The organism is Rhodococcus sp. 06-156-4 (genome assembly GCF_002259345.1).
Lineage (GTDB): Bacteria > Actinomycetota > Actinomycetes > Mycobacteriales > Mycobacteriaceae > Rhodococcoides > Rhodococcoides fascians_E.
Genome location: NZ_NPGB01000028.1, coordinates 1 through 337119 on the forward strand (window position 1 = coordinate 1; position 337119 = coordinate 337119).

The 337119-nt window shown below is 65.0% G+C and carries 322 protein-coding genes, 4 tRNA genes, 1 other RNA gene and 3 riboswitches; of the genes, 193 read left to right on the top strand and 134 right to left on the bottom strand.

From position 1 onward, the window contains the following. The 6 genes from CH290_RS19865 to CH290_RS19895 all read right to left on the bottom strand — a co-directional run. A partial coding sequence (locus CH290_RS19865) for an HNH endonuclease signature motif containing protein (RefSeq protein ID WP_249277816.1) occupies positions 1-1578 on the bottom strand: 1578 nt, incomplete at its 3' end. A gap of 584 nt (positions 1579-2162) precedes the next feature. Beyond that, positions 2163-3044, bottom strand: a complete 882-nt coding sequence (locus tag CH290_RS19875; RefSeq protein WP_033190019.1) for an alpha/beta fold hydrolase — start codon at positions 3042-3044, stop codon at positions 2163-2165. 88 nt (positions 3045-3132) lie between these two features. Next, positions 3133-4521 (bottom strand): dihydropyrimidinase, encoded by a 1389-nt coding sequence (hydA, locus tag CH290_RS19880; protein ID WP_033190020.1) that lies wholly within the window; start codon positions 4519-4521, stop codon positions 3133-3135. Continuing rightward, entirely contained in the window at positions 4518-4904 is a 387-nt protein-coding gene (locus CH290_RS19885) for an allophanate hydrolase-related protein (RefSeq protein WP_019667566.1), read from the bottom strand. Before CH290_RS19885 ends, hydA begins: the two co-directional genes overlap by 4 nt. 27 nt (positions 4905-4931) lie before the next feature. After that, entirely contained in the window at positions 4932-6080 is a 1149-nt protein-coding gene (locus tag CH290_RS19890; RefSeq protein ID WP_230594286.1) for an NAD(P)/FAD-dependent oxidoreductase, read from the bottom strand. Further along, on the bottom strand, positions 6070-7035 hold the full coding sequence (locus tag CH290_RS19895) for a dihydrodipicolinate synthase family protein (RefSeq protein WP_037107872.1): 966 nt from the start codon (positions 7033-7035) through the stop codon (positions 6070-6072). The genes CH290_RS19890 and CH290_RS19895 overlap by 11 nt, the downstream gene beginning before the upstream one ends. Positions 7036-7229: 194 nt before the next feature. On the opposite strand from CH290_RS19895, the gene CH290_RS19900 reads away from it, so the two are divergent. The 4 genes from CH290_RS19900 (at position 7230) to CH290_RS19915 (ending at position 10861) form a co-directional block, all read left to right on the top strand. Then, entirely contained in the window at positions 7230-8246 is a 1017-nt protein-coding gene (locus CH290_RS19900; RefSeq protein ID WP_019667569.1) for a LacI family DNA-binding transcriptional regulator, read from the top strand. A 196-nt stretch (positions 8247-8442) separates the two neighbouring features. After that, on the top strand, positions 8443-9321 hold the full coding sequence (locus tag CH290_RS19905) for an ABC transporter substrate-binding protein (protein WP_019667570.1): 879 nt from the start codon (positions 8443-8445) through the stop codon (positions 9319-9321). 5 nt (positions 9322-9326) lie between these two features. Next, positions 9327-10067 carry an amino acid ABC transporter permease gene (locus CH290_RS19910; protein WP_019667571.1) on the top strand — a complete coding sequence of 247 codons (741 nt, stop codon included), beginning with the start codon at positions 9327-9329 and terminating at the stop codon, positions 10065-10067. Beyond that, entirely contained in the window at positions 10064-10861 is a 798-nt protein-coding gene (locus CH290_RS19915) for an amino acid ABC transporter ATP-binding protein (RefSeq protein WP_019667572.1), read from the top strand. The genes CH290_RS19910 and CH290_RS19915 overlap by 4 nt, the downstream gene beginning before the upstream one ends. 156 nt (positions 10862-11017) lie before the next feature. Here the strand turns inward: CH290_RS19915 and CH290_RS19920 are convergent, their stop codons facing one another. Then, positions 11018-13372, bottom strand: a complete 2355-nt coding sequence (locus tag CH290_RS19920) for a thiamine pyrophosphate-binding protein (protein ID WP_033190022.1) — start codon at positions 13370-13372, stop codon at positions 11018-11020. Between the two features lie 260 nt (positions 13373-13632). On the opposite strand from CH290_RS19920, the gene CH290_RS19925 reads away from it, so the two are divergent. From CH290_RS19925 to CH290_RS19945, 5 genes are all read left to right on the top strand, one after another. Beyond that, a complete protein-coding gene (locus tag CH290_RS19925) occupies positions 13633-13905 on the top strand; it encodes a hypothetical protein (RefSeq protein WP_230621040.1) in 273 nt (90 codons plus the stop codon). Between the two features lie 128 nt (positions 13906-14033). Then, on the top strand, positions 14034-14927 hold the full coding sequence (locus CH290_RS19930) for an NYN domain-containing protein (RefSeq protein ID WP_033190024.1): 894 nt from the start codon (positions 14034-14036) through the stop codon (positions 14925-14927). Positions 14928-14953: 26 nt separating this feature from the next. Next, positions 14954-15295 (top strand): DUF2200 domain-containing protein, encoded by a 342-nt coding sequence (locus CH290_RS19935; protein ID WP_033190211.1) that lies wholly within the window; start codon positions 14954-14956, stop codon positions 15293-15295. Between the two features lie 49 nt (positions 15296-15344). After that, positions 15345-15923, top strand: a complete 579-nt coding sequence (locus CH290_RS19940; protein WP_020111106.1) for an FKBP-type peptidyl-prolyl cis-trans isomerase — start codon at positions 15345-15347, stop codon at positions 15921-15923. A 111-nt stretch (positions 15924-16034) separates the two neighbouring features. Next, a complete protein-coding gene (locus tag CH290_RS19945; protein WP_033190025.1) occupies positions 16035-16604 on the top strand; it encodes a hypothetical protein in 570 nt (189 codons plus the stop codon). A gap of 6 nt (positions 16605-16610) precedes the next feature. Here the strand turns inward: CH290_RS19945 and CH290_RS19950 are convergent, their stop codons facing one another. From CH290_RS19950 to CH290_RS19970, 5 genes are all read right to left on the bottom strand, one after another. Next, positions 16611-16940, bottom strand: a complete 330-nt coding sequence (locus CH290_RS19950) for a rhodanese-like domain-containing protein (RefSeq protein ID WP_019667580.1) — start codon at positions 16938-16940, stop codon at positions 16611-16613. Continuing rightward, entirely contained in the window at positions 16937-17362 is a 426-nt protein-coding gene (locus CH290_RS19955; RefSeq protein WP_019667581.1) for a hypothetical protein, read from the bottom strand. Before CH290_RS19955 ends, CH290_RS19950 begins: the two co-directional genes overlap by 4 nt. Before the next feature lie 34 nt (positions 17363-17396). Beyond that, positions 17397-17816, bottom strand: a complete 420-nt coding sequence (locus tag CH290_RS19960) for a MarR family winged helix-turn-helix transcriptional regulator (protein WP_033190026.1) — start codon at positions 17814-17816, stop codon at positions 17397-17399. Between the two features lie 197 nt (positions 17817-18013). Next, entirely contained in the window at positions 18014-20419 is a 2406-nt protein-coding gene (locus CH290_RS19965) for an ABC transporter permease (RefSeq protein ID WP_230621041.1), read from the bottom strand. Beyond that, entirely contained in the window at positions 20419-21177 is a 759-nt protein-coding gene (locus tag CH290_RS19970; protein WP_033190028.1) for an ABC transporter ATP-binding protein, read from the bottom strand. Before CH290_RS19970 ends, CH290_RS19965 begins: the two co-directional genes overlap by 1 nt. 108 nt (positions 21178-21285) lie before the next feature. Between CH290_RS19970 and CH290_RS19975 the strand changes: the two genes are divergently transcribed. After that, on the top strand, positions 21286-22509 hold the full coding sequence (locus CH290_RS19975; RefSeq protein ID WP_033190212.1) for a sensor histidine kinase: 1224 nt from the start codon (positions 21286-21288) through the stop codon (positions 22507-22509). Next, positions 22494-23141: a response regulator transcription factor gene (locus tag CH290_RS19980; RefSeq protein ID WP_033190029.1), complete on the top strand. Its 648-nt coding sequence runs from the start codon at positions 22494-22496 to the stop codon at positions 23139-23141. The genes CH290_RS19975 and CH290_RS19980 overlap by 16 nt, the downstream gene beginning before the upstream one ends. Before the next feature lie 118 nt (positions 23142-23259). On the opposite strand, the gene CH290_RS19985 is transcribed toward CH290_RS19980, so the two are convergent. Continuing rightward, entirely contained in the window at positions 23260-24684 is a 1425-nt protein-coding gene (locus CH290_RS19985) for an aminotransferase-like domain-containing protein (protein WP_033190030.1), read from the bottom strand. Between CH290_RS19985 and CH290_RS19990 the strand changes: the two genes are divergently transcribed. Further along, positions 24683-25624, top strand: coding sequence for a DMT family transporter (locus tag CH290_RS19990; protein ID WP_027498687.1), 942 nt, complete (start codon positions 24683-24685; stop codon positions 25622-25624). The two genes, CH290_RS19985 and CH290_RS19990, sit on opposite strands and share 2 nt — an antisense overlap. 2 nt (positions 25625-25626) lie before the next feature. On the opposite strand, the gene CH290_RS19995 is transcribed toward CH290_RS19990, so the two are convergent. Further along, positions 25627-26133: a GNAT family N-acetyltransferase gene (locus tag CH290_RS19995; protein ID WP_020111098.1), complete on the bottom strand. Its 507-nt coding sequence runs from the start codon at positions 26131-26133 to the stop codon at positions 25627-25629. A 24-nt stretch (positions 26134-26157) separates the two neighbouring features. Further along, positions 26158-26238, bottom strand: a riboswitch (ZMP/ZTP riboswitch). A 42-nt stretch (positions 26239-26280) separates the two neighbouring features. Here CH290_RS19995 and CH290_RS20000 point away from each other — a divergent pair. Both CH290_RS20000 and CH290_RS20005 read left to right on the top strand, forming a co-directional pair. Then, positions 26281-26784, top strand: a complete 504-nt coding sequence (locus CH290_RS20000) for a GNAT family N-acetyltransferase (RefSeq protein ID WP_230594344.1) — start codon at positions 26281-26283, stop codon at positions 26782-26784. Positions 26785-26832: 48 nt separating this feature from the next. After that, positions 26833-28191: an FAD-binding oxidoreductase gene (locus CH290_RS20005; protein ID WP_033190031.1), complete on the top strand. Its 1359-nt coding sequence runs from the start codon at positions 26833-26835 to the stop codon at positions 28189-28191. Between the two features lie 13 nt (positions 28192-28204). On the opposite strand, the gene CH290_RS20010 is transcribed toward CH290_RS20005, so the two are convergent. Both CH290_RS20010 and CH290_RS20015 read right to left on the bottom strand, forming a co-directional pair. Then, positions 28205-28600: a hypothetical protein gene (locus tag CH290_RS20010; protein ID WP_141216197.1), complete on the bottom strand. Its 396-nt coding sequence runs from the start codon at positions 28598-28600 to the stop codon at positions 28205-28207. 69 nt (positions 28601-28669) lie between these two features. Continuing rightward, complete coding sequence (locus CH290_RS20015) at positions 28670-29422, bottom strand: phosphotransferase family protein (RefSeq protein WP_020111094.1); 753 nt, start codon at positions 29420-29422, stop codon at positions 28670-28672. Between the two features lie 64 nt (positions 29423-29486). Between CH290_RS20015 and CH290_RS20020 the strand changes: the two genes are divergently transcribed. Continuing rightward, complete coding sequence (locus CH290_RS20020) at positions 29487-30146, top strand: hypothetical protein (protein WP_033190032.1); 660 nt, start codon at positions 29487-29489, stop codon at positions 30144-30146. Between the two features lie 140 nt (positions 30147-30286). On the opposite strand, the gene CH290_RS20025 is transcribed toward CH290_RS20020, so the two are convergent. The 3 genes from CH290_RS20025 to CH290_RS20035 all read right to left on the bottom strand — a co-directional run bounded on the left by CH290_RS20025 (position 30287) and on the right by CH290_RS20035 (position 33357). Next, the gene (locus CH290_RS20025) at positions 30287-31471 is read right to left on the bottom strand and encodes an epoxide hydrolase family protein (protein ID WP_026348216.1); all 1185 of its coding nucleotides are present in this window, start codon (positions 31469-31471) and stop codon (positions 30287-30289) included. A 118-nt stretch (positions 31472-31589) separates the two neighbouring features. Then, entirely contained in the window at positions 31590-31955 is a 366-nt protein-coding gene (locus tag CH290_RS20030) for a hypothetical protein (protein ID WP_141216198.1), read from the bottom strand. A gap of 88 nt (positions 31956-32043) precedes the next feature. Continuing rightward, the gene (locus CH290_RS20035) at positions 32044-33357 is read right to left on the bottom strand and encodes an aspartate aminotransferase family protein (RefSeq protein WP_033190033.1); all 1314 of its coding nucleotides are present in this window, start codon (positions 33355-33357) and stop codon (positions 32044-32046) included. A gap of 206 nt (positions 33358-33563) precedes the next feature. On the opposite strand from CH290_RS20035, the gene CH290_RS20040 reads away from it, so the two are divergent. Further along, complete coding sequence (locus CH290_RS20040; protein WP_033190213.1) at positions 33564-33848, top strand: hypothetical protein; 285 nt, start codon at positions 33564-33566, stop codon at positions 33846-33848. A 127-nt stretch (positions 33849-33975) separates the two neighbouring features. Here CH290_RS20040 and CH290_RS20045 read toward each other — a convergent pair whose 3' ends face one another. Beyond that, positions 33976-34869, bottom strand: a complete 894-nt coding sequence (locus CH290_RS20045; RefSeq protein WP_033190034.1) for a LysR family transcriptional regulator — start codon at positions 34867-34869, stop codon at positions 33976-33978. Between the two features lie 73 nt (positions 34870-34942). Between CH290_RS20045 and dapA the strand changes: the two genes are divergently transcribed. Further along, positions 34943-35824, top strand: coding sequence for a 4-hydroxy-tetrahydrodipicolinate synthase (gene dapA, locus CH290_RS20050; RefSeq protein ID WP_033190035.1), 882 nt, complete (start codon positions 34943-34945; stop codon positions 35822-35824). A gap of 8 nt (positions 35825-35832) precedes the next feature. Here the strand turns inward: dapA and CH290_RS30010 are convergent, their stop codons facing one another. After that, complete coding sequence (locus CH290_RS30010) at positions 35833-36027, bottom strand: hypothetical protein (protein WP_141215417.1); 195 nt, start codon at positions 36025-36027, stop codon at positions 35833-35835. A 135-nt stretch (positions 36028-36162) separates the two neighbouring features. Here CH290_RS30010 and CH290_RS20055 point away from each other — a divergent pair, with 135 nt between their 5' ends. The 4 genes from CH290_RS20055 to CH290_RS20070 all read left to right on the top strand — a co-directional run bounded on the left by CH290_RS20055 (position 36163) and on the right by CH290_RS20070 (position 40031). Beyond that, the gene (locus CH290_RS20055) at positions 36163-37467 is read left to right on the top strand and encodes a lipase family protein (RefSeq protein WP_033190036.1); all 1305 of its coding nucleotides are present in this window, start codon (positions 36163-36165) and stop codon (positions 37465-37467) included. Positions 37468-37520: 53 nt separating this feature from the next. Further along, on the top strand, positions 37521-38117 hold the full coding sequence (locus CH290_RS20060; protein WP_141217840.1) for a YoaK family protein: 597 nt from the start codon (positions 37521-37523) through the stop codon (positions 38115-38117). A gap of 68 nt (positions 38118-38185) precedes the next feature. Next, a complete protein-coding gene (locus CH290_RS20065; RefSeq protein WP_033190037.1) occupies positions 38186-39610 on the top strand; it encodes an MFS transporter in 1425 nt (474 codons plus the stop codon). Between the two features lie 16 nt (positions 39611-39626). Next, a complete protein-coding gene (locus tag CH290_RS20070; protein WP_019662779.1) occupies positions 39627-40031 on the top strand; it encodes a MarR family winged helix-turn-helix transcriptional regulator in 405 nt (134 codons plus the stop codon). Between the two features lie 15 nt (positions 40032-40046). On the opposite strand, the gene CH290_RS20075 is transcribed toward CH290_RS20070, so the two are convergent. The 4 genes from CH290_RS20075 to CH290_RS20090 form a co-directional block, all read right to left on the bottom strand. Continuing rightward, positions 40047-42032: a hypothetical protein gene (locus CH290_RS20075; protein ID WP_019662780.1), complete on the bottom strand. Its 1986-nt coding sequence runs from the start codon at positions 42030-42032 to the stop codon at positions 40047-40049. 41 nt (positions 42033-42073) lie between these two features. Next, positions 42074-43315, bottom strand: a complete 1242-nt coding sequence (locus CH290_RS20080; RefSeq protein WP_033190038.1) for an ATP-grasp domain-containing protein — start codon at positions 43313-43315, stop codon at positions 42074-42076. A 120-nt stretch (positions 43316-43435) separates the two neighbouring features. Next, entirely contained in the window at positions 43436-43777 is a 342-nt protein-coding gene (locus CH290_RS20085) for a DUF1801 domain-containing protein (protein ID WP_019662782.1), read from the bottom strand. A 9-nt stretch (positions 43778-43786) separates the two neighbouring features. After that, positions 43787-44284, bottom strand: a complete 498-nt coding sequence (locus CH290_RS20090) for a hypothetical protein (RefSeq protein WP_019662783.1) — start codon at positions 44282-44284, stop codon at positions 43787-43789. Positions 44285-44363: 79 nt separating this feature from the next. Between CH290_RS20090 and CH290_RS20095 the strand changes: the two genes are divergently transcribed. The 5 genes from CH290_RS20095 to CH290_RS20115 all read left to right on the top strand — a co-directional run bounded on the left by CH290_RS20095 (position 44364) and on the right by CH290_RS20115 (position 49950). Beyond that, entirely contained in the window at positions 44364-45773 is a 1410-nt protein-coding gene (locus tag CH290_RS20095) for a GGDEF domain-containing protein (protein WP_019662784.1), read from the top strand. 86 nt (positions 45774-45859) lie between these two features. After that, complete coding sequence (locus CH290_RS20100; RefSeq protein WP_019662785.1) at positions 45860-47074, top strand: acyl-CoA dehydrogenase family protein; 1215 nt, start codon at positions 45860-45862, stop codon at positions 47072-47074. Continuing rightward, positions 47071-48093: a phosphotransferase family protein gene (locus CH290_RS20105; RefSeq protein WP_033190039.1), complete on the top strand. Its 1023-nt coding sequence runs from the start codon at positions 47071-47073 to the stop codon at positions 48091-48093. Before CH290_RS20100 ends, CH290_RS20105 begins: the two co-directional genes overlap by 4 nt. Further along, positions 48090-48821, top strand: coding sequence for an SDR family NAD(P)-dependent oxidoreductase (locus CH290_RS20110; RefSeq protein WP_033190040.1), 732 nt, complete (start codon positions 48090-48092; stop codon positions 48819-48821). Before CH290_RS20105 ends, CH290_RS20110 begins: the two co-directional genes overlap by 4 nt. Positions 48822-48975: 154 nt before the next feature. Beyond that, the gene (locus CH290_RS20115) at positions 48976-49950 is read left to right on the top strand and encodes an alpha/beta hydrolase (RefSeq protein ID WP_019662788.1); all 975 of its coding nucleotides are present in this window, start codon (positions 48976-48978) and stop codon (positions 49948-49950) included. Here CH290_RS20115 and pdxR read toward each other — a convergent pair. Continuing rightward, a complete protein-coding gene (pdxR, locus tag CH290_RS20120) occupies positions 49922-51361 on the bottom strand; it encodes a MocR-like pyridoxine biosynthesis transcription factor PdxR (RefSeq protein ID WP_212555957.1) in 1440 nt (479 codons plus the stop codon). The genes CH290_RS20115 and pdxR overlap by 29 nt on opposite strands. A 23-nt stretch (positions 51362-51384) precedes the next feature. Between pdxR and CH290_RS20125 the strand changes: the two genes are divergently transcribed. The 6 genes from CH290_RS20125 to lpdA all read left to right on the top strand — a co-directional run bounded on the left by CH290_RS20125 (position 51385) and on the right by lpdA (position 58153). Beyond that, a complete protein-coding gene (locus CH290_RS20125) occupies positions 51385-51846 on the top strand; it encodes a carboxymuconolactone decarboxylase family protein (RefSeq protein WP_019662790.1) in 462 nt (153 codons plus the stop codon). A gap of 165 nt (positions 51847-52011) precedes the next feature. Next, positions 52012-53367, top strand: a complete 1356-nt coding sequence (locus CH290_RS20130; RefSeq protein ID WP_033190042.1) for an MFS transporter — start codon at positions 52012-52014, stop codon at positions 53365-53367. Between the two features lie 115 nt (positions 53368-53482). Continuing rightward, positions 53483-54586 (top strand): pyruvate dehydrogenase (acetyl-transferring) E1 component subunit alpha, encoded by a 1104-nt coding sequence (gene pdhA / locus CH290_RS20135; RefSeq protein ID WP_020111075.1) that lies wholly within the window; start codon positions 53483-53485, stop codon positions 54584-54586. Continuing rightward, positions 54583-55584, top strand: coding sequence for an alpha-ketoacid dehydrogenase subunit beta (locus CH290_RS20140; RefSeq protein WP_033190043.1), 1002 nt, complete (start codon positions 54583-54585; stop codon positions 55582-55584). The genes pdhA and CH290_RS20140 overlap by 4 nt, the downstream gene beginning before the upstream one ends. After that, on the top strand, positions 55581-56816 hold the full coding sequence (locus CH290_RS20145; RefSeq protein ID WP_033190044.1) for a dihydrolipoamide acetyltransferase family protein: 1236 nt from the start codon (positions 55581-55583) through the stop codon (positions 56814-56816). Before CH290_RS20140 ends, CH290_RS20145 begins: the two co-directional genes overlap by 4 nt. After that, positions 56813-58153, top strand: a complete 1341-nt coding sequence (lpdA, locus tag CH290_RS20150) for a dihydrolipoyl dehydrogenase (RefSeq protein WP_020111074.1) — start codon at positions 56813-56815, stop codon at positions 58151-58153. The genes CH290_RS20145 and lpdA overlap by 4 nt, the downstream gene beginning before the upstream one ends. Before the next feature lie 45 nt (positions 58154-58198). On the opposite strand, the gene CH290_RS20155 is transcribed toward lpdA, so the two are convergent. Then, entirely contained in the window at positions 58199-59572 is a 1374-nt protein-coding gene (locus CH290_RS20155; RefSeq protein WP_033190214.1) for an FAD-binding oxidoreductase, read from the bottom strand. Positions 59573-59643: 71 nt separating this feature from the next. On the opposite strand from CH290_RS20155, the gene CH290_RS20160 reads away from it, so the two are divergent. Further along, entirely contained in the window at positions 59644-61392 is a 1749-nt protein-coding gene (locus tag CH290_RS20160; protein ID WP_033190045.1) for a helix-turn-helix domain-containing protein, read from the top strand. Here CH290_RS20160 and CH290_RS20165 read toward each other — a convergent pair. Then, complete coding sequence (locus CH290_RS20165) at positions 61378-62190, bottom strand: alpha/beta fold hydrolase (protein WP_033190046.1); 813 nt, start codon at positions 62188-62190, stop codon at positions 61378-61380. The genes CH290_RS20160 and CH290_RS20165 overlap by 15 nt on opposite strands. Before the next feature lie 309 nt (positions 62191-62499). On the opposite strand from CH290_RS20165, the gene CH290_RS20170 reads away from it, so the two are divergent. Beyond that, positions 62500-63432: an aldo/keto reductase gene (locus CH290_RS20170; RefSeq protein WP_230621042.1), complete on the top strand. Its 933-nt coding sequence runs from the start codon at positions 62500-62502 to the stop codon at positions 63430-63432. A 2-nt stretch (positions 63433-63434) separates the two neighbouring features. Here CH290_RS20170 and CH290_RS20175 read toward each other — a convergent pair whose 3' ends face one another. Then, positions 63435-64043 carry a GNAT family N-acetyltransferase gene (locus CH290_RS20175; RefSeq protein WP_033190048.1) on the bottom strand — a complete coding sequence of 203 codons (609 nt, stop codon included), beginning with the start codon at positions 64041-64043 and terminating at the stop codon, positions 63435-63437. A gap of 52 nt (positions 64044-64095) precedes the next feature. On the opposite strand from CH290_RS20175, the gene CH290_RS20180 reads away from it, so the two are divergent. Both CH290_RS20180 and CH290_RS20185 read left to right on the top strand, forming a co-directional pair. Then, the gene (locus CH290_RS20180; protein ID WP_019662823.1) at positions 64096-65217 is read left to right on the top strand and encodes a GAF domain-containing protein; all 1122 of its coding nucleotides are present in this window, start codon (positions 64096-64098) and stop codon (positions 65215-65217) included. Between the two features lie 64 nt (positions 65218-65281). Then, complete coding sequence (locus CH290_RS20185) at positions 65282-65809, top strand: gamma carbonic anhydrase family protein (RefSeq protein WP_020111068.1); 528 nt, start codon at positions 65282-65284, stop codon at positions 65807-65809. Here CH290_RS20185 and CH290_RS20190 read toward each other — a convergent pair. Beyond that, complete coding sequence (locus CH290_RS20190) at positions 65802-66551, bottom strand: IclR family transcriptional regulator (RefSeq protein ID WP_020111067.1); 750 nt, start codon at positions 66549-66551, stop codon at positions 65802-65804. The two genes, CH290_RS20185 and CH290_RS20190, sit on opposite strands and share 8 nt — an antisense overlap. Positions 66552-66702: 151 nt before the next feature. On the opposite strand from CH290_RS20190, the gene CH290_RS20195 reads away from it, so the two are divergent. From CH290_RS20195 to CH290_RS20210, 4 genes are read left to right on the top strand one after another with little or no spacing between them, the layout of a single operon-like run. Beyond that, the gene (locus tag CH290_RS20195; protein WP_170947544.1) at positions 66703-67464 is read left to right on the top strand and encodes a CoA transferase subunit A; all 762 of its coding nucleotides are present in this window, start codon (positions 66703-66705) and stop codon (positions 67462-67464) included. Further along, positions 67461-68090, top strand: coding sequence for a 3-oxoacid CoA-transferase subunit B (locus CH290_RS20200; RefSeq protein WP_033190050.1), 630 nt, complete (start codon positions 67461-67463; stop codon positions 68088-68090). Before CH290_RS20195 ends, CH290_RS20200 begins: the two co-directional genes overlap by 4 nt. 48 nt (positions 68091-68138) lie before the next feature. Further along, the gene (locus CH290_RS20205; RefSeq protein ID WP_020111065.1) at positions 68139-69014 is read left to right on the top strand and encodes a dioxygenase family protein; all 876 of its coding nucleotides are present in this window, start codon (positions 68139-68141) and stop codon (positions 69012-69014) included. A 20-nt stretch (positions 69015-69034) separates the two neighbouring features. Beyond that, positions 69035-70696 carry a dihydroxyacetone kinase family protein gene (locus tag CH290_RS20210; protein ID WP_033190051.1) on the top strand — a complete coding sequence of 554 codons (1662 nt, stop codon included), beginning with the start codon at positions 69035-69037 and terminating at the stop codon, positions 70694-70696. 82 nt (positions 70697-70778) lie between these two features. Here CH290_RS20210 and CH290_RS20215 read toward each other — a convergent pair whose 3' ends face one another. The 5 genes from CH290_RS20215 to CH290_RS20235 form a co-directional block, all read right to left on the bottom strand. After that, on the bottom strand, positions 70779-71264 hold the full coding sequence (locus tag CH290_RS20215) for a GAF domain-containing protein (protein WP_033190052.1): 486 nt from the start codon (positions 71262-71264) through the stop codon (positions 70779-70781). 9 nt (positions 71265-71273) lie between these two features. Then, on the bottom strand, positions 71274-71936 hold the full coding sequence (locus tag CH290_RS20220; protein WP_033190053.1) for a DUF998 domain-containing protein: 663 nt from the start codon (positions 71934-71936) through the stop codon (positions 71274-71276). A gap of 76 nt (positions 71937-72012) precedes the next feature. Continuing rightward, positions 72013-72459, bottom strand: coding sequence for a very short patch repair endonuclease (locus tag CH290_RS20225; protein WP_020111061.1), 447 nt, complete (start codon positions 72457-72459; stop codon positions 72013-72015). Positions 72460-72480: 21 nt separating this feature from the next. Then, positions 72481-73308, bottom strand: coding sequence for a hypothetical protein (locus CH290_RS20230; RefSeq protein ID WP_033190054.1), 828 nt, complete (start codon positions 73306-73308; stop codon positions 72481-72483). Continuing rightward, on the bottom strand, positions 73305-74468 hold the full coding sequence (locus CH290_RS20235) for a DNA cytosine methyltransferase (RefSeq protein WP_051127737.1): 1164 nt from the start codon (positions 74466-74468) through the stop codon (positions 73305-73307). Before CH290_RS20235 ends, CH290_RS20230 begins: the two co-directional genes overlap by 4 nt. A gap of 226 nt (positions 74469-74694) precedes the next feature. Here CH290_RS20235 and CH290_RS20240 point away from each other — a divergent pair, with 226 nt between their 5' ends. Together CH290_RS20240 and CH290_RS20245 are read left to right on the top strand one after the other, a co-directional pair. Next, a complete protein-coding gene (locus CH290_RS20240; RefSeq protein WP_033190215.1) occupies positions 74695-76485 on the top strand; it encodes an ABC transporter ATP-binding protein in 1791 nt (596 codons plus the stop codon). After that, positions 76478-78322 carry an ABC transporter ATP-binding protein gene (locus CH290_RS20245; RefSeq protein WP_033190055.1) on the top strand — a complete coding sequence of 615 codons (1845 nt, stop codon included), beginning with the start codon at positions 76478-76480 and terminating at the stop codon, positions 78320-78322. The genes CH290_RS20240 and CH290_RS20245 overlap by 8 nt, the downstream gene beginning before the upstream one ends. A 6-nt stretch (positions 78323-78328) precedes the next feature. Here CH290_RS20245 and CH290_RS20250 read toward each other — a convergent pair whose 3' ends face one another. Then, complete coding sequence (locus tag CH290_RS20250; RefSeq protein ID WP_027498681.1) at positions 78329-78652, bottom strand: hypothetical protein; 324 nt, start codon at positions 78650-78652, stop codon at positions 78329-78331. Between the two features lie 177 nt (positions 78653-78829). Between CH290_RS20250 and CH290_RS20255 the strand changes: the two genes are divergently transcribed. Beyond that, positions 78830-79345, top strand: a complete 516-nt coding sequence (locus CH290_RS20255) for a putative glycolipid-binding domain-containing protein (protein ID WP_037143148.1) — start codon at positions 78830-78832, stop codon at positions 79343-79345. Here CH290_RS20255 and CH290_RS20260 read toward each other — a convergent pair. Then, positions 79318-80286 carry a prephenate dehydrogenase gene (locus tag CH290_RS20260; protein ID WP_033190056.1) on the bottom strand — a complete coding sequence of 323 codons (969 nt, stop codon included), beginning with the start codon at positions 80284-80286 and terminating at the stop codon, positions 79318-79320. The genes CH290_RS20255 and CH290_RS20260 overlap by 28 nt on opposite strands. 54 nt (positions 80287-80340) lie before the next feature. On the opposite strand from CH290_RS20260, the gene CH290_RS20265 reads away from it, so the two are divergent. From CH290_RS20265 to CH290_RS20285, 5 genes are all read left to right on the top strand, one after another. Continuing rightward, entirely contained in the window at positions 80341-80904 is a 564-nt protein-coding gene (locus CH290_RS20265; RefSeq protein WP_019662840.1) for a tRNA adenosine deaminase-associated protein, read from the top strand. Continuing rightward, positions 80901-81353, top strand: a complete 453-nt coding sequence (locus CH290_RS20270; RefSeq protein ID WP_033190057.1) for a nucleoside deaminase — start codon at positions 80901-80903, stop codon at positions 81351-81353. Before CH290_RS20265 ends, CH290_RS20270 begins: the two co-directional genes overlap by 4 nt. Before the next feature lie 92 nt (positions 81354-81445). Next, positions 81446-81643 carry a CsbD family protein gene (locus CH290_RS20275; protein ID WP_033190058.1) on the top strand — a complete coding sequence of 66 codons (198 nt, stop codon included), beginning with the start codon at positions 81446-81448 and terminating at the stop codon, positions 81641-81643. A gap of 58 nt (positions 81644-81701) precedes the next feature. After that, positions 81702-81792: transfer RNA gene (locus CH290_RS20280), tRNA-Ser, on the top strand. A gap of 100 nt (positions 81793-81892) precedes the next feature. Then, positions 81893-82609, top strand: a complete 717-nt coding sequence (locus CH290_RS20285) for a siderophore-interacting protein (RefSeq protein ID WP_033190059.1) — start codon at positions 81893-81895, stop codon at positions 82607-82609. Positions 82610-82635: 26 nt separating this feature from the next. Here the strand turns inward: CH290_RS20285 and CH290_RS20290 are convergent, their stop codons facing one another. Continuing rightward, entirely contained in the window at positions 82636-84375 is a 1740-nt protein-coding gene (locus tag CH290_RS20290; protein WP_033190060.1) for an ABC transporter ATP-binding protein, read from the bottom strand. Beyond that, positions 84372-86207, bottom strand: a complete 1836-nt coding sequence (locus CH290_RS20295) for an ABC transporter ATP-binding protein (protein ID WP_230621043.1) — start codon at positions 86205-86207, stop codon at positions 84372-84374. The genes CH290_RS20290 and CH290_RS20295 overlap by 4 nt, the downstream gene beginning before the upstream one ends. A 218-nt stretch (positions 86208-86425) precedes the next feature. Between CH290_RS20295 and CH290_RS20300 the strand changes: the two genes are divergently transcribed. Together CH290_RS20300 and CH290_RS20305 are read left to right on the top strand one after the other, a co-directional pair. Continuing rightward, a complete protein-coding gene (locus tag CH290_RS20300) occupies positions 86426-87001 on the top strand; it encodes a TetR/AcrR family transcriptional regulator (protein WP_019662846.1) in 576 nt (191 codons plus the stop codon). An 18-nt stretch (positions 87002-87019) separates the two neighbouring features. Further along, entirely contained in the window at positions 87020-87508 is a 489-nt protein-coding gene (locus CH290_RS20305; RefSeq protein ID WP_033190062.1) for an FBP domain-containing protein, read from the top strand. A 42-nt stretch (positions 87509-87550) separates the two neighbouring features. On the opposite strand, the gene CH290_RS20310 is transcribed toward CH290_RS20305, so the two are convergent. The 3 genes from CH290_RS20310 to CH290_RS20320 are packed head-to-tail and all read right to left on the bottom strand — an operon-like array spanning position 87551 to position 89960. Beyond that, positions 87551-88027 carry a hypothetical protein gene (locus tag CH290_RS20310; protein ID WP_094620704.1) on the bottom strand — a complete coding sequence of 159 codons (477 nt, stop codon included), beginning with the start codon at positions 88025-88027 and terminating at the stop codon, positions 87551-87553. A 20-nt stretch (positions 88028-88047) separates the two neighbouring features. Then, complete coding sequence (locus CH290_RS20315) at positions 88048-88953, bottom strand: alpha/beta hydrolase family protein (protein WP_020111050.1); 906 nt, start codon at positions 88951-88953, stop codon at positions 88048-88050. Next, positions 88950-89960 carry a PHP domain-containing protein gene (locus CH290_RS20320; protein ID WP_033190063.1) on the bottom strand — a complete coding sequence of 337 codons (1011 nt, stop codon included), beginning with the start codon at positions 89958-89960 and terminating at the stop codon, positions 88950-88952. Before CH290_RS20320 ends, CH290_RS20315 begins: the two co-directional genes overlap by 4 nt. A gap of 119 nt (positions 89961-90079) precedes the next feature. On the opposite strand from CH290_RS20320, the gene CH290_RS20325 reads away from it, so the two are divergent. Then, positions 90080-90766, top strand: a complete 687-nt coding sequence (locus CH290_RS20325) for a YceI family protein (protein ID WP_019662851.1) — start codon at positions 90080-90082, stop codon at positions 90764-90766. Here CH290_RS20325 and CH290_RS20330 read toward each other — a convergent pair. After that, positions 90747-91658, bottom strand: coding sequence for a sterol desaturase family protein (locus CH290_RS20330; protein WP_019662852.1), 912 nt, complete (start codon positions 91656-91658; stop codon positions 90747-90749). The two genes, CH290_RS20325 and CH290_RS20330, sit on opposite strands and share 20 nt — an antisense overlap. A gap of 209 nt (positions 91659-91867) precedes the next feature. On the opposite strand from CH290_RS20330, the gene CH290_RS20335 reads away from it, so the two are divergent. The 6 genes from CH290_RS20335 to tgt all read left to right on the top strand — a co-directional run bounded on the left by CH290_RS20335 (position 91868) and on the right by tgt (position 100415). Beyond that, the gene (locus tag CH290_RS20335; protein WP_026347383.1) at positions 91868-92323 is read left to right on the top strand and encodes an RrF2 family transcriptional regulator; all 456 of its coding nucleotides are present in this window, start codon (positions 91868-91870) and stop codon (positions 92321-92323) included. A gap of 104 nt (positions 92324-92427) precedes the next feature. After that, positions 92428-93084, top strand: a complete 657-nt coding sequence (locus CH290_RS20340; RefSeq protein WP_019662854.1) for a TetR/AcrR family transcriptional regulator — start codon at positions 92428-92430, stop codon at positions 93082-93084. 3 nt (positions 93085-93087) lie between these two features. Then, positions 93088-95382 carry an MMPL family transporter gene (locus tag CH290_RS20345; protein ID WP_094739415.1) on the top strand — a complete coding sequence of 765 codons (2295 nt, stop codon included), beginning with the start codon at positions 93088-93090 and terminating at the stop codon, positions 95380-95382. An 83-nt stretch (positions 95383-95465) separates the two neighbouring features. Beyond that, the gene (locus CH290_RS20350) at positions 95466-97196 is read left to right on the top strand and encodes an ABC transporter ATP-binding protein (protein ID WP_019662856.1); all 1731 of its coding nucleotides are present in this window, start codon (positions 95466-95468) and stop codon (positions 97194-97196) included. Continuing rightward, entirely contained in the window at positions 97193-99148 is a 1956-nt protein-coding gene (locus CH290_RS20355; protein WP_020111046.1) for an ABC transporter ATP-binding protein, read from the top strand. Before CH290_RS20350 ends, CH290_RS20355 begins: the two co-directional genes overlap by 4 nt. Before the next feature lie 28 nt (positions 99149-99176). Beyond that, positions 99177-100415, top strand: coding sequence for a tRNA guanosine(34) transglycosylase Tgt (gene tgt, locus CH290_RS20360; RefSeq protein WP_019662858.1), 1239 nt, complete (start codon positions 99177-99179; stop codon positions 100413-100415). Here tgt and CH290_RS20365 read toward each other — a convergent pair. The 7 genes from CH290_RS20365 to CH290_RS20395 form a co-directional block, all read right to left on the bottom strand. Then, entirely contained in the window at positions 100372-101112 is a 741-nt protein-coding gene (locus tag CH290_RS20365) for a MerR family transcriptional regulator (protein WP_020111044.1), read from the bottom strand. The genes tgt and CH290_RS20365 overlap by 44 nt on opposite strands. Before the next feature lie 32 nt (positions 101113-101144). Beyond that, a complete protein-coding gene (locus tag CH290_RS20370; protein WP_033190065.1) occupies positions 101145-102701 on the bottom strand; it encodes a flavin-containing monooxygenase in 1557 nt (518 codons plus the stop codon). Continuing rightward, the gene (locus CH290_RS20375) at positions 102698-103618 is read right to left on the bottom strand and encodes a reductase (protein ID WP_019662861.1); all 921 of its coding nucleotides are present in this window, start codon (positions 103616-103618) and stop codon (positions 102698-102700) included. The genes CH290_RS20370 and CH290_RS20375 overlap by 4 nt, the downstream gene beginning before the upstream one ends. A 1-nt stretch (position 103619) precedes the next feature. Then, complete coding sequence (locus CH290_RS20380) at positions 103620-104435, bottom strand: SDR family NAD(P)-dependent oxidoreductase (RefSeq protein ID WP_033190066.1); 816 nt, start codon at positions 104433-104435, stop codon at positions 103620-103622. Between the two features lie 131 nt (positions 104436-104566). Further along, positions 104567-105316, bottom strand: coding sequence for a queuosine precursor transporter (locus tag CH290_RS20385; RefSeq protein WP_094620703.1), 750 nt, complete (start codon positions 105314-105316; stop codon positions 104567-104569). 61 nt (positions 105317-105377) lie between these two features. Continuing rightward, positions 105378-106259 carry a tRNA glutamyl-Q(34) synthetase GluQRS gene (gene gluQRS / locus CH290_RS20390; RefSeq protein WP_033190067.1) on the bottom strand — a complete coding sequence of 294 codons (882 nt, stop codon included), beginning with the start codon at positions 106257-106259 and terminating at the stop codon, positions 105378-105380. A gap of 70 nt (positions 106260-106329) precedes the next feature. After that, positions 106330-107304, bottom strand: coding sequence for a LysR family transcriptional regulator (locus tag CH290_RS20395; protein WP_019662865.1), 975 nt, complete (start codon positions 107302-107304; stop codon positions 106330-106332). Positions 107305-107381: 77 nt separating this feature from the next. Here CH290_RS20395 and CH290_RS20400 point away from each other — a divergent pair, with 77 nt between their 5' ends. Together CH290_RS20400 and CH290_RS20405 are read left to right on the top strand one after the other, a co-directional pair. Beyond that, positions 107382-108794, top strand: a complete 1413-nt coding sequence (locus tag CH290_RS20400; protein ID WP_019662866.1) for an MFS transporter — start codon at positions 107382-107384, stop codon at positions 108792-108794. Then, positions 108791-109537: a 3-hydroxybutyrate dehydrogenase gene (locus CH290_RS20405; RefSeq protein ID WP_033190068.1), complete on the top strand. Its 747-nt coding sequence runs from the start codon at positions 108791-108793 to the stop codon at positions 109535-109537. The genes CH290_RS20400 and CH290_RS20405 overlap by 4 nt, the downstream gene beginning before the upstream one ends. A gap of 86 nt (positions 109538-109623) precedes the next feature. On the opposite strand, the gene CH290_RS20410 is transcribed toward CH290_RS20405, so the two are convergent. Continuing rightward, positions 109624-109708, bottom strand: a tRNA-Ser gene (locus tag CH290_RS20410). A gap of 138 nt (positions 109709-109846) precedes the next feature. On the opposite strand from CH290_RS20410, the gene ffs reads away from it, so the two are divergent. Together ffs and CH290_RS20420 are read left to right on the top strand one after the other, a co-directional pair. Beyond that, positions 109847-109943, top strand: an RNA gene (ffs, locus tag CH290_RS20415) — signal recognition particle sRNA small type. 34 nt (positions 109944-109977) lie between these two features. Next, entirely contained in the window at positions 109978-111267 is a 1290-nt protein-coding gene (locus tag CH290_RS20420) for an aspartate aminotransferase type Ic (RefSeq protein WP_033190069.1), read from the top strand. A gap of 75 nt (positions 111268-111342) precedes the next feature. Here CH290_RS20420 and CH290_RS20425 read toward each other — a convergent pair whose 3' ends face one another. Next, a complete protein-coding gene (locus CH290_RS20425) occupies positions 111343-112863 on the bottom strand; it encodes a DHA2 family efflux MFS transporter permease subunit (protein ID WP_019662869.1) in 1521 nt (506 codons plus the stop codon). A 132-nt stretch (positions 112864-112995) separates the two neighbouring features. Between CH290_RS20425 and CH290_RS20430 the strand changes: the two genes are divergently transcribed. From CH290_RS20430 to CH290_RS20455, 6 genes are all read left to right on the top strand, one after another. Then, positions 112996-113643 carry a TetR/AcrR family transcriptional regulator gene (locus CH290_RS20430; protein WP_019662871.1) on the top strand — a complete coding sequence of 216 codons (648 nt, stop codon included), beginning with the start codon at positions 112996-112998 and terminating at the stop codon, positions 113641-113643. A gap of 108 nt (positions 113644-113751) precedes the next feature. Continuing rightward, complete coding sequence (locus CH290_RS20435; protein ID WP_371828086.1) at positions 113752-115059, top strand: lipase family protein; 1308 nt, start codon at positions 113752-113754, stop codon at positions 115057-115059. A gap of 122 nt (positions 115060-115181) precedes the next feature. After that, complete coding sequence (gene phoU / locus CH290_RS20440; protein ID WP_019662873.1) at positions 115182-115835, top strand: phosphate signaling complex protein PhoU; 654 nt, start codon at positions 115182-115184, stop codon at positions 115833-115835. A gap of 53 nt (positions 115836-115888) precedes the next feature. Beyond that, on the top strand, positions 115889-116692 hold the full coding sequence (locus CH290_RS20445) for a transglutaminase-like domain-containing protein (protein WP_026347385.1): 804 nt from the start codon (positions 115889-115891) through the stop codon (positions 116690-116692). Positions 116693-116725: 33 nt separating this feature from the next. Then, entirely contained in the window at positions 116726-117301 is a 576-nt protein-coding gene (locus tag CH290_RS20450) for an HhH-GPD-type base excision DNA repair protein (protein ID WP_026347386.1), read from the top strand. An 85-nt stretch (positions 117302-117386) separates the two neighbouring features. Next, positions 117387-119765: a DNA polymerase III subunit gamma and tau gene (locus CH290_RS20455; RefSeq protein ID WP_033190217.1), complete on the top strand. Its 2379-nt coding sequence runs from the start codon at positions 117387-117389 to the stop codon at positions 119763-119765. 102 nt (positions 119766-119867) lie between these two features. On the opposite strand, the gene CH290_RS20460 is transcribed toward CH290_RS20455, so the two are convergent. Further along, on the bottom strand, positions 119868-120107 hold the full coding sequence (locus tag CH290_RS20460) for a hypothetical protein (protein ID WP_019662877.1): 240 nt from the start codon (positions 120105-120107) through the stop codon (positions 119868-119870). Between the two features lie 285 nt (positions 120108-120392). Here CH290_RS20460 and CH290_RS20465 point away from each other — a divergent pair, with 285 nt between their 5' ends. Both CH290_RS20465 and CH290_RS20470 read left to right on the top strand, forming a co-directional pair. Further along, entirely contained in the window at positions 120393-121604 is a 1212-nt protein-coding gene (locus CH290_RS20465) for an acetyl-CoA C-acetyltransferase (protein ID WP_020111033.1), read from the top strand. Positions 121605-121614: 10 nt separating this feature from the next. Then, a complete protein-coding gene (locus CH290_RS20470) occupies positions 121615-123765 on the top strand; it encodes a 3-hydroxyacyl-CoA dehydrogenase NAD-binding domain-containing protein (protein WP_019662879.1) in 2151 nt (716 codons plus the stop codon). Positions 123766-123801: 36 nt separating this feature from the next. On the opposite strand, the gene CH290_RS20475 is transcribed toward CH290_RS20470, so the two are convergent. The 15 genes from CH290_RS20475 to CH290_RS20545 form a co-directional block, all read right to left on the bottom strand. After that, complete coding sequence (locus tag CH290_RS20475; protein ID WP_170947543.1) at positions 123802-124482, bottom strand: GntR family transcriptional regulator; 681 nt, start codon at positions 124480-124482, stop codon at positions 123802-123804. Positions 124483-124565: 83 nt separating this feature from the next. Next, complete coding sequence (locus tag CH290_RS20480) at positions 124566-125723, bottom strand: cation:proton antiporter (protein ID WP_019662881.1); 1158 nt, start codon at positions 125721-125723, stop codon at positions 124566-124568. 4 nt (positions 125724-125727) lie between these two features. Next, positions 125728-126207, bottom strand: coding sequence for a cation:proton antiporter regulatory subunit (locus CH290_RS20485; RefSeq protein WP_019662882.1), 480 nt, complete (start codon positions 126205-126207; stop codon positions 125728-125730). A gap of 68 nt (positions 126208-126275) precedes the next feature. Then, positions 126276-126590, bottom strand: coding sequence for an integration host factor, actinobacterial type (mihF, locus tag CH290_RS20490; RefSeq protein WP_026347388.1), 315 nt, complete (start codon positions 126588-126590; stop codon positions 126276-126278). A gap of 235 nt (positions 126591-126825) precedes the next feature. Next, complete coding sequence (locus tag CH290_RS20495; RefSeq protein WP_033190071.1) at positions 126826-127296, bottom strand: Rv1363c family protein; 471 nt, start codon at positions 127294-127296, stop codon at positions 126826-126828. Beyond that, on the bottom strand, positions 127293-128498 hold the full coding sequence (locus CH290_RS20500) for an MlaD family protein (protein ID WP_033190072.1): 1206 nt from the start codon (positions 128496-128498) through the stop codon (positions 127293-127295). Before CH290_RS20500 ends, CH290_RS20495 begins: the two co-directional genes overlap by 4 nt. Further along, a complete protein-coding gene (locus CH290_RS20505; protein ID WP_230621044.1) occupies positions 128495-129532 on the bottom strand; it encodes an MCE family protein in 1038 nt (345 codons plus the stop codon). The genes CH290_RS20500 and CH290_RS20505 overlap by 4 nt, the downstream gene beginning before the upstream one ends. Then, entirely contained in the window at positions 129529-130623 is a 1095-nt protein-coding gene (locus CH290_RS20510; protein WP_033190074.1) for an MCE family protein, read from the bottom strand. The genes CH290_RS20505 and CH290_RS20510 overlap by 4 nt, the downstream gene beginning before the upstream one ends. After that, positions 130620-131597 carry an MCE family protein gene (locus tag CH290_RS20515; RefSeq protein ID WP_033190075.1) on the bottom strand — a complete coding sequence of 326 codons (978 nt, stop codon included), beginning with the start codon at positions 131595-131597 and terminating at the stop codon, positions 130620-130622. Before CH290_RS20515 ends, CH290_RS20510 begins: the two co-directional genes overlap by 4 nt. Next, complete coding sequence (locus CH290_RS20520; protein WP_033190076.1) at positions 131594-132604, bottom strand: MCE family protein; 1011 nt, start codon at positions 132602-132604, stop codon at positions 131594-131596. Before CH290_RS20520 ends, CH290_RS20515 begins: the two co-directional genes overlap by 4 nt. Further along, complete coding sequence (locus CH290_RS20525) at positions 132601-133731, bottom strand: MCE family protein (RefSeq protein ID WP_033190077.1); 1131 nt, start codon at positions 133729-133731, stop codon at positions 132601-132603. The genes CH290_RS20520 and CH290_RS20525 overlap by 4 nt, the downstream gene beginning before the upstream one ends. After that, complete coding sequence (locus CH290_RS20530) at positions 133728-134576, bottom strand: MlaE family ABC transporter permease (RefSeq protein ID WP_080732928.1); 849 nt, start codon at positions 134574-134576, stop codon at positions 133728-133730. The genes CH290_RS20525 and CH290_RS20530 overlap by 4 nt, the downstream gene beginning before the upstream one ends. Continuing rightward, positions 134576-135385 (bottom strand): ABC transporter permease, encoded by an 810-nt coding sequence (locus CH290_RS20535; RefSeq protein ID WP_033190078.1) that lies wholly within the window; start codon positions 135383-135385, stop codon positions 134576-134578. Before CH290_RS20535 ends, CH290_RS20530 begins: the two co-directional genes overlap by 1 nt. Positions 135386-135388: 3 nt before the next feature. Further along, on the bottom strand, positions 135389-136936 hold the full coding sequence (gene fadD5 / locus CH290_RS20540) for a fatty-acid--CoA ligase FadD5 (protein WP_052083221.1): 1548 nt from the start codon (positions 136934-136936) through the stop codon (positions 135389-135391). Positions 136937-137040: 104 nt separating this feature from the next. Continuing rightward, positions 137041-137829 carry an enoyl-CoA hydratase-related protein gene (locus CH290_RS20545; protein WP_170947542.1) on the bottom strand — a complete coding sequence of 263 codons (789 nt, stop codon included), beginning with the start codon at positions 137827-137829 and terminating at the stop codon, positions 137041-137043. Positions 137830-138004: 175 nt separating this feature from the next. Here CH290_RS20545 and CH290_RS20550 point away from each other — a divergent pair, with 175 nt between their 5' ends. Beyond that, positions 138005-139231 carry a TetR/AcrR family transcriptional regulator gene (locus tag CH290_RS20550; protein WP_020111019.1) on the top strand — a complete coding sequence of 409 codons (1227 nt, stop codon included), beginning with the start codon at positions 138005-138007 and terminating at the stop codon, positions 139229-139231. Between the two features lie 3 nt (positions 139232-139234). On the opposite strand, the gene CH290_RS20555 is transcribed toward CH290_RS20550, so the two are convergent. After that, the gene (locus tag CH290_RS20555) at positions 139235-140170 is read right to left on the bottom strand and encodes a DUF808 domain-containing protein (protein WP_033190080.1); all 936 of its coding nucleotides are present in this window, start codon (positions 140168-140170) and stop codon (positions 139235-139237) included. A 117-nt stretch (positions 140171-140287) separates the two neighbouring features. Here CH290_RS20555 and CH290_RS20560 point away from each other — a divergent pair, with 117 nt between their 5' ends. Beyond that, positions 140288-141352: an alpha/beta fold hydrolase gene (locus CH290_RS20560; RefSeq protein WP_052083222.1), complete on the top strand. Its 1065-nt coding sequence runs from the start codon at positions 140288-140290 to the stop codon at positions 141350-141352. Here CH290_RS20560 and CH290_RS20565 read toward each other — a convergent pair. Continuing rightward, positions 141302-142246: an oxygenase MpaB family protein gene (locus tag CH290_RS20565; protein WP_019662898.1), complete on the bottom strand. Its 945-nt coding sequence runs from the start codon at positions 142244-142246 to the stop codon at positions 141302-141304. The genes CH290_RS20560 and CH290_RS20565 overlap by 51 nt on opposite strands. A 4-nt stretch (positions 142247-142250) precedes the next feature. Further along, positions 142251-143747, bottom strand: a complete 1497-nt coding sequence (locus tag CH290_RS20570; RefSeq protein ID WP_019662899.1) for an aldehyde dehydrogenase family protein — start codon at positions 143745-143747, stop codon at positions 142251-142253. Between the two features lie 133 nt (positions 143748-143880). Here CH290_RS20570 and CH290_RS20575 point away from each other — a divergent pair, with 133 nt between their 5' ends. Beyond that, positions 143881-145056 carry an acyl-CoA dehydrogenase family protein gene (locus tag CH290_RS20575; protein ID WP_033190220.1) on the top strand — a complete coding sequence of 392 codons (1176 nt, stop codon included), beginning with the start codon at positions 143881-143883 and terminating at the stop codon, positions 145054-145056. Beyond that, positions 145053-145709 (top strand): GntR family transcriptional regulator, encoded by a 657-nt coding sequence (locus CH290_RS20580; protein ID WP_019662901.1) that lies wholly within the window; start codon positions 145053-145055, stop codon positions 145707-145709. Before CH290_RS20575 ends, CH290_RS20580 begins: the two co-directional genes overlap by 4 nt. Before the next feature lie 7 nt (positions 145710-145716). On the opposite strand, the gene CH290_RS20585 is transcribed toward CH290_RS20580, so the two are convergent. Further along, positions 145717-146463 carry a TetR/AcrR family transcriptional regulator gene (locus tag CH290_RS20585; protein ID WP_019662902.1) on the bottom strand — a complete coding sequence of 249 codons (747 nt, stop codon included), beginning with the start codon at positions 146461-146463 and terminating at the stop codon, positions 145717-145719. Between the two features lie 85 nt (positions 146464-146548). Here CH290_RS20585 and CH290_RS20590 point away from each other — a divergent pair, with 85 nt between their 5' ends. Further along, positions 146549-147367, top strand: coding sequence for an oxygenase MpaB family protein (locus CH290_RS20590; RefSeq protein WP_033190081.1), 819 nt, complete (start codon positions 146549-146551; stop codon positions 147365-147367). A gap of 82 nt (positions 147368-147449) precedes the next feature. Here CH290_RS20590 and CH290_RS20595 read toward each other — a convergent pair whose 3' ends face one another. The 3 genes from CH290_RS20595 to CH290_RS20605 are packed head-to-tail and all read right to left on the bottom strand — an operon-like array spanning position 147450 to position 150712. Next, the gene (locus tag CH290_RS20595; RefSeq protein WP_033190082.1) at positions 147450-149804 is read right to left on the bottom strand and encodes an FdhF/YdeP family oxidoreductase; all 2355 of its coding nucleotides are present in this window, start codon (positions 149802-149804) and stop codon (positions 147450-147452) included. A gap of 40 nt (positions 149805-149844) precedes the next feature. Continuing rightward, positions 149845-150102 (bottom strand): acyl-CoA-binding protein, encoded by a 258-nt coding sequence (locus CH290_RS20600; protein WP_033190221.1) that lies wholly within the window; start codon positions 150100-150102, stop codon positions 149845-149847. 43 nt (positions 150103-150145) lie between these two features. Continuing rightward, on the bottom strand, positions 150146-150712 hold the full coding sequence (locus CH290_RS20605; protein ID WP_033190083.1) for a TetR/AcrR family transcriptional regulator: 567 nt from the start codon (positions 150710-150712) through the stop codon (positions 150146-150148). 23 nt (positions 150713-150735) lie between these two features. On the opposite strand from CH290_RS20605, the gene CH290_RS20610 reads away from it, so the two are divergent. Continuing rightward, a complete protein-coding gene (locus tag CH290_RS20610) occupies positions 150736-151653 on the top strand; it encodes an oxygenase MpaB family protein (protein ID WP_080748776.1) in 918 nt (305 codons plus the stop codon). Here the strand turns inward: CH290_RS20610 and CH290_RS20615 are convergent. Beyond that, positions 151650-152966 (bottom strand): class I SAM-dependent methyltransferase, encoded by a 1317-nt coding sequence (locus CH290_RS20615; protein ID WP_019662908.1) that lies wholly within the window; start codon positions 152964-152966, stop codon positions 151650-151652. The two genes, CH290_RS20610 and CH290_RS20615, sit on opposite strands and share 4 nt — an antisense overlap. Beyond that, entirely contained in the window at positions 152963-154387 is a 1425-nt protein-coding gene (locus CH290_RS20620; RefSeq protein WP_230621072.1) for an FAD-binding oxidoreductase, read from the bottom strand. Before CH290_RS20620 ends, CH290_RS20615 begins: the two co-directional genes overlap by 4 nt. A gap of 264 nt (positions 154388-154651) precedes the next feature. Here CH290_RS20620 and CH290_RS20625 point away from each other — a divergent pair, with 264 nt between their 5' ends. After that, entirely contained in the window at positions 154652-155086 is a 435-nt protein-coding gene (locus tag CH290_RS20625; protein WP_019662910.1) for an SRPBCC family protein, read from the top strand. Here the strand turns inward: CH290_RS20625 and CH290_RS20630 are convergent. Then, complete coding sequence (locus CH290_RS20630) at positions 155083-155721, bottom strand: TetR/AcrR family transcriptional regulator (RefSeq protein WP_230621045.1); 639 nt, start codon at positions 155719-155721, stop codon at positions 155083-155085. The genes CH290_RS20625 and CH290_RS20630 overlap by 4 nt on opposite strands. A 107-nt stretch (positions 155722-155828) precedes the next feature. Here CH290_RS20630 and CH290_RS20635 point away from each other — a divergent pair, with 107 nt between their 5' ends. Genes CH290_RS20635 through recR form a run of 3 tightly spaced genes read left to right on the top strand, consistent with a single transcriptional unit; the run spans position 155829 to position 157502 of the window. Further along, the gene (locus CH290_RS20635) at positions 155829-156518 is read left to right on the top strand and encodes a siderophore-interacting protein (RefSeq protein ID WP_019662912.1); all 690 of its coding nucleotides are present in this window, start codon (positions 155829-155831) and stop codon (positions 156516-156518) included. Between the two features lie 26 nt (positions 156519-156544). Then, positions 156545-156883, top strand: coding sequence for a YbaB/EbfC family nucleoid-associated protein (locus CH290_RS20640; protein WP_026347394.1), 339 nt, complete (start codon positions 156545-156547; stop codon positions 156881-156883). A gap of 1 nt (position 156884) precedes the next feature. Continuing rightward, entirely contained in the window at positions 156885-157502 is a 618-nt protein-coding gene (recR, locus tag CH290_RS20645; protein ID WP_026347395.1) for a recombination mediator RecR, read from the top strand. A gap of 42 nt (positions 157503-157544) precedes the next feature. On the opposite strand, the gene CH290_RS20650 is transcribed toward recR, so the two are convergent. From CH290_RS20650 to CH290_RS20660, 3 genes are all read right to left on the bottom strand, one after another. Further along, positions 157545-158255: a type 1 glutamine amidotransferase gene (locus tag CH290_RS20650; protein ID WP_026347396.1), complete on the bottom strand. Its 711-nt coding sequence runs from the start codon at positions 158253-158255 to the stop codon at positions 157545-157547. After that, on the bottom strand, positions 158248-159513 hold the full coding sequence (locus CH290_RS20655) for a Mur ligase family protein (RefSeq protein ID WP_033190084.1): 1266 nt from the start codon (positions 159511-159513) through the stop codon (positions 158248-158250). Before CH290_RS20655 ends, CH290_RS20650 begins: the two co-directional genes overlap by 8 nt. A 91-nt stretch (positions 159514-159604) precedes the next feature. After that, on the bottom strand, positions 159605-160513 hold the full coding sequence (locus CH290_RS20660) for an EamA family transporter (protein ID WP_019662917.1): 909 nt from the start codon (positions 160511-160513) through the stop codon (positions 159605-159607). Between the two features lie 72 nt (positions 160514-160585). Here CH290_RS20660 and CH290_RS20665 point away from each other — a divergent pair, with 72 nt between their 5' ends. Continuing rightward, positions 160586-161485: a LysR family transcriptional regulator gene (locus tag CH290_RS20665; protein WP_019662918.1), complete on the top strand. Its 900-nt coding sequence runs from the start codon at positions 160586-160588 to the stop codon at positions 161483-161485. 51 nt (positions 161486-161536) lie between these two features. Here the strand turns inward: CH290_RS20665 and CH290_RS20670 are convergent, their stop codons facing one another. From CH290_RS20670 to CH290_RS20695, 6 genes are all read right to left on the bottom strand, one after another. Next, positions 161537-161929 (bottom strand): SHOCT domain-containing protein, encoded by a 393-nt coding sequence (locus CH290_RS20670; protein ID WP_019662919.1) that lies wholly within the window; start codon positions 161927-161929, stop codon positions 161537-161539. Positions 161930-162133: 204 nt separating this feature from the next. After that, positions 162134-163159, bottom strand: coding sequence for an ABC transporter ATP-binding protein (locus tag CH290_RS20675; protein WP_033190085.1), 1026 nt, complete (start codon positions 163157-163159; stop codon positions 162134-162136). Next, a complete protein-coding gene (locus tag CH290_RS20680) occupies positions 163156-164256 on the bottom strand; it encodes an ABC transporter ATP-binding protein (protein ID WP_052083223.1) in 1101 nt (366 codons plus the stop codon). Before CH290_RS20680 ends, CH290_RS20675 begins: the two co-directional genes overlap by 4 nt. Further along, the gene (locus CH290_RS20685; protein ID WP_033190086.1) at positions 164253-165185 is read right to left on the bottom strand and encodes an ABC transporter permease; all 933 of its coding nucleotides are present in this window, start codon (positions 165183-165185) and stop codon (positions 164253-164255) included. The genes CH290_RS20680 and CH290_RS20685 overlap by 4 nt, the downstream gene beginning before the upstream one ends. Beyond that, a complete protein-coding gene (locus tag CH290_RS20690) occupies positions 165182-166114 on the bottom strand; it encodes an ABC transporter permease (RefSeq protein ID WP_020111006.1) in 933 nt (310 codons plus the stop codon). Before CH290_RS20690 ends, CH290_RS20685 begins: the two co-directional genes overlap by 4 nt. A 46-nt stretch (positions 166115-166160) precedes the next feature. Then, positions 166161-167714 carry an ABC transporter substrate-binding protein gene (locus CH290_RS20695; RefSeq protein WP_052083224.1) on the bottom strand — a complete coding sequence of 518 codons (1554 nt, stop codon included), beginning with the start codon at positions 167712-167714 and terminating at the stop codon, positions 166161-166163. Between the two features lie 308 nt (positions 167715-168022). Here CH290_RS20695 and CH290_RS20700 point away from each other — a divergent pair, with 308 nt between their 5' ends. The 10 genes from CH290_RS20700 to CH290_RS20745 all read left to right on the top strand — a co-directional run bounded on the left by CH290_RS20700 (position 168023) and on the right by CH290_RS20745 (position 178844). After that, positions 168023-169195 (top strand): acyl-CoA dehydrogenase family protein, encoded by a 1173-nt coding sequence (locus CH290_RS20700; RefSeq protein WP_020111004.1) that lies wholly within the window; start codon positions 168023-168025, stop codon positions 169193-169195. Positions 169196-169247: 52 nt separating this feature from the next. After that, positions 169248-171413: an acetate--CoA ligase family protein gene (locus CH290_RS20705; protein ID WP_033190087.1), complete on the top strand. Its 2166-nt coding sequence runs from the start codon at positions 169248-169250 to the stop codon at positions 171411-171413. Next, the gene (locus CH290_RS20710; RefSeq protein ID WP_033190088.1) at positions 171410-172339 is read left to right on the top strand and encodes an SDR family oxidoreductase; all 930 of its coding nucleotides are present in this window, start codon (positions 171410-171412) and stop codon (positions 172337-172339) included. The genes CH290_RS20705 and CH290_RS20710 overlap by 4 nt, the downstream gene beginning before the upstream one ends. Next, complete coding sequence (locus CH290_RS20715; protein ID WP_020111001.1) at positions 172339-173184, top strand: MaoC family dehydratase; 846 nt, start codon at positions 172339-172341, stop codon at positions 173182-173184. Before CH290_RS20710 ends, CH290_RS20715 begins: the two co-directional genes overlap by 1 nt. Next, positions 173181-173987, top strand: a complete 807-nt coding sequence (locus tag CH290_RS20720; RefSeq protein WP_020111000.1) for an acyl-CoA thioesterase domain-containing protein — start codon at positions 173181-173183, stop codon at positions 173985-173987. The genes CH290_RS20715 and CH290_RS20720 overlap by 4 nt, the downstream gene beginning before the upstream one ends. A 37-nt stretch (positions 173988-174024) precedes the next feature. Next, positions 174025-174489 carry a Zn-ribbon domain-containing OB-fold protein gene (locus tag CH290_RS20725; protein ID WP_208601175.1) on the top strand — a complete coding sequence of 155 codons (465 nt, stop codon included), beginning with the start codon at positions 174025-174027 and terminating at the stop codon, positions 174487-174489. Next, a complete protein-coding gene (locus CH290_RS20730; protein ID WP_033190089.1) occupies positions 174486-175622 on the top strand; it encodes a thiolase C-terminal domain-containing protein in 1137 nt (378 codons plus the stop codon). The genes CH290_RS20725 and CH290_RS20730 overlap by 4 nt, the downstream gene beginning before the upstream one ends. A gap of 91 nt (positions 175623-175713) precedes the next feature. Then, positions 175714-176322, top strand: a complete 609-nt coding sequence (locus CH290_RS20735; protein ID WP_020110997.1) for a TetR/AcrR family transcriptional regulator — start codon at positions 175714-175716, stop codon at positions 176320-176322. A 168-nt stretch (positions 176323-176490) separates the two neighbouring features. Further along, positions 176491-177345, top strand: a complete 855-nt coding sequence (locus CH290_RS20740; RefSeq protein ID WP_020110996.1) for an MBL fold metallo-hydrolase — start codon at positions 176491-176493, stop codon at positions 177343-177345. Further along, entirely contained in the window at positions 177342-178844 is a 1503-nt protein-coding gene (locus CH290_RS20745) for a DHA2 family efflux MFS transporter permease subunit (RefSeq protein WP_033190090.1), read from the top strand. Before CH290_RS20740 ends, CH290_RS20745 begins: the two co-directional genes overlap by 4 nt. 19 nt (positions 178845-178863) lie before the next feature. Here CH290_RS20745 and leuA read toward each other — a convergent pair whose 3' ends face one another. The 3 genes from leuA to CH290_RS20760 all read right to left on the bottom strand — a co-directional run bounded on the left by leuA (position 178864) and on the right by CH290_RS20760 (position 183847). Continuing rightward, complete coding sequence (gene leuA, locus CH290_RS20750; protein WP_019662920.1) at positions 178864-180675, bottom strand: 2-isopropylmalate synthase; 1812 nt, start codon at positions 180673-180675, stop codon at positions 178864-178866. 179 nt (positions 180676-180854) lie between these two features. Next, positions 180855-181088 (bottom strand): DUF8691 family protein, encoded by a 234-nt coding sequence (locus CH290_RS20755; protein WP_019662921.1) that lies wholly within the window; start codon positions 181086-181088, stop codon positions 180855-180857. 107 nt (positions 181089-181195) lie between these two features. Beyond that, positions 181196-183847: a winged helix-turn-helix domain-containing protein gene (locus tag CH290_RS20760; protein WP_230621046.1), complete on the bottom strand. Its 2652-nt coding sequence runs from the start codon at positions 183845-183847 to the stop codon at positions 181196-181198. A gap of 447 nt (positions 183848-184294) precedes the next feature. Between CH290_RS20760 and CH290_RS20765 the strand changes: the two genes are divergently transcribed. From CH290_RS20765 to CH290_RS20825, 13 genes are all read left to right on the top strand, one after another. Beyond that, complete coding sequence (locus CH290_RS20765; protein ID WP_019662923.1) at positions 184295-185560, top strand: aspartate kinase; 1266 nt, start codon at positions 184295-184297, stop codon at positions 185558-185560. Beyond that, the gene (locus CH290_RS20770) at positions 185557-186579 is read left to right on the top strand and encodes an aspartate-semialdehyde dehydrogenase (protein ID WP_019662924.1); all 1023 of its coding nucleotides are present in this window, start codon (positions 185557-185559) and stop codon (positions 186577-186579) included. The genes CH290_RS20765 and CH290_RS20770 overlap by 4 nt, the downstream gene beginning before the upstream one ends. A 114-nt stretch (positions 186580-186693) precedes the next feature. Then, positions 186694-188463: a multicopper oxidase family protein gene (locus tag CH290_RS20775; protein ID WP_230621073.1), complete on the top strand. Its 1770-nt coding sequence runs from the start codon at positions 186694-186696 to the stop codon at positions 188461-188463. Positions 188464-188553: 90 nt separating this feature from the next. Beyond that, the gene (locus tag CH290_RS20780; RefSeq protein WP_019662926.1) at positions 188554-189135 is read left to right on the top strand and encodes a TetR/AcrR family transcriptional regulator; all 582 of its coding nucleotides are present in this window, start codon (positions 188554-188556) and stop codon (positions 189133-189135) included. Next, complete coding sequence (locus CH290_RS20785; protein ID WP_033190093.1) at positions 189129-190604, top strand: flavin-containing monooxygenase; 1476 nt, start codon at positions 189129-189131, stop codon at positions 190602-190604. The genes CH290_RS20780 and CH290_RS20785 overlap by 7 nt, the downstream gene beginning before the upstream one ends. After that, a complete protein-coding gene (locus tag CH290_RS20790) occupies positions 190601-192289 on the top strand; it encodes a GMC oxidoreductase (protein WP_019662928.1) in 1689 nt (562 codons plus the stop codon). The genes CH290_RS20785 and CH290_RS20790 overlap by 4 nt, the downstream gene beginning before the upstream one ends. 6 nt (positions 192290-192295) lie before the next feature. Next, positions 192296-192952: an acetoacetate decarboxylase family protein gene (locus tag CH290_RS20795; protein ID WP_020110989.1), complete on the top strand. Its 657-nt coding sequence runs from the start codon at positions 192296-192298 to the stop codon at positions 192950-192952. A 190-nt stretch (positions 192953-193142) separates the two neighbouring features. Continuing rightward, a complete protein-coding gene (locus tag CH290_RS20800) occupies positions 193143-194660 on the top strand; it encodes a catalase (protein WP_019662930.1) in 1518 nt (505 codons plus the stop codon). Positions 194661-194736: 76 nt separating this feature from the next. Beyond that, the gene (locus tag CH290_RS20805) at positions 194737-195210 is read left to right on the top strand and encodes a Dps family protein (protein ID WP_019662931.1); all 474 of its coding nucleotides are present in this window, start codon (positions 194737-194739) and stop codon (positions 195208-195210) included. Between the two features lie 87 nt (positions 195211-195297). Further along, the gene (locus CH290_RS20810) at positions 195298-195975 is read left to right on the top strand and encodes an HAD family hydrolase (protein WP_019662932.1); all 678 of its coding nucleotides are present in this window, start codon (positions 195298-195300) and stop codon (positions 195973-195975) included. Beyond that, positions 195972-197750: a glycoside hydrolase family 15 protein gene (locus tag CH290_RS20815; protein WP_019662933.1), complete on the top strand. Its 1779-nt coding sequence runs from the start codon at positions 195972-195974 to the stop codon at positions 197748-197750. The genes CH290_RS20810 and CH290_RS20815 overlap by 4 nt, the downstream gene beginning before the upstream one ends. A gap of 23 nt (positions 197751-197773) precedes the next feature. Further along, positions 197774-198574, top strand: coding sequence for an SDR family NAD(P)-dependent oxidoreductase (locus tag CH290_RS20820; RefSeq protein WP_019662934.1), 801 nt, complete (start codon positions 197774-197776; stop codon positions 198572-198574). Positions 198575-198584: 10 nt separating this feature from the next. Further along, a complete protein-coding gene (locus CH290_RS20825; protein ID WP_019662935.1) occupies positions 198585-199556 on the top strand; it encodes an LLM class F420-dependent oxidoreductase in 972 nt (323 codons plus the stop codon). Positions 199557-199687: 131 nt separating this feature from the next. Here the strand turns inward: CH290_RS20825 and CH290_RS20830 are convergent. Both CH290_RS20830 and CH290_RS20835 read right to left on the bottom strand, forming a co-directional pair. After that, positions 199688-199761, bottom strand: a tRNA-Pro gene (locus tag CH290_RS20830). Between the two features lie 18 nt (positions 199762-199779). After that, on the bottom strand, positions 199780-200718 hold the full coding sequence (locus CH290_RS20835; protein ID WP_170947552.1) for a metallophosphoesterase: 939 nt from the start codon (positions 200716-200718) through the stop codon (positions 199780-199782). A gap of 185 nt (positions 200719-200903) precedes the next feature. On the opposite strand from CH290_RS20835, the gene CH290_RS20840 reads away from it, so the two are divergent. Further along, complete coding sequence (locus CH290_RS20840; RefSeq protein WP_019662937.1) at positions 200904-201368, top strand: GatB/YqeY domain-containing protein; 465 nt, start codon at positions 200904-200906, stop codon at positions 201366-201368. 69 nt (positions 201369-201437) lie between these two features. Here CH290_RS20840 and CH290_RS20845 read toward each other — a convergent pair whose 3' ends face one another. After that, positions 201438-203798, bottom strand: coding sequence for a penicillin-binding protein (locus tag CH290_RS20845; protein ID WP_020110986.1), 2361 nt, complete (start codon positions 203796-203798; stop codon positions 201438-201440). Between the two features lie 370 nt (positions 203799-204168). On the opposite strand from CH290_RS20845, the gene CH290_RS20850 reads away from it, so the two are divergent. Next, positions 204169-204492, top strand: a complete 324-nt coding sequence (locus tag CH290_RS20850) for a WhiB family transcriptional regulator (protein ID WP_026347399.1) — start codon at positions 204169-204171, stop codon at positions 204490-204492. 6 nt (positions 204493-204498) lie between these two features. Here the strand turns inward: CH290_RS20850 and bagB are convergent, their stop codons facing one another. The 3 genes from bagB to CH290_RS20865 all read right to left on the bottom strand — a co-directional run bounded on the left by bagB (position 204499) and on the right by CH290_RS20865 (position 208054). Next, positions 204499-205623 carry an ArsA family ATPase gene (gene bagB / locus CH290_RS20855; RefSeq protein WP_033190094.1) on the bottom strand — a complete coding sequence of 375 codons (1125 nt, stop codon included), beginning with the start codon at positions 205621-205623 and terminating at the stop codon, positions 204499-204501. Continuing rightward, the gene (bagA, locus tag CH290_RS20860) at positions 205620-206627 is read right to left on the bottom strand and encodes an ATPase BagA (protein ID WP_019662941.1); all 1008 of its coding nucleotides are present in this window, start codon (positions 206625-206627) and stop codon (positions 205620-205622) included. The genes bagB and bagA overlap by 4 nt, the downstream gene beginning before the upstream one ends. Before the next feature lie 65 nt (positions 206628-206692). Beyond that, on the bottom strand, positions 206693-208054 hold the full coding sequence (locus CH290_RS20865) for a wax ester/triacylglycerol synthase domain-containing protein (RefSeq protein WP_033190095.1): 1362 nt from the start codon (positions 208052-208054) through the stop codon (positions 206693-206695). 93 nt (positions 208055-208147) lie between these two features. On the opposite strand from CH290_RS20865, the gene sp36 reads away from it, so the two are divergent. Both sp36 and CH290_RS20875 read left to right on the top strand, forming a co-directional pair. Further along, positions 208148-208315: a Sp36 family protein gene (gene sp36 / locus CH290_RS20870; protein WP_094620701.1), complete on the top strand. Its 168-nt coding sequence runs from the start codon at positions 208148-208150 to the stop codon at positions 208313-208315. Positions 208316-208317: 2 nt separating this feature from the next. Beyond that, complete coding sequence (locus CH290_RS20875) at positions 208318-208770, top strand: RidA family protein (protein ID WP_026347400.1); 453 nt, start codon at positions 208318-208320, stop codon at positions 208768-208770. Between the two features lie 4 nt (positions 208771-208774). Here CH290_RS20875 and CH290_RS20880 read toward each other — a convergent pair whose 3' ends face one another. After that, a complete protein-coding gene (locus tag CH290_RS20880) occupies positions 208775-209620 on the bottom strand; it encodes a Gfo/Idh/MocA family protein (RefSeq protein WP_033190096.1) in 846 nt (281 codons plus the stop codon). Between the two features lie 17 nt (positions 209621-209637). Between CH290_RS20880 and CH290_RS20885 the strand changes: the two genes are divergently transcribed. After that, positions 209638-210417 carry an MBL fold metallo-hydrolase gene (locus CH290_RS20885; RefSeq protein ID WP_019662946.1) on the top strand — a complete coding sequence of 260 codons (780 nt, stop codon included), beginning with the start codon at positions 209638-209640 and terminating at the stop codon, positions 210415-210417. Here CH290_RS20885 and CH290_RS20890 read toward each other — a convergent pair. Next, the gene (locus CH290_RS20890; protein ID WP_019662947.1) at positions 210414-211088 is read right to left on the bottom strand and encodes a Crp/Fnr family transcriptional regulator; all 675 of its coding nucleotides are present in this window, start codon (positions 211086-211088) and stop codon (positions 210414-210416) included. The two genes, CH290_RS20885 and CH290_RS20890, sit on opposite strands and share 4 nt — an antisense overlap. A gap of 246 nt (positions 211089-211334) precedes the next feature. Further along, positions 211335-211586 carry a hypothetical protein gene (locus CH290_RS20895; RefSeq protein ID WP_019662949.1) on the bottom strand — a complete coding sequence of 84 codons (252 nt, stop codon included), beginning with the start codon at positions 211584-211586 and terminating at the stop codon, positions 211335-211337. 80 nt (positions 211587-211666) lie between these two features. Here CH290_RS20895 and nth point away from each other — a divergent pair, with 80 nt between their 5' ends. Genes nth through marP form a run of 4 tightly spaced genes read left to right on the top strand, consistent with a single transcriptional unit; the run spans position 211667 to position 215083 of the window. Then, positions 211667-212533, top strand: coding sequence for an endonuclease III (nth, locus tag CH290_RS20900; RefSeq protein ID WP_033190097.1), 867 nt, complete (start codon positions 211667-211669; stop codon positions 212531-212533). Continuing rightward, a complete protein-coding gene (locus CH290_RS20905; RefSeq protein WP_033190098.1) occupies positions 212530-213189 on the top strand; it encodes a TlpA family protein disulfide reductase in 660 nt (219 codons plus the stop codon). The genes nth and CH290_RS20905 overlap by 4 nt, the downstream gene beginning before the upstream one ends. Then, positions 213186-213896, top strand: coding sequence for an NUDIX hydrolase (locus CH290_RS20910; RefSeq protein WP_019662952.1), 711 nt, complete (start codon positions 213186-213188; stop codon positions 213894-213896). Before CH290_RS20905 ends, CH290_RS20910 begins: the two co-directional genes overlap by 4 nt. Further along, complete coding sequence (marP, locus tag CH290_RS20915) at positions 213893-215083, top strand: acid resistance serine protease MarP (RefSeq protein WP_019662953.1); 1191 nt, start codon at positions 213893-213895, stop codon at positions 215081-215083. The genes CH290_RS20910 and marP overlap by 4 nt, the downstream gene beginning before the upstream one ends. Before the next feature lie 34 nt (positions 215084-215117). On the opposite strand, the gene CH290_RS20920 is transcribed toward marP, so the two are convergent. Continuing rightward, on the bottom strand, positions 215118-216059 hold the full coding sequence (locus CH290_RS20920; protein WP_020110980.1) for an alpha/beta fold hydrolase: 942 nt from the start codon (positions 216057-216059) through the stop codon (positions 215118-215120). A gap of 18 nt (positions 216060-216077) precedes the next feature. After that, on the bottom strand, positions 216078-216599 hold the full coding sequence (locus CH290_RS20925; RefSeq protein WP_019662955.1) for a phage holin family protein: 522 nt from the start codon (positions 216597-216599) through the stop codon (positions 216078-216080). 187 nt (positions 216600-216786) lie between these two features. On the opposite strand from CH290_RS20925, the gene CH290_RS20930 reads away from it, so the two are divergent. Beyond that, positions 216787-218160: an MFS transporter gene (locus CH290_RS20930; protein ID WP_170947540.1), complete on the top strand. Its 1374-nt coding sequence runs from the start codon at positions 216787-216789 to the stop codon at positions 218158-218160. Between the two features lie 116 nt (positions 218161-218276). On the opposite strand, the gene acs is transcribed toward CH290_RS20930, so the two are convergent. Further along, positions 218277-220250: an acetate--CoA ligase gene (acs, locus tag CH290_RS20935; protein WP_033190099.1), complete on the bottom strand. Its 1974-nt coding sequence runs from the start codon at positions 220248-220250 to the stop codon at positions 218277-218279. A gap of 440 nt (positions 220251-220690) precedes the next feature. Here acs and CH290_RS20940 point away from each other — a divergent pair, with 440 nt between their 5' ends. The 5 genes from CH290_RS20940 to CH290_RS20960 all read left to right on the top strand — a co-directional run bounded on the left by CH290_RS20940 (position 220691) and on the right by CH290_RS20960 (position 226941). Further along, positions 220691-222319, top strand: a complete 1629-nt coding sequence (locus tag CH290_RS20940) for a peptide ABC transporter substrate-binding protein (RefSeq protein WP_019662958.1) — start codon at positions 220691-220693, stop codon at positions 222317-222319. 142 nt (positions 222320-222461) lie between these two features. After that, a complete protein-coding gene (locus CH290_RS20945; protein WP_019662959.1) occupies positions 222462-223388 on the top strand; it encodes an ABC transporter permease in 927 nt (308 codons plus the stop codon). After that, complete coding sequence (locus CH290_RS20950; protein ID WP_019662960.1) at positions 223381-224340, top strand: ABC transporter permease; 960 nt, start codon at positions 223381-223383, stop codon at positions 224338-224340. Before CH290_RS20945 ends, CH290_RS20950 begins: the two co-directional genes overlap by 8 nt. Beyond that, positions 224337-226082 carry a dipeptide ABC transporter ATP-binding protein gene (locus CH290_RS20955; RefSeq protein WP_033190100.1) on the top strand — a complete coding sequence of 582 codons (1746 nt, stop codon included), beginning with the start codon at positions 224337-224339 and terminating at the stop codon, positions 226080-226082. The genes CH290_RS20950 and CH290_RS20955 overlap by 4 nt, the downstream gene beginning before the upstream one ends. A 106-nt stretch (positions 226083-226188) precedes the next feature. Beyond that, positions 226189-226941: a hypothetical protein gene (locus tag CH290_RS20960; RefSeq protein ID WP_026347403.1), complete on the top strand. Its 753-nt coding sequence runs from the start codon at positions 226189-226191 to the stop codon at positions 226939-226941. 364 nt (positions 226942-227305) lie between these two features. Here the strand turns inward: CH290_RS20960 and CH290_RS20965 are convergent, their stop codons facing one another. Further along, positions 227306-228139 (bottom strand): HAD-IB family hydrolase, encoded by an 834-nt coding sequence (locus tag CH290_RS20965; protein WP_033190101.1) that lies wholly within the window; start codon positions 228137-228139, stop codon positions 227306-227308. A 412-nt stretch (positions 228140-228551) separates the two neighbouring features. On the opposite strand from CH290_RS20965, the gene ssd reads away from it, so the two are divergent. The 7 genes from ssd to CH290_RS21000 are packed head-to-tail and all read left to right on the top strand — an operon-like array spanning position 228552 to position 233118. Then, positions 228552-229667 (top strand): septum site-determining protein Ssd, encoded by a 1116-nt coding sequence (gene ssd, locus CH290_RS20970; RefSeq protein ID WP_080748777.1) that lies wholly within the window; start codon positions 228552-228554, stop codon positions 229665-229667. Further along, positions 229664-230842, top strand: coding sequence for a TadA family conjugal transfer-associated ATPase (locus CH290_RS20975; protein ID WP_170947539.1), 1179 nt, complete (start codon positions 229664-229666; stop codon positions 230840-230842). Before ssd ends, CH290_RS20975 begins: the two co-directional genes overlap by 4 nt. After that, positions 230839-231627: a type II secretion system F family protein gene (locus tag CH290_RS20980; protein WP_033190104.1), complete on the top strand. Its 789-nt coding sequence runs from the start codon at positions 230839-230841 to the stop codon at positions 231625-231627. The genes CH290_RS20975 and CH290_RS20980 overlap by 4 nt, the downstream gene beginning before the upstream one ends. Next, positions 231618-232196: a type II secretion system F family protein gene (locus CH290_RS20985; RefSeq protein ID WP_019662967.1), complete on the top strand. Its 579-nt coding sequence runs from the start codon at positions 231618-231620 to the stop codon at positions 232194-232196. The genes CH290_RS20980 and CH290_RS20985 overlap by 10 nt, the downstream gene beginning before the upstream one ends. Before the next feature lie 60 nt (positions 232197-232256). After that, positions 232257-232457, top strand: a complete 201-nt coding sequence (locus CH290_RS20990) for a DUF4244 domain-containing protein (protein WP_019662968.1) — start codon at positions 232257-232259, stop codon at positions 232455-232457. Between the two features lie 20 nt (positions 232458-232477). Beyond that, positions 232478-232765 carry a TadE family type IV pilus minor pilin gene (locus CH290_RS20995; RefSeq protein WP_033190105.1) on the top strand — a complete coding sequence of 96 codons (288 nt, stop codon included), beginning with the start codon at positions 232478-232480 and terminating at the stop codon, positions 232763-232765. Then, a complete protein-coding gene (locus CH290_RS21000) occupies positions 232762-233118 on the top strand; it encodes an Rv3654c family TadE-like protein (RefSeq protein ID WP_019662970.1) in 357 nt (118 codons plus the stop codon). Before CH290_RS20995 ends, CH290_RS21000 begins: the two co-directional genes overlap by 4 nt. A gap of 28 nt (positions 233119-233146) precedes the next feature. Here CH290_RS21000 and CH290_RS21005 read toward each other — a convergent pair whose 3' ends face one another. Both CH290_RS21005 and CH290_RS21010 read right to left on the bottom strand, forming a co-directional pair. Continuing rightward, positions 233147-233707, bottom strand: coding sequence for an FAS1-like dehydratase domain-containing protein (locus CH290_RS21005; protein WP_033190227.1), 561 nt, complete (start codon positions 233705-233707; stop codon positions 233147-233149). 114 nt (positions 233708-233821) lie between these two features. Beyond that, positions 233822-236137, bottom strand: a complete 2316-nt coding sequence (locus CH290_RS21010; RefSeq protein WP_019662972.1) for a DEAD/DEAH box helicase — start codon at positions 236135-236137, stop codon at positions 233822-233824. A 497-nt stretch (positions 236138-236634) separates the two neighbouring features. Between CH290_RS21010 and CH290_RS21015 the strand changes: the two genes are divergently transcribed. The 6 genes from CH290_RS21015 (at position 236635) to CH290_RS21040 (ending at position 243262) form a co-directional block, all read left to right on the top strand. Next, positions 236635-236838 carry a cold-shock protein gene (locus tag CH290_RS21015; protein ID WP_005248460.1) on the top strand — a complete coding sequence of 68 codons (204 nt, stop codon included), beginning with the start codon at positions 236635-236637 and terminating at the stop codon, positions 236836-236838. A 233-nt stretch (positions 236839-237071) separates the two neighbouring features. Further along, positions 237072-237659: a hypothetical protein gene (locus CH290_RS21020; RefSeq protein ID WP_033190106.1), complete on the top strand. Its 588-nt coding sequence runs from the start codon at positions 237072-237074 to the stop codon at positions 237657-237659. A 144-nt stretch (positions 237660-237803) separates the two neighbouring features. Next, on the top strand, positions 237804-240812 hold the full coding sequence (topA, locus tag CH290_RS21025) for a type I DNA topoisomerase (protein ID WP_033190107.1): 3009 nt from the start codon (positions 237804-237806) through the stop codon (positions 240810-240812). Between the two features lie 149 nt (positions 240813-240961). Further along, positions 240962-241480, top strand: a complete 519-nt coding sequence (locus CH290_RS21030) for a hypothetical protein (RefSeq protein WP_230621047.1) — start codon at positions 240962-240964, stop codon at positions 241478-241480. Continuing rightward, the gene (locus CH290_RS21035) at positions 241481-242023 is read left to right on the top strand and encodes a DUF3558 domain-containing protein (protein WP_033190108.1); all 543 of its coding nucleotides are present in this window, start codon (positions 241481-241483) and stop codon (positions 242021-242023) included. A 51-nt stretch (positions 242024-242074) separates the two neighbouring features. Next, on the top strand, positions 242075-243262 hold the full coding sequence (locus CH290_RS21040) for a DNA polymerase III subunit delta' (RefSeq protein WP_033190109.1): 1188 nt from the start codon (positions 242075-242077) through the stop codon (positions 243260-243262). A 9-nt stretch (positions 243263-243271) separates the two neighbouring features. Here the strand turns inward: CH290_RS21040 and CH290_RS21045 are convergent, their stop codons facing one another. Beyond that, complete coding sequence (locus CH290_RS21045; protein ID WP_033190110.1) at positions 243272-243790, bottom strand: CGNR zinc finger domain-containing protein; 519 nt, start codon at positions 243788-243790, stop codon at positions 243272-243274. An 86-nt stretch (positions 243791-243876) separates the two neighbouring features. On the opposite strand from CH290_RS21045, the gene CH290_RS21050 reads away from it, so the two are divergent. Next, entirely contained in the window at positions 243877-244578 is a 702-nt protein-coding gene (locus tag CH290_RS21050) for an SDR family oxidoreductase (protein WP_033190111.1), read from the top strand. 60 nt (positions 244579-244638) lie between these two features. Next, positions 244639-244711 (top strand) — tRNA-Thr (locus CH290_RS21055). A gap of 63 nt (positions 244712-244774) precedes the next feature. Here CH290_RS21055 and CH290_RS21060 read toward each other — a convergent pair. Further along, positions 244775-245248 carry a flavodoxin family protein gene (locus CH290_RS21060; RefSeq protein ID WP_033190112.1) on the bottom strand — a complete coding sequence of 158 codons (474 nt, stop codon included), beginning with the start codon at positions 245246-245248 and terminating at the stop codon, positions 244775-244777. Positions 245249-245526: 278 nt separating this feature from the next. Between CH290_RS21060 and CH290_RS21065 the strand changes: the two genes are divergently transcribed. From CH290_RS21065 to CH290_RS21080, 4 genes are all read left to right on the top strand, one after another. Then, positions 245527-246504, top strand: coding sequence for a LacI family DNA-binding transcriptional regulator (locus tag CH290_RS21065; protein ID WP_033190113.1), 978 nt, complete (start codon positions 245527-245529; stop codon positions 246502-246504). A 71-nt stretch (positions 246505-246575) separates the two neighbouring features. After that, complete coding sequence (locus CH290_RS21070; protein WP_019662982.1) at positions 246576-247418, top strand: class I SAM-dependent methyltransferase; 843 nt, start codon at positions 246576-246578, stop codon at positions 247416-247418. A 123-nt stretch (positions 247419-247541) separates the two neighbouring features. Beyond that, positions 247542-249473 carry a S16 family serine protease gene (locus CH290_RS21075; protein ID WP_230621048.1) on the top strand — a complete coding sequence of 644 codons (1932 nt, stop codon included), beginning with the start codon at positions 247542-247544 and terminating at the stop codon, positions 249471-249473. Between the two features lie 57 nt (positions 249474-249530). Continuing rightward, the gene (locus tag CH290_RS21080) at positions 249531-250232 is read left to right on the top strand and encodes a type 1 glutamine amidotransferase domain-containing protein (RefSeq protein ID WP_033190114.1); all 702 of its coding nucleotides are present in this window, start codon (positions 249531-249533) and stop codon (positions 250230-250232) included. Positions 250233-250241: 9 nt separating this feature from the next. Here CH290_RS21080 and CH290_RS21085 read toward each other — a convergent pair whose 3' ends face one another. Genes CH290_RS21085 through CH290_RS21095 form a run of 3 tightly spaced genes read right to left on the bottom strand, consistent with a single transcriptional unit; the run spans position 250242 to position 253796 of the window. Then, complete coding sequence (locus tag CH290_RS21085; RefSeq protein ID WP_033190115.1) at positions 250242-251666, bottom strand: GGDEF domain-containing protein; 1425 nt, start codon at positions 251664-251666, stop codon at positions 250242-250244. A gap of 50 nt (positions 251667-251716) precedes the next feature. After that, positions 251717-253387: a phospholipase D family protein gene (locus CH290_RS21090; RefSeq protein ID WP_033190116.1), complete on the bottom strand. Its 1671-nt coding sequence runs from the start codon at positions 253385-253387 to the stop codon at positions 251717-251719. 37 nt (positions 253388-253424) lie between these two features. Beyond that, positions 253425-253796, bottom strand: coding sequence for a YybH family protein (locus CH290_RS21095; protein WP_230621049.1), 372 nt, complete (start codon positions 253794-253796; stop codon positions 253425-253427). A 70-nt stretch (positions 253797-253866) separates the two neighbouring features. Between CH290_RS21095 and CH290_RS21100 the strand changes: the two genes are divergently transcribed. Further along, positions 253867-254772: a LysR family transcriptional regulator gene (locus CH290_RS21100; protein ID WP_033190117.1), complete on the top strand. Its 906-nt coding sequence runs from the start codon at positions 253867-253869 to the stop codon at positions 254770-254772. Here CH290_RS21100 and CH290_RS21105 read toward each other — a convergent pair. Beyond that, positions 254769-255884, bottom strand: coding sequence for an NADH:flavin oxidoreductase (locus tag CH290_RS21105; protein WP_033190118.1), 1116 nt, complete (start codon positions 255882-255884; stop codon positions 254769-254771). The two genes, CH290_RS21100 and CH290_RS21105, sit on opposite strands and share 4 nt — an antisense overlap. Positions 255885-255964: 80 nt before the next feature. Between CH290_RS21105 and CH290_RS21110 the strand changes: the two genes are divergently transcribed. The 3 genes from CH290_RS21110 to CH290_RS21120 are packed head-to-tail and all read left to right on the top strand — an operon-like array spanning position 255965 to position 259015. Continuing rightward, entirely contained in the window at positions 255965-256777 is an 813-nt protein-coding gene (locus CH290_RS21110; protein ID WP_033190119.1) for an SDR family oxidoreductase, read from the top strand. A gap of 9 nt (positions 256778-256786) precedes the next feature. Continuing rightward, entirely contained in the window at positions 256787-257992 is a 1206-nt protein-coding gene (locus tag CH290_RS21115) for an acyl-CoA dehydrogenase family protein (RefSeq protein ID WP_033190120.1), read from the top strand. 33 nt (positions 257993-258025) lie between these two features. Then, on the top strand, positions 258026-259015 hold the full coding sequence (locus tag CH290_RS21120; protein ID WP_230621050.1) for an ABC transporter substrate-binding protein: 990 nt from the start codon (positions 258026-258028) through the stop codon (positions 259013-259015). Between the two features lie 76 nt (positions 259016-259091). Here CH290_RS21120 and CH290_RS21125 read toward each other — a convergent pair whose 3' ends face one another. The 3 genes from CH290_RS21125 to CH290_RS21135 form a co-directional block, all read right to left on the bottom strand. Further along, positions 259092-260201, bottom strand: a complete 1110-nt coding sequence (locus tag CH290_RS21125; protein WP_019662993.1) for an NDMA-dependent alcohol dehydrogenase — start codon at positions 260199-260201, stop codon at positions 259092-259094. Positions 260202-260211: 10 nt separating this feature from the next. Further along, on the bottom strand, positions 260212-261669 hold the full coding sequence (locus tag CH290_RS21130; RefSeq protein ID WP_033190121.1) for an aldehyde dehydrogenase: 1458 nt from the start codon (positions 261667-261669) through the stop codon (positions 260212-260214). A 65-nt stretch (positions 261670-261734) separates the two neighbouring features. Continuing rightward, positions 261735-263303 carry a sigma-54-dependent Fis family transcriptional regulator gene (locus CH290_RS21135; protein WP_230621051.1) on the bottom strand — a complete coding sequence of 523 codons (1569 nt, stop codon included), beginning with the start codon at positions 263301-263303 and terminating at the stop codon, positions 261735-261737. 75 nt (positions 263304-263378) lie between these two features. Here CH290_RS21135 and CH290_RS21140 point away from each other — a divergent pair, with 75 nt between their 5' ends. Beyond that, entirely contained in the window at positions 263379-264383 is a 1005-nt protein-coding gene (locus CH290_RS21140) for an aldo/keto reductase family protein (RefSeq protein ID WP_033190122.1), read from the top strand. Between the two features lie 5 nt (positions 264384-264388). Here the strand turns inward: CH290_RS21140 and CH290_RS21145 are convergent, their stop codons facing one another. Together CH290_RS21145 and CH290_RS30955 are read right to left on the bottom strand one after the other, a co-directional pair. Beyond that, positions 264389-264814 carry a nucleoside deaminase gene (locus CH290_RS21145; RefSeq protein WP_033190123.1) on the bottom strand — a complete coding sequence of 142 codons (426 nt, stop codon included), beginning with the start codon at positions 264812-264814 and terminating at the stop codon, positions 264389-264391. Next, positions 264811-264933: a hypothetical protein gene (locus CH290_RS30955; RefSeq protein WP_254924957.1), complete on the bottom strand. Its 123-nt coding sequence runs from the start codon at positions 264931-264933 to the stop codon at positions 264811-264813. Before CH290_RS30955 ends, CH290_RS21145 begins: the two co-directional genes overlap by 4 nt. A gap of 234 nt (positions 264934-265167) precedes the next feature. Between CH290_RS30955 and CH290_RS21150 the strand changes: the two genes are divergently transcribed. Together CH290_RS21150 and CH290_RS21155 are read left to right on the top strand one after the other, a co-directional pair. Continuing rightward, positions 265168-265578, top strand: coding sequence for a GDSL-type esterase/lipase family protein (locus CH290_RS21150; protein ID WP_033190124.1), 411 nt, complete (start codon positions 265168-265170; stop codon positions 265576-265578). A 31-nt stretch (positions 265579-265609) separates the two neighbouring features. Further along, positions 265610-266245 (top strand): TetR/AcrR family transcriptional regulator, encoded by a 636-nt coding sequence (locus tag CH290_RS21155; protein WP_033190125.1) that lies wholly within the window; start codon positions 265610-265612, stop codon positions 266243-266245. A 46-nt stretch (positions 266246-266291) separates the two neighbouring features. Here the strand turns inward: CH290_RS21155 and CH290_RS21160 are convergent, their stop codons facing one another. Then, entirely contained in the window at positions 266292-268109 is a 1818-nt protein-coding gene (locus CH290_RS21160) for an NAD(P)-binding domain-containing protein (protein WP_033190230.1), read from the bottom strand. Positions 268110-268159: 50 nt separating this feature from the next. Continuing rightward, the gene (locus CH290_RS21165) at positions 268160-269053 is read right to left on the bottom strand and encodes an alpha/beta fold hydrolase (protein ID WP_033190231.1); all 894 of its coding nucleotides are present in this window, start codon (positions 269051-269053) and stop codon (positions 268160-268162) included. 39 nt (positions 269054-269092) lie between these two features. Here CH290_RS21165 and CH290_RS21170 point away from each other — a divergent pair, with 39 nt between their 5' ends. The 3 genes from CH290_RS21170 (at position 269093) to CH290_RS21180 (ending at position 272103) form a co-directional block, all read left to right on the top strand. After that, positions 269093-269881 carry a helix-turn-helix domain-containing protein gene (locus CH290_RS21170; protein ID WP_230621052.1) on the top strand — a complete coding sequence of 263 codons (789 nt, stop codon included), beginning with the start codon at positions 269093-269095 and terminating at the stop codon, positions 269879-269881. A 94-nt stretch (positions 269882-269975) separates the two neighbouring features. Further along, positions 269976-270806 (top strand): LLM class flavin-dependent oxidoreductase, encoded by an 831-nt coding sequence (locus CH290_RS21175; protein ID WP_230621053.1) that lies wholly within the window; start codon positions 269976-269978, stop codon positions 270804-270806. A 19-nt stretch (positions 270807-270825) separates the two neighbouring features. Then, complete coding sequence (locus CH290_RS21180) at positions 270826-272103, top strand: LLM class flavin-dependent oxidoreductase (RefSeq protein ID WP_033190127.1); 1278 nt, start codon at positions 270826-270828, stop codon at positions 272101-272103. Here CH290_RS21180 and CH290_RS21185 read toward each other — a convergent pair. From CH290_RS21185 to CH290_RS21205, 5 genes are read right to left on the bottom strand one after another with little or no spacing between them, the layout of a single operon-like run. Further along, on the bottom strand, positions 272100-273311 hold the full coding sequence (locus tag CH290_RS21185) for an acyl-CoA dehydrogenase family protein (protein WP_019663006.1): 1212 nt from the start codon (positions 273309-273311) through the stop codon (positions 272100-272102). The two genes, CH290_RS21180 and CH290_RS21185, sit on opposite strands and share 4 nt — an antisense overlap. A 40-nt stretch (positions 273312-273351) precedes the next feature. Then, positions 273352-274980, bottom strand: a complete 1629-nt coding sequence (locus tag CH290_RS21190) for an ABC transporter substrate-binding protein (RefSeq protein WP_230595760.1) — start codon at positions 274978-274980, stop codon at positions 273352-273354. Positions 274981-275003: 23 nt separating this feature from the next. Then, positions 275004-276629, bottom strand: a complete 1626-nt coding sequence (locus CH290_RS21195) for a dipeptide ABC transporter ATP-binding protein (RefSeq protein ID WP_019663008.1) — start codon at positions 276627-276629, stop codon at positions 275004-275006. Then, positions 276629-277477, bottom strand: coding sequence for an ABC transporter permease (locus CH290_RS21200; protein ID WP_019663009.1), 849 nt, complete (start codon positions 277475-277477; stop codon positions 276629-276631). Before CH290_RS21200 ends, CH290_RS21195 begins: the two co-directional genes overlap by 1 nt. Beyond that, entirely contained in the window at positions 277474-278436 is a 963-nt protein-coding gene (locus CH290_RS21205) for an ABC transporter permease (protein WP_026347411.1), read from the bottom strand. Before CH290_RS21205 ends, CH290_RS21200 begins: the two co-directional genes overlap by 4 nt. A 197-nt stretch (positions 278437-278633) precedes the next feature. Between CH290_RS21205 and CH290_RS21210 the strand changes: the two genes are divergently transcribed. The 12 genes from CH290_RS21210 (at position 278634) to CH290_RS21265 (ending at position 291374) form a co-directional block, all read left to right on the top strand. Continuing rightward, positions 278634-279704, top strand: a complete 1071-nt coding sequence (locus CH290_RS21210; RefSeq protein WP_019663011.1) for a 2,3-butanediol dehydrogenase — start codon at positions 278634-278636, stop codon at positions 279702-279704. Further along, the gene (locus CH290_RS21215) at positions 279701-280468 is read left to right on the top strand and encodes an acetoin reductase (RefSeq protein WP_033190128.1); all 768 of its coding nucleotides are present in this window, start codon (positions 279701-279703) and stop codon (positions 280466-280468) included. Before CH290_RS21210 ends, CH290_RS21215 begins: the two co-directional genes overlap by 4 nt. 45 nt (positions 280469-280513) lie before the next feature. After that, the gene (locus CH290_RS21220; RefSeq protein ID WP_019663013.1) at positions 280514-281800 is read left to right on the top strand and encodes a GAF domain-containing protein; all 1287 of its coding nucleotides are present in this window, start codon (positions 280514-280516) and stop codon (positions 281798-281800) included. Positions 281801-281831: 31 nt separating this feature from the next. Then, a complete protein-coding gene (locus CH290_RS21225; protein ID WP_033190129.1) occupies positions 281832-283934 on the top strand; it encodes an FUSC family protein in 2103 nt (700 codons plus the stop codon). Positions 283935-283950: 16 nt separating this feature from the next. Then, positions 283951-284080, top strand: a riboswitch (cobalamin riboswitch). 101 nt (positions 284081-284181) lie between these two features. Next, the gene (locus tag CH290_RS21230) at positions 284182-285165 is read left to right on the top strand and encodes an ABC transporter substrate-binding protein (RefSeq protein ID WP_019663015.1); all 984 of its coding nucleotides are present in this window, start codon (positions 284182-284184) and stop codon (positions 285163-285165) included. After that, positions 285165-286259 (top strand): FecCD family ABC transporter permease, encoded by a 1095-nt coding sequence (locus tag CH290_RS21235; RefSeq protein ID WP_033190130.1) that lies wholly within the window; start codon positions 285165-285167, stop codon positions 286257-286259. Before CH290_RS21230 ends, CH290_RS21235 begins: the two co-directional genes overlap by 1 nt. Then, entirely contained in the window at positions 286256-287023 is a 768-nt protein-coding gene (locus tag CH290_RS21240) for an ABC transporter ATP-binding protein (protein WP_019663017.1), read from the top strand. The genes CH290_RS21235 and CH290_RS21240 overlap by 4 nt, the downstream gene beginning before the upstream one ends. After that, complete coding sequence (locus CH290_RS21245; RefSeq protein ID WP_020110939.1) at positions 287020-287712, top strand: (2Fe-2S)-binding protein; 693 nt, start codon at positions 287020-287022, stop codon at positions 287710-287712. Before CH290_RS21240 ends, CH290_RS21245 begins: the two co-directional genes overlap by 4 nt. 59 nt (positions 287713-287771) lie before the next feature. Further along, positions 287772-288260: a hypothetical protein gene (locus CH290_RS21250; protein ID WP_020110938.1), complete on the top strand. Its 489-nt coding sequence runs from the start codon at positions 287772-287774 to the stop codon at positions 288258-288260. A gap of 90 nt (positions 288261-288350) precedes the next feature. Continuing rightward, on the top strand, positions 288351-289751 hold the full coding sequence (locus CH290_RS21255) for a PepSY-associated TM helix domain-containing protein (protein WP_230621054.1): 1401 nt from the start codon (positions 288351-288353) through the stop codon (positions 289749-289751). Further along, entirely contained in the window at positions 289748-290215 is a 468-nt protein-coding gene (locus tag CH290_RS21260; RefSeq protein WP_033190132.1) for a copper chaperone PCu(A)C, read from the top strand. Before CH290_RS21255 ends, CH290_RS21260 begins: the two co-directional genes overlap by 4 nt. Further along, positions 290208-291374 carry a Dyp-type peroxidase gene (locus tag CH290_RS21265; RefSeq protein ID WP_033190133.1) on the top strand — a complete coding sequence of 389 codons (1167 nt, stop codon included), beginning with the start codon at positions 290208-290210 and terminating at the stop codon, positions 291372-291374. The genes CH290_RS21260 and CH290_RS21265 overlap by 8 nt, the downstream gene beginning before the upstream one ends. A gap of 4 nt (positions 291375-291378) precedes the next feature. On the opposite strand, the gene CH290_RS21270 is transcribed toward CH290_RS21265, so the two are convergent. After that, a complete protein-coding gene (locus CH290_RS21270) occupies positions 291379-291828 on the bottom strand; it encodes a hypothetical protein (RefSeq protein WP_020110936.1) in 450 nt (149 codons plus the stop codon). A gap of 79 nt (positions 291829-291907) precedes the next feature. On the opposite strand from CH290_RS21270, the gene CH290_RS21275 reads away from it, so the two are divergent. From CH290_RS21275 to CH290_RS21305, 7 genes are all read left to right on the top strand, one after another. Further along, positions 291908-292246: a plastocyanin/azurin family copper-binding protein gene (locus tag CH290_RS21275; protein WP_033190134.1), complete on the top strand. Its 339-nt coding sequence runs from the start codon at positions 291908-291910 to the stop codon at positions 292244-292246. Positions 292247-292292: 46 nt separating this feature from the next. Beyond that, positions 292293-292910 carry a hypothetical protein gene (locus CH290_RS21280; protein ID WP_019663025.1) on the top strand — a complete coding sequence of 206 codons (618 nt, stop codon included), beginning with the start codon at positions 292293-292295 and terminating at the stop codon, positions 292908-292910. A gap of 9 nt (positions 292911-292919) precedes the next feature. Beyond that, the gene (locus CH290_RS21285; RefSeq protein WP_019663026.1) at positions 292920-293315 is read left to right on the top strand and encodes a DUF2752 domain-containing protein; all 396 of its coding nucleotides are present in this window, start codon (positions 292920-292922) and stop codon (positions 293313-293315) included. Positions 293316-293425: 110 nt separating this feature from the next. Further along, positions 293426-293623, top strand: a complete 198-nt coding sequence (locus CH290_RS21290) for a hypothetical protein (protein WP_019663028.1) — start codon at positions 293426-293428, stop codon at positions 293621-293623. A gap of 36 nt (positions 293624-293659) precedes the next feature. Beyond that, complete coding sequence (locus tag CH290_RS21295; RefSeq protein ID WP_033190135.1) at positions 293660-294310, top strand: GntR family transcriptional regulator; 651 nt, start codon at positions 293660-293662, stop codon at positions 294308-294310. Continuing rightward, positions 294307-295575: an MFS transporter gene (locus CH290_RS21300; protein ID WP_019663030.1), complete on the top strand. Its 1269-nt coding sequence runs from the start codon at positions 294307-294309 to the stop codon at positions 295573-295575. The genes CH290_RS21295 and CH290_RS21300 overlap by 4 nt, the downstream gene beginning before the upstream one ends. A 2-nt stretch (positions 295576-295577) precedes the next feature. Beyond that, entirely contained in the window at positions 295578-296183 is a 606-nt protein-coding gene (locus CH290_RS21305) for a hypothetical protein (RefSeq protein WP_019663031.1), read from the top strand. A 17-nt stretch (positions 296184-296200) separates the two neighbouring features. Here the strand turns inward: CH290_RS21305 and CH290_RS21310 are convergent, their stop codons facing one another. Together CH290_RS21310 and CH290_RS21315 are read right to left on the bottom strand one after the other, a co-directional pair. Next, the gene (locus CH290_RS21310; RefSeq protein WP_033190136.1) at positions 296201-297547 is read right to left on the bottom strand and encodes a M1 family metallopeptidase; all 1347 of its coding nucleotides are present in this window, start codon (positions 297545-297547) and stop codon (positions 296201-296203) included. Continuing rightward, complete coding sequence (locus CH290_RS21315) at positions 297544-301509, bottom strand: Pls/PosA family non-ribosomal peptide synthetase (protein WP_052083227.1); 3966 nt, start codon at positions 301507-301509, stop codon at positions 297544-297546. The genes CH290_RS21310 and CH290_RS21315 overlap by 4 nt, the downstream gene beginning before the upstream one ends. A gap of 227 nt (positions 301510-301736) precedes the next feature. Further along, a riboswitch (SAM riboswitch) is annotated at positions 301737-301852 on the top strand. A gap of 51 nt (positions 301853-301903) precedes the next feature. Between CH290_RS21315 and CH290_RS21320 the strand changes: the two genes are divergently transcribed. Both CH290_RS21320 and CH290_RS21325 read left to right on the top strand, forming a co-directional pair. Next, entirely contained in the window at positions 301904-303247 is a 1344-nt protein-coding gene (locus CH290_RS21320) for an aminotransferase class V-fold PLP-dependent enzyme (RefSeq protein WP_033190137.1), read from the top strand. Positions 303248-303385: 138 nt separating this feature from the next. Then, complete coding sequence (locus CH290_RS21325; protein ID WP_230594324.1) at positions 303386-303895, top strand: hypothetical protein; 510 nt, start codon at positions 303386-303388, stop codon at positions 303893-303895. A 31-nt stretch (positions 303896-303926) separates the two neighbouring features. On the opposite strand, the gene CH290_RS21330 is transcribed toward CH290_RS21325, so the two are convergent. The 3 genes from CH290_RS21330 to CH290_RS21340 are packed head-to-tail and all read right to left on the bottom strand — an operon-like array spanning position 303927 to position 306396. Further along, entirely contained in the window at positions 303927-304400 is a 474-nt protein-coding gene (locus CH290_RS21330; RefSeq protein WP_019663036.1) for a YbaK/EbsC family protein, read from the bottom strand. A gap of 35 nt (positions 304401-304435) precedes the next feature. Continuing rightward, on the bottom strand, positions 304436-305398 hold the full coding sequence (alc, locus tag CH290_RS21335) for an allantoicase (protein WP_033190138.1): 963 nt from the start codon (positions 305396-305398) through the stop codon (positions 304436-304438). 5 nt (positions 305399-305403) lie between these two features. Continuing rightward, complete coding sequence (locus tag CH290_RS21340) at positions 305404-306396, bottom strand: hypothetical protein (RefSeq protein WP_019663038.1); 993 nt, start codon at positions 306394-306396, stop codon at positions 305404-305406. Between the two features lie 112 nt (positions 306397-306508). On the opposite strand from CH290_RS21340, the gene CH290_RS21345 reads away from it, so the two are divergent. After that, complete coding sequence (locus tag CH290_RS21345; protein WP_033190139.1) at positions 306509-307090, top strand: TetR/AcrR family transcriptional regulator; 582 nt, start codon at positions 306509-306511, stop codon at positions 307088-307090. A gap of 70 nt (positions 307091-307160) precedes the next feature. Beyond that, complete coding sequence (locus CH290_RS21350; protein ID WP_019663040.1) at positions 307161-307382, top strand: DUF6480 family protein; 222 nt, start codon at positions 307161-307163, stop codon at positions 307380-307382. Between the two features lie 13 nt (positions 307383-307395). On the opposite strand, the gene fes is transcribed toward CH290_RS21350, so the two are convergent. Further along, on the bottom strand, positions 307396-308625 hold the full coding sequence (gene fes / locus CH290_RS21355) for an enterochelin esterase (protein ID WP_033190140.1): 1230 nt from the start codon (positions 308623-308625) through the stop codon (positions 307396-307398). A 38-nt stretch (positions 308626-308663) separates the two neighbouring features. Between fes and fepB the strand changes: the two genes are divergently transcribed. Next, positions 308664-309674 carry a Fe2+-enterobactin ABC transporter substrate-binding protein gene (fepB, locus tag CH290_RS21360; RefSeq protein ID WP_020110926.1) on the top strand — a complete coding sequence of 337 codons (1011 nt, stop codon included), beginning with the start codon at positions 308664-308666 and terminating at the stop codon, positions 309672-309674. A gap of 30 nt (positions 309675-309704) precedes the next feature. On the opposite strand, the gene CH290_RS21365 is transcribed toward fepB, so the two are convergent. Further along, positions 309705-310211 (bottom strand): 2-oxo-4-hydroxy-4-carboxy-5-ureidoimidazoline decarboxylase, encoded by a 507-nt coding sequence (locus CH290_RS21365; protein ID WP_019663043.1) that lies wholly within the window; start codon positions 310209-310211, stop codon positions 309705-309707. Between the two features lie 269 nt (positions 310212-310480). Here CH290_RS21365 and CH290_RS21370 point away from each other — a divergent pair, with 269 nt between their 5' ends. The 3 genes from CH290_RS21370 to CH290_RS21380 are packed head-to-tail and all read left to right on the top strand — an operon-like array spanning position 310481 to position 312919. Next, positions 310481-311308 (top strand): crotonase/enoyl-CoA hydratase family protein, encoded by an 828-nt coding sequence (locus CH290_RS21370; protein ID WP_019663044.1) that lies wholly within the window; start codon positions 310481-310483, stop codon positions 311306-311308. A 1-nt stretch (position 311309) separates the two neighbouring features. Then, positions 311310-311783: a MarR family winged helix-turn-helix transcriptional regulator gene (locus tag CH290_RS21375; RefSeq protein WP_230594322.1), complete on the top strand. Its 474-nt coding sequence runs from the start codon at positions 311310-311312 to the stop codon at positions 311781-311783. A gap of 59 nt (positions 311784-311842) precedes the next feature. Beyond that, on the top strand, positions 311843-312919 hold the full coding sequence (locus CH290_RS21380) for a GGDEF domain-containing protein (RefSeq protein ID WP_020110924.1): 1077 nt from the start codon (positions 311843-311845) through the stop codon (positions 312917-312919). Positions 312920-313009: 90 nt separating this feature from the next. Here the strand turns inward: CH290_RS21380 and CH290_RS21385 are convergent, their stop codons facing one another. Next, positions 313010-313459: a PAS domain-containing protein gene (locus tag CH290_RS21385; RefSeq protein WP_019663047.1), complete on the bottom strand. Its 450-nt coding sequence runs from the start codon at positions 313457-313459 to the stop codon at positions 313010-313012. Positions 313460-313539: 80 nt separating this feature from the next. Continuing rightward, positions 313540-314031 (bottom strand): inorganic diphosphatase, encoded by a 492-nt coding sequence (locus tag CH290_RS21390; RefSeq protein WP_026347416.1) that lies wholly within the window; start codon positions 314029-314031, stop codon positions 313540-313542. A gap of 178 nt (positions 314032-314209) precedes the next feature. Between CH290_RS21390 and dacB the strand changes: the two genes are divergently transcribed. From dacB to hpt, 4 genes are read left to right on the top strand one after another with little or no spacing between them, the layout of a single operon-like run. Then, a complete protein-coding gene (gene dacB, locus CH290_RS21395; protein ID WP_033190141.1) occupies positions 314210-315619 on the top strand; it encodes a D-alanyl-D-alanine carboxypeptidase/D-alanyl-D-alanine endopeptidase in 1410 nt (469 codons plus the stop codon). Between the two features lie 53 nt (positions 315620-315672). Continuing rightward, positions 315673-316695 carry a zinc-dependent metalloprotease gene (locus CH290_RS21400; RefSeq protein WP_230594357.1) on the top strand — a complete coding sequence of 341 codons (1023 nt, stop codon included), beginning with the start codon at positions 315673-315675 and terminating at the stop codon, positions 316693-316695. Further along, positions 316671-317684: a tRNA lysidine(34) synthetase TilS gene (gene tilS, locus CH290_RS21405; protein WP_033190143.1), complete on the top strand. Its 1014-nt coding sequence runs from the start codon at positions 316671-316673 to the stop codon at positions 317682-317684. Before CH290_RS21400 ends, tilS begins: the two co-directional genes overlap by 25 nt. A 34-nt stretch (positions 317685-317718) precedes the next feature. Beyond that, positions 317719-318270 carry a hypoxanthine phosphoribosyltransferase gene (gene hpt / locus CH290_RS21410; protein WP_019663052.1) on the top strand — a complete coding sequence of 184 codons (552 nt, stop codon included), beginning with the start codon at positions 317719-317721 and terminating at the stop codon, positions 318268-318270. On the opposite strand, the gene CH290_RS21415 is transcribed toward hpt, so the two are convergent. Beyond that, a complete protein-coding gene (locus tag CH290_RS21415; RefSeq protein WP_080748778.1) occupies positions 318261-320678 on the bottom strand; it encodes a serine/threonine-protein kinase in 2418 nt (805 codons plus the stop codon). The genes hpt and CH290_RS21415 overlap by 10 nt on opposite strands. Before the next feature lie 272 nt (positions 320679-320950). On the opposite strand from CH290_RS21415, the gene ftsH reads away from it, so the two are divergent. The 15 genes from ftsH to CH290_RS21490 all read left to right on the top strand — a co-directional run bounded on the left by ftsH (position 320951) and on the right by CH290_RS21490 (position 336981). Next, positions 320951-323833 (top strand): ATP-dependent zinc metalloprotease FtsH, encoded by a 2883-nt coding sequence (ftsH, locus tag CH290_RS21420; RefSeq protein WP_033190144.1) that lies wholly within the window; start codon positions 320951-320953, stop codon positions 323831-323833. A gap of 103 nt (positions 323834-323936) precedes the next feature. Then, positions 323937-324563: a GTP cyclohydrolase I FolE gene (gene folE / locus CH290_RS21425; RefSeq protein ID WP_019663055.1), complete on the top strand. Its 627-nt coding sequence runs from the start codon at positions 323937-323939 to the stop codon at positions 324561-324563. Continuing rightward, positions 324560-325402 (top strand): dihydropteroate synthase, encoded by an 843-nt coding sequence (folP, locus tag CH290_RS21430; RefSeq protein ID WP_026347420.1) that lies wholly within the window; start codon positions 324560-324562, stop codon positions 325400-325402. The genes folE and folP overlap by 4 nt, the downstream gene beginning before the upstream one ends. A 14-nt stretch (positions 325403-325416) precedes the next feature. Further along, positions 325417-325779 carry a dihydroneopterin aldolase gene (folB, locus tag CH290_RS21435; protein ID WP_026347421.1) on the top strand — a complete coding sequence of 121 codons (363 nt, stop codon included), beginning with the start codon at positions 325417-325419 and terminating at the stop codon, positions 325777-325779. Next, entirely contained in the window at positions 325776-326312 is a 537-nt protein-coding gene (gene folK / locus CH290_RS21440; RefSeq protein WP_019663058.1) for a 2-amino-4-hydroxy-6-hydroxymethyldihydropteridine diphosphokinase, read from the top strand. Before folB ends, folK begins: the two co-directional genes overlap by 4 nt. A gap of 19 nt (positions 326313-326331) precedes the next feature. Then, a complete protein-coding gene (locus CH290_RS21445) occupies positions 326332-326796 on the top strand; it encodes a DUF3180 domain-containing protein (protein ID WP_179275297.1) in 465 nt (154 codons plus the stop codon). A gap of 104 nt (positions 326797-326900) precedes the next feature. Beyond that, positions 326901-328145: a DUF6779 domain-containing protein gene (locus tag CH290_RS21450; protein ID WP_052083229.1), complete on the top strand. Its 1245-nt coding sequence runs from the start codon at positions 326901-326903 to the stop codon at positions 328143-328145. Positions 328146-328268: 123 nt separating this feature from the next. Next, the gene (locus CH290_RS21455; RefSeq protein ID WP_033190145.1) at positions 328269-329183 is read left to right on the top strand and encodes a Rossmann-like and DUF2520 domain-containing protein; all 915 of its coding nucleotides are present in this window, start codon (positions 328269-328271) and stop codon (positions 329181-329183) included. Then, a complete protein-coding gene (gene panC, locus CH290_RS21460; protein ID WP_033190146.1) occupies positions 329180-330142 on the top strand; it encodes a pantoate--beta-alanine ligase in 963 nt (320 codons plus the stop codon). The genes CH290_RS21455 and panC overlap by 4 nt, the downstream gene beginning before the upstream one ends. A gap of 4 nt (positions 330143-330146) precedes the next feature. Further along, the gene (gene panD / locus CH290_RS21465) at positions 330147-330578 is read left to right on the top strand and encodes an aspartate 1-decarboxylase (RefSeq protein WP_019663063.1); all 432 of its coding nucleotides are present in this window, start codon (positions 330147-330149) and stop codon (positions 330576-330578) included. Positions 330579-330580: 2 nt separating this feature from the next. Then, complete coding sequence (locus tag CH290_RS21470; protein WP_033190147.1) at positions 330581-331381, top strand: type III pantothenate kinase; 801 nt, start codon at positions 330581-330583, stop codon at positions 331379-331381. A gap of 114 nt (positions 331382-331495) precedes the next feature. Then, positions 331496-332131, top strand: coding sequence for a cupin domain-containing protein (locus CH290_RS21475; RefSeq protein WP_170947538.1), 636 nt, complete (start codon positions 331496-331498; stop codon positions 332129-332131). Next, positions 332128-332556 (top strand): rhodanese-like domain-containing protein, encoded by a 429-nt coding sequence (locus tag CH290_RS21480; RefSeq protein WP_019663066.1) that lies wholly within the window; start codon positions 332128-332130, stop codon positions 332554-332556. The genes CH290_RS21475 and CH290_RS21480 overlap by 4 nt, the downstream gene beginning before the upstream one ends. A gap of 39 nt (positions 332557-332595) precedes the next feature. Continuing rightward, positions 332596-334146 carry a lysine--tRNA ligase gene (gene lysS, locus CH290_RS21485; protein WP_019663067.1) on the top strand — a complete coding sequence of 517 codons (1551 nt, stop codon included), beginning with the start codon at positions 332596-332598 and terminating at the stop codon, positions 334144-334146. A 294-nt stretch (positions 334147-334440) separates the two neighbouring features. Then, positions 334441-336981, top strand: a complete 2541-nt coding sequence (locus CH290_RS21490; protein ID WP_019663068.1) for an ATP-dependent Clp protease ATP-binding subunit — start codon at positions 334441-334443, stop codon at positions 336979-336981. Positions 336982-337119 lie beyond the last annotated feature (138 nt).

Consider the following 337119-nt stretch of genomic DNA (forward strand, 5'->3'; position numbering starts at 1 on the left):
GAGGTTGGTCTCGATGGTCCATCCGCCGCGGTGGGGGGTGTGGTGGTCGTAGGGGACGATGTGGTCGAGTTCGCAGTCGGTGGAGGGGACGTCGCATCCGGGGTGGGTGCAGGTGCGGTAGGTCATGCGTACGCGGGCGGCGAGGTCGGTGGTGGGTCGGTAGGTCAGGGCGCCGGGTGGTGGTTCGGTGTCGCCTCCGTGGCCGTCGGGGTGGGGTCCTGCAGCGAGCGTGGGGTCGGCGGTGATCGCTGCTAAGAGCGTCGCGGTGATCTGCGCGCGAAGGGTGTCACTGAGTAGACCAGTGTTATTGGGCAGACCGGTGGCGCTGGGCAGACCTCTGCCGCTGGTGGCTGTGCTGGTGGGTGTGGGTACGGTTCCTGCTCGGCGGATCCGGCCGCGGTGGATCAGGCGTGGTACCCGAATCCGTAGGGAGGAGAGCACTGTCTTCTGTTTTTGTCGCCGATCGGCTGGCTCGTCGTCGTCGGCGGTATCGGTGTCACCCAGGCCCGTGTCATCGGGAGTCACTGTGTCATCGGGAGTCACTGTGTCGTCGGGAGATGCTGTGCCACCGGGAGGGTCGGCCTTGTCCGGTTCACCTTGTGTCTGGGTGTGTGGTGTTCGGGCGGTGAGGACGTCGTGGAGTTCGGTGAGCAGGCCTTGCCAGTGGGCGTCGGTGGCGATGAGGCGGGCCAGTTCCGGGTCGAGTGGGGTTCCGTCGGCCAGTACGGCGGGGTTCTGGCGTAATCCGAGCAGTGTTTCGGCGTCGAGGAGGATCTGCACCAGCGGACCCCGCCGAGGATCGGGCCGGTCCGCGGCACCGTCCAGCGGGCAATGCTCACCGCGCCCGCAGTGGCATTCGAGGGCGTGTTCGCCGTGGATCAACGCCATCAACCCATCGACCCGTAGCGCCGTGCTCGACCGCGGGTCCTCTCGGCAGACCGTTGCGGCGATCTCGGTCACCACTGCGTCGACTTCGGCGCCTTCGAGGTCGGTGACGATCGCTTCGAGTATCGATGCCCCGCCGGAGTCGCGGCGCACCCGCATCCCCCGGCTACCGCGCACCGTGCGCTCTTGCGCGGCTGCGGCTTCGTCTCGGTCGTGGGTGAGCCACAGTCGCCACAGCCACAGTCGCAGTGATCGCGGCGTCAACCGTTCCGCCGCAGCGACAGCCTCGTGTTCGAGGGCTGCGATGGTGGCATCGGATGCTTTGCCCAACACGGCGGTCAACACCTGGATCCGCGGCCAGTCGATTCCGCCGAAGACGAACCGCAGCGCCGTGAGCGGCATCCGCGACAGCTCCTGCCCGACGGTCAGCAACGGTCTCGTGGCGCTCTGCGACAGACCCAGCGTCACCGCCACCTCGGTGACCACCTGCGCCAGAACGGTCAACGGATCACCACCGGCGTTGTCGTCGGTGGTGTTGTCGGCGTCGGTGAGGCGGATGTCGGCGATTTCGCACACCGCTTCCACCGTTCTGGCGCGGGCTATGTTCTCCCGTACCCGACACACCGCGGCGTAGCCTGCCAACCCGGCCACGCATGCCGTACTCGATCCCGCCGAAACCCCCGTATCGAACATACTTTCGAATATACCGAGAGGGTCCGACAGGTTCGCTCAATTAGCTGGTCAGGCATCACTGAAGCACCCGGTCGAGGAGGTGTTCGATGAGTTGCTCAGCGGAATGCCTTGTGCTGTAACCCTGCAGCATGCCTTGTGCGAGTCCGCCGACGGCCATGAGTACGAGTTCGGCGGCGACTGAACGAGATTCGGCGTCACCGCGCGCACCTGCGAGCTGGTCGGTGACGAGAGTCGCGAGTGCTCGCGGTGCGGCGAAGGTGTCCTCTGACGCTCCAGTCTTCGCCAGACCGCGGATCGGTCTGCTGCTGAAGTTTCTCTCGGCCGGAATTGCGCCGACGGAGAAGCGGATGCGGAAGCTCGTCGAATGGCCTTAACCTCGTACCGTGCTCCGCGACGAGGAATACGCTCTTGCGCTGGCCGCGGTGAAGTTTCACGGACGCGGAGGTCGGCGCGATCACTGCACCGAGCCTTGTGCTCTTCGGTGCGGGGACGGTCGTCGCCGATCCGAACCTTCTGCGGCCCGGGCTCGTCGACACATCGGGCCTTCACCGACAGCCATGATCCGGTTCGAGCCTGACCGAGCGTCACCAGTTCCGTAGGTACTCGAGTGCGCGTGCTTGGGCGGCGTCGGATTCGGGGTGGGTGTAGAACGCGAAGTGGGTGCCGCGGTCGAGGGTCAGCAATTCGGACTCGGCGATACCCACGTGTGCGTGCTCGCTGTTCTCCGGCAGTACGTCCGAATCCGCGCTGCCCTGCACCAGCAAGGTTGGCGCTTCGATCGCTCCCCATCCCGGGTCGGCGGATTTGGCGAATTGCACCAGATCGTTGTCCCAGCCCGCTTTGCGCCTGCCCACCTGTGAGGCGGTGAGGGCCATGTCGAGGACGAACTGCTTCTTCACCGGATCGGAGTCGATGTATTTCACGTGTTCGTCGAATTCGTCACCACTGAGGGAGCTTTCGTCCGACACGGCGCCCTGGATCACCTGAAGCGGTTGATGCGCAACGAGTGTGCGCATCAACCAATCACCGATCCTGGTGGTCTGAAAGATGCGCGACGCGATGTCCGGAGTCGGGTTGACCCAGTGTTCGCTCAGGCACGCAATGGCCACGAGCGCACCGGTTCGGTCCGGGTGTGTGGCCGCGAACTGGTAGGCCGACGGCCCGCCTCCCGACCATGCCAGCACGCCCACCTTGGCGATCCCCAACTCGTCGAGCAGCGCGGCGTACAGATCAGCCTGCTCTCGCGGCGTCGCGCGATCGCCCAGTTCGGTTCCGAGGTAGCCGGGCCTCGACACCAAGATCGCCTGGAACTCGTCGACGGGGAGGAAGCCCGCCATCGCGTCGGCCGCGTCGATCCCGCCCGGCGAACCGTGCAGCACCAACACCGGTTTTCCGGAGCCTCTGACTGCGTACTCGATGGGCCCACGCGCAGTGGAGATCACCTTCACATCGACCAGTTGTTCCATGGCTCCTCATCAGCGCTCGGCGACTGAGGATCGATTCTGCTCGCCTGCTGACCTCCTCGCTTCGCCCGAATCGTGTGAGAACAGGGCTCTACATACTGAACGCGCCGCTGAAGTCGAGGGGCGCGGCTTCGACGTGCCGTCCGCGGGGCGTTGCGTCGACCAGTACACCGCCGTCGACGACGATGTCACCGCGGACGAGGACCGTGACGGGCTTCCCTCGCAGCGGTGTCCCTTCGTAGGGTGTGTAGTCGGTTGCCATGTGCAGGGTGTCCGTCCCGGCGGTCCATTCGAGGTCCGGGTCCCAGATGGCGATGTCTGCGTCGGCCCCCGGCATCAACGATCCTTTGCGGGGATACAGGCCGTTGGTGCGGGCGGGATTGGTGGAGGTGAGCTCCACGAATCGGCTCGGGGTGAGTCCACGGCCGTTCACGAACGTCGAGAAGATCACCGGCAATCTCGTTTCGACGCCGGGTAGCCCGTTCGGCATATGCCTGACGTCGTGGCTGTGCACCTGCTTCTGGGCGGTGTCGTAGCAGCAGTGGTCGGATCCGATGGTGGTGATGTGGCCGGTGAACAGGTGCTGTCCCAATTCCTCGACGACATCGGCTGCGCGCAACGGAGGGCAGCACACGAAACGTTCCGGGTGCTCGCCCTCGTACGCGGAGTCGTCGAGGATCAGGTGGTGTGCGACGGCTTCGGTGAAGGCGACGAGCCCACGCTTGCGGGCGTCGGCGACGAGTTCCACAGCTGCCGAAGTGGATTGGTGGACGAAGTAGACGGGTGCCTGCTGTGACTCTGCAATCGCGAGAACGGCGGCAACCGACGCGGTTTCCGCCAGTTCGGGTCGTGTCTGCGACATGTGGGCCGCGTCCACACCGTCGGATGCCGCGGCAAAGTTCTGGGCGTCGGTGACGATCGCGTCGGATTCGCAGTGGATGATCACCATTCCGCCGAGGTCGCGTGTGGTCTGCATCGTGTTGAGGATGGTGTGTTCGTTCGCCATCGTCTCACCGGCGTAGGTGGTGAACATCTTCACCGTGCGGATGCCGGCGTCGGCCATGGTCGCGAGCTGATCGGCCGTCGTGTCGTTCCAGTCCACGACGCATGCGTGCAGCGCGGAATCGCACACACCTTCCTCGGCTTTGGCGCGTTGCTTCTCCGCTGCATCCAGCGGTTCCTGGCCGGGACGGGGAATGGCGAAGTCGACGATCGTCGTCGTTCCACCGAACACCGCAGCTGTCGTGCATTCGAGATAGGAATCGAGGGAGGTGAACTCACCGGAGGTGAAACCGACGTGGCAGTGCGGATCGACACCGCCCGGCATGACGAGTTTTCCGGTCGCATCGATCGTTTCGGCTGCTTCGTCGACCTCGCTGCCGGGGCTGAGTACGGCGACGATCTTGCCGTCGTCGATGAGTAGGTCCGCCGGGCCCGCCCAATGGGGCTCGACGAGAGTTCCGCCGCGGACGACCTTCATCGCTGTGCCTCCAGGTATGCCAACCAGCCTCCGCGGTCGCTGATGTCGACGACTCCCGCTGCCGTGAGGGAGTTCTCGCGCATCCGCATCGACAACGATCCCGTGCCGTCGGCCAATTCGATGACACCGAGTTCCAGTTCGGCGGGCTCACGCGGCAACAGTTCCTCGCGGAGTACGTCGTACTCGACCTCGTACAGTTCGCCTGGGACGACGAAGCCCGCGGTCGTCACCGGATGGAGTCCAGGAAACTCGTCGCGCACAGAGTAGAAGCGATACTTCGGTGCGGTGTCGACCGCGCCGAGAAACTTCGCGCGATTCAAGGCGTCGTTGAGCGTGCCACCGGACATTGCCTGCCCGTTGACGAACATGGTGACCAGAGCCATCGTCTTCCTTCTTTCGGGGTGGAGCGTTCAGTGAGCGGTGAGTTGGGTGAGTCGTGCGGGCGAGAAGGTGGAGACGTCCAGCTGCGGGGTCGATCCGTGCACCAGAGCGGTCAAGACCTCCGCCCACAGTGGCGCGAACGTGAACGAATACGTCCCGCCTGCCACGAACAGTCCGGGTGCACCGTCGAGTTCGCCGATGACGGGCATCTCGTCAGGAGTGGTGACGACAGGTCCGGTCCAGGTGTCCGTGGGCGTGTCGCGATGCAGGGACGGCAGCAGCCGCGCGACCTGTGCGAGGTTGCCGACGGTGCTCTCGGCCAGCGTCGGCGCTGCATCATGGTCGTGGAACGGCCCCGCCGGCCAACCGCCTCCGAGGACGAGACGACCACGTCGGTCCTGCTTGATCGACATTCCCTCTCCCACATGCTGAACCAGCACCTCGAGTGCGCCGGGCGCGGCGTCCAGGGAGTGCATCTGAAGGGATGTCGGAACCAGATCGAGCGAGACCCCGGCCATGGCGGCGATCCGAGCCATCCACGGTCCGGCCACATCGACGACGACGGGCGCGGTCCACGTGCCTGCCGGGCTGGCGACGTGCCACACACCGTCGACGCGGTCGAGTCCGGTGACCGGGGTCTCGGGGTGCAGGACTGCGCCTTCGGCGACTGCTTGGCGCAGCAATGCCGGTCCGGCGAGGTCCGGTTCGGCGAACCCGTCCCACGCGCACCAGGTGGCTGCCGTGACGCTCGGCCCGAGCAACGGGAGGGCGCGGCGTGCTTCGTCGCCGGTCAGCACCTCGGTCGGGATCCCTGCTGCGTCTTCCCAGGTGTGCTTCGTCTGCAGCGTGAGGGCCTGTTCGTCGGTCTCCGCGACCATGAAACCGCCGCAGCGGTTCAAGCCGAGGCCAGGAACACTCTCGTCGAGAACATCCCACAGTGCGCTGGTCGACTTCTGCAGTGGCAGCAGCTGTTCGACGTCGACGGCCGTTCCCTGACCGGGGCGTCGGGTGTGAATGGTCTGAATGTGCAGATTGCCGGCGGTCGTACCGGATCCAGCGGTGTTGGGCAGCGTTCGATCCAGCACGGCGACGCGGGAGCCGGCCCGCGTGAGTGCAAGGGCTGTCGCGGCGCCGACGATTCCGGCACCGATGACGACCACGTCGACCTCAGAGTGCATGACTTGCCCCTACCGGCCGCGCGTACGCATCTTGAATGCCGGACTGCACGACGATGTTCTGCAGCACGTCGAGGGTCTCGGGATCGGTGACCGGCAACAGTGGGTCGCGAACGTATCCGCCGGGTTGTCCGAGCAGATTCATCACGGCCTTCAGCTGAGGAATCGGAGATGCGTGAATTCCGCTGTAGTCGCCGTTGATCAGGCTTCCGGAGAACGCGCGGTACTTGTCCACCCAGCCGCGTGCGGAGTCGGCGTCACGTTCCGCGACCGCTCGATAGAAGGGAACGGCGAACGGGGCGCCGACGCCACCGCCGTCGATGTTGCCGTCGCCACCGAGCTCGAGCAGCGTGGCCAATCCTCGGCGGTGCAGGAAGCTCCCGAACACGCGCACTCGATCGGATACTGCTTCGACGGTGTCGAGCATCCTCAGCCAGTCGCCGGTGCTGTCCTTGATCGCCACGACGTTGTCCAAGTCGGCAAGGCGTGAGAACAAGCCTGGTACCGCAGCCATGTCGACGGCCACACCGCGTGGCCAGTTGTACGCCATGAACGGTAGTTCGGTTGCTGTGGAGACTTTTTCGTAGAACCGGAAGGTCTCCTCGCCGGAGGTGTGCACGTACGGCGGGGGAGTGGACAGCACACCGTCGGCGCCTGCCGATGCGGCATGCGCCGCGAGTTCACTCGACTCGCGTGCGGTGTAGGCGCTGACGCCGATGACCACGGGAAAGCGTCCGGCGACGGCGTCGATCGCGATCTCGGCGACCTGTCGGCGTTCGTCGTCGGTCTGGCTGAACCATTCACCGGTGCTTCCGTTGACGAGGACTCCGTCCACAGCGACATCGGCGTAGAGGTTCATCAGGTCGCGGAGACCGTCGGCGTCGACGGCGCCGGACTCGGTGAACGGGGTGGGGGATGCGGGCCAGTAGCCGGACCACGCGACATCATCGCGATTCATGATGGAGACCTTTCGAACGAGATCGGTCGGACGAGCGACCGTCTCGGAGAAGTTTTGGGATCGATTGCATAGACTGCCGTCGGGTGGCCGCGATCGTCAAGCCGGAAACGTACTTGTAACGAGCGCACTGTCCAATATCCCTACCGGCCACCGAGAATGTCCGAGTGAACAGCGAGAGGAAGGTGAGGCGACCGATGGCGGTCACCTTGATCGACGTGGCCGACGCCGCCGGAGTGTCACGGAGTACGGCGTCCCGCGCGCTGAGCGGATCGTCGTTGATCTCGGCCGAGACTCGCGCTGCAGTGCAGGAGGCGGCGCGCTCGCTGGGATATCGACCGAATCGTGCCGCTAGTGCCCTCCGGTCCAATCGTTCGCATCTGATCGGCCTGGTCATGAACAACCTGATCAACGCCTCGTTCCACACTGTTGCCGAAGTGGTGCAGAAGCGTGCGTCGGCGAGCGGCTTCCAGGTTCTGCTGTGCATCACCGACGCTGATCCGGCTCGGGAGAACGACGTGCTCGCGATGCTCGGCGACCACGGAGTCGACGGCACCATCGTCATCGGCAGTGGCCGAAGCGCTGCGGCGTCGAACGCGCTGCTCGCCGAGGGCCGAGCCGTGGTCAACCTCATCAGGTCCGTGCAGGGCAGCAAGGCGTCGACGGTCCTCGCCGACGATCTCGACGGTGCCCGTGATGCCATCGCTCACCTCGTGTCGTTGGGACATCGCCGGATCGGTTACATCGGCGGCACCGAGGACGCGACATCGGGCCGGGAGCGCTACGAGGGATATCGGTCTGCGTTGTTCGACGCGGGCATCGACGTCGACCAGGCCATCGTGAGGAAAGGGCCGTTCACGACCGAGTTCGGCGCCGAGGCCGTGAACTCGCTGTTGGACGGGCCCGAGCCCATGACCGCGCTCTACGCGGCCAACCATGAGGCGGTGTTCGGGATTCTGCCGACCCTGGCGTCGCGAGGGGTTTCCGTGCCCGACGACTTGTCCCTCATCTGCCACGAGGACATGCCCTGGTTGGCGTTGTGGCAGCCGGCGATCACCGTGGTCGACAACGGTGCGGCTCAACTGGCGAATGTGGCGATGGATCTGCTGTTTCAGCAGATCAACGGGGCCGCGGTGCCGGACAGGCGGACCTACCGAGTCGGGGCCCAGCTGGTCGAGCGTGCCTCGTGTGGCGCGGTGACGGGCACAACATGAGCGGCGCGGTACGTGGGGCCGCCACCCTCGAATGGTTAAAACTTCATGTATCGCGTGTCATCCGTGTTAACCACGTTGACGCTGACGAAATGCTCTGAGACGCTTTATGCAATCGATCCCATCGGGATCGGCTCGCACCTCGCGAACATTCGAATGGTCACTGCTGCAGTGCAGTTGACGAACGAAAGGCACACCCATGCGCAGGATCATCACGCGGACTCCGCTCCTCGGAATCGCCGCCGCGGCCGTCGTGGCAGCAGGGCTCACCGGCTGCAGCTCCGCTGCGGACGAGCAGGCAGCGCCGACGGACTGTACGCCGACGCTCGGGGCCTCCGATCTGGCCGAGGAGGGTGCGTTGACGATGGCAACGAACGCCACGTTGCCTCCCATGCAGTACGTCGACGCCAATGGCGACGTCGTCGGAATGCGGGTCGAACTGGGCAAGGAAATCGCCAAGCGTCTGTGCCTGACGCCGAAGTTCGTCAACATCGAGTTCGAGGCGCAGATCCCCGGAGTGCAGAGCGGACGCTGGGACATGATCGACACAGGCATGTTCTACACCCCGGCGCGTGCGGAGACGATCGACCTGGTGCCGTACGAGGTTCAGGCGGTGTCGATTTCGGTGCCGTCGGGTAATCCCGAGTCGATTTCCAGCGTCGACGATCTGGCCGGCAAGACCATCGGCGTCGAGGCGCCGGGTTACGAGTTCGACACGCTCACTGCGTTGTCCGAGCAGTTCGCGTCCGAAGGCAAGCCGCCGCTGACGGTCCAGACCTTCAAGACCAATGCCGATGCTTACCAGGCTCTTTCGGCTGGACAGCTCGACGGAACCTCCATCGTGGAATCGGTCACGTCCTTCTACCAGGAGGACGGACGCTTCGAGACGGCCGTCGGTGGAATCAACGAGGCCCCTCTCGCAATGGGATTCGCCAAGGGCAGCGCGTCGTCCGCCGAGGTCGCACGTGTGCTGACGGAGATGCGTGAAGACGGCTACCTCCCCGAGTTGTTCGAGCAATACGACGTCACCGGGTACGAGGGCGACATCGCCGTCAGTACCGGGCCGCTGGACAGCTGATCCACATGTGGTCCTGGGACGCCTTCTTTTCCATTCTCACCAGCACGCAACTCCTCGAGGGTGCGTGGGTCACGATCTGGCTCACCGTCGTCAGCATGATCCTCGGTTTGATTCTCGCGGTCGTCGTCGCCGCGGCGAGGTCGTCGAAGCTGATGCCGCTGCGCGCGATCGCCGGGTTCTACGTCTGGCTCATGCGCGGAACACCGCTGCTGGTGCAGCTGGTGATCATCTACACCGGCCTACCTCAGGTCGGAATCAAACTCGGTGTCATCGAAGCGGCGTTGCTCGGCTTGGTGCTCAACGAGGCCGCGTACCTGTCGGAAATCGTTCGGTCCGGTTTGCTCTCGGTTCCGACCGGTCAGACCGAAGCAGCGCGTGCGCTGGGAATGTCTCCGACAAAGGTCTTCCGCGTCGTGGTTCTGCCTCAGGCTCTGCGGGTGATGATTCCGCCGCTCGGCAACAGTTTCAACGGTCTGCTCAAGACCACGACGCTCGTGTCGGTCATCTCGGTGCAAGAGTTGCTCCGCCGCACCCAGTTCCTGGTGCAGATCAATTTCCGGGTGTTGGAAGGACTGTGTGCCGCCGCGCTGTACTTCCTCGTCCTCACGACGCTGTGGGGCTTGATTCAGCGCATGATCGAGGTCCGTGTGGGTCGGGGCTACGACCGTGACTACCGACGCAAAGGTGGCACGAAGACCGACAAGTTGGACGACAGTGTGATGGAAGCCGAGGCCGTGAACCGATGATCGACGCAGCGAAAGTGATCGACGCCAGGAAAGTCACCACGACGATGGTCGAGGTGCGCAACATGACCAAGGCCTACAACGATCTGGTCGTCCTCGACGACATCGACTTCACCGTCGACAAGGGCGAAGTAGTGCTGCTTCTCGGCCCGTCGGGCAGTGGCAAGAGCACGTTGTTGCGGACGTTGAACTGCCTCGAGACCATCCAGTCCGGCACGGTGCGTGTCTGTGGGGAGATGATGGGCTTCTCCGACAATGCGAATCGAACTCCGTTGTCCGAAGCACAGATTGCGAAGCAACGTCACCACACGGGCATGGTGTTCCAAAGCTTCAACCTGTTTCCGATGATGACGGCACTGGACAACGTGGCGTCCGGCCCTCGGCACGTGCTCGGCACACAGAAGGACCGTGCACGTCGCCAAGCCCGAGAACTGCTCGATCTGGTGGGCTTGGCGGACAAGGGCGAGAACTACCCCTCGCAGCTCTCCGGTGGGCAACAGCAGCGCGTCGCCATCGCCCGAGCACTTGCTATGAAACCCGAAGTGATGCTGTTCGACGAACCGACCTCGGCTCTGGACCCGGAGATGGTCAACGAGGTGCTCGACGTGATGCTTCGCCTGCGCGACGAAGGCATGACGATGGTCGTCGTCAGCCACGAGATGGGTTTCGCCAAAGCCGCAGCGGATCGTGTGGTCTTCATGAGCGACGGCAAGATCGTCGAGGAGGCGCCCCCGAACGAGTTCTTCGACAACCCGAAGAACGCTCGTACCCAACAATTTCTCAGCCGGATTCTCTGACCGCTGAGGAGCCGATGTTTCGAAGGCCCCGGTACGTGGAAGACAAGACCGAGTTCGGACGTGATCGCCCGGGCACCGCGGTCGAGCCAGGGCCCGGAGGTTCAAACACTCGTGCCTCCGGGCCCGCCGCTGCGGGTATCGAATCCCCCCGACGAATCAGCGACCGATGACGTCCAGGGCTGCTCCGATGATGGAGTCCGTGTCGATGTGGTGGTATCTGTACACCTCGTCCAGTGAGCCCACCTGACCGAAATCACTGACGCCCAACGACGTCGACGCGACTTTGTTGACGGTGGCCAGAAACGCCAGGGTGTGTGGGTGGCCGTCGAGCACGGTCACCAGGGGCGTTGCCCGATCCGCGGGCAGTAGCTGATCCAGAATCCAGGAGTTACCTGCTCTGTGCCCCTGGCGTGCCTGGATTGCGCGGTAGAGCTCGCCGGGGCTGGTGACGCACAGGACGTCGGCGACGACGCCGATGCCGTCGAGTCGTTCGGCAGCCTGGAGTGCCTCGGTCATCAGCGCCCCCATCGCGGCGATCGTGACCGTGGCTCCGTCGCGCCTGACGAGGGGGTATCCGCCGGCGACGACCTGGCGTCGGCGCCGTTCCCGGGCAGCGGGGTCGGCGGGCACGTCGGCCAGTGTCTGATCGACGGGACGGGTGGACAACCGCAGGTACGCGGAGCTGCCGTCAGGCCTGCCGAGGCGGCCGATGCTGGCGAGCAGCGTCCACTCGACATCGATGGCGAACGCAGGCTCGTACGTGATGCACCCCGGTTGTTCCAGGCCGATCGACGGAGTCTTGATCGACTGGTGCGCGCCGCCCTCCGCAGCGAGAGTGACACCGGACGGAGTGCCGACGAGAATCGACTGGCCACCTGCGTAGATGCCGTAGGACCAGGGTTCGAGCGCGCGTTCGACGAACGGGTCGTACATGACCCCGATCGGGAACAAGGGCTGTCCCCACCGACTCCACGTGGCGCCGAGTTCGCCCATGAGTCCGACGAGGTTGGTCTCGGCAATGCCCAGTTCCATGTGCTGGCCGGTGGGCTTTTCCCGCCAATGCATGATCGTTTCGGCGTCGTCCTCGAACCAGTCGCGACGCTCGGCCGAGGACCAGACCCCGACCTTGTTCACCCAGCCACCGAGGTTGGTGGTGGAACTGACATCGGGGCTGACGGTGACGACCCTGCTCGCGGCGTCCGGGGCATCCCGCGTCAGATCGATGAGCACGCGCCCCAGTGCAGCCTGAGTGGTGGCTGTGCCCTTCGGTGTCCGGCCGATGTCGACCGGCACGGCGGGAGGCTCGGATACAGGGACGGGATCGCGACGAAGGCGAGCAGCTGCCGCGTCGCACACCAGGTCCGACGGGCTGCCCGGGGCGAACGTCGCCCACGGATCGGCCGGATCGACGCCGAGGGATCTACCCAGAGCCTCGTACTCGTCGACGGTCAGAAGCGACGAATGATTCTGCGGGTGACCCTGGGTCGGCAGGCCGAATCCCTTGACGGTGTAGGCGATGACGACGGTCGGCCTGGTGTCGTCGATGCGGGAGTACGCGTCGCGCAACGCCGCCATGTCGTGGCCGCCGAGATTGCGGATGGACTCGGTGAGCAGTGCGTCGTCGAGATCGGAGATCAGGTCCGCGATCGCCGACGCGTCCTGGCCTGTCCCGGGAAGCCGGGATCGGAGTTCGTCCGCGGTGCAGCGGAGGAGCCGCTGGTACTCGGGGTTGGGCATATCGAGAATTCGGCTGCGCAGTGCTTCCCCGTCTGGACGGGCGAAGAGATCCTCGAGGAGGCGGCCGAACTTGACGGTGATCACTTGCCAGCCGGCGGCGTCGAACATCTTCTCGAGGCGCCGTGCAGCGATGTTGGGGACCACCCGATCGAGCGATTGACGGTTCAGGTCGACGATCCACACGATCTCGCCGAGCTCGGCGATACCGGGATCGATGATCGCCTCCCACACGGCTCCCTCGTCGAGTTCGGCGTCTCCGACCAGTGAGTACTGGCGTCCGGAAAACCCCGACGGTCGTGATGTCTCGTCGGGATCGCCGAAGCTGGTTTCGACGTATCGGCGCGACATCGCACCCCAGATGGGTGCGGTGGCACCGATTCCCACCGAGCCCGTGGAGTAGTCGACGGGGTCGGGATCCTTGGCACGCGACGGATAGGACTGCAATCCGCCGAACGAGCGCAGAGTGGTGAGGTACTTCGCGTCGAGCTCACCCAGCAGATAGTTGATCGCATGGAGAACCGGAGAAGCGTGCGGCTTGACCGACACGCGATCCCCGGCTTCCAGCTGTTCGAACCACAGCGAGGTCATGATCGAGACCATCGATGCGCACGAGGCCTGGTGACCACCCACTTTGAGTCCCGACGGGTTGGGCCGAACTCGATTGGCGTGATGGATGATCGACGTCGACAGCCACAGCACCCTCTCGGCGATCTCGTGCAGATCGTCACGAGCGCCCCGGGGCGAATGATGTTCGGCGGGAGTGATGCTGGTCATGACTGCTCAGTCGATCAGACATCGATGTACTGCACAATGCACGAACGGGAGACTGAGCACGATGCACGGTTTCAAGTGCACCAGGCGGCGTCGAATTGGTCGAAGTGGTCAGTAGCAGCCGGCCATGACATCTGTCATCACGCTTTCATGGAGAAGTCACTGCACAAGATGATGAGGCGCACTGTTTTTCGTTTCCGATGAACGACAGAGTCGTAGATGGAAAGAGCACCTGGCTCACAGCATCCACGAAGGAGACGAAGATGAGGAATTCGACCAAGTTCGCGCTGACCACCCTGGCCGCTGCCGCGCTCTTCGGGACCGCGGGTGCCGTCGGGACCACGGCAGCGTCGGCGGACACGATCGAGAACCTGACGCCGCGAGCGAACGACGGCGCGCAGTGCGTGGTGTTGGACGACCACGGTCGTGAGCAGGAGTTTCTGTACAGCCCGCTCGACTGCTCCAGCGCTCAGTCGGATATCGATCGCGAGGAGCGCCGCGAAGAACGACGCGAGGAGCGCGCGTCCGCGGAATGAGGCATGAGCCGTTCACCGTGAGATAGTGGCCCATGCGGCCGACCTGTTCTGTGTACGTGGATACCGGCTACCTCTTGGCTTCTGCCGCAACTCGAAGGACAGGCACGTCTCTGCGCAGCGGAATCTTCGTGGATTACGCAACGTTGATCGCCGCTCTGGTCGACGCCGCAGAGACCCGATCGGGCTTACCGATACTCCGCGTGTACTGGTACGACTCCGCGCGGAACGGAGTTCCGGACGCCCAACAGGAGCGCATCGGTGAACTGTCCAAGGTCAAGCTCCGGCTCGGCCGGTTCGGGGTCAACGGTGAACAGAAGGGCGTCGACCTGCGCATCGGACTGGACCTCGTCGCTCACGCGAGGAGCAACGCGTCGGACGTGTTCTTCCTCGTGTCCGGAGACGACGATCTGACCGAGGCCGTCGAGGAGGCACAGGCACACGGTGTGCAAGTGCTGCTCCTGACCGTCCCGACGAACGACGGCAAACCCCACGGCGTCAGTCGCCATTTGATCCGAGCGTCCGACGGACTCGACTTCTTCGACGGCGCCGCCGTGGATGCGGCCGTCATGAAGATCGATCGGCAGCCGCCTCCCGTCGTCGTCACCGATCCGGTGAGCGTCCCCAAGCCTGCGCACCGGCCGGGACCCAAGCCCGGCCCCCGCGTGCCCACTCCGCTCGACGTCGCGTCCACCGCGCAGGCACCCGCTCCCGTTCGGCCCGCGAACGTTCTCGTCTACAGCGGAACCACCGGATCGGGCAGTACCGTCCAACCCGAGTACGTGATGGCGGGTGAGGAAACCGAACTGATCGACGAAGTGGTCTCCCGCGTCCTGGCATCGTTGGAAGCGAGCAGCACACCCGAGGACAAGCTGAGCCTGCAACGCACCAGGCCGAACATCCCACCGGATATCGACCGGGCACTCCTACTCGACGCCTCCGACGCCATGGGGCATCACGACCTCGACGAGGGAATTCGATACCGCCTGCGCGCGCGATTCTGGGAGAAGTACGACGAACAGTGACGGCCGACGGGCCCTACACTCGTCGCATGCATCGCATCTTCACCACCAGCGTCGCTTCGGTGTATCCGCATTACGTCACCAAGCTGGAACGCAAGGGACGCACGGAAGAAGAGTTGCGTGAAGTCGTGGAATGGCTGACCGGATTCGACAGTGCTGCGTTGGAACGCCATCTCTCCGCCGAAACGACGTTCGAGGATTTCTTCGCCGACGCACGGCTCAATCCGGGCGCGTCGTCGATCACCGGTCTGGTGTGCGGGGTGCGCGTCGAGAACGTCGAGGATCCGCTGATGCAGAAGATTCGCTACCTGGACAAGCTGGTTGACGAACTGGCCAAGGGAAAGAAGATGGAGAAGGTGCTGCGGACCTGACCGGACGGGTGTATGTACCGTTGCTGCGGTGAAATCAACTCGTGTTTCGGTGTCCGGTGTTCTCGTGTCCAGCGCGGCACTCGTCCTGACGTTGGCTGCATGTAGCTCCGACTCCGATGCTCCGGCGGCGTCGACGTCCTCCGCCGCATCGTCGGTAGCGGAGGCAGCGACATGCCCCACCGCGGAACCGGACGACGCGGGCGACCCCGAGTGGACTCTGGCGGGAGATACCGGCAGCGTGTCGGTCATCGGTTCCACGGATTCCTCGGCTCCCGTGGTGGACGTCGAGGCGCCGTTCAGCGTCGCGCAGACGCAGGTGCAGACGTTGCAGGCCGGCGACGGACCTGTCGTGGCGGACGACGCCGAGGTCTCGGTCTGCTACATGGGCGTCAACGGACGCGACGGATCGGTGTTCGACAGCAGTTACCAGCGCGGAGCCCCGGTGGAGTTCCCGCTGACCGGCGTCGTCCCCGGATTCCAGAAGGCGATCGCAGGCCAGACGACGGGGTCGACCGTGGCTGTGGCCATGAACTCCGCCGACGGCTACCCGGACGGTCAGCCCCGCGCCGGAATCGAAGCTGGCGACAGTCTTGTGTTCGCGATCAAAATTCTGGGCGTCACCGGATAACTTCCCGGTGCGTGGCACGAATAGTTGCGTGCTGTGACCGATGTTCAGCGCCACGTACCCCGGCAGAATCGATGATGTCAGATCGAGGACTTCGGCGAAGGGCGGCCCGGGATGCGCTTGCCTGGTCTTGCACTCGGCTTCGTGCCGTGGGCGCTGTTCCTCGTGATGCCGCATCGCGAAGGCGACCACGCGCTGCTCTTCTCGAGCATCCTCACTGCGCTCGTTGCACTGGTGCTCACCCACTGGACCCGCGGGCGGGCAGGAATCAAGTGGCTCGGCGCCACTGCGGTGCTCATCTTCGCGGGTTTCGCAGCAGCCTCCCTGGTGTCGTTCCCGTCGTCGACGTGGCTGTCGGAGTACGCGTCGGCAATCGCGCTGTTCGTGCTCGCCGCCGTGATGGCGACGTCGACCCTCGGCGTCACCTTCACCGAGCAGTACGCGCGTGAAAGCCTGCCGAAGGAGTACTGGGGCGCGCCGCGGCTTCGCTCGCTCAACGTGCGGATCTCGGCCACGTGGGCAGTGTGCACCTTCGCGGCAGCCCTGAGCATGACCGTTGCGGCAGCGGTCGCCGACCCGTTCTCGAAATACTTCGCACTCGCGTGGATCGTCCCAGTGTGCTTGACACTCTTCGCTTCTCGTTACACAGCTACGTCGCTGGGGGCCCTCACCTCGCGCGCATGAGTAATGTCAGGTCGTCAATTGCCCGCCCGCAGAACGCCAGTGGATCAAGCCACCGCTCATGTTGACAGCGTCGAAACCGTTCTCCACCAGAAGATTCGCGGCCCCCGCTGATCGCAGCCCGCCCGTGCAGAAGGTGATGATCTTCCGGTCCTCCGGGAAATCGATGCACTTGTCCAGCAGGACTTCCAGCGGTGCGTGCACGGCACCCGGGATGTGCGTCCGGTTCCACTCGAACTCTCGTCGGACATCGACGACGAGCGCGCCCTCCTCCACCAAGCGAACGGCCTCCTCCGCCGAGACGGCGGGTGGTCTACGCAGATAGTGACGGATGCTCATGAGTAACTCGATCCAGGGCGAACGATCATCAGTACGACGACGATCACCCACAACAAGTTGAAAATGCCGGTGGCCATGCCGATTTGCTTCAGCCTTGCCCCGTCGTCGGGAGTCGCCAGGGCCTCGCTCTGCATGGGTGCGATGAGCAAGGCCAACAGGCCGCCGGCCACGATCGTCAGCACGAGAGCGACGCTGATCCACACTTCACCGATGCGCCCTTGAACAGCAGCGAGTACCAGTCCGACGACCGGTACGACGATGGCCAGTAGGCCGTAGACGCGGGTGATGCGATGGAGTGCCTTTGCGACGTCGATGCTGTGTCCGGGCGACGCGTACTTCGGGAACAGGCTTGCGACGACGGCGACCGGGCCGACGAAGAGGATTCCCGCCACCACGTGGATGGAGAGCAACAACGATTCCATGACCTTCAGCCTAGCTGAAGGTCATCGGTGTCGATCACTCCGTGGCCGACATCACCCGCAGCATGTGCTCCCGTAAGGCCTCCGTCAGTTCGGGGTGATTCTCGGCGAACTGCACATCCAGGGCGGTTACAGCCTGAGCTGCATCGTCCAGCAGTCTCAGACCTGCGTTCGTCACCCGCAGCTTCGACGCGGCCCCGGCCTGCGCCGTGCCGTCGTCGACCAGGCCGGAACTGACAAATCCGGCGACCGCACTGTGCGCGCTCTGCACAGTGATGCGAGAGCGACGCGCAAGTTCACTGAACGAAATCCCAGGCGTACCGCGAATATGGCCCAGCAGCCCGTACTTCCGCGTCGTCAGCCCAAAGGGCTTCAGCGCCTCCGCGAACGCCGCATCCCACACCCTCGCCACCGTGAGCAACGTAATCATGGGACTGAACGGAACAGGCGCGGACATACCGGCAGATTACCGACGGCCGGGTTGGTCCGTGTGGTGCGGCTCGAGAATTCGTGCTCAGTTGGTCAGATGCCCTGTATCGCTGAGGCGAGCGTAGTTCTGGTGCAGAACATCATCGACAGCCGAGTAGACGCGTCGGGAAAAGGCGAGAACTGCTATGTCATGCACGAGCAACCGTTCTCGTCGGCGGTAATCCACTATCGGAACTTACCCTCTGGCCGAGGCCTCAGGGTGCGCCGCGTGACGAGTGCGGTAGCGCCCGATGCCAGGACCAGGCAGCCGGTCACGACCCAGGCGATGGTCCGCCAGGGGAGATGCAGTCCGACCTCGGTGCCGGTCAGTTGGCTCAACCCGGCGGCCATGCCCAACAAGGGTGGGATGGTCACGATCGAACCGAGTGCAGAACCGATGAGGACGATGATCACCGTCTCGAAGACTGCCGTCGACAGTAATTGTCGTGATGTGCCGCCGGAGGATTGCAGAGCCGAGATGTCCGGCCCACGACGGTACGCCGACACAGCCATGCCGTTCGCGACGGTAAGGCCGCAGTAACCAACGGACATCGCAATGAGTGTCGCTGCAAGCCAATCGGTCAGCCGAGCGTCGACTTCGTAATCCTGCAGCGCGAAACTGTAGGCATCCTTCACCGTGGCGCCCGGAGGCAGTTCAGAAGGTGTCATTTCCTGCGGCAGGAAGACGACATCGGTCAGGGCTGATGGATCATGCTCGCGCACCAGGTCCCGCGGCAATACGAAGGCCCCACGCGCGGGATCGAGTGGGAGTACCTGCGAGATGGTCACGTTTTCGGACATTCCGTCCGCAAAGCGCACCGTGATCGTCCGTCCGACCTGAACGTCGAGCAAAGTCGCAGTCGCTTCGTCCACAGCAGCATGCCCTGCTGTGGCATAACGTTCGTCGAGACTTCCGATGGCGTCGATGACCGTTGTACTGCCCTGTGTTCCAGGTACGAACAACCGGGTCGGTAGGCCTGCGCGAGTCCCGAGCGGGCCCGCCCCTGATTCCGCCACCACCTGGTCGCTGAGGCCTGGGGTGCCGTCGGATGTCACGAGCACCATTCCCTGCAGTTGCGCGGTCTGCTCGGCGGGATAAGCCACCGCCATCGTCTCTACCATCCCGCTCAACAGCACCGCGAATCCGACGGCTGCAATGACTGGAGCAGCCGTGCCGGCGGCACGTCGCGTACTCGTGGTGAGTTCTGCTCTCAGGAGCATCGGTCCCGCCGAGCGGGATGAACGCGCGAAGGGCCATGTCACCAGCTGTGCGATCGGACCGATGACGATGGGCGCGAGCAGCGCGGCCGAGACGGTGAACAACATGGCTGCTCCGATTGCGTTGGTTGTCCTGCTGTCCGGTGCCGCGCCCGCGGTCAACGCAGTCGCGCCCACACCGCCGAGGAGTGCGGCGATTCCCGATACCCAGCGCACCTTCGTCATGGGATGTCGCTCGACGGCGGCGGCGAGCAGTGCTTCTATCGGAGCCACCCTGGTTGCGGACTCGGCAGCCGTCCAGGCGCCGATCACCGCCACGGCTACTCCGATGGCCACTGCCACTATCACTGGCCAAGCGGAGATGCGCAGATGAAAGTCAGGAGGCTGAACGTCGAGACTCGACAGCACGATTCGCAGTACCGGAGCAAGTGCGAGACCGACTGTAGCGCCGATGATTCCACCGATACAACCGATGGCAGCAGCTTCACCGAGAACCATGCGCCGAACCTGCCCCGGTGAGGCGCCGACGGTTCGAAGCAAACCGAGTTCCCGACGGCGTTCGGCCGTAGCGAGCGCAAATGTCGAGGCTACGACGAAGACGGTCGTGAACAGCCCGATGGACGACATCGCGATGATCAATTGATTACCGAGGTTCCTCCGGTGGCTGACGAATTCGGGCTCGAGTGCTGCTCGATCCTCGCCGGTGACGATCCGGCCGCGGTCGCCCAAGTACTGTTGCGCCGTAGCGGAGACGGCGTCGATCTGCGTGTCCGTCGAAATCACGAGTCCTATCGCCCGGACACCCGGATCGAGTTGCGCAGCACGCTCGTCGGCGAAATACAGACCAGCACCGCTGAGCGTCCCCGATACGGTGAAGGCCTCCAATCCCGCCGCGAGATTGACCGACACAGAATCACCGGGTTCGAAGCCCAGCGCATCCGGTACGACGACCTGATTGCCATTGGTCGGCGGTGTTCCGGATGTCAATCGATACGGGCTCAGATCGACACTCGCCCAGCCGTGTCCGGCTTCTTCGGCTCCCTCGTCCTCGATCGGAATGTCGTCGACCACGGGTTGCGCGTAGAACGAACGGTCGGCGACGACGCGCACGTCCGGCAGGGTGCCGAGATCGTCGGCGATCTGTTGGGCTTCGGTCGCACTCCACGGAACGAAATCCGATGTGTTGCCGAACTCGTTGTCGGCTCGAAGGGGTAATGCGAGCGCAGTCGCCTCGGTCAAACGTGGTTGAACCACGGGGCGTGACGAGTCGTAGACGACGAGTGTCGCACTGATCAGCGCAACACCGAAAGTGGTAGCCAGTAGCGCGGCCATATAACTCGGCCAGTGACTGCGTAGGTTGGCCGACGCAAGCATCAGGACTCCAATCCGGTCAACCGAGTAGCGATCGTGGCAACACTGTCGGACCGACCGCGCTGGATGCTCAGTGAGTCCACTATTCGACCGTCCGCCAGGAAGATCGTTGTGTCTGCATAGGAGGCGGCGAGTGGGTCATGGGTGACCATCACGGTGGTCTGCTGTTGCCGGTCCACCAGTTCACGCATCAGCGTCAGAACGTGTTTCGAAGTCCGGGTGTCCACTGCACCTGTCGGTTCGTCCGCGAAGAGAACATCCGGGCGGGTGATGAGGGCACGCGCGAGGGCGACGCGCTGCTGCTGGCCACCGGACAGTTGAGCTGGACGATGAGAGGTACGGTCCGCGAGTCCCACCTCGGCCAGGGCTGCCGCCACGTCCGTAGGGCGTACGCGCCGACCGGCGAATCGTGCAGGCAGTTCGACGTTCTGAGCTGCAGTCAACGAGCCCACCAGGTTGAATGACTGAAAAACGAATCCGACGTGTCGTCGACGTAGTTCGGTCCGCGCTTTCTCGTCCATCTCGGTGATGTCGGAACCTGCAATCCTCACGGTGCCACCACTCGGTGTGTCGAGGCCGGCCGCACAGTGCAGCAAGGTCGATTTGCCTGAGCCCGACGGGCCCATGATCGCGGTGAAACTTCCTCGGGCGAAGTCCATCGACACCCCGGAAAGGGCTGTCACCGCGCGGTTGCCTCGACCATGCACCTTGCGGACGTCCTCGAGTTCGATCGCGGCTTCTGCGTCGTGGTGCTTGTACATTCCTTCAGTGAATCGGCTGCTCCTGACTCGCACAGTCACGCGCGCTCTATGCGACAGGGGTATGCCAGCACTACCGCGTCGATCACGTCGAGAATCTACGATCGATACATGCGCGTCACGACGGCCTGGCAGGCACTAGCGCACCATCCTTTACGTTTTCTGCTGACGCCATGGCCATGGCGTAGCCTCCTGTATCTGCTTTCCGGCGGCATCCTCAACCTGATCGTGTTCGTGGTGCTCGCAGCCGCAACCGTCCTGGGCGTGATCTTCTTCGTTGTAGTCGTCGGCATCGTCCTGCTGCTGCTCGTGGCGCTGTCGGGCATCGTCGTCGCCCGGGTGGAGCGAATGCGGATACGGCTGGTCGATCTCGACGGAATCGCCGATCCACACCGTCGGCCCCTTTCCCCCGGTGTGCGCGCCTGGGTGCGTACCCGATTCTCGGAGCCGGTGACCTGGCGTGAGTTCGGTTTTGCGGCGTTCTCCGTGACCGCGCTCTGTTGGCTGGACATCACCGTGCTTGCCTTCGCTTTCGTCCTGCCGGTCCTCAGTTTCCGTGCCCCCATGGACGACCCGTCGGCCTGGCCTTGGTGTTTCATCGGTGTGGTCACACTCGCGGCAGGGCCCTATCTGGTGACGGCCTGGGCAGGTGCGCACGCAGCACTCACACGCATCTTCCTGGCGCCCCGTGACGACGAGATCGGGGTCGACCTCACCGACGTCTCCAAGTCGCGCGAGCGTTTGCTCGACGCCTTCGAGTCCGAGCGTGCCCGAATCGAACGCGACCTGCACGACGGCGCACAGCAGCGCCTGGTGACCCTCGGGATGAACCTCGGGCTGGCAAGACTGGATGCGAACGATCCAGAACTCGACGCACGGTTGTCCGACGCGCAAGGCCAGCTCACTGTCGCGCTCGCGGAGCTCAGGGATCTGGTCCGTGGACTGAATCCGCAGGTGCTTGCCGACAACGGCCTCGCGGCGGCTGTCGCCGATGTCGCCAGTCGGTCCTCCATCGACACCGAGATCGACATCCGTCTGCCCGAGCGTGTTCCCCGCCGCGTCGAGACGACTGCGTACTTCGTTGTCACAGAAGCGCTCACCAACGTCTCGAGGCACAGTCGTGCGACCCGAGCCAGAGTTCACGGTCGCATCCACGCAGACATACTCGTGCTGGAAATTTCCGACGACGGAGTGGGCGGTGCGGATCCACGAGTCGGAACCGGTCTGACCGGGCTTGCCGACCGTCTCGATGTTGTTGCCGGACAACTGAAACTGTCCAGCCCTGCCGGCGGGCCGACCACGCTGAGAGTGGAGATCCCATGCCGTATCGCGTGATCCTGGCCGAGGATTCCACGCTCATGCGGGAAGGCCTCGCCGGGCTCCTACAACGCTTCGGACACACCGTCGTCGCCGCTGTCGGCAGCGCCGACGAGATCGCTCGTGCGGTCGACGAGCACGAGCCGGACCTTCTCATCACCGACGTCCGGATGCCCCCCGGTCAAGCGGACGACGGTGTGAGGGCGGCCGTCGCCCTGCGCGAGCGCATTCCTGGCTTTCCGGTACTGGTTCTCAGTCAGTACGTCGAGCAGTCCTACGCGTCACAGCTATTGGGCGCAGAAAACGCCGGCGCAGTGGGTTACCTGCTCAAGGACCGCATCGGTGCAGTCACGGAGTTCAACGACGCGGTGGAACGAATCGCATCGGGCGGGACCATCGTCGATCCCGAAGTGGTCCGTCAACTACTTCACCGACGGACGCGCCCGCTCGACCGCCTCAGCAAACGGGAAAAAGAGGTCCTCGCCCTCATGGCCGAGGGCAGATCGAACTCCGAAATCGAAAGGTCCTTGGAACTCAGCGTCCCCGCTGTGAACAAGCACATCAGAAACGTCTTTCTGAAACTCGACCTTCCCAGCGACATCGACGGGCACCGGCGCGTACTCGCCGTCCTCACCTACCTTCGAGGCTGACGAATTCCCGAAGTGCCGCGGCGAATTTCTCCGGTTGGTCTTCTCGATGGAGAAGTCCAATTCCGTTGCTGTCACGGGCTTCGTCCAGTGCAGCTCGATCGAAGAGTACTGAGCCCGTTCACAATCGGGAGGTCGAAGACCGAGAGCGCTCGACAGCCGAGCCAATTTCGCGTGCGGCAATCGGGTAGTCACCGGGGTTCCGACCTGCGAAGTTGAGGCGAAGATACTTTCCTGTTGGTTCGGCCGGGAAGTAGTCGTCTCCTGCGCCGACGATGACGCCGGCCGACCTGCACTCGGAGACCACGACGTCGAGATCCGTCTCGTCGGGGAGCCTCAGCCACAGGTTCAGTCCACCTGCCGGTATGCCTTCGAGTTTCCCCGTTGGAACGTGCTCTTCGATGCTCGTCACGAGAAGATCGCGGCGGGCGGCCAATTGACTGTGGAGACGAGTGAGATGCGTCCGCCATGCCGGCTGAGTGACGACGTCCAAGGCGACGGTCTGAAGAATCGAACTCACGTACATGGACTCCGCGCTCGTGTCCGCGATGATCCGTTCCCGAGCGGGTCCGCGGGCGATGATTGCTGCAACCCGCACCGCGGGTGACACGCTCTTGGTCAATGCTCGCGAATACACGACACGTCCTGTGTCGTCTCGGGCTGCCAGGGGGCTCGGGTGCGCCGAAATTCCGAAGTCATGAGCAGAGTCGTCTTCGATGATGAACGCCCCATGTTGTTCGGCGATCTTCAGAACCTTCTCCGCGAGTTCCGGTTTCCACAACGCGCCGGTCGGGCTCGCGAAGTTGGGTTGGGCATAGAACGCACGAGCACCGGTGCTCTCGAACGCTCGTCGAAGTTCCTCAGGGTCGGGCCCGGTGAATCCGGAAGGAACAGGAACGACATCGACGCCGGCCTGGGCTGCTGCCAGGATTGCGCCCCAGTACGTCGGCGACTCCATCAGTAAAGGCCGGCCCGCTCCGACCAGTGCTCTGAACGCAGTGCTCAGGCCTGTCTGACTGCCGGGTATCACCGTCACGTCGCTCGACGACGGTGGATTGATTCCGGGGGAAGTGATCGACGCGAGTTCTCGAGCGAACCATGATTGCAGCTCGGGTAGACCTGCGGTCGGTGGTCGATCGACAATGGCGTCACTTCGTGCAGCCCGGGCGAAAGCACTACGTACGAGCTTCTCCGGCAGCAACGTTCGGTCCGGGTAACCCGAGTGAAGTGAGACCACGTCGTTCGACGGCGACTGAAGCGCTGCCGGTAGTTTGAGCCGTGTCACAGGGGCGCCGAGTGCGGCGGTTTGCCAACGATAATCGTTGGCTCGGACCGATGTGTTCTCACGCACGAACGTGCCCACGCCGGGCCTGCTCTCGACCACCCCCTGCGATACCAGGACGCGAAGCGCTTTCTGTACGGTCACCGGACTTGCACTGTGTTCGACGACGAGAGAGCGCGTGGACGGCAGCTGCGCGCCAGGTGGGGCGGAGGCGATCCATCGACGTAGGGATGCAACGATCCGCGAACTGCTATCGTCAGACATGAGTCCCCATAGTAGCGCTACTTGTAACCGCGCATCGGCGATATCGTACGTACCCGGCCCGGGAATTCTGTGGGGGTTAGTCGGTGTCGTGGCGTTCTCCCTGACAGTTCCTCTCACTCGTGTGGCCGTCCTGGGCGGCATGCCGGCGTTGTTCGCGGGGGTAGGGCGCGCCGTAGTCGCTGCCGCGCTCGCCGTCCTGGTGCTGGGAGCTACTCGGCAGCGGCTACCGAACGGGATGCAGTGGGCTCGTCTGGCTGTCATCGCCTCTGGCGTGGTGGTCGGATTTCCACTGCTGACCTCGTATGCCCTGACGACCGCCTCTGCCAGCCACAGCGCAATAGTCATCGCACTTCTGCCCGCCACCACCGCAGTGGTCGCAGTCGCGCGAGGCAAGGAGAAGGTCCGTACAGCATTCTGGCTCATGGCTGTTCTCGGGGCGACGGCGGCGTTGGGGTTCTCTGTCGTGAGGAGCGGAGGATGGTCTGTGCCGCAATGGTCCGACCTACTGCTGCTGGCCGCTGTCGTCAGTGCGGCCATCGGGTACGCCGAAGGCGGGCTACTGTCAAGGGAATTGGGATCGTGGCAGACGGTGTCGTGGGCTTTGATAGTGGCTTTGCCGGTAACGGTCCCGTTGACATTCTTATCGCTCGACGGATTGTCCGAGATCGAGCCGAAGGCCTGGGCTGCGTTCGGCTACTTGGCTTCGATCAGCATGTATCTGGGTTTCTTCGCATGGTACAGAGGCCTCGCCATCGGTCCGATCACCAACGTCAGCCAGGTTCAACTTGTTCAGCCCGTTCTGAGTCTTGGTTGGGCTGCAGTCATTCTTCACGAGTACTTGACTTGGTCGTCGGCGCTGGGTGGTGCAGTCGTCGTTGTATGCGCAGCGATGACCGTGCGAACGCGATCATCTCCCGAAAGACTGCGAGCGCGAAAGTAGGCCTATGGCCACGTCTTCAGACGTTTCTCGAAGAGTGTCACGCTGAACCATTTTCCGTCCTCGAATTCGCGACGACCGACTTCGGTGAAACCTTGACCGAGGTAGTACCGGCGGAGCGTGGGATTGGTTTCGGCGCAATCCAATCGAACACGCGAGATGCCTGCGTCGGCTGCCGAGCGGGCCGCGTGGTCGAGCATGGCTGCACCCAGGCCGGTGCCCGCATGACAGCGATCGATGACGAGTCCGTGTACGTACAACGCGTCGCCGTCGTCGGGCCAGATCTCGGGGTCCGACCGTATCGTGCGCATTGCGGCCACGATTGGCGACGACCCGGGATACCGAGCGACGACGAACTCACCGCGCGAGACCTGCAGTCGAACGGTGGACAGCGGAACTTCACCCGGAGACCACTGGTCGATCGAGCGGGATGCCAGCCAGTCCTCGGCAGCATGTCGAAGAGCCAAAATAGCTGGTGCATCGTTTGTTCGGGCGGCCCGCACGTCGAGCATGGGTCCTCTCTTTCACCGGTATCGGTGAAACACCCAGGCGGACGATGTTTCGTGTTCACAGGCTCCCTGATGGTGACCCATCCTTCGCCAGTCGCCTGCAGAAAAATGTAGCAGTGCCGAGGGTGGCGCTCGGTTAGTCTGGTCGCTGTGTCTTTCCGCATAATGCCTGTCGACGGACGATCCTGGCAGTCGTTCCGCGATCAGCGGTTGGAGATGCTGGCGGATTCACCGAAGGCCTTCGTCGAGACGCTCGACTCCGCGACGGCCCAGACCGACAACCAGTGGCAACAGCGCGCCGAGAGCACGAACTCGGCGTTGTCCTGCGGCTTCGCTGCAGTGGACGACACGGACGCGTGGCTCGGAATCATGCGCGCACGCATCGAGGACGGCAAAGTCTTCCTGCTCGGCGTCTACGTATCGCCGACGGCGCGTGGAGGGGGCGTCGCCGACGCACTGTTGCGCGAAATCGAGCAGTGGGTGTACCGGCAAGGGCACCGTACCTTGACCCTGGAAGTCCACGAGGCGAACGGGCGGGCGCAAGCCTTCTACCGACGCATGGGGTTCGCAACCACAGGTGAGACCGTTCCCTATCCCTTGGCGCCGGACGAGCTCGAGATCGTCATGACGAAGCGGGTCGTGTGCGCAGGTTGAACTCCCGCGTTCGGGCCGTGTAGCGGTCGACGCACTACCCTTCGAAGTATGGAGTTCGATGACGTGCTCGACGCCGCCGCCCCGGGACGGGTTTCGCGAGACGCCGACGTCATGGCCTCGTATTCGGTCGATTGGACTCGGCGTTGGAGTGGACGACCGCGTGCGGTGGTGCGCCCCGAGTCTGCAGAGCAAGTTGCGGACGTGTTGAGAGCCTGCACCCAGCACGGGGTTGCGGTGACGGTGCAAGGCGGCAACACCGGGCTCGTCGGAGGTGCTGTTCCGTCCGATGGAAGTGTGGTTCTGTCGACGCGTGCGTTGCGCTCACACGGACCGGTCTCGGCGGACGGTTCCGTCACGGTCGGGGCCGGTGTCACTCTCGTCGAGCTCGAAACGCTTGCCGCCGAGGCGGGCTACACCGCTGGTTTGTCACTGGCGTCGGGAGAGTCGGCCACCGTCGGCGGCGCCGCATCGGCCAACGCAGGTGGGGCACGCGTGTTGCGCTACGGCTCGGCTCGCCATCGTATTTCAGGACTCCGAGCCGTCTTGCCGAGTGGCGATATCGTCGACCGTCGGACATCGCTGGTGAAGGACAACACGGGCTACGATCTGACGAATCTGCTGATCGGATCCGAAGGAACGCTCGCCGTCATCACCGACGTCACTTGGAAGTTGGTCCGTCCGCTGACCGACCACTTGGTGATAGCGATGTCGTTCCCCGACGTCCGAGCCGCTGTCGATGCCCTCCCGACGATCCTGCAGCTGCCCCAGATCGACGCCGTCGAATGGGCCGAAGGTGCCGCAGTGAGCCGCGTTGCGGAACACTCCGGTACACCGACGCCATTACCCGCCGAGGGTTTCTGGGTGTTCGCAGAGATGGGTTCTTCTCTCGTCGGCGCGGAGCCGGTGCTGGAGGCGTTGATGTCCGGCGGGCTGGACAGCAGCAGAATTGCGATCGCGGAATCCGCTGCGGAACGTCGGGCACTGTGGTCGTTCCGCGAGCGAATCACCGAATCGATCTCTACTGCTGGGGTTCCCGTCAAGCTCGACGTCGGTGTACCAGCCGAGCGGTTCGAAGAGTTCGTCGGCTCGATCACGGACGCAGTCCACTCAGTCGACATAGATGCTGTGCCCGTTCTGTTCGGTCACTTCGCCGAGAGCAACATCCATGTCAACATCCTGCCCGGTGCCGGTACATTCGCAGACGACGTTGCCGGAGCGTTGGAAGATGCTGTCCTGGAACTGGTTTTGAGTCACGACGGCACCATCAGCGCCGAACACGGCATCGGCCGAGCCAAACGTAGATGGCTGATCCGCCAACGTGGTGAAACGCAGTTGGCAGCCATGGCGCTGCTCAAGAACGCATGGGACCCACACCGCATCCTCAATCCTGGTGTGCTGCTGGATTGACCGCGGAGTACGGTCAGGACCAGGTCGATTCCCTCCGGTTCGGGGCAACCGTGTACGCACACACGTAACTCGCGGTCAGCAGCACTACAAGAACTATGGCCGACGTCGGAAAACCTGCCCGGTCGAGCGACATGTCGCCTGTACTCGCCATCGCCCACGTCATCACGCCGAGGGCGAGAAGAGCGACCGCTGCTGTCGAACATACCGCGAACCGGTGCTTCCACAACCGTACCGAGCGTGCCGGCAACATCCGATCGGTCGCAAGCGCCACGTGCCCTCCCGCAACCGCCCCCGCGCCGATGAACAGGCCCGCCAGTCCTCCGACGACGGCCGGGACGACGAAGCCGCCGACTCCGATCACCGGAACCGTCGCCGCAGCTCCCGCCACAGCGCCAAGTGCCGCGAACACAACGAGCACTCTTCCCACCCACGTCACGGACCAACTAGAACACGAAGGTTGCCTATCCGAAAATCTTCCTCACCGGCCCGCCAGGCGAATCAGGACATCGACTTCGCACCCTGGGGCGGCTGGATCGAATCCGTGCTCGTGCAGCCAACGAATTCCTCTGAGACTTCGCACCGACCACCATGCCCGGATGACCTCCCTGTCCACGGCGGACCCGTATCCCTCGAGGACGTCCGGGAGGTGTTCCGGGTGTCCCATCGTCAGTGTGGCCAGGTCGTACAGAGCGTCGCCTTGGGCGGCCTCAGACCAGTCGATCACTCCGGTCACGCGGTCGTCCAACACGAACACGTGGGAGGGTTGTAGGTCCCCGTGCACGAAGGCAGGGGCCCATGGGCGTAGTGCTTTCGCGGCCATTCGACGGTTGATCTCGACGATCTCACTCGACACGAGACCGCTGGTCCTCAACCAGGCGCATTCCCGGTCGAGCTCGTTCGAAATTGCGGCCGGGCTAGGTCCGGTCCGTGATGGGAGTGGTGCGCGGTGCAGAGTGCGGATTGCCGCACCGGCGGCGGCCCAGGAACGCGGCGTTGCCGTTGCCGGTGTGCCGAGATTGCCGAGTGGAGTCCCCGGGACAGCGCCGAGCGCGAGCACAGGGGCGCGTTGCCACAGGACGTGCGGCGTCGGGACGGGCGCCCGACCCATGGCATCGACCTCGATGTGGATGTTCGACGGATCGGTGTCGATTTTCAAGAAGACGTCGCCGACACGTACTGTTGCGCGATCTCTGTGCGCGACGACGACTTCGAGTCCGTTCACGTCGGCCATTATGTCCGCGAAGGCAGACCGAGTCAGTTCATTTTCCTCTGAGCGTCGCAGATAAGGTCCGTTCATGCGAAGCAAAAAAGGACGCAGCGGCGTATGGGTCGATATCGCAGTGGTGGCAGCCATCGTGGGAACGGGAGTAGTGGTTGCGGGGATCACCGACACTTCTTCGTCCACCGATCTGGCGATTCCCGGTTGCGAGGAGGTGATTCAGGAAGAGGATCTGATGCGAATCAACTACGCATTCACCACGGGCGCTGAAGTTGCTCGTGCAGACGAGCCGTGGATTGCCGACAGCAAATTGAATGGAATGACCGAGGCGCTCGTCGGTGCGTTGCCGGCAGGTACGGTTGTCGAACCGAATTCCGTCACTTCGCGATTGGAATTCTCCGGTGACCGAGAGACCTACAGTGTCGCAGGTTCGACCGCCGATGCAGGTGCATCCGGGACGATTACGTCGGACGGTCGAACTGGTCTGCTGGATGTAATCGTTGGATGCGCCGACCAGCCACCGGGCCCGTGCTTCGTTGGGACGGTCGACGAGCGAGTCACGTCCCAGGACGGCGCCGTCTTCGATGTCCAGGATCGCGGGGATACCCGACGGGTCGTCGCCATTACACCGGATGAAACGCGAATCGAAGTGACGTCCTTCGGGGTGTTGACGATCGACCAGCTGACCGACATCGCCTCGGCGCCCGGACTGAGAATCAACGCGCCCGGTCGATAGGCGGTTTGCTGGGCGGGGTGTAACACTTGTGCATTCTGCAAGCGGGATTCCGCCTGCACACGACGCAAGTGTTACACCAGAACCGCGAGGAACACGGTGGGCGAGGATTTCGCCTGTCGAATCTCTCGCTTTCTGAGGCGTCAGCTGTTTCCCTGTTCGGTAGCCAGAATCACGGCCGCCAGGCCTTCTCTCAGGTCTGCGACGAAATAGTCGGGGCGTTCCAATGACGGGAAGTGCCCACCCGACTCGGGTTCTTGCCAATGGACGATGTTTCGAAAGCGTTGCTCCGCCCATGGTCGTGGGTTCTTCTCGATGTCGCGGGGGTACGTTGTAATTGCGGCGGGGACATCTACGCGTAGTTCGGGATCGAGTGAGTCGTGGCTCTCGTAGTAGATCCGAGCCGATGAGGCGCCGGTCCGTGTGAGCCAGTAGAGAGTGACGTTGTCGAGGAGTTTGTCCAGCGGAATCGATTCCAGCGGAGAGTCTCGATTATCGGTCCATTCAGCGAATTTGTCGAGAATCCACGCGAGCAGCCCCACAGGTGAATCGACCAGGGAATAGCCGATGGTTTGCGGGCGGGTTGCCTGCTGCTTGGCGTAAGCAATGCTTCCGACTTTGAAAGCCTTTGTCTGTGATACCCATTCGAGCTCTGCAGGGTTGAGGCCGTTGGTCGTCACGCCCGGCGGAGGCTGGGCCAGAGTTGTGTGTATCCCCAACAGGCGTTCCGGGAAGCGTCCGCCGAGTATGGTCGTGATTATCCCTCCCCAATCGCCGCCGTGCGCAACAAAGTTGCTGTAGCCGAGTCTGTCCATCAGCTCGACCCAGGCAGTCGCGATCCGGTCGGTTCCCCACCCTGTGGAGCTCGGTTTGTCGCTGAACCCGAATCCCGGCAGCGATGGGACTACGACGTGAAAGGCCGGAGAATCAGGTGATACGGGCTCTGCGAGCTTGTCCACAACGTCGACGAACTCGGCAATGCTGCCCGGCCAGCCGTGTGTGACTATCAGCGGGGTGGCGTCGTGCCTGCTCGAGCGTCGGTGGAGAAAGTGGATCTCGAGACCCTCGATTGTTGTGTAGAACTGGCCGATTTCTGCGACTCTCGATTCGAAGGACCGCCAGTCGTAACTTGTGTGCCAGTAACGAACAACTTCGACGAGGTCATCGAGCGGCACACCCTGACTCCATCGGAGTGAACGCGGCACCGAATCGCGAACGGTCTCGGGTTCGGGGAACCGCGTTGCGGCCAATCTGCGTACGAGTTCGTCCAGATCTGCGTCGGACACCCGTGACCGAAACGTATGGACTTCGTCGATTCGACCGACCATGGCAACTCCTTCGTCGACGGCAGTCTGTCAATCATGGGTGACTTTTCAGCGTCGTAACAGTGGCCTTCGAGCCATTACTCGCAACATTCAGGCCATAAAGGCATCGACCTGTTTGGGTCTACAGCGCCTGAAACGCCAGAGCCTGACTGAGAGCGAAGGCGGCTACTTCGACGGCGACGGCTGCAACGAGAAGCGACATCGCAAGGCTGGGAACGGCGAAGGCCAAGACACCGATGCCCAACGCGGCAAAGACATTTGCCGACATGACGGCAAGCAGCATCGGACGTAACGCGACGTGTGCTGTGCCTGTCCAGAGAAGTGTCGCCCATACCGCTACGAGCGCGGCGACGAGGAGAACAGGGAATGGGCCGACCGACAGATGATCGGCAATGAAACGCGAGCATGCTGCAATGCTCAGTGCAGCCCCCGCACAGTAGGCAGCATCCAATCGAAGCGACAAAGAACCAATTCGACGACCGTTCATGCGGACCCCTCGGTGAATTCTACGGAAAGTACCCGGCTCGGTCCTGCGCCTGAGCTCAGTGACCCGATCGAGGATCTGAGACCGGTCGTCAGGAAGAAGAGCTACCGGCCAGGACGGCTGAGATGGAGGCGTCGAGGATGTCGATGCCGTCGTGTAGTTCGGTTTCGGTTGTCGTCAGTGGGGGAGCGATGCGGAAGATGCCGCCCATTCCTGGTAGCTGGACGATGTTGAGGTGCAGTCCACGCTCCAGGCAGGCGGTGGTCACTTTCTTGCCCAGGTCGTCGGCGGGGGTCTTCGACTCCTTGTCGGTGACGAATTCGAGTCCGCGTAGCAGGCCACGGCCCCGGACGTCGCCGACGACTTCGTAGGTGTCGCGCAGTGCGTCGAGGCGGTCGGAGAGCTGTTCGCCGAGTTTTGCGGCTTGCTCGACGAGTCCGTCGCGTTCGATGACGTCGAGCACGGTGTTTGCGACGGTGGCAGCCAACGGATCCGATGCGTGGGTGGTCAGGAACAGGAAACCTTTGTCGTTGCAGACGTTCTCGATCTCGTCGCCGGTGATCACCGCGGCGACGGGAAGCCCTGCGCCGAGGGTCTTGGACAGAGTCAGGATGTCCGGGGTGACCCCGTCGCGTTCGAAGGCATACATCCGGCCGGTGCGGCCGAGGCCGGTTTGCGCTTCGTCGAGAACGAGCAGCATTCCGCGTTCGACACAGAGTTCTTTGAGCCGTGCCAGGTAGCCGACGGGCGGATCGATGATGCCGCCGGACGACAGGATGGGTTCGACCAGACAGGCCGCAAGTGCGCCGGTGGACTGTCTGTCGATGAGCGAGAAGCCGTAGTCGAGCTCGGTCTCCCAGTCGTAGGAGCCGTCGGCACGCCGAAACCGAGGCCGGTAGGAATCAGGCGTCGGCAAGGTCAGATTGCCGGGGATCACCGGGCCGTATCCTCGTCGTCCGGCGGAGAAGGTCGCGGCCGCCGCGCCGGACGTCATACCGTGCCAGGACCGATCGAACGAGACGACCTCGTATCCGCCGGTGTACAACTTGGCCATTTTCAGAGCCGCTTCGTTGGCCTCCGCGCCGGTGGTGAGCAGTAGCGTCCTGCTGAGTTCCGGCGGGAGGGTGTCGGCGAGCTTGGTGGCGAGGTCGACCACGGGCCTGCTCAACATCCCGCTGAACAGGTGGTCCAGCGATCCGACGGACTGCGACACCGCTCGAACGATGTCCGGGTGGGAATGGCCGAGGACTGCGCTCATCTGGCCCGAGGTGAAGTCCAGTATTGCCTGGCCGTCGCTGTCGTACACGTACGTGCCTTCGGACCGTTCGATGATGCGGGGCGTGAACGTCACGCCGTAACGAATCAGGTGGCGATCGGCGTCGCTCCAGAAGCTGTCGGTGCTCATGGGCGTCTCCTCGATTCGGCGGCCCTCCGGTCACGCACAGACTAAGCCACGCGGTGCCGATCCGTCGGCCCATGACGAATGTCATCTCGATTCCGTGACGATGTCAGCCGAGCTCGTGATCCTGCGCACTGTTGCCAGGCAATTGCCGACGACAAGATCGTAAGTGACCGAAAGCCATGCTGCAGAACACGATAAAAGGAGTCATCATGAAGAAGCTCGCCATCCGCACCGCCACTGTCGCTGCCTTGATCGGAGGGTTCGGTGCCGCCGGCGCAGCAGTCGCCACGGCCGATACGGTGACCGAGCTTGTCCCGGCCATGAACGGCGGCGCTTACTGCCTGGTCGTCCAGGACGACGGGGCAGAGCAGTTGCTGTACAGCAGCTTCCGCTGCGACGAAGTACAGGCCGACATCGACGAGAAGGCCCGCCAGGACGAGCGTCGCGAAGAGCGCAAGGAAGAACGACGCGAAGAGCTCCTTCGCAACGGCTGATCGCACGGCAAGTCCATGAACGAAGTAGCTCTGCCGGAACAGATTTCGATCGAAGGGCTCATCAGCCCGCCCGACCGGCCCGGCGCGTCGATTTCACCACCACGGACTCGGGCACACGCCGCGTCGTTTATGTGGCAACGAGTGTGTCGACGAGTGCTCGGATGGCCGGGCTGGAGTCAGCGCTGCGACGCCAGACGGCGTGCAGTTCACGGGTTGGTGGGCGACGCAGTTCGAGGGATACAAGGTGTTCGCCCAAAGGGGGACGTGCGAGTCGAGGGATGAGTGCGACGGCGTTCGTCGACGCCACCAAGGCGAGTTGGCTGGAGAAGTCGTCGACCAGGTGCCGGACGTCGGGACTGTCCGGTAGGTCGGCGACGACGCGTCGAAACCATTGGTGGCACACGGTTCCCGGTGGACTCGTCACCCAGGTGAGACCGGTCAGTGCGCTGGCGGGCAACGCGTGAGCTTCGCGGGCGAGTGGGTGATCTCGATGGACGACGATGTCGCCGATGTCGGTGTGCAACGAACGTCGGTTCAGAGACGGCGGTATGGGGGCGATGAGTCCGTCTGCGTCGTGCACGAGGGCGACGTCGGCGATACCCGAATCGATGCTGTGAATCGCGCGGTCTGGATCTTGTTCGGTGATCTGCAGGCTCAGCTGTGGGCATGCCGCGCCGAGGGCGTGCATCGCCGAAGCAAGCACACCGCGGATGGCGGTGGAGAAGGCTGCGACCCGCAGAGTGCCGCGCGGTGCACCGTCGGCCACGGAACGTGCGGCTTCGGCGCATCGTTCCAGTGCATCGAAGACGTCGGGAGAGGAGTCGACGAGTGCCTGGCCTGCCGGTGTCAGCACGACACCGCGCCCTGACTGCGCGAGAACCCGAAGACCTAGCTGGCGTTCGAGTCGCTTGATCTGCTGTGAGACGGCAGAGGCCGTGAAGCCGAGTTCGTCGGCGGCCTTCGCCAAGGTGCCCAGGGTGGCCACCGACCTCAGAGCGTGTAGCGATGCGACGTCGACCATGAAGCGATGCTACGCATTATCGGCGAAAAACCATCGCTGGACCGAAGGCTTACTGCGTCGCACACTTCTGTGCATGATCACCGAACAGCTCTTCGGCACCAACTGCGTCGCCATGGTGACGCCAATGACCAGCGATAGACAGCTCGACGAGCGCTCCCTCGGCAGGCTCGTCGACCATCTCGTCGCCACGGGGTGCGACGGCATCGTCGTCGCAGGCACGGCGGGGGAGGCGCCCACGCTGACGGACGCCGAGACGGAGAAGCTCGTCGCCGCGGTGGTGTCGCGAGTCGACGGACGAGCGAAGGTGACGGCCGGCGTCGGAACCCACGACACCGTGGCCAGCGTCGCGCGGGCTCGTCGCGCGGAAGCGGCGGGCGCCGACGGGCTGCTCGTCGTCTGTCCCTACTACTCGCGGCCTACGCAGGCGGGCATCGTCGCGCACTGCACTGCCGTCGCCGACGCGACGAATCTCCCGGTGATGTTGTACGACGTGCCGGCGCGGTCCGGCACGGCGTTCTCGCCCGAATCGTTGTTTCTGCTGGCCGAGCATCCGCGAATCCGAGCGGTCAAGGATGCCAAAGGTGACCTGTACGAGGCCTCGACGGTGATGTCTCGGACATCTCTCGCCTACTACTGCGGAATCGACGAGCTCAACCTGGCGTACTTGGCAATCGGCGCAACAGGACTCGTCAGTGTGGTGGGCAATCTCGTCGGCGATCGGAACGCGGCCCTCGCGGATGCGGTGCGGCGAGGTGACCTCGTCTCCGCTCGTCGAATCCAGAACGAACTGCTCCCGCTCACCGACGCCGTCATGCGTACGTCTCAGGGCGCGATCATGGCCAAGGCAGCGCTGGCGGAGATCGGCGTCATAGACTCTGCGGCAGTGCGACTTCCGCTGCTCGAATCGCCTCCGGAGGATCTTAGACGCCTGTCCGCCGCGACGAGAGAGTGCTGAACGGCGTTCTACAGCTTTCTGAGCCTCGTCAACTGGACAGCGCTGCCGATTGCCACGATGGGCCAACACACGATGGCGATCCACTCGCTGGTGGAACGTTCGCCGTGAGTGATGTCGTAGATCGCCAATACGGTCAGTGCGATACCGATCACGAGGGTGATCCAGTTGAGCCGCATGCGCGTTGCCGTCGACGTGGTTGTCATGGGAAGAAATGTACGACCGGACGGCGGGTTTTGCTCCCGAATTGTCCAGATGAGCGTGCCGGTGCGGTACGCCGACGGCGTGCGGCGTCCGGTCCGGGGTTAGTGTGACCCGGAGACTCGGACAAAGGGTGTGGGATGAGCGTCGTCGACGAAAAAGCCGGTAGATCTCCGTGGGAACCGCAGGAGATGCCGCGGCCGAACCGGGCAGCACGGCCGGATGCGGACCCGTTCTACGTCGCGCCCGACGGCTTCGAGGAGGCTGCGCCGGGTGATGTCCTGCGGTTCCGTGAGGTCGAGGTGGCGCTGTACGGGAAGATTCCGCAGCAGGTCGACGCGTGGCAACTGCTGTATCGGACGTCCGATCTCCACGGATCGCCGCAGGTCAGCGTCACCACCGTCTTGATGCAGCGCGGAGCGGTTGCCGAAACTCCGCGCCTCCTGTCGTATCAGTGCGCGATCGACGCGGTGTCGGCCACGTGCTTTCCGTCGTACGCGCTGCAGCGGGGCGCAAAAGCGTGGGGCGCGGTTCCGCAATTCGAGTTCGTCCTGGTGCTGCATGCGCTGCGCCGCGGCTGGGTCATCTCGATCCCGGACCACGAGGGTCCGGACGGGCACTGGGGCTCGCCCCGTGAGCCCGGCTTCTTCATCCTCGACGGGGTCAGAGCCTCGTTGCGGTTCGCACCGGCCGGACTGACCGACGACACCAAGGTCGGTCTGTGGGGCTACTCGGGCGGAGGGCTCGCGACGTCCTGGGCTGCGGAGATGGCCCCCGAGTACGCACCGGAGATCGCACTGGTCGGGGCGGCCCTCGGCTCACCCGTCGGCGATCCTGCGTCGGCTTTCACCAGGCTGAACGCGACGTTGCACGCCGGTCTGCCCACCTTGGTGGTCGAAGGGTTGCGTAGGACGTACCCGGATCTGGACAGGGTGGTCAGAGCCCACGTCAATGCCGACGGGCTGGCGTTGCTCGAGTCGGTGGACGACCTGACCACCGTCGCTGCCGTGCGCAAGCTCGCGAAGCACGATCTGGACAGGTACATCGACATTCCGCTCGCGGATCTGCTGGCCACACCGGAAATCCTCGAGGTGTTCGAGGCTATTCAGCCCGGTAGAACCGCTCCCACCGTCCCGATGCTCGTGGTGCAGGCCGTCCACGACCAGATCATTGCCGTCGACGATGTGGACGGACAGGTCGACCGCTACCTCGACAACGGGGTCCACGTCACGTACCTGCGGGACCGACTCAGCGAACATCTGTCCCTGCACCCCCTGTCCGCGCCGCTCACCCTCGACTGGCTACAGGACCGGTTCGACGGACGCCCGGTGCCGCCGTCGGGCGTCACCACGGTCTGGTCGACGGCGTCGTCCTTCGGTGCGGTCCGTGACCTTCTCGCGCTGGCGTGGTCGACGACGATGGCGGTCCTGGGCCGCCGGCTGTGAGTGAAAATGTGTCCTGGGGGACACATTTTCACTCACCTGGGGTCTTGCTTCTGATGCTCTCGTTCGGCGCAGGTGCGACGGATGCGTTCGCCTTCCTCGCACTCGGCGGCGTTTTCACCGCGAACATGACGGGCAATCTGGTGCTCGTCGGACTGGTCGGCCGGGACGATTACCTTGCCAGCCTGGTCGGGGCCGCGATCGCCATCGCCGTGTTCTTCGTGGTTCTGCTGGCCGGGTTCCGCTACGCGCACCGCTCCGTGCGCGTCCCGACGTTGCCGTTGCTGGGGACGGCTGCGGCCGTCCAGGTGCTCACCCTCGTGGCGTGGTGGCTCGATGTAGGCGCCGTCGTCGCTCTGGTGGCGATGTCCGCGGCGGCGATGGCGTTGCAGACGGTGGTCGCGCGCTCGTCACTCCCCGAGGGAGGATTGTCCTCGACGTTCGTCACCGGAACGATGGTCAACATAGCCGACGACCTGGCCCGGGGCAGGACCGAGCATCTTGCGCTCAGGCTGGGCGCAATTGCCGCCTTGGTCGCGGGATCGTTCGCCGGTGCCCTGTCGATTCACGCCGAACCCCGACTCGGTCCCCTCGTGGCCGCGGTCGTCGCCTGTATCGGGTTGGCCCTGGCCGCTTTCGTCGTTCGCCGCTGACTTGCGTTGCGGCCTGCCGAGGTCGATACTCGAACTAATAGTTGTGTATCTACAAGTATTGGATTTCGATGAGCGAACTGACCAAGCGGCACCGCTACCTGGTGCTCGCAATCTGCTGCATGAGCTTGTTTCTCGTCAGCATCGACAACACGATCGTCAACGTCGCGCTGCCGGCGATCGGGTCCGACCTGCGGGCATCGGTGTCGGGTCTCCAGTGGATCATCGACGCATACACCTTGGTGCTGGCGTCGCTGCTGATGCTCGGCGGCTCGAGTGCGGACCGGTTCGGCCGCAAGAAGTTCTTCATGATCGGTACGGCACTGTTCATCGCGGGATCGTTGCTGTGCAGTGTCGCGCCGTCGCTGGGCTGGCTCGTCGCGTTCCGCATGGTGCAGGCCGTCGGAGGGTCGATGATGAACCCGGTGGCCATGTCGATCATCACCAACACCTTCACCGATCCGAAAGAACGCGCAGGAGCGATCGGAGTGTGGGGTGGCGTGGTCGGAATCTCGATGGCGGGAGGCCCGCTCATCGGCGGCGCACTGGTCACGTCGGCGGGTTGGGAGTCGATCTTCTGGGTGAACGTGCCGATCGGCCTGATCGCGCTGTTCATGACGTGGAAATTCGTTCCCGAATCCAAAGCAGCGCATGCACGACGCTTCGACCCGGCCGGGCAGGTGTTGATGATCGTGCTGCTTGCCAGCGTTGTGTTCACCATCATCGAGATGCCGACGAAGGGATGGTCTTCGCCGACGATCCTTGCCACTGCCACCATCGCTGTGGCGTCACTCCTCGGTTTCCTGTACGTGGAGACTCATCGGACCGAACCCCTTGTGGAACTGAGCTTCTTCCGCAGCGTTCCGTTCTCCGGGGCGACCGTCATCGCCGTGTGTGCGTTCGGATCACTCGGCGGATTTCTGTTCCTCAACACGCTGTATCTGCAGGACGTGCGCGGATATTCGCCGCTGCACGCCGGCCTCTACACACTCCCGATGGCGTTGATGACGCTGATCCTCGCGCCGATATCGGGTCGGCTCACCGGTTCTCGCGGACCTCGAACCTCACTGGTGGTGGCAGGAGTCGGCTTCATCGTTTCGTCCCTGATGCTGACTCAGCTGACGGCGACGACGTCCTTCGCGTGGCTTGCTCTTCCCTACCTCGTGTTCGGTATCGGATTCGGGATGGTCAACGCACCCATCACCAACACCGCTGTGTCCGGAATGCCCCGTAGCCAAGCAGGAGTCGCGTCGGCGGTGGCATCGACGTCGCGGCAGGTGGGCCAATCGCTCGGTGTCGCAGTGGTGGGGTCGATCGTCACCGCCGGTCTCGTCGGCACCTTCGCCGACGGGTTCGTCGACGCCGCCCGTTCGGCGTGGGTCGTCATGACTGGTGCCGGAATCATCGTCCTCGCACTTGCTTTCGTCACGACCGGTTCGTGGGCTCGCGGCACAGCAGAGCGGGTTGCGGATCGGTCGTCGGAGCTCGTGGCATGAGCGCGGAGCTCGTGGCATGAGCGCGGAGGACGTGTGGGGTGACATCCGTACGCTTGTCTTCGACCGAGCCGATCCGCACCGCGCCGTGGTCTCGGCGACAGGAGAGAGCTTCTATCGGTGCAAGGTACTTCGGCGACTGGTGCCCGGCCCCTTGTCGGCCGGAGCGCTCGCGGAACGACTGAACACCGACCCGCCGTATCTCTCGGTGACGCTCAAAGAGTTGGAATCTCGTGGATACGTGGTACGCACCGAAGACACTGCCGACCGGAGGCGCAGGGTCGTCGAACTCACCGACTCCGGACGTGAGGTGGCCGACCGGGCGAATGCTGCACTGAACGCACCGCCCGCGGAGTTCGCGAATCTATCGTCCGACGAATTGGGTCAACTCGAGACGCTGATGGGTAGGCTGCTCCGAAGCTGACAGGCAAATCCGGTGCTAACTCTCGGTACCCGGCATCCGGTCTGCACCCCAGCTGCGTTCGATGTAGCCGATGGTGTCCTGCACTGCCGATGCGGGGACCTTGTCCGGCTCGCCGTTCTCCAGCGGATCGGTGTGGAAGATGTACAGCCGAGACGCGAACTGCTCGAACGGAAGTGAGCCTTCGCCCGCTTTCTCGCCGTTACCGGCCGTGCCGACGACGACGCCGTCGCCCCAGTCCTGACCGCTGTCGTTGTTAGGGTTGAAGAAGTAGACCCGCATGACAGCGTCGGGGTCGGGGGCGACGCGCAGGATCGTGATGGCGTGCCACCCGATGTACCGTGCGGCGCTGTCGGTGACGGCGACACCCGCAGGCTGGGGGTGCACCAGCGGTTGGCCCCCGTTGTATTCGAGATGGTACGACGCGTAGAACTGCCGAACGAAGTCGTCCAGGTCGATCAGGTTGCCCGTTGCGACATCGACGTCGATGTTGAATCCGCGTGCGGACCACCAGCCGTGGAACTCCGGGTTGACCCACTTGTGCGGATCCCCGGGGCGGTCGGCGCACCTACGAATCATCTCTGCGTAGATGCGATCCAGATGCGGAACCAGGAGCTGCGACACAGGATCCAGGTCGAGGGGAGCAGTGGTGGCCACGCCACCGGAGCTGTCCTTCGACGACAGTGGCTGCCCCTCGAAGTGCATGACGATCTCGTCGTCGCGCGCGGCCCACACCACCATCTGCAGGAGGTAGTCCGGGTCGTTGTACGCCCACATCGACAGCGCGCGAGCGGACTGGCACGTTGGATTGTCGCCCTGCCCGACGCCCAGCGGTTGCCCGAGCATCGACAGAAGCCCACCGAGCAAACGGGATTCGGGCTCCGGCGTCGGGCCGAACACGTCGACGAGCCGCTGACGTACGCCTGGTTCCAGTCGAAGCGCCAGCTGCCGCCACAGCGACGGCACGATCGGCGGTTGGTGCAGGATGCCGCGGTCGAGCATCAGGGCGATGCCGTACAGGCATTGCGCGGCATCGGGATGCACGGCTTCGACGATCAAGCAGTGGACCAGCTCCGGGTACCGCTGAAGGCAGGTTCGTCCGGTTTCGGAGACGCCGAGTGCTTCACCGAGCAGATAGGTGTTGTGCTCGATCAGGAATCGAACCAGCGTCGCGTGGTACGGCGAGACCAGACCGGTGTCGTGCATGGCCCGGGCGAACCCGCGAGCCTCGAACTCGAGACCCTCGGCGTCCATGGCGTCGAGGCGTGAGCGATACACGTCGACGCCCGGATCCTCGCGGCACGCCTCCGTCGGACCGAACAATGCCGAGATCAATCGATCGAGACCTTGCCCCGATGCCCCGAGATCCACCTCGGGGTCTTCGCGGTACACCGCGATGCGGGTCACCATGGCTTTGATGTGGTCGACCTGAATGGGCCTCTGCCGCAGTACCCGCCAGATCTCGTCGCCCAATTTGTCGAGGACGCTGTCGTATCCGATCTGGTCGGCGACGTAGCCGAACAGATCTCGGATGAGGTGCGCGACCCGGCCGAGCTTCACGCGCTCGGCCTCCGACGGTGCGGAGAACAGCACCTCGAGGTTCATCGCCAACACTTGCGACAGAAAGTGTTTCGCGTCCTCGGCACTGACCGCAGGGTGCGTGTATTCGCCTGCAGCGATTGCTACCAGCCGAAGCTCGCTCGTTGCCTCGAGGACGACGGTATCGATCACACCACTGCGCAGGGACGGCCCGACGAAACCGGGCACCAGGATGTCCGGATGCGCCCAGTCGGTACCGGTGAACAGCCCCGCTTCGTCCAACGCTGCGGCACGTTCACGGACTGCTGCGCATCCACCGCGTTGCAACAGAACTCGATGCAGCGCGTCGAGGACACGTTTGACCTTGGTGGTCTTGGAGAATTCAGGGGCCCCCGCCAATGCTTCGGTGGCGTGGTCGAGTTGTGCGACGCGACTGACCAGCGCCTGGTCGACGGGTGGGTCCAATGTCTGTGACGGACCGGTCGAGAAGTCCCCGAAGTCTTGCCTCACACGTAGAAGTCCAGTTCTTCCTGATGCTTCAGCAGGTCACGCATGCGGTACGGGTCGTCGCCGAAGAAGTACAGCAGACCCCAGTGCGTGCCGAAAGCTGTTCGCTTGGTGACGGTTTCCTCGACGGGTGCCGAGAGGTCGTTGGTTTCGTAGTAGTCGTGCTCGGCGGTTTCGGCAGGAATCTCGAGGTGGCTGACGACGCGCCGGCGTGGGTACACGCCGAAACAGCCGGCGATGCCGGTGGCGTCCTCGACCTCGGTCGGGAAGAACGCGTCGATCTCTTCCTCGGTGGTCTTCGGGTCGAACGCCAGCGCGAGCCCTTGGTAGGCGTTGAAGCCGTAGGCACGCTCGAGGAGCTCGAACACCTTGAAGCCCGGTGGCCGGTACGCGACTTCACCGAAGTACATCTCGCCGTCGCTGGTGACGAAGTATTCCGGATGAACGAATCCGAACTCGATGTCGAAGGTCTTGATGAGCTTCTCGATCTGCGCGGTGATCTGCGGCCGGTACTTCTCGAGCTCCGGAGTTGCGGGCACGAACACCGAGTATCCGAGCGTCACGTACTCGGAGATGTTGAGGAACTTGATCTTTCCGTTGTGGATCCACGCTTCGACGGCGAATTCCCAACCGTCCAGATGCGATTCCATCAGTACCGGGAACTCGTCGTCGGGGATGGAGTCGACCTCGTCGGGAGTGCGGATGACGCGGTGCCCGAGACATCCGGCCTTGTCGAAGGCCTTGAGGTGGATGGGATCGTTGGGGTCACCGTCGAGTTTGAGCAGTGTCTGATTGACCCGGCGGAGGAATCGGACGACGTCCTCTCGGTCGTGCGCCTCCTCGAAGATGCCGACGCGGATGCCGCCGAGCTGCGCGCGACGTTTCATCAGCGCCTTGTCTCGCAGCAACATCGCTTGACCGAACAACCGTGGATTACCGAGCAGAACGGAGTTGATGGCACCCGCCCACTCGACAGTTTCCTCGTACAGCGGGATCGCGACGTCGACACCGCGACCCTGCAGTGCCTCGGCGATCTCGAGCGAACGGTCGTTGATGCGCTCGAAGTTCCAGGAGATGTACGGAATGTCGTGTTCGGTGCAGTACTGCTCGGCCCATTCGGGTGCCACGACCACGTACCGACGGTCGAATGCATCCAGGGCCTCCACCGCGGCGAGACTCCAGCCCAGTAGTGCGACGTAGCCCTTCTCCGGATTCTTCTCCAGTCGTGTGGGCTGCGGCATACATGGTCCTTTCCGTCGGAAACGTGTCGTCAGGTCGTCCCGTCCACCGTACAGAGGGCAGTGCGCAGGGCAAATCGCGCACGCGTGTCCCCGTCGCGACGTGCGGTGGTCACCGCCGGGCTAGCGCTGGTTGACGTCGACGGCGCCGCGGACGAGATCCGAGAAGCCTTTCTCGTCGACGACGTCTCCGGAGTGGATGTCGATCGCACGGCGCGTTCCGGCGTCGAGGCTGGCGTTGAAGATGCCCGACGGATCGGCTACGGACGCGCCCTTCGCGAAGGTCACCTTGACTTTGTCCTTGTAGGTCTCGACCGTGCAGAGCAGCCCGTCGAGGCTGAACGTGGGCACGCCGTCGGGGTTGGACGGCTTGCGCCACTTCACTTCCTCGGTGACGCCTGGGGCCGCGGCGAGAATCAGTCCTCGGAGGGTGTCCACGGTGTCGATCCGCCAGTCTGCGCTCATGGCGAAAGACTACTGGCGTCGGCGCCACAATCGCAGGACGACGTACGTGTTCGCGACGAGAACCGCGATGTACGGCACCACGAACAACGGCGTGCCCGACGGTGTCAACGCCGAGACCCAGTCGGCCGGGTCGCCGTCGACGACGGGGCGGAACAGGTCGGTGATCTCGGCGGTGACGAGAACGGTCATGCCGAGGATTGCAGTGATGTTGCCGAACGTCGACACCGCCCGGCCGGCCCGAAAATCGCCGATCATCACCAGTGCCGCCACGCAGGCGACGATCATGATGGGAGCGAACACCGTCAGGCCGAACACCGCATACAGATTCCAGTCGCCCAGTGCGCCGGGAAGAAGATCCTGATGGTCGATCAGTGCTACGACCGGCATCGTCAGAACCAGAACGAGTAGCGGCGCAACTCCGACGGTCAATACCCATTCGATATCGCGAGGGCTGCGGGTGCGGTGCCCGACGGCCGTCGTTTGGGGGTATTTGTCCGCTTCGTGCACGGACCTACAGTGCCATACGCGCAGGTGAGATCGAAACGGTTCTCCGCAGGCCAGGCCCGGGATCTGCAAGAATCGACCGATGATCGACGACGTAGGGCTACGACGGGATTCGCTCGTGCGGATCCTGGAGGTCGTGCGCGGCCTGGGCGTCGGCGAGGGATTGGAAGTCACCCTCGCGCGCGTCGCTGCAGCCGTCGTCGATGTGCTGGGTTTCGGTGCCGTCGTCGTCAACGTCAAGGTTCCGGGCGGCGGCCTCGTCGTCTCGACGGCGACAGGCCCTCCCGAGGTCCGCGACATGGTCGGCGAGACGATGACGCACGAGGTGTGGCTGGGTCTGCTGGACGCATGCGAGCGGTGGGGAGAACTACGGTTCCACGAGAACCTGGCGGAGGTCGATGCTCTCGGAGGCGTGTCCTATCGTGACCCGCACCGAACTCACTACCTCTCCGCATCGCCGGATGGTGAGCGGAGGATCTGGCAGCCCGAGTACGCGCTTCTGGCACCGATGTGGGCCGGGGAGAACGCGCTGCTCGGTGTTCTGAGCGTCGATCTCCCGATCTCCGGGCTGATCCCGGACGCCGAGCAGTGCGCGATGTTGGAATTGTTCGCAGGCCAGGCCGGCGCAGCCATCGCGGAAGCGGCGAGGATCGGTGATGCCGAGGACCAGCAACTGCAGTACCGCGCAGTGTTTCTCGATTCGCCGATTCCGACGGCGATGCTCGGGCTCGACTCCACCGTCGTCGAGGTCAACAGGGCGTTCGAGGAGCTCACGGGGCGGATCGAGTGCGAGCTCCGCGGTCTCGATCTGACCGCGGTGTTCGGCGCCGAGACCAGGCACGCAGGCGTCGAGGACCGTCGCGTGTTGCGTGTGGACGACGAGGAACGATGGGCGCACGTCCGGGTCCAGCGCATCGAAAGTGCTTACGGCACAAGGTTCGTGTGCACTGCCGAGGATCGCAGCGCATCACACCTCGCTCTCGACCACCTGCGCCTGCGCGCGGAGCGCGACGACCTCACCGGACTCGGGGTCAAGAGCCTCGCGATGACGGAACTTCGTGATCGGCTCGAGCATCAGGCCGAGGACGACCTCGTCGCATTCCTGTTCTGCGATCTCGACGGCTTCAAAGCCGTCAACGACGGGCACGGCCACCTCGTCGGCGACCGCGTTCTGACGGAAATTGCTGCGTGCCTGCGTGAATGCGTCGAGGACGGTGACCTCGTGTGCAGACTCGGCGGCGACGAATTCGGGATCGTCGCCACCAGGACAACGGTGGACGGCATCGAGGATCTCGCGCGCCGCTGCGTCGGGAAGCAGAGTTCCGTCCACGGCAGGATGTCCGTCGGAGTGTGCATCGTGCCGGCGGGGAGCGGCAGGACGGCCGAGGCGGTGGTCGAGGCCGCCGATTCGATGCTCTATCGGACCAAGGGCGACGGTGGTGGCAACTGGCGGAGCACCGTGCTCGGGCCGGCTGTCGGGAAGCTCAGCTGATTTCTTGACTCCTCTCGGCGGGCTGTGCGAACCTGAAACGGTGACCGAGCGATCGCTCGGTCGGCCCAACTTCGAGGAGCGCGCCGGTGTCGATCGATCTGACGTATTCGCCCCAGGTCCAGACCGTGATCGACAAGACTCGGACGTTCGTTCGTGAGACGGTGTTGCCGATCGAGGACAAGTTCCTCGGAAACATCGCCGATGCGGGCGGAGACGAACTGCGGATTTCTTTGCAGCAGGCAGCCAAGGACGCAGGCGTGTTCGCGCCGCACGCGCCCGTCGAATACGGCGGGCTCGGACTGAACATGAGCGATCGCGCTCCCGTGTTCGAAGAGGGCGGCTACTCGCTGTTCGGTCCCGCTGCACTGAACATCGGCGCCCCCGACGAAGGCAACGTGCACATGCTCGCCCACATCGCATCCCAGGGCCAGAAGGAACAGTTCCTCGCGCCCCTGGCGTCCGGCGACGTGCGCTCCGCGTTCGCGATGACCGAGCCGGCCCCCGGTGCAGGCTCCGACCCGTCGGCCTTGACCACGGCCGCAGTCAAAGTCGACGGCGGATGGAAGGTCGACGGGCAGAAGTACTTCATCACGGGCGCGGACGGCGCCGGGTTCTTCATCATCATGGCCAGGACCGCGGGCAAGCCGGGTGACCGCGGCGGTGCGACGATGTTCCTCGCGCCGGCCGACACCCCCGGCATCAAGGTCGGCAGGCACATCGGAACCCTGGACAAAGCAATGATCGGTGGACACTGCGAGGTGTTCTTCGACAGCGTCTTCGTCCCCGACGAGAACGTGCTCGGTGCCGTCGACGAAGGCTTCTCCTACGCGCAGGTCCGCCTGGGACCGGCGCGCATGACCCACGTGATGCGATGGCTCGGTGCCGCCCGCCGCGGCCACGACATCGCCGTCGATCACGTAGCGCGTCGAGAGGGATTCGGATCCACGCTCGGCGATCTCGGTATGGTGCAGAAAATGGTCGCGGACAACGAGATCGACATCGCCGCGACGCGCGCGCTGCTGGTACAGGCCTGCTTCGCCCTCGACCAGGGATCACACGCTGGGAACGAGACGTCGATCGCCAAAACCTACGCGGCCGAGGCAATTTTCCGCATCGTCGACCGCAGCATTCAGATGTGCGGCGGACTCGGAGTGTCCGACGACCTGCCGTTGGCCAGGTTGTCCAGGGAAGTCCGCCCGTTCCGCGTCTACGACGGACCCTCCGAGGTACACCGCTGGGCCATCGCCAAACGAGTCGTCGGCGCAGCCAAGAAGGCCGCGCGTCAGGCCGCCGACAAATGACCGAACTCCCAGGAATGAACACTCCCGCTCTCGCCGTGTTTCTCGGCGAGAACGGAGTGGCACTCGACGGCGAGCTGCGCGTCGAACTGATCAGTGGCGGCCGATCGAACCTCACCTACAAGGCGTTCGACGACACGAACGCCTGGGTCGTTCGCCGTCCCCCGACGAGCGGTCTCACCCCGTCGGCACACGACATGGCCCGCGAGTGGGCAGTGACGAGCGCGCTGCAATCCACCGCCGTACCCGTCGCCAGGACCGTGGCCTTCGACCGCGACGGAGACGTATTGGGCGCTCCGGCAACTGTTGTCGAGTTCGACCCGGGTACGGTCATCAGAACCCGCGAGGACCTGGACGCCCTGTCCGACGACGACGTCGCGGCCAACACGTCCGAACTGATCCGCGTACTCGCCCGCCTGCACCACGTGGACTACGACGCAGCGGGCCTCGGCTCGTTCGGCAAGCCCGCGGGATTCATCGGGCGCCAGGTCAAGACATGGGCTCGCCAGTGGGAAGCCGTCAAGACGCGTGACCTCCCCGATGTCGAGAAGCTACGGGACAAACTGGAAGCGGCGGTACCGTCGTCGTCCGGTGCGTCCATCGTGCACGGCGACTACCGGGTCGACAACGTCATCCTCCGGCGCGGGAATCCAGGTTCCGTTGCCGCAGTAGTGGACTGGGAGATGTCCACCCTCGGCGACCCGCTCACCGACGTCGCCCTGATGTGCGTGTACCGGCAACCAGTGTTCGACGCGGTCCTCGGCACGGCTGCGGCGTGGACCAGTGACCGCTACCCGTCCGCGGACGAACTCGCCGAGATGTACAGCCGAGAAACCGGTTCCGGATTGTCCGACTGGAACTTCTACCTGGCCCTCGCCAACTTCAAACTCGGCGTCATCGGCGAAGGCATCACGCACCGAGCGTTGTCCGGCTCCGACTCCGGGCCGGGGGCAGCGTCGGCAGCAGAAGCAACACAGGAATTCATGGCGTCGGGACTCCGCGCGATCGAGGGGAAGAAGTGAAATCTGCACTGGTCACCGGTGGATCGCGCGGCATCGGTCTGGGAATCGCCACTCGCATGGCGCACCTGGGCTACTCGTTGACGATCACGGCGCGCGATGCCGCCGCTCTCGAGGAGGTCGCCGAAGACCTCGGGAAGGCAGGTGCTTCCCAGGTGGTGACGGTGGCCGCCGACCTCGCCGACCGGGACGCCGCCGACCGAATCACCGGCGCGCACGCGAACGCGTACGGATCCATGAACGCACTGGTCCTCAACGCAGGCGTCGGAACGGCAGGCCGCATCGAGGACTACCCGATGCGCCGCTTCGACAAAACACTCGACGTCAACCTCCGGGCGCCGTTCCACGTGCTGCAGAACTCGATCCCGCTCATGCGCACTGCCGTCGACGCCGACCCGGACAACGGAGCCAAGGTCATCGCCCTCGCATCCATGGCGGGCGTCTACTCCGAAGCAGGACTCGCCGTCTACGGCGCCACCAAGGCGGCCATGCTGTCGCTCGTCGAAACCCTGAACGCCGAGGAAAGCGCCAACGGCATCAGCGGAACGTCCATCGCGCCCGGTTACGTCGACACCGACATGAGTGACTGGACCAAGGACAAGATCCCCGGCGACTCCATGATTCGGGTCGACGACATCGTCGAACTCGCGGCCGGCATCCTGTCCCTCTCCTCCCGTGCAGTCGTACCTCGCCTGGTGGTCACCCGCGCCGGGGCCGGGCTGGGAGCGTAGCCGATAACAATCGAATGGATTGGTACACCCGCTTTCGATTGAAGACTCGCCGGTTTGCCACCCGGTCTGTGGACGAAGTTGCCCCACAATCGTTTTGGTGTGCAAAACTGCCGGTGGACACGGTCGTCGGAGCCGTCTCGAGCGCGGGGGTTTCATGGTTCACGCATGGCGTTTCGTTGTGTTCTGCGCGGTCCTCGTCGTGGGCTGGGCCGGTATCCCCACCCTCGCTGCCGCGGAACCGTCGGCCCCGAGGATCGACAGTCGAGTGGACGTCAGCACCACCCTCACCCAGCTCGCGGTGTACTCGCCGAGCATGGATCGAATCATCGACGTCCAGGTGTTGACCCCGGAGACCGAGAGCGGCCCCCGTCCGTCGCTGTACATGCTCAGCGGCATCGGTGAGGAGGACCCGACCAACAGCATGTGGCTGCGCAAGGGGGGAGCTGCCGAGTTCTTCCGCGACAAGAACGTCAACGTCGTGCTTCCGCTCGCCGGGCCGGGAAGCTTCTACGCCGACTGGCAGCGCGACGACCCGAAGCTCGGGCGGTACAAGTGGGAAACCTTTCTGACGCAGGAGCTTCCGCCGCTGATCGACGAGGAGTTCGACGGCAACGGCCGCAACGGTATCGCCGGCTTGTCGATGGGTGCGCAGTCGGCGATGATGCTGGCGTCGCGTAACCCGAGTCTCTACTCGGCCGTCGGTGCGTACAGTGGCTGCTTCGCCTCGGCGGAACTGTTGGGCCAGGGCAGTATGCGCGGGATCGTCACGGCCTTCGGTGGCAACGCGGACAACATGTTCGGGGGACCGCTCGACCCGGCCTGGGCGGCTCACGACGTATTGGTCAACGCCGAAGCGCTGCGTGGCACATCGATCTACGTCTCCGTCGGAACCGGGTTGCCGGGGCCGCACGAGAAATTCGAGACCGCCAAGGACTGGGACGTCGTTGTGGTGGGTGGCCTCATCGAGGTGGGATCGAACTTCTGCACGCATCGACTGGACGACCGGTTGCGTGAGCTCGCCATCCCCGCCACTTTCGATTTCGAGGACGTCGGCACCCACTCGTGGGCGTACTGGGTCGATCAACTGCCCAAGAGCTGGCCTACCCTCGCCGCCGGCCTCGGGTTGTGAGTTCGAGAACCGAGACCAACGTCTCCACTGCGCGAGGGAAGGCACGGTCGCTCGGTGCGGAGAATCCCACCAGGATTCCGTCGGGCATGACGTCGGACTCGACCTCGGCGGCGCTTGGATGCCTGAACCAGCCGAGACCCTCGACGGCGAGGCCGGCCTCACTCGCACCGGCCAGCACGTCGGACTCCGAGCCGGGAGGAAGCGTCAGGACGGCCTGTAGGCCGGCGGCGATTCCCATCGTTCCGATTTCGGGTACCCGCTCCCGCAGGGCATCGACGAGCGCGTCTCTTCGTCTGCGATATTTCAGTCTCATCGCCCGAACGTGACGGTCGTAGGCGCCGGTGGTGATCAAGTCCGCGAGGGTCAACTGATCCAGAGCACTCACCGTTGCCTCCCTGACGCCCTTCGCGTCCAGAATCGGGTCGAGCAGGTGCTCCGGCACCGCCATCCACCCAACACGTACGCCGGGTGAGAGAGACTTCGAGATCGAGCCTGCGTAAAGCACCCGATCCGGATCCAGGCCCTGCATTGCTCCCACCGGCGTTCGGTCGTAGCGGAATTCGCCATCGTAGTCGTCCTCGACGACAAGTCCGTCGGTGGCGCGGGCCCAGTCCACCGCCGCGGTTCTTCGCTGCGGGTGGAGGGAGACGCCCGTCGGGAACTGGTGGCTTGGCGTGAGCACCAGCGCAGCTGCCTCGATCGGCTCATGGGTTCGGCCACCGTGCTCGTCGACGCCGATCGGCACGGTCGGGCCCGAGGTGTCGAACAGGCGCCGGTGGAACGGCAGGCCGTACGACTCGACCGCGAACGGTCCGGAGACGACCGACGTGAGGATCTGCGCTGTCTGAGAGAAGCCGGAACACACGAGAATTCGTCGCGGATCACTGCGAACTCCGCGGGTACGGGAGAGGTACCCGGCCAGTGCGCGTCTCAGTTCGAGTCGGCCGTGCGGATCGCCCGGGCCGAACGCGTCGACGGGCGCGCCGCTGACCGCTCGGCGTGCCGCGGCCATCCACGCCGCGCGCGGAAACGCTGACTGATCAGGACGGCCCGGCCGAAGGTCGTGCTCGGGACGCAACTCCGGCCGCACCGTCGACGACGCCGCGCGCACCGATGCCGCTCCGCGATGCGCGACGCGGGTACCCGAGCCTCGGCGGGCGTCGAGCCACCCTTCGGACACGAGCTCACCGTAGGTCTCGGCGACCGTGTTGCGGGCGACGCCGAGATCGGCTGCCAACGCGCGGTACGACGGTAACCGGGTGCCCGGCTCCAGCCGCCCGGTCGCGATGGCGCCGCGCAGGGCGCGTCCGAGCGCGGACCGCCGCGAGCCGGTCGGGGCGAGATCCAGGTGAAGGTCGATCCCCGAATCGACCACGATTTCTGCCACGGAATTGAACCTTATTGCGGTCATCGAGGCGTCGTAGCGTTCCGGTCATGACAACACGCATCAACTTCGCATCCGCATCCCCGGCCGTGCGCACGGCGCTCGTCGCTCTCGACGTCGCCGGCCGCAACGGCATCGACCCAGCCTTGGCCGAACTGATCAAGATCCGAGCGTCACAGCTCAACGGCTGCGCGTTCTGCCTGCACATGCACACCACCGACGCCAGGAAGGCAGGCGAGAGCGAGGAGCGCTTGGCTCTCGTCGCGGTGTGGCGAGACGCGAGCAACTTCTTCGACGAGAAGGAACAGGCGGTACTCGCGCTGACCGAACAGGTCACGCTCATCTCGCAGGGAGGAGTGTCCGACGAGGTGTACGAGCGTGTCGCGCAGCACTTCGACGAGCACCAGATCGGTCAGCTGCTGGCTCAGATCTTCACGATCAACGCCTGGAACCGCATCGGCGTGTCCACCCACCTGGTGCCGGGTGTGAACAATCCGGGCCGCTCCGCCTGAGGGCGAGTGGAAATCGACGTAGTCGCTCAGGGGGGAGCACGGAGATCGGAAAGGACAAACTGCACGTGTCGACGCCGCGGGAATGGTCGATTTCTCCATAGGCCAAGCGCCCACCAACCCATAACGTGTCCCAGGTCACTCTCACCACCGAGAAAGCCGAGACACATGCCTGCAGACGCACCGAAACCCGAGATCGAAACGCGGGTGGTCAAGAAGGTCGCCCGACGGATCATTCCGTTCCTGGGCCTGGCCTACTTCGTCAACTACCTCGACCGAACGAACATCGGGCTCGCGAAACTCACCATGAGCGACGAGCTCGGCCTGACCGAGACGATGTTCGGGTTGGCGTCCGGACTGTTCTTCATCGGCTACCTGCTCTTCGAGGTGCCGAGCAACCTGGCGCTGCACAGGTTCGGTGCCAGGCGCTGGATTGCCCGCATCATGCTGACGTGGGGAGTGATCGCCGCGGGCATGGCCTTCGTGCCCACCGCGGGCTGGCTCTACGGTTTGCGCATTCTGCTGGGTATCGCGGAAGCCGGCTTCTTCCCCGGCGTGCTGCTCTACATGACGATGTGGTTCCCGCGTGCGTACCGCGTGCGGTTGATGGGCCTCTTCCTGCTGGCGCTCCCGATCTCCTCGGCTCTGGGGGCGCCACTGTCCAGCGCGATCATCCAGTACTGGGACGGGCTGTTCGGGCTCTCGGGATGGCGCGTGATGTTCCTCGTCGAAGGCCTTCCCGCGGTTCTGCTCGCCGTCGTCACCTGGTTCTACCTGACCGACCGGCCTGCTCAGGCGAAGTGGCTCGACGACGACGAAAAAGCATGGCTGACGGCCGAACTGGAGTCCGAGGACTCCGCGAAGGGTGGACACGTCAGTGGCTCGGCGACTCGAGCACTGCGCGATGCAAGGGTGTGGATGCTCGGCCTCGTCTATTTCGGTATCACCTACGGGCTGTACTCGCTCAGTTTCTTCCTGCCCAGCATCGTCGCCGGGTTCAAACAGACGTTCGACACCGACTTCTCGCTCGTCACAACGGGTCTGATCGTCGCCGTTCCGTTCGCCGTCGGTGCGGTGGCCATGGTGCTGTGGAGCAGGCACAGTGACCGGACCGGTGAACGTACCTGGCACGTCGCGATTCCAACCCTCGTCGGCGCTGTCTCCATCCCGTTCGCGCTGTACATGGACTCACCGTTCACGACGATGCTCGCGGTGACGGTCAATGCCGTCGGTGTCTTCTGCGCGCTCCCCGTGTTCTGGTACCTCCCGAGCACGTTCCTGACGGGCGCGGGTGCCGCCGCTGGAATCGCGATCATCAACTCGGTCGGCAACATGTCCGGCTTCGGCGCTCCCTACGTGACGGGGTGGCTGCTCGACACCACCGGAAACGCGCGCGCAGGGCTGTGGGTAGTGGGCGCGGTGATGCTCTTGGCCGTCGCGTTGGTTCTGATACTTCGCGGTCGTGTGGGCGCCCGACCCAGCCCCGTCGCCGCACCGCGCGAGGAATCAATGCGCACAAGATAAGCACGTTTTCGTGACCAGGAAACGTGCAACGTGCTCAATCCAAATCCGAACTATTGATCCTTCTGATGATTCTTGATTGTGTTCCAGGTAACAGTGCAACTGTACGGAGGCCGAGATGGACACCGCAATTTCACGAGCGAGCGATGACGACCTCATCCAGCTCGTCACACCCGAAGGCACGCGAACCGAGCCTTCCGAATTCACCGGCCTCGTCGAGGACATCACGACGGACAAGCTCCGCGACCTCTACGAGGACCTGATCGTCGTACGACGGATCGACGCAGAGGCCACCGCGCTCCAGCGGCAGGGAGAACTCGGGCTCTGGGCACCTCTGCTGGGACAGGAAGCCGCCCAGGTCGGATCCGCCCGCGCACTGCACCCCGACGATTTCGTCTTCGGCAGCTACCGCGAGCACGGGGTCGCGTACTGCCGCGGCGTCGACCCGACGGAAATGTTGCGGTTCTGGCGCGGTTCCACCCAATCCGGCTGGAACCCGTACGAGTACAACATGACAACGCCGGCCATCATCGTCGGATCTCAGGCCCTGCACGCCACCGGATACGGGCTGGGAATGAAATTCGACGGAGCCGACGGCGCCGTCATCACCTACTTCGGTGACGGCGCCACGAGCCAAGGCGACATCTCGGAAGCATTCGGATTCGCGGCAAGTTTCAACGCCCCTGTCGTGTTCTTCTGCCAGAACAACCAGTGGGCAATCTCCGAGCCGGTGACTCTGCAGACGCACATCACGATCGCCGAACGTGGCCGTGGATTCGGTGTTCCCGCGCTACGCGTCGACGGCAACGACGTGCTGGCCGTCCTTGCGGCCACCCGGATGGCACTGACTCGCGCACGCGAAGGCAGCGGACCGATGCTGATCGAAGCCGTCACCTACCGGATGGGACCGCACACCACTTCCGACGATCCCACCCGCTACCGGTCGGCGGCAGTCGACGACGAATGGAAGAAGAAGGACCCCATCGACCGCATCGAGCGACTGCTCGACGCCGAAGGAGCGATGGACGACGCGCTCCGCGCACGCGTCAAGGATCGGGCCGACTGGACCGCAGCCGAACTCCGCCGCGGATGCCTCGGCACCGTGGAGCCGACGGCGATGTCGGTGTTCGACAACGTGTACGCAGACCCCCATCCGTTGATCGCCGAGGAACGAGACGCCTACGCCACCTATCTCGCCGGATTCGAAGGAGCTCAGTCATGACCGCGACACTTGCCGCCCCGCAGCTTCCGCTCGGTAAAGCGCTGAACGCAGGCCTGCGTCGGGCGATGGAAGACGACCCCAAAGTAGTGCTGCTCGGCGAAGACATCGGCAAACTCGGCGGGGTCTTCCGCATCACCGACGGCCTGCAGAAGGACTTCGGACCCAACCGCGTCATCGACACTCCACTGGCCGAGTCCGGAATCATGGGCACCGCAGTCGGACTCGCCTTCCGCGGATACCGGCCGGTCGTCGAAATCCAGTTCGACGGCTTCATCTACCCGGCGTTCGATCAGATCGTCTCGCAGGTGGCCAAGCTGCACTACCGCACCGGTGGCAACGTCACGATGCCCCTGACCATCAGAGTGCCGTACGGCGGCGGAATCGGTGCCGTCGAACATCACTCCGAATCCCCGGAAGGCTACTTCGCGCAAACAGCCGGCCTACGCGTCGTCAGCTGCAGCAATGCCGCCGACGCCAACGTCATGCTGCGCCAGGCCATTGCGTCGGACGACCCGGTTCTGTTCTTCGAGCCCAAGCGACGCTACTGGCAGAAGGGCGAGGTCGACGTCACTGCGCCGATCGACGATGCGTACCCGCTGCACCGAGCTCGGGTTGTCCGTGAGGGCACGGACGCGACGATCATCGCGTACGGCCCACTGGTCGTCACCGCCCTCCAAGCAGCGGATGTCGCTGCGGGCGAGGGTCGGTCGCTCGAGGTGATCGATCTGCGTTCGCTCTCGCCACTGGACATGGACACCATCGCGAAATCGGTCCGCAAGACCGGCAGACTCGTCATCACCCACGAGGCAGCGACGTTCATGGGTATCGGCGCAGAAATCGCCGCACGAGTACAGGATCAGTGCTTCTACAGTCTGGAAGCGCCCATCCAACGCGTCGGTGGATTCTCCACCCCGTACCCGGCGGCGAAGCTCGAGGAGTTCTTCCTCCCCGACGCCGACCGGATCCTCGACGCAGTGGACAGGACGTTCCCGGCATGACGAACAGCTTTCGCCTACCCGACCTCGGAGAAGGACTCACCGAGGCCGAACTGATCAGCTGGTCGGTCGAGGTCGGTGACACCGTCGAACTCAACCAGGTGATAGCCGAGGTGGAAACCGCCAAGGCGTCCGTCGAGCTCCCATCGCCGTTCGCCGGGACCGTCACGGCGCTGCACGCCGAGGAAGGCTCGACCGTCCAGGTGGGCAACGTCATCATCGACATAACCGACGGCTCGGCCGAGATCGCAGTCGAAGAGCCCGCCGAGAAGGAAGAACGCGTCCCCGTCCTCGTCGGGTACGGCGTAGCCGGTGAGGGCGCGAGCCGACGAGGCAATCGTCGCCCGTCGCCCCCGGCGTCGCCGCCCCCCACGAACGGCAGACCGCTGGCGTCCCCACCGGTCCGATTCGTCGCCAAGCAGCACGGCGTCGACCTCGCGGACGTACCGGCCACCGGTACACACGGCGAGGTGACCCGGGACGACCTGGCGGCGTACACCGAACGCGGCACCGTCCCGGTCGCAGGTACGGGCAAGAACGAAACCCGCACTCCCATCAAGGGAGTTCGCAAACACACCGCGGCAGCCATGGTGTCGAGCGCCTTCACCGCGCCACACGTCACCGAGTTCATCACCGTCGACGTGACCCCGTCGGTGGAACTGCTGGAGAAACTGCGCGCCACCAAGCACTTCCGCGACATCAAGCTCACCCCGCTCGCTCTCGTCGCCAAGGCACTCCTGGTGGCTCTGCGCTCCAATCCGAGCCTGAACTCGGAATGGGACGAGCAGAACCAAGAAATCGTCACCAAGAACTACGTCAACCTCGGAATCGCTGCGGCGACGCCCAGAGGCCTGATGGTGCCGAACATCAAGGACGCACACACCCTCGGTCTGAAAGACCTCGCGCACGCGCTGACCCAACTGACCGTGACGGCCAAGGAAGGCAAGACCGGCCAGGCCGACCTCGCCGACGGCACCATCACGATCACCAATGTCGGTGTCTTCGGTGTGGATTCGGGGACCCCGATCCTCAACCCAGGGGAGGCAGCGATCCTCTGCTTCGGCGCGATCCGTCGTCAGCCGTGGGAGTTCGAGGGAGAGATCGCTCTGCGCTCGGTCACGACGCTGAGCCTGTCGTTCGATCACCGTCTGGTCGACGGTGAGCAAGGATCGAGATTCCTGGCCGACATCGCGTCGATCCTCGCCGACCCGATGAACCTGGTGGCGTTGGCATGAGCGACGTCGTCGTCCTCGGAGGCGGATCGGGCGGGTACGCAGCTGCATTTCGTGCTGCGCAACTGGGACTTTCGGTCACCCTGGTGGAGAAGGACAAGGTCGGAGGAACCTGCCTGCACCGCGGGTGCATCCCGACCAAAGCCCTCCTGCACGCGGCGGAGGTGGCGGACACCGCCCGGGAGAGCTCGTCGGTGGGGGTTCGTGCGAACTTCGAGGGTATCGACATCGGCGGCGTCCACGCGTACAAGGACGGCGTGGTCTCCAAGCTGTACAAGGGCTTGCAGGGCCTCGTCAAGGCTCACAAAATCGAATTCGTCAGCGGTACAGGTAAATACGTCGGAAACAAGACCGTCGACGTGGACGGCCGCAGGATCACCGGATCATCGGTTGTCCTCGCGACCGGGTCGTACGCGAAGGTGCTCCCCGGAATCGAACTCGGGCCGCGAGTGCTGACCAGCGACCAGGCGTTGACCCTCGACTACGTCCCGAAGCGGGCCATCGTGCTGGGCGGGGGAGTCATCGGCGTCGAATTCGCCAGTGTGTGGGCATCGTTCGGCGTCGAGGTGACCATCGTCGAAGCACTGCCCCGACTGGTTGCAGCCGAGGACGAGTGGGCGTCCAAACAGCTCACCCGCGCCTTCAAAAAACGCGGCATCGTCGCACGGACATCGTCGCCGTTCACCGGCGTCAAGGAAACCCCCGACGGTGTGACGGTGACCCTCGACTCCGGGGAGACGCTCGATGCCGATGTTCTGTTGGTCGCGGTCGGGCGCGGGCCCACTACGTCCGACCTCGGCGGCGTCTCGATGGATTCGGGATTCGTCGGCGTCGACGGCAACCTGATGACCTCGGACGACGGCGTCTACGCCGTCGGTGACATCGTGCGCGGACCACAGCTGGCGCACAGAGGATTTCAGCATGGCATCTTCGTCGCCGAGCACATCGCGGGTCTGAAGCCCACCGCAGTCCCCGACGAGAACATCCCCCGGGTCACGTACTCGAACCCCGAAATCGCGTCCGTCGGACTGACGGAAGCGCAGGCGATCGAGCGTCACGGTTCTGCGGATTCCGTCGTCTACGACCTCGCCGGCAACGGCAAGAGTCAGATCCTCGGCGCGTCGGGCGGGGTCAAGCTGGTGCGGGCCGGGGGCTCCATCGTCGGCATTCACATGGTCGGCGCACGCGTGGGCGAATTGATCGGTGAGGCGCAGTTGGTCGTCAACTGGGGCGCATACCCCGAGGAAGTCGCGCACCTGATCCACGCTCACCCAACGCAGTCCGAGGCCTTCGGGGAAGCTCACCTCGCACTGGCGGGGAAGCCGCTGCACGCGCACTGACCCCCCTATGTGAGTGGAAATGTAGGCCAGGGCCTGCATTTCCACTCACATGGAGAAAACCTTGCCCGGATTCAAGATGCCGTGTGGGTCGAGGGCGTTCTTCACCGAGCGGTGCATGTCGAGGACGATCGGGTCGAGTTCCTGAACCAGTCCGTCCATCTTGAGCAACCCGACGCCGTGTTCACCGGTGACGGTGCCGCCGAGTTCCAATGCTGCGTCGATGATCTCGGCGAAAGCAATTTGCGCGCGTTCGCGCGCAGGAAGATCGTCGTGCGGGGTGATCAGCAGAGGGTGCAGGTTGCCGTCGCCCGCGTGGGCGATGTTGGCGATCGTGGTCTCGTACCGCCGGCCGATCTGCTCGATCCGTGAGAGCATTTCCGGCACATGTCTCTTCGGGACACACACGTCCTCGGTGAGGACCGGTCCGAGGCGCTCCATCGCGGGGTAGGCCAGTCGCCGTGCTGCGAACAGGGCGTCGGCCTCCTCCTGGTCGGTCGAGACGGCCGACCACGTGGCACCTGCTTCCTCGAAGCAGGACAGCATCTTCTCTGCTTCTTGGTCCCCGACGATTCCTGGGTCGTCGATCCGGCCGAGCAGGACGACGTTCGCTTCGACCGAGAGGCCCATGTTCTTCCAGGCGTCGACGGCGATGAGGCATTGTTTGTCGATCAGTTCCAGCGCGGACGGCGTGAGTCCCGCTGCGGCAACGGCAGCTACGGCTCTTCCGGCGTCGACGATCGAGTCGAAGTATCCGGCGATCGTCCGCTGGCGATCTTGCAGGGGCCGCAGTTTGACGGTGACCTCGGTGATGATGCCGAGGGTTCCTTCCGACCCGACCATCAGTCCGGCAAGATCGTATCCGGCAACACCTTTGGCGGTCTTGCGTCCGAGCCGGACCAGCTCGCCGGTTCCGGTGACCACCTGCATGCCCATGACGTAATCGCGGGTGACGCCGTATTTGACGCAGCACAGGCCTCCGGCGTTGGTGGCGACGTTGCCGCCGATGGTGGACCAGGGTGCGCTGGCCGGGTCCGGCGGATACCACAGTCCCTGTTCTGCACAGGCGGCCCGCAGGTGGTCGTTGACGACGCCCGGTTCGACGACGGCGTACCGCTCCAGCGGATCTATCTCCTTGATGGCGTCCATACCGTCGAGGGCGAGAACGACGCACCCTTCGGTCGCGTTGGCTCCGCCGGACAGTCCGGTGCCGGCGCCGCGCGTGACGACGGGGGCGCCGTGCGTCAGACAGGCTCGTACGACGGCCTGGACTTCTTCTGCGGTACGCGGCCGGACGACCGCCACCGGCACGGCGTACGGAGCCCACTCGGCCTCGTCGTGTTGGTAGGACGCGATCACGTCCGGATCGACGACGATGCGGTCCGTGGGAAGGGAGTCCAACAGCTGTTCGACGAGCGTCATGTCTCCGAGTTTATCTGTGAGCTGGGTCTCCACCAATGTAGGTTCTGTCCATGGCGTCGGATAGATCATGGATGGATTTGCTGCTCGACGACGCTTCGATCGACGAGCTCGAGGCGCATCGCCTCGCCTTCCCCGGTCCCGACGCGCACGCTGCCCTGCGGCTTCGTGCGTTGCTGGACCAGCGTCGCCAACGCAGCACCGAGCTGGCGGCTCTGAACGACATCGCAGTGCGGTTGACGACGGCACGTGACGACCGTGTCCTGCTTCAGGAGGTCGTCGACCAGGCGCGCCGGTTGTTGGGAGTCGACCTCGCCTACATGGGCTCGGTGTACGACGACGAATTCGTCATCGAGGTCACCAGCGGTGCTCTGACTCCGAATCTGATCGGGATCCGGTTGGCTCAGGACGAGGGGTTGGTGGGCGTCATCGTGCGCGGAGCGTCTCCGTCGTGGACGCCCGACTATCAGAGCGAGCCGGCGTTCCGGCACATCACCGGTGCGGACAGCGCGGCGCGGTCGGAGAACATGCGGGGGCTGCTCGGGGTACCGCTGAAGGTAGGGGATCGGGTCATCGGTGCGTTGTTCGCGTGCAAGCGTCAGGAGCGTGACTTCGCGGACAGTGAGATCGCATTGCTGTCCGCTCTTGCCGCGCACGCTGCGATTGCCATCGAGAACGTCCGCGCCATCGAACGGCTCGAAGTGGTGAACGCCGAGCTGTCGGCACGGACCGCCGAACTGGAACAGACACTGCAGTGGGACAGGACGCTGACTCAGGTGGTGCTGCGCGGGGGTGGGGTGGGTCGTCTCGTTCGGGAGGTGGCGACACTGTCCGGTCGACCGGCGTTCTTTCTCACCGACGCCTCGTCTGTTCCGGAGTCTCTGGAGGAACGGGTCGTTCCAGTCGAGATCCTGTTCGGGCAATGCCGCGACGGCGCCGACATCGTCGCCGACGACTTTGTCATTGCCCACCGTGTTGCCGCTGCGGGCGAGTTTCTCGGTGTCCTTATCTCGGTGGGTCCGGACGATCAGCAGACGCGGCTGCTCCTGGACCGCGCGGTGCCCGCCATCGCGTTGTCGCTCGCCGAGGAGCGCGCGGCGGCCGAAGCTGCCAGGCGGGCGCAGGACGCGTTTCTGGTCGATCTGCTCTCTCATCCGGCGTCGACCACCGACGACGAGCGACGGCAACTTCGCCTTGCCGGCCTGTCCCCGGGCGCTTCGTACTGCATCGCCGTCGCGCAGGGAATGGTGTCCCGTACCGAGATCGGCAGATCGGAATTCCCGGTGGGTACGGTTGTGGCAGAACATGGTTGGAGGGTGCTGGTCGCGGTGCCCGCGCAGGAATCGGCTGTGGTTCGGCCGATGTTCACGACGGGTGCAACGGTGGGGATCTCGGAGCCTGCCCGCGGGGCGGTCGCGCTGGCGGCTGCCTACCGCGAGGCCCAGCAGACCGTCGACGTGTTGATCACGCTCGGACGAGATGGCGAGGTGTCGTCGGCACGCGGACTCGGTATCTACCGAATCCTGCTGAGCCACATGGCTCGTGAGCATCTCGACGAACTGACCGAGGAGCAATTGGGTCCGCTGATGGCCGAGCAGAGCAAGCGGGGCGTTCCGTTGCTCGAATCGCTGTCGGTGTACCTCGCCCACGGGCGTCACCATTCGGCCACCGCCGCAAGCCTTGGAGTGCACGTCAACACGCTCTACCAACGACTCGACGCCATCGACCGGCTCATCGGTTCCCAATGGCGTGACCCGGACAAGGCGCTGGACCTGCAGGTGCTGATGCGACTCCGACGAAGCGCGGATCTATTGGGGAAGTGAACCGAGAAAGTCCAGCAGTGCAGCGTTGAATTCCTTGGGGCGGTCCATGTTGGACGCGTGACCGCAGTTCTCGAGCACCACGGAGCGTCCGAGTGGGTTTCCGGCAATGGAGTCCGCTGCGTGCGTACACGGCCAGAACTGGCTCTCCCTACCGGCGACCATCAGTACCGGGACGTCGACGGTGGCAACGACCTCGCGCCAGTCCGCTACTGCGTGATCGTGCAGAAGGGCTTTCATCGGTGGCGTATCGGGTGAGACCATCTTCGGCATCGCGCGGAGCTTCGTGACGAGCTTCAGGATCGGCAACGCGGACTTCCACTTCGGCAGACCCCATCCCGTGTCCGGAACCCCGTCGGCGAAGAACGTGTCCTTGTTGGAGTCGGTCAATCCGTAGAACCCGTTGGACCATTCGGCATCGTTGATCATCTTCGGGGTCTGATCCACCGACACGACGGCCTTCACACGGCCGGTGCCGAACTGCGAGACGTACGACCAGATGGTGCTCGCGCCCATGGAGCCACCACACAGCACAGCATCGTCGACGCCAAGCGACGCGAGGACATTCTCGACGTCCTGACCGTGCCTGGCCATCGTGGCACCGTGCTCGGGAGACTCCGAGTCACCATGCCCTCGGCGGTCCAGAGCAAGAACTCGATATCCGGCTTTCACCAGTGCGTCCTGCTGCATCACCCACGTCGTCGCGGGAGCGCAAAAACCTGCGATCAGAACGATCACGGGCCCGACGCCCTCGTCGATGTAGCTCAGGGTCACATTGTCGTTGGTGACGACGGTGGGCATGGGCACTCCTTCGGGTCGCTCACGATGCAACCACGGATCCCGCGATTACGACATGGAGAATTCCTCTACCGAGCGCATTACACCGGCGCGGTCAGGTCATCGATCGGGCACCGGCTCGATAGCATCCCTGCGGCGCTTCTGGTCCGGTGGTCTTCGCACAGTTTTTCCGGAGTTCGCACACGCTTTCAGGTCCGAGGACGCGTGTCAGGTCGGGAAAAAGAGTGGCAAGTTGCCGGGTGTCGCCTCGAGGGGAATTTGAGGGACTGTGACGTTGCGAATGCGGTGATCGGCGCTGAATACTTGCTCACCATGCGCTACAACAAGCTGGGTCGGACCGACCTCGAGGTGTCCGAGGTGTCCTTCGGGACCGCGCCGCTCGGAGACATGTTCGGATCTGCCGACGAGGATCAGGCCATCGCGTCGGTGCACCATGCCCTGGATGCCGGGATCAATTTCTTCGACTCGTCGCCGTACTACGGCGGGGGCCTGGCGGAGGAACGGCTCGGCGCAGCCTTGGCGGGCAGGCGCGAGGACGTCCTGATCGGCACGAAGGCCGGCCGATACGGCAACGAGGACTTCGACTTCTCGCCACGGAAACTACGGGAAAGCATCCACACCAGCCTGAAGCTGCTCCGCACGGACTACGTGGATGTGCTGCAACTCCACGACATCGAATTCGTGCCGTTGTCCCCGGTGTTCGAGGACTCCTACGCGGAACTGGTGAAGCTGAAGGACGAGGGATTGTGCCGATACATCGGCATGACCGGGTACCCGATGCACACGTTGACGCGCGCTGTCACCGAGACCGACCTCGACGTCATTCTGTCCTACGCGCACTACACGCTGCTCAACACCGAACTCGCGACCGAATTGAAGCCCGTGTGCGACGAGCGAGGCGTCGGCGTGATCAACGCTGCGGCAGTGGGATTGGGCCTGCTGACACCCGGAGGCGTCAAGCCGCACATTCCCGCGACCGACGACGTCAAGGCGGCGGCCGCACGGGCTCGCCAGTGGGCGGCGGACAACGGACAGGACATCTCGTTCCTCGCCAATCAGTTCTCGCTGCAACGATCCGGCTGCCCGACAACCGTGATCGGCACGACCAAAGTCCATCACCTCGATTCCGCTATCCGCGCCGCGACGGAACCCATCGACACCGACGTCCTCGATGCAGTGCTGGCTCTGACCGCAGATGTGCACGACGTGTCCTGGCAGAGCGGACTTCCCGAGAACAACGGCTGACCTCAGCTCCCGGCCGGGCGCCGCCACATCGACGTCATCACGGCGCCCGACGCCAACGGGAACGTCTCGGTCACCTCGAACCCGAACTTCTCGTAGAAGGTGACGTTGTCGGCCGACGTGCACACGAGATAGGCGTCGTCGCCGTCCGAATCGCAGCGCGCGAGCCGGTCGAGCAGGAGCGTCGAGACGAAGCCTCGGCCCCGAGCCGACTGGGTACTACCCAGATTCGCCAGATACCACGCCGGTTCGGAAGGATGATGGGCATCGAGCGTCGACCTGACTCCCACCGCCGCGCCGACTCGGGTCCGCAACGCGGGAAGCAGCGCCGGCAACGCGCGCGCGGTGCGCAGCAGCGACGAGTGCTGCCGACCGGGCGGATCCCACACCTCGACGGCAACGGCTGCCCCGTCCTCCTCGACGAACCGCACCCCGCCTCCGGCGATGTGAAAGTGCCGCAGCGACGCGGTGAAGTAGCCGGTCAAAGCCGCGTGCCGTCGCGCGCGGCCGGGCCAGATGGACGCCATCAACGGATCGTCGCGGAAGGCGTCGGCCAGAACCGAGGCGCAGGTGGCGGCCTCGGCGATGGTCGCGGTGACGATTCGGCCAGTCAAGAGTCCCCCGGGGAAATCATTCGGAACAGTCGGTTCGCACTAGGGTGGCTGTGTGAAATCGAAACCGGATGCCGCGGCGCCGCAGCGCAACGTCGACGCGGGGGCACAGCCATGGATGCTGGTGGAGACGCTACATCAGGACAGAGCGACTCTGGTCTCCCTCGGCGGACGACTACGCGAGATGTCGTCCTTGCCGCGCGCCGTCAGGTCGACGGTCGGTGGTCGATCGTCGGCACAGGTCTGGGCGGAAGTCGCCCGGTCGATCGACGTCGTCCGTGAACACGCCACCTCCCGAGACGTCACGATCCCCACCGGCAGCGGACGCACCCGCGTCGTACTGCATCCCGTCGTCGGCCCGTCGGGTGCCGTGCACGGCATTGCGTTGTGGGTCGGCGACGCAGAGTCCGCCGTCCCGCAGCGGCCCGAGGACGCGCTCGCCGTGACGTTCGAGTCCGAGCGCCGCGCGTTCGTCGTCGACGCGGACTGCCTCCGCGCACTTGCCACGGACCTGCCCTCCGACATCCGAACCAGCTTCACCTCGCCCGAAGTGTTCCGGAAGATCGACGTCGACGACGCGGTGGGCGCCATCGGCGCGCTTCTCCAACCCGCTCCCGACGACGGCGCGACCTGGACCGGCCTGGCGTCGACGACGCACCTGCCCGGCGTTTCCCGCCTCGACCTCGTGTTCACCGCCGACGACGACGGGTCGACATGGCGGGGCCTGGTCCACGCCGTCGAGTCCGAGACGGTGGCACAGCCGCGGCTCGAGACCGCGGCGTTCGCCGCTCTGGGGCAGGTGTCTCCGCAGATGGCGCTGGTCCTGATGGACGTCACCCACAACCGACTGATTCGGTGGCTGACCGATCCGGTGCCACAGATCCAGTGGAAAGGCATCGTCGACGACAGAGACACTCCGCACCCGGACGACGTCACACGCATCTTCGCCGCCGCGTCGGGGATGTACGCGGGCACGGAAACCAGTACCTCCGTCGACGGCATCCGCCTCCGTCGCATCGGCGGAGGATGGACCGTCGTCGACGCTCGCGCGGCGCTGCTGCCGCGTGAGAAGTCGAGCCCGCGATTGATGCTGGTGCAGATGACCGTCGTCGGACACACCGACGACCCGGATCCTGTTCCCGTCGACGACACCGGGCACCCCAGCCTGCTCGACTGAACCCGGCAGAGTGGCCATGGTGCAGAGTGGTCGACACAACGGTGTACTAGAAAAGGATGTGACGATGGCAGGACAGCTGTGGGCACTCGAAGGGGGAAGCCCGGACATCGACCAGGACGCGTGGATCGCGCCGACGGCTACCGTGGTGGGCCGCGTGAAGGTCGGCCCGACGTCGGGAATCTGGTACGGCGCGGTGCTGCGTGCCGAGTTCGAGGACATCACCATCGGCGCGGGCAGCAATCTGCAGGACGGCGTCGCCGCCCACGTCGACCCAGGCTTTCCGCTGACGGTCGGTGAGAACGTCAGCGTCGGCCACAATGCTGTGCTCCACGGCTGCACCATCGGCGACGGCAGCCTCGTGGGAATGGGCGCGATCGTCATGAACGGCGCCGTCATCGGCGAGGGCAGCCTGGTGGCAGCCGGTGCATTGGTGCTCGAAGGGACCCAGGTGCCGCCGCGTTCACTGGTCGCGGGTGTGCCCGCGAAAGTTCGGCGCGAACTCACCGACGACGAGGTGAACCACAACGGACTCAACGCCGCCGTCTACCGCGAACTACTGAAGCAGCACCGCGCAGCCCGTCCACTCACCTGAGGAGGCCGGTCAGTGCGTGGGCATGTTCCAGCAGGAGGGTGCCCAGTTCGTGGTGCCGATCCGGGCGAAAGCGAGTCTCGACGCCGGTGAGACTGAGGGCCCATGCGGGCTTTCCTGATCGGTCGAACACCGCGGCACCGATGCCCCAGCTGCCTTCGACGAGCAGCGCGGGGTTGACGGCATAACCCGTCGTTCGTGTTGCGACGATGCGCCGCCGGAGCTCGGCAGTCGCGTGTTGCGGGCCCCACGCCGGCTCCAGGTCGACACTCGTCAGGTACTGATCGATGTCGCGATCCGGTAGATGCGACAGGATCACCAGGCCCGCCGACGCCACTCCGAGCGGCAGCCGAATCCCCTCGTACAACACGTGTGACCGCAGGGGAAAGCTGCCGTCCTCGCGGAGAAGGCAGACGGTCTCGTCTCCACGCCGAGCAGACAGGAATGCACTCTCACCGCTGGCCGCAGCCAGAGCATGTACGACGCCGCGCGCTGGGCCGGTGATGTCGTATCTGCTGGCGGCCGCAGCGCCGAGGAGATACATCTCGGGTCCGAGGGTCCACGAACCGGTGGCGGAGTCGCGGTCGAGAAACCCCTCGTGGGCGAGCGAAGTGAGCAACCTGTGCGCAGTCGGTCGGGCAAGGTCGGTGGCGCGTGCAAGTTCCGTGGTCGACGCCCCGGCCGGTTCGGCCGCACCGACGGCTTTCAGAAGCGCGGTCGAGCGCGCGACGACGTTGGGCTGCATACGGGCAACCCTACCCACTGCGTTCATTCAACGAACGCAATGCTCGACGCTTTTCGGTGAACGAGCAGTTTCGGTCAATCCTTCCGGATCATCGCCACGTCAGGGTCTACTGAAGGTGCGTTTACTGAATGAACACGTGAGGAGTATTCGGATGGCAAGGAAGGTGTACCGGTCGGCCGCCGCTGCCGTGGCCGACATCGGCACAGGCGCGCGGATCGCGGTCGGAGGATTCGGACTGTGCGGAATCCCGGACGCACTGATCGACGCGATCAGCGAGACGGACGCCTCCGAACTCGAGGTCTTCTCCAACAACTGCGGCGTCGACGACCACGGATTGGGCACCTTGCTGTCCCTCGGCAGAATCCGCCGAGTCACCGCGTCCTACGTCGGCGAGAACAAAGAATTCGCGCGGCAATACCTCGCAGGCGAACTCGAAGTCGAACTGACCCCCCAGGGCACCCTCGCCGAGCGACTGCGCGCCGGAGGCACCGGCATCCCCGCATTCTTCACACCCGCAGGCGTCGGAACCCCCATCGCCGACGGCGGAATGCCGTGGCGCTACGAGGCCGACGGCGGCATCGCGGTGGCGTCGCCGCCGAAGGAAACCCGGGTGTTCGGGAACAAGCGCTACGTCCTCGAAGAAGCCATCGATGCGGACTACGCGCTCGTGCACGCCGAGATCGGTGACACCGAGGGCAATCTCGTGTTCGACAAGACGGCGATGAACTTCAACCCTCTGGCCGCGATGGCGGGAAGAATCACCATCGCCCAAGTGGAGACGCTCGTCGAACCCGGTGAGATCGACCCGGGCGCAGTGCATCTGCCCGGCGTGTTCGTCCAGCGCATCGTCCACACAGGACCGCAGAACAAACGCATCGAAAAGCGCACCGTCACTGCAGGAGGACAGGCATGAGCTGGACACGAGACCAGATGGCTCAACGCGCAGCAGCGGAGATGGTCGACGGTGAATACGTGAACCTCGGAATCGGCTTGCCCACACTGATACCCGCCTATCTGACCGACGACGTCACAGTGGTCCTGCACTCGGAGAACGGCATCCTCGGCACAGGCCCGTACCCGACGGAGGAGAACGTCGACGCCAACCTCATCAACGCAGGCAAGGAAACCGTGACGGTCAATCCCGGTGCCGCCTACTTCGATTCGTCGTTGTCCTTCGGCATGATCCGCGGCGGTCACATCGACACGGCCGTTCTCGGCGGCATGCAGGTCTCGCGCACCGGCGATCTCGCCAACTGGATGGTCCCCGGCAAAATGGTCAAGGGCATGGGCGGCGCCATGGACCTCGTGCACGGTGCACGCCGAGTCATCGTCGTCATGGAGCACACCGACCGCGAGGGCAACCCCAAGATCCTCGACGCCTGCACCCTGCCGCTGACCGGCCAAGGCGTCGTGAACCGCATCATCACCGACCTCGCAGTCCTCGACGTCGTCGGTGACGGGACACTTTCGCTCGTCGAGTTGGCGCCCGACGTCACGCGTACTCAGGTGGAGGACGCAACGGGAGTAGCGCTCGTCTGAATTCGTGCTAAGGTTGAACCTTCAACTTAAGTAGTCGAAGGACAGCCCATGACGTCTGTGATGAATCCGCCGGTCGCCGGCGGTGCGTTCGATGCGTTTCTCGCCGACACAGCCCCCGCGAGTCTCGGCCAGAAGCTGTGGACAGCCGCCGACGGACCGCTTCCCGCGCTGTACATCAGCCACGGTGCACCGCCGGTATTCGACGACCCCCTGTGGATCGACCAGCTCTTCACCTGGTCACAGGCCATGCCCAAGCCCAGAGCCATCCTCATCGTCAGTGCGCACTGGGAAGAAGCGCCGCTGAGTCTGTCCGCCATCGACGCACCGCTGGTCTACGACTTCGGCGGCTTCGCGGAGCGATACTTCTCGATGACCTACGCGACGCCCGACGCCACCGCGCTGGCCGACCGAGTGGCCGCGATGATTCCGGCATCGGCGAACCTGCACAGGCATTCGTCGCGTGGACTCGACCACGGTGCGTGGGTTCCGCTGAAGGTCATGTACCCGTACGGCGACGTGCCGGTCCTCCAGCTGAGCCTGCCGACGGATTCTCCCGACGCCCTGCTGGACATCGGGCGACGGCTGAAAGCGCTTCGCGCAGAAGGTGTACTCGTCGTCGGTTCCGGATTCATGACCCACGGGTTGCCGTTCCTCTCACGCGAGAACTTCTTCACCAACACCGTTCCGACCTGGTCACGCGACTTCGATCAATGGTCCGCCGAGGCGCTGGCCCGGGGCGACGTCGACGCGCTGGCGAACTTCCGCACCCGAGCTCCAGGAATGCCGTACGCGCACCCCACCGTCGAGCACTTCACACCGCTGTTCGTCACGCTCGGGGCCGCATCGGATCCGGAAGCCCCTGTGCACACCGAGATCACGGGCTTCCAATTCGGTTTGGCGAAACGCTCCTTCGCGGTCTCCTGACGGATCGTTAGGGTGGAGGAATGTTCGTCAACTCCGCCCGAACGTTCGTCGCCGACGCCATTCGAGGGCTCGTCGCCTCCACCGCAGACATCTCCTGGCATCCCGATCCAGGCTTCCTGACCCGGGAAGAACCACTCGCAGCGGGACAGGTAGCTCTCCTGTCCGGCGGCGGTAGCGGCCACGAACCGATGCACGCCGGATTCATCGGAGCCGGAATGCTCGCCGGGGTCTGCCCGGGGCTGGTGTTCACCTCACCCAACGCACTCCAAGTGCACGAGGCATCGAAGTCCGTGAGCGTCGGAGGCGGCGTGGTGCACATCGTCAAGAACTACACCGGTGACGTCATGAACTTCTCGATCGCGCGAGAGCTGTTGCGCGAGGACAACATCGAATCCGACTACGTACTGATCGACGACGATGTCGCGACCGAGCGGGCCGATGGTGACGGGCCGGGCAGACGCGGAACCGCAGCGACGGTGATCGTGGAGAAGATCTGCGGCGCCGCGGCCGAACGCGGAGACACACTCGCCGACGTCGTGGCACTCGGACGCCGAGTCGCGGCGAATTCACGAAGTATGGCGGTGGCACTTCGGGCATGCACGGCACCGGGCTCGAACGAACCCTCCTTCGACCTGCCCGACGGCGAAATCGAACTCGGCATCGGAATCCACGGCGAACGGGGCACCTCACGCGTACCCGACATGCCCGCCCAGGACATCGTTGCTGCACTGACGCAACCGGTAATCGATTCGCTGGGCTTGGAACGCGGCGAATCCGTCATCGCCTTCGTCAACGGACTCGGGGCAACCCACCCGATGGAGCTGCACCTGCTGTACGGCGAACTGGCGGAATACCTGTCCGACAGAGGAATCGAGGTGGCGCGTCCACTCGTCGGCAGCCTGGTCACCGCCCTGAACATGGCCGGCGCATCGATCACGCTCGTCCGCGTCGACGACTCCGTTCTCGAACTTTTCGACGCCCCGACCGACGCTCCGGCATGGCCCGCTCTGGTGCGTGACACAGAGCTGGGGGAGCGTACGGGATTCGGACCGAGCTTCGCCCCGAGCGAAAACGACTCGCCGCGAAGCGAGTGGGTGTCGGACTGGATGGCGTCGTGGGTGCAGCGAGTGCTCACCGAAGAACCCGCACTGACCGATCTCGACCGCCGCGCGGGTGACGGAGACTTCGGGACCAACATGGTGTCCGCGCTCGGACAGGTGGATCTGGCGCAGATCCGTGAAACCTATTCCGCGCAGACGATCTTCGAAGCCGTGTCCGCTGCGTACCTCGGCCATGCGGGCGGCACCTCCGGAGCACTGTTCGGTATCTGGTTCCGACAGTTCTACCTCGCACTGCACGCCGAAGACCTCGCCGCGATCACCACCGCCGCACGCAACGGACTGGAGAGAATCACCGAACTCGGGGGCGCCCGCGTCGGCGACAAGACCATGGTCGACGCCATCGCCCCGGCAGTCGACGCCCTCGACAACGCGACGGACTTGCGCACAGGCCTGACCGACGCAGCTCGCGCCGCGACCGAAGGAGCGCAGTCGACCGAGAACTTCACCGCCAACAGGGGGCGAGCGTCCTACGTCGGTGACGCCGCCCGAGGCGTCGTCGATCCGGGTGCGCTGGTCATTGCGTGGTTCTTCGAAGCGGCCGCGGACGCTGTTCGGGGCTAGAGGTTGGGTGTGGCGTAACAGTTGCGCATTCCCCAGGAAGGATCCCGCCTGTCAGAGGCGCGATTGTCACACCACACCCGGGTCAGGCGAGGGATTCGACGAAGACCGCGGCGATCTGTTCGAGACCGGCCTGGTCGTCGGCATCGAAGCGGGCGAGCAGGGGACTGTCCAGGTCGAATACTCCGACGAGTGTGTCCCCGTCGTACAGCGGCACCACCAGTTCGGATCGGGTCGCACCGTCACACGCGATGTGACCGGGGAACGCGTGCACGTCTTCCACGCGCTGGGTCTGTCGCGACGACGCCGCGGTACCGCACACTCCCTTGCCGAGCGCGATCCGCACACATGCAGGCAGACCCTGGAACGGTCCGACGACCAGTTCTGTGCCGTCGAACAGATAGAACCCGACCCAGTTGACATCCGGGACGGAGTTGAAAACAAGGGCAGACAGGTTGGCGGCGTTGGCAATCCGATCCGACTCGCCGTCGACCAGTGCCCGCGCCTGCTGCGTCAGCTGTGCGTACTGCTCGGACTTCGTACCTTCGAGTGCAGTTGCGGTGAACGACATGGCCCGATTCTAGGTATCGGCGCTTCGGAGCCTCGCGCGCACCGCGAAACCGAGCGTCAGGAGGTAGAGCGACATGCCGGTCACCTGCAGCCGCTGAGCGATACCGAGGCCGTACGAGCCCGGAAGATTGTCGGCGATCATCAACCACGCTGTCGCCAGCGACGTCACGATCAACACGACGAGTCCCACCGTGCGCAGCAGCGCAAGACTGCGGTACCGGAACGCCGCAACGGTGAACGCAACCATGGCAGTGAACACCGCGAACACAGCAACTGTGCTGGTCAACGCGTGAATGTGATGCAACTGAGGAAACAGCCCACTCGGTTCCACCGGGCAGGACGGATCGTTCTCCGCAACACACTCGATCGGCAACTGTGAATCGGCAATCGTCGCTGCCCCGAAAACAACCAGCGCACTCCACCCGACATTCGTCAACCGCCGACGAGGCAACGTCAACCCCGCCGCACCCGCAACGATCAGCAGAACCCCGGTGACCAAATCCGCCGTACTGAAAAAATGCCGATACGGCTGATCAGCCGCATCGAGTTCACTGAGGAACGAATGCGCAGGGTCCAATCCCGTATCGAGAAAGAACTCCGCCACCCACGCCGAATACAACAACCCCGCCAGCACCAGCAACACCGTCAGCGCAGTGATCCTCCGTCGTTCCACTCGATCGACAGTAGTTCCACGCTCACCCGCTGTGGTGGGTGCACCTTTTCCCGGACCGAACGTGGCGTTCGGTCAGTCAGACTGATCGAACGCCACGTTCGCTCCCGAAGGGGGGCGAGGATTCGAGGGCGTGCAGGACGAGTGCTGCGGCGTCGGTGACGGGTTCGTGCTCCCAGACTCGGACGACGGTCCACCCTTCGGCTTCGAGGCGCGCGTCGGTGTCGCGATCACGCGCGACGTTCGCGGCGAGTTTGTCCGCCCACCACTGGGCGTTGTTGCGCGGTTTCGTCGCATGAACGGGGCAGCTGTGCCAGAAGCAGCCATCGACGTACACGGCAACCTTTCGGCGAGGAAAAACAACGTCGGCCCGACGCCTCATACCCTTCAGCGGGGCACGGTCGACGAAATAGCGCAGGCCGAGCCGGTGCAGTTCTCGTCGAAGCGCAACCTCGGGCTTGGTGTCGCGTCGCCGTTGCTTGCTCAGCCGCGCACTCGTAGCGGCATCGGTAACCGGTCTCCCCACACCCCCACGTTACGGTCTCACCTAGCCGTCTTCGCTGTCCTCGGGCTCGGACCAGGTGGGCGCGAATTTGTTGCGGCGCTCGACTTCGCCGTGGACGACGGAGACGAAGTCGTCGAAGGACAAGGTCTGAGTGTCCGACGGCCTGCCGTTGCGGGGAGGGGATTCGTCGACGTCGAAGAACCGGACTTCACCGTCCGGGTCGTAGAGGCCGATGAAGACTTTCTCGAACAGGTCGTACCGAGTGTCCTCGGCGCCGAGGTCGACCCACATCTTGCCGGGTCCGCCGACGACAGCGCGCTTGCCGCGACCCGACCGCTTGGACAGCGTCGTGACGTGGTGCGCGAAGGAGGACTTGCCGATGTCGCTGGCCTTGGAGGCGTCACCGTCGTCGCACGTGGCGAAGGGCTCGAACATCACGGCGATCAGCACGCTGTACGGCTGGCGCTGGTGCAGGACCATGGCCTCACCGCGCAGCTCGTGGTCGTTGCGGACGATGTTCTTGGTCCAGCGGCCGAACTTGCCGGTCCGCGGGCTGAAGTCCCGGAAGCTGTACGTCTTGATGGAGACGCACAGAATCAGTCCCAGCGTGGGGTCGAGCGCTTTCACGTCCAGCCGCTTGCGGCCTTTCGCGACGTCGACCTGTGCTTCCTGGCCGACGCCCATCGCGTCGGGAGTGATGTTGGGATAGTGCGGGCGCAGGGCGTCGGCGACGGTTTGCGCCAGGTGGTTCGAGAGCCGCTGCGCGTAGTTCTTCTTGTCGCTGCGATCGGCGTCCGGCGCAGGCTTGTCTCCGGCGAGAGCAAGCGGCCGGGCGAGTGCCGGTGGATCGGGGAACAGGTGGTCGCTCATGCGGCCGGGACTGCACGAGACGTCGGGCTGGGATGCCCGCCCATACGGTCGAGGTGGGACTCGACGTCGTCGAGAAATCCCGGTTGGAACCGAAGATTGCCCATCCGAGCGCGCTTGAGGAATCCGGCCGTCGCCCGAGCCGAGAGCAGCTGGGAATCGTCGAGAAAGTCGCTGAGGTTCTCGTAGGGCTCGTGCACCGGCCACGTCGAGCGGTGCACGCGGTACGCCGAGCCCTTCGCGCCCCACGCGGCGGCGGGCCAGGCTTGACCGGGGAGGATCTGAACGTCGTCGGAGTCGTCGTGGACCTGCGGGCGCTCGATCTGCGCGGCGACCCACGACGCCATCCGAACGCTCACCGCGTTGCCGACGAGCTTCCATCGGTGCCCGGCCCTGACCCCCGGCAGACCGAGCGCCGGTGCAGTCCAGTCCGGGTCGAACCCCTGCAGTCGCTCCGCGCCGACGATCCCCGGCGTGACGATCTCGCCCGACGGCAACCGAACAGCCGGGGGACTGGCGATACCGAGGGACGAGCCGCCCTTCAGCGTCGGAACGGCGTTGACTGCCCAGCCGAGCCCACGGGTGCCCTCGGTCCAGTAGAAACCGCACGGCTGCTCCGACGGGTCACCGTCGGGAAGCGGGCCTTCGTCCTGCGCGAACAGGATTTCGCGGGGGTCCTCGGTGCGGGATGCGAGCATGAGGACTCGCTGACGGCGTTGCGGAAGACCGAACGACCTGGCGTCGACGACGCGGTAGGCCCACATGTACCCGAGATCCGACAGGGCGTCGGTGATGTGACGCATCGCGGCGCCGCGGCCGAGTTGCAGCATGAAGGGAACGTTCTCGATCAACAACCATCGAGGCCCGTTCCGGCGCTTGACTAGACGGAAAACCTCGTCGACGAGCCCGGAGCGTTCCCCGGTGATGCCCGCCGTGCGCCCCGCCTGCGACAGGTCCTGGCACGGAAATCCGGCTGCGACGAGCTCGGTGCCCGACGGCAGCGCTCGGAGCTTGGTGACATCACGGTGAAGCGGCACATCGGGAAAGTGAGCAGCGAGAACCGCGCCGGCGCCGGGGTCGATTTCGCACAGCAATTCCGTCGACCAGCCCTGCTCCGAGAGCCCCAACTCGAGCCCGCCGATCCCGGCGAACAGCCCGACCATCGATCGCGAACCCACGTGCACCCTTCTCTCCCGTAACCGAAACTCGTGGAGAACGTTACTCGAGAAGTACGACAGGTTTTCGCAGGCGCACGGTAGCAGGGCCGAGGCGTGCTTGACCTGAACAATGGTTCAGGTTCGACGATGGAATTCAGCAGTCGAAAAATCGGTTGGTCGAAGTGCTGTCGCGATGAAACCATTCACGCACGGCCGAGTAGGGAGAGCAAACGTGTCGACGGGTGTACTGGAAACGCAGGAGACGACGGCTGCAGTGCCGAACCTTCGGCAGGACGCACCCAGTTCGCTGGCGAGGTTCGTACCGTTTCTGGCCCCGTACAGGTGGTACTTCATCGGGTCGATCGCTGCGTCCATCGTCGCCACGCTGACGGGTCTGGTGATTCCGCTGGTGCTGCAGGGCGTCATCGACGGCCCCATCACCGACGGCAATTTCGCCGGTGTGTGGTGGCCGGCGGCGTTGGTGCTGTTGCTGGGCACGATCGATGCCGTGGGTATCTGGATCCGGCGCTACTTGGTGTCCGGGCCGTCGAGTCAGTTCGAGATATCGTCCAGAGCAACGGTTTTCGAGAAGTTGCAGCGGTTGTCGGTATCCGCTCACGAGGGCTGGGAATCGGGTCAGCTGCTTTCCCGCGCCATCGCCGACCTGTCCTCGCTGCGACGGTTCGTCGCGTTCGTCGGGCCGTTCATCATCATCAACAGCGTCACGTTGGTGGTCGGCCTCGGAGTGCTGTTTCTCCAGTCCTGGCAGCTCGGGCTGATCATGTTGGTCACGTCCGTTCCGCTGGTCGTGATCTGCACCAGGTTCGAGACGCTGTACCGGGTCGTCGCCCGCGATGCGCAGGATCAGGCAGGCGACGTGACCACCACCGTCGAGGAGTCCATCCAGGGCATCCGGGTGCTGAAGGCGTTCGGCCGCAGCGCCCACCTCGGGCGTCGCTTCCTGCGAGAGGCCGCGACGTTGCGTGGGACGGAGATGAAAAAGGTTCGCTACCTTGCCATTCTGTGGTCCTTGATCGTCGGGATTCCACCGCTCGGGATCGGTGCGATGCTGGCGTTCGGCGCGTATTCGATCGTCCAGGGGACGATGACGGCGGGCATGCTCGTCGCGGCCATGGCAATCGTCGCGTTCCTGCTCTGGCCGATCGAAGCATTCGGGTTCCTGCTGGCCGAGCTGAACAACGCGCGCACTGCCGCGGACAGGTACTGGGAAATCATGGACACGGCGGAGACCATCACCGAACCCGACGACCCGGTCACCCTCCCGCAGGGCACGCGCGGTGTCCTCGAATTCCGCGGCGTCGGATTCGCGTTCCCCGACTCCGACGCAGCGCTGCTCACCGACGTCGACTTCCGGATCGATCCGGGTGAGACGGTTGCCCTCGTCGGCGTCACCGGTAGCGGCAAGACCGCGCTGACCAATCTGGTTCCCCGGTTGTTCGATGTCACCTCGGGTTCCATCACCGTCGACGGCATCGACATCAGAACCATGTCGCTCGCGGATCTTCGGTCGGTGGTGTCGGTCGCGTTCGAGGACCCGGTGCTGTTCTCGGCAAGTGTCCGCGAGAACGTCGCGTTGGGTCGACCCGATGCGACCGACGCCGACGTCGACGAGGCTCTCGGCGTCGCGCACGCACGCGAGTTCGTCGACGCACTGCCGTGGGGACTCGACACCCGGATCGGTGAGCAGGGAATGAGCCTGTCCGGCGGACAGCGTCAGCGACTCGCGCTGGCCAGAGCCGTTCTCGGCAAGCCTCGAATCCTCGTGCTCGACGACCCGCTGTCCGCGCTGGATGTGGGCACCGAGGCCCTCGTGCAACGCGATCTACGACGCGTACTGACGCACTCGACGACTCTGCTCGTCGCGCACAGGCCGTCGACTGCCGCACTCGCAGACCGAGTGCTCTACCTGGAGAACGGAACAATCGTGGAGCAGGGTACGCACGAGCGCCTGTTGGCGACGTCGACGCGGTACCGCCACGTGATGGGGTCCCTCGATGACTGACGAGAACGAGAACGATCAGAGCCCGCACGACGACACGGTCGATTGGCGCGGAGTGGCGAACGAGGAATCCGACATCGACCGCACCGGCAACTCGATTCTCGCCGGCCGATCGAGGCGGTTGTTGGCGTCGCTGGTGAGGCCGTACCGGAAGCAGGCGTTGCTGGCGTTCGCGATCATCGTCGTCGACAACATCGCGTTCGTCGCCGGTCCGTTGTTCATCGCGTACGCGTTGGACCACGGAGTGTCGGCTGCGAGCGAGGGCAGGTGGGCGCCGCTGGCGTGGACCGTCTTCGGCTACATCGCATTCGGCATCCTCGGAACGATCACCACGTACACGTTCCTGATGGTGTCCGGACGGCTGAGCCAGGCAATTCTGTTCGACCTCCGCGGCCGTGTGTTCGATCATGCCCAGCGGTTGAGCTTGTCCTTCCACGAGCGTTACACGTCGGGCAAGCTCATCTCACGGCTGACGAGCGACGTCGAGTCGCTGCAGACGCTGCTCGAAAGTGCCCTGAACGACGCCTTGTCCGCGGTGCTGTCCATCGTCAGTATCGCGATCATCCTGGTGTATCTCGATGTGCCGCTTGCGTTGGTGGTGCTCGCGGGGTTCGTGCCGCTGGTGTTGATCACTCGGTGGTCGCAGCGTAGGCAGCGCACCGGTTACCGGCGGACGCGAGTGGCGATCGCGAAGGTCGTCGTCCACTTCGTCGAGTCGATGGGTGGTATTCGCGCCGTTCAGGTCTTCCGGCGTGAGAGAAGAAACAACACGATCCTGAACACCGAGGACACCGAATATCGCGACGCGACGACGGCTGCTCTGCGGGGCATGGCCACCTACACCGGCGCCGTCCGATGGATCGGAAACGTCACTCTCGCGATCATCCTCGTGTTCGGCAGCTACCGAGTGATCAACGGACACTTGGACATCGGAGTGCTCGCCGCGTACGTACTGTATCTGCGTCGGTTCTACGGCCCGCTAGACGAACTCGCCATGGTCTTCAACGCCTACCAGTCGGCAGCGGCCGCGCTGGAGAAGATCTCGGGTGTGCTGGAAGAAGAACCGTCGGTGCACGCGCCGACGGATCCGGTCGAATTGCACAGTGCGCGAGGGGACATCGAATTCGACGCGGTCCGCTTCGCCTACACCGGCGACCGCGTCGTGCTACCGGAATTCTCGCTGCACATCCCGGCCGGGCAGGTCGTCGCGATGGTCGGTGCCACCGGCGCCGGAAAGTCCACGCTCGCCAAGCTGCTCGCGCGGTTCTACGACCCGACGCAGGGAACTGTCCGTCTCGACGGCGTCGACCTCCGAGAACTGGGCGACGAGAACATGCGGCGACACATCGTGATGGTCACGCAGGAGTCGTTCCTGTTCTCCGGATCGGTCGCGGACAACATCCGCCTCGGCAAACCGTCGGCGACGGACGACGAGGTGGCGGCCTCAGCCGACGCCGTCGGGCTCACGGAATTCATCTCCACGTTGCCGGACGGCATCGACACCGACGTCCGCAAACGCGGTGGACGGCTTTCCTCCGGTCAACGTCAACTCGTCGCGTTCGCGCGGGTGTTCCTGGCGGCGCCCGCGGTGATCGTGCTCGACGAGGCCACCTCCAGCCTCGACATCCCCAGCGAGCGGCTGGTCCAGCGCGCGCTGGAGACGATTCTGCAGGGCCGCACGGCGCTGATCATCGCGCACCGGCTTTCCACCGTCGCCATCGCCGACAGGGTGCTGGTGATGGAGAACGGGCGGATCGTCGAGGACGGTACGCCGTCGGAACTCATCGAGGAGAAGGGGCGATTCGCCGACCTGCACGAGCTCGCGGTGGCGTCGACCTGAGTGTCGTCACCAGGGTGCGATGGGCGGCTTGACCCACATGATCTTCTCGTCGGCGTGCTTCGGGGAGGCCGACGGGTGACTTGAATTCGACGCCGCCCACTCGTTCTTGCGGTCGAGGAGTTCCGCGGTCATCGTCCACGTCTCCAGCGTGCTCGGGGGAGTGATGTCCGCGGCCCTCGCGAGCTTGCGTCGGGCGGCGTCGGTCATGGCCAGCAGTTCGCTGCCGTCGATACCGCGCTCCCAGATGTAGCGCGCCAACGCCGTTGCCTTGTCCTGTCGCGATTTCGCGGCCTGTTCGGAGTGCGCGAAGTCGAAGCCACCTCCAGTCATGTCGATCACAATAATGCGCCTCGAGAACGAAAAATCACCACAGCTTGTTCCGATGGCCCCCCTGTCGCTTAACGTAGTCGGGTGACCACTCCAACTTCGGGTGCAGAAGCCGCCCCTTCCGTGACCACTTCGACCTGGCCGGCGATTCTGACCTGGCGAGCACACGACGTACCCCGCATGGAGTCGGTCCGCGTCCAGCTGAACGGAAACCGAATCAAGGCGTCGGGCCGCATCATCGGCGGTGCCTGCGACGAACATCCGGCGTTCAGTGCGTCGTACGACCTGGTGACCGACGAGAACGGCATCACCCGCAGGCTTTCCCTGCGCACCGCGGTCGCCGGCGGCGAGAAGCAGGCATCGGTCAGCCGCGACAACGAGGGCTACTGGATGATCGAGGGGTCCCACGCGTCGCAGCGTTCCACCTACAACGGTGCGCTCGACGTCGACGTGGTCCTGAGCCCGTTCTTCAACACCCTGCCGATCCGCAGGCTCGGTCTGCACACCGACTCGTCGGACATCGTCGTACCGGTCGTGTACGTCAACCTTCTGGACCTGAGCATCCAGGAAGCAGGCCTGACCTACAGCAGCGGCGCCGACGGCATTCACGTGCTGTCGCCGGTGTCCAGTTCGTCGGTGACCGTGGACGCCGACGGCTTCGTTCTCGACTACCCGGGGCTTGCCGAACGGATCTGACGCACGACGCCGCCCCGTCGGCCGGCTGCCCGGAATTCTTCGATCCAGTTCTCGTCGCCCGGCTCGATGCCGGTGATGTCGAAACGTTCGTGCTGCTCGTACTGTCCGCGCGCGGCATGGCCGGCGGTGACCAGCGTGCGGGTCGACCCTTCGTCGACGAGTTCCCTACGGGCTGCAGTCAGCAGGTCCAGAGCCGCATCGAGCGCGTCGGTGAGGGCGACGGCGTTGCCTTCGCACATGGCCCGAACCAGATCGGGCGCCGACGACGCCACTCGCGTCCCGTCTCGGAACGAGCCGGCGGCCAACCCCAGCGCGAGAGGGTTGGCTGCCCCGACCTGGGCCAATGCCTCGGCCAGCAGGTGAGGCAGGTGCGAGATGCGTGCGACGGCGCGATCGTGTTCCACGCTCTCGACCGGGATCACGACGGATCCGCAGTCCACGGCGAGCGACGCGACCTGACGCCACACATCGGGATCGGCCCCGTCGTCGACGCCGACGACCCACACCGCGTCCTGGAAGAGGTCGGGATCGGCCGCCGCCCAGCCGGATCGATTCGTTCCTGCCATCGGGTGCCCGCCCACGTAACGCGGCGACAGCCCGCGACGCGCGACCGCCGCGGCGACCTCTGCTTTGACGCTGACGACGTCGGTGATCGGGTTGTTCGGGGCGTGCTCGGCAATGGCGGCGAGAATGCCGTCGACGGCGGGCATCGGCACCCCGACGACGATCAATGCGCCGGTCTCTGCCGCCCGGGTGAGTGCTGCCGTCAGGTCGGTGCCGGTGTCGAACCCGGCGTCGGCCGAGCCGGCGATGGCGTCGGCGGAACGGTTGTATCCCCATGCGGTTCGTCCCGCACGAACAGCAGCCTGCAGGACCGATCCGCCGATCAGCCCGAGCCCGAGTACACAGACATCAGTGTTGGTCACGGCACCCAGTTTCACAGGTGGACACGGTGGACTTCATTTCGAGGCGGTAAGGCGACTACCGTTGCGCGCATGGCTGCACAGCGCGGGAGTAACAACTCCGCCAAGGCGAAGAAGTTCGACGGTCCGAGCAAGGAGACATTCGACGACCTCGAAGGGTTCGGCGTTGCCGTCGTCCGCGAGGACGGCAAGTGGCGCGTGACCCCGTTGACCACGGCTGCGTTGTCCTCCCTGTCGACAGCTGAGACCGAACTGCGGGAAATGCGCAGCTCCGGGGCGGTCTTCGGACTCCTCGACGTCGACGACGAATGCTTCGTGGTGCTGCGGCCCGCACCGTCGGGCACCCGTCTTCTTCTGTCAGACGCCAGTCTTGCAGGCGAGTACGACATCGCCGCCGACGTTCTCGACGAACTCAACATCGAGATTCCCGACTTCGACCCGGACGAACTCGACGACATCGAACCGTGGCCCGAGGGCGACATGGGCCTGCTGTCGGATCTGGGGCTGCCGGAGGCCGTCATGGGCATCATCGTCGCCGAGACCGACCTGTACCCGGACGAGCAGCTCGGCTCCATCGCAGGCCGCCTCGGATTCGCCGACGAGTTGTCCGCTGTGCTGGACAAGCTGCCTCGGTGACCGACGAGGACCTCGTTCGCGCAGCGCTCACCGCTGCGCAGGGAGCGTCCGACCTCGACGTACCCGTCGGTGCCGTCGTGTACGACGCCGACGGGCGAGAACTGGCCCGCGCGGCCAACGCCCGTGAAGCGACCGGCGATCCAACGGCGCACGCCGAGGTTCTCGCACTCCGCGCCGCAGCGGCACTCCACGGCGACGGTTGGCGACTGGAAGGCTGCACGCTGGCCGTCACCCTCGAGCCGTGCACGATGTGTGCGGGAGCTCTGGTGCTCGCACGGGTCTCGCGCGTCGTGTTCGGAGCATGGGAACCGAAGACGGGCGCCGTCGGCTCGTTGTGGGACGTCGTGCGGGATCAGCGGCTGGCCCACCGCCCCGAAGTCCGCGGCGGCATTCTGGAGAACGAATGCGGCGACGTCCTACGCCGGTTCTTCGACGCCAGACGCTTATGAAACTCTCATGTTTGTGGCCTCTACCTGTGGGTAAACCGTCGTCGGGGAACGCGGAACACGCGTTCTGAACGACGCATCCTCAGGAGGCAAAAATGGGACTCGACGACAAGATCGGTAACAAGGCCGAGGATCTGGGCGGCAAGGCCAAGGAAGCCACCGGTGCAGCCACCGGCAACGAAGAGCTCCGCCAGGAAGGCAAGGGCGATCAGCTCTCGTCCGCTGTCAAGGACGGCGCCGAGAAGGTCAAGGACGCAGCCTCCAACATCAAGGACAAGCTCACCGGACACTGATTCGGCCGCTTGACCAGGCGATTTAGCCACAGGCCGCTACTGCGGTATTGTTCTCCGCGGTGGCGTGTCCGAGCGGCCTAAGGAGCACGCCTCGAAAGCGTGTGACGGGTAACCCCCGTCCGAGGGTTCAAATCCCTCCGCCACCGCCAAGACTCCCCACCTGGATCACGCAGGTGGGGAGTTTTTTTGTCACTGTCTCGCGTCGATCTACACAACAAACCACTCGGTTGATTAGGGTACCCTGCCCTCATGAGCAGAGGCGTTGAAGGCATCATCATGAAGGCGTACAAGACGGACGACTACAAGTTGACCGTCACGTCGAGGGAACACGTCACCGACAAGTACGTTCGCGTCGGCTTCGACGGCGGCGGATTGCTGAAGAACCACCCGGTCCACCCGACACAATGGGTCCGCCTGTGGATCGACGACGGCACCGGCAAGGAACGCCAGCGTGGGTACACGCTGACGGAGCAGGACCCCGCAACGGACACATTCGTCATCGAATTCGCCGTCCATTACGGCCCCGCGTCGAAGTGGGCCGAAACCGCCGAAGCAGGTGACGTCCTCGAAGCCACCCTGATGCGCGGAAACAACGGTTCCAGCTTCGAGATCCCCGAGCCTGCGCCGTCCGAGTTCTTGCTGTTCGGCGACACCGCATCGCTCCCGGCGATCAACACCATCCTCGACACCCTCGGCGACACTCCGGCGAAGGTATGGCTCGAATGGCAGTACGAATCCGACCCGTCCCTCCCCGTCCATGCAGGACCCAACACCGAAGTGACCTGGCTCCAGCGCGTCGACGACGGTCGTCTCCTGCGCGAGCAAGCCGAAGCTCTCACCCCAGCGGCCGACGCATTCGCCTGGGTCGCATGCGACGGCCGAACCACGCGCTCGATCGTCAAGACCTTCAAGACCGTCCACGGCTTCGCGAAGGATCGCATCAAGTCACAGGCGTACTGGAAGTAGTGCCGGCCCTCCGTTCCGGGGTCACGTCAAGCGATGGAGGGATTGCGCTCCAACCTCCAGCCGCTGGACCGCGAGCGCTCGTGCCAGAAGCCGGCGTATCGGCCGTCGAGGGCGAGGAGTTCGTCGTGTGTTCCACGTTCGACGATGCGCCCGTCGTGCAGGAACAGAATTTGATCCGCGTGCGCGATGGTGGCGAGTCGGTGTGCGACGACGATGACGGTCTTGTCCCGAGTCAGCTCATGGATGCCCCGGACGACGACGGCTTCGTTGTGCGGGTCGAGGGCACTGGTTGCTTCGTCGAGAAGGACGATCGGTGCGTCCTTGAGCAACGCCCGGGCGATCGACACACGTTGACGCTCGCCGCCGGACAGGGTGGTTCCGCCTTCGCCGACTTCGCTGTCGTATCCGTCGGGGAGTCGTTCGACGATGTCGTCCACGCACGCGATCGCGCCGGCTCGACGGATGTCGTCGTCGGAAGCGTCGGGTCTCCCGATCCTGATGTTCTCGGCAATGGACCGCTCGAACAGGTAGACGTTCTGGAACACCAGTGACAACTGCCCGAACAACGTTTCCGACGGTTGCGCACGCACGTCGTGGCCGCCGACCGTGATGCTGCCTTCGTCGACGTCGGCGTATCGAGCAGCAAGCCGAAGCAGTGTGGTCTTGCCCGATCCGCTGGGGCCGACGATTGCCGTCGTCGTACCGGCCTCGACGGAGAACGACACGTCGGAGACGACGGGGGTCTCACCGTAGCCGAAGGTGACACCGGTGAATTCCACGGCGGGCGCGTCGGGCTGGACCGACGAATTCGTCTCGGGCAGAGCAGGTTCGACGAGCAACTCCGTCGCGCGGGCGATCGACGTCGATGCCGACCGCAACGCGGTTCCGATCTGTGCCGCCTGATTGAGTGGTTCGATGAAACGCGCACTCACCGCGATCAGCGCGATGGCTGCGGCGGTGGAGATCGCACCGCCCGTCACTTGGCCGACGACTACATAGGTGAGAGCCAGGAATGCGGCCTGCACGAGAAGGCCGAACATGATCACGCCGGTGACGGCCGATACGACGTTACGAGTTGCCGCGGACTTCTGCGCTTCCAAGGCCGCGCCCAGCGCGCGGTTGCCGTCTCCGACAGCGCCGAACGCACGCAGAACGGGTTGAGCCTGCGCGAATTCGACGACGCGTGTGTCCGCCTCGGTGGCAGCTGCATGTGTTCGCTCGTCCGCTCGGACGTACGCTGCGTTCCCGAGACGGTTGACAGCGAACAGAATCGGTGCGGCGACGAGCATGGACAGAGCAATTCTCCAGTCGACGAACAGCATTCCCACGGCAACTCCGACGGGAACGAGGATGCTGGTGATCAGCTTGGCCGTGAGGTACGCGACGGCGTGCTGGATGTCGAGGACGTTGTCGATGACGATGCGGGACACCGATGCAGCGTTGTGGGTCTCGAACCACGCGAGTGGGAGCGCATTGAGCCGATCACCCAAGCGAGTCTGCAGTCCCGACTGCATTCCGATGGCGATTCTCAGACCCAGCGTTGCTTGCAGGACCGTGAGCCCGCCCATCAGAGCGACGGCAACGGCCATGACTGCCGCCCAGCGCCATGCGCGGCCGGTGTCGCCGTCGAACAATGCCTCGAGCAGCGGCACGAGCAAGCAATACGCCGCTGCCTGCGATAGTGCCTGCGCGACCGTGACGGCGATCAGTCGGGGGTTGAGGTGTGCGTACTCGTCGGGTACGAGACGGAAGACTGCAGCGATCATCGGTTCTCCTCCACGTGTACGGCGGCGCCCAACGCAGCTTCGTTGACATCCCAGAGCCTCTGGTAGAGCCCACCGCCGTGGACCAGATCGTCGTGCGTGCCGCGCTCGACGATCGCTCCCTTCTCCAACACCAGGATCTGGTCGACGCCGGTAACGGTGTGCAGGCGGTGTGCTATTACCAACACGGTTCTTCCGGAGACCAGCACCGCAAGAGCGTCCTGCACCGAGGCCTCGGACTCCGGATCGGCGAACGCGGTCGCCTCGTCCAGAACCAGGATCGGTGTGTCGGCGAGCAAGGTGCGGGCAATCGAGAGCCGCTGGGCTTCACCGCCGGACAGGGAGGCGTCGACGCCTATTTCCGAGTCGTAACCGCGCGGGAGTGCAGCGATGCGCTCATGTATCCGAGCCGCGCGAGTTGCGACCTCCAGCGCCGCTTGGTCGGCGTCGGGACGTGCGAGGAGCAGATTGTCACGAATACTTCCGGCGATGAGGCGGACGTCCTGGAACACGAACCCCACTGTGCGGTAGAGCTGCTCCGGTCCGATGGCGCGGATGTCCCTGCCGCCGATCGTGATTCGTCCGGACTCCACGTCGTAGAACCGAGGCAACAGGGCCGCGAGGGTCGACTTCCCCGATCCCGACGGGCCCACCAGAGCGGTGATGGTTCCCGGCGAGAGCTCGAAAGATACGTCGTGGAGAACGGCACGGTCCTGTCGGTAGCCGAAGCTCACGGACTCGAACTCGACCGTCCCGTCGACGATGCCGGGCGCATCGGTGGTAGCGACGGCCAGTTCGGACTCCTCCTGCAGAGCGTGCAGTCGCTGCGCGGCAACGGCGCCGTCCCTCAGGGCCTGACCACTGTAGCCGAGTCCCATTGCAGCGCTGCCTATCCCGAGGCCGACGAGGAGGAACGGCAGGACGTCGATGGCGTCGAACCACCCCTGGGACACCCCGATCAACCCGCCTACGACCGTCAACAGCATCACGAAGACCGGAGAGATGACGACGTCCGCAGTCGCCTGCAATGGGATCATCGGTGTCTTGAACTTGCCGAGGGCGTCGGCCTGACCGTCGACGGAGTCCTGGAACGACCTGTGTGCTTTCCCTGCCTGGCCGAATGCGCGGACCACCTGGATGCCGTCGACGTATTCGATTGTTGCGGAACGCAGCCGACGATTCCACCGATTGAACACCGCGAGACGGTCGCGACTGGACTGATCCATCATGCGGCTCAACAGAATTGCGTAGACCAGCAGCGGGAGGATCAGCAACAATGCCAGTCTCCACTCGACAGTGAAGAGGTACACCAGCGTGACCAGAGGTATCACCACGGCCCCGACGAACTCCAGCCGCGCATGCGCGACGAGGTAGTGGAGTGCGTCGACGTCGTCCTGTAGATAGCCCTTGATCTCCGCGGAATTGTGAGATGCGAACCAGCCGAGTGGAACCCTGGTGAGTTTCAGCGCCAACGCTCTACGCAACGAGAGTTGAAACCCCGCATCCGTGAGGTGGGACAGAGTCATCGCTACCGCTTGTAGAAGTATCTGCGCACCCAGTGCCCCGAACGCGACGAACAGCAGCACCCAGATGCGCCCGGTATCGGTGGATTCGTCCAGCAGCTCACGGCACATCTCGACGATCACGATGAACGGGGCGACGGCGCACACCGCGGCAACTGCTGCGATGACACTGGCCACCGTCAGGGTGCGACCGACCGGCGCGAGGATTGCGCGTCGGGCATGCGCTTGGTCTTTCTTGTTCTGCTGAGCAACCGTCCGCGGAAGGCTGTTGCCTGCATCGTCCGCGGTCAGCGGTTCGGATTGCACCGTCATGCGCACTCGCAATCTTCTGTTCTTCACGGGCACCAGCCCACCGGTCGGATTAGATCCTTACACATTCTCGGTAGGCAAGGCTAACCTCGAAAACCGGTAGGTCTGTTACGAGCGGTCGCTGTGTGCAGGGGTAAATGGTTTGCAGCAAACCTTGCCCGCGTCTACTATTTCCTAGTGTTATTAGGCAAAATCCGGTTCCGGCTAGGGAGGAGGTAACGATGGCACGCGCAGGCCTCAATGCTGCTCGCCTCACCGCGGCGGCCGCGGACATGGCGGACGAGATCGGGTTCGAGAACGTCACTGTTCTTGCCCTGGCCAAATCGTTCGGCGTGAAAGACGCCAGCCTCTACTCGCACATCAAGAACTTGCGAGATCTCCGGCAACGGGTGGCTGTCGCCTCGCTGTCCGAACTGGCCGATTGGGTATCCGACGCCGTGGCGGGGCGGGCGGGCAGAGATGCGCTCGTCGCGTTCGCCAACGCGTACCGCGATTTCGCCCGTCAACATCCAGGGCGATACAACTCGACTCGATACGAGCTCGACGCGGACGTAGCGCTCGCGAGTGACGCACGCAAACACTCGCACATGTCGCGCGCGATCCTACGCGCGTACAACTTGCCCGAACCCGACGAAACCGATGCAGTCCGATTGCTGGGCAGCACATTTCATGGCTTCATCGAGATCGAGAGCTCGGGGGGATTCGGCTACGGCATCCCCCCGCGAGAATCCGAACAGACGTGGCAGCGAGTACTCGACGTACTCCACCACGCACTCGAAAACTGGCCGAAGGCCTGACGTTCCGGGAGAACACACATGCAGTCCATCACCGAGAAAGAAATCAGACAGTCGTTCGTGAACTGTTCCAAGGGCGACGCCAAACGAATGAACCTGCCATCCACTCTGACCGACACCGACTGGGAACAGCTGGATTTCCTCGGTTGGTCCGACCCGTCGTACGCAGGTCGAAGCTACATCGTCCTACCCAAGGACGACGAGCTGGTCGGCGTCGCGCTCAAACACGAATCCGGCGGATCCGACCGCGCGCAGATGTGCACCATCTGCACGACGACGCACTCACGCGGCGACGTATCGCTCATGACCGCCAAGAAGACCGGCGAATCAGGGCGGCGCGGAAACACCGTCGGCACCTACATGTGCACGGACCTACTGTGCTCTCTGTACGCACGAGGCAAGAAGACCCCGGCGCTGGGCAACCGGTACCGCGAGAACCTCAGCACCGAGGAGCGCGTCGTACGGGTTCAGGAGAACATCGAAGCATTCATCGCCAGGCTGTACACCTGACAGCTGTACACCTGACAGCTGCTTCACTCCTGCCGCCTCGGTTCAGCAGCTGCCGAGGCCGGCTGCGTCCAAACCGCGGAGCATCTGCTGCTGGTCCTCGGGAGGGACCGTCGACCAGCTCGGATTGGCCTGCAGCTGTGCGGAAATCCCGTCGACGGTCACGTTCCGCGGAGCGCCGGTGACGGCGAGGGCATCGATCGCGGCAAGGAACTGCTGGCAGGTCTCGACGTACAGTTGCTCGCCGGTGGGCCGGTTCGATCCGTCGCCCTGGTCGATGGGCAATTGCACGGGTGCCGGTGGGGGAGCGTCCGCCGGTGTGGTCTCGGGTACGAAGGATTCGGCCGGAGCGGCAGGCGGCGGCTCCGCAGTCGTGGAAGGGGCGGCCGTCACCGTCACCGTCACCGTCACCGTCGTCGTCGACGTGGAGGGTGTGCTGGGCGCGGCCGAGGACTGCTCGTCCGAGCCGCATCCAGCGAGGGCGAGCATCAACACTGCGCCGGTGACGATGGTCCGCTTCATGGCCAACTGTGTACCAGACGTCACTCGACATCGGCCGCGTGGGCAGCGATGGCGTCGACCGTCGTGCGCCACGCAACCGAACCGCTGTTCGTGAAATCCCCGTGCCCGGCTCCCGGCAGAACGACGACGTCGACGGTATCGCCCGCGGCACGTGCGGCGTCGGCATAGGCCGTGCTCTGGTTCACGGACACGGTCTTGTCGGCGTCGCCGTGGATTGCCGTCACCCGTGTGCCGATGGGCAGATGCTCGATCGGTGAGGCGACGCGATACCGGTCCGGAACCTGATCGGGCATACCACCGAGGAACGCGGGCACGAGTTTGTCGCCCCCGATGTTCGCGGCACGTGCCATGTCGAAGACGCCGGCCATGATCGTCGCGCTGCGGGGCATGATCTTCGGCTGCGCGCCAGGAGCCGACGCATCCAGGGTGTGACGCCCCGCCAACCACGCGGCCAGCTGGCCGCCGGCCGAGTGGCCGGCCACATGAACGCGGCCCAGGTCCAACCGGCCCCCCGCAGCCTCCTGGACCGTGTTGGCCAGTGCCTCCGTCGCGTTGTCGACGTCAGCGAGCGTGTCGCGGTAATCGCCGGTGCCACGGCGGTATTCGATGTTCCACACGGCAATTCCGCGATCGGCCACGGCTTCCGAGATCGGTCCGAAGTACGACATGTCGTACCGCTGCTGCCACCCGCCACCGTGCACCATCACGACAACAGGCAGGGAGTCCGCGCCGTTGTCCGGCAGGTACAGGTCACCCACGTTGTCCTCGTCGGCGCCGTAGAGCAGTCTGATCGGCGGATCCGCCAGGGCCGGGATCAGTGCGGGAGACGGCGTCGGAATCGGGGGCGGCGTATGCACGGTGGATCCACTGCATCCAGCCGTCAACGCTGCCGTCACGAGGAAGGCCGCTAGTCGTGTGAATTTCAACGGCTGCCACCGGTCCAGGCGAGAAGTTCGTCGGCCGACCAGGTGTTGACGACGCGTTCAGCCGGCACGCCCCGAGCTTCGGCGCGTAGGGCCCCGTAGCCCTGCCAGTCGAGCTGCCCGGGCGCATGTGCGTCGGTGTCGATCGAGAACAGGCAGCCCCGCTCGAGGGCGACGTCGATGAGGCGCTCCGGCGGGTCCTGACGCTCGGGCCTGGCGTTGATCTCCACCGCGGTACCGAACTGCTTGCATCCCTCGAACACCACGTCGGCGTCGAACTTCGATTCCGGCCTCGTTCCCCGGCCACCCTCGACGAGCCTGCCGGTGCAATGTCCCAACACGTCGACGTGGGGGTTGGCGATTGCGTTGACCATGCGGCGGGTCATCGACTCGGAGTCGGCCCGCAGGTTCGAATGCACGCTGGCGACAACGATATCCAGTTCGGCGAGCAAGCCCTCGTCCTGATCCAGGCTGCCGTCGTCGAGGATGTCCACCTCGATACCGGTGAGAATGCGGAACGGCGCGAGTTCCTCGTTGAGTTCGGCAACGACGTCGAGTTGCTTCCTCAGCCGATCGGCCGACAATCCGTTGGCCACCTTCAACCGGGGTGAATGATCGGTCAACGCGCAGTACTCGTGACCGAGCCGGGCTGCAGTGCGCATCATCTCCTCGATCCCGCTGCCGCCGTCGGACCAGTTGGAATGGGTATGCAGATCCCCTCTGAGGGCAGACCGGAGATCGTTGTCGCCGATCGGCTCGGCCTCGGCACGCTTCTCGGCAAGAAAGTCCGGTACGTCGCCCGAGAGGGCCTGACGGATGATGAGCGACGTCTTGGCTCCGATGCCCGGCAACGCGGACCACGAATCGGCCTTCCGACGCTCGGATCGCGCAGTCTCGCTCAACGATTCGACCACGTCGGCTGCACGCCGATATGCCTTGACGCGGTGAGTGTCCGCGCGCGAGCGCTCGAGCCAGTAGGCGATCTCGCGCAGAGCTTCGATCGGGTCCATGTCCCTATTGTCCAGCAGCGGGGTGGCAGCCCGACACGGCGGTATCGGACAAACTTCTCAGCAAGTTGCCAGGTGCACGAACCCCCACAGGGTTGAAGGTGCAACTAGCATTGCGAGGCATGACAAAGAAATGGTGGATAGCCGGCGCACTCGTCGTCGTGATCGCGCTCGGTGCGTACTTCGGCCCCAAGATCTATGCGTCGTTCCAAGAGGACGACGCGCCCGCCGCGACGGTCTCGACCGAGGGAGCGCAAGCCGCCTCCACCGACGACCTGGACGGAACATGGACCATCGTCCCAGGCGACGCGTCGAACACCACGGCCGCGGGATACACCGTCGACGAAGTGCTCAACGGCTCGGACGTCACAGTGGTCGGCACGACCCCCGAGGTCAGCGGCGACGTCACGATCACGGACAACACCCTCACCGAAGGTGAGGTGACAGTGCAGACGGGGTCGATCACCACGGACAGCGACCGTCGCGACAACCAGTTCCGCGGCAACATCTTCGACACCGCCACCTATCCGACGGCGACCTTCACCTTCGACTCGCCCGTGGACCTGGCATCACTTCCCAAGGACGGAACTACGGCCACCGTCACCGCGAACGGAACGTTGACCCTGAAGGACCAGTCCCGTCCTGTCTCCGTCGAGATGGAGGTCCTGCAGTCCGGTGACACGCTCATCGCGTCGGGAAGCATTCCGACAACGTGGACGGACTTCGGCATCGAGCCTCCATCGCTCGGATTCGTGACCGTCGAGGGCTCGGGATCGGTCGACTTCCTGATCAACCTGAACTCGAACTAGTCTCTTTCGCCTCGGCCCTGCTCGGCGTCCACCCCGGCGGGCCGAGGACGAAACCGAACCGTTCACGCCACGACCGCGATGCCGCTACATCCCGTGCGATGGAGCGGTATTCGTGTGTCTGGAGTGTCCAGATGTTGAATGTGTCGACCTTCTTCGTCAGGCCGTAATGCGGCCGCGCCACCTCGTCGGCGTAGCTGCCGAACAGCCTGTCCCACACGATGAAGATGCCGCCGTAGTTCTTGTCGAGATACTGCGGATCGTTCCCATGATGGACCCGATGATGCGACGGCGTGTTGAACACGAACTCGATCACGCGAGGCAGCTTGTCGATCCGTTCCGTGTGAACCCAGAACTGATACACCAGGTTGATCGAGAAACCCACGAACACCATCCACGGCGGAATCCCCAACAGTGGCAACGGAAGCCACATGACGATCTCGCCACTGTTGTTCCACTTCTGGCGAAGAGCGGTGCTGAAGTTGAAGTACTCACTGGAATGATGCGCCTGATGCGTCGCCCAGATGATCCGCGTGCGGTGCGCAGTGCGGTGATACGCGTAGAAGAGGACATCGACGCCCACGATGAGAATCACCCACGTGTACCAGGCGTCGGCCGGCAAATGCCACGGAGCGACGTACACGTACAAGGCCGTGTAACCGAACAGAGCCAGCGTCTTCCACACCGTCGTCGTCGCAATCGAGACAACACCCATCCCGAGGCTGGCCCGCGCATCGGCCCCCTTGTAGCTGCCCCGGTCACCGTCCTCGAGCTTGATCGCGGCACACCACTCGATCACCAGAAGCAGAGCAAACGCCGGAATCGCCAACGCCACCGGATCGCGTAGCGGCTCGGGGAGTGCATTCCAGGCCGACTGAACCCACTCGCCCACCATTCGACTCCTTTGCGTGACACTTGTAGCTGAAGTGTAACGCTTCGACGTGTCGTGGAACACACCCTGCCGACCCTCTTCGAGACCGAACGTGGCATTTGGTCACTTGGAGTGACCGAACGGTTCATTCGGTCCCGAGGGGGTTCGGGATTCGCCTATTTCCTATTCGAATGGTAGGAATTAGGAACCATTCGTCGGCCGAGGAGATTGCTGTGCACATTACCGCCAAGGCGGATTATGCCGTGCGGACTTTGCTGGAGCTGGCGGCCGCGGATGGGGTTCCGGGGAAGGCTGAGGCGCTGGCGGGTGCGCAGAAGATTCCGCACAAGTTCTTGGAGTCGGTGCTGTCGGATCTGCGGCGTGCTGACCTGGTGCGCAGTCGGCGAGGGCCCGACGGAGGGTATTGGCTTGCTCGGCCGGCGTCGGAGATTTCGGTTGCGGATGTGATCAGGGCGGTGGAGGGGCCGTTGGCGTCGGTGCGCGGGCAGCGTCCGGAGGATGTCGACTACCCGGGCCCCGCGAAGCCGTTGCAGCTGGTGTGGCTGGCGGTGCGGGCGAACATGCGCGCGGTGTTGGAGGAAGTGTCGCTGGCGGAGATCGTTGCCGATGATGTTCCCGCGTTCGTGTTCGAGCTGACTGCCGACCCGGCGGCCTGGGCGCGACGCTGACTCACGTCGGGGTGTGAGCTGACACACCCGTGTGCGTTGGGTGTGACTCAATCGTCAAACTTGCACCCTTCTGCAATAGTGCAGAACTCTGCAACTTCCGTACCTTGGAGTTCGTGACCGCTCCCCGCACTGGCCTTCGTGATCTGAAGAAGGCCGCCACGCGCGACGCTCTAGGCCTCGCAGCAGTTCAGTTGGCGAAAGCGCGGGGACTCGACGCCGTCACCGCCGACGCCATCGCCGCCGAGGCGGGTGTGTCGACGCGGACCTTCCACAACTACTTCGCCAACAAGGAAGAAGCGGTTCTCCACCACATCGAGGCTTCGGCGCTCGAATGGTTCGAGATGCTGCGTGATCGCCCTGCCGACGAGCCCATCTGGGACGCGATGAGACACGTGGCAGTGTCGATCGTGTCCGATCCGGACAAGGACCTCGCGGAGACCTTCGCCGTTGCGCAACTGATCGAAGCGACGCCGAGTGTCATGGCCCGCAAGCTCGAAGTTCACCACTCGCTCATCCGAGTTCTCGGCGAAGCAATTGCCGCGCGTACCGGCACGGACATCGACCGTGACCTGTACCCGAACCTTCTCCAAGCTGCCGTCGGCAATGCCGTCACAGCTGCCTTGACGATTTGGACCGCCGACCCTGAAGGAGATTCTTCGCCGAAACAGCTCGTCGAAGACGCATTCGACCAACTGCAGGCCGGGCTTCCGGACCCTCGCGAAACGAAAACCAGCGCACCGAACACAGACTTCAGGAGCTGACCTGTGGCTACATTTCTCTATCGAGTCGGTAAGTTCGCCTTCCGACGAAAAGGCATTGTCCTCGCCCTATGGCTGGCGATTCTCGTACTGGCAGGCGTCGGCGCCGCCACTCTGTCCGGCCCGACGGCCAACTCGTTCAACATCCCCGGCACTCCGGCGCAGGAAGCTCTCGACCTGCAGAGCGAGCGATTCGGCAACGCCGAGGATCCGCTGACGGCGGTATCGGCGCAGTACGTCTTCAAGGCGCCGGACGGCCAGACTCTCGACACTCCGGCGTACACCGCCGCGATCGACGCGACCATCGCGGACATCGACCAGATCGCCGCCGTCGACGCCGCCGCCAAGCCCGGTGGGGCGCAACCGCTCGCCAACCCGGTCGCGGGCAACACCGCCATCGTCGAGCAGTACAGTTCGCTGGCCGAGCAGGACGGAACCCCTGCCGACACCGCCGCAGCCAACGCGGCTGCACTGTCGCCGCTGAGCCCGAACGGCAACATCGGCACGCTCGAAGTTCCGCTGTCCGTCGAGCTCGCCGACGTCACGGAGGACCTGCGCACCTCGCTCGACGAGGCTGCTCAGCCTGCACGTGACGCCGGATTGACCGTCGAGCTGGGCGGCAGCGTCGCCCAGGATGCATCGCCGCCGGGCGGCACGTCCGAGCTCGTCGGCCTCGCTGTCGCCGCCGTCGTCCTGCTGATCATGTTCGGTTCCGCCTTCGCGGCCGGCCTCCCGCTCGTCACCGCCATCGTCGGCATCGGCATCAGCAGCTTGACGATCACCACGGCGTCGGGATTTGCGGACCTGTCCACCTTCACCCCGATCCTCGCGGTGATGATCGGCCTGGCCGTCGCGATCGACTACTCCCTCTTCATTCTCGCCAGGTACAGGCACGAGCTCACGCTCACCGACGACCGAGAGGAAGCCGTCGGACGGTCGGTGGGTACCGCCGGATCTGCGGTCGTGTTCGCCGGCGCAACGGTGCTCATCGCGCTCGTCGCACTGCGTGTCGTCGGCATCCCGTTCCTGTCGCAGATGGGTTACGCAGCCGGCTTCGCAGTGTTCGTCGCAGTCCTGATCGCGCTGACGTTCCTCCCCGCGTTGCTCGGTGTGTTCAAGGGCAAGGCGTTCGGCGGCAAGATCAAGTTCGTCAACACCACCGATCCCGAGGACCCGAACGCACCGCCCACCAACGGTCTCCGCTGGGCACGTGCGCTGGTCAAGCGTCCCGCGATCGGCCTGATCGGCGGCGTCGTACTGCTCGCCGTCATCGCAGGCCCGACGACCGGCCTGTCGCTGGCACTGCCCAGCATCGCCACGTCGGACCCGTCGACCTCGGTCCGAAAGGCGTACGACCTGGTCGACGAGGGCTTCGGGCCCGGCCGCAACGGACCGCTTCTCGTCATCGCCGACGCCTCCGCAACGCCGGAAGCGGATCGCACGGCCGGATTCGGCAAGGTCATCGAGTCGATCTACGAGGAAGACGACGTCGAGAACGCGCAGATCGTCGCGGTGAACCAGGCTGGCGACACGGCACAGATCCTCGTCACGCCCGACAGTTCGCCCAACAGCGATGCGACGAAGGACCTCGTTGCGAACCTTCGTGCAGCAGAGCCGGGCTTCGCCGAGACCGACGGCGTGTCCTACGGCGTGACCGGTCAGACCGCGCTCGAACTCGACGTGTCCGAGCGTCTGCAGGATGCACTCGTGCCGTACCTCGCCGTGGTCGTCGGACTGGCGTTCGTACTGCTGATGGTGGTGTTCCGGTCGATCCTGGTGCCGCTGACCGCGACACTCGGATTCCTGCTCAGCGTCCTCGCGACGTTCGGTGCGACGGTGTTCATCTTCCAGGAAGGCGGGCTGGGGCTGATCAGCAACCCGCAGCCGATCGTCAGCTTCATGCCGATCTTCCTCATCGGTGTCGTGTTCGGCCTCGCGATGGACTATCAGGTGTTCCTGGTGTCGCGAATGCGCGAAGAGTTCGTCCACGGCACTCCGGCGAAGGACGCCGTCGTCAACGGGTTCAAGTACGGAGCCCGTGTGGTGACGTCGGCAGCGGTCATCATGATCTCGGTCTTCGCGGCCTTCATCGCCGAGCCCGACTCGTTCATCAAGTCGATCGGTTTCGCCCTCGCGGCCGCAGTGTTCTTCGACGCGTTCGTCGTCCGCATGGTCATCATCCCGTCGGTGATGGCACTGCTCGGCGACAAGGCGTGGTGGTTGCCGAAGTGGCTGGACAAGATCCTGCCCGACGTCGACATCGAAGGTGCCAAGCTGCAGAAGGCGCCCCCGAAGTCCTGACCAGACTCGATGGCCGAAGATTGATGTTCACCGGTAGAAATGTGGAGACTGTTACCCATGTGTACGAGTAATCTTCGGCCATCATGCTGATCCCGCTTCTCAAGAAATTTCTCGCTCCCTACAAGGGCGCGATCGCGGGGTTGGTCACCCTGCAGCTCGTGGCCACGGCCGCGTCGCTGTACCTGCCCAGCCTCAACGCCGACATCATCGACAACGGCGTCACGCGCGGCGACACGGGCTACATCCTCACGACCGGTGGGTGGATGTTGCTCGTGTCGCTGGTGCAGATCGTGTGTTCGGTCGCGGCGGTACTCATCGGGGCCAAGGCCGCGATGGGCGCAGGCCGGGATCTGCGCGGTGCCATTCTGCACCGCGTCGGCACGTTCTCCGCTCGTGAGGTCGGCCAGTTCGGTGCACCCTCACTGATCACTCGTAACACCAACGACGTTCAACAGGTCCAGCTTCTGATCGTCATGGGCTTCACCATCGTCGTGATGGCGCCGATCATGTGCATCGGCGGCGTCGTGATGGCGTTGCGCGAAGACATCGGACTGTCCTGGATTCTGCTCATCGCCGTACCTGGCCTGGCCATCGCCATGGGCTTGATCGTCGCGAGAATGGTCCCAGGTTTCCGCGCCATGCAGGTGCGGATCGACGCGGTCAACCGGGTACTCCGTGAGCAGATCACCGGCATCCGTGTCGTGCGGGCCTTCGTCCGCGAACGCAAGGAGATCGACCGGTTCGGCGTCGCGAACGATTCGCTCACCGCCGCAGCACTGCACGTCGGCCGTCTGATGGCGTTGATGTTCCCGACGGTCATGCTGATCTCCAACGTCACCAGCGTCGCCGTCATCTGGTTCGGCGGGCACGCGATCAACAACGGCACCATGGAAATCGGCGCACTGACCGCGCTGCTCAGCTACATCATGCTCATCCTGATGTCGGTCATGATGGCGTCGTTCATCGCCATGATGGTGCCCCGCGCCTCGGTGTGCGCCGACCGCATCAGCCAAGTCCTGTCGACCGAGTCCTCCGTCGTCCTGCCCGCCCAGCCGAAACCGTTCGCAACAGCGCCCGGAATCGTCGAGATGCGAAACGCCGAGTTCGCCTACCCCGGAGCCGAGTTCCCGGTTCTGTGCGGCGTGAACTTCACAGCGGAACCCGGCAAGGTGACTGCCGTCATCGGTGGAACCGGATCCGGAAAATCCACTCTGATCAACCTCGTCCCACGGCTCATCGACGTCACCGCCGGCCAGGTTCTCGTCGGCGGCACCGATATTCGTGACCTGGACATCGATGCGCTCCGGCAGGAGATCGGCCTGATCCCGCAGAAGCCCTTCCTGTTCTCCGGCACCATCGGATCCAATCTCCGCTACGGCAAAGCCGACGCCACCGACGACGAACTCTGGGAAGCACTGGAGATCGCGCAGGGCGCAGACTTCGTTCGCAAGATGCCGGAAGGCCTCGAAACCGAAGTGTCACAAGGCGGCACGACGGTCTCCGGCGGCCAGCGTCAACGCCTGGCCATCGCACGAGCGCTGGTCCGCAAGCCGAGCATCTACCTGTTCGACGACTCGTTCTCCGCCCTCGACCTGACCACCGACTCCAAACTCCGAGCCGCGCTGAAGCCGGTCATGAAGGACGCCTGCATGATCGTTGTCGCCCAACGAGTCTCCACCATCATCGACGCCGACCAGATCCTCGTACTCGACGACGGGCAACCCGTCGGGCTCGGAACACACGACGAGCTCATCGCCACGTGCCCGACGTACGCGGAGATCGTCGACTCCCAGCACGCGGTGGCTGCATCATGACGCGACCGGTCCCTCCCACCAGCCAGCCCACACCCGCACCGCCGAATGCACCGGTTGCGCCGGCGAAACCCGGCAAGACGATAGTGCCGGGAACGAGAGCGAAGAACTTCAAGCCGTCGCTCAAACGCATGATCGGCCTTCTCGCTCCCGAGAAGATGCTGCTCTCGATCATGCTCGTCTTCGCGGCCTCCAGCGTCGTACTGTCGGTGGCGTCACCGACGATCCTCGGACACGCGACCAACCTGATCTTCAACGGCGTGATCGGCGGTCAACTCGAGCCCGGACAGTCCAAAGCGCAAGCGGTGGACGGCCTTCGCGCGCAAGGGCAGGACACGTTCGCCGACCTGGTGAACGGAATGGACGTCACGCCCGGCATCGGAATCGACTTCTCCGCCGTCGGCAACGTCCTACTGTTCGTCCTCGCGCTGTACGTGGTCTCGGCACTGCTGGCGTGGGCTCAGGGGTACATCCTGAACATTGCCTTGCAGCGCACCATCCGCAACCTTCGCGGCAGCGTCGAACGGAAGATTCATCGGCTTCCACTGAAGTACTTCGACTCTCACACCCGAGGAGAACTGCTCAGCCGAGTCACCAACGACGTCGACAACGTCTCGACCAGCCTGCAGCAGACCCTGAGCCAGCTGATCACCGGCATCCTGACCGTCGTCGGCATCCTCGGCATGATGATCTGGATCTCGCCTCTGCTGGCTCTCGTTGCCTTGCTGACGGTTCCGGCGTCGTTCCTCGTCACCGCGGTGATCGCCAAACGCTCGCAACCGCACTTCGTCAACCAGTGGAAATACACCGGCAAACTGAACGGTCAGATCGAGGAGACCTACACCGGACACGAACTGGTGAAGGCGTTCGGCCGTCAAGCCGAGGTCGAGCGCGAGTTCGGCGAACGAAACAACAAGCTCTTCGAGTCCAGCTTCCGAGCACAATTCATCTCCGGCATGATCATGCCCGCCATCATGTTCCTCGGGAACGTCAACTACGTCATCATCGCCGTCGTCGGCGGACTGCGCGTGGCGTCGGGCACCCTGAGCCTCGGTGAAGTCCAGGCCTTCATCCAGTACTCGCGACAGTTCACTCAGCCACTGACGCAGGTCGGTTCCATGGTGAACCTGGTGCAGTCGGGAGTGGCGTCCGCGGAACGCATCTTCGACCTCCTCGACGCCGACGACGAGGACCCCGATCCTTCTCGCCCTGCCCTCCCGGCCACCGATCACGGCCGCGTCGAATTCGAGAACGTGTCCTTCAGCTACCGCGAAGATCAACCGCTCATCGAGGATCTCTCGCTCGTCGCGGAGCCGGGGCACCTCGTCGCCATCGTGGGCCCGACAGGCGCAGGCAAGACCACACTGGTGAACCTCATCATGCGCTTCTACGACATCGACGCAGGCCGGATCACCGTCGACGGCGTCGACACCCGCTCCATGACGCGAGACGAACTCCGCGAGCGCACCGGAATGGTGCTGCAGGACACCTGGCTGTTCGGTGGAACCATCCGGGACAACATCGCCTACGGAGATCCCGACGCCACCGAGGAAGAAATTCTCGAAGCCGCGCGCGTCAGCTACGTCGACAAGTTCGTGCATTCGCTGCCGGCCGGCTACGACACGATCATCGACGAGGAAGGCAACAACGTCAGCGCAGGCGAGAAGCAGCTCATCACCATCGCGCGCGCGTTCCTGGCGAAACCGCTGATCCTGATCCTCGACGAGGCCACCAGCTCCGTCGACACTCGCACCGAACTGCTCGTGCAGAAGGCAACAGCCGCTCTACGCAGTGACAGGACCAGCTTCGTCATCGCCCACAGGCTCTCGACCATCCGCGACGCGGACCTCATCGTCGTGATGGAGGACGGCCGAATCGTCGAGCAGGGCGACCACGACTCGCTCGTCGGCGCGGGCGGTGCATACGGGCGGTTGTACGCCTCTCAATTCAGCTAGCCAGGGAAGGACGTTTAGGGTTGGGCCTGTGAGCACTCCGAACGATCCCTTCTTCAGCATCGACACCCGGCTGGAGGACCGCCTGGGACGTACGGGGACCATCCACACGCCCCACGGAGACATTGCAACGCCCGCGTTCATCGCCGTCGGCACGAAGGCGACGGTGAAAGCGGTGCTGCCGGAGGCCATGAAGGACCTCGGTGCGCAGGCGGTGCTCGCCAACGCTTACCACCTCTACCTTCAGCCCGGCCCCGACATCGTCGACGAAGCCGGTGGCCTCGGCACGTTCATGAACTGGGACGGTCCGACGTTCACCGACAGCGGCGGCTTCCAGGTGATGTCGCTCGGTGTCGGATTCAAGAAGGTCATCTCGATGGACGCGAGCCGCGTCGAATCCGACGACGTCATCGCCGAGGGCAAGGAACGCCTCGCCCATGTCGACGACGACGGAGTCACGTTCAAATCGCACCTCGACGGATCGCGGCACCGGTTCACTCCCGAAGTGTCGATGCAGATCCAACACCAACTAGGCGCGGACATCATGTTCGCGTTCGACGAGTTGACGACCCTGATGAACACCCGCGGCTACCAGGAGATGTCGGTAGACCGCACACAGGCATGGGCGAAACGCTGTGTCCTCGAACACGAGCGGCTGACGGCGGAGCGCGTCGGGAAGCCGTATCAGGCACTGTTCGGGGTGGTGCAGGGCGCGCAGTACGAGGATCTGCGCCGCAAGGCCGCACACGACCTCGAGACCATCACCGGCGAGACCGGCCGAGGCTTCGACGGCTACGGCATCGGCGGCGCGCTGGAGAAGCAGAACCTCGGCACCATCACCCGGTGGGTGAACGAAGAACTGCCCGAACACAAACCGCGCCACATGCTCGGCATCAGCGAACCGGACGACTTCTTCACTGCCATCGAGAACGGCGCGGACACGTTCGACTGCGTCAACCCGTCACGCGTGGCCCGCAACGCAGCGATCTACGTACCAACCGGCCGATTCAACATCAACACCGCCAAGCATCGTCGAGACTTCACGCCGATCGACGAGAACTGCGACTGCTACACCTGCGCGCACTACACCCGGGCCTACATCCATCACCTGTTCAAGGCGAAGGAGATGTTGGCGTCGACGCTGTGCACCATACACAACGAACGATTCACCGTGAAACTCGTCGACGACATCCGTGAATCCATCCAGCAGAACAGATTCCACGAATTCAAGGACGAGTTTCTCGGTCGTTTCTACGCATCGCGGTCGTGAGATAGTCACCGAGCTCGCGCTGAAGATTCTCGTCCAGAGCCCGGGCGAGCGTCGAGTTCACCGAATACACGGCCAGCTCGCGCATGCGGGTGAGCATGTCCGCCGTCGCGCCCACCTCGGTCTCGCCCGGTAGCCACCCTTCACCGTGCTGGTCGACGATGTGCTGCTTCGCCGTGGCGATCATGTCCTTGGCAACACCGTCGACCGCTGCATGAATACGTTCGTGGACGTCGATGAGCTGCCCGACGGTGAAGCCGTGGCCCGACAACGACGAGAACCCCTCGAGTAACTCCGGGTCGGTGAACACACATTTCTCACCCTCGACCCGAGCCAGGCCCAGCGCCTCGAGCCGCGCCAATTGGTCACCCTCACCGAGGAATTCGTCGACCAGCGCCAGTGGAATCTCCACCGAGTCCTGGCGGGACCACTGCTCGGTGACGGCATTCTGCAACCCGAGGACCTCCGCGAGATCCTTACCGTTCTCCCACCCACTGATGAAGTCGCTGATGTGCGACGTCGTGAAACCACGCTGCAGCAGAATGTCGATCAACTTCAGACGCGCCAGGTGCGTGTCGTCGTAGATTCCGACGCGACCACGCTTCTCGGGAGGAGGCAACAAGCCACGTTCACGGTAGGCGCGCACGTTCCGGGTGGTGGTACCGGCCGCATGGGCCAGATCGTCGATCCGATACTCCACCCGTGATCCTCCCGACAGCCTGCCTGTGTCGGTTACACGGTAGCCGCACGGGCGGCGGTCACCCTCGCCCGGTACTCGGTGACGGTGTAGTCGTCGTAGTTCACCGACTTCAGCTGCCCGACGTACTGGCTCGCGAAGCCGGGGAACATGGTCGCGTTGAAACCGTCCTCGGTGAGATACCAGCTCGAGCAGCCGGAATTCCACGTCGTCCGCTGCAGCCGACGCTGCAGATCCGTGTTGTACTCGCGCTGCCTGTCCGCCCTGACCTCGAGAACCGAGTTCCGTGCGATCGCGTGGGAGATGGCGTCGACGAGATAGTCGATCTGTGCCTCCATGTAGACCAGCGCGGAACTGTGCCCCGGACCCGAGTTGGGGCCGAACGTGAAGTACATGTTCGGGTAGCCCGCGACGCTGATGGACTTGTAGGCCTTCGCGCCCGAGCTCCACTCGTCGGCCAGCACACGGCCGTCGCGTCCGGTGATGGGAACCGGCGTGCCCGTCTTGGACACGTCGAATCCGGTTGCGAAGACGATCACGTCCGCCTGATGTTCGATACCTTCGACGGTGCGAATTCCCTTGGGTGCCAGACGCGCGATCGGCCAGGTCACCAGAGTGCAGTTGTCCCGCTGCAGTGCCGGATAGAACTCACTCGTCATGAGCAGTCGTTTGCATCCGGCCCGGAAATCGGGAGTGAGCTGCCGTCGAAGCCAGGGATCTCGAACCTGTCGCCGCAGGTGCAGCTTGCCGACGGCTTCGACGACGCGGGTGAGCGGCGAATTCCAGACGACGCCGAGGGCGACGGACTCGTGACCCCAGAACCAGGCCTTGCGTGCGATCGACTGCGCAGCCGGGAACTTTCGGTACAGATCCTTGGTGGTCCGACGAGTGGTCAGATTGGTGCGGGGGAGTGCCCAGCCCGGCGTGCGCTGGAAGACCTTGACCGACTGCGCCACCTTGACCAGCTCCGGCACGATCTGAACACCCGACGCCCCGGTCCCGATGACGGCCACCTTCTTGCCGGTGAAGTCGAACTCGTGATCCCAACGAGCGCTGTGGGTCTTGTGGCCCTCATATGTGTCGAGGCCGCGGATGCCCGGGAAGCTGACGTTCGCCAACGGGCCCGACGCCATGACGACAGACCGTGCACGTACCGAGGGGTGATCGTCGAACGTGACCTCCCACAGTGACGATGCCTCGTCCCAATGGACACCGGTGACGTTGTGCCCGAAGCGCAGCATCGGACGCAGGGCGAAATCGTCGACCATCCGCTCGATGTACTTCAGGATCTCGGCGCTACCGGAATACGTGTGCGACCAATCCGGATTCGGGGCGAAACTGTACGAGTACAGCCTCGACGGGATGTCACACGCCGCGCCGGGGTAGGTGTTGTCACGCCACGTGCCGCCCGGAGCCGATCCCCGCTCGAAGATCGCAAGGTTCTCGATTCGCTTCTGCTTGAGTCGAATTGCGGTACCGATCCCGGCGAAGCCGCCGCCGATGATCGCTACATCGAGCGGGAGTGGAGCCTGCTGGAATGACCCATGGGACGGGAGTGGAGCCTGCTGGGATGAGAGCTGCGTTTCGCTCATGCGACTGGCTCGTAGGTGAGTTCCTTCGACCAGGTGGGCTGGGGGCGCAGCAGCTTCTTCGGGTACTTGGCCGTTGCTCGGACCAGGGCGTCGGCGAACTTGTGGTACGGGTGCGCGCGGTTGATGACGACGCCGGAGTGCCAGCTGATGAAGCGGTACATGGGCAGACGCTTCGGGAATTCGCTTCTCTCGCCGACCTTCTTGAACCTCCGCATCGCGGTGTAGAGGCGTTCCTCGTCGACACCCATGGCCACGATGTTGTCGCGCATCTTGTTCAGCAGTGGGATGTAGCGGAGGGTGCCGATGATCAGCGACGGATTCATCCAGGCTCCGACGGTCTCCACCAGGATCTTGCGCATCGTCGCGTGCCCCAGGAGTTCGATGACCTGGAAATCGACTGCAAGATGGCGTGATTCGTCGGAGTTGATCTTCTTGAAGACCTCCTGGCAGACCGGGTCGTCGATCTCGTCGACGATGAACTTGACCAGTGCGCCGTCGAGTGCGACCTCGAGCATCGGGATGACGGTCCCGAGCACGGCGAGTGACGTCTGATCCGAGTACTTGTCCAGCCAGTCGATGACGAGTTTGACGTTGACATTGGGCTGAGGGATCTCGTCGCCGTCGAGCATGCCCCACCGCCGCATCAGTGCGAGTTCGGCGTTGGCGTGTTTCTGTTCCTCTGCGTGGAAGTAGGTGTAGATCTCCTTCAGGGTGTCCGTCGGAGCCTTCTTCGCCATGGCCGCGAAGCCGCGGGCGCCGACGTTCTCGATCCACATCAGGTCCGACATGAACGGCTTCAGCTTGGTCCAGAGTTCAGGACCGATGGTCTCCGCTCCCGGTGCGTCCCAGTCGATGTCGGCCAACGCCCACTGCTTGTCCTTGATCTTGACGAGCATCTCGTCGAAGTCGAATGCCATGTCAGACTCCTGCTTCCTGTGTGGTTTCCTGTGGTGCGAACCGAGCGAGCAACCCGAGCGTTCGGGTGTAGAGCGCAGGGGCGATGCGCTTGAGGCGCCAGATGACCTTGGCGTCGATCTGCGGCACGACGTAGAGGCGTCCGCGGTCGTACTTGTTCAAGGTGTCGACCGTGACCTTCTCCGGCGTGAACCCCGTCGTGCGCATCAGTGTTTCGGCGATCTTGTTGCCGGCAGCGGTGATACGTCCGTCCTTGGCGACATTCGTCTTCACGAACGTCGGACACAGCACGGTGACTCGCACGCCTTCGGCAGCCATGGTCTCCGACAGCGAGATCACGCCGGCCTTCCCCACGTTGTACGGCGCCATCAACGGCGCAGCACCGAATCCGGCTGCGGACGCGACATTGATGAACCCGCCCTCGCCGACCGCCTTCATTGCAGGCGCGAAGATCTCGCATCCGTGGATCACTCCCCAGAGATTGATCCCCAGCGCCCAGTTCCAGTCCTCGAACCCGATATCGCCGACGGGTGTGCCACCGATCCCGACGCCCGCATTGTTGATCACGAGAGTCGGAGGACGGCCGAGGGTCAGTTCTGCGAACAAGGCAAGGTCCTCGACCTGCTCACGTCGAGAGACATCGCACTTCACCGCATGCGCTTTGTCGCCGATGAGAGCAGCGGTGTCCTCGGCGCGCGTCAGGGAAATATCGGCGCAAATCACCTCACCACCTCGCTTCGCGAGTTCGAGCGCAAACGCACGGCCGATGCCACTGCCCGCTCCGGTCACCACGGCACGAGCGTTGTACGACGGATTCATTCGTTCAGACTCATACTGATTGTGCCATTTGTCAATGGCTCAATAGGCGCGGAAGGTGTATGGACGAGTTCGGGCGTGACCGAATGTGTCGTTCGGTCACGCCCGAGGGGTGAGAGGTACCAGGCCGGAAGCTATGCCGCGACGGATTCCTGGTAGCTGGGTTCGCGCTTCTTGATGTAGGCGATGACGCGGTAGGTGATGGGAAGTACGAGGATTTCGACGAGGGTCTTCCAGATGAAGCCGACGATGACGTAGTTGACGAAGTCTTCCCATGTCGAGATGCCGATGACGCCGGCGGCGATGGAGCAGAAGATCAGGGTGTCGAAGAATTCGCCGACGACGGTCGAGCCGATCAGTCGCGCCCAGAGGTGCTTTTCCTTGGTGCGCTGTTTGATCTTGACGAGGACGAGGGCGTTGAGCATCTGCCCGACGAAGTATCCGGCGAGACCGGCGATGACCAGCCGCGGCACCACGCCGACGACGGTTTCGAGTGACTGCTGATTCTCGTAGAAGCTGGCTGCGGGGAGCTCGATGGCGATCCAGAAGCAGACGGCAGCAAGGATGATCGACCCGAACCCGAGGTAGATCGCGCGTCGCGTCGCCTTGAAGCCGTACACCTCGCTGAGGACGTCGCCCAGGATGTAGGCGAGTGGGAAGAGGAAGAATGCGCCGTCGGTGTTGATCGGCAGCACCTGGAACGGGCCGAGGAATACTTCGCTGTCACCGAAGAACGCGACGCCTTTGCTCGCCGTCACATTCGAGATGATCAGGGTTGCGGCGAACAAGGCCACGATGGTCGGGTAGTAGCCGCGGCTGACGTGCGCGAACTGCGCAACGGCGCCTGGCGTGTCTTCGGATTTCTGAGCTGTCACGTGCCTCATCCAAACACGGGAAATCCCCAGGTCCGAATCGGAAGTGCACAGGATCGACCGACCGAGTCCGTTATGTCTCGAATACCCAGGGGGTCGTCGGAAGCTTCTGCGGGTCGAATCGCCGAAGAATGTCGCCCGGGGACACTTGCTCGTCGGCTTCGGCCAGTTCCAGTGATCGAGCCAGAAGGTGCAGAACGTCTCGCGGCCCGAGACCCAGCGCAGCCTGGTCCTCCAGCGTCACCGCGCCGTCGCGCTTCGCCAATCGTTTTCCCTGAGCATTGAGTGCGAGCGGCACGTGGGCGTAGGTGGGAGCGGGGATGTCGAGCAGCGACGCGAGGTACGCCTGACGCGGGGACGACGTCAGGAGATCGTCCCCGCGGACCACTTGATCCACGCCTTGTTCGCCGTCGTCCACCACCACCGCGAGGTTGTAGGCCGCGACACCGTCGACGCGGCGAAGTACGAGGTCGTCGACCTGGCCGTGAAATGCGCCGAGCACGTCGTCGTGAACGGAGAACTCGGTCACGTCGGCCTTCAGGCGCACTGCGGGAGGCCTGGTTTTCGTTGCCCGTTCTGCGGCCGTCAGATTTCTGCAGGTTCCGGGGTAGGCGCCGTCGGGCGCGTGGGGTGCCGACGCTGCCTCCTGTATTTCCCGACGCGTGCAGAAACACTCGTAGGTCATTCCCGCCGCGGTGAGGTGGGCGATGGCGTCGTCGTACAGCGCGGTGCGCTCGGACTGTCGAACAACGGGGCCGTCCCAGTCGAGGCCGATGGCGCGGAGGTCGGCGAGTTGACGGGCCTCGGCGCCCTCGCGCACGCGATCGAGATCCTCCACGCGCATCAAGAACTGTCGTCCTGTGGATCGCGCGAACAGCCATGCGAGCAGCGCGGTACGGAGGTTGCCGAGATGCAGGTCGCCCGACGGGCTCGGGGCGAATCGGCCGGCAGGCATGGCTCGATGCTAGGACAGTCTCGATGCTAGGACACCGCGGGCGTGGAGCGGCAGTTGCGCGAAGTTCGAGCTACGCGCGACCCAACAGCGCGTCGCGCTGGTCCAGGACGGAGGCTTTGATGGCCTCGACGACTCGGGCGACTTCCGGGCGTCGCAAAGTCTCGGCGCGCGAGACCAGCCAATAATCCAACCGGACGGATACTTCCTGCGGCAGCAACCGCACGAGATCGTCGTGCCGATCGGCCATGAAACAGGGGAGCAGTCCGATCCCTGCCGCCGCACGGGTCGCCTCGACGTGCACGAACACGTTGGTCGACGTCACCGACTCCCGCATCAGCGGTGCGAAGCCGGGAGCGATGTCGAGGTCGTCGACCTGCAGCATCGAGTCGATGAAGTAGACCAGCGGATGAGCAGCGAGATCGTCGACGGTGGCCGGTCTGCCGTGGGCTTCGAGATAACTCGTCGACGCATACAGCCCGAGGTGGTAGTCGCTGAGCTTCATCGCCTCCGCGCGGTGCACCTGAGGTTCGCCGACGACTATCTCCACATCCATTCCGGAGCGTTGCTGCGAGGCGCGCCTGGTTGTCGCGACGATCTCCACGGCGATACCGGGGTGGCGAAGCCGAACTCGGGCGACTGCGGGAGCGATGACGTATGCGCTGAACCCGTCGGTCGCGGACACTCTGACCACGCCTTCTGCGTCGTCGTCCGGTCCCATCAGGGAACGGACCGCGGCTTCGATGTTCTCGGCGGCGGCGAGTGCATCCTTGCCGCGGGCGGTGAGTTCCCAACCGTTGCCGGACCTGGCGAGAACTCTGCCGCCCAGGCGTGCTTCGAGCGCGGCGATACGCCTGGAGATGGTGGTGTGGTTGACCCCGAGGTCGTCCGCCGCGGTGTTGTACCGGCCGGTTCTGCCCACTGCCAACAGGATCAGCAAGTCGTCTGCGCTGGGCGGCCGACCATGATCGGGGTGAGCATGCGACACATGTGCATTCTTGCAGATCCCACATGCGTTGTTGGGTATTGCGGGCGGTCCGATCTGCATCGATACTCAGCGATACCGATATGTGTGGTGGTAGTCACAATCTAGCCCGCGCATGTCCCAGAACACGAGGAGTAGCAATGAGCGTCGAAGAACGCACCGAATCACCGGGGAACGACCCCGACGCCACTCCGAGCGGCCTCAAGAAGGTCGTCGGTGCATCGATGGCGGGCACCATCGTCGAATGGTACGAATTCTTCCTCTACGGCACCGCGGCCACGCTGGTCTTCTCCAAGATCTTCTTCGCAGCAGGCACGAGTGAGCTCGACGCCATTCTCGCTGCATTCGTCACGTACGCCGTCGGCTTCGTCGCACGTCCGCTCGGCGGCATCGTATTCGGTCACTTCGGTGACAAGTACGGCCGAAAGAAGCTGCTGCAGTTCAGCCTCGTCCTGGTCGGCGGCGCAACGTTCCTGATGGGATGTCTGCCGACGTTCAACCAGATCGGCTACTGGGCGCCTGCTCTTCTCGTCGCGCTCCGGTTCATCCAGGGCTTCGCCGTCGGCGGCGAATGGGGTGGCGCGGTTCTGCTCGTCGCAGAGCACAGCCCGAACAAGAGCCGTGGATTCTGGGCCAGCTGGCCGCAGGCAGGCGTACCCGCCGGAAACCTGCTCGCCACCGTGGTGCTGCTCATTCTGACCACCGTCCTGCCGGAGGACGACTTCCTCAGTTGGGGCTGGCGCGTTGCGTTCTGGCTCTCCGCAGTGATCGTCTTCGTCGGTTACTACATCCGCACCAAGGTCACCGACGCCCCGATCTTCGTCGAAGCACAGAAGCAGGCCGAGGTCATCAAGGCAGCGTCGTACGGTGTCTTCGAGGTCCTCAAGCGCTACCCGCGTGGCGTCTTCACGGCCATGGGCCTGCGCTTCGGTGAGAACGTCATGTACTACCTCGTCGTCACGTTCACGATCACGTACCTCAAGGTCGAGGTCGGTACCGACACCCAGACGATTCTGTGGTGGATGCTCGTCGCCCATGCCGTGCACTTCTGCGTGATTCCGTTGGTGGGCAGGCTCGCCGACCGCGTCGGCCGCCGTCCCGTCTACTTCTTCGGCGCAGTCACCGCAGGAACCTGGGGCTTCTTCGCCTTCCCGATGTTCAACAGCGGTCACAACGTGGTCATCATGCTCGCGATCATCATCGGCCTTGTGTTCCACGCCTTCATGTATGCAACGCAGCCGGCGATCATGGCAGAGATGTTCCCGACGCGTATGCGTTACTCCGGCGTGTCCCTCGGCTATCAGGTGACGTCGATCGTCGCGGGCTCGCTGGCGCCGATCATCGCAGTTGCGTTGCTCGACCGCTTCGGCTCGGGCGTTCCGATCGCCTGGTACCTCGCGGCGTCCTGCGCGGTCACGTTGATCGCCGTCATCGCCGCCCGCGAGACCAAGGGCCTGGCACTGGAGACCATCGACATCGCCGACGCGAAGAATCTGGCCACCGAAGCCGAGCTCGCCAAGGCAGGGCTGCTCGAACCGGACGTGAAGCGATGACCGACCTGACCGGACGCACCGCACTCGTCACCGGTGGTGCGTCCGGAATCGGGGCAGCGTGTGCACGCGAACTGGCCTCGCGCGGAGCGACCGTCACCATCGCCGACGTCGACGAAGTAGCGGCGAAGGAACTTGCGTCCGAGCTCCACGGCGAGACCTGGGCAGTGGACCTGCTGGACGTGGCCTCGCTCGAAGAGCTGCACCTCGACACCGACATCCTGGTCAACAACGCGGGAATTCAAACCGTCGCCTCGATCGTCGACTTCGACCCAGCCGCGTTCCGGCGGATCCAGACCCTGATGGTGGAAGCCCCGTTCCTGCTGATCCGAGCTGCGCTGCCCGGCATGTACTCGCGAGGGTTCGGACGAATCGTCAACGTCTCCTCGGTGCACGGCCTCCGCGCATCGGAATACAAGGTCGCGTACGTGACCGCCAAGCACGCCTTGGAAGGACTGTCCAAGGTCACGGCACTCGAAGGCGGCCCACACGGCGTCACGAGCAACTGCGTCAACCCCGGTTACGTGCGAACGCCGTTGGTGGAGAAGCAGATCGCCGACCAAGCGGCCGCGCACGGGATCGACGCAGACCAGGTGCTGGAAAAGGTCATGCTGACCGAGAGCGCAGTCAAACGACTCGTCGAACCGGCAGAGGTGGGATCCCTCGTCGGATGGCTGGCGTCCTCGGATGCCGGCATGGTCACCGGCGCGTCGTACACCATGGACGGTGGTTGGTCGGCGCGATAGGGCTGTCGCCCGTCACGTCCGGACGTGATGCTCGCGGACCCGAGAACGAAGAAAGCCCCCTGCACGTGCAGGGGGCTTTCTCACCGCGGAGGATAGGGGATTTGAACCCCTGAGGGCGTTAACCCAACCCGCGTTCCAGGCGAGCGCCATAGGCCACTAGGCGAATCCTCCGTGGGGAAGCATACCGGGTTACCCCCGTCCGATCCCAAACCGGCTGCTCGTGGGCCGATTCGGAGGCCTGTAGCGGGGCCTCGCGGCAGTCGTGGAACCCTGCCGGTCACCCGTCGTCGACGGTGCGGCTACACTCTTCACTGGATCCCGCGCGGCGCGCATCCTGTGAACTCCCCCAGGGCCGGAAGGCAGCAAGGGTCAACGGGCTCTGCCGGGTGCGCGGGGTCCCCTTTATGTCAAGGGACCAGCATCACGAGAGGCCGCTCCGCATGTCAGCGCAAACCCAGTTCGGGTTGATGAACCATGAGGAGCTCGTCGCCGAGCACGAGCGACAGGCAGCGAGCTACGAGCAGCTGAAGGCCCAGAATCTCTCCCTCGATCTCACCAGAGGCAAGCCGTCGCCCGAGCAGCTCGATCTGTCCTCGGATCTGCTGACACTGCCCGGTGGCGATTTCCGCGACGGCAGCGGCACCGACTGCCGCAACTACGGCGGCCTCGCCGGCCTGCCGGAACTGCGCGCGATCTTCGGGGAGCTGCTCGGGATTCCCGTCTCGAACCTCCTTGCGGGCAACAACGCAAGCCTCGAGATCATGCACGACCTCGTCGTCTGGTCCCTGCTGCACGGCCTGCCGGACTCACCGCGGCCGTGGTCGGCGGAACCCAACATCCGTTTCCTCTGCCCAGCTCCCGGATACGACCGCCACTTCGCGATCTCCGAGAGCTTCGGCATCGACATGATCCCGGTCCCGATGAACCCGGACGGCCCCGACGTCGAGGAAATCACGCGGCTCGTGGCGTCGGATCCGCAGATCAAGGCCCTGTGGGCGGTCCCGAACTACTCCAACCCGACGGGTGCAGTGTTCTCCGAAGAGGTCGTGCGCGCACTGGCGTCCGTCCCGGCTGCGGCACCCGACTTCCGGATCTTCTGGGACAACGCCTACGCCGTTCACCCTCTGACCGCGGAGTTCGCACCCGCGTACGACATTCTGGGCTGGGCAGCCGAGGCCGGGTATCCCAACCGCCCGTTCGTGTTCGCGTCGACCTCCAAGATCACGTTCGCCGGTGCAGGCGTCAGCTTCTTCGGAAGTTCCGACGCGAACCTCGAGTGGTACCTGAAGCGTCTCGGCACCAAGAGCATCGGGCCGGACAAGCTCAATCAGCTTCGCCACCTTCGCTTCTTCGGTGATGCCGACGGTGTGAAGGCCCACATGGCCAAGCATCGCGAGATCCTGGCACCGAAGTTCGCTCTCGTCGGACAGATTCTGGAAGATCGCCTCGGAGCGTCCAAGATCGCCTCCTGGACGGAGCCGAAGGGCGGGTACTTCATCTCGCTCGACGTGCTGGACGGTACGGCAGCCCGGTCCATCGCTCTGGCGAAGGACGCGGGCATCGCACTGACCGGCGCAGGCTCGGCTTTTCCGTACAAGAAGGACCCCGAGGACCGCAACATCCGCCTTGCGCCGAGCTTCCCGTCGCTCTCCGAGCTGGAGAAGTCGATGAACGGCGTTGCGACCTGCGTACTTCTGGCCGCGGCAGAAAAACTCCTCCGCACCACGTGAGTACTTGTGTAGCGCCCATGGTCGCTCCGCAGGCTTCGCTCCTGCCGCAGGGCCTACACAAGTACTCACAGCGGATCAGTGGCCTACTACGACTGCGCCTTCCGGGGCTGCGGGGAGCAGACCGGGCTTGACGACGATGGCCGAGATGACGGCTCCGAGCAGGAAGATGCCCGTCGCCCACCAGAACGTCGTCGTGTAGCTGGCGATTTCAGCGTTGGCTTGGAGTGCGGCTGCATTCGACGCCGACGCCAGGTTGTCGGTCACGTAGTTGGTGGCCGCGGTGGCCGCGATGGTGCTCAGAAGTGCGGTACCGATGGACCCGCCGACCTGCTGCATGGTGTTGACCGTTGCCGAGGCAACACCGGAATCGTCGGGGTTCACTCCCGAGATCGCGCCCTGCATGGCCGGAGCCATCGTCGCGCCCAAGCCGAGGCCCATGATGATCAGGCCGGGCAGGATATGCGTCGCATACGCGGAGTCGACGGCGATCTGGGTGAGCAGTCCCATGCCCAGTGCGGCGACGAGAAGGCCCGACGTCATGAGAACGCGAGGTCCGAAGCGCGGCAGCACGATTGCCGTCGACAGCGTCGCGGTGACGATGAGGGCGGCGATCATCGGCATGAACGCGAAACCGGTGCTGATCGGTGTGAACCCGAGGGTGTTCTGCAGGTAGTACGTCAGGAACAGGAACACCGCGAACATGCCCGCACCCGTCACGAAGACGGCGAGGAACGATCCGGCGCGGGTGCGGTCGAGGATGATGCGCAGCGGAAGCAACGGGTGTGACACACGCTGCTGGATGGCGAAGAACACGCCGAGCAGCACCACGCCGGCGGCGAGGAATGCGATGGTGACCGTGTTGCTCCAGCCGTCGGACTCGGCGTGAGCGAAGCCGTAGACGATGGCGAACAGCGCTGCCGACACGGTCAGCGTTCCGGGAATGTCCAGGCGTGGACGGACGTCGGCCTTGTGCTTGGCGAGCAGGAGGAATCCGGCGACGAACGCGAGTGCGGCGAACACCAGGTTGATGTACAGGCTCCAGCGCCAGTTGGCCCATTCGGTGAGCATTCCGCCGAGCAGTAGGCCGAGTGCACCGCCGCCGCCTGCGATGGCGCCGAAGATACCGAACGCCTTTGCTCGTTCCTTCGGGTCGGTGAACGTGGTGGCCAGGAGCGAGAGCGCCGCGGGTGCGAGCAGGGCGCCGAACACGCCCTGGCCGGCGCGTGCCGCGACCAGCATGCCGAAGTTGACGGCTGCGCCACCCACCGCGGACATCACGGCGAATCCGATGAGCCCGATCAGGAAGGTGTTACGGCGTCCGAACAGGTCGCTCAGTCGCCCGCCGAGCAGCAGGAGGCTGCCGAATGCCAGGGCGTAGGACGTGACGACCCAGGAGCGGTTGGCGTTGTCGAAGCCGAGGTCGAGCTGGGCGGCGGGCAGAGCGATGTTCACGACGGTGGCGTCGAGCACCACCATGAGCTGGGCGAGGCCGAGGGTGGCGAGGATCAGCCAGCGGTTTCGGTGTGCCCTGGCGTCGGTGGTCTCCTCCGTCGCCAAGGTCGACGACGAGGTGTCGTCCGGTGACAATGCGGTCATGGTCATCCTTCGATTCGGCTATACGGAGGTGTACCCTCCGGTTACGAAGACGAAGGTAGCAGCTAAGTGGAGGAATGTCCTCCGCTTTTCGGGTGAAACGGACATCGAATGAGTGTGAGAGCCGACACAGGCGTGAAGAAACCGTTGCGAGCGGACGCGGAACGCAACCGCCGACGAATCGTCGACGCGGCTCGCGAACTGTTCGCCTCGCGCGGAATCGACATCACGCTCGACGACGTTGCTGCTCATGCGAAAGTCGGTGTGGGGACGGTGTATCGGCGGTTCTCCTGCAAGGAGGAGCTGATCGACGGCGTGTTCGAGCAGCGTATGCAGGAAATGCTGGCCACCGCGGAAAGCGCTCTGGCTGCTGAAGATCCGTGGGACGGACTCGTTCTGTTTCTCGCGGATCTGTTCGCAGGAATGTCGGCGGACAAAGGTCTGGGCGAGGTCGTGCTCGGCACGGACGAAGGATGCAACGGAATCGCCCAGATGAGGGAGCGGATCGACCCGTACGTCGACCGTATCGTGATGCGTGCGCGCGACTCCGGCCAACTGCGCGCCGACGTGGAGGTCAACGACCTGTTTCCGCTGATCGGAATGATCGGTGCGGCTTCGGAATTCATGAAGACGGTAGAGCCGGACAACTGGAAGCGGTACTTCACGATCGTGCTCGACGGCCTGCGTTCGACGCCGGGCGCCGCGACGGAGCTACCCGGTAGGCCGTTGACGGCGGAGGAGATCTCGATCGCGAAAGCGGACATGCATCGCCGACGACGCTGACGCACTCTCGGTGATGCGCTACCCCACTCTTCCCAAGTGTGTCCCCTGTCACGTATGGTCCCAGTCGGATATCACTACCGGTGGGTAAGTACGGGGGTTGGACGATCGATGCGAGTATCACGATTGCTGGGCACTGCGGTGGGCGTTGCACTGCTGGCGGCGGTGACGGGAGTCCCGCTCGCGTCGGCGCAGCCTGGAGCGGGATCGTCCACCGGGTCGACGGGTGAGTCCGACTTCTACCTCCCGCCCACCCCCTTGCCCGACGGCGGTGCCGGAGACGTGATTCGCACCGAGCCGTCGCCTCTGGCGCTGTCGGTTCCCGGTATCGGCGGACCGCTCCCGGGGACGGCGACGCGAATCATGTACCGCAGCACCGACTCCAACGACGCACCCAACGCGGTCACCGGGACCTATATCGATCCGGCGGCGGAATGGACGGGACCCGGCCCGCGGCCGCTCGTCGTGCTGGCACCGGGGACGCAAGGCCAAGGAGATCAGTGTGCACCGTCGCGCATGCTGAATCGGCTGATCACGTACACGCCACCACTCGGATTCATGGTCGAGTACGAGGTCCTGGCCGCGTACTCCTTGCTCTCGCAGGGATACGGCGTCGTGATCACCGACTACGACGGTCTCGGAACACCCGGCGCGCACACCTACGTCAACCGCGCGGCCGAGGCGCACGCTGTTCTCGACGCCGCCCGCGCTGCCCAGCAGCTACCCGGCACCAAGATCGCTGCGGGCGGACCCGTCGCGACGTACGGATACTCCCAGGGCGGTGGCGCAGTAGCGGCCGCAGCCGAGGTGGCGGGCGATTACGCTCCCGAACTCGACCTCGTCGGCAGCTACGCAGGCGCTCCGCCTGCCGACCTGAAGCAGACCCTCGAACAGGTCGACGGCACCATCCTCACCGGCGTCATCGGGTACACCCTCAACGGTCTGCTGAAATCGGATCCCGACCTTCAACCTCTGATCGACGAGAACATCAACGACGCAGGCCAGGCCATGCTGCGGCAGGTGGCGAATCAATGTGTGGGCGAGACGATCCTGACCGTCGGACTGCATCGGACCACCGAGTACACCCGCACCGGCGAGCCGATGTCGGTCGTCCTGGATCGGCTTCCCAAGGCCCAGGAGATCCTCGCGAAGAACAAGATCGGCCTGCGCACGCCGACCGCCCCGGTGCTCGTCCAGTCCGGGACGTCCGACGACATCGTCCCGCACGGTCAAGCCGTCGAACTCGCGGGTGCCTGGTGCAGCAGGGGAGCGACGGTTCAGTTCAGCGCCGCGAATGTTCCGTCCATCGTCCCCGGTTCGGGTGCGGGACATATCATTCCGGACCTCCTCGGACTCGGCGAGGCGCAGAACTGGATCAAGGACCGTTTCTACGGCGTGCCCGCCCCGACCAACTGCTGACGTAGGCGATCCCACCAGCACAGCGCCTGGTGTAGAAAGATCAAGGTCCGGGTACAGGACTGAAGGACTTTCGACAGGCAGAGGACGGCGGATGGGGATCTCGATGGACAGGTGGGCTCGCTGTGCGTGAGAACTACAACGAGCAACTCGTCGAGATCCGAGCCGACCTCGCGGACATGTGCACCCTGGCCGAGAAGGCGATGGCGTCGGCGACGCAGGCGTTGCTGACGGCCGATCTGGCGCTGGCCGAGGAAACCATCAGCAGCCGGGAACGCATCGACGAACTCGCCGCGGCGTGGGAGCACAAAGCATTTTCGGTACTCGCGTTGCAGTCACCCGTCGCGCTGGACCTGCGAATCATGGTGAGCGGGATCCACATCGTCGCCGATCTGCAGCGAATGGGTGGCCTCGCCATCCACATCGCCGAGCTCGCGCGCAGACGTCACCCCGCTCACGTCCTCCCCGTCGAGGTGGAGAGCGTCTTCGCCGAGATGGGCCGCGTCGCGGTCGAGCAGGCCGACGCCACCCGCGAGGTTCTGCTGACCAGGGACGCGGACCTGGCCGCCGAGCTGCAGGTCAAGGACGAGAAAATGGACGAGCTGCACCGCAGCCTGTTCACCCTGACCTCGTCTCCCGACTGGCCGCACGGTGTCCCCGCCGCCGTCGACATGACGCTCCTCGGACGCTTCTACGAGCGCTTCTCCGATCACACGGTCGAAGTCGCCAAGCGTGTCATCTTTCTCGTCACGGGCGAATTCCGCCCCGACGAGTCCTGAGGGTGCTCGAGTCCGATCTGCAGGATCGAATGAACGGTGGCAGGATCATCACAATGAAACGCGAAGTCTCGGCCTACCTCGACGTGGACGTCACCGAGGCGAGCACCCTGGAATTCCAGATCGCCATCGCTCCACACCCGGGCGCCGAAGTGTGGGAAGCGCTGTCGTTCACTCTCGATGGCCAGCCGGTCGATTTCCAGGAGATCAGCGGCGCGCACGGCACCCGAATCCACAAGTTGCATGCGGGCGTCGGAAAGCTCGAGGTGTCGTACTCGGCCACCGTGTACGGCAACACCGACCCGGCGCCTGTGTCGGATTACGATCTCTCGCTGTATCTACGTCCCAGCAGATATGCCGAGGCCGACAAGTTCTTCGGTTTCGCGGCAACGGAATTCGGTTCCTACGCGGCGTCGGAGAAATTGCTCGCCGAGGTGTCGTCCTGGGTCGGCTCACGGCTCAACTACGTTCCGGGAAGCAGTGACCCGATCGACGGTGCAGTGGACACCCTCCTCGCAGGTGCAGGTGTGTGCCGGGATTACACCCATCTCGTCGTGGCGTTGCTGCGTGCGGTGAACGTACCGGCACGGCTCGTCGCGGTGTACGCACCCGGATGCGACCCCATGGACTTCCACGCCGTCGCCGAGGCATTCGTCGACGGCCAGTGGCGTGTGGTCGACGCGACGTGCCTGGCTCCGCGGTCGACGCTGGTGCGGATCGCCACCGGTCGTGACGCCGCGGACACGGCATTCCTCGACAACCACGGCGGTTCCATCACGCTCAACAACGCAGTCGTCGGGGCCGTCGTCGACGGACCACTGCCCTTCGACGACATCACTCAACTGGTATCCATCACCTAGGAGCCTCGATCCACAGGTGGCATGATCGACGACATGTCTCCCACCTTGCATCTGACTGGCGACGCGGAAGCCGACGCGTTGTTGGCCGAGGACCCGTTCGCGCTGCTCATCGGGATGCTGCTGGATCAGCAGGTGCCCATGGAATCGGCATTCGCGGGCCCGAAGAAACTCGTCGACCGTCTCGGTGACCTGAAGGTCGACACCATCGCGCAGGCCGACCCCGACGAGTTCGCCGCGGTGTGCGCGACGACCCCTGCAGTGCACCGCTTTCCGGGCTCGATGGCCAAGCGGATTCAGGGTCTCGCGGAGTTCGTCGCCGAGAACTACGACGGCAAACCCGACGAGATCTGGCGTCGCGGCGACCCGAACGGCGCCGAGGTTCTGAAGCGGCTGAAAGCACTACCGGGATACGGCGACCAGAAGGCCCGCATCTTCCTCGCGCTCCTCGGGAAGCAGATGGGCGTCACTCCCGAAGGCTGGCGGGACGCCGCAGGGGCCTACGGCGACGACGGTTCCAGGCGTTCCATCGCCGATGTCGTCGACGAGAAATCCCTGCTCGAGGTCCGCGAGTTCAAGAAGGCAGCGAAGGCAGCCGCGAAGAACAAGTGAGACGCGCTCCGGCCATGGCGGCGGGCATGCTCGACCGCCCGACGGGGTTGTGCCGGTGTCGGTGCGCGCCGGTACCCTTCCATGCGTGGCTCTCTACCGGAAGTACCGTCCTGCGACGTTCGCTGAGGTCGTCGGGCAGGAGCACGTAACCGAACCGTTGAGCACCGCGCTCAACTCCAATCGGATCAACCACGCATACCTGTTCTCCGGGCCCCGAGGCTGCGGTAAGACGTCGTCGGCGCGCATCCTCGCGCGGTCGCTGAACTGCGTCGAAGGCCCGACGTCCACGCCGTGCGGCGTCTGCAACTCCTGCGTCGCTCTCGCGCCGGGTGGGCCGGGCAACCTCGACGTCGTCGAGATGGACGCGGCAAGCCACGGTGGCGTCGACGACGCACGAGATCTCCGAGACAAGGCGGTCTACGCGCCCGCCGAATCGCGCTACGTCATCTTCATCATCGACGAGGCCCACATGGTCACGACAGCAGGCTTCAACGCACTGCTCAAGGTCGTCGAAGAGCCGCCGGAGCACCTTGTCTTCATCTTCGCGACGACGGAGCCGGAGAAGGTGCTCCCGACCATCCGTTCGCGTACGCACCACTACCCGTTCCGGCTGCTCCCGCCGTCGACCATGCGTGGGCTGCTCGAGAAGATCACCGCGCAGGAATCTGTCCCCGTCGAGGATCCCGTCTATCCGTTGGTGATTCGAGCCGGCGGCGGATCGCCGCGTGACTCGCTGAGCGTGCTGGACCAGCTGCTCGCAGGCGCAGGACCCGAAGGCGTCACGTATCCGCGGGCACTGTCCCTGCTCGGCGTCACCGACGTCGCGTTGATCGACGAAGCCGTGGATGCACTCGCGGCCGGGGACGGTGGATCACTGTTCGGGACGGTCGACAAAGTGGTCGACGCCGGACACGATCCGCGCCGCTTCGCGACGGACCTGCTGGAAAGGCTCCGCGACCTCATCCTCATGCGCGCCGTCCCCGACGCAGGTGAGCGCGGGCTGGTCGATGTTCCCGGTGACGTTCTCGAACGTCTGCGCGACGAAGCGGGCCGCATCGGCTCGGCGACCCTGGCGCGCTATGCAGAGATCATCCACGCCGGTCTGGGGGAGATGCGCGGCGCCACCGCACCGCGCCTGCTGCTCGAAGTCATGTGTGCGCGGATGCTGCTTCCCTCGGCATCCGACGCCGAATCTGCTGTGCTGCAGCGTCTCGAGCGTCTCGAGCGGCGCCTGGACGTCACGTTGCCCGCCGGCGAGCAAGCAGCCGTCGACCAGGCTCCGCAGCGTCGTGCTGAGCCGTCGACCCCCAGCGCGCCGCCGGTCGACGACACACCGCCCAAGTTCGTCCGGCCGTCCCAACGGGCGGCTGCGGCCCCCGAGCCTGCAGCGCCCGCGCCTGACGTACCTCCCGTGGTTCCGACCGCTCCCGCAGTCCCTCCGGCACCTGCCGCCAGCATTCCGACGACGCCCGAGCCCGAACCCACTCCTGAGCCCGAGCCGACGCCGCAGCCCGAGCCCACTCCTGAGCCCGAGCCGACGCCGCAACCCGAGCCGACGCCGCAACCCGAGCCGACGCCGCAGCCCGAGCCCGAACCCACTCCTGAGCCCGAGCCCACTCCGGTGCCGCAGCAGGACCCCGAGCCGACCCCGGAACCCGAGCCTGTTCCGGAGCCTGTGTCGACCCCGGAACCCGAGCCGACCCCGGAACCTGAAGCGGCGCCCGTAGAGCCCGAGCGTCCGGTCGCCGAACCGACCCGCGCGTTCGACTTCCCTGCGCCGGTCGAGCCCGAGCCTGCCCCGGAACAGATACCAGCCCCTGAACCAGTACCGAATCCGGAGCCCGAGCCGGTTGCGGCGGCGTCCACTCAGCCGGACGCCGCGGCGATTCGTGCGGTCTGGTCCGAGGTCCGAGCCAAGGTGCGCGAGCGCAGCCGCACGGTCGAGGTCATGCTGTCCGGTGCCTCGGTTCGAGCGGTGAGCGACGGCTCGATCACGCTCGGCCACGATTCCGCGCCGCTCGCGAAGCGGCTGCAGGAAGGACGGAATGCCGACGTCATCAGGGATGCGCTGCGTGATGTGTTCGGTGTCGACTGGCAGGTGACGTGCGTCGTCGGAGCAGCAGCTCCTGCTGAGGAAGCTCCGGTCGCCAAGGCCGCGCCCGAGCCTCCGAAAGCGCCTCCGACCAAGTTCTCGCGTCCGAGCCAGGCGAACAAGCCGGCTTCGACGGCGCGGGAGTCGGGAGCGACCGACCACGGATACGACGACATACCGCCCCCCGAGGCGCCCGACTATCCCGACGACCCCGAGCCGGCCGGTCCACCGCCCCCGGAAACACCGGAGGACGAGGAAGAGCTGCTCAAAGCGGCCGCCGAACCTGCCGACCCGTCGGTGCGGCGCGACCCGGAAACGGTGGCCATGGAACTGCTGCAGGCAGAACTCGGAGCAACTCCGCTCAAGGAGTAGGAGTCAGCACCCTTCTTGCCGAGCTGACACGCCCAGTCCGCGGATAGAAGGCGTGCTGGGTCGGTAGAAAGGGTGCTGAGTCGACCACATGACCGACCTTGGTCAGGTTGCTTCGATGTCCTCGGGGTCGACGAAGACGAGTCGGCCGTCGTCGAGGGCGACGGCGTAGCGGTGAGCCCGGGCCCAGGTGCGGTCGACCGATGCCGTCTGCTCACCGAAGTCTTCCTTGACGACGCCTGATTCCTTGGGCCACTGGTCGCGTGGCAGGGAAGAATCGGAGCTGTAGCGCACTTTGACGTGCGCTCCGACCGCGAGCGGCTTCTGGGTGTCCATGGTCATCATCTCCGTAACTGGCCGAGCTCGAACCTCCCCCGCAGGCTCCACTCTGTGGAACCGGTTCGTTCCGCTGGCTCCACTCCCATATCCCCCCGAGTGGTGATGCTATCTCTACCCCTGTCTCGTCGAGCTGAAACGCACGCGCCGGTCACGGACCGCGCTCGTTTCGGTCCTTCACCGGGTTGTGTACCGCGTTCTAGTGTGAGAGGAGCCGAGGTGTGATCCTCGAGTCCTGCGGCGCCCTCGGGTGCCGCCGCCGAGTCAGAAGTACGTGGAAGGAACGACCGCGCTGTGACTACAGAAGCGTTCATTTACGAAGCCATCAGGACCCCACGCGGCAAGGGGAAGAACGGCTCACTGCATTCCGTCAAGCCCATTTCGCTGGTCACCGGCCTGATCGACGAGTTGCGTCGACGGTTCCCCGACCTCGACGAGAACCGCATCTCCGACTTGATCCTCGGTGTGGTCTCCCCGGTGGGCGATCAGGGTGCCGATATTGCGCGCACCGCGGTTCTGGCCGCGAAGATGCCGGACACCGTGGGCGGATTCCAGCTCAACCGGTTCTGCGCGTCCGGCCTCGAAGCCGTCAACCTGGCTGCGCAGAAGGTGCGTTCCGGCTGGGACGAGGTCGTCATCGCCGGTGGTGTCGAGTCCATGTCCCGCGTCCCGATGGGCAGTGACGGCGGCGCGTGGGCGATGGATCCGGCCACCAACTACGACACGTACTTCGCGCCGCAGGGCATCGGCGCCGATCTCATCGCGACGATCGAGGGGTTCAGCCGCGAAGACGTCGACGCCTACGCAGTGCAGTCGCAGGAGCGTGCCGCCGCTGCATGGTCGGGTGGCTACTTCGCCAAGTCCGTCGTACCGGTCACCGACCAGAACGGCCTGCTGATCCTCGACCACGACGAGCACATGCGTCCGGGCAGCACGGTCGAATCGCTCGGCAAACTGAACCCGGCCTTCACCGGTGTCGCTGCGATGGGTGGATTCGACGACGTCGCGCTGCAGAAGTACCACTGGATCGAGAAGATCGATCACGTCCACACCGGTGGTAACAGCTCCGGCATCGTCGACGGTGCAGCCCTCGTCCTTGTCGGTAGCGAGCAGGCAGGCAAGGACCTGAACCTGGTTCCGCGTGCGCGCATCGTCGCGACGGCCACCTCCGGTGCAGACACGACGATCATGCTGACCGGCCCGACGCCCGCGTCGAAGAAGGTTCTCGCAACCGCAGGATTGACCGTCGACGACATCGATCTCTTCGAATTGAACGAGGCGTTCGCGTCCGTCGTCCTTCGCTTCCAGAAGGATCTGCAGATCCCGAACGAGAAGCTCAACGTCAACGGTGGAGCCATCGCGATGGGCCACCCGCTCGGCGCCACCGGAGCCATGATCACCGGAACCGTGCTCGACGAGCTCGAGCGTCGCGGCGGCCGGTACGCACTCATCACCCTGTGCATCGGCGGCGGCATGGGCGTTGCCACCATCATCGAGCGAGTCTGAGGAACACACCATGAGCGAAAACATGATCACCTGGGACCAGGATTCCGACGGCATCGTCGTGCTCACGATGGACGACCCCAACCAGGGCGCCAACACGATGAACCAGTTGTACAAGGACTCGATGGGCGCGACCGTCGATCGGCTGGAGAAGGAACTCGACTCCATCACCGGCGTCGTGATCACCTCGGCGAAGAAAACGTTCTTCGCCGGTGGTGACCTCAACAGCCTCATCACCGCGAAGCCCGAGGACGCTCAGCGCGTGTTCGACGAGGTGCAGGAAGTCAAAGCGCAGCTGCGACGCCTGGAGAAGCTCGGCAAGCCCGTCGTCTCCGCGATCAACGGTGCTGCACTCGGCGGTGGACTCGAGATCACTCTTGCGACCCACCACCGGATCGCCGCGAATGTCTCGGGCGTTCAGCTCGGTCTGCCCGAAGTATCCCTCGGTCTTCTGCCCGGTGGCGGTGGCGTCACACGCATCACGCGCCTGCTCGGCATCCAGAACGGATTCATGACGGTCCTCGCCCAGGGCACCCGGTTCCGTCCGGAGAAGGCTCTGGAGATCGGCCTCGTGCACGAGCTCGTCGACAGCATCGACGCCCTCGTGCCCGCGGCGAAGGCGTGGATCAAGGCCAACCCCGAGGGTGGCGTCGCACCGTGGGACGTCAAGGGCTACAAGATCCCCGGCGGCACCCCGTCGAACCCGAAGCTCGCTGCCGTCCTGCCTGCGTTCCCGTCGAACCTGCGTAAGCAGATCAAGGGTGCGCCGATGCCGGCGCCGCGCGCGATCCTGTCGGCCGCAGTCGAGGGCGCTCAAGTCGATTTCGACAATGCGTCGACCATCGAGTCCCGCTACTTCACCGAGTTGGTCACCGGCTCGGTATCGAAAAACATGATCCAGGCGTTCTTCTTCGATCTGCAGGCGATCAATGCAGGCAAGTCCCGCCCGGACGGCATCGAGAAGACGACGTTCACCAAGGTCGCAGTGCTCGGTGCAGGCATGATGGGCGCCGGTATCGCCTACGTGTGTGCCAAAGCGGGCATCGAGGTGGTCCTCAAGGACGTCGCCATCGAATCCGCGCAGAAGGGCAAGGCGTACTCCGAGGCCATCGAGGCCAAGGCACTCTCGCGTGGCAAGACCACTCAGGAGAAGTCCGACGCGCTGCTCGCGCGGATCCATCCGACCGCCGATGCCAAGGACGTCGAAGGCGCCGATCTCGTCATCGAGGCGGTCTTCGAATCCGAGGAGCTCAAGCAGAAGGTGTTCCAGGAGATCGAGGACCTCGTCGACCCGTCGGCGTTGCTCGGTTCCAACACCTCGACGCTGCCGATCACGAGCCTCGCTCAGGGCGTGAAGCGTCAGGAGGACTTCATCGGAATCCACTTCTTCTCGCCCGTCGACAAGATGCCGCTGGTGGAGATCATCCGCGGCGAGAAGACGTCGGACGCTGCGCTGGCGAAGGCCTTCGACCTGGTACAGGTCATCAAGAAGACTCCGATCGTCGTCAACGACAGCCGCGGATTCTTCACCTCGCGCGTCATCGGCACTTTCATCAACGAGGCCATCGCGATGCTCGGTGAAGGTGTGGAGCCGTCGACCATCGAGCAGGCAGGTCTGCAGGCCGGCTACCCGGCGGCGCCGCTGCAGCTGTCGGACGAGCTGACGCTCAACCTGATGCAGAAGATCCGCAAGGAGACCTACGACGCCATCAAGGCCGCGGGTGGAACTCCTCCCGAGGATCCGGCCGGCGCAGTCATCGACAAGATGGTCGACGAGTTCGAGCGTCCGTCGAAGGCCAAGGGCGCAGGCTTCTACGAGTACGCCGACGGCAAGCGCGCCGGCCTGTGGCCTGGCCTGCGTGACGCGTTCAAGTCAGGTACCGCGGACATCCCGTTCGAGGATCTGAAGGAGCGCATGCTGTTCATCGAGGCCATCGAGACACAGAAGTGCTTCGACGAGGGTGTCCTGAACACCACCGCCGACGCCAACATCGGCTCGATCTTCGGCATCGGCTACCCGGCCTGGACCGGTGGTGTGCACCAGTACATCGTCGGCTACGAGGCCCAGGACGGTTCCCTCGGTCAGGCTGCGTTCGTCAAGCGTGCCGACGAGCTGGCTGCCAAGTACGGCGAGCGGTTCACCGCGCCGGACTCGCTCCGTTAGGTGAGTGGAAATGTGTCCCCTGGGACACATTTCCACTCACAGGGCGCGGTACGCGATCAGGCGTTCCGCGCCATCGGTGAACTGTCGGCGCATCAGCGTGCAGGCCGCATCCACGTCGCCCGCACGGAGAGCGTCGATCAACTGTTCGTGATTACGCACCGCCGCTCGCCCCCATTCCGGATCCGACGCGTACAGCCGGGTGGGGGTGTAGCGGGTGGCGTTGTTGAGAAACCACGCCAGCTTGGTTGCACCGGTGAGGCGATTGAGAACCCGGTGGAACTCGAACTCGGCGATCTCGACTTCCTCGGCCTGATTCTTTTCCACCGCCGCGGCCAGGGACTTGTTGAACTTCTCCAGCTCGGCAACGACGTCGTCGGTGATCTTCGGTGCCGCCCGGCGGACCAGTTCGACTGCGATCTGTCCCTGTAGCCAGAAGATGTCGACGATGTCCTCGGGCGTGAGCGGGGAGACGACGTAGCCGCGGTGCGGCACCAGTTCCACCATTCCTTCGCCCCGCAACGTGAGCAGTGCTTCGCGGACCGGGGTGACGCTGACACCGAGTTCGGCAGCCGTCTCGTCGAGTCGGATGAAGTCGCCCGGACGGACCGCGCCGGACATGACGATGTGCCGCACGTGGTTGGCGACGTCTTCGGACAATTGTGGGCGCCGACGCAATGCGGGGGCACCGTCCGCTGGTGATCGACGCTGCTGGGCCATTCGGTCAGCTTAGGCGTCGCAGGAGTGGAGCCTGCGGAATGACTGAGTCGAAGCAGGAGGGGAGCCTGCGGAATGATGGGTTGTCAGTCTGCACGGACTGCGGGTGGAGCTGCAATGACTCGTGCGGCTACTGGACCCAGGACGGCCATGAGCAGTACGTAGGCGGTGGCCAGGGCGGCGAGTTCGCCTTCGACGGCTCCGGCTGCGACGGCCAGGCCTGCGATCACGATCGAGAATTCTCCTCGGGCGACGAGGGCGGCGCCGGCGCGGAGTTGTCCGGGTCTGCCGATGCCCTGACGTCCGGCGGCCCATGCGCCGGTCATCACTTTCGTGATGGTGGTGACGGCGGCCAGCAGTAGTGCCCAGCCGAGTACCGGTGGCACTGTCGCGGGGTCGGTCTGTAGTCCGAAGACGACGAAGAACATTGCTGCGAACAGGTCGCGGAGGGGTTCGAGTACGCGGGTGGCGTTGTCGGCCGTCGAGCCGGAGATCGCGATTCCCAGGAGGAACGCGCCGACGGCGGCGGAGACTTGCAGCTCGGAGGCGATTCCGGCGACGAGGAGCGCGGAGCCGAGCACTTTGAGCAGCACGACTTCGCGGTCTGGGCTGTCGACGATCGCGGACACGAATCGTCCGTACCTCAGGGCGACGACGAGCACGACGGTGATGACGAGCAGGGAGATGCCGAGCGCTTCGAGGCCGCCGAGGAAGCTGACGCCGCTGAGCACCGCTGTCAGGATCGGCAGGTAGATCGCCATCGCCAGGTCTTCGAACACGAGGATCGACAGGACGACGGGCGTCTCGCGGTTGCCGAGTCGCCCCAGGTCGGTGAGGACTTTTGCGACGATTCCCGACGACGAGATGTAGGTGACTCCGCCGAGGACGAGCGCGCCGACGCCGCCCCAGCCGAGTACGAGTGCGAGCACCGCGCCCGGGGTGAAGTTGAGGACGATGTCGACGATTCCGGCCAGCGATGACCGGCGTAGTCCGGTGACGAGTTCGGCGGCGGTGTATTCGAGCCCCAGGAGCAGCAGGAGAAGGATGACGCCGATTTCGCTGGCGATTTCGCTGAATTCGTCGATTCCGCCGAGGGTGACGAATCCGCCGTTGCCGAATGCGAGGCCGCCGAGCAGGTAGAACGGGATGGGCGACACGCCGATCTTGCCGGCGAGGCGAGCGAGAAGTCCTAGTGCGAAGAAGACCGCGCCGAGTTCGATCAGCGCGAGCGCGCTCTCGGCCATGTCGCTATCTGCCGAGCAGCTTGGCTGCGGCGTCGAGGCCGTCGGCGGTTCCTACGGCGACGAGCAGGTCGCCCGCGACGAGCGTGAAGTCGGGATTGGGTGACGGTTGCACCTGGCCTGCGCGCATGACGGCGACGATGGACACACCGGTCTTGGTGCGCATGGTGGTGTCGCCGAGGGTTCGGCCGTCGAATCGCGAGCCCAGTTTGATGGGCAGTTGGCGTGTGTTGATGCCGGGAAGGTCGCGATGCTCTTCCCCGAGCTGAGCAATGAGTTGCGGCGTGCCGAGCAGGTTGCCCAGCGCCGCCGCCTCCTCATTGCTCAGGGTGATGGACGCTTGTGTTGCGTCGGGGTCGTCTTTACGCGAAACGATCAGCTCGTTCGCCCCGTCTTTGCGGGTGATGACACCGATGCGGCGCCCGGATGCGAGGGCGAAATCCTTCCGCACCCCGATCCCGGGCAGCAGGGTCACTTCGACGTTCATGGGGAAATGCTAGCCCCGCACGAGCGAGATATGTCCTCGATAACCCTGCAGGCCGATCCAGCGTCGTATCAGGACGCGACAGCCGCCAGAAGTGCCTCGCGCTGGTTTGCGCCGAGTCCACCGATACGGCGGGTGTCTGCGATGGACAGCTGCTCGAGCAGCTGTGCGGCGCGCACCGAACCGACACCCGGAAGTGCCTTGATCAGGGCGGACACCTTGGTCTTCTTCACGATCTCGTCGTTCTCGGCCTTTGCGAGAACGTCAGCGACGCTGAGCTCGCCGGACTTGACGGCGGCCAGCAGCTTCGACCGGGCGGTGCGTGCCTCGGCAGCCTTGGCCAGAGCCGCGGTGCGCTGTTCCGGAGTCAATACTGGTAAAGCCATGGCCTGTTCTCCTCGATTGTGGTGACCCGTCGCTTTGTTGACATGGTCTTCGACCCTCTTGCATCGTGCCTGGTGGCTCCGACAATCTATCGAACCAACACGCGTGTGATTCGACGAGAGCCACCGTTCCTTCCCCGCCAGGCTACGTCCTTTGCGTTTCGGGGTGTGCCCCGACCAGCAGTTGGGCCCGATCCGGCGGCCTGCGATCATGCGGCGAGCACCCCCGCGACGGGTGTCAGCGAGGCTCGGCCGACGCCAGCAACCACCGGTCTCCGCTCCGCTCGAGCTCGATGATCATGCGCGACGAATCGGTGCGGCCGTCGGGTGCCGCGAGGTTCCGTACTTGCTGATCGAGGAACACCGCGACGGTGGCTCGATCGTCGGTCAGTTCGACGATTCCGGCGGCGACGACGTGCCCGGTCGCGGTGCCCTGTCCGGTCGTCAGGAGGTCCTGCAGTTTCGTGGAGACGTCGCGGTAGGTGCCGGCGAATTCTTCGGTCGATGCGGCGGTCACTCGGTCGAGGTTCGCACCCGGATCGCCGAAGTCGTACGTTGCGAGTTCTTCGGTGTACTGCGTCGCCGACGCCAGTGCCGTGGACCGGAGGTCGTTCTGCTCGCGGTCGTTCAGGTGGAGGTATCCGAGGACGGCCACACCCACTGTGAGAGCGGCGATCACGACTGCGACGACGCGTGTGCGGAGTGTCATTTCCGTACTCCTTCCAGGAGTTGCTTCCAGTAGTTCAGTGCCTCCACACCGGTCGGGACGAGGAGGGGATTTTCGGCGATCGGGGGCCCGGTGACGCTGCCGGGGACGGTCGACCCGGACAGTCCGAGGTCGTTCGGTCTCGGTGCGTTCTGGGCGCCGCGCTGCTCGAGGTCGTCGCCGGGTGGGCAGTAGAGGTTCAGGTTCGCCTCGCGCGGTGTGGTGTCGCCGACGACGCGGCGTGGTGTGTCGTACCAGCAGACCGGGCCTTGGGTACCGACGAGGGTGAAGTCGCCTCGGTCGCCGTGCACGATGGATGTCAGTTTTCCGAGCGTTTCGGGCATCGCGATCAGCAGTGCGTCCAGTGCAGGGGTGCGGTCTGCGAGGACTCCGGTGACGGTGACGAGGTTGGTCATCAATGCGCCTACTGTTCCGCGCGTGTCGTCGAGCAGTCGCTGTGTTCGTGCCAGGGCGTCGGGTGATCGATCGAGTAGGTAGATCAACGACGGTTCCTGCGCGAGCAGTTGTTGGGTGACGTCGTCGGCGGCGCGCGCAGCTCCTGGCAGCGCGTCCGAGCGGGACGCGAGGGTATCCAGTATCGGTACCGAACGGTCGACGATGTTCGCCAGCGCGGGGGCGTGCTCGTCGAGCATCCGGCTGAGGGTGTCGGCGTCGTCGAAGAGTTGCTGCAGTTGGGTGCCGGTGCCGCCCACGGCGGCGCTGAACGTCTCGCCGATCGTGGTGATCGAGGCTGGATCGATGGATTCGGCGAGGGCCGCCATCCGGGCCAGCAACTCGTCGAGTCGAACGGGTGCCAGTTCGGGCGGAACGTCCAGGCTGTCGCCGTCGGTGAGGTACGGGCCTCGTTCGGTGGTCGGCGAGATGTCGAGGGTCTGGATTCCGAGGGCACTGTTGCTGGTCACGGATGCGGTGGATCCGACGGGAACGCGGGTATCGGGATCGAGGGCGATTCTCACCTCGGCGCCGCCTGCGGTGACCGAGACGTCGGCGACGGATCCGACCGCGACACCTCGGTAGGTCACACCGGTACCGACACCGATGTTCGACGCGTCGGCCATGGTTGCGTGTACGTCGATCGAGCCGCGCAGCGATTGCGATCCGAGCGCGTAGGTGCTGCCGACGACGAGTGCGACGACGGCGGTGATGGCAAACAACACCAGCTGTATGCGGACCGGCCTGTTCATCGCGGTGCCTCGGGGGCGAGCAGTTGATCCAGTGCCCCGGGGATGTCCGCGAGGCGACCCCCGGTGGTCAGTTCTCCGACGGTCTCGGGGAGGTCGAGTGCGCCGTCGAAGACGAGGTAGTCGCCGTGGACCGCACCGTTGAATCCGGCGATGAACTGGTTCATGTTGGTCAGTGCCGGAGTCACGGACGCGTTGAAGCTCTGGATCGAGTGCACGATGTGGGCCAGATCGTCGATGCCGTCGGAGATCTGGGACTGGTTGTCCGCGAACAGCTTCTGTGCGGAGGCTGCGAGTGACGCAGTGGAGTCGACGAGCGAGGCGATGTGGTCGCGTTGGGAGACGAGGAGCTCCATCGTGGGAGCGGCTACGGTCAGCCCGGCGTCGATCGCAGCGCGGTTGTCCGCCAGCATCGCAGAGACGGAGCGTGCCGCGGCCAGGACGCGGTCGAACTCGGCTTGGTGCTCGGCGGCGTTCGCCAGAATCCGGTCGGCACCGACCAGGAGCGTACGGATGTCGGGACCCCGGCCGTCGAACGCGGCGTTCAGCTCGGTGCCGATGGTGCGAAGTTGGTCGAGTCCGCTGCCGTTCAACACCAGACCCAGCGTGGCGAGCGACGTCTCGAGCTCGGGCCCGATCTCGGTGTTCTCGAGCGTGTCGCCGTCGGCCAGCGTGTCGTTGTTCGTCGAGGCATCGCCCGGGATCGTCAGCCGTACGTAGGGTTCACCCAGGGCGGAGGCGAGTTCCAGTGACGCCGTGACATCGGCCGGGAGCGGAACGGACTGGGACAGGCTCAGTCCCACCGCTGCGACGACGCCATCGGTGGACAGGTCGTCGACACGCCCGACCAGCTGCTGGCCGACGCGGACCTCGGTGCCGAGCCGAATCCGGTCGGCACGGGGAAATTGTGCGGTGACGTGGTAGTCGTCACCGTCCGCCGACCGGCCGACGGGGAGTTGTCCCAGACCGATACCGCAGCCGGACAACAGCATGCCGGACAACAACATACAGGCGGATACCAGCGCTGGACGTCTCATCGTGGTCCCCCCAACAGTTGCGGCAGGCCCAGCGGATCGGGCGTCTCGAACGGCACGGTGATCGGGTTGGTGATGCCTGCACCGGTGCAGATGGGCAACGCGTATTCGCGACACAGCGGTACCGCGGCGGCGAACTGGTCGAGATCGGTCGAGATGTTCAACCGGATCCGGGCGCGCTGGTCTTCGCCGATGGTGTTGCCGATGTTCTGCATCATCAGCGGCAGTACGTCCATGAATTCGGCGAACTGTGCTTCTCGCGCCGCGAACTGCCCGGTGAGTGCGCCCGCATTCTGCACCACGGCCCGCACGTCGTCCCCTCGGTCTGCCAGCAGTCGGTCCAGATGGTCGAACATCGATCTCAGCTGGGCGATGGGTTCCCCGATCTCGAGGTCCTGACGCTGTATCTCGTTCCCCAGATTCGCAAGCGAGTCGGTGACCGACTGCACCGCGCCCTGACGGGCCGTGACGGCGGTGATCAAGCGGTCGAGGTTATCGATCAGCGCACCGAGTTGTTCACTGTTGCCTCCGACGACTGCGGTTGCGCGCGAGATGTCTCCTATGGCGTCGTTGATCTGCGGCCCGAGACCGGCCGTCCTGTCGGCGAGGGCGGACAGAGCGCCCCCGACATCGGCGCCCTCTCCGCCGGTACCACTGTCGGGTCCGAGCGCTGTGGCGATGGTGTCGAGGCTGTCCTGCAGTTGGTCCCAGTTGATCGGGGAGTGACTGCGTTCGACTCCGATGACCTCGTCGCCGAGGACGGGTCCGCCGCGGTATGCCGGTCCGAGTTCGACGAAGCGGTCGCTGACGACCGACGGGTTCATGACGAATGCCTGTGCGTCCGCGGGGATGTCGACGTCGCCCGCCACCGTCATGGTCACGCGGACCGAGGTGCCCTGTGGAGCGACGGCGTCGACGGTCCCCACCGGGACTCCGAGGACCTGGACCGGGCTACCCGGGTAGATTCCGTTGATGTACGCGAAATCCGCGGTGACGGTGGTGTTGTCGCCGCTTCCGTGGAACACGAACCACGCGCTTGCGGTCACTGCGACGGTGGCGAGGGCGAGCGCGGCTCTCGCGGCGCGGGTGTTCATCGGGTGCAGCCCTGTTGAACTCCGAGGGAGCAGAGGAGGTTGTCCGGAATCGGTCCCGCGGGGGCGGAGACATCGACCCAGTTGCCGTTACCCGTGGCGTCGGTGACGGCGCGCAAGGCGGGAGGAAGTGTCGTCAGGAGCGTGTCGATGTTCTGTCCGTTCCGTTCGAGGGTGTCGGTCACCGACGTCATGTCGACCAGGAGACGGTCGAGTTCGTCGGCATTGTCGTCCAGGAACGCCGACGCGGTGCCGATCAGCGTTCGGAGGTCGGTTACCAAGCGGCCGAGTGCGGTTCGGCGATCCGACAACGTGGACAGCACGAGCTGTGCGTTCCCGAGGAGTGTCGTCATCGACTGGCTTTCTGCGGCGACGGTCGACGTCAGCGACTGCGCGACGTCGAGCAGGCTCGCTATCTTGTCGTCGTTGCGGGCCAGGACCTCCGACGCCGCACTGATACCGGTGAGAGCATCGGACATCACGGACGAGTCCTCCGGCACGGTCTCGCGCAGGGTGGTGACCATGGACTCGAGCGCGGATACGTCGAGTTCTTGGGCGACCGTGCGTACTTCGGTTCCGATGTCGTCGAGAGAGTAGGGAACCGACGTCCGTTCCGTCGGGATCGTTCGATCGTCGCCGACGGGTCCGCTTCCGTCGGGAACGATCTCGAGGTATCGCTTCCCCAGGATCGTGCGGAGTTTGACGGCAGCATGGGTGCGGTCGCCGAGCGGCTGGTCGCGGTCGAGTCGGAAGTGGACGTCGACGTGATCTCCGGCCAGTTCGACGCTGTCGACGCGTCCGGCCGGCACGCCGGCGAGGAACACGGGGTCGGCTTCGGTGAGTCCGCCCGCGTGCGCGAATTGTGCTGTGTACGGCGCAGTTCGAATCAGATACCAGCCCTGTGGAATCAGGAGGGCGGACGCGAGCAGGACTGTCACGGCGAGAATTCCGACGATGCCGAGTCTGGTGGTGTTCATCGGCAGATCTCCGTGTGCGCGTCGCCGAAGATGTTCGTCTCGGCGTCGCCCGCCTTCAGGGTGAAGTTGCAGGTGTAGAGGTTCAGCCAGCCGCCGTAGTCGCCGATGCTGTTGATGGAGCTCGCCAGCTCGGGCAGCAACGTCATCGTGCGATCGAACTGCTCGGTGTTGGGTATCCACGATCGGGTCGTCGCACGGAGATCGGCGACGGTGCCGTCGAGTGGCGCCGACGCGTCGGTCGCCAGTTCGGCCAGTGCCGCCACAGCGGTCGATCCGTCGTCGAGAAGAGTGATGAGGGAGTCGTTACGGTCGGCGACGACCCGGCTCATATCGGTCAATCCGGTGATCAGGCGGGTGATGTCGGCGTCGTGGCTGTTCATGGTCTGCAGTACCGCGTCGAGGCCGGCGATCAGGTCGCTGAAGATCTGGTCGTTGTTCGCGAGTCCCCGAGTCACGTCGGCGACGTGACGCAGCAGTGAGTCGACGGTGCCGGCTTCGCCTTGGAATGCGTCGGTGATGGACCGCGCCAGCGCGTTGACCTGACTGGGCTCGATGGCGTCGAACAGTGGTTTGAAGCCGTTGACCAGGGCCGTCAGGTCGACGGGTGGCGACGTGCGGTCCAGGGGAATCGTGGAATCGAGGGTGCCGGCGGGGTCTGCGGGTGGCACGAGCGCAAGATAGCGTGCACCGAGCATGTCGCCGTATCTGATTGCTGCCGTGACGTTTCCGGGAATCGGCACGGAGGTCTGCACGTCGAAATCCACCACGGCGATGGTTCTGGCGCCGTCGGCTTCGTAGCGCACGTCGTCGACCTTGCCGATCCGTACACCTGCGAGCGTGACGTCGTTGCCGGTGCGGAGCCCTTCGACACCGGTGAATTCTGCAGTGTGACTCCTCGTCTCACCGCTCACCGGCACACTGAGGGTGTCGACGACAACTACGGCGGACAGTAACCCTGCCACCGCGAACGCAGCGAGTGCGAACATCGGACGTGCCAGCGACGTCATCTGATGGTCACCTCCGTTCCGCGGAGAAGGGGAGCGAGCAGCATGGTGCTGGCCGGGTTCAACGGTTCCGATGTCCCGCTCGCGCTGTCCTGAACCTCGGCAAGTGCACAGTTCGGCCCGTTCAGCCCGGGGTAGCGGGGGCAGTCCGCCGCGGTGTAGGGCAGCGGCGACGAGAAGTCCGGGACGGCGGTGATGTCGAAGCGACCGGTCGCGAAGATCCGCGCTCCCGCTGCCCCGAACGGCGCGAACTGATCGAGTGTCGACGCCAGGCCGGATGAGTTCTCGGACACCGTGCCCAGTACGGGCGAGCCGCGACGAACGACGGTGATGGCGCCGGGCAGGTTCTCGTCGGCGACGGTCACTGCGGCGCCGCCGAGTCGCGCGGCCGTCGTCAGCAACGCTTCGACCCCGGTCGAGTGGTCCAGCATCGTCTGCGACAGGCTGGTCGCTGCCTCGATGGTCGCCAGGACGTCCGGTGTTGCCGCAGCGGCTGCATCGGCCACCTGCAGGGTCTGCGGGGTGCTGTCGAGGACGGCGTGGATGGACGGTTCGAGCGTCGTCGACAGTGATGCGAGCCGCTCGATCGTGGCGCCGAGTTGTTCACCTCGGCCGCGTAGGGCGGTGCTGATCGCCGTCAACGCGGCCTGTGTCTCCGCCGGTTTCAAGCTGTCCAGCAGGTCGGTGACCTGTCGATAGACCTCGCTCAGTTGCACGGCGTCCTGCCCGGTGTCCATCGCGAGTTCGTCGCCCGCACGCAGAGGTTCGGAGCCTGCCCCGTCATGGTCGACGAGGCGTAGGTAGACGTCGCCGAACAACGTCCGCGGTACGACGCGCACGAGCGCCGCCGCCGGGACCTCGGTGTCGAGGCGCATGGTGACGCGTGATCGATCGACGCCGCTGTCGATGTCCACGACTTTTCCGACCTGCACCCCGTGGTACTGGACGCCGATTTCACCGATCAGTAGGCCCGCGGACGACGGGATCTCCGCGTACACCTCGGGGGCACGTTCGAACGCGCCGTTCCCGTACGCCACAGCGGCGACGGCTGCGACCACGAGGGCTGCGGCCGTGGCCAGTCCGCGCAGGGCGAGCGCTGTCCGGCTCGGGCCTAGTACACGTGGTGTCACGACACACCGAGCCCGGGGACGGAGGGGACGACGCCCCAGAGAACGAAGGTGAGGAACACGTCGGTGATACCGATCGCGAGGATCGACGTACGAAGCGCGCGCCCGGCCGCCCGTCCGACGCCCTCGGGGCCACCGGATGCGTGAAAACCGTAGGAGCAGTGCACGAGTGCGACGATGATCGCGAACACGACGGCCTTGACGACCGAGTAGACGAGGTCGCCGGGGGACAGTGCGAGGTGGAAGTAGTAGTCGTAGGTCCCGGCCGAACTGCCCCCGAAGGTGACGACGACGAGACGCGTCGCGACGAACGTCGCGATGAGTCCGACCATGTAGATCGGCACGATGCAGATCACTGCTGCGATCACCCGAGTCGTCGCAAGAAACGGTATGGGGCGCACCGACATGGAGTCCAGCGCGTCCACCTCGTCGGAGATCCGCATCGCGCCGAGTTGGGCGGTGAACCCGGTCCCTACCTTGGCGGCGAGGGCGATGCTGGCGATGACGGGTGCGAGTTCGCGGGTGTTGGCGATGGCGGAGAGCAGGCCGGACAGCGATGTGAGGCCGATCAGGTCCAACCCTCGATAGGTTTCGACGCCGACCATCATCGCGGCGACGGCGGACATCGCGAACACGATGCCGATGGTTCCGCCGCCGGCAAGCAGTGACGCGTAGCCGAAGCTGACCTCGCCGACGTGCTGTGCCACGTGCTTGGGGTAGCGGCGAAGGGTGTACGGCACGGATGCGACGGTTTCGGCGTAGAACGTCACGTGACGGCCGAGTTCGGCGAAGACGTTCGTGACACCCCGGCCGCGTCGCCTCAGCCGAACGAAACTGTCGTAGTTCATCAGTAGGTCCCCACCGCGGGAACGATCACTGCATACAGTTGCGACAGAACGGTGTTCACGACGAACACCATGACGAAGGCGAGGACGACGGCTTCGTTGACGGCGTCGGCGACCCCGCTCGGTCCGCCCTTGGCGTTCAGGCCCTTGTACGACGCGATGAGAGTCGACGTGATCGCGAAGCACACGGACTTGACCATCGCCATCGCGAAATCGGACACCCGGCCGTATTCGCTGAACGTGGCGAGGAATGCACCTGCGGATTGGTCGGCGACGAAGACCTGGTAGAAGAAGCAGGCTCCCACCCCGACGACGGTGACCATTCCGCACACTGCGAGTGCGACGAACATCGAGGCGATCAACCGGGGCACGACGAGCCTGGCGATCACGTCGAGCCCCATCACCTCCATGGCGGCGATCTCCTCGCGGATGGTGCGCGAGCCGAGGTCGGCGCAGATCGCGGACCCGGCGACCCCCGCCAACATCAATGCGCAGACGAGTGCGGCGGCCTGGCCGACGACGACGAAGGCGACGACTGCGCCCGAATACGCTCCCGCGCCCAGTCTTCCGGCCAGCGACCCGACGGACACCGCGATCAACACTCCGATGGGAAGCATCAGCAACAGCGCGGGGATCGTGCACACCCGGGCGACGAACAAGGCCTGGGTGACCGTCTCCGTGAGGGAGAGCCTCCGTTGTGCGATCGTGGTGACCGTGCGGGTCGCCGCGGTGACCGAGAACGCGATCAGACCGCCGACCTGATTCGCGAGGTCGCGCGTCGGCGACGCTTTCGCCGCGGGGTCGACAGTCACCGGTTACGCGGGTGTCGGTGAATAGGACGTGCGCAGTGCAACTTTGACGACCTTGCCACTGGCGTTGCGGGGGAGTGAATCGACGACGACGAGTTCCTTGGGGTGCTTGTACCTCGCCAGGTGATCCCCGAGCCACGAGGTCAACTCGGCCAACGTGAGGTCGTCGGAGTCGCTCAGGGCGACCACGGCAACCGGGACTTCGCCCCACTTTCCGTCCGGGCGTCCGATGACAGCCGCCTCGAGAATGCGCGGATGCCCGTAGAGGACGTTTTCCACCTCGGCGCAGTAGATGTTCTCACCGCCGGAGATGATCATGTCCTTCTTGCGGTCCACGACGAACACGAATCCTTCGTCGTCCTGCCTGACCAGGTCACCGGAGTGGAACCAGCCGCCGTGGAAAGCGTCGGCGGTGGCGTCGGGGTTCTGCCAGTACTCCTGCATGAGAGTGGGTCCGCGGTAGACGATTTCGCCGATCTGTCCGGTCGGTACGTCGTTCATCTCGTCGTCGACGATCCGCGCCGACACGGTGGGTACGACGCGTCCGACCGAGCCCAGTTTGCGTAGCGCGTCCTTGCCGTCGAGCACGCAGGTGATGGGCGACATCTCGGTCTGGCCGAACACTGCCACGTTCAGGGCGTTCGGGAACGTCTCGGCCATGGCTTTCAAGATCGTGTCCGACGCCGGTGCCGCGCCCCACGAGATGACGCGAAGGCTCAGATCTCTCGGCTTGCGTGTCTGCTCGGCGCACATGGCCTGCCACTGCACGGGCACGAGGAACAGGGTGGTGACGCCTTCTTCGGCGAGGACGTCGAGAAGGGTCGAGGGGTCGAATGCACCGACGGGGTAGATCACTGTCGGTATGCCCAGTTGCAGACTCGGTGCGAGGCTGCCGAGAGCGGCGATGTGGAACATCGGCGATGCGCAGAAACCGACCTCGTCGACACCGTGCATCTGCAGTGCTCGAATACAGGTCAGCGACTGGGCCTGCATGTTGGAGTGTGTCAGCACAGCGCCTTTGGGTCTACCGGTGGTTCCCGAGGTGTACATGATCAGCGCGGGTGCATCGTCGCGCACGTCGACAGGTGGTGCAGGCTGCGCGTCGGCGAGCAGTTCTTCGTAGGCGTCGCCGACGACGATGATGTCGCCCAGTGAATCGACCTGTGCTGCAACTGCATCGGCCAAGGGGGACAGTGTCTCGTCGGTGATCAACAGGTGGGAACCGCTGTTCTGCGCGAGGTAGGCGACCTCGGGCGGAGTCATGCGGAAGTTCACGGGGACGGCCAGTGCGCCGAGTGCGTTGATCGCGAGCACGGCTTCCAGGTACTCGGGCCGATTGAGCATCAGGATCAGCACACGGTCTCCTGAGCCGACCCCTCGTCGGCTCAGGACGCCGGCGAACCTGCCGACCCGGCTGTCGAGCTGGGCCCAGGTGATGGTGGCGCCCTGGAAGCGCAGGGCAGTGGCGTCGGGCTGCATCAGCGCATGCCGACGAACCTGGTTGTTCCAATTGTTTCGAATCGAACGATGGGGTTCGTTCAAGGGAGCGGACATCGCTCTTCCTCTTTCGTCGAAGGCGGGATGTGCAGTGAGCGTACCGAAGGTCGGGCTTACCCGAGGGCAAATCGAGACGTTTGTTTCTGCATGTCATGTGCTGTCTAAGTTTGCCGTGATTCGCCTCTGTCGCCGAGTAGTGCGCCTACTCGATTGCGAAATTCCGGCGCAGTCAGCAGTTCGATCTGCCCTTCCCTCTCGCGCGCCAACGCATCGCCCAGAAGTGCAAGCGTCGATGCCGTCAGTGCGTGCTTGGTCAGCTGCAGGGCGCGGGCCGGTCCGTGTGCCAGTCGGCGCGCGACCGATGCGACCGTGTCGGCGAGCTCGTCCGCCGGAAGCGCCTGGGTGATCAGACCCGACGCGGCGGCGTCGCGCGCGGTCATCGGCTCACCGAGCAGTGCCATCGCGGTGGCTCGGGCGCGTCCTATCGCTGCCGGGACGAGCAAGCTCGCCCCACCGTCGGGCATCAGCCCGACGCCCGTGAAGGCCAGAAGAAACGTGGCGTCCTCGGCGGCGTAGACGAGGTCGGCGGCCAGTGCCAGAGACACCCCGATACCCGCGGCGATGCCGCTGACCTGTGCAATCACCGGAACGGGTGCGTCTATGACGGCCCTGATCAAGGAGGATGCGACGTCCATCGTGTGGTCTGCCTGCAGGCGTGCTTCGGCGTCGCTTCTCGGCTGGGCGCGGGAAAGTTCGACGATGTCTGCTCCGGTGCTGAACGCAGGTCCGCGCCCGGTGATCACGACGACCCGAACGCTCGGCCCGAGTGCGGTGAGTGCGTCGATCAGTGCGGTCGTGGTGGCGCCGTCGAGCGCGTTCATTCTTTCGGGTCGATCGATTTCCAGCGTGAGTACGCCGTCGTCTTCGGTTCTGTGCAAACCGTGGGTCATCGAGAGCTCCAGCCGGGTGTCAGGACGTGGGGCGGATGCAGGAGGGGTGCATGCGAATTGCCGCTAACTTAACTCCTCAAATCGAATGTCTGTCAAGGGTCGTGGAAAATTCCTGAACCGACGGGCCGGCGACGGTCACGCGCTATCATGGTTTCTGCTGCTCTCGAGCAGCTTCATGTGCGGTGGCGCGGTGACGGATGGAGGTGTGGTGACGGAAGCGGAAGTGACGGTGAAACGTCGTCGTCCTCGAAATCGGAAGGCGCAGATTCTCACGGCTGCGGCCGAAGCGTTCAGTGAACGTGGCTACCATCCGGTCGGCATCGACGACATCGCTGCGACGGTCGGCATCTCCGGCCCGGCGCTCTATCGTCATTTTCCGACGAAGTACGCACTGTTCGTGCACACCGTCATGCGGCTGGCGGATCAACTGCTGGCCGCGACGGATCCCGCGGTGGTCACCGAGGACGATCCGGAAGCGCGTGTCGAGGCCATGATCACCGCGATCATCCGTACCACCATCGACAACCGCCGGACCGGTGGTCTGTATCGCTGGGAGGGTCGGTACCTGATCGGCGAGGACAAGACGTCGCTGCGGGACAAGCTGTACACCCTGCACGGGCGCGTGGCCGAGCCGCTCCGTCGGGTGCGTCCGGCGTTGACGGAAGCCGACGCCGCGCTGCTGGCCACCGGTGCGATCAGTGTGGTGGCGAGCATGACTGCGCACCGAACCGCACTGTCCGCCAAGCAGATCGAGGTCACCGTCCTCCAGGCCGCGTGGTCGGTACTGAGGACGGATCTACCGAAGCTCTCGACGGACGAGTCGGGTGCGGAGCGCCGAGGCGGCGACGGAGGAGATTCCAAACGCGAAGTGCTGCTGCGGGAATCGATGCAACTGTTCTATCAGCGCGGTTATCACGACGTCAGTATCGAAGACATCGGCGCAGCAGCCGGCATCAATGCGTCGAGCGTCTACCGTCATTTCTCGAGCAAGGCCGACCTGTTGGCCGCGGCATTCCACCGCGCGAACGAAAGACTGATCGCGACACTGGACGAGGCGCTTGCGGTATCGACGGAACCGGAGGCCGCTATCGCGACACTGTGCCGGCTCTACACCGAGCTGACGTTCCGTCAGAGCGAGCTCGTGGCCGTCTACTTCGCGGAGATCGGCAATCTCCCGGCCGACCAACGGTCCGGACTTCGGAACGTACAGCGGCAGAACATCGAACAGTGGGCCCGGCTGCTGCGTGATGCGCGGCCCGAGCTGTCGGTGGTGACGTCACGATTCCTGGTGCACGCCGCACTCGGAATCGTCTTCGACGTCGGCCGCGCCGTGCGGTTCGATCGGTCCGACACCACGGTCACGCGGGTGACCGCGGTCATGACCTCGGTTCTTCTGAACTGAAGCTCAGTTCTTGCGCCGCGCCAGCGCGGACTTCACGCCCAACTGTGCGAGTACGACGATAACGCCGACGATCAGGCCGAGCAACGCCGACGCGAGGGTGTTGACGATCCACGCGAGGATCGGTCCGATCCCGGCGATGTCGTGCACCGCTTCCTCGCCGTGGTGGACGAGTTCGTAGAGGGGATGGAAGCCGAGCTCGTCGATGCCGACGAGGAGGATGTGGCCACCGACCCACAGCATCGCCGCGGTGCCGACGATGCCGAGAAACGACATGACCTTCGGCATCGCCTTGACGAGCCCACGGCCGAACTTCTCGACGAATCCCGTCGACTTGTCCGCAAGGCGCAACCCGATGTCGTCCATCTTCACGATCAAACCGACGACGCCGTAGACGATCACCGTGATGACGACGGCCACGACGGCGAGGATGATCAGCCTGCTCCAGAAGCCTTCGGCAGCAATCGTGTCGAGCGCGATGACCATGATCTCGGCGGAGAGAATGAGGTCGGTGCGGACGGCGCCGGAAACGACGGAGTCCTCGTCCTTCGGCTCGTCGGCGGCCTCGTCGTGGTGGTCACCGTGGCCGAAGACGGCGCCCCAGATCTTGTGCGCAGCTTCGTAGGCGAGGTAGCAACCACCCAGCATCAGAATCGGTGTCAGCAGCCACGGCAGGAATTGGCTCAGCAGCAACGCGATCGGAAGAATGATCAGCAGTTTGTTGCGCAGCGAACCGATCGCGATGCGTTTGATGATCGGAAGCTCACGCTCGGCAGCGAGGCCGCGGACGTACTGAGGCGTCACCGCGGCGTCGTCGATCACGACACCCGCAGCCTTGGCCGTCGCACGTCCGGTTGCCGCTCCCACATCGTCGATGGAGGCCGCGGCCAGGCGCGCGAGTGCGGCCACATCGTCCAACAGGGCAACAAGTCCACCCGCCATCACTGGCCTCCACTTCGAATCGTCCGAACTGCGGCATCACCGCAGGCAGCCCACTCGAGAACGATACCGCCTGCACAGGTAATGCTTTGGTCAAGCAAAGTTGTTAGCATGCGTCACATGTCGTCGACTCGAAAGCTCGTAGCCGGTCTGTCCGCCTCCGTGTTGATGCTGGCGGGGGCGGCCACCGCTCACGCCGCTCCCATCAACACCCCGTGGTCCCCGGACGCGTCCGTCGACAGCGAGCTCGAATTCGTGTCCGACGGTGTCACCTACTACGGCAGCCTGCGGCCCGCGATCGGTGAGGTACGCGGCGCTGCGCTCCTCCTGCCGGGCAGTGGACCGATCGATCGCAACGGCAATTCGCCCGAAGGCAACATCACCCCGAACACCATCGCCTACCTCGCCGACGCCCTCGCAGCCAAGGGCATCACGACGCTGCGTTTCGACAAGATCGGAACGGGCCGCACCGGCACCGAGGGAATCGACACGTCCGTTCCGCTCGGATTCACGCAGCAGATCGACACAGCCGAAGCTGCGGCCGCAGCGCTCTCCGACGCCACCGGCATCAGCGGCGAGAAGTTCTCCGTGCTCGGACACAGTGAAGGCGGGCTGACTGCACTGGCCCTTGCAGACCGCGGCGTCGAGATCGGCAACCTCGGACTGCTGGCACCGTTGGCCATCCGCTACCTCGACCTGCTCCACGCTCAGCTCGACCGCGTCCTGGACAACGTCGTCGCCTCGGGTGAAATGACACCGGAAGAAGCCGACGCCGAGCGAGGCCGAGTCGACGAGACCATCGACGCCATCCGCAACGGACGCCCGGTTCCATACCCCGACGACGAAATCCTGGCGTCCGTAGGACTCAGCGACTCGGGCGCGAAGTTCTTCTCCGAAGCAGACGCGCTGGACCCCGCCGTTCTCGCAGCCGCACTTCCCGCCGACACCGACGTGCTGCTGACCTGCTCGGAGAAAGACCTCAACGTCTCCTGCGGACAGACCGACCGCGTCGCCGACGCACTCGCCGGACGCGACCTGCAGTACTCGCGCTTCGTCAACTCGTCGCACATGCTGAGCGAACTCGGCCCGCTGCCGGCGACCGGCCTGGACATCTACGCCCCGCTGCCCCAGTCGTCAGAGTTTCGCGGCGCTCTCGACGCGTGGGCGGACAGCGCTCTGTCCTGACGCACCTGGGTACGGACAACCGAGCGCACCGAGATCGCTCGGCCGGTAGTTGTTCGGATACCCCGGGTACGTCTTGTTGTGCGGGTCGGTGGTACTGCGCGAGGACTTGCGGGTCGGGAGAAATCTCTCGGCCCGCGCCTTCGTTCGTAGGCCCGCCACAGCAAGGCGTCGAACAGTGGGGGAGCCTGCGGGGAAGCCGAACGCGTGGGCCATCTTCTCGTCGAGAAGAGCGAACACACCCTGCGCGACGGCGGGGCGCAGAGGCGTCGGGAACCAGGAGCAGAACAGGTCGAGCGTGTACGTGCCGACTTTGTGGTTGTCCTCGGTGTACCGGAACGTGCGGTCCTCGTAGTCCAGTTTGAACCGGGCGAGCTCGGTGTAGGACTCTGGAATGTCCTTGATGCCCATGCGAATTCCGACTTGGCGGTAGAAGTGGAACGTCGCCAGGCGCTCCGAGGGATGCAGTCTGCGCCACCCGAAGGTGTCGATCCACTCGATCGGTTCGTAGATGAAGGTCGTCAGCACGTAGAGCATGTCGTCGTTCGAGATGGCGTACTGCGAATGCATCCGGTTGACCATGCGTAGCGCTTCGCGGCCGCGCTCGGAATCGTAACCGTGCTCGACCATCTCGCCCATCAGCAGCGCAGTGTCGTCGTACCGCCGTTGCGGCCGGTCACGGAACTCGCCGGTCTTCTCCAGCAACTCGGAGATGGTGGGAACGCAATAGGTTCGGAACAGAGCGAATTCGAGGGCGCGTTGGTAGTCCCACGGGAACTCGTATCCGGCAGTGATGCGGTGAATGGTGTGGCAGTCCGCAACGGGGTCGAGTTCCTCGATCCGCTTCAGCCAGCCGTAGCGGCCGCGTTTCGGAGTGAGTTCCTTCGTCGTCGTCATGGCGTCAGCCTCTGCCGTGGCGAAGCTTGAGCACCAGTGCGGAGATCTTGAGATCGCGCGCTTTTCTTCGCATCGTCAGTAGATTGAGCGGCGCGGCGAACTTTTGCACGGCAAGGGATTTGACGGTACTGAACTCGCGGAGACCGTCGGCGCCGTGGATGCGGCCGAAGCCGGAGTCCCCGGTTCCGCCGAACGGCAGCGCTGGAATGCCGGCGAAGCCCAGGACGGAGTTGACGGTCACGACGCCACAGTCGAGCTTCTCCGCCGCACGTCGTCCGGCTGCGTTGTCCTTGGTGAACACCGATGCACCGAGGCCGTAGGACGATGCGTTGGCGCGTTCGATGCCCTCGTCGAGATCGCGAACCTTGTTCACGACGACGGTGGGGCCGAACGTCTCCTCGGTGATCGCTGTGGAGTTCTCGGGTACGTCGGTGAGAATCACCGGGTCGATGTACGGGCCGTGTAGCGAATCCAGGCCTCCCAGAACGGCTCTGCCACCCTTGGCGAGAGCGTCCTCGATCTGGGATCGGACGATGCCGCTCTGCTTGCCCAATGTCATCGGGCCGTACGAGGACGTGCCCGCGCCGCCGGGTTTCAGGGCCTTCGCCGACGCGGCGAACTTCCGCAAGAACTCGTCGTAGACCGGTGCGGCGACGTAGATGCGCTCGACGCCCGCGCACGTCTGGCCGGCGTTGCCCATGGCGCCGAAGGTCGCGAACTCCACTGCCGCATCGAGATTCGCGTCGGCGTCGACGAGCATGGCGTCCTTTCCTCCGCACTCGGCGACCAACGGAGTGAGGGACTGGGCGCATGTCGCCATGACCTTCTTGGCGGTCGCGGTGGACCCGGTGAACGCGATCTTGTCCACACCGGCGGTGCACAGCGCAGTTCCGGTCGAGCCGTCGCCGGTGATCGTCTGGAACACCGGATGAGCAGCAGCGATGGACTCCCACTTCTGTGCCAGCCAGACCCCGACGCCCGGAGTCAGTTCGCTGGGCTTGAACACCACGGTGTTGCCGGCAGCGAGCGAGTACGCGATGGATCCCATCGGGGTGTAGAGCGGGTAGTTCCACGGCCCGATGACGCCGACGACGCCGAACGGCCGGTACCCGACGTAGGCCTGCTGGTTGGGGCTGATCAAGCCGGAGGACACCTTGCGTTGTTTCAGAATCTTCTCGGCGTTTCTGGCGGCCCAGTCGATGTGTTCGACGCCCAGCATGACCTCGAGCAGCGCGTCCTCGTCGGGCTTGCCGCTCTCGGAGGCGATGACGTCGGCGAGAGATTTCGCGTCACGCGCGATGGCGCTCTTGAATTCGAGCAGCCACCGTTTGCGGCCGGTGAACCCCTGGACGTCCCACCACCTGGCGGCGGACCGTGCGCGATCGACTGCGGCCGACACCTCGGCGTCCCCGGCAATCGGATAGGTAGCGAGTACGTCACCGGTGCGTGGGTCGAGGCTGTCGAACGTACGGGCTTTCGTCTCTACGACCTGGTCCGTCATGGTTGTCCTCCGCGTTGTCGAAATCGCATCACATATATTTGATGTGATTTACTGTTGTGGAGCTCACACTATGCGCCGCGTCCGGTCGATGACAACCCCTCGCATCCCGGCCCTCTACCGTCTGGAGCACTTCATGAGTACGGACTTCACCCAGGAACAAGCATCCTTCGCCGCGGCGGTCGCAGCGTTCTGCGCTCGCGTAGCCGGTACTCGAGAGCAGCGCGACGCGTTGACCGAGCACGGACAGCACACCCACAACCAAGGCCTGTACGACAAGATGGCCGAACTCGGATGGCTGGGCGCGACGATTCCCGAGGAGTACGGCGGAGCCGACGGCAGCGTCGTCGACATGTGCATTCTGCTCGAACAAGCAGCCAAGGGCATGGCCCCGATCGGCGGCATCGGCCCGACGCTGATCACCGGCGCCGCCTACGAGAAGTTCGGCACCGCGTCGCAGAAGGAAACGGTGCTCGGCGGCATCGTCGAGGGAAAGAGTTATTCGATCTCGATGTCCGAACCGGAAGCAGGCTCCGACGTCGGCAACCTCAGTTGCAAGGCCGAGAAGACCGAGGGTGGCTGGCTCATCAACGGCCAGAAGACCTGGTGCTCCAACGCGCACTTCGCGGATCGCATTCTGTTGGTTGCGCGAACCGGCAGGAGCGTAGCCGGTGGAGCGACCCGACAGGAGCGCGGGGAAGGGAAGCACGAGGGATTGACGATGTTCGATGTGCCCGCCGACATCGACGGCCTCAACATCGTGGGAATCGGCACGATGGGTGGCAAGGAGGTCAACGACCTCTATTTCACCGATTGCCTGCTCCCCGAGGATTCGGTGGTCGGAGTCGAAGGGCAAGGATGGGCGCAGCTGATGACGGGCCTGAACATCGAACGCCTCATCTTGGCGGCGATGATGCTCGGGACGGCGCAGCGCGCATTCGACGACACCCTCGAATTCATCACGCAACGCAAGCAATTCGGTCGTCCCGTCGGCACCTTCCAAGCACTGCGTCACCGCGTGGCAGACCTTGCGACCGAGATCGAATGCGGTCGGCTACTGGTGTACCACGTCGCCCGGCTCGTCGACGAGAACCCGACGAAGCTGTTCCCGCGGGAAGCGTCGATGGCGAAACTGAAGTTGACCGAAACTGCCAAGAAGGTCGCACTCGAAGGCATGCAGATGATGGGCGGCTACGGCTACGCCACCGAATTCGACATGGAGAAGCACGTCCGCACCACGCTCGTCTCGTCGATCTACGGCGGTACCAACGAAATTCAGCGTGACATCATCGGCAAGACATACGGGCTGTGACTGCTTCGGTACTGCGACGGCGACCGCAACTGTCGGAAGAGGTTGCGGCGCGCCTGCGAGCGCAGATCATGTCGGGAGTGCTCGGGCCGGGCACGTTCGTGCGCATCGACGACACCGCAGCAGATCTCGGCGTCAGTGCTACTCCCGTCCGCGAAGCGCTCGTGACGCTGCGCGGTGAGGGACTCGTCGAGCAAGTGCCCAATCGCGGCTACCGCGTCGGCGAACTCAGCCGCGAGGACATCGACGACATCTTCTGGCTGCAAGGCACCATCGCCAGCAAGCTCGCCAGACGAGCAGCACGAGTCATCACCGACGTGCAGATCGAAGGGCTCGTCGGCCTCAACGCCCGGCTGCGGGACGCCGTGGCGCGCGCCGACGCACAGGCCGTCGAAACCTGCGAATTCGAGTTCCACCGCTTCATCAACCGGGTGGCGGGCGGCAAGAAATTGGCGTGGTTCCTCTTCGGGGCAATCCGTTATACCCCGGCCAGGCTCTACGCCTCGGATCCGTCGTGGGGCGAGCAATCGGTCCGCAGTCACGACGCTCTGATCGCGGCCTTCTCGCGATGCGACTTCGACACGGTCGGCGAGCTTATGCGCAGGCAGTTCGCCGACGGGGCGGAGCGCCTGGTCGCGCACCTCGGTCTTCCGTGACGCCTGCTTACGCAGGAGTGGAGCCTGCGGAATGACCAGAGTGGGCAGGAGTGGAGCCTGCGGAATGACCAGAGTGGGCAGGAGTGGAGCCTGCGGAATGACCGGACCAGGCAGGAGTGGAGCCTGCGGAATGGCCGGGGCGGGACCCGGTAGGGGCGGCGGCGAGGAGTAGGTCCGTGCACCAGTCGACCACGGCATTCTCTTCGAGAATCAGTTCGCCGCCCAGCCATGAGGTCAACACCTGGGCGAAGCCGCCGACGACGAAGTGGGTCGTGAGGTCGAGGCGTTCGATGGTGTCGGTGGCGTAGAACTCGCTGGCCTGCGAGGCGAGCAGTCCGGCGAACATCTGTGTCGACTCGGATCGTTTGGCGGCGAGAACGTCGTTGCTCAGGGTCGCCGAGAAGAGCAGTCGGCCTCGGCGTGGGTCCTCGGCGACCAGACGCACGATCGTGTGTACTGCGGCGTGGACGCGGTCGTGTTCGGTGTCGGGTGCGGCGCCGACGGCTGCCAGGGTCGTCGTCGTGATTTCGCCGATCACGTGGTCGTACACCGCTTCCATCAGGTCGTTCTTGTCGCCGAAGCTCTCGTAGAAGTAGCGCGAGGCGACGCCTGCTCGGCGGCAGACGCCGCGCACGGTCAGTTCCGGTTCGGTCGTTCCGAGCAGGTCGAGGCCCGCTTCGACGAGGGCTCGGCGACGTTCGGCGACCCTGGCCGAGCCGTCGACTCCGCCGTAGGTGCGCGGTGATTCGGCCATGAACACATCTTGACACCGATCGTGCAGCGCGCCTAGCGTAATCTGCACACGCACGTATGCAGATATCCGATCAGAAGGATTCGCCATGACAGTCGACAACGAACTGCTCCGCAAATCGATGACCGGGGTCGGCCTGCTCGCCGGTGGCGCCAACGTCATCATGCAACTGGGACATCCGGCCGTCGGGTACGGAGTGTTCGAGAGTCGCGTCGAAAGCGGCCAGATCAACCGACATCCGGTGAAGCGGACCCGGACCACGCTGTCCTATCTCGCCGTTGCGGGCATGGGCGACGACGACGTCAAGGCTGCGTACCGTAAGGCGACCAACAGATCTCACGCGGCAGTCAAGTCCACGGCGGACAGTCCGGTGAAGTACAACGCCTTCGACCCGAACCTGCAGCTGTGGGTTGCAGCATGCCTGTACCGAGGCTTCGAGGACGTCTACTACGCGCTCTACGACGAACCCGACCCGGAGTTCCTCGACGAGATGTACCAGCGATGCCACGTTCTCGGATCGACGTTGCAGATGCCGCGCGACATGTGGCCCGCGGACCGCATCACGTTCGAGAAGTACTGGGACGCAGCGCTGGCCGACGTGCACATCGACCCGACCATCCGTCGGTATCTCCACGGAATCGCGTCGGCGACGTTCGTCAAACCCCGAGTGCTGCATCCTTTCATCGGCCCGTTCATGCGGTTCGTGACCACCGGGTTTCTCCCCGAACGGTTCAGGGACGAAATGGAACTGCCGTGGGACCCGATCAAGCAGAAGCGGTTCGATCGGCTCATGGGCACCCTCGCCGTGATCAACCGAGTGACGCCTCAGGTGGTCCGGGAAATGCCCTTCAACGTGCTGCTGTGGGACGTGCGGTCCAGAATTCGCGCGGGGCGCGCCCTGGTTTGATGTGAGTGGAAATGTAGTGCCTTCTGGTCGCCCCGCAGGCTCCGCTCCTGCCCCATGGCCTACATTTCCACTCACACAGGGGTCAGCTGAGATGCCGCGGCTGCGGGTGGTTCTTGTGCGCCTCGTCGGATCCGACGCGATCCTGCGTTCCGTCGCTTGCACATGCGTGCGAGGTTCCCGTGCGAACGAGCTGGATCACCACGGACTTCGAGGTCGGGCAGTTGCTGTCGGTGGCCGTCGAATCGAGTGGGACAAGGGGATTGGTCTCCGGGTAGTACGCCGCCGCGCAGCCGCGCGGAGTGTCGTACTCGACGATGCGGAAGCCGTCGGCGCAGCGGTCGACGTCGTCGTCCTCCCACCGCGTCAGCAAGTCCACGATGTCGCCGTCCTGAAAACCGAGCGCCGCGATGTCCTCGCGATGCACGAACACCACGCGTCGTCCGCCTTCGATTCCGCGGTACCGATCGCTCAGGCCGTAGATCGTGGTGTTGAACTGATCGTGGCTGCGCAACGTCTGCAACAGCAGGTGGCCGTCGGGCACATGCAGTACGTCGATCGGCGACGTCGTGAATTCGCCTCTACCCGACTTCGTCTCGAACGTTCGTGAATCCCGAGGTGGATGCGGAAGCACGAAACCGCCGGGCCGTCGGACATTGACCTCGTAGCCCTCGCACCCGTTGACGACGCGTGAGATGTGCGAGCGGATGGTGCTGTAGTTCTCGCGCATGCCCTTCCAGTCGATCCCGTGGCGGTCTCCGACGGCTGCTTCGGCGATACCGGTCAGGATGGCGACCTCGGATTTGAGCAGATCGCTCGCCGGCTTCAGCGGCCCGCGCGACGAGTGCACCGAGCACGTCGAGTCCTCGACCGAAATCCACTGCTCGCCGGTCGCCTGAACGTCCTTCTCGGTGCGGCCGAGAGTAGGGAGGATGAGGGCGATGTCGCCGGTGACCAGGTGCGAGCGGTTGATCTTCGTGGAGATGTGCACCGTCATCGCCATGCGTCGCATCGCCTCGAACGTCACCGTCGAGTCCGGCGTCGCCTGAACGAAGTTGCCGCCGAGGCCGAGGAAGAAACTGGCCTTTCCGTCGCGCATGGCTCGGATGGAATCGACGGTGTCGAGGCCGTGCTCGCGCGGCGGGTCGAAGCCGAACTCGGCCTGGATGGAATCGAGGAAGTGATCGGGCACCCGTTCCCAGATTCCCATGGTCCGGTCGCCCTGGACGTTCGAGTGACCACGAACCGGAAGCAATCCGGCGCCGGGCTTTCCGATGTTGCCCTGCGCGAACGCGAGATTGGTCAGTTCCTTGATGGTCGCGACGGCGTTGCGGTGCTGCGTCAGGCCCATCGCCCAACAGAAGACGGTGGCCTTCGAGTCGCGCAGCATCTGCGCTGCCTCGGTGATCTGGTGTCGGGACAGACCCGTCGACGCGGTCACGACGTCCCAGTCGACGGCGGTGACGTTGTCGCGCCAGGATTCGAAGCCGGTGGTGTACTGCTCGACGAAGGCGTGGTCGATCGCGTCCCACTCGACGAGCAGCGACCCGATGGCCTGGAACAGTGCGAGGTCACCGTTCACACGAATGGGGAGGTGGAAGTCGGACAGGTCCGTTCCCGGCCCCACCATCCCGCGGGGCGTCTGTGGATTCTTGAAGTTGACCAGTCCGGCTTCGCGCAACGGGTTGATCGACAGAATCTTGGCGCCGTTCTGCTTCGCCTTCTCCAGCGCGGACAGCATGCGTGGATGGTTGGTGCCGGGGTTCTGGCCTGCGAGGACGATCAGCTCGGCGTCGTACACGTCCTGGAGGGTGACGCTGGCCTTGCCGATACCGATGGTCTCCTGCAGAGCGATCGACGTCGACTCGTGGCACATGTTGGAACAGTCGGGCAGGTTGTTGGTGCCGAACGCACGGGCGAAAAGCTGGTACACGAAGGCGGATTCGTTCGACGCGCGGCCCGAGGTGTAGAAGATCGCCTCGTCGGGGGAGTTCAGGGACCTGAGTTGCTCGCCGATGAGTCGGAACGCGTCGTCCCAGTCGATCGGCTCGTAGAACCGTCCGCCGGGAAGTTTGACCATCGGGTGGGTGATGCGACCTTGCTGGCCGAGCCAGTGTTCGCTCTTGGAGTCGAGCTCGGCGATACTGTGGGCCGCGAAGAACTCCGGCGTCGCGCGGGTCGTCGTCGCCTCTTCGGCAACTGCTTTCGCGCCGTTCTCGCAGAACTCTGCCGCGTGGCGGTGGCCGGGATCAGGGTCCGGCCACGCGCAGCTCATGCAGTCGAAGCCCTCGGCCTGATTGAGGTCGAGGAGGGTCTTGGCGGTGCGCACCGGCCCCATGTGTCCGAGTGCGCGTTTCATCGACACCGCAACGGCGACGGGTCCGGCCGCGTGTGTCTTGGGCTTGTCGATCTTCAGGTCGGCTTCGTCGTAGTCGCGCACGCGGTCCCTTTCCTCGCCGGTGACCGCGACGCCCGCCGGGTCAGCCGAGAAGCTCTCCGACCAGGTCGACGTAGGACTGCTTCGCCGAATCCTGGCTGGTGCCCTCGAGCTTCGCCCAGGCGTCGTACTTGGCGCGGTTCACCATGTCCAGTCTTCCCGGACGCTTACCCGTGACGTCGCCGTTCGAACCTTGCTTGTACAACGAATACAGGCTCAGCAGGTCGTCGTTGCTCGGCTTGGAGGTGAGGGTCTTGACGTCGACTTGAGCTTGCTGGAACGACTGATCGAGATCGGACATCTTCACTCCTGGGGCATGTGCGTCGGTGGTGCGGTCGGGTCGATCATGGCACGAGGGTGGAAGCGTCGGAAACCAGTCGGACGCAATGGGCTACGCACTTCTCTCGCGGTGTGCGGACGGTCCCGTCCAGGTATCCGACGAACAGTGCGGTGAGCGCGCCGACGACACCCACGGCAACCAGATGCCTGTCGTCCTCGGAGAGTCCCTTCAGCTGCGCTTCGACCAGGGAGACGAACGTCGGTGCGAGCGCGAGGCCGCTGCCGCTGATGGCGGACTCGGACATCGGCGCCAGCAGCAGGACTCGGCCGACGCTGGGTTGATCGAGGACCAGTTCGACGAACGCGCGCACCGGGGCCTCCGGACTGGTGGCGGGTACCGCGCCGGCGATGGCGGCGCGCGCGAGCTCGCCGACGTGGCCGTACACGGCGCGGATGAACGTGTCGCGGTCGGTGAAGCTCTCGTAGAAGTACCGCTCGGTGAGTCCCGCCGTGCGGCAGACCGCCCGGACGGTGACCGACGGAGCCTTCGGGTCTCCCAGCATCTCGATCCCTGCGTCGAGCAGGGCGTGATAACGCTGGTACTGCCTGTCCGCGAGGGATTGACTACGCATGTTGTCAATCTTAAGCTGACAACATGCGTAGTCAGAATGAGCCGCTCGGACCTGACTCACTCACCTGGAAGTACTTCGGAGACTGGCGGGGGCTGCTGCAAGGCGTCTGGGCCGGGTCGATGCAGAACATGCACCCGGGTCTCGGGGCAGGCGTCGAGCAACACTCCACATTCTTCGACGAAAGGTGGGAGCGGCTCTACCGATCGCTCTATCCCATCGGCGGCGTGGTGTTCGACGGCGACCGGGCGGAACAGAGTGCGCTGCAGGTGCGCGGATACCACACCGACATCAAGGGCATCGACTCGCAGGGCAGGCGATACCACGCGCTCGACCCGGAGACGTTCTACTGGGCGCACGCGACGTTCTTCATGGGCACCGTCCTGACGGCCCAGCATTTCATGGGCGGGGTCACCGAGGACCAGAAGCGTCAGCTCTTCACCGAGCACATCCAGTGGTACCGGTTGTACGGCATGAGCATGAAACCGGTGCCGAAAACGTGGGAGGACTTTCAGCTCTACTGGAAACGGATGTGCACCGAGGTCCTCGAGGACAACAGGGCAACCCGCGGAGTGCTCGATCTGTCGAAGATCGAACAGCCGCCCCGTGCGACCTGGATTCCCGACGCAGTGTGGGCGGTCATGCGGGTGCCGATAGCACGTGGAGCCGTGTGGATGACGGTAGGAATGTACGACGAGCCGGTGCGTCGGCTGTTGGGCTACACGTGGAACGACCGTGACGAGAAGTTGTTCGAGTTGGTGGGGCGGGGAGTGAATGCGGCGTTCTCGCTGGTTCCGCGCAGGCGCCGCATGCATCCGCGGGCCAGGGCCGGATGGGACCGGGCAACCGGGCGGATCGCGCCGGACAGTCCGCTGGTGCAGACTCCGGCGCGCAACCTACCGCCGGCCAGCGCCGCGGGCGATCCGAGGCACTACCACGGTTAGCCCTCCCACCAGGGGCGCAGGGGTACGTCGGCAGCGCCCTTCGGTCCGAGCTTGACGCCGAGGACCTGGTGCAGCTGAACGACATTGCGCTCGAAGCCGAGACGTGAGCCGGCCATGTACAGGCCCCACACTCGTGCGGTTCCCTCGCCGGCTTCGGCGACACAGGCATCCCAGTTGTCCACCAGGTTCTTGCACCATGCCTTCAGGGTCAGCGCGTAGTGCTCACGCAGGTTCTCCTCGTGCCGGACCTCGAGGCCCACGTCCTGCATTTCGGTGATGATGCGGCCGGAGCCGGTCAGTTCACCGTCGGGGAAGACGTACCGGTCGATGAAGGATCCGGCGCGGGCGTGACTCCGGTTGTCCGGGCGGGTGATGCAGTGGTTCAACACCCGGCCGCCGACGCGCAGTTTCGACTTGATGGCCTCGAAGTACGACGGGTAGTTCTGCACGCCGATGTGTTCGGTCAGGCCGATCGAGGACACCGCGTCGAAGTTCGACTCCGGAATGTCGCGGTAGTCGGAGAAGCGAACCTCCGCGAGGTCGGACAGTCCTTCGTCGGCGATGGCCTTCTGGGCCCACGCCGCCTGTTCCTTCGACAGCGTCGCGCCGATGGTCTTGACGCCCCGGCGTGCGGCGTATCGCACCATTCCGCCCCAGCCGCACCCGATGTCGAGCAGCCGGTCGCCTTCCTTCAAGCCGAGCTTCTCGAACACGAGTCGGTACTTGTTCTCCTGCGCGGCCTCGAGCGAATCGTCCTCCGAGGTGTACGCGGCGCAGGTGTACGTCATCGACGGCCCGAGGACGTACTCGTAGAACGTGTTCGACACGTCGTAGTGGTGGGAGATCGAGTCGGCGTCGCGCGTCTTCGAGTGGCGAAGGCCTTCGGCGATTCGACGCCACCGCGGCACCACTTCCTGCGGAGGAGGTGCGATGGGTCGCAACAGATCCCAGCCGAGCGAGCGAGTGATCGACGCCAGGGTCAGCGCGCCGGGGCGCCGGAAATGCAGTTCGTCGCCCATGACGCGGAGGATGTCGTACGGGTCTCCGGGATGGACGCCGACGGCTTCGAGGTCACCGGAGACGTAGGCGCGTGCCATTCCGAGGTCGCCGGGAGCTGTTGCCAGGTAGGTGGTTCCGCGGGGACTCTTGAGGTTGAGGCCGAGGGTCGCGTCCTCGGGGCCTGCGGCGCTTCCGTCGTACGCGGTGAAGCGCAGTGGGATGTTTCCGTCGGACAGAAGCTCGAGGATCTGAGAGATGGTGAGCTTGTTCGCTCGGTGCGCGTCCTGCGCCGTGGGTTCCTTGAACGTTGTCATTTTCCTTGCACCGCCTTCGAATACAGATCCAGCAATCGGGAATCGGGGTCGTATCGTTTCTTCAGTTCTGCGAGCCTCTCGCCGCCGTAGAGTTCGGAGAACTCGGCTTCGGAGTAGAACGCATCGGAGTAGAGCGACTTGTGGCCGTCGAAATCGGTGACCTTCTTCTCGATGGCGCGGTTGGCCGCACCGTCGGGCTCACCGGGGACGATGGGGACCGAGGACCAGAAGCCGACGTTGACGTAGGTTCGTTTCGGTTCGAGGGGGTAGAGGGGCCACGGGCGCGCAGCGTCGGCGCCGGGAGGGGCCGGCTCGCGAAGTCGCAACGGGCACAACCACAGTGGCTCGATGGGGATTTCCTTCAGGAACCACCGCAGGAACGAGGCCGTGTTCTCGATCGGGACCTCGATGTCCTGAACCACCCGTTCGCGCGGCGGGTTTCCCTTGCGGGCTTCGAGTCGATCGGCGATGTCGTACTTACGGTCGAGCGCGATCAATTTCCAGTAGAAGCTGGACCGGCGGTACTTCTTGGGCCAGAAACGCCTGATCCTGGGGTTCTGAGTTCCGAACGCACGGGAGCACCAGAACCAGTCGGTGTCCCAACGCCACAGGTAATCGGCGATGGTCAGGCGGTCTGTGGTCTTCTGCTGTATCGAACGGTAGTAGATCTCGGACCCGGCGTGGTACTCGCTGACCGGACCGGGAGCGGAAGTCTGGACGCCGAGGGTCAGGTAACTTTCCTCCGGCGTGAACACGACGCCGTCGAGGTACTGCACTCCGATGCCCTCGTAGGAGCGGTCCCGCACGATGTCGTCCATCGTGGCCTGCATGACGTCGAGGTCGTGGAAACGGAGGTGGCGCAACTCCACGTACGGCAGCACGGGCTCGAGCTGGATCTTCAGGCGGGTCGAGTATCCGAGCGTTCCGTAGGAGTTGGGGAAACCCCAGAACAGGTCGGAATTCTCGCCGTCGGGAGTGGCGGTGACGACGGTCCCGCTGCCGGTGAGGATGTCGATCTCCAGGACCGATTCGTGAGGCAGCCCGTTACGGAACGACGTGCTCTCGATGCCGAGGCCGGTGACCGCGCCACCGAGGGTGATGGTCTTGAGCTGCGGTACGACGAACGGTGCCAGACCGTACGGAAGCGTCGCGGCGACGAGGTCCTCGTACGTGCACATTCCGGCGACGTCGGCCGTCCGGTCCTGTGGGTTGACCGTGATGACGCTCGTCAGGCCCGATACGTCGAGGCCGGGGGCCGTCGATGCCGCGCGGGCGCGGAAGAGGTTCGAGGTCTTCTTCGCCAGGCGCACGGTTGCGGAAGCGGGGATGGCGCGGTAACTCTCGAGCAGCAGTTCCACGCCGGCACGATGTGCGGCGAATCCGCTTTCTCGCGGGGCGGGCCTACGTCGGGGAAGAGCAATCGCAGATGGCACATGAAGACGCTATATCCAGGCGTGCCGCGGAGCCACCGAGTATGCGGCCTCGACTGCGAAATTTCACGTAAATGTTGTCGTCGAACGAGGCATTACGGACAAATGTATGCAGCATGCATGTCGTTTGTGCAGCTAAATAAATCCCGGTGAACCCTGTCACACACCCTGACATCCTGTTCCCGTCCGGGTCATCGGGAAGGGCAGGATGGAGCGCCAGGACTCACAATTCGCGTCGACCCGAGGAGACACCACGTGGCACAGGTAAGCGCCAGCAGTTCCATCACCATCGCTCAGGCACCCGAGCAGGTGTTGGCGGCACTCGTCGACTACGAGACGGTACGCCCGCGGATCCTCCCCGAGCAGTACCTCGACTACACCGTCGTCGAGGGCGGTCAGGGCAACGGCACCGTCGCGCAGTGGACACTGCAGGCCACCTCGAAGCGGTCGCGCAACGTGAAGGCGACCGTCGCGGTCGACGGCTCCACCATCGTCGAACGCGACGCCAACTCCTCGATGGTCACCACCTGGACCGTTGCCCCGTCGGGAGCTGGCAGCGAGGTCACCACCACGACCGAGTGGAAAGGCGCCGGTGGCATCGGTGGCTTCTTCGAGAAGACCTTCGCGCCGCTCGGTCTGAAGAAGATCCAGGCACAGACTTTGGCCAATCTCGAGCGCGAGGTCCGCTAGTAGGTCGAGAACCGCGGGTGGTCGATGACGACCGATGCGCCCATGATGAGGGCGCGCATCGACCACTCGTAGTTCGAGTCGTCGTCACGCTTCTTTCCGTCGATGGTGCGCGGAATCAGCTTCAGATCCGACCTCGCGAGGACTGCCGCGTCGTCCTCCCGCTCACGTCCCTCGACGTGCACCATCTCCGACAACGCCACCGCGTGCTCCGCGACCACCGTCACGATGAAGTTCGCTTGCTTGGGCGTCAGCTCGTACAACGTCGAGTACTCCATCTGCACCTCGTCGATCCGCGCCAGCGCGCCCGGCGACGACGTCCCGATGTCGAGGAGATACCGAGCGATACCTGGATTACGGTGGACCAGGGAGCGCAAACGCAGGCTGAGGTCCATCAGCGATTCCTCGAGCGTGGCGTCCGCGTCAGGGATGGGGAACTCCCATCGAGCGAGGATCTCTTCCGCCACCGCGGTTCTGAGTGCATCCAGGCTGTCGATGTTGTTGTACACGGCGACGATGCTGACACCCAATTCTTCCGCCAATGCCTTGACCGTCAGGTTCGGCAACGTCAGCGAGATGCCCGTCTCGATCAATTTTTCGAGGGTCACGCGGCGACGGCTGGGTCGAGACTCTTGCATATCTGCAGCTTAAGGCGTGTTCACGTGTCGACAGGGGTCGACGTGTGGCAAACTTCGAGCAAAGTTTAGCCTTACTCAAGTCACGGTCGGGGTGAAGGGAGCGGGCTGTGGAGTATCCGCACGGCGTCATCGACGCCGCGGTGCCGACGATGCACACGTTGGCGATCGGCAGGCCACGACCAGGCACGATGCGAATGACGTCGCTTCTGTCGGCCGGGAGCTACCAGCGTGATTGGGACGAGGACGCGATAGCCGAACAGTTGCGATTCCCCGGCGTCGACGAGCGGGATTTTCGTGTCCGACGGTTCGACGCGGCGCACGGCATCGTCGACATCGAGTACACGCCGTCGCACGAGAGCACGATGATGTCGCGGTGGCTGGATTCGGTCGAGGTCGGCACGCGTACGCGAATCGCGCCGATAGGCGCTGGATTCGGACCTCGTTTCGGCGACGGACGACGTGTGCACATGTTCGTCGACGAACCGTCCATCCCCGCCGCCCGCGCCGTTCTTCGCTCGTGGCCCGCAGGAACGCTCGGCACGCTGTGGGTGGACACCCCTCGGCCGGAGGATGTCGCCGACCTGCCCGACGTGGACGGTGTCAGCGTGATGAGTTTCCACACCGAACTCGGATTCGACCCGCTGGTCACCGCCGCGAGGCGGATGAGGCTGGACAGCTCGGTCACGGTGTGGGGAACCGGCGAGTCCGGTCGGATGGACGAGATCCGAGCCGCGTGTCTGGCCGCTGGGCTGGCGGACGATCACGTCCGCGTGTTCGGCTACTACTCTCGTAGGTGACGTACCCGAACCGAGAGGACATCACTGTGCAACCCGGTGAGCAGCCAGACATCGCCTCGATCATGCAGCAGGCCCAGCAGATGCAGCAGCAGTTGATGGCGGCCCAGGCGGAGATCGCCGACGCAGAAGTGACCGGTCAGGCGGGCGGCGGGCTCGTCACCGCGACGGTGAAGGGAACCGGCGAACTCGTCGGCTTGGTGATCGACCCCAAGATCGTCGACCCGGAGGACGTCGAAACGCTGCAGGACCTCGTCATCGGAGCCATCGCCGACGCGTCGAAGTCGGCGTCCGCGGTCGCAGCGGAGAAGCTCGGCCCTCTGGCGGGTGGCCTCGGCGGTGGGTCGCTCGGCCTACCTGGATTCTGAGGTGTACGAAGGTCCTGTACAGGATCTGATCGACGAGCTCGGCAAAATGCCCGGCGTCGGGCCGAAGAGCGCTCAGCGGATAGCTTTTCACCTCCTCGGCGTCGAACCGCCCGAGGTGGACCGGCTGATCAAAGCGTTGGCGCGTGTACGTGACGGGGTTCAGTTCTGCACCGTGTGCGGCACCGTCTCGGACAAGGAACTGTGTCGTATCTGTGCCGACCCGCGGCGGGATCGGTCGATTATCTGCGTCGTCGAAGAGCCGAAAGACGTTCAGGCCGTGGAGCGTACGCGCGAATTCAAGGGCCGATACCATGTCCTCGGCGGTGCGCTCGATCCACTCAACGGCATCGGTCCGGACCAGCTCAGGATCCGAGAACTTCTGGTGCGCATCGGAAATCAGGACGACGGCGTGGACGTCTCCGAGGTGATCATCGCCACCGACCCCAACACCGAAGGGGAGGCGACGGCGACCTACCTGGCGCGCATGATGCGCGATTTCCCCGGTCTGGCCATCAGCCGGCTGGCCTCGGGTCTCCCCATGGGTGGGGACCTGGAATTCGCCGACGAATTGACTCTGGGCAGGGCGCTGACCGGTAGGAGGTCGCTCCGCGACACGTGAGTGGAGCGGAGCCTGCGCGTCACTCCGCAGGCTCCGTTCTGCTCACGTGCGGCGGAGCCGCTCCCGACGCAACTGTGTGACCTCCGCCAGATCGAGGGGGGCCAGGATGGTCCCGGTCGCGCGCTCGAGCAGGTAATCGGCCAGTTGGGGGTTTCGGGCGAGGACCGGACCGTGCATGTAGGTCCCGATCACCGACCCCTGTACGACGCCTTCGCGGCCGTCGCCGACGCCGTTGCCGACGCCGTGGGTGACCGTCGCCAGTGGACTTGCATCGGGTCCCAGAGTTGTTCCACCACGGTGGTTTTCGAATCCGGAGAGCTTCTCGGTGAGACCGGTGACGACGGGTTCGGTGATGACTTCACCGATGGATCGTGTTTCCTGGGGTGCCGTCGTGACGTCGAACAGGGATATGCCGTCGACCTTTTCGCCGGACGAGGTCTCGTACCAGTGACCGAGTACCTGGATGGCGGCGCAGATCGCGAGCACCGGGACCCCGCGCGCCGCGGCGTTCTGCAGGCCGGGGTACTGCGTCAAATGCCGCGTCGCGAGGCGCTGAGCGGAATCCTCGGCGCCGCCCAGGGTGTAGACGTCCAGCGACTCGGGAACGGGATCGCCCAGGGTGACCTGGACGATCTCGGCGTCGATGTCCCGCATCCTGAGCCGTTGCCGCAGGATCAAAGCGTTTCCGTTGTCGCCGTACGTCCCCATGACATCGGGGAGTACCAGGCCTATGCGGACGGTGGATTCAGACATTGCCGTGCTCCCGTGCGAGTGCGCGCCCGAGGTCGCGGAACGCGGTGTAGTTGGCCAGCACCTCGACTCGCCCTGGTGGGCAGGATGCGATGGCCTTCAGCGGATCTGCGACGGTGGTGTGCTTCGACCCCGCGTACAGCAGGCGCACGCCGAGATCGGTTGCGCGCTCGCCCGATGCGACGACGGCAACGTTCTCGAAGTGTTCGAACCGCACGTCCCACAGCCAGGACAGGTCCTCGCCGTCCGGAACCTGCCCGTTGACGGCGATGACGAGTCCGTCGACGGTCGGGTCGATCATCGACAGTGCCTCCTGCCAGCCTGCTGGGTTCTTCGCGAGAAGCATTCGGACGGAATGAGATCCGTACTGGACCGTGGAGTAGCGACCGGCCACTTCGTCGACTCCCGACGCGGCGGCCACTGCGTCCTGGGGATCCGCGCCCAGCGTCACTGCTGCAGCGACGGCCTGAGCTGCGTTGCCTCGGTTGGCTTTTCCGGGGAGGGACAACGACATCGGTACGACGAGGCCGTCGGGGCCGTACAGGTTGTTCTCGTCGAGCCACCAATCCGGTGCGGGTCGGGCGAAGTCGCTTCCGGTCGAGTACCAGTGTTCGCCGTCTCGGATGATCGGTTCTCCGGTGCGGGGGCACGACACCGAGTCGCCCGCCCAGCCGCCTCCGGCGGCGACCCACACGACGTTCGGGGCGTCGAACGCAGCCGAAGTGACCAACACGTCGTCGCAGTTGGCGATCACGACGGTTTCCGGGTGTCGTGCGAGACCCGCACGCAGTTTGCGTTCGATCATGTTGATCTCGCCGACGCGATCGAGTTGGTCGCGGCTGAGATTGAGAAGTACCACCGCGGCGGGAGATACGGCGTCGCAGACGTGCGGGACGTGCAGTTCGTCCACCTCGAGGGCTGCGAGCGGGGCATCGAAATGTGCGTGCAGTGCAGCGACGATTCCTGCGTCCATGTTGGCGCCGTCGGCTTGAGTCGCCACGTCGCCGAGCGTCCCCAGCGCGGCGGCGGTCATCCGCGTCGTCGTCGATTTTCCGTTCGTTCCCGTGACGACGACGGTGCGACGCCCGGACCCGAGTCCGGTCAGAATGTCCGGGTCGATCTTGAGGGCGACGAGCCCGCCGATCATCGACCCTTTGCCGCGTCCTGCCTTGCGTGACGCCCACGTTGCAGCCTCGGCTGCCCGGAGTGCCAGCCGGCCGCGCGCTCCGATAGCCGCTCTGCGCTCGTCTGCTCGAACCATGCGCCGAGTCTGGCACAAACCTGCCGGTGGATTCTCGTCGGCGTCGACGGTGGCGCGGCCCCCTCGGCGCGGCTGTGAGGCCCACCACGTCTCACACGCGTAAGGGTTCCACGGTGGTCGCAGCGGTCCGTGTCCTTCGCTTGGTCGACATTCCGCCGAGGCACCCGGCGATGACGACGGCTGCTCCCACCATCGACAGGACGCTGGGGGTCTCGTCGAGGAAGATCCAGGCGCCCGCGATGCCGACGACGGGGACCATCAGTGAGAACGGTGCGACGACGCCTGCGGGGTGGCGGCTGATCAGGACCGTCCACAATCCGGATCCGGCTATCGTCCCCAGCAGCACGATGTAGGCGAGTCCGGCGAGCGCAGGCCAACCGTCCCAGCTGAACGCGGTGGCGAGAGCGTGCCATCCGGTGGTCGGACCTTCGACCACGGTGGAGAGGGCGAGCATCGGGATCGGTGGAACGACGCACATCCACAGCATCGAGCGCATCGGTTCTTCCCCGCGGGCGAGGCGGTTGCCGAGGTTGCCGAACGCCCATCCGAGCCCGGCGAGAAGAGTGAGTACGACGGGTATCAGGGATGCCGCTTGGGCGCGGTCGTACCCGATGAGGCACATTCCGGCGACGGCGACGGTGATGCCCAGAATCTGACGCCTGCTGACCTTCTCGCGCAACAGCAGAGCACCGAGGATGATCGTGAACGGCGCGGAGGACTGCAGCACCAGGGAGGCGAGGCCTGTCGGCATTCCGGCGTTCATCGCGGCGAACAGGAACGCGAACTGAAGGAAGCCGAACCCGAATCCGTAGAGCAGGAGCCACTTCACGGGGACGTCCGGGCGGCGGACGAACAGGATCACCGGTACGGCGATGACCAGGAACCGGAGTGCAGCGAAGAAGAACGGTGGGAAGTGGTCGAGGCCGACGCGGATGGCGAGAAAGTTCAAGCCCCAGAGCACGGCCACGGTCACTCCGAGGAGGCGGTCACGAGTGGGCACGGGTCCATCGTGGCGGAGTTCAATGCATCAGCACAATCGAATTATTCAGCATTGACAGTTAAGATTCCCTACATGAACGTGGAGCGGTTGCGGATACTCCGGGAGTTCGCCGATCGAGGGACGGCCGGGGCAGTGGCCGACGCCCTGTCGATGACCCCGTCCGCGGTGTCGCAGCAACTGAAAATCCTTGCTCGCGAGGCCGGTGTGCCGCTCCTCGAACCCGACGGTCGACGCCTCCGACTCACGGATGCGGGTGCCGCACTGGTTCTGCGGGCCGACGAGGTGCTCGGCGCACTGGACCGGGCAAGCGCGGAGATGGCGTCGTACGGTGCATCGCCGCGGGGACGCGTGCGCGTGGCGTTGTTTCCCTCGGGTGCTGGGCTGCTGCTGCCGGGTGTGCTGAATCGGTTGCACGACAGCGGAACACAGGTCGACGCACGCGACGAGGACGTTCCTGCATCGTCGGTGCCTGCGCTGCTGGCCGACTACGACGTCGTACTGACCCATCGCGACGACAGTGCACCCGCCACGGCCGCGCCCCGCCTCGAAGTGCGAACGCTGATGCGAGAGCCCATCGATCTACTTCTACCCCTGACACATCGATTGGCCTCCGAGGAGTCCGTCGACGTGCGCCGGCTCGTGGACGAGGAGTGGATCAGCGTCCGCGACGGGTTCCCGGTGGACGACGTGTTGCTGTCGGTCGCCGCTGCCACGGGCGTTCGGCCACGAGTGATTCAGCGCATCAACGACTTCCGGGTCACCGAGGAACTCGTTGCCCGAGGCCACGGAGTCGCACTGATGCCGCGCTACGCCGTCGGGCACCCGGGTGTGATCACCCGACCGCTGGCAGGTGTGCGTGCGGGCAGGATCTACGAACTCGCGACGAGGCCGAATGCGACGACGCTTCCGGCCATCGCCGCGACAGTGGATGCATTCGAGAAGGAAGCCGCCGCTGTGAGCAGAAATGTATAGCAGGGGGCGGCAGGAGCGGAGCCTGCGGAGCGACCCGAAAGCAGGTAAAACTCACGTGAGGGCTTTGGCTTTGAGCTGCGCGAATTCCTCCTCGGTGATGGTGCCGGCATCCAGGAGTTCCTTCGCGTGCGCGATTTCCTCGGCAGAGGTGCGCCCCGCGACCTGCTTGATGTACTGCTCCTGCTCGTCCTTGGCGTGCTGGAGGGCCCGCACCTGACGCTTGGTCATGTCGCCGCCCTTGACGATGATGTAGACGAGAGCGGTCAGGAACGGCGCGATGATGAGGAACAGCACCCACACAGCCTTGGCCCATCCGGAGCTCTTGTGGTCGCGGAACAGGTCGCCGATGATCGAGAACAGCACCATCAGGTAGGCGACGAAGGCAAAGCTGACGACGATCAACCACAGAAAATCCCAGAAGGAATCCACGATTCGGTGCTCCATTCGGCAGAAGGTCCCCGAATGGTCTCAGGCAGCACCGAACAAGATCATCATCCTCAGCGGGTGAATTGGTCCCGTTCCGCTCCAGCTCACCTGCATCGGCAGGTACAGATGGAGTCATCGGAGCCGGGGGCGGTGGGAAACCACGAGAGCCCCTGCTCCGCCCGAACGGCGGAACAGGGGCCCTCGTGGGTAACCGATGCCGGGTCAGCCGGTGAGCGACGGTGCCGCCAGGCTGGAGCGCACTTCATCGGCGAAATGGCAGGCGGATCGGGATCCGTTGTCACGGGTCTCGAGTGCCGGTTCGTCTGTCGTGCAGATCTTTCGTGCGTGCGGGCATCGCGATGCGAACGCGCACCCCGCGGGCGGGTGTGCGGGATCGGGTGCGTCACCGTCGAGGACCGTTTTCGGGCGGGCACGTTGGATCGCGGGATCGGGTACAGGAATCGCCGAGAGCAACGCGTAGGTGTACGGATGTCGTGGTGACTCGTACACCTGTGCGGCGGTACCGATCTCGACGATTCGGCCCAGATACATCACGGCGATTCGGTCGCTGATGTGGCGGACCACGCCGAGGTTGTGCGAGATGAACAGGCAGGTCAGTTCGAATTCCTTGGTGAGGTGCACGAGCAGGTTGATCACCTCGGACTGCGTGGACACGTCCAGCGCGGACACTGCCTCGTCCGCGACGATGATCTTGGGGTCGAGCGCGAGCGCGCGGGCGATCGCGACGCGTTGCCTCTGGCCGCCGGACATCTCGCCCGGATAGCGAGCGGCGAACTCGGTTCGGAGGCCGACCTTGGTCAGCAACGACGCGACTCGGTCCTCGTAGTCGGACCGGCTGCGCCGATCGAAGATGCGCATGGGCTCCGCGATCGCATTGCCGACGGTCTTGGTCGGGTCCAGCGACGCATACGGGTCCTGGAAGATCATCTGCAGTTCTCGACGCTTGCGACGTAGTGCTCCGCGTCGGAGGTCGAGAAGGTTCTCACCCTGGTAGAGCACTTCGCCCTGTTCGGGTTCTTCCAAGCGCAGGATCGACCTACCGAGTGTGGATTTGCCGGATCCCGATTCGCCGACGATGCCGAGTGTCTCACCGGTCCGAACGCTGACGCTGATGTTGCGCACGGCCTGGACCGTCTCGCGTGGCCGGCCGAAGACGTCCCGCGAACGAACGAACGACTTGGACAGGTTTCGCACGTCCAGGAGGACCTGCTTCTCGGGTGCGGTCATCGGATCTCCTCCAGATCGCCGGGGTCGATGGCGGTGGCCGCCGGGACGGCTTCGATAGGAAGTGCAGGCAGGAGGTCTCCGATCTCGCCGTCGACGACCCGCACGCACCGTGTGCTTCTTCCGTCGCGGATCTCGATCGACTCCGGATGCATGCTGTCGCATGTCCCTGCCCGAGAATGGCTGCAGCGAGGAGCGAAGCGGCATCCAACGGGCATGTTCTCCGGGCGCGGCACCATGCCGGGAATGGCAACGAGGTCGTCGCCGGGTTTGATTCGCTGCGGCAGAGACGCCAACAGTCCCGCGGTGTAGGGATGCAGTGGTTCGTCGAACACGTCGTCCGCGTGACCGGTTTCCACGGGTTCACCCGCGTACATCACGGTCACCTCGTCGCAGAAGTCCGCCACCACGCCGAGGTCGTGCGTGACCAACAGCACCGCTGTACCGAGGTCGGCCTGCAGCCGTCGGAGAAGCTGGAGTACGCCGGCCTGAACCGTGACGTCCAGCGCCGTCGTCGGCTCGTCGGCGATCAGGAGTTTGGGATCGCAGGCGATGGACATCGCGATCATGGCCCGTTGACGCATGCCGCCACTGAAGCTGTGCGGATAGTCCTTCGCACGGCGTGCGGCAGCGGGGATGCCGACGAGGTCCAGAACCTCGACTGCTCGTGCCCATGCCTGTTTGCGTGATCTGCCCATGTGCGCGCGCACTGTCTCGGCGATCTGCTCGCCGACGGTGAAGACGGGGTTGAGGCTCGTCATCGGCTCCTGGAAGATCATCGCGATCTCGCGGCCCCTGATACGGCGCATCTGAGATTCGGTCTTGCCCAGCAGGTCGGTACCGTCGAATTCGATTGTTCCGCCGGTGATCCGGCTGTTGTGCTTGGGGAGCAGTCCGAGCACCGACAACGCGGTGACCGTCTTGCCGGAGCCTGATTCGCCGACGAGCGCCCGCGTACCGCCCGGCTCCAGATCGAGCTGAGCTCCGGTGACGACGGGCGTCCACCCGGAGTCCGTTCTGAACTCCACCTGGAGGTCTCGGATGCTGAGCAACCCGTGGCCGGTCCGTTCGGGCTTTCGTAGCGTGTGGGAAGAGGTCATGACTTCCTCCGTTCCTGGCCGACGGCATCGCGGATCCCGTCGCCGAGCATGTTCAGGGACAAGATGGTGAGCATGATCGCGAGACCGGGGGGAACAACCATCCATGGGCTTTGAAAGCGGTTGTCGAATGCGCTACGCAGCATGGAACCCCAACTTGCAGTCGGCGGTTGAACGCCGAGGCCGAGGAAGCTCAGGCCGGCTTCCGCGAGCAACGCCAGCGAGAGCATCAGCGTGATCTGAACCAGCAGCGGGCTCCTGACGTTCGGCAGTACGTGCATCAGAACCGTTCGAGGAGTGGAACATCCGACGACCTTGCTCGCCTCGATGTAGGTTTCCTCGCGTACGTTGATGGTGGAACCACGCACCACACGGAACAGTCGGGGCGCCGATGCGGCGCCGACCGCGAGCATCGCGTTGACCAGGCCTGGACCGAAGATGGCAATGATGGCCAGTGCGAGGACCAGTGCGGGAAGAGCGATGAGCGCGTCGGCGATGCGGCCGGTGATCCAATCGAACTTTCCGCCGAGGTAGCCCGCGAGCAGCCCGAGGGGCAGGCCGGTGGCGGCGGCGAACCCGACGGCGATGAGCGGAGCGACCAGCGAGATCTGGGTTGCGTAGATGAGCCGACTCAAGGTGTCGCGTCCCAATTGATCCGTCCCGAGAATGTGACCGTCGGAGAACAGCGGCAGGAATGCCGAAGCCAACTTCTGATAAGCCGGGTCGTACGGGGCGATCCAGGGCGCTGCCACGCCGATCACACCGAGAAGGCCTAGGAACGTCAGGCAGACGACGTTCGTACGCGAACGCAGGATTCGACGGACGAAGATCCTGCCCGGCGACGGGGGTGCGGGCCTCGATTTCGTGCCGGCCGACGAACCGAGACGCCGTCGTGCACCGCTCAGGGGCGCGGAGAGTGGTGTGCTCGTCATGATTGCCTGGCTTTCGGGTTGAAGTACGCGTACGAGATGTCGACGGCGAGGTTGATGACGAGCACGAACAGGGTGATCACGACGACGAACGCTTGGATCACCGGGAAGTCGCGCTCGAGAATGGCCTTCAGTGCCACTGATCCGAGGCCGGGCATCCCGAACACCTGCTCGATGATGACGGCGCCTCCGATGAGCGCGGCCGCCTGAAGCCCGAACACGGTGACGACAGGAACCGCAGCGTTCTTGGACGTGTGCTTGACGATGACCTTCCACCTGGGCAGCCCTTTGGCCGTGGCGGTACGGATGTAGTCCCGTTCGAGCACATCGATGACGCCGGCGCGGGCCTGTCGTGCGATCTCCGCGGCGGTGACGGTTCCCAAGGCGAACGCCGGCAGCGCGAGGTGGGAGAACCATGCCACCACACCTTCGCTGAGCGGTGCGTATCCGGTCGCGGGGAAGAGTCGCAACTGCAGGGAGAAGAAAGTGACGAACAGAAGGCCGAGCCAGAAGCTGGGCATGGAGATTCCCAACGTCGTCAGTCCGGTCAGCGTGCGGTCGATCCACGTCCCTCGGCGCAACCCCGCCATGACACCCGCGAGTACACCGACGACCAGCGACCAGGACAGGGCGACGAACGCGAGAGACAGCGTCACGGGCAGTGCTTCGAGTATCGCGTCGATGTTCTTGTGGCTGCTCAGCAGTGACGTTCCGAAGTCGCCGGACATCAGGTTGCCGACCCAGCTGAAGTACTGCACCACGATGTTCTGGTCGAGGCCGAGTTGAGCTCTGGTCTCGGCGATCTGTTCTGCCGTGGCGTTCTCGCCCGCCGCGACCACTGCGGCGTCGCCGGGAATGAGGTGAATCATCGAGAAGCTCAGAACGGTCACGAGAATCAGCACGGGAATGGCGGCGAGTAGTCGTTTGATCATGAATATCAACACAATTGGAACACCTCGTTCGGATCGAAGGTGGATGTCACTTGCTTACGTCCAAGGTCCGCAGACCGGTGCCACCGGTCTTGTAGAACACGTAGTTTCCGATGTTGCCCTGGCTGGCGACCGATGCCACCGAGTGGCAGAGAACGATCTGCGCCGGCCCCATGTCGAATGCCTCGGCAAGAAGGTCTTCGTATGCGGATTTGCGCTCGTCGACGTCGGTGGAGCGGGCCGTTGCGTCGTACAGCTCGGCCATCCGGTCGGTAGTGAGCCTGCCGGGATTGTCACCGCCACCGGGGAGGTACGCCGACTGTGCGTAGAGGCCGGGATCGGTCCCTCCGCCGTACTGGCCGACGAGTGCATCCGCCTCGCCCGTGACGAACCGGGCACGTGCCTGCGTCGCGTCCATCACCTCGATCCGCATGTCGATACCGACATCGGCCAGATTCTGCTGGACCACCTGGGCGTTGTTCTGGTAGATGGACAAGCTCGGCACTGCTGCGGTGAAGGTGAATCCGTCGGGCAGTCCGGCGTCGTCGAGAAGAGCGCGGGCACGGTCGGGGTCGTAGGAGGACCAGCCGCTGTCGTCCAGTGCGTCGCTGTGCGCGAAGTATCCTTCGGGGTACGGCTGGGCGCCGGGAATGCAGTCACCGGAGTACAGAACTCGCGAGATGGCTGCGCGGTCGATCGCCAGATTCATCGCTTGTCGCACCTGTTTGTTGCCGAACTCGCTCCTGGCGGAGTTCAGGGAGATCCGGGCCATGCTGGTGCTCGCGCCCTCGGAGGTGAAGACCTGCAGTCCGCCGGCCTTCGCTTCCTCCTTCTGCGGGCCCACCACTCCTGTCATCGTGGACTCTCCCGCCTGGAGCGAGTTCATGCGAGTCGCGGTGTCGAGTTGGATGAGAAAGGTGAGCTTGCTGTACCGATAGGCGTCGTCGTCCCAGTAGTCGGGGCGACGCTCGAAGTGGTAAGCGGTACCGGGAATGCTGCTCGTCATCCTGAAAGCGCCTGCGCCGACCGGATTCTGATCCAGGTCGGTGTTTCCGAGCGCCGCGGGTGAGATGAGCATTCCGGGTCGTGACGCCAGAAGCGTCGGCAATGCTCCACCCGGGCCCACCAGGTCGAAGCGGACCGTCGAATCGTCGACCACATCGACGGATCCGATCGTCTTGTCGATCTGTCCCTTGATGGTGGTCTGGGGATCGTTCAGGATTCGGTCGATGTTGACCTTCACGGCTGCAGCATCTACCGGCGTACCGTCCGAGAATGTAGCTCCCGCACGCATTTTCAGGGTGAAAGTAGCGTTCTCCTCGTCCAACTCCCAACTCTCGGCCAGCATGGGTACCGGGTTGCCGTCGGTGTCGACGTCGGTGATCCGATCGTAGATGACGGCAAGTAACGGTAGGTCGTTTTCAGTAACTCCGCGATGCGGATCGAGACTGCTCGGGACGACGATCTGTCCGTACACGACGGTGGCGTCGCGGTCGAGCGCGTTCGCGTCGAATGTCCGCTGGTCGATAGCGGCGCACGCCGTCGACACGGCGCACACGGTGAGGATCGCGAGGGCTCGACCGAGAATCGATCTGCGCGACATGTGGAACCTCCGTTTTTCGTAGAGGTGGCCATTCCCCCGGGCTGGGGAGGAAGTGTTCTCGGAAGTTCAGATCGACTGCGAGCCTGAGCTGCCGGGTACTTCGTCGATGTGCCACGCCCCGGGCTGCAGGGCGATTTCTAGAAGGATGTTCTAAAACCTATCCAGTGTCAAGGCTTGGCCCGATCGAGCGATTCGGTCTTGACAAACCGGGCGTGGATACTTCAGGGTCGCACTAGATCGAAGTTCTAGAATGAGATTCGATCCTCCTACGAATCGTAGCTCCGAACTCCTGGAAGGGAAGTCAGGTCATGGTCGATTTCGCCCTGAACGAAGAAGAAGAATTGATGCGCAAGTCGGTGCGCGCATTCCTCGAGAAGGAGGTCATTCCGCTCGAGAGCGAAGTGCTGCGCAACGAGCGCGAAGGTAGGCCGGGCCTCGAGGACGGCGTCGTGAAGGAGCTACGCGCGAAGGCCAAGAAGTCGGGATTCTGGGGGATCAACACACCCGAGGAGTACGGCGGAGCGAACCTCGGCCCGGTGATGAGCGCCATCATCGCTGCGGAGGCAGGCAGGACCTTCGTGCCGTTCTCGTTCGGTGGTTCCGCCGACAACATTCTGTACGGCGCGAACGACGATCAGAAGCAGCGGTATCTGATCCCGACGATCGAAGGTGAGCGGCGATCGTGTTTCGCGATAACCGAGCCAGGCGCCGGCTCCGATGCACGAAACATCAAGACCCGCGCGGTCAAGGACGGATCCGACTGGATCATCAACGGTGAGAAGATCTTCATCACCGGAGGTAACGAGGCCGACTTCGTCATGGTGTTCGCGGTGACCGACAAGGAGAAGGGCGCGAACGGAGGAGTCACGTGTTTCATCGTCGATCGCGACATGGGATGGACGTCCACTCCTATCCCGACGATGGGGCAGTGGGGACCGGCTGCATTGTCCTTCGTCGATGTGCGTGTGCCGGAATCGAACGTCCTCGGCGAGGTCGGCAAAGGATTCGACCTTGCGATGAGTTGGATAGGGCAGGGGCGGTACATGATCCCCGCCCGTGCCATCGGTTCGGCGGAACGGCTTCTCCAGATGGCGATCGAGCACTCGAAGAATCGAGTGTCTATGGGGCACCCGATCGCCGAGTACCAGGCAATCCAGTGGCAGATCGCAGACTCGCACGTCGAGATCGAGTCCACGAAACTGCTCACGCTTCGCGCAGCGTGGGCGGTGGCGCAGGGCGTCGATGCACGGCATGTCTCGTCGGTCGCCAAACTTCACGGGTCGATCACCGCCAACAACGTCGTCGACCGAGTGCTGCAGATCCACGGTGGGATGGGATACACGAAGGAACTCCCCATCGAACGGTGGTATCGCGAACTGAGGTTGCTTCGAATCTTCGAAGGAACGGACGAGATTCAGCGCCGGACGATCGCGCGGAATCTCATCAAGGGATATGTCAATTCCGACGGCTTCGGGCACTGACGCCGGTGATGCTGGTAATCGAACGCCTCAGTCGAAGACAGGAACTCGTCACATGACCAACCCGACCATCGAAGGCATCGACCTGCGTGCGCTCTTCGAACCCCGATCCATTGCGCTGATCGGGGCGACGGACAAGTCGCCGTGGTCCCTCAACACCTTTCGAAACATCAAGGACAGCGAGTTCGAGGGGAACGTGTACCTCGTCAATCGCCGCAGTGCCGTCGTGCACGGCGAGAAGACCTACTCCGCGCTCGCAGAGTTGCCGGAGGTGGTCGACCTCGTCTTCGTCATGGTTCCCACGACGGTGGTGCTGCCGACGCTGCGCGACGCCGTCGACCAGGGCGTCCGCGCGGCAGTGATCCTGACGTCGGGATTCGGCGAAACGGGTCAGGAAGGCAAGGCGCTCGAAGACGAGATAGTGGCGTTCTCGCGGGCGAGCGGGTTGACGGTGCTGGGTCCGAACGGGAACGGTTTCATCAACGCGGCCGAGGGAATCACTCCTTACGGTCTGCCCATCGGACGCCCGCTCCTGACCGGGTCCGTCGGGTTCGTCCTGCAGAGCGGTGCATTGGCCAGCTCGGTTCTACAGTTCGCGCAGACCAGGAACGTCGGCTTGAGCTTCCTGACCGCCATGGGCAACGAGTCGATGATGTCCGTGACCGACGTGATGGAGTACCTCGTCGACGATCCGGCCACCTCCGTCATCGCGTTGTTCCTGGAATCGGTACGGGATCCGGTCGAGTTCCGTCGGATAGCGCACCGGGCCCTGCACGCAGGCAAGCCCATCGTCGCACTGAAGATCGGCCGAAGCGCACTGGGCGCGCGGGCTGCACTCGCGCACACCGGGGCACTCGTCGGGGACAACTCCGTCATCGACGCCGCGTTCGAGCAGATGGGCGTCATTCGGGTCAGGTCGTTGGAAGATCTCATCCTCACGGCCGGTCTGATGGCAAGTCTCGGCGGTGGACTGCCCGGACCGCGAATGGGGGTCGTCACGCCCTCCGGTGGGGCCTCGGAAATCATCGCCGATCGCGCCGAGGACGAGGGACTGCAACTACCGACGTTCTCGGCCGACACCACTCACAGGCTGCACGAGATCGTGCCGGACTTCGCCACCGTGCAGAATCCGCTCGATGTGACCGGTTACGTCGTGATCGACCGGACGTTGATGCGCCGCTCGCTCGCGGTGGTCGCCGAGGACGACGACGTCGACTTCGCTGTTCTCCTGTCGGAACTGCCGCGAGTTCCCGGTCCGGACCCGGATGCGGCGTTGACCGCATACGGTGAGTCCGCGAAGAACATTCGCACCACGGCCGTGCCGACGGTCGTGCTCAGCACTGTTCTCACCGACGTCACGGATTACGGCCGGTCGGTGTCGAACTCCGTCGACTTTCCGCATGTGCTCGGCGGCATAGAACACGGTATGACTGCGCTGAGCAACGCTGTCCGCTGGGGAGCGTTGCATCGGGCGACGACGGCCGAGAACGCCGACGTGGCAGTCGATCCCGTGCCGCTGACGTTCGATCGTGAACCGACGGGAATGTGGACCGAGTATTCGGCAGGCAGACTCCTTGCCGAGCAGGGAGTTCCGGTGGTCCCGACGACGCTGGCGTCGACGGCGGAGGAGGCCGTGACCGCGGCAGCCGAGTTCGGTTATCCCGTCGTGCTCAAAGCCGTGGCCGACGGTCTGGGTCACAAGAGCGACATCGGCGGAGTGCGGCTGAACCTGCACGGTCCGGACGCGGTGCGCGACGCTTTCGACTCGGTGACGTCGGCATTGACCGAACTGGGCTCCCGCGGCGTCGCAACCGTCGTCCAACCCCAACGCAGCATGGACGGAATCGAGATGCTCGTGGGTGTCGTCAGGGACCCGGTGTGGGGGTTGACGCTCGCCGTCGGATTGGGCGGCGTGTGGGTCGAAGTACTTGCGGACGCCGCGGTCAAGGTGCTGCCGGTAACGGAGAACGACGTTCGTCAGGCCATCGAGGGCCTACGCGGAATCACCCTGCTGAAGGGTGCACGCGGCACGACCCCGGTCGACCTCGATGCGCTCGCTCGCACGGTCAAGACGGTCGCCGACGTCGCGGCCGGGCTAGGCGACCGACTGCAGGCGCTCGAGATCAATCCGCTGATGGTGAACGGTTCGCACTGCGAGGCGCTCGATGCACTCATCACCTGGACGGCGACAGACGACGAGAAGGACGAGGAGTTTCGATGACAGGGATCTGTGAAGGCAGAGTAGTGATCGTCACCGGGGCCGGACGTGGCATCGGCCGCGGGCATGCGCTCGAGTTCGCGCGTGAAGGGGCGACTGTCGTCGTCAACGACATCGGAGCCGACGTCGACGGAACCGGCAGTGCGGACGGTCCGGCGGGCGACGTGGTCGAGATGATTCGAGCCGAGGGTGGTCGCGCCCGCGTCGACGGTTCCGACGTGTCGGACGAGGAAGGCGCTCGCCGGCTGATAACCGACACCATCGAGGAATACGGTGACCTCCACGTACTCGTCAACAATGCAGGCATCCTGCGAGATCGAATGTTGACCAACATGACTGCGGCGGAGTGGGACGACGTCATCCGGGTGCATCTGCGCGGAACGTTTCTGCCCCTCCACCATGCCGCGCAGTACTGGAAGCGCCAGTCCAAATCGGGCGCGGCAGTGGACGCTCGGGTGATCAACACCTCGTCGTCGTCCGGGATATACGGGAACGTCGGGCAGGGCAACTACGGGGCGGCCAAGGCCGGTATCGCCAGCTTGTCGATCATCGCTTCGATGGAGCTGGCCCGGTACGGCGTCACCGTCAATGCCATCGCACCCGCGGCGCTCACTCGCATGACCGAGAACCTCGGAGGAAATGCCCGACGCGAGAAGCCCGCACCCGGTGAATTCGATCCGTCCGCGGCGGACAACATCGCTCCCCTCGTCGTCTGGTTGGGCAGCGAGCAGTCGAGTGGCATCACCGGGCGAGTGTTCAACGTTCGAGGCGGCCACATCAGCGTCGCCGAAGGCTGGCATGCGGGACCGAGCGAGGACAAGGGCGCGAAGTGGCAACCAGGCGAACTCGGCGAGGTGATTCCTCGGTTGGTCGCCGAGGCCGCGCCGAACGCGGGCATGAACGGGTCGATACCCGAAGGAGTGCGCTGATGCCGCTCGACGAATCCCTTGTCGGCGTACCGAGCGATCCGGCACGGAGGACCTGGGGATCCAAGGATGCCCTCCTGTACGCGGTGGGCGTCGGCGCCGGGCAGGACCACACCCTGCACGAGCTGCCGTTCGTCACCGAGAACTCGGCCCAGGTCGACCAACGCGTGCTCCCCACGTTCGCGGTCCTGGCTACACAGGCCCCGTCCGGACGTAAGCTGGGGAACTTCGATCCCGCCATGCTGGTCCACGCCGAACAGTCGTTCCACATCGACGGGTTGCTACCGGTCGACGGGGACGTACAGGTCACCTCGCGGGTGGTATCCATGCAGGACAAGGGGAGTGGCGCGCTCGTCGTGGTCGAAGCAGATGCCGTCGACAGCGTGACGGGCGCCCCCGTCGCGTCCACTCGCTCGTCGATGTTCATCAGAGGCGAGACGGTCGGCGGTGGACGGGCCTCGAGTCCGGAGGTGGCGCCCATGCCGTCGGGTGCGCCCGACGCGAAGGTGACCTATGCGACGCGGCCGGAACAAGCGCTCGTCTACCGCCTTTCGGGCGATCGGAATCCGCTGCATTCCGATCCGTCGTTCGCGGCACGCGCCGGATTCGACCGGCCGATCCTGCACGGGTTGTGCACGTACGGAATCACCGGTCGTGCCCTGTTGCACGAACTCTGCGGATCCGATCCAGCCAGGCTGCGCTCGATGGAGGGTCGCTTCACCAAGCCGGTTCGCCCCGGTCAGGATCTGACGGTGTCGATCTGGAACACCGCCGACGGCACGCGCTTTCGAACCGAACTTTCGGACGGAACGGTCGTGATCGACCGGGGAACGGTAGTGGTCGCATGACTGCCGGAACCGACGCGGGCCCGACGCCGGCGCCCGCACCGGAACACGATGTCGGCGACGGCGCCGCATTCTTCGACGGCGACGAGGGACGGTACGTGCCGCGACCACATGCGCGTAGTCCCTGGTCGGAGAACCTCGTGCACGGGCGACTCGTGTCGGGTCTGATGGCGAGGGAAGTGGAACGTTCGGATCTGGCCGGCCTGCATCCCGCGCGCATGACCACCGACCTGTTCCGGCCGATCCCGATGCAGCCGATAGACATCACCACCTCGGTCCGCCGATCGGGACGACGGGTGCGCATCGTCGAGGTGCTGGCGTCCGTGGACGGAACGCCGGTGGCGCTCGCCAGCGTGCAAGCGCTGCGGTCCGGAGGTGAGGCAGCCCAGGTGGCGTGGGTGCCGGAGCTGTACAAGGCACCGGCGCCCGACTTGCTGCCACCTCCCGAGCGTCGGGCACCACGGCACTTCGGTGAAGTTCGCCGAAGCGGCGACGGTGCACCCACACGGAAGTTCTCGTGGTTCCGCGAGACATGCCCGCTGCTGGAGGGTTCGGCGGATTCTCCGTTCGAGATCGCCGCGATGGCGGCGGACTGGGTCAGCCCGTTCACCAACATGGGTACCGACAGCCTGCAGTTCATCAATGCCGACGTGACGTTGTATCTCAGCCGCCTTCCGATCGGGCCGTGGATCGGTTTCGAGAACCTGGACCACAAGGCGGACAACGGTATAGCGGTGTCGGTGTGCGCTCTGCACGACGTGCACGGCCGCATCGGCACGGCGGCATCGGCTGCAGTTCCTTACTGACCTCACGAACGTACGACGACCGAGAAAAGAGAAACCGATGACCAGTTCCACGGTCCATACTCGGCGCATCTCCGCACCCGCTGCGGCCGCGCGCCCCAAAATGGCGCCGAAACCGACGCCCGAGACCGCCCACTTCTGGGCGTGCGCCACCGAGGAACGACTCGTGGTGCAGCGCTGCTCGAAGTGCCACACGACGTACTTCTATCCGCGCGACCTGTGCCCGTCGTGCAGTTCGGAACGGGTCGAGTGGATCGACTGTTCGGGCCGCGCGACCCTGCACACGTACGTCATCGAACACCGGCCGGGACCGGGGTTCGAGAACGATGGTCCGTACGTGGTGGCCGTCGTCGAACTGGAGGAAGGTCCCCGGATGATGACCAACATCGTCGGCGTGGACCCGGACCCGGACTTGCTGCCGCTCGACCTGCCTCTCGTCGTGCAATTCGAGGACCGCGGCGACGTCAAGGTACCGGTGTTCCGGCCCGAAGGGAGCAACGCATGAGCTCGGGAACGGTCATCGTCGGCGCCGCCGAAACCGATGAAATCGGCGTTCTACCGGACCATTCGACGCTGAAGCTGCATACCGAGGCTGCCCGGAACGCGCTCGCGGACTGCGGCCTGACGATCGGCGACGTCGACGGCATCGCTGGAGTATCCATGCCGGGGCCGTTGTCCGTCGCGCACAGCCTGGGCATCACGCCGCGCTGGATGGACACGACCAGTGTGGGCGGTACGTCCTTTCTGACGCATGTACGCCATGCGGTGGCCGCGCTCGAATCAGGTCAGTGTTCGGTCGTGCTGATCACCCACGGCGAATCGGGGCGGTCACGAGTCGGTGCACCCGCGTACGCACCGGACCCCGCGTCGCTACCGGGACAGTTCGAGGCGCCCTACGGCGTGACCGGGCCGCCGAGTCGGTTCACCCTCCCCTTCCTGCGTTTCATGAAGGAGACGGGTACCGAGGCGCGTCATCTCGCAGATGTGGCAGTGGCACAACGGAAATGGGCAGGCTTGAACCCCCGTGCGAAGTTCCGTGACCCCATCACCGTCGACGACGTCCAGAATTCTCCGGTCATTGCCTGGCCGTTCCACCTCCTCGAGTGTTGCCTGGTCACCGACGGCGGCGGTGCTCTGGTGTTGACGACCGCGGAGAGAGCGAGGGATCTCGAGGTACGACCCGTGCACGTCCTCGGAACCGGTGAGGGGTACGAAGGACCGGGTATCTCGATGATGGAGGATTTCACGTCGTTCAAGGGTTTCAAGAACTCCGGAGCCGACGCGTTCCGATCCGCCGGCCTGTCGACGTCCGACATAGACCACGTCATGATCTACGACGCCTTCGCCCATCTGCCGCTCTACGGGCTCGAGGACCTGGGATTCGTAGGGCGTGGGGATGCCGGAGAATTCGTGCGAGAGGGGAACACCGCTCCCGGAGGAACGTTGCCCGTCAACACCAATGGCGGAGGACTGTCCTACACGCACACCGGAATGTACGGGATGTTCGCGATTCTGGAGTCCGTGCGTCAGTTGCGAGGAACCGCCGCCGCCCAGGCCGACGGCGTACGGACGTCGCTCGTGCAGGGCAACGGAGGTATGTTCGCGGCCGGTGCCACTCTGATACTGGGGGCCGCCTGAGGACATGATCAGTCCGCTTCGACTTGACCGTCCGCCAATTCTAGAATTACGCTCTCCTGACGCAGAAGCGAGACGATGCTGGGGGGACACGATGACCGACAGGGCGGCTTCGGCGACGACGTGGCAGTGGAGCAAGACGGGGGAGACCCAGCGCAAGCTTCTCGACGCCGCGCTGGACGTGTTCGCCGAAGCGGGATTCCTCAACGCCAACATCTCCGACATCGTCGAGCGTGCAGGATCGAGTACCGGCAGTTTGTACCATCACTTCGGCGGCAAGGCCGAGTTGTTCAGTGCCCTGTGGGACAGGCACAATTCGGCGCATCTGGAGCAGGTTCGCTCGTCGGTTCTGGCCGAGCGCAGATCGGGTACGGCAGATCCGTTGGAGTTGTTCTGTATCGGCGCTCGCGCGTTCCTCGCGGGAAGTTGGCAACGCCGGGATGTCGCGCTGGTCTTCCTCGATACCGACGGGCCCCCCGGGTTCGAGAAATTGAGGCGTGACAGGAGGATCGAGTGGATTCGACAGAACTCGGCACTTCTCGGCCCGGGCGACGACAGTGAGCACAGGATCGCCCTGGGGGTGTTGACCGACATCATCGTGGAGTCTTCTCGCGAAGTGGTGTTGAACTGCAAAACCAAGAAGCAGGCGAACGCAGTGGCGGACATCATGTGCGACATGATTCGAAGGATTGCCGCACCCTGACACAGCTCGACAACCAGTACGGCCGGCTTGCCTGTTCTTCAGGCGGGCCGGCCGTCTTCGTGTATGTCGTGAATTCTCCTTCGCTGTAGCAATTTTGGCTTTCGTGGCGCTCGAATTCGGATAGATTTTCGAGTACGATTCTAGAAGTTACTTCTGAAAGAGGCCGCGATGTGGATCTCGAACGATGCAGTGTCGAAAGAATCGGTATCGAAGAATGCCGTGCCGGTTCCTGGTGTGGCAACACGGGTGGCGCCGAGGGTCGAGTGGCTTCTCGCCCCGAATGCGGGAGCATGGACCTTCGAGGGCACCAATACGTGGATAGTCGGCGAACCGGACGCCGATGCCTGTGCGGTGATCGACCCCGGACCGAAGGATGCAGACCACATCGAGTCGTTACTTCGGGTCATCGGACGCCGCTCGGTGTCCTACGTGGTGCTGACACACGGTCACAACGATCACGAGGGTGCCGCGAGCGGCATCGTGGATGCCACGGGCGCTCGAATCGTGAAAGCCAGAAAAGAGATGTCTCACAGCAACTTTCCCGACGAACTGGATGACGGGATCGAAGTCCGGTTGCTCCCGACGCCCGGCCACACACGGGATTCACTGTGCGTCTACTTGCCTGCCGACAGAATAGTGTTCACCGGAGACACCCTGCTGGGCAGCGGATCCCCTGTGGTGCACCCGGAACTGCTGCGAGAGATGCTCGACAGTCTGCGAACGTTGCGAGCGCTCGGAGCGTCGACCGCCGTGACCGCACTACCCGGGCACGGTCCCGTTGTCGCGGACTTGGCTGCGTCGGCAGATCGCCGACTGAACGCGCGCAACAGGAGGATTCGACAGGTGCGTGACCTGTTGTCCGAGCGGGAGATGTCCATCGACGAGCTCGTCACCCGGATGTACCCGGAGGTCGAGCACCCCGACGTCCTCTCGGCTGCCCGCAGCTCGATCCTCGCCATGGTCACCTATCTGAACGAGGAATCGGCGCTCGGCCGTACCGTCCTGCAGGACGATGCCCGATGACGGCACGTTCCGATACCGGCGAGGCCGACGCTCGGTGTGAAGCGGAGCAGGACACGCGCCCGGAACGTGAGGTCATGCGCGATGCATGGCGGACGTTGAGTGTGGTCGCCTTCGCGAGCATGGTGATAGGAATGTCCGGCAGCGCACTGAACGTCGCTCTGCCAACGGTCGCACGACATTTCGACGCCAGTAGTCTTGCCGCCAGCTGGATACTCCTCGCCTACATGCTCACCAACACGGTGTTGCTCGTGGCGTTCGGTCGCATGGCGGACATGTTCGGTCGTAGAACGATGTATCTCACCGGGCTCGCGTTCTACACCGTCGGAAGCATCGCGTGCGGGCTCGCTCCCAATGCCTGGTGGTTGGTGGGTTTCCGGGTGATCCAGGCTGCGGGCGGCGCAATGCTGTTGACCAACAGCGCAGCTCTCGTCACTGCGGCCTTTCCGCGCCGTCGCCTCGGCGAGGGAATGGGCATCTATCTTGCATCGTTTTCCATCGCTCAGCTCTGCGGACCGACGCTCGGCGGACTGCTCGCTCAACAGGCAGGTTGGCAGTGGGTCTTCTGGTTCAACGTTCCGATCGGGATTCTCTGCTTGCTGTGGGGATTCATCGCCCTGAAGCCGTCGCCGCGGACCGGTCGTTCGTACTCGCTCGATCTGCGAGGGAACGCCATGATCCTCGTGGCACTGACGTGCGGTCTTGCGGCGCTGTCGCAGGCCACATCGCTCGGATGGTCGCACCCTCTCGTCATCGGCGGGCTGATCGTCAGCGCTGCAATCGTTCCCCTGTTCCTGTGGTTCGAGAAGTCCGTCGACGATCCCTTGATCGATATCCAGTTGTTCAAGCACTGGCCGTTCGGATTCGGGCTGCTTGCGTCGTTTCTCAATTCGATTTCGCAGAGTGGCGTCGTACTGTTGATGGCGTTGTACTTCCAAGCGGTTTCGGGGGTCACACCGCTCGTCGCTGGAGTGATGGTGCTGCCGGTGGCCGTCGCAGCATTGACGGCATCGCTCAGTTCGGGTCCGTTGCAGCGGATCGTGTCGCCGTCGACCCTCGCCGTGACGGGCAATGTCGTGACAGTCGTGGCGCTCGTCGTTCTGTTCGTGGGAACAACTGGCCGAATGCCGCTCTGGGTACTTCTGGTGGGGTTGGCAATCGCGGGTTTCGGTTCGGGTCTGTTCATGCCGTCCAACGCGACAGCGATCATGGGCGATCTGCCCGACGAAAGACTGGGGATCGCCAACGCGATGCGCCTGTTGCTGCAGACAAGTGGATTCGTCGTCGGCACCGCGGTGATTCTGTCGGTCGTGACGAGTGCCCTACCACTCGACCTGCGCAAGTTCGTGTTCGCGGGCACGATCAGCGAGATCTCGGACTCGGCTGTCGAGCAACTGCTGACCGGATACGGGCGAACAATTATCGCGATGATCGTGGTGGCAATCCTGACAGTCGGAGTCTCACTCTTCGCGCGACACTCGCGCACCGCCGGTCGACGATGACCGGCGGTGCAGCGGAGTCCTACTTCAGCGCCCGGTTGACGGCCGAGACGACGGCGCGCAGGGATGCTGTGGTGATGGAGGTCGCGATGCCCGCGCCCCAGACGGTGACGGCGGTGCCGTTGGGTCCGGTGACGGAGGCTTCGACGTAGGCGGCGGCCTGGGCGTCGTCGCCGGCGGACATGGCGTGCTCGGAGTAATCGAGGACGCTGACGTCGTAGCCGACGGTCGACAGTGCGTCGACGAAGGCTGCGAGCGGGCCGTTGCCGGAGCCGGTGATGTCCTGTTCGACGCCGTCGAGCTTGACCGTCGCGACGATGTTGTCGGTGCCGCCGTCTGTTTCGGCGGCGATGACGCGCTGCTTGATGCGTTCGAGCGGGCGGATCGGCGACAGGTATTCCTGCGCGAAGACGTCCCACATCTCCTTGGGCGAGACCTCGCCGCCTTCACCGTCGGTGATGCGCTGCACGGCCTGAGAGAACTCGATCTGCAGTCGACGTGGCAGTGCCAGACCGTGATCGGACTTCATGATGTACGCGACGCCGCCCTTGCCGGACTGCGAGTTGACTCGGATGACGGCCTCGTAGGTGCGGCCGACGTCCTTCGGGTCGACGGGCAGGTACGGAACCTGCCAGGTGATCTCGCCGATGTCCGAACCCTGCTCGTCCGCAGTGGCTTTCATCGCGTCGAGGCCCTTGTTGATGGCGTCCTGGTGGCTTCCGGAGAACGCGGTGTATACCAGGTCGCCGCCGTACGGGTGGCGCTCGTGCACGGGCAGCTGGTTGCAGTACTCGACGGTGCGGCGTACCTCGTCGATGTTGGAGAAGTCGATCTGTGGGTCGACGCCGCGGGTGAACATGTTGAGCCCCAACGTGACCAGGCAGACGTTGCCGGTGCGCTCACCGTTGCCGAACAGGCATCCCTCGATGCGGTCGGCGCCGGCCTGGTAGCCCAGTTCGGCGGCAGCGACGCCGGTTCCGCGGTCGTTGTGCGGATGCAGCGACAGGATGATGCTGTCGCGCCGGTTCAGGTTGCGGCTCATCCACTCGATCGAGTCGGCGTAGACGTTGGGCGTCGCCATCTCCACCGTTGCGGGCAGGTTCAGGATGATCGGCTTCTCGGGCGTCGGATCGATGATGTCGACGACGGCGTCGCACACCTCTTTGGCGTACGCCAGCTCGGTGCCGGTGTAGGACTCGGGCGAGTACTCGTACCGCCAGTCGGTGTCGGGGTAGTTCGCGGCGACCTCGAGGCATTTACGTGCGCCGTCGGTGGCGATCTTCTTGATGACGTCACGGTCGGCGCGGAAAACGACGCGCCGCTGAAGAATGGACGTCGAGTTGTAGAAGTGGACGATCACGTTCTTCGCGCCCTCGCAGGCGAGGTACGTGCGTTCGATCAGTTCCGGCCTGCACTGAGTCAGGACCTGGATGGTCACGTCGTCGGGGATCGCGCCGTCTTCGATGATCTCGCGGACGAAGTCGAAGTCGGTCTGGCTCGCGGAGGGGAACCCGACCTCGATCTGCTTGTAGCCCATACGAACCAGCAGATCGAACATCCGACGCTTGCGTGCGGGGCTCATCGGGTCGATGAGGGCCTGATTGCCGTCACGCAGGTCGACGGCGCACCACTGCGGTGTTCGGTCGATGACCTTGTCCGGCCACGTGCGGTCGGGGAGCGTGATGGGCTCCACCTCGTCGGCGAACGGGCGGTACCGGTACGTCGGCATCGACGAGTTCTTCTGGGTGTTCCACACGGGCTGATCGCTGGGCGCGGGCCGTGACGGAGGGGTGATGGTGCGCGATCCGGATGTGAATGCGTCGGCAGGTGACATTGGTGTGATCTCCGAGGTTACTGGCTGTACTTGGATATCGACCGGCGCGATGAAACCCCGCGACGGGAAGCCAGTCTGGATCAGACCCCGTCGCGGCGATCGAGGAGAAGCGCGCGCTGCATGGATGCGAGTGTACTACTGCACCTCCACCTCTCACGGCCGGGTTCGCCGATCTCGTGTCAGTCGGGTAAACGACGCAATTCGACGACGGTCAGACCGAGGGCGTCGAACCGAGCCAACATGCCGCGCAGGGCGGTGTCGTCGTCGATCGGCCCGAACATTCGAGTGAACGTAGCGGGGACACGTGCGATCGACAGATCGGGGAACGCGGCCTTCGCACGTTCGGACAGGTCGCCTTCGACGACGAACTCGTACCGAACTCCGTGCGATATGCCGCCAGCGGGTTGAGCCATGTGCCCTCGCTCCACGAAGAGAATCGATGCTTCTCCACCAGCGTCCGCGCCCGGGTCGTCCACTGCATCACCCGTAGCAGATGAATGAATCGCAAGGGGAGCGTCCGTCAGAGCAGCCCGAGTTCGTGGGCGGCGGCGATGGCGTCGCGGCGAGAGCGGACTTCGAGCTTGCGGTAGATGCCGCGCAGGTGTGTCTTGATGGTGTTGACGGAGACGAAGTGGTCCGCGGCGATCTGCTCGGCCGTCCGCCATGACGGGAGTTCGCGCAGCAGTTCCAGCTCGCGACGGGTCAGTGCGGCATTCGGTGACCGGTCGACTCCGGCTCCCGAGTGTGGAACCGAGGCGCGGGCGAGGTCCGCGAAGGGCTCGAGAAGCCCGAACCTGCCGTGGTTGTGGGTCAGGACGTCGCGCACGGTGGTGCCCGCTTCCGCGAACGGAAGCAGAATCGACTCCGGTTGTGCGGCGGTCAGGGCAGCGACGGTGGAGTCGAAGGCGCGGGTGGGGTTCTTGCGTTCGACGGCGACAGCGGCGGCTGCGAGCAAGGCGCGGATCGAATTCACCGGGTTCAGGCAGCGCTTGGTGCCGTCGATGACGCGGGTCAGTTCGGCGTCGGCGGCGTCGAGACGCCCGGCTCGGCGGTGCAGTTCGGCCGCCAGGAGGTGGACTTCACCGACCGGACCGAGCCTCCGCGCGGTCAGGTCGACGAACTCCGCGGCGCGATGAAGTTCTCCTTGCCCGAGGTGTCGACGTTGAATCATCGGGGCCAGCAAGGCCTCGAATCCGGGTAGCGCCGGCCGTTCCAGGTCGGCTCGATCACGCTCGCTCGGCGCGGAACGGCCCGCCTCGTCGGATGCGCCGAGGGCCCACCGTGCCCGGCGTCCGTAGCTCGCGATGGCCAGGTCCGGTGAGGTGCAGATCGCGCGCCAGACGTCGTCGGGTGCAGCGTCTGCCGGCGTCAGCCGCACGATGCCGACGAGCAACTCGACCGACTGCGCGACGGCATGCACGGGCGATCCGGTGAGTCCGTGCGTCCGCGAGTAGTGGAGTGCGTCGTGCGCGGCGGTGTGTGCGTCGGTCAACTGTGATGCGAGGAAGTGACTTCCGGCGATCGTCGCCAGGCATGTGAGGGCGGTGAGGTGCAGATGTCCAGCCTGTGCGTGCGCGACGGCGTCGGACAGATGGACGTCCGCGGCGGCGCGTCGTCCGAGATGCAGTTCCGCGAGGCCCGCGACCATCGACGCGTAGGCGTCGAGATCCGGAGACCCTGATTGTCCGATTCCGACGCGCAGGGCCCGGTCCAGCGGCGTCGCCACGGTCCCCGTGTAGAGCGATGCGTGCAGATCGAGGGCCCTGCGCAGTACCTCGGCGCGAGGGTCGCCGAGGCCGTCGCCCGATCGTCGAAGCGCGGACAGGATGCTCACCGCGGGTGCGATCCGGCCGGTTGCCAGGAGAGCGGCCGCGCTGACCAGTCCTGTCCGAACATCGCGTCGAACATCTGCCGGGCTCTGCTCGACGGCGTCGAGTACCTGGGGGCCGTCTCCGCGCAACACCATGCCCAGGCCGGACTCGGACAGTATGTCGACGATTCGTGTGCAGTCGGCGGCGTGCACGCTGTGCTGGAGTGCGAACAACGGGTGGCGAGTGTCGGTGAACCACGAGGACGTGACGCGTTCGAGGTTCCTGATCTGCTCCGCCCCCAGACGTGCGATCTCCGCGCGGAGATAACCGCGCATGAGCGGGTGGTACCGGTAGCCGGTCTCGGGCCCGGGAATGCGATCGACGAGGAAGTTCTGGGCGAGAAGGCCGTCGATGATGTCCTGGCACCGACGGTCACCGGTGAGCTTCTCCGCGAGGTCGGCCGTGAACCAGTCGGGAACGGACGTCTCGATCAGGAACGTCCGGACGTGAGGCGGAAGGTTGGAAAGGACTTCCCCGACGAGGTAATCCGCGACGGTGTGCTGCGTCCCGGTGAATGCGTCGATGACCTCGGACGGCGGTCGCGCGCCCGTCAACGTCATTCCCGCAAGCCGCAGACCGGCCGCCCATCCCTCGGTCCGAACCATCAACTTGGACAGATCGTCCTCTGCGAGAACGGTTCCGGTGCGCGCCAACATCGCGGCAGCTTCGTCCGCGGTGAACGCGATGGCGGCCGGGGAGATGTCGTGCACTCGACCGTCCAGACGTAACTTCTGCAGCGCCAGAGGTGGTTCGAACCGTCCGGCGAGAACCGTGCGGACAGTGCGCGGCGGCCACCGCAGGAAATTGCCGAGCAACGACAGTGCGTCGTCGTCGTGGAGTAGATGCGCGTCGTCCAGGATCAACGTCACCGGACCGTCCACCGTGTCGAGTGCCTCCACGAGCAGCGCACCGAAGCTGCCCGGCGAGCCTGCAGGTGACGGCACCCGTGCCATCGCCTCGCTCAGCTCGTGCGAGCCCGCATGCTCGAACGCCGAGACGACCGACGATCGCAGATCCGCGACATCGTTGTCGGACTCCTCGACGGTCAGCCAGGCCACCGACCCGGCACGCGCACGTTCGTCGGCGCCGATCCAGTCGACCAACAGGGTCGTCTTACCCGACCCCGCCGGTGCGGTCACCAAGGTCACCACCGAGGGATCGGCGTCGTCGAGCATCGTGAGCAGGCGCGGCCGGCTGATCGTGGTTCGAGGACGAAGCGGAATTCTGCTGCGCAGCTCGGGCGGCGTCACCGAGGGCTGCCGAGACGGCGTCGAGAGTGAAGACAGGGGCAACGTGGTCATACACGACCCTCTCCCGACGAAAAAGGCGCATGTGATGCGATGGACCGGCCAATAGTATTCCGGTTCTTGCGATTTCGGGAAGTAACGCTCGATTCGGACACCGTTCGGTTCGCTTTGGAGGGGCTCAGGCGGAAGGCCGTCCGAGGAGAGTCGGCCGATCGGTACCCACCCGCCGAAACCGCCCGTTTATCCGGATGGACTCCACGTTTCACCCTCCTCGCATCGGGGTGACCCGGGCACCGGCGTCGGACGAATATCCTGGATTCGGGGCCGGGCTGGGACGTGAGCGGCCGGGGGAGACGCTCCCGGTGCCCGTCGGCGGACGGAAGACGCAGGTCAGGGGCGCTGTTGCCGTACCACCAGCGCAAGGAGAGGCCGGACCTCGGTAAGGTAGCTCCGGCAAGTTGCACCAATCGAGACGCACCCAAGCAGCGGAGGTACACACGCGTGGCTCTCATCGTCCAGAAGTACGGTGGATCGTCGGTGGCTACCGCCGAACGTATCCGACGCGTTGCTGAACGAATCGTCGAGACCAAGAAGGCGGGCAACGACGTGGTCGTCGTCGTGTCCGCGATGGGTGATACCACCGACGAGCTCCTCGACCTGGCCGAGCAGGTCTGCCCAGCGCCACCCGCGCGTGAAATGGACATGCTGCTGACGTCGGGTGAGCGCATCTCCAACGCCCTCGTCGCGATGGCCATTCATTCCCTCGGTGCCGAGGCACGCTCCTTCACCGGCTCGCAGGCAGGCGTCGTCACGACGAGCGTGCACGGCAACGCCAAGATCATCGACGTCACCCCCGGCCGCGTGCGCGACGCCCTCGACGAGGGTTCGATCGTTCTCGTCGCCGGTTTCCAGGGCGTCAGCCAGGACAGCAAGGACGTCACGACGCTCGGACGCGGTGGCTCGGACACCACGGCCGTCGCCCTCGCGGCGGCATTGAACGCCGACGTCTGCGAGATCTACACCGACGTCGACGGCATCTTCACCGCCGACCCCCGCATCGTTCCGAATGCACGCCACCTCGACACGGTCTCGTTCGAGGAAATGCTCGAGATGGCGGCCTGCGGAGCCAAGGTGCTCATGCTGCGCTGCGTCGAGTACGCACGTCGCTACAACGTTCCCGTACACGTTCGGTCGTCGTACACCACGAAACCCGGAACCATCGTCTCCGGATCTATGGAGGACATTCCAGTGGAAGAAGCCATTCTCACCGGCGTCGCACACGATCGCAGCGAAGCCAAGGTCACCGTGGTCGGCATCCCCGACTCCCCGGGGTACGCGGCGAAGATCTTCCGCGCCGTCGCGGATGCGGAGATCAACATCGACATGGTGCTGCAGGGAGTGTCCAAGGTCGACACCGGCAAGACCGACATCACGTTCACCTGCCCCAAGTCCGACGGCCCGACGGCCGTGGAGAAGCTCACCAAGCTGCAGTCCGAGATCGGGTTCGCGCAGGTCCTCTACGACGACCACATCGGCAAGGTCTCCCTCGTCGGCGCAGGCATGAAGAGCCACCCGGGCGTCACGGCCACGTTCTGCGAGTCCCTCGCGGACGCAGGTGTCAACATCGACCTGATCAGCACGTCGGAGATTCGTATTTCCGTGTTGGTCAACGACAATCAGCTCGACGAGGCCGTGCGTGTACTGCACGAGGCATTCGATCTCGGCGGCGACGAAGAAGCCGTCGTACACGGAGGTACAGGACGATGACCGTAGTTGCAGTCGTAGGAGCCACCGGCCAGGTCGGCGCCGTCATGCGAACCCTGCTGGAAGAGCGCAACTTTCCTGCAGACACGGTTCGGTTCTTCGCGTCGGCGCGGTCGGCGGGCAAGAAGCTGCCGTTCCGCGGCGAGGAGATCATCGTCGAGGACGCATCCACCGCCGACCTCGCCGGGATCGACATCGCGCTGTTCTCCGCCGGTGCGACCCTCTCTCGCGAGCAGGCCCCGCGCTTCGCCGCGGCCGGTGCCGTCGTCATCGACAACTCCTCGGCGTTCCGCAAGGACCCCGAGGTTCCCCTCGTGGTCAGCGAGGTCAACCCCGACGCGGCGAAGAACCCGCCCAAGGGCATCATCGCCAACCCCAACTGCACCACGATGGCCGCGATGCCGGTCCTGAAGGTGCTGCACGACGAGGCGGGCTTGCAGCGCCTCATCGTCTCCAGCTACCAGGCGGTCTCCGGCAGTGGCCTGGCCGGAGTCGAAGAACTCGCCACCCAGGCGCGTGCCGTCATCGACGACGCGGAAAAGCTGGTGCACGACGGTTCGGCGGTCGACTTCCCGGCGCCGAACAAGTACGTCGCGCCCATCGCCTTCAACGTGTTGCCGCTCGCGGGATCGCTGGTCGACGACGGTTCCGGCGAGACGGACGAGGATCAGAAGCTCCGTAACGAGTCGCGCAAGATCCTCGGGCTGCCGGACCTGCTGGTCAGCGGCACGTGCGTCCGTGTTCCCGTCTTCACCGGCCACTCGCTGTCGATCAACGCCGAGTTCGCGTCGCCGTTGTCGGTGGAGCGCGCACGGGAACTGTTGGCGTCGGCACCGGGCGTCGAGCTCGTCGACGTTCCGACCCCGCTGCAGGCTGCGGGCAAGGATGCATCGCTGGTCGGTCGGATCCGTCAGGACCCGGGCGTTCCCGAGGGCCGCGGACTCGCGCTCTTCGTGTCCGGCGACAACCTGCGCAAGGGCGCTGCTCTGAACACGATCCAGATCGCAGAACTGCTCGTTTAGGCGCCTTCGGCGCGCGTGAGTGGAAATGTAGGCTCCGGGGCAGGAGCGGAGCCGACGGAGCGACCAGAATGCACCGAATTTCCACTCACAACAGGGGGGTGTCGTGTGAACGAGATGTCACGGCGATCCGCGTTTCGCCTGGCCGCCTTCGGTGTCGTCGCCGCGGCGCTGCCGGCGTCGTCGGCCGTGCGCCGCGCGACTGCGGACGACATCTTCGGCGGCCACAGTCCACTGCTGTTCCATTCGCCGCCCCTGCAGCCGTTCCGCGACGAGCTACCCCGTCTGCCCGTCGTCTCCGGCACTGCCGTCGAGCTGAGGGCGCGAAGCGGATCGCATTCCTTCCACGCGGATCTCGCGCCCGGTCCGACGTTCGGTTACGGCGATCTCGACTACCTCGGGCCGACGATCGAGAGCGTCCAAGGCCAGCCCTGGACGTTGCGCTACAGCAACGACACGGACGGTAATCCGTTGGCCGCCGATGTCGACACCTCCCTGCACGGCATGAGCGAACACGACCGGCACATGACGCCGACCTCGCTGCATCTGCACGGGGCGATCACGCAGCCCGATTCCGACGGGCACTCCGAGATGCTGGTCCGTCCCGGCGAGTCGCTGACCCACAGTTTTTCCGGCCTGAACGACGCGGCCGGGTTGTGGTACCACGATCACGCGATGTCCATGACGCGCATCAACGTCTACGCGGGGCTCGTCGGCGTCAATATCGTTCGTGATCAGCATGATTCGGGGGCAGCGGACAATTCGCTCGGACTCCCGTCCGGCGAGTTCGAGATCCCGCTGGTACTGCAGGAGAAGATCATGAATCCCGACGGATCGATGAGCATTCGGTCCAACATTACTGTGCCGCAGGGCAAGTGGGAGGGCGGCGGAACCGGCGACGTCGGCGTCGTCAACGGAAAGATATGGCCGACGATGGAAGTCGCGCGCGGCCTCTACCGGTTCCGTATCGTCAACGCAGGTTCGTACTCGGTGTGGAATCTGTTCATGTCGGGCCAACAGAGCGCGCAGCGGCTGCAATTCTGGGTCATCGGGAACGACGGCGGACTGCTCGACGCACCCGTTCGAACCGACAGTGTTCGCCTCGCGCCCGCGGAGAGAATCGACGTCCTGGTCGACTTCGGGGCCGCAGATCCCGGCGAGCTGATCGAACTGCGCAACGACGAGCCGCCCCCGGCACAAGCCGCGTCGCTGGGAGCGATACCGATGCCGTTGTTCTGCCAGTTCAGGGTGGCGTCGGGCCGCGGGTTCACCGGCGACGTCATGACCATGTACCGAGGTGGGAAGGGGCAACCTCCGCTTCTGCCCGCGCTGCCTCAGGTGCAGGTGCAACGCACCGTGACCGTGAATCAGCCGTCGGCAGGCCTGTCGTTGGCACCGCCGATGATGACGCTCAACAATCTGCGGTACAGCGACCCGGACATCGAGATGCCCGCGCAGGGAGCCGTCGAGCAGTGGAACATCGTCAACACCACGCTCGAACCGCATCCGATTCACCTGCATCTGGTGCATTTCCGGACCCTCGGTCGTGCTCCGATCGACCTCGCTGCGTACCAGCGCGACAATCCGCGCCCCGACATCGGGGTCAAATGGGCCCCCGACGTCGAACGGTACGTCACCGGGCCGCTTGCTGCGCCTGCGCCGTGGGAAGCGGGTGCCAAGGACACAGTGAACACGTACCCGGGGACGGTCACGCGGATCCTCGTCCGGTTCCCCCGCGCCGACGAACTCGGATTCGACCCGGACGCAACGTTTTCCGCCGGGTCCGGCGGGCACCACGGCTCGGCCGAGCTGCAGGGGTACATGTGGCACTGCCACATGCTCGACCACGAAGACCACGAAATGATGCTCCGCTACCGCCTGGTGTGAGGCCTGCCGTGTGATCGTCGACGGCCGATCCGGCTGTCGAACTAAAAAGCAGTCTGGACTGTTTGTTGATTTTCGGATACGGTCAGCAGTGTGACCCAGAGCACCGAACTGACCGAACGCCGCACACAAGCGGAACGCACGGCGGGCACGCAGGCCAAACTGCTCGACGCGGCGATCGAGTGCCTCGTCGAACTCGGCTTCGCGCGGACCAGCACGCAGGAGATCGCTCGACGTGCCGGCGTGTCCCGAGGAGCGCAACTGCATCACTTTCCGACGAAGGAAGCGTTGGTCACCGCGGCCGTCGGCCATCTGGTGGACAAGCGACTCGCAGAAATCCTGGCCGCGAAGCCCGATCCCGAGCGCGGTGTCGAGGTGTTGAGCGAAGCATTCTCCGGCCCACTCTTCTACGCGGCGCTCGAACTGTGGGTCGCCGCCAGGACCGACGCCGCCCTGCACGAGGCGATGCTTCCGCTCGAACGCAAGGTGTCCGAGGCGCTGATGGGAGGTGCGTCCATCGTCATGGGTAGCCGGATGTCCACCGAGAGCATCGAACTCAGCATAGAACTGGCTCGCGGACTGGCCGTGTCGGCCTTGTTCCGTAGCCCCGACGCCGACGCCGCACTCCGGTCGCGGTTGTTGCCCGCATGGGAGCAGAAGGTGATGGAATGGTGATCCCCAGTTCGGTCGATGTACTGGTCGTCGGCGCAGGATTTGCTGGAATAGCCGCGGCCACCAAGGTTCTCGACGCAGACCCGTCGGCGGACGTGCTCGTCATCGAACGTGCTGCCGACGTCGGCGGAACGTGGCGTGACAACACGTACCCCGGGTGTGCGTGTGACGTGCCGACGTCGCTCTACTCGTTCTCGTTTGCACAGAGCCCCGAGTGGACGCACACGTTCGCCCGTCAGCCGGAGATCTACGCATACCTCAGGGGAGTCGTGGAACGGACGGGTCTGCGTGAGCGCATCGTCACCGAATGCGAATTACTCGGCGCCACCTGGGATTCCGCATCATCGCGGTGGAACGTGCAGACGTCGTCCGGCCCGGTGTCGACGCGTGTGCTCGTCGCGGCGACGGGTGCTCTGTCGACTCCGAAACTTCCCGAGGTGCCCGGTATCGAGATGTTCACCGGCGAGATGTTCCACTCCGCGACGTGGAACCACGATCACGACCTGACGGGTAAACGCGTCGCCGTCATCGGCACGGGCGCATCCGCCGTGCAGTTCGTGCCCGAGATCGCCGACCGTACCGAGCGGCTCACGGTGTTCCAACGAACTCCCGCCTGGGTCATTCCTCGGTTGGACCGCACCCTCGGCCGCGTCGAGAAGGCGATGTATCGGCGTTTCCCCCTGTCGCAGAAAGCGGTACGGGCGGCCATCTACAGCTACCGGGAGGCGTACGTCCTCGGTCTGGCGCGCTTTCCCAAGGTGCTACCGCTGGTGTCGATCGTAGCGAGGACGCACCTGCGTCGGCAGGTGAAGAACCCGGCGAAGCGGGCGGCTCTCACACCGAACTTCGTCATCGGATGCAAGCGGATCCTGCTGTCCAACGACTGGTTGAAGACCCTCGACCGAAGCGATGTCGACCTGGTGGCAAGCCGGCTCGCTTCGATCGGGGAGAACTCGGTCAGCGCGGCCGACGGCACGTCCTACCCGGTGGACACGATCATCTTCGCCACCGGATTCACCCCGACGGAGCCACCCGTCTCCCACCTGCTCGTCGGCGACAACGGGGAGACGCTCGCTCAGAAGTGGGGTGGCAGCCCCAACGCATTCCGAGGCACCACCGTCAGCGGATTCCCGAACCTGTTCCTGATGTACGGGCCCAACACCAACCTCGGCCACAGTTCCATCGTCTACATGTTGGAATCCCAGGCCGAGTACGTGGTGTCCGCGTTGGCGCAGATGCGTGAGCGGGGCATCGGCTCCGTCGACGTCACGGAAACCGCCCAGAAGGAATACAACACGTGGATCCACGACTCGCTGGCCGGAACGGTGTGGAACTCCGGCGGTTGCTCGAGTTGGTACCTGGACTCCGAAGGAAAGAATCCGGTGATGTGGCCGACCTACACGTTCACGTTCCGTAACTCGACCCGGACGTTCGACTTGGACAAATACGAAACGAAAGGATCTGCGAGATGACCCATTTCGACGTTCTTGTCATCGGATCAGGGTTCGGCGGTAGCGTCAGCGCGCTCCGCGCGGTCGAGAAGGGGTACAGCGTCGGCGTGCTCGAATCCGGCCGGCGCTTCGCCGACGATCAGCTGCCGAAGACCAGTTGGCGACTGAGAAAATACCTGTGGGCGCCCGCCCTCGGATGCTACGGAGTACAGCGCATTCATCTGCTCCCCGACGTTCTCGTCATGGCGGGGGCAGGCGTCGGCGGTGGATCGCTGAACTACGCCAACACTCTGTATCAGCCCCCGAAACGGTTCTTCGAGGATCCGCAGTGGGCAGGTATCACCGACTGGCACCGTGAACTCGGCCCGTACTACGACCAGGCCAAACGCATGCTGGGCGTCGAGACCAACCCCACGATCACCCCGTCGGACAAGGTCATGAAGGAAGTGGCCGAGGATATGGGGGTGGGGGAGACGTTCACCAGCACACCCGTCGGTGTGTTCTTCGGTCAGCCGGGAAGGACCGATCCGGACCCGTTCTTCGGCGGCGTCGGGCCGGCACGGACCGGCTGCACCGAATGTGGATCCTGCATGACGGGATGTCGCGTCGGGGCGAAGAACACACTCGTCAAGAACTACCTCCATCTCGCGGAACACGCCGGCGCACAGATCTTCCCGCTGACGACGGTCACCTCGGTTCGGCCACGCGCAGGGGGAGGCTACGAGGTGGTGACGCGTCGCACGGGCGCAAAACTGCGCCGGGCCGACACCGTCATGACTGCCGACCAGGTGGTCTTCGCGGCGGGTACCTACGGCACCCAGAAGCTGCTGCTGGCGATGAAGGAGACCGGGCAGCTGCCCAAGCTGTCCGACCGGATCGGCGGCCTCGTCCGAACGAACTCCGAGGCTGTCCTCGCCGCAACCGCGCGGGGTCGCGAGATCGACTACACCCAGGGCGTCGCCATCACGTCGTCGTTCCATCCGGACGATCACACGCACATCGAACCCGTTCGATACGGCAAGGGCAGCAACGCAATCGGTCTCCTGCAGACAGTGCTGAGCGACGGAGGGGGTCGCACGCCTCGGGTGCTGAAGACTCTCGGCGTCGCGCTGCGTCACCCCGGTGCTGCGCTGCGCAGCCTGTCCGTCCGTCGCTGGTCCGAACGCACCGTCATCGCACTCGTCATGCAGACCGACGACAATTCACTGGAGCTGGGTTCGAAGAAAGGGCTGTTCGGCAGGCGTCTGACCAGTCGTCCCGGCCAGGGCGACCCACCTCCGCAGTGGATCCCGCAGGGGCACGAGGCAATACGCATGCTCGCGGACAAGATCGGGGGTGACCCGGGTGGCTCCATCGCAGAAATCGTCAACATCCCGATGACGGCGCACTTCCTCGGAGGGTGCGCGATCGGGGAGAACCCCGAGCGCGGCGTCGTCGACGCCTACCACCGGGTCTACGGATACGACGGCCTTCACGTCGTCGACGGCTCAGCAGTGAGCGCCAATCTGGGCGTCAATCCGTCCCTGACGATCACCGCCCAAGCCGAGCGCGCCCTCGCGTTGTGGCCGAACAAGGGCGAGACCGATCAGCGCCCGTCTCAGGGTCAGCCCTACCGCGAGATCAAGCCGACACAGCCACGCTCGCCGGTAGTGCCCGCCTCGGCCCCCGGTGCCCTGCGGCTGCCCCTGACCGTGAAAGGAGCGTGACGTCCCATGTGGAGCGTCAGTGAATCCGAGTCACCCAGAACCGAGTGGCCGCAGAGCCCGCCACCGCCGTGGCCTGCGTCGGTACGCGCCACGATCTGGTGGCATCGCGCGACCGACGAAGGACGCGCACTGCTTCCGCAGAAAGATCTGCCGGTGACCATGGCCATGGTCGTCGACTATCTGGATTCACCGGTCGGCCCGTACCGAGAGATCCTCGCCAGCCCGGTCCTGCGGCGGCCGGGGAAGCTCATCGGCGCGATGCCTCGCATGGCCGTGCCGTTCATCGCCGTCGACTCCGAGACATCCGTGCACGGAGGACGCACACATTGGAACCTCCCCAAGGTGCTCGCACACTTCGGCGGTGACGTGCTGGGGACATCGACGGCCAGCGGCGACGGATGGGCTGTCGACGTCGCCGCACGAGGCGTCGGGCCGCGGTTCCCGATTCGGGGCGGTCTCGGCTTCGCGCAACCCGTCGACGAGGAAGTCTCCCTGGCCGGCGCCTCGCTCAAGGGCAAGGCGAGACTGTGCCGCGTGCAGGTCGACGCGACAGGACCGTCGCTGGGGGACTGGCTGCGTCCCGGTTCCCACTTCGGCCTCCAGATCGTGTCCGGGACCATGTCGACAGGTGCATCGCGGCTGGTGGGTGACATCGAAGTCTGACGGCCGGTGTCATCCGGTCGGTCCCGCTGGCTCCACTCGCGTCTTTTGACTGATTCAAAAAAATGGCCCGAACAGGTTCGAAAACACGCAGACCGGTTATACGAGCGTGATAGACGTTCCGAGTACAGCCATGGCAGTCGGAGCCAGCCCCTCCGACTGTCCTCAGTGAATCTCTCAGGAGGCAGCCCGAATGACAGAACCGGCCACCACCAGCAACTCCGGAATCCCCGTACCCAGCGACGACCAGTCGTTGACGGCAGGAACACAAGGCCCGATCCTTCTTCAGGACCACTACCTCATCGAGAAGATGGCTCAGTTCAACCGTGAGCGTGTCCCGGAGCGCGTCGTGCACGCCAAGGGTGCGGGTGCGTTCGGAGTCCTCGAAATCACCGAGGACATCTCGAAGTACACCAAGGCCGCCGCCCTGCAGAAGGGCGTCAAGACCGAAGCGCTCGCCCGGTTCTCCACCGTCGCCGGTGAGCAGGGAAGCCCGGACACCTGGCGGGACCCGCGCGGATTCGCGCTGAAGTTCTACACCACCGAAGGCAACTGGGACCTCGTCGGAAACAACACCCCGGTGTTCTTCGTCAAGGATCCCATCAAGTTCCAGGACTTCATCCGCAGCCAGAAGCGCATGCCGGACTCCGGGCTGCGCGACCACAACATGCAATGGGACTTCTGGACGCTCTCACCCGAGTCCGCCCACCAGGTCACCTGGCTCATGGGTGACCGGGGTATCCCCAAGAGCTACCGCCACATGGACGGCTTCGGCTCACACACGTACCAGTTCATCAACGACGCCGGCGAGCGTTCCTGGGTGAAGTTCCACTTCAAGACCAACCAGGGCATCGACTTCCTGACCCAGGAGAAGGCCGACGAGCTCGCGGGAACCTCCCCCGATCACCATCGTCAGGACCTGTTCGGTGCGATCTCCGAAGGCGACTTCCCGAGCTGGGACTTCTACATCCAGGTCATGCCGTACGACGAGGCCGAGGGCTACAAGTACAACCCCTTCGACCTCACGAAGGTGTGGTCGCAGAAGGACTACCCGAAGATCAAGGTCGGCAAGCTGACCCTGAACCGCAACCCGGAGAACTTCTTCGCGCAGATCGAGCAGAGCTCGTTCGAACCGTCGAACCTGGTACCGGGAATCGCCGCCAGCCCGGACAAGATGCTGCTCGGACGCATCTTCTCCTACGCCGACGCGCACCGTTACCGCATCGGCACCAACTACGCGCAGCTGCCGGTCAACGCACCCAAGGCCCAGGTCAACTCCTACTCCAAGGAAGGGTCGATGCGGTACTCGTTCAACTCCGCCGACACTCCGGTGTACGCACCCAACTCGTACGGCGGCCCGCACGCGGACACCGCGAAGTACGGAGACGACGGATCGTGGGACTTCGAGCCACGTTTCGTCCGCACCGGATACATCGAGCATCCCGAGGACAGTGACTTCGCACAGGCCGGCATCCTCGTCCGCGAGGTCATGGACGACGATCAGCGAGAGCGTCTGGCGGGCAACATCGTCGGCCACGCACTCAACGGAGTGACCGAGCCCGTGCTGCAACGCGTCTTCGAGTACTGGACGAACGTCGACCCCGACCTCGGCAAGAAGGTCGAGGAAGGTGTGCGCGCAGGCCAGAGTGACGCAGCGCCGACGACCAGTCAATCGCCGACCACCCCCGGCGACGAGGCCGAGAAGGTCTGACGCGTCACAATCGGGAACATCGTCCACGTCCGGGCCGTTGAGCCGAGCGACCGTTGAGAACGTAGGAGGCGCACTCATGACCAACCCCATCAGCAGCACTCTCGATGCAGGTCAGCAGAAGATTGCCGGAGATGCCCTGCAGGGCACCGTCGTCGACCTGATCGACCTGTCCCTCATCGCGAAGCAGGCGCACTGGAACGTCATCGGCAAGAACTTCCGTTCGGTGCACCTCGCGTTGGACGAACTCGTCACCGCAGCACGGGACTTCACCGATGAGGCCGCCGAACGTGCAACGGCGATCGGAGTCAGCCCGGACGGACGCTCGGCCACGGTGTCGGCCACAGCAGGCACCAAGGGATTCGGTGAAGGCTGGACCAAGGACGAGCAAGTGATCGCCGCCGTGGTGGACAACCTTGCCGCAGTGGTGGATCGGCTCCGAGGACGCATCGCGGACACCGAGGCCGCAGATCCCGTGACGCAGGATCTGCTCATCGCCATCACCGCCCGTCTGGAGCAACTGCACTGGATGTGGCAAGCGCAGGTCGACTGACCGCAACCCTGTGAGCAGGCCCTCTTCCCCATCGGGAAGGGGGCCTGCTCACGTTTCACCCCGGTACGACGCGGGTAGCCGTGGGCAATGACTTCGACTTCAGGCGCAGTCCTGTTCGACATCGACGGCACCCTGGTGGACTCCAACTACGTTCACGTGGACGCGTGGTCCAGAGCGTTCGCCGACGCCGGGGTGACCGTCCCGTCGTGGAGGATCCACCGGTGCATCGGCATGGACGGCGACAAGCTACTCGAATCGCTCGTCGGGTCCTCCGACAGTGCCGCAGCACTCGAAGCGAAGGATTTGCACACCAGCTACTACCAGCAAGCGATCGCGCGGCTGCAAATTCTGCCCGGCGCGCGAGAGTTGCTGCAGCGCATCGACGATGCAGGCCTGACCGTCGTACTGGCCACGTCGGCACCCGAGAACGAACTCGCCCACCTCCGTGACCTCCTCGACGTCGAGGACATCGTGTCCGTCGTGACTTCGTCCGAGGACGCCGACGTGGCCAAGCCGAGCCCCGAGATCGTCGATGTCGCTCTGCAACGCGCAGGCGTCGAAGCCCGCGGAGCGGTCATGATCGGCGACAGCGTGTGGGACATGAAGGCGTCCAGACGCGTCGGAGTGGCAGGAATCGGCGTCCGGTGCGGAGGAGTACCCGACGCCGAATTACGCGCGGCCGGCGCAGAAGCGGTCTACGAGGACCCGGCGGACCTCGTCGAACAACTGACCGACAGCCCCATCGCGAGGTTGACCGCCGTATGAGTCGTCAGGACGGCTACGCAGCAATCGAAGACTACGCAGCGATCGGAGACGGACGGACGGTCGCCCTGATCGCCGACGACGGCCGAATCGACTGGCTTCCCATCCCCAACCTCGACTCGCCGCCCCCGTTCGCCGCCGTCCTGGACGCCGAGCACGGCGGCACCTTCGCGCTCGCCCCCGTCGAACCCTTCTCCGTAGAGCGTGAATTCGTCGAGGGAACCAACGTGCTGACGACGTTGTACACGACCGACACGGGAACTGTCCGCGTCACCGACTCGCTCAACACCGGGGTGGCCGGCAGGCTGCCCTGGGTGGAACTCGGACGTCGCATCGACGGTGTGCAGGGAACCGTCGACATGGCGTGGAAGGTAGCCCCGGGAACCATGCTCGGTATCGCGTCCCCGTGGGCGTACGACACCCAGCACGGCACCGTGCTCCGCGCCGACGGCCTGACGATGGCCGTTCGCACCCTCGAGGCGGACGACGTGACCGTCGGAGACCAGATCATCGACGGCACGTTCACGACGGCGCCCGGATCACGTCACCTGATCGGGCTGGTCGGCACCGAGAACGAACCGCTGCATCTGCCCGAGCCCATCAAGGTCGACGAAGGTATCGACCGCACCGTCGGCAACTGGAGGATGTGGTCCGACGAATTCCACTACGACGGACCGTGGAAAGAGCACGTAGCACGCAGTGCCCTGGCTCTGAAACTGTTGCTGCACAGTCCCTCCGGTGCAATAGCCGCAGCCGCGACGACGTCCCTGCCGGAGAACAGGACCGGTGGCAAGAACTGGGACTACCGCTACGCATGGGTCCGCGACACCGCGTACACGATCCGAGCGCTCATCAGGTTCGGTCTACGTGAAGAAGTACACGCCGCAGTGGCCTGGCTGCTGAAGGTCATCCGGCTCAACGATCCTCTCGTCAACGTGTTCTACACGCTCGGTGGCGAACTCCCCGGCGGCACCGAACAACCCGACGTACCGGGATGGCGCGGCGTCGGACCCGTCGTCAACGGCAACGCCGCCGCAGATCAGTTGCAGCTGGGGATCTTCGGAGACCTGTTCGCGATCGTGCGGTTGTACGTGGACGCAGGCAACGTGCTCGACGCCGAAACCGGCAGACTGCTGGCCACCATCGCCGACGAAGCCTGCGACTCCTGGCAGCGCCGCGACGCCGGAATCTGGGAACTCGAGGACGAACAGCACTACACCAGCTCCAAACTGGGCTGCTGGCAAGCGCTCGACTGCGCAGTCCACCTCGCCGAAGAGGGGCAGATCCCCGGCGTCGCCGACAGGTGGCGCGCCGAACGCGGGCGCATCAGGCGCTACGTCGAGGAGGAATGCTGGTCCGAAGAACGACAGGCCTACCTCGCCTACCCGGGAGCAGACGGTCTCGACGCCTCGGTGCTACTGGCCGCGGAGATGGATTTCGACCGGGGAGAACGGCTTTCGTCGACCATCGATGCGTTGGGCCGTGAGCTCGGCGTCGGTCCACATCTCTACCGATACAGCGGCGTCGACAAGGAGGAGGCCACGTTCGTCGCGTGCGGCTTCTGGCGTGTCTCGGCGCTCGCCTGTGTCGGACGCGACGCCGAAGCATCCGAACTGATGGACCAACTCGTCGAGACGTCGAACGACGTCGGTCTCTACAGCGAGATGATCGATGCTTCGGACGGGTCGTTTCTGGGTAACTTCCCGCAGGGCTTGAGCCACCTGGCCCTGGTGAACGCAGCGCTGACAATTGCGCATTCGCACGACGCAACGAACTGACTCGTAGGAACGAGGACGCACACATGGATCTGGGAATCGAAGGCCGCGTTGCGGTCGTGACAGGGGCGGACTCCGGCATCGGTTGGCACACAGCTCGATTGCTTCTCCAAGAAGGAGTCACGGTCGTGGTCACCGACCGGGACGAAGAGACGCTGACGAAAGCAGCAGCCGAACTCGACGCTGCCCCGGACAAATTGTTCGCCTTCGCCGCCGACGTGACCGACGCCGACAGTGTCGCCGAACTCGCCCGGAAGACAGCAGCGGCGGTCGGCGACATCGACATACTCGTTCAATCCGCGGGAGTGACCGGCGCGCAAGGACTCTTCCACGAAATCGACGACGAAGGATGGGCCAGCACCGTCGAAACCGACCTGCTCGGGCCGGTGCGGGTGGTCCGAGCCTTCCTGCCCGCACTGCGGCGCGGTGGGTGGGGACGCATCGTTCTGCTCGCATCCGAGGACGCCGAGCAGCCCTACATCGACGAACTGCCGTACTGCGCATCGAAGGCAGGAATCCTGTCGCTGACCAAAGGATTGTCCAAAACCTATGCATCCGAAGGTATTTTGGTCAATGCGGTCTCGCCCGCCTTCATCCACACCCCGATGACGGACAAGATGATGGACAAACGTGCCGACGAACGCGGCACCGACCGCGACGAAGCAATCGAGACCTTCCTCGACGAGGAACGACCCTTCATGGAACTGAAACGACGCGGCGAACCCGACGAGGTCGCATCCGTCGTCGTGTTCCTCTGCTCGGAACGCGCATCCTTCGTCAACGGCACCAACTACCGCGTGGACTCCGGGTCCGTCGCAACCATCTAGAGGAGGCACCATGACCAACTTCGGCTACACCCTCATGACCGAACAGAGCGGCCCCAAAGAGCTCGTGAAGTACGCCGTCGGCGCCGAGAACGTCGGTTTCGACTTCGAGGTGGCAAGCGACCACTACTCACCATGGCTGTCCTCCATGGGCCACGCACCGTACGCCTGGACCACGCTGGGAGCCGTCGCACAGGCCACCGAACGCGTCGAGCTCATGACCTACGTGACGTGCCCCATCATCCGGTACCACCCCGCCGTCGTCGCACAGAAAGCAGCAACCCTCCAGATCCTCGCCGACGGACGCTTCACCCTCGGCCTCGGCAGCGGCGAAAACCTCAACGAACACGTCGTCGGCGAAGGCTGGCCGTCCATCGACAAGCGCCAGGACATGTTCGCCGAAGCACTCGACATCATCGGCAAACTCCACGCAGGCGGCTTGGTGACATACGAAGGCAAGCACTTCCGCGTCGACTCCGCACGCATCTGGGACCTACCCGAAGGCGGCGTGCCCATCGGCGTCGCCGTGTCCGGTGAAAAATCCATCGCCCGATTCGCGCCCTACGCCGACCACCTCATCGCCGTCGAACCCAACGCAGACCTCGTGAAAGGCTGGGTCGACCACCACGACGGACCATCACGCACCATCGGCCAGATCCCCATCTCCTGGGACCCGGACAAGGACGCCGCCATCGACCGCGCCCACGACCGATTCCGCTGGTTCGCCGGAGGCTGGGCCGTCAACGCAGACCTCCCCACCACCGCAGGCTTCGCAGGCGCAACACAATTCGTCCGCAAAGAAGACGTAGCCGACACCATCCCCTGCGGCCCCGACCTCGACGCCATCGTCGACGCCGTCAAGCCCTACTGGGAAGCCGGCTTCACCGACATCGCCCTCGTCCAGGTCGGCGACGAAACCCAGGAACGCTTCCTCGCCGAAGCCGCAGGCCCGTTGCTGGAGAAACTGCGCGCCGCATCGAGCTAGGTTCCCCCGGTTCCGGACCGAACGTGCCGTTCGGTCACTTCAAGTGACCGAACGGCACATTCGGTCTCGAAACGGAAGTACGCAGACAACAAAAAGACCCTGATTCGTGAACCGAATCAGGGTCTTTGCTGTCGGGGTGGCGGGATTCGAACCCACGACCTCTTCGTCCCGAACGAAGCGCGCTACCAAGCTGCGCCACACCCCGTGTACCGCACGCAGAAGTCTAGCTTACGACTGCCTCGGAACGCGAAACGCCCTCGTCAGAGCCCTCTTTTGGGCCCTTTCGGGGTGCTGGAGTGAGTGTCAGCAGTGTCGCTTCGGGGCGGCAGCAGAAACGTGCAGGCGCGTACGGCGACGTACCGATTCCGGCCGAGACGTGCAGCTGCGTGTGCGCGCCCCACTTCGACGGGCCCTTCACACGTGACCGATCGATCTCGCAGTTGGTGACCAGAGCGCCGTAGAACGGAAGGCACAGCTGACCGCCGTGGGTGTGTCCAGCGAGAACGAGGTCGTAGCCGTCCTCGGCGAACTTGTCGAGAACCCGCGGTTCGGGGGAGTGCGTGATACCGAGCCGCAGGTCCGCCAGTGGATTGGGTTGGCCGGCGATGGTCTCGTAGCGATCGCGCTTCAAATGAGGATCGTCGACGCCCGCGGACGCGATGCGCACGCCCGCGATCTCGAGTTCGCGACGGACGTGGGTGACGTCGTGCCAGCCACGCTCGGAGAACGCTGCTCGGAGGTCGCGCCAGGGGAGTGATTCACCCAGAACGCGCTTGTGGTTCTTCTTGAAGTACTTCAGCGGGTTCTTCGGCTTGGGCGCGAAGTAGTCGTTGCTGCCGAACACGAACAGGCCAGGCCTGGACAGGAGCGGGCCGAGAGCCTGAACGACGGCGGGGACGGACTTCGGATGCGACAGGTTGTCGCCGGTGTTGACGACCAGGTCGGGTTCGAGCCGGTCGAGCTCCCGCAGCCAGTTCTGCTTGAGCCGCTGATTCGGCATCATGTGCAGATCGCTGATGTGCAGAACACGCAGCGATGCCGATCCCGGCTCGAGGACAGCCATCGTGGCTTCGCGGAGAGCGAAGGCGTTGCGCTCGATGAGCGTCGCGTACCCGAGGCCGAGCGCTGCAGCACCGGCCGTGGCCAGGGCTGCCGTCTGCAACGGCGCCTGCTCCGCGTTGGCACGGGCGCGTGTCGCGGCGGCACGGAGAGCGTCGGATGCGAGCTGCGACTGCGGGGCGAACGGGAGGGTCCAAGCATTGTTTTTCACGGACACGTTTCCCACGATACGTCAGTACAGGTAATCGACGTGCGGATGCGGACGGCGCCCGCGTAGCGTTCTGGTACATGTCCGAACTGAAATCCCAGCTCCGAGCCGACCTGACCACATCCATGAAGGCCAAGGACAAGCTCCGCACGGCCACGATCCGTATGCTTCTCGCCGCGATCCAGACCGAGGAGGTCTCCGGCAAGGAAGCGCACGATCTGACCGACGAGCAGGTACTGAAAGTCCTTGCCAAGGAGTCGAAGAAGCGCGGCGAATCCGCCGAGATCTACACCGAGAACGGCCGCGGAGAGCTCGCAGCGAACGAGCGCGCCGAAGCGCAGATCATCGACGAATACCTGCCGACGCCGCTCACGGACGCCGAATTGGCCGATGTCGCCGACACCGCCATCGCCCAGGTGGCCGAAGAAATCGGCGAACGGCCTGGGATGAAGCAGATGGGCCAGGTCATGAAGGTCGCCTCCGCACTGGCTGCGGGTAAGGCCGACGGATCGCGCGTGTCGAAGGCCGTCAAAGACCGCCTCTGACACTGATGCCCTATGTGAGTGGAAATGCAGGCCCTGGCCTACATTTCCACTCACATGCGGCGGAGCCGCTTATCGCGGTGCGGTGATGCCCGGGATGGCGGGAATCTGCAGCCCCGGCGGAATGGCCGGTAGTTCGATGCCCGGCGGAAGTTCCGGCAGAGCCGGAGCAGGCGGGGCCTCCCGCACCGATCCGTCGCTGACGTAGATCGTGATGGTCGATCCCGGGATTGCCGAACCCGACGGGGACACACCCGTCACCGTGCCGCGGGACGCCGAGTTGGCTGTCGTCGCGACCGTCACCTGGAAGCCTGCGCCCTGGAGCGTCGAGGTTGCCGAGCTCTGGCTCTGACCGGTCACGTCGGGAACCTGACCGTTGGCCGACCCACGCACGTACTTCTGGTCGACGGGTGGCAGCTCGACGGGGCCGAAGTTGTTCGCAACGGGGTCGATGGCGTCGTACCAGGTGCGCGCAGGTTCGTTACCGCCGTACAGGTTGCCGGACCCGCACGGACGAAGTGGGAACGAGCAGATCTCACCGGGGGTCGGCGAGTCGCCGTAGGTGTACACGGCTGCGGCGTAGCGGTTGGTGAAGCCGAGGAAGCCCGACGACATGTGAGACTCCGTCGTACCGGTCTTGCCGGACATCGGGAGCGTCCAGCCGACGGATCCCGCAGCCGACGCCGATGTGCCGCCTGCCTGGTCGTCCTTGCTCATCGCGTTCGCGAGAGTGTTCGCCAGACCGGGCTCGACGACCTGCTCGCAGGCCTGCTGAGTCACGGGGACCGGCTTGCCTTCGCGGTCGAACACCGAGTCGATCGGAGTGGGCGGGCACCACTTGCCGCCCGACGCCAGCGTCGCGGCCACGTTGGACAGCTCCAGTGGGTTCACCCAGGTGGGTCCGAGTGTGTAGGAACCGAGGTTCTGGTTCTTCTGGAAGTCGGCCATGCTCTGTTCGTCGAAGCCCGAGGTGTTCGGGTCCGCGTAGGACCGCAGGCCGAGACGAACGGACATGTCGACGACGGGTGCGACTCCGACGGATTCGATCAGCTTCACGAACGCCGTGTTGGGCGACTGGGCGAGCGCATCGGTGATGGAGAGCGACGCCGGGTAGTTGCCTGCGTTCTCGACGCAGTACGTGTTGGCCGGGCAGCCACGAGCACCGCCGTCGCCCAGGCCCTTGACTTCGGCTCGGCGGGGTACCTGCAGGGTGGCGCTGGTTCCGAGTCCTCGTTCCATCGCTGCGGCGGTGGTGAAGACCTTGAAGATCGATCCGGCGCCGTGCCCGACGAGTGAATAGGGCTGCGGCTGAACCGTTTCGTCGGTGTCGGCGTCGAGACCGTACGTGCGGCTGCTTCCCATCGCCAGGATGCGGTGCGAGTCCTGGCCGGGTGCGATGACGTTCATGACCGTGGCGACGCCGTCGAGCGTCGGGCTCGAGTTCGACGACAGCGATGCCTTGGTGGAGTTCTGCACAGCCGGATCGAGTGTGGTGCGGATGAGGTAGCCGCCCTTGTCGATCTGTTCGCGGCTGATACCGGCGTTCGCGAGGTACTGCAATGCGTAGTCGCAGAAGAATCCGCGGTCACCGGCGGCGATGCATCCTCGCGGGAGAGTCTGCGGCACCGGGAGAACGCCGAGAGGTTCGGTTTTGGCCTGGCGGAACTCGTCGGCCCGGTCCGGGATGTTCTGGATCATCGTGTCCAGCACGATGTTGCGGCGTTCGGTGACGCCCTGCTCGTTGGTGTACGGGTTGAGCGCCGAGCTGGACTGCACCATGCCCGCGAGCATCGCGGACTGCTTCGCGTCGAGCTGGCTGGCGTCGATACCGAAATAGGTCTGCGCGGCGTCCTGGATGCCGAACGACGAGTTTCCGAACGGCACCAGGTTGAGGTAGCGGGTGAGGATCTCGTCCTTCGTGAGTTCCTTGTCCAGCGTCAACGCCATGCGGATCTCGCGGATCTTACGAGCGGGCGTCGTCTCGATCGCGGCGCGGCGCTCGGCGTCGGTCTTGGCGACGACGAGAAGCTGGTAGTTCTTCACGTACTGCTGATCCAACGTCGACGCGCCCTGTTCGACCTGGCCGCTCGTGGTGTTGGTGAGGAACGCGCGCAACGTGCCCTGCCAGTCGACGCCCTGGTGCTCGGCGAACCGCTTGTCCTCGATGGAGACGATGGCGAGCTTCATCTCGTTGGAGATCTTGTCGCTCGGTACCTCGAAGCGTCGCTGCTCGTACAGCCACGCGATCGGGTTGCCTGCGGCGTCGACCATCGTGGACACCGCCGGGACCGCGCCTTCGACCAATTCGGCGGACACGTTGTCCACCGTGTCCGCAGCCCGATTCGACGCATAGCCGAACCCGCCTGCCAACGGGAACATGACTCCGGCCAACAGCGCACCCGCGAGTGCGGAACATCCGGCGAGCTTCGCCACGGTTTTTCCAACTGACACGAGCACAGCGTACGTGGACTACTGCAGCTGGCCCAGAAACGCAGATGATCCCGCCGCTTCCGGGGTGCGCTGTCGAGTCGTTACGGAGCGCGTCTTCTTGTAATGGATCACAGGTCGAGCGAGGAACCGCAGGTCGGGACGGTCGTACCAGAAAGTTGCCTCTCTCGTCTTGCGTTCGTCGCCGGATTTACCTAAATTATGAGCACGGTGTGATTCACATAACACTTGTATATGAATGTGGGGCAGCTCCTAGACCGATGTGCTTCGAGCAGTGGAGATCGAGGTCGAAGCAGCGCCGCAGGGGCTTCTGGAACGTTCAGCAAGGACGTTCGAACTGCAAAGGGGATCCGCAATGCACACGACAGCAGCACCGACGCGGCTAGATGTGGAAGAAGCAGAAGCACGCATTGCGTGGGTAGCGCAGGCACGGTGCAAGGGCACCGATCCTGACCAGCTGTTCGTACGGGGAGCAGCACAGCGCAAAGCCGCGACCATCTGCCGGCACTGCCCGGTGTTGATGCAGTGCGGTGCCGACGCGCTCGACAACCGCGTGGAATTCGGTGTCTGGGGTGGCATGACCGAACGTCAGCGTCGTGCATTGCTCAAGCAGCACCCCGAGGTCGACTCCTGGTCGGACTTCTTCGAGACGCAGCGCCAGCAGCAGGCCGCGATCTGAACGGACCTACGCGGACCTGGTGAATTGATCCGCCACCGCGCGGAGCGCATGCAGGTCCGACACCTCGAACGGAAGGGACGGCACGCCGACGATCGGGACCCGTGGGTGTGCCGAGGTGAACCGTCGGAGCAGGCGCAGTTCGCGAGCGGCCGTCACTGCCCGGGCGGCGTGAATGCGCAGCACCGCGGCGGCGAGCTTCCCGTCGTCCGAGCCCTCCAACTGATCGGCAGCCGTGACGGCGTGATCGGCAGGCAGCGACAACAGCGTCGGGTGCGTCCGGTTCAGGATCAGGCCGGCCAGCGGCATTCCCTCACCGCTCAATCGATCCACGAAGTACGCAGCCTCGCGTAACGCATCCGGCTCGGCCGCCGCGACGACGACGAAGCTGGTGCCGCTCTCGCGAAGCAACTGGTAAGTGCGCGTCGCGCGCTCGCGGAAGCCCCCGAACATCGAGTCGAGCGACTGCACGAACGCCGACGCATCGGTGAGCATCTGACTACCGATCACCGTCGACACGCCGCGCAGGGCCAGGCTCATCGCGCTGGTCACCATCCGCGTCAGGCCGCGTCCCGGCGCCATCAACAACCTGATGAAACGTCCGTCGAGGAACGAGCCGAGACGCTGCGGCGCATCGAGAAAATCCAGAGCATTGCGCGACGGTGGGGTGTCCACGACGATCAGATCCCACGTCGAGTCGGACGCGAGCTGGCCGAGTTTCTCCATCGCCATGTACTCCTGCGTTCCGGAGAACGACGAGGCCACCGTTTGATAGAACGGGTTGGCCAGCACCTGCTCGGCTTTCTCCGGCGTCGAGTGCTCGATCACCATCTCGTCGAACGTCCGACGCATGTTCAACATCATGGCGTGCAGTTCGCCCGTCGCCCCGGCAGGCAGTTTCACCGGCTGTGGCGAGTTGTCGAGCTCGTCGACCCCGAGTGCTTGGGCCAGACGCCGCGCTGGATCGATCGTCAACACCACGACCTTGCGGCCCTGCTCCGCCGCTCGAAGCGCCATCGACGCCGCTGTCGTCGTCTTCCCGACGCCACCTGCCCCGCACACCACGACGATGCGGGAGTTGGCACCCCGAAGAATTTTCTCGACGTCGAGTACGGGCGCTGCAGCCTTGCTCATTTCACACCCTGCTCTCTGAGTTCTGCCGCCAGTTCGTACAACCCGCCCAGGTCGACGCCGTCCGCCAGCATCGGCAGGCGCAGTCTCGCGGAATCCAACTCGTCGAGCTGACGGCCACTGTCCACCTGAGCTGCCAGCGTCGACGCGTGCTCGATCGTTTCCGTCAGCAAGCCTGCGAAATCGTCGTCGGACAGGGAAATTCCTGTCTTCTCCAGCCCGGTTCTGAGTGCGGCGACGTCGACGGTTCCGTGTGCCGCGTCGTCGAGCGACTCCTCCGGCAGGTACGTCGGCTCGGTGCGGTTGACGATGACGGTGCCCAACTGCAGATCGGCTGCCTCCAGCTCCGTCACGGCATCCGCCGTCTCCTGCACCGGCAACGCCTCGAGCAACGTCACGAGATGTACGACGGTGTCGGCCGAATGCAGCAACCGGACGACGCCCTCGCTCTGCGAGCGGACCGGGCCGCCCTTGGCCAGGTCGGCCATCGCCTTGGTGACATCGAGGAAGTTGCCGATACGGCCCGTGGGAGGTGAATCGACGACCACCTCGTCGTACACGCGTTTCCCGGCTTTGTCGGTGCGGACGACGCACTCCTTGACCTTGCCGGTCAGCAGGACGTCGCGTAGACCGGGGGCGATGGTGGTCGCGAACTCGATCGCGCCGATCTTGCGCATGGCGCGCCCGGCGAAACCTAGGTTGTAGAACATGTCGAGGTACTCGAGAAACGCAGTTTCGATGTCGATGGCCAGCGCGTAGACCTCACCGCCGCCGTCCGCGGACGCCACCCGCGTCTCGACGGGCGGGAGTGGGGGAACGTCGAACAGCTGGGCTATGCCCTGCCTGCCTTCGACTTCCACCAGCAACACTCGCCGACCGTCGGCCGCGAGTGCCAACGCAAGCGCGGCGGCAACCGTCGACTTACCGGTGCCGCCTTTGCCGGAGACGAAGTGCAACCGCGCAGTGTCGGCCTTCTCCGGCCAACCTTCGAAACTCGATGTGACCACAACACGACCATATAGACGAATCGGATGTCACCTCGGCGGAACCGTGCGGTCCGAGGTCGCGGCGACTATCTCGCGTCCTTGATCACGGCGACTACGTCGTCCACGGCCTGCTTCAGAATGTCGACGTAGCGGGCGTGGTCGGGGAAGGTGTCGGGGCACGCAGTCACGCAGATCGTGACCGTGTCGCCCAGGCCGTAGAAGCCGTGGGTGACGGAGCGGGCGGGGCCGAGCATCGGGAAGCCGCCGGAGAAGAGACAGGGCGCCCCGCACAGTTCCAGATCGGTGTCCCCGCGGTCGACACTGACGACCGTCAGGTTGCTCGTCACCGATTCGTGAACGGTGCGCTCACGAGGTGCATGTTTGCGTGCGCGTCTGTCCACAGCGAGAAAGACCGGAGCGGGTACGAGATTCTCGGCTTCGATCCACCGCAGAAGGAGCGGGTCGAGGACGTTCCTGCGTGTCTCGGACAACGACGCCGCGGTTCGTCTTGCGCGCTCGGCGATGTCGGGCACGCCGACGTGAAGGTCGACGTCTCCGTTCACGACGCGGTTCTCGGCGGGCCACGACACGTCCTCGGGAAGTCCCATGGGCACGAGCGCGTTCAGTGTGTCCGGGACTGGATCGCCGATGGTCTCGAGGTAGCGCTCGGTGGCGAGGCCGACGGCGGTCAAGGCCGTGGTTGTGACACTGAATCGGGTCCCGGTGACCCGAAGTGGAGCACAAGGGATCACATGGGCGACACGGTTTCCGGTGGGCTCGACGTTGCCCACGATGGACGGTCGAAGGACGTTTCGATCGGTGATGGACCCGCGCGCACGCTCGAAGGTACGGCGTGAGCGGCGCGCGGCAAGACGCGCGGCCACCAGACGAAACGGAAGGGCGGCAGCGGCTCCCACCGCCACCGGAACACGCAGGTGAGGCTTGAACAGGCGTGCCTGGGATGGACGAGGGCGTGGCGGCTCCACCGAGAACAGGGCCCGCGCGAGCCGCGTCGCCCCTCGTCCGTCGGTCAGTGCGTGGCTTACCTGAAAGACCACGACCAGTGCGCGCCCCGATGCGTGCGGTACGTCCTCGACATCTCGTGCCACGTGGACCTGCCAGGCGGCTCGAGTTGCATCGACGGGCGTCTGCACCAGCAGACCGAGTTCGTCGACGACGCCTTCCCATGTGCGAGAATCGAATTGGAGAATCCTAGGAGGTTCGCCGCTTCGGGACCAATACGGGTAATCGAGGTTTCCGGGGATCTCGACGAGACGCTTGTTCAGGTCCGGAATCGATCGGGCACGTACGCCGATGAACTCCGTGATCTCGTCGAACGTCGGGGACGGGAGGTCACCTGTGTCGAAGGTCAGCAGCACGTATTGGTCTCGTGATGTGCTCTTCGAGGCATAGTGAAATGCCGCGTCGAGGATGTCCAGACGGCTCACGGCTTCGACCCTCTCACATGACGCCCGGCCGATACACCGTCGAAGCGTCCGGTCGATCGGACTGCGGCATGACCGCCGACTAGGCTCACCGGCATGAGCGAAAAGATCATCTGGGAGTACTTCACCGCGCCGGTGCTGATTCACGCGACCAAGCAGATTCTGGACAACTACGGTGCCGAGGGCTGGGAACTCGTCACCATCATGTCCGGTCCCAACGGTGGCGACACGTTGGTGGCCTACTTCAAGCGCCCGAAGGCCTAGCGATGGCGTGGAGTGAGCGCTTGGCCGAACTCGGGATCGAGTTACCTCCGGTAGTGCCGCCGCTGGCTGCGTACATTCCCGCCGTGCAGACCGGATCGCTGGTCTACACGTCGGGTCAGCTGCCGTTGGTTTCCGGTGAGCTGACGGCCACCGGGAAGGTCGGCGCGGACGTGTCGGCCGAGGATGCCGCCGACGCTGCGCGTGTCTGCGCACTGAACGCGCTGGCGGCGATCAATTCGCTCGTCGGTGTCGATTCGATCAAGCGCGTCGTGAAGGTCGTCGGATTCGTCGCGTCGGCTCCCGGTTTCACCGGTCAGCCTGCCGTCGTCAACGGGGCGTCGAACGTGATCGGCGAGATCTTCGGTGACGCGGGAAAGCACGCCAGGTCCGCCGTCGGTGTAGCCGAACTCCCGATCGATGCCCCCGTCGAGGTCGAGCTGATCGTCGAGGTCTGAGCCGTCACACGGCGTCGAGTGCTCGCTGAAGATGGAGCCCGCGGCGAACGGAACAGGGATGCTCGACGCCCCCGGCGATCGACTCGAGGAATTCGTCGAGAAGAACTCGGAAGCAGTCGGTCGCCGGTGTCGAACGGTCCTGCAGTGACAGCACACCGTCGCTGCCGCTGATCTCCACCCGGAAGACCGACGGTTGCACCGGTGTGGCGAGCGACAGGCGCGACGTGCTCAACTTCCCGCCCTCGTGTTCGAGCACCACGGTCCAGGTGTCCGAAGACTCGTCCCGACGGCTCAGCGCCACGCCGGTGATGGGCCCGAGGGTCAGGTCCAGCAGATCGAAGACGTGCGGCCCGACGTCGAACAGGGCACCGTCGCGTCGACGCCACGGTGAATTCGAGTACTCGCCTCCGAGCACTGCCCCGGACAGCCAGGTCCCGGACGCCGAACTCCAATCCCGTCCGTCGGCCTCGGCGAGAAACTCACGTGTCTCCGGAGCGAACCGCCTGGTCAACGCCACGATCGAGCCGACGCCTGCGTCGGCGACGGCGTCGGCAAGCCGGGTGGCGTCGTCCAGGTTCGACGCGATGGGTTTGTCGAGCACGACGTGTTTTCCCGCCTCGGCTGCTGCGATGGCCAAGCCGGCCTGCACTTCCGGGGGCGCGGCGAACGCGACGGCATCCACGTCGGCCATCAGTGTCTCGACGCTGTCGTAGACCGGGGCGCCCATCCCTGCAGCTGCATCGGGGCGGCGGGCCCACACGCCCACGAAGTCGATAGCGGGGTGCGCGGCAAGGGACGGGGCGTGTGTGGCGCGAGCCCATGGACCCGCGCCGACCAATCCGATTCTCATGCTCTTAAAGTACGACTATGACTCTCGCGCACCCGGCATACGGTCAGCTTCGACAGGTCACACCGACGGCAGCGGTTCTGCTCGCCGACAATCCCGGAAAGATGACACTCGACGGCACCAACACCTGGATTCTGCGCGCACCCGGAAGCGATGACGTGGTCGTCGTCGATCCGGGGCCGAAGGACAAGAAGCATCTCGACGCGGTGGCCGCGTCGGGCACTGTGGTTCTCGTGCTGGTGACGCATCGGCACGGCGATCACACGGGTGGGTTGAAGCGGTTCCACAAGAAGACGGGCGCACCGATCCGCGCGTTCTCCGACGAATTCGTCTACGGCAGCACAGCGTTGGTCGACGGCGAGGTCATCGAGGCGGCCGGGTTGAAGATCACCGTTCTCGCGACTCCCGGCCACACAGCGGATTCGTCGAGCTTCGTACTCGACGACGCGATTCTCACCGGGGACACGATCCTCGGTCGCGGCACGACGGTCCTCGATCCCAAGGACGGGACTCTCGCGGACTACCTGGCGTCGCTGGACCGGCTCGAAGCCGCAGGGGCAGGCAAGATCGCGCTACCCGGGCACGGAGCCGAGGTGGCCGACACAGCGGAGGTTGCGCGAATGTACCGAAAGCACCGGCTGGAACGCCTCGAGCAGATCAAAGCTGCGTTGGCGGTACTCGGCGAGGATGCCAAGCCGATGAAGGTGGTCAAGCACGTCTACGCGGACGTGGACAAGAAGTTGTGGCCAGCTGCGCGCATGTCCGTCAAGGCGCAGCTGACCTACCTTCGAGAGAGCTAGCGAGCTCGGCGAGCCAGACGCTCGGAGTCGGAGATCAGCACGCTCTTGCCCTCGAGCCGCAGCCAACCGCGGTGCGCGAAATCCGCGAGTGCCTTGTTGACGGTCTCACGCGATGCGCCGACGAGCTGAGCGATCTCTTCCTGCGTCAGGTCGTGCGTGACGCGGAGCGAACCGGCTTCCTGGGTGCCGAAGCGCTGCGCCAGCTGGAGAAGCGCCTTTGCGACACGGCCGGGGACGTCGGTGAAGATCAGATCCGCGAGGTTGTTGTTGGTACGACGCAACCGGCGAGCCAGCACGCGCAGAAGCTGCTCGGCGATCTCGGGGCGCTGGTCGATCCAAGCCTTCAGAGCGTCGCGGTCCATGCTGACCGCGCGGACCTCGGTGACCGTCGTCGCGGTGGACGTGCGGGGACCCGGATCGAAGATGGACAGCTCACCGAACATGTCCGACGGACCCATGATGGTCAGCAGGTTCTCGCGGCCATCGGGAGAACGGCGTCCGAGCTTGATCTTGCCGGAGACGATGATGTACAGCCGGTCACCGGGCTCGCCCTCGTTGAAGACCACATGTCCACGAGGAAAATCGACCGGCTGCAGCTGCTTCGTCAGCGCTGCTACCGCAGAGGGTTCGACTCCTTGGAAGATGCCGGCCCGTGCCAGGACGTCGTCCACTTGCGCTCCTTTTGGGATGTCGCCGGCGTGGTCACCCGCGTCGACGAAAGGCGTTTCTCGCTTACGTGCTCCCGGCGAGCCTGAGGCTCGACGAGCTCACGTCAGTAATCAAACATGACAATTATCTCGGTGAAGTCTACTTCGCCGAGATGGATAACGAGTGATCGGCACCACCGACGTGCCGTGAAGGTTGTGAACTAAACGAATTGTTCAGCCGCTGTTCATCGGAAATGCGACATTTCGGGCTCAGCTTGCGCGCTGATCCGCGAGTTCCTCGGAAGCCGGGGTACGACGCTTGCGGCTGTTGAAGCGAGCGAGAGCGTGCGGCATGCCCTCGTTCGCGAGGGTCGCGACCTCGGAGGTGCTGGCCTGATCGAGGAACTCCTGCACTTCTTGTTCGCGGACACCGAGCTTGCTCAAGCGGAACTCCACGCGCTCCATGGCGAGGGCGAACAACATCAGGAGCACAGGGAAGAGCACTACGGCGAGTCCTTGCATACCGAGCAGTAAACACCGAAAAGGTCTCGATAAGAACACAGGGCCGATTCGTTGCAGATTCTTGTCCGTACAGTTGTGGAGTGAAATCGACAGCTCCGTCGGCGCTCGACGTGCGCAAACGCGAAGAGACCGCATTGGGGCTCAAACGCCGAGCGCGACGAATGAACCGAGAGCTCGCCGTCGCGTTTCCGCACGTCTACTGCGAACTCGACTTCACCAACCCCCTCGAACTGGCCGTCGCCACCATTCTGTCGGCGCAGTGCACCGACAAACGCGTCAACATGGTTACTCCGGCGCTATTCGTGAGATATCGCACTGCCAAGGATTACGCCGAAGCCGACAGAACGGAACTCGAGGAGTACATCCGCACCACCGGCTTCTACCGAAACAAGGCGAACTCGCTGATCGGACTCGGATCCGCCCTGCTGGAGAAGTTCGACGGTCAGGTCCCGGCTCGCTTGAAGGACCTCGTCACGCTCCCCGGAATCGGACGAAAGACCGCAAACGTCGTGCTGGGGAACGCGTTCGACGTACCGGGGATCACCGTCGACACCCACTTCGGCCGACTCGTCCGACGGTGGCAGTGGACCGACGCGGAGGACCCGGTGAAAGTCGAGCATGCCGTCGGCGCGCTGATCGAGCGCAAGGAATGGACACTGCTCAGCCACCGCGTGATCTTCCACGGACGCCGCGTGTGCCACGCCCGCAAGCCCGCGTGCGGTGTCTGCGTCCTCGCCAAGGACTGTCCTTCCTACGGCCTCGGCCCGACCGACAAGGTGGAGGCAGCGGCGCTCGTGAAGGGCCCGGAAACGGACCACCTCCTCGAGTTGGCAGGAGTGGAGCCTGCGGAACGACCCGGTGAAGCAGGAGTGGAGCCTGCGGAACGACCCCATGAAGCAGGAGTGGAGCCAGAGTCTGCGGAACGATCTGGTGGGGGGCCGCGGTGACGGGGTCTGCGGCGAGGTGGTCGTTGGCGGCGTTGCTGGTGGTCGTGGCGTTGGTCTACGCGATCTGGCCGCGCGGCGACGATCCGGAGCCGGTGACGGGGATGCCCGGGCAGGGTGCGCCGGTCGTCGAGGAGCGGCGGTCCGCGGACACCGCCGAGGCGCTTGCCCCGCTGCGTGAGCGTGCCGGGTTGCAGAGTTGCCCGGCGCCGTCCGCCGAGAACGACTCGTCCGGTCCGTTGGCCGGGATCGTGCTCGAGTGCATCGGTGACGGTTCGCAGGTGGATCTGGGCCGCGCTCTCGCGGGGGCTCCGACGTTGATCAACCTGTGGGCGTACTGGTGCGGTCCGTGCGCGCAGGAGTTGCCGCATCTGCAGGAGTACGCGTCGCAGATGCAGGGACGGGTCACGGTGTTGACCGTGCACCAGGACCGGAACGAGTCGAACGGGCTGACGAAGCTCGCCGATTACGGGGTGACGTTGCCGGGTGTGCAGGACGGGGCAGGGCGCATAGCAGCAGCCGTCGGCGCACCGAATGTGCTCCCCGTGTCGATTCTCGTGGGCGCGGATGGCAATGTCGCCGAGGTGCTGCCACAACCGTTCGACAGTGTTCAGGAGATCGACGACGCCGTGTCCGCGGGGCTCGGAATCAGCCGATGACTCCGCAGTGGTTGAGGAAGGTCGTCGACGCAGCGAGTGGCGAACGAGGCTTGATCGACACGACGGGTACCAATCCGGTGCTCGAACGTACGGCGCCCGACGGCGCGATCGTGCGTGCGGCATCGGTGTTGGTGCTGTTCGGTGGTTCGGAGGATGCGGACCCGACGGCGCAGGGCGGAGTGCCTGCCGATGCGGACGTGCTTTTGACTCAGCGAGCAGCGACGTTGCGTCAACACAGTGGTCAGGTGGCTTTCCCGGGAGGGGCCACCGATCCCGAGGACGATTCGCCGGTCGCGACGGCTCTGCGCGAAGCGGTCGAGGAGACCGGCCTCGACCCGGGAGGCGTCGAACCGCTCGCCACCCTGCCCGGCATCTACGTGCCGCCGTCGAGGTTCGACGTCGTCCCGGTGCTCGCGTACTGGCGCAACCCCAGCGAGGTCGGCGTCGTGGACACCGCCGAGGCCGCGCGGGTGGTGCGAGTGCCCATCCGGTCGTTGATCGATCCCGACAACCGATTCCAGGTCCGACACCCGGCGGGATATCAAGGCCCCGCATTCGCGGTCGACGGGATGCTGGTGTGGGGCTTCACCGGCGGTATTCTGGCAGGCCTGCTCGCGGTGTCCGGGTGGGAACTGGACTGGGACACCGACGACATCCGTGATCTGGAGACGAGTTTGGCCACAGTAGGGGAGGGTCTGGACCAGTGACCGGTTCGACATGGGTCGACATCATCGTCCTCGGCGTCGCGCTGGTGGCGGCATCCTCGGGATGGCGGCAGGGCGCGGTGGCGTCGGCGATGGCGTTTCTGGGTGTGGTGCTCGGTGCGGTCGCGGGCATCCTGATCGCCCCCCACGTGTTGGTTCACGTGGACGGGTCACGTATGCGTGTGCTCGTCGGGATCGCGCTGATCGTTGTGCTGGTGATCGTCGGTGAAGTGTCGGGAATGGTGTTGGGCCGGGCATTGCGCAGCGGAATGCATTCTCGCGGAGCACGATCGGTGGACAGCGTCGTGGGCGCTGGGCTGCAGGCCGTTGCGGTGCTCGCGGCGGCGTGGTTGCTCGCCATCCCGCTGACGTCGTCGTCGCAACCGGAGGTAGCCAGTGCCGTGCGCGGATCGACGGTGCTCGGAAAGGTCGACGACGTCGCGCCCGGGTGGCTTCGCGAGGTCCCCAAGGAGTTCTCCGCACTGCTCGACACGTCGGGTCTGCCCGACGTCATCGGACCGTTCGGCCGCACCCCGGTAGCGAACGTCGACGTACCCGATCCGGCTCTGCAGGCCAGCCCCGTCGTGGACCAGCTGCACGAGAGTGTGCTGAAGATCAGCGGTGTCGCGCCGAGCTGCCAGAAAGCGCTCGAAGGATCGGGATTCGTCGTCGCGCCGGAACTGGTGATGACCAACGCCCACGTGGTCGCGGGCACCGACGGAGTCACCGTCGACTCGCTCGGTACCGTCCTCGATGCCGACGTCGTCCTGTTCGATCCCGAGGAGGACGTGGCGATCCTTCGCGTGCCCGGGCTGCAGGCGCCGGTTCTGAACTTCGCTCCCGATCCTGCGGTGTCCGGCGAGAGCGCGATCGTTCTCGGCTACCCGGGCGGCGGTCCTTACACGGCCAGCCCGGCGCGGGTGCGCGAGATGCTCAACCTCAACGGCCCGGACATCTACCGCACCGGAACCGTCGAGCGTCAGGTGTACACCGTCCGCGGCACCGTCCGGCAGGGCAACTCCGGTGGCCCGCTCGTCACCGAGGACGGGCAGGTTCTGGGCTTGGTCTTCGGCGCTGCCGTGGACGACCCAGACACCGGATTCGTGTTGACCGCAGCCGAGATTGCCGACGAACTCGCGCAGAGCATGAACGCCCCGGTGCCGGTGGGTACGGGAGCGTGCATCGTCTGATGCGGCTCCGCCGCATGTGAGTACTTATGCGGGGTCAGCGGACGCCGGACGACTCCAGGAGCTCCTTCAGCTGATCGGTGACCTCACCGGGCGACTCCTGGTGCGCATAGTGACCGGCGCCGAGAACGGTGTGCAGACGCCGCTGCGGTGCCCATCCGACGTCGCCGTGGACGGTGCGGGCCAGGACGTACGGGTCCAGTTCGCCGCGAATCTGCAGCGCGGGGATGTCCAGCGACGTGTCCATCGCCTTCATGAAACGACGGCCGTCGCCGCGGAACTGGCTGCGGAACGCCCACCGCTGATATTCGAGCGCACAGTGCGCGGCACCGGCGATGCGGATCGCGGACCGCAGCTGGGTCACGGCGTCGGTGCATTCCTCGGTGCCCTGCCAGGCAGGGCTGGTCCGCGACCTGAACAGCTGCTCGACGGCCTCACCGTTCTTCTTCGTCAGGGAACGCTCCGGCACGAGAGGCACTTGATAGCGCAGAAAGAACGGCAGAAGGGCTCGTCGCTGTGCCTTGTCGCGAAGTACCGACCGACGTAGCGCGATCGGGTGCGGCGACCCGACCAGGCCGATCGCGCTCACCATCCTGGGGTGCAACGCGGCCGTGGCCCAGCACACGAGTCCGCCGTCGGCGTGCCCGACGAGTGCAGCCCGCGAATGACCGAGAGCCCTGATGAGGCCGACGACGTCGCCCGCCAGCGTCCATCCGTCGTATCCGCGGGGCGGCTTGTCGCTGTCCCCGTATCCGCGTAGGTCGACGGCGACTGCGCGGTAGCCGGCTTCGGTCAGCGACGTGAGCTGGTGACGCCAGGACCACCAGAAGTCGGCGAAGCCGTGCAGCAGCACCACGAGAGGGCCGTCGGCAGGTGAATCGGCTGCCTCGACGACGTGGAAGCGGATGCCGTTGGCATGTACGTCCCGGTGCGTCCAGGGGCCGGCGAAACGCACCGTCGACGGGTCGGGCTGGCTCATGTTCGGTGCGTGCCGCCGCTACTTCTTGTAACCGGGGATGCCGGGAGTGCTCTCGTGCTGGTTCGGCAGCACCGTCGACGCCTGCTTGAGCGAGTCGATGGTCTTCTCGGGCTTGCGCAGCTTCTTGACGCGCAGGTAGCCGAGGAAGCCGAACAGTGCGGCGACGAGCAGCATGAACACGAAGACGATCAGGAACGCGGCCCACCTGGGCAGCCAGATGTCGAGTGTCTCCGCGGCGAAGAAGAAGAAGAAGAACGCACTGAAGATCAGAACCGCGAGCGCGAGCAGGAAGAACAGGCTGCCCTGCAGACCCTTCTTGATCTCACCGGTGACCTCGGCCTTGGCCAGCTCGACCTCGGCGCGCACCAGCGTCGACACCTGCGTCGTCGCGTCCTTGACCAGGTTGCCGATGCTGCCGGTGCCGGGCGCGCGGTAGTCGACGTCCGACAACGGGATGGACGAGATGGTGTTCGGCACCCCGTCCGGGTAGCCGTTCTTGCCGTTGGCAATGGTGCCTTGGCCGCGATTGGTATCGCTCAACTTCTCGACCCCTCCACTTGCTGGTGCATCGTTTGGTTCTTGCGGCCCTAACACTAGTGCCGACCCATGTTCGTACGCGTCGTGGCTGCAGGAACGACGCATCCGCTGAAATTCTCAGGTTGCTGTCAGGTAACTTCCCAGTTGTACATACCCCCATATATCGAGTGCAATCGCAGGAGCGCAGGCAGTGAGTACTTCCCCGTCCGTCCCAGGTGACGGCTCTGTAGCGGCGGCCCCGGAGGTACCACGGTCTCGTATCGTCGTGGCTTCGATGGTCGGAACGTCGATCGAGTTCTTCGACTTCTACATCTACGCGACCGCCGCGGTTCTCGTTTTCCCCAAGCTGTTCTTCCCGGCCGGGAACGACACGACGGCGTTGCTCGCGTCGTTCGCGACGTTCGGGCTCGCGTTCGTCGCGCGTCCCATCGGGTCCATTCTGTTCGGCCATTTCGGTGACCGCATCGGGCGGAAGGCGACCCTCGTCGGCTCGCTGCTGACGATGGGTGTCGCGACGTTCCTGATCGGTCTGCTGCCGACGTACGACTCCGTAGGCATCATCGCGCCTGCTCTGCTGGCCCTCATGCGTTTCGCGCAGGGTGTCGGTCTGGGCGGCGAGTGGAGTGGCGCTGCGCTGCTCGCGACGGAGACGGCGAAGCCGGGCAAGCGCGCCTGGGCTGCGATGTACCCGCAGCTGGGTGCGCCGATCGGATTCTTCTTCGCCAACGGCATCTTCCTGTTGATCGTCATCCTCACCGGGTACGACGCCGCGGTGTCCGGCAGCGACCATGCCTTCCTGACGTGGGGGTGGCGAATCCCGTTCCTGCTGAGCGCGATCATGGTCATCATCGGCCTGTACGTGCGGTTGAAGCTGGAGGAGACCCCGGTGTTCAAGCTCGCCGTCGAGCGCGGACAGAAGGTCAAGACCCCGCTGGCCGAGGTCTTCAAGACGAGCTGGCGTCAGCTGATCATCGGCACGTTCGTGATGCTGGCGACGTACACGCTGTTCTACATCATGACCACGTGGGTCGTCAGCTACGGAACCGGCAAGGTCTCCGACGTGAACGGTCCGAAGATCACCATCGCTTACACCGATTTCCTCGAGCTGCAGCTGATCGCGGTGCTGTTCTTCGCAGCCCTGATTCCGGTGGCAGGCATCCTCGCCGACAAGTACGGCCGTCGACCTACCTTGATCGTCATCACCGCGGCGATCGTCGTGTTCGGTCTGTCGTTCCACTGGTTCGCGGCGCCGGAGAACGCGTCGGCCGGACGCATGCTGGTCTTCATGTGCGTCGGTCTCGGCTTGATGGGTCTCACCTTCGGCCCGATGAGTGCTGTTCTGCCCGAGCTGTTCCCGACGAACGTGCGGTACACCGGTTCGGGAATCTCGTACAACACCAGCTCGATCCTCGGTGCCGCAGTGGCACCGTTCATCGCCACCTGGCTGGTCTCGAGCTACGGCGTCGGATGGGTCGGGGTGTACCTGGCCATCGTTGCTGCACTGACCCTGATCTCGCTGATCGTGATGAAGGAAACCAGGGACCAGCAGCTCGAGAACGTGTAACGCTCGACTGACGGAAATACCCCCGAGATGTGCGGTTCCAGGAGTCCTGGACGCACAACTCGGGGGTATTTTGCAGGAGCGGAGCCTGCGGAGTGACCCATTTGAAAGCGAAAGTGTCAGCGGCCCTTCTTGATTGCCTCGAAGACCTTGGGGTCGACGAGGGTGGAGGTGTCGCCCAGGTCGCGGCCTTCGGCGACGTCGCGCAGGAGGCGTCGCATGATCTTGCCGGAGCGGGTCTTGGGTAGTTCGGGGACGATGGAGATCTCGCGTGGCTTGGCGATCGGTGAGATCTCCTTCGACACCTGTGCTTTGAGCTCGGCGATGAGTTCGTCGCCGGTGTTGTCCACTCCGGCACGCAGGATGACGAACGCGACGATGCCCTGGCCGGTGGTCTCGTCGGCGGCTCCGACGACGGCTGCTTCGGCGACGCCGTGGTGGCTGACGAGTGCCGATTCGACTTCGCTGGTGGAGATGCGGTGGCCGGAGACGTTCATGACGTCGTCGACGCGGCCGAGGACCCACAGGGCGCCGTCGTCGTCGTACTTGGCGCCGTCACCGGCGAAGTACCAGCCTTCTTCGGCGTAGCGGGACCAGTAGGTGTCCTTGTACCGTTCCATGTCGCCCCAGATGCCGCGCAGCATCGACGGCCACGGCTGGTCGAGGACGAGGTATCCGTTGCCGCCGTTGCCGAGTGGCTTGGCGTCGTCGTCGACGATCTTGGCGGAGATGCCCGGTAGTGGGGTCATCGCCGAACCCGGCTTGGTGGAGGTGACGCCGGGGAGCGGGGAGATCATGATGGCCCCGGTCTCGGTCTGCCACCACGTGTCGACGATGGGGGCGGTGCCGCCGCCGACGACGTCGCGGAACCATCGCCATGCTTCGGGGTTGATGGGTTCGCCGACGGATCCGAGCAGGCGGACGCTCGTGAGGTCGTGTGCTTCGGGGATTTCCTTGCCCCACTTCATGAACGTGCGCACGAGGGTGGGGGAGGTGTAGTAGATCGAGACCTTGTACTTCTCGATGACGTTCCAATGCCGGTGCTCGTCGGGGGAGTTGGGGGTTCCCTCGTAGACGACCTGGGTGGCGCGGTTGGAGAGGGGGCCGTAGACGATGTAGGAGTGCCCGGTGACCCAGCCGATGTCGGCGGTGCACCAGTAGACGTCCTTGCCTGCTTTGTGGTCGAAGACGTTGTGGTGGGTGTAGGAGGTCTGCGTCAGGTATCCGCCGGAGGTGTGGATGATGCCCTTGGGCTTACCGGTGGTGCCGGAGGTGTAGAGGATGAACAGTGGGTGTTCGGCCGGGAACGGCTGCGCCTCGTGCTCTGTCGATGCCTGCGCGACGCTCTCGTGCCACCACAGGTCGCGGCCCTCGGTCCAGTCCACCTCGGAGTCGGTGCGCTTGACGACGAGCACATGCTCGACTGACGCGGCAGCGTTCTCGAATGCACTGCCGGCTGCCCCGTCGACGGCGTGGTCGACGGTCTCTTTGATGGGCGCGGGCTTGCCGCGCCGCCACTGGCCGTCGGTGGTGATGACGAGTTTGGCTTCGGCGTCGTCGATGCGTGAGCGCAGTGCGGTGGCGGAGAATCCGGCGAAGACGACGGAGTGTGTGAGGCCGAGGCGTGCGCACGCGAGGATGGAGACGATGGCCTCGGGGATCATCGGCATGTAGATCGCGACGCGGTCGCCGGCGACGAGACCGAGGTCGGTGAGGGTGTTCGCGGCCTGGGAGACCTCGGCGAGGAGATCGGAGTAGGTGACGTCGCGGCTGTCGCCCGGTTCGCCTTCCCAGTGGATGGCGACCTGGTCACCGTGGCCGTCGAGGACGTGGCGGTCGACGCAGTTGTAGGCGACGTTGAGTTCGCCGTCGCCGAACCACTTGGCGACGGGTGCATCGGACCAGTCGAGTACCTCGGTGAACGGGGTGTGCCAGTGCAGCCGGCTCGCTTGTTCGGCCCAGAACGCCAGTCGGTCCTTCTCGGCGTCGTCGTAGAGGTCGGCCGTCGCGTTGGCCTGAGCCGCGAACTCGGCCGAAGGCGGGTAGGTCTCCCCGGCGCCGTTCTCAGTGGCTTCAGGGGTACTGGTCGTCATCTCTGATTGCTCGCTTTCGTCGTCCGCGTAAGGCGCTCGATGCCATCACAGGCAGCCCTTGTGAGGGTAGTCACATGTGAGGGCGGTCGCATCGTTGCAGCGGTGTGCAACCCTCTGATCTGCGGTGATCGGTCGGTTTTCCGCGACGGACGGTATTCAGGACTGATCCGTCGGGCCTGCCCGTTCGGAGGGGCTCTCGAGCGGTGGGAAATGACTTGCCGAAAAGTTTCGATCGTGTTTCGTGCTTACTCGCGAGTCAGCAAAAACTGGGGGAGTTCACATGTTCGTTTCAGGATGTGTCTAAAGTCTGCGGTATTGAGATCGTTGCCACCCCGCACTAAAGGATGTGGCCGGCGGTCGCCCCACAGAACCCCGTGGGCGTGACGCCCGTGGGGAGAAGATCACGGCGAACCCGTGATCGACCGAAGAGAGGATTTGTCTTGCGTAGAACACGCATTGCGACAGCTGCGGTAGCGGTTGTCGTATCAGCGGCGCTGGTCACGGCGTGCTCGTCCGGTGACTCGACGAGCAGCGGAGGGTCGGGAGACGGCTCAGCGATCATCAACGCCTGGAGTGGCGAGCCCCAGAACCCGCTTGTTCCTACGAATACCAGCGAGAACACCGGTGGCCGAGTCGTCGACTCGATCTTCGCCGGCCTGGTCTCGTACACGCCCGAGGGTGGTGTGCAGAACGAGGTGGCCGAGTCCATCGACACCACCGACGGTCAGAACTACACCATCACGTTGAAGGACGGATGGACGTTCACCGACGGAACCCCCGTCACCTCCAACTCCTTCGTCGACGCCTGGAACTACGGCGCGCTGTCCACCAACGCGCAGCTGCAGGGATCGTTCTTCGACCCGATTCAGGGCTACGACGAGGTCGCCGCCGAGAACCCGACCGTCCAGACCATGTCCGGACTGAAGGTCGTCGACGACAAGACGTTCACCATCGAGCTCAAGCAGCCCGAGGCAGCATTCCCCGATCGTCTCGGATTCGCCGCGTACTACCCGCTTCCCGAGGTCGCATACGACGACATCGCGGCATTCGGCGAGAACCCCATCGGCAACGGACCGTACAAGTTCGCCTCCGAAGGTGCGTGGCAGCACAACGTCCGCATCGACCTGATCACCAACCCGGACTACGACGGAAACCGTAAGCCCGCCAACGGTGGTGTCAGCTTCATCCTCTACAGCAACCTGGACACCGCCTACACGGATCTGCTGTCGAACAACGTCGACGTCCTCGACAACGTTCCGTCCTCGGCCGTCACCACGTTCGAGACCGATCTGCCCGGCCGCACGGTCAACCAGCCGTCCGCCAGCATCGAGACGTTCACCATCCCGTCGCGTCTCGCACACTTCGGCGGCGAGGAAGGCGTTCTGCGTCGTCAGGCGATCTCCAAGGCGATCAACCGCGATCAGATCACCGAGCAGATCTTCAACAACACGCGTACCCCGGCCAAGGACTACACCAGCCCGGCCATCGAGGGCTGGACGGATTCGCTCGAGAACGAGTCCAACGTGGAGTACGACCCCGAGGCCGCGAAGGCTCTGTGGGCTCAGGCCGACGCCATCGCACCGTGGACCGGCACCTTCGCCATCGCGTACAACTCCGATGGTGGACACCAGGAATGGGTCGACGCTGTCACCAACAGCATCCGCAACACGCTCGGCATCGAGGCGCAGGGTGCTCCGTACCCGACGTTCGCTCAGCTGCGTACCGAGGCCACCAACCGCACCATCCCGACGGCGTTCCGCTCGGGCTGGCAGGGTGACTACCCGCAGCAGTACGGCTTCCTGGCGCAGAACTACCAGACCGGCGGCAGCTCCAACGACGGTGACTACTCCAACCCCGAGTTCGACCGTCTGCTCCGCGAGTCCGCAGGTGAGACGGACAAGGACAAAGCGCAGGAACTGGTCAACCAGGCTCAGTCGATCCTGCTGAACGACCTTCCCGCAGTGCCGAACTGGTACCGCAACGCAGCCAGCGGCTGGTCCGAGAACGTGACCAACGTGAAGATCGGCTGGGACGGTATCCCGATCTACAACGAGATCGAGAAGAACTGATCTTCTCTTCTTCAGCTCCATGAGACCGAGCAGGGCGGTAGGTCTTTCACCTACCGCCCTGCTCGTGTGCTTGCCCCCTCACTACTTTTCGACGCCCCGGCCTTCTCGGTGACGTCCACCTTCCTCCAAAGGAGGTGATCCGATGCTCTGGTACATCGGACGCCGATTACTTCAGATGATCCCCGTTTTCATCGGGGCGACATTCCTGATCTACGCCATGGTCTTCTTGCTTCCAGGAGACCCCATTGCCGCACTCGCAGGTGACAAGGCCATCAGCCCCGCCGTCGCCGATCAGCTGCGGGCTCGCTACAACCTCGACCAGCCGTTCATTGTCCAGTACCTGCTGTACCTGAAGGGCATCTTCACCTTCGACTTCGGAATGTCGTTCTCCGGCCGTCCCGTCAGCGAAGTTCTCGTGCAGGCATTTCCGATCACCGCCAAGCTCGCCGCGATGGCTCTCGTCATCGAGGGTGTCTTCGGTATCGGCTTCGGTCTGATCGCCGGTCTTCGCAAGGGCAAGCTGTTCGACTCGACCGTGCTGATCGTCAGCCTCGTCATCATCGCCGTGCCGATCTTCGTCATCGGCTTCCTGGCGCAGTTCTTCATCGGCATCAAATGGGGCATCGTCCCGCCGACGGTCGGTGGCAACACCAGTTTCAAGAATCTGCTGCTCCCGGCATTCGTGCTCGGTGCCGTGTCCTTCGCGTACGTGGTGCGCCTGACGCGAACCTCGGTCGCGGAGAACCTGAGTGCGGACTTCGTGCGCACGTCGACGGCCAAGGGCCTGTCCCGCAGCCGTGTCGTGAACGTGCACGTCTTGCGTAATTCGCTCATCCCGGTCGTCACGTTCCTCGGCGCGGACCTCGCTGCTCTGATGGGCGGCGCGATCATCACCGAGGGAATCTTCAACATCAACGGCGTCGGCGGCACGATCTACCAGGCGGTCATCCGAGGTGAGGCGCCGACGGTGGTGTCCTTCGTGACCGTCCTGATCGTCGTCTACCTGATCGCGAACCTCGTCGTCGATCTCCTCTACGCAGCGCTCGACCCAAGGATCCGTTATGCCTGAGTCCACATCTTCGAACGACCGCTCCGTGCGGCAAGCGCGATTCGTCGAACAAGACGAGGTCATCGACGTCAGTCAGACCGATGCGGTGAACATCGACGAGGCGCCCGCCAGCATCTGGAAGGACGCGTGGGTGAGCCTGCGCAAGCGTCCGATCTTCATCGTCTCGGCTCTCATCATTCTGGCCGTCATCGTAGTCGCTGCGTTCCCGTCGCTGTTCACCAGCGCCGACCCCAGGTACTGCAACCTGGACTTCAGCATGCAGGGACCGCAGTCCGGCCACATCTTCGGATTCGACCGGCAGGGCTGTGACATCTACGCACGCACCATCTACGGCGCACGCGCGTCGGTGCTGACCGGTGTCGGAGTCACCTTCCTCGTTCTGGTCATCGGCGTGCTGTTCGGTGCGTTCGCCGGCTTCTACGGCGGCTGGGCGGATTCGCTGCTGTCCCGTCTCACCGACATCTTCTTCGGTGTCCCGCTGATCCTCGCTGCCATCGTGCTCATGCAGCTCTTCACCGATCGCACCATCTGGACCGTGATTCTCGTTCTCGCACTGTTCGGTTGGCCGCAGATGGCGCGCATCACGCGTGGCGCCGTGCTGTCGGCGAAGAACAACGACTACGTCATGGCCTCCCGTGCATTGGGAGTCTCCAAGGTGCGCACCCTGATTCGGCACGTCCTCCCGAACTCGATGGCTCCGATCATCGTCATCACGACGATCTCGCTCGGTACCTTCATCGTTGCCGAAGCCACGCTGTCCTTCCTGGGTATCGGGCTTCCCCCGACCGAGGTGTCCTGGGGCGGCGACATCAGTGCCGCGCAGGTCACCCTGCGTCAGGGATCGACGATTCTGTTCTATCCCGCAGCGGCACTGGCAATCACCGTGCTGGGCTTCATCATGATGGGCGACGCGTTGCGCGACGCTCTCGACCCGAAGGCCCGTAAGCGATGAGCGAACGTACGAAAGACGACGCGATGACCACTGATCCAGGCAGAGCAGAGCAGCCTCTGCTCGACATCAAGAACCTCGAGGTGTCCTTCCAGTCGAATTCCGGTCCGGTACCGGCAGTTCGAGGTGTCAGCTTGACGGTCTATCCCGGCCAGACCGTGGCCATCGTCGGCGAATCGGGATCCGGTAAGTCGACGACGGCGCACGCCATCATCAATCTGTTGCCCGGCACCGGCAAGGTGACCGGCGGCGAGATCCTGTTCGACGGCAAGGACCTGGCCACGGCCAAGGAGAAGGACTTCGTCGAGGTACGCGGCAGTCAGATCGGGCTGGTTCCTCAGGACCCGATGTCCAACCTCAACCCGGTGTGGAAGATCGGTTTCCAGATCGAGGAGGCGTTGGCGGCCAACAACATTGCCAAAGGCAAGGCCGCGAAGGCTCGGGCGATCGAACTGCTCGACGAAGCAGGCCTGACGGACTCGGCGAAGCGTGTCAATCAGTACCCGCACGAGTTCTCCGGTGGTATGCGTCAGCGTGCACTCATCGCGATCGGATTGTCCGCCCGGCCGAAACTGCTCATCGCCGACGAGCCGACGTCCGCGCTCGACGTCACCGTGCAGCGTCAGATTCTCGACCATCTCGAAGGTCTGACGAAGGAACTCGGAACTGCGGTTCTGCTCATCACCCACGATCTCGGTCTTGCTGCCGAGCGCGCCGAGCACCTGGTGGTCATGAGCAAGGGCCGGATCGTCGAATCCGGCCCGGCACTGGAGATTCTGCAGAATCCGCAACACCCCTACACGAAGAAGCTGGTCGCGGCGGCACCGTCGCTGGCGTCGCAGCGGCTGAAGTCGTCGGCGGTGCGCAAGGAGATCGTCGAGCAAGCCAAGGAGGTTGCCGAGGAGGTCGTCGCCGAGGAGCACGACAGTGCCTTCGAGCCCGCCAAGGACACCGTGCTGGTGGTCGATCATCTGACCAAGCAGTTCAAGCTGCGCGGCGGAAGCCCGTTCAAATCGACGCTCTTCACCGCCGTCAAGGACGTGTCCTTCACGGTCGAGCGCGGTACTACGACGGCCATCGTCGGCGAGTCCGGGTCCGGTAAATCGACTGTGGCGCAGATGGTTCTCGGCTTGCTCGAGCCGACCGAAGGAACGGTGAAGTTCGACGGCCGCGACGTCGCCGGGCTGTCCAACAAGGATGCATTCGCGTTCCGGCGCCGGGTCCAGCCGATCTTCCAGAACCCCTACGGCTCACTGGATCCGATGTACTCGATCTTCCGCACCATCGAGGAGCCGCTGCGCACCCACAGCGTCGGCACCAAGAAGGAGCGCGAAGCTCGGGTGCGGGATCTGCTGGACAAGGTGTCGCTGCCGGCCTCGGTCGTGCGGCGGTTCCCCAACGAGTTGTCCGGTGGTCAGCGTCAACGTGTGGCCATTGCCCGTGCACTCGCGCTTCAGCCCGAGGTGGTCATCTGCGACGAGGCGGTGTCGGCTCTCGACGTACTCGTCCAGGCTCAGATCCTGTCCCTGTTGAACGATCTGCAGGCAGAACTGGGACTGACGTACCTGTTCATCACGCACGACCTCGCCGTCGTCCGGCAGATCGCCGACGACGTCCTCGTCATGCGCTCGGGTGAAATCGTCGAAGCAGCGAAGACCGACGAGGTCTTCGACAATCCCAAGGAGGAGTACACGCAGCGGCTGCTCGCCGCTATTCCGGGTGGATCCATTCAGCTCGGAGCCTGACCCTCCTGTTCACTCGCACCACCGTGCGTTCACCGCCGACGTCCCGGTCGTGAGCGCACGGTGGTGCGGTGCCGGTGAGTAGAGCACGCGGGTACCGTCGTCACTCGTGACCGATCCACTTGCACCGCTGCTCGAGCTACCGGGAATCGTCGACGCCGCCGAGCGCGCGCGTGATGCTCTCGGCGCTGTTCACCGACACAAGGCCAACCGCCGGGGTTGGCCGGCGACCGCGGCGGAGGCCGCTGTCCGCGCCGCTCGGTCGTCGTCCGTGCTCGACGGTGGCACGATGGACTTCCCCCGTGCAGGCGAGGACGGCGATCCCATTCTGGCCGGGTGCTTGCGCGTCGGGTCCGCGCTCGACGGCGACGCGCTGCAGAACATGCTGCCGGTGTGGAAGCGGGCACCGCTGCAAGCACTTGCACGGCTGCACCTGCTCGCTGCGGCCGACCTCGTCGACGACGACGCACTGCTCGGGCGGCCACGCGACGGCGTCGGGAATCGGTTGGATCTTCTCGCCCAGCTCGTCACCGGGGGTACGTCCGCTCCTGCGCCCGTCGTCGCGGCGATAGTGCACGGTGAGCTGCTGACGTTGAAGCCGTTCGGAACCGCCGATGGTGTGGTCGCCCGCGCAGCATCGAGATTGGTCGCGGCGTCGTCCGGTCTCGATCCGCACAACCTCGGGGTGCCCGAGGTCAGCTGGATGCGACGTTCGCAGGCGTATCGCGACGGCGCCGACGGTTTCGCGTCCGGCTCGGCGACGGGTGTCGGGAGCTGGATCATCTATTGCTGCGGCGCTCTCGAAGCAGGCGCGGCGGAGGCGACGTCGATTGCGGAGGCCGCAGGCTCCGCAGGCCAGTAGAAACCCCAAAAGGGCGGCGTCGTCGACCGAAGTCGACTTCGCCGCCCCTTAGCACGGACTAACCGGTTACCAAGCGTGCAAAGGTGGGCTGTGGCGATTCTGTGATCGCGAGGCCTCGGCGACGATCCGGTGAAGTAGGAGGTCATCCCTGCAACCGGTGCAGGGTTCTTGCTGCTGCTTCCCGAAACTCGCAGGCCCACAGCGCTTCTGCCCTGTCAGCGGCGCGCTCCGCGTGGGTGCCTGATGTCCGTGCTGGGAATCGCGGTCGGGAGAAACGAACCTTCTCTTCCGGTTCGAACTTGGCCTTCCGTTCTTCCGTACGTCATTTGTACCCTGTGGCGCCGCTCACATCAAGGGGTAGAGGTCATCGTTTTCTGCGGAGTAGTCCGTAGGTGATCGCGCCGGCGGCCAGAGCGCTGAAACCTACTGCGGCACTTGCCGCTACGGTTGTTCCAGATGGTTTCTGGATGCGTGATCGTAGAGACACCGGGTTGGAGAACGTCAGAATCGGCCATCCCGCGGCAGCGGCTTCCTTGCGTAGCGCCCGGTCCGGGTTGACTGCTGTCGGGTGTCCGACGGCGCCCAGCATCGGCAGGTCCGTGATGGAGTCCGAATACGCGAAACACTGTGACAGATCGTAGTTTCGGGACTCGGCGAGAGACTCCATCGCCTCCACCTTGCCCTCGCCGTAGCAGTAGAACTCGACGGTCCCGTTGTAGCGGCCGTCCTCGACTTCCATCTTGGTGGCCGTGGAGATGTCCGCGCCGAGTGCCTCGGCGATCGGCCCGACGATCTCCTCGCCGGATGCGGACACGACGACGACATCGTGTCCGCGCAGTTTGTGATCCGCGATGAGATCGGCGGCTTCGGCGAAGACGAGTGGATCGACTATGTCGTGCAACGTCTCTGCAACGATCGAACGGACTTGTTCCACGTCCCAACCCGCGCACATCGCTGCGATATGAGCGCGCATCCGTTCCATCTGATCGTGGTCGGCGCCGGAGAGCAGAAAAAGAAACTGTGCGTAGCTGCTCTTCAGTACGGCGCGTCTGTTTATCAGCCCCTGATCGAAGAACGGTTTGCTGAACGCAAGCGTGCTCGACTTGGCGATAATTGTCTTGTCCAAGTCGAAGAACGCGGCAATTCTTCCGGCAGGACGAGCGGATTCGGCGTCGTCGATACGGGCGCTGGTGGTCACACTGTGAAGGATAGAGGGCCCAGGTGACGGGAGTGGAGCCTGCAGGAACGACCCAGGTGACGGGAGTGGAGCCTGCAGGAACGACCCAGGTGACGGGAGGGGAGTCCGTAGTGGTCGGGTGGGTGTCAGGGCTACTGGTCGGTACCGGATTTCGGCGAATGTTGAACTTGCAAAGGGCACGTGATGCGGGTGTAGTATCGGTGCAGTCCGACTAGCTCGGACGTGTTCAGCCCGACCCCCCGGGGCTGAACCCGACGACCCTCGCCTCCTCCCCCCCTGGCGAGGGTCGTCCTCTGTTCGGGGCAAGAAATCTGGTACGGGTGTCCAGTAATTCATCCACAACCCCCCGATTCATCCACAATCGCGCACCGCCCCCTGGTGGCGAGCCGATTCCGCGTCCAAGCTTCTGGCCATGGACACCGACCGAACCGGGACGAGACGCACTCGACCGTGCTTGCTGCTGACCGATGATGCTGCCCTGCGAGCAGAAGTTCTGCGGGTAGCAGCAGCGGCGGATTGCGTTGTGTTAGAACGGAACTTACCGGTCGGTAAGCCTCCGCTCTCGATGCGACTCGAATGGGAGGACGCCGGTGTCGTCCTGGTCGACGGCAGAGCAGTCGGCCTGTCGCTACCGCGACGAGCGGGAGTTGCCGTCGTCGTCCCCGGTGCTGCGAGCGTCGATCACTGGAGATTGGCCACAGCGCTCGGCGCGTCCGACGTCCTGGAACTGCCGAGCGACGACGGCGCGCTCATCGCGTTGCTCAACGCCGAGCCTGGCGAATCCGCGGGAGACGGTGGAGTCATCACGGTGACGGGTGCGACCGGGGGAGCGGGGGCGTCCACCCTTGCTGCGGCGATTGCCCTCACCGCGTCCTCACGAGACATCCGAACGTTGTTGGTGGACGGAGACGAGTACGGCGCCGGAATGGACCTGCTCCTCGGCTGGGAGTCCAGCCCCGGGCTCCGTTGGCCGGGGCTGACAGTCGAGGCCGGTCGCATCTCCGGCGACGCACTCCGGGGTGCGCTCCCCACCGTCGGGCATCTGTCGGTGCTGTCGGCCGGCAGCGTGGCGACCAGAACGCCCGGCGCGGGCCAGGGCGAGGCGTCGACGTCCGCGGTTGTCGACGCCGGACGACGCATCGGCGATCTGGTGGTCTGCGACGCACCGCGCACCATCGGATCCCATTCCGACATCTACCACGACGCGGCGGATCTCGTGGTGCTCGTGGTGACCGCGACGTTGGCGTCGGTGTCCGCCGCAGAGAACGCATCGGCGTACCTCAGCGCCAGGAACTCGAACGTCGGCATCGTCGTCCGCGGCCCCGCCCCGGGTGGGCTCCGCAGCACCGACATCGCCGACGCGTTGAGCCTTCCGCTGCTCGCGAGCATGCGTCCCGAACCGGGGCTTGCCCGACGCGTCGAACGTGGTGGATTGACCCTCTCGGCGCGATCGCCGCTGCGTCGTGCGGCGTCGGACATTCTGGAGACGTTCGCACGTAAGCCTCAGCAGGGACGGTGGGCGGCATGAGCGCCGTCGTAACGGGGGAACTTCTCGACCGGGTGCGGGGCAGGCTTGCCGGCGCGGGTGAGGAACCGACACCGACGACCGTGGCTGCAGCCATCAGGATCGAGGCCGGCGGGGTGCTCAGCGACACCGATCTGTTGGCTGCACTGCGGACTCTGCAGACGGAATTCACCGGCGCCGGACCGTTGGAACCGCTGCTGCGTGACCCGGCTGTCGCGGACGTCCTCGTGACCGCGCCGGACGAGGTGTGGGTGGACCGGGGAGTCGGATTGGAGCGCAGCAGAATCCGTTTCGCCGACGAGACGGCCGTGCGGCGCCTTTGTCAACGGCTCGCGTTGTCGGCGGGCCGACGCCTCGACGATGCTCAACCGTGGGTCGACGGTCAACTGCCCGGGGTCGGTGACGGTTCCTTCGGGGTCCGGCTGCACGCCGTGCTCGCACCGGTTGCGCGCGGCGGCACGTGCCTGTCGTTGCGGGTGCTCCGGCCGGCGACTCAGGGGTTGGGAGCGCTGGCCGAGCGCGGGGCCGTCGATCCGGAGGCGCTGGAGCTGCTGCGCGCTGTCGTGCGGGCCAGGTTGGCTTTCCTGGTGGTCGGGGGTACGGGCGCGGGAAAAACTACGTTGCTCGCCGCGCTTCTCGGTGAGGTCGACGCAACCGAGCGGATCGTGTGTGTCGAAGACGCCGCCGAGCTCGCCCCGTCTCATCCTCATGTCGTGCGGATGGTGGCGCGTGCGCCGAACGTCGAGGGTGTCGGCGAGGTGACCGTGCGCCAGCTCGTGCGTCAGGCACTGCGCATGAGGCCGGATCGTCTGGTGGTGGGTGAGGTACGAGGAGCTGAGGTCGTCGACCTGCTGACGGCGCTCAACACCGGACACGACGGGGGCGCGGGCACCATTCACGCCAATTCTCCCGCCGAGGTACCCGCGAGGTTGGAGGCGCTCGCGGCGCTCGGCGGCATGGGGCGAGATGCGCTGCACAGTCAACTCGGCGCTGCGGTTCAGGTGGTGTTGCACGTGCACAGATCGTCCAACGGCCGCAGGCGATTGAGGGAGATCGCTGTGCTCGTTCCCGACGCGACGGGCCGAGTGGGGGTGCTGCCGGCATGGTCGATCGACGGTACCGCCGGTGGCAGAGCCCACTTGGACGACATGATTCGCCGTCGGATGGACTCGCTGTGACCGCGGTGGGCGTACTGCTCTGCGCAGCTGCGCTTCTGGCCGTTCCCGGTCCGCAGGCTCGCCTTCGATCGCTCCGCACTCCGCCTGTGATTGCCGTGCGGTACCGAGCAGCGATCGTTCCAGTTTCGGCGGTTGTCGGTGCAGTCACCCTCGTGTGGTTCGCGGGAGTGCATGCACTGTTCGCCGCTGTGATCGTCGGGGCCACAGGGTGGAAGCGTCGACGATCCGCAACCGAGAAGAGGAAGTTCCGTACCGAATCGGCACGTTTGATCGCTGCACTGGACACCGTCATCGGAGAGCTCGGAGTCGGATCGCATCCTGCGTCGGCGTCGGCTGTCGCGGCGGCGGAAAGCTCCGGCACCGTGGGGATCGCGTTCGAACGCGCCTCCGGACACGCACGCATGGGTGGGCGGGCGCACGATGGGCTGTCGGTACCGGACGCAGCGATCTCCGGCCCACTGTCCATCGTCGCCTCCGCATGGCGAATCGCCGACGACCACGGTCTCGCCCTGGCCCGGCTGCTCGGCGCGGCTCGCAGAGACATGCAGGTGCGCAATCGGTTCCGTGACCGTACCCAGGCATCGCTGGCAGGTGCCCGCGCCACCGGAACCGTCCTCGCGTGCCTGCCGATCGTGGGCGTCGGCCTCGGTCAGGCCATGGGAGCGTCTCCACTGTCGGTGCTCCTCGGAGGAGGGCTCGGCGGCATTCTCCTCGTGATCGGAACGGCACTCGTCTGCGGCGGACTCCTGTGGACGGATGCCATCACCGACAAGGTATGCCGATGATCGGGATTGCGATGCTCTGTGCCGCAGCTGCTCTGATCACTGCACCGGCGGACAGGAGTGCACTCGGGAGGGTAGTGGGGGAGGGCGGCGTCGCCGAGAAGAGCGCGACCACGACCGTCGTCGATCGGCATGCGGTGGCAACGTGTTTCGACATGATGGCTGCCTGCCTCGCCGGTGGGCTGTCGGCAGGGGCCGCGGCTCGCGCGGTGTCGACGATGGCTCCACCCGACGTGTCCACCGCTCTGCGAACCACAGCGGATCTGCTCGGTCTCGGCGCCGACCCGGACGATGCGTGGAAGGCAGTCGGTGCGCTGCCCGAGGTGGAAGCGTTGGCGCGCATGGCTCGTCGATCCTCCCGATCGGGTGCGTCGTTCGCCGACGCCGTCGCGGAATTGGCAGACTCCGAGCGCGCGAGCGCCGAGGACGCCGCGGCGGCGGAAGCCGAACGAGCGGGAGTGCTCGTCAGTGGGCCGCTGGGACTGTGTTTCCTGCCCGCCTTCGTCTGTCTCGGCATCGTCCCTGTCGTGATCGGATTGGCGAGCTCGGTGCTCGGAGGTGGTGTCCTGTGACGCCACGACTGGAATTCCGGACCGGGTACGCCGGTCCGGACGTCAATGAGGGGGAAGACCATGAAAGCTGTGATGCAACAGGCCAGGACGCGATTGATTCTCGCCGCGGTGAACGACGACGGGATGTCCACCGCCGAATACGCCATCGGCACCATCGCCGCGGCGGCGTTCGGTGCGATTCTCTACACGGTGGTCACGGGCTCGTCGATCGTCGATGCGTTGACCGGGATCATCGATCGCGCGCTCGCCACTTCGGTGTAGCCGACGAGGGTTCGGCGACGGTGGAGGCGGCCATCGCGCTCGCTTCCATCGTCGCCGTCGTCATCACCTGCATCGGTGCGATCACCGCCGTGTCGCAGCATGTCCGGTGCGTCGATGCAGCCAGGGAAGCTGCTCGGCTCGTGGCCCGAGGTGACGACGTATCGGGATCGCTGCTACCTGCGAGAGCCACGATGTCGGTGAACACCGAGGACGGGATGGTGACCGTTCGAGTCGAATCGTACACGCTGCTGCCGGGGCTCACCGTTTCGGCCGATGCGGTGGCGGTCATGGAATCGATACCCGAATGAAAGCCGCTCGATTCCAAACACAGGACAAGGGCAGCGTGACGGTGACCGCGGCGTTCGCGTTGACCGCATTGCTGGTGGTGGTGATAGCCGTCGTGCACGTCGGTTCCGCCGTCGGCGCGCGCCACCGAGCACAGTCGGCTGCGGATCTCGGGGCCCTCGCCGCGGCCGGTGCGCTCGATCGAGGCGTCGTGGACGCGTGTGCCACGGGCCGAGACATCGTCGAGCGCGTCGGCGGATCCGTGTCGGCATGCACCGTCGAGGGGTGGGACGTCGTCGTCGAAGTCACTGTCTCGGTGACGCTGGGACGCTTGGGTATCCGTGATGCAATGGCCTCGGCCCGCGCAGGCCCCTGACCGTCACCCCGCAGGCTCCACTCGCGCCCTAACCGCCTCTGCGCATGATCCCGTCGAGCAGGCTGCCGAATCCGTCGTCGGCGGCGGTGACGCCGTTGTCGCGCCGCTCGTCGGTCCGGGCGACGAATGTGGTTCTGGTGGTGACGACGGGTTCGCCAGCCGAGTCGCAGATTTCGTTCCTGGTGACCATGATGTCGCTGCCACCGGCCTGGCGGAACGATTCCAGGCACAGGTCGCTCCCCAGGACATCGCCGGTTCGAATCGTTCTGTGCAGCAGGATCTGCTGGTCGGAGTGCAGAATGTCCTTCAGCCCGTAACCGATGAGGAGGTTCTCGAACAGTTCCGGCAGCACGGCTGCGCCGATGACGGCGACGAACGTGACGGGCGCGATGATGCCGTCGTGTCCCAATTCGTGGCCGGCTGCATCGTCGACGTGGGCGGGGTGGTCGTCGTGGACCGCGCGGGCGAATTCGCGGATCTTCTCGCGTCCGACTTCGTAGGTGAACGTTGCGAAGTGGTGCGCGCCCACCAGGTCCCGGATGGATCGGGGCTCGGACACCTCGTGATCGATCAGCGACACCGTCGACATGGACACCTCTCCTCGTCTCCTGAAGAGAAGTCCACCATCCGACGGGAAGTTGTGCAGCGAAGCGGTCGAACTCGCCCACAACTTACAAAAGTTGCGGCGCCGTCGTGTGGCCGATCACGACGGGCGAATTGCGGCCACCACGGCATCCAGGACCGTCACAGCGCCGTCCTTGTCGAGGGGGTCGTTACCGTTTCCGCATTTCGGCGACTGCACGCACGACGGGCACCCGGACGGGCACTCGCACGAGGTGATCGCCTCCTTCGTCGCCTCCAGCCATTCGACGATCGCTCGATGTCCCCGATCCGCGAAGCCGGCACCACCGTCGTATCCGTCGTAGACGAACACCGTCGGAAGTCCGGTGTCCGGGTGGAGCGCGGTGGAGACGCCGCCGATGTCCCATCGGTCGCAGGTCGCGACCAGCGGTAGCAGACCGATGGCAGCGTGTTCCGCCGCGTGCAGGGAGCCAGGGAACCGTTCGGCGCTAATTCCTCTGTCCTCCAGCAACTCCGGGGTGATCGTGTACATCACGGCACGGGTGTCGAGCGTCTGCTCCGGCATGTCGAGCTCGATCGAATCGAGAATCTCGCCCGAGTGCAGCCGACGCAGGTAGCCGACGACCTGGTGCGTGACATTCACCTGAACGAGCGCGACGGTGACCTGACCGTGAGTGCGTCGAGAGTGGATGTCGGTGATGGCGATGTCGGTGGTCTCGCGGGCGGACGTGCTCCAATCGGGCTGCTCGGGATGAACGAGAGCCAGACCGTCCTCCAGGTTCAGATCGTCGACGACGAAGCTCTCACCCTGGTGAATGTGTACTGCACCGGGATGCACTGTTGCCGGTGCTTTTCCGGAGTCGACCGTCCCGAGCATCCGCCCCGATCCGCCGTCGACGATGGCAACCTGGGTGCCGGTTCCACCGCGGATGTTCACCGACGCGTGCGGGGCGTACTGCTGGCCGTCCGGCGTGATGAACCAACCGTGCGGTCGCTTGCGTACCAACCCGTCCGCGGCGAGACCGTCGAGCACCGCCTCGGCTCCGAACTCGGCGGCCTCGTCGACCGTGATGGGTAGTTCGGCTGCGGCGCAGAGCATCTGGGGTGCGAGGAGATACGGGTTCGACGGATCGGTGACGGTCGCCTCGATCGGTTTGTCCAACAGGGCGGCGGGATGGTGAACGAGGTAGGTGTCCAGTGGGTCGTCTCGGGCGACGAGGGCGACGAGCGACCCCTCACCTCGTCGACCGGACCGACCCGCCTGCTGCCAGAACGAGGACACCGTGCCGGGGAACCCGGCCACCACCACGGCGTCGAGTCCGGCGATGTCGACACCCAACTCCAGTGCGTTGGTGGTCGCGACACCGAGCAGGGTGCCGTCGGACAGATCGGATTCGAGCTTTCGTCGGTCCTCGGCGAGGTACCCCGCGCGGTAGGCCGCGACGCGGCCGGGAAGGTCCCGGTCGACGTCTGCCAGGAGGCGTTGCGTGCCGAGCGCGGTTACCTCGGCGCCGCGCCGGGAACGGACGAACGTGAGTGTGCGCGCGCCCTCGACCATCAAGTCCGCCATGATGCGCGACGCCTCCGCGCCCGCGGATCGCCGGACTGGAGCCCCGTTCTCGCCGGTGATCTCCTTCATGAGCGGGGGCTCCCACAGCGCGACGGTGCGTGGGCCGTGCGGAGATCCGTCGTCGGTCACCTCTTCGCACGGTGCGCCGACGAGCCTCGACGCGGCCGTGCCTGGATTGGACGTGGTGGCGCTGGCGAGGACGAAGGTCGGGGTCGCGCCGTAGCGGGCGCAGATTCGGCGGAGGCGCCTCAGGATCAAGGCGACGTTGGATCCGAACACGCCACGGTAGTAGTGACATTCGTCGACGACGACGTAGCGGAGATTGCGCAGAAACCTGGCCCAACGCTCGTGTGCGCCGAGGATCCCGATGTGGATCATGTCGGGGTTGGTGAAGAGCCACCGGGCGTTGGCGCGTGCCCACTGACGGATCTCGATCGGTGTGTCCCCGTCGTAGGCGCTGGGAAATACCTCGGCCAGTTCCGGTGCATCAGCGCGCAACTCGTCGGTGACGGCGATGGTGCTGCGTAGTTGATCGGCACCGAGCGCTTTCGTCGGTGCCAGATAGAGCGCGGTGCCTCGTGGATCGCCGAGAAGTGTGGACAGGATGGGCATCTGGTATGCCAGAGACTTCCCGGATGCTGTGCCGGTTGACAGGACAACATGATGACCATTGTGGGCGAGAGTTGCCGCGTGCGCCTGGTGTGTCCACGGACGTGCGATGCCGCGAGAACGGAGGACGGCGGCTACTTCGGGCTTCAACCATGTTGGCCAGTCCGTGAATTGGGCCTCGCGACCCGGTAGCTCCGCGACGTGGGTGAGGGGCTGCTCGCCCGACGGAGTACCCGCCAGCACTCGGTCGAGAAGCACCCTGCCGTAGCTGTTCGAATGACCCGTCGGCGTTGGATCTGGTTGGGTCACTACTGCTCTCCATGTTTCGGTTCTGTTGCAGGTGCGTCGCGATGACGTCGCGACCTGCGGGTTTCATGCTATCGGTCGGTCATTCGCACGACGACGGCGCCTCGGCATACGTGCTGGTGAGAGGGGTCGGGCGGCGCAAATCTGCCGGTGAGAAGCGTCAAGATCAACAAAATGTGCGAAAACTGACTTTTTCGACTGTTGGAAACGCGAAAAGCGTGGTTGACTTGAACCGGTCGCAGCTTCTGTGTTCGTTTTCACGCTCGCAGGATCTTATGTTGCGGGCGGTGTGCTTTTGGAGCGTTTCCTGAAGGGGTCTGTGGTTCGGCAACGCCTGTCGGACGCGGGTTCCGCCTGAGGGGGAATTCAGGAAGTACAACGGTCGGAACCGGCCCGGTGGACTGTAAGTGCTGCCCACCGCATCCGGTGTTAGAAAGAGAAGGAAAAGCATGGCACAGGGAACTGTGAAGTGGTTCAACGCCGAAAAAGGCTTTGGATTCATCGCACCAGAAGACGGCTCCGCTGACGTTTTCGTCCACTACTCCGAGATCCAGGGCAGCGGCTTCCGCACCCTCGAGGAGAACCAGCGCGTCGAGTTCGAGGTCGGCCAGGGAACCAAGGGACCCCAGGCAACCGGAGTTCGCGCAGTCTGATCGACACCCCGCTCCCCGCGAGCGGAATCGACACTTCTCATCCCCCTATCGCTTTCGGTGCATGCCGAAGCGAAGGGGGATGAGTTGTATCCACGGCCACTGCCGACACTGTCTCCTCGGGTCGTTCCTGCAGGCTCCACTCCCGCCCTTCGGGTCGTTCCTGCAGGCTCCACTCCCGCCCTTCGGGTCGTTCCTGCAGGCTCCACTCTCGCTTTTGTTCTACTGTCCACATTGTGAACCAGTTGTCCTTCTTCTCCGCCGAGTCGCTGCCGCCGTCGGTGACCGACTTGAGTGGACTTCTCGCGTCCACCGGGCAGGTGGTTCTGTCGGCGTCCGGTGCTCGCATCTCGGTCGTCGTCGATTCGTCCTGGCGCGCCGAGGTCATCGCGGACCTGATGGCGGAGTGCGGGCTCGTGTCCGAACTCGGCCGGTCCGAGGAGGACAGGCCGCTGGTGCGGACGGCGTCGGTGCCCGAGTTGTCGGCACTCGCGTCGTTGTGGACGAAGGGCGCGGTCAAGTCGATGCCGCCGGGTTGGGTGCCCGGCGCCCGCGAGCTCCGCGCGTGGGTGCTCGCAGGCGGCCGACCGGAAGCCGAGGGCGAACGGTATGTTCTGGGACTGGATCCGCATGCGCCCGACACGCACGCCCCGTTGGCTCAGTCGCTGATGAGAGCAGGGATAGCTCCCACTCTCATCGGCACCCGAGGCTCCAATCCAGGGCTCCGCATCACCGGGCGCAGGCGAATGCTGAGGCTGGTCGAGAACGTCGGACCTGCGCCGGAAAATCCGGACGCACGTACCAGTTGGCCGACCGCCGAGTAAGAAGATGTGAAGCTGATCTGCGAGTATTTTGACGTCGTATGCCACTCTGTTACCAGGCGGACCGGCACGATTGTCGGTTTCGACAGGTAGAAACTGCTCGCGGAGTGGCTCTACAGGACGCAACGAGGAAGGTTCGGCAGCAAGGTGGCAACACGCAAGAACGGCACGGGGGATACCACCACCGGCGGTGCCCAGCCGCGCCGCCTTGTCATCGTGGAGTCTCCGACCAAGGCCAAGAAGATCGCCCCCTACCTGGGGAGCAACTACGTGGTCGAGGCGTCGGTCGGCCACATCCGTGACCTTCCACGCGGTGCCGCGGACGTCCCCGCGAAGTACAAGGGTGAGCCGTGGGCCCGCCTCGGCGTGGACGTCGACCACGATTTCGAGGCCCTCTACGTCGTCTCGCCGGAGAAGAAGGGCAAGGTCGCCGAGCTCAAGAGCCTGCTCAAGGACGCCGACGAACTCTTCCTCGCCACCGACCCCGACCGCGAGGGTGAGGCCATCGCCTGGCATCTCCTCGAGACCCTGAATCCCAAGATCCCTGTTCGACGCATGGTCTTCCACGAGATCACCAAGCCGGCCATCCTCGCGGCCGCTGCCGATACCCGTGAGCTGGACCAGGATCTGGTCGACGCGCAGGAAACCAGGCGCATCCTCGACCGGCTCTACGGCTACGAAGTGTCGCCGGTGCTGTGGAAGAAGGTCATGCCGAAGCTGTCGGCGGGCCGTGTACAGTCCGTCGCCACCCGGATCATTGTTCAGCGCGAGCGCGACCGAATGGCGTTCCGGAGCGCCGAGTACTGGGACATCTCGGCCACCCTCGATGCCGGGGCAGAGGCGTCGCCGCGCAGTTTCGGCGCGCGGCTGGTCAACGTCGACGGTTCTCGCGTGGCTGCGGGTCGTGATTTCGGTGCCGACGGAAAGCTGAAGTCCGACGGTGTCACCGTTCTGGACGAACCGCGTGCCCGACGCCTCGCCGAGGCCCTTCAGGGCGTGGACCTCACCGTCGCGTCCGCCGAGGACAAGCCGTACACCCGTAAGCCGTACCCGCCGTTCATGACGTCGACGCTGCAGCAGGAAGCAGGCCGCAAGCTGCGGTTCTCCTCCGAGCGCACCATGCGCGTCGCGCAGCGGTTGTACGAGAACGGCTACATCACCTACATGCGTACCGACTCGACGACGCTGTCGGAGTCGGCTATCTCGGCGGCCAGGTCGCAGGCGACCGAGCTGTACGGTGCGGAGTACGTGCATCCGTCGCCGCGTCAGTACACGCGCAAGGTCAAGAACGCCCAGGAGGCGCACGAGGCAATCAGGCCTGCAGGCGATGTGTTCCAGACGCCTGGCCAGTTGCACTCCGCGCTGCAGACCGACGAGTTCCGGTTGTACGAGCTGATCTGGCAGCGGACCGTCGCTTCTCAGATGGCCGACGTGCGGGGCACGACGCTGACGCTGCGCATCACCGGTACCGCGGGCACTGGTGAACAGTGCACGTTCTCGTCGTCCGGCCGTACCATCACCTTCGCGGGCTTCCTGAAGGCCTACGTGGAGAGCGTCGACGACGAGGCAGGCGGTCAGTCCGACGACGCCGAGTCTCGGCTCCCTGCGCTGAAGGAAGGCGCCGCGGTCACCGCGACCCAGCTCGATCCGGACGGCCACACCACCAACCCACCCGCTCGGTACACCGAGGCGTCGCTCATCAAGACCCTCGAAGAGCTGGGTATCGGCCGGCCGTCGACGTACGCGTCGATCATCAAGACAATCCTCGACCGCGGATACGTCTACAAACGCGGCAGCGCACTCGTGCCGTCGTGGGTGGCGTTCTCGGTGGTCGCGCTGCTGGAGGCTCACTTCGGCCGCCTCGTCGACTTCGATTTCACGGCGGGCATGGAGGACGACCTCGACGCCATCGCCGGTGGTCGTGAGCGCCGCGGCGACTGGTTGACGAGCTTCTACTTCGGTGGGGACACCGGGGCCGAGGGCTCCGTCGCGAGGTCCGGTGGCCTGAAGAAGATGGTCGGCACCAACCTCGAGGACATCGACGCTCGCGTCATCAACTCCATCAGGTTGTTCGACGACGATCAGGGCCGCGAGATCCATGTACGCGTCGGGCGCTACGGCCCGTACCTCGAGCGAATGGTGAAGAACGACGACGATCCCGATGGGGATCCGATCTCGCAGCGCGCCAACCTGCCCGACGATCTGCCGCCGGACGAGTTGACCATCGACTTCGCGGAAAAACTGTTCGCGACCCCGCAGGAAGGCCGCAAGCTCGGTGCCGACCCGCTGACGGGTCACGAAATCGTTGCCAAGGAAGGGCGTTTCGGTCCGTACGTCACCGAGATCCTGCCCGAGCCGGAGCCGGAACCGACTCCTCCCGAGCCGGACATCGTGCCGATTCCACAGGACTCGGACGGTGGAGGTGGCACCAAGACCGCAGTGAAGAAAGCTGCGGCGAAGAAGGCTCCGGCCAAGAAGGCGGCGAAGAAGGCCACCGGACCCAAGCCCCGCACCGGTTCTCTGCTGAAGTCGATGGATCTGGCGACCATCACGCTCGAGGACGCCCTCAAGCTTCTGTCGTTGCCTCGAGTCGTCGGCGTCGATCCGGAATCGAAGGAAGAGATCACCGCCCAGAACGGTCGCTACGGCCCGTACCTGAAGAAGGGCACGGACTCTCGGTCGCTGACCGACGAGGAGCAGCTCTTCACCGTCACCTTGGACGAGGCGCTGAAGATCTACTCCGAGCCGAAGCGACGCGGACGGCAAGGTGAAGCGAAGCCACCTCTGCGTGAGCTCGGCACCGACCCGGTCAGCGAGAAGCCGATGGTGATCAAGGACGGCCGCTTCGGTCCCTACGTCACCGACGGCGAGACCAACGCGAGCCTCCGCAAGGACGACGACGTTGCCACCATCACCGACGATCGGGCCTCGGAGCTCCTGGCGGACAGGCGTGCCCGCGGACCGGTGAAGAAAAAGGCAACCAAGAAGGCCGCCACCAAGAAGGCCACCACGAAGGCAACGGCCACCAAGACCGCAGCCAAGAAGACCCCGGCGAAGAAAGCCGCAGCCAAGAAAACTGCTGCCAAGAAAACGCCTGCCAAGAAGACCCCGGCGAAAAAAGCTGCAGCGAAGAAAGCTCCTCCAGCGGACTCCTGATCGCTTCGAACGATGGGGTGCCTGTCGGTCTGCTCGCCTCCATCTGCTCGTATGAACGAACCTTTCGAGCGATGAGGGTGGGCGACGGAACCAACTGCGGCCTCGGTGCGTCCAAGTGGGTGTGGGGAAGAAACTGGTAGTCCTGCTGTGTGTTGTTGTCGGTGGTCGCATGTGCTCGGACCTCGTCCGGCAGAGCTGTCGGCCAGGATGCATGGCACGGGCAAGGTCTTGCCGCTGGTGGGTCTACGGGCGGGCAGGCGCCGTCGTCGTCCCCGACAGCGTCCCCGTCGGCGACCCCGTCGTCCTTCGATCCGTGTGTCCTCGAGGATCTGCAGCTGAGTATCTACGCGGGCGTGGATCCGGCAACCAAGGAACCGTTGCCTGGGGTGGACGGGTGTAGCTGGACGGGCCAGTCCGGGCGTTTCTCGGTCGGGTACAGCGAAGGCGTCGACCGGACTCGGCTCGCGACCACACCCGGAGTCACCGAGTTGAGCGAGTTCGAGGCGGACGGTCAGATGGTGGACAATTTCGTGTTCGAGGGAAACAAGTGCATCTCGTTGGCCGAGATCGATGGCCGAACAGTGCAGTTCACGCTCGCGGAAACGGACTTCGATTCCTTCTGTATACGGCTGAAGGTCGCGACGACACTGATCCTGGAGGACATCTAGATGCGACGATCGGCAGCGCTGGCCATGCTGACAAGTGCGTTCGTGTTGTCCGTCGGGGCGTGCGGTTCCGGTGTCGGCGGGACGGCCACGGCGTCGGACGAGGTCCTCGATGTATCCGAAACAGAGTACGTGACAACGACTTCCGTTGAACCGTCTCCGGAATTCGACCCCTGCGCCTTGCCGGATGCGCTGCTGCGCGATCTCGATCTGGCGGAGGCTCGACCCACTGCGGTCGGAGAGCTCGGGTGTATCTGGGGAAACGACCGTATCGCAGTGTCGGTTCTGGTGTTCGAGGACACGTCGACGCTACCCGACCCGTACACGAGCCCCTCGACCACCGAGGTTCGTACGCTGACCGACGGCGGGTACACCACCTACGCCTTCCTGCTGGACGGCGACACGTACACCACTCAGACGATGACGGCGTCGGGTGCAGTGATGCTGAGCGCGAATCGACTCGGTGTTTCGTCCGCCGAGGAGGTGCGTGCCGGCTCGATCGACGTTTTCCGCGTGGTGCTGTCGTACCTGCCGCCGCCTGCGTGATGCGCCGGGCACGAGGCGTTCGTGTCGCACCGAGCGACTAGGCTCGCTGGCATGGCGGGAGTTTTCGATCGGCTGATCGGCCAAGAGGACGTGGAAGCAGAGCTGACCGCCGCGGCCGTCGGCGCTCGTACCGGGGACCCGGGGTCCGCGATGACGCACTCCTGGTTGTTCACCGGCCCTCCCGGGTCCGGTCGATCCATCGCTGCTCTGTGTTTCGCGGCGGCCCTGCAATGCACCACGGAGGGGTCACCGGGCTGCGGTACCTGCCATCCGTGCACCACGACGATGGCCGGCACCCACGGCGATGTCCGGCGGATCATCCCGCAGGGCTTGAGCATCAGCGTCAAGGAGATGCGGGAGATCGTGCAGATCGCTGCGCGTCGGCCCAGCACCGGGCGCTGGCAGATCGTCGTCATCGAAGATGCGGATCGGCTCAGCGAGGCGGCCGCCAACGCGTTGCTGAAGGTCGTCGAGGAGCCGCCGGAGCGGACGGTCATGTTGCTGTGTGCGCCGTCGACCGATCCGGAGGACATGTCCGTCACCCTCCGCTCGCGCTGCCGCCATGTGCATCTCGTGACGCCCACGACGCCGGCGATCGCGCAGGTTCTGCAGACCCGCGACAAGCTCGATGCGGAGACGGCCCAGTGGGCGGCGTCGATCAGCGGTGGACACGTGGGCCGCGCACGGCGACTGGCGAAAGACGAGGACGCTCGTGCCAGGCGCAAGCGGGCCCTCGGCCTCGCGTCGGCTGCAGCGCGGCCCAATCAGGCCTATCTCGCGGCCGAGGAGATGGTGAAGGCTGCGGAGACCGAAGCCGCGGAGATCAGTGCCGCCCTCGACGACGTGGAGATGGAAGAGCTGCGCACCGCGCTCGGCGCAGGCGGCACCGGTAAGGGCGCGGCGGGCGCGCTGCGGGGGTCTGCAGGCGTCATCAAGGAGCTCGAGGCGCGGCAGAAATCGCGTCGTACCCGTAATCTTCGAGACGCTTTCGACCGAGCTCTGATCGACCTCGCCGGTTTGTATCGCGATGCGTTGACCCGCTCCTACGGATCCACCGCTGTGCTCAACCATCCGGACATGTCGGAACAGATCGAGCGTATGGCCAGGGGTGCGTCGCCGGAGGCTCTGTTGAAGAGTATCGAGGCAATCCTCGAATGCCGTGAAGCCTTGGCGCTCAACTCCAAGCCCAAGTTCGCCGTTTACGCCATGGTCGCGCAATTGGGTGCAGCGCTGCGCTGAGGCGTGAGATCAGGCCCTCCGCCGCGCCCGCGAAGCCCGAAGATTCGCGATGTTCCCGCAGGTCTTGACGTCGTGCCAGACGCCGCTGTTGTTGCGGGAACGGTCGTAGAACGCAGAGCCGCACGGTTCGTTCCTGCAACGCTTGAGTCGCCGCCAGGTGTCCGCGCGTTGAGCCAGCAGAATCTCGGCCCAGATGCGCGACGTCACGTACTCGTGGCCGGTTCCAGACGGTCGCAACTGGACGGTTCCCGACGCGTCGAGGGTGAGGACGGCGTCGGCGGGCGCCGTTTCCGGGGGCGTGCCTGCGATGAGGAGTTCGATCGTCGTGCGCAGTTCGCGTAGTGCCGCGGCGTCGGCATCGCTGAGGTCGTGCCCCATCGCCGCGGATGCCACCGCGCCGTCGGCGAGCAGGTCCGGGAGTCCTTTTGCGTCGATGGCTCGGGTGTTGAGCAGGTTCTGGACGTGAGCGAGGCCGTCGGGGGCGGGGTCGAGGCGGAAGCGCTCCGTCGGCGTCGGCGTCGATGACATAACTCAACAGTATTTGACTATGTCGATCCGGGCAAGTACTACTGACATAGTCAAAAGCATTTCAGATATGTCGAAGGGTGAGTCCGATGGTGGCAATCGAAGGCTCGGTCGTAGTGGTGACCGGTGGGCAGCGTGGGCTGGGCAAATCGATCGTCGACGAGTTCCTGGCGCGCGGCGCGGCGAAGATCTACGCGACGGCCAGGACGCCCAAGCCGACGGATGATCCGCGCGTCGTCGCGAAGCCGCTCGATGTCACCGACCCGGAATCCGTCGCGGAACTGGCTCGGGAGCTGACCGATGTCACCATCGTCGTCAACAATGCAGGCGCCCCGGGATCGGGTCCGTTGCTGGGATCGACACTCGAGGACGTGCGGACCGTGTTCGAGACCAACTTCTTCGGTGCCGTGCGGGTCGCGCAGTCCTTCGCGCCGATTCTCGCGAGCAACGGCGGCGGTGCACTCGTCGACGTGCATTCGGTTCTGTCCTGGGTGGGTGGCGCCGGAGCGTACGGCGCGTCGAAGGCCGCACTGTGGTCGGCGACCAACTCGCTTCGAGTCGAACTCGGCCCGCAGGGAACCCTCGTGACGGGAGTGCATCTGGGTTACACCGACACGGACATGATCGCGGAACTGGACGTTCCGAAGAACGATCCCAAGGATGTGGCGAAAGCCATCGTCGACGGCGTCGAGAACGGGGACACCGAGGTACTCGCCGACGACGTGACCAGGTACTTCAAGTCCGTTCTCGCCGGCCCGGTCGAGGGTCTCGCCATCCCAGCAGGGGCCTGAGGGGAGGCGATTTCAGTTTCGGGCTGATGCTCCGTTAGACTCACCAACGCCGAAAGGCACGCCGCCTTAGCTCAGTCGGTAGAGCATTTCACTCGTAATGAAAAGGTCAAGAGTTCGATTCTCTTAGGCGGCTCGTAAGAGCGAAACCCCTTCCCAATGTCAGTTGGGGAGGGGTTTTGTCGTGCGGGGCGGGGTCTCATCGAGCGTTGTCGAGCAGGTGCTCGGCGAAGGCGCGGGCGGAGGCGAGGTCGGTGTTGTTCGGTCGCCCGCGTCGGATGCCACCGACGAGCTTGAACGGCATGAATGTGTCGAATCCGCGGCAGGAGAAACCTCCGACGACGTCGAAGCCTTTGTGTTCGAGCCGTTCGACGAGTGATGCGGAGAAGCGGAGCCAGCGGGATTCGGCGAGGCCGCTGGTGGCGAAGAGGAACGCGGGTTTGCCGTCCTGGGGTGGTAGTGCCTCGATGTAGGCAAGTAGGTCGGAGTGGAACGAGCCGTAATAGATGCCTGATCCGAAGCCGACGAGGTCGTGCCCGCCGAGGTCGCGGCCGGCGGGATCGGCCGATTCGGGTGAGATCACCGAGGCGCCGAGGACCCCGGCGATGGCGTCGGCGACCTGTCTGGTGTTTCCGTGGGAGACGGATGCGCAGACAAGGATCGGTTCGCTCATGCCTTCGAGCTTAGCGACGGTCGATTCACAGCCGACCGGCCTTGTTTACTCACAGGCGTGTAATTCGCACACACAGCCCCTGAGCAGTGAAAACCTGTCGTTGGCGCGCGTTCATCCACACGCCATCCACAGATCGGACAGGTTGGTCCTCGAGATTTCCACAGGTTTGTCCACAGCCTGTTAGTGCATACGTTCGAATGGGCGTCGGGGAGGCGTTCTGTCTACTGTTGCTCTCGAGGCGAAAACGACGGAAAGGGACTTCTGTGGCTCGACCGACCATGGCCGATGTGGCGAAAGCTGCCGGGGTGTCACCTGCGCTCGTCTCGATCGTCATGCGGGGAGTGGAGGGGGCTTCGGAGGAGACTCGTGCGCGGATCAAGTCGATCGCCGACGAGATCGGTTACGTCCCGGACCGTCGTGCGCAGAAACTTCGTCAGACCAGCTCCCGCCTGTTGGGGGTCACGTTCGATCTGCAGCAGCCGTTCCACGGCGATCTCGTCGAGCAGATCTACGGCGTTGCCGAACGCGCCGGGTACGACGTGATGCTCGGTGCAGTCGCGCCCACTCGGGACGAGGCCAGTGCGGTGAAGACGCTCGTGCACGAGCGATGCGAAGCAGCGCTGCTGCTCGGGTCGCGAATGGATGCAACCGAACTCGGTTCGGTCGACCGTGCGGTGCCGGTCGTGACGTTGCTGCGCACCAGCGGCGTCGACGGTATCGGATCGGTGCGCGGTGACGATGTGGCCGGTGTCGGTTCGGCGGTGGAGCATCTGATTTCATTGGGACACAAGCGAATCGCCCACATCGACGGTGGCAGTTCGGCGGGCGCGCAGGACAGGCGCCAAGGCTTCACCGACGCCATGACAAGGCACGGTCTGCCGGCCCCCATCGTCGAGGGTGGTATCACCGAAACCGAAGGCGCACAGGGAATGCGGCAGCTGCTCGACTCGTCCGATCCTCCGACGGCCGTGGTGGCGTTCAACGACAACTCCGCCACCGGAGTACTGGATCACCTGCTCCGTCGCGGTGTCGACGTACCGGGGGACGTCTCGGTCGTCGGATACGACGATTCTCGCTTGGCGCGCATTGCCCACATCCAGCTGACGTCGATCTCTCAGGATGTGGCCGCGCTCGCCGAGGCTGCGGTGCAGGAAGCGCTCGCGCGGATAGCGGGTGAGACTGCGCGCGATGTGGTGCTGGCGCCGGAGCTCGTCCGGCGAAGGACGACGGCACCCCCGCGGCGAGCCTCCGCCTGATCTGTACTTATCGGACATTCAGGTTGGCTCCGTAGGCTTGTTGAAACTGCAAGCGTTCAGGGGGCCACCTGATGGATCGAGCCGACCACAACCAGCACGTCTTCGACGATGCCCACGTCGCAGCCGTGTACGAGTCCTACGCCGCGCCGACCACTGGATTCCTCGACGGCGGCGAGGCCGCTGCACTCGCGCTCGCCGCGCCCCACGTTCGAGGTCGACCGGTGCTCGACATCGGTGTAGGAGGTGGCCGAACGACACCGTTGCTGCGGCTGCTCTCCGATGACTACACGGCAGTGGACTACTCGCCCAACATGATCGACGCGTTCCGGCGTAGTTTTCCGCAATTCCCGGCTCACGTCGCCGACGCCCGCGACATGCGTCCGATCGCCGATGGACGCTACGGATTGGTGCTCTTCAGCAACAACGGAATGGACACTGTCGACCACGACGACAGACTGTCGGTGATGCGTGAGTGCCGCCGCGTCGTCGCCGACGACGGCATCGTCGTGGTAGCGACGCTCAACAAGAACGGCCCCGGATTCGGCGAGTCACCGTTCCAGCTCTCGCGCCCCAACCGTCCGATGACGTTCTCGCCGCGCAAGATCGCCGTGTCAGTCGGACGTCGTGTTCTGGATCCGGCTGGTTCGGTACGCAGAGTGGTGAACTGGCGACGGCATCGGCGTCTGACGGTCGACCACGGTTCGTGGGCAGTCGGTCCGCTCGCTGCACACGACTTCGGGCCGGTAATGCACTTCACGTCGTTGACGGACCTGCGCAGTCTCGTCGTCGGCGCAGGGTTCGACATTCTGTCGATACTCGGCGACGACGGCGCCGCGATCCCGCCCGAGGTGACCGAGTCCACGGTGGACAACTTCACCGTCGTGCTGCGCCCTGCTGGTCGCTCGGTCGGGTAGTCGCAGCGATTTCTACCCAGTCTGCTCGAGTGGATCTACTCATGGCCTGACGGGCTGCCATCTCCTACATTGAACGGGCGATTGTTCTTTTTGTCCGATTCGGTGTGTTCGGGGAGGGTTGTCATGGCAAGGCGGAGAGTTCTCGCGACCAGGTCGGTCGCCGTGGGGGTGGCCGCGGTACTCGCGGTCGGCTGCGCATCGACGACGCAGGGGACGGCACTGTCCGAGGGGATGGGTGCGGTATCGACGGAGAGCAGGTCGATAACCATCGCGCCGCTCTTCACCACCGGAAGCGGCGACGGTGGAGTCGGTGAGGAAATCGTCACGAGGTCGGCGACCACGGACTCGTCGTTTCGCGTCGACTTCTCCGAAGACGAGGTCTCCGGCCTGGGCGACGCCTCGAGGGCGGCGTCGTGGAACGCCGCGATCGTTTCGACGTTGATCATGTCGCAGCCGATGTCCGGTCGCTTCGAGTTCGAGATCAGCGGGCAGATCGACGGTCCCAGCGCGGGCGCGTTGAAGACCGCGGCGCTCATCGCGTTGCAGCGCGACGAACAGATCTCCGACACCGCGACGATGACCGGAACGATCAACGCAACGGGCACCATCGGTCCTGTCGGTGGCATCCCCGAGAAGGTGCAGGCCGCGGGCGCCGCCGGGTACGACACGGTGCTGATCCCACTCGGGCAGCGCAACAGCACCGACCGCAACGGAGACAGTGTAGATGTCGTGCGGATCGGGGACCGAGCCGGAGTGAACGTCGTCGAGGTCGGTGATATCTACGAGGCGTACGGGCTGCTCACCGGCTCCGAGTTGGAGGCACCGAGGCTGGAACCGGACACGCGGCTCGACAACCGGGCGTACGACAAGGTCGACGCGCAGTACACCGCCGCGATTGGTCGGTACGACAATGCGCTGACGATGCTGGACACGCTCGACGTGAACATCCTTCGGACGATGATGAACACCGGGCTCCCGGAGACTGCTGCGAAGGCCGCCGACCGGGCTCGAGATCTGCATCGGCAAGGGTCGATAGCCGGCGCGTTGGTCACCGCGCTAGAAGCTGCCGCCGTGATGGAAGCGTCGTATTCGGTGGGTAACTCGTTGACACCGTTGGTCTCTCAGGGTCCGGCGGGTCTAGGCGCATTTGTTGTGCAGGCTACCAACACCGGTCCGGCGGAAGCCGCGTTCTTCTCGTTTCTCGATTCCATCGCCACGTTCGAACCCAAGACCTTGCCCGACGTCGAAGCAGTGGTCAACGCGTACGCGGGCGCCTTCGACGCGCTGACGATCTTCGACTACGCCGCAAGCGAGATCGAGGCGATCGACGGCCGGATCGACACACAACCCATCGATATCGTCGAGTTCGTCGACTATCTCTCGACCCCGTTGATCTTTCTCGAAGCAGCGAAAGCCCAACTGGCAGGTACGAAAGCCGTGTGGGAGGTCGGCCGCGACAATCCTGGCGCCGACATCGACTCGGGCGTCGACCTCGCTCAGGTCGGCGACTTCTTCCGCCGCGGCGCCGACGCCAACCTCGCCGCGTTTCGGACCGGAATGCCCGCCCAGGTGGCGGATCGTACGGGGCGCTCACTGGATTCGGTGATCGGCCAGCTGTCCTACATGGACATCGACGTCGCGGCAGCCGTGCACCAACGGAACGCGCAGCCCGCGATCGAGAAGTATCTCGGAGAGGGAAAACCCAACGGGCAGTACGCGACCATCGGTTACGGCGTCAGCAACTACGTCCGCAATCAGCAACTGGTCGAGAAGTACTACAACAACGCGATCACCGACGACAACCTCCGCGTCACCGGGTTCATGTACGAGAACGCGCTGTCGAACGCTTTCGACCTCGCCCGCGCGCAGTTGTCCTCCGACATCGCGGCACTGCAGGCTGGCGGTACACAACCGGTCATCACCGTCGGGCAGTTCGAAAGCGCAGGCGTCAGGCGTGCGGGCACCCCGCTGGAGCAGTTCAACGCCCTCGGCGCCTACAACAGCGGGTACGTGACGACGAGGCTCATGACGTACCTGTCCTCACCTGGTAAGTGACGATGACCGGAGTGCGCGACTGATTCGGAAGTAGCGCCAGCGGGCATGCCAGAACGCATGACGAAACTATTGTTCGCTGTGACCGCCGCCGACCACTGGACCCTGAACGACGGAACCAAGCATCCGACGGGCTTCTGGGCCGAGGAACTCGTCGAATCTCACCGCACGTTCGTCGGCGCCGGCTGGGATGTCGTCGTCGCGACGCCGGGTGGCAAGGCGCCCGTCGTCGACGAGGGATCGCTTGCGGTCGACGCCAACGGAGGCGACGAGGTGAAGGTCGCCGACCAGAAGAAATACTTGGACTCGATCGAGTCGATACTGCAGAACCCGGCCTCGCTCGAGGATCAGCGGGCATCGGACTTCGATGCAATCTTCGTGCCGGGAGGCCACGGGCCGATGGAGGACCTCGCGGTGTCGACGAGTTTCGGTGCGCTCGTGACCGATTTCCTGAGCACGGGCAAGATCGTGTCGGCAGTGTGCCACGCACCCGCTGCCCTGCTGCCTGCCACGACGTCGGACGGGGGATGGGTGTTCGACGGCTATCAGCTGACCGGTTTCACCGACGAGGAGGAAACCCAGGCAGGTCTGGCGGACAAGGCGCCGTGGCTTCTCGAATCCAGGTTGAAGGAGCTCGGCGCACGGTTCGAGAGCTCCGATCCGTGGTCGCCGCACGTCGTCGTCGACCGCACGCTCTACACCGGGCAGAATCCGGCGTCGACGAAACCGTTGGCGGACAGAGTGGTTCGAGCTCTGTCCTGACAGTGTCCGTCAGCTCGACCGGTGAACGTCGCTCGCGGGTGTTGCTGTGACGATGCGATTGCGGCCCTGTCGCTTCGCGTCGTACAGCGCCCGGTCGGCAGCGTCGAAGAGCATCTCGAGACTGTCGGATCCGTGCGCGAGTCCGATGCTGACGGTCACGCCGTGACCGGCGAAGTGCTCTGTCGCACGCTGGAACTGGCCGATGCGAATGGTGTCTGCGATGGCGTAGGCGTCGAGCTCGGTGACGTCGGTGCAGAACACCGCGAATTCTTCTCCGCCGAGCCGCGCGAACAGGTGACGGCGGCCGAGGTGAGACCGGACGTCGTCGGCGAATCGCTCGAGAGCGCCGTCGCCCGCGCTGTGCCCGTACGTGTCGTTGAGGGCCTTGAAGTGATCGAGGTCCATCATCAGGACCGTGGCAACACCGTCGGCGGCGTCGCGGGTCAAACGGTGTGCGCGACGGAAGAACTCGTCCCGGCGTAGGGCGCCGGTCAGGTCGTCGTGAGCGACGGCGTGGCGTAACGCGGTGATGGCTGCGCGCCGCTCGTTGGTCACGCAGGCCACGGCGATCGGCGCGATCGCGAGGAACGACAATCCGATGCTGACCGACAGTTCCACCGGCATCGCGCCGAGGTCCGGGACCCCGATGTGTCCGTCGGCGGTGAGGACGAGCATCCACATCGTCGTCGTCCAGATGAACAGCGACGTGACGAAGACCCCCGTCGTCAACGCGGCCACGACGAGGGCGGGCATGGCGAACGTGATCGCGCCCGAGCCTCCGACCGCCCACACGAGGATCAGGCAGAGCACCAACAACGCAGCGGCTGGGGCGACCCGCCGCGCGAGTGCGACGACCTCGCCGCGCCGACGGAATCGACGGAGGTCCGCCCTCGTGGGCGCGGTGAGAACCGCAGGCATGACCGCCATGTAGTTGAGGAACTCTCCGGAGAACCAGCGCGCCCATCCGCTCTGCCACGGAGTCGACTCGATGGCCGAGTTCGCGAATCCGCCCGCGACACCGGCGACGGAGGACGCGACGAGAATGACCGCGGCCACCAACGCAAGCGACTGGACACGCGTCAACCAGGGGCGTTGCTGGCCGATGAGACGGAAGACCAGGAAGCCCGCCGCGACGCCTGCGACGTTACACAGGTTGAGGACGAGGTTGGAGAACAGTGGACTACCGGTCACCGTGTCGGCGGCAATGTAGCCGAGCGTCGCACTGACCCAGGTGGCGGGCGTTGCGAGGCGCGGTGAGCGAAGCAGTATGCCCAGCAGCAGGGCGTTGGCGGGCCAGAACACGGCCAGCGTGCCCGGAAGGCGAGTTGCGATCCCGAACAGACAGGCGAGAAACACCACTGCGCCGACGAGTGCTGCGCGACGAGTCACGTCGGCAGCGCTGCCGACACGTGAGCTGACGCGCTGCGAATCCATCGAAATGCCCGTTTCTGAACGATTCGTAGGGAAGTTGAATGTTCAGTGTGTCAGAAACGGCGGCGGAACCTCATACCGAGGGGCCTGCCGTCGGGATCGACGAACAGGCGATACGCGACCGCCGCCAGCCGTTGCTGCCACTGCGGAGGTACGTCGATTTCATGGCGGCGAAGTCTGCCCGACGGGCGCGGCGACGCCGACGGTGCCGTGTGCCAGGCGTCGAGACGCGCCGCGCTGCTGCTCACCGCGTCGAAGAACGACGCGGGATCGACGAGGTCTTCGTCGTCGCCCGGCGCGCGGCCCAGGTGCTCGCGGGTGAGTTCCAGCCGTAGTTCGCGCGCGAACACCCGTGCTCCGTCGCCGAGACCGGCCGGGTCGACGGGTTCACGAACGTCGCGTTCGTCGTCGACGATCGCGGCCGTCAGCTCGGAGTCGTGAGTCCACGACCGCCGGTTGAAGTTGTCGGAACCGACGGCGGCCCACACGTCGTCGACGATGCACACCTTCGAATGCACGTAGACCGGGATGCCGCGATCGTTCTCGAGGTCGAGGACGAGCACGCGGTCACCACCCGCATCGCGGATCACGTCGAGTGCCGCGGAGTGGCCTAGCAGAGCCGACGGAATGGTGATGGCACTGTCGTCGTCGAGATGTTTCGGGACGACGATGACCAGGCGCAGATCCTGTGAGCGTCGCAAAGCGGCGGCGAACACCCGCGCCACGTCCACCGACCACAGGTACTGATCCTCGACGTAGACCAGTTCGCGGGCGCGCCGCAGAACCTTCGCGTACGCGCGGGCGGCACTGAACTCACCCTGAGTCGCGAACGGATACGCCGGGCGTCTGCGCGGATACGTGCGGAGAAGTTGGACGCTGCAGGTGCCCGCGGCTGCGGGTGCGTCGTGCTGCTCCGGCAGTTCCGACACCTCACGGGTGACGCCGCGGAGAATGTCGGGGATGGCGTGCCACGGCAGGCGGGACAACGCGGCCGGATCCTCCCACCGTTCACGGAAGACGTGCTCGATGTCGCGGACCGCGGGCCCCTGCACCTGCACCTGCATGTCGTGCCACGCGGGAAGTTCGCCGTACTCGGGCGGGAACGGCCGGCTCACGGGGTCGCCGAAATGGTCGGCGTCGTCGCGTCGGGCACGCGCGAGATCGATACCACCGACGAACGCGAGGTCGACCGTGTCGGGATCCTGATACCGGACGACGACGAACTTCTGGTGATGACTTCCCAGCGTCAGGACCCGTTGGTCGAGAATCACCTCGCCGCCTGCCTCCTCGAGACGCAACGCCAACTTCCGGTTCTTGGGACCGGTGAAGCCGAGGGTCTCGATGTGCGAGCGCCACACCATGCCCTTGACGATGCCGCCGCGCTGCGCAACCGACGCGAGCGCGTCCTCGACGGTCGTGTCGTCGGTCAACAGCTGTTCCGGGTCACCGCGCCAATCGGTGAACAGCACCAGGTCGCCCTCGCCCGCGGCGTCCAGCGCGCTCGCCAGAGCCGCGAAATAGGGTTTGCCGTGCACGAGCGGGGTGACCCGGTTGCCGTCCGTCCAGGCCGCGATGCGGGTGTCGGGGTTGCCGCGCTCCTCGGAGCTGAGGAACCAAGGGTGTTCGGAGTCGAACTTCTGGACCTGCTCGTTCAGTGCGGCACTACTGCGGCCGAGTCGCCGAGCGAGCGCGTCGATCGTTCGGCGTAGCGGCTGCGGTATCACGAGGGGAAATACTGTCAGAGCAGTCCGACGGGGCGTGTCACGAGGTCGGGTCGAACTCCGGCTGATCGATGATGCGCAGCCACGAACCGTCCGGTTGACGCTGCACGACCTGGGCGCGGGCGCCTGCATTGTCCCTCGGTGCCGTCGAAGTGAGCGCGATGTCGCCGTACACCAGCGTCGGCAGTCCCTCCTCCAGTTCGAAACGAGGCCCGTGCGCGAGCACCGACGCCCACAGTTCACGTATTGCGGCTCGGCCTGTCGTCGTCTGTCCGGCGGGGTAGGCCATGACGGCGTTGTCGGCGTAGAGCGCCGCGACACCGTCGGCGTCTCCTGCGTTGGATCGCTCGACGAACAGGCGGGTGATGTCTTCCGGTGTCATTGCTTTGTCGGTCGTTGCATTGTTTGTCATGGTTCCATCGTCATCACACCGGTACGAGAAGTCCAACAGATAGTTTTGATGAAAGCTAGAATTACAGCTTATGGAACTGAGGCAGCTCGAGTACTTCGTCGCCGTCGCGGAGGAAGCCAACTTCACCCGTGCGGCCGAGCGGGTGAACATCAGCCAGTCCGGCATCAGTGCCCAGATCAAAGCGCTGGAGAAGGAGGTCGGGGCCGAGCTGATCGACCGCAGCAGCAGGGTGGCGCGGTTGACGGTAGCAGGGACAGCTGCCCTGGTACACGCGCGCCGCGCACTGGAATCATCTGCAGCCCTTCGCCATTCCGTCGACGAGGTGCTCTCCCTCGTGCGCGGGAAGGTCGCCGTCGGAATGGTCACCGCATGCACCGTCACACCGCTGTTCGACGCCTTGGCTGCGTTCCACTCCGCGTACCCGGGCGTGGACATCACGTTGGCGGAGGCAAATTCAGACGAGTTGATCGCGCGCGTCCGGTCGGGCGCGCTCGACGTCGCCCTCGTCGGCACCGCTCACGGTCCGCCCGAGGGGCTCGAATCGCTGGTCATGATCACGGAAGGACTGGCGGCGTGTGTACCGCCCGGGCATCCGTTGGCGTCGGCATCGGCGGTGACACTCGGCGAGGTGTGCGCCCACCGGGTGGTGTGCCTGCCGGTGGGTACCGGAATCAGATCCGTGTTCGACGACGCCTGTGCCGCAGCGGATATCACCGCCGACGTCGCGTTGGCCGCCAGTGCGCCGGGAGCTGTCGCCGACTTGGCGGCCAGAGGTTTGGGCGTTGCCATCCTGAGTCGTTCCATGGCAACGGATTTCGAGGATCGATTGGTCCCGGTACCGATCTCGGACGTGCCTGCCGACGCTGTTCTCGCCCTGACCTGGTCGCCCAGGGCGAGCACGGCGGTGAGAAAGCTCGCCACCTATGTGAGTGGTTGTGTAGGCCAGGGCCTACACAACCACTCACATAGGGGCTAGACGAGTTCGGTGATGTGATCGCGGGTGAAGGCGATGCGCTCGTTCAATCGGCCGGACTCGACCTTGTTCACCCACTCGGCGTCGGCGAGCAGGGCACGGCCGACGGCGACGATGTCGAATTCGCCCCGCTCGAACTGCTCGAACAGCGGCGTCAGATCGGTCGTTCCCGACGCACCATCCGGACCCCAGGCGCTGCCGAACTCCTTGTCCAACCCGACCGAGCCGACGGTGATCGTCGGGAGGCCGGTGATTTCCTTGGTCCACCCGGCTAGTCCTCGGGTTGCATCGAGCTCGGGGAACTCGGGAATCCAGTGGCGACGGGTCGAGGGGTGGAGCACGTCGACCCCGGCGTCGACCAGCGGGGTGAGGATCTTCTCCAATTCCTGCGGGGTCTGCGCGATCCGAGCGTCGTAGTGATCGGCCTTCCACTGCGAGTATCGGTAGACGATCGCGAAGTCGTCACCCACCTCGGCTCGGATCGCCGCCACCACCTCGGCCGGGAAGCGGGTACGAGCTTCGAGGGATCCGCCGAAACGGTCGTCACGCAGATTGGTTGTCTGCCACAGGAACTCGTCGAGAAGGTAACCGTGCGCGCCGTGCAGCTCGACTCCGTCGAACCCGACGCTCTTCGCGTTAGCCGCTGCGTCGACCCAGTACTGGATCAGCTGGTCGAGGTCGCTGCTCGTGAAGGCGCGGCCCAACGGAGTGCCGTCCAGGGCGATGCCCGACGGGCTGACCGTTGTCACCTCGGGGTTGAGGCGCGGCGAGTCTCCGCGCTGCACGCCGAGGTGCCAGAGCTGCGGGATGATCACCGAGCCCTCGGCGTGGACGGCGTCGACGACGCTCTTCCATCCGTCGAGGCTGTCCTCGCCGTAGATGTGGGGAACTCGGGTGTCCGGGCCTGCCGCGGGGTCGGGGATCAGCGTGCCCTCGGTGATGATGAGGCTCGTTCCGCCTGCGGCCCGCCTGCGGTAGTACTCGGCGACGTTCTCGCGCGGGACTCCGCCGGGGGAGAACGCGCGGGTCATCGGCGCCATCGCGAAGCGGTTACGCAGTTTCAGGGACTTGGTTTCGAACGGAGTGAATAGCCCCGCGGATGCTGTTTCGGTCACGTCGGAGACGAACCGACCGGGGCGCAGCGGTATTCCACCTCGTCTCGGATGGGGGGATATCGAGGTGATATACCTGGGTGATGAAGGTAACAGGCAAGGTTGCTGTGATCACCGGAGGCGGAGGCGGGATCGGCGGTGCACTTGCCCAGCGGCTCGTCGCGAAAGGCGCGAAGGTCGTCGTGTCCGATCTCGACGCGGCGTCGGCGTCGCGGGTGGTGGAGTCGCTGGAACCTGGCTCGGCGGTGTCTCTCGGGGGTGACGCGTCGAAAACCGACGACATCACCGCGTTGATCGCTCTCGCCGAGGACACCTTCGGTCCCGTGGACCTCTACTTCGCCAACGCGGGCATCAGTGGCGCACCGGGCCTCGACGCGACGGAAGCCGAGTGGGATCTGTCCATCGACGTCAATCTGCGCGCGCACATCCGCGCTGCGCAGCTTCTGGTGCCCGGGTGGATCGAGCGCGGCGAGGGCTACTTCGTCAGTACCGCGTCGGCTGCCGGCCTGCTCACACAGATCGGTTCTGCCACGTACGCGACCACCAAGCATGCGGCCGTGGGTTTCTCGGAGTGGCTCAACGTCACCTACGGTGACCGCGGCATTCGCGTCAGCTGCCTGTGCCCCATGGGTGTGAACACCAAGCTGCTGTACGAGGGCAAGGAATCCGGTAATTCGCTCGGGGCGGCGGCTACTGCTGCCGTGCTCTCCGCGGGCGACGTGCTCGAGCCGAGTGACGTCGCGGAGGTCGTCCTCGCTGCGATGGATGCCGAGGAGTTCTTGATTCTGCCGCACCGGAACGTGCTGGAGATGTACCGCAACAAGGGTTCCGATTACGACCGGTGGTTGCGCGGCATGCGTCGCTACCAGAAAGCCCTTCTGGGGCAAGACAACTAAAGGAGCGACGTGTCCTTCTTCGAGACCACCGAGCGCGGCCGGAAGTATCAGCAGGATCTGTTGAAGTTCATGGACTCTCACGTCTACCCGGCGGAGTCCGTCTACGACGAGCAGATGCGCGAGCTCGGCGACCCGCACGGGCAACCCCAGATCATCGAGGATCTGAAGAAGGAAGCCCGGTCGCGCGGGTTGTGGAACCTCTTCCACCCCCACCAGGAGTGGGGGCCCGGCCTGACCAATCTCGAGTATGCCCCGCTCGCGGAGATCATGGGCCGGAGCCTGTTGGCGCCCGAAGCGTGCAACTGCAACGCGCCGGACACGGGCAACATGGAAGTGTTCACGCTGTTCGGAACGGACGAGCACAAGGAGAAGTATCTGAAGCCGTTGCTGGACGGCACTATTCGGTCCGCCTTCGCGATGACGGAACCCGACGTCGCCAGTTCCGACGCCACCAACATCGCCATGCGAATGGAACGCGACGGCGACGACTACATCCTGAACGGCCGCAAGTGGTGGACGTCGAATGCGCTGCACAAGAACTGCAAAGTTCTCATCGTCATGGGCAAGACCGAGCCGGATGCCGCCAGCCACCGTCAGCAGTCGATGCTCGTCGTGCCCATCGATGCGCCGGGTGTCACCGTCGTACGGAACCTGCCGGTGTTCGGCTACGTCGACCGCGAAGGTCACGCCGAGGTGCTCTTCGAGGACGTGCGGGTGCCGTCGAAGGACGTGTTGAAGGGGCCGGGTGAGGGTTTCGCGATCAGTCAGGCCCGGTTGGGCCCCGGGCGGATCCATCACGCCATGCGGACCATCGGCGTCGCCGAGCGGGCACTCGAACTGCTGTGCCGCCGGGCGGTATCGAGAGTCACCTTCGGTAAGCCGATCGCGACGCGCGCCAACATCCAGGATTGGATCGCCGAGGCTCGCATCGACATCGAGAAGACGCGACTGCTGACGCTGAAGGCCGCGTACCTGATGGACACCGTCGGCAACAAGGAAGCACGCACCGAGATCGCCGCCATCAAGGTGGCAGCTCCGGAGATGGCGCTGAAGATCATCGACCGGGCCATTCAGGTCCACGGCGGCGGCGGTGTGTCCGACGACTTCCCGCTCGCGATGATGTACGCCCACATCCGGACGCTGCGGCTGGCGGACGGCCCCGACGAGGTGCACAAGATGTCGATCGCGCGGATGGAGTTGAAGAAGTACCTCTAGAGCCTTAGGCGAGGCTGTGCTAATTTCACGCGCATGAAGCGGACCGTGATGCGCATGATCATTGCCTCGGTGGCACTTGTGGGCCTCGTGGCCTGCAGCAGTGACTCGGGGGACAGTAGCTCCGCCGGGTCGAACGACAGGACGGTGACAATCGATCACGTCGTCGGCTCGACGACGATACAGGGAACGCCCGAGCGCATCGTCGCCCTCGGGCAACAGTGGGTGGACGCGCTGGCGGAGTTCGACGTCTCCCCGGTCGGGTACATCTCCGCAGGATCTCAGGGAGACGAGCGGAAGCTGTTCCCCTGGCAGACGGGCCTGACCGAGGATTCCGTGATGCTCGACTCGACGTCGGTCGACACGATGAACGCGACCCCGCCCGTGGAGGAGATCGCGGCACTGCAGCCGGATCTCATTCTGGTGGCGGGGATCGCATCTCCCGAGCCGTACCAGTCGCTCAGTGCGGTCGCGCCCACGGTTTTCCCCGAGAAGAGCACGGTGGACAGCTGGCAGTGGCAGATCGAAACGCTCGGAAAGATTTTCGACCGTGAGGACGACGCGCAGTCGATCATCGCCGAGGGCGAAGGCTTCACCGACGGCATCGCCGCCGAGTACCCAGGCTTGGACGGCAAGACCGCGGTGCTCGCCCAGTACATCGTCGCCACGCAGCAACTCGTGGCCGTCGTCGATCCCGACGACGGTGCCGCGCAGGTCTTCGACAGCATCGGTCTCAGTGTTCCTGCGGACCTCGCAGCCTCGCCGGAGGCGACGAGCGGCCGGTTGGTCTTCAGTCCCGAACGGATCAACGAACTCACTGCCGACCTGGTCGTCATGCTGCCCAACGGTGGAACCGCCGCCGACCTCCAGGCCCTGCCTGGCTTCGATTCCCTGCCCGCCGTGGCGAGCGGCGGCGTCTCGGTGCAGGACTACGCCACGGTGGTCGGATTCAATCTGCCGTCCAAGGCGTCGATCGAGTACTCGGTGGACAAGATTCGTCCCCAGCTCGAGGCGGTAGGCGGCTAGCTAGCTCCCCCTTGTGAGTACTTATGTAGGTCAGGACCTACACAAGCCTCACAAGGGGGCGGTACTCACGTGGGTTCTAGAGGTGAATCACCCCTCGCATGTTCTTGCCGTCTCGCAGATCCTGGTACCCCTCGTTCACCTGCTCGAGTGAATACGTGTTGGTGATCAGCTCGTCGAGCTTGAGCTGGCCGGCGTCGTAGAGGCGCAGCAGCCGGACGATGTCGTACTGAGGGTTCGCGGAGCCGAACAGTGTGCCCTTGATGGTCTTCTGGTTCAGCGTCAGATCCGTGCCGGAGACGTGAACGGTCAGCGCCTCGGGGTCGGCGAGACCGGTGATGACGACGGTGCCGCCCTTGCCGATGGCGGCCGTCGCTGCCTGGACCACTTCCTCGTCGACGGTGCCCACGAGAATCAGGGCCTGATCCGCGCCCTGGCCCCAGGTGAGCTCGGTGAGCTTCTCCTGGGCGCTGGCGTAGTCGCCGAAAGCATGTGTCGCACCGAACTTCAACGCTTGGTTCCGCTTGAATTCCAGCGGGTCGACGACGAGGACGTGCTTGGCGCCCGCGTGCACGGCGCCCTGCACCGCGTTGATGCCGAGACCGCCGATGCCGTAGATGATCACCGAATCACCGGCCCTCACACCACCCGCGTACACGGAGGTGCCCCAGCCCGACGGCACGCCGCATCCGACGAGAACCGCTGTCTCCAAGGGCAACCAGTCGTCGATCTTCACGACGGAGTGTTGCGAGATCGTGGCGCGCTCGGCGAACGTTCCCAGCATGCACATCGCGCCGAACTCGGTTCCCTTGCTGTCGCGACGCCGGAATGAGCCGTCGGGCATGCAGCCTTCGAGAATCGTTGCGCCCATGTCGCACAGGTTCTGTCGGCCCGTCGAACAGTAGCGACAGGTACCGCAGTTGGGGATGAACGAACAGACGACGTGATCGCCGGGCTTGACCTTGGTCACGCCGGGCCCCACTTCCTCGATGATGCCGGAGCCTTCGTGCCCACCGACGATCGGGAAGCGCGGTGGGAGGTCGCCGTCGAGCAGATGGAGGTCCGAGTGGCACAGGCCGGCAGCGACGTACTTGATCAGGACTTCGCCCGGCCCGGGTCCGTCCAATTCGAGTTCGAGGATCTCGAACGGCTTGTGTGCTTCGAAAAGTACTGCAGCTTTGGTCTTCACGAAAGATCTCCTAGCGGTAGATGGACTTGAACTGCTGGAAGTTGCCGAGGGCGTCGGGGCCGAGTTCGCGGCCGATGCCGCTGTCCTTGACGCCACCGAACGGTGAACCCGGGTCGACCATGTAGCGGTTGATGCCGATGGTTCCGGTGCGAATCTGCTTGGCGACGCCGTACCCTCGTTCGTCGTCGGAGGTCCAGACGGTGCCGCCGAGCCCGAAGTCGGTGTCGTTGGCGATGCGGATGGCGTCCGCTTCGTCGCCGTACGGGATCACCGACAGCACAGGCCCGAAAATCTCCTCCTGGGCGATGGCGTGATCGTTCTCGACGTCGGCGAACACCGTCGGCGACACGAACCACCCGCGATCGAGATCGGACGGCCGGACACCTCCGGTGACCAGCCGGGCACCGTCGCCGCTGCCCTTCGCGATGTAGCCCTCGACTCGATCTCGTTGCCGCTCACTGGCCATCGGACCGATCTGTGTCGCCGGATCCAGCGCGTCGCCGACGGCGAGTGATTGTGCGAATGCTTCGAGCACGCCGACCACCTCGTCGTATCGACTGCGTGGCGCGAGCACTCGGGTGCCGAGGAAACACGTCTGACCGTTGTTGAGAAACGTTGCACCGAAGAGGTCTTCGCCGATCTTCGCAAGATCGAGATCGGCGTCGTCGAGGACGATCGCCGCGGACTTTCCGCCCAGTTCCAGGGTGACGGGCCGCAGTAGTCGTCCGCAGGTCTCGGCGATCGACCGGCCGGCGGCAGTGGATCCGGTGAACGCAACCTTGTCGATGCCCGGGTGCGATACGAGGTAGGAGCCCACCTCGCGCCCGCCGGGAACGATGTTGACCACCCCGGGCGGAATGCCCGCCGCCATGACGGCTTCGGCGAACGGAACCGAGTCGAGGACAGTTTCCGGTGACGGCTTGATGACGATGGTGCACCCGGCCGCCAGAGCGGGTGCGTGCTTGAATGCCGCGAGAGTCTGCGGGAAGTTCCACGGCGCGATGGCACCGACGACGCCGATGGGTTCCCGACGCACCGTCGTCGTGCCGCCGAGAAGGTGCGGGTGCGATTCCTCGAACGTCGCCGTTCTGGCAAGCCCGGCGTAGTACCTGACGACCGCGACGGGAAAACCTGCTTCGAGCTGCAGGGCGATCGAAATCGGCATGCCGTTCTGCGCCGAGACCGTGCGGGCTATCTGCTCACCGCGCGCTTCGAGTTCGTCGGCGAGCCGGTCCAATGCGTCGGCGCGGGCCGACGGCTCCCACTGACTCCAGCCGCTCGGATCCTCGAACGCGCGACGGGCGGCCGCGACGGCTGCGTCGACGTCTGCCTCCTGCGCCTCCGGAACCGAGCCGATGATCTGTTCGGTACTGGCCGACCGTACGTCGATCCTCGCCGACGAACTCGGGGGTGCCCACTCGCCGCCGATGAACAGCGATGCCGCGTGTATTGCCGTATCTGTACTCATGCATAGATCGTGACCCGCATCACGCCGGGTGAGTGTTCAAAAACTGGACGTTCTCCGCGCGGTTCTCAGTGGATGCCGAGTTCCTTCATTCGCTTGTACAGCGTGGTGCGGCTGATTCCGAGGCTGTCCGCGGTGGCGGCTTTGTTGCCCCCGCACCGAGCGAGTTCGTGCACGATGGCATCTCGCATCGCAGCGTCGAGAGCTGTCAGACGACTCGACGCACCCCGCGCACCGGGCCTGACCAGATCGTGTTCGCTGATGTCGCCGACGGACCTGCGGGCTGCCGCGCTCATCACTTCGTCGCGTAGTTCGCCGATGTTGCCGGGCCAATCGTGATCGATGAGAGCGCGCATGGCGTCCGGGGTGAACCGGGCACGGGAGCCGATTTCCGCGAGCATCCCGCGGACCAGGTCGGGAATTTCGTGACGCCTGGACCTGAGCGGAGCGAGCTCGACGGTGTCCGTGCACAACGACAGCAGTTGGCGGTGCTCCGCCGTCGACGTGTCCCGGATGGAGCTGGACAGTGCGAACCATCCACGCGCCGACTTCAACAGGGCATGCAGTCGGTGCGCGACGGGTGCGTCGGCCAGGTGAATGTTCTTCACCACGACATCCGTACCGGCCGTCACCTGCGTTTCGACGGATGCGAGCCACGCCGCGGGTGTCGTCGTGACGAGATCGGCGGCGTCGAACCATCGTGGCGCCCGGGCGGCAGTCAGCCTGGCCAGTGTCGTCGACTTGCCCGTTCCCGGTTCGCCGACGACACACAGGGGTTGGGACGCGGCGGCTGTCGACGTACGACGCGCGGGCTCGTCGAGCACATCTATCTCGAGGACGACGCCGGTGCCGGACACCGGCCTTTCCCATCGCACGAGTGCCCGGGCTCCGGAGTTCAGGACGACGGAGTCGATGACTCCGCTGCGACGGATCGACTCGTCCGTCAGCGACCGCAGCGCGGCGTGGTCGACGGTGTCGATGACGGCGGCTGCGGACGTGTTCTCGAGCAGAAGTTCGTCACCGATCGCGACGACGGGTGCGCCGCGCCGCCGAGCCGACGCATGTTGGAATGCCTGGAAGAGCCGTTGCTCGCCGCTGCGCGTCTCTTCCAGCAACCGCCCCTGGATGTCCTGCGCGGAATGCGCGAGCATCGGCTGGAGCAGCGGGTTGTCCTCGGATTCGAGGAACGTGATGTCGAGGACGCCCTCGATGCGTTTGGTGATCGGATGGATCAGCGGGTGGCCGTAGCAGCTGAAGCCCTTCATCGACTCCATGTAGTGCTCGCTGCCCCGAACGGCCAGGGGTTTACGGAGTTCGAACGACGTCGAGATCGAGTTGGTGCCCGACGCCTCCTCGGTGAAGGATCGGCCGACGACGGCGCCGACGCCGAACACGACGTCGCGCAGTGTTCGCGTGCCGAAGCGGAGATCGACGAGCCGGGCGTCGCGGTCGGCGAGCAGTACGCAGTAGCCGGAACCGTCGAGCATGCTTTCCATGCGGTCGAGGATCGGGTCGGCGGCTGCGAGGAGACGACTGCGCCGGTCCACGTCACGTAGAGCGGATTGTTCGAGCGAGTGGGCGGGTTCCAGCCCGCTGGAGGCAGAGCGTTGCCACGACAATGCGATCTGCTCACGCACCACACCGTGCTCCTCGTTGTCCCTCGTGACACGAGGCTAGCGCAGAGGCGCCGCCCCGCGGGTAGCGTTTTCGGCATGGCTTACAGATACCTCGGCAACAGTGGACTCAAGATCTCGGAGATCACCTACGGAAACTGGCTCACTCACGGTTCGCAGGTCGAGAACGATGTCGCGACGCAGTGCGTGCATGCCGCCCTCGATGCGGGGATCACGACGTTCGACACCGCGGACGTCTACGCGAACGGCGCCGCCGAAACCGTGCTGGGTGAGGCGCTGAAGGGCGTTCGGCGTGAATCGTTGGAGATCTTCACCAAGGTGTACTTCCCGGTCGGGCCGAAGGGGCCCAACGACACCGGACTGTCCCGCAAGCACATCTTCGAGGGCATCGATGCGTCTCTCCGACGGCTGAGCACCGACTACGTCGACCTCTACCAGGCTCATCGTTTCGACTTCGAGACTCCGCTCGAGGAGACCATCGCTGCGTTCGGGGACGTCGTCCGTCAGGGCAAGGCCCTGTACATCGGGGTGTCGGAGTGGACGGCCGATCAGCTGCGCCGGGGTCAGGCGCTGGCCCGCGAGAACGGTTTCTCCATCGTCTCCAACCAGCCGCAGTACTCGGCGTTGTGGCGAGTCATCGAATCCGAGGTCATCCCGACGTCGAAGGAACTGGGCATCTCCCAGATCGTGTGGTCGCCGATCGCTCAGGGTGTTCTCACCGGCAAGTACCTGCCCGGTCAGCCGCTGCCCGAGGGCTCGCGTGCCACCGACGACAAGGGCGGCGACAAGATGATCGAGCGCTACCTCAACGACGAAACACTCACTCGCGTTCAGGAATTGAAGCCGATCGCCGAGTCGCTCGGCATCACGATGGCTCAGCTCGCGGTCGCCTGGGTACTGGCGAACGACAACATCGCCGCCGCACTGGTCGGTGCGTCACGCCCCGAGCAGATCGCCGAGAACATCAAGGCGTCGGAAGTCACCTTGGACGCGGACGTGCTGAAGAAGATCGACGACGCCCTCGCCGGATCGATCGAAACCGACCCGGCGAAGACGCAGTCACCCGAGACGCGCCTGGTGTAAAGCGCTCACGAACGGAAGACGTTCAACGCTTCGGCCTCGTCGACCGGACCCTCGACGGTGATGTCCACGTCCGCTGCGCCGACGACCTCGGCGCAGCGCAGCGAGAACCGTGGACCACCGTCGAGGAGCTTCGAGAACTCCGGCTCCGACGCCCCGAACACGATGCGCGTGACGCCGGCCCACACCATGGCGGCACTGCACATGGGGCACGGCTCGCCGCTGGCGTACATGGTTGCGTTCCCGGCCGTCGCGGCGCCGCGGATCGCGACCAACTCGGCGTGGGCGGTGACGTCACCGCCCGACGCGACTTCGTTGCGGCCCTCGGCCAGCACGGTGCCGTCGGCGCCGACGAGCACCGCCCCGAACGGCCGGTTCCCTGCCTCGCCCGCCTCGACGGCGAGTTCGATCGCGCGGCTCAGGTGTGTGCTCATGCCGAAAGGTCCACGGTCGTACCTACTTTCAATTCGTATGCTCTGTCGATCAGCGTGCGCGCCGACACCAGATCCTGCAGTCCGATCCCGACGGAGTCGAACAGCGTCACCTCGAACATTCGGCCTGTCTCGAAGACTACGACGAACAGCGGACTTCAGTCCGAGTCTCGACGCGGACGAACCTTCGCGGAATCCGTGGATTTTCTGAAGCGCATGTGTTTCACTTTTGGCTGTGACTCAGGCCACCCCGAGTTCTGCGGACATCGAAAGAGAGTGCACACGGTGAAGAGACTTGCGACGGCGCTTCTGCCCGTCGCGCTGGTCGGTCAGCTGATGGCGGCAACGCCCGCGTCGTGGACGGGGTCGACACGATCGCGGAGAGCACGAAGGCGCAGGTCCCCGCCTGGTCGGAATTGATCGACTCGATCCGAGCGAAAGCGCCCGACGCCCGCATCGTCCTCGTCGGGTACGGCACCTACATCAGGCCGGGCGGCTGCTTCCCCGACCAGCCGATGCACCCGGCCGACGCGGATTATCTACAGGCGAAGGTCGACGACATGAACGACACCCAGCGCACCCTCGCGGCGGAGAAGGGCATCGAATTCTTCGACACCCACCCTGTCACCGAAGGCCACGATTCCTGCGCGGCGCCGGAGGACCGGTATCTGGAAGGGCTCGTTCCCACGCATCAGGCATTGCCCTTGCATCCGAACGCTCTCGGAGCGGACGCCGTCGGGACAGCGCTGGCCGATTACCTGCGCTGACCGCAGCGGCAGGGATGCGAGAATTCGACGTGTGCAGCCCACTCCATCCCGCGCCTACGGCGGACGCTCGGCCGACGACAGACGGGCCGAGCGGCGGAGTCGATTCGTCGACGCGGCCTTCACCGTGTTCTCGACAACCGGGTACGCCCAGAGTTCGGTACCGCAGATCTGCGCGGAGGCGCGGCTGTCCTCCCGGCAGTTCTACGCGGACTTCTCCAGCCGAGAAGCGTTGCTGAGGGAGGCATACGACCAGGTGAACGAGGCGGCGCGGGCCGCGGTGACGGCTGCTGCGGCGGCGTCCGTGTCCGAGCCGTTCCAGGCTCGGGTGCGGGTGTTGGTCCGGGCGTATCTCGAGTCCGTACTGTCCGATCCGCGTCGACCTCGCTTGGCGTTCGTCGAAGTGATCGGCGTCAGTCCGGAGATGGAAGAGCACAGGAAAGTTCAGATCTCCGCGTGGATCGACGTGCTGCAATCGATCTTCCGCAGTGCCGTGGACCGAGGCGAAATCGACGACCGCGACTTCCGGCTGACGTCGACGGCGCTGATCGGGGCGACGAATGCTCTCGTGAATCTGAGCACCACCGCCTCACCCGCGCTGCCCGTCGACGTACTGGTCGACGAGCTCAGTCGCATCGCCGCCGCCTCCACGCTGCCCCCTCCGTTGTGAGTGGAAATGCGCACTGGGGTGCGCATTTCCACTCATGTAGGGAGCGTCAGCGCAAGTGATGCACTTCCTGTAGGCCGTAGACCGGGGTGTCGATGCCCTCGTATCTGGCCTTGATCTGCAGAGCGAGGTACAGCGAATAGTGCCGTGACTGATGCAGGTTGCCGCCGTGGAACCACAGGTTCTCCTGCTGCGTCGGCTTCCACATGTTGCGCTGCTCGCCCTCCCACGGACCCGGATCCTTGGTGGTGTCCGAGCCCAGGCCCCATACCTTGCCGACCTTGTCGGCCGTCGCCTGGTCGATGAGGTCGGCGACCCAGCCGTTCATCGAGCCGTAGCCGGTGGCGTAGACGACGACGTCGGCTTCGAGCGCGGTGCCGTCGGCCAGTACCACTGCGTTCTTCGTGAGGTGATCCACTTGTCCCGCAACCAGTTTGATCTTCCCGTCCGCGACGAGCTCCGATGCGCCGACGTCGATGTAGTAGCCCGATCCGCGGCGCAGGTACTTCATGAACAGGCCCGAGCCGTCGTCACCGAAATCGTGCTGGAACCCTGCCTTCTCCAACCGGTCGTAGAAGTCCTTGTCCTTCTCGGCGATCTGTTGGTACACCGGGATCTGGAACTCGTGCATGATCCGGTACGGCAGCGACGCGAACGTCAGATCGGCCTTGCCCGTGGTCATTCCGGATTCCACAGCCCGCTCGGAGTACAGATCACCCAAGGCGATCTCGCACAGTGAATCCGATTTGACGATGTGCGTCGAACTGCGCTGCAGCATCGTCACGTCCACGCCGGTCTCGTACAGCGCTTTGCAGATGTCGTGCGCCGAGTTGTTGGAGCCGACGACGACGACCTTCTTGCCGACGTAGGCGTCGGGACCCGGGTGCTCGCTCGAATGGTGTTGCTCGCCTTCGAAATCCTCCATCCCCGGGAAGTTGGGTACGTTCTTCTTGCCGGACATGCCGGTGGCCATGATCAGCTGCGTGGGGTGCAGGATCACTTCCTCGCCGTCGCGGTCGAGGACCACGGTCCATTTCTTCGCCGCCTCGTCGTACGTCGCGGTCTTGGCTGTGGTGCGGCTCCAGTACGGAACTTCCATGACCTTGGTGTACATCTCGAGCCAGTCGCCGATCTTGTCCTTCGGTGCGAACACCGGCCAGTTCGGCGGGAACGGCAGGTACGGGAGATGGTCGTACCAGACCGGGTCGTGCAGACAGAGGCTCTTGTAGCGTCCGCGCCACTGGTCTCCCGGCCGGTTCGCTCGATCGACGACGATGGCAGGGACACCCAGCTGGCGGAACCGGGCGCCGAGAGCGATACCGCCCTGGCCGCCACCGACGATCAGCGCATACGGCTGCACGGTGTAGCCGAGCTCCTTCTCCTCGATCTCTTTCTTCTCCGCCCAGTTCTGGGTGTCGGCGTTGGAACCGTGGACTGCTCCCTTGATGCGGGTGTGCCCTTGACGCTCCTCGTGGCCTTTGAGCTCCTGCATGGTGGTGAGCAAGGTCCACCCTTCGTCGCCTTTCAGGCGGAGGTGCCCCTTGCCGCGGCTGGTGGCGGTCTCGAATTCGATCCACGCCGACGTCACCCCGTCGGCCTCGTCGGGTGTCTCGGTTGTGTGGAACCCGGACGGATCGGTGTCCTCCAAACGTTCCGCGAGCATCCCCTCGATTCCGTCTCGGCCCTCGACGGTCTTGAGGTTCCAGGTGAACGTCACCAGGTCGCGCCAGAAGCTGTCGACGGCGAACTTGGCCGCGACACGGCCCGGGTCACGAGCCTTCAGCGCGGCTTCGAAATCCGCGAGCCAGGCGTCGACCCGCTGCTGCGGTGTCTGCGAGAGAACGGGCGGTTCGATGGTCTGGGTCATGGAGACTCCCTTGTCGTTCGTTCGTGTGCTGTGACCCAGCACACTCCTTTCTACGACGAGCGGTCGAGAGTTGCAGTGGGTTGCACGTGACCGGCGTCACCGACGAAGCGCGTGATCGCCGACGCCAATTCCTCCGGCCGGTCCTCGGACACCCACGTACGAGACCCCTCGATCACGGTCAGCGTCGAGTTCGGAAAGTCTCGCGCCAGGCGCTCCGCGTGCTCGAACGGAAAGAACTTGTCATCCGACGCCCACGCCACCAGGACGGGTTGCTCGACGCCGCCGAACCGTCGGGCAGCGTCGAGCGTGTACGTCGTGTCGACGGATCGGAGGAACGTCGCGATGTCGCGCCGGATCGCGGCGTCGAAGATGGGCGTTGCGAAGTGATCGAGGAGCTCGTCACCCAGTCTCGCGTGGCTCAGCCAGCCGAAGCCGATCGGTGAGCGTCCGTACAGCCGGCGCACCCACGGCACCCTGAGTGCGAAGGCGACGAGGTCGAGGGTGATCGGGACCTGCGCCAGCCGGCACAGGTAGCCGAAGAACGGCGGCGGAAAGTTCTCGTAGGCGTCGCACGGTGTGAGGACGACGCGACCGATGCGCTCCGGACGACGCGTGATCACCAGCTGCGTCAGCATTCCGCCGCCGTCGTTTCCGACGAGAGTCACATCGCGCAGATCGAGTCGCTCGATGACGTCGGCGACGACGTCGGCAATACCGGTGGCCGTCATGTCACCTGCGGGACCTACCGGGATCGCGTGACTGCCGAAGGGCCAGTCGGCGGTGATGCACCGGTGGTTCGCGGCGAGCAACGGAACGACCTTCCGCCAGATCGCGGCATTGGCGAACAATCCGTGGACGAACACGATCGGGGATCCGCTCCCTCGCTCGTACACACGGACTCCGTCGACGATCCTCGAATCACCCAAAGCAGAAACGATGCTCATGTTCCAGACCTCTTCCCTGTTGCCGGATGTGGTGCAAGCATGTCCGGCATGCGAGATGCGGCGCTTCCAGAAACGTGCTGTACCGAGCCGACGCTGTGGCTGTGGGCGGGCAAAGCCGTGTACGTCGGGCCGTCTCTGAACATCGACTACCACTCCGGTTCGATCCTGTGCTTCGCGGTCGGGGCGGACGCGCCGTTCACGCTGCGCGACGAGCACGGCGAACAGTGGAGTGTGCGCAGTGCAGCCGTCGCGCCTCGGACGGTCCATCGTGTGGAAGCGCACGGTGAGCGAATGGTGTTCGCCTACAGCGATCCTGGCGTATCCAGATCCGACCGTATCCTGGATGCGGCGGGTACCCGTACCAGCGGATTCGGCCTGCGACTTCCCTCCGAATCAGCACTGTTGGAACTCGCGGCCGCGGGCTCGCCCGACCCGCGGGCACTCGTCGAGACGCTGTGCGGCCCCGAGCCGCGGCAAGTCGACGAGCGCATCCGTGCGGCCGTACGCATCGTCCGCGAGAAGCCGGGCGCCGTTGTCGCAGCAGCCGACCTCGCCGCTGCCGTCAACCTGTCGACGTCCCGATTTCTGCATCTGTTCTCCGCCGAAGCGGGTACGAGCTTCCGGCGGTACCGCCTGTGGGCTCGGATGCTGCACGTCGGCGAAGCCGTGGCGCGGGGAAGCGATCTCACGACCGCATCGGTCGAAGCCGGATTCTCGTCACCCTCCCACTTCAGCGATTCCTTCCACTCGATGTTCGGCCTGTCGGCCGCAGCGCTTCTGGCCATGGGAACGCGCATCGAGATCCTGGACAGCGAACCCGCACCCTGACACTCGAATCGTGCTGATCGAAAGGGTTTCCCGCAGGCCGGAGTCCTCCTAGTCTTGCGAGGCAACGACGTCGGACAGAAAGTGACTCACTGCTGTGCCAGTTTCGAGAACCGTTCCTGTGGGAGTGCGTCTGCGCGACGTGCCGTCCGGCGGGGTAGCAGAACTCGCGCGGGCTGCATCCGCTCTCGACGCGTCGGGCACCGGGTTCGTGGTCTTCGGCACGCAGGTGGGCGGACTCGATCCCAGCACGGTCGCAAGCTTTCTCGCGCGACGCACGTCCGGACTGGGGCTGGTCGTCGAGGCCGCACCGCAACGCGACCACCCGTACAACATCGCCCGCCGTGTCGCGTCACTCGATCATCTGACCCGGGGGCGTGCGGGCTGGTGGGTGTTGTCCGACGACGATTCCACCGAACTCGGCCTGGGGGTGCGTAGTTCGTGGGTCGATGCACCACGGTCGACGCGGAATCCGGACGCCGTGACGGCGGTACGAGCACTGTGGCGGACGTGGCCGGCGGCCGCGGTCGTCGGTGATGTCGAGTCCAACATCTTCACTCGTGCCGAGGACATTCGGTACGCCGACCACCGGGGCGTCTTCGCCACGGCCGGTCCGCTCACCGTGCCGACCACCCCGCAGGGGGAGCCGGTGATCTTCGGACCGGGCACGTCGGACATCGCCGTCGAGGGAGACACCGCCTTCGCCTCGGTGTCCGTGGACGCGATCGGCAGTGCACTCGACGCCGGCGCATCGGGCGTCGTCGTCGACGTGCACGACCTCGATGCTTGGTTGCACGACGTCCTCCCCGGTCTGATCCAGGACGGCGTCGTACGTCCCCGGCGATCGACGACGACGCTGCGTGGCTATCTGAACATCGGACTACCCGCGGAACCGGACCTGTCCGCGAACAGGCCCGTCTACACCTGACGACAGGGAGCAGTGACACATGTCAGCGGAACACGTCGTTCTCAACGTGAACGTCCTCGATATCGGCATTCACCTCGCCGCGTGGCAGAATTCCGGGTTGGCGCCCACGGCGTTCGTCGACCCGGACTACTTCGCGGACATGGCGCGTCTGGCAGAGCACGGAACCCTCGACGCCTTGTTCCTCGCCGACGGCCCTGCGCTACGAGAAGACCCACGGCTCAAGCCGTCCCGTGCGCTGGAACCGTCCGCGATTCTGGCTCTGGTCGCCGCGGAAACCGAGTACCTGGGCGTCATCGGAACCCTGTCGACCACGTTCAACGATCCCGTCGAACTGGCACACAGGTTGTTGTCGCTCGACCACCTCAGCAACGGACGAGCCGCGTGGAACGTCGTGACCACGTATTCACCACAGGCCGGCCACAACTTCGGCCTGAACGACTATCCCGAAAGGAGTGTGCGGTACCGCCGCGCCGCCGAGTTCGTCGACGTCGTACTCCAGTTGTGGAGTGCGGCAGGCACTGCTGTGCCCGTCGCGCATCACGGCGAGTTCTTCGACGTCGAGGGTCTTCTTCCGCTCGGGGCGTCGCCGCAGCGGCATCCGTTGATCGTGCAGGCAGGTGGATCACCACAAGGCCGCGCACTGGCCGCACGTTCGGCGAACGCGGTGTTCAGTGCCGAGTTGACGCTCGATGCAGGACGTCACCACTACCGTCAGGTCAAGGACGACGCGCGGGGGCAGGGGCGTGGTCCGGACGACGTGGCCATTCTTCCCGGCCTGATCACGGTGTTGGGCAAGACCCGCGAGGAAGCGGTCCGCCGCTTCGAACATCTCGAAAGGTATCTGCCCGAGTACTATTCGCTCGATCGCTTGTCCACCGTGTTGGGCTACGACCTACGCGGTCACGACCTGGACGCTGCGGTGCCCGACGAAGCGTTGGCCGACGTCGACCCGGACAACTTCACCGCCTCGTTGGGGTTTCGCGAGTCCATCGTGCGTTCGATCCAGGAGAGTGGTGCCACCGTCCGCGACGCAGTTCGCGAGTTCAGCGGTGGAGGTCACCGCATCGCCGTCGGTTCCGCCGAGGACGTGGCCGACACCATCGAGACCTGGTTCCGCGCAGGCGCCGCAGACGGTTTCAACCTGATGCCCGACGTGTTTCCCTCCGGTCTGGAGGATTTCGTCGAACATGTCGTGCCGATTCTGCGCGATCGGGGCCTGTTCCGGCGGGAGTACGCCGAAACGACACTACGAGAGCGGTTCTCGTCGGTGAACAGCCTCGATCGCGCAGTCGGCTAGAAGAAGCCGGCTTCGGGGAGTTCCGCGTCGTTGACGACGATGTCGCCCAGGACCCGAGCTTTGTACGACGTCGGGTTGTGCGAGAACAGTGTGCGCAGATTTCTCCAGTGCACGTCGAGCGCGCGACCCTGCCGTGTGGCCGATGCGCCGCCGACCTCGAACAGTCGACCCGCAGCCGACAGTGCAAGCTCTTCGACGGCTACTTTCGTCTTGGCGGCAGCGATGGATGCTCGCTCCTCCAGCGTTCGGTCGACGCCGGTGGTCCGAGCAGCGTCGGCGGCGAGATCCTGTGCCGACGCTGCGGCGGCGACCGCCGATTCGACGACGAACGCAGCCGAACTCAACCTGCCGACGACCTCCAGCAACTGTGGATCGTGCCGGGGCGACTCGGCGGCCGCGTAGGTGAACGTGCGCTTCCTGCTCCGCAACAGCTCGGCGGCGTCGTCGGTCACCGACCGGAGAATACCCGCGGCAATGGCGTGCAGGAACAGTTGGACGAGCGCCTGGCGAGGTCTGCGCTCGATGGGTTCGTTCCGGAACGGCAACGTGTCACCTTCGGCCACGGCCACGGCCGAGAACACAGTGGTACCGCTGCCGGTGTGACGCTGACCGATGCCGTCCCAGTCGTCACGGTGTTCCACACCGGGGCCGTACGACTCGACGATCGCCGAGAGCACGTCACCGTCCGGCGTGTTGGCCGAGACCCTGATGAAGTCCGAGTAGATCGAGCCGGTGCTGTAGAACTTCACACCGTCGACGACGTAGCCGCCGTCGGCGGGTGTGAGAGTGGTGTCGAAGGTCCCTCCGCCGACGTTGTGTGAGCTCAGCTCGGAGTTGGCTCCGCCGAACAGCTTTCCGTCGACCACGTGCGGTAGCCATTTCAATTTCGTCTCGGACGACGGAACGCGCAGAATGTCTTCCACGAAGGCGAAATGGACACGCAGGATGTGCGGCACGTCCGGGTCGGCTTCGGCCAGGTCGATCACGAGATCGAACAGCTGGGCCAGGGTGTACCCCGCTCCGCCGAGCTGGGTCGGTACCCGCACCGCACCGAGCCGATGCTCCTTGACCAGTTCGATCGCAGTGGTCGGAGGTTCGTGTCCGCCGTCGGATCGGCGTCGCCGGGCGTCCTCGGCGATGGCGGACACCAGCTGCCGCAATTCGTCCGAGCCGTGTGCCGGTGGGGTGCGCCGGAGTGTGGAAGTCATGGTCGAGGTCCTCTCTGTCGTGATGTGGCGTGGCTGGTGGTCACTGTTCGATCCAGGTGTCGTAGAAGAACGGCGGTGAGTTGGCCGCATTGCGGAATCCCCGAACTTCGGGTGCCACGCCGAAGATCTGAGTGTCGGCCAGTAGCGGAATCGTGTACGCGTTGTCGATGATCCGGTTCTGGGCCTCGCGCAGAATCGTTTCTCGCACCAGTGGATCGGTCGCGGTGATGTGGTCTCGAAGCAAACCGTCGAGCACGGGGTCCTTGCCCTGTAGTTGAAAGAGGTCGCCTCGATCACTGTCGTAGTTGACCGACAAGCGCACGGGGTCGGGTGCGGGCCAGCCGTTGCGTCGCAGGCTCAACTCGGGGGCCGTCGTCGCCTTCGGGTAGTTGGCGAAGTCGGTCTGTTTGATCGTCAACGAGATTCCGATTCTGCGGAGCTGCCGCTGGACGAACTCGTACAGCGGTTTCGACGTGTGGTCGTACACATCGACGTAGACGCTCAGATCGAGCGGCCGACCGTCGCGGGTACGGATTCCGTCGGCGTTCCGGTCGGTAAATCCTGCGTCGTCGAGGAGCCGGTTGGACTCGTCCGGATCGAAGCGCACCTCGTCGGATCGATCGGTCCACCCCTGCACACCTTCGGTGGTCACGTTGGTGGCCACCTTCCAGTTGTCGGTGTAGAGCGTGTCGATGATCTCGTGACGATCGATCCCGTACATCAACGCTTTGCGCACCCGGATGTCGTCGACGAACTCTGCGGTCTGACGCACGTCGAGGACATTGGCCAGCCCCGGGTTGCGGAGTCCGAGAACGGTGAAGCCGCGATCGGACAACACCTTCTCGTCCGGTGGCTGCGTGTACCGCAAGGCGTGAGCCTGACCGGACAGCAAGGCTCCGACGCGGACGCTGTCCTCGCGCACCGGGACGATCGTCAGCGAATCCAGGTACGCCTCACCCTGATGGTCGGCAGTCGGGGGTGCCCAGTCGTATCCGCGGCGCTTCACGAGCCTGATCTCCTTGGCTGGAATCTCCGATTCCGCGACGAAGGGGCCGCTGCCGATCAAGTTCGTCACCACGGACTGCTGCTCGTTGGTCGCGTCGATCGTCGCGTCGGCGACCAGCCCTGCGGTGTTCATCGACAACGTCGGAACGAACGGTGCATCGGGTCTCGCCAACGTGACGACGACCGTGCGCGCAGCGTTGTCGGCGTCGGCGGACAGTACTTCCGGGAAGATCGAGTTCCGCGGAATACCCTTGTCTGCATCGCCATTGGCGAACCACAGGAGGTTTCGGGCTACGGACGCGGCGTCCAGTGCCTGACCGTTGCTGTAGCTGACGCCGTCGCGGATCACGAAGGTGTAGACGGTCCGGGTCGGATCGACACTCCACGATTCGGCGATCCAGGGAACGAACTCGAACGTCTTCGGGTCCTGGTACACCAGGCGGTCGAGCATCTGGTCCTTCACCGCGGAGTTCTGCCAGTAACTGACCTGAACCTGCATCGACGCGGTGACCTCTGCGTCCAGGTAGACGAAGTCGCCGCCGCGCGTTCCGGTGCCCGCGGTGGGTCCGGCCGAGGCGTCGGAGCAGGCGGTGGCGGCGAAGAGCGATGCTGCGCCGAGGCCGAACGTGCGCAGCGCAGTCCTTCGGGAGATCGGGCTGGACATGACATCCTTTTCGGGAGAAACGTTCACGCGCGTACATGCGCGCGACCGGGAATGGACTCGATCAAGCGCTGGGTGTACTCCTCGCGCGGGTCGCGGAACAGATCGGCTGTGTTCCCCGACTCGACGTTTCGTCCGTGCTCGAGAACGGTCACGGTGTCCGACACCTGGCGCACGAGGGACAAGTCGTGCGAGATGAACACGTAGGTCAGTGACAGATCACGCTGCAGTTCCACCAGTAGGTCCACGATCCGTGCCTGGACGCTGACATCGAGGGCCGACGTGGGCTCGTCGAGTACGAGGATGTCCGGTGCCAGGACCAGCGACCGAGCCAGCACCACACGCTGACGCTGTCCGCCGGAGAGATCGAACGGTCTACGCTCGAGAATGTCTCGCGGTAGGGCGACCTTGTCGAGCACATCGTGGACCCGATCTCGCCGCTCGGCTCGCGACCGAACGCCTGCGATCGACAGCGGCTCTGCGACGATGTTCTCGACGGAGTAACGAGGATCCATCGCCGCCAACGCATTCTGGTGGACCAGCTGCAGTCGTCGGGCGTTGCCGCGGCGTGCTCGCCGCGAGGTGTCGAGCGGCGAGCCGTGCACGAGCACCTCACCGGAGTCCTGCCGCTCCAGTCCGCTGACGATGCGCGCGGCTGTGGTCTTCCCGCTTCCGGACTCACCGACGACCGCATGGGTGGTGCCCCGAGCAACGGTGAAGGACACACCGTCCAACGCGGTGGATCGTTCGGTACGAGAGCCGTTGACGGCGAACGTCTTCACGAGGTCTCGCACTTCCAGTGCGGTCTCGACGCGTGCAGCCGGGCGCGAGGCGTACTTGTCCAGCGACAGCGCCGGCGCGTCGGCGATCAACCGACGCGTGTAATCGTCGGACGGTGACGCGAGAACCTCGGCGGCGCGGCCCTGCTCGCGGACGATTCCGTGGTTCAGAACCAGGACGTCGTCGGCATGATCTCGCGCGAGAGCCAGATCGTGGGTGATGAACAGGACGCCGAGACCCAGATCGCGGCGAAGATCGTCGAGCAGGTCGAGGATGCGCGCCTGTACCGTCACGTCGAGAGCCGACGTGGGCTCGTCGGCCACCAGGATCGACGGCCTGGCCGCGATCGCAATGGCGATCAGGACCCGCTGCAGTTGCCCGCCGGACAGTTGATGAGGGTAGGCGCCTGCCCGCTCGGCGGGGTTGCGGATGCCGACTCGATCGAGCAGGGCCACGGTCTCGTCGACGACGCGGCGGCGCTGGACGATCCGATGCAGCAGAAGTGTTTCCGCGATCTGATGGCCCACCTTCTTCAGCGGATCGAGGGAGCCCAGCGGGTCCTGAGGCACGAATCCGATGGTCGAGCCTCGTAGCCTGCGCCAACTGGACTGGGTGTACCGGGTGACGTCGGTACCTGCGATCCGCACCGACCCCGACGTGATCCGCCCCTCTCCGGCAAGCATGCCGATGGCCGCGCGGGCGATGGTCGTCTTGCCCGAGCCCGATTGTCCGACGACAGCGAGCGTCTCACCGTTCCGGAGTTCGAAATCGACGTCGGTGACCACTGGATCTGCGCCGTAGGAAATGGTCAGGCCTTCGACGGATACAGCGGTGGCGGTGCGAGCAGTTACCGGGCTGTCGACAAGTGTCACTATCCCACTCTCTTTCGGACGATGTGGCTGACTCGGCTGATGCTCAGAACCGTGATCACGATGGCGGCGCCCGGCGCGACGATGAGCCACGGCGCGGTGTGGATGTAGTTACGCGCCTCGGAGATCATCAGTCCCCATTCGGCGGTCGGGGGATTGGCGCCGTATCCGAGGAAGCTGAGTGCCGCGATGGACAGGATCGCGGTCCCGAACTGCAGTGCGGCCAGGGCGAGCACCGAAGAGTAGGCGTTGGGCAGTATGTGTCGTACCAGTAGGCGGCCACTACCTGCACCGAGGTGTTCGCTCGCTTCGACGAACGGAAGGTTGCGCACCGTCAGAACTTCCGAACGCATGAGTCTGAAGAAGACGACGATCGACGACACCCCTACTGCTATGGCAGCGTTGACGGTACCGAAACCCAGAGAGACGATGATCGTGATCGACAGCAGCAGAGTCGGAATGGACAGCAGCACGTCGGCGATTCGGCTGGAGATCGCGTCGACCACCCGGCCGAAGTACGCGGAGACGAGTCCCAGCGCGGTTCCGAGTACGAGTCCGATGACCACGGCGATGACCGAACCCAGCATTGTCACGGCGGTTCCGTGAATCAGCCGACTGAGCTGGTCGCGGCCGAGGTAGTCGGTCCCCAACCAGTGGACGGCACCCGGTCCTTGCAATGCGGCGTCGGGAAACTCCTGAAGGGGATCGAACGGGGCGATGACCGACGGTGCGACGACGAAGGCAGCGACGACGAGCAGGGCGGCGACCGCCGCCACGTCGCCCGGTGTCCACCCGCGCAGTCGGGAGCGCACCGTGATGGGGCTCGCGAGGGTGGGAAGTGCGAGAGTCATGCCGGCACAGCCTCCTTGGTCGGTGCGGCGGAAATACGTGGATCGATCACGGGATAGACCAGGTCGACCACGAGGTTGGTGATGACGAAGACTGCCGACACCGCGATGACGATGGCTTGGATTACCGGGAGATCTTGATTGCGTACCGCGTCTTCGACCAGATAACCGATTCCGGTCCGCGAGAAGATCGTCTCGGTGATCACCGAACCCGCCAGCAGCTCACCGACGGTGATCGCGGCGATGGTGAGAGTGGGAATCGATCCGTTCTTGGCGATGTGGCCGAACACGATGCGGTCCTCGCGCAGGCCTTTGGAGCGCAGAATGTCCACGTACGGCTGCCGCGCCGCTGTGGACAGTCCCTGGACGAGCACCTGGGCAATCGGCGCGGACACCGGAATCGCCAACGCAACCGCGGGCAGCCACAGCGACTTCACCCCTTCGTCGGAGACAGCGGAGACGAGCCCGAGCTGGAACGAAAAGACCTGCAGAAGAACGAGTCCGACGATGAACGACGGCACCGACAGGAAGATCGGCGGAACGGCCCGGGCCGTCTCACGCACCGTGGACGACGGTGCGAAGACCGCCGTGAAGGCGATCACGACGGCCAGCGCGGCCGCGACGAGGAAGGCGAGTGCGGCCAGCGAGGCTGTTTGTGGAATCGCGGTGCCCAGCAGAGAGGACACCGATTTACCGCTGGTCAACGAGTATCCGAGGTCACCGTGTGCGAGCCGCTGGACCGAGATCCAGAACTGTTCGAGTGCCGACTTGTCGAGGTTGTAGTACGCGGTGAGAACCTCGGCATCCTTCGCGGAGATGGGGTTCTCCGGACTGTGTATCCGACTCTCGATCGGGTTGCCGGGCAGGACGTTCAACACGAAGAACACGAACGTGTAGGTCAGTGCAACGACTATGAACGCCTGAGCAATTCGGTGCAGCACGTAGCGTGCGCGTAATGACATCGAAGGAGTACCTGTCGTAGAAGACGATTGCGAGTATTCAACAAGACCGAGGTTGCCGATGTCGACGGATCGGATCGCCGTGATCTTTTCTCGCTGTCACCGACTCGGCCGCAGCGAATGCAACGCTCTGCAACCCTGTCCCCTGTGGCTGGGGTCACATAGACATGACTGCATCGTTCAACGCTAGGAGAAACACGATGCGCGCAGCTGTCTACTACGGTCCGAACAAGGTCGAGATCGCCGACGTACCCGAGCCGTCGCCCGGGGAAGGCGAGGTCAAGGTGAAGGTCGGCTACAACGGAATCTGCGGCACCGATCTGCACGAGTACTACGCAGGACCGATCTTCGTTCCCACCGAGCCGCATCCGTTGACGAACCAGCAGCTGCCGCTCGTCCTGGGGCACGAATTCTCCGGCACGGTCACCGAGATCGGTACAGGCGTGACGGGAATCGAGGTCGGGGACCGCGTCGCCATCGAGCCGCTGTACCGCTGCGGACACTGCGGACCGTGTCGCGCCGGGAACTACAACATCTGCCAGCAGATCGGCTTCCACGGACTCATGTCCGACGGTGGCATGGCCGAATACACCGTCGTGCCGACGAACATGATTCATCACCTGCCGGAGAACGTGTCCCTCGAACTGGGCGCACTCGTCGAACCGATGTCCGTGGCCTTCCACGCTGCGACACTCGGCGATCCCGATCCGGACGACACCGCAATGGTGTTCGGCGCAGGCCCCATCGGGATCGGGCTGTGGTTCGCGCTCCGCGGTAAAGGCCTCGAGAACGTCTTCGTCGTCGAACCGTCACCGACGCGCCGCGCCTCGATCGAAGCGCTCGGTGCCAGAACCCTCGATCCGACGTCGCTCGACGTGCCGGAGTTCGTCGCCGACTTCACGGACGGCCGCGGCGCCGACGCCATCTACGACGCGGCGGGCGTTCAACCCGCCGTCGAGACGGCACTCGGCTGCATCGGAGCTCGCAAACCACTCGTCAGCGTCGCGATCTACGAAAAGCCTTTGACCACACCGCTGCAGAAGCTCGTCATGAACGAATCCCGCATCCAGGGATCGCTCTGCTACACCTCGGCGGACTACGACGCCGTCATCGAGCTCATGGCCCAGGGCAAGTACGACACGACGGGATGGGTGGACACGATCGCGCTCGAATCGGTCATCGACGACGGATTCGAAGCTCTTCACGCAGGCACCAAGATGAAGGTTCTGGTGGATCCTGCAGTGGGACGCGGCAGCGAGGGTCAGGCATGAGCGTCGCACTCGTCACCGGAGCCGGCCAGGGCATAGGCCGCGGTATCGCACTGCGGCTCGCGACCGACGGCCACGATGTCGCTCTCGTCGATCTGGGCTCGGACAAGATCGAGCAGGTCGCCCGCGAGATTCGGGAAATCGGCACCGACGCAACCACGTTCGTGGCCGACGTCAGTGATCGCGATCAGGTCTTCGCAGCCGTCGACCATGCGCACGAGGCCCTCGGCAGCTTCGATGTCATGATCAACAATGCCGGCATCGCACAGGTCGCCCCGCTCGACGACGTCCGTCCCGAGGACACGAAGAAGATCTGGGCCGTCAACGTCGACGGTGTGTTGTGGGGAATTCAAGCTGCGGCAACCAAATTCAGGTCACTGAGCCAGAAGGGCAAGATCGTCAACGCCTCGTCCATCGCGGGTCATGACGGCTTTGCCATGCTCGGTGTCTACAGTGCGACGAAGTTCGCCGTTCGTGCCCTCACCCAAGCCGCGGCCAAGGAGTACGCCGTGCACGGCATCACCGTCAACGCGTACTGCCCGGGCGTCGTCGGAACGGACATGTGGGTGACCATCGACAAGCGTTTCGCCGAGCTGACCGGTGCTGCCGAGGGCGAGACGTACGACAAGTTCGTCGGTGGTATCGCGCTCGGTCGAGCCCAGACGCCCGAGGACGTCGCAGCCTTCGTGTCCTACCTGTCGGGTCCTGATTCGGACTACATGACTGGTCAGGCGGGGTTGATCGACGGCGGCCTCGTGTTCCGCTGACCCGGCTTTGCATGTTCTGAGTGATCTGGAGCACAATTGTCGGTGATGACGCAGACGACAGGACCGGAACCTGCGCTGGCGGCCGGAGAGGACCCGCGCCGCTACGCGCAGATTCTGACTGCCGTGTACGACGCGACGATGGCGGGCGGCAAATCCCCCGCTCGTCCCCGCGACGTGATCGGTGATTCGTGGCGACGCCTGCAGACCCTCGGTATCGACCCCGAGCAACGCAGCGTGGCCTCACCGCAGATCGACGTGTCCGATCTGGAGCTGAGCCGTCGGGAATCGGGCTTGTTCGACATCCTCGACGACCTGGGTCGCGGACTCGAATCCGTCGTGCAGGACGGCGACAACATCCTCGTCGTCGCCGATCGACACGGACGGGTCCTGTGGCGGAGTGGGTCGACGTCGGTGCTCGACCGCGCCGACGGCCTCGGGTTCGTCGAGGGTGCCAGCTGGGCCGAGGATTCGGTCGGAACCAACGCGATCGGCACCGCGTTGGTGTCGCGGCGGGCGGTACAGATCTTCTCCGCGGAACATTATGTGCGCAGCCACCATCCGTGGACCTGCGCGGGTGCACCGATCAAGGACCCGCGTACCGGACATGTCATCGGGGCCGTGGACGTCAGCGGGCCCGCCAACACCGTCCACCCGACGACCCTCGCGTTGGTCGACGCCATCGCTCGACTAGCGGAATCTCAACTGCGCGAACATCACCGGCAGAACCTCGACCGTCTCCGGTCGGTCGCAGCGCCGATGCTCGCACGCCTGCAAGCGCCCGCACTCGCCGTCGACGCCAACGGATGGGTCGCTGCCGTCGAGTCCGTGGCGCTGCGCAACCGAGTACTGCTGCCCGAGGACGTCGTCGCCGGGCGGTTCTGGCTGCCGACCCTCGGGGTGTGCGACTTCGAGCCGCTTCCCGGCGGGTGGCTCGTCCGCCCGACCGGAGACGAGGCGTCGGAAACCGGTAGAACGACTGTGTCCCTGGATCTTCGGCACCACCAGCACGTGCGGGTGCAGATACGAAGCGAGGTGGGGGAGTGGACGCACGAACCCACTCCCCGGCACGCCGAGATCCTGTATCTCCTCGCGTCGAGCAGGGAAGGCCGAAGTGCAGCACAGCTGGCCGCGGACCTGTTCGGCGACGACGGCCGAGCCATCACCGTCCGCGCCGAGATGTCCCGGCTGCGCAAGCACATGTCGGGAATCGTGCAGACGCAGCCCTACCGGTTCGACGAGACCGCCGTCGTGGACGTGCTGCTGCCGGAAGACCCGAGCCGACTCCTCCCACACTCGACGGCGCCTGCCGTGGTGCGGATGCGTCGCTCCTGAATCCATCCGTTCACGGCCGTAAGCTGGCCGAATGGGTTATCGGATCGTATCGGAGACGCTGCGGTTCCTCGCAGTCTCCGACCCCGGCAGGCTCCGGCTACGGGCAGCTGCGACGACGACGATCACCGTCGTCCTCGCGATGGCGATTCTGATTCCCGGGTCTCATCTCGTCGGCCAGCCGTTGACGGTCGCGCTGCTGGGCGCTGTCGTCGCCATGCAGTCCTCGGCGGCGGTGAAGGACAAGGACCAACGCAGCCGAGTGATCACGACACTCCTACTGGTGTTTCCGGCGATCCTCGCAGTGTCGCTGTCGGCGGTGCTCTCCCAGTTCGGCAAGGTCGCCGACGTCGGGTTCATCGTCGTGCTGTTCGCCGCGGTGTGGGTGCGGCGGTACGGCCCGCGCGGCACTGCGCTCGGCATGGTCGCGTTCATCTGCTACTTCTTCGCGCTGTTCCTACGCGCTCAACCGAGCCAGATTCCTGTCCTCGCGGTGTCCATCGTTCTCGGCGTCGGGATCTCGCTCGCCGTACGCACTCTCGTCCTTCCCGAGCGGCCGGGGCTGGAACTGCGGCGTCTGGTGCGAGCACTGCGAGCCGCGTCGATCGACGTCCTCGAGGTCGCGTCGAACAGAGTCGATCGCGATCTGGACCTGCTCCGCAAGCGTCTGGACCGGCTCGGCAGTACAGCGCTGATGATCGACGACTGGCTCGACCGCAACGATGCCTCGCAGCTGCTGAGCGTCACCAACGAGGACCTCTCGCTCCGCATCTTCGACGCGCAGATAGCCACCGAACAACTCGTGAGCGCGCTGTGGGCCCTCGACCCGATCCCATCTGGGGTCACCCCGCAGGCTGCGCTCCCGCCCAATTCATGGCCGTCGTCGCTCGTCCAGGCCACCACCGCCCTCTCGTCGTGTCTGCAGAACAACCCGTCCGACGACCAACTCCGTGCGGCCAGGCGCCTCGCTGCCGCCGCCGCGGACGAAGCGGATCCGTCCACCCAGGCGGGCATCGCCACGACGGTCGCCATGCGAGCAGTGCAGGCCCACATTGCCATTCACCACATCACCAGCAATGCGCTGCACACCGAATCCGCACCCAAGGAAGAGTCGGAGAAGGACGACGACACCGATTCGGGGCTGAACCCCAGCACCAAAGCGGCGATCCAAGTTGCCGTCGCGACCAGTGCAGCGACCGTACTCGGCGAAATCATCTCACCGGACCGCTGGTACTGGGCGGTCCTGACGGCATTCCTGGTCTTCACCGGGGCGTCGACTCGCGGTGAGATCCTCTCCCGCGCCGGACACCGCGTCGTCGGTACCGTCGGAGGTGTGCTGGCCGGAGTTCTGCTGTCCGCGTTGGTCGGTCGCAATCAACCGCTGCAACTGCTCCTGCTGGTCGTCTGCATCTTCTTCGCGTTCTACCTCGTGACGGTGGCGTACGCGTTGCTGTCGTTCTTCGTCACCGTCATGCTCGCGATGCTGTACGGACTGCTCGGCACCTTCAGCATCGAAGTGCTCGAACTACGAATCTACGAAACCGCGGCAGGAGGACTCGTCGGGATAGCGTCGGCGTACTTCGTCTTCTCCACCGGCACCAGATCGACGATGGTCGAGAAAGTCGACGACTACCTCGAACAGATGACGGCCATCATCGACACCGGCATCGACGCCGTCATCACGCCCGGCCGCCCGACGGACCTCGTCGTCGACATGCGCAAACTCGACAACGCGTTGAAAGACCTCGTCGCGGCCGGAAAACCCCTCGAGATGGGGCCCACGACACGCACACGCAAAGGCGTCAAACGGCTGCTGCGCATCATGACCGTCAGCAACCGATCCAGCCACGCCCTGGCCCGCGCCGGTGTCGGCGCCTCTCACGCCGAACCCGACACCGGTCCGTCACAGGAGACCGCCGACGCACTACGCCGGGCCGCCGAGGTAACCAAAGCCACCATCGCCGACGTCGGGCGTGCACTCGCAGGCGAACACGTCGACCCACCGGAGAAGTTGACGGAGACCTCGGCCCCCGACGTCATGCTGAAGTCCACCACGACCCCCGGTCCCGTCCGCAGCGCCGTCAGGTCACTGAGCACCCTCAACCGCACCATGGGTGAGGCGCTGACACGCGTCTGACACCGTCCGTGCATACTGCGATGCGAAGCACGAAGCTGACCTGACGCAGGGGGAAGCCGGTCCGAATCCGGCGCTGACCCGCAACGGTAGGCTGCCCTCGCCAGAGGGCAGCGAGCCCGATTACCCGGCGTCGAGGTTGTGCGACAACCCATTCGTCGTGGTCTACGAATCGGAAAGTCCAGCGCGTGGCGTTCCATGCTGCGCACCGGGCCGAACATTTCGTGGCTCTGAGCTCCAAGAGGTACTCATGTCACGCTCCATCGCCTTCGGCGCCATCGCCGCCGCAACCATTGTCGCCCTTACTGGCTGTTCCCGCGGTGACACCGCACAGGACGCTCGGCAGGCGGACTCGTTCGACGACCCGGTCTCCATCACCAACTGCGACAGCACCCAGCAGTTCGACTCTCCACCTCAGCGCATCGTGTCCATGAACGACCACGTCACCGAGGTGCTCATCGAGATGGGCGTTGCGGACCGCATCGTCGGCATGGGCTATCGAAACGCAACGCCTGCGCCCGAGTTCGCCGAGGATTTCGCACAGATCCCCGGCCTCGCCGACGAGTACCCGACGAAGGAACAGATCCTCGATCTGGACCCGGACTTCGTCGTCGGCGGCATGCGGAGTGCATTCAACGACAAGGAAGGGCGTTCGAGAGAGTCGTTCACCGAGGCGGGCATCCCGACCTTCCTGTTCTCCGAGTACTGCGGATCCGGATTCCCGGACATCGGCATGCTCGAGAACGACTACAGCCAGCTCGGTGGCGTCCTCGGCGTTCCGGAGGAGGCTCAGGCCGTCACCGACGGCGTCCTCGACGGTTTGGCGGCCATCGGTGCCGAACTCGGCGACGCGGAGCCGACGCCGACCTTCTTCTACGACTCCGGTGAGGACGTCCCGACGACCATCGGTGGTGTGGGCGTCGGACAGTTGATCGCCGACCGGTCCGGCGCATCGAACATTTTCCCCGAGGGTGAGCGCCCCTACCTGGACACGACGTGGGAGATCGTCGGAGAGCGCGCCCCTCAGGCCATCGTCGTCCTCGATTACGGTGACACGTCGGCGCAGGGAAAGATCGATTTCCTGAAGAGCCAGCCGATCATGGCGACCACTCCGGCTGTGCAGCAGGACAACTTCATCGTCGTACCGCTCGACGACTTCTTCGAAAGCCCGCGACTGGTCACGAGCGTGGACACCATCGCCCGTGCATTGCATCCCGACCGGTTCACCTCCTGATGGTCACCGTTGCCGACACCGACAGGCCCAGGGCCACGGCGAAAGCGGAGGTGTCCACTCGGTCGAGAATCGGGTTCGGTGCGTTGATCGCAGTTCTGACGGGCGCCTTGCTGATGGTGATCGCCACTGCGGTGTCGTTCGGGTCCGTACAGATTCCCGTCGGCGACGTCTGGGCGATCGTCGTGCACCGGTTGATGCCGGGCGCATTCGACTCGTGGTGGTCCGAGGCGAGGGCGGTGATCGTCGTCGACTCGCGGTTGCCGAGATCGCTGACGGCGGCCGTCGTCGGCGCGTCGTTGGCGATCGCGGGTGGTGTGGCGCAGGCAGTCACGCGCAACCCGTTGGCCGATCCCTATCTGCTCGGAGTGTCGTCAGGTGCCGGATTCGGCGTGGTGCTCGTGATGGCGATGGGAATCGGGGCCGGGGCCCTCGGGGTGTTCACGGTCCCGACCGCCGCGTTCGTCGGGGCCATGATTCCGCTGTTTCTGGCTCTGATGATCGGCGGGCGATACCCACAATCGACAGCCATCGTTCTCGTCGGCGTCGCACTGGGCAGTATCTTCTCCGCTCTGATCACCTTCACACTCCTGGTCTTCGCCGACGAACACACGCTCAGTGGCGTGATGCACTGGCTAGCCGGTGGATTCGGAGACGCGCGGTGGTCCACGTTGACACTGCCCGCACTCGCGCTGCTGATCATCGGCACTGGACTGCTGCTGAGTGCACACCGGATGGATCTGTTGAAAACCGGTGACGACGGTGCCGCTGCCCTCGGTCTGAACGTCCGACGCTTCCGCGTCGTGCAACTCCTGGCGATCTCCATGCTGGCCGGCGCAGCGGTATCCGTCGGCGGCGGAATCGGATTCGTCGGTCTGCTGGTGCCACACCTCGCCGGATACATCGTCGGGACGCGAGCGATCAGACTTCTGCCGGTCGCCGCGCTGCTGGGCGCGATCGCATTGGTCGGCGCCGACACGCTGGCGCGGTCGGTTTCACGGAGCACAGAGGTGCCCGTCGGGGTCGTCACCGCGCTCGTCGGCGCACCGATCTTCGTCTTCATGCTCTACCGCCAGTACGGAAGGGCGGCTCGATGACACTCGTGGCCAATGCCGTCACCGCCCGACTCGGATCACGGGAGGTGTTGCACGGAATCGATTTTCGAGTTCGACCGGGTGAAGTTCTCGGACTCGTCGGACCCAACGGGTCCGGGAAGACGACGGCGCTCCGGTGCTGCTATCGCGCGCTGACGCCGACCGCCGGGACCGTTCTAGTCGACGGCGTCGACGCGCATGCGATGAAGCGCTCGGAACTTGCGCGCACCGTGGGCGTCGGCACCCAGGAGCCGGAAGCGTCGGTGGGACTGACAGTTCGGCAGTCGGTTGCGCTGGGCCGTGTCCCACACCGGGGCTGGTTCGACCGTCCGACGGGATCCGACGCGGACATCGTCGAACAATGCCTGGACCGGGTCGACTTGACCGGGCTCGCGGAGCGCGATGTCGGGGCACTGTCCGGCGGCGAACGTCAGCGTGTCGCCATAGCTCGGGCACTCGCACAGCAACCTCGCATACTGCTGCTCGACGAGCCCACGAATCATCTGGACCTGCGCCACCAACTCGTCGTCATGAACGCAGTCCGTGATCTCGCCGCGGAGGGCCTGGCCGTCGTCGTCACCGTGCACGATCTACGGCTGGCCGTCGAATACTGCACCTCGCTCGCCGTGCTCGACAACGGATCCGTGGTGGCGACGGGGCCGACGGCCGAGGTTCTGACCGATAATCTCCTCTCGGACATCTTCGGAATCCGAGCCATCGTCTCTGCGGTCCCACGCCCGTCCATCGACATCATCGGCCTCGCATGAGCGTCTACACCGAAGCTGCGGAGAGGGTTCCCGGACTCGCGGAGTACCTGCACGGCCCGTTCGATCTGCCGGCGTCGGCGATGACCGATGCGGACTGGTTGCGGGAGCGGATTGCCGACACAGGCAGGCGCTGGAACTGCACCGACGACCGGATCAACGGGACGCTGTGGTGGTACTCCGCCAGCTCGACGATTGCCTTGCTGGCGGTGTCGACGGCGATGGTGACGGGAACGGCGGCCGATCCGTCGCTCGAGCATTCTCGGTGTTTTCTGCGCGGCGACGGTTACCTCGGCGGGGTGCGGAGCGATCGCACGGTGACGCCGGAGCAGTTGCCCGGTGCCCTTGCCGGCACGTTTCGCGCGGTCGTCGACGCTCTCGCGGCGGCGTCGGGAGCGACGACCAACGCGCTCTGGGCGATCACGTCGGACTCGATAGCCAACCGGTGCCTCGACGTCGGCACGGCCCTCGGAGACCGAGAACGAGGCAGCGCGTTCGCCCAGGAACTCGTGGCCGCGATGTCCTCGCCGCTACCCGCTCCCCGGTTCGTCGACGTGGGAGGCCGACGCTTCACACGCCGCAGCTCGTGTTGCCTGTTGTACCTGACGTCAGCGTCGGACAAGTGCACCAGCTGCCCACGCCGGACACCGTCGGATCGGCTACGAGGGCTCCGCGCCGCCGCGCAATACTAGGAAGCGTAGTAGTCGTCTAAGGTGTCCCCATGACTTTCCGCCCCGACGCTCGTGCGCGTATGCGCGGCGCGTTCGTCGGGGCTGCCTCCGGTGCGCTGAGCATCGCAGCACACGGCGTGGGCGGCGGAGTCATGGTGCCGAGCGAATCGGCCCTCGTACTGCTCGTGGTCGTCAGTGCGGCGCTCGGCGTCCTGACCGCAGCCCTCGGGGACCGCGTCCCGACGACGGTCGTGCTCGTGCTCGGCCAAGTCGTCGGACACACGGTGCTGACGGCGGCGAGTGGGCATCACCACGGCTCGTCGCTCAGTCCGTCGATGCTGGCGGCGCACGCATGCGCGACGGTGGTGTGCGCCCTGCTCATTCGTGGTGCCGTGCTCGGGCACAGTCGAGCGTTGGCCGTGTTGCGCCGGATCCTTCCCGTGTTGTGTCTGGTTCTGCCCGTGCAGGATCGGGCTCGCACCGAGAGCACCGAATACCGGCCGAACGTCGTACTCCGACTGTTGGTGTCGTCGGGAACAGGAACTCGCGGGCCTCCCTGCCCTGCTTGATCTTTCGTTCCCTCACACCCGGTGATCCCTCGCGCGTGAAGCGCCGTCGATCACCGGGGTCTTGCGACACCCGACAGAACTGGAACACCTATGTCCACAACCGGCACAGTCGTGCCCGACATCGGGCCGGGCCGACCCGATCGATCACCGCCACGTCCCTCTCTGGTCATGCGCCTGCACTTCTACGCAGGCATCTTCGTCGGACCGTTCATCCTGATCGCCGCGCTCACCGGTGGTCTCTACGCGCTCGCGCCGACGGCCGAGAACATCCTGTACTCCGACCTGCTGACCACCGACTCGGCTGGGCCCACCGCCTCGGTGGCCGAGCAGGTCACGGCCGCGACCCAGGTCAGGCCCGACCTGACCCTCGACGCCGTACGCCCGGCAACAGAACCCGGCACCACCACCAGGGTCATGTTCACCGATCCCTCACTCGGCGAGTCCGAACGGCGAGCAGTCTTCGTCGACCCGGTCACCGCGGAATCCGTCGGCGAATCGGTGGTGTACGGCAGCAGCAACGCACTGCCGGCCCGCACCTGGATCAGCGGATTCCACCGGCATCTTCACCTCGGCGAACCCGGCCGCATCTACAGTGAACTCGCCGCATCCTGGATGTGGGTCGTCGCCCTCGGCGGCGTCGTGCTCTGGGTGCGACGGTTTCGACGCGGCGGACGACTCCTCACCGTCGACCGATCGTCGAAAGGTCGAGCCAGGAACCGCAATTGGCACGGAAGTGTCGGTATCTGGATAGCCATCGGTCTCGTTTTTCTGTCCGCAACGGGACTGACCTGGTCCAAGTACGCCGGTGAGAACATCACCGAACTGAGGTCCTCCTTGAACTGGGCCACGCCGGGAGTGAGTTCGTCGATCAGCGGTGACGCGCCGGCACCGGCCGGCGACCACGCAGGCCACGACATGTCGGCCATGGCACCGGAGGCCGACGTGGTGTCCGCTGGAATCGGCCGCCTCGACGCCGTCATCGGAACGGCTCGGGCGGCGGGGCTCGCCGGCGCAGTGGAAGTCACCATCCCTGGTACGGCCGACACAGCCTTCGTCGTCGCGCAGACGCGTGGGCCGTGGGTGTTCTCCACGAGTTCCCTTGCCATCGACGGAAATACCAACTCGATCGTCGATACCAACTGGTTCTCGGAGTGGCCGCCGGCCGCGAAGCTGGCGGCTTGGGGCATTGCGCTGCACATGGGCATTCTGTTCGGGATCGCCAACCAGATCGCGCTGGCACTGCTGGCCGTGGCCTTGGTGACGGTGATCGTCCGCGGATACCTCATGTGGTGGCAACGTCGTCCTTCGGCATCCGCCCCGCCCGCAGGCTGGCTGCGCCGGTTGCCGGTCCGGCAGCTCGTCCCGCTCGCTGCGATCACTGCCGTGATCGGCTGGTTCGTACCACTCCTCGGCATCAGCATCCTCGTCTTCCTTCTCGTCGATGCCCTTCTCGGGCTTCGGCGCCGCGCATCGACATCGGAGTCGACATGAAAAAACTTCTCGTAGCCCTCGCCTCGTTCGCCCTGCTCGCCGGATGTAGCTCGGAAACTCCTGCAACGGAGTCGGATTCGGTCACGATCCGTGAGGCCTGGATCAAATCTGCCGACACGGGAATGACCTCCGCGTTCGCGGAGATCCAGAACACCGGAGACACCCAGGTCCGGGTGGTCTCCGCGCAGTCACCCGCCTCGTCGATGATGGAACTGCACGAGGTGGTCGCCAGTGCCGACGGAACGATGGTGATGAAGCCCAAGGAAGGTGGATTCGCCGTCGGCGCACAGGAAACCAAGGTGCTCCAGGCGGGCGGGGACCACATCATGTTGATGGATGTGACGTCGCCGTTGACTCCGGGAGCAGACACCGACATCACGCTGACGTTCGAGGACGGATCGTCGTCCACGTTCACTGCGCAGGTCCGCGAGTTCGCGGGCGCGCAGGAAAACTACGGTGGCTGACGCAGCACCACGCCGCAGTCCCGGAATCAGCAGGCGACGCCTTCTCGGTGGAGGCGTCGCCGCGCTGGGAGCTGCGGGTGTGGCGTACGGATACACAAGGGAGCCGGAGGAATTCGTCTTCGGTCGACAGGTCGTTCCGTTTCACGGGAAACATCAGGCCGGTGTCTCGACTCCGCCGCAGGCGCACGGGACGTTCGTTGCACTCGACCTCGCAGGCGGTGCAGGACGCGAACACGTGGTGTCGGTGTTGAAACTGTGGACGACGGACGCCGACAGGCTCACCCAGGGCATGCCTGCCCTGGCCGACACCGAACCGGAACTCGCGGCCGACCCGGCCAATCTGACGGTCACCGTCGGGCTCGGACCGGGCGCGTTCGCGGCGGCGGGAGTGGCGTCACCCGTCCGGCAGTTGCCTCCGTTCGGCATCGATCGACTCGAGGATCGGTGGAACGGCGGAGACCTTCTGCTTCAGGTGTGCGCCGACGATCCGTCCGCAGTGAGCCATGCGGTGCGGGTGTTGACCAAGAACGTCAGGTCGATGGCGTCGATTCGCTGGGTCCAACGAGGGTTTCGGTCCTCCCGCGGAGCCAGGACCGAAGGTACGACGATGCGGAACCTGATGGGTCAGGTCGACGGCACCGTGAACCCGGATCCGGCAACGGATTTCGACTCCCTGGTGTGGAACGGCGACGGCAGTACGTCGATGATCGTGCGCCGTATCTCCGTCGAACTCGACACCTGGGACGAGTTGGACCGCGGCGGAAGAGAATTCGCGGTCGGTCGAAAGCTGGACACGGGAGCGCCGATGACCGGCGAACGCGAGCACGACGAGGCGGATTTCGATGCCACCGATCGGTTCGGCATCCCGGTGATCTCGCCTGCGTCGCACATTGCACGTGCCCGGCACACGCACGACGGGGAGCGGTTCTTCCGGCGTGCGTACAACTACGACGATGCACCCGAGGGAGGTTCGACGAGTAATTCGGGGTTGATCTTCGCGACGTATCAGCGCGACATCGACACACAGTTTCTTCCTGTGCAGCAGCGGTTGGACGAGCACGATGCGCTGAACGAGTGGACGACGCCCATCGGTTCGGCGGTGTTCCTCGTTCCCGCAGGAACCTCGGAAGGGGGATATCTCGGGGAGGCGCTGGTCTAGCCGCCTACGGAACCCACCAGTTTCCCTGCCCACGGACAAGGGTGAAGCCACCGGGAATGTCGGTCCAGGCCGAGACGTCACCGGAGCCGGTGCGGATCGGCCCGGACGGCAGGGGACCGGGGAACGCAACCCCGCCCTGCTGCGTGGTGTGGTTGAACCAGTTGATGGCGCAGTTGCACCAGTTGTTCAGCGAGAAGTCGGTGAGGCCGGGAAAGTACGGGTCGACGCGAACGAAGATCGGCTGGTTGACGATCGCCTGATCCAATCGCCACTCGATGACCGCAGCCGGATCGAAGCCGATGGTCGGGCTGATGGCGCCTGCAGGGACGAACTGGACCGGCCTGGCTTGCGCGGACGCGGTGCCGAACAAGGTAGTCGCGAGGAAGATCATCACGGTCGCGAACAGCAGGGTTGCCGACGATGCAACGCTGGTGCGGGCATGTCGTGTCGTCATGGACAAGCCTGGCCTTTCGGTCGATAGATGAACGGCGGTGATGTTACCCGAGCTCACGAGATGCCATACGGTTGAAACTGTGAGAATGAAGCTCGGCGTAGCGATCGTGGCCCTGACCGTCGCAGGATGCACTTCCCAGCCCGCCCAGGAGACGGCTGCGCCGCCGGTGAAGAACCAGGTCACCGTGGCCGATCGTGCGTACACGCCAGCCGACATCACCGTCTCGGTGGGGGAGACCGTCACCTGGGTGTTCGACGACGCTGGGATGGCTCACGATGTCGTCGCCGACGATCGGTCCTTCCGCAGCCCCCTCGCCAAGGAAGGCTCGTTCTCACACACGTTCACCGAACCGGGCACCTTCACCTACCACTGCACTCCTCACCCGGACATGATCGGCAGCGTCGTCGTCGTGGCGTAGACAAATGTCTTTGTAAACCTGCGGTTCACACCGTACCCTCACTGGTGTGAACCAAAAGTTGTCAGTATTCGACCCCGGTGACAAGCCGACCGACATCGGCGACGAGCGGTCCCGTCGCACCCACGCGCTCGTGCATCTCGGGCAGGCCATCGAGAACGAAGCCCGCGTCGTCGCCGAGGCTGCCGCGGCGACGGAGAAAGCTGCGTCCACTGCAATGTGGCTCGGTGCCAGCCTGGCCGACCTCGCCGCGGTCACCGGCAAGACCCGTCAGGCGGCCAGGAAGAGGTGGCCGGCTCTGGGCGTCGTGCATCGCCGACGCCTGTGGCTCGCCAACCATGTCGACGATATTCGCTGGGCGGTGCGGGTGCTGTTGGACAACGAAGCCGACATCACCGTCCCGGACACGTCGATCTTCGCGGAGATAACAGACCTCGACGCATCCGTCGGACGCAACTTCGACGAGTCGGCAGTTCACGAGGAGGCCGGTCCGGCGGATCGATGGTTCGCCCTGGACCGCCTGGTCGACGTCGTCCTGCGCCGGATCGTCGACGACGCCGTCACGTCCGGCGGTCAGGCCGAGTTCGCGGTGTTCGGAGCGCGCGGGGTGGTCGGCTATTACGACCATGCAGTGGACAAGCCCGAGACCGACTCGGGACTCACTTAGTCTGGATGCATGACCGAGACAGGGGCGCGACGTCGACGACGCTTCGCTGCTCCGGCGGCGGTTGCGGGACTGACGGTTGCGGCGGGAGCTGTGCTGTTCGTGCGTGATCCGAGGTCGTCGACGTACCTACCGTGTCCGTTTCATGCGCTGACCGGCGTGTGGTGTCCCGGGTGTGGTGCGACGAGGGCGTTCGGAGACCTGGTGCACGGCGACGTCGCGTCGGCCGTGTCGACCAACGTGCTCGCCGTGACACTGCTCGTGTTCGGAGTGCTCCTGTGGGCGACGTGGGTTCGCGGCCGGGCCGTTCACGCGCCGCCGAGGTGGGTAGTGCTGCTCTCGGTGATCGTCGTAGTTCTGTTCACCGTGGTCAGGAATCTGCCGTTCGGTAGCGCCCTGGCGCCTTGAGGAAAGAGGAATCAGATGTGGCTCGAAGCGTTTTCCGTGGTCGTTCTCGTCGGAGCTCTGGTGGTGCTGATCCCGACGGCTCGGCGTGTGTTCAAGAAGGGTGACGACGAATGACCGACTCGTTGAAAGCGCGAGTGCGCGCGAAACTGCTCGATCAACTCGCAGGTGACGGCGCCACCGACGCGGAGGTGGCCGAGGGCGACGACCCACGGTTCACAGCGATCCGCGACGACCTCGCTGCTCTGGACGACGCAGCAGACGACGACCCCATCGTCGACGTCCTCGCCACGAGGTACTGGGTGCCCTAGCTCGACGCCGAACGCGGCTCATCTAGTATCTATGTTGTGTCTAAGGAGCCCACTGCCGCTGAGCACGCCTATGTGACGGTCAAGGAAATGATCGTCACCGGTGAGCTGCCCGGTGGGGAACTGGTCAGCGAAGGCGACATCGCCGGCCGAATGAACATCAGCCGCACTCCCGTCCGTGAGGCATTTCTGCGCCTACAGGTCGAAGGGTGGATGCGGCTCTACCCCAAGCGCGGCGCACTCGTCGTACCCATCGCTGCCAACGAGGCGGAACACGTCGTGTCCGCGCGGTGGCTCGTGGAGACCGGCAGCGTCCGAGTCGTCGCCGCGTCGCCGCACGTGCGCGAGCGGCTTCTGCCTCGGCTACGCGCGAACCTCGCCGAGCAACGGGAGATCGCCGCGACGGGTACGCGAGCCAACTTCAGCGCCGCGGACGCGGACTTCCACCGCCTGATCGTCCGAGCCGGTGCCAACCCACTGCTCGACGCCTTCTACGACGGACTTCGCGAGCGCCAGCGGCGGATGACGACGCATTCGCTCGCCCGTGATCCCGATCAGATCTCCCGCATCGTCGACGACCACAGCCGCCTCGCGGACTTGATCGAGGCCGCCGACGTCGACGGTTTCGGCGAGGCCGTCGACACCCACATGAGACGCACACACGGATTGGACGAAGGAGGCGCGACATGACCGAGAATTCAGTGAAGGGGTCCGAAGCAACGACTCCGACGCGGACGACCGATACCAGGACGGGACGGTGGATTCTCGTAGCCGCCGGGATGTTCGCCGTCGCGTGGGGCGGAAACGAGTTCACCCCGCTACTGGTGATGTACCGGCTCGAACACGGATTCTCGGCGATCACCGTCGACACGTTCCTGTTCGCGTACGTCATCGGCATCGTTCCTGCGTTGCTCGTCTGCGGTCCGTTGTCGGATCGGCTCGGCAGGCGTCCGATCATGTTGCCGGCGACGGCCGTCGCCGCGGCGGGATCGATCCTCATCGCCATGGGTGCGGACACCGCCGCGATACTCTTCTTCGGCCGCGTGCTCAGTGGTGTGGCACTCGGTATCGGCATGGCTGTCGGCGGCAGTTGGATCAAGGAACTGTCCGCTCGGGCCGGTTCCTCGGCGGGCGCGAGGCGCGCTGCCATGAGCCTCACCGCTGGATTTGCGCTCGGCGCAGGCGTGGCGGGCGTTCTCGCGCAATGGGGTCCGTGGCCCACGCATCTCGCGTACCTGGTGCATGTCGGGATCTGCGTCGTCACCGGCCTCGGCATGATCTCGGTTCCCGAGACGCGGCCCGCAGTGCCACCCGCCGATCGGCGTCGACTCGTCGACGACCTGAAGATCCCGTCCGCCGGGCACAAGCGGTTCCTGCTGGTCGTGGTTCCGCTCGCGCCGTGGGTGTTCGGTGCGGCCAGCGTCGCCTACGCCGTTCTGCCGTCGCTGATGGCAGACCACAGTGGAGGTCATCCGATTGCGTTGTCCGCGTTGATGTCCGTGATCGCACTCGGATCCGGATTCGCGATTCAGGCGGTCGGGCGCAGAATCGACACGCCCGACGCTGCTCGCGGCGCACTCGTCGCACTGACGATTCTGGTGGTCGGCATGGTGCTGGCCGCGTGGGCTGCCTCGGTGCTGACCATCGTCGCGGCGTTGATCGCGGCAGCTGTCCTCGGTTGCGGTTACGGCATGGCCCTGGTCTCCGGGCTGCAGGAGGTGCAGCGCATCGCCGGACCCGACGACCTGGCCGGGCTCACTGCGGTCTTCTACTCGCTGACCTACCTGGGCTTCGCTGTTCCCGCGATCCTGTCGGCGCTGACCGAAGCGTGGCCGGGGGTGGTGACCTATCCGGCGATCTTCACCGCCGGTGCCGTCATCGCTGCAGTCTGCTGGGCGTTCGTTCGTACCCGTTCGACCCACCACCTCCCGGCCGAGGCGTCTAAGATCAGCTGACTATGTCGGCCTCCCCGCTCGTGACCACGCGGCGGGTCCCACTCCTCGTTCCCGTCACCGGGTTGTCGGTGTGGGATTGGCGCGAGAGTTACGCCGTGTTCCTCGCCTTCGTGATCCCGATCCTGCTGCTCACCACCGTGCCAGTGTTGTTGCCGTTCTTCGCCATCGGGCTGATCGTCGTCGGTCTGGGGCTGCGTGTGCGCCGTATCGTCCGGTGGTGGACCCTGTTGAGATTCGCGGACCCGGTCGTCGTCGATGCCGTCGAGCAAACCGTGGCGTCGCGTGGCACCGTGCGTCTCGCTCATGCGACGGGGTGGCGTGTGCACCGCGGGTGGTTCACCGGCGAGATCCACGACAACACGATCACGTACACCGTGGGCGGAGCGCCGCGCACCCTCGTGGTGCGGGGCCTCCCGTACACCTCGGGGGTCGTACTCGCACACCCGACGCGACCTGATGCACTGTGCGTCAGCGCCTTTCCGTTCGATCTCCGGTTGAGCGACGACAGTCGGTGGTCGGTGTCGGTACCACCGTCGTCGTGGCTCGGTGCGGCGGCGACGGCCGTGCTGTACTCCGCGCTGGTGTTCGTCGTGTGGTGGACCCTGTAATTGCCGTGGTTCGAGAACTACGGCAGAGCGGGCAGCTGTTCCTGCCCCAGCCAGGCGTCCCACAGCGACCGCGGGGCTCCGAAGCGCGACGCCAGATCCGTGAAATCGGCGGTACTGACGGTCGAATAGCGGTACTTCGACGTCCATTCCTGAATCAGTTCGAAGAACTTGTCGTCGCCCATGGTGGTGCGCAGCGCATGCAACGTCAACGCGCCGCGCTTGTACACGCGGTCGTCGAACATCTTCGCGGGCCCCGGATCTCCCAGAATCAGATCCCGCGGAAGCCCTCGCTGCATGGTGTGTACGCGTCGGGCCTTCTCCGCTGCGGACGAGCCGCCGGAGTTCTCCGCCCAGATCCACTCGGAGTAACAGGCGAACCCCTCGTGCAGCCAGATGTCCTTCCACTTGCCGAGAGTGAGGCTGTTGCCGAACCACTGATGGGCGAGCTCATGCGCCACGAGCCGCTCGAAATACCGTGTGCCGGAACAGTGATTGGCGCCGAAGATGGACAGTCCCTGCGCTTCGATGGGGATCTCGAGGTCGTCGTCGGTGACCACCACGGTGTACGCGGCGAACGGATACGGACCGTAGAGGCGGGTGAAGGTCTCCATCATCTGCGGTTGACGGCCGAAGTCGTGCTCGAAATTGGGCCTGAGCCGGTGCGGCAGCACGGCTTTCATGCGGACGGGAGACTCGGTGATGGTGTGCTGGCTGTACGGGCCGATCTGGATGGTCGCGAGGTAGGTGGCCATCGGCTCCGGCTGCTCGTACACCCACGTGGTGCGGCTGGCACGAGTCTGCTTGCGAACCAGTGTCCCGTTGGCGATGGCGTAGTAAGGCGAATCGGTCGTGATGGTGATCCCGTAACTGGCCTTCGACACGGGGTGGTCGTCGCACGGAAACCACGACGCCGCGCCGTTCGGCTGACTCGCGACGATGGAACCCTCGGTGAGCTCGTCCCAGCCCACTTCGCCCCAGAACCCGTCGATGGGCTTCGGGGTTCCGCTGTACTGAATGTTCACCACCAGCGCCGCCCCCGACGCAACCGGCTTGGCGGGGGTGATCTTGAGCTTGCCTCGGTGCTGGCTGAACTTCACCGACCGTGAACCGTTGACGGTCACCTTGGACACGCGCAGTGCCGGGCCGAGATCGAACGCGAACTTCGAGACGGTGTCGGTGGTGACCGCCGTGATCTTCGCCTTACCGGCGAGCCGGTTGCTCTCGACCTTGTACTCGAGGTCCAACTCGTACCGCGACACCCGGTAGCCGCGATTGCCGTTCTGTGGCAGGTAGTCGTCGATCGGTGGGTCTGCGCCGTCGATGTCGAACGTCGGCGTCACCAACTTGGAGCCACCGAATTTCATAGGCCGGCCCCGGAGTCGAGCCCGCCGGAACGACTGTCGTGGGGGGCCGCGGTCACGATGCGTGCGAAGGGGTCGCCCTTGGCCCAGGGAGCGATGGGGTTGCCCTGCCAACGGGTGTGATGGGGAACCGTGTCTCCGCGCATAACCAATGATGCAGGACCGACCGTCGCGCCGTCACCGATACCGGCGGCAGGCAACGCGACGCAGTGCGGTCCCAAGGTTGCTCCTCGTCCCAGAGTGACGCTGTCCATGGACATGATCCGATCATGGAACAGGTGTGTCTGCACAACGCACCCTCGGTTCACGGTCGCGCCGTCGGCGAGAGTCACGAGATCAGCCTCCGGAAGCCAGTACGTCTCACACCACACTCCGCGTCCGATGTCGGCGCCGAGCCAGCGCAACCACATGTTCAGCACAGCAGTACCCTCGGCGGCCCGTGCGAACCACGGTGCGGCAACGGTCTCGACGAACGTGTCGGCCACCTCGTTGCGCCACACGAACGAACTCCACAACGGATGCTCGACCTTGTCGATGCGGCCGACCCACACCCATTTGGCGGCGGCCGACACTCCGGCCGCGACAGCTCCGGCGAGCAGCAGGACGAGGCCGCTGAGCAGCGCGGCCAGCCAGAAGCCCACGGCGTCGGCGATGGCGGTCAGCCCGAACAGAACGCCGAGCCCGATTCCGAACGTGACCATCACCGGGATCAGGCGGCACGTCTCGACGAGTGATCGCGCGATCTTCAGCTTCACCGGCGGATCGAACGTGCGCGACGAGTCGGCCCGGCCCGCTGCCCGGCGCAACCTCACCGGCGGGCTGCCGAGCCACGAGGATCCGGATTTCGCCTTGTCCGGCGTCGCCGACAGGACCGCGACGAGGCCGTTCTTCGGCACGGTGCGGCCCGGTCCGGTCATCCCGGAGTTGCCGAGGAACGCACGCTTGCCGACCTTCGCGTCACCCAGGTGCATCCACCCGCCACCGAGCTCGTAGCTCGCGACCATCGTGTCGTCGGCCAGGAATGCACCGTCGGCGACGGTCGTGAACTTGGGAATCATCAGCACGGTCGATGCCTCGACGTCCTTGCCGATCTTCGCGCCCAGCAACCGCAGCCAGTGGGGCGTGAGCAGCGACGCGTACAGCGGGAACAGGAACGTGCGGGCCGAGTCCATCAGGCGTTCGGTCGCCCACACCTGCCAACCGATGCGGCTCCGTACCGGGTGATATCCCTCGGTGAGGCCGATGCCGAGCAGGCGGACCGCCACCAGAGTGATCAGCGCGAACACACCGAGCGAGACGAGCGTGGCGACCGGAAGCATGATCGCCGCGCGCCCGACGGCACCCAGCAGGGTCGTCGCGGTGTGCAGCCACCACCCCATCAGTACGAGCGACACACCGAGGGAGAAGATCGCCATCCCGGACAGCATCAGCGACGCGACACCGTAGGCGAGGACCCAGCGCGTGGCCCGCGGGGGAGTCTCCTCCGGCCACGGATGCTCGGCCTTGCCGACCTTCTGCGCGGGCGATCCGGCCCACAGCTGACCCGCCTTGACCCGGCCGACGACGGCCGAGCCCGCACTCACCACGGCGTTCTTGCCGACGGTCGTGCCCGGCAGGAGTGTGGACCGAGCCCCGACGGTAGCGCCCGCACCGATCTTGATACCGCCGATGTAGACGATGTCGCCGTCGATCCAGTGGCCGCTGAGATCCACTTCCGGTTCGACCGAACAACCGTCGCCCAGCTCGAGCATCCCGGTCACCGGGGGAAGGGTGTGCAGGTCGACGCCCTTGCCGATCTTCGCGCCGAGCGCGCGGGCGTAGTAGACCATCCACGGAGCACCGGACAGGTTGGACGCGCCACTGGCGTCGGTCAGCCTCGTCGCGGTCCACAGACGAATGTGTGCGCTACCGCCGCGTCGATACGCGCCGGGCTTCAGACCGGCCAGCAGGACGCGCGAACCGACGACCGAGATCGCCATGCGGCCGACCGGAGTGATGAACGCGACGAACGCGACCAGAATCCACCACCAGGACACCGTCGGCGCCCACGGAACCTCGGCGAACCAGCTCATCACGTTGAACAGGATCCCCAGCCACGTGATCCACTGCAGACCCGTCAACGTCGTCAGCGGGACCGTGGCCGCGATCTGCGTCCACTGGGCCGACCTGGACGTCGGCTCGACTTCACGCGGAACCACCTCGACGGGCGGCTTCAACTCGTCGAGGTAGCGCGCGAGCGACCCGAGACGAGGGTGGTCGTAGAGCTGCGCGACGGTGATCTCCGGGAATCGCTCGCGCAGTGCCGTCACCAGCTGAGCCGCGGACAGGGATCCGCCGCCGTTCTGGAAGAAGTCCGCGTTCTCGTCGGAGACCTGCGCGCCGAGGATGTTGGTCCACAGCCCGGCGACCCATCCTGCGGTGCCGGCGAGATCGGAGCCCTCGCCCATGCCGGGCAACGGCCACGGCAGGGCGTTGCGGTCCACCTTGCCCGACGTCCTCGTCGGCATTTCCTCGACGAGCGCGAGCCGCGGAACGAGTGCCGACGGCAACTGTTCGGCCAGAATCCGGCGAGCAGCTTCCAGGTCGAAGTGAGGATCGGTGCTGGCCAGATAGCCGACGAGCACCGAGTTGCCTGCGCCGGTCTTGCGTACGGCAGCAGCCGCACCGCCGACACCGGGAAGCGCCTGCAGTGCGTTGTCGATCTCACCGAGCTCGATGCGTCGGCCGCCCAACTTGATCTGATCGTCGGCGCGGCCCTGGAACAGCAGGCCTTCGAGCTCGAGCTTCACCAGGTCGCCGCTGCGGTAGGCGCGGTCCCATCCGAGCGTCGGCATCGGCGCGTACTTCTCGGCGTCCTTGGCCGGGTCGAGATAGCGGGCGAGGCCGACGCCGCCGATCACCAGCTCACCGACTTCGCCGACGGCAACAGGGTGGCCCGACCCGTCGACGACGGCCAGATCCCACCCGTCGAGCGGGAGGCCGATCCGAACGGGTCCCTTGCCGTCCATGATCGACGCGCAGGCGACGACGGTGGCCTCGGTGGGTCCGTAGGTGTTCCACACCTCGCGGCCGTCGACGGCGAGGCGCTCGGCCAGTTCCGGCGGGCACGCTTCTCCGCCGAAGATCAGCAGCCGGACGGCTTCCAACGCGACGGCAGGCCACAGGGCAGCGAGCGTCGGGACGGTCGAGACGACGGAGATGTCGCGGGACACCAGCCACGGCCCGAGATCGAATCCACTGCGCACCAGGGACCGGGGAGCGGGCACCAGGCATGCACCGTGCCGCCACGCCAGCCACATCTCCTCGCACGAGGCGTCGAAAGCCACCGACAAGCCGGCGAGGACACGGTCGCCCGGTCCCAGCGGATCGTCCTGCATGAACATCCGAGCTTCGGCGTCGACGAACGCCGCCGCGTTGCGATGACTGACCGCAACACCCTTCGGGGTGCCGGTGGAGCCGGAGGTGAAGATGACCCACGCGTCGTCGTCGGGAGTCGGGGTCGTCAGAGCATCAGGGGCGGGGGTGTCCTGCTTCTCGGCCGTACCGGCGGCGATACCGCCTGCCGTGACGACGGCGGTCACCTTGGCCTCGCCGAAGACGAGCTCGGCCCGCTCGTCGGGGTCGTCGGCGTCGACCGGCACGTAGGCGGCGCCTGCGTTCAGGATCGACAGAATCGCGACGTACAGGGAGAAGGAACCGGACGGCATCCGGATGCCGACGCGATCGCCGCGCCGGACGCCGGCCCTGGCCAGCCACTGAGCGCCTTCGTCGATGTCCTCGAGCAGTTCGCGGTAGCTGACGGAGACGGTGCCGTCGTCGATGGCCGGTGCGTCGGGAAACTGCGACGTCGTGGACCGCAGGATGTCGATGAGCGTGCGTTCCTGTGGAGCACGCTCACCGCGCAGGAACTCGGGCGGAACCCCGTTGCGGGTGTCGGCCGTTTCCGATGGTGATTGCACAGACAACCGGGTGTCCTTCTTCTCGTGTGGTACCGAAATTCGAACGAACGTCGCGCGTCGTTATCTCATGTTCGGTTGTCCAGAAGGTGAACAGTCTCGGCTGTCCCCTTCCGACACAAGTCGTAGCTCGGCATTGCGCGGATTCTACTAGGAAGTGCCCCGTTCGCCCCTGTCGAAGGGTTTCCTACCTGGGAGGTTGACAATCCCTCGCCGCGTTTGCCATCCTCTTTTCAGGTCATGAGTACCAGCATCGAGCCCCGGCTTGCTGGTCGGCAACCCTCCTCCGCGGTGGGGTGCTCCGGGTGACGACCTGGCTGGCGCCGGAAAACCGGTGCAGCAAGCGCGGACTCGATTTCCGACAGGTACGTCGGGTCCCTTGATCGACAAGGGGTTATTTGTCATGACTGCTGTTCTGAACAACTCGTGTGCGTCTTTCGCGGCCGTCAGCGGAGCTGACCTTCAGGTCCCGTTGGTCGACGGAACGAGTTGCACATACGCCAATTTCGACTACGCGGCCAGCGCGCCTGCGCTCGCCGAGGTCACCGCACGGATCGCCGAGTTGCTTCCGTACTACTCGAGCGTGCACCGCGGAGCCGGGTACGCATCCCGTGTGTGCACGGCCGCGTACGAGAAGGCCCGGGTGACGGTGTCCGATTTCGTGGGCGCACAACCGGATTCGGTCGTCGTCTTCACCAGGAACACCACGGATTCGCTGAACCTGCTCGCGGGATGTGTACCGGGTGACACCGTGGTGCTGGACATCGAGCACCACGCGAACCTGTTGCCGTGGAGGGATCGTCGCGTTGTGGTCGCCGCCGACTCGATCGCCGAGACGCTGACGCGCATCGAGGTCGAGCTGGAGACGAAACCCGCTGCGCTGCTGGCGATCACCGGCGCGTCGAACGTCACCGGAGAGGTGCTGCCGATCCGCGAACTGGCCGAGCTCGCGCACTCGCACGGTGCGCGCATCCTCGTCGACGGCGCGCAGTTGGTGCCGCATCGCCGCATCGACATCGGTGATCTGGGTGTCGACTACCTCGCGTTCTCCGGCCACAAGCTGTACGCGCCGCACGGTGCAGGCGTCCTCGTCGGCAAGCGGGACTGGCTCGACGCGGCCGGGCCGTACCTCGCCGGAGGCGGCGCCGTGCGCTCGGTCTCGATCGATCGGACCGAATGGGCGCCGGTCCCCGCACGGCACGAGGCCGGAACTCCGAACGTCCTGGGAGTCGTCGCACTGGCCACGGCATGCGAGGCGCTGGCTCGGCACGAGTCGGCAGGATCGATCTCGCACGAGCGCGAACTGTCCGACCGTCTGCGCGACGGTCTGTCGTCGATCGACGGCGTCGGCCTTCTGACGGTCTGGAACGACGCACCGGACACTGTGGGCATTGTCACATTCACGGTCGACGGGTACGGCCCGGGCGAGATCGCCGCGTACCTGTCGGCAGAGCACGGAATCGGTGTGCGCGACGGCAAGTTCTGCGCGCATCCACTGCTGTCCAGGCTCGGCCACGCAGGCGGGGCCGTACGCGCCAGCCTGGGGCTCGGCAGTTCCGGAGGCGACGTCGACAGGCTGATCGACGCGGTCCGGACCCTCGCAACCGACGGACCGTCCTGGACGTACGAGGAGGACGGCGGATGGTGGAATCCGGTGCCGGATCCCCGCCCGTTCCCCGATCTGGCCGACGGTGCCGCAGGCGTGGGATCCCCATGCGCCACACAAACGGTTAGCATCGCTTCATGACAGCAATTGCTCTGTCGCAGAGCGGACTCTGGTCGGATCGCTACGTCGATCTGTGCCGTACCGCCTCGGGGTCGTGTAGGCGTTCGGGCTAGGCCTCAGCCGTCATATCCCTGCTTGCACCAGAAGGACTTCACCTTCATGTCGAACAGTTCAGCCGTACGCGTAGCACTCGTCCACCCGTCGCAGTGGACCGAAATCACCGACGCAGCCCCCACCGAGACGATCGTGCGGATCGAAGCCGCCGACCTTCGTGAAGGGCAGCAGGCACGAGCTCGTGCCCGCGCCGAGGCCGTCGAGGCGGGCAAAGACGCGGACAGCGTCGCCGTGTTCCTCGACATCGAAATCCACATCGCCGACGACGCGAGGACGGCTCGCCGCGAGTTCGCGGCCCTCGACGCGCCTACGGTGCCCGGGTCGATTCGCTACGTCGGCACACCCTCCGGACTGGCCGGCCTGATCGCCGATGTCAAGGCCGCCGACGTCGCCGACGGTGTGACCCTCCTGCCCGTCGGGCCCACGTCCCGGAATCTGGACCGCGTCGCCGACGGCGTCGTGCCGTGGCTGGAGGACCGCGGCGTGGTGTTCGCAGCGGATGCAGTTCTCGAAGGTGCAGGCGTCGCTCGTCGCAGCCGAGTGCTGGCGTCCTGATCCAGGTCACCCTCGCGGTCGGGTCACGCGTTCAGGTGACGTCGACCGCGAGTCCTGCGGTGATGCGCAGTAGTTCCGCGCTGGTGGTCCGGAAGACAGTGTTCGGATGCCCCGCCGCCGCCCACAGTTCTTTGTGTTCGGCCAGCGACTCGTCCACGTAGGTGGGCAGGTTGGTGGGGTGCCCGACGGGCGCGATGCCGCCGATCGGCTGCCCGGTCGCGTGCTTGACGAGGTCGAGCGGGGCACGCGTCAACGTTCCGTCGAGGCGGGCGCCTGTCGCCTCCAGGTTCACCTGATGCGCACCCGACACGAGCAGAAGAACCGGATCGTCGTCGAGCAGGAAGACCAGCGATTTCACGATCGCGCCGACGGCGACACCCAACGATTCAGCGGCGGCCTCGGCCGTCGGTGTCGGCTCGGGCGAGGTGACGACGACGCCGTGGTGTCCGCGCGAGATCAGAATGTCCGCGACGTGGGCTGCGTTCGGGTGAAGTAGCCGGGGCATCTTCCAATGGTATTGCCACTCGGCCCCGTTCGCAGTTACTCGTTGCGCAGTTCGCCGAACAGCCTGAGCCTCGCCATGCCGCCGTCGGGGAAGATGTCCATGCGCACCTCGGACACCGGCTCGGAGTGATCGAGCAGGAAGCGATGCCTGGTGTCCGGCTGCAGACGAGTGCGCGGCAGCAGTTCGATCCATTCACCGTTTCCGAGTTTGCCCGTCAACGACGCAGCACCGGGAGCGTTTCCGAGGAAGCACGACGTGTCGAGCTCGGCCAGATGGATCGTGCCCGTTCCGGCGAGAGTGACCTGGACCCAGTCGTTGGCGTCGTTGCGGCGGCGTGATGTCTCCCATCCTTCGCCCATCGAGCGAGGCGGTCCGGGGAACAACAGATTGTTGGGTGAGCTGTAGAACATGTTGGAGCACGCCGAGACGTACCCGCCGTTCTCGAGCGCCGCAAGATCGAACGGGCCTGCGGCGATGAAGCGCGGATCCGGCTTTCCTCGGCCCAGCACTCGCAACCGCGCGACACCGCCGTCCGGGTAGATGCTGAGCTTGACGTGGGTCCAGCGCTCCTCCGAGGCCACCTTGAAACGGTTCTCGGAGTCGCCCTCGACGGCGCTCTTCGGGACGATGGTCTCCCACGTGGTGTCCTCGTACAGTTCCTTCGCCGACGGGAAGCCTTCGACGGACGCCGCTTCGACGGAAATCTCCGGCGGGTAATTGCCGGTGAACCAGGCGGTGTCGACGACGACTGCGTCGACGACACCCGGCGCTCCGAGCCGCACGATGGCCTCGTCGTAACCCGATTCGCGACGCCGCCGCGTCTCCCAGCCGTCGTAGATCTGCCCTTTGTGACCGAAGGTGGCGGTCTGGTAATCGGCCTTCCCCGGCTTGACCAGATTCTCCTTCTCCGCGAACGTTTCGTCGTTCGCCCACACGACTGCGCCACCGAGAGTGCGTACCGCGAGATCTGGCAAGGGGAGGGGGAAGGTGGTTGTCATGGTGGTCAGGATACTGGGAGTGCGTCCGGTTGCTCGGTGCGTGCGGCCTTCGTGAAGGCGAACAGCAGGGCGATCCCCACCGCCGAATACGCCGCGAGGGCCAGTGCAGGCTGACCGAGGCCCGTCCCGGAGAAGTACACGATGCTGCGCACACCCTCGGTGCCGATTCCCGGCGTGATCCACCGCCCGACGGCGGCGTAGAACTCGGGGAGTACGTAGGGTCCGAACGCGCCTCCGGCACTTGGGTTTCCGAGGATCACGAACACGATGATGGCGATCGGTACCGCCGCCACTCCGATGGCTGCGCGCAGCCCGAGCGTGAACATCGACGTCGCGAACACCACTCCGGTGCCGAGGAGCCACAGCGGGAACCAGTGACCGGCGAACGTGCCGAGCAGGTGGGTGACGATCAGCGCTCCCAGCGCACCGGACAGCACGGAGTACGCGGCGAAGATTCCGAGTTGGGCAGCGGCGTCGCGGCGGGACTTCGGGGCGCCGACGAGCAGGCCGATCGCGGCGGCCAGCAGGTATCCGCCGACGACCCAGCCGACGGACAGATAGAACCCGGACAGTCCGCGGTTGTCGTGGATCCCGACGGGGATGTCGTCACGGACGACGAACTGGCGGCCCTGTGAGGCCTCGACCTCGGTGAAGATCGACTCGAGGGCAGCGGAGATGGAGCTTCCCGCGGCGCTCGCCGTGATGACCGTGTCCGTGCCCGAGGCGCTGACGACATAGGCGCCCAGCACCTCGCGGTCGCGGATCAACGACCTGGCATCTTCGGTGCTGGCGACCGCGCGCGCGTCGAGAGGTGTGCCGTCGATGGCGTTGAGCTTGTCCGCGGTGTCGGTGTCGATTCCTGCGGGCAGACCTTGCTCGGCCACCACCGCGATGGGTATTTCCCGCGGGGTGGGCTGATGGAACGCGGCAACATAGCTCGCGATGAAGCCGAGTTGGAGCAGTAGTACCCCGAACGCGATCCAGACGACCTTGCGCATGCGATCTCCTCCGACACGATTGTGAATACCTCAGGTATTGAATACTCTAGGTATCGTGAACCGACAGGGTCAAGCAACGTGGGCGCCGACACAACGTCCCGGCCGCGAAAACGTGCGCGAACGACTGCTCGACGCCGCCGCCGACGAATTCACCGAGAACGGCTACGCCGCAGCCAAACTGCAGGACATCGCCCGCCGAGCCGGATTCACCAAGGGCGCCGTCTACTCCAACTTCGAATCCAAACAGGCACTCTTCGCGGAGTTGCTGTCCAAGAAGTCGATGGACCTCGCCACCCGCGTCATCGACACCGTCTCCGGCCTCGGCCCGGGCGACGCCGCAGGCAGAAGCGGCGACGCCATCGCCTCCTGGGTCGTCGACGAACCGCGCTGGCCACTGCTCGTCACCGAATACGGGATCCAAGCCGGCCGAGACCCCAGCCTCGCCGACGGATATCGACACGAACGCCGCCGACTCCGCGACGAACTCGAACGACTGATCGCCGAACGAGCCGACGACTGGGGCGTCGGCACCGGAATCGACGCACGCCGCGTCGCAACATCACTGCTCGCCCTGATCTCCGGCCTCGCCGTCGAACACTCCGTCGACCCGGAGAAGATCGACCACGACGCCATCGGCGACGCCATCTCCGCCCTCTTCACCGGCGCAATCGCACGCGCCGCTCTCGAACGTTGAACCCGGGCATCCCGAAATCTCGCAGGCTCCACTCCTGATTGGAGCCGACAGGGATGGGTAACTACGACTCATGACTGCTCAAAATCCTGAACCCGACGACACTGCAGGCCTCGAGGCCGGCGGCGGCGTCACGCCGGGCGATACCCCTCCCGCCGAGACGGGAGTGAGCGGACCGCAGCACGAGCCCCCGCAGCGCAGCCTGGCCATGCCCGTTGTTGTTCTCGGTGTGATCGGACTGATCGTCGTGATCGTCGTGCTTGCCTTCGTCGGCCGGACGCTGGATCTGTTCTAGCGCCGTTAGAGCTTCAACCCAGGAGTCGAATCAACGATTCGACCAATTCGCCTCTCCAGCACAGCCATTCGTGACCGCCGTCGAACTCGGAGTATCGAACGTCGATGCCCCGAGTTCGCAGCATGTCCGCAATGCGCTCGTTGTTCGCCGGCATGTGCCCTTCGTGAATCCCCACCGTCATGTCCACGCGGAACGGCGAAACCGCCTGATCGGCAATCATGTCCGCGATGCGCCCACCCAGTGGGCCCTGCACGTCGCCGTGCGGCATCTGCGGCCACCAGAAGGAGCCCGACTGGCTCGCCACCAGCGCGAACCGGTCCGGCCGGGTCAGTGCGGCGAACATCCCTGCCAGGCCGCCATAGCTCTGCCCGGCGACAACAGTGCGCGTCGGATCGTCGGTGAACGGTGTGATGTCGGCCACCAGCGGCAGCAGCTCGTCGGTGATCGCTCGCCAGAAATCGGCGTTGCAGGGGAGTTCCCTACCCCGTGTGTCGTTGTCGATCGTGTGAACGAACACCAGGACAGCCGCGGGGAACTCGCCCGCCTCGGTGGCCAGGTCCAGAACCGGCGCGAGCGGATTGTCCTCCACCCAGCGCTCGCCGTCGAGAACGATCACCAGGGGGCGTTGTGCATCGACGTCTCCCGGGGTCCGGTGCACCCAGACCCGTCGGCTGTTGCCGAGTACAGTGCTGTCCCAGACCAGTTCGTGCGGATCCTCGCCGGTCTTGTCCGCCTCGTGCCACCAGCGTTGGACGGGCGCGTCCGGCATCTCGGCCAATGACGCCCGGTCCGTGCCCGACGCCGAGGACCGTCGTGGATTGAACTCGTCGGCCACCGCATGATCGAGAAGCCCGAGGAACCTCGATCGGACCCCCGCTACCGTGTCGGCTATCCCGGGCGGATCCACCTGCGCAACCAACTCCGCCGATGCGGGCACGAACCGGTAACTGCCGCGCCACGTCGATGCGACCTCGGTGGACCAGAACCAGATGCCGGTGTCGTCCAGTCGACGCATCGTCGTCAACTGCGCACTGTGATGGTCGGTCAACGAGCTCGCGTCGAAATACACGCGCGCCGGATCCGCGCCGCTGGAGTGCCTGTACAGAAAGCCGACCTGCACGCGACCGTCGGCCACGGCCGCGATTCGCGGAGTTCCCGCGCGCGAGACGCGTTTCCAGAACTCGGGCTCGGATCCGGCCTCCGCGAGCTGGGAGCGCACTGTCGTTTCCACATCAACTACCATCAGGCAAGCCTAACCTCAGATCGAAAGGTTCATTCCTCGTGCCCACCAGCCGTACCTTCACCCGCGCCGCGGCGGTACTGATCGCGTCGACGGTCGCCCTCGTCGGTTGCAGTTCGTCCGCCGACGACGCGGCCGAGAACTCCGAGACAACAGCAGTAGCGTCCTCCGACGGATCCTGGCCCCGAACGGTCGACACCGAACAGGGGCCGGTGGAGATTCCGGCGCAGCCGGAGAGAATTCTGTCCACGGCGGTCACCCTCACCGGCAGTCTGCTGGCGATCGATGCTCCCGTGGTCGCGAGCGGGGCGACGTCGCCGAACACCGACGTCGCCGACGGTCAGGGATTCTTCACGCAGTGGGGTGGCATCGCGGCCGAACGTGGCGTGAAACCGCTTCCCGCGACGGACATCGACGTCGAGCAGGTGATCGGTCAGAACCCGGACCTGATCGTCGTCTCCAAGACCGGTGCGGACTCGGCGATCGACCTGTACGACCAGTTGAGTGCAGTCGCGCCGACCATCGTCGTGGACTACGGCAACAACTCGTGGCAGGACGTCACCGAACTTCTCGGCGAAGCGACCGGCCACGAGGCGCAAGCGCAGGAGAAGATCGCGACGTTCGAGGATCTGGTGGCGTCTGCGAAGGCGGAGATGGCCTTGCCGCCGCAGCCGACCACGGCGTTGGTCTACAACGGCGCCGAGGGGTCCAACGTGTGGACGGAAGAATCCGCGCAGGGAAGTCTGTTGACCGAGCTGGGATTCACTCTCGCCGACATCCCCTCGGCCGCACTGGGTGACACGTCGATGGGTGCGCGCAAGGACATCGTCCAGATCTCGCCCGAGAACTACTCGCTCGCCTTGGCCGGGCAGACAGTCGTTCTCGTGACGGCCGACGACACCGACGTGGCCGAGTACCGAGCCGACGCCCTGCTCGCACAGACTCCCGCCGTGCAGCAACAGCACGTCTACGCCGTCGGACTGGACACGTTCCGGCTCGACTATTACAGCGCAACCAACTTCGTCGAGCGCCTGCAGGAAGAACTGTCCTGACGAGTGGCCGCCGTGCTGATCGTCCGAACGTCAGTACGGCGGCCAACCGTCCTCGGGGCCGAGTACGCGCTCGATGCGCGTGCGGTTGATCTTCGCCAGCTCGTCCCGCATGACCTTGCGTTCGGTCTCGTCGGAATTGTCGAGGCGATGCCCCAGGTCGACGAGCACGGCGCGGGGGTCGAGACGGAAGGAATCGTCACCGAGCATCGTCGAGCACACGATGTAGCCGTAACCGAACCTTTCGATGTACATGCGGCACGCGTCGATGAACACACTCTGCGTCGCCGGATCCATCCCAGCGCACGTACGTCCGACAGGCCGGAGCGTCGACGCCAGGTAGTCCACGTCTGCGTCGGACAGCTCCGCAAGTTCTGCATCCGCCCGCGCGAACAACTCGGAGTACGACCCGTACGGCCGCGCGTCGGCGACTCGTGATGCCCACGTGTGCGAACAGCTGCACTCGTACAGCGCGTGCACCGCTTTGCGACGCGGCAGATCGTTGAACGTCTCGAGCCCGAGTCCCTGGTGCATCATCATGAAGAAATCATGAGCCGCCGAGGATGCGAACTCCAGGCCTGAGCAGGGTCTTAGCCCAGGCGTAACGCGGCGTAACACGGTGCTGCACTTCCAGCCCTCCCGACCCGAGCCCCTGCGCCGTTCGGAACGGTGCGGGGTCGTCGGTGTCGTTTCGTTCGTGGGGTGTGGGTCAGCATGTGCAGGGCGAGTGGAGGACGAGCAAACTGCTGTTGCTGCGACCTACACCGACAGCCGAGGTGGGCTGCCCCAGGCTTGTTACTCTCGGGTTCATGACGGAACGGAACTGGAACGCATTCTCGGTCGAGATTTCCGACCATATCGCGTCGGTGACGCTGCTCGGGCCGGGTAAGGGCAACGCGATGGGCCCCGATTTCTGGAGCGAGTGCCCGCGGTTGTTCGCCGAGCTGGACGCCGACGACGAGGTGCGCGCAGTTCTGCTCACCGGATCCGGCAAGAACTTCACGTACGGCCTCGATCTGGCTGCCATGGGCGGGGAGTTCGCGCCGCTGATGGCGGACAAGGCGCTCGCGGGTCCGCGCACCACCTTCCACGACACCATCAAGCGCATGCAGCTGGCCTCGAACGCCGTCGCCGACTGCCGCAAGCCCGTCGTCGCGGCGGTGCACGGCTGGTGCATCGGCGGTGGCCTCGACCTGATCAGCGCCGCCGACATTCGCTACGCCAGTGCCGATGCCAAGTTCAGTGTTCGAGAGGTGAAGGTCGCGATCGTCGCGGACATGGGTTCGCTTGCACGTCTACCCGCGATCATCGGCGACGGACACCTGCGTGAGCTCGCGCTCACCGGCAAGGACATCGACGCCGCTCGTGCGGAGAAGATCGGGCTCGTGAACGACGTCTTCGAGGATCAGGACGCGTTGCTCGCAGGCGCTCGGGCGACCGCGGCGGAGATCGCCGCCAACCCTCCGCTCGTCGTACACGGGATCAAGACGGTTCTCGACCATTCGCGGTCCGCCGCCGTCGACGACAGTCTCCGCTACGTTGCGGCCTGGAACGCAGCGTTCCTGGCGTCGAACGACCTCACCGAGGCCATCACCTCCGTGTTCGAGAAACGGCCGGCGAACTTCAGTGGCAGCTGACATGAGCGGTACCGCCGACATCGACACCGCCGAGGAACTGGGCACTCAGCTCGTCCGACTGCAGCGCATTCGCGAGCGCAAGTTGGCTCAGATGTCCGTCGAGTCCGGTGGAGTGGAAGGCGCAGCGTTCGTCTGCCTCTTCCGGCTGCTGCGCGACGGGCCGATGCGATCGAGTGAGCTTGCGACTCTGGTGAACTCGGACCCGTCGACCGTGAGTCGGCAGGTTGCGCAGCTGGTGGAGCACGGCCACGTACAGCGAGTGCGTGACGAGAAGGACGGCCGGGCGTACGTTCTCGCGGTCACCGAGACCGGCCGCAGCGTCGCCGACCGGATGCACCGCAAGCGCACCGACAGCCTCGGGCTGGTACTGGCCGATTGGACTCAGGAGGATCGAGTTGCGCTCGTCGACCTGCTGGACCGGTTCCTGACCGACTACGAGCGAGTCAGGCCCGACGCGCCCTCCGGCCGCGACTGAACGAGTCGATCGCTCGGAGACATCGAATCCCGGGCACGCTGACCACAAGGGAGGACGCGGTGCTGGACGGCACACGACGGTGGTTCCCGCGTACCTTCCGTCCGCACTCAGGCTCCGCCCCGGCGGATCGACTCGAGCGCAGGGTCGGTCTCGGTATCGCGGTTCTCGTTCCCGTGTTCGCCGTCATCGGCGCCGTGGTGATGCTCTCGGACGAAGGCCCGTCGTCGGATCTCCGGCGCATTCTGTGTGGTGCCGTGCTGCTCTCGACTCTCCCGGTCGGGGGGTGGTGGTGGGTGCACGGCCGCGAAGTCGTGCGCATGCCGGGATGGTTCGTCCTCTACGCCGACGTGGGCGTGGCCACCGTTCTGTTCACGTTCGACGAGCGTGGGCTAGCGCTGTACGCGACCGTGTTGTTCGCCGTGATCGGCATCTACATCGCGTACTTCTCGTCCACCACGGTTCTACGGCTGCATTCTCTCTTCGTCAGCGCGGTGATCGTGGTCCTGGCCGTCGGCACCTACATCGAGGGAGTGCACGACGCCGCGTCCGTCGTGGCCCAGGCGCTCGTCGCCCTGGTCGTGGTCAACTCCGTGATCGTGTTCCGAGCCGTCATCAAAGCTCAGTTGGAACTCGCGGTCACCGACTCGCTCACCGGGTTGCTGAATCGACGCGGATTCGAAGTTCGGATCGAACGACTGCTCACCGAGTCCGGCGACGGGGACGACGTCGCAGTGTTCGTCGTCGATCTCGATCGGTTCAAGTCCGTCAACGACAGTCGCGGCCACGCAGCGGGAGACCGGGTGCTGAGGTCGACGGCGCACCGTCTCGAAGCCGTCGTGCCCGACGAGTCCTGCGTCGCCCGCACCGGTGGTGAAGAGTTCACGGCTGCGGTACGAGTGACCAGGTCGCAGGCGCCCGAAGTCGCGGGCATGATCCTCGAATCTCTGCACGAGCCCGCCGACGAAGTGTCGATCACGGGAAGCGTCGGAGCCGCCGTCGTGTCCGTCGATCGGTGGAAGAGCCTGCAGCCACAGGATGCGTCGGCGATGATCCATTCAGCCCTGCTGAAGGCCGACGCCGCCATGTACGAGGCGAAACGGTCGGGCGGCAATCAGGTGCGTGTGTTCGACAAGTGAACAGCCCACGTCAAGTGAACAGCCCATGCCAAGCAGACAGCCCACGTCCCGCGGGCCCCTGTCGAGGCATGCGGAACGTGGGCCGAGCCGTCAGCGCAGTGCGCTCTTCGGGTCGTTCCAGAGCTGATCGGTGAAATCTTCGAGTGCGACGAGCACCAGGTTGTCCTCCGCACGCCGAAGGATCGACTTGCTGGCCCGGACCTGAACAACGTCACCGGTCTTGTCGGTCATGCGCCACAGTGAGTCGGCGCGGGTGGCGACGGTCGTCAGGAACATGTCCGCGACGTTGACGCCCTCGGGCGCCTGGTCGGGGAAGATGTCGTGCAGGTGGAAGTCCGCGGGCTCGGACCGGTCGGTGCCGAAGAGCTCGTCGAACGCCTCGTTGGCGAACACGATCGCGCCACTGGGGTCGACGGCCAGAATCGGCACCGGGATCCGGTCGAGAACGACCGTGACGGGAAGATCGGGAAACTGTGCCGGATCGGAAATGGCTCTCGATTCCGAATTACGACGCTCGCCTGTCGTGTTGCTGTCGGTCATGTTTCTCCCCACCTGATGCTTTCCCTGGTTTACGTTGCTCGAAGTTCTCTCTTCACCCCACGATGGCCGAGCATCGTGTGTCAGTGCTCCGGATTGTCCGCCAAACGTTTGAACGATGCAGCGATTTCCGCTTCTGCCTCGGCGCGCCCCACCCAGTCGGCTGCGGTGACGTGCTTGTTCGGCTCGAGGTCCTTGTAGTGAACGAAGAAGTGCTTGATGGCGTCCAGCTCGAACGTCGACACGTCGGACAGGTCCTGGATGTGATCCCAGCGCTTGTCGCCTGCGGGAACGCACAGCACCTTGTCGTCGCCGCCCGCCTCGTCGACCATCTTGAACATCGCCACCGGGCGTGCCTCGACGATGACGCCGGGGAACACCGATTCCGGGAGCAGAACGAACGCGTCCAACGGATCGCCGTCCTCGCCGAGGGTGCCTTCGATGAAGCCGTAGTCGGCCGGGTATGCCATCGCCGTGTAGAGGTAGCGGTCAAGCCGAACGCGACCCGACTTGTGGTCGACCTCGTACTTGTTGCGCTGACCCTTGGGGATCTCGATGGTGACGTCGAACGACACGTGCACGCCCTCGCTCTTCTTCTACGTTGGGTGCGCCCGAAGTGACGCACGATGGTGGCGGCGCAAGCGTACCGGACAGGGCGATAGTGTTGAGGGACTGTCGCCGAGCCGTTGTGAGCAGAAATGCGTCCTGGGGGACACATTTCTGCTCACATGGCGAGATTGAACTGACGGAGGAATGGTGGCGGGGTTGACCAAGCGTTCTCTCGGCCCGACGGCGGGGCGCAAGCGCCGACGGACCAGAGTCCTGCTCGTGCTGGGCGTGATCGTGGCCCTGGCCGCGGGCGGAACCGCGGTCGCCGCGATAGTTCCCGGCATCTCGGGCGACGAGTCGCAGGCCGCGTCCGCACCCGAACCGGATCCGATCCAGCTCGATCCGGCGTTCACCCCGGTCTCCGATGCTGCAGTCGCGCCCACCGCAGCAGGCGTGGCGGCCGCCCTGGCGCCGGTCGTCGGAGTGGACGCACTCGGCGCGTTCACCGGAGTCGTCGCCGACGCGGTCAGCGGCGATGTTCTGTGGTCCTCCGGCGGCGACACCCCCATGACTCCTGCGTCCACGACGAAGGTGCTGACCGCGGCCGCGGCGATGCTGTCCATGCCGTCGAACCACCGAGTGACCACGCGGGTGGTCAAGGGGCAGAACGACGGCGAGATCGTGATCGTCGCCGCGGGCGACCCGACCATCACCGCCCAGCCGAAGGGAAGCCCCGGCTTCTATCCGGGAGCGGCACGGATCGACGATCTCGTGGAGCAGATCCAGCGTTCGGGTGTGCCCGTCGACCGCATCGTCGTCGACACCTCGATCTACTCCGGCCCGACGATGGCGCAGGGATGGTTCGATCCGGACGTTGCCGCCGGTTACATCACGCCCATCGAACCGATCATGATCGACGGAGGCAGGTCGGTACCGCTCGAGGACGAGTCGCCCCGCAGTGCCCAGCCTGCCCTCGACGCCGGTCGCGCGCTTGCCCGTGGGCTCGGGATCGACCAGGCGCGCGTCACGATCGGAACGGCGCAGGACGGAGCCGACAAGGTTGCCAGTGTGCAGTCGGCGCCACTGCGTGAGCGACTCGGTCAGATGATGGGCCGGTCCGACAACGTCCTCGCCGAAGCCATCGGACGCGAGATCGCGATCGAGACGAACACGTCGGCGTCGTTCACCGGGGCGGTGGACTCGATCGGGCAGGCGCTGTTCTCGGCAGGCTACGACCTCACCGGAATGACACTGCACGACGCGTCCGGCCTGTCCGTCGACGACCGCATACCCGCCCGAATCCTCGATCAGATCCTGACGTCCGCCGCCGGTACCGAGCGCGAAGAGCTTCGCCCGATGCTCGACTACCTGCCGGTCGCCGGTTCCACCGGAACCCTGTCCGACCGGTACGCGAGCGACGACCGCATCGGAGCCGGATGGGTCAGGGCGAAAACTGGCACACTGTCAGCAGCAAGCGCTCTCGCCGGATACGTCGTCGACGTCGACGGAAGGGCACTCACGTTCGCTCTGATGTCCAACGACCGACCGCCGGAGATTTCACGGCCGGCACTGGACGCAGTGGCGTCGACACTCAGGATGTGTGGTTGCCGGTGACCCGCTCGAACACGGATTCACAGCGCGAGGACGACACCCAGGCTCCCGGCGGGATCGGGGCGTCCGTCGACTGGGCGTTGGCGTCGAAGACCGGCGCCAAACTCGCCCCGAAGCCTCCGTCGACGTCCCGGTACACCGCCGATGCCATCGTCGCCGAACTCGCCGAGGCGTCCGTCCGTGCCGAGGGTCCGGTTCGTGACACCACCGGACTGGCCGACGGCCTTGCGGTGCCGCAGGCGCAGATCGTCGACCGCGCGGGCTGGATCGAGGCCGCCGCCGCGTCGATGAAGCACCTGACCGGGGAGGCGGACACCGAGCCGTCCGGCCTGCTCGGTGGCAAGCCCGCGGGATTGCAGGCGGGGGCGATGCTCGCGTTCCTGTCGAGCGCCATTCTGGGACAGTATGATCCGTTCACGGGTGAGAACGGAACACTGCTTCTCGTCGCGCCCAACATCATTGCCGTCGAACGCGCACTTCGAGTGTCGCCCAGTGACTTTCGCCTGTGGGTCTGCCTCCACGAAGTGACTCACCGCGTGCAGTTCTCGTCGGCGCCGTGGCTGGGCGAGTACATGCGCAGCAACGTGGCCCTGCTCTCCGACGGCGTCGACGAGCCGGTGAGCGAAGTCGCGTCCCGGCTCACCACTGCGCTCAAGAACCGCAAGGGATCGGACAAGGCCGAGGACGCCGGAATCGTCGGGCTGCTCCGCGCGACGCAGCCGGCGCAGACGCGCGACGCGATCGATCGTCTACTGGTGCTCGGCACCCTCCTCGAAGGCCACGCCGACCACGTCATGGACGCAGTCGGGCCCGCGGTCGTCCCGTCCGTCGCCCAGATCCGCAGTGCGTTCGACGGTCGTCGGAGACGAAAGCAGAACCCTCTCCAGCGAGTAGTTCGGGCGCTGCTCGGCGTGGACGCGAAGATGGCGCAGTACGTGCGCGGCAAGGCCTTCGTCGACCACGTCGTCGGCGCAGTCGGGATGGAGCGGTTCAACACGATCTGGACCGACGGTGACACGTTGCCGCTGCTCCCCGAGATCGAGGACCCGGACCGGTGGATCGCGCGCGTCCTCGGCTGAGTCGGTCCGATCAGGCGCAGCCGGTGCTGCTTCCCGAGGAACCGGCGATTCTGGGCGTCCGGCATGCCGTCCGCTCGTGGTCGGCCGATCATGGCGGGGGACCCGTCGCCGTTGCCCTGTCCGGTGGCGCGGATTCGCTGGCCCTGACCGCAGCCGCAGTCGCCGAGGTACCGGATGTTCTCGCCCTCGTCGTCGATCACGGTCTGCAGCAAGGATCCGCCGCCGTCGCGGCTGCGGCGGCAGCGCAGGCCGTGGCCTTCGGATGCAGTGATGCGGTGGTCCTGACGGTCGACGTCGGAAATTGCGGTGGGATGGAGGCGGCCGCCCGGCGCGCCCGGTACGACGCGTTGGGCGACGCGCGTGCAGGCAGGCCGGTTCTGGTCGCGCACACGCTCGACGATCAGGCCGAGACCGTGCTGCTCGGCCTGGGTCGGGGATCCGGTCCGCGTTCGATCGCCGGAATGCAGGCGTGGGACGACCCGTGGGGACGTCCGCTGCTGGGCGTGCGTCGATCCGTGACCCGTCAGGCGTGCCGCGAACTCGGCGTCGTCCCGTTCGAGGACCCGCACAACACCGACGCTGCGTTCACCAGGGTCCGGCTCCGGCACGAAGTCCTGCCGCTGCTCGACGACGTCCTCGGCGGCGCTGTCGCGGAGGCCCTCGGCCGGACGGCCGCGCAGATACGGGAGGACGCGCAGGTTCTCGACGACCTGGCCGCCGAGCTGCTCGACCTCGCGCGCGACGGTGACGCGGTTCTGGTGACGATGCTCACCGAGCGCCCTGCTGCGCTTCGTCGACGAGCACTGCGGCTGTGGCTGTTGGAGCGCGGCGCGAAAGGACTGTCGGACAAACAGTTACGGCTCGTCGACGATCTCGTGGGTGCGTGGCGCGGGCAAGGGGGAGTCGCAGTGAGCGGTGCGCCGACGGGTGCCAGGTTGGTGGTGGGGCGCCGACATGGCAGGCTGAACGCAGAGCTCGAATGGAACTGAATCCGACCACGAGAAACACCTGAAGGGACCCGGCGTGTACGAGGGCGACATCGAATCGATTCTCATCTCGGAAGAGCAGATCAGAGACCGCACCGCCGAGCTGGCCGAGACCATCGCGAAGCGGTACCCGGTGGATGCGCCGGAGGGTGATCTGCTGTTGGTCGGCGTGCTCAAGGGCGCCATCATGTTCATGACGGACTTCGCGCGTGCCCTCCCCATTCCGACGCAGCTGGAGTTCATGGCCGTCAGTTCGTACGGATCGTCCACGTCGTCCTCGGGCGTCGTGCGGATCCTGAAGGACCTGGACCGCGACATCAACGGCAGGCACGTGCTCATCGTCGAGGACATCATCGACTCGGGCCTCACGCTGTCCTGGCTCAAGCGCAACCTCGCGACGCGCAACCCGGCGTCCCTGTCGGTGGTGACGTTGCTGCGTAAGCCCGACGCCATCAAGGTCGACGTCGAGGTCTCCGATGTCGGTTTCGACATCCCCAACGAGTTCGTCGTCGGGTACGGCCTGGACTACAACGAGCGGTACCGGGACCTGCCGTACATCGGGACGCTCGCACCGCACGTCTACAGCTGATTCGTCGGCTTACGCGTCACCACTCGACGTAGCGCACCGAGGTCGAGCTCCACCGACCGGAAGATCGCGTACGACGCCACGAAGGCGGCGATGCCCCCGATGCACACCACGCGCACGACGTCGAGGACGCCGGGGATGTCCGACGCCGGAACGAACGTGAGACCGGCGACGGCAACCAGTGGGATGGCGGCGGCGACCGTCAGGTAGCCGACGCTTCGACGGCTCAGTGCGTCGAGCAGCGCGTGATCCCTGTCGCCTGCGCTTCCGTACGGAAGAAGTGACGGGTACAGGCATCGGACGGTGAACAGCGACACCAGGAAGAACGGATAGGCCGTCGCCATCGCGCCGCAGACCACCAGTGACGCGATGAAATGGACGTACGCCTGACCCGGTACCGATCCGGCGGCGATCTGCAGGGACACCGGAAACGCAATTCCGGCACATATCCACAGTCCGAGGCACACCGCCACGACCCTGCCCGCCGCACGAAGGGTGTCTGCCCGAGCCTGCGCCAGTCGGTCGTCGGACACGTCGCGCCCGCCGCGCAGGGCGGCCGGAACCGCCAGGACATGTCGGAAGAAGTAGACGATGAGGGCGAGCCCGATCGGCCAGAACAAACCGTTGATCACCACCGTGACGGTCTCGAATCTGTCCTGCGCCACCGGGATCAGATCGCCGATGATGAGCGCCTTGTTGTGCTGGTAGTTGTAGACGGCCGCCGTCACGTTGGGGATCCCGATCGCGGCGGTCATCACCGGCACCGTGAACGGTCGAAGCCGGGCGCGAGCACTCGTCGGCGGCGGGTCGACCAGAGCACGCGCACGACGATCCAGGCACAGATCCAACTGTTGGGCCACGTCGTGACCGCCCGGCAGGCGCTGGTCGACGTCGGCGGACAGGCAGGTCAGCAGTACGCGACGCAACGTGGCCGGACAGTCCGCAGGCAGCGACGCCTGCGCGGCAGCCGTCACGCCGTCCTCACGGGCCGTCAGCAGCGCGTCGATCACCGTGCGGTCTCCGTCGACGTTCGCCGCCGCTGCGTCGTCGAACGGTTTGCTGCCGGTGAGCAACTCCCACAACACGACACCGAGGGAATACAGGTCGCTGCGGGTGTCGAGTTGGTCGGCACGTCCCGGTCGCGACGGGTGACACGCCTCCAGCTGTTCCGGGGACATGTAGGACAGGGATCCGCCGAAGTAGGCGACGGGGCTGTCACCGTCGACCTGGTCGGAGAATCCGATGTTGAAATCGGCGAGTTTGGGCACGCCTTCGGCGGTGAGCAGAATGTTTGCCGGTTTGATGTCGCGGTGCAGAATTCCATGCACGCCGGCGTAGTGCAGCGCGTCCGCGAGTCGCCGCCCAAGCCACGCGACGGTCTCCGGCCACGAGAGGGTCGAAATGTGTTCGCGGATGGACGAATCCGTCGGAACAACGCTTCCTCGCGATTCGAGTGCGGCGTCGACGGTGTCCAGCAGCAGCTGACCGCTGCGCGATTCGACCGGGCAGGCACGCACTCGACGAAGAAGATCGAGAAGTGTCCCGCCTGGCAGATACTGCATGTACAGCAGACGCAGCCCTCGACCGGGAAGTATCCGTTGGTCGAAGACTCGGACGATGTAGTCGTGATCGAGCTGGGCGAGCATCTGCGGCTCGCTGCCGTGGTTCGAGGAGATCTTCACCGCGACGATTCGCTGCATCGAACGTTGCCGGGCCAGGAACACGCGGGCGAACGCGCCGCGGCCGAGGCCCATCAGCAGATCGAAATCGTCGACGCGATCACCCGCGTCGAGATCCTCCAACTCGTCCGAAGATCCGGGGTGTGTCGGCGCCGCCCCCGGTCTCGTGTCCTGGGATCTCGAGTCCTGGGGGCTTGTGTCCTGCGAGATCGTCTCCTGTGGTCCCGTCGCGTCCAGGTCGGGGGACTGCATCTCGGTGTTCTCGCCGCTGCCGATGTTCAACAACCGAGCCAACGCGTCCTCGTGCGCCGGATACTCGCGGACGTACTGGGCGGGCGTCACCGAATCCCCGCTCTGGCGGCGGATGCAGAACTCCTCGTAGACCAGGTCGACCGGAAGTGATCCCACGTCGAAATCGGTCAGGATCGAGCGGAAATCAGCGCAGTACTCGGCCAGCCGCTTCGGTCGATGCGCCCGCAGCCACCGCTCCTGAAGGTCGACGGCGATCAACTGCATCAGACACCGGCGCCGGATCGACTCAGAATCGGGGAGATAATCCGCCAGGTCGGGCACCACCGACCCGCCCTCGGCCCGAGCGGTACGCCAATCCCGCCGCAACCTGCGTTCTGCGTCTCCCGGTATTAGCCGGGCAGCGGCAACCGTCCGGACGGCGTCCGCACTGGCCGGAACGTCGTTCGCGAAGGCACTGACTCCATCCGAGCCGGGCTGCACGGACCAACGATAGACCCGAAGTTGCCCAAGCACTGCTGGTATTTTTTCGTGACCGGCACGGGGAACCGGAAAGGCGTGATGCGCGTTGGATGGGGGAGAATCGTGATACATCCGTCGGGCGAACGGCGTGGGGGATGTATCGCCGGGTTACCGCACCACGAGTACGCCGCGGCCGCTCGCGGTAACCTGGGGCATCCGGTGCTCGAGCTGAACCAGCAGAGTGGCCCGGTAACTGGAACTGGAAAGGACGAGGCCGTCTCGGCTGAAGCTGTATGAATCGGAAGACAGTTATACGGAACCTGGCCATCGTGTTTGCGATACTGCTGGCGATTTTCGCTTTCAGCTACTTCGGAAACGACACGAGGGACTGGAAGTCCGTCGACACGTCGGTGGCCATCGCCCAGCTCGACGACAACAACGTCGAGAAGGCCCAGATCGACGACCGCGAGCAGCAGGTCCGCCTCACCCTGAAGAACGGCAACGACGCCACCGAGAACGAAACGCAGATCATCGCGAAGTACCCGGACTCGGCGTCGCAGACCATCTTCGACAAGGTCAGCGCGGACGGCCTCGAAAGCTACAACACCGTCGTCAGCCAGGACAGCTGGGTGTCGTCGCTGCTGCTGTTCGTTCTTCCGATGCTGATTCTGCTCGGTGTCTTCATCTTCATCATGAGTCGCATGCAGGGCGGTGGCCGCGGCGGCGTCATGGGCTTCGGCAAGTCGAAGGCCAAACAACTCAGCAAGGACATGCCCAAGACGACGTTCCAGGACGTCGCAGGTGCCGACGAGGCAGTCGAAGAGCTGTACGAGATCAAGGATTTCCTGCAGAACCCGGCTCGCTACCAGTCGCTCGGCGCGAAGATTCCGCGTGGCGTGCTGCTGTACGGCCCTCCCGGAACCGGCAAGACACTGCTGGCACGCGCCGTCGCCGGTGAAGCAGGCGTTCCGTTCTTCACCATCTCCGGCTCGGACTTCGTCGAGATGTTCGTCGGTGTCGGCGCTTCCCGTGTCCGCGATCTGTTCGAGCAGGCCAAGCAGAACAGCCCGTGCATCATCTTCGTCGACGAGATCGACGCCGTCGGTCGTCAGCGTGGCGCAGGCATGGGTGGTGGCCACGACGAGCGTGAGCAGACCCTCAACCAGCTTCTCGTCGAGATGGACGGCTTCGGCGAGCGCACCGGCGTCATTCTGATCGCCGCCACCAACCGGCCCGATATCCTCGACCCGGCGCTGCTGCGACCAGGCCGTTTCGACCGCCAGATACCGGTCGGTGCTCCGGACCTGGCCGGTCGACGCGCGATCCTCGCGGTGCATTCCGCCGGCAAGCCCGTCGCTCAGGACGCCGATCTGGAAGGTCTCGCCAAGCGGACCGTCGGAATGTCCGGCGCGGACCTTGCCAACGTCATCAACGAGGCCGCTCTGCTGACGGCCCGTGAGAACGGCACCGTCATCACCGAGGCCGCGCTGGAGGAATCCGTCGACCGCGTGGTCGGAGGGCCGCGCCGCAAGAGCCGGATCATCAGCGAGCACGAGAAGAAGATCACCGCGTACCACGAGGGTGGCCACACCCTCGCGGCGTGGGCGATGCCGGACATCGAGCCCGTCTACAAGGTCACCATCCTCGCCCGCGGTCGGACGGGTGGTCACGCGATGACCGTCCCCGAGGACGACAAGGGCCTGATGACCAGGTCGGAAATGATCGCGCGGCTCGTGATGGCGATGGGTGGCCGCGCGGCCGAGGAGCTCGTGTTCCACGAGCCGACGACAGGCGCATCCTCGGACATCGACCAGGCGACCAAGATCGCTCGCGCGATGGTGACCGAGTACGGCATGAGCAGCAAGCTCGGAGCAGTTCGCTACGGGCAGGAACAGGGCGATCCGTTCCTCGGCCGCTCGATGGGTGTGCAGTCGGACTTCTCGCACGAGGTCGCCCGCGAGATCGACGAGGAGGTGCGCAAGCTCATCGAAGCCGCGCACACCGAGGCGTGGGCCATTCTCAACGAGTACCGCGACGTGCTGGACACGCTCGCAACCGAATTGTTGGAGCGCGAGACGCTGACCCGCAAGGATCTCGAGAAGATCTTCACGGGCGTCACCAAGCGGCCGCGGATCACACTGTTCAACGACTTCGGTGAGCGCATCCCGTCGGACAAGCCCCCGGTGAAGACGCCGGGTGAGCTCGCGATCGAACGCGGCGAGCCGTGGCCTCCGCCGCCCATCGCGCCCAAGGTCGTTCCGCCGCAACAGTTCCCGCAGCCCAGCTACGCAGGCTCCCCGCAGCTGACCAAGTCCGGTCAGGACGGCTACAACGGTCAGGACGGGTACAACGGCGGCAGGCCGGGAGCGCACACCAACGGTGCCCCGGCCAACGGTTCCCAGCACAACGGTGGCCCGGTCAACGGTGGCCCGGTGCACGGTGGTCCTGCGAACGGTGGTCCCGCGAACGGTGGTCCCGCGAACGGCGGCACACCGTACGGCAGTGCCCCGTACAACGGTGGATCGCGCGGAGGCCAGCACTCCGGTGGTGCCGACGCCACGGGCAGCCACCCGGGCAACGGCAACTATCCGGGCGGGAACTACACCGGTGGCGGTGCTTACAACGGTGGCGGCAGCTACCGCAACCCCGAGACTCCGCGATCGCGTCCGGATTACGGCGCACCTGCCGGCTGGTCGGCACCGGGCTGGCCCCCGCGTGACGCTTCCGGTCCCGGCGGCGGTCGCCCGGGTGAATCGGGTCCGCAGTTCCAGGCGCCGCCGACGTACCAGTCTCCTCAGTACCGTCCGCCTCAGTACCAGCCCCCGGAGTACCGCGAGCCAGGTAACGATGGCAGGTCCGGCACTCAGGATTCCGATGACGCGTCCGGCAGTCAGGGTTCGGCGGGCCAGGGTGGAGGCTCGGCCGCGTCGGGTCAGTACGGCGACCAGCGCCCGACTCCTCAATACCGCGACCCCGCCGGTTCGCAGTGGGATCCCCTGGGCGGATTGCCGCTCGGCGGTCCCGTGCCCCAGGGTCCGAACGAACAGCGTCCGAACGAACAGCGTCCTGATGCACCGCGTCCGGAGAACCAGCGTTCCGATGCGCCGGAGTCCGAGCACGGCGGCGACGAAGGTCCTCGCACGCAGCGGTGGGAAGGTCCCGGCGGGCACAGTTAGGTCAGTCGGGATCGGGCGATAGGCTTACGCGGCGCAATGAGTGGGCCTGCGGTTGTGAGCCGCGGGTGGACCGAAGGAAAGAGCACACGTGTCAGTCACGCGGATGGACGATGAGGGCGCCCCGGTTGCGCCGGACAACCTCGTCGCAGTTGCAACAGGGCGCACGTTCGACCAGCCGCGTGCCGAGGCCGCGGTCCGTGAGTTGCTGATCGCCGTCGGAGAAGATCCTGACCGTGCCGGCCTGCTCGACACCCCGGCGCGCGTGGCCCGTGCGTACAAGGAGATGTTCGGCGGGCTGTACACGGACCCGGATTCGGTGCTGAACACGACGTTCGACGAGGGCCATCAGGAACTCGTTCTGGTGCGGGGTATCCCGATGTTCTCTACGTGCGAGCATCACCTGGTCTCGTTCCACGGCGTCGCCCACGTCGGGTACATTCCCGGCAAGAGCGGCAAGGTGACCGGCCTGTCCAAGTTGGCCCGCGTCGTGGATCTCTACGCCAAGCGTCCGCAGGTGCAGGAGCGTCTGACCAGCCAGATCGCCGACGCCGTGATGCGCAAGCTCGACCCGCGCGGCGCCATCGTCGTGATCGAGGCGGAGCATCTGTGCATGGCCATGCGCGGCATTCGCAAGCCAGGAGCCAGTACGACCACGTCGGCCGTCCGCGGACTGTTCCAGTCGAGTGCAGCGTCTCGATCCGAGGCGTTGGATCTGATTCTGCGGAAATGACGTCTTTTCGGCCGTTTCGGCCCGGCGCCCATGTGGTGATGGGCGTTCTCAACGTCACGGCGGATTCGTTCTCCGACGGTGGTCGGTATCTCGACGTCGATGCTGCCGTCGCACACGGTGTTCAGCTGCACGCCATGGGTGTGGACATCGTCGACGTCGGTGGCGAATCGACGCGTCCGGGAGCGGAACGCATCGATCCGGAGGTCGAAGCCCGACGAGTGGTGCCGGTGATTGCCGCCCTCGGTGAGCAGGGCATCCCGACGAGCGTCGACACGATGCGCGCATCGGTTGCCGCCGCCGCGATCGAAGCAGGCGTCACCATCGTCAACGACGTGTCCGGTGGCAGGGCCGACCCGGACATGGCGTCGGTCGTCGCGGACGCAGGCGTGCCGTGGATCCTGATGCACTGGCGGAGCTCGGAGAACTATGCGCACTCCGGTGCGGCCGATCACTACGACGACGTCGTGGCGGACGTTCGACGCGAGCTGCTTCACCAGGTGGATCGCGCTGTCGCTGCCGGAGTCGACCGATCCAACATCGTGTTGGATCCCGGCCTCGGTTTCGCCAAGAACGCCCACCACAACTGGCAACTGCTCCACGCGATTCCCACGTTCGTGGAATTGGGAATGCCCGTCCTGATCGGGGCGTCGCGCAAACGCTTCCTCGGGTCGCTGTTGGCGCAGGACGGCGTCGACCGCCCGCCGGCCGGCCGTGAGGTCGCGACTGCCGTCGTATCGGCGCTCGCGGTGGCAGCAGGGGCATGGGGCGTACGCGTGCACGACGCCCGCTCCACGCTGGACGCGGTGGCCGTCGTCGACGCATGGGAGGCAAGCGCATGAAGGGCGAGCATCGGGTGAGCGACCGAATCGAGTTGCGCGGGTTGAAGGTTCGCGGACACCACGGAGTCTTCGACTTCGAGAAGCGCGACGGCCAGGACTTCGTCGTGGACATCACCGTCTGGATGGATCTGAAGCCGGCTGCCGCGTCCGACGACCTGACGGCAACGTTGCATTACGGCGAACTGGCCGAGGCCGCCGCCGCCATCGTGGCGGGCCCGCCCCGGGACCTGATCGAAACGGTTGCCGCCGAGATCGCAGATTCGGTCATGACCGATACCCGGGTCGACGCCGTCGAAGTGGTATTGCACAAGCCGTCGGCTCCGATTCCTCTGGAATTCGTCGATGTCGCCGTCGTCGCCCACCGAGTGCGCTCATGACGCAGGTCGTACTGTCGATCGGCAGCAACGTCGGTGATTCGCTCGCACACCTGCGGTCCGTCACCGACGATCTCGGACCGCGAGTGCGAGCGGTGTCGAAGGTCTACGTGTCAGCGCCGTGGGGTGGCATCGAACAGCAGGATTTTCTGAACGCGATCGTCGTCGCCGACGACCCGGAGCGCGGACCGTACGAGTGGCTGGAGTTCGCCAGGGAACGCGAAGCGAACGCCGAGCGGGTTCGTGAGGTGCGGTGGGGCCCTCGCAGCCTCGACGTGGACATCGTGGTGTGCCGATCGGATGCCGGCCAGGACGTCGTCGGAACCGATCCGCAGTTGTTGCTGCCGCATCCCCGTGCCCACGAGCGCGCGTTCGTCCTGCTCCCGTGGCTCGACGTGGAGCCCGACGCCACCCTCGCGGTCGGCACGGACGCCAGGCGCGTCGACGACTGGCTCGCGACGTTGAGCGCCGAGGAACGCAGTGGCGTCCGGGCGACCGACATGACACCCGTCTCCGCAGAAGAGCGTCGAGAGTAGACGCGCGCGGATGACCGAGATGAAACCGACACGGGTACGAGACCTCGTCTCCATCGCGCTGTTCGCAGCCGTCGCGATGTGGCTGCTGGTCAGGTCGTTCTACGGGATGCTTCCGCCGATGTCGGTGCTCGTCGGCGCATCGCTGTACCCGATCGCCATCGGTGAGCTGATCTTCGCGTTCGTGCTGCGGTCGCGAGTGGGGACCAGCCGGATCGGCGACGGACCACGCCACGTTCACCCCATCACGGCCGCTCGGGCCCTGGCCCTGGCGAAAGCGTCGGCGCTGGTGGGGTCGGCCGTGACGGGTATCTGGGCCGGTTTTCTCGTTCACATCCTGCCCCAGGCGTCGACCGTGCGAGCCGCGGCCGCCGACAGGCCGGGAGCCATCGTCGGGCTGCTTGCCGGTCTCGCTCTCGTCGGTGCCGCGCTGTGGCTCGAACAGTGCTGTCGCACACCGGAGGATCGCGGAGACGATCCGCGCTGACTCGCGTGGGTCCCGTCACGTGGCCGAACCACCCAGCAGGCGCTGTGGCGATCCACAACCGAGGTTGACCGGTTCGTGGCGATTTGCCAGCTACCCTGGTTGCCATGACCGAACCGACTCGCGCAAAGGCCGCACGCCGTTCGCGGCGCAGTGCGAGCCAGTTGTTCATAGCCGCGTTGGTCGTCTTCGGAGTCGCGGCGAGTGTGCTGCTGCTGTTCAGCGAGAACGTCCAATGGTTGCGGGTGGGCCTCGTCTCCGCGTTGTGGGCGGCGATCGTGGGCGCGTTCGCGATGACGAAGTATCGACGCGAGGCCGCGGCGGATCAGACGAAGGCCAAGGACCTGCAAACGGTGTACGAGCTGCAACTCGCGCGGGAGATCTCCGCCCGGCGTGAGTACGAGCTGGGTGTCGAGGCGCGTGTGCGCAGCGAAGTGCAGCTCGAGACCAGTGAGGTCGCGGCCCTGCGGGCGGAACTCGCGCACCTGCGGGAGAACCTGCAGATGTTGTTCGACGGCAATCTCCCCACCGAGCGGGTAGCCCTCCGCGCCGAGGCGACGCGGGTGGCCGAGCTCGGCGGAGGCCGCAACTACGACGGGTACCAACCAGCGCCGTCGGGGTTGTACATCCCCGGGCGTACCGGTGCCAACGAGCCTGACTCGGCGCTCAGGGATCCGCGAGGCCAGCGGCCGAGCGCCCCGGTCTCGCCGGTTCAAGGAATCGCCAACCCGTACGACGAACCGGTGACCGCGGAAACGTCGGTGCTCTACCCCGACGTGCCGATCGGCAGCGAGGTCCCCCTCGGCTACACGCACGCTCCCACCTCCCAGGCTCCCGCGCCCCAGGCGTCCGGCGATGGAACTGCCGGTGGTGGAACTGCCGGTGGTGGAAGCCCGGTACAGCCCCGGCGAGGTGACGCGCGGGCTCCCGGCGGTGGCCGACGGGTCCCGACGCCTCCCCGCGCCCCCGCTGCGCCGTCGGCGTACCCGGAGCCATCCCCCGAAGTACCAGTCGACGCCGAGTACGCAGACGTGGTGCACGACTCGCCGGCCGAGGTCGTTCCCGAGCCACAGTCGCAGCCCGTGCCCGAGCCCCAGCCTGAAGTTCGGCAGGATCCCGAGCCCGAGCCGCAGCCCGAGGTTCGACAGGATCCCGAGCCCGAGAGCCCGTCCCAACATTGGGATCTTCCGGATCCCGAGCCGCGGTCACGGCGTCGGCGCCGGGCGGAACCCGAGGACGGGGACACCGCCGGAGCGCACTCCAACGGTCGTTCCGTCGCGGAGATCATGGCAGGACTGCAGTCGGGTTCCGGTGAGCCCACCGAACGCAGGCACCGTCGTCGCGCCGACTGACGCGATCGTGAACTAGATCACGTTGATGCGCCGTGGCCGGTGCCTGCCTTGTGAGGCTATTCTCTTGGACAGGACGTCTGGTACCCGCCGAGCGGGACTGGAACGAACGAGAGGAAGTAATCGGTGACCTCATCCGAGTTCACTGCTGATCCCGCACCTGCGCGTTTGGCGGTCGGCATCGTGTCGGCAGGTCGTGTCGGCACAGCTCTCGGCGAAGCTCTCGAGCGCGTCGGACACGTCGTCGTCGCCTGCTCTGCCGTGTCCGAGGATTCGGTGCATCGTGCGCGCACACGCCTTCCGGACACGCAGATACTGCCGGTCGACGAGGTTGCCACCCGCGCCGAGTTGCTGATCCTCGCGGTCCCCGATTCCGAACTCGCCTCGCTTGTAACGGGTCTGGCGGCAACGGGCGTCGTGGCGCCGGGCAAGCTCGTCGTGCACACTTCCGGCGCCAACGGTGTGGGCATTCTGGCGCCGCTGTCCGCTCAGGGTGCCGTGCCGCTGGCGATCCATCCGGCGATGACCTTTTCCGGACTCGCCGAGGACACGGATCGACTGGCCTCGGCGTGTTTCGGCATCACTGCGGCCGACGAGATCGGTTACGCCGTCGCGCAGGCGCTCGTGCTCGAACTGGGCGGCGAACCGGTGCACGTCGCGGAGACGGAGCGAGCGCTGTATCACGCAGCTCTGGCGCACGGATCCAATCATCTCGTCACCCTCGTCGCCGACGCCGTCGAGGCTCTGCACGTTGCTCTCGACGGCCCTGGATTTCCCGGCATGGACACCGAACCCGGTGTGCCGCAGCGTGTTCTTGCGCCGTTGCTGAATGCTGCGCTCGAGAATGCGCTTCGACGTGGACAGTCTGCGTTGACGGGGCCGGTCGCCCGCGGGGATCTGAGCGCAGTGCAGAAACATCTGAGTGTGCTGCGCGAGGTGGACCCGCGGATTGCCGAAGGGTACCGAGCCCTGTCGCTGCGGTCCGCACAGAGAATCGGCGCACCCGCGCCACTGGTCGAGTTTCTGGAAGGCGAACGATGACACTGGCAGGTAGCTACAAGGCCGGGGAACTCACGGTCCACCACGATCCCGCCGTGATCACCTCGGTGTCCAAAGCTCTTCGCGCAGTGGGCAAAACTGTGTCCCTCGTGCCGACGATGGGTGCGTTGCACGCAGGTCACATCCACCTCGTCCGGCAGGCCAAGCTCACCGGAGCTGTCGTCATCGTGTCGATCTTCGTCAATCCTCTGCAGTTCGGGGCAGGGGAGGACCTGGACGCCTACCCGCGCACGCTCGACGCCGACGTCGAACTGCTTCGTGGGGAAGGGGTCGAGCTGGTGTTCGCGCCCTCCGCGTCGGACATGTACCCGGCCGGTCCGCGCACCACCGTGCATCCAGGCCCGCTCGGGGCGGAGCTGGAAGGCGCTTCCCGGCCCACACATTTCGCGGGCATGCTCACCGTGGTCGCGAAGTTGCTACAGATCGCGTCGCCGCACGCGGCGTACTTCGGCGAGAAGGACTATCAGCAGCTCACTCTGATCCGTCAGATGGTTCGCGATCTGAACTTCGACGTCAAGATCTACGGCGTGCCGACGGTCCGCGAGCAGGACGGGCTCGCACTGTCCTCCCGCAATCGGTACCTCGACTCCGCGCAGCGAGACGCCGCGATGGTTCTCTCGGCCGCTCTGGTAGCCGGAGCGCACGCAGCGGCAGGTGGTGTGTCGGCGATCCTGTCGACCGCGCGGGGTGTGCTGGACTCGGTCCCCGGGGTCGACGTGGACTACCTCGAGGTCCGCGGCGTGGACCTCGGGCCGGCCCCGGAACGAGGAGACGGGCGACTCCTCGTCGCCGCCAGAATCGGAACCACCCGCCTCATCGACAACGTCGGGGTGGCCGTGGGCACCGGCTTCCTCGAAGCAGGAGTGGAGCCTGCGGAACGACTCGATGCAGCAGGAGTGGAGCCTGCGCAGGCGAACGAATTTACCAAAGCTGAAGGGTGACAACATGTTTCGCACAATGATGAAGTCCAAGATCCACCGCGCCACCGTCACGCATGCCGACCTGCACTACGTTGGCTCGGTCACGGTGGATCTGGATCTGATGGAGGCTGCCGATCTGCTGGAAGGGGAGCAGGTCACCATCGTCGACATCGACAACGGTGCGCGCCTCGAGACGTATGTGATCACCGGTGAGCGGGGCAGTGGCGTCATCGGAATCAACGGTGCGGCAGCTCATCTCGTCAACCCCGGTGATCTGGTCATTCTGATCGCCTATGGAGTGATGAACGAGCAGGAGTGCAAGGACTACGCGCCGCGAGTGGTGTTCGTCGACGACAAGAACGCTCCGGTGGAGTTGGGCTCCGATCCTGCCCACGCGCCCGAGGGGTCCGGTCTGATCACTCCACGCACGCTGCGCGCCGACTCCGTGCTGGTCTAGCTGTGCTGCTCGCAGTCGACGTTCGCAATACCTCGACGACGCTCGGATTGTTCAGCGGAAGTGGTGATCACGCGACGCTGCACCGAGACTGGCGGGTGCGGACCGACCCCAACGTCACCGCCGACGAGCTGGCGTTGATGCTTCGTGGGCTGATCGGGCCCGATGCCGAGCAGATCACGGGAGTGTCGGCGTTGTCGACCGTGCCCTCGGTGCTGCGTGAGACGCGCACGATGCTGGCCCGATACTGGAAGCATGTGCCGCACGTGGTGGTGGAACCCGGTGTGCGCACGGGAGTTCCGTTGCTGGTCGACAATCCCAAGGAGGTGGGTGCGGACCGCATCGTGAACACGCTCGCCGCGCACGATCTGTACGGGAGTGCCTGCATCGTGGTGGATTTCGGCACCACGACGTGCGTCGACGTGGTCTCGGCCAAGGGTGAGTTCCTCGGCGGCGCCATCGCACCGGGCCTGGAGATCTCGACGGCGGCGATGTCGTCACGTTCCGCGGCGTTGCGTGAGGTGGAATTGCTGCGACCGCGTTCCGTCGTCGGCAAGAACACCGTCGAGTGCATGCAGGCCGGGGCGGTCTTCGGGTTCGCGGGCCTGGTCGACGGCCTGGTGAATCGGGTCCGGCGCGAACTGCCGGAGTTCGGGGGCAAGGACGTCGCCGTCATCGGGACGGGTGAGAGTGCGCCGCTCGTCATGGCGGAAAGTGCGTCCGTCGAGCACCACGAGCCGGATCTGACGCTCGAGGGCCTGCGTCTGGTGTTCGAGCGAAACCTGGCGAAAAGACGGACCCGCTAGCGCAACTGGAACGGTTGTGTAAGAATCGTCGTCGTGATGATGTGCATGGGACCCCAGGAGTGTTGTCGAGGCTGACCGCTGCCTCGTTCAATTACCTATCCTGGAGAAGTTTCCATGCTTTCCACACCTGTCTTTTCTGGATCTCTGTCGTCCACTTCTGCGCCCAATCTGACGCTTCCGACTCGGTTGCGGCCTCACGACCTGCTGCGGATCACCGATCAGGGTGCGTCCGACGTCCTCGAAGGACGCTTCGACCACCTGCTGCCCGCCGGTGGCAACTGGCCCACCGGTGAGCGCTGGTCGACGCGGTTGCACGCCGACGACGACCTGGATGTCTGGTTGATCAGCTGGGTACCGGACCGCTCCACCGAGCTGCACGATCACGCCGGATCGCTCGGTGCACTCACCGTGTTGAGCGGATCGCTCGTCGAATACCGTTGGGCGGGAGACGGACTGAAGCGTCGTCGACTCGACGCCGGGGATCAGGCGTCCTTCCCGCTCGGATGGGTACACGACGTCATGCGGGCACCCGCATCGATCACCGGGCAGGAGCGGAGCCTGCGGAGTGACCCGATCGCTGGGCAGGAGCGGAGCCTGCGGAGTGACTCGACAACTCCTCACCCGACACTGAGTGTCCACGCCTATTCACCGCCGCTGACCGCGATGTCCTACTACGAAGTGACCGACAAGTCGGCACTCCGAAGAACCCGCACCGAGCTGACCGACGAGCCCGAAGGACCTTCGAAATGAGCAAGACCGTCGTCCAGATGCTCGACGAAGCACGGACTCGAATCGACCGGATGACCGTCTTCGAACTGCGTGACGCCGTCGAACGCGGCGCGATCGTCGTCGACATCCGTCCGCAGGCCCAACGGGCCGTCGAAGGGACGCTGCCCGGCGCGCTGGCCATCGAACGCAACGTGCTCGAGTGGCGTCTGGATCCCACCAGCGACGCTCGGTTGGTCGCGGCGGTGGATCACGACGTCGAGTGGATCGTGATCTGCTCCGAGGGGTACACGTCCTCCCTGGCTGCAGCGTCGCTGCAGGAGTTGGGGTTGCACAAGGCGACCGACCTCGTCGGTGGCTACCAAGCGCTCAAGTCCGCTGGACTGCTCGGTGTTCTGACGAAGGCGCGGCACTGCGTCCGTGAAGCAGAAGCCGTCACGGCGCACTGATTCTGTCTTTGTCGCACGCGCCGGATAAAGTGTGCTTCCGTGACTGACGCAGCTTCCCCCACCGCCGCCGTTCCAGAATCGTCGGACGCCCAAGAGCTGTCGGACACTCCGGAACAGCTTCGGATTCGTCGTGCCAAGCGGGACCGTCTGCTCGAGCAGGGGCAAGAGGCGTATCCCGTGTCCGTGGACCGCACGCATTCGCTGCTGGAGATCAGGGAGCAGTTCCCGAGCCTCGATGCCGATACCGCTACGGGTGAGCTCGTCGGCGTCGCCGGACGCGTCATCTTCGTCCGCAACACAGGAAAGCTCTGTTTCGCGACGCTGCAGGAGGGCGACGGCACCCAGCTCCAGGCGATGATCAGCCTCGCCGGAGTCGGGGAGGACGCGCTGGCGGCGTGGAAGTCGGACGTCGACCTCGGTGACTTCGTGTTCGTGCACGGCGAGGTCATCTCGAGTCGCCGCGGCGAGCTCAGCGTCATGGCCGACAAGTGGCAGATCGCGTCGAAGGCATTGCGTCCGTTGCCGGTTGCGCACAAGGAATTGAACGAGGAAACGCGCATCCGTCAGCGTTACCTGGATTTGATCACTCGCCCCGAGGCTCGTGAGGTCGCGCGCAAGCGCATCGCCGTCGTGCGTGAGCTTCGCACTGCACTCGAGCGCCGCGGCTTTCTCGAGGTCGAGACGCCCATGCTGCAGACGCTGCACGGCGGCGCGGCTGCACGCCCGTTCGTCACGCACTCCAATGCGCTGGACGCGGACCTGTACCTGAGGATCGCGCCGGAGCTGTTCCTGAAGCGCTGCGTCGTCGGCGGTATCGAGAAGGTCTTCGAGATCAACCGCAACTTCCGTAACGAAGGCGCGGATTCGTCGCACTCACCGGAGTTCGCGATGCTCGAGACGTACGAGGCGTACGGGACGTACGACGATTCCGCACGGATGACGCGTGAGTTGATCCAGGAAGTCGCGCAGGCCGCCCTCGGCACACAGATCGTGCTGCTCCCCGACGGCACCACGTACGACTTGAGTGGCGAGTGGACGACGCTCGAGATGTACCCGTCGCTCTCGGAGTCCATCGGCGTCACCGTCACCCCGGACACGACTGTCGACGAGCTGCTCGCGCTCGCCGAGAAGGTCGGGCTCGAGGTTCCTCGCAAGGACGGCAAGCCCATCTACGGCCACGGGAAGCTCGTCGAGGAACTATGGGAGCACCAGGTCGGCGACGGCCTGTCCGCGCCCACGTTCGTTCGTGACTTCCCGGTGGAGACGTCGCCGCTGACTCGCCAGCATCGCAGCAAGCCGGGCGTCACCGAGAAGTGGGATCTCTACGTCCGCGGCTTCGAACTGGCCACGGGGTACTCCGAGCTCGTCGACCCGGTGATCCAGCGTGAGCGTTTCGAGGATCAGGCCCGTCAGGCTGCCGCCGGCGACGACGAGGCGATGGTGCTCGACGAGGACTTCCTGGCGGCGATGGAGCAGGGCATGCCGCCCACCACGGGCACGGGCATGGGAATCGACCGGCTCCTGATGGCGCTGACCGGCCTCGGCATTCGGGAGACCATCCTGTTTCCCATCGTGAAACCGCAGGGCTGAGTCCCTCGGCTGTTCGCCAGCAGCGGACAGATAATCGGAAACGAATACGCATCGGCCCGCGTTAAGAACTGTAAGCAGGCACTTCAGTCACCCACAGCAACGCCGAGCGTTGATCCGAGGGGGCCGAGGGTCGGCGAGTGAACGACCGGCCAACTACAGTGAGGCTGGAGGCGTAGACGTCGTAGTTGTCGTCGTCGAGCGCCTCCGATGCCGAGCGACCCCGTGTACTGGATACTGTGGTGCTAGAAGACCTGGTGGGAAGTGCTACCTCCCACCGAGAAGTGAGGGAGAGCGATGTTCGAGAGGTTCACCGATCGCGCGCGGCGTGTTGTCGTCCTGGCTCAAGAAGAAGCCCGGATGCTCAACCACAACTACATCGGCACGGAGCACATCCTGCTCGGGCTCATCCACGAGGGTGAGGGCGTAGCGGCGAAGTCTCTGGAGTCGTTGGGTATCTCCCTTGAAGGAGTCCGCAGCCAGGTCGAGGAAATCATCGGTCAGGGCCAGCAGGCTCCGTCCGGTCATATTCCGTTCACCCCGCGCGCCAAGAAAGTCCTCGAGCTCAGCCTGCGTGAGGCTCTGCAGCTCGGTCACAACTACATCGGTACCGAGCACATTCTGCTCGGGCTGATCCGCGAGGGTGAAGGCGTCGCCGCCCAGGTTCTGGTCAAGCTCGGTGCCGACCTCAACCGCGTGCGTCAGCAGGTCATCCAGCTACTGTCCGGCTACCAGGGCAAGGAGCCGTCGGAGTCCGGCAGCAGCCGCGGCGAGGCCGGTACGCCGTCCACGTCGCTGGTGCTCGACCAGTTCGGGCGCAACCTGACCCAGGCTGCACTCGAAGGCAAGCTCGACCCCGTCATCGGCCGCGCGAAGGAAATCGAGCGCGTCATGCAGGTCCTGAGCCGCCGTACCAAGAACAACCCTGTTCTGATCGGTGAGCCCGGTGTCGGTAAGACCGCTGTCGTCGAGGGGCTCGCGCAAGCAATCGTCAACGGCGAGGTCCCCGAGACCTTGAAGGACAAGCAGCTCTACACCCTCGACCTCGGGTCGCTGGTTGCAGGCAGCCGTTACCGCGGTGACTTCGAGGAGCGCCTGAAGAAGGTTCTCAAGGAGATCAACACTCGCGGCGACATCATCCTGTTCATCGACGAGCTGCACACGCTCGTCGGCGCAGGTGCCGCCGAGGGCGCTATCGACGCGGCCTCCATCCTCAAGCCCAAGCTTGCGCGTGGCGAGCTGCAGACCATCGGTGCAACCACCCTCGACGAGTACCGCAAGTACATCGAGAAGGACGCTGCTCTCGAGCGGCGGTTCCAGCCCGTCCAGGTCGGCGAGCCCACCGTCGAGCACACCATCGAGATTCTCAAGGGTCTGCGCGATCGTTACGAGGCACACCACCGTGTCTCGATCACCGACGGTGCACTCGTCGCGGCAGCAACTCTGGCGGACCGGTACATCAACGACCGATTCCTGCCGGACAAGGCAATCGACCTCATCGACGAAGCGGGCGCGCGGATGCGCATCCGCCGGATGACCGCGCCGCCGGACCTGCGCGAGTTCGACGACAAGATCGCCGACGCGCGTCGCGAAAAGGAATCCGCGATCGACGCGCAGGACTTCGAGAAGGCCGCGAACCTGCGCGACAAGGAAAAGCAGCTGGTTCAGCAGCGTGCCGAGCGCGAGAAGCAGTGGCGTTCCGGTGACCTCGATGTCATCGCCGAGGTCGACGACGAGCAGATCGCCGAGGTCCTCGGAAACTGGACCGGTATCCCCGTCTTCAAGCTCACCGAGGAGGAGACCACCCGTCTGCTCCGTATGGAGGACGAGCTGCACAAGCGGATCATCGGGCAGGTCGAGGCCGTCAAGGCCGTCTCCAAGGCCATCCGCCGTACGCGTGCGGGTCTGAAGGACCCCAAGCGTCCGTCCGGCTCGTTCATCTTCGCCGGCCCGTCCGGTGTCGGTAAGACCGAGCTGTCCAAAGCACTGGCGAACTTCCTGTTCGGCGAGGACGACGCGCTCATCCAGATCGACATGGGCGAGTTCCACGACCGCTTCACCGCGTCGCGTCTGTTCGGTGCTCCTCCCGGATACGTCGGATACGAAGAGGGCGGCCAGCTCACCGAGAAGGTCCGCCGCAAGCCGTTCTCCGTCGTGCTGTTCGACGAGATCGAGAAGGCACACCAGGAGATCTACAACACCCTCCTGCAGGTGCTCGAAGACGGCCGTCTCACCGACGGCCAGGGACGCACGGTCGACTTCAAGAACACCGTGCTCATCTTCACCTCGAACCTCGGTACCTCGGACATCTCGAAGGCAGTCGGTCTCGGCTTCTCCTCGGGTGAAGGCACCGGCTCGAACTACGAGCGCATGAAGCTGAAGGTCAACGACGAGCTGAAGAAGCACTTCCGCCCGGAGTTCCTGAACCGTATCGACGACATCGTCGTGTTCCACCAGCTCACCCAGGACGAGATCATCCAGATGGTCGATCTCATGCTCAACCGCGTCGAGGGTGCGCTGAAGAACAAGGACATGGCCATCGAGGTCACCGAGAAGGCGAAGTCCCTCCTCGCCAAGCGTGGATTCGATCCGGTTCTGGGTGCGCGGCCGCTGCGTCGCACCATCCAGCGCGAGATCGAGGATCAGCTGTCGGAGAAGATCCTCTTCGGCGAGATCGAGCCCGGACAGATCGTCCTGGTCGACGTCGAGAACTGGGACGGCGAAGGCGCAGGCGAGGACGCGAAGTTCACGTTCCGCGGCGAGAAGAAGGCCATCACCGTTCCCGACGAGGTTCCGGTCGACCTGGCCAAGGCCGCTGGCGACAGCGACAGCGAGTAGTCGGGTAGTTCCACCACAGCGGGCCGCATCCCTCACGGGGTGCGGCCCGCTCTGCTGCGTAGGGGTGTTCAGCTGCCTGCCTCGCCGAGGGTGTGATCACGTCGGGCAGCCGGCATCGATGCCGGGGGTGGACCGCAC

Coding starts and splice junctions, on each gene's coding strand:
- CH290_RS21000 (WP_019662970.1), top strand. CDS start 232,762: ATGAAAGCCGCTCGATTCCAAACACAGGACAAGGGCAGCGTGACGGTG.
- CH290_RS20510 (WP_033190074.1), bottom strand. CDS start 130,623: ATGAACACCCGCGCCGCGAGAGCCGCGCTCGCCCTCGCCACCGTCGCA.
- CH290_RS21230 (WP_019663015.1), top strand. CDS start 284,182: ATGTCACGCTCCATCGCCTTCGGCGCCATCGCCGCCGCAACCATTGTC.
- lpdA (WP_020111074.1), top strand. CDS start 56,813: ATGAGCGACGTCGTCGTCCTCGGAGGCGGATCGGGCGGGTACGCAGCT.
- CH290_RS20850 (WP_026347399.1), top strand. CDS start 204,169: ATGCACACGACAGCAGCACCGACGCGGCTAGATGTGGAAGAAGCAGAA.
- CH290_RS20015 (WP_020111094.1), bottom strand. CDS start 29,422: ATGGCCGACGTGAACGGACTCGAAGTCGTCGTCGCGCACAGAGATCGC.
- CH290_RS20920 (WP_020110980.1), bottom strand. CDS start 216,059: ATGAGCCAGCCCGACCCGTCGACGGTGCGTTTCGCCGGCCCCTGGACG.
- CH290_RS21165 (WP_033190231.1), bottom strand. CDS start 269,053: ATGAGCATCGTTTCTGCTTTGGGTGATTCGAGGATCGTCGACGGAGTC.
- CH290_RS20310 (WP_094620704.1), bottom strand. CDS start 88,027: ATGAAGCGGACCATCGTCACCGGCGCAGTGTTGATGCTCGCCCTCGCT.
- CH290_RS20760 (WP_230621046.1), bottom strand. CDS start 183,847: ATGACCACGTTGCCCCTGTCTTCACTCTCGACGCCGTCTCGGCAGCCC.
- CH290_RS20030 (WP_141216198.1), bottom strand. CDS start 31,955: ATGAACGGTCGTCGAATTGGTTCTTTGTCGCTTCGATTGGATGCTGCC.
- CH290_RS20435 (WP_371828086.1), top strand. CDS start 113,752: ATGCGAGTATCACGATTGCTGGGCACTGCGGTGGGCGTTGCACTGCTG.
- CH290_RS21005 (WP_033190227.1), bottom strand. CDS start 233,707: ATGTCGACGGTGTCGCTGATCGATCACGAGGTGTCCGAGCCCCGATCC.
- CH290_RS20815 (WP_019662933.1), top strand. CDS start 195,972: ATGAGTCGTCAGGACGGCTACGCAGCAATCGAAGACTACGCAGCGATC.
- CH290_RS21145 (WP_033190123.1), bottom strand. CDS start 264,814: ATGAGCACACACCTGAGCCGCGCGATCGAACTCGCCGTCGAGGCGGGC.
- CH290_RS20385 (WP_094620703.1), bottom strand. CDS start 105,316: ATGAGGCACGTGACAGCTCAGAAATCCGAAGACACGCCAGGCGCCGTT.
- CH290_RS20005 (WP_033190031.1), top strand. CDS start 26,833: ATGGAGTTCGATGACGTGCTCGACGCCGCCGCCCCGGGACGGGTTTCG.
- CH290_RS19955 (WP_019667581.1), bottom strand. CDS start 17,362: ATGGAATCGTTGTTGCTCTCCATCCACGTGGTGGCGGGAATCCTCTTC.
- CH290_RS20320 (WP_033190063.1), bottom strand. CDS start 89,960: ATGGACCCGATCGAAGCTCTGCGCGAGATCGCCTACTGGCTCGAGCGC.
- folK (WP_019663058.1), top strand. CDS start 325,776: ATGACGCAGGTCGTACTGTCGATCGGCAGCAACGTCGGTGATTCGCTC.
- CH290_RS20195 (WP_170947544.1), top strand. CDS start 66,703: ATGGCAAGGAAGGTGTACCGGTCGGCCGCCGCTGCCGTGGCCGACATC.
- CH290_RS20130 (WP_033190042.1), top strand. CDS start 52,012: ATGCCTGCAGACGCACCGAAACCCGAGATCGAAACGCGGGTGGTCAAG.
- CH290_RS20060 (WP_141217840.1), top strand. CDS start 37,521: ATGCTCTCGTTCGGCGCAGGTGCGACGGATGCGTTCGCCTTCCTCGCA.
- CH290_RS20840 (WP_019662937.1), top strand. CDS start 200,904: ATGTCCGAACTGAAATCCCAGCTCCGAGCCGACCTGACCACATCCATG.
- CH290_RS20370 (WP_033190065.1), bottom strand. CDS start 102,701: ATGAGCGAAACGCAGCTCTCATCCCAGCAGGCTCCACTCCCGTCCCAT.
- CH290_RS21325 (WP_230594324.1), top strand. CDS start 303,386: ATGTCGAACAGTTCAGCCGTACGCGTAGCACTCGTCCACCCGTCGCAG.
- CH290_RS20265 (WP_019662840.1), top strand. CDS start 80,341: ATGGCTGCACAGCGCGGGAGTAACAACTCCGCCAAGGCGAAGAAGTTC.
- CH290_RS20950 (WP_019662960.1), top strand. CDS start 223,381: ATGCCTGAGTCCACATCTTCGAACGACCGCTCCGTGCGGCAAGCGCGA.
- CH290_RS20040 (WP_033190213.1), top strand. CDS start 33,564: ATGAAGAAGCTCGCCATCCGCACCGCCACTGTCGCTGCCTTGATCGGA.
- CH290_RS21130 (WP_033190121.1), bottom strand. CDS start 261,669: ATGAGTACAGATACGGCAATACACGCGGCATCGCTGTTCATCGGCGGC.
- CH290_RS20560 (WP_052083222.1), top strand. CDS start 140,288: ATGTCGTCGACTCGAAAGCTCGTAGCCGGTCTGTCCGCCTCCGTGTTG.
- CH290_RS21490 (WP_019663068.1), top strand. CDS start 334,441: ATGTTCGAGAGGTTCACCGATCGCGCGCGGCGTGTTGTCGTCCTGGCT.
- CH290_RS20420 (WP_033190069.1), top strand. CDS start 109,978: ATGTCAGCGCAAACCCAGTTCGGGTTGATGAACCATGAGGAGCTCGTC.
- CH290_RS19925 (WP_230621040.1), top strand. CDS start 13,633: ATGAGGAATTCGACCAAGTTCGCGCTGACCACCCTGGCCGCTGCCGCG.
- CH290_RS20115 (WP_019662788.1), top strand. CDS start 48,976: ATGGTTCACGCATGGCGTTTCGTTGTGTTCTGCGCGGTCCTCGTCGTG.
- CH290_RS20500 (WP_033190072.1), bottom strand. CDS start 128,498: ATGAACAGGCCGGTCCGCATACAGCTGGTGTTGTTTGCCATCACCGCC.
- CH290_RS21140 (WP_033190122.1), top strand. CDS start 263,379: ATGGCTTACAGATACCTCGGCAACAGTGGACTCAAGATCTCGGAGATC.
- CH290_RS20245 (WP_033190055.1), top strand. CDS start 76,478: ATGACTGACGAGAACGAGAACGATCAGAGCCCGCACGACGACACGGTC.
- CH290_RS19915 (WP_019667572.1), top strand. CDS start 10,064: ATGATCGACGCAGCGAAAGTGATCGACGCCAGGAAAGTCACCACGACG.
- CH290_RS20460 (WP_019662877.1), bottom strand. CDS start 120,107: ATGATGACCATGGACACCCAGAAGCCGCTCGCGGTCGGAGCGCACGTC.
- CH290_RS19960 (WP_033190026.1), bottom strand. CDS start 17,816: ATGTCCGCGCCTGTTCCGTTCAGTCCCATGATTACGTTGCTCACGGTG.
- hydA (WP_033190020.1), bottom strand. CDS start 4,521: ATGAAGGTCGTCCGCGGCGGAACTCTCGTCGAGCCCCATTGGGCGGGC.
- CH290_RS20070 (WP_019662779.1), top strand. CDS start 39,627: ATGAGCGCGGAGGACGTGTGGGGTGACATCCGTACGCTTGTCTTCGAC.
- CH290_RS20875 (WP_026347400.1), top strand. CDS start 208,318: ATGGCGTGGAGTGAGCGCTTGGCCGAACTCGGGATCGAGTTACCTCCG.
- CH290_RS21185 (WP_019663006.1), bottom strand. CDS start 273,311: ATGACTTCCACACTCCGGCGCACCCCACCGGCACACGGCTCGGACGAA.
- CH290_RS20255 (WP_037143148.1), top strand. CDS start 78,830: ATGGAGTCGGTCCGCGTCCAGCTGAACGGAAACCGAATCAAGGCGTCG.
- CH290_RS20235 (WP_051127737.1), bottom strand. CDS start 74,468: ATGGTCGGGCTGTTCGCCGGGATCGGCGGGCTCGAGTTGGGGCTCTCG.
- CH290_RS20145 (WP_033190044.1), top strand. CDS start 55,581: ATGACGAACAGCTTTCGCCTACCCGACCTCGGAGAAGGACTCACCGAG.
- CH290_RS21235 (WP_033190130.1), top strand. CDS start 285,165: ATGGTCACCGTTGCCGACACCGACAGGCCCAGGGCCACGGCGAAAGCG.
- CH290_RS21340 (WP_019663038.1), bottom strand. CDS start 306,396: ATGCGCAAGGTCGTCTGGATCGCGTTCGGGGTACTACTGCTCCAACTC.
- CH290_RS21170 (WP_230621052.1), top strand. CDS start 269,093: ATGTCCGGCATGCGAGATGCGGCGCTTCCAGAAACGTGCTGTACCGAG.
- CH290_RS20425 (WP_019662869.1), bottom strand. CDS start 112,863: ATGACCGCATTGTCACCGGACGACACCTCGTCGTCGACCTTGGCGACG.
- CH290_RS20530 (WP_080732928.1), bottom strand. CDS start 134,576: ATGAACTACGACAGTTTCGTTCGGCTGAGGCGACGCGGCCGGGGTGTC.
- CH290_RS20895 (WP_019662949.1), bottom strand. CDS start 211,586: ATGCAAGGACTCGCCGTAGTGCTCTTCCCTGTGCTCCTGATGTTGTTC.
- CH290_RS20800 (WP_019662930.1), top strand. CDS start 193,143: ATGACAGAACCGGCCACCACCAGCAACTCCGGAATCCCCGTACCCAGC.
- CH290_RS20610 (WP_080748776.1), top strand. CDS start 150,736: ATGCGTAGTCAGAATGAGCCGCTCGGACCTGACTCACTCACCTGGAAG.
- CH290_RS20055 (WP_033190036.1), top strand. CDS start 36,163: ATGAGCGTCGTCGACGAAAAAGCCGGTAGATCTCCGTGGGAACCGCAG.
- CH290_RS19985 (WP_033190030.1), bottom strand. CDS start 24,684: ATGTCTGACGATAGCAGTTCGCGGATCGTTGCATCCCTACGTCGATGG.
- CH290_RS20810 (WP_019662932.1), top strand. CDS start 195,298: ATGACTTCGACTTCAGGCGCAGTCCTGTTCGACATCGACGGCACCCTG.
- CH290_RS20565 (WP_019662898.1), bottom strand. CDS start 142,246: ATGACGACGACGAAGGAACTCACTCCGAAACGCGGCCGCTACGGCTGG.
- CH290_RS21035 (WP_033190108.1), top strand. CDS start 241,481: ATGCGACGATCGGCAGCGCTGGCCATGCTGACAAGTGCGTTCGTGTTG.
- CH290_RS20615 (WP_019662908.1), bottom strand. CDS start 152,966: ATGACAACGTTCAAGGAACCCACGGCGCAGGACGCGCACCGAGCGAAC.
- CH290_RS20685 (WP_033190086.1), bottom strand. CDS start 165,185: ATGACGAGCACACCACTCTCCGCGCCCCTGAGCGGTGCACGACGGCGT.
- CH290_RS21075 (WP_230621048.1), top strand. CDS start 247,542: ATGGCAAGGCGGAGAGTTCTCGCGACCAGGTCGGTCGCCGTGGGGGTG.
- CH290_RS20770 (WP_019662924.1), top strand. CDS start 185,557: ATGACCGTAGTTGCAGTCGTAGGAGCCACCGGCCAGGTCGGCGCCGTC.
- alc (WP_033190138.1), bottom strand. CDS start 305,398: ATGACAACCACCTTCCCCCTCCCCTTGCCAGATCTCGCGGTACGCACT.
- CH290_RS21365 (WP_019663043.1), bottom strand. CDS start 310,211: ATGATGATGCACCAGGGACTCGGGCTCGAGACGTTCAACGATCTGCCG.
- CH290_RS19895 (WP_037107872.1), bottom strand. CDS start 7,035: ATGAATCGCGATGATGTCGCGTGGTCCGGCTACTGGCCCGCATCCCCC.
- CH290_RS20350 (WP_019662856.1), top strand. CDS start 95,466: ATGCTGATCCCGCTTCTCAAGAAATTTCTCGCTCCCTACAAGGGCGCG.
- CH290_RS20910 (WP_019662952.1), top strand. CDS start 213,186: ATGACTCCGCAGTGGTTGAGGAAGGTCGTCGACGCAGCGAGTGGCGAA.
- CH290_RS20690 (WP_020111006.1), bottom strand. CDS start 166,114: ATGATCAAACGACTACTCGCCGCCATTCCCGTGCTGATTCTCGTGACC.
- pdhA (WP_020111075.1), top strand. CDS start 53,483: ATGGACACCGCAATTTCACGAGCGAGCGATGACGACCTCATCCAGCTC.
- leuA (WP_019662920.1), bottom strand. CDS start 180,675: ATGTCACCTGCCGACGCATTCACATCCGGATCGCGCACCATCACCCCT.
- CH290_RS21220 (WP_019663013.1), top strand. CDS start 280,514: ATGACGCAGACGACAGGACCGGAACCTGCGCTGGCGGCCGGAGAGGAC.
- panC (WP_033190146.1), top strand. CDS start 329,180: ATGACACTGGCAGGTAGCTACAAGGCCGGGGAACTCACGGTCCACCAC.
- CH290_RS20275 (WP_033190058.1), top strand. CDS start 81,446: ATGGGACTCGACGACAAGATCGGTAACAAGGCCGAGGATCTGGGCGGC.
- CH290_RS20250 (WP_027498681.1), bottom strand. CDS start 78,652: ATGACTGGAGGTGGCTTCGACTTCGCGCACTCCGAACAGGCCGCGAAA.
- bagB (WP_033190094.1), bottom strand. CDS start 205,623: ATGAGCAAGGCTGCAGCGCCCGTACTCGACGTCGAGAAAATTCTTCGG.
- CH290_RS21270 (WP_020110936.1), bottom strand. CDS start 291,828: ATGACGACACGACATGCCCGCACCAGCGTTGCATCGTCGGCAACCCTG.
- CH290_RS20520 (WP_033190076.1), bottom strand. CDS start 132,604: ATGACGTCGCTGGCACGTCCGATGTTCGCACTCGCTGCGTTCGCGGTG.
- CH290_RS20785 (WP_033190093.1), top strand. CDS start 189,129: ATGGTGATCCCCAGTTCGGTCGATGTACTGGTCGTCGGCGCAGGATTT.
- CH290_RS20670 (WP_019662919.1), bottom strand. CDS start 161,929: ATGGAGCACCGAATCGTGGATTCCTTCTGGGATTTTCTGTGGTTGATC.
- gluQRS (WP_033190067.1), bottom strand. CDS start 106,259: ATGCCTGCCGGCCGATTCGCCCCGAGCCCGTCGGGCGACCTGCATCTC.
- CH290_RS20445 (WP_026347385.1), top strand. CDS start 115,889: ATGAAACGCGAAGTCTCGGCCTACCTCGACGTGGACGTCACCGAGGCG.
- CH290_RS19935 (WP_033190211.1), top strand. CDS start 14,954: ATGCATCGCATCTTCACCACCAGCGTCGCTTCGGTGTATCCGCATTAC.
- acs (WP_033190099.1), bottom strand. CDS start 220,250: ATGACGACCAGTACCCCTGAAGCCACTGAGAACGGCGCCGGGGAGACC.
- CH290_RS20820 (WP_019662934.1), top strand. CDS start 197,774: ATGGATCTGGGAATCGAAGGCCGCGTTGCGGTCGTGACAGGGGCGGAC.
- CH290_RS20290 (WP_033190060.1), bottom strand. CDS start 84,375: ATGATCGCTGCAGTCTTCCGTCTCGTACCCGACGAGTACGCACACCTC.
- CH290_RS19980 (WP_033190029.1), top strand. CDS start 22,494: ATGCCGTATCGCGTGATCCTGGCCGAGGATTCCACGCTCATGCGGGAA.
- CH290_RS20775 (WP_230621073.1), top strand. CDS start 186,694: ATGTCACGGCGATCCGCGTTTCGCCTGGCCGCCTTCGGTGTCGTCGCC.
- CH290_RS20020 (WP_033190032.1), top strand. CDS start 29,487: ATGCGAAGCAAAAAAGGACGCAGCGGCGTATGGGTCGATATCGCAGTG.
- CH290_RS20205 (WP_020111065.1), top strand. CDS start 68,139: ATGACGTCTGTGATGAATCCGCCGGTCGCCGGCGGTGCGTTCGATGCG.
- CH290_RS21120 (WP_230621050.1), top strand. CDS start 258,026: ATGAAGCGGACCGTGATGCGCATGATCATTGCCTCGGTGGCACTTGTG.
- mihF (WP_026347388.1), bottom strand. CDS start 126,590: ATGGCTTTACCAGTATTGACTCCGGAACAGCGCACCGCGGCTCTGGCC.
- CH290_RS20990 (WP_019662968.1), top strand. CDS start 232,257: ATGAAAGCTGTGATGCAACAGGCCAGGACGCGATTGATTCTCGCCGCG.
- CH290_RS21070 (WP_019662982.1), top strand. CDS start 246,576: ATGGATCGAGCCGACCACAACCAGCACGTCTTCGACGATGCCCACGTC.
- CH290_RS21015 (WP_005248460.1), top strand. CDS start 236,635: ATGGCACAGGGAACTGTGAAGTGGTTCAACGCCGAAAAAGGCTTTGGA.
- CH290_RS21450 (WP_052083229.1), top strand. CDS start 326,901: ATGACCGAACCGACTCGCGCAAAGGCCGCACGCCGTTCGCGGCGCAGT.
- CH290_RS20330 (WP_019662852.1), bottom strand. CDS start 91,658: ATGGTGGGCGAGTGGGTTCAGTCGGCCTGGAATGCACTCCCCGAGCCG.
- CH290_RS20160 (WP_033190045.1), top strand. CDS start 59,644: ATGGATTTGCTGCTCGACGACGCTTCGATCGACGAGCTCGAGGCGCAT.
- CH290_RS20665 (WP_019662918.1), top strand. CDS start 160,586: ATGAACGTGGAGCGGTTGCGGATACTCCGGGAGTTCGCCGATCGAGGG.
- CH290_RS20705 (WP_033190087.1), top strand. CDS start 169,248: ATGACCAACCCGACCATCGAAGGCATCGACCTGCGTGCGCTCTTCGAA.
- CH290_RS21045 (WP_033190110.1), bottom strand. CDS start 243,790: ATGTCATCGACGCCGACGCCGACGGAGCGCTTCCGCCTCGACCCCGCC.
- CH290_RS20230 (WP_033190054.1), bottom strand. CDS start 73,308: ATGAGCGACCACCTGTTCCCCGATCCACCGGCACTCGCCCGGCCGCTT.
- CH290_RS20210 (WP_033190051.1), top strand. CDS start 69,035: ATGTTCGTCAACTCCGCCCGAACGTTCGTCGCCGACGCCATTCGAGGG.
- CH290_RS21350 (WP_019663040.1), top strand. CDS start 307,161: ATGACTGCTCAAAATCCTGAACCCGACGACACTGCAGGCCTCGAGGCC.
- CH290_RS20405 (WP_033190068.1), top strand. CDS start 108,791: ATGACCGACCTGACCGGACGCACCGCACTCGTCACCGGTGGTGCGTCC.
- panD (WP_019663063.1), top strand. CDS start 330,147: ATGTTTCGCACAATGATGAAGTCCAAGATCCACCGCGCCACCGTCACG.
- CH290_RS20575 (WP_033190220.1), top strand. CDS start 143,881: ATGAGTACGGACTTCACCCAGGAACAAGCATCCTTCGCCGCGGCGGTC.
- CH290_RS21445 (WP_179275297.1), top strand. CDS start 326,332: ATGAAACCGACACGGGTACGAGACCTCGTCTCCATCGCGCTGTTCGCA.
- CH290_RS20985 (WP_019662967.1), top strand. CDS start 231,618: ATGCCGATGATCGGGATTGCGATGCTCTGTGCCGCAGCTGCTCTGATC.
- CH290_RS20655 (WP_033190084.1), bottom strand. CDS start 159,513: ATGGTTCGAGCAGACGAGCGCAGAGCGGCTATCGGAGCGCGCGGCCGG.
- CH290_RS20555 (WP_033190080.1), bottom strand. CDS start 140,170: ATGGCGGGTGGACTTGTTGCCCTGTTGGACGATGTGGCCGCACTCGCG.
- CH290_RS20095 (WP_019662784.1), top strand. CDS start 44,364: ATGATCGACGACGTAGGGCTACGACGGGATTCGCTCGTGCGGATCCTG.
- CH290_RS20880 (WP_033190096.1), bottom strand. CDS start 209,620: ATGAGAATCGGATTGGTCGGCGCGGGTCCATGGGCTCGCGCCACACAC.
- CH290_RS20590 (WP_033190081.1), top strand. CDS start 146,549: ATGACAGTCGACAACGAACTGCTCCGCAAATCGATGACCGGGGTCGGC.
- CH290_RS21210 (WP_019663011.1), top strand. CDS start 278,634: ATGCGCGCAGCTGTCTACTACGGTCCGAACAAGGTCGAGATCGCCGAC.
- CH290_RS20035 (WP_033190033.1), bottom strand. CDS start 33,357: ATGAGCACCGACAGCTTCTGGAGCGACGCCGATCGCCACCTGATTCGT.
- CH290_RS20885 (WP_019662946.1), top strand. CDS start 209,638: ATGACTCTCGCGCACCCGGCATACGGTCAGCTTCGACAGGTCACACCG.
- CH290_RS20185 (WP_020111068.1), top strand. CDS start 65,282: ATGGCAGGACAGCTGTGGGCACTCGAAGGGGGAAGCCCGGACATCGAC.
- CH290_RS20695 (WP_052083224.1), bottom strand. CDS start 167,714: ATGTCGCGCAGATCGATTCTCGGTCGAGCCCTCGCGATCCTCACCGTG.
- CH290_RS21180 (WP_033190127.1), top strand. CDS start 270,826: ATGTCAGCGGAACACGTCGTTCTCAACGTGAACGTCCTCGATATCGGC.
- CH290_RS21095 (WP_230621049.1), bottom strand. CDS start 253,796: ATGACAAACAATGCAACGACCGACAAAGCAATGACACCGGAAGACATC.
- CH290_RS20650 (WP_026347396.1), bottom strand. CDS start 158,255: ATGTCTGAATCCACCGTCCGCATAGGCCTGGTACTCCCCGATGTCATG.
- CH290_RS20470 (WP_019662879.1), top strand. CDS start 121,615: ATGAGCGAAAACATGATCACCTGGGACCAGGATTCCGACGGCATCGTC.
- CH290_RS20945 (WP_019662959.1), top strand. CDS start 222,462: ATGCTCTGGTACATCGGACGCCGATTACTTCAGATGATCCCCGTTTTC.
- CH290_RS20215 (WP_033190052.1), bottom strand. CDS start 71,264: ATGTCGTTCACCGCAACTGCACTCGAAGGTACGAAGTCCGAGCAGTAC.
- CH290_RS19900 (WP_019667569.1), top strand. CDS start 7,230: ATGGCGGTCACCTTGATCGACGTGGCCGACGCCGCCGGAGTGTCACGG.
- CH290_RS20570 (WP_019662899.1), bottom strand. CDS start 143,747: ATGACGGACCAGGTCGTAGAGACGAAAGCCCGTACGTTCGACAGCCTC.
- CH290_RS19875 (WP_033190019.1), bottom strand. CDS start 3,044: ATGGAACAACTGGTCGATGTGAAGGTGATCTCCACTGCGCGTGGGCCC.
- CH290_RS19975 (WP_033190212.1), top strand. CDS start 21,286: ATGCGCGTCACGACGGCCTGGCAGGCACTAGCGCACCATCCTTTACGT.
- CH290_RS20485 (WP_019662882.1), bottom strand. CDS start 126,207: ATGAACGTCGAAGTGACCCTGCTGCCCGGGATCGGGGTGCGGAAGGAT.
- CH290_RS19890 (WP_230594286.1), bottom strand. CDS start 6,080: ATGCACTCTGAGGTCGACGTGGTCGTCATCGGTGCCGGAATCGTCGGC.
- CH290_RS20550 (WP_020111019.1), top strand. CDS start 138,005: ATGTGCGGTGGCGCGGTGACGGATGGAGGTGTGGTGACGGAAGCGGAA.
- CH290_RS21290 (WP_019663028.1), top strand. CDS start 293,426: ATGACCGACTCGTTGAAAGCGCGAGTGCGCGCGAAACTGCTCGATCAA.
- CH290_RS20475 (WP_170947543.1), bottom strand. CDS start 124,482: ATGGCCCAGCAGCGTCGATCACCAGCGGACGGTGCCCCCGCATTGCGT.
- CH290_RS20700 (WP_020111004.1), top strand. CDS start 168,023: ATGGTCGATTTCGCCCTGAACGAAGAAGAAGAATTGATGCGCAAGTCG.
- CH290_RS20975 (WP_170947539.1), top strand. CDS start 229,664: ATGAGCGCCGTCGTAACGGGGGAACTTCTCGACCGGGTGCGGGGCAGG.
- CH290_RS20080 (WP_033190038.1), bottom strand. CDS start 43,315: ATGCCGCAGCCCACACGACTGGAGAAGAATCCGGAGAAGGGCTACGTC.
- CH290_RS20755 (WP_019662921.1), bottom strand. CDS start 181,088: ATGGCTCAACCCGCTGGCGGCATATCGCACGGAGTTCGGTACGAGTTC.
- CH290_RS20720 (WP_020111000.1), top strand. CDS start 173,181: ATGACTGCCGGAACCGACGCGGGCCCGACGCCGGCGCCCGCACCGGAA.
- CH290_RS20285 (WP_033190059.1), top strand. CDS start 81,893: ATGAGCAGAGGCGTTGAAGGCATCATCATGAAGGCGTACAAGACGGAC.
- CH290_RS20955 (WP_033190100.1), top strand. CDS start 224,337: ATGAGCGAACGTACGAAAGACGACGCGATGACCACTGATCCAGGCAGA.
- CH290_RS21200 (WP_019663009.1), bottom strand. CDS start 277,477: ATGACTCTCGCACTTCCCACCCTCGCGAGCCCCATCACGGTGCGCTCC.
- ssd (WP_080748777.1), top strand. CDS start 228,552: ATGGACACCGACCGAACCGGGACGAGACGCACTCGACCGTGCTTGCTG.
- CH290_RS20715 (WP_020111001.1), top strand. CDS start 172,339: ATGCCGCTCGACGAATCCCTTGTCGGCGTACCGAGCGATCCGGCACGG.
- CH290_RS20805 (WP_019662931.1), top strand. CDS start 194,737: ATGACCAACCCCATCAGCAGCACTCTCGATGCAGGTCAGCAGAAGATT.
- CH290_RS19995 (WP_020111098.1), bottom strand. CDS start 26,133: ATGCTCGACGTGCGGGCCGCCCGAACAAACGATGCACCAGCTATTTTG.
- CH290_RS20730 (WP_033190089.1), top strand. CDS start 174,486: ATGAGCTCGGGAACGGTCATCGTCGGCGCCGCCGAAACCGATGAAATC.
- CH290_RS20380 (WP_033190066.1), bottom strand. CDS start 104,435: ATGAATCCGTCGTACAACGCTCGTGCCGTGGTGACCGGAGCGGGCAGT.
- CH290_RS20395 (WP_019662865.1), bottom strand. CDS start 107,304: ATGCAGATCGGACCGCCCGCAATACCCAACAACGCATGTGGGATCTGC.
- CH290_RS20155 (WP_033190214.1), bottom strand. CDS start 59,572: ATGACGCTCGTCGAACAGCTGTTGGACTCCCTTCCCACGGACCGCATC.
- CH290_RS20190 (WP_020111067.1), bottom strand. CDS start 66,551: ATGCAGCCCAACGTCGTCGCGCGCTCGACCGCGCTTCTGAAAGCCGTC.
- CH290_RS21160 (WP_033190230.1), bottom strand. CDS start 268,109: ATGACCCAGACCATCGAACCGCCCGTTCTCTCGCAGACACCGCAGCAG.
- CH290_RS20165 (WP_033190046.1), bottom strand. CDS start 62,190: ATGCCCACCGTCGTCACCAACGACAATGTGACCCTGAGCTACATCGAC.
- CH290_RS21060 (WP_033190112.1), bottom strand. CDS start 245,248: ATGAGCGAACCGATCCTTGTCTGCGCATCCGTCTCCCACGGAAACACC.
- CH290_RS21080 (WP_033190114.1), top strand. CDS start 249,531: ATGACGAAACTATTGTTCGCTGTGACCGCCGCCGACCACTGGACCCTG.
- CH290_RS21225 (WP_033190129.1), top strand. CDS start 281,832: ATGGGTTATCGGATCGTATCGGAGACGCTGCGGTTCCTCGCAGTCTCC.
- CH290_RS20305 (WP_033190062.1), top strand. CDS start 87,020: ATGCAGTCCATCACCGAGAAAGAAATCAGACAGTCGTTCGTGAACTGT.
- CH290_RS20085 (WP_019662782.1), bottom strand. CDS start 43,777: ATGAGCGCAGACTGGCGGATCGACACCGTGGACACCCTCCGAGGACTG.
- CH290_RS20680 (WP_052083223.1), bottom strand. CDS start 164,256: ATGACCTCTTCCCACACGCTACGAAAGCCCGAACGGACCGGCCACGGG.
- CH290_RS21480 (WP_019663066.1), top strand. CDS start 332,128: ATGAGCAAGACCGTCGTCCAGATGCTCGACGAAGCACGGACTCGAATC.
- CH290_RS21250 (WP_020110938.1), top strand. CDS start 287,772: ATGCGCGGCGCGTTCGTCGGGGCTGCCTCCGGTGCGCTGAGCATCGCA.
- CH290_RS20140 (WP_033190043.1), top strand. CDS start 54,583: ATGACCGCGACACTTGCCGCCCCGCAGCTTCCGCTCGGTAAAGCGCTG.
- CH290_RS19910 (WP_019667571.1), top strand. CDS start 9,327: ATGTGGTCCTGGGACGCCTTCTTTTCCATTCTCACCAGCACGCAACTC.
- CH290_RS20725 (WP_208601175.1), top strand. CDS start 174,025: ATGACCAGTTCCACGGTCCATACTCGGCGCATCTCCGCACCCGCTGCG.
- CH290_RS20300 (WP_019662846.1), top strand. CDS start 86,426: ATGGCACGCGCAGGCCTCAATGCTGCTCGCCTCACCGCGGCGGCCGCG.
- CH290_RS21330 (WP_019663036.1), bottom strand. CDS start 304,400: ATGCCCCGGCTACTTCACCCGAACGCAGCCCACGTCGCGGACATTCTG.
- CH290_RS20045 (WP_033190034.1), bottom strand. CDS start 34,869: ATGGTCGACGTCGCATCGCTACACGCTCTGAGGTCGGTGGCCACCCTG.
- CH290_RS19945 (WP_033190025.1), top strand. CDS start 16,035: ATGCGCTTGCCTGGTCTTGCACTCGGCTTCGTGCCGTGGGCGCTGTTC.
- CH290_RS20710 (WP_033190088.1), top strand. CDS start 171,410: ATGACAGGGATCTGTGAAGGCAGAGTAGTGATCGTCACCGGGGCCGGA.
- CH290_RS19920 (WP_033190022.1), bottom strand. CDS start 13,372: ATGACCAGCATCACTCCCGCCGAACATCATTCGCCCCGGGGCGCTCGT.
- dapA (WP_033190035.1), top strand. CDS start 34,943: ATGATCACCGAACAGCTCTTCGGCACCAACTGCGTCGCCATGGTGACG.
- CH290_RS20325 (WP_019662851.1), top strand. CDS start 90,080: ATGACAAAGAAATGGTGGATAGCCGGCGCACTCGTCGTCGTGATCGCG.
- CH290_RS19885 (WP_019667566.1), bottom strand. CDS start 4,904: ATGGCTCTGGTCACCATGTTCGTCAACGGGCAGGCAATGTCCGGTGGC.
- CH290_RS30010 (WP_141215417.1), bottom strand. CDS start 36,027: ATGACAACCACGTCGACGGCAACGCGCATGCGGCTCAACTGGATCACC.
- CH290_RS21370 (WP_019663044.1), top strand. CDS start 310,481: ATGACGGAACGGAACTGGAACGCATTCTCGGTCGAGATTTCCGACCAT.
- CH290_RS21245 (WP_020110939.1), top strand. CDS start 287,020: ATGAGCGTCTACACCGAAGCTGCGGAGAGGGTTCCCGGACTCGCGGAG.
- CH290_RS21255 (WP_230621054.1), top strand. CDS start 288,351: ATGTCCACAACCGGCACAGTCGTGCCCGACATCGGGCCGGGCCGACCC.
- CH290_RS21260 (WP_033190132.1), top strand. CDS start 289,748: ATGAAAAAACTTCTCGTAGCCCTCGCCTCGTTCGCCCTGCTCGCCGGA.
- CH290_RS20495 (WP_033190071.1), bottom strand. CDS start 127,296: ATGACACTCCGCACACGCGTCGTCGCAGTCGTGATCGCCGCTCTCACA.
- CH290_RS20505 (WP_230621044.1), bottom strand. CDS start 129,532: ATGAGACGTCCAGCGCTGGTATCCGCCTGTATGTTGTTGTCCGGCATG.
- CH290_RS20795 (WP_020110989.1), top strand. CDS start 192,296: ATGTGGAGCGTCAGTGAATCCGAGTCACCCAGAACCGAGTGGCCGCAG.
- dacB (WP_033190141.1), top strand. CDS start 314,210: ATGGTGGCGGGGTTGACCAAGCGTTCTCTCGGCCCGACGGCGGGGCGC.
- CH290_RS21100 (WP_033190117.1), top strand. CDS start 253,867: ATGGAACTGAGGCAGCTCGAGTACTTCGTCGCCGTCGCGGAGGAAGCC.
- CH290_RS20170 (WP_230621042.1), top strand. CDS start 62,500: ATGCGCTACAACAAGCTGGGTCGGACCGACCTCGAGGTGTCCGAGGTG.
- CH290_RS19905 (WP_019667570.1), top strand. CDS start 8,443: ATGCGCAGGATCATCACGCGGACTCCGCTCCTCGGAATCGCCGCCGCG.
- CH290_RS21110 (WP_033190119.1), top strand. CDS start 255,965: ATGAAGGTAACAGGCAAGGTTGCTGTGATCACCGGAGGCGGAGGCGGG.
- CH290_RS30955 (WP_254924957.1), bottom strand. CDS start 264,933: ATGTTCGAGGTGACGCTGTTCGACTCCGTCGGGATCGGACTGCAGGAT.
- CH290_RS20585 (WP_019662902.1), bottom strand. CDS start 146,463: ATGGCCGAATCACCGCGCACCTACGGCGGAGTCGACGGCTCGGCCAGG.
- fadD5 (WP_052083221.1), bottom strand. CDS start 136,936: ATGTCCGCTCCCTTGAACGAACCCCATCGTTCGATTCGAAACAATTGG.
- CH290_RS21375 (WP_230594322.1), top strand. CDS start 311,310: ATGAGCGGTACCGCCGACATCGACACCGCCGAGGAACTGGGCACTCAG.
- CH290_RS21475 (WP_170947538.1), top strand. CDS start 331,496: ATGCTTTCCACACCTGTCTTTTCTGGATCTCTGTCGTCCACTTCTGCG.
- CH290_RS20605 (WP_033190083.1), bottom strand. CDS start 150,712: ATGCGTAGTCAATCCCTCGCGGACAGGCAGTACCAGCGTTATCACGCC.
- CH290_RS21305 (WP_019663031.1), top strand. CDS start 295,578: ATGTCGGCCTCCCCGCTCGTGACCACGCGGCGGGTCCCACTCCTCGTT.
- CH290_RS19990 (WP_027498687.1), top strand. CDS start 24,683: ATGAGTCCCCATAGTAGCGCTACTTGTAACCGCGCATCGGCGATATCG.
- CH290_RS20740 (WP_020110996.1), top strand. CDS start 176,491: ATGTGGATCTCGAACGATGCAGTGTCGAAAGAATCGGTATCGAAGAAT.
- CH290_RS21215 (WP_033190128.1), top strand. CDS start 279,701: ATGAGCGTCGCACTCGTCACCGGAGCCGGCCAGGGCATAGGCCGCGGT.
- CH290_RS20600 (WP_033190221.1), bottom strand. CDS start 150,102: ATGTCCGATCTCGATCAGTCGTTCCAGCAAGCTCAAGTCGACGTCAAG.
- CH290_RS20200 (WP_033190050.1), top strand. CDS start 67,461: ATGAGCTGGACACGAGACCAGATGGCTCAACGCGCAGCAGCGGAGATG.
- CH290_RS21300 (WP_019663030.1), top strand. CDS start 294,307: ATGACCGAGAATTCAGTGAAGGGGTCCGAAGCAACGACTCCGACGCGG.
- CH290_RS20450 (WP_026347386.1), top strand. CDS start 116,726: ATGTCTCCCACCTTGCATCTGACTGGCGACGCGGAAGCCGACGCGTTG.
- CH290_RS20480 (WP_019662881.1), bottom strand. CDS start 125,723: ATGGCCGAGAGCGCGCTCGCGCTGATCGAACTCGGCGCGGTCTTCTTC.
- pdxR (WP_212555957.1), bottom strand. CDS start 51,361: ATGACCGCAATAAGGTTCAATTCCGTGGCAGAAATCGTGGTCGATTCG.
- CH290_RS20675 (WP_033190085.1), bottom strand. CDS start 163,159: ATGACCGCACCCGAGAAGCAGGTCCTCCTGGACGTGCGAAACCTGTCC.
- CH290_RS21065 (WP_033190113.1), top strand. CDS start 245,527: ATGGCCGATGTGGCGAAAGCTGCCGGGGTGTCACCTGCGCTCGTCTCG.
- CH290_RS21240 (WP_019663017.1), top strand. CDS start 286,256: ATGACACTCGTGGCCAATGCCGTCACCGCCCGACTCGGATCACGGGAG.
- CH290_RS20375 (WP_019662861.1), bottom strand. CDS start 103,618: ATGGCATTCGACTTCGACGAGATGCTCGTCAAGATCAAGGACAAGCAG.
- folP (WP_026347420.1), top strand. CDS start 324,560: ATGACGTCTTTTCGGCCGTTTCGGCCCGGCGCCCATGTGGTGATGGGC.
- CH290_RS21320 (WP_033190137.1), top strand. CDS start 301,904: ATGACTGCTGTTCTGAACAACTCGTGTGCGTCTTTCGCGGCCGTCAGC.
- CH290_RS20105 (WP_033190039.1), top strand. CDS start 47,071: ATGACCGAACTCCCAGGAATGAACACTCCCGCTCTCGCCGTGTTTCTC.
- CH290_RS20065 (WP_033190037.1), top strand. CDS start 38,186: ATGAGCGAACTGACCAAGCGGCACCGCTACCTGGTGCTCGCAATCTGC.
- CH290_RS20295 (WP_230621043.1), bottom strand. CDS start 86,207: ATGACGGTGCAATCCGAACCGCTGACCGCGGACGATGCAGGCAACAGC.
- CH290_RS20025 (WP_026348216.1), bottom strand. CDS start 31,471: ATGGTCGGTCGAATCGACGAAGTCCATACGTTTCGGTCACGGGTGTCC.
- CH290_RS20400 (WP_019662866.1), top strand. CDS start 107,382: ATGAGCGTCGAAGAACGCACCGAATCACCGGGGAACGACCCCGACGCC.
- CH290_RS21050 (WP_033190111.1), top strand. CDS start 243,877: ATGGTGGCAATCGAAGGCTCGGTCGTAGTGGTGACCGGTGGGCAGCGT.
- CH290_RS20790 (WP_019662928.1), top strand. CDS start 190,601: ATGACCCATTTCGACGTTCTTGTCATCGGATCAGGGTTCGGCGGTAGC.
- sp36 (WP_094620701.1), top strand. CDS start 208,148: ATGAGCGAAAAGATCATCTGGGAGTACTTCACCGCGCCGGTGCTGATT.
- CH290_RS21205 (WP_026347411.1), bottom strand. CDS start 278,436: ATGTCATTACGCGCACGCTACGTGCTGCACCGAATTGCTCAGGCGTTC.
- CH290_RS19965 (WP_230621041.1), bottom strand. CDS start 20,419: ATGCTTGCGTCGGCCAACCTACGCAGTCACTGGCCGAGTTATATGGCC.
- CH290_RS21285 (WP_019663026.1), top strand. CDS start 292,920: ATGACCGAGACAGGGGCGCGACGTCGACGACGCTTCGCTGCTCCGGCG.
- CH290_RS21310 (WP_033190136.1), bottom strand. CDS start 297,547: ATGAAATTCGGTGGCTCCAAGTTGGTGACGCCGACGTTCGACATCGAC.
- CH290_RS20545 (WP_170947542.1), bottom strand. CDS start 137,829: ATGACCCACGGTTTGCACAGAACCGAAGACGACGGCGTACTCACGCTG.
- ftsH (WP_033190144.1), top strand. CDS start 320,951: ATGAATCGGAAGACAGTTATACGGAACCTGGCCATCGTGTTTGCGATA.
- fes (WP_033190140.1), bottom strand. CDS start 308,625: ATGGTAGTTGATGTGGAAACGACAGTGCGCTCCCAGCTCGCGGAGGCC.
- CH290_RS21085 (WP_033190115.1), bottom strand. CDS start 251,666: ATGGATTCGCAGCGCGTCAGCTCACGTGTCGGCAGCGCTGCCGACGTG.
- CH290_RS20515 (WP_033190075.1), bottom strand. CDS start 131,597: ATGAACACCACCAGACTCGGCATCGTCGGAATTCTCGCCGTGACAGTC.
- CH290_RS20125 (WP_019662790.1), top strand. CDS start 51,385: ATGACAACACGCATCAACTTCGCATCCGCATCCCCGGCCGTGCGCACG.
- CH290_RS19950 (WP_019667580.1), bottom strand. CDS start 16,940: ATGAGCATCCGTCACTATCTGCGTAGACCACCCGCCGTCTCGGCGGAG.
- CH290_RS21190 (WP_230595760.1), bottom strand. CDS start 274,980: ATGTCCAGCCCGATCTCCCGAAGGACTGCGCTGCGCACGTTCGGCCTC.
- CH290_RS20735 (WP_020110997.1), top strand. CDS start 175,714: ATGACCGACAGGGCGGCTTCGGCGACGACGTGGCAGTGGAGCAAGACG.
- CH290_RS20630 (WP_230621045.1), bottom strand. CDS start 155,721: ATGCAAGAGTCTCGACCCAGCCGTCGCCGCGTGACCCTCGAAAAATTG.
- CH290_RS20745 (WP_033190090.1), top strand. CDS start 177,342: ATGACGGCACGTTCCGATACCGGCGAGGCCGACGCTCGGTGTGAAGCG.
- CH290_RS20355 (WP_020111046.1), top strand. CDS start 97,193: ATGACGCGACCGGTCCCTCCCACCAGCCAGCCCACACCCGCACCGCCG.
- CH290_RS20825 (WP_019662935.1), top strand. CDS start 198,585: ATGACCAACTTCGGCTACACCCTCATGACCGAACAGAGCGGCCCCAAA.
- CH290_RS19970 (WP_033190028.1), bottom strand. CDS start 21,177: ATGTACAAGCACCACGACGCAGAAGCCGCGATCGAACTCGAGGACGTC.
- folE (WP_019663055.1), top strand. CDS start 323,937: ATGGACGATGAGGGCGCCCCGGTTGCGCCGGACAACCTCGTCGCAGTT.
- CH290_RS21385 (WP_019663047.1), bottom strand. CDS start 313,459: ATGACCGACAGCAACACGACAGGCGAGCGTCGTAATTCGGAATCGAGA.
- CH290_RS21040 (WP_033190109.1), top strand. CDS start 242,075: ATGGCGGGAGTTTTCGATCGGCTGATCGGCCAAGAGGACGTGGAAGCA.